The 435,023-nt window shown below is 66.8% G+C and carries 396 protein-coding genes, 7 tRNA genes, 1 pseudogene and 2 riboswitches (1 of these 406 only partly in view); of the genes and pseudogenes, 238 read left to right on the forward strand and 166 right to left on the reverse strand.

Annotated features, from left to right (window positions below; all coding sequences use genetic code 11):
• From DELCS14_RS00990 to DELCS14_RS01015, 6 genes are all read left to right on the forward strand, one after another.
• Positions 1-1,012, forward strand: the 3' portion of a protein-coding gene (locus DELCS14_RS00990; RefSeq protein WP_013800090.1) for a CaiB/BaiF CoA-transferase family protein. The gene continues 191 nt to the left of window position 1, outside the view; the window shows 1,012 of its 1,203 coding nt (coding positions 192-1,203); its start codon lies off the left edge, out of view; it ends in the stop codon at positions 1,010-1,012.
• Positions 1,013-1,053: 41 nt separating this feature from the next.
• A complete protein-coding gene (locus DELCS14_RS00995; protein WP_012202139.1) occupies positions 1,054-2,418 on the forward strand; it encodes an MmgE/PrpD family protein in 1,365 nt (454 codons plus the stop codon).
• A gap of 103 nt (positions 2,419-2,521) precedes the next feature.
• Positions 2,522-3,529, forward strand: coding sequence for a tripartite tricarboxylate transporter substrate binding protein BugD (locus DELCS14_RS01000; protein ID WP_013800091.1), 1,008 nt, complete (start codon positions 2,522-2,524; stop codon positions 3,527-3,529).
• Positions 3,530-3,552: 23 nt separating this feature from the next.
• On the forward strand, positions 3,553-4,425 hold the full coding sequence (locus DELCS14_RS01005; protein WP_013800092.1) for a CoA ester lyase: 873 nt from the start codon (positions 3,553-3,555) through the stop codon (positions 4,423-4,425).
• 187 nt (positions 4,426-4,612) lie between these two features.
• Positions 4,613-5,680 carry a tripartite tricarboxylate transporter substrate binding protein gene (locus DELCS14_RS01010; protein WP_013800093.1) on the forward strand — a complete coding sequence of 356 codons (1,068 nt, stop codon included), beginning with the start codon at positions 4,613-4,615 and terminating at the stop codon, positions 5,678-5,680.
• Positions 5,681-5,818: 138 nt separating this feature from the next.
• Positions 5,819-6,364 (forward strand): hypothetical protein, encoded by a 546-nt coding sequence (locus DELCS14_RS01015; RefSeq protein WP_012202143.1) that lies wholly within the window; start codon positions 5,819-5,821, stop codon positions 6,362-6,364.
• 58 nt (positions 6,365-6,422) lie between these two features.
• Here the strand turns inward: DELCS14_RS01015 and DELCS14_RS01020 are convergent, their stop codons facing one another.
• From DELCS14_RS01020 to DELCS14_RS01040, 5 genes are all read right to left on the reverse strand, one after another.
• Positions 6,423-6,875, reverse strand: a complete 453-nt coding sequence (locus DELCS14_RS01020; protein ID WP_013800094.1) for a PaaI family thioesterase — start codon at positions 6,873-6,875, stop codon at positions 6,423-6,425.
• Positions 6,876-7,069: 194 nt separating this feature from the next.
• Entirely contained in the window at positions 7,070-8,074 is a 1,005-nt protein-coding gene (locus DELCS14_RS01025; RefSeq protein WP_043796535.1) for a tripartite tricarboxylate transporter substrate binding protein, read from the reverse strand.
• A gap of 20 nt (positions 8,075-8,094) precedes the next feature.
• Positions 8,095-9,675, reverse strand: coding sequence for a class I adenylate-forming enzyme family protein (locus DELCS14_RS01030; protein WP_013800096.1), 1,581 nt, complete (start codon positions 9,673-9,675; stop codon positions 8,095-8,097).
• 29 nt (positions 9,676-9,704) lie between these two features.
• Entirely contained in the window at positions 9,705-10,673 is a 969-nt protein-coding gene (locus DELCS14_RS01035; RefSeq protein ID WP_013800097.1) for a tripartite tricarboxylate transporter substrate binding protein, read from the reverse strand.
• A 321-nt stretch (positions 10,674-10,994) separates the two neighbouring features.
• Positions 10,995-12,299 (reverse strand): Glu/Leu/Phe/Val dehydrogenase, encoded by a 1,305-nt coding sequence (locus tag DELCS14_RS01040; RefSeq protein WP_013800098.1) that lies wholly within the window; start codon positions 12,297-12,299, stop codon positions 10,995-10,997.
• A gap of 176 nt (positions 12,300-12,475) precedes the next feature.
• Here DELCS14_RS01040 and DELCS14_RS01045 point away from each other — a divergent pair, with 176 nt between their 5' ends.
• On the forward strand, positions 12,476-13,294 hold the full coding sequence (locus tag DELCS14_RS01045) for a fumarylacetoacetate hydrolase family protein (RefSeq protein ID WP_013800099.1): 819 nt from the start codon (positions 12,476-12,478) through the stop codon (positions 13,292-13,294).
• A gap of 24 nt (positions 13,295-13,318) precedes the next feature.
• Here DELCS14_RS01045 and DELCS14_RS01050 read toward each other — a convergent pair whose 3' ends face one another.
• The 4 genes from DELCS14_RS01050 to DELCS14_RS01065 all read right to left on the reverse strand — a co-directional run bounded on the left by DELCS14_RS01050 (position 13,319) and on the right by DELCS14_RS01065 (position 17,274).
• Positions 13,319-14,191, reverse strand: coding sequence for a polyphosphate--nucleotide phosphotransferase (locus DELCS14_RS01050; protein ID WP_013800100.1), 873 nt, complete (start codon positions 14,189-14,191; stop codon positions 13,319-13,321).
• A 28-nt stretch (positions 14,192-14,219) separates the two neighbouring features.
• A complete protein-coding gene (locus DELCS14_RS01055; protein ID WP_013800101.1) occupies positions 14,220-14,621 on the reverse strand; it encodes a hypothetical protein in 402 nt (133 codons plus the stop codon).
• Positions 14,622-14,626: 5 nt separating this feature from the next.
• Positions 14,627-16,273, reverse strand: coding sequence for a hemagglutinin (locus tag DELCS14_RS01060; protein ID WP_013800102.1), 1,647 nt, complete (start codon positions 16,271-16,273; stop codon positions 14,627-14,629).
• A 68-nt stretch (positions 16,274-16,341) separates the two neighbouring features.
• Positions 16,342-17,274: a LysR family transcriptional regulator gene (locus DELCS14_RS01065; protein WP_013800103.1), complete on the reverse strand. Its 933-nt coding sequence runs from the start codon at positions 17,272-17,274 to the stop codon at positions 16,342-16,344.
• Between the two features lie 74 nt (positions 17,275-17,348).
• Between DELCS14_RS01065 and DELCS14_RS01070 the strand changes: the two genes are divergently transcribed.
• Complete coding sequence (locus tag DELCS14_RS01070) at positions 17,349-17,843, forward strand: PACE efflux transporter (protein WP_012202156.1); 495 nt, start codon at positions 17,349-17,351, stop codon at positions 17,841-17,843.
• Here DELCS14_RS01070 and DELCS14_RS01075 read toward each other — a convergent pair.
• Positions 17,816-18,790 (reverse strand): response regulator, encoded by a 975-nt coding sequence (locus DELCS14_RS01075; protein ID WP_034397700.1) that lies wholly within the window; start codon positions 18,788-18,790, stop codon positions 17,816-17,818. The genes DELCS14_RS01070 and DELCS14_RS01075 overlap by 28 nt on opposite strands.
• A gap of 19 nt (positions 18,791-18,809) precedes the next feature.
• On the reverse strand, positions 18,810-22,310 hold the full coding sequence (locus DELCS14_RS01080) for an ATP-binding protein (protein WP_013800105.1): 3,501 nt from the start codon (positions 22,308-22,310) through the stop codon (positions 18,810-18,812).
• A gap of 214 nt (positions 22,311-22,524) precedes the next feature.
• Between DELCS14_RS01080 and urtA the strand changes: the two genes are divergently transcribed.
• The 7 genes from urtA (at position 22,525) to DELCS14_RS01115 (ending at position 29,245) form a co-directional block, all read left to right on the forward strand.
• A complete protein-coding gene (gene urtA, locus DELCS14_RS01085; protein WP_012202159.1) occupies positions 22,525-23,790 on the forward strand; it encodes an urea ABC transporter substrate-binding protein in 1,266 nt (421 codons plus the stop codon).
• Between the two features lie 110 nt (positions 23,791-23,900).
• Entirely contained in the window at positions 23,901-24,815 is a 915-nt protein-coding gene (gene urtB / locus DELCS14_RS01090; RefSeq protein WP_013800106.1) for an urea ABC transporter permease subunit UrtB, read from the forward strand.
• An 82-nt stretch (positions 24,816-24,897) separates the two neighbouring features.
• Positions 24,898-26,100, forward strand: a complete 1,203-nt coding sequence (gene urtC, locus DELCS14_RS01095; protein ID WP_013800107.1) for an urea ABC transporter permease subunit UrtC — start codon at positions 24,898-24,900, stop codon at positions 26,098-26,100.
• A gap of 19 nt (positions 26,101-26,119) precedes the next feature.
• Entirely contained in the window at positions 26,120-26,863 is a 744-nt protein-coding gene (urtD, locus tag DELCS14_RS01100) for an urea ABC transporter ATP-binding protein UrtD (protein ID WP_012202162.1), read from the forward strand.
• Positions 26,864-26,883: 20 nt separating this feature from the next.
• The gene (gene urtE / locus DELCS14_RS01105; RefSeq protein ID WP_012202163.1) at positions 26,884-27,573 is read left to right on the forward strand and encodes an urea ABC transporter ATP-binding subunit UrtE; all 690 of its coding nucleotides are present in this window, start codon (positions 26,884-26,886) and stop codon (positions 27,571-27,573) included.
• A gap of 36 nt (positions 27,574-27,609) precedes the next feature.
• The gene (gene fmdA / locus DELCS14_RS01110) at positions 27,610-28,839 is read left to right on the forward strand and encodes a formamidase (RefSeq protein ID WP_013800108.1); all 1,230 of its coding nucleotides are present in this window, start codon (positions 27,610-27,612) and stop codon (positions 28,837-28,839) included.
• A 46-nt stretch (positions 28,840-28,885) separates the two neighbouring features.
• Positions 28,886-29,245: a zinc ribbon domain-containing protein gene (locus DELCS14_RS01115; protein WP_012202165.1), complete on the forward strand. Its 360-nt coding sequence runs from the start codon at positions 28,886-28,888 to the stop codon at positions 29,243-29,245.
• Positions 29,246-29,315: 70 nt separating this feature from the next.
• On the opposite strand, the gene DELCS14_RS01120 is transcribed toward DELCS14_RS01115, so the two are convergent.
• The 5 genes from DELCS14_RS01120 to DELCS14_RS01140 are packed head-to-tail and all read right to left on the reverse strand — an operon-like array spanning position 29,316 to position 33,107.
• Positions 29,316-30,062 (reverse strand): amino acid ABC transporter ATP-binding protein, encoded by a 747-nt coding sequence (locus tag DELCS14_RS01120; RefSeq protein ID WP_012202166.1) that lies wholly within the window; start codon positions 30,060-30,062, stop codon positions 29,316-29,318.
• Complete coding sequence (locus DELCS14_RS01125; RefSeq protein WP_012202167.1) at positions 30,049-30,702, reverse strand: amino acid ABC transporter permease; 654 nt, start codon at positions 30,700-30,702, stop codon at positions 30,049-30,051. The genes DELCS14_RS01120 and DELCS14_RS01125 overlap by 14 nt, the downstream gene beginning before the upstream one ends.
• The gene (locus DELCS14_RS01130; RefSeq protein ID WP_013800109.1) at positions 30,699-31,436 is read right to left on the reverse strand and encodes an amino acid ABC transporter permease; all 738 of its coding nucleotides are present in this window, start codon (positions 31,434-31,436) and stop codon (positions 30,699-30,701) included. Before DELCS14_RS01130 ends, DELCS14_RS01125 begins: the two co-directional genes overlap by 4 nt.
• Before the next feature lie 31 nt (positions 31,437-31,467).
• Positions 31,468-32,274 carry a transporter substrate-binding domain-containing protein gene (locus DELCS14_RS01135; protein ID WP_013800110.1) on the reverse strand — a complete coding sequence of 269 codons (807 nt, stop codon included), beginning with the start codon at positions 32,272-32,274 and terminating at the stop codon, positions 31,468-31,470.
• The gene (locus DELCS14_RS01140) at positions 32,271-33,107 is read right to left on the reverse strand and encodes a FadR/GntR family transcriptional regulator (protein ID WP_013800111.1); all 837 of its coding nucleotides are present in this window, start codon (positions 33,105-33,107) and stop codon (positions 32,271-32,273) included. Before DELCS14_RS01140 ends, DELCS14_RS01135 begins: the two co-directional genes overlap by 4 nt.
• Before the next feature lie 277 nt (positions 33,108-33,384).
• A riboswitch (S-adenosyl-L-homocysteine riboswitch) is annotated at positions 33,385-33,511 on the forward strand.
• Positions 33,512-33,538: 27 nt separating this feature from the next.
• Here DELCS14_RS01140 and metH point away from each other — a divergent pair.
• Positions 33,539-36,295: a methionine synthase gene (gene metH, locus DELCS14_RS01145; protein ID WP_228676838.1), complete on the forward strand. Its 2,757-nt coding sequence runs from the start codon at positions 33,539-33,541 to the stop codon at positions 36,293-36,295.
• Between the two features lie 184 nt (positions 36,296-36,479).
• On the opposite strand, the gene DELCS14_RS01150 is transcribed toward metH, so the two are convergent.
• From DELCS14_RS01150 to DELCS14_RS01170, 5 genes are all read right to left on the reverse strand, one after another.
• Complete coding sequence (locus tag DELCS14_RS01150; protein WP_013800113.1) at positions 36,480-36,851, reverse strand: DUF2195 family protein; 372 nt, start codon at positions 36,849-36,851, stop codon at positions 36,480-36,482.
• A 98-nt stretch (positions 36,852-36,949) separates the two neighbouring features.
• On the reverse strand, positions 36,950-38,293 hold the full coding sequence (locus tag DELCS14_RS01155; protein ID WP_013800114.1) for a glycerophosphodiester phosphodiesterase family protein: 1,344 nt from the start codon (positions 38,291-38,293) through the stop codon (positions 36,950-36,952).
• 171 nt (positions 38,294-38,464) lie between these two features.
• Positions 38,465-39,151, reverse strand: a complete 687-nt coding sequence (locus DELCS14_RS01160) for a GntR family transcriptional regulator (protein ID WP_012202175.1) — start codon at positions 39,149-39,151, stop codon at positions 38,465-38,467.
• Positions 39,148-40,488, reverse strand: a complete 1,341-nt coding sequence (locus tag DELCS14_RS01165) for a C4-dicarboxylate transporter DctA (protein ID WP_013800115.1) — start codon at positions 40,486-40,488, stop codon at positions 39,148-39,150. Before DELCS14_RS01165 ends, DELCS14_RS01160 begins: the two co-directional genes overlap by 4 nt.
• Before the next feature lie 300 nt (positions 40,489-40,788).
• On the reverse strand, positions 40,789-42,102 hold the full coding sequence (locus DELCS14_RS01170; protein ID WP_012202177.1) for an MFS transporter: 1,314 nt from the start codon (positions 42,100-42,102) through the stop codon (positions 40,789-40,791).
• Between the two features lie 164 nt (positions 42,103-42,266).
• On the opposite strand from DELCS14_RS01170, the gene argE reads away from it, so the two are divergent.
• Entirely contained in the window at positions 42,267-43,430 is a 1,164-nt protein-coding gene (gene argE, locus DELCS14_RS01175; RefSeq protein WP_013800116.1) for an acetylornithine deacetylase, read from the forward strand.
• Between the two features lie 144 nt (positions 43,431-43,574).
• Here the strand turns inward: argE and DELCS14_RS01180 are convergent, their stop codons facing one another.
• The 3 genes from DELCS14_RS01180 to DELCS14_RS01190 all read right to left on the reverse strand — a co-directional run bounded on the left by DELCS14_RS01180 (position 43,575) and on the right by DELCS14_RS01190 (position 46,409).
• Positions 43,575-44,606: a cyclase family protein gene (locus DELCS14_RS01180; protein WP_013800117.1), complete on the reverse strand. Its 1,032-nt coding sequence runs from the start codon at positions 44,604-44,606 to the stop codon at positions 43,575-43,577.
• Between the two features lie 92 nt (positions 44,607-44,698).
• Entirely contained in the window at positions 44,699-45,421 is a 723-nt protein-coding gene (locus DELCS14_RS01185; RefSeq protein ID WP_013800118.1) for a DsbA family protein, read from the reverse strand.
• A gap of 94 nt (positions 45,422-45,515) precedes the next feature.
• Positions 45,516-46,409, reverse strand: coding sequence for a LysR family transcriptional regulator (locus DELCS14_RS01190; RefSeq protein WP_013800119.1), 894 nt, complete (start codon positions 46,407-46,409; stop codon positions 45,516-45,518).
• Between the two features lie 139 nt (positions 46,410-46,548).
• Between DELCS14_RS01190 and DELCS14_RS01195 the strand changes: the two genes are divergently transcribed.
• Both DELCS14_RS01195 and DELCS14_RS01200 read left to right on the forward strand, forming a co-directional pair.
• Positions 46,549-46,905: a zinc ribbon domain-containing protein YjdM gene (locus tag DELCS14_RS01195; RefSeq protein WP_013800120.1), complete on the forward strand. Its 357-nt coding sequence runs from the start codon at positions 46,549-46,551 to the stop codon at positions 46,903-46,905.
• A 2-nt stretch (positions 46,906-46,907) separates the two neighbouring features.
• Positions 46,908-47,930 carry a hypothetical protein gene (locus DELCS14_RS01200; RefSeq protein WP_013800121.1) on the forward strand — a complete coding sequence of 341 codons (1,023 nt, stop codon included), beginning with the start codon at positions 46,908-46,910 and terminating at the stop codon, positions 47,928-47,930.
• Here the strand turns inward: DELCS14_RS01200 and DELCS14_RS01205 are convergent.
• Positions 47,927-48,562, reverse strand: coding sequence for a pseudouridine synthase (locus DELCS14_RS01205; RefSeq protein WP_013800122.1), 636 nt, complete (start codon positions 48,560-48,562; stop codon positions 47,927-47,929). The two genes, DELCS14_RS01200 and DELCS14_RS01205, sit on opposite strands and share 4 nt — an antisense overlap.
• 4 nt (positions 48,563-48,566) lie before the next feature.
• Positions 48,567-49,475, reverse strand: coding sequence for a LysR substrate-binding domain-containing protein (locus DELCS14_RS01210; protein ID WP_013800123.1), 909 nt, complete (start codon positions 49,473-49,475; stop codon positions 48,567-48,569).
• A gap of 76 nt (positions 49,476-49,551) precedes the next feature.
• Between DELCS14_RS01210 and DELCS14_RS01215 the strand changes: the two genes are divergently transcribed.
• The 3 genes from DELCS14_RS01215 (at position 49,552) to DELCS14_RS01225 (ending at position 51,928) form a co-directional block, all read left to right on the forward strand.
• The gene (locus DELCS14_RS01215; protein ID WP_013800124.1) at positions 49,552-50,025 is read left to right on the forward strand and encodes a CidA/LrgA family protein; all 474 of its coding nucleotides are present in this window, start codon (positions 49,552-49,554) and stop codon (positions 50,023-50,025) included.
• A 5-nt stretch (positions 50,026-50,030) separates the two neighbouring features.
• On the forward strand, positions 50,031-50,723 hold the full coding sequence (locus DELCS14_RS01220) for an LrgB family protein (RefSeq protein ID WP_013800125.1): 693 nt from the start codon (positions 50,031-50,033) through the stop codon (positions 50,721-50,723).
• A gap of 890 nt (positions 50,724-51,613) precedes the next feature.
• Complete coding sequence (locus tag DELCS14_RS01225) at positions 51,614-51,928, forward strand: hypothetical protein (protein ID WP_013800126.1); 315 nt, start codon at positions 51,614-51,616, stop codon at positions 51,926-51,928.
• Positions 51,929-52,032: 104 nt separating this feature from the next.
• On the opposite strand, the gene DELCS14_RS01230 is transcribed toward DELCS14_RS01225, so the two are convergent.
• From DELCS14_RS01230 to DELCS14_RS01260, 7 genes are all read right to left on the reverse strand, one after another.
• Positions 52,033-53,481 (reverse strand): aldehyde dehydrogenase family protein, encoded by a 1,449-nt coding sequence (locus tag DELCS14_RS01230; RefSeq protein ID WP_013800127.1) that lies wholly within the window; start codon positions 53,479-53,481, stop codon positions 52,033-52,035.
• A gap of 36 nt (positions 53,482-53,517) precedes the next feature.
• Positions 53,518-54,855, reverse strand: a complete 1,338-nt coding sequence (locus tag DELCS14_RS01235; protein WP_013800128.1) for an enolase C-terminal domain-like protein — start codon at positions 54,853-54,855, stop codon at positions 53,518-53,520.
• Positions 54,856-54,899: 44 nt separating this feature from the next.
• Positions 54,900-55,886 carry a 2-hydroxyacid dehydrogenase gene (locus DELCS14_RS01240; protein ID WP_013800129.1) on the reverse strand — a complete coding sequence of 329 codons (987 nt, stop codon included), beginning with the start codon at positions 55,884-55,886 and terminating at the stop codon, positions 54,900-54,902.
• Between the two features lie 105 nt (positions 55,887-55,991).
• The gene (locus DELCS14_RS01245) at positions 55,992-56,951 is read right to left on the reverse strand and encodes a tripartite tricarboxylate transporter substrate binding protein (protein WP_012202189.1); all 960 of its coding nucleotides are present in this window, start codon (positions 56,949-56,951) and stop codon (positions 55,992-55,994) included.
• Between the two features lie 58 nt (positions 56,952-57,009).
• Positions 57,010-57,921 carry a 5-dehydro-4-deoxyglucarate dehydratase gene (gene kdgD, locus DELCS14_RS01250; protein ID WP_012202190.1) on the reverse strand — a complete coding sequence of 304 codons (912 nt, stop codon included), beginning with the start codon at positions 57,919-57,921 and terminating at the stop codon, positions 57,010-57,012.
• Positions 57,922-57,967: 46 nt separating this feature from the next.
• Positions 57,968-58,945, reverse strand: coding sequence for a tripartite tricarboxylate transporter substrate binding protein (locus tag DELCS14_RS01255; RefSeq protein WP_013800130.1), 978 nt, complete (start codon positions 58,943-58,945; stop codon positions 57,968-57,970).
• A 148-nt stretch (positions 58,946-59,093) separates the two neighbouring features.
• On the reverse strand, positions 59,094-59,870 hold the full coding sequence (locus DELCS14_RS01260; RefSeq protein ID WP_224986218.1) for a FadR/GntR family transcriptional regulator: 777 nt from the start codon (positions 59,868-59,870) through the stop codon (positions 59,094-59,096).
• A 94-nt stretch (positions 59,871-59,964) separates the two neighbouring features.
• On the opposite strand from DELCS14_RS01260, the gene DELCS14_RS01265 reads away from it, so the two are divergent.
• The 12 genes from DELCS14_RS01265 to DELCS14_RS01320 all read left to right on the forward strand — a co-directional run bounded on the left by DELCS14_RS01265 (position 59,965) and on the right by DELCS14_RS01320 (position 71,815).
• Entirely contained in the window at positions 59,965-61,281 is a 1,317-nt protein-coding gene (locus DELCS14_RS01265; RefSeq protein WP_013800131.1) for a glucarate dehydratase family protein, read from the forward strand.
• A 50-nt stretch (positions 61,282-61,331) separates the two neighbouring features.
• A complete protein-coding gene (locus DELCS14_RS01270) occupies positions 61,332-62,330 on the forward strand; it encodes a tripartite tricarboxylate transporter substrate binding protein (protein ID WP_013800132.1) in 999 nt (332 codons plus the stop codon).
• A 173-nt stretch (positions 62,331-62,503) separates the two neighbouring features.
• On the forward strand, positions 62,504-64,069 hold the full coding sequence (gene garD / locus DELCS14_RS01275) for a galactarate dehydratase (protein WP_013800133.1): 1,566 nt from the start codon (positions 62,504-62,506) through the stop codon (positions 64,067-64,069).
• A 70-nt stretch (positions 64,070-64,139) separates the two neighbouring features.
• Positions 64,140-65,126 carry a YihY/virulence factor BrkB family protein gene (locus tag DELCS14_RS01280; protein ID WP_013800134.1) on the forward strand — a complete coding sequence of 329 codons (987 nt, stop codon included), beginning with the start codon at positions 64,140-64,142 and terminating at the stop codon, positions 65,124-65,126.
• 124 nt (positions 65,127-65,250) lie between these two features.
• Positions 65,251-66,189 carry a LysR family transcriptional regulator gene (locus tag DELCS14_RS01285; RefSeq protein WP_013800135.1) on the forward strand — a complete coding sequence of 313 codons (939 nt, stop codon included), beginning with the start codon at positions 65,251-65,253 and terminating at the stop codon, positions 66,187-66,189.
• A gap of 236 nt (positions 66,190-66,425) precedes the next feature.
• Positions 66,426-67,289 carry a branched-chain amino acid ABC transporter permease gene (locus DELCS14_RS01290; protein WP_012202199.1) on the forward strand — a complete coding sequence of 288 codons (864 nt, stop codon included), beginning with the start codon at positions 66,426-66,428 and terminating at the stop codon, positions 67,287-67,289.
• On the forward strand, positions 67,290-68,264 hold the full coding sequence (locus DELCS14_RS01295; protein WP_013800136.1) for a branched-chain amino acid ABC transporter permease: 975 nt from the start codon (positions 67,290-67,292) through the stop codon (positions 68,262-68,264).
• On the forward strand, positions 68,251-69,015 hold the full coding sequence (locus tag DELCS14_RS01300; protein WP_013800137.1) for an ABC transporter ATP-binding protein: 765 nt from the start codon (positions 68,251-68,253) through the stop codon (positions 69,013-69,015). The genes DELCS14_RS01295 and DELCS14_RS01300 overlap by 14 nt, the downstream gene beginning before the upstream one ends.
• A complete protein-coding gene (locus tag DELCS14_RS01305; RefSeq protein WP_013800138.1) occupies positions 69,002-69,709 on the forward strand; it encodes an ABC transporter ATP-binding protein in 708 nt (235 codons plus the stop codon). The genes DELCS14_RS01300 and DELCS14_RS01305 overlap by 14 nt, the downstream gene beginning before the upstream one ends.
• 177 nt (positions 69,710-69,886) lie before the next feature.
• Positions 69,887-71,062 (forward strand): ABC transporter substrate-binding protein, encoded by a 1,176-nt coding sequence (locus tag DELCS14_RS01310; RefSeq protein ID WP_013800139.1) that lies wholly within the window; start codon positions 69,887-69,889, stop codon positions 71,060-71,062.
• Positions 71,063-71,191: 129 nt separating this feature from the next.
• On the forward strand, positions 71,192-71,473 hold the full coding sequence (locus DELCS14_RS01315) for a type II toxin-antitoxin system RelE/ParE family toxin (RefSeq protein WP_013800140.1): 282 nt from the start codon (positions 71,192-71,194) through the stop codon (positions 71,471-71,473).
• Positions 71,474-71,515: 42 nt separating this feature from the next.
• Positions 71,516-71,815, forward strand: a complete 300-nt coding sequence (locus tag DELCS14_RS01320) for a HigA family addiction module antitoxin (RefSeq protein ID WP_013800141.1) — start codon at positions 71,516-71,518, stop codon at positions 71,813-71,815.
• Between the two features lie 92 nt (positions 71,816-71,907).
• On the opposite strand, the gene DELCS14_RS01325 is transcribed toward DELCS14_RS01320, so the two are convergent.
• The 4 genes from DELCS14_RS01325 to DELCS14_RS01340 all read right to left on the reverse strand — a co-directional run bounded on the left by DELCS14_RS01325 (position 71,908) and on the right by DELCS14_RS01340 (position 75,635).
• On the reverse strand, positions 71,908-72,681 hold the full coding sequence (locus tag DELCS14_RS01325; protein WP_012202205.1) for an SDR family oxidoreductase: 774 nt from the start codon (positions 72,679-72,681) through the stop codon (positions 71,908-71,910).
• 133 nt (positions 72,682-72,814) lie between these two features.
• A complete protein-coding gene (locus tag DELCS14_RS01330) occupies positions 72,815-73,621 on the reverse strand; it encodes an IclR family transcriptional regulator (protein ID WP_012202206.1) in 807 nt (268 codons plus the stop codon).
• A 44-nt stretch (positions 73,622-73,665) separates the two neighbouring features.
• Complete coding sequence (locus DELCS14_RS01335; protein WP_012202207.1) at positions 73,666-74,439, reverse strand: ferredoxin--NADP reductase; 774 nt, start codon at positions 74,437-74,439, stop codon at positions 73,666-73,668.
• Between the two features lie 260 nt (positions 74,440-74,699).
• Positions 74,700-75,635: a LysR family transcriptional regulator gene (locus DELCS14_RS01340; protein WP_013800142.1), complete on the reverse strand. Its 936-nt coding sequence runs from the start codon at positions 75,633-75,635 to the stop codon at positions 74,700-74,702.
• A gap of 92 nt (positions 75,636-75,727) precedes the next feature.
• Between DELCS14_RS01340 and DELCS14_RS01345 the strand changes: the two genes are divergently transcribed.
• Positions 75,728-76,519, forward strand: coding sequence for an SDR family oxidoreductase (locus DELCS14_RS01345; RefSeq protein ID WP_013800143.1), 792 nt, complete (start codon positions 75,728-75,730; stop codon positions 76,517-76,519).
• A 17-nt stretch (positions 76,520-76,536) separates the two neighbouring features.
• Here DELCS14_RS01345 and DELCS14_RS01350 read toward each other — a convergent pair whose 3' ends face one another.
• The 4 genes from DELCS14_RS01350 to DELCS14_RS01365 form a co-directional block, all read right to left on the reverse strand.
• Positions 76,537-76,818 (reverse strand): DUF3325 domain-containing protein, encoded by a 282-nt coding sequence (locus DELCS14_RS01350; protein WP_013800144.1) that lies wholly within the window; start codon positions 76,816-76,818, stop codon positions 76,537-76,539.
• Entirely contained in the window at positions 76,815-78,524 is a 1,710-nt protein-coding gene (locus tag DELCS14_RS01355; RefSeq protein WP_013800145.1) for a PepSY-associated TM helix domain-containing protein, read from the reverse strand. Before DELCS14_RS01355 ends, DELCS14_RS01350 begins: the two co-directional genes overlap by 4 nt.
• A complete protein-coding gene (locus DELCS14_RS01360) occupies positions 78,521-78,847 on the reverse strand; it encodes a DUF3649 domain-containing protein (RefSeq protein ID WP_013800146.1) in 327 nt (108 codons plus the stop codon). Before DELCS14_RS01360 ends, DELCS14_RS01355 begins: the two co-directional genes overlap by 4 nt.
• Before the next feature lie 161 nt (positions 78,848-79,008).
• Positions 79,009-79,869 carry a LysR substrate-binding domain-containing protein gene (locus tag DELCS14_RS01365; RefSeq protein ID WP_013800147.1) on the reverse strand — a complete coding sequence of 287 codons (861 nt, stop codon included), beginning with the start codon at positions 79,867-79,869 and terminating at the stop codon, positions 79,009-79,011.
• Positions 79,870-80,037: 168 nt separating this feature from the next.
• Here DELCS14_RS01365 and DELCS14_RS01370 point away from each other — a divergent pair, with 168 nt between their 5' ends.
• The 4 genes from DELCS14_RS01370 (at position 80,038) to metC (ending at position 84,684) form a co-directional block, all read left to right on the forward strand.
• Entirely contained in the window at positions 80,038-80,574 is a 537-nt protein-coding gene (locus DELCS14_RS01370) for a cysteine dioxygenase family protein (RefSeq protein ID WP_049801474.1), read from the forward strand.
• Positions 80,575-80,705: 131 nt separating this feature from the next.
• Positions 80,706-82,277: a rhodanese-like domain-containing protein gene (locus DELCS14_RS01375; protein WP_013800149.1), complete on the forward strand. Its 1,572-nt coding sequence runs from the start codon at positions 80,706-80,708 to the stop codon at positions 82,275-82,277.
• Between the two features lie 191 nt (positions 82,278-82,468).
• Positions 82,469-83,467, forward strand: coding sequence for a tripartite tricarboxylate transporter substrate binding protein (locus DELCS14_RS01380; RefSeq protein WP_013800150.1), 999 nt, complete (start codon positions 82,469-82,471; stop codon positions 83,465-83,467).
• A complete protein-coding gene (gene metC, locus DELCS14_RS01385; RefSeq protein WP_013800151.1) occupies positions 83,467-84,684 on the forward strand; it encodes a cystathionine beta-lyase in 1,218 nt (405 codons plus the stop codon). Before DELCS14_RS01380 ends, metC begins: the two co-directional genes overlap by 1 nt.
• A 13-nt stretch (positions 84,685-84,697) precedes the next feature.
• Here the strand turns inward: metC and DELCS14_RS01390 are convergent, their stop codons facing one another.
• Together DELCS14_RS01390 and DELCS14_RS01395 are read right to left on the reverse strand one after the other, a co-directional pair.
• Entirely contained in the window at positions 84,698-85,771 is a 1,074-nt protein-coding gene (locus DELCS14_RS01390) for a nitronate monooxygenase (RefSeq protein WP_013800152.1), read from the reverse strand.
• Positions 85,772-85,805: 34 nt separating this feature from the next.
• Complete coding sequence (locus tag DELCS14_RS01395; RefSeq protein ID WP_043796544.1) at positions 85,806-87,008, reverse strand: YbfB/YjiJ family MFS transporter; 1,203 nt, start codon at positions 87,006-87,008, stop codon at positions 85,806-85,808.
• Positions 87,009-87,110: 102 nt separating this feature from the next.
• Between DELCS14_RS01395 and DELCS14_RS01400 the strand changes: the two genes are divergently transcribed.
• Positions 87,111-88,028 (forward strand): LysR family transcriptional regulator, encoded by a 918-nt coding sequence (locus DELCS14_RS01400; RefSeq protein WP_013800154.1) that lies wholly within the window; start codon positions 87,111-87,113, stop codon positions 88,026-88,028.
• Here the strand turns inward: DELCS14_RS01400 and DELCS14_RS01405 are convergent.
• Complete coding sequence (locus DELCS14_RS01405; RefSeq protein WP_013800155.1) at positions 88,023-89,663, reverse strand: YifB family Mg chelatase-like AAA ATPase; 1,641 nt, start codon at positions 89,661-89,663, stop codon at positions 88,023-88,025. The genes DELCS14_RS01400 and DELCS14_RS01405 overlap by 6 nt on opposite strands.
• Before the next feature lie 836 nt (positions 89,664-90,499).
• Here DELCS14_RS01405 and DELCS14_RS29415 point away from each other — a divergent pair.
• The 5 genes from DELCS14_RS29415 to DELCS14_RS30345 all read left to right on the forward strand — a co-directional run bounded on the left by DELCS14_RS29415 (position 90,500) and on the right by DELCS14_RS30345 (position 98,110).
• On the forward strand, positions 90,500-94,054 hold the full coding sequence (locus DELCS14_RS29415; RefSeq protein ID WP_013800156.1) for an RHS repeat protein: 3,555 nt from the start codon (positions 90,500-90,502) through the stop codon (positions 94,052-94,054).
• Between the two features lie 870 nt (positions 94,055-94,924).
• Positions 94,925-95,956 carry an RHS repeat-associated core domain-containing protein gene (locus tag DELCS14_RS29420; RefSeq protein ID WP_013800158.1) on the forward strand — a complete coding sequence of 344 codons (1,032 nt, stop codon included), beginning with the start codon at positions 94,925-94,927 and terminating at the stop codon, positions 95,954-95,956.
• Positions 95,937-96,572 carry a hypothetical protein gene (locus tag DELCS14_RS30335; protein WP_013800159.1) on the forward strand — a complete coding sequence of 212 codons (636 nt, stop codon included), beginning with the start codon at positions 95,937-95,939 and terminating at the stop codon, positions 96,570-96,572. The genes DELCS14_RS29420 and DELCS14_RS30335 overlap by 20 nt, the downstream gene beginning before the upstream one ends.
• A gap of 659 nt (positions 96,573-97,231) precedes the next feature.
• A complete protein-coding gene (locus tag DELCS14_RS30340; protein ID WP_157158228.1) occupies positions 97,232-97,408 on the forward strand; it encodes a hypothetical protein in 177 nt (58 codons plus the stop codon).
• 213 nt (positions 97,409-97,621) lie between these two features.
• Positions 97,622-98,110 carry a hypothetical protein gene (locus DELCS14_RS30345; RefSeq protein ID WP_013800160.1) on the forward strand — a complete coding sequence of 163 codons (489 nt, stop codon included), beginning with the start codon at positions 97,622-97,624 and terminating at the stop codon, positions 98,108-98,110.
• A 126-nt stretch (positions 98,111-98,236) separates the two neighbouring features.
• Here DELCS14_RS30345 and DELCS14_RS01420 read toward each other — a convergent pair whose 3' ends face one another.
• The 3 genes from DELCS14_RS01420 to DELCS14_RS01430 are packed head-to-tail and all read right to left on the reverse strand — an operon-like array spanning position 98,237 to position 101,377.
• On the reverse strand, positions 98,237-99,619 hold the full coding sequence (locus tag DELCS14_RS01420) for a tripartite tricarboxylate transporter permease (RefSeq protein ID WP_013800161.1): 1,383 nt from the start codon (positions 99,617-99,619) through the stop codon (positions 98,237-98,239).
• Position 99,620: 1 nt separating this feature from the next.
• On the reverse strand, positions 99,621-100,046 hold the full coding sequence (locus tag DELCS14_RS01425; protein ID WP_013800162.1) for a hypothetical protein: 426 nt from the start codon (positions 100,044-100,046) through the stop codon (positions 99,621-99,623).
• A 41-nt stretch (positions 100,047-100,087) separates the two neighbouring features.
• Positions 100,088-101,377: a hydroxymethylglutaryl-CoA reductase, degradative gene (locus DELCS14_RS01430; RefSeq protein ID WP_013800163.1), complete on the reverse strand. Its 1,290-nt coding sequence runs from the start codon at positions 101,375-101,377 to the stop codon at positions 100,088-100,090.
• Positions 101,378-101,495: 118 nt separating this feature from the next.
• Here DELCS14_RS01430 and DELCS14_RS01435 point away from each other — a divergent pair, with 118 nt between their 5' ends.
• Positions 101,496-102,902 carry a PLP-dependent aminotransferase family protein gene (locus DELCS14_RS01435; RefSeq protein WP_013800164.1) on the forward strand — a complete coding sequence of 469 codons (1,407 nt, stop codon included), beginning with the start codon at positions 101,496-101,498 and terminating at the stop codon, positions 102,900-102,902.
• Here DELCS14_RS01435 and DELCS14_RS01440 read toward each other — a convergent pair.
• Positions 102,890-103,864, reverse strand: a complete 975-nt coding sequence (locus tag DELCS14_RS01440) for a LysR family transcriptional regulator (RefSeq protein ID WP_013800165.1) — start codon at positions 103,862-103,864, stop codon at positions 102,890-102,892. The genes DELCS14_RS01435 and DELCS14_RS01440 overlap by 13 nt on opposite strands.
• 250 nt (positions 103,865-104,114) lie before the next feature.
• On the opposite strand from DELCS14_RS01440, the gene DELCS14_RS01445 reads away from it, so the two are divergent.
• The 4 genes from DELCS14_RS01445 to aldA are packed head-to-tail and all read left to right on the forward strand — an operon-like array spanning position 104,115 to position 108,898.
• Positions 104,115-105,410 carry an MFS transporter gene (locus DELCS14_RS01445; protein WP_013800166.1) on the forward strand — a complete coding sequence of 432 codons (1,296 nt, stop codon included), beginning with the start codon at positions 104,115-104,117 and terminating at the stop codon, positions 105,408-105,410.
• Positions 105,411-105,439: 29 nt separating this feature from the next.
• Positions 105,440-106,627: an L-rhamnonate dehydratase gene (rhmD, locus tag DELCS14_RS01450; RefSeq protein ID WP_013800167.1), complete on the forward strand. Its 1,188-nt coding sequence runs from the start codon at positions 105,440-105,442 to the stop codon at positions 106,625-106,627.
• An 11-nt stretch (positions 106,628-106,638) separates the two neighbouring features.
• Positions 106,639-107,448 carry an HpcH/HpaI aldolase/citrate lyase family protein gene (locus DELCS14_RS01455; protein WP_013800168.1) on the forward strand — a complete coding sequence of 270 codons (810 nt, stop codon included), beginning with the start codon at positions 106,639-106,641 and terminating at the stop codon, positions 107,446-107,448.
• 16 nt (positions 107,449-107,464) lie between these two features.
• The gene (gene aldA / locus DELCS14_RS01460; protein ID WP_013800169.1) at positions 107,465-108,898 is read left to right on the forward strand and encodes an aldehyde dehydrogenase; all 1,434 of its coding nucleotides are present in this window, start codon (positions 107,465-107,467) and stop codon (positions 108,896-108,898) included.
• 21 nt (positions 108,899-108,919) lie between these two features.
• Here the strand turns inward: aldA and DELCS14_RS01465 are convergent, their stop codons facing one another.
• Positions 108,920-109,435, reverse strand: coding sequence for a MarR family transcriptional regulator (locus DELCS14_RS01465; RefSeq protein WP_013800170.1), 516 nt, complete (start codon positions 109,433-109,435; stop codon positions 108,920-108,922).
• Positions 109,436-109,537: 102 nt separating this feature from the next.
• Here DELCS14_RS01465 and DELCS14_RS01470 point away from each other — a divergent pair, with 102 nt between their 5' ends.
• Both DELCS14_RS01470 and DELCS14_RS01475 read left to right on the forward strand, forming a co-directional pair.
• Positions 109,538-110,515: a tripartite tricarboxylate transporter substrate binding protein gene (locus tag DELCS14_RS01470; protein ID WP_013800171.1), complete on the forward strand. Its 978-nt coding sequence runs from the start codon at positions 109,538-109,540 to the stop codon at positions 110,513-110,515.
• A gap of 85 nt (positions 110,516-110,600) precedes the next feature.
• On the forward strand, positions 110,601-111,929 hold the full coding sequence (locus tag DELCS14_RS01475; protein WP_013800172.1) for a sulfatase-like hydrolase/transferase: 1,329 nt from the start codon (positions 110,601-110,603) through the stop codon (positions 111,927-111,929).
• Between the two features lie 68 nt (positions 111,930-111,997).
• Here DELCS14_RS01475 and DELCS14_RS01480 read toward each other — a convergent pair whose 3' ends face one another.
• The 5 genes from DELCS14_RS01480 to tssI all read right to left on the reverse strand — a co-directional run bounded on the left by DELCS14_RS01480 (position 111,998) and on the right by tssI (position 121,835).
• A complete protein-coding gene (locus DELCS14_RS01480) occupies positions 111,998-112,861 on the reverse strand; it encodes a DUF4034 domain-containing protein (protein ID WP_013800173.1) in 864 nt (287 codons plus the stop codon).
• A 245-nt stretch (positions 112,862-113,106) separates the two neighbouring features.
• Positions 113,107-113,337: a hypothetical protein gene (locus DELCS14_RS30350; RefSeq protein WP_157158229.1), complete on the reverse strand. Its 231-nt coding sequence runs from the start codon at positions 113,335-113,337 to the stop codon at positions 113,107-113,109.
• Positions 113,338-113,531: 194 nt separating this feature from the next.
• A complete protein-coding gene (locus DELCS14_RS31120) occupies positions 113,532-114,269 on the reverse strand; it encodes an RHS repeat-associated core domain-containing protein (protein WP_343299538.1) in 738 nt (245 codons plus the stop codon).
• Between the two features lie 506 nt (positions 114,270-114,775).
• Positions 114,776-119,413: an RHS repeat-associated core domain-containing protein gene (locus tag DELCS14_RS01485; RefSeq protein ID WP_013800174.1), complete on the reverse strand. Its 4,638-nt coding sequence runs from the start codon at positions 119,411-119,413 to the stop codon at positions 114,776-114,778.
• Positions 119,414-119,486: 73 nt separating this feature from the next.
• Positions 119,487-121,835 carry a type VI secretion system tip protein TssI/VgrG gene (gene tssI, locus DELCS14_RS01490; protein ID WP_013800175.1) on the reverse strand — a complete coding sequence of 783 codons (2,349 nt, stop codon included), beginning with the start codon at positions 121,833-121,835 and terminating at the stop codon, positions 119,487-119,489.
• A gap of 474 nt (positions 121,836-122,309) precedes the next feature.
• Here tssI and DELCS14_RS01495 point away from each other — a divergent pair, with 474 nt between their 5' ends.
• The 10 genes from DELCS14_RS01495 to DELCS14_RS01540 all read left to right on the forward strand — a co-directional run bounded on the left by DELCS14_RS01495 (position 122,310) and on the right by DELCS14_RS01540 (position 130,855).
• Complete coding sequence (locus tag DELCS14_RS01495; RefSeq protein ID WP_013800176.1) at positions 122,310-123,041, forward strand: TorF family putative porin; 732 nt, start codon at positions 122,310-122,312, stop codon at positions 123,039-123,041.
• A gap of 23 nt (positions 123,042-123,064) precedes the next feature.
• Complete coding sequence (locus tag DELCS14_RS01500) at positions 123,065-123,403, forward strand: P-II family nitrogen regulator (protein WP_012202241.1); 339 nt, start codon at positions 123,065-123,067, stop codon at positions 123,401-123,403.
• 31 nt (positions 123,404-123,434) lie between these two features.
• On the forward strand, positions 123,435-124,808 hold the full coding sequence (gene amt, locus DELCS14_RS01505; protein WP_170962109.1) for an ammonium transporter: 1,374 nt from the start codon (positions 123,435-123,437) through the stop codon (positions 124,806-124,808).
• A 197-nt stretch (positions 124,809-125,005) separates the two neighbouring features.
• Positions 125,006-125,389, forward strand: coding sequence for a type II toxin-antitoxin system RelE/ParE family toxin (locus tag DELCS14_RS01510; protein ID WP_013800178.1), 384 nt, complete (start codon positions 125,006-125,008; stop codon positions 125,387-125,389).
• Positions 125,370-125,681, forward strand: coding sequence for a helix-turn-helix transcriptional regulator (locus tag DELCS14_RS01515; RefSeq protein WP_013800179.1), 312 nt, complete (start codon positions 125,370-125,372; stop codon positions 125,679-125,681). The genes DELCS14_RS01510 and DELCS14_RS01515 overlap by 20 nt, the downstream gene beginning before the upstream one ends.
• Before the next feature lie 136 nt (positions 125,682-125,817).
• On the forward strand, positions 125,818-126,957 hold the full coding sequence (gene glcE, locus DELCS14_RS01520) for a glycolate oxidase subunit GlcE (protein WP_013800180.1): 1,140 nt from the start codon (positions 125,818-125,820) through the stop codon (positions 126,955-126,957).
• Positions 126,958-126,982: 25 nt separating this feature from the next.
• Positions 126,983-127,765, forward strand: a complete 783-nt coding sequence (locus DELCS14_RS01525) for a YoaK family protein (RefSeq protein ID WP_012202244.1) — start codon at positions 126,983-126,985, stop codon at positions 127,763-127,765.
• Positions 127,766-127,826: 61 nt separating this feature from the next.
• Positions 127,827-129,077 (forward strand): glycolate oxidase subunit GlcF, encoded by a 1,251-nt coding sequence (gene glcF / locus DELCS14_RS01530; RefSeq protein ID WP_013800181.1) that lies wholly within the window; start codon positions 127,827-127,829, stop codon positions 129,075-129,077.
• 84 nt (positions 129,078-129,161) lie between these two features.
• A complete protein-coding gene (locus DELCS14_RS01535) occupies positions 129,162-130,028 on the forward strand; it encodes a ProQ/FinO family protein (RefSeq protein ID WP_034397802.1) in 867 nt (288 codons plus the stop codon).
• Positions 130,029-130,336: 308 nt separating this feature from the next.
• Positions 130,337-130,855 (forward strand): AmiS/UreI family transporter, encoded by a 519-nt coding sequence (locus tag DELCS14_RS01540; RefSeq protein ID WP_013800183.1) that lies wholly within the window; start codon positions 130,337-130,339, stop codon positions 130,853-130,855.
• Between the two features lie 27 nt (positions 130,856-130,882).
• On the opposite strand, the gene DELCS14_RS01545 is transcribed toward DELCS14_RS01540, so the two are convergent.
• The gene (locus tag DELCS14_RS01545) at positions 130,883-131,782 is read right to left on the reverse strand and encodes a DMT family transporter (RefSeq protein ID WP_013800184.1); all 900 of its coding nucleotides are present in this window, start codon (positions 131,780-131,782) and stop codon (positions 130,883-130,885) included.
• 198 nt (positions 131,783-131,980) lie between these two features.
• The gene (gene lplT, locus DELCS14_RS01550; protein ID WP_013800185.1) at positions 131,981-133,282 is read right to left on the reverse strand and encodes a lysophospholipid transporter LplT; all 1,302 of its coding nucleotides are present in this window, start codon (positions 133,280-133,282) and stop codon (positions 131,981-131,983) included.
• A 134-nt stretch (positions 133,283-133,416) separates the two neighbouring features.
• Between lplT and alr the strand changes: the two genes are divergently transcribed.
• Positions 133,417-134,520: an alanine racemase gene (gene alr, locus DELCS14_RS01555; RefSeq protein ID WP_013800186.1), complete on the forward strand. Its 1,104-nt coding sequence runs from the start codon at positions 133,417-133,419 to the stop codon at positions 134,518-134,520.
• Here the strand turns inward: alr and DELCS14_RS01560 are convergent, their stop codons facing one another.
• The gene (locus DELCS14_RS01560; protein ID WP_012202251.1) at positions 134,521-134,961 is read right to left on the reverse strand and encodes a MarR family transcriptional regulator; all 441 of its coding nucleotides are present in this window, start codon (positions 134,959-134,961) and stop codon (positions 134,521-134,523) included.
• 96 nt (positions 134,962-135,057) lie between these two features.
• Between DELCS14_RS01560 and DELCS14_RS01565 the strand changes: the two genes are divergently transcribed.
• A complete protein-coding gene (locus DELCS14_RS01565) occupies positions 135,058-135,870 on the forward strand; it encodes a siderophore-interacting protein (protein WP_012202252.1) in 813 nt (270 codons plus the stop codon).
• Between the two features lie 67 nt (positions 135,871-135,937).
• Here the strand turns inward: DELCS14_RS01565 and DELCS14_RS01570 are convergent.
• Positions 135,938-136,014: transfer RNA gene (locus DELCS14_RS01570), tRNA-Met, on the reverse strand.
• A gap of 143 nt (positions 136,015-136,157) precedes the next feature.
• On the opposite strand from DELCS14_RS01570, the gene radA reads away from it, so the two are divergent.
• The 4 genes from radA (at position 136,158) to DELCS14_RS01590 (ending at position 139,291) form a co-directional block, all read left to right on the forward strand.
• Positions 136,158-137,543 carry a DNA repair protein RadA gene (gene radA, locus DELCS14_RS01575; protein ID WP_034397813.1) on the forward strand — a complete coding sequence of 462 codons (1,386 nt, stop codon included), beginning with the start codon at positions 136,158-136,160 and terminating at the stop codon, positions 137,541-137,543.
• Between the two features lie 79 nt (positions 137,544-137,622).
• Complete coding sequence (locus DELCS14_RS01580; RefSeq protein WP_013800187.1) at positions 137,623-138,063, forward strand: hypothetical protein; 441 nt, start codon at positions 137,623-137,625, stop codon at positions 138,061-138,063.
• Positions 138,064-138,107: 44 nt separating this feature from the next.
• A complete protein-coding gene (locus DELCS14_RS01585) occupies positions 138,108-139,046 on the forward strand; it encodes a branched-chain amino acid transaminase (RefSeq protein WP_013800188.1) in 939 nt (312 codons plus the stop codon).
• A gap of 35 nt (positions 139,047-139,081) precedes the next feature.
• Positions 139,082-139,291: a zinc-finger domain-containing protein gene (locus DELCS14_RS01590; RefSeq protein WP_012202256.1), complete on the forward strand. Its 210-nt coding sequence runs from the start codon at positions 139,082-139,084 to the stop codon at positions 139,289-139,291.
• 31 nt (positions 139,292-139,322) lie between these two features.
• Here DELCS14_RS01590 and DELCS14_RS01595 read toward each other — a convergent pair whose 3' ends face one another.
• The gene (locus DELCS14_RS01595; RefSeq protein WP_013800189.1) at positions 139,323-140,189 is read right to left on the reverse strand and encodes a capsular polysaccharide synthesis protein; all 867 of its coding nucleotides are present in this window, start codon (positions 140,187-140,189) and stop codon (positions 139,323-139,325) included.
• Between the two features lie 131 nt (positions 140,190-140,320).
• On the opposite strand from DELCS14_RS01595, the gene DELCS14_RS01600 reads away from it, so the two are divergent.
• From DELCS14_RS01600 to DELCS14_RS01625, 6 genes are all read left to right on the forward strand, one after another.
• Positions 140,321-141,589, forward strand: a complete 1,269-nt coding sequence (locus DELCS14_RS01600; RefSeq protein WP_013800190.1) for an O-antigen ligase family protein — start codon at positions 140,321-140,323, stop codon at positions 141,587-141,589.
• Positions 141,586-142,707 carry a glycosyltransferase gene (locus DELCS14_RS01605; protein WP_013800191.1) on the forward strand — a complete coding sequence of 374 codons (1,122 nt, stop codon included), beginning with the start codon at positions 141,586-141,588 and terminating at the stop codon, positions 142,705-142,707. Before DELCS14_RS01600 ends, DELCS14_RS01605 begins: the two co-directional genes overlap by 4 nt.
• Complete coding sequence (locus tag DELCS14_RS01610; protein WP_013800192.1) at positions 142,704-143,741, forward strand: glycosyltransferase family 2 protein; 1,038 nt, start codon at positions 142,704-142,706, stop codon at positions 143,739-143,741. Before DELCS14_RS01605 ends, DELCS14_RS01610 begins: the two co-directional genes overlap by 4 nt.
• Complete coding sequence (locus DELCS14_RS01615; protein WP_013800193.1) at positions 143,738-144,691, forward strand: capsular polysaccharide synthesis protein; 954 nt, start codon at positions 143,738-143,740, stop codon at positions 144,689-144,691. Before DELCS14_RS01610 ends, DELCS14_RS01615 begins: the two co-directional genes overlap by 4 nt.
• Positions 144,692-144,795: 104 nt before the next feature.
• Positions 144,796-145,212, forward strand: a complete 417-nt coding sequence (locus DELCS14_RS01620; protein WP_013800194.1) for a GNAT family N-acetyltransferase — start codon at positions 144,796-144,798, stop codon at positions 145,210-145,212.
• A 270-nt stretch (positions 145,213-145,482) separates the two neighbouring features.
• Positions 145,483-145,920 carry a hypothetical protein gene (locus tag DELCS14_RS01625; RefSeq protein WP_013800195.1) on the forward strand — a complete coding sequence of 146 codons (438 nt, stop codon included), beginning with the start codon at positions 145,483-145,485 and terminating at the stop codon, positions 145,918-145,920.
• 15 nt (positions 145,921-145,935) lie between these two features.
• On the opposite strand, the gene DELCS14_RS01630 is transcribed toward DELCS14_RS01625, so the two are convergent.
• The 3 genes from DELCS14_RS01630 to DELCS14_RS01640 all read right to left on the reverse strand — a co-directional run bounded on the left by DELCS14_RS01630 (position 145,936) and on the right by DELCS14_RS01640 (position 149,404).
• On the reverse strand, positions 145,936-147,162 hold the full coding sequence (locus DELCS14_RS01630; protein ID WP_013800196.1) for an ATP-binding protein: 1,227 nt from the start codon (positions 147,160-147,162) through the stop codon (positions 145,936-145,938).
• A gap of 8 nt (positions 147,163-147,170) precedes the next feature.
• Entirely contained in the window at positions 147,171-147,929 is a 759-nt protein-coding gene (locus DELCS14_RS01635) for a response regulator transcription factor (RefSeq protein ID WP_013800197.1), read from the reverse strand.
• 104 nt (positions 147,930-148,033) lie between these two features.
• Entirely contained in the window at positions 148,034-149,404 is a 1,371-nt protein-coding gene (locus DELCS14_RS01640) for an AmpG family muropeptide MFS transporter (protein ID WP_096914310.1), read from the reverse strand.
• Between the two features lie 86 nt (positions 149,405-149,490).
• Here DELCS14_RS01640 and DELCS14_RS01645 point away from each other — a divergent pair, with 86 nt between their 5' ends.
• The 3 genes from DELCS14_RS01645 (at position 149,491) to DELCS14_RS01655 (ending at position 152,226) form a co-directional block, all read left to right on the forward strand.
• Positions 149,491-150,219, forward strand: coding sequence for a helix-turn-helix domain-containing protein (locus tag DELCS14_RS01645; RefSeq protein WP_013800199.1), 729 nt, complete (start codon positions 149,491-149,493; stop codon positions 150,217-150,219).
• A gap of 72 nt (positions 150,220-150,291) precedes the next feature.
• Positions 150,292-151,263: an EamA family transporter gene (locus DELCS14_RS01650; protein ID WP_013800200.1), complete on the forward strand. Its 972-nt coding sequence runs from the start codon at positions 150,292-150,294 to the stop codon at positions 151,261-151,263.
• Positions 151,264-151,323: 60 nt separating this feature from the next.
• Complete coding sequence (locus DELCS14_RS01655) at positions 151,324-152,226, forward strand: M48 family metallopeptidase (protein WP_013800201.1); 903 nt, start codon at positions 151,324-151,326, stop codon at positions 152,224-152,226.
• A 10-nt stretch (positions 152,227-152,236) separates the two neighbouring features.
• Here the strand turns inward: DELCS14_RS01655 and DELCS14_RS01660 are convergent, their stop codons facing one another.
• The 5 genes from DELCS14_RS01660 to DELCS14_RS01680 all read right to left on the reverse strand — a co-directional run bounded on the left by DELCS14_RS01660 (position 152,237) and on the right by DELCS14_RS01680 (position 157,217).
• Complete coding sequence (locus DELCS14_RS01660; RefSeq protein ID WP_013800202.1) at positions 152,237-153,694, reverse strand: aldehyde dehydrogenase family protein; 1,458 nt, start codon at positions 153,692-153,694, stop codon at positions 152,237-152,239.
• Between the two features lie 23 nt (positions 153,695-153,717).
• Complete coding sequence (locus tag DELCS14_RS01665; RefSeq protein ID WP_013800203.1) at positions 153,718-154,593, reverse strand: TauD/TfdA family dioxygenase; 876 nt, start codon at positions 154,591-154,593, stop codon at positions 153,718-153,720.
• A gap of 68 nt (positions 154,594-154,661) precedes the next feature.
• A complete protein-coding gene (locus tag DELCS14_RS01670) occupies positions 154,662-155,417 on the reverse strand; it encodes an ABC transporter permease (RefSeq protein WP_013800204.1) in 756 nt (251 codons plus the stop codon).
• Positions 155,407-156,207 carry an ABC transporter ATP-binding protein gene (locus tag DELCS14_RS01675; protein ID WP_013800205.1) on the reverse strand — a complete coding sequence of 267 codons (801 nt, stop codon included), beginning with the start codon at positions 156,205-156,207 and terminating at the stop codon, positions 155,407-155,409. Before DELCS14_RS01675 ends, DELCS14_RS01670 begins: the two co-directional genes overlap by 11 nt.
• Before the next feature lie 14 nt (positions 156,208-156,221).
• The gene (locus DELCS14_RS01680; RefSeq protein ID WP_013800206.1) at positions 156,222-157,217 is read right to left on the reverse strand and encodes an ABC transporter substrate-binding protein; all 996 of its coding nucleotides are present in this window, start codon (positions 157,215-157,217) and stop codon (positions 156,222-156,224) included.
• An 84-nt stretch (positions 157,218-157,301) separates the two neighbouring features.
• Here DELCS14_RS01680 and DELCS14_RS01685 point away from each other — a divergent pair, with 84 nt between their 5' ends.
• Complete coding sequence (locus DELCS14_RS01685; RefSeq protein ID WP_013800207.1) at positions 157,302-157,988, forward strand: Crp/Fnr family transcriptional regulator; 687 nt, start codon at positions 157,302-157,304, stop codon at positions 157,986-157,988.
• A gap of 13 nt (positions 157,989-158,001) precedes the next feature.
• Here DELCS14_RS01685 and DELCS14_RS01690 read toward each other — a convergent pair whose 3' ends face one another.
• Positions 158,002-158,640, reverse strand: coding sequence for an MBL fold metallo-hydrolase (locus DELCS14_RS01690; protein ID WP_012202273.1), 639 nt, complete (start codon positions 158,638-158,640; stop codon positions 158,002-158,004).
• An 85-nt stretch (positions 158,641-158,725) separates the two neighbouring features.
• Complete coding sequence (locus DELCS14_RS01695; RefSeq protein WP_013800208.1) at positions 158,726-158,965, reverse strand: zinc ribbon domain-containing protein; 240 nt, start codon at positions 158,963-158,965, stop codon at positions 158,726-158,728.
• Between the two features lie 320 nt (positions 158,966-159,285).
• Here DELCS14_RS01695 and DELCS14_RS01700 point away from each other — a divergent pair, with 320 nt between their 5' ends.
• The 3 genes from DELCS14_RS01700 to DELCS14_RS01710 are packed head-to-tail and all read left to right on the forward strand — an operon-like array spanning position 159,286 to position 162,168.
• Complete coding sequence (locus tag DELCS14_RS01700) at positions 159,286-160,401, forward strand: Re/Si-specific NAD(P)(+) transhydrogenase subunit alpha (RefSeq protein ID WP_012202275.1); 1,116 nt, start codon at positions 159,286-159,288, stop codon at positions 160,399-160,401.
• 1 nt (position 160,402) lies between these two features.
• Complete coding sequence (locus DELCS14_RS01705) at positions 160,403-160,747, forward strand: NAD(P) transhydrogenase subunit alpha (RefSeq protein ID WP_012202276.1); 345 nt, start codon at positions 160,403-160,405, stop codon at positions 160,745-160,747.
• Entirely contained in the window at positions 160,744-162,168 is a 1,425-nt protein-coding gene (locus DELCS14_RS01710; protein ID WP_012202277.1) for an NAD(P)(+) transhydrogenase (Re/Si-specific) subunit beta, read from the forward strand. Before DELCS14_RS01705 ends, DELCS14_RS01710 begins: the two co-directional genes overlap by 4 nt.
• Before the next feature lie 70 nt (positions 162,169-162,238).
• On the opposite strand, the gene DELCS14_RS29625 is transcribed toward DELCS14_RS01710, so the two are convergent.
• The 3 genes from DELCS14_RS29625 to DELCS14_RS01720 form a co-directional block, all read right to left on the reverse strand.
• Positions 162,239-162,403: a CcdB family protein gene (locus DELCS14_RS29625; protein WP_016448564.1), complete on the reverse strand. Its 165-nt coding sequence runs from the start codon at positions 162,401-162,403 to the stop codon at positions 162,239-162,241.
• A complete protein-coding gene (locus tag DELCS14_RS01715) occupies positions 162,400-162,675 on the reverse strand; it encodes a type II toxin-antitoxin system CcdA family antitoxin (RefSeq protein ID WP_013800209.1) in 276 nt (91 codons plus the stop codon). Before DELCS14_RS01715 ends, DELCS14_RS29625 begins: the two co-directional genes overlap by 4 nt.
• A 92-nt stretch (positions 162,676-162,767) precedes the next feature.
• On the reverse strand, positions 162,768-163,571 hold the full coding sequence (locus DELCS14_RS01720) for an exodeoxyribonuclease III (protein WP_013800210.1): 804 nt from the start codon (positions 163,569-163,571) through the stop codon (positions 162,768-162,770).
• A gap of 10 nt (positions 163,572-163,581) precedes the next feature.
• Between DELCS14_RS01720 and pyrE the strand changes: the two genes are divergently transcribed.
• The 3 genes from pyrE to DELCS14_RS01735 all read left to right on the forward strand — a co-directional run bounded on the left by pyrE (position 163,582) and on the right by DELCS14_RS01735 (position 167,777).
• Positions 163,582-164,283 carry an orotate phosphoribosyltransferase gene (pyrE, locus tag DELCS14_RS01725; RefSeq protein ID WP_013800211.1) on the forward strand — a complete coding sequence of 234 codons (702 nt, stop codon included), beginning with the start codon at positions 163,582-163,584 and terminating at the stop codon, positions 164,281-164,283.
• Positions 164,284-164,290: 7 nt separating this feature from the next.
• Positions 164,291-164,959, forward strand: a complete 669-nt coding sequence (locus tag DELCS14_RS01730; RefSeq protein ID WP_013800212.1) for a hypothetical protein — start codon at positions 164,291-164,293, stop codon at positions 164,957-164,959.
• 211 nt (positions 164,960-165,170) lie between these two features.
• A complete protein-coding gene (locus tag DELCS14_RS01735; RefSeq protein ID WP_013800213.1) occupies positions 165,171-167,777 on the forward strand; it encodes a membrane-bound PQQ-dependent dehydrogenase, glucose/quinate/shikimate family in 2,607 nt (868 codons plus the stop codon).
• Between the two features lie 28 nt (positions 167,778-167,805).
• Here DELCS14_RS01735 and DELCS14_RS01740 read toward each other — a convergent pair whose 3' ends face one another.
• The 4 genes from DELCS14_RS01740 to DELCS14_RS01755 all read right to left on the reverse strand — a co-directional run bounded on the left by DELCS14_RS01740 (position 167,806) and on the right by DELCS14_RS01755 (position 170,170).
• Complete coding sequence (locus tag DELCS14_RS01740) at positions 167,806-168,159, reverse strand: hypothetical protein (RefSeq protein ID WP_013800214.1); 354 nt, start codon at positions 168,157-168,159, stop codon at positions 167,806-167,808.
• Positions 168,160-168,235: 76 nt separating this feature from the next.
• Positions 168,236-168,472 carry a hypothetical protein gene (locus DELCS14_RS01745; RefSeq protein ID WP_013800215.1) on the reverse strand — a complete coding sequence of 79 codons (237 nt, stop codon included), beginning with the start codon at positions 168,470-168,472 and terminating at the stop codon, positions 168,236-168,238.
• A 122-nt stretch (positions 168,473-168,594) separates the two neighbouring features.
• Positions 168,595-169,158, reverse strand: a complete 564-nt coding sequence (locus DELCS14_RS01750) for a nitroreductase family protein (protein ID WP_013800216.1) — start codon at positions 169,156-169,158, stop codon at positions 168,595-168,597.
• Positions 169,159-169,207: 49 nt separating this feature from the next.
• Positions 169,208-170,170 (reverse strand): hypothetical protein, encoded by a 963-nt coding sequence (locus DELCS14_RS01755; RefSeq protein WP_013800217.1) that lies wholly within the window; start codon positions 170,168-170,170, stop codon positions 169,208-169,210.
• Positions 170,171-170,528: 358 nt separating this feature from the next.
• Between DELCS14_RS01755 and serA the strand changes: the two genes are divergently transcribed.
• Positions 170,529-171,758, forward strand: a complete 1,230-nt coding sequence (gene serA, locus DELCS14_RS01760) for a phosphoglycerate dehydrogenase (RefSeq protein WP_012202286.1) — start codon at positions 170,529-170,531, stop codon at positions 171,756-171,758.
• 64 nt (positions 171,759-171,822) lie between these two features.
• Here serA and DELCS14_RS01765 read toward each other — a convergent pair whose 3' ends face one another.
• Positions 171,823-172,959, reverse strand: coding sequence for an HPP family protein (locus DELCS14_RS01765; RefSeq protein ID WP_228676839.1), 1,137 nt, complete (start codon positions 172,957-172,959; stop codon positions 171,823-171,825).
• Positions 172,960-173,120: 161 nt separating this feature from the next.
• Positions 173,121-174,344 (reverse strand): serine hydrolase domain-containing protein, encoded by a 1,224-nt coding sequence (locus DELCS14_RS01770; RefSeq protein ID WP_013800219.1) that lies wholly within the window; start codon positions 174,342-174,344, stop codon positions 173,121-173,123.
• Between the two features lie 127 nt (positions 174,345-174,471).
• On the opposite strand from DELCS14_RS01770, the gene DELCS14_RS01775 reads away from it, so the two are divergent.
• On the forward strand, positions 174,472-175,443 hold the full coding sequence (locus tag DELCS14_RS01775) for a tripartite tricarboxylate transporter substrate binding protein (RefSeq protein ID WP_013800220.1): 972 nt from the start codon (positions 174,472-174,474) through the stop codon (positions 175,441-175,443).
• A 43-nt stretch (positions 175,444-175,486) separates the two neighbouring features.
• Here DELCS14_RS01775 and gatB read toward each other — a convergent pair whose 3' ends face one another.
• The 3 genes from gatB to gatC are packed head-to-tail and all read right to left on the reverse strand — an operon-like array spanning position 175,487 to position 178,787.
• On the reverse strand, positions 175,487-176,932 hold the full coding sequence (gatB, locus tag DELCS14_RS01780; protein ID WP_012202290.1) for an Asp-tRNA(Asn)/Glu-tRNA(Gln) amidotransferase subunit GatB: 1,446 nt from the start codon (positions 176,930-176,932) through the stop codon (positions 175,487-175,489).
• A gap of 6 nt (positions 176,933-176,938) precedes the next feature.
• Positions 176,939-178,435 (reverse strand): Asp-tRNA(Asn)/Glu-tRNA(Gln) amidotransferase subunit GatA, encoded by a 1,497-nt coding sequence (gene gatA / locus DELCS14_RS01785; RefSeq protein WP_013800221.1) that lies wholly within the window; start codon positions 178,433-178,435, stop codon positions 176,939-176,941.
• A 52-nt stretch (positions 178,436-178,487) separates the two neighbouring features.
• Positions 178,488-178,787, reverse strand: a complete 300-nt coding sequence (gene gatC, locus DELCS14_RS01790; protein ID WP_012202292.1) for an Asp-tRNA(Asn)/Glu-tRNA(Gln) amidotransferase subunit GatC — start codon at positions 178,785-178,787, stop codon at positions 178,488-178,490.
• A gap of 212 nt (positions 178,788-178,999) precedes the next feature.
• Here gatC and DELCS14_RS01795 point away from each other — a divergent pair, with 212 nt between their 5' ends.
• The 4 genes from DELCS14_RS01795 (at position 179,000) to mrdA (ending at position 183,857) form a co-directional block, all read left to right on the forward strand.
• Positions 179,000-180,043, forward strand: a complete 1,044-nt coding sequence (locus DELCS14_RS01795; RefSeq protein ID WP_012202293.1) for a rod shape-determining protein — start codon at positions 179,000-179,002, stop codon at positions 180,041-180,043.
• A gap of 184 nt (positions 180,044-180,227) precedes the next feature.
• Positions 180,228-181,283, forward strand: a complete 1,056-nt coding sequence (gene mreC / locus DELCS14_RS01800; RefSeq protein WP_013800222.1) for a rod shape-determining protein MreC — start codon at positions 180,228-180,230, stop codon at positions 181,281-181,283.
• Positions 181,280-181,798, forward strand: coding sequence for a rod shape-determining protein MreD (gene mreD, locus DELCS14_RS01805; RefSeq protein ID WP_013800223.1), 519 nt, complete (start codon positions 181,280-181,282; stop codon positions 181,796-181,798). Before mreC ends, mreD begins: the two co-directional genes overlap by 4 nt.
• A gap of 13 nt (positions 181,799-181,811) precedes the next feature.
• Complete coding sequence (mrdA, locus tag DELCS14_RS01810) at positions 181,812-183,857, forward strand: penicillin-binding protein 2 (RefSeq protein WP_013800224.1); 2,046 nt, start codon at positions 181,812-181,814, stop codon at positions 183,855-183,857.
• A 68-nt stretch (positions 183,858-183,925) separates the two neighbouring features.
• Here mrdA and DELCS14_RS01815 read toward each other — a convergent pair whose 3' ends face one another.
• The 5 genes from DELCS14_RS01815 to DELCS14_RS01835 form a co-directional block, all read right to left on the reverse strand.
• Entirely contained in the window at positions 183,926-184,684 is a 759-nt protein-coding gene (locus DELCS14_RS01815; protein WP_012202297.1) for an amino acid ABC transporter ATP-binding protein, read from the reverse strand.
• Positions 184,681-185,463, reverse strand: coding sequence for an amino acid ABC transporter permease (locus DELCS14_RS01820; protein ID WP_012202298.1), 783 nt, complete (start codon positions 185,461-185,463; stop codon positions 184,681-184,683). Before DELCS14_RS01820 ends, DELCS14_RS01815 begins: the two co-directional genes overlap by 4 nt.
• Positions 185,464-185,528: 65 nt before the next feature.
• Positions 185,529-186,299, reverse strand: coding sequence for an ABC transporter substrate-binding protein (locus tag DELCS14_RS01825; RefSeq protein WP_013800225.1), 771 nt, complete (start codon positions 186,297-186,299; stop codon positions 185,529-185,531).
• Between the two features lie 251 nt (positions 186,300-186,550).
• Positions 186,551-187,309 (reverse strand): TSUP family transporter, encoded by a 759-nt coding sequence (locus DELCS14_RS01830; protein ID WP_013800226.1) that lies wholly within the window; start codon positions 187,307-187,309, stop codon positions 186,551-186,553.
• Positions 187,310-187,680: 371 nt separating this feature from the next.
• Positions 187,681-189,456 carry a GMC family oxidoreductase N-terminal domain-containing protein gene (locus DELCS14_RS01835; RefSeq protein ID WP_013800227.1) on the reverse strand — a complete coding sequence of 592 codons (1,776 nt, stop codon included), beginning with the start codon at positions 189,454-189,456 and terminating at the stop codon, positions 187,681-187,683.
• 321 nt (positions 189,457-189,777) lie between these two features.
• Here DELCS14_RS01835 and DELCS14_RS01840 point away from each other — a divergent pair, with 321 nt between their 5' ends.
• From DELCS14_RS01840 to DELCS14_RS01870, 7 genes are all read left to right on the forward strand, one after another.
• Positions 189,778-190,908: an ABC transporter permease gene (locus DELCS14_RS01840; RefSeq protein ID WP_013800228.1), complete on the forward strand. Its 1,131-nt coding sequence runs from the start codon at positions 189,778-189,780 to the stop codon at positions 190,906-190,908.
• Positions 190,908-191,711, forward strand: a complete 804-nt coding sequence (locus DELCS14_RS01845) for an ATP-binding cassette domain-containing protein (protein ID WP_012202305.1) — start codon at positions 190,908-190,910, stop codon at positions 191,709-191,711. The genes DELCS14_RS01840 and DELCS14_RS01845 overlap by 1 nt, the downstream gene beginning before the upstream one ends.
• A gap of 198 nt (positions 191,712-191,909) precedes the next feature.
• A complete protein-coding gene (locus DELCS14_RS01850; RefSeq protein ID WP_013800229.1) occupies positions 191,910-192,872 on the forward strand; it encodes an MlaD family protein in 963 nt (320 codons plus the stop codon).
• Between the two features lie 13 nt (positions 192,873-192,885).
• A complete protein-coding gene (locus tag DELCS14_RS01855; RefSeq protein ID WP_013800230.1) occupies positions 192,886-193,554 on the forward strand; it encodes an ABC-type transport auxiliary lipoprotein family protein in 669 nt (222 codons plus the stop codon).
• Positions 193,555-194,210: 656 nt separating this feature from the next.
• A complete protein-coding gene (locus DELCS14_RS01860) occupies positions 194,211-194,429 on the forward strand; it encodes a CsbD family protein (protein WP_012202308.1) in 219 nt (72 codons plus the stop codon).
• A 144-nt stretch (positions 194,430-194,573) separates the two neighbouring features.
• On the forward strand, positions 194,574-195,161 hold the full coding sequence (locus DELCS14_RS01865; RefSeq protein ID WP_013800231.1) for a hypothetical protein: 588 nt from the start codon (positions 194,574-194,576) through the stop codon (positions 195,159-195,161).
• A 247-nt stretch (positions 195,162-195,408) separates the two neighbouring features.
• Entirely contained in the window at positions 195,409-195,909 is a 501-nt protein-coding gene (locus tag DELCS14_RS01870) for a hemerythrin domain-containing protein (protein ID WP_013800232.1), read from the forward strand.
• Positions 195,910-195,962: 53 nt separating this feature from the next.
• Here the strand turns inward: DELCS14_RS01870 and DELCS14_RS01875 are convergent, their stop codons facing one another.
• Entirely contained in the window at positions 195,963-196,610 is a 648-nt protein-coding gene (locus tag DELCS14_RS01875) for a MarC family protein (protein WP_012202311.1), read from the reverse strand.
• 189 nt (positions 196,611-196,799) lie between these two features.
• On the opposite strand from DELCS14_RS01875, the gene DELCS14_RS01880 reads away from it, so the two are divergent.
• The 3 genes from DELCS14_RS01880 (at position 196,800) to DELCS14_RS01890 (ending at position 198,270) form a co-directional block, all read left to right on the forward strand.
• On the forward strand, positions 196,800-197,492 hold the full coding sequence (locus DELCS14_RS01880; RefSeq protein WP_013800233.1) for a dienelactone hydrolase family protein: 693 nt from the start codon (positions 196,800-196,802) through the stop codon (positions 197,490-197,492).
• Between the two features lie 122 nt (positions 197,493-197,614).
• Positions 197,615-197,905, forward strand: a complete 291-nt coding sequence (locus DELCS14_RS01885; RefSeq protein ID WP_013800234.1) for a nucleotidyltransferase — start codon at positions 197,615-197,617, stop codon at positions 197,903-197,905.
• On the forward strand, positions 197,902-198,270 hold the full coding sequence (locus tag DELCS14_RS01890; protein ID WP_013800235.1) for a DUF86 domain-containing protein: 369 nt from the start codon (positions 197,902-197,904) through the stop codon (positions 198,268-198,270). Before DELCS14_RS01885 ends, DELCS14_RS01890 begins: the two co-directional genes overlap by 4 nt.
• A 33-nt stretch (positions 198,271-198,303) precedes the next feature.
• Here the strand turns inward: DELCS14_RS01890 and DELCS14_RS01895 are convergent, their stop codons facing one another.
• From DELCS14_RS01895 to DELCS14_RS31380, 3 genes are all read right to left on the reverse strand, one after another.
• On the reverse strand, positions 198,304-198,621 hold the full coding sequence (locus tag DELCS14_RS01895) for a hypothetical protein (protein WP_013800236.1): 318 nt from the start codon (positions 198,619-198,621) through the stop codon (positions 198,304-198,306).
• 229 nt (positions 198,622-198,850) lie between these two features.
• Entirely contained in the window at positions 198,851-199,495 is a 645-nt protein-coding gene (locus DELCS14_RS01900; RefSeq protein WP_013800237.1) for a molybdopterin-dependent oxidoreductase, read from the reverse strand.
• Positions 199,492-202,110: an Ig-like domain-containing protein gene (locus tag DELCS14_RS31380; protein ID WP_013800238.1), complete on the reverse strand. Its 2,619-nt coding sequence runs from the start codon at positions 202,108-202,110 to the stop codon at positions 199,492-199,494. Before DELCS14_RS31380 ends, DELCS14_RS01900 begins: the two co-directional genes overlap by 4 nt.
• Positions 202,111-202,329: 219 nt before the next feature.
• Here DELCS14_RS31380 and DELCS14_RS01910 point away from each other — a divergent pair, with 219 nt between their 5' ends.
• On the forward strand, positions 202,330-203,067 hold the full coding sequence (locus DELCS14_RS01910; protein WP_013800239.1) for a response regulator transcription factor: 738 nt from the start codon (positions 202,330-202,332) through the stop codon (positions 203,065-203,067).
• A gap of 19 nt (positions 203,068-203,086) precedes the next feature.
• Positions 203,087-205,045, forward strand: coding sequence for an ATP-binding protein (locus DELCS14_RS01915; protein ID WP_013800240.1), 1,959 nt, complete (start codon positions 203,087-203,089; stop codon positions 205,043-205,045).
• Here the strand turns inward: DELCS14_RS01915 and DELCS14_RS01920 are convergent.
• Positions 205,042-206,244, reverse strand: coding sequence for a magnesium transporter CorA family protein (locus tag DELCS14_RS01920; protein WP_013800241.1), 1,203 nt, complete (start codon positions 206,242-206,244; stop codon positions 205,042-205,044). The genes DELCS14_RS01915 and DELCS14_RS01920 overlap by 4 nt on opposite strands.
• Before the next feature lie 4 nt (positions 206,245-206,248).
• Positions 206,249-207,256 (reverse strand): porphobilinogen synthase, encoded by a 1,008-nt coding sequence (hemB, locus tag DELCS14_RS01925; protein WP_013800242.1) that lies wholly within the window; start codon positions 207,254-207,256, stop codon positions 206,249-206,251.
• A 123-nt stretch (positions 207,257-207,379) separates the two neighbouring features.
• Here hemB and DELCS14_RS01930 point away from each other — a divergent pair, with 123 nt between their 5' ends.
• The 21 genes from DELCS14_RS01930 (at position 207,380) to DELCS14_RS02030 (ending at position 222,159) form a co-directional block, all read left to right on the forward strand.
• On the forward strand, positions 207,380-207,808 hold the full coding sequence (locus DELCS14_RS01930) for a CopD family protein (RefSeq protein WP_013800243.1): 429 nt from the start codon (positions 207,380-207,382) through the stop codon (positions 207,806-207,808).
• 31 nt (positions 207,809-207,839) lie between these two features.
• A complete protein-coding gene (locus DELCS14_RS01935; RefSeq protein WP_013800244.1) occupies positions 207,840-208,973 on the forward strand; it encodes a VanZ family protein in 1,134 nt (377 codons plus the stop codon).
• A 10-nt stretch (positions 208,974-208,983) separates the two neighbouring features.
• On the forward strand, positions 208,984-209,358 hold the full coding sequence (locus DELCS14_RS01940) for a (2Fe-2S) ferredoxin domain-containing protein (RefSeq protein ID WP_013800245.1): 375 nt from the start codon (positions 208,984-208,986) through the stop codon (positions 209,356-209,358).
• 80 nt (positions 209,359-209,438) lie between these two features.
• A complete protein-coding gene (locus DELCS14_RS01945; protein WP_013800246.1) occupies positions 209,439-210,074 on the forward strand; it encodes an alpha/beta fold hydrolase in 636 nt (211 codons plus the stop codon).
• A gap of 92 nt (positions 210,075-210,166) precedes the next feature.
• Positions 210,167-211,336 (forward strand): D-alanyl-D-alanine carboxypeptidase family protein, encoded by a 1,170-nt coding sequence (locus DELCS14_RS01950; RefSeq protein ID WP_013800247.1) that lies wholly within the window; start codon positions 210,167-210,169, stop codon positions 211,334-211,336.
• Between the two features lie 157 nt (positions 211,337-211,493).
• Positions 211,494-211,871, forward strand: a complete 378-nt coding sequence (gene rpsL, locus DELCS14_RS01955; protein WP_012202325.1) for a 30S ribosomal protein S12 — start codon at positions 211,494-211,496, stop codon at positions 211,869-211,871.
• 160 nt (positions 211,872-212,031) lie between these two features.
• The gene (rpsG, locus tag DELCS14_RS01960; RefSeq protein WP_012202326.1) at positions 212,032-212,505 is read left to right on the forward strand and encodes a 30S ribosomal protein S7; all 474 of its coding nucleotides are present in this window, start codon (positions 212,032-212,034) and stop codon (positions 212,503-212,505) included.
• 148 nt (positions 212,506-212,653) lie between these two features.
• Positions 212,654-214,762, forward strand: coding sequence for an elongation factor G (fusA, locus tag DELCS14_RS01965; RefSeq protein WP_013800248.1), 2,109 nt, complete (start codon positions 212,654-212,656; stop codon positions 214,760-214,762).
• 174 nt (positions 214,763-214,936) lie between these two features.
• On the forward strand, positions 214,937-216,127 hold the full coding sequence (gene tuf / locus DELCS14_RS01970; protein WP_013800249.1) for an elongation factor Tu: 1,191 nt from the start codon (positions 214,937-214,939) through the stop codon (positions 216,125-216,127).
• A gap of 24 nt (positions 216,128-216,151) precedes the next feature.
• Positions 216,152-216,463, forward strand: coding sequence for a 30S ribosomal protein S10 (gene rpsJ / locus DELCS14_RS01975; RefSeq protein ID WP_003059431.1), 312 nt, complete (start codon positions 216,152-216,154; stop codon positions 216,461-216,463).
• Positions 216,464-216,673: 210 nt separating this feature from the next.
• Positions 216,674-217,348: a 50S ribosomal protein L3 gene (gene rplC, locus DELCS14_RS01980; protein ID WP_012202329.1), complete on the forward strand. Its 675-nt coding sequence runs from the start codon at positions 216,674-216,676 to the stop codon at positions 217,346-217,348.
• The gene (gene rplD, locus DELCS14_RS01985) at positions 217,348-217,968 is read left to right on the forward strand and encodes a 50S ribosomal protein L4 (RefSeq protein ID WP_012202330.1); all 621 of its coding nucleotides are present in this window, start codon (positions 217,348-217,350) and stop codon (positions 217,966-217,968) included. The genes rplC and rplD overlap by 1 nt, the downstream gene beginning before the upstream one ends.
• Entirely contained in the window at positions 217,965-218,279 is a 315-nt protein-coding gene (gene rplW, locus DELCS14_RS01990) for a 50S ribosomal protein L23 (RefSeq protein WP_012202331.1), read from the forward strand. The genes rplD and rplW overlap by 4 nt, the downstream gene beginning before the upstream one ends.
• 2 nt (positions 218,280-218,281) lie before the next feature.
• Complete coding sequence (rplB, locus tag DELCS14_RS01995; RefSeq protein ID WP_012202332.1) at positions 218,282-219,106, forward strand: 50S ribosomal protein L2; 825 nt, start codon at positions 218,282-218,284, stop codon at positions 219,104-219,106.
• A gap of 10 nt (positions 219,107-219,116) precedes the next feature.
• Positions 219,117-219,392: a 30S ribosomal protein S19 gene (rpsS, locus tag DELCS14_RS02000; RefSeq protein ID WP_012202333.1), complete on the forward strand. Its 276-nt coding sequence runs from the start codon at positions 219,117-219,119 to the stop codon at positions 219,390-219,392.
• A gap of 10 nt (positions 219,393-219,402) precedes the next feature.
• The gene (rplV, locus tag DELCS14_RS02005) at positions 219,403-219,735 is read left to right on the forward strand and encodes a 50S ribosomal protein L22 (RefSeq protein WP_012202334.1); all 333 of its coding nucleotides are present in this window, start codon (positions 219,403-219,405) and stop codon (positions 219,733-219,735) included.
• Positions 219,736-219,751: 16 nt separating this feature from the next.
• The gene (gene rpsC / locus DELCS14_RS02010) at positions 219,752-220,624 is read left to right on the forward strand and encodes a 30S ribosomal protein S3 (protein ID WP_012202335.1); all 873 of its coding nucleotides are present in this window, start codon (positions 219,752-219,754) and stop codon (positions 220,622-220,624) included.
• 2 nt (positions 220,625-220,626) lie between these two features.
• Positions 220,627-221,043 carry a 50S ribosomal protein L16 gene (gene rplP, locus DELCS14_RS02015; RefSeq protein ID WP_012202336.1) on the forward strand — a complete coding sequence of 139 codons (417 nt, stop codon included), beginning with the start codon at positions 220,627-220,629 and terminating at the stop codon, positions 221,041-221,043.
• Between the two features lie 10 nt (positions 221,044-221,053).
• Positions 221,054-221,251, forward strand: a complete 198-nt coding sequence (rpmC, locus tag DELCS14_RS02020; protein WP_012202337.1) for a 50S ribosomal protein L29 — start codon at positions 221,054-221,056, stop codon at positions 221,249-221,251.
• A gap of 13 nt (positions 221,252-221,264) precedes the next feature.
• The gene (gene rpsQ / locus DELCS14_RS02025; protein ID WP_012202338.1) at positions 221,265-221,534 is read left to right on the forward strand and encodes a 30S ribosomal protein S17; all 270 of its coding nucleotides are present in this window, start codon (positions 221,265-221,267) and stop codon (positions 221,532-221,534) included.
• Positions 221,535-221,652: 118 nt separating this feature from the next.
• Entirely contained in the window at positions 221,653-222,159 is a 507-nt protein-coding gene (locus DELCS14_RS02030; protein WP_013800250.1) for a peroxiredoxin, read from the forward strand.
• Positions 222,160-222,271: 112 nt separating this feature from the next.
• Here the strand turns inward: DELCS14_RS02030 and DELCS14_RS02035 are convergent, their stop codons facing one another.
• Positions 222,272-222,763, reverse strand: coding sequence for a GNAT family N-acetyltransferase (locus tag DELCS14_RS02035; RefSeq protein WP_013800251.1), 492 nt, complete (start codon positions 222,761-222,763; stop codon positions 222,272-222,274).
• A 65-nt stretch (positions 222,764-222,828) separates the two neighbouring features.
• Positions 222,829-223,527 carry a cytochrome b/b6 domain-containing protein gene (locus tag DELCS14_RS02040; protein WP_013800252.1) on the reverse strand — a complete coding sequence of 233 codons (699 nt, stop codon included), beginning with the start codon at positions 223,525-223,527 and terminating at the stop codon, positions 222,829-222,831.
• Between the two features lie 170 nt (positions 223,528-223,697).
• Between DELCS14_RS02040 and DELCS14_RS02045 the strand changes: the two genes are divergently transcribed.
• Entirely contained in the window at positions 223,698-224,144 is a 447-nt protein-coding gene (locus tag DELCS14_RS02045) for a cytochrome c (protein ID WP_013800253.1), read from the forward strand.
• A gap of 74 nt (positions 224,145-224,218) precedes the next feature.
• On the opposite strand, the gene DELCS14_RS02050 is transcribed toward DELCS14_RS02045, so the two are convergent.
• Positions 224,219-224,722 carry a TlpA disulfide reductase family protein gene (locus tag DELCS14_RS02050; RefSeq protein WP_043780365.1) on the reverse strand — a complete coding sequence of 168 codons (504 nt, stop codon included), beginning with the start codon at positions 224,720-224,722 and terminating at the stop codon, positions 224,219-224,221.
• A 123-nt stretch (positions 224,723-224,845) separates the two neighbouring features.
• On the opposite strand from DELCS14_RS02050, the gene DELCS14_RS02055 reads away from it, so the two are divergent.
• The 4 genes from DELCS14_RS02055 to ptsP all read left to right on the forward strand — a co-directional run bounded on the left by DELCS14_RS02055 (position 224,846) and on the right by ptsP (position 228,181).
• Positions 224,846-225,463: a hypothetical protein gene (locus DELCS14_RS02055; protein WP_170962108.1), complete on the forward strand. Its 618-nt coding sequence runs from the start codon at positions 224,846-224,848 to the stop codon at positions 225,461-225,463.
• A 125-nt stretch (positions 225,464-225,588) separates the two neighbouring features.
• Positions 225,589-226,050, forward strand: coding sequence for a PTS fructose transporter subunit IIA (locus DELCS14_RS02060; protein ID WP_170962107.1), 462 nt, complete (start codon positions 225,589-225,591; stop codon positions 226,048-226,050).
• Positions 226,019-226,288: an HPr family phosphocarrier protein gene (locus tag DELCS14_RS02065; protein WP_012202346.1), complete on the forward strand. Its 270-nt coding sequence runs from the start codon at positions 226,019-226,021 to the stop codon at positions 226,286-226,288. Before DELCS14_RS02060 ends, DELCS14_RS02065 begins: the two co-directional genes overlap by 32 nt.
• Before the next feature lie 117 nt (positions 226,289-226,405).
• Positions 226,406-228,181: a phosphoenolpyruvate--protein phosphotransferase gene (gene ptsP, locus DELCS14_RS02070; protein WP_013800256.1), complete on the forward strand. Its 1,776-nt coding sequence runs from the start codon at positions 226,406-226,408 to the stop codon at positions 228,179-228,181.
• Positions 228,182-228,576: 395 nt separating this feature from the next.
• Here ptsP and lipA read toward each other — a convergent pair whose 3' ends face one another.
• From lipA to DELCS14_RS02085, 3 genes are read right to left on the reverse strand one after another with little or no spacing between them, the layout of a single operon-like run.
• Positions 228,577-229,557 carry a lipoyl synthase gene (lipA, locus tag DELCS14_RS02075; RefSeq protein ID WP_013800257.1) on the reverse strand — a complete coding sequence of 327 codons (981 nt, stop codon included), beginning with the start codon at positions 229,555-229,557 and terminating at the stop codon, positions 228,577-228,579.
• Between the two features lie 10 nt (positions 229,558-229,567).
• Positions 229,568-230,293, reverse strand: a complete 726-nt coding sequence (gene lipB, locus DELCS14_RS02080; RefSeq protein WP_013800258.1) for a lipoyl(octanoyl) transferase LipB — start codon at positions 230,291-230,293, stop codon at positions 229,568-229,570.
• Positions 230,290-230,607, reverse strand: coding sequence for a DUF493 family protein (locus DELCS14_RS02085; RefSeq protein ID WP_013800259.1), 318 nt, complete (start codon positions 230,605-230,607; stop codon positions 230,290-230,292). The genes lipB and DELCS14_RS02085 overlap by 4 nt, the downstream gene beginning before the upstream one ends.
• 286 nt (positions 230,608-230,893) lie before the next feature.
• On the opposite strand from DELCS14_RS02085, the gene DELCS14_RS02090 reads away from it, so the two are divergent.
• The 9 genes from DELCS14_RS02090 to DELCS14_RS02130 all read left to right on the forward strand — a co-directional run bounded on the left by DELCS14_RS02090 (position 230,894) and on the right by DELCS14_RS02130 (position 238,132).
• The gene (locus DELCS14_RS02090) at positions 230,894-231,376 is read left to right on the forward strand and encodes an ATP synthase subunit I (protein WP_012202351.1); all 483 of its coding nucleotides are present in this window, start codon (positions 230,894-230,896) and stop codon (positions 231,374-231,376) included.
• A gap of 21 nt (positions 231,377-231,397) precedes the next feature.
• Positions 231,398-232,261 (forward strand): F0F1 ATP synthase subunit A, encoded by an 864-nt coding sequence (gene atpB, locus DELCS14_RS02095; protein ID WP_012202352.1) that lies wholly within the window; start codon positions 231,398-231,400, stop codon positions 232,259-232,261.
• 51 nt (positions 232,262-232,312) lie between these two features.
• A complete protein-coding gene (gene atpE, locus DELCS14_RS02100; protein WP_011803767.1) occupies positions 232,313-232,561 on the forward strand; it encodes a F0F1 ATP synthase subunit C in 249 nt (82 codons plus the stop codon).
• Positions 232,562-232,596: 35 nt separating this feature from the next.
• Entirely contained in the window at positions 232,597-233,067 is a 471-nt protein-coding gene (locus tag DELCS14_RS02105) for a F0F1 ATP synthase subunit B (protein ID WP_012202353.1), read from the forward strand.
• A gap of 12 nt (positions 233,068-233,079) precedes the next feature.
• On the forward strand, positions 233,080-233,619 hold the full coding sequence (locus tag DELCS14_RS02110) for a F0F1 ATP synthase subunit delta (protein ID WP_013800260.1): 540 nt from the start codon (positions 233,080-233,082) through the stop codon (positions 233,617-233,619).
• Positions 233,620-233,667: 48 nt separating this feature from the next.
• The gene (gene atpA / locus DELCS14_RS02115; protein ID WP_012202355.1) at positions 233,668-235,221 is read left to right on the forward strand and encodes a F0F1 ATP synthase subunit alpha; all 1,554 of its coding nucleotides are present in this window, start codon (positions 233,668-233,670) and stop codon (positions 235,219-235,221) included.
• Positions 235,222-235,239: 18 nt separating this feature from the next.
• Complete coding sequence (atpG, locus tag DELCS14_RS02120; protein ID WP_012202356.1) at positions 235,240-236,112, forward strand: F0F1 ATP synthase subunit gamma; 873 nt, start codon at positions 235,240-235,242, stop codon at positions 236,110-236,112.
• A gap of 34 nt (positions 236,113-236,146) precedes the next feature.
• Positions 236,147-237,556: a F0F1 ATP synthase subunit beta gene (atpD, locus tag DELCS14_RS02125; protein WP_012202357.1), complete on the forward strand. Its 1,410-nt coding sequence runs from the start codon at positions 236,147-236,149 to the stop codon at positions 237,554-237,556.
• Positions 237,557-237,715: 159 nt separating this feature from the next.
• Entirely contained in the window at positions 237,716-238,132 is a 417-nt protein-coding gene (locus DELCS14_RS02130) for a F0F1 ATP synthase subunit epsilon (RefSeq protein ID WP_012202358.1), read from the forward strand.
• A 92-nt stretch (positions 238,133-238,224) separates the two neighbouring features.
• On the opposite strand, the gene DELCS14_RS02135 is transcribed toward DELCS14_RS02130, so the two are convergent.
• The 4 genes from DELCS14_RS02135 to DELCS14_RS02150 all read right to left on the reverse strand — a co-directional run bounded on the left by DELCS14_RS02135 (position 238,225) and on the right by DELCS14_RS02150 (position 240,631).
• Complete coding sequence (locus DELCS14_RS02135; RefSeq protein WP_012202359.1) at positions 238,225-238,485, reverse strand: hypothetical protein; 261 nt, start codon at positions 238,483-238,485, stop codon at positions 238,225-238,227.
• A gap of 108 nt (positions 238,486-238,593) precedes the next feature.
• Positions 238,594-239,136 (reverse strand): TPM domain-containing protein, encoded by a 543-nt coding sequence (locus tag DELCS14_RS02140; RefSeq protein WP_013800261.1) that lies wholly within the window; start codon positions 239,134-239,136, stop codon positions 238,594-238,596.
• A 1-nt stretch (position 239,137) separates the two neighbouring features.
• On the reverse strand, positions 239,138-240,010 hold the full coding sequence (locus tag DELCS14_RS02145) for a TPM domain-containing protein (protein WP_043796555.1): 873 nt from the start codon (positions 240,008-240,010) through the stop codon (positions 239,138-239,140).
• A 33-nt stretch (positions 240,011-240,043) separates the two neighbouring features.
• A complete protein-coding gene (locus tag DELCS14_RS02150; RefSeq protein ID WP_012202362.1) occupies positions 240,044-240,631 on the reverse strand; it encodes a LemA family protein in 588 nt (195 codons plus the stop codon).
• Positions 240,632-240,779: 148 nt separating this feature from the next.
• On the opposite strand from DELCS14_RS02150, the gene DELCS14_RS02155 reads away from it, so the two are divergent.
• Both DELCS14_RS02155 and DELCS14_RS02160 read left to right on the forward strand, forming a co-directional pair.
• Positions 240,780-241,766 carry an alpha/beta fold hydrolase gene (locus DELCS14_RS02155; protein ID WP_013800263.1) on the forward strand — a complete coding sequence of 329 codons (987 nt, stop codon included), beginning with the start codon at positions 240,780-240,782 and terminating at the stop codon, positions 241,764-241,766.
• Between the two features lie 5 nt (positions 241,767-241,771).
• A complete protein-coding gene (locus DELCS14_RS02160) occupies positions 241,772-242,323 on the forward strand; it encodes a DUF2946 family protein (protein WP_013800264.1) in 552 nt (183 codons plus the stop codon).
• A gap of 69 nt (positions 242,324-242,392) precedes the next feature.
• Here DELCS14_RS02160 and DELCS14_RS02165 read toward each other — a convergent pair.
• The 4 genes and pseudogenes from DELCS14_RS02165 to DELCS14_RS02180 all read right to left on the reverse strand — a co-directional run.
• Positions 242,393-242,911 (reverse strand): annotated as a pseudogene (locus tag DELCS14_RS02165) (c-type cytochrome); the annotation flags it as partial.
• A 217-nt stretch (positions 242,912-243,128) separates the two neighbouring features.
• A complete protein-coding gene (locus tag DELCS14_RS02170; RefSeq protein ID WP_013800266.1) occupies positions 243,129-244,592 on the reverse strand; it encodes an efflux transporter outer membrane subunit in 1,464 nt (487 codons plus the stop codon).
• Positions 244,585-247,740 carry an efflux RND transporter permease subunit gene (locus tag DELCS14_RS02175; RefSeq protein ID WP_013800267.1) on the reverse strand — a complete coding sequence of 1,052 codons (3,156 nt, stop codon included), beginning with the start codon at positions 247,738-247,740 and terminating at the stop codon, positions 244,585-244,587. Before DELCS14_RS02175 ends, DELCS14_RS02170 begins: the two co-directional genes overlap by 8 nt.
• Before the next feature lie 15 nt (positions 247,741-247,755).
• Entirely contained in the window at positions 247,756-249,048 is a 1,293-nt protein-coding gene (locus DELCS14_RS02180; RefSeq protein ID WP_013800268.1) for an efflux RND transporter periplasmic adaptor subunit, read from the reverse strand.
• A gap of 192 nt (positions 249,049-249,240) precedes the next feature.
• Here DELCS14_RS02180 and DELCS14_RS02185 point away from each other — a divergent pair, with 192 nt between their 5' ends.
• The 21 genes from DELCS14_RS02185 to DELCS14_RS02285 all read left to right on the forward strand — a co-directional run bounded on the left by DELCS14_RS02185 (position 249,241) and on the right by DELCS14_RS02285 (position 269,920).
• A complete protein-coding gene (locus DELCS14_RS02185; protein WP_169807227.1) occupies positions 249,241-249,873 on the forward strand; it encodes a TetR family transcriptional regulator in 633 nt (210 codons plus the stop codon).
• 80 nt (positions 249,874-249,953) lie between these two features.
• Positions 249,954-250,029, forward strand: a tRNA-Arg gene (locus tag DELCS14_RS02190).
• A gap of 91 nt (positions 250,030-250,120) precedes the next feature.
• Positions 250,121-250,206 (forward strand) — tRNA-Tyr (locus DELCS14_RS02195).
• 55 nt (positions 250,207-250,261) lie between these two features.
• A tRNA-Gly gene (locus DELCS14_RS02200) sits at positions 250,262-250,335 on the forward strand.
• Positions 250,336-250,378: 43 nt separating this feature from the next.
• A tRNA-Thr gene (locus DELCS14_RS02205) sits at positions 250,379-250,453 on the forward strand.
• A gap of 78 nt (positions 250,454-250,531) precedes the next feature.
• Positions 250,532-251,722 (forward strand): elongation factor Tu, encoded by a 1,191-nt coding sequence (gene tuf, locus DELCS14_RS02210; protein WP_013800270.1) that lies wholly within the window; start codon positions 250,532-250,534, stop codon positions 251,720-251,722.
• Positions 251,723-251,731: 9 nt separating this feature from the next.
• Positions 251,732-251,807 (forward strand) — tRNA-Trp (locus DELCS14_RS02215).
• 86 nt (positions 251,808-251,893) lie between these two features.
• Positions 251,894-252,277, forward strand: coding sequence for a preprotein translocase subunit SecE (gene secE, locus DELCS14_RS02220; protein WP_012202436.1), 384 nt, complete (start codon positions 251,894-251,896; stop codon positions 252,275-252,277).
• A complete protein-coding gene (gene nusG, locus DELCS14_RS02225; protein ID WP_012202437.1) occupies positions 252,277-252,861 on the forward strand; it encodes a transcription termination/antitermination protein NusG in 585 nt (194 codons plus the stop codon). The genes secE and nusG overlap by 1 nt, the downstream gene beginning before the upstream one ends.
• A 140-nt stretch (positions 252,862-253,001) precedes the next feature.
• Complete coding sequence (rplK, locus tag DELCS14_RS02230) at positions 253,002-253,433, forward strand: 50S ribosomal protein L11 (RefSeq protein WP_012202438.1); 432 nt, start codon at positions 253,002-253,004, stop codon at positions 253,431-253,433.
• Entirely contained in the window at positions 253,434-254,129 is a 696-nt protein-coding gene (gene rplA / locus DELCS14_RS02235; RefSeq protein ID WP_013800271.1) for a 50S ribosomal protein L1, read from the forward strand. It abuts the gene before it with no gap.
• Positions 254,130-254,355: 226 nt separating this feature from the next.
• Positions 254,356-254,883: a 50S ribosomal protein L10 gene (rplJ, locus tag DELCS14_RS02240; protein ID WP_012202440.1), complete on the forward strand. Its 528-nt coding sequence runs from the start codon at positions 254,356-254,358 to the stop codon at positions 254,881-254,883.
• Between the two features lie 37 nt (positions 254,884-254,920).
• Positions 254,921-255,298 (forward strand): 50S ribosomal protein L7/L12, encoded by a 378-nt coding sequence (gene rplL, locus DELCS14_RS02245; protein ID WP_012202441.1) that lies wholly within the window; start codon positions 254,921-254,923, stop codon positions 255,296-255,298.
• 276 nt (positions 255,299-255,574) lie between these two features.
• Positions 255,575-259,687 (forward strand): DNA-directed RNA polymerase subunit beta, encoded by a 4,113-nt coding sequence (gene rpoB / locus DELCS14_RS02250; protein ID WP_013800272.1) that lies wholly within the window; start codon positions 255,575-255,577, stop codon positions 259,685-259,687.
• A 23-nt stretch (positions 259,688-259,710) separates the two neighbouring features.
• Entirely contained in the window at positions 259,711-263,940 is a 4,230-nt protein-coding gene (rpoC, locus tag DELCS14_RS02255; protein ID WP_013800273.1) for a DNA-directed RNA polymerase subunit beta', read from the forward strand.
• Positions 263,941-264,074: 134 nt separating this feature from the next.
• Positions 264,075-264,704: a hypothetical protein gene (locus DELCS14_RS02260; RefSeq protein WP_013800274.1), complete on the forward strand. Its 630-nt coding sequence runs from the start codon at positions 264,075-264,077 to the stop codon at positions 264,702-264,704.
• A complete protein-coding gene (gene rsmB, locus DELCS14_RS02265; RefSeq protein ID WP_013800275.1) occupies positions 264,701-266,098 on the forward strand; it encodes a 16S rRNA (cytosine(967)-C(5))-methyltransferase RsmB in 1,398 nt (465 codons plus the stop codon). Before DELCS14_RS02260 ends, rsmB begins: the two co-directional genes overlap by 4 nt.
• A 64-nt stretch (positions 266,099-266,162) precedes the next feature.
• Entirely contained in the window at positions 266,163-266,726 is a 564-nt protein-coding gene (locus DELCS14_RS02270; protein WP_043795659.1) for a DUF4390 domain-containing protein, read from the forward strand.
• Positions 266,723-269,065, forward strand: coding sequence for an ATP-binding protein (locus DELCS14_RS02275; RefSeq protein ID WP_013800277.1), 2,343 nt, complete (start codon positions 266,723-266,725; stop codon positions 269,063-269,065). Before DELCS14_RS02270 ends, DELCS14_RS02275 begins: the two co-directional genes overlap by 4 nt.
• 41 nt (positions 269,066-269,106) lie before the next feature.
• Positions 269,107-269,778, forward strand: a complete 672-nt coding sequence (locus DELCS14_RS02280) for a response regulator (RefSeq protein ID WP_013800278.1) — start codon at positions 269,107-269,109, stop codon at positions 269,776-269,778.
• Between the two features lie 66 nt (positions 269,779-269,844).
• Positions 269,845-269,920: transfer RNA gene (locus DELCS14_RS02285), tRNA-Phe, on the forward strand.
• A gap of 108 nt (positions 269,921-270,028) precedes the next feature.
• On the opposite strand, the gene DELCS14_RS02290 is transcribed toward DELCS14_RS02285, so the two are convergent.
• Complete coding sequence (locus tag DELCS14_RS02290; protein WP_013800279.1) at positions 270,029-270,364, reverse strand: cupin domain-containing protein; 336 nt, start codon at positions 270,362-270,364, stop codon at positions 270,029-270,031.
• A 121-nt stretch (positions 270,365-270,485) separates the two neighbouring features.
• Between DELCS14_RS02290 and DELCS14_RS02295 the strand changes: the two genes are divergently transcribed.
• The 6 genes from DELCS14_RS02295 to recD all read left to right on the forward strand — a co-directional run bounded on the left by DELCS14_RS02295 (position 270,486) and on the right by recD (position 282,226).
• A complete protein-coding gene (locus tag DELCS14_RS02295) occupies positions 270,486-271,679 on the forward strand; it encodes an NnrS family protein (protein WP_013800280.1) in 1,194 nt (397 codons plus the stop codon).
• A 13-nt stretch (positions 271,680-271,692) separates the two neighbouring features.
• Positions 271,693-272,151: an Rrf2 family transcriptional regulator gene (locus tag DELCS14_RS02300; protein ID WP_013800281.1), complete on the forward strand. Its 459-nt coding sequence runs from the start codon at positions 271,693-271,695 to the stop codon at positions 272,149-272,151.
• Positions 272,148-272,600 (forward strand): membrane protein, encoded by a 453-nt coding sequence (locus DELCS14_RS02305; RefSeq protein ID WP_013800282.1) that lies wholly within the window; start codon positions 272,148-272,150, stop codon positions 272,598-272,600. The genes DELCS14_RS02300 and DELCS14_RS02305 overlap by 4 nt, the downstream gene beginning before the upstream one ends.
• A gap of 70 nt (positions 272,601-272,670) precedes the next feature.
• A complete protein-coding gene (gene recC / locus DELCS14_RS02310; RefSeq protein WP_043796557.1) occupies positions 272,671-276,195 on the forward strand; it encodes an exodeoxyribonuclease V subunit gamma in 3,525 nt (1,174 codons plus the stop codon).
• Positions 276,192-280,049: an exodeoxyribonuclease V subunit beta gene (recB, locus tag DELCS14_RS02315; RefSeq protein WP_013800284.1), complete on the forward strand. Its 3,858-nt coding sequence runs from the start codon at positions 276,192-276,194 to the stop codon at positions 280,047-280,049. The genes recC and recB overlap by 4 nt, the downstream gene beginning before the upstream one ends.
• A complete protein-coding gene (recD, locus tag DELCS14_RS02320) occupies positions 280,046-282,226 on the forward strand; it encodes an exodeoxyribonuclease V subunit alpha (protein WP_013800285.1) in 2,181 nt (726 codons plus the stop codon). The genes recB and recD overlap by 4 nt, the downstream gene beginning before the upstream one ends.
• Before the next feature lie 18 nt (positions 282,227-282,244).
• On the opposite strand, the gene DELCS14_RS02325 is transcribed toward recD, so the two are convergent.
• On the reverse strand, positions 282,245-282,907 hold the full coding sequence (locus tag DELCS14_RS02325; protein ID WP_013800286.1) for a glutathione S-transferase: 663 nt from the start codon (positions 282,905-282,907) through the stop codon (positions 282,245-282,247).
• A gap of 119 nt (positions 282,908-283,026) precedes the next feature.
• Here DELCS14_RS02325 and DELCS14_RS02330 point away from each other — a divergent pair, with 119 nt between their 5' ends.
• The 4 genes from DELCS14_RS02330 (at position 283,027) to DELCS14_RS02345 (ending at position 286,406) form a co-directional block, all read left to right on the forward strand.
• Complete coding sequence (locus DELCS14_RS02330; RefSeq protein ID WP_013800287.1) at positions 283,027-283,386, forward strand: hypothetical protein; 360 nt, start codon at positions 283,027-283,029, stop codon at positions 283,384-283,386.
• Between the two features lie 96 nt (positions 283,387-283,482).
• A complete protein-coding gene (locus DELCS14_RS02335; protein WP_013800288.1) occupies positions 283,483-283,995 on the forward strand; it encodes a copper chaperone PCu(A)C in 513 nt (170 codons plus the stop codon).
• 142 nt (positions 283,996-284,137) lie between these two features.
• Complete coding sequence (locus tag DELCS14_RS02340; protein WP_013800289.1) at positions 284,138-285,094, forward strand: PhaM family polyhydroxyalkanoate granule multifunctional regulatory protein; 957 nt, start codon at positions 284,138-284,140, stop codon at positions 285,092-285,094.
• A 76-nt stretch (positions 285,095-285,170) separates the two neighbouring features.
• Positions 285,171-286,406 carry an FIST N-terminal domain-containing protein gene (locus DELCS14_RS02345; RefSeq protein WP_013800290.1) on the forward strand — a complete coding sequence of 412 codons (1,236 nt, stop codon included), beginning with the start codon at positions 285,171-285,173 and terminating at the stop codon, positions 286,404-286,406.
• Positions 286,407-286,474: 68 nt separating this feature from the next.
• Here the strand turns inward: DELCS14_RS02345 and DELCS14_RS02350 are convergent, their stop codons facing one another.
• Positions 286,475-287,806, reverse strand: coding sequence for a D-amino acid dehydrogenase (locus tag DELCS14_RS02350; protein WP_012202460.1), 1,332 nt, complete (start codon positions 287,804-287,806; stop codon positions 286,475-286,477).
• Between the two features lie 92 nt (positions 287,807-287,898).
• Positions 287,899-288,009, reverse strand: a riboswitch (glycine riboswitch).
• A 651-nt stretch (positions 288,010-288,660) separates the two neighbouring features.
• Here DELCS14_RS02350 and DELCS14_RS02355 point away from each other — a divergent pair.
• Both DELCS14_RS02355 and DELCS14_RS02360 read left to right on the forward strand, forming a co-directional pair.
• Positions 288,661-300,036, forward strand: coding sequence for an invasin domain 3-containing protein (locus DELCS14_RS02355; protein WP_228676840.1), 11,376 nt, complete (start codon positions 288,661-288,663; stop codon positions 300,034-300,036).
• A gap of 337 nt (positions 300,037-300,373) precedes the next feature.
• Positions 300,374-302,992, forward strand: coding sequence for a sulfite reductase flavoprotein subunit alpha (locus DELCS14_RS02360; RefSeq protein ID WP_013800292.1), 2,619 nt, complete (start codon positions 300,374-300,376; stop codon positions 302,990-302,992).
• A 137-nt stretch (positions 302,993-303,129) separates the two neighbouring features.
• Here the strand turns inward: DELCS14_RS02360 and DELCS14_RS29630 are convergent, their stop codons facing one another.
• The 5 genes from DELCS14_RS29630 to DELCS14_RS02385 all read right to left on the reverse strand — a co-directional run bounded on the left by DELCS14_RS29630 (position 303,130) and on the right by DELCS14_RS02385 (position 308,327).
• Positions 303,130-304,290, reverse strand: coding sequence for a peroxidase-related enzyme (locus DELCS14_RS29630; RefSeq protein WP_012202463.1), 1,161 nt, complete (start codon positions 304,288-304,290; stop codon positions 303,130-303,132).
• A gap of 7 nt (positions 304,291-304,297) precedes the next feature.
• On the reverse strand, positions 304,298-305,779 hold the full coding sequence (locus DELCS14_RS02370) for an NAD(P)/FAD-dependent oxidoreductase (protein ID WP_013800293.1): 1,482 nt from the start codon (positions 305,777-305,779) through the stop codon (positions 304,298-304,300).
• Between the two features lie 65 nt (positions 305,780-305,844).
• Complete coding sequence (locus tag DELCS14_RS02375) at positions 305,845-306,852, reverse strand: tripartite tricarboxylate transporter substrate binding protein (RefSeq protein WP_043796558.1); 1,008 nt, start codon at positions 306,850-306,852, stop codon at positions 305,845-305,847.
• A 162-nt stretch (positions 306,853-307,014) separates the two neighbouring features.
• The gene (locus DELCS14_RS02380; RefSeq protein WP_013800295.1) at positions 307,015-307,404 is read right to left on the reverse strand and encodes a YXWGXW repeat-containing protein; all 390 of its coding nucleotides are present in this window, start codon (positions 307,402-307,404) and stop codon (positions 307,015-307,017) included.
• 182 nt (positions 307,405-307,586) lie between these two features.
• Positions 307,587-308,327 (reverse strand): helix-turn-helix transcriptional regulator, encoded by a 741-nt coding sequence (locus DELCS14_RS02385; protein WP_012202467.1) that lies wholly within the window; start codon positions 308,325-308,327, stop codon positions 307,587-307,589.
• A 114-nt stretch (positions 308,328-308,441) separates the two neighbouring features.
• On the opposite strand from DELCS14_RS02385, the gene DELCS14_RS02390 reads away from it, so the two are divergent.
• Together DELCS14_RS02390 and DELCS14_RS02395 are read left to right on the forward strand one after the other, a co-directional pair.
• Entirely contained in the window at positions 308,442-309,266 is an 825-nt protein-coding gene (locus DELCS14_RS02390; RefSeq protein ID WP_013800296.1) for a hypothetical protein, read from the forward strand.
• A gap of 11 nt (positions 309,267-309,277) precedes the next feature.
• Positions 309,278-311,242, forward strand: a complete 1,965-nt coding sequence (locus tag DELCS14_RS02395; RefSeq protein WP_013800297.1) for an MFS transporter — start codon at positions 309,278-309,280, stop codon at positions 311,240-311,242.
• On the opposite strand, the gene DELCS14_RS02400 is transcribed toward DELCS14_RS02395, so the two are convergent.
• Positions 311,239-312,423: a saccharopine dehydrogenase NADP-binding domain-containing protein gene (locus tag DELCS14_RS02400; RefSeq protein WP_013800298.1), complete on the reverse strand. Its 1,185-nt coding sequence runs from the start codon at positions 312,421-312,423 to the stop codon at positions 311,239-311,241. The genes DELCS14_RS02395 and DELCS14_RS02400 overlap by 4 nt on opposite strands.
• Before the next feature lie 310 nt (positions 312,424-312,733).
• Here DELCS14_RS02400 and DELCS14_RS02405 point away from each other — a divergent pair, with 310 nt between their 5' ends.
• The 7 genes from DELCS14_RS02405 to DELCS14_RS02435 all read left to right on the forward strand — a co-directional run bounded on the left by DELCS14_RS02405 (position 312,734) and on the right by DELCS14_RS02435 (position 319,322).
• The gene (locus DELCS14_RS02405; RefSeq protein WP_012202471.1) at positions 312,734-313,207 is read left to right on the forward strand and encodes a YiaA/YiaB family inner membrane protein; all 474 of its coding nucleotides are present in this window, start codon (positions 312,734-312,736) and stop codon (positions 313,205-313,207) included.
• A 37-nt stretch (positions 313,208-313,244) separates the two neighbouring features.
• Positions 313,245-313,715 (forward strand): hypothetical protein, encoded by a 471-nt coding sequence (locus DELCS14_RS02410; protein ID WP_013800299.1) that lies wholly within the window; start codon positions 313,245-313,247, stop codon positions 313,713-313,715.
• An 8-nt stretch (positions 313,716-313,723) separates the two neighbouring features.
• A complete protein-coding gene (locus DELCS14_RS02415; protein WP_013800300.1) occupies positions 313,724-314,542 on the forward strand; it encodes a DUF2145 domain-containing protein in 819 nt (272 codons plus the stop codon).
• Positions 314,543-314,610: 68 nt separating this feature from the next.
• Positions 314,611-315,744 carry a zinc ribbon domain-containing protein gene (locus DELCS14_RS02420; RefSeq protein WP_013800301.1) on the forward strand — a complete coding sequence of 378 codons (1,134 nt, stop codon included), beginning with the start codon at positions 314,611-314,613 and terminating at the stop codon, positions 315,742-315,744.
• A gap of 168 nt (positions 315,745-315,912) precedes the next feature.
• Positions 315,913-317,127, forward strand: coding sequence for a GGDEF domain-containing protein (locus tag DELCS14_RS02425; protein ID WP_013800302.1), 1,215 nt, complete (start codon positions 315,913-315,915; stop codon positions 317,125-317,127).
• 160 nt (positions 317,128-317,287) lie between these two features.
• Positions 317,288-318,448, forward strand: coding sequence for a GGDEF domain-containing protein (locus DELCS14_RS02430; RefSeq protein WP_228676841.1), 1,161 nt, complete (start codon positions 317,288-317,290; stop codon positions 318,446-318,448).
• A 97-nt stretch (positions 318,449-318,545) separates the two neighbouring features.
• Positions 318,546-319,322 (forward strand): hypothetical protein, encoded by a 777-nt coding sequence (locus DELCS14_RS02435; RefSeq protein ID WP_228676842.1) that lies wholly within the window; start codon positions 318,546-318,548, stop codon positions 319,320-319,322.
• A 49-nt stretch (positions 319,323-319,371) separates the two neighbouring features.
• On the opposite strand, the gene DELCS14_RS02440 is transcribed toward DELCS14_RS02435, so the two are convergent.
• Both DELCS14_RS02440 and DELCS14_RS02445 read right to left on the reverse strand, forming a co-directional pair.
• Positions 319,372-320,370 (reverse strand): tripartite tricarboxylate transporter substrate binding protein, encoded by a 999-nt coding sequence (locus DELCS14_RS02440; RefSeq protein ID WP_013800305.1) that lies wholly within the window; start codon positions 320,368-320,370, stop codon positions 319,372-319,374.
• Positions 320,367-321,497: an aryl-sulfate sulfotransferase gene (locus DELCS14_RS02445; RefSeq protein ID WP_013800306.1), complete on the reverse strand. Its 1,131-nt coding sequence runs from the start codon at positions 321,495-321,497 to the stop codon at positions 320,367-320,369. Before DELCS14_RS02445 ends, DELCS14_RS02440 begins: the two co-directional genes overlap by 4 nt.
• A gap of 111 nt (positions 321,498-321,608) precedes the next feature.
• On the opposite strand from DELCS14_RS02445, the gene DELCS14_RS02450 reads away from it, so the two are divergent.
• Positions 321,609-322,559: a LysR family transcriptional regulator gene (locus DELCS14_RS02450; RefSeq protein ID WP_012202480.1), complete on the forward strand. Its 951-nt coding sequence runs from the start codon at positions 321,609-321,611 to the stop codon at positions 322,557-322,559.
• A 45-nt stretch (positions 322,560-322,604) separates the two neighbouring features.
• Here the strand turns inward: DELCS14_RS02450 and tgt are convergent, their stop codons facing one another.
• Positions 322,605-323,777: a tRNA guanosine(34) transglycosylase Tgt gene (gene tgt, locus DELCS14_RS02455; RefSeq protein ID WP_012202481.1), complete on the reverse strand. Its 1,173-nt coding sequence runs from the start codon at positions 323,775-323,777 to the stop codon at positions 322,605-322,607.
• A 135-nt stretch (positions 323,778-323,912) separates the two neighbouring features.
• Here tgt and DELCS14_RS02460 point away from each other — a divergent pair, with 135 nt between their 5' ends.
• Positions 323,913-324,383, forward strand: coding sequence for a universal stress protein (locus tag DELCS14_RS02460; RefSeq protein WP_013800307.1), 471 nt, complete (start codon positions 323,913-323,915; stop codon positions 324,381-324,383).
• A 25-nt stretch (positions 324,384-324,408) separates the two neighbouring features.
• Here the strand turns inward: DELCS14_RS02460 and DELCS14_RS02465 are convergent, their stop codons facing one another.
• The 4 genes from DELCS14_RS02465 to DELCS14_RS02480 form a co-directional block, all read right to left on the reverse strand.
• Entirely contained in the window at positions 324,409-324,861 is a 453-nt protein-coding gene (locus tag DELCS14_RS02465) for a hypothetical protein (protein WP_012202483.1), read from the reverse strand.
• Positions 324,862-325,028: 167 nt separating this feature from the next.
• Positions 325,029-326,249 (reverse strand): phospholipase A, encoded by a 1,221-nt coding sequence (locus tag DELCS14_RS02470; RefSeq protein WP_012202484.1) that lies wholly within the window; start codon positions 326,247-326,249, stop codon positions 325,029-325,031.
• An 89-nt stretch (positions 326,250-326,338) separates the two neighbouring features.
• Positions 326,339-326,827 (reverse strand): hypothetical protein, encoded by a 489-nt coding sequence (locus tag DELCS14_RS02475; protein ID WP_013800308.1) that lies wholly within the window; start codon positions 326,825-326,827, stop codon positions 326,339-326,341.
• A 17-nt stretch (positions 326,828-326,844) separates the two neighbouring features.
• Positions 326,845-328,914 carry a UvrD-helicase domain-containing protein gene (locus tag DELCS14_RS02480; protein WP_013800309.1) on the reverse strand — a complete coding sequence of 690 codons (2,070 nt, stop codon included), beginning with the start codon at positions 328,912-328,914 and terminating at the stop codon, positions 326,845-326,847.
• A 281-nt stretch (positions 328,915-329,195) separates the two neighbouring features.
• Between DELCS14_RS02480 and DELCS14_RS02485 the strand changes: the two genes are divergently transcribed.
• From DELCS14_RS02485 to DELCS14_RS02525, 9 genes are all read left to right on the forward strand, one after another.
• Positions 329,196-329,942 carry a hypothetical protein gene (locus DELCS14_RS02485; RefSeq protein WP_013800310.1) on the forward strand — a complete coding sequence of 249 codons (747 nt, stop codon included), beginning with the start codon at positions 329,196-329,198 and terminating at the stop codon, positions 329,940-329,942.
• Positions 329,939-330,502: a GTPase gene (locus DELCS14_RS02490; RefSeq protein ID WP_013800311.1), complete on the forward strand. Its 564-nt coding sequence runs from the start codon at positions 329,939-329,941 to the stop codon at positions 330,500-330,502. Before DELCS14_RS02485 ends, DELCS14_RS02490 begins: the two co-directional genes overlap by 4 nt.
• Positions 330,499-330,900: a roadblock/LC7 domain-containing protein gene (locus tag DELCS14_RS02495; RefSeq protein ID WP_012202489.1), complete on the forward strand. Its 402-nt coding sequence runs from the start codon at positions 330,499-330,501 to the stop codon at positions 330,898-330,900. The genes DELCS14_RS02490 and DELCS14_RS02495 overlap by 4 nt, the downstream gene beginning before the upstream one ends.
• Positions 330,901-330,998: 98 nt before the next feature.
• On the forward strand, positions 330,999-331,358 hold the full coding sequence (locus DELCS14_RS02500) for a hypothetical protein (protein ID WP_012202490.1): 360 nt from the start codon (positions 330,999-331,001) through the stop codon (positions 331,356-331,358).
• Between the two features lie 129 nt (positions 331,359-331,487).
• Positions 331,488-332,438, forward strand: coding sequence for an AEC family transporter (locus DELCS14_RS02505; RefSeq protein WP_012202491.1), 951 nt, complete (start codon positions 331,488-331,490; stop codon positions 332,436-332,438).
• A gap of 100 nt (positions 332,439-332,538) precedes the next feature.
• Positions 332,539-334,158 (forward strand): glycosyltransferase family 39 protein, encoded by a 1,620-nt coding sequence (locus DELCS14_RS02510; RefSeq protein WP_013800312.1) that lies wholly within the window; start codon positions 332,539-332,541, stop codon positions 334,156-334,158.
• A complete protein-coding gene (locus tag DELCS14_RS02515) occupies positions 334,155-335,159 on the forward strand; it encodes a glycosyltransferase family 2 protein (protein ID WP_012202493.1) in 1,005 nt (334 codons plus the stop codon). The genes DELCS14_RS02510 and DELCS14_RS02515 overlap by 4 nt, the downstream gene beginning before the upstream one ends.
• 2 nt (positions 335,160-335,161) lie before the next feature.
• Entirely contained in the window at positions 335,162-335,584 is a 423-nt protein-coding gene (locus DELCS14_RS02520; RefSeq protein ID WP_013800313.1) for a GtrA family protein, read from the forward strand.
• Entirely contained in the window at positions 335,581-336,447 is an 867-nt protein-coding gene (locus DELCS14_RS02525) for a ChbG/HpnK family deacetylase (protein ID WP_013800314.1), read from the forward strand. The genes DELCS14_RS02520 and DELCS14_RS02525 overlap by 4 nt, the downstream gene beginning before the upstream one ends.
• A gap of 176 nt (positions 336,448-336,623) precedes the next feature.
• On the opposite strand, the gene DELCS14_RS02530 is transcribed toward DELCS14_RS02525, so the two are convergent.
• The 3 genes from DELCS14_RS02530 to hemE all read right to left on the reverse strand — a co-directional run bounded on the left by DELCS14_RS02530 (position 336,624) and on the right by hemE (position 341,834).
• Positions 336,624-337,760: an asparaginase gene (locus DELCS14_RS02530; RefSeq protein WP_013800315.1), complete on the reverse strand. Its 1,137-nt coding sequence runs from the start codon at positions 337,758-337,760 to the stop codon at positions 336,624-336,626.
• Between the two features lie 223 nt (positions 337,761-337,983).
• A complete protein-coding gene (priA, locus tag DELCS14_RS02535) occupies positions 337,984-340,197 on the reverse strand; it encodes a primosomal protein N' (protein ID WP_013800316.1) in 2,214 nt (737 codons plus the stop codon).
• 524 nt (positions 340,198-340,721) lie between these two features.
• Positions 340,722-341,834: a uroporphyrinogen decarboxylase gene (hemE, locus tag DELCS14_RS02540; RefSeq protein ID WP_013800317.1), complete on the reverse strand. Its 1,113-nt coding sequence runs from the start codon at positions 341,832-341,834 to the stop codon at positions 340,722-340,724.
• A gap of 177 nt (positions 341,835-342,011) precedes the next feature.
• Between hemE and DELCS14_RS02545 the strand changes: the two genes are divergently transcribed.
• The 9 genes from DELCS14_RS02545 to DELCS14_RS02585 all read left to right on the forward strand — a co-directional run bounded on the left by DELCS14_RS02545 (position 342,012) and on the right by DELCS14_RS02585 (position 351,418).
• Positions 342,012-343,001, forward strand: a complete 990-nt coding sequence (locus DELCS14_RS02545; protein WP_013800318.1) for a tripartite tricarboxylate transporter substrate-binding protein — start codon at positions 342,012-342,014, stop codon at positions 342,999-343,001.
• A 231-nt stretch (positions 343,002-343,232) separates the two neighbouring features.
• Entirely contained in the window at positions 343,233-344,015 is a 783-nt protein-coding gene (locus DELCS14_RS02550) for an enoyl-CoA hydratase-related protein (protein WP_013800319.1), read from the forward strand.
• Between the two features lie 11 nt (positions 344,016-344,026).
• A complete protein-coding gene (paaI, locus tag DELCS14_RS02555; RefSeq protein WP_013800320.1) occupies positions 344,027-344,494 on the forward strand; it encodes a hydroxyphenylacetyl-CoA thioesterase PaaI in 468 nt (155 codons plus the stop codon).
• 11 nt (positions 344,495-344,505) lie between these two features.
• Positions 344,506-345,810, forward strand: a complete 1,305-nt coding sequence (paaK, locus tag DELCS14_RS02560) for a phenylacetate--CoA ligase PaaK (RefSeq protein ID WP_013800321.1) — start codon at positions 344,506-344,508, stop codon at positions 345,808-345,810.
• A 17-nt stretch (positions 345,811-345,827) separates the two neighbouring features.
• Entirely contained in the window at positions 345,828-346,487 is a 660-nt protein-coding gene (locus DELCS14_RS02565) for a TetR/AcrR family transcriptional regulator (protein WP_012202503.1), read from the forward strand.
• Between the two features lie 35 nt (positions 346,488-346,522).
• Complete coding sequence (locus DELCS14_RS02570; protein WP_013800322.1) at positions 346,523-347,674, forward strand: ABC transporter substrate-binding protein; 1,152 nt, start codon at positions 346,523-346,525, stop codon at positions 347,672-347,674.
• A gap of 83 nt (positions 347,675-347,757) precedes the next feature.
• Positions 347,758-348,786 carry a branched-chain amino acid ABC transporter permease gene (locus tag DELCS14_RS02575; protein WP_012202505.1) on the forward strand — a complete coding sequence of 343 codons (1,029 nt, stop codon included), beginning with the start codon at positions 347,758-347,760 and terminating at the stop codon, positions 348,784-348,786.
• On the forward strand, positions 348,783-350,675 hold the full coding sequence (locus DELCS14_RS02580; RefSeq protein ID WP_012202506.1) for a branched-chain amino acid ABC transporter ATP-binding protein/permease: 1,893 nt from the start codon (positions 348,783-348,785) through the stop codon (positions 350,673-350,675). Before DELCS14_RS02575 ends, DELCS14_RS02580 begins: the two co-directional genes overlap by 4 nt.
• Complete coding sequence (locus tag DELCS14_RS02585; protein WP_013800323.1) at positions 350,672-351,418, forward strand: ABC transporter ATP-binding protein; 747 nt, start codon at positions 350,672-350,674, stop codon at positions 351,416-351,418. Before DELCS14_RS02580 ends, DELCS14_RS02585 begins: the two co-directional genes overlap by 4 nt.
• A 100-nt stretch (positions 351,419-351,518) precedes the next feature.
• On the opposite strand, the gene DELCS14_RS31130 is transcribed toward DELCS14_RS02585, so the two are convergent.
• The 5 genes from DELCS14_RS31130 to DELCS14_RS02610 all read right to left on the reverse strand — a co-directional run bounded on the left by DELCS14_RS31130 (position 351,519) and on the right by DELCS14_RS02610 (position 357,568).
• Positions 351,519-352,709 carry a hypothetical protein gene (locus DELCS14_RS31130; RefSeq protein WP_228676843.1) on the reverse strand — a complete coding sequence of 397 codons (1,191 nt, stop codon included), beginning with the start codon at positions 352,707-352,709 and terminating at the stop codon, positions 351,519-351,521.
• A gap of 695 nt (positions 352,710-353,404) precedes the next feature.
• Entirely contained in the window at positions 353,405-354,376 is a 972-nt protein-coding gene (locus DELCS14_RS02595) for a tripartite tricarboxylate transporter substrate binding protein (protein WP_013800325.1), read from the reverse strand.
• Positions 354,377-354,480: 104 nt separating this feature from the next.
• Positions 354,481-354,747, reverse strand: a complete 267-nt coding sequence (locus DELCS14_RS02600) for a DUF2783 domain-containing protein (RefSeq protein ID WP_013800326.1) — start codon at positions 354,745-354,747, stop codon at positions 354,481-354,483.
• A gap of 31 nt (positions 354,748-354,778) precedes the next feature.
• Positions 354,779-356,470: an FAD-dependent oxidoreductase gene (locus DELCS14_RS02605; RefSeq protein ID WP_013800327.1), complete on the reverse strand. Its 1,692-nt coding sequence runs from the start codon at positions 356,468-356,470 to the stop codon at positions 354,779-354,781.
• Between the two features lie 132 nt (positions 356,471-356,602).
• Positions 356,603-357,568 (reverse strand): MBL fold metallo-hydrolase, encoded by a 966-nt coding sequence (locus tag DELCS14_RS02610; protein ID WP_013800328.1) that lies wholly within the window; start codon positions 357,566-357,568, stop codon positions 356,603-356,605.
• A gap of 149 nt (positions 357,569-357,717) precedes the next feature.
• Between DELCS14_RS02610 and DELCS14_RS02615 the strand changes: the two genes are divergently transcribed.
• Positions 357,718-358,536 (forward strand): IclR family transcriptional regulator, encoded by an 819-nt coding sequence (locus DELCS14_RS02615; RefSeq protein WP_172642942.1) that lies wholly within the window; start codon positions 357,718-357,720, stop codon positions 358,534-358,536.
• A 19-nt stretch (positions 358,537-358,555) separates the two neighbouring features.
• Here DELCS14_RS02615 and DELCS14_RS02620 read toward each other — a convergent pair whose 3' ends face one another.
• Positions 358,556-360,388 carry a methyl-accepting chemotaxis protein gene (locus DELCS14_RS02620; RefSeq protein ID WP_013800330.1) on the reverse strand — a complete coding sequence of 611 codons (1,833 nt, stop codon included), beginning with the start codon at positions 360,386-360,388 and terminating at the stop codon, positions 358,556-358,558.
• 307 nt (positions 360,389-360,695) lie between these two features.
• On the opposite strand from DELCS14_RS02620, the gene DELCS14_RS02625 reads away from it, so the two are divergent.
• Positions 360,696-361,529 carry a GNAT family N-acyltransferase gene (locus DELCS14_RS02625; protein ID WP_013800331.1) on the forward strand — a complete coding sequence of 278 codons (834 nt, stop codon included), beginning with the start codon at positions 360,696-360,698 and terminating at the stop codon, positions 361,527-361,529.
• A 255-nt stretch (positions 361,530-361,784) separates the two neighbouring features.
• Here the strand turns inward: DELCS14_RS02625 and DELCS14_RS02630 are convergent, their stop codons facing one another.
• The 4 genes from DELCS14_RS02630 to DELCS14_RS02645 all read right to left on the reverse strand — a co-directional run bounded on the left by DELCS14_RS02630 (position 361,785) and on the right by DELCS14_RS02645 (position 366,785).
• Positions 361,785-362,252 carry a CoA-binding protein gene (locus DELCS14_RS02630; RefSeq protein ID WP_013800332.1) on the reverse strand — a complete coding sequence of 156 codons (468 nt, stop codon included), beginning with the start codon at positions 362,250-362,252 and terminating at the stop codon, positions 361,785-361,787.
• A gap of 28 nt (positions 362,253-362,280) precedes the next feature.
• Positions 362,281-363,552, reverse strand: a complete 1,272-nt coding sequence (gene nhaA / locus DELCS14_RS02635) for a Na+/H+ antiporter NhaA (protein ID WP_013800333.1) — start codon at positions 363,550-363,552, stop codon at positions 362,281-362,283.
• 235 nt (positions 363,553-363,787) lie between these two features.
• The gene (locus tag DELCS14_RS02640) at positions 363,788-364,321 is read right to left on the reverse strand and encodes a hypothetical protein (protein ID WP_013800334.1); all 534 of its coding nucleotides are present in this window, start codon (positions 364,319-364,321) and stop codon (positions 363,788-363,790) included.
• A gap of 193 nt (positions 364,322-364,514) precedes the next feature.
• Positions 364,515-366,785, reverse strand: a complete 2,271-nt coding sequence (locus tag DELCS14_RS02645; RefSeq protein ID WP_013800335.1) for a thioredoxin family protein — start codon at positions 366,783-366,785, stop codon at positions 364,515-364,517.
• A 214-nt stretch (positions 366,786-366,999) separates the two neighbouring features.
• Between DELCS14_RS02645 and DELCS14_RS02650 the strand changes: the two genes are divergently transcribed.
• Positions 367,000-367,977 (forward strand): tripartite tricarboxylate transporter substrate binding protein, encoded by a 978-nt coding sequence (locus tag DELCS14_RS02650; RefSeq protein WP_013800336.1) that lies wholly within the window; start codon positions 367,000-367,002, stop codon positions 367,975-367,977.
• 41 nt (positions 367,978-368,018) lie between these two features.
• Positions 368,019-368,882: a creatininase family protein gene (locus tag DELCS14_RS02655; protein ID WP_013800337.1), complete on the forward strand. Its 864-nt coding sequence runs from the start codon at positions 368,019-368,021 to the stop codon at positions 368,880-368,882.
• Between the two features lie 348 nt (positions 368,883-369,230).
• On the opposite strand, the gene DELCS14_RS02660 is transcribed toward DELCS14_RS02655, so the two are convergent.
• The 5 genes from DELCS14_RS02660 to DELCS14_RS02680 form a co-directional block, all read right to left on the reverse strand.
• Positions 369,231-370,205: a tripartite tricarboxylate transporter substrate binding protein gene (locus tag DELCS14_RS02660; RefSeq protein WP_013800338.1), complete on the reverse strand. Its 975-nt coding sequence runs from the start codon at positions 370,203-370,205 to the stop codon at positions 369,231-369,233.
• A 119-nt stretch (positions 370,206-370,324) separates the two neighbouring features.
• On the reverse strand, positions 370,325-371,008 hold the full coding sequence (locus DELCS14_RS02665; RefSeq protein ID WP_013800339.1) for a histidine phosphatase family protein: 684 nt from the start codon (positions 371,006-371,008) through the stop codon (positions 370,325-370,327).
• 91 nt (positions 371,009-371,099) lie between these two features.
• On the reverse strand, positions 371,100-372,059 hold the full coding sequence (locus DELCS14_RS02670) for a PhzF family phenazine biosynthesis protein (protein ID WP_013800340.1): 960 nt from the start codon (positions 372,057-372,059) through the stop codon (positions 371,100-371,102).
• An 87-nt stretch (positions 372,060-372,146) separates the two neighbouring features.
• Complete coding sequence (locus tag DELCS14_RS02675) at positions 372,147-373,331, reverse strand: PLP-dependent aminotransferase family protein (protein ID WP_013800341.1); 1,185 nt, start codon at positions 373,329-373,331, stop codon at positions 372,147-372,149.
• 234 nt (positions 373,332-373,565) lie between these two features.
• Positions 373,566-374,168, reverse strand: coding sequence for a LysE family transporter (locus tag DELCS14_RS02680; RefSeq protein ID WP_013800342.1), 603 nt, complete (start codon positions 374,166-374,168; stop codon positions 373,566-373,568).
• A gap of 227 nt (positions 374,169-374,395) precedes the next feature.
• On the opposite strand from DELCS14_RS02680, the gene DELCS14_RS02685 reads away from it, so the two are divergent.
• A complete protein-coding gene (locus DELCS14_RS02685; protein WP_034398015.1) occupies positions 374,396-375,847 on the forward strand; it encodes a PLP-dependent aminotransferase family protein in 1,452 nt (483 codons plus the stop codon).
• 213 nt (positions 375,848-376,060) lie between these two features.
• Here DELCS14_RS02685 and DELCS14_RS02690 read toward each other — a convergent pair whose 3' ends face one another.
• The 9 genes from DELCS14_RS02690 to motA all read right to left on the reverse strand — a co-directional run bounded on the left by DELCS14_RS02690 (position 376,061) and on the right by motA (position 385,857).
• Positions 376,061-376,774 carry an RNA polymerase sigma factor FliA gene (locus DELCS14_RS02690; protein ID WP_012202528.1) on the reverse strand — a complete coding sequence of 238 codons (714 nt, stop codon included), beginning with the start codon at positions 376,772-376,774 and terminating at the stop codon, positions 376,061-376,063.
• Positions 376,775-376,779: 5 nt separating this feature from the next.
• Positions 376,780-377,661 (reverse strand): hypothetical protein, encoded by an 882-nt coding sequence (locus tag DELCS14_RS02695; RefSeq protein WP_013800344.1) that lies wholly within the window; start codon positions 377,659-377,661, stop codon positions 376,780-376,782.
• Positions 377,654-379,309, reverse strand: a complete 1,656-nt coding sequence (gene flhF, locus DELCS14_RS02700; protein WP_013800345.1) for a flagellar biosynthesis protein FlhF — start codon at positions 379,307-379,309, stop codon at positions 377,654-377,656. The genes DELCS14_RS02695 and flhF overlap by 8 nt, the downstream gene beginning before the upstream one ends.
• Positions 379,306-381,405 (reverse strand): flagellar biosynthesis protein FlhA, encoded by a 2,100-nt coding sequence (gene flhA / locus DELCS14_RS02705; RefSeq protein WP_012202531.1) that lies wholly within the window; start codon positions 381,403-381,405, stop codon positions 379,306-379,308. Before flhA ends, flhF begins: the two co-directional genes overlap by 4 nt.
• The gene (locus DELCS14_RS02710; protein ID WP_013800346.1) at positions 381,402-382,577 is read right to left on the reverse strand and encodes an EscU/YscU/HrcU family type III secretion system export apparatus switch protein; all 1,176 of its coding nucleotides are present in this window, start codon (positions 382,575-382,577) and stop codon (positions 381,402-381,404) included. Before DELCS14_RS02710 ends, flhA begins: the two co-directional genes overlap by 4 nt.
• A gap of 221 nt (positions 382,578-382,798) precedes the next feature.
• Positions 382,799-383,413: a protein phosphatase CheZ gene (locus DELCS14_RS02715; RefSeq protein WP_013800347.1), complete on the reverse strand. Its 615-nt coding sequence runs from the start codon at positions 383,411-383,413 to the stop codon at positions 382,799-382,801.
• A 10-nt stretch (positions 383,414-383,423) separates the two neighbouring features.
• Entirely contained in the window at positions 383,424-383,810 is a 387-nt protein-coding gene (cheY, locus tag DELCS14_RS02720; protein WP_012202534.1) for a chemotaxis response regulator CheY, read from the reverse strand.
• A 124-nt stretch (positions 383,811-383,934) separates the two neighbouring features.
• The gene (motB, locus tag DELCS14_RS02725; protein ID WP_012202535.1) at positions 383,935-384,972 is read right to left on the reverse strand and encodes a flagellar motor protein MotB; all 1,038 of its coding nucleotides are present in this window, start codon (positions 384,970-384,972) and stop codon (positions 383,935-383,937) included.
• Positions 384,973-384,996: 24 nt separating this feature from the next.
• A complete protein-coding gene (motA, locus tag DELCS14_RS02730; protein ID WP_012202536.1) occupies positions 384,997-385,857 on the reverse strand; it encodes a flagellar motor stator protein MotA in 861 nt (286 codons plus the stop codon).
• A gap of 229 nt (positions 385,858-386,086) precedes the next feature.
• Between motA and DELCS14_RS02735 the strand changes: the two genes are divergently transcribed.
• The 5 genes from DELCS14_RS02735 (at position 386,087) to DELCS14_RS02755 (ending at position 393,580) form a co-directional block, all read left to right on the forward strand.
• Positions 386,087-387,115, forward strand: coding sequence for a glycosyltransferase family 2 protein (locus DELCS14_RS02735; protein ID WP_228676844.1), 1,029 nt, complete (start codon positions 386,087-386,089; stop codon positions 387,113-387,115).
• A gap of 185 nt (positions 387,116-387,300) precedes the next feature.
• A complete protein-coding gene (locus DELCS14_RS02740; RefSeq protein WP_013800349.1) occupies positions 387,301-390,102 on the forward strand; it encodes a tetratricopeptide repeat protein in 2,802 nt (933 codons plus the stop codon).
• A 287-nt stretch (positions 390,103-390,389) separates the two neighbouring features.
• Positions 390,390-391,220, forward strand: coding sequence for a flagellin (locus DELCS14_RS02745; protein WP_013800350.1), 831 nt, complete (start codon positions 390,390-390,392; stop codon positions 391,218-391,220).
• Between the two features lie 349 nt (positions 391,221-391,569).
• On the forward strand, positions 391,570-392,397 hold the full coding sequence (locus tag DELCS14_RS02750) for a flagellin domain-containing protein (protein WP_013800351.1): 828 nt from the start codon (positions 391,570-391,572) through the stop codon (positions 392,395-392,397).
• A 355-nt stretch (positions 392,398-392,752) separates the two neighbouring features.
• The gene (locus DELCS14_RS02755) at positions 392,753-393,580 is read left to right on the forward strand and encodes a flagellin domain-containing protein (protein ID WP_013800352.1); all 828 of its coding nucleotides are present in this window, start codon (positions 392,753-392,755) and stop codon (positions 393,578-393,580) included.
• Between the two features lie 78 nt (positions 393,581-393,658).
• On the opposite strand, the gene DELCS14_RS02760 is transcribed toward DELCS14_RS02755, so the two are convergent.
• Positions 393,659-394,261: a methyltransferase domain-containing protein gene (locus DELCS14_RS02760; RefSeq protein WP_013800353.1), complete on the reverse strand. Its 603-nt coding sequence runs from the start codon at positions 394,259-394,261 to the stop codon at positions 393,659-393,661.
• A 246-nt stretch (positions 394,262-394,507) separates the two neighbouring features.
• On the opposite strand from DELCS14_RS02760, the gene DELCS14_RS02765 reads away from it, so the two are divergent.
• From DELCS14_RS02765 to DELCS14_RS02780, 4 genes are all read left to right on the forward strand, one after another.
• On the forward strand, positions 394,508-395,410 hold the full coding sequence (locus DELCS14_RS02765; RefSeq protein WP_013800354.1) for a flagellin: 903 nt from the start codon (positions 394,508-394,510) through the stop codon (positions 395,408-395,410).
• A 163-nt stretch (positions 395,411-395,573) separates the two neighbouring features.
• Positions 395,574-396,965, forward strand: a complete 1,392-nt coding sequence (gene fliD, locus DELCS14_RS02770) for a flagellar filament capping protein FliD (protein WP_013800355.1) — start codon at positions 395,574-395,576, stop codon at positions 396,963-396,965.
• Positions 396,966-397,086: 121 nt separating this feature from the next.
• Positions 397,087-397,500: a flagellar export chaperone FliS gene (gene fliS, locus DELCS14_RS02775; protein ID WP_013800356.1), complete on the forward strand. Its 414-nt coding sequence runs from the start codon at positions 397,087-397,089 to the stop codon at positions 397,498-397,500.
• A gap of 2 nt (positions 397,501-397,502) precedes the next feature.
• Positions 397,503-397,802 (forward strand): flagellar protein FliT, encoded by a 300-nt coding sequence (locus DELCS14_RS02780; RefSeq protein WP_012202553.1) that lies wholly within the window; start codon positions 397,503-397,505, stop codon positions 397,800-397,802.
• A gap of 141 nt (positions 397,803-397,943) precedes the next feature.
• Here DELCS14_RS02780 and DELCS14_RS02785 read toward each other — a convergent pair whose 3' ends face one another.
• The 12 genes from DELCS14_RS02785 to flgB all read right to left on the reverse strand — a co-directional run bounded on the left by DELCS14_RS02785 (position 397,944) and on the right by flgB (position 409,968).
• Positions 397,944-399,236: an HDOD domain-containing protein gene (locus DELCS14_RS02785; protein ID WP_013800357.1), complete on the reverse strand. Its 1,293-nt coding sequence runs from the start codon at positions 399,234-399,236 to the stop codon at positions 397,944-397,946.
• A gap of 21 nt (positions 399,237-399,257) precedes the next feature.
• Positions 399,258-400,472 carry a flagellar hook-associated protein FlgL gene (gene flgL, locus DELCS14_RS02790; protein ID WP_013800358.1) on the reverse strand — a complete coding sequence of 405 codons (1,215 nt, stop codon included), beginning with the start codon at positions 400,470-400,472 and terminating at the stop codon, positions 399,258-399,260.
• A gap of 23 nt (positions 400,473-400,495) precedes the next feature.
• Positions 400,496-402,484 (reverse strand): flagellar hook-associated protein FlgK, encoded by a 1,989-nt coding sequence (gene flgK, locus DELCS14_RS02795; RefSeq protein WP_013800359.1) that lies wholly within the window; start codon positions 402,482-402,484, stop codon positions 400,496-400,498.
• Between the two features lie 14 nt (positions 402,485-402,498).
• On the reverse strand, positions 402,499-403,461 hold the full coding sequence (gene flgJ / locus DELCS14_RS02800; RefSeq protein ID WP_013800360.1) for a flagellar assembly peptidoglycan hydrolase FlgJ: 963 nt from the start codon (positions 403,459-403,461) through the stop codon (positions 402,499-402,501).
• Positions 403,458-404,606, reverse strand: coding sequence for a flagellar basal body P-ring protein FlgI (locus DELCS14_RS02805; RefSeq protein WP_012202558.1), 1,149 nt, complete (start codon positions 404,604-404,606; stop codon positions 403,458-403,460). The genes flgJ and DELCS14_RS02805 overlap by 4 nt, the downstream gene beginning before the upstream one ends.
• Positions 404,607-404,626: 20 nt before the next feature.
• Positions 404,627-405,334: a flagellar basal body L-ring protein FlgH gene (locus DELCS14_RS02810; RefSeq protein WP_013800361.1), complete on the reverse strand. Its 708-nt coding sequence runs from the start codon at positions 405,332-405,334 to the stop codon at positions 404,627-404,629.
• Between the two features lie 201 nt (positions 405,335-405,535).
• Positions 405,536-406,318, reverse strand: coding sequence for a flagellar basal-body rod protein FlgG (gene flgG / locus DELCS14_RS02815; protein WP_013800362.1), 783 nt, complete (start codon positions 406,316-406,318; stop codon positions 405,536-405,538).
• 22 nt (positions 406,319-406,340) lie between these two features.
• Positions 406,341-407,081, reverse strand: coding sequence for a flagellar basal body rod protein FlgF (locus tag DELCS14_RS02820; RefSeq protein ID WP_013800363.1), 741 nt, complete (start codon positions 407,079-407,081; stop codon positions 406,341-406,343).
• Between the two features lie 29 nt (positions 407,082-407,110).
• Positions 407,111-408,382, reverse strand: coding sequence for a flagellar hook protein FlgE (gene flgE / locus DELCS14_RS02825; protein ID WP_013800364.1), 1,272 nt, complete (start codon positions 408,380-408,382; stop codon positions 407,111-407,113).
• Positions 408,383-408,422: 40 nt separating this feature from the next.
• Complete coding sequence (locus tag DELCS14_RS02830) at positions 408,423-409,085, reverse strand: flagellar hook capping FlgD N-terminal domain-containing protein (RefSeq protein ID WP_012202563.1); 663 nt, start codon at positions 409,083-409,085, stop codon at positions 408,423-408,425.
• Between the two features lie 34 nt (positions 409,086-409,119).
• Positions 409,120-409,524 (reverse strand): flagellar basal body rod protein FlgC, encoded by a 405-nt coding sequence (gene flgC / locus DELCS14_RS02835; RefSeq protein WP_012202564.1) that lies wholly within the window; start codon positions 409,522-409,524, stop codon positions 409,120-409,122.
• 30 nt (positions 409,525-409,554) lie between these two features.
• Positions 409,555-409,968, reverse strand: coding sequence for a flagellar basal body rod protein FlgB (flgB, locus tag DELCS14_RS02840; RefSeq protein ID WP_013800365.1), 414 nt, complete (start codon positions 409,966-409,968; stop codon positions 409,555-409,557).
• Between the two features lie 234 nt (positions 409,969-410,202).
• Here flgB and flgA point away from each other — a divergent pair, with 234 nt between their 5' ends.
• The 3 genes from flgA to DELCS14_RS02855 all read left to right on the forward strand — a co-directional run bounded on the left by flgA (position 410,203) and on the right by DELCS14_RS02855 (position 411,813).
• A complete protein-coding gene (flgA, locus tag DELCS14_RS02845; protein ID WP_013800366.1) occupies positions 410,203-410,967 on the forward strand; it encodes a flagellar basal body P-ring formation chaperone FlgA in 765 nt (254 codons plus the stop codon).
• Positions 410,968-411,045: 78 nt separating this feature from the next.
• Positions 411,046-411,366, forward strand: a complete 321-nt coding sequence (flgM, locus tag DELCS14_RS02850) for a flagellar biosynthesis anti-sigma factor FlgM (protein ID WP_012202567.1) — start codon at positions 411,046-411,048, stop codon at positions 411,364-411,366.
• A 75-nt stretch (positions 411,367-411,441) separates the two neighbouring features.
• Complete coding sequence (locus DELCS14_RS02855) at positions 411,442-411,813, forward strand: hypothetical protein (protein ID WP_012202568.1); 372 nt, start codon at positions 411,442-411,444, stop codon at positions 411,811-411,813.
• A gap of 440 nt (positions 411,814-412,253) precedes the next feature.
• On the opposite strand, the gene fliE is transcribed toward DELCS14_RS02855, so the two are convergent.
• Positions 412,254-412,571: a flagellar hook-basal body complex protein FliE gene (fliE, locus tag DELCS14_RS02860; RefSeq protein ID WP_013800367.1), complete on the reverse strand. Its 318-nt coding sequence runs from the start codon at positions 412,569-412,571 to the stop codon at positions 412,254-412,256.
• Between the two features lie 177 nt (positions 412,572-412,748).
• On the opposite strand from fliE, the gene fliF reads away from it, so the two are divergent.
• The 13 genes from fliF (at position 412,749) to fliR (ending at position 424,346) form a co-directional block, all read left to right on the forward strand.
• Entirely contained in the window at positions 412,749-414,449 is a 1,701-nt protein-coding gene (gene fliF, locus DELCS14_RS02865) for a flagellar basal-body MS-ring/collar protein FliF (protein ID WP_043795662.1), read from the forward strand.
• Between the two features lie 27 nt (positions 414,450-414,476).
• Positions 414,477-415,472 (forward strand): flagellar motor switch protein FliG, encoded by a 996-nt coding sequence (fliG, locus tag DELCS14_RS02870; protein WP_012202571.1) that lies wholly within the window; start codon positions 414,477-414,479, stop codon positions 415,470-415,472.
• A complete protein-coding gene (locus DELCS14_RS02875; protein WP_013800369.1) occupies positions 415,465-416,376 on the forward strand; it encodes a FliH/SctL family protein in 912 nt (303 codons plus the stop codon). Before fliG ends, DELCS14_RS02875 begins: the two co-directional genes overlap by 8 nt.
• Complete coding sequence (gene fliI, locus DELCS14_RS02880) at positions 416,366-417,808, forward strand: flagellar protein export ATPase FliI (protein ID WP_012202573.1); 1,443 nt, start codon at positions 416,366-416,368, stop codon at positions 417,806-417,808. The genes DELCS14_RS02875 and fliI overlap by 11 nt, the downstream gene beginning before the upstream one ends.
• A 65-nt stretch (positions 417,809-417,873) precedes the next feature.
• Positions 417,874-418,338, forward strand: a complete 465-nt coding sequence (gene fliJ / locus DELCS14_RS02885; protein ID WP_012202574.1) for a flagellar export protein FliJ — start codon at positions 417,874-417,876, stop codon at positions 418,336-418,338.
• 3 nt (positions 418,339-418,341) lie between these two features.
• Positions 418,342-419,853 (forward strand): flagellar hook-length control protein FliK, encoded by a 1,512-nt coding sequence (locus DELCS14_RS02890; protein WP_013800370.1) that lies wholly within the window; start codon positions 418,342-418,344, stop codon positions 419,851-419,853.
• 253 nt (positions 419,854-420,106) lie between these two features.
• Positions 420,107-420,682 (forward strand): flagellar basal body-associated FliL family protein, encoded by a 576-nt coding sequence (locus tag DELCS14_RS02895; protein WP_013800371.1) that lies wholly within the window; start codon positions 420,107-420,109, stop codon positions 420,680-420,682.
• A gap of 18 nt (positions 420,683-420,700) precedes the next feature.
• Positions 420,701-421,705, forward strand: coding sequence for a flagellar motor switch protein FliM (fliM, locus tag DELCS14_RS02900; RefSeq protein WP_012202577.1), 1,005 nt, complete (start codon positions 420,701-420,703; stop codon positions 421,703-421,705).
• Positions 421,695-422,126: a flagellar motor switch protein FliN gene (fliN, locus tag DELCS14_RS02905; protein ID WP_013800372.1), complete on the forward strand. Its 432-nt coding sequence runs from the start codon at positions 421,695-421,697 to the stop codon at positions 422,124-422,126. Before fliM ends, fliN begins: the two co-directional genes overlap by 11 nt.
• 10 nt (positions 422,127-422,136) lie before the next feature.
• Positions 422,137-422,472: a flagellar biosynthetic protein FliO gene (locus DELCS14_RS02910; protein WP_012202579.1), complete on the forward strand. Its 336-nt coding sequence runs from the start codon at positions 422,137-422,139 to the stop codon at positions 422,470-422,472.
• Positions 422,465-423,250, forward strand: coding sequence for a flagellar type III secretion system pore protein FliP (gene fliP, locus DELCS14_RS02915; protein WP_012202580.1), 786 nt, complete (start codon positions 422,465-422,467; stop codon positions 423,248-423,250). The genes DELCS14_RS02910 and fliP overlap by 8 nt, the downstream gene beginning before the upstream one ends.
• A gap of 26 nt (positions 423,251-423,276) precedes the next feature.
• Positions 423,277-423,546, forward strand: a complete 270-nt coding sequence (fliQ, locus tag DELCS14_RS02920; RefSeq protein WP_012202581.1) for a flagellar biosynthesis protein FliQ — start codon at positions 423,277-423,279, stop codon at positions 423,544-423,546.
• Positions 423,547-423,575: 29 nt separating this feature from the next.
• The gene (gene fliR, locus DELCS14_RS02925; RefSeq protein ID WP_012202582.1) at positions 423,576-424,346 is read left to right on the forward strand and encodes a flagellar biosynthetic protein FliR; all 771 of its coding nucleotides are present in this window, start codon (positions 423,576-423,578) and stop codon (positions 424,344-424,346) included.
• A gap of 48 nt (positions 424,347-424,394) precedes the next feature.
• Here the strand turns inward: fliR and DELCS14_RS02930 are convergent, their stop codons facing one another.
• Both DELCS14_RS02930 and DELCS14_RS02935 read right to left on the reverse strand, forming a co-directional pair.
• Positions 424,395-425,024: a response regulator transcription factor gene (locus DELCS14_RS02930; protein ID WP_012202583.1), complete on the reverse strand. Its 630-nt coding sequence runs from the start codon at positions 425,022-425,024 to the stop codon at positions 424,395-424,397.
• Between the two features lie 39 nt (positions 425,025-425,063).
• Complete coding sequence (locus DELCS14_RS02935) at positions 425,064-426,212, reverse strand: response regulator (RefSeq protein ID WP_013800373.1); 1,149 nt, start codon at positions 426,210-426,212, stop codon at positions 425,064-425,066.
• Positions 426,213-426,331: 119 nt separating this feature from the next.
• On the opposite strand from DELCS14_RS02935, the gene DELCS14_RS02940 reads away from it, so the two are divergent.
• The 7 genes from DELCS14_RS02940 to DELCS14_RS02970 all read left to right on the forward strand — a co-directional run bounded on the left by DELCS14_RS02940 (position 426,332) and on the right by DELCS14_RS02970 (position 432,872).
• On the forward strand, positions 426,332-426,778 hold the full coding sequence (locus DELCS14_RS02940) for a hypothetical protein (RefSeq protein WP_012202585.1): 447 nt from the start codon (positions 426,332-426,334) through the stop codon (positions 426,776-426,778).
• A 52-nt stretch (positions 426,779-426,830) separates the two neighbouring features.
• A complete protein-coding gene (locus DELCS14_RS02945; RefSeq protein ID WP_012202586.1) occupies positions 426,831-427,193 on the forward strand; it encodes a response regulator in 363 nt (120 codons plus the stop codon).
• A gap of 39 nt (positions 427,194-427,232) precedes the next feature.
• Positions 427,233-429,431 carry a chemotaxis protein CheW gene (locus DELCS14_RS02950; protein ID WP_013800374.1) on the forward strand — a complete coding sequence of 733 codons (2,199 nt, stop codon included), beginning with the start codon at positions 427,233-427,235 and terminating at the stop codon, positions 429,429-429,431.
• Between the two features lie 115 nt (positions 429,432-429,546).
• Positions 429,547-430,035, forward strand: coding sequence for a chemotaxis protein CheW (locus tag DELCS14_RS02955; protein WP_012202588.1), 489 nt, complete (start codon positions 429,547-429,549; stop codon positions 430,033-430,035).
• Between the two features lie 26 nt (positions 430,036-430,061).
• Entirely contained in the window at positions 430,062-430,952 is an 891-nt protein-coding gene (locus DELCS14_RS02960; RefSeq protein WP_013800375.1) for a CheR family methyltransferase, read from the forward strand.
• A gap of 90 nt (positions 430,953-431,042) precedes the next feature.
• Complete coding sequence (cheD, locus tag DELCS14_RS02965; RefSeq protein ID WP_013800376.1) at positions 431,043-431,723, forward strand: chemoreceptor glutamine deamidase CheD; 681 nt, start codon at positions 431,043-431,045, stop codon at positions 431,721-431,723.
• Positions 431,724-431,738: 15 nt separating this feature from the next.
• Positions 431,739-432,872: a chemotaxis response regulator protein-glutamate methylesterase gene (locus DELCS14_RS02970; RefSeq protein WP_013800377.1), complete on the forward strand. Its 1,134-nt coding sequence runs from the start codon at positions 431,739-431,741 to the stop codon at positions 432,870-432,872.
• A gap of 79 nt (positions 432,873-432,951) precedes the next feature.
• On the opposite strand, the gene DELCS14_RS02975 is transcribed toward DELCS14_RS02970, so the two are convergent.
• On the reverse strand, positions 432,952-434,829 hold the full coding sequence (locus DELCS14_RS02975) for an ATP-binding cassette domain-containing protein (protein ID WP_013800378.1): 1,878 nt from the start codon (positions 434,827-434,829) through the stop codon (positions 432,952-432,954).
• Positions 434,830-435,023 lie beyond the last annotated feature (194 nt).

Raw genomic sequence — 435,023 nt, forward strand, 5'->3', positions numbered from 1 at the left:
CTGGATCAACCGCAGCAAGCAGAGCCTGGCGCTGGACCTCAAGCAGGACGAGGCCATGCAGGCGCTGCTGCAGCTGCTGGAGGGTGCCGACGTGCTGGTGCAGAACCTGGCGCCCGGCGCGGCCGCGCGCATGGGCCTGTCCTATGCGGCGCTGCGCGAGCGCTTTCCGCGCCTCATCGTCTGCGACATCAGCGGCTACGGCGCAGACGGCCCCTACCGCGACAAGAAGGCCTACGACCTGCTGATCCAGAGCGAGGCGGGCTTTCTCTCGGTCACGGGCACGCCCGAGGTGCCGTCCAAGGCCGGCATCTCGGTGGCCGACATCGCGGCCGGCATGTATGCCTACACCAACATCCTGTCGGCCCTGCTGCTGCGCGGGCGCACGGGCGAGGGCAGCCACATCGACGTGTCCATGCTGGAGGCGCTGGGCGAGTGGATGGGTTACCCCATGTACTACGCCTTCGACGGCGCGCCGCCGCCGCCGCGCACCGGCGCCTCGCACGCCAGCATCTATCCCTACGGGCCTTTCGAGGCCGGTGACGGGGGGACGGTGATGCTGGGCCTGCAAAACGAACGCGAGTGGAAGCTCTTTTGCGAACAGGTGCTGCTGCAGCCCGCGCTGGCCACGGATGCGCGCTTCGACAGCAATGCGCGCCGCAACGCCAACCGCGAGGAGCTGCGCGCGCTGATCCTGGGCGTGTTCAACGCGCTGGATGCTGCCCAGGTGGTGCAGCGGCTGGATGCGGCCGGCATTGCCAATGCGCGCGTCAACGACATGGCCGGCCTGTGGGCCCATCCCCAGCTGGCCGCGCGCCAGCGCTGGTGCAGCGTGGACACGCCGGCCGGTCCGGTGCAGGCCCTGCTGCCCCCCGGTGCCAACAGCGCCTTCGACTACCGCATGGAGGCTGTGCCCGCCGTGGGCGAGCACAGCGCCGCCATCCTGGCCGAGCTGGGCTGGAGCGCCGAGCGCATCAGTGCCCTGTGCCCGCCCCCGGGAAAAACCGCCCCCTGAAACCAGGGCGCATGCCCAAGAATGCGCCGGAGACCCAACCCATGAAAAACGACACCCAAGTGAGCATCCATCCTCTGGCCCAATTTGCTGCCTCGCTGCGCTGGGACGACGTTCCCGCCGCCGTTCAGCAGCGCGCCGAAGACCTCTGGGTGGACTGGTTCGGCTCCGTGCTGGCAGGCCAGGGCGCGCGCCCTGTGCAGAGCATCACGCGCTTTGCGCTGTCCCAGGGGCCGGCGCAGGGGCCTAGCGAGATCCTGGGCAGTGCCGACACCACCTCGCCCATGATGGCGGCCCTGGCCAATGCTGCGGCCTCGCATGTGGCCGAGCAGGACGATGTGCACAACGGCTCGGTCTTCCACCCCGCCGCCGTGGTCTTCCCGCCCGCGCTGGCCGTGGCGCAGAGCATCGGTGCCAGCGGCGCCGAACTCATGGCCGCCTGCGTGGCCGGCTATGAGGTCGGCATCCGCGTGGGCGAGTTCCTGGGCCGCAGCCACTACCGCATCTTCCACACCACGGCCACGGCCGGCACCCTGGCCGCCGCGGCCGCCGTGGGCCGGCTGCTGGGCCTCACGCCCGCGCAGATGCAGCATGCCTTCGGCTCGGCCGGCACGCAGTCGGCAGGGCTGTGGGAGTTTCTGCGCACGGGCGCCGACAGCAAGCAGCTGCACACGGCGCATGCGGCCGCTGCGGGCCTGATGTCGGCCTATCTGGCCCGGGACGGATTCACCGGTGCGCAGGACATCTTCACCGGGCCGCAGGGCCTGGCGGCAGGCATGTCCACGGACGCCGATCCCACGCGCCTCACGGACGGCATCGGCACACGCTGGGCCACGGCCGAGACATCGTTCAAATGGCATGCCTCCTGCCGCCACACGCACCCGGCCGCCGACGCGCTGCTGCAGGTCATGCAGGACCACGGCCTGGCCCCCGCCGACCTGGCGCAGGTCACCTGCCACGTGCACCAGGGCGCCATCGACGTGCTGGGCCCCGTGGTCGATCCCGGTACGGTGCACCAGAGCAAGTTCTCCATGGGCACGGTGCTGGCGCTGGCCGCGCGCCACGGCCATGCGGGCCTGGACGAGTTCGACAACGAATACCTGGCCGCCACCACCGTGGCCCTGCGCGAGAAGGTGGGCATGGTGCTGGACCCCGAGGTCGATGCCGCCTACCCGCAGCGCTGGATCGGCAAGGTCACCGTGCTCACCACCGATGGCCGCACGCTGCACGGCCGTGTGGAAGAGCCCAAGGGCGATCCGGGCAACACGCTGTCGCGCGAGGAGATCACGGCCAAGGCGCTGCGACTGATCGCCTATGGCGGTGCCCTGCAGGACGACCCCGCCCAGGCCGCTGTAGCGCGGCTGTGGCAGATCGCGCACTGGCCGCGCGTGCAGCGCCTGCTTGACTGAGTTTTTGACTGAGTTTTCGCGCCGGCCCCGGCCGGCGAATCCATGGGAAAGGCGCCACCACAGAGCGCCTCCCGCTTCCACCAAAGTGCACAGGAGACAAACCATGCAACGCACCACTTCTTTCCGCCGCCGCCTCGTTTACGCAGCGGCCGCCGCCTGCGCCCTTGCCGCCGGCGGGACGACCACCGGCGCCCTGGCCGCGGCCTGGCCCGAGAAGCCCGTCGTCCTCGTCGTGCCCTACAGCGCTGGCGGCCCCACCGATGTGGTGGCGCGCCTGCTGGCCGTGCCCATGGGCCAGGTGCTGGGCCAGAGCGTGCTGGTCGAGAACACCGTGGGAGCGGGCGGCACCATTGCGCCCAACCGCGTGGCCAAGGCCAAGGCCGACGGCTACACCATCCTCATCCACCACATGGGCATGGCCACGGCGCCTGCGCTGTACAAGAAGCTGCCCTATGACCCGCTCAAGGACTTCGAGTACATCGGCCAGGTGCTGGACGTGCCCATGACCCTGCTGTCGCGCAAGGACTTCCCGGCCAACAACTTTGCCGAGCTGCTGGACTACGTGAAGAAGAACCAGGAGAAGGTCTCGCTGGCCAATGCCGGCATCGGCGCCGTCTCCCAGCTGTGCGGCATGCTGTTCATGCACCAGGCGGGCGTCAAGCTCACCACCGTGCCCTACAAGGGCGCAGGCCCGGCCATGAACGACCTCATGGGCGGCCAGGTGGACCTGCTGTGCGACCAGACCACGCAGACCGTGCCCGTGATCAAGGACGGCCAGCGCGCCAAGGTCTTCGGCGTGACCACGCCCAAGCGCCTGTCCTCGCTGCCCGACATCCCCACGCTGGACGAGCAGGGCCTCAAGGGCTTCGACGTCAAGGTCTGGCACGGCATGTACGCGCCCAAGGGCACGCCCAAGGAAGTGGTCATGGCCATCAACAAGGCGCTGAACGTGGCCATCAAGGACGAGAACGTCAAGAAACGCATCGCCGAACTCAGCTCTGACCTGGTCACGCCCGACAAGGCCACGCCGGAAGGCCTGCGCACCCACCTGCAGGCCGAGGTGGCGCGCTGGGACAAGGTCATCAAGGCCGCAGGCGTCTCGGCCGAATAAACCGCTCTCCCAAGGACATCCGCATGCACGATCTGGCGCGACAGGCCACTTCCTTTCTCTTCGTCCCCGCCACGCGGCCCGAGCGCCTGGGCAAGGCCCTGGACAGCGGCGCCGACATGGTCATCGCCGACTGGGAGGATGCCGTGGCCCCGGCCGACAAGGACGGCGCCCGCCAGGCGCTGGCCCAGGCCGTGGGTGCGCTGGAAGGCCCGGCCCGTGCCCGCCTGCTGGTGCGCATCAACGCCGAAGGCACGCCCTGGCATGCGGATGACCTGCGCGCGCTGGCGCAGCTGGTGGAGCAGGGCGTGGCCGGCGCCATGGTCTCCAAGGCCGAGCGCGTCCAGACCCTGCATGCGGTGGCCCAGGCTGCAGGCGCACGGGCGGCCGTGCTGCCCCTCATCGAAAGCGTGGCCGGCCTGGACGCGGCCGACGCCCTGGCTGCCGCGCCCCAGGTGGTGCGCCTGGCCTTCGGCCACCTGGACTTCCAGGTCGATGCGGGCATGGCCTGCGACCAGGGCGAGGAAGAGCTGCTGCCCATGCGCATGGCCCTGGTCCTGGCCTCGCGCCGCGCCGGCATCGGCGCGGCCGTGGACGGCGTGACGGTGGACACGCGCAACCCCGAGCGGCTGGCCCAGGACGCGGCACGCGCGCGGCGCATGGGCTTTGGCGGCAAGCTGTGCATCCACCCGGCCCAGGTGCAGCCCCTGCACGCCGTATTCGACCCCGATGCAGCGGCCGTGGCCCACGCGCAGCGCCTGCGCCAGGCCCTGGCCGAGGCCGGAGGCGGCGTCTGCGTGCTGGACGGCCGCATGGTCGATGCGCCCGTGCTCAAGCAGGCCGAACAGGTGCTGCTGCGCCATGCCTGGGCGCAACAGAGATCTGCAGCGCGACCTTGACAAAAATGAGACTGAAAGGCCGTTTTGCACTCAGAGTTTTCTGATTCTGGTGCAAGCAGTCCAATGATTTCCCTGATGGTGAATCCATCTGCCTCGAATACGCTTGGCCAACTCGATTGATTTCGAGACGGCGGTTTCTTGATCCGGTATCTCCACCCATGGAGGCACCCAGGCAAAGGAGCGTGTGATGGCAGTGATCTCCGGGACGGCATCGAACAGCGGATTCAACGGCCAATTGAATGATCGTCTGAATGACCGACTGAACAACCGATTGAATCGGCGCCAGGCGCTGGCCCTGGCGGCCGGCGCCGCGGCGGCAGTGCCCGCCAGCGTGCTGGCGCAGGCCGGTTTTGCCACGCGGCCCGTGCGTATCGTCGTGCCCTTTGCGGCGGGCGGCGCCACCGACGTGATTGCGCGCATCCTGGGCGAGCGCATGGCCCAGCAGCTGGGCCAGACCGTGGTGGTGGACAACAAGCCCGGGGCGGCCGGACTGATCGGCGGCGAAATGGTGGTCCGCTCCGCGCCCGACGGGCTCACCCTGCTGCTGGGCACCACCTCCACCATGCTCACCAACAAATACCTCTACAAGAAGACCGCCTACGACCCGCTGACCGACCTCACGCCCCTGTCGCGCGTGTGCATGGCGCCCATCGCCCTGGTGGTCACGGCCGACGTGCCCGCCACCAACCTGCGCGAATTCATGGCCTGGGCCCAGGCCAACGCGGGCAAGCTCTCATATGGCTCCTACGGCATAGGCTCGCACGGCCACCTGGCCTGCGCCGTGCTCAGCGACATGGCCGGTGCCGGCATGGCGCATGCCGCCTACCGGGGCGAGGCGCTGATGGTGCAGGACATGCTGGGCGGGCGCATCCCCATCGGCATGGGCAGCCTGCTCACGCTCAAGCCCCACATCGATGCAGGCAAGCTGCGCGCCCTGGCCGTCACCGGCACGCGCCGCGTGCCCCTGCTGCCCGAGGTGCCCACCTTTGCCGAGGCCGGCTACCGCCACGAGGCCATGGAACTGTCCGGCTGGCTGGCCATCGCCGGCCCCAAGGGCCTGCCGGCCGACCTCACGCGGCAATGGGGCGAGATCTCCAACCGCGCCGTGGCCAGCCGCGAAGGCACGGCCCGCATCATCGCGGCCGGCTTCGTGCCCGTGGATGACGACACGCCCCAGCGCTTCGGCAAGGCCTGGGCGCAGGAGGCTCCGGTCTGGGGGCGGCTGCTGCAGTCGGCGGGGGTGCAACCCGGTTGATGGCGCACAGCGGCCTTGGTTGCCCAAGGCTGCACTCATGCCCTGTGCTGTAATCGCCCCTCCTCAGGCGGCCCCGGTGGTGCAATGCCATGACGGGACAGCCCGTGGTTTCTCAAACATTCAAGAGAGGGTATTACCGTGAGTGCATTGGTCATCAAGGCCTGGAAGGCCAGCGAGCAACCCATAGACGACAAGGGCAACCACATTGCCATCACAGGCCGCGAAGGTGGCCTGGTCGCCTGGATCCTGTCCAAGGTCAACATCGATCCCACCACCACCATCCGCGTGGGCAGCGAGCGCCTGGAGTTCAGCAGCGCCTCGCTGTCGGGCACCCAGTCGCGCCTGATCCCCCTGCAGGGCATCTGCTCCACCTACTACGGCTATCACAAGCCCTGGAAGACGGCGCTGGGCATCGGTGCCCTGTCTCTGTTCATGGGCGGGTCCATGATGGCCCAGAGCTTCTTTGCAGGCCTGGTGGTCATGCTGATCGGCTGGGGCATCGCGGCCGTCATCTACTTCTTGAACCGCACCCTGACGCTGGGCTTCATCGAGAACAGCGGCGCAGTCAACGGTATCCAGTTCAAGCGCTCGGTGATCGAGAACATCGACATCACGCAGGAGCAGGCCAGGCAGGTCTGCGAACTGATGCAAAAGCTGATCGAGGCCAAGGAAAAGCGGCTCTGACGACGCGGCGGCACGCAAGTGCCGTCCGGCGCCATCCGGCGCCGCGCGTGCCCTGCGCTCAGGCCTGTGCCGGGCTGCGCGCCATCAGCTTGAACGTCCCCGTGGCCAGGGCCACCAGGGTGCCGTCCTCGGAGCGCACTTCGCCGCGCGCGAAGCTGATGGAGCGGCCGCGCCGCTCGCAGTGGGCGGTGGCGATGAGATCGCCGCTGCCGGCCGAGACGTAGTGCAGCGTGAGATCGATGGTGGCCACGCCGAAGGCCGTGGGGTCATGCGAGCGGCAGGCCGAGGCCAGGGCGCAGTCCAGCAGCGAGGCGATGGCGCCGCCGTGCACGTCGCCGCGGCTATTGGCCTGATCCGGTTGAAAGCCCATGCGGATCTGGGCGCGGTCCTCGCCGATGCGTTCACCGCTGAGCTTCATGGCGCGGGCCATGGGCATGGGCAGGCCGAAGAGGATGCCGGGTGCCTCGCCTTCGAAGGGGTTGGCCGGGTGTTCTTTGATGGGTGTATTCATGGACATCATCATCGCATTGGGCGCGGCGCTCGAGACTGGCGTGTACCGACTCCGGGGCACCGAGGAAGGGCCTACGCCGGCCGCGCCGCCCCGCACCGAGGGTGCCGCCGGTTGCCCGGATGCCCCCCTCCCGCGAAGCGAGAGAGGGCGCCGTGCACACGGGGGAAGCGGCGCAGCCGCTCAGGGGGTGACTTTCAATCCACCCGTGCACCTGTCGATTTGACGACAGTGGCCCAGCGCGTGATTTCCTTGTCGATATGCGCCTGCAGCGCCTCGGGCGTGGAGCCCACGGGTTCGTAGCCGCCGGCGGCCAGCTGGGCCTGCAGCGCGGGCTGGCGCAGGGCGGTGGCGATCTCGCGGCTCAGGCGCTGGGTGGCTTCGGCGGGCGTGCCGGCCGGCGCGATGACGGCGTACCAGCCGGTCACGTCGAAGCCTGCGATGCCCTGCTCCTGGATGGTGGCCACCTCGGGCGCCAGCGCCGAGCGCTGCGGGCTGGTGACGGCCAGCGCGTGCATGCGCCCGCTGCGGATGTGGGGCATGGAGGTGGAGATGCTGTCGAAGGTCAGGTCGATGTCGCCGGCCAGCATGGCGTTGACCACGCCCGCGCTGCCCTTGTAGGGCACATGGGTCATGCGCACGCCTGCCATGGAACCGAAGTACTCGGCCGCAAGATGCCCCGTGTTGCCGTTGCCCGCCGAGCCGAAGGTGAGCTTGCCGGGGTTGGCCTTGGCGGCCTGGATGAGTTCCTGGATGTTCTTTGCCGGCAGCTTGCTGCTGGCCGCAACCACCATGGGCAGGTTGGCCACCAAAGACACGGGCGCGAAGTCGCGGCGGGTGTCGTAGGGCAGCTTGGGATAGAGGCTGTCGTTGATGGCATGGGCGGCCAGCACCATGAGCACGGTGTAGCCATCGGGCCTGGCGCGCGCCACATATTGCGAGGCCAGCGTGCCGCCTGCGCCGGGCTTGTATTCGAGCACCACGGGCTGGCCCAGCTGCTGCTGCAGCTGCACGGCCAGCGGGCGGCCCAGCAGGTCGGCACTGCCGCCGGGTGGATAGGGAATGACCAGCTGGATGGGCTTGGCAGGCCAGGCCTCGGCAGCATGGGCGAGATGGGTGGCCGGGGCCAGCAGGGCGAAGGTCGCCAGGGCCAGGCAGGACAGCAGGCGGCGGCGCGGGAGTGGGTGCATGGGCATGGACATGGGCATGGGGGGACTCCGTTTCATGAAGTGGACAGGGCGCCGGCCTGGTACTGCTCGCGCAGCGCGCGCTTGAGCACTTTGCCGATCTCGCTGCGCGGCAGGCTGGCGGCCAGCCGCAGCTCGGCCACGCGCTGGGTCTTGCCCACGCGGGCGTTGAGCCATTCGCGCAGCTCGGCGGCCGAGGGCGTGGCATCGGGGCGCGCCACGGCGTAGGCCACGGGGGTCTCGCCCCAAGCATCGGAGGGCACGCCGATCACTGCGCATTCGGCCACCTGCGGGTGCTGCAGCAGCACGGACTCGATGTCGCTCGGGTAGACGTTGAAGCCGCCCGTGATGATCATGTCCTTCTTGCGGTCACCCAGCACGATGAAGCCGTCCTCGTCCAGGCGGCCCACGTCGCCGCTGCGGATGAAGCGCAGGCCCTGGGCATCGAACCATTCTGCCTCCTGCGTCTTGTCGGGCAGGCGGTGGTAGCCGCTCATCATCCCGGCCGAGCGGCCCACGATCTCGCCCTGCTCGCCGGGCGGCAGTTCGCGGCCCTGCTCATCGATGAAGCGGATGTCGGCGCCCGGTCCCGGCCTCCCCACGGTGTGCAGCTTGTCGGGGAAGTCATGGCAGTGCAGCTCGCAGCGCACGCCGCCTTCGGTCATGCCGTAGTACTCGATGAGCCGTCCGGGCCAGCGGCGCAGCACCTCGGCCTTGAGCGCGGGATGGAAGGGTGCGCTGGTGCAGAACTTGTGCCGCAGGCGGCTCAGGTCGGCGCCGTCGAACCCCGGGCATTGCATCAGCCGCTGGTACTGCACGGGCACGAGCATGGTGTGGGTGGCACGGTGGCGCTCGGCCAGCTCCAGGTAGTGCGCCGCGTCGAACTTGCGCATCAGCACCAGGGTGCCGCCCAGCCCCAAGGTGGGCAGGGCCGCGACCAGGGTGGTGTTGGAGTACAGCGGCGTGGCGCACAGCGAGACGGCATCGGGCCCGTAGCCGTTGTGGATGGCACGTTGCACATGGGCCCAGCGCATGGCCCAGGACTGGACGATGCCCTTGGGCACGCCCGTGGTGCCCGAGGAGTAGATGACGTTGAAGGGCCAGTCGGGCTGGGGGTGGATGGGCATGGGTGCCGTGCCATGGTCCGCTTCGTCCGCAGCCAGCCATTGCGACCACGGCATGCCGGCTTCGACAGCGCCGTCCAGGGCCACGCATTGCAGATCCTGTCCGGCCTGCAGCGGCCATTGCGCGGCGGTTTCCGCATCGCGCAGCACCAGCCGGGCGCCGCAGTTGTCCAGCATGGCGCTCAGGTGGCCGGCCGTGGCCGACGGGGCCAGCGGCGCCACGGCCACGCCCGCGCGCAGCGCGCCCAGGAAGGCCAGCACGTACTCGGGCGAGCTGCCCGCGCAGATGGCCACCACGTCGCCGGGGCCCAGGCCCTGGCGTTGCAGGCGCAGGGCCACGCGGTCCATGCCCAGGCGCAGCGCGGCGTAGTCGAGGCTGCGGCCGTCCATGGCCAGGGCGGTGTGGCGGGGGTGCTGGCTGGCCTGCAGCGCGACGAGTTCGGGCAGCGAGCCAAAGGGCTGGCGCAGTAGGGAGGCGATGTCTTCTTGCATGGGAGGGGCGGGAGGGACGGGAGGGGCCACTATTCCAGCGACAGGCCTGCGGCCTTGACGATCTGGGCCCAGCTCTTGCGTTCCTGGGCGATGAAGGCGTCGTACTCGGCCGGTGTCTCGCCACCGGGCACGCCGCCCAGGTCGGCAAAGCGCTGGCGCACCTCGGCCGTCTGCATGGCGCGCCGGGCCGACTGCTGAATGCGCTCGACCACGGCATCGGGCGTGCCGGCAGGGGCCAGCAGGCCGAACCAGGCCGTGACCTTCATCGGCACGCCGGCCTCGGTCATGGTGGGCACCTCGGGCAACTGGGCCGAGCGCGTGGCGCTGGTGATGGCCAGCGCGCGGAACTTGCCGCTCCTGATGTGCGGCATGGAGCTGGGCAGGTTGTCGATCATGTAGTCCACCTGCTGGCCCAGCAGCGCCGTGACCGCAGGCGCGGCCCCGGGAAAGGGCACGAGCGTGACCTCGATGCCGGCCTTCTGGCGGAACATCTCCGAGGACATGTGCGGCGACTGGCCCACGCCCGATGTGGACACGTTCAGGCGCCGGGTCCTGGCCAGCTCCACCAGCTCGCGCACGCTGCGCACGGGCGAATCGGCATGGACCACGAGGATGTTGGGCACGGAGATCACATTGGTGATGCCGCGCAGATCGCTTTCTTTGTAGCTGAGCTGCTTGTACAGGCTGAAATTGATGGCCACCGGGCCGATGTTGCCCATGAGCAGCGTGTAGCCATCGGGCCTGGCGCGCGCCACCTGGGCCGTGCCGATGCTGCCGCCGCCCCCGCCCTTGTTCTCCACCACCACCGAGGTGCCCAGGTCCTTGCCCATCTTCTCGGCCAGCACGCGCGCGGCAATGTCCGTGGTGCCGCCAGCGGCGGCCGGCACGACGATGGTGATGGGGCGTTCAGGCCAGGCCGCCGCCAGCGCGGCGGCAGGAGCCAGGGAGAAAAAAGGCAAAGCGGCCAGCAAGGCCAGCAGGCTGCGGCGGACGGTCATGGGCAGTCTCCAGTTCACTGCCCGCAACGATAGAAAACCCTGGGCCCCAGGGCACCAGGGTTTGACTGGAGATCCGCTTCGCCATTCGGAAACCCGCGCTTAGGCCCACTGGAACGCGTGCTAACCCGTTGCCGAAAAGGCGACCACAAGAAAAAAGGCGCCGAAGCGCCTTTCATTGACCGTGTGGTGCACAGCGCCAAAAACTGGCGCGTCTCCAAGCGGGAGATGCCGAGCAAGAGCCGCCTCGCGGCGAGGGCATCGTCCCCCTCCCCCGCGGAGCGGGTAGAGAGGGGGAAGGCGCGTCAGCGCCTCAGGGGGTGATCAAGGATACAGTCCCCGCATCTCGCGCGCATGCAGGATGCGCTGGCAGGCCACGATGAAGGTGGCGGTGCGCAGCGTCACGCCGTGCTGCTGGGCCACCTGCCAGATGGCCGCGAAGGCGTCCTGCATGATGCGCACCAGGCGGGCGTTGATCTCGTCCTCGCTCCAGAAGAAGCTGGAGAAGTCCTGCACCCATTCGAAGTAGCTCACCGTCACGCCGCCGGCATTGGCCAGCACGTCGGGCAGCACCAGCACGCCCTTTTCGGTCAGGATGTCGTCGGCCTCGGTGGTGGTGGGGCCGTTGGCGCCCTCGATCACCATCTTGGCCTTGATCTTGCCGGCGTTGTCCTTGGTGATCTGGCCTTCCAGTGCGGCGGGGATCAGGATGTCGCAGTCCACGCTCCAGAAGTCGGCAGCGTCCATGGCCTCGGCGCCGTCAAAGCCGCCCACGCCGCCCTTGGCGGCCACGTGGGCCAGCAGGGCCGGCACGTCCAGGCCATTGGCGTTGTGGATGGTGCCGGTGTGGTCCTGCACGGCTACCACTTTGGCGCCCACGTCGGCGAACAGCTTGCCCGCCGTGCCGCCCACGTTGCCGAAGCCCTGCACGGCGATGCGCGCGCCCTGGACCGACAGGCCGGTCAGCTTGGCCGCTTCCACGCCCACGGTGAACACGCCGCGGCCGGTGGCCTCGACGCGGCCCAGCGAGCCGCCCAGGTCAACGGGCTTGCCCGTGACCACGCCGGTGGCGGTGGCGCCGGTGTTCATGGAGTACGTGTCCATCATCCAGGCCATGATCTGGCCATTGGTGTTGACGTCAGGCGCGGGGATGTCCTTGGAGGGGCCGATCAGCAGGCCGATCTCGCTGGTGTAGCGGCGCGTCAGGCGCTCCAGCTCACCGCGCGACAGCGTCTTGGGATCGACACGGATGCCGCCCTTGGCGCCGCCGTAGGGCACGTTGACGGCCGCGTTCTTGACCGACATCCAGGCCGACAGGGCCATGACTTCGGACAGGGTCACGTCCTGGTGGAAACGCACGCCGCCCTTGCCGGGACCGCGGCTCAGGTTGTGCTGCACGCGGTAGCCTTCGTAGTGGGCGATGGTGCCGTTGTCCAGCTCGATCGGCACATCGACGATCAGGATGCGCTTGGGGCGCTTGAGGGTTTCGACCCAGCGGGCGAGATGGCCCAGGTAGGGCGTGACGCGATCGACCTGCTGCAGGTAGTTGCCCCAGGGGCCGAGGTGATCGGCCTGCAGGTAGGAAGGGATGGCGTGGTTGGTAACGCCGGCCGAAGCGGGTTGCTGCATGGTGGTTCCACACAAGAGTTGTCTGAGGGTTTTGAGCTTATTCCCGGGGCTATGCGCTGTCCAACGCCTTATGAGCGAGAGCCTTATGCATTTAATGCATAACCCTGGGAGCGCCTTGTCCAGCGGACAATCGGGGCCGCTTGAGACCCACCGATGCACTCCAGGAAAGCCGCCCCATGACGAATACGCCCCGCACTCCCACAGCCTTGGCCCATGCGCTGCTCCAGGCACGCCACAGCGGCGAATTGCTGGACGCCGACGATTGGGCCGACGTGGTGCGCACGCCCGCAGATGCACAGGCCGTGCAGGCCGCCATGGCGCCCGCCCTGGGCTGGCGCGTGGCCGGCAGCCAGCAGGGACCGGGCCGCGTTCCGGGCTACTGGAAGTCTGGCGCGCCGCGCCGCGATGCCCCGCTGACCCATGCGCCGCTGCCCGAAGAAGGCGTCTGGGCCAGCCCCTCGGTCGCTGGCGGCGCGCCGCTGCACCTGCGCGGCATCGAAGCCGAGATCGCCCTGCGCCTGGGTCGCGATATCACGGCCGAGATGGCCGCCGCCCTGCAGCCCGGCGAGGGCCTGGAGCTGATCGACGGCATCACCGCCGCCATCGAGGTGGTGGATACGCGCTGGCGCCAGCATCTGAAGGCACCGCCGCTGCTGCTGGCCGCCGACGGCCTGTGCCATGGCGCGCTGGTGCTGGGAACTTGGCAGGACGCTTCGCGGCTGCTGCCGCGCGAGTCGCCGCGGGACTGGTCTGCCCAGGTCTGCCGGCTGCGCGTGGGCGCGGCGCCGCTGCAGGCGTTCACCGGAACGCATCCGCTGGGTGACCCGCTGTGGCTGCTGGCCGGCTGGCTGCAGGAACTGGTGCGCCGCTATGGCAGCGTGCCCGCAGGCACGGTGGTGACTACGGGCACGTGGAATGGCCTGGCCTTTGCCCAGGCCGGTGACCTGGTGGTGGCCGAGCTGGACGGCATCGCCGAGGCCCGCCTGCAGCTGTGAGGCATCAGGCAGGCCATCGAGTGATCAGGTGATCTTGTAGTCCTTGAGGGCTGGATCGCCTTCGGGAAAGCGCAGGTCAAGGTTGCGCATCACCTCGCGCAGCAAGGTGGCGATCATGAGGTTGCGGTGCGTCTTGGAATCCGCGGGCACGATGGTCCAGGGCGCCCAGGGCGTGTGCGTGGCGCCCAGCAACTGGCCGTAGGCCTGCTGGTAGTCTTTCCACTGCGTGCGTACCTTCATGTCGTTCTCGTCGAACTTCCAGTGCTTGGCCGGGTCGTCCAGGCGCTCCTGCAGGCGCGCGCGCTGCTCGTCGGCGCTGATGTGCAGCAGGAACTTGACGACCACGGTGCCCGTCTCGCTGAGCATGCGCTCGAAGTCGTTGATGTGGGCAAAGCGCTGGCGCTGCTGCTCGGGCGTGATCCAGCCATTGACCACGGGCACCAGCACATCCTCATAGTGGCTGCGGTTGAAGACCGTGATCTCGCCTGCGCCCGGCACGCGCTGGTGGATGCGCCACAGGTAGTCGTGCGCGCGCTCTGCATCGGTTGGCGCCTTCCAGCCCACGGCGTTCATGCCCAGGGCGCTGGTGCGGCCGAAGACGCCACGGATGGTGCCGTCCTTGCCCGCCGTGTCCGTGCCCTGCAGCACGACCAGCAGCTTGTAGCGGCGGTCGGCGTACAGCAGGTTCTGCAGAGCGTCGATCTCTTCGGCCAGGGCCTCGACGGCGGCCTTGTCCTCGGTCTTGCCGTTGCCGTTGGAAAAGGGCTTGGCGCCCGGGTCGAAGTCGGCCAGGGCAATGGGCTTGTCCTTGTCGGACTTGGCGGAGCGCGGCTGCCACTGCTCCCAGAGCTTTTGCACGGCCGCATCGCGGCTGGAGAAAGGGTTGAAGGCGTCCATGGCTTGAGCGGTGGGTGAGCGGAGAAGGTCAGGGCTGGGCGCGAATGGACTGCACCTGCAGTTGCGGCGGCGCCATCGAAGGCGCGGCGCCAGCGGCGGGCCTGGGGCCGGGCTGGCCCCGGACCTCCACGTTCTGCCGCTGCCACTGCGTGACCTGCTCGGCGCTCAGGCCCTTGAGCTGCCAGGTCTCGCCGGAGGCGGTCTGCAGCACGGGCTGCTCATGGGGCGCATTGCCACGCAGCACCAGACGGCCTTGCAGGGTCAGGGGCTGGCCCGGTTCGGCCGCCGCGCCCGAGGCTGGCGCAGCCGCGCTGGCGGCGGGCGAAGCCGGGGCCGAGCAGGCGCTCAGCAGGGCCAGGCCGCTGGCCAGCAGCAGCGGAAGACTGCGGCGCAGGCCGCGGGCGGAGGCAGTCGGGTGTGCGTGGTTCATGGCGTTCAGCGTACGACGGCTGTCAGCGTGCTGCCTGCCGGAACACGCAGCTGTTCCTGGTAGGTGCCTTGCGCATCAGGCTGACGCAGGAAGGGGAAATGGCCGCGCGCATTGAGGTTCACCGGCACCGTGGTGGGCAGGACCCGGGAAGACGCCAGGCTGCTGCCGTTGATCGCCGCCAGGGTGAAGCCCTGCTCCGTGCGCGCAGGCCAGCCAAAGCCGCTGGGGCTGTCTGCGGGCAGCAGGGCGATGTTCGCGCCCCAGCGCTGGACGGCAACGGGCAGCGTGGGACCGCCGGCCTGCTGGATGGCATTGCCCAGGACCTGCAGCGAATCGGTGGACGTGGTGTTGCTCAGCAGCTGCTTGTAGAAGCCCACGCCGTACTGGCGCACCAGATAGGCGCCCAGGCTGCCATTGACGTCGTAGCCGAAGCAGGGCGCGGCGGTGTCGGCGCTCCAGGCGGCCGGATCGCAGTTGAAGCCCGAGTGGGACAGCCAGGAGGGGACGCGTCCGCTGGCGATGGAGTTGAAGCCGGGCGTGACGCGCTGGGCCACGATGTCTTCGCCCATCATGGCGCTCATTTCCTCCAGGAAGGTGTCGAACGCGTAGTCGGTTCCCGGCTTGGACAGCTGGACGCTGCGGCGGTAGAAGTTCGTCATGTGGACGAACTCATGGGACAGCGTGCTGATCTGGTTGGTCATGCCGGCGGCAGGGTCCAGGTACAGCGTCTCCGTGTCCATATAGAAGGACAGCGATTGGTTGCTGTACTTGACATCGGGATCTGCAGGGTCCGCCTTGAAGTTGTTCAGCGACCAGAAATAGCCCAGCAGACCGTACGGAGTGCGGTCCGGCACGAAATTCACGAACACGATGTCCAGGGGCTGGTCGGGGTCGATGAGGTCGCCGTAGGAGTGTGCTCCCCAGGGTTCGCCAGACAGCCCTGTGATCAGGGGGTAGACCGCGTCGGAGCCGCTGGTGAATCGCTGGACCAGCGTGTCGAGCATGGCATCGCTGACCTTGGCCGCGTCGTACTCGCTGTCTTCCAGCCAGACGTTGATGGTGCGGGTGCCGGTGGGCGTGGGCACGCTGGCCTGGCGCCTGAGAGTGGCCTGGCGGGTTTCGATGCGGGAGTCGCCGGGTTGGACGAACCAGCTGCGCTGGCTGCCCACGGGCAGGATCGCCGCTGCCTGCGGCTTGATGGATTGCCGCGCCTGCGTGTCCGCTGCCGTCAGGCGGGGCTTGAAGTTGCGGATGCGCTCGGGAATCTGGTTGACCGTTGTGGATGCGGCGCTGAGGCTTTTCTGGGCCGTGGCGGTGGTCGCCGCGGGCGGTGTCAGCGTCAGGGCGGGCATGGGCACGCTGGCGTCGCCGTTGTTGGTGTAGATCAGCGTGACCTGCTTGCTGCCCAGGTTGGTCAGCGCCACAGGAATCTGCTGCTCGGCCTGCGTGGTGTTGGTGTAGCTCCAGACGCCCACGCCCTGGCCTGAATAGGTGGTGGCATTGGCCGCGCCGCAGGCCGTGCCCGAGCAGGCGGCCGTCAACTGGGAAGACGGGCCGGACGGGCCGCCGCCGCCACCCCCGCCGCAACCGGCCAGGACGGCGCCCAAAGCCAGTGCGATGGCGGTTTTGCTGTGCTGATGATCAAAGAACATGTTTTCCCTTCCTCTTGTGTGACCTGCTGCTGGAGATGTGGATTCTTGATCCGATATGGCGAGAGATGCTACCCGATGCGATCCGCATCGCTGTCCGGCAACGGCCGCACCGGCACCTGCAGCTGCTCCACGAACCGCCGCGCCGCCAGCCCCAGCGGGCGCTCCTTGGACCACACCCAGTCCACGAACAGCTGGGTGCCGTTGCTGATGTTGCACAGCGGAATGCGCAGCAGCGCGCCCGTTTGCAGCAGGGGCTCGGCGACGCTGAAGGGCAGCCACCCCCAGCCCAGGCCGGCCGATACCAGCGACAGGGCCGCCAGATGGCTGTCCGTGCGCCACAGCTGGTGCGAGATCACGAAACGCGGATCGGTGTGGGCCAGGTCGCGGCTGGCCAGCAGGATCTGGCGTGCGCCTGCCAGCTGGCCCACGTCCAGGCGTTGCTGCCCGTCCACGCCCAGTTGCCGGGCCAGCGGGTGCCTGGCCGCCATCACGGCGACCATGGTTTCCTGGCCCATCTCCTGGAAATCCTCGCGGCCGTCGATGGCCGGGCGCTCGAAGACCAGGGCCAGATGCGCGCGGCCCGAATGCAGTTCCTTGAGCGCATCGACCTGGGCGGCCACCAGCACCTCCACCTCCAGCCCCGGGAATTCCTCGACCAGCGGCTGCAGCGGCGCGGCCCAGGCCGTGGACAGCAGCTCGGGCGCGATCACCAGGGTCAGCCGCTCCTCCAGTCCCTGGTGCAGGGCCAGCGCCTGGTGGTTGAGCTGCTGCAGCTGGGCGGCCAGCAGCCGGGCCTGGGGCTCCAGTGCGCGCGCCGCCGCCGTGGGCCGGGGCTCGCGGCCGCTGCGGTCGAACAGCTGCAGGTCCAGCTCCGCCTCCAGCTGGGCGATGGCCATGCTCACGGCCGAGGGAACGCGGCCCAGCCGGCGCGCGGCAGCGGAAAACGAACCGTGGTCCAGCACGGCAAGGAACAGCGGCACCTGGTCAGCGGGGAAGGACATGGCGGGAACCTGTCAGTTTTATTGAAAGAATCTGACTTTAACGTTCAATTCCGGACAAATAAACTGCGCCCCCTATGACCTTGCAGACACACAAAAAGGGCCTCCAGGGGCCCAAGCGCAAAGTGGTCTTCGTGACCCTGTATGAACTGATCGCCATCGCGGCCTCCAGCCTGCTGTTCATGGCCATCGGCCAGAGCGCCGGGCATTCGGGCGGCATGGCGATTGCCGCCTCCACGCTGGCCATCGTCTGGAACCTGACCTTCAACCACCTGTTCGAGCAATGGGAGGCGCGCCAGAGCGTCAAGGGCCGCTCGGTGATGCGCCGCGTGGTGCACGCCCTGGGCTTCGAGGGCGGGCTGGCCATGGTGCTGATCCCGCTGATGGCCTGGTGGTTCGGCGTCACGCTGTGGGAGGCCACGGTGATGGAGGCCGGCCTGCTGGTCTTCTTCCTGGTCTACACCTATGTCTTCAACTGGTGCTTCGACCATGTGTTCGGCCTGCCGGCCTCGGCCTCGGCGTCCGCTGCGGTGGCCCCCCGCGCTCAGGGCGAGCCGGCCTGCAGCAACTGACCGGCCACGGCGGCGGCGGCCGTGCGGGTCTCCACGCCGAGTTTCTCGAAGATATGCTCCAGGTGCTTGTTCACCGTGCGCGGGCTCATGCCCAGGATGTCGGCGATGTCGCGGTTGGTCTTGCCCTTGCTCAGCCATGACAGTACCTCGGTCTCGCGCGGGGTGAGCGCCACCTGCTGCAGCCGGCGCGCGGCAGGCGTCTGCGGCGCCTCGTGGCTGAGCAGCACCATCGACTCCCCCAGGCCGCTGGCGCCCATGTGGCGCGCCAGCAGCTGGCGGCCATCGGCCAGGGCCAGCGCCAGATCCTGGGGGGCGGGCTGGCCCTCCTGATCCGCCTGGCCGGGCTGATCCGGCTGGCGGGCGCCGGCCAGCCAGTCCCCGGCCGCCTCCAGCGGGAAGGGCTGGTCCGCAAAGGCCTCCTCCAGCCAGCGCGATGCTTGGGGCGAGCGCCAGGCCACGCGGCCCTGGCCGTCGAGCACCACCACGCCCAGCCCCGCCACGTCCACGGCCTCCTGCGCCTGGCGCGTGGCGCGGGCGTTGCGCACATGGGTGGCCAGGCGCACCAGCACCTCGGGGATGCGCAGCGGCTTGACCACGTAGTCCACGCCACCGCTGGCAAAGCCGCGAATGATCTGGTCCGTGTCCGACAGGCCGGTCATGAACACCACGGGCACATGGGCCCAGGCCGGCGTGGCCTTGAGCGTGCGGCACAGCGTGAAGCCGTCCATGCCGGGCATGACGGCGTCCAGCAGCACGCCGTCGGGCACGGTGAGGGCGAAGCGCTGCAGGGCCTCGTCGGCGTCGCGGGCGGCGAGTACCACGTAGCCTTCGGCGGCCAGCGCGTCGCACAGCATGCGCAGGCTGTCCAGCGCGTCGTCCACCACAAGGATGACGTGGGCGTTGTGAGGGGGGTGGCTGGGGTGGCTGCTGCTGTCGGCGGTCGTCATCTGTGGCCTTTGCGGGTTCTCATTCATCGGTCTCCTCTCTTTCTTCGTCTTCTTCATCCTCTTGCTCGGGCCGCGGCAGCATGCGCGCCAGCGCATCGAAGTCGAAGCGGTTCGCGCAGGCCTGCAGCGCATCGAGCAGCGCGGCATGCGCGGGCGCCTGCTGGCGCGCCTGGCGCAGGCGCTCGCGCAGGGCGGTGGCTTGGCCCGAGCGCGCCAGCCGGGCCAGGTCTTCACGCAGATCGGGCGGGAAGGGGGCGGCTGCCGGCGCCTCCTCTGCCTTGGCCTCTGCCTGCTCTGCACGCGGCGCCGGCAGCAGCAGCGGGCGGTTGTCATGCACCCATTCCAGCCGCAGCACGCGCTCGAGCACCTGCAGCAGCTCGGACTCGGTCACGGGCTTGGCGACAAAGCCCTGGCAGCGCGCATCGGCCAGGCGCGGCGGGTCGTTGTCGAACAGGTTGGCTGAGACGAAGACCACGGGCAGCTGCTGCGCATCCCAGCGCGCGCGCAGCAGGGCGGCGGTCTGCCAGCCGTCCAGGTCGTCCATGCTGATGTCCAGCAGCACCAGGTCGGGCGGGCTTTGCTCCACGATCTCCAGGCACTCGCGGCCGCTGGCGGCCTCGCGGATCTCGAAGCCCAGCGGCAGCAGCAGGCCGGCCAGCAGCTGGCGCTGCAGCGGCTGGTCGTCCACCACCAGCAGGGTGCGCCGGGGCGGCAAATAGCCGATGACGGTGTGCAGCGTGGCGGCGGCGCCCGGAGGGACCCAGGACGCGTCGGGCGCCATCTCGGGCAGGTACAGGCGCACGGTGAAGCAACTGCCCTCGCCGGGCGTGCTGCTCAGGGTGAGCTGGCCGCCCATCAGCTCGGTCAGCAGGTGGGTGATGGTCAGCCCCAGGCCCGTGCCCGCCTCGCTGACGCGCCGCCCCGCGCTGCCGCGCTCGAAGGGCACGAAGATACGCTCCATGTCCTGCGGTTCGATCCCGATGCCGGTATCGATGACCTCGATGCGCGAGACATGGGGCCTGAAGTCCATGCGCAGCCGCACCTCGCCGCGTTGGGTGAAGCGCACGGCGTTGGACAGCAGGTTGATCAAGATCTGGCGCAGCCGCTTGGCGTCGGCCCGCACCCAGCGCGGCATGGTGCCCAGCGTCTCGACCGAGAACTGCAGCCCCCTGGCCTGTGCCTGGGGCCGCATCATGGCCTCGATGCCGTCGATCAGCGCGGGCAGGGGCAGGGGGGCGAGGTCCAGGCGCAGGCGGCCGGCCTCGATGCTGGCCAGCTCCAGCGATTCGTCGATCAGCGCGCGCAGGTGCTGGCCGCTGTGCTGCATGGTGGACAGGGTCTCGCGCACCCAGCCATCGACCTGGGGGCTCTTGAGCAGGATCTGCGTATAGCCCAGCAAGCTGTTGAGCGGCGAGCGCAGCTCGTGCGTCATGCCGGCTACATAGCGCGTCTTGGCCTGGCTGGCCTGCTCGGCATGGTCCTTGGCGGCCTGCAGCTCGGCATCGGTGCGCTTGTGGGCGGCGATCTCCTGCAGCAGCAGCTGGTTCTGGCGCTCGGACTCGTCCTGCGCCATGCGCCGGCTGTCCGTGCTCAGCACCACCCACCAGGCGGCCACGGCGCACAGCAGGGCCAGCAGCGCGAAGACCTTGAGGAAGGGGATGCGCAGCGCGCCGCCATCGACGCTGCCTGCCTGCAGGCTTTCCTGCATGTAGACCACGCCCACCATGAAGGCCGTCACCGCGCACAGCGACAGCATCACCACCAGGTACTGGCCCGCGCGGAAGTTCACCTTGGTCGCCCAGCGCGGCGGCAGCAGGGCCGAGGCCAGCGCATGCAACTGCTCGCCCGCGCGCGAGCCGGTCTTGCAGCGGTCATGGCAGCGCGACTCCAGCGAGCAGCACAGCGAGCAGATGGGCGCGCCGTAGGCGGGGCAGTGCGCCATGTCCTCGGATTCGAAATGCTTCTGGCAGACGGCGCAGCGCACGGTCTCGCCGGGCTTCCACAGGTTGCCTGCGGGCCGCGCCAGGTAGTAGCGCCCGCCCGTCAGCCAGGCCAGCAGCGGCGACAGCAGCATGGACAGCGCCAGCGCGATGAAGGGCGAGAAAGCGGCCGCCGTCTCGCCCAGCAGGCCCGCATAGGCGCAGCAGGCCACGGCGGCGGCCAGCAGCATGGCGCCCGGACCCACGGGATTGAAGTCGTACAGATGGGCGCGGCGGAACTCGATGCCCGGCGGGCTCAGACCCAGCGGCTTGTTGATGACGAGGTCGGCCACCAGCGCGCCCACCCAGGCGATGGCCACGTTGCTGTAGATGGTCAGCACCTTCTCCAGCGCGCCGAACACGCCCAGCGTCATCAGCAAGGTGGCGATGACCACGTTGAACACCATCCAGACCACGCGCCCCGGATGGCTGCGCGTGATGCGCGCGAAGAAGTTGGACCAGGCAAGCGACCCCGCGTAGGCATTGGTCACGTTGATCTTGACCTGCGAGATGACCACGAAGACCACGGTCACCGCCACGGCCAGCCCTGGCAGGCCCAGGGCCTGCAGCACCTGCTGGAAGCCCACCAGGAACATCTGGGTGGGCTCGGCCGCGCGCGAGGCGTCCACCCCCTCCAGCTGCATGGCCGCGAAGGCGAGAAACGCGCCGCCCGCCATCTTGAGCATGCCCATCACGGCCCAGCCCGGCCCGGCCACCAGCACCGCGCCCCACCAGCGCAGGCGGTTGGCCCGGGTGCGCGGCGGCAGAAAGCGCAGGAAGTCCACCTGCTCGCCGATCTGCACCACCAGCGCGAAGATCACGGCCGCCGCCGCGCCGAACATCAGCGGATCGAACTGGCTGCTGCCCGAGCGCAGGCCGGTGAGGCTGGCGAAGTCGCGGTACAGCTGGGGCTGGGACAGCGCCATCCACACGAAGGGCAGCACCAGCAGGAACAGCCACAGCGGCTGCGTCCAGGCCTGCAGGCGCGAGATCAGCGTGATGCCGCGCATGGCCAGCGGCAGCACCACCAGGGCCGACAGCGCATAGCACCACTGCAGCGGCCAGTCCACCACCAGCTGCAGGGCCAGCGCCATGATGGCCGCCTCCAGCGCGAAGAAGATGAAGGTGAAGACGGCGTAGATCAGCGAGGTGATGGTCGAGCCCAGGTAGCCGAATCCCGCGCCCCGCGTCAGCAGGTCCATGTCCAGCCCGTAGCGCGCCGCGCAGACGGCGATGGGCAGCCCCGTCAGGAAGATCACCAGGCCCACGGTGACGATGGCCCACATGGCGTTGGCAAAGCCGTAGTTCAGCGCAATGGCGCCGCCGATCGCCTCCAGCGCCAGGAAGGACAGCGAGCCGAAGGCCGTGTTGGCCACGCGGAACTCGCTCCAGCGCCGAAAGCTGCGCGGCGTGTAGCGCAGCGCGTAGTCCTCCATGGTCTCGTCGGCCACCCAGGCGTTGTATTCGCGCCGGAACCGAAAGATGGTCTGCGGCGCGGGCGAGGTGCTGGCGGGGCTGTCGGGCGGGGGTGCGGAGTGCATTCCCAGGTCTAGCAAGAAACGTGCGGGGCCAATGCTGGCGCGGCTTTCAAGAGGAGTGCGTGGGGTGCGTACGCAGATGGCTACGTCAATTGACGTATGGGCGGTTTCAAGGGTTCTTCCTAATCTTGGACCCAGCGCGGAAACAAGCCGTAACCGCAACGCCAGTTTTCAGCCACTTGCAGATCACCCAACCGATCCTTACAGGAGAGTCACCATGAGCCACCCCTCCGACCCCCGCACACCTGGTTCCCCCGGCACGGAAATGGGCCGCCGCCGCGTCCTGCAGGCGCTTGGCGCCGCCTCGGTGGCCGGGCTGCCGGCCTGGTCCTTCGCCCAGCCCACGGCCCAGGTCAACACCACCAAGCTGGCCGTGACCGATACCGAAGTCGTCGTGGGCCAGCTGCACTCGGCCACGGGCACCATGGCGATCTCCGAGACCGGCTCCATCCAGGCCGAGCAACTGGCCATCGACCAGATCAACGCCATGGGCGGCATCCTGGGCCGCAAGATCCGCGTGATCAAGGAAGACGGCGCCTCCGACTGGCCCACCTTCGCCGAGAAGTCCAAGAAGCTGCTCATCAACGACCGCTGCGCCGCCGTCTTCGGCTGCTGGACCAGTGCCTCGCGCAAGGCCGTGCTGCCCGTGTTCGAGAAGGAGAACGGCCTGCTGTACTACCCCACCTTCTACGAAGGCCTGGAGCAGTCCAAGAACGTGATCTACACGGGCCAGGAAGCCACGCAGCAGATCCTGTACAGCCTGGACTGGGCCAAGGCCGAGAAGAAGGCCAAGACCTTCTTCCTGATCGGCTCGGACTACATCTGGCCGCGCACCTCGATGAAGATCGCGCGCAAGCACATCGAGAACTTCCAGAAGGGCAAGGTCGTCGGCGAGGAGTACTACCCGCTGGGCAGCACCAACTTCGGCTCGCTGGTCAACAAGATCAAGCTGCAAAAGCCGGACTGCATCTTCGTGGCCGTGGTGGGCGGCTCCAACGTGGCCTTCTACAAGGCGCTCAAGGCCGCAGGCATCACGGGTGACAAGCAATTGCTGGTCACGCTGTCGGTGACCGAGGACGAGATGACCGGCGTGGGCGGCGAGAACTTCACGGGCTTCTACTCTTCGATGAAGTACTTCCAGACGCTGGACAACGAGAACAACAAGAAGTTCGTGGCCGCCTTCAAGGCCAAGTACGGCCCCAATGCCGTCATCGGCGACGTCACCCAGGCCGGCTACCTGGGCCCCTGGCTGTGGAAGGCCGCCGTGGAAAAGGCCAAGAGCTTCGACGTGGACAAGGTGGTGGCCGCATCGCCGGGGCTGGAGCTCAAGACCGCGCCCGAAGGCTACGTGAAGGTGGACGCCAACCACCACCTGTGGAGCAAGTCGCGCATTGCCGTGGGGCAGCCGGACGGCACGTTCAAGGTGGTCTCGGAGTCGCCTGAACTCATCAAACCCGATCCCTTCCCCAAGGGTTACCAGTAAGTCCTGATCCGTTCAGGCAGGTGATGCGTGGCGGCCTGCGGCCTGGTGGGCGGGCCGCCGCGTGAACCGTTTCCCCCTCTCCCGATTGGCTTGCGCGCAGGAGCAGCACCATGAGTTTTTCCGACATGATGAACATCGGCCTGATGCAGGGCTTCGCGGGGCTGAGCCTGTTCGCCGTGCTGCTGCTGATGGGCCTGGGCCTGGCCATCATCTTTGGCCAGATGGGCGTGATCAACATGGCGCATGGCGAGTTCATGACCATTGGCGCCTACACCATCTACCTGGGCTCCACGCTCACGGCGCAGCACGCGCCCGAGTTCATGCCCTACTACTTCCCGCTGGCCATCGTGGCCGCCTTCCTGTTCGCCTTCGCGGCCGGCTGGCTGGTGGAGTGGGGGCTGATCCGCCACCTCTACAAGCGCCCGCTGGACACGCTGCTGGCCACCTGGGGCGTGAGCCTGGCGCTGCAGCAGTGCTTTCGCACCTTCATCGGCCCCAAGGAAGTCAGCCCCACCCTGCCTGACTGGCTGATGGGCTCGTGGGCGCCGGCCGAGGGGCTGGACATTCCCATCAACGGCCTGTTCGTGCTGGCGCTGACCGCGGTGGTCACGGCCGGCGTGCTGATCGCGCTGCACAAGAGCCGCTGGGGCCTGCGCGTGCGTGCCACGGTCAGCAACCGCGTGATGGCCAATGCCATCGGCATCGACACCAAGAAGACCGACCGCCTGACCTTTGCCATCGGCTGCGGCATCGCAGGCGTGGCGGGCGCGGCCTTCACCACCATCGGCTCCACCGGCCCCACCTCGGGCTCGCTGTACATCGTGGACGCCTTCCTGGTGGTCACCTTCGGCGGCGCGGCCAGCCTGCTGGGCACCGTGGTCTCGGCCTTCGGCATTGCGCAGACGCAGTCCATCACCGAGTTCTTCCTCGCGGGCTCCATGGCCAAGGTGATCACGCTGTCGCTGATCGTCTTCATCCTGATGCTGCGTCCCCAGGGCCTGTTCGCTTCCAAGGTGCGGCGCTGATCCCGGCGCCGGCCCTGTCCACGAGTTCCCCCGCGTTCCCCCGCGTTCCCCCGATTTCCCCTGAGTTCACCGGAGTCATTCCATGCAAGCCCTCAAAGCCTGGATACAGCGCTACCAGCTCGCCAGCCTGGTGCTGCTCACCGTCCTGCTGGCGGTGGTGCTGCCCCTGGCGCTGGACATCTTCCGCCTCAACCTGGTCGGCAAGTACCTGACCTATGCCTTCGTCGCCATCGGCCTGGTCATGGTCTGGGGCTATGGCGGCGTGCTCAGCCTGGGCCAGGGCGTGTTCTTCGGCCTGGGCGGCTACGCCATGGCCATGTTCCTGAAGCTGGAGGCGTCCGACCCCATCAGCACCAAGATCCAGTCCACGCCCGGCATCCCCGACTTCATGGACTGGAACCAGCTGACCGAGCTGCCCTCGTTCTGGCTGCCCTTCAAGAGCCTGCCGTTCTCGCTGGCCGCCGTCATCGCCGTGCCCACGCTGCTGGCCTGGCTCATCAGCTTCGCCATGTTCAAGCGCCGCGTGGGCGGGGTGTACTTCGCCATCATCACGCAGGCCGTGGCGCTGATCGTCACCGTGCTCATCATCGGCCAGCAGGGCTACACGGGCGGCGTCAACGGCATGACCGACCTCAAGACCCTGTGGGGCTGGGACACGCGCACGGACAGCGCCAAGTACATCCTCTACTACGTCTGCGTGGCCCTGCTGATCGGCGCCATCGTGCTGTGCCGCTGGATTCAGACCGGCAAGGTGGGCACCCTGCTGCTGGCCATGCGCGACAAGGAAGACCGCGTGCGCTTTTCCGGCTACGACGTGGCCAACTTCAAGGTCTTCGTGTTCTGCCTGGCCGCTGCGCTGTCGGGCGTGGGCGGCGCGCTGTTCACGCTGCAGGTGGGCTTCATGTCGCCCAGCTTCGTGGGCATCGTGCCCTCCATCGAAATGGTCATCTACGCCGCCGTGGGCGGGCGCATGAGCCTGGTGGGCGCCGTGTACGGCACGCTGCTGGTCAACGCGGGCAAGACCTATTTCTCGGAGAGCTTCCCTGACCTGTGGCTGTTCCTCATGGCGGGCCTGTTCATCGGCGTGACCATGGCCTTCCCGATGGGGCTGGCCGGCCTGTGGGAAAGCCGGATCGTTCCGTGGTGGAACAGCCGCCGCAAGGGCACGGCACCTGCCGCAGCGCCTGCCGCAGCGCAGGGAGCCCAGGCAGCACCTGCCCCGGCCCCGGCCGCCACCAAGCCCACGTCCGCCCTGTCCGAAGGCATGGGCCGCCAGGGCGCCTGAACCACAGCGGGAGCACACCATGAGCAATACCGACTTCACGCTGGCCGTGGAAGACCTGACGGTCTCCTTCGACGGCTTCAAGGCCATCGACGCGCTGAACCTGTACATCGACAAGAACGAGCTGCGCGTCATCATCGGCCCCAACGGCGCGGGCAAGACCACGCTGCTGGACCTGATCTGCGGCAAGACCCGCGCCACGGCCGGCAGCATCAAGTTCAAGAACGAGGAACTCACGCGCATGGCCGAGCACAAGCGCGTGCGCCTGGGGATCGGGCGCAAGTTCCAGACGCCGTCCATCTACGAGAACCTGTCGGTCTTCCAGAACCTGGAGGTCTCCTACCCGCAAGGCCGCTCGGTCTTCGGCGCGCTGGCCTTCAAGTGCACGGAGGCGGTGCGCGATCGCGTGCAGGCCGTGGCCGCCGACATCGGCCTGGACGAGCGCCTGGACACCGAGGCCGGCCTGCTCAGCCATGGCCAGAAGCAGTGGCTGGAGATCGGCATGCTGCTCATGCAGGAGCCCGAGCTGCTGATGCTGGACGAGCCCATCGCCGGCATGAGCGCCCGCGAGCGCGAGCTGACGGCCGAGCTGCTGCAGCGCATCTGCAAGAACCGCTCCGTCATCGTCATCGAGCACGACATGGAGTTCGTGGCGCGCATCGCGCACAAGGTCACCGTCATGCACCAGGGAAAGATCCTCGCCGAGGGTCCCATGGACAAGGTGCAGGCCGACCCCAAGGTCATCGACGTCTACCTCGGCCACTGAGGCACGCACAAGGAATTCACATGCTGCAAGTCAAGGATCTGTACGTGGCCTATGGCCAGAGCGAGGCGCTGCACGGCATCAGCTTCGAGGGCCGCGAGAACGAAACCGTGGCCATCATGGGCCGCAACGGCATGGGCAAGACCACGCTGTTCAAAAGCCTGATGGGCGTCATGCCCGCCAAGAGCGGCCAGATCACCGTGGCCGGCCAGGACGTCACGAAGGACGAGAGCTTCCGGCGCGTGGCCAAGGGCATTGCCTACGTGCCCCAGGGCCGCATGATCTTCCCCACGCTGACCGTGGAAGAGAACATACAGACGGGCCTGGAGAACGCGAAGACGCGCCAGGTGCCCGACGACATCTACGCCCTGTTCCCCGTGCTCTGGGACATGCGCCGGCGCAAGGGCGGCAACCTCTCGGGCGGGCAGCAGCAGCAGCTGGCCATTGCGCGCGCCCTGGTCACCGACCCCAAGGTGCTGCTGCTGGACGAGCCCACCGAGGGCATACAGCCTTCCATCATCAAGGACATCGCCAAGGCGCTCAACGAGATCCGCAAGCTGCGCCGCATCACCATCGTGGTCAGCGAACAGGTGCTTTCCTTCGCCATGGATGTGGCCGACCGGCTGTTCGTCATCGAGGGCGGGAGATTGGTACATGAAACCGCGCGTGCCGATACCGACGAGCAGCGCATCAAGTCCTACCTCTCCGTCTGATCCGTTTTTTCCCACTGCCATCGCAAGGAGCACACCATGGCCGAAACCCTGATCAAGGTCGATCTCAACCAGTCCCCCTACGACAACCCGCAGGTGCACAACCGCTGGCATCCCGACATTCCCATGGCGGTCTGGGTGGAGCCGGGCGCGGAGTTCAAGCTGGAGACCTATGACTGGACCGGCGGCGCCATCAAGAACGACGACAGCGCCGAAGACGTGCGCGACGTGGATCTGTCCACCGTCCACTTCCTGTCCGGCCCCGTGGGCGTGAAGGGCGCGCAGCCCGGCGACCTGCTGGTGGTGGACCTGCTGGACATCGGCGCGCGCGACGACAGCCTCTGGGGCTTCAACGGCTTTTTCTCCAAGCAAAATGGCGGCGGCTTCCTGGACGAGCATTTCCCGCTGGCCCAGAAGTCCATCTGGGACTTCCACGGCATGTTCACCAAGAGCCGCCACATCCCCGGCGTCAACTTCGCAGGCCTCATCCACCCGGGCCTGATCGGCTGCCTGCCCGACCCCAAGATGCTGGCCAGCTGGAATGAGCGCGAGACCGGCCTCATCGCCACCGACCCCGACCGCATTCCCGGCCTGGCCAACCCGCCCAACGCCACCACCGCCCACATGGGCCAGATGCAGGGCGAGGCCCGCGACAAGGCCGCCGCCGAAGGCGCGCGCACCGTGCCGCCGCGCGAGCATGGCGGCAACTGCGACATCAAGGACCTCTCGCGCGGCTCGCGCGTGTTCTTCCCCGTCTACGTGGACGGCGCCGGCCTGAGCGTGGGCGACCTGCACTTCAGCCAGGGCGATGGCGAGATCACCTTCTGCGGCGCCATCGAGATGGCCGGCTGGGTGCACATGAAGGTCTCGCTGATCAAGGGCGGCATGGCCAAGTACGGCATCAAGAACCCCATCTTCAAGCCCAGCCCCATGACGCCCAACTACAAGGACTACCTGATCTTCGAAGGCATCTCGGTGGACGAAAAGGGCAAGCAGCACTACCTGGACGTGACCGTGGCCTACCGCCAGGCCTGCCTGAACGCCATCGAGTACCTGAAGAAATTCGGCTACAGCGGCGCCCAGGCCTACTCGCTGCTGGGCACGGCGCCCGTGCAGGGCCACATCAGCGGCGTGGTGGACGTGCCCAATGCCTGCGCCACGCTGTGGCTGCCCACGGAGATCTTCGACTTCGACATCAATCCCACGGCCGAGGGACCACAGAAGATCATCACGGGCGGGGTGGATCTGCCCATCGCCCAGGACAAGTAAACCCGGCATACGACACCCGCCATCCACCATCCGCCAGAGGCCGCCCATGCCCACCTATGACTACCACTGCACCGCATGCGGCGGCTTCGACGCGCTGCGCAGTCTCTCGCAGCGCAACGAGCCCGCTCCCTGCCCCAGCTGCGAGGCGGCCTCGCCCCGCGTCTTCGTCAGCGCGCCGCGCCTGGCCTGCACCAGCCCCGAGCAGCGCCGCGCCCACGACACCAACGAGCGCGCCCGGCACGAGCCCAGGCGCTCACGCGATGTGGCCGAGGGCAGCTACGCGCGCATGCGCCACCCTTCGGGCTGCGGCTGCTGCAGCGGCGCCAGCAAGCGCGGCTCCACGGTCACGGCGCCCAACGGCGCCAAGACCTTCCCGACCAAGCGGCCCTGGATGATCAGCCACTGACCGCGGACCCTGCGCCGCACCAATGACAAAGGCCCGCGACGCGGGCCTTTTTCCTGCCTGGCCGTACCGCTCAGTGCACGGCGCCGATGAAGCCGGCCAGCTCCGGCGTCTGCGGGTTGGCGAACAGCTGCTTGGCCGGGCCGCTTTCGTGGATCAGGCCCTGGTGCATGAACACCAGCTGGTCGCCCACGTCGCGGGCAAAGCGCATCTCGTGCGTGACCATGATCAGCGTCATGCCCTCGGCGGCGAGCTGCTTGACCACGGCCAGCACCTCGTTGACCAGCTCCGGGTCCAGTGCCGAGGTGATCTCGTCGCACAGCAGCACCTTGGGCTGCATGGCCAGCGCGCGCGCAATGGCCACGCGCTGCTGCTGGCCGCCGCTGAGCTGGTCGGGGTAGCTGTCGTACTTGTCGCCCAGGCCCACCTTGGCCAGCATCTGGCGCGCCAGCGCCGCCGCCTCGGGCTTTTTCACGCCCTTGACCACGGTGGGCGACAGGGCCACGTTCTCGCCCGCCGTCAGGTGGGGGAACAGGTTGAACTGCTGGAACACCATGCCCACGTTCAGGCGCAGCGCGCGCAGCTGGGCGGGCGAGGGCGCGCTGCCCTCCGAGCCCTTGAGCACGGCGTCGTCCACCACGATCTGGCCGGACTGGATGGCCTCCAGCCCGTTGATGGAGCGCAGCAGCGTGCTCTTGCCCGAGCCGCTGCGGCCGATGATGGCGACCACCTGGCCGCTGTCCACGCTCAGGTCCACGCCCTTGAGCACATGGTTGTTGCCGTAATGCTTGTGAACGGCGCGCACATCAACGAGCGGCATAGAGTTTCTTCTCCAGATGGGATGCGTAGAGGGACAGGGGCCAGCACAGCAGGAAGTAGCCTGCGGCGACCAGGCCGTAGATGAGGAAGGGCTGGAAGGTGGCGTTGGCCAGCATGGAGCCGAGCTTGGTCAGCTCGCTGAAGCCGATGATCGAGGCCACGGCCGTGCCCTTGATGATCTGCACCGAGAAGCCGACCGTGGGCGCTATCGACAGGCGCAGCGCCTGCGGCAGCACCACATGGCGCATCTGCTGCAGGTAGCCCATGGCCAGGCTGGACGAGGCTTCCCACTGGCCGCTGGGGATGGACTCCACGCAGCCGCGCCAGACCTCGGCCAAGTAGGCGCTGGTGTACAGCGTCAGGCCGATGGCGGCCGCCGTCCAGGGCGAGATGTCCAGGCCGGCCATGGACGAGCCGAAGAACACGATGAACATCTGCATCAGCAGCGGCGTGTTCTGGAAGGCCTGGATATAGGCCTTGGCCAGGCGGCGCAGGTTCTGGCTGCGGCCCACGCGGGCGAACAGCACCAGCAATCCGGTGGCGCCGCCCAGCACGAAGGCCAGCAGCGACAGCGCCAGCGTGGCCAGCAGGCCCTCGGCCAGCTTGGCCAGGATGGGCAGCAGGGGAATGTCGGCAATCATGCGGCGTCTCCGGCAGTGGTTGCAGGTGCAGCGGGTGCAGCGGGTGCAGCGGGCCGGGCTGCACTCGGCGTGCGGCGGCCCACCACGAAGCGCTGGCCTATCCAGGCCAGCAACTGGCGCAGTGCCAGGGCCAGCACGAAGTACGCCGCCGTCACCACCAGGTAGGTCTCGAACGCGCGGAAGTTGCGCGACTGGATGAAGTTGGCCGCAAACGTCAGGTCCTGGGCCGCGATCTGCGAGACCACCGAGGTGCCCAGCATCACGATCACGATCTGGCTGCTCAGCGAGGGCCAGACCCGCTGCAGCGCAGGGCGCAGCACCACATGGCGGAAGACCGCCCAGCGGCCCATGCCCAGCGCGCCAGCGGCTTCCAGCTGGCCGCGCGGCGTCTCCTGGATGCCGGCGCGCACGATCTCGGTGATGTAGGCGCCCAGGTTGATCACCGTGGTCAGCAGGCAGGCCTGCCATTCGTTGATCTGCACGCCCAGCGAAGGCAGGCCGAAGAACACGAACATCAGCTGCACCAGGAAGGGCGTGTTGCGTATGCCCTCCACGTACACCTTGAACAGCCAGTGCAGCGGCGCAATGCGCCAGGCGCGGCTGACGCCGCCGGCCACGCCGATGGCGCCGCCCAGCACGGCGCCCGCTGCCGTCAGCGCCAGCGTGAAGCCTGCGCCCTGTGCCAGCAGGCCGCTGTAGTCGAACACGGCACCGAAGTCGAATTGATAGGCCATGGAAGGATTTCCGGGAACAGGGGCGCAGCGGTTACAGGGTGGCGGGCAGCGGCATCTTCATCCAGCGCTGGGACAGGCCGGTCAGGCGGCCGTCGGCCTTGAGCTTGGTGATGATGGCGTCCACCTTCTGCAGCAGCGCCGGCTCGCCCTTGGCCACGCCGATGTAGCAGGGCGTGTCCTCGACCGCGAACTTCACGTCCAGCTGGCGCAGCCTGGTGCGCTCGTTGACGGCGTTGGCCACGATGTTGCCTAGCGTCACCAGCTGCACCTGGCCCGTCAGATAGCTTTGCGCGGTGGCGTTGTTGTCCTCGTAGCGCTTGATGGTGGCCGAGGCCGGCGCCACCTGCGTGAGGGCCAGGTCCTCGGTGGAGCCGCGCGTCACGCCCACGGTCTTGCCGGCCAGGTCGGCAGGGGCCTTGATGCTCACGTCCTTGGGGCCGTAGACGCTCTTGGGGAAGGGCGCATAGGCCTGGGTGAAGTCGATCACCTTGGCGCGCTCGGCGTTCTTGCCCAGGCTGGAGATGACGATGTCGGCCTTGCCCGTGGTCAGGAAGGGGATGCGGTTGGTGCTGGTCACGGGCACCAGCTCCACCTTCACGCCCAGCTCCTGGGCGACCAGGGCGGCCATGTCGATGTCATAGCCCTGCAGCTTCAGGTCGGTGCCCAGCGAGCCGAAGGGTGGGAAGTCCTGCGGAATCGCCACGCGCAGCACGCCGGCCTTCTGGATGTTGGCCAGCATGTCGGCATGGGCTGCGCCGCCCAGGCCGGCAGCGGCCAGGGTGGCGGCCGCCAGGGCGGTGCGGATGAATGCGCGGCGGGGTGTCAGGGGGGAAGTCATGCAAAAGCTCCTTCGGAAGGTGGGGTGAGGCGAAAGGAAAGCGGGTCAGGGTCGGGCGCAGATGTATCGGGCGCCGTTGCGTCGGGCGCCGTCGCGTCGGGCGCCGTTGCGTCGGGCGCCGTTGCGTCGGGCGCCGCCGCGTCGTCCGGTGTGTCGAGATCGATGCCGCTGCGCCTTGCGGCCGACAGCAGGTGGGCGCGCATGGCGCCCGCGGCACCCGGCGCATCGCCCGCGCAGACGGCCTGCACGATGGCGTCGTGCTCGCGCACGGGCTGGTCGTCGGCGCCGCTCCAGGCAAAGGGCAGGCGCAGGCTGTGGCTGATGGCCAGCTCCAGCTGGCGCGCCATGGCCACCAGGCCCGGGTTGCCCGACAGCTGGGCCAGCAGCAGGTGGAACTGCAGGTCGGCGTCGGCGGCGGCCAGCAGGTCGCTGCGGGCCAGGGCGTGGGCCAGCTGGGACTGGGTCCATTGCAGCTGGCGCAGGCCGCTGTCGTCGGCGCGCACGGCCGCCAGCGCGGCCCAGCCGGGCTCCAGCACCAGGCGCAGCTCGATCAGCTGGCGCGGCGACAGCGTGCCCAGCGCCGGGGTGGCATAGGCGCGGTGCATGCGTGCACGGCCGCTGTGCGGGCCGTTGATGCGCACGCCCTTGCCCGGCTGGATCTCGACCAGGCCCAGGGCCTCCAGCATGGACAGCGCCTCGCGCAGCGAAGCGCGGCTGATGCCCAGCTGCCGGGCCAGCTCGCGCTGCGGCGGCAGCTGGCTGCCGCCGGGATAGTGGCCGCTCAGGATGTGCTGCTGCAGCGTCTGGGCCATCGAGATCGGAATGCTTTGCATGGGCTGGCGCGGGTGGAGGGTTTTGGCCTGACTGGTCAGACCACGTACCCAGCAGATAGCGAATTGCGTGCCAGATGCAAAAAAAGGAGCGTTGTCCTCAGGCACTGCAAAGAATCCGGGGCGATGGGGCATCGACAATCCGCCCCGAAGGCGCTGCCGGCGGCCCGCGCTGCCGCGCTTTGGTGCAGTGCCGCATGGCTTTGTGCAGGCCTGCCCCGAATGCGGGCGTAAAACCCGCACTGCAGGCCGCCGCCAGCCGCCGTAGAATCCCGGGCTTTGGCCCGAGGAGCGTTGCAGCGCGGCACCCGCCCATCCGTACACCGGAGCGCGTGCCGCGTCAGGCTTGGGCCAGGTGCAGGTTCCCGGCCGGACCGCGCCCACGGTGCCAACGACGCTCACCTGTTGCCATGCCGTTTTTGCAGGTGAGCTTGATGTCGTCCTCTTTCACTCCCCCTCCCATGCGTCTGTCGGGCCTGGAGCCCGTCTCCATCGGCGAGGGCACGCTGTTCGTCAACGTGGGCGAGCGCACCAACGTCACGGGCTCCAAGGCCTTTGCACGCATGATCCTCAACGAGCAGTACGAGGAAGCGCTGTCCGTGGCTCGCCAGCAGGTGGAAAACGGCGCCCAGGTGATCGACGTGAACATGGACGAGGCCATGCTGGACAGCAAGGCCGCCATGGTGCGCTTTCTGAACCTCATCGCCTCCGAGCCCGACATCGCCAAGGTGCCGGTCATGGTGGACAGTTCCAAGTGGGAGGTCATCGAGGCCGGCCTGCGCTGCCTGCAGGGCAAGGGCATCGTCAACTCCATCTCCATGAAGGAAGGCCTGGATGAATTCAAGCGCCAGGCCCGGCTGATCAGGCGCTACGGCGCGGCCGCCGTGGTCATGGCCTTCGACGAGAAGGGCCAGGCCGACACCTACCAGCGCAAGATCGAGATCTGCGAGCGCGCCTACCGCATCCTGGTGGACGAGGTGGGCTTCCCGCCCGAGGACATCGTCTTCGACCCCAACATCTTCGCCGTGGCCACCGGCATCGAGGAGCACGACAACTACGCCGTGGACTTCATCGAGGCCGTGCGCTGGATCAAGCGCAACCTGCCCGGCGCCAAGGTCTCGGGCGGTGTCTCCAACGTGAGCTTCAGCTTCCGCGGCAACGACCCCGTGCGCGAGGCCATCCACACCGTCTTCCTGTACCACGCCATCTCGGCGGGCATGGACATGGGCATCGTCAACGCCGGCATGGTCGGCGTCTATGACGACCTGGAGCCCCAGCTGCGCGAGCGCGTGGAAGACGTGGTGCTCAACCGCCGCCCTGACGCTGCCGAACGCCTGCTGGAGATTGCCGACGCGGCCAAGGGCGCCGCCAAGGACGACAGCAAGAAGCTCGAATGGCGCGGCACGCCCGAGAACCCGAAGACCGTGGGCGAGCGCCTGTCGCACGCCCTGGTGCACGGCATCACGGACTTCATCGTCGTCGACACCGAAGAGGCCTACCAGCAGATCGTGGTGCAGGGCGGCGGCCGCCCGCTGCACGTGATCGAAGGCCCGCTCATGGACGGCATGAACATCGTGGGCGACCTGTTCGGCGCCGGCAAGATGTTCCTGCCCCAGGTGGTCAAGTCGGCGCGCGTGATGAAGCAGGCCGTGGCCCACCTCGTGCCCTACATCGAGGAGGAAAAGCGCCAGCAGGAAGCGGCGGGCCTGGACGTGTCCAGCAAGGGCAAGATCGTCATCGCCACCGTCAAGGGCGATGTGCACGACATCGGCAAGAACATCGTCACCGTGGTCCTGCAGTGCAACAACTTCGAGGTCATCAACATGGGCGTGATGGTGCCCTGCCATGAGATCCTGGCCCGGGCCAAGGCCGAGGGCGCGGACATCATCGGCCTGTCGGGCCTGATCACGCCCAGCCTCGAAGAGATGCAATACGTCGCCGGCGAGATGCACAAGGACGACTACTTCCGCATCAAGAAGATTCCGCTGCTGATCGGCGGCGCCACCTGCTCGCGCGTGCACACCGCCGTCAAGATCGCGCCCAAGTACGAAGGCCCCGTGGTCTACGTGCCCGATGCCTCGCGCAGCGTCAGCGTGGCCCAGAGCCTGCTGGGCGAGAACAAGGGCAACTACCTGGCCGAGATCCAGGCCGACTACGACAAGGTCCGCACCCAGCACGCCAACAAGAAGAAGACACCGCTGTGGCCTCTGGCAAAGGCCCGCGCCAACGCCACGCCCGTGGACTTTTCCCAGGCCCCCGTGGCGCCGCGTGCCCTGGGCCGGCGCGTGTTCCGCAACTTCGACCTGGCCGAGATCGCCGAGTACATCGACTGGGGCCCGTTCTTCCAGACCTGGGACCTGGCCGGCCCCTATCCGGCCATCCTCGACGACGAGATCGTCGGCGTCGAGGCGCGCAAGGTGCTGGCCGACGGCCAGGCCATGCTCAAGAAAATCATCGAAGGCCGCTGGCTGCAGGCCAACGGCGCCATCGGCCTGTTCCCGGCCAACCGCGTGGGCGATGACATCGAGTTCTATGCCGACGAGTCCCGCAGCCAGGTGCTGATGACCTGGTACGGCATGCGCCAGCAGACCGAAAAGCAGATGGTGGAAGGCCCGGATGGCCAGCCCGTGATGCGCCCCAGCCGCTGCCTGTCCGACTTCGTGGCCACCAAGGAATCGGGCATCCAGGACTACGCGGGCCTGTTCGCCGTCACGGCCGGCATCGGCGCCGAGAAGAAGGACAAGGAGTTCGAAGACGCGCTGGACGACTACTCCGGCATCATGTTCAAGGCCCTGGCCGACCGCCTGGCCGAGGCCTTCGCCGAATGCCTGCACCAGCGCGTGCGCAAGGACCTGTGGGGCTATGCGCCCGACGAGGACCTCAGCAACGAAGCGCTGATCAAGGAACAGTACAAGGGCGTGCGCCCCGCGCCCGGCTACCCGGCTTGCCCCGACCACAGCGCCAAGACCGACCTGTTCGCCGTGCTCAAGGCCGACGAGATCGGCATGAGCCTGACCGAAAGCCTGGCCATGAACCCGGCCTCCAGCGTCAGCGGCTTCTACATCGGCCACCCCGACTCCGTCTACTTCAACGTCGGCGAGATCGGCGAGGACCAGCTCGCCGACATGGCCGCGCGCCGGGGCATGGACATCGAGGAGCTGCGCAGGCTGCTGGCGCCGAATCTCGCCTGATATTGGGTTGACCGCTGGCTTGGCTACGCCGGTCAGGCGTGCGATTTTTCGCTATTTTGGACAAAGGCATTCATCTTTGACTGGAATAGCGGACAGGGCGCGCCAGCGGCGCAGGCAGTCGATCAGAAGATGTGATCCGGCGGAGCGTTCACGCGCGCGCCGATGCTGCCGGAGCCAGGATGCCCTACAAGGGCCCGGTGCACGCCAGCCGAACCCGCACCTCCTTGTTGGCGGCCAGGGCCGGGTCGGTCGCAAGGACGAGTTTTCTCTCCCCCCCGCTGCCCAGGTCGATCAGGCCTTCCTGCAGTACCTGCCGGACGCCCCCTCGGTTCACGCTGCTCGTGTAGGTCGCCAGAGCCGAAAGGCATCCGCACTCGCCAATCGATTTGCGCAGTTGAACACGGGTGTTCGCCCACACCACGTTGGACTCTGTGGAAGTCTTCGTCGCCGTGATCGACACGCAGGCTGAAAGATCGTTCTGAAACGTTATCTGGTCGGCATGGGCAGCAAAGGCGGACCCAGCCAAAAGAGCGGCCGATATTGCGTATCTGTTCATGCCGTACAAGTGTGCCTCCGTTCGGTTGGATGTCCGATGCCGCGCCCAAAAAACAAGGCGCACGAGGCGCCTTGTCATGGGTCAGCGGGATGGGAGTTTCAGAGCCCGATTTCCTTGTTGTACGCCTTGCGCGCCGTCACGGCCGTATCCGTGAAGTCGGTGAACACGCCGTCGATGCCCAGGCGGTAGTAGGTCAGGTATTCCTGCACGGGGTCGCCCTTGTACAGGCCGGCCAGGCGGCCCGGCTCGTTGCGGAAGGTGAAGCTGTGCACGATCAGGCCGGCCTTGTGGGCTTCGCGGATCAGGCCCGTGTCCTTGACGGTGTTCACGTCCTTGAGGCCGGCGCCGTCCTTGTAGGGCACGACGGAGTGGGCCAGGACCTGGGGCTTCCAGGGGCCGATGCCGTCGGCATAGGTCTTGATGTCGGCCAGGCCTGCGGGCGTGAGCATGGCGGCGAAGGTGCGGGCGTCGCCGGCCAGGGTCCAGCTGTAGGGGCGGCCGCTGATGAAGGTCCATTCATCGTTGGTGATGTAGACCATGGAGCCGTCGCGCAGGCTGAAGTCGTTGCCGTCGATCAGCTGCACGCCCTTGGCCTTCATGCCGGCCTGGCGCAGGTACTTGAGGCTGGCCGGGTCGAAGCTCTGGATGTAGATGGCCGAGTCCTTGGCGTTGAGATTGTTCTGGTCCAGCAGCTTGATCACCGCGTCTTCAAACGGGCGCGAGCCGGGCGCGCCGCAGCCGTTGGCGATCGCCTGCTGGTTGTTCCAGTAGGGGTTCTTGGTCTCGGCGTAGACGGGGATGGTGCGGCCCAGGGCCTTGCCCTTGGCGGCGGCGATGTCCAGCACGTCCTGGGCGCTGATCAGGGGCAGCTTGCCGTTCCACTCGGTGGGGCGCTCGCTGCGGTTGTCCAGGATGGTGCCGGTCAGCCAGGTGCGCAGCTCCTGCAGCGTGAAGTCGCTGATGGACCAGTCGTTGCGGTGGTCCTCGCCATCGACCACCAGGGCCTTGAGCACGGACTTGGGATCGTTGGCATCGAGCTGGTCGCTCAGGTATTGCGAGGGGCCGTTGGCAGGCACGGCGGGGTACTTCACGTTGACCAGCACGCCGGCCGTGGTGCGCTGGCGGCGTGCCACTTCGGCATTGGTCTTGGCCACGTCAGCCACGTTGGTGCTGTCGCTGAGCCAGGCGTTGTGGCGGGCGACCAGCTGGCAGTCCTTCGTCATGTGCATGTCGAGTTCGAGCATGTCCGCGCCTGCATCGGCGGCGGCCTCGTAGGCCATGCGCGTCTGCTCCGGGAACTTGCCCGAGAAGCCGCGGTGGGCGATCACCTGGGGCTGCTTTCCGTCGAGCGTGAGGTAGAACGAGCCGCCGTCACCGCCGCAGGCCGTGAGGACTGCAGCCGCGCACAGGGACGCGAGCAGGGGAGTGCGGGAAAAGGACATAGGACGTTGGGTCATATCCGAAGCAGTGGTGGGTTGATGAACGGCGCGCAATGCGCCAACTCAGCAGCGTATGCAGTCAGCCGTGTCGGCACCATGACAGTGCGTACCGTATGGCCCAGATTGGCGTTTTAGCGACGGTCGGTGGAAATTTGCCGACCCTCCGACACAGGGTTATCCCCCGAACAGGGGCGCCAGCGTGGCACGCAGGCGGTCGCTGGCGTCGGGGGCTTCGGGCGGGCGGATCTCCAGCGAGCGTTCCACCGTGCCGATGTGCTCCAGCAGCAGGGCCTTGGCGCCCTCGGTGTCGCCGCGCTCCAGCGCCTCGACGATGCGTTCGTGCTCGGCGCAGGACTGGCTGGCGCTGTGCGTGGACTGGAACAAGGTGGCCGCCAGCGTGGTGCGGGCCGTGAGGTCGCGCAGCGTGAGCGCCAGCAGGCGGTGGCCCATCTGCTCGGCCAGGCAGACGTGGAAGTCGGCCAGCAGGAAGGCGCGCGTGGCCGCGTCGGCGCCGGCAATGGCGTCCTGCTCCTGGGCGATGTGGCGGCGCAGCTGGCCGATCACGCTTTGCATCGGGCGGCCGGCCTCGCCCAGGATGCCGGTCTCGATGATGCGGCGCGCCGCGAAGGCATCCTGCGCCTCCTCGGCCGAGGGCTGGACCACGTACCAGCCGCGCCGGGGCTGCACCTGCACGAAGCCGCGCGCCTGCAGCTGCATCAGCGCCTCGCGCACCATGGTGCGGCTGACCGCGAAGTTGTCGGCCAGCTCCTGCTCCCCCAGCCGTTCGCCGGGCGCCAGTTTCTGGGCCAGGATGGCTTCGACGACGCGCTCGGCGATGTGCTGGGGGCTTACAGGTGTCATTGCGTTGCAGGGTGGGCAGGAGTCACGGTTGCGGGGACGGCGGCGGCGGAGGGCTCGGCGTCGGGCCCCTGATTGTCGGCCAGGCCGTTGAGCACGGCATGGGCGCGCTCGCGGTCGATGTCACCTTCCCAGGCGGCGATGGCCACGGTGGCCACGCAGTTGCCGATCAGGTTGCCCAGCGCGCGGGCAATGCCCATGAACCAGTCCACCGACAGCACCAGCACCAGGCCGATGGCGGGGATGGCCGGAATCGCATGCAGCGTGGCCGCCAGCACCACGATGGCCGAGCCCGGCACGCCGTGGGCGCCCTTGGAGGTCACCAGCGCAATCGCCAGGATGGTCAGCAGGTCGGCCATGCCGATGGGCGTGTTCGTGGCCTGGGCGATGAACACGGCGGCCAGCGTGATGTAGATGGAGAAGGCGTCCAGGTTGAACGAGTAGCCCGTGGGAATCACCAGGCCCACGGTGGAGTCGCGCACGCCCATGTTGCGCAGCTTGGCCATGATCTGGGGCAGCACGCTGTCCGAGGAGGTGGTGGCGAAGACCACCATCAACTCCTCGCGCAGGTAGCGCAGCAGCTTGATCAGGCTGAAGCCCGAAAAGCGCATCACCAGCCCCAGCACCACGAAGACGAAGAAGATCACCGCCACGTAGAACAGCAGCACCAGCATGCCCAGCTGCTTGAGCGAGCCGATGCCGTACTGGCCCACGGTGAACGAGATCGCACCCAGCACGCCCAGCGGGGCCAGCTTGATGAGGATGCCCATGATCTTGAACAGCACGTTCGACAGCGTGTCGATCAGCGCATGCACGGGCGCGCCGCGCTCGCCCAGCATGGTCAGCGCGCAGCCGAACAGCACGGCGAACAGCAGCACCTGCAGCACGTCGCCCGTGGCAAAGGCCTGCACCACGGTGGTGGGGATGAGCTTCATCAGGAAGTCCACCGTGCCGCCACTGGTCAGCTTGTCGGCGTTGCTGGCGTAGGCGCTCATGGCCGAGGCGTCGAGCTTGCTCGGGTCCACGTTCATGCCCGCGCCGGGCTGGAACACGAAGGCCAGCACCAGGCCCAGCACCAGGGCGATGGTGGTCAGCACCTCGAAGTAGATCAGCGACTTGACGCCGACCCGGCCCACGCGCTTGAGGTCGCCTGCGCCCGCGATGCCGTGCACCACCACGCAGAACACCAGCACGGGAATGATCATCTTGATGAGCTTGATGAAGCCATCGCCCAGGGGCTTGAGCTTCACGGCCCATTCAGGGGCCAATATTCCGGCGAGCACACCCAGGATGAGTGCGATCACCACCTGTCCGAACAGTGATCTGGCAAAGCGGCGCATAGTCGTCTTTCGCAAGTTGTGGAATCTTGTATGCAAGTGGATTTACAACTTGCATGCAAGAATGTAGACAAGCGAAACGCGTGCCAGCAGAGGGTATTCCCTGCAGATTTGCGGCACTCCAGAGAGCATCAGCCCTGACTTTTTCTGCATGAAATCCGCCGATGCGGGCGGGCCTCCCAGCCGTGGTGCAGGGCGGGTGGCCGTCATGCCCGCGCATGGTGCGCAGGCGGGTGCGCGGGCGGGGCGCAGGCCCCGTGGCGGGGCATGCGCGGGCGCGGTGCCTTGCGCACCGCACCGGGATCAGCGCAGGTTGCGCTCCATCGCGCGGTCCTTGATGAAGAAGGCCGCGAACAGGCCCAGCGTCACGCCGAACATCACATAGAAGGCCGGCGCCATGGGCGAGCCCGTGGAGCGGATCAGCCAGGTCACGATGAACTGCGCGAAGCCGCCGAAGATCATCACCGCCACGTTGTAGGCCATGGACATGCCGGCCGAACGCACCTGGGGCGGGAACAGCTCGGCCATCACCGTGCTGAACACGCCGAAGAACACGGCCACGAACACGCAGACCACCAGCTGGGTGATCAGCAGCTTCTGCACCGTGGGGCCGTCCGTCAGCCAGGCATACAGCGGGTAGAGCACCACCAGGTAGCCGATCAGCGAGCCGATGGTCAGCATGCGGCGGCCCACGCGGTCCGACAGGGCGCCGAAGAACGGCATGATCACCACCATCAGCGCGGCGCCGGCCATCTGCACCATGAAGGCATCGCGCATGGGCAGCTTCAGCGTCACCGTGGCATAGGTCACCAGATAGGTGAAGGTGATGTAGATGGACACCGTGGCCGTGACCACCAGGCCCATGCCCACCAGCGTCTCGCGCGCATGCGTGCGCAGCATCTCCATGATGCCGATCTGGCGCGCCTTGCCGCTGGCCTGAGCAGCCTGCATTTCCTTGAAGACCTCGGGCTCCTCCACATGGCGGCGGATGTACAGCGCCACGGGAACGATCAGCAGGCCCACGGCGAAGGGCACGCGCCAGGCCCAGGCCATCAGCTCCTCCTCGGTGAAGATCTCGGTGATCAGCGTGCCCGTGGCCGCGCCGATCAGCAGGGCCAGCATCTGGCCGGCCATCTGCCAGGAGCCATAGAAGCCGCGCTTGCCGGGCGGTGCCAGCTCGATCAGCAGTGCCGTGGACGTGCCGAACTCGCCGCCGGCCGCAAAGCCCTGCAGCAGCCGTGCCAGCACGATGAACAGCGGCGCCAGGATGCCCACGGCCGCATAGGTGGGAGCCAGCGTGATCAGCGCGATCGCCACCGCCATCAGGCCCGTCACCATCACCATGGCCGCCTTGCGGCCCTTGCGGTCCCCGTACAGGCCCAGCAGGATGCCGCCCACGGGCCGCATGAAGAAGCCCACGCCGAACACGGCCGTGGTCATCAGGATGCGGTTGATGTTGTCGTCCGGATTGTCGGGATTGCTGGGGAAGAACAGCTTGGCGACGATGGGTGTCATGAAGGCGAACACCAGGAAGTCATACCACTCCAGCGCGTTGCCGATGACGGCAGCCACGATGTTGCGGGTCGAGACGGTTTGCTTGGTCAAAGCAGGGTCCATTTCCGAAAAGGGATTGAAAAGACGGCAGTCACGCCCGGGGCATGGGTCGGCGTGCCTGCCCGGGCCGCAACCCGGGCGTACACTGCTTCGCCATATGCAATGCCTATGCCATGGCCTGCGTCGTCCACGAAGGGCGGCGCAGGCCATGGCGCAGATGGAACCACATGACTACCTGGAAAAACACCCGCGACTGGCTGGAAACACTGGTCGCATTCGACACCACCAGCCGCAACTCCAACCTGGCGCTGATCGAGTGTGTACGCGATGAGTTGGCCACGCTGGGCGTGAGTGCCCGATTGTTCCACTCTCCGGACGGCGCCAAGGCCAATCTCTTCGCCACTTTGCCGGCCCACAACGGCGAAACGCAGGGTGGCATCGTGCTGTCCGGCCATACCGACGTGGTCCCGGTCGATGGCCAGCAGTGGAGCACCAACCCCTTTGCGCTCACCGAAAAGGGCGGGCGCCTGTATGGTCGCGGCAGCTGCGACATGAAGGGCTTCATCGCCGCCTCGCTGGCGCTGGTGCCCGAATTCCTGGCCACGCAGCGCGCCAGGCCCGTGCACCTGGCCTTCTCGTACGACGAGGAAATCGGCTGCGCGGGCGCGCCCGTGATGATCAACCAGCTCAAGGCCGAGGGCGCACGCTTCGACGGCTGCGTGGTCGGCGAGCCCACCAGCATGCAGGTCGTGGTGGCGCACAAGGGCATCAACCTCTACCGCTGCCGCGTGCACGGCAAGGCCGCGCATTCGTCGCTCACGCCGCGCGGCAGCAATGCCATCGAGTACGCGGCGCGGCTGATCTGTCGCATCCGGGACATCGCCGACCACTTCAAGGCGCACGGCCCCTACGACGAATTCTTCGACGTGCCCTTTACCACCATGACCACCAACCAGATCCAGGGTGGCATCGCGGTCAACACCATCCCCGAGCTGTGCGAATTCGCCTATGAATTCCGCAACCTGCCCGGCATGTCGGTGGATGGCATCCAGGCCCAGGTCGAGTCCTATGTGCGCGACGAACTGCTGCCGCGCATGCGCGCCGAGTTCGCCGACGCGCGCATCGAGATCGAGACCGGCGCCAGCGCGCCCGCGCTGGAAGCCTCGGAAGAAGCCGCCATCACCCAGCTGGTGCGCGCGCTGACCGCCGACCAGGAAAAGCGCAAGGTGGCCTACGGCACCGAGGCCGGCCTGTTCCACAACGCCGGCATTCCCACCGTGGTCTGCGGCCCCGGCTCCATCGAGCAGGCGCACAAGCCCGACGAGTTCGTCGAACTGGCCCAGCTCGACGCCTGCGAGCGCTTCCTCAGCAAAATGGGCACGAGTCTGTGATCACCCCCTGAGTCGCTTCGCGCCTTCCCCCTCTCTTCGGAGGGGGACGACACCCTTGCTGCGGGGCGGCCCTTGCTCGGTGTCCCTCGCCTTGGGGGCGCGGGAGTTTCGAGGTCAAGCTCAAGAAATCTCGTCTTGCCCCGCTCAGCGCACAGGAATGGCGATGGGCCGCAGCGGCGCGGCGTCGCCGCCGCGGATCTTGAGCGGGCCGCCGATGAAGGCGAACTCGTAGACCTTGTCGCGCGACAGGTCGTCCAGCGCCACCAGCTCCATGATGGGCACGCCCTTTTGCGCCAGCAGGTAGCTGTGCAGCGGGACGTAGTCGTCGTCCACCTCGGACGGGAACGTCTCCAGGCTCAGGTTGTCGGCGCCCACGATCATGGCGCCGCCTTCCTCCACCAGAAAGCGCGCGGCATCCAGGCCCAGGCCCGGCGGCTTGGCCATGTAGGCCTGGGGCTGGCCGTACAGCTTCATGCGGCCCGTGCGCACCAGCACGATGTCGCCTTCCTGCAGCGTCACCTTCTGGCGTGCCAGCGCGTCCTTGAGGTCCTGGCGCGTGATGCGGTACTGGTCGGGCAGCATCTCCAGGCCCTTGGCGGCCGCCACGTCGATCAGCACGCCGCGCGCCACCAGCGGCGGGAATTTCTCGATGCCCGTGCGCTGCCAGCCCCGGTCGCCCAGATGCTGGTCTGCGCTGAAGCCGTTCCAGATCCTGCCGCGTATGCCGAAGTGGTTGAGCGCATCGATGTGCGTGCCCGTGTGGCTGTACATGGAAAACGCCGTGCCCGTGTAGCTGCGCGTGGCGTTCATGTCCTTGCCCACGTTCATAGGATCGTCCACCACGGTGCCGCGCGGCGTGTGCGTCATCCAGAACTGGTAGTGCGGATCGCCCGCGTCCTGCCAGCTGGGCATGCCCACGTAGTACTCGGTGGCCAGGTCATAGACCTGCCCGCCCGTGATGCGCTGCAGGATGGCCGCGCGCGAGGCCGGCGTGATCAGGTTCAGGCGGCCGATCTCGTCGGCCGGCCCCCAGGGGCTGGTGCCCACGTCCTGGCGTGCGCCGGCCGGAGGCTCGTGGCCGCCATGGGCCTGGGCGGCTGTGCCCGCGAAGGCGGTGGCCAGGGCGATCACGAGAGAGGGCAGCGCCATGCGGCGAGCGAAGCGTTGGAGAGTCATGCAAGAGTCCTTGGTCTGCTGAAAAAGGGCGCGCATGCCGCGCGCGAAGGAAGGCGGAAAAACGCCGGTGAAAAAAGCAAAGACGGGGGCGCTCAGGCCGCCAGGAAGTGCAGGCGTTCGCGCAGCGCAGCCAGCGACTGGGTCTGCAGCGGCGGCAGGCGCGGCGCGATCAGCGTGGGAATGGAGCGCAGGCCCATGCGCTGCGCCAGCGCGCGGTCCTGGCGCACCTGCTCCAGCGCCTGGGCGCCTTCCATGCAGCCCGCGAAGGCATTGCGCTCGAAGCCTGTGCGCGTGGCGATGTCCAGCAGCACTTCGGCGTCGCCGATGTTGCGGTGCTCGCTCATGTGGGCATGCTGGATGGCGTCGAACAGATCCCAGTGCGCGTCATCGCCGCCCAGGATCTGGGCCGCCTGGCAGGCCAGTGCGCCGGCCATGCCGCTGGGGTACTCGAAGGCCTCGCGGCGCATGCCCTCGATGTCGATGCGGTCCTCGTCGTCATGCTCCGCGCAGGCCTGCCAGTGCTCCAGGATGACCTGCTTGGCGCGCTCCATGGAGCCGAAGGCCGCCACCATCTCGGCGCGCGAGGCCTGCAGCACGAAGCTGCGGTGGCGCACGCGCAGGCCCAGCTCGCGCGCCACCTGGCGCAGGCGTGGCGACATCACGTAGCACCAGCCGCAGACCACGTCATGGAAGAAGTCGATGGCGGGGGCGACCGCAGGCGCCGCTGCGGGCGCCGCCTGCAGGGCCTGCTGCGGCGAGGGCGCCGCCGCATCCTGCGCGGGCAGGGCGCAGGAAAAATCATTGCATTGCGTCATGCTTGTGTCCTTCATGGCTGTGATGGACGGCAAGCGTAGGCCGCAGGCCCGGCGCGAAAAAGGGGCGTGCGCTTGAGGAACTCTTAACGCGGCGTCAACAATCCTCGCCCATGGCGGCAGGCAGCTCCTCGGCCAGGAAGTCCACGAAGGCGCGCACCTTGGGCAGCAGGTGGCGCTGCGTGGGATAGACCGCGTAGACATGGCGGGCCTGCGCGGCCTGGTCCGCAAGGTCCAGTGCGACCAGTTGGCCTGCCGCAATCGCCGGCCGCGCCAGGAACGAGGGCAGGGCGCCAATACCCAGGCCCGCCACCAGCAGGTCGCGCAGCATCAGGCTGTTGTTGACGTTGGCGCGCGCCTCGGACGGAGCCTGGGGACTCTCGCCCGCTTCGCGGGGCGCATGCGCCAGGCTGTAGTTCAGCAGCGCATGGCCGCGCAGCGCGGCGGCACTGGCCGGGCGGCCATGCGCCTGCAGATAGGAAGGGGCCGCGCACAGCATCTGCGACAGCGAGGCCAGGCGCCGCGCGATCAGCGAGGAGTCCGCCAGCTCCGCGCTCAGGCGGATGGACACATCGAAGCCCTGGCCCACCGCGTCCACCAGCCGGTCTTCCATGGACAGGTCGATCTGCAGCTGCGGATGGCGCTGCATGAAGCGCGCCAGCAGCGGCGACAGCGTGCTCAGCGCAAACGACAGCGGCGCATTCACGCGCAGCCGGCCGGCCACCTGCTGCGACTGCGCGCGCACCGACTGTTCCAGCGCATCGAATTCATCGAGCAGCCTGCAGCACTCGGCGTAGTAGGCCTGGCCCGTGTCGGTCAGGCTCATGCGGCGCGTTGTGCGCTGCAGCAGCACGGCGCCCAGATGGGCTTCGAGCGCGCGCAGCTGCTTGCTCAGCGCGGCCGAGGACAGGTCCAGCGCGTCGGCCGCCTTGGCGATGGAGCCCAGTTCTACGATGCGCCGGAAGGCGCGCAAGGGGGTCAGCGTATCCATGGGGAAAAAGCAAAGAGTGGCGCGCAGCGTAGCAGGCCGCTCGGGTTTGCCGGGGCATGCCTGCGGGGGCAGGGGCGACAATCGCCAGGTACGGCGCGCCCGCCGCGCCCCTTTGTCTTCACCGAATCTGTTCAATCCCATGCCCCAGACCACTCCCGCCTGCCCCCAGTGCGGCCTTGAAAACACCTATCCCGACGCCACCAGCTACATCTGCCCCGACTGCGCCTTCGAATGGCCCATGCAGGCCGAAGAAGAGTCCGGCGAAGCCGCCGCTGGCGACGGCATCGTGCGCGACGCCAACGGCAATGCGCTGGCCGACGGCGATGCCGTGATCCTGGTGAAGGACCTCAAGGTCAAGGGCTCGTCCACCGTGCTCAAGAAGGGCAGCAAGATCAAGGGCATCCGCCTGGTCGATGGCGCCGACGGCCACAACGTGGACTGCAAGACCGAACTGGGCTCCATGCTGCTCAAGTCGGAGTTCCTCAAGAAGGCCTGAGCATGCTGGCGCTGTCGCTTGCGGTATCGGCGGTCCTCGGGCTGCTGGCGCTGTGGGTGTTTGCGCCCCTGTTCCTTGCGCTGACCGCTGGCGCGGTGGTGGCCCTCATGCTGCTGACACTGGCCGGCCGTACGGGTCTCACGGGCCGCACCGCGCGCGCCCTGCCCGTGGCGGGCTGGTGGGCCGTTGCGCTGTGCGCCGGCGCGGCCTGCGTGGCCATGCTGGTGGTGCTGCCCGACCGGCTCGATGGCGCGCCCTTCCTCGCCTTCGGCATGGGCCTGCTGGCAGCCACCTGCGCGGGGGCGCTGGTCTGGTTGACGGGCTGGCTGATCGCCGGGCGGCAGCCTGTGCAGGTGTCCTGGTGGACCGGCTCGGCCCTGGCCGGCCTGGGCGCCTTCTTCGCCCTGCTGCTGGGCGGCCCCGACACGGCGGGCTGGATGGCCTGGCGCGACCAGCTGCGCGGCTACGAGGCCGTGCCGCTGCGCATCACGCTGGCCGAAGCGCCCACGGCGCAGCGCGAGCAGGCCCTGGCCGAACTGCTGCAGCCCTTGCTGGAGCAGGGCAGCCGTGCCGTCCGCCATCGCCAGTCCACGCGCTTCGGCAACTCGGTAGAGCATGCCGTGGTGCCCGCCCGCTGGCGCATCGAGGGCAGGCTGCTGGAGATCATGTTGGCCGAGAAACCGCCCGCGCCCCTGCTCAGTGCCCATGTCGCTTTGCTGGAGCAATTCGCCGCCAGCGGCCCCGCCCAGGCGGGCCAGGCACCGTCCTGGCTGATGCTGGCCAGCGCCCAATGCCTGCCGCCGCCACGCCTGCGCGAACTGTCGCGCCTGCTGGGCCAGGGCAGCGAGCTGCTGGCCCGCGCGCGGCGCTGCACGCAGCAGCGCTCGGCGCAATTGCAGCGCCTGTGGCCGCTGCTGGCCGGCAGCATCGAGCGCGTGGAGGTGGGCGAGGCGCGGCGCTTTCATCCGTGGCTCGGCCTGCAGCGCTGGCAGGCTGTGGCACCTACCGACAATCCGGAACCCTAGGCGGGCTCCACATCCTTCCACTGGCCGGGCTCCAGGCCGTCCAGCGTGTAGGGCCCGATGGCTGCGCGCACCAGCCGCAGCGTGGGGTGGCCAATGGCCGCCGTCATGCGGCGCACCTGGCGGTTGCGGCCTTCGCGGATGACCAGTTCGATCCAGCAGTCGGGAATGTTCTGGCGCACGCGGATGGGCGGGTCGCGCTGCCACAGCACGGGCGGCGGCTCCAGCCGGCGCGCCTGCGCGGGCAGCGTCATGCCGTCGTTGAGCTGCACGCCCTGGCGCAGGGCCTGCAGCGCGGCCTCGTCGGGCAGTCCCTCGACCTGTACCCAGTAGGTCTTCTCCATCTTGAAGCGCGGATCGGCAATGCGCGCCTGCAGCGGGCCGTCATTGGTCAGCAGCAGCAGTCCTTCGCTGTCGGCGTCGAGCCGGCCTGCCGCATGCACGCCCGGCACGTCGATGTATTCCTTGAGGCCACGCCAGCGGCCCTCGGGGGTGAACTGGCTGAGTACGCCGTAGGGCTTGTTGAAGCACAGCAGGCGTGAGGGGCCGGTGTCGGGCCGGTCGGCGAAGGCGGGTCGGGCGCGCAGGGCCGGGCCTGCAAAAGGGCGCAAGGGTGGGCGTTTTCTGGGTTGCATGGACTCAGCGATTGTCGTCGGGATAGACCGCACGCACGCACTCCAGCCAGGCCCTCGCCGCGCGTGACAGATAGCCGCTGCGCCACAGCTGCACCACGTCCCAGTGCAGTTCAGGCCCCACCAGCGGGCGGCTGGACACGCGCCGGGGGTCGAACCGCGCGATCACATGTTCGAACATCACGGCCACGCCCACGCCTTCTGCCACCAGGTCGCCGATGAAGTCCCAGTAGCGCGTCTGCAGCCGCACCTGTGGGCTGAAGCCTGCCGCCGCGCAATGCTCCAGCACGGCCTGGTGCAGGGCGAAGTCCGAGGTGTAGAACACAAAGGGCCGCCGGGCCAGCTCGCTCCAGTGCACGGGTGCGTTCGGGTCGGGCACCTCGTGCGCGGCAAAGGCCACGCGTGTCTTCTGGTGGGCGATGGTGCAGTACTCCAGGCCCTCTCCGGCCAGGTCGCCACCCGCCTCGCCCGCGCCGTGCAGGCCCAGCGCCATGTCCAGCTTGCCGTCCAGCAGCAGCTGGCGCTGGGCGCGTGCGCCCTGCTCCTGCACATGCAGTTCCACGCCCGGATGCAGTTGCTGAAAGCGCGCGATCACGGGCGCCATGTAGTGCCCGGCCGTGGGCATGATGCCCACGCTCAGGCTGCCGCGCGCAATGCCGTCCACCTCGGCCACCTCCTGCAGCAGCTGGCGTGACTGCTCCAGCACCTGCAGGCCGCGCGCGTGGACTACCTGGCCTGCGTCGGTCAGTTGCACACCGCGCCCCTCGCGCAGCAGCAGCGGGCCGCCCAGCTCCTCCTCCAGCGCCCGCACCATCTTGCTGATGGTGGGCTGGGTCACATGCAGCGCCTCGGCCGCACGCGTGAAGCTGTTGCAGCGCACCACCTCGACAAAGTAGCGCAGCGCGCGCAGGTCCATGAGGATTCCTTTTGTGCATGGGAAAAATGGAGATTATTCATTTTACGAATCTGAGTGCAAACCCTAGGATTGCCCCATGTCAAAGATTTCCGCCATGCCCGTCCTGCGGCCGCAGGTGTTTCAGGGCCTGCTGCATCACTGCTGGCCGCTGCTGCGCGGCATGCTGCAGGTGGGGCTGCTCAGTGCGCTGTGGGTGGCCATGGAGGCCGTGCGCGCCCATTTCGGCTGGGGCATGCCGGCCGGGCTGATCGGCTTCGCGCTGCTGGCCACGGGCCTGTTCAGCGGGCTGGTCAAGGCGCGCTGGCTGCAGGGCGGCACCAACTGGCTGCTGGCCGAGATGCTGCTGTTCTTCGTGCCCGCCATGCTGGTCGTCACCGAATACACCGAGCTGATCCAGCACCAGGGCCTGCGCATCCTGGGCGTCATCGTGGCCAGCACGGCCTGCGTGATGGCCGCCACGGCGCTGGCCGTGGACCGCGTCTACCGGCTGGAGCTGTGGCTGGCCCGGCGCCGCTCCACGCGCGCCGGGCTGCACAGGGAGCAGGAGTGAACGCCATGTCCGACCAGGCCATAGGCCTGCTGTCGCTGCTGGCCACGCTGGCCTGCTATGCGGCCAACAAGCGCGTGTACCGCCGCCATCCGCATCCGCTGCTCATGCCCATCGTCGCCACGCCCATGGTGCTGATCGCGCTGGCGCTGCTGACCCATGTGCGCTACCCGCAGTACATCGCCCAGACGCACTGGCTGGTCTGGCTGCTGGGCCCCACCACGGTGGCCTTTGCGCTGCCCCTGCACGAAAACCGCCACTTGCTGCGCAAGCACTGGATGTCGATCGCCACCGGCGTGCTCGTGGCCAGTGGCGTGTCCATTGCCACCACCATCTGGTTCGCACAGGCCTTCGGACTGCCCGTGGACCTGCAAAAGGGCCTGGCCGTGCGCTCGGTGACCACCCCCTTCGCCATCGAGGCCGAGCGCGTGCTGGGCGGGCCCACCGACCTGGCCGCGCTGTTCGTGCTGCTCACGGGCGTCAGCGGCATGCTCATGGGCGAGACCATCCTGCGGCTGCTGCCGCACGTGCGCAGCAAGCTGGCTGCGGGCGCCATTCTGGGTGGTGCCGCGCATGGCAGCGGGGTGGCGAAGGCGCGGCAGTTCGGGGATGTGCAGGCGGTGGTTGCTTCGTTGGTGATGATGATTGCGGGGGCGTTGAATGTGGTGGTGGCGCCTTGGGTGCGGGTGCTGTTTTTCTGAAGTGATTTGCTGAAGTGATGCGGGAGCTACTATCCGTGACCGGTGTTTGATGGCTGGGGTTTTGGGGACCCGGCTGTCTTTGGGTTTGGGGCGGGATGGGGCTACCCGTAAGGGCGTCCGCATGCCTTGCACATGTTCTTAACTCCCGCCCGCCTTGTTTGTGCCTCGATTGCTTTTGGCTTAGGTGCAATCTTTTGCCCCTGCCGGGTGGTTGTTTTTCGAGGCCGGGTCTCGGCCCGGCAGCCGACTGCCCTTTCTTGATTCGCCAAGAAAGGTCAGATCAAAGAAGGCGACCCGGATGTCCGCGACCCCTTCGCTGCGCTGCGGGGCCACCTGCGCCGTGGCGGTTGCGGGGTTCGCCGTGAAACTCACTTCGCTCTGCGAGCTACGTTCAAACAATCACGGCGAGTCAGATGACGAAGCAGTCCTGTCCTGCGGCAGGACTGCAACCCCGCAACCGCCACGGCGCAGGCGCGGACATACGGGGAGTGGGTGCGAGCCTTCGCTTCGCTCGGCCTGGGGCGCTTGCCATCTTGAAAGCCTCTATCATCGCGGCAGCCCCCTGTTCCGGGGCCGGTGCGTAAGAACACCCAAAACGAAGCGGTGCGGCCTCGCCGTCAAGGAGGCCTTGTCACGTCTGATTTCCGGAGCGTGGGCGCAAGCCTGCGTTCCTGCGGTTACGGACGGGATGGGGCTACCCGCAAGGGCGTCCGCACGGCTTCGTTCGTGTTCTTAACATCCCGTCCACCTGTCTGTGCGTAAGAACACGGGCCGGTGGTTTTTGTTCTCACGAAGGAGTACGAAACCATGCACGGCATTTCTTCTTTTGCATTTCCCTCTGCCACCCGAGCGCCTCACTCTCGCGCATCTGCCGTGGGAAGGGTTGCGCCATGAGTACCGCTTCCACAACCCTGACCCAGCCCACACCCCAGCAGTTGAGCCATGCCGTGACCGAAATCGGCCGGCTGACGCTGCAGGGCAGCAGCGAGGTGTACTCGCTGGGCCAGCTGGCGCTGGCCTGGCTGGAGCGGCCCGAGGGCTACCGCAATCTGGAGGTGGTGGCCAATGCGCTGCAGGCCATTTGCGGGGCCGCGCAGCGGATGGAGGAGCTGGTGGAGGACGAGGTCAACTACGTGCATTGCCTGCAGGAAGACCCGGCGTATCTGCGGCGAATGGCGGCTGCTGCGGTGGTGTTCCAGCGCTGATTCGCTGGTCCGCTTGCCAGGGCGCCCCGGGCTGCTGACACCCGGAATCCGCCCAATGAAAAAGCACCTCGAAAGGTGCTTTTTTCTCGTCAGCCGGATGCTGTTCAGGCCAGCGTGTAGGCGGTCTTCACCGTCGTATAGAACTCCTGCGCATAGCGGCCCTGTTCGCGCGGGCCGTAGCTGCTGCCCTTGCGGCCGCCGAAGGGCACGTGGTAGTCCACGCCGGCCGTGGGCAGGTTGACCATGACCATGCCGGCCTGGCTGTGGCGCTTGAAGTGGGTGGCGTGCTTGAGGCTGGTGGTGGCAATGCCTGCGGCCAGGCCGAAGGGGGTGTCGTTGGCCACGGCCAGGGCTTCCTCGTAGTCCTTCACGCGGATGACGCTGGCCACGGGGCCGAAGACTTCCTCGCGGTTGATGCGCATGGCGGCCTGGGTGTCCACGAACAGGGTGGGCGCCATGTAGTAGCCCTTGTTGCCGCTGCCGGTGTGGCAGGCGGCGGCTGCGCCGCCCGCAGCCAGCACGGCGCCTTCGGCCTTGGCGATTTCCACGTAGCTCAGGTCCTGCTCCAGCTGGGCCTGGCTGACCACGGGGCCCATGTCGGTGCCTGCGGCGCGGGCGTCGCCCACCTTGATCCTGGCCATGCGGGCCTGCAGGGCCTCGATGAAGGCGGGGTAGATCCTGTCGGTGACGATGAGGCGGCTCGATGCCGTGCAGCGCTGGCCCGTGGAGTAGAAGCCGCTTTGCGCGGACAGCTCCACGGCCTGGGTGAGGTCGGCGTCGTCCAGCACGATCTGCGGGTTCTTGCCGCCCATCTCCAGCTGCACCTTCTTGCCGCTTTCCACGCAGGCGCGGGCAATGCCGCGGCCCACGCCCACGGAGCCGGTGAAGCTGATGGCGGCCACGTCGCTGTGGCGCACCAGGGCATCACCGATGACGCGGCCCGGGCCCATGACGAGGTTGAAGACGCCGGCCGGAATGCCCGAGCGGTGAATGATGTCGGCCAGCGCCCAGGCGCTGCCGGGCACGAGGTCGGCAGGCTTCAGGACCACGCAGTTGCCGAAGGCCAGGGCCGGGGCGATCTTCCAGGCGGGAATGGCGATGGGGAAGTTCCAGGGCGTGATCAGGCCCACCACGCCGACAGGCTCGCGCGTGATTTCCACGCCGATGCCGGGGCGCACGGAGGGCAGGGTCTCGCCGGCCAGGCGCAGGCATTCACCCGCGAAGAACTTGAAGATCTGGCCTGCGCGGCCGACTTCGCCAATGGCTTCGGGGCGGGTCTTGCCTTCCTCGCGCGCCAGCAGGTCGCCCAGCTCTTCCTTGCGGGCCAGGATTTCGTTGCCGATCTTGTCCAGGGCGTCGTGGCGGGCCTGGATGCCCGAGGTGCTCCAGGCGGGAAAGGCCGCGGCTGCCGCGGCGATGGCGGCTTCCACATCGGCGGCATTGCCCTGGGCGTACTCGCCGATCACATCGGACAGGTCGCTGGGGTTGGTGTTGGCGCTGTAGCCGTCGGCGGCCTTCCATTGGCCGTTGATGAGGTTGTCGTAGCGGGACATGAGGTGCTCCGGGAAAGGGGTAACGGAAGGAAGGGGTCAGCGGACCATGCAGGGGCGCTTGTTGTCGAAGGTCCAGCCCGGGATCAGGTACTGCATGGCCATGGCGTCATTGCGCGCTCCCAGGCCGTGCTCCAGGTACAGGGCGTTGGCGCGCTGCAGCGCGGCGCGGTCCACGGTGACGCCCAGGCCCGGGGTCTTGGGCACCTCGACGAAGCCGCCCTTGATCTGCAGCGGGTTCTGGGTGAGGTACTGGCCGTCCTGCCAGATCCAGTGCGTGTCGATGGCCGTGACCTTGCCGGGCACGGCGGCGGCCACGTGGGTGAACATGGCCAGCGAGATGTCGAAGTGGTTGTTGGAGTGCGAGCCCCAGGTCAGGCCCCAGTCGCGGCAGGTCTGGCCCACGCGCACGGAGCCGGCCATGGTCCAGAAATGCGGGTCGGCCAGGGGGATGTCCACGGACTGCAGCGACAGCGCATGCACCATCTGGCGCCAGTCGGTGGCGATCATGTTGGTGGCCGTGGGCAGGCCGGTGGCGCGGCGGAATTCGGCCATGACTTCGCGGCCCGAGAAGCCGTTCTCGGCGCCGCAGGGGTCTTCGGCATAGGCGAGCACGCCGTGCATGTCGCGCATGAGGCGGATGGCGTCCTTGAGCAGCCAGCCGCCGTTGGGGTCCAGCGTGACGCGCGCCTGCGGAAAGCGCCTGGCCAGCGCGGTGACGGCCTCCACTTCCTGCTCGCCGGCCAGCACGCCGCCCTTGAGCTTGAAGTCGTTGAAGCCGTAGCGCGCGTGCGCCGCCTCGGCCTGGCGCACGATGGCGGCCGGGTCCATGGCGGTCATGTGGCGCACCTGCGTCCAGTCGTCGCTGCCGCTTTGGTCTTCGCCGGGCCTGACGTAGGGCAGATCGGTCCTGTCGGTGGGGCCGGTGAAGAACAGGTAGCCCAGCATCTCCACGCGGTCGCGTTGCTGGCCTTCGCCCAGCAGGGCCGCCACGGGCACGCCCAGGTGTTGGCCCAGCAGGTCCAGCAGAGCCGATTCCACGGCGGTGACGGCATGCACTGCAATGCGCAGATCGAAGGTCTGCAGGCCGCGCCCGCCCGTGTCGCGGCCGGCCAGGGCCTGCTGCAGGTTCTGCAGCAGCTTCAGGTGGTTGCCCACGGACTGGCCGATGAGCAGCGCCTTGCTGTCCTCCAGCGCCTGGCGTATGCCTTCGCCGCCAGGCACCTCGCCCACACCGGTGTGGCCCGCGCTGTCGTGCACGAGCACGATGTTGCGCGTGAAGTAGGGCGCATGCGCGCCGCTGAGGTTCATGAGCATGCCGTCGCGGCCGGCGACGGGAATGACTTCGATCTCGGTGATGGTCGGGGTGGAGGACATGGCGTGCTCTTGGATCGTTTGGATCGGTCTCTGGGAAAAAACGGCTATGCGGCGGCGGTGGCCGCCTGCTGCGCGGCCGACCACGGCACCTCGGCCTCGGGCCGGCCCGTGGCGATGAACTGCGCCAGGTTGCGCAGCACGAGGTCGGCCATGGCGCGGCGGGTTTCATGCGTGCCGCTGGCAATGTGGGGCGCAAGCACCACGTTGTCCTGCGACAGCAGCTCGGCATGGGGGCGGGGCTCGTCCTCGAACACATCCAGGCCCGCGCCTGCGATGCGGCCCTGCTGCAGGGCCTGGACCAGGGCGGCCTCATCGACCACGCTGCCGCGCGCCACGTTGATCAGAAAGCCCTGTGGGCCCAGCGCGTCCAGCACCTCGGCGTTGACCAGGTGCTGCGTGCCGTTGCCGCCTGCGGCCGTGATGACGAGGAAGTCGCTCCAGCGTGCGAGTTCGAGCAGCGAGGGCTGGTAGAGGTGGGGCGACCCCTCGACCGGGCGGCGGTTGTGATAGGCCACCTCCATGTCGAAACCGGCCGCGCGGCGCGCCACGGTGGAGCCGATGCGGCCCATGCCGAAGATGCCCAGGCGCTTGCCGCTGGCGCGCGTGCGGATGCCGAAGCGGCCTCGGCTCCAGTCGCCCCGGCGCACGAAGCGGTCGGACTCGCTCAGGCCACGCGCGGCGTCCAGCAGCAGGGCAAAGGCCATGTCGGCCACGCAGTCGTCCAGCACGCCGGGCGTGTAGCCCACGCGGGCGCCCTGGCGCAGCAGGGACTCGCGGTCCAGCGCGTCAAAGCCCACGCCGAAGCTGCTCACGAAGCGCAGCCTGGGCAGGGCCTGCACCACGCTCGCGGGCACGCCCATGGCGGCCGAGGTGACCAGGTATTCGAACTGCGCGCCGTGCTCGGCGAGGAAGCGCTCGCGGTCGGGCTGCTCGGACAGCAGCGTCACCTCATAGGCCTGGGCCAGTTCGGCATCGAGCTGGGGCAGCGGCATCTTGCCGAACTGGAGAACGCGTGGACGGGAGGTCGCCATGCCTTGGAATCCTTGGAACTTGCGGGGGCTGGAAGCCCCGGTGAAAAGGGCCTGCGGTGCGCAGGCCAGCGGGAACGGCCCTGGGGCCGGCCCGTTGTTTCTAGCTCAATCAGCAGTGATTTTTCGGGTCTGGATCAGCTGCTTCCAGCGCTCCGATTCCTGGGCCTGGTAGCGCGTGAATTCCTCGGGCGTGTTGCCCACGATCTCCAGGCCCTGCTCCACGAAGCGCTTGCGGATGTCGGGCTGCTGCACGGAGGCGATGGCGGCCTTGGCAAGCTTGGCCTTCACATCGGCGGGCAGGCCCTTGGGGGCGGCCAGGCCTTGCCAGGAGTAGACCTCGGCGCCCTTGACGCCGGCTTCGGCCAGCGTGGGCACATCGGGCAGTACGGGCGAGCGCTGGCTGCCGGTCACGGCGATCGCATGCAGCTTGCCGCTGCGCAGATGGGGCAGCACGGCGTTGACGTTCTGGAACGAGAAGTCCACCTGGCCGCCGATCAGGTCGGTGATGGCCGGGGCGCCGCCCTTGTAGGGCACGTGCATGCCTTCGGTGCCGCTTTGCTGCCAGAACAGCTCGGCCGACAGATGGTCCGAGGAGCCGTTGCCCGAACTCGCGAAACTGATCTTGCCGGGGTTGGCCTTGAGCGCTGCGATGACCTCGGCCACGGTGCGGGCCTTCTGCGCGGGGCTGGCCACGAGCACGTTGGGTGCCTGCACGGGGATGGTGATGTAGTCGAAGTCCTTGCCTGCGTCATAGGGCACGTTCTTGACCAGATGCGGCGTGACCACGAAGGGGCCCAGCGAGGCCACCAGCAGCGTGTAGCCATCGGCCGGTGCGCGCTTGACGGCGCCTGCGCCGATGGTGCCCGTGGCGCCCGGTCGGTTTTCCACCACGAAGGGCTTGCCCAGCTGCTCGCCCATGCTCAGGGCCATGGCGCGCGCCACGGTGTCGGTGGAGCCTCCGGCCGGGAAGGGCACGATGATGTTGACGGCCTTGTCCGGAAAGCTGCCGGCCGCCTGCGCCGTGAGGGCCAGTGCGGCACCCAGCGTGATCAGAATCTTCTTCATGTTCTTGTCTCCTGGGGGGCGCAAGGGCCGGACTGGCCCCTGCGTCCGGTCTTGTGGCTTATTGCGGGCCGAGCTTGTCGATCAGGGCCTTGAGCTCTTCCAGCTCGGAGGGCTTGAGGTCCGTCAGCGGGGCGCGCACGGGGCCTGCGTCGTGGCCGACCAGCTTGGCGCCGGCCTTGATGATGCTCACGCCGTAGCCTTCGACGCGGTTGCGGATCTTCAGGTAGGGCATGAAGAATTCCTTGAGCAGCTTGTGCTGCGTGGCCATGTCGTCGGTGCGCACGGCTTCGTAGAACGCCATCGCCGTCTTGGGGATGAAGTTGAAGACGGCCGAGGAGTACACCGGCGTGCCCAGGGCCTTGTAGGCGGCCGCATAGACCTCGGCTGTGGGCAGGCCGCCCAGGTAGGCGAAGCGGTCGCCCATCTTCATGAAGATGGCGGACATGGTCTCGATGTTGCCCATGCCGTCCTTGAAGCCCACCAGGTTGGGGCAGCGCTCGGCCAGGATGGCCAGCGATTCGGGCGTGAAGCGGGTGCGGTCGCGGTTGTAGACGATGACGCCGAACTTCACGCTCTTGCAGACCTGCTCCACATGGGCGATCAGGCCTTCCTGGCCGGCTTCGGTCAGGTAGTGGGGCAGCAGCAGGACGCCGTGGGCGCCCAGGCGCTCCGCCTCCTGGGCATGGGCAATGGCCGTGCGCGTGGGGCCGCCGGCGCCCGCGATGATGGGCACCTTGCCGCGGCAGGTGTCCACGGCGGTCTTGATGATCTGGCCGTATTCCTCGCCGTACAGCGAGAAGTACTCGCCCGTGCCGCCTGCCGCGAACAGCGCGCTGGCGCCGTAGGGGGCCAGCCATTCGAGGCGGGCCGCATAGCCCTTGGCATTGAAGTTGCCGTTGCTGTCGAAGTCCGTCACGGGGAAGGACAGCAGGCCGGAACTCATCACGTCTTTGAGGTCTTGGGGGGTCATGGTGCTCTCGGGAATAAGGTGGGGAAGAAAGAAAAAAAGGGTGGAATCAGTCGAGCTTCAAACCGGCTGTTTGAACCACTTTTTGCCAGCGCTGGCGCTCGGTGGTCAGGAAGCGCGCGGTCTCGGCGGGGTTCATGGTCACGACCTCGGCGCCCTGGCCCGTGAGGCGGGCGCGCACCTCGGGCGAGCGGATGGCGGTGATCAGGGCCTCATGCAGGCGCTGGACCACGGCCTCGGGCGTCTTGGCCGGAACGACCACGCCTTGCCAGGTGCCGGTCTCGAAGCCGGGCACGCCCTGCTCGGCGATGGTGGGCACGTTGGCGGCCAGCGGCATGCGCGTGCCCTTGGACAGGCCCAGCAGCTTGAGCTTGCCGCTTTGCACATGGGGGTAGGTGGCCAGCATGCCGTTCATCAGCACCTGGGTCTGGCCTGCCACCGTGTCCTGGATGGACTGCACGCCGCCCTTGTAGGGCACGTATTCCCAGCGGGCGCCCGTGGCGCGCGCCAGTTCCACGCCGGCCAGGTGCGGGGCGCTGCCCGTGGCGGTGACGGCAAAGCTCAGGTCTTCCTTCTTGGACAGGGCCACCAGCTCCTGCAGGTTGTTGGCCGGCACCGAAGGGTGGACCACCAGCAGGTGGGGCGAGTAGGCCAGCATGGCCGTGCCGCGCAGGTCCCGGGACAGGTCGAAGGACAGCTTGGTGTAGAGCGAGGGCGAGATGGCCAGCGCACCCAGGTCGCACAGCATCAGCGTGTGGCCGTCGGGCTGGGCCTTGGCCACCATGTCGGCGCCCAGATTGCCGTTGGCGCCGGGCTTGTTCTCGATGACCACGGGCTGCTTGAGTTCTGCCGACAGCAGCGGGCCGATGGCGCGCGCAATGATGTCCGAGCTGCCGCCCGGCGGGTAGGGCACCACCAGGCGCAGCGGGCGCGTGGGCCAGTTGCTTTGGGCCAGCGCACCGGCGCCGGTGGCTACGAGGGCGGTGGCGCCAGCGGCGCGCAGGAACTGCTTTCGGCTCAGGGTCATGCTCTTGTCTCCGGGTTTTATGTTGTCAGTTGTCGTACAACTTAAGCCGATTTTTAACCGAGATCTGCAAGCAGTGATAAAGGGTTTTCCCTTGGTTGTCTGAATTCCCGTGACAACGCCATTGGCCCCGAAAGGCCCATGGGAGCACTCAGGCGGCGCTGGTCTTTTGCGCCAGGCGCAGGCGTTCGCGGCTGTTGGTCAGGTGGATGCGCATGGCCGCGCGGGCCGAGTCGGCGTCCTGGCGCTCGATGGCGGCGAGGATTTCCTCATGCTCGCGGTTGACGCGGCGCAGGTAATCGGGGTCGCGCTGGGGCTGGTGGATGGAGGCGATGCGCGTGCGCGGAATCAGCTGGGCGCCGAAGTGGCGCAGGATGTCGCCGAAGTAGCGGTTGCCCGTGGCCTCGGCGATCTGGGTGTGGAAGGCCAGGTCATGGGCCACCGTGTCCTCGCCGCGCGCAAAGGCGATCTCGAAGGCCTGCAGCGCCATGCGTATGCCCTGCAGCTGCTCGGGGCTGCGGCGCAGCGCGGCCAGGCCGGCGCTTTCGGTCTCCAGGCTGATGCGCAGCTCCAGCACGGCCATCACGTCCACGGCGGCCGTCAGCTCGTCGGCATTGAGCATCAGCGTGGATGCGGGCTGGGCAGCGCGCACGAAGGTGCCTATGCCGTGGCGCGTCTCCACCAGGCCCGAGGCCTGCAGGCGCGACAGCGCCTCGCGCACCACGGTGCGGCTGACTTCGTAGGTCTGCACCAGCGACGACTCCGTGGGCAGCTTCTCGCCTTCGGCCAGCAGGCCGTTGCGGATCTTGCTCGCGAACTCGTCGAACAGCAGGGCGGCCAGATTGCGGCCGCTGCGACCGGACTTTCCTCGCAGGGGAAGCTCGATCGTTGGGGGTGATGCGGGAAATCCCTTTGCCGAACTTTCCATGGTGCTGATCATAATCGCTCCAAGTTGTACGACAACGTATCACAAGACGTCCACGCCATCGAGTTTTTTTGATCCTCCTGAACCCGCATTCCAGATGAGCACCACCCACGCGATCCACGCGATCCGCCACATACGCATCACGCCCATTGCCTTCCGCGATCCGCCGCTGCTCAATGCGGCCGGCATCCACGAGCCCTGGGCGCTGCGTTCCATCATCGAGATCGAGACGGCCTCGGGCCTGGTTGGCATCAACGAAAGCTACGGCGACCAGCCCATGCTCGATGCGCTGGCCAAGGCTGCGCCCGCGCTGGTGGGGCTGTCGCCCTGGGCGCTCAACGAGATGGAGGTCCGCGTCGCGGCCCTGGTGGCGCCGCCTGCGCTGACGGCCTCCGAATTCCTGGGCCAGCAGGTGTCGCTGGCGCCGGGCACGCATGTGTCCAAGACCGTGGCCAAGGTGGTCAGCGCCTTCGAGGTCGCCATGCTGGACCTGCAGGGCCAGATGGCCGGGGCGCCCATCGTGGACCTGCTGGGCGGGGCGGCGCGCGACAGCGTGCCGTTCTCGGCCTACCTGTTCTACAAGTACGCCGAGCACATCGACAGGCCCTATGGACCAGATTCTTCGCCCGACGCCTGGGGCGAAGCCCTGGCGCCGCAGCAGCTGGTGGAGCAGGCGCGGCGCATGATTGCGCAGTACGGCTTCCAGAGCATCAAGCTCAAGGCCGGCACGCTGCCGCCCGAGCAGGAGGCGGCCGGCATCCTGGCGCTGGCCGATGCCTTTCCGGGCACGCCGCTGCGCATCGATCCCAATGGCAACTGGACGGTGGAGACCAGCCTGAAGATCGTGCAGCAGCTGCAGGGCGTGCTCGAGTACTACGAGGACCCGGCGCCCGGCCTTGACGGCATGGCGGCCGTGGCACGCGAGTGCGATGTGCCGCTGGCCACCAACATGGTGGTGACGGACTTTGCCGAGTTCCGCCGCAACGCCGACATGGGCTGCCCCGTGAAGATCGTGCTCAGCGACCACCATTACTGGGGCGGGCTGCGCGCCACGCAGCGCCTGTCCACGCTGTGCCGCACCTTCGACCTGGGCCTGTCCATGCACAGCAACTCGCACCTGGGCATCAGCCTGGTGGCCATGACGCACCTGTGCGCCAGCGTGCCCCTGCTGACCTATGCCTGCGACACGCACTACCCCTGGCAGGACGAGGAAGTCGTCGAGGGCGGCCGGCTGCAGTTCGAGCAGGGCAGCCTGCGCGTGCCCACGGCGCCCGGCCTGGGTGTGCGGCTGGACCGCGAGGCCCTGGCCCGCCTGCACGACAACTACCTGCACTGCGGCATCCGCAACCGCGACGACCTGGGGCAGATGCGCAAGTACGACCCCGCGTTCACCGGCCACCAGCCGCGCTTCTGAACCCGCTTTCACACCATTCCAACGACAAGCCCTTCCCGGAGACAAGCACCATGCAACGCCGCACACTCATCCAACATTCCCTCGCCAGCGCCCTGCTGCTGGGCACGGCCCTGGCCGCCATGCCCGCCGCCGCGCAGGGCAACTGGCCCACGGGCAAGCCCATCACCTACCTGGTGCCGTTCCCGCCTGGCGGCAATACCGATACGCTGGCGCGCGTGATCGCCCAGCCGCTGAGCAAGGCCCTGGGCACGCCCGTGGTGATCGAGAACAAGGGCGGCGCGGGCGGCAGCGTGGGCTCGGCCATTGCGGCGCGCGCACCGGCCGATGGCTACACCATCCTGGGCGGCACCATCAGCTCGCACGCCATCAATGTGAGCCTGTACGCCAAGCTGGACTACGACCCCGTCAAGTCCTTCACGCCGGTGGCCATGCTGGGCTCGGGCCCGCTGGTGCTGGTGGTGCCGGCCTCCAGCCCCTACAAGACGCTGGCCGACGTGCTGGCCGCCAGCAAGGCCAAGGCAGCGGCGGGCGGACTGACCTCGGCCTCGCCGGGCAGCGGCACCTCCAACCACATGGCGCTGGAGCTGCTGGGCTATCAGACGGGCGTGAAGTTCACCCACGTGCCCTACAAGGGCAGCGGCCCGGCCGTGCAGGACGTGATCGGCGGCCAGGTGGACATGATGTTCGACACCGCCCTGGTCGTCGGCCCCCACGTGCAGGCCGGCAAGCTGCGCCCCATCGCCGTGACCAGCTCGCGGCGCCTGGAATCGCTGCCCGATGTGCCCACCATCGCCGAGGCGGGCGAGAAGGGTTTCGACATGGGCTCCTGGCAGGCCGTGTTCGCGCCCGCAGGCACGCCCAAGCCCATCGTGGACCGGCTGCATGCGGAGATCATGAAGATCGTCGCCACGCCCGAGGTGCAGGCGCGCCTGAAGAACTTCGGCATGCTGCCCTCGCAGATGTCACCGGCCGAGCTGGGCGAGTACCAGAAGGCCGAGGTGGTCAAGTGGGGGAAGGTGATCAAGGCTGCTGGAATAAAGGCAGAGTGACCCCCTGAGGCGCTTCGCGCCTTCCCCCTTCTCGCTTCGCGGAGGGGGACGACACCCTCGCTGCGGGGCGGCCCTTGCTTGGTGTCCCTCGCTTTGGGCCGCGCCGGTTGCGTGGGCTGTGCCAGCTGCTTTACTGCTGTAGTGCCAGCCCTTTAGAAAATTGAGACATTGCCATGAGTACCCCACTTCCTCTTTCCATCCGCATGCATCCGGCCGACAACGTGGCCATCGTGGCCAATGACGGGGGTTTGCCTGCGGGCACGGTGATGCCCGGGGGGCTGGTGCTGGTCGACAAGGTGCCGCAGGCGCACAAGGTGGCGCTGGTGGACATTGCCGAGGGCGGCGAGGTGCGCCGCTACAACGTGGTGATCGGCTATGCGCTGCAGGCCATTGCCGCGGGCAGCTGGGTGCATGAGCGGCTGCTGCGCATGCCGGGGGCGCTGTCTCTTGAGGGGTTGCCGATCGCCACGGTGCAGCCGCCCGAGCTGCCGCCGCTGACGGGCTACACCTTCGAGGGCTACCGCAATGCCGATGGCACGGTGGGCACGCGCAACATCCTGGCCATCACCACCACGGTGCAGTGCGTGGCCGGGGTGCTGGATTTCGCGGTGGGCCGCATCAAGGCCGAGCTGCTGCCGCGCTATCCGAATGTGGACGATGTGGTGGGCCTGGAGCACAGCTATGGCTGCGGCGTGGCCATCGATGCCGTGGGCGCCGAGATTCCGCAGCGCACGCTGCGCAACATCAGCCACAACCCGAATTTTGGCGGCGAGGTGATGGTGGTGAGCCTGGGCTGCGAGAAGCTGCAGCCCGAGCGGCTGCTGCCGCCGGGGTCCTTCCCCATCGTCGATGAGCGAGAACCCGCGCTGGACGTGGTCTGCCTGCAGGACGAGGCGCATGTGGGCTTCATGTCCATGGTGGACTCCATCATGGGCAGCGCCAGGGTGCATCTGGAGCGGCTGGACGCGCGCCGGCGCGAGACCGTGCCGGCCAGCGCCCTGGTGGTGGGCGTGCAGTGCGGCGGCAGCGATGCGTTCAGTGGCGTCACGGCCAATCCGGCCGTGGGCTTTTGCACCGATTTGCTGGTGCGCGCAGGCGCCACCGTGATGTTCAGCGAGGTGACCGAGGTGCGCGACGGCATCGACCAGCTCACCTCGCGCGCCTCCAGCCCCGAGGTGGCCCAGGCCATGATCGAGGAGATGGCCTGGTACGACGCCTACCTGGACAAGGGCCGCGTGGACCGCAGCGCCAACACCACGCCGGGCAACAAGAAGGGCGGCCTGTCCAACATCGTCGAGAAGGCCATGGGCTCCATCATCAAGAGTGGCACGGCGCCCATCACCGGCGTGCTGTCGCCGGGCCAGCGGCTGGCCGACCGGGGCATCAAGAGCGGCCTCGTCTATGCAGCCACGCCGGCCAGCGACTTCATCTGCGGCACGCTGCAGCTGGCCGCCGGCATGAACCTGCATGTGTTCACCACGGGCCGGGGCACGCCCTACGGCCTGGCCCAGGTGCCCGTGATCAAGGTGGCCACGCGCAGCGACCTGGCGCGGCGCTGGCATGACCTGATGGACGTGAACGCGGGCCGCATCGCCGAAGGCCAGGCCAGCATCGAGGACGTGGGCTGGGAGATGTTCCGCCTGATGCTGGACGTGGCCAGCGGCCGCAAGAAGACATGGGCCGAGCAGTGGAAGCTGCACAACGCCCTGGTGCTGTTCAATCCAGCGCCCGTGACCTGAGCCACGCACACAGGCCCCTGTCGGCACAGGCTGACAGGGCGCCGGTGCGCCGCTGCGCACAATGGGGGCCATGCCCTCAGATACCCCGGAAACTCCCCCCGCCTCGTCCTGGTCCGCACGCCTGCAGCGCCTGATGGAGCTGAACCCGCTGCGCGCCATGTGGAATGCCGTTCAGCTGTGGCTGGACGCCGATGGCCTGCGCATGAGCGCTGCCATGTCCTTCTACGGCATCCTGAGCCTGGCGCCGCTGCTGCTGCTGCTGGTCGGCCTGCTGGGCTGGTGGGTGGACCGCAGCTATGTGGAGCACCAGTTGATCGACCAGGTGCAGGACGTGATCGGCGAGCGCGGTGCCCAGGTGGTGCGCGGTGCGCTGGAAAGCGCCCAGCGGCCCGACGAGGGACGGCTGGCCTCGCTGTTCGGCTTCATCCTGCTGATGTCGGGCGCCACGGGTGTCTTCGTGGAGCTGCAGTCCGCGCTGGAAAAGCTCTGGACCTCGAACGGTGAGCCACCGCCGCCCAAGGCCGTGTGGTGGCGCATGGCCGCGCTGCGGCTGCGCGGCCTGACCTATGTGCTGGCGCTGGGCTTCTTGCTGCTGGTGTCCATGGCCCTGTCCACGGCCATCCAGCTGATCACCAACTGGGCCGGCACCAAGCTGCAGATTCAGCCGCTGGGGCCGCTGATCAGCCTGATCAACGAATGCGTGTCCTTCGGCATTGCCGTGCTGCTCTTCGTGGGGCTGATGCGCATCGGCAGCGGCCCCAAGCCCCGGCTGCGCTATCTGATCTTCGGCGCCATCGTCGGCGCCCTGCTGTTCACGCTGGGCAAGCAGGCTCTGGCCTGGTATCTGTCCACGGCGGCCGTGGTCTCGGCCTATGGCGCGGCGGGTTCGCTGGTGGTGCTGTTGATGTGGATCTATTTCTCGTCGGCCATCCTGCTGCTGTCGGCCGCCACGGCCAAGGCCTTCAGCGACGCCGAGGTGCGCTTCACCCACCCCATCCGCTGGGCGCCGCCCGCCGGTCCAGCGCAGGCCAGGGACACTTCGGACGGCAAGGGCTGAGCGGCTGCATTTCGACGAAGATGAACGCCTGCGCCGCGGCCCGCAAAGCCGCGGCGCAGGGCGTTTGGGAGTGGAACAATGCAGCGAAAGTCCCCGGGCACCGAGGCCCGGGGCCAAGGACAACATGGACCGATTGCAGACCATGCGGGTGTTTCAGACCGTGGCCGACGAGGCCGGGTTTTCGGCGGCGGCGCGTCGCCTGGACATGTCCGTGCCCACGGTCACGCGCCTGGTGGCCGACCTGGAGCAGCACCTGGGCACGCGGCTGCTGCAGCGCACCACGCGCAGCGTGTCGCTGACCGAGGCCGGCGAGGCCTATCTGGAGCGCGTGCGCGGCATCCTGGCCGATGTGGAGGATGCCTTCAGCCTGGCGCAGGCGCACACGCTGGAGCTGTCGGGCGCCGTGCGCGTGCTCACGCCGCCCGTGTTTGCCGAGCATGTGCTGGCGCCGCTGGTGGCGGACTTCCACCGCCTGCACCCGCGCATCTGCATCGAGGTCTTCGTGGAGTCGGCCAGCGAGGCCGCCGTGGGCGAGTACGACATCACCTTCCTCAACGCCGAGGAGGGCTATGACGGCAACGTGGTGGCGCGGCCCATCGTCACCACCTGCGGCCTGGCCTGCGCCTCGCCCGAGTACCTGGACGCCCATGGCGTGCCCGCCGTGCCCGGGGATCTGGCGGGCCACCAGTGCCTGCTGCGCCGCCGCGCCCAGGGCCGCTCCGACGTGCTGCGCCTGCGCCGGCTCGATGGCAACGCGGGCGAGGCCGAGGTGGCCGTGCAGCCCGTGCTGGTGGCCAACCACACCGGCACGCTGCTGCGTGCCACGCTGGACGGCGCGGGCATCAGCACCCAGCCGCTGGACCTGATCGCGCGCCACCTGCGTTCGGGCCGGCTGCGCCATGTGCTGCCCGAATGGACCACGGGCCATTTCACGCTCTACGCCACCTTGCCCACGCGCAAGTTCATGCCGGCGCGCGTGCGCAGCTTCCTGGACTTCGTGGCCGAGCACACGCAGCGCTCCATGCAGGGCCTGCCCGCCAACTTGCCGGCCCTGTCCATCTGAGCGCGGCTGTCATCTAGGTTACTGGCGGGGGCCTGAGGGTCTCGGGGTTTCCCAGGTGAATTCCGCTGTGCGGAATCTTCGGGTTGATCGTGGCGCCGCCCCCCTCCTAAGCTGGCCTTGCCTGTCTGCCGCATGCGTTGTCGCGCCGCGCCGGCCGGCCATGCAAAGGAGACAAGACAATGCAAGCACAGACCCTGGCCGGGCGCCGAGCCGCGCCTTTCCGCAGGAGGCGTTGAATGGACGTTTTTCTGCAGCAAGTGCTCAACGGCCTGACCCTGGGCGGCATCTACGGCCTGGTGGCCCTGGGCCTGACCCTGGTCTACGGCATCCTGCACGTGCCCAATTTCGCGCACGGCGGCTTCTACATGATCGGCGCCTTCGTGGCCTTCCAGGCCATGGTGGCCTGGAGCTGGGGCTACTGGGCGGCCATGCTGACCGCAGCCGTCGCGGTGGCGGTGCTGGGCATCGTCAGCGAGCGGCTGATCTTCCATCCGCTGCGCAAGGCCTCGCCCCTGCATCCCAAGATCGCCTCCATCGGGCTGCTGCTGTTCCTGGAAGCGGGTGCCCAGGCGCTGTGGGGCGCGGACTTCCAGCGCATGCCCACGCCCTACACCTCCATCGTGGAGATGGGCGGCATCACGGCGCCCGCGCAGCGCCTGCTGATCATCGGCGCGGCCTTTGCGCTGATGGTGGCCCTGCACCTGTTCCTGACGCGCACCATCACGGGCGCGACCATCATCGCCATGGCGCAGAACCGAGAAGGCGCATCGATGGTGGGCATCGACGCCAACCGCGTGTCCATGCTGACCTTTGCCATCTCGGGCGTGCTCGCGGCCGTGGCGGCCACGCTGTATGCGCCCATCAACCTGGTCTATCCGGCCATGGGCCACCTGGTCATCACCAAGGCCTTCGTGATCATCATCCTGGGCGGCATGGGCAGCATCCCGGGCGCCGTGCTGGGCGGGCTGATCATCGGCTTTGCCGAGAGCTTCGGCGCCTACTACATCTCCACCGACTACAAGGACATCATCGCCTTCGTGCTGCTGGTGGTGATCCTGTCGCTGCGCCCGCAGGGCCTGTTCGCCAAGAGGAGTCATTGAATGAACGGATTCATCGACTCCCGCATTGCCTGGGGCCTGCTGCTGGCCGCCGGCATCGCCTTTCCCTGGCTGGCGGGCAACGACTACCACCTCACGGTGATGAGCACGGCCTACATCTTCGCCATCGCCACGCTGGGCCTGAACCTGATCACGGGCTACACGGGCCAGCTCAACCTCGCGCATGCGGGCTTCATGGCCGCGGGCGCCTATACCGTGGGCATCCTCACGGTGGATCATGGCTGGCCGTTCTGGGGCGGGCTGGTGATGTCGGGCGTGGTGTGCGCGGTGCTGGGCTACCTGATCGGCATCGTCTCGCTGCGCCTGAAGGGGCACTACTTCTCGATCTTCACGCTGTGCGTGGGATACATCATGTTCCTCGTGATCGAGAAGTGGGAGGGCCTGACCCACGGCACGGTGGGCATCATGGGCATCCCCGCGCCCGAGGCCCTGGGCGCGCTGAGCTTCGAGTCGCCGCTGGCGCTGTACTACCTGGTGCTGGCCTTCCTCGTGGCCTCGGTCTGGGTGATGCGGCGCATCGTCCGGTCGCTGCTGGGCCGCACCTTCATGGCCATCCGCAACAGCGACGAGCTGGCCGAGGCGCTGGGCATCAACCTCATGCGCAACAAGGTGCTGGCCTTCATGCTGAGCGTGGTCTACGCGGGCGTGGCGGGCGGCCTGTATGCGGGCTTCGTGCGCTTCATCGGTCCCGACATGGCCGGCGTGCACCACACCTTCGACATGATGATCTTCGCCATGGTCGGCGGCATGGGCACGGTGCTGGGGCCGCTGCTGGGCGCCATCAGCATGCCCTGGATCACGCAGTACCTGCAGTTCCTGCAGGAGTACCGCTTCATCGTCTTCGGCCCGATTCTCGTGATGCTGGTGATCTTCATGCCCTACGGCGTGGTGGGCAGCTTCACCGCATGGCGCGCGCGCCGCAATGCCAAGGAGGGCAAGCCGCATGCTCAAGATTGACCACCTGACCAAGACCTTCGGCGGGCTGGCCGCCGTCAACGATGTCAGCACCGTGATCGAGGAAGGCCGCATCAACGCCATCATCGGCCCCAACGGCGCGGGCAAGACCACGTTCTTCAACCTGATCAGCTGCGTGCACAAGCCCACCTCGGGCACCATCACCTTCAACGGCCAGGACGTGACCTCGCTGCGCACCGACCAGGTGGCGAAACTGGGCGTGGCGCGCACCTTCCAGACCACAGCGCTGTTCGACCGCGCCACGGTGCTGGACAACCTCATCGTGGGCCACCGGCTGCGCACGCGCTCAGGCCTGTGGGACGTGCTGCGCGGCTCCAGCCGCCTGCGCGAGGAAGAGCGCGTGTGCCGCGAAAAGGCGCGCGACGCGCTGGACTTCGTGGGCCTGTCGCATGTGGCTGGCCGCATTGCGGGCGACATCACGCAGGAGGAGCGCAAGCGCGTGGCCTTCGCGCTGGCCCTGGCCACCGACCCGAAGCTGATGCTGCTCGACGAGCCTGCCGGCGGCGTCAACCCCGAGGAGACCGAGGGCCTGGCCGAGCTGATCCGCAAGCTGGTGCGCCACGGCATCACGGTGGCGCTGATCGAGCACAAGATGGGCATGATCATGAGCCTGGCCGACAAGATCCTGGTGCTCAGCTACGGCGAGAAGATCGCCGAGGGCACGCCCGAGGAAATACGCCGCAACCCCGCCGTCATCGATGCCTACCTGGGGAGCGAGCATGCTGAAGTTTGAGAACGTGTCGCTGCGCTACGGCAGCTTCCTGGCGCTGGACGGGGTCAGCCTGCATGCCGACCGCGGCGAGCTGGTGGTGCTGCTGGGCGCCAACGGCGCGGGCAAGAGTTCGCTGTTCCTCACGGCCAGCGGCATCCACAAGGCCGCAGGCGGCTCCATCGTCTGGAATGGCAAGGAGCTGGCCGGCAGCAAGCCATCGGCCATCGTGCAGTCCGGCGTGGTGCAGTGCCCCGAGGGGCGCAAGCTGTTTCCCCAGATGTCGGTGCTGCGCAACCTGCAGCTGGGCGCCTACGTGCACCGCCGTGACCCCGGCCCCAGCCAGAAGACGCTGCAGGAGGTGATGGAGCTGTTTCCCATCCTGCGCGAGAAGCAGCACGACCCGGCCGGCTCGCTGTCGGGCGGCCAGCAGCAGATGGTGGCCATCGGCCGCGCCATGATGGGCCGGCCCCAGGCCCTGCTGCTGGACGAGCCCTCGCTGGGCCTGGCGCCCCTGGTCATCAAGCAGATGTTCGAGGCCATACAGCGCATCAACGCGGCCGGCACCACCGTGCTGCTGGCCGAGCAGAACGCCTATGCGGCGCTGAAGATCGCGCACCGCGCCTATGTGATGGAAAGCGGCCGCATCGTGCGCGAGGGCAGGCCGGCCGAGCTGCTGGCTGACGACTCCATCCGAAAAGCCTACATCGGTGCATGACATGACACTGCACCCCCTGAGCCGCTGCGCGGCTTCCCCCTCTCTCTCGCTTCGCGAGGGAGGGGGACGACGCCCTCGCTGCGGGGCGGCCCTTGCTCGGCGTCCCTGGTCTGGGCTGCGCCGGATTTATGCGTTGCGTCAGCAGCGATTCGTTCTTCACTATCCAAGGAGACAGACATGACAGCATTCGCACCATTGACCCGCCGCAGGGTGGGCACGCTGGCCCTGGCCTGCGCCGCCGTGGCCGCTGCCGGCCCCGCGCTGGCACAGGAGGTGGTCAAGATCGGCTACTCGGGCCCGCTGTCGGGCGGCGCTGCCCAGTACGGCAAGAACGTGCTCGACGGCATGCAGATGGCCGTCTCCGAGATCAATGCCGCAGCTCCCGAGATCGGTGGCAAGAAGGTCAAGATCGAGATCGTGCCGCTGGACGACAAGTACAACCCGTCCGAGACCGCGATCAACGCCCAGCGCCTGGTGCAGCAGCACAAGACGGCGGCCATTCTGGTGCCGCATTCGGGCGGCATCTTCGCGCTGCAGACCACCAACGAGCGCAGCAACTTCATCGTGCTGGCCTACAGCTCGGTGCCGCAGATCACCAACCGGGGCAACAAGCTGACCCTGCGCATCCCGCCCGAGTTCACCTCGTACATCGACCCGTTCTCCAAGTACGTGATGGGCCGCTTCGGCAAGAAGGTGGCCCTGGTGGGCGCCGACCACGACTACGCCAAGGCCTGGGTCGCCGCCTTCAAGCCCGGCTGGGAAAAGCTGGGCGGCACCGTGGTGGCCGAGAACGCCATGAGCTACAACCGCGCCACCGACTTCTACAGCGGCGTGAGCAAGGCCCTGGCCGAGAAGCCCGACGTGCTCTTCGTGGGCGGTGCGTCCGAGCCCACGGCCCTGGTCGTCAAGCAGGCGCGCGAGCTGGGCTTCAAGGGCGGCTTCGTGGTCATGGACCAGGCCAAGCTCGACGAAATGGCCCGCGTGGTCGGCGGCTATGCGCCGCTGGAAGGCGCCATTGGCGTCATGCCCGTCTCCGAGGACACCAAGCCCGAGAACAAGGCCTTCGTCGAACGCTTCGGCAAGGTCTACCCGGGCCGCATCCCGGGCTCGGAGGCGCAGTGGAACTACACGGCCGTGCACGCCACCGTCAAGGCCATGCAGCTGGCCGGCTCGGCCTCGGACACCAAGGCCATCCACGCCAAGCTGGACGAGGCCTACAAATCCCTGCGCCCCGACGTGAACCCCGGCGGCGTCAAGGGCGTGGATGAGCGTGGCGGCACCCTGACCACGGAACGCGGCGCCGCTGTGCGCGACGGCAAGATTGAGGCGGTGATGACGGTGGCGAACAAGTAGAGCGCCGCTCAGTTTTTCGACCGAAAGCGCCTGGTGCCAGCTTGATCTGGCCCAGGCGCTTTCTTGTGGACTCAGTTGCCTGGTGCTTACGTTTGACGTTACTGACGCGACGCGTTATTATTTGCTTCCATGACGATCCAGTCATTCAAGTGCCCCGACACCGAGCAACTGTTCCAGCAGAGGCGGGTGCGTCGGTGGAGCAGCATTGAAGTGGTCGCGCTGCGCAAGCTTCGGATGCTGCATGCCGCTCATGTGCTTCAGGACTTGAGGGTCCCGCCCGGAAACCGGCTGGAGGCGCTGCACGGAGATCGCAAGGGGCAGCACAGCATCCGCATCAATGACCAGTGGCGCGTGTGCTTTGTGTGGACCCATGAAGGCCCGAGTGAGCTGGAGATCGTCGATTACCACTGAAGCGAAAGCGTTGATCCTGGATCTGGCGCAGGAGTGCTGACCATGAACAAACCTTTGAACCTCCCCACGCCAGGCGAAATCCTGGCCACTGAATTCCTGGAGCCCATGGGCCTGACGCAATACCGCCTGGCCCAGGCCATCCATGTCCCGCAGACACGCATCGCGGCCATCGTCAAGAACGGCCGCTCCATCACCGCGGATACGGCGCTGCGCCTTGCGCGCTTCTTTGGCACGTCCGTGGAGTTCTGGATGAATCTGCAAAGCCAGTACGACGCTGATATCGCGCGCGAGGCCATAGGCGACGATCTGGAGTCCATCGAGCCCTTTGCCCTGCAGGCTTGAAGAAGACATGCTGAGTCGCTGCGCGGCGGCTCAAGTAAGAAAGGCCCCTGCACCGCGGTACAGGGGCCTTTCTCATTGCAGGGCTGCGTTGTTTACAACAAGCTCGCTCCACCATCCAGCACCAACGCCTGCCCCGTCATGTGCCGCGATGCATCGGACGCCAGATAGACCACGGCGCCCTTGAGGTCCTCCTCGCCGCCGATGCGGCGCAGCGGGGCGCGGGCGATGAGCTGGTCGCCGAGCTTGTCGATGAGTCCGTTGGCCAGCTTGCTGGGGAAAAAGCCCGGGCAGATGGAGTTGACGCGGATGCCGTAGTGGCCCCATTCCGAGGCCAGGGTGCGGGCCAGGTGCACGGCGGCCGCCTTGGAGGTGTTGTAGGCCACGGTGTTCATGCCGGGCGGCGTGCCCTTGAAGGCCGCGACCGAGGCCGTGATGATCACGTTGCCCTGGCCCTTGGGGATCATCACGCGCCTGGCCACTTCGCGGGTGAGGAAGAAGGGTGCGGAGACGTTGAGGTTCATGACCTTGTTCCAGGCCTCGTCCGGGTATTCCTCGGCCTTGGCGCCCCAGGTGGCGCCGGCGTTGTTGACGAGGATGTCGATGTCGCCGCAGCGCGTCAGCACGTCGTCGACCAGGGCGGGGATGGTGTCGAACTTCTGCAGGTCGTTGGTGAAGGTCTCGACCTGGTAGCCCAGGCCTTGCAGGTGGGCCTTGGCCTCGGCCAGTTCATCGGACTTGCGCGCCGTGATGGCGAGGCGGGCGCCCATCTCGCCCAGCGCCTCGGCCATCTGCAGGCCCAGGCCGCGCGAGCCTCCGGTGATGAGGGCGGTCTTGCCGGTGAGGTTGAACAGTGCTTTCACGCTCATGCTGGGTGTCTCCTGCCTTGGTTTCCTGATGGTTGAGCAACGCCCTCCATGCTAGGGCGCCAGGGCGGCGCGCGCTGTCGTCTTGGCTACTGTGCGGGCGCCTGCGGGACAGCCGGCCAGGCCCGGTCTGCGGTCAGGCGCGGTCTATGTCCTGCTGCAGCCGCCGCACCATGCGCTGCAGCGCAGGCACGCCGTCCTGGCGCAGCGCATCGGCCGTGACGAAGCGCGAGGGCCCGCCCAGGCTGACGGCCATCAGCGGCAGGCCACGCCCCGGCGAGAAGGCCAGGGCGATGGCGTTGACCTCGGGCTGCCAGTCGCCGAACGAGCACGACAGCCAGGGTTGCGGATGGGTGCTGGCGCCGGGCCACAGCGGCAGCTGGGCCTGGGCGGCGGCCCATTGCTCGGGGGCGTGCGATTGCAGGTAGTCCAGCGCGCGCTGGCGCTCGGAGGCGGGGCTGGCGGCCAGCCAGGCGCGGCCCACGGCCGTGGTGGCCAGGGGGATGCGCGAGCCCATGTCCAGGTCGCGGTGCGTGAAGCGCGCGCTGGGGCAGTGCTCGATGTAGACCATGTTGTGCCGGTCGCGTGCGGCCAGGGCCACCTCGGCATCGGTGGTGGCGGCCAGCTTTTGCATCAGCGGGCGCGCGATCTGGCGCACGTCCAGGCGCGAGAGCATGGCGCTGCCCAGGGCCAGCGTGGCTGTGCCCAGGCGGTATTTGCCCTCTTCGGGCACATGGATGAGGTAGCCCAGCGTGGTCAGCGTGTGCGTGAGGCGCGAAACCGTGGACCTGGGCAGTCCGCAGCGCCTGGCGATGTCCTGGTTGCCCAGCAGCTTTTCGCCGGAGCGAAAGCAGGACAGGACATCAAGGCCGCGCGCCAGGGCGACGATGAAGTTGCGGTCATCGTCGCCGGGCTGGGGCGGCGGGGTGCGGGAGGGCGGCATGCGCCGATTATCGGCAGCCGCCCCGCCACGGGGTGTCGTGGGCTTTACTTCTCGACGAAGGCGCGCTCGACCACGAAGTCGCCGGGCGTGGTGGTGTTGCCTTCCTTGAAGCCGCGGTGCTCCAGCAGCTCCTTGAGTTCGTTCAGCATGGCGGGGCTGCCGCACAGCATGACGCGGTCGGTCTCGGGGTTGAGCTCGGGCAGGCCGATGTTCTGCGGGAAGGTGCCTGCCGTGATCTGATTGGAGATGCGGCCCTGGTTGCGGAAGGGCTCGCGCGTCACGGTGGGGTAGTAGACCAGCTTGTCCTTGACGATCTCGCCGAGGAATTCATGCTCGGGCAGTTCCTTCTCGAACAGCTCCTGGTAGGCCAGCTCGCTGGCGTGGCGCACGCCGTGCACGACGACGACCTTCTCGTAGCGCTCGTAGGTCTCGGGGTCGCGGGCCACGGCCAGCCAGGGGGCCAGGCCCGTGCCGGTGCCGATCAGGTACAGGTTCTTGCCGGGCAGCAGGTAGTCGATCAGCAGCGTGCCCGTGGGCTTCTTGCCGACGAGGATGGTGTCGCCGACCTGGATGTTCTGCAGGCGCGAGGTCAGCGGACCGTCGGGCACCTTGATCGACAGGAACTCGAGGTGCTCCTCGTAGTTGGGGCTGGCGATGGAGTAGGCACGCAGCAGGTTCTTGCCGTCGACCTTCAGCCCGATCATCGTGAAATGGCCGTTGGAAAAGCGCAGCGCGGTGTCACGGGTGGTGGTGAAGGAGAAAAGGCGGTCGGTCCAGTGGTGGACGGACAGCACGCGTTCTTCAAGAAAAGCACTCATGTTGGCAATACGGTGAATTCGGGGCAGGCAGTGCCCGCCGGGACGTTGCAATGAGAGGTCAGTGCCATTCAGGCACGCGGTGGCGGGAAGCACAGGGGGCAGGCGCGGTGTGCGCGTTGCCGCTGCTTCGTGGCGGCCGGTGACCGGGGCAAGGTCGCTATTGTCCGGTAAATGGCGTCAAAAGGGGCAGGCGCGAACCTTTGTCTTGATACGGATTAGTGATAAGCAAAATGACGCTGGCTGAATCGCTGCAGCGCTCGCTAGGGCTTTTCGGCCGGGCCAGCGCCAAGCGTCCAGGGCAGGACCGCTTCGGCCAGCCAATCCATGAGCACGCGCACGCGGCGCGGCAATTGGCGGCGCTGGGCGTAGATCAGGTGCAGCGGCATGGGCGGCGGCGGGTGGCGGGGCAGCACCTCGACCAGTTCCCCTGCGTCCAGCAGCGGCTGCACGGCCAGGCGCGGAACCTGGATCAGCCCCAGGCCGGCCTGGCAGGCCGCGAGATAGGCCTCGGCATTGTTCACGGTGAGCGCGCCCGTCATCGGCAGGTACCGGGGCTGGCCATCCTCCTCGTACTCGAAGCCCAGCGGCCGCGCGCCCAGCGTGCGCTGGTAGTGCACCAGCCGGTGACCGCCCAGATCCTGCAGCGTGGCGGGCAGCCCGTGGGCCTGGACATAGCCGGGGCTGGCGCAAGTGGCCAGCGCCACCAGGCCCAGCGGGCGTGCCACCAGGCCGGGCTCGTCCACGGGGCCCAGGCGCAGCACGCAATCAAAGCCTTCGCGCACCAGGTCCACGCGGCGCTCGGTGCAGCTCAGTTCCAGCTCCAGCGCCGGATGGCTTTGCAGCAGTTGCGGCAGCAAGGGCATGACGACGTGGCGCGCCAGGCCCGTGGTCATGTCCAGCCGGACCTTGCCCTGCAGCGGCGCGTCGCCGGCCTGCTGGAACTGGCCCTGGAACTCGTCCACGTCGGCCAGCAGGTCCTGGCAGCGCTCGTAGCAGGCCTGGCCATCCTGGGTCAATTGCACGCGCCGCGTGGTCCGGTGCAGCAGCCGCGTGCCCAGCCGCGCCTCCAGCTGCTGCACGGCCTGGGAGACGCTGGCCTTGGGCAAACCCATGCTGTCGGCCGCACGCGTGAAGCTGGCCATCTCGGCCACGCGGCTGAAGATCTGCATCTGCTCCAGAAGCTTGATTGTTTGCATGGGGCGAACAAATAAATCAGAAACAGACAATTTATCCAAAAATCGACCTTCAATACAGTCGCTGTCATTGCAACCACCTAACGAGGTCCGCCATGACAGTTTCTCCTTCGACCGCTTCTTCCCCTGCCGCCCGCCGCATCGTCCTCGTCACGGGCGGCAGCCGCGGCCTGGGCCGCAATACGGCCGAGCACCTGGCGCGCCAGGGCTTTGACGTGGTGCTGACCTACCGTGAGCGTGCCGACGAGGCCCAGGCCGCCGTGGCCGCCATCGAGGCGCTGGGCGGGCGGGCCGCCGCCCTGCAGCTGGACGTGGCGCGCAGCGCGGGCTTTGCGGACTTTGTGGCCCGCGTGCGCCAGGCGCTGGCCGATACCTGGCAGGCCGACCGCCTTGATGCGCTGGTGCACAACGCCGGCATCGGCATCAACGCGCCATTCGCCACCACCACCGAGGCGCAGTTCGATGAATTGGTCGCCATCCACCTGAAGGCGCCTTTCTTCCTGAGCCAGCACCTGCTGCCCCTGCTGCGCGATGGCGGCAGCATCATCCACCTGTCCAGCGGCCTCACGCGCTTCACCCAGCCGGGCTATGCGGCCTATGCATCCATGAAGGGCGGGGTGGAGGTGCTGACGCGCTACCTGGCGCGCGAGCTGGGGGCGCGCGGCATTCGCGTCAACACGGTGGCGCCGGGCGCGATTGCCACGGATTTTGGCGGTGGCCGTGTGCGCGACGATGCACAGGTCGGCGCGGCCCTGGCCAGCCAGACGGCACTGGGCCGCGTGGGCCAGCCCGACGACATCGGCCCCGTGATGGCCGCCCTGCTGCAGCCCGGCATGGGCTGGGTGCAGGGCCAGCGCATCGAGGCCTCGGGCGGCATGTTTCTCTGAAGGCGCCGGGAGGGCCGTCAGCGCAGGCGCTCGCGCGCCACCATGGACAGCAGCACGATGGCCGCTGCGGCGGCGATGTGGCCGAACCAGGCCACCAGCCCCAGCGACCAGGGTTCCACCTGCAGCGCCGCCCACAGCGACAGCGCCAGCAGCACCCAGCCGGCCGCGCGCAGGCGCCGTGTGTGGGCAGATGGCAGTTCCTTGCCGAACAGGTCGCTCTGGTGGCGGTCCATGGCCAGGGCCAGGCAGGCGAAGGCGCCCAGGGCCAGCAGCTGACAGAACAGATGGGCCATGCTCATGCGCTGGTCTCCGCTGCGGCGGCCGCTGCTGTGGCGGCCACTGCCGTGGCGGCTGCTGCAGTGGCGGCTGCCGTAGGCGCGGGCCGGGCGGCGCGCACCGGTTTGGCCTTGGGCTGGTGGCGCTGGGTGCGCAGGGCCAGATGGGCATGCAGTGCGGCCAGGGCCAGCAGCATGAGGTCCATGCCGGCAAACACCCAGTCGCCCGCGCGCAGGCTGGCCAAGAGGCCGCGATCCGTGGTCAGCGCGTTGACCACGGGCAGCAGGGCCAGAACGGCGGCGCCGGCCCACAGCAACTCGATCCAGGCCCGCTTGGCGGGCCGGCCCATCGCCCAGAACAGGGTGGCGCCCCAGGCGATGAACATGGCGTGCACCTCCCACTCGGCGCGCTGGGCCATGTCCACCGGCAGCAGGCGATTGGCCCAGAGCATGCCGGCCATGCCGATGGACAGGCCGGCGATGGTGGCGATGTTCAGCCGCTCCACGAGCCGGAACCCGAAATGCGGCCTTTCCGGGTCGGGCAGCTTGCTGCGCCGCTTCACGTTCCACAGCACCAGTCCCGTTCCCACCATGGCCGTGCCCGCAAGGCTGACGATGAAGTACAGCCAGCGCGTGGGCAGGTCGCCGAAGCGGCCCATGTGCAGCGCATAGAGCACGCCGCGCGTCTCGGCGGCGGCGCCCACGCTGTCCTGTGCCTGCAGCAGCTGGCCGCTGACGCCGTCGAACATCATGAACTGCGGGCTGATGGAGACGCGGCCGTTCTCGCCGCGGATGGCGGTCACGCGCGCATTGGCATCGCCGGGCAGGTTGACGTTCAGGCGTTCCACCTGGCCCGCGCCCCAGCGCTGCTCGGCCTGGCGGACCATGTCGGCCAGCGGTGCCAGGGGCGCGGCCTGGCCCGAGGGCTTGCCTGCGGGAACAAAGGCACTGAGCTGCTGGCCGGCCACCACGCGCTGCTCGGGCGTCATGGTGGTGGCCAGATTGGCCCAGGGCATGTACATCAGGGCTAGGGTCACCAGGCCGGTGTACGTGATCATCAGGTGAAAGGGCAGGCCCAGCACGGACAGCGCGTTGTGCGCGTCCAGCCAGGAGCGCTGCCCCTTGCCCCAGCGGAAGGTGAAGAAGTCGGCAAAGATCTTCTTGTGCGTGATCACCCCGCTGACGATGGCCACCAGCATGAACATGGCGCACAGCCCCGCCAGATAGCGGCCCCAGAGCACGGGCATGTAGTGGAACTGGAAGTGGAAGCGGTAGAAGAACTCGCCGCCGCGCGTCTCGCGCACCGGGCCTTCGAGGCGCGTGCCGGTGGCCGGGTCGAAGCGGCCGTTCTCGAAGCGGCGCCTGGCGCCCTTTTCGGTCTGCGGCGGGCTCCAGAACACCGTGGCCACCGTGCTGCGTTCATCGGGCAGGTTGATCAGCCATTGCGGGCTTTGCGGCGCCACATGCGCCATGGCGTCGCCGATCCGCTGGGCCACGAGCGCGGGCTCGCTCGCCTGGCTCTGGTGCGGCTGCTCGGGCTGCATCCACTGCGTGATCTCGTTCCTGAAATAGCTCACCGTGCCCGTGAGGAACATGGCGTAGAGGAACCAGCCCAGCAGCAGGCCGACCCAGGTGTGCAGGTCGGACATGGTCTGGCGGATGCCGGGCGCCTTGGCGGCTTTCGCGGGCTTGCCGGCCGTGTTCGTGGTGTCCGTGGTGTTCGTGTTCATGCGCCCAGCCCCTTGCCCCAGGTCCACCACGCGGCAGGCGCCAGCACCAGGGCGGCGACCAGCAGGCCGGCCCAGGCGCGCGTTGCGCTGCGCACGGCAAACACCCAGATCACCGCGCCCGCATAGACGGCAAAACTCAGCAAGGTGCCGGAGATCGCCGCCTGCGTGCGGTCTGCGGGCAGGGCCAGCACGGCCACGCTGGCCAGCGCCGCCACGGCGTAGCCGCCAAACAGCGCGGCGAGGATGCGGGAGATCAGCGGCCCGTAGTCACGGAACCAGTCACGGAACCAGTCATGGGTGCGGGCAAGAGTGGGAGATGGCATGGCACGGGGCCTGGAAAGGCTCGAAAAACGCCGGCCGGAGGGGGCGGCGGTGGCGCGGATGTTATTTGAGAATAAGTCCCATTACAAGCGGTGCAGTCAAGTGCGCCGCCACATCCAGCGCCGCCACATCCAGCGCTGCCGCGCGCCAAGCGCCCCGGCGCTCAGCCCGCCGGCTGGCGCATGCGGGCCTGCAGGTTCTCGAAGATCTGGCGTGTCACGGGGCTGATCACATGGCTGCGGATGTACAGGCGGTAGGCCAGGTCCGGCAGCGGCGGCATGCCGTCGCCCGCGCCCAGCACGCGCAGGCCCGGGTCGAGCTGCTCCACGCCGCGTGCCGTCACGCCCAGGCCGGCGCGCAGCGCCGCGCGTATGCCGACCAGGCTGGTGCAGGTGTGGCGCGGCGTCCAGGCAATGCCGGCCGCATCCAGCGCATCGCAGCCCAGGCGCCGGAAGATGCTGGGCCCGTCGGCCATGACCAGGGGCACGGGCTTGCCCGGGTCATGGGCATAGCCCGCGCCGCACAGCCACACCGTGGGTGTGGAGCGCAGGGCAAAGCCCTCGAAGCCCTCATCCTCCCGGTTGGAGATGGCCAGGTCCAGCTCGCCCTGCTTGAGCGACTCCATCAGGAACGGGCTGCGCCCCACATGGATGTCGATCTGCATGCCCGGAAAGTTCAGCGCGATCTCCTGCAGCACGGGCGGCAGCATGTTGTCGGCCGCGTCGTGGGGTGCGCCAATGCGCACCAGGCCCTGCACCTGGCGGTGCTGCAGGTTGCGCAGCGCCTCGTCGTGGATGGCCAGCATGTGGCGCGCATAGCCCAGCAGGCGCTGGCCATGATCGGTGAGGCGTTTTTGCCGGCCCTGCTTCTCGAATAGCGCGTGGCCGATCTTCTCCTCCAGCCGCTGCATCTGCTGGGTGATGGCCGATTGCGTGCGCCCCATCTGCACGGCGGCGGCGGCAAAGCTGTCGTGGCTGGCAATGGCGGCCAGGGTGCGCAGCAGGTCCAGGTCAAGCGTCTCCATACTTCAATTTTATTGAAGTATTTATTGGGCATGCGTGGATTGTTGCGGGCGGGGCGCCTCACTACAGTGGGCTTCAACGACGACAAGGAGCCTCCTTTGAACACCACCACCAACAACAACACCATCATCGAACAGCGCAGCGCCGCCGTGGCAGCGGCCATCGACCACATGAAGCAGGCCATTGGCGAGGACGCGGCCACGCGCGCCAGCCTGGACGCCGTGCTCCAGCAACTGCTGGGCCTGGCCGCGCGCCGCGATTTCTGGCAACAGACCGACTACGCTGCGCCCGAAGAGGGCGAGCACCAGGCGCGCTACCTGATCGCCGAGGACGCCGACCAGAGCTATGCGCTGTACCTCAACGTCATGCGCCCGGGCAAGCGCATCGTGCCGCACAACCACACGACCTGGGCCTGCATTGCCGCCGTGGAAGGCACGGAGCACAACCGCGTCTACGAGCGCACCGACGACGGCTCCGTCCCCGGCAAGGGCACGCTGCGCGAGACGGAACTCGTGGTGGTCGCACCAGGCCAGGGCATCGCCCTCATGCCCGAGGACATCCACTCCGTGGAGATCCAGGGCGAGCAGGTCATCCGCCACCTGCACATGTACGGCCGCGCGCTGGAGACGCTCAACGAGCGCACCAGCTACGACCTGGCCACCGGCACCTGCCAGACCATGGCCATCGGCGTGCAGACGCGCCGCTGAGCCCCGGCCTTCCGGCCGCTACCTCCCGCTTCCTGCCTTTTCACTGTCCATGCCGCAGCGCGCCCCACGGGGCGCGCGTGGCACGGCTTTGCCCGAAATTCCTTGCCGATCTTTTTCCCGGACCGCATGCAATGACCGCATCCATTGAAGCCCACACCCTCAAATCCTGGCTGCACGACGGCCAGGAGATCGCGCTGCTCGACGTGCGCGAGCACGGCCAGTACGGCGAGTCGCACCTGTTCTACGCCACGCCCCTGCCCTACAGCCGGCTGGAGCTGGATGTGCCCCGCCTGGTGCCGCGCCGGCAGGTGCGCGTCGTCACCTACGACGGTGGCGAGGGCGATGCCAGCGCGGGCGTGGCCGAGCGCGCCGCGCGCCGCCTCGAAGCACTGGGCTACACCCGGGTCGCCGTGCTCGAAGGCGGTGCCAAGGCCTGGAGCGCTGCGGGCTACACGCTGTTCGCCGGCGTGAACCTGCCCTCCAAGACCTTTGGCGAACTGGCCGAGCACGCCTATGGCACGCCGCGCATCACGGCACAGCAGCTGGCGGCGCGCCAGGCGGCGGGCCTGCCCCTGGTGGTGCTGGACGGCCGGCCCGTCTCCGAGTTCCACAAGATGAACATCCCCGGCGCCATCTGCTGCCCCAATGGCGAGCTGGCGCTGCGCGTGAGCCGCCTGGTGCCCGATGCGGCCACGCCCATCGTGGTCAATTGCGCGGGCCGCACGCGCTCCATCATCGGCGCGCAGACCTTGATCAACCTGGGCATTCCCAACCCCGTCTACGCGCTGGAGAACGGTACCCAGGGCTGGTACCTGGCCGACCTGCCGCTGGAGCACGGCGGCACGCACCGCTATGGCGACGACTCGGCCAGCAGCGCGCTGCAAGCCCAGGCCCGTGCCCTGGCCGAACGCTTCGATGTGCCCGAGGTCGATGCCGACACCGTGCGCGCCTGGAGCCAGGATGCTGCGCGCACGCTGTTCCTGTGCGATGTGCGCACGCCCGAGGAATTCAAGGCCGGTTCGCTGCCCGGTGCCCAGCACACGCCCGGCGGCCAGCTCATGCAGGCCGGCGACCAGTACGTGGGCGTGCGCGGTGCGCGCCTGGTGCTGTTCGACAGCGATGGCGTGCGCGCCCCCGTGGTGGCCAGCTGGCTGCGCCAGCTCGGCCATGACGCCTGCGTGCTGCGGGGCGGCCTGCAAAGCGGCCTGGACCTGGCACCGGCCCAGCCGCCCCAGGTCCCCGCACTGGCAGGCATCACGGCGCAGTCCCTGCACGAGCGCATGCGCCAGGGCGAGGTGGTCGTGGTCGATCTGCGCGCGGGCATGAAATACCGCGCAGGCCACATCGCCGGGGCCCGCTGGTCCATCCGCCCGTGCCTTGCCAGCGATCTGGCCGGCGAGACGCGCCAGATCGTGCTGGTGGCCGACGAGCCCGGCATGGCGCAATGGGCCGCTCTGGAACTGCAGGGCGCCGCGCCGCTGCTGCTCGAAGGCGGCTTGGCCGCATGGCAGCAGGCCGGCCTGCCCGTCGAGGCCACGCCCGACAGCCCCACCGACGCCGAATGCATCGACTACCTGTTTTTCGTGCACGACCGCCACGACGGCAACAAGGAAGCGGCACGCCGCTACCTGGCCTGGGAGACGGGCCTGGTGCCCCAACTGGACGCGCAGGAACTGGCCGCCTTCCGCCTGCCGAGTGCATGAAGCTCCCCCTGAGCGGCTTCGCCGCTTCCCCCTCTCTCGCTGCGCGGGAGGGGGACGGCACCCTCGCTGCGGGGGCGGCCCTTGCTTGGTGCCCCTGGCCAAAGTCACGTCAGTTGCAAAGGCAGCGCCATATATCGCTGACTTGCCGTAGAGCGACATAAATCAGATCACATAACGACAGGAGACAAGACATGTTCGCAATCCCCACCCTGGCCAGGATGCTGGCCGCCAGCCTCGCGGCCCTGGCCATGCTCTCGCAGGCCACGGCCGAGCCGCTGGCTGCGCGCAACGGCTATCCGGGCCAGCCGATCCGCTTCATCTCGCCCTTCCCGCCGGGCGGCGGCAACGACGCCAGCACGCGCTGGGTCACCACGCGCCTGACCGAGGCCACGGGCCAGCCCTCCGTGGTGGAAAACCGGGGCGGTGCGGGCGGCAACATCGGCGCCAAGGCCGTGGCGGAGGCCAAGCCCGATGGCTACACCGTGCTCACGGGGCAGGTCTCGCTGATGGCGGTGAACCCCGCGCTCTACAGCGCGCCGGGCTTCGATCCGCTCAAGAACTTCGTGCCCATCACGCAGATCAACGCGGCGCCGCTGGCCATCGTGGTCGCTTCGGCCTCGCCCCTCAAGAGCTTTGCCGACCTGGTGGCGCGCAGCAAGGGCGAGCCGGGCCGCGTCACCTATGCCACGCCCGGCAACGGCACGCTGTCGCACCTGGTGGGCGTGGTGCTGTCCAAGGAAAACGGCGTGCCCATGACCCATGTGCCCTACAAGGGCGCGGGACCGGCCATCAACGATCTGCTGGGCCAGCAGGTCGATGTGCTGATCACCTCCACCTCGTCCGTGGCCGGCATGATCCAGGCGGGCCAGGTGCGTGCGCTGGCCGTCACCAGCCCGCGCCGCATCGGCGTGTTCGGCAAGGTGCCCACGCTGGAGGAACTGGGCCTGCGCAATGCGCGCTTCGAGGACTGGTACGGCTTCTTCGCACCCGCCGGCACGCCGCCCGAGCGCGTGGCCTATCTGCACGACGCCATCGTGCGCACCCTGCAACTGCCGGAAGTGACCAAACTCGTCGTCGATGGCGGCAGCGAAGTCGTGGCCAATACGCCCGAGGCCTTTGCCGCTCAGCTGCGCCAGGACATGGAGCGCTGGTCGCGCGTGGTCAAGCTCTCGGGCGCGAAGATCGACTGATGGCTGCCGTACACGCCCCCGTGCCTGGCGCATACGCCCCTGGCGCCCCCGCGCTGGACCTGCAGACCCGGCTGCTGCATGCGGGCAAGCGCCCGGCCTATGCGGGCGGCACGACCGTCAACCCGCCTCTGGTGCGCGCCAGCACCGTGCTGTTCGAGAGCACGGCACAGCAGCGCGAGATGCGCGAGCGCCGCGCCGGCGAGCGCATCTTCAGCTACGGCGCGCGCGGCACGCCCACCGGCTTTGCGCTGGAAGACGCCGTCAGCGAGCTGGAAGGCGCCCACCGCACGCGGCTGCTGCCCACCGGCCTGGCGGCCATCGGCATGGCCCTGCTCAGCTACCTGCGCCCCGGCGACCATGTGCTGCTGACAGACAGCGCCTACCAGCCCGTGCGCCACCTGGCCGGGCAATGGCTGCGGCCCTACGGCATCGAGTACGACTTCTTCGCGGCCGATGGCAGCGACGCCCAGGCGCGCATGCGCCCCAACACCCGCATGGTCTATGCCGAATGCCCGGGATCGCTGGTCTACGAGATGTGCGACCTGCCCGCGCTGGCGGCCATGGCCCATGCGCGCGGCGCCCTGGTCGTGGCCGACAACACCTGGGGATCGGGCTGCCAGTACCGGCCGCTGGCGCTGGGGGCCGATGTCTCGGTGATGGCAGCCACCAAGTACCTGTCGGGCCACTCCGACGTGATGATGGGCACCGTGGCCACCACCGAGGCCGCCTGGGAGCCGCTGGCCGCGCGCTGCGATGCCTTCGGCATGGCGGTCAGCCCCGACGATGCCTGGCTGGTGCTGCGCGGCATGCGCTCGCTGGCCGCACGGCTGCAGATGCACGAGGCGCATGCGCTGGAGGTGGCGCACTGGCTGCAGCAGCACCCGGCCGTGGCCACCGTGTTCTGTCCTGCGCTGCCCACGCATCCCGGCCATGCGCTGTGGCTGCGCGACTGCCAGGGCACGAACGGCCTGGTGTCGCTGGAGCTGCAGCCCGGCACCGCCGAGGCCGCCGTGGACCGCTTCATCGACGGCCTGCGGATCTTCGGCATCGGCGCCTCCTGGGGCGGCTACGAGAGCCTGGCGACGGCCGCGCACATGGCGCAGGCGCGCAGCGTCACCGACTGGAGTGCGCGCGGGCCCGTGGTGCGCCTGCACATCGGCCTGGAGTCGCCGCGCGACCTCATCGCCGACCTGGAGCAGGGGCTGGCGGCACTTTAGTGGATAACACGCTCTAGCGGCCTGCCTGAGCACTCGCCAATTCGCCGGCCAGCGTTTGCACCAGCGCGGCGGCAGGCATCTCACGCGCCAGCGGCGCACCCTGGCCGGCCCAGTGGGCTGCGTAGTCGGAGCTGCCTTGGGCGGACGCCGCCTGGTGCAGCGCCTTGCCTGCGTCGTAGACGCGCGGGTAGTCGGGCAGGGGCTGGCCATGGCTGGCGCCCAGCGCATGCAGTCGGTTGACCATGCCGCGCGCCGGCCGGCCCGAGATGGCGGCGGTGATGCCCGTGTGGTGGGCGCGTTCGCTGCGCAGCTCGGCACGGTAGGCCGGGCTGGCGGACGATTCAGGGCAGAGGATGAAGGCCGTGCCCAGCTGCGCCGCACAGGCGCCCAGGCCCAGCGCGGCCGCAATGCCTTCGCCATCCATGATGCCGCCCGCCGCGATCACCGGCAGGGCCGTGTTGCGCGCCAGCACGCGCACCAGGGCGAAGGTGCCCATCATGCGGTCCTGCGCGGGATCGAACGTGCCGCGGTGTCCCCCGGCCTCCACGCCCTGGGCCACGATGGCATCGACACCGGCCTGCTCCACCTGGCGCGCCTCGTCCAGGGACGTGGCGCTGGCCAGGGTCACGACGCCGGCCGCGCGCAGCGCGTCGATGAAGCCCTGCTCAGGCAGCCCGAAATGAAAGCTCACCACGGCGGGCCGCTCCTGCAGCAGCATGGCCTGCAGCGCCGCGTTGCTGACGGCGGTGGCGTAGATCTCGTTGAGCGTGGCAGGCGGCGCGGCGCCGAAGCGCGCGAACTCGGGCGCCAGATGGGCCAGCCAGGCGGCCTCGCGCTGCGCATCGGCCCGGGCCGGCCGGTGGCAGAACAGGTTGACGTTGAAGGCGCCCGATGTCAGCGCGCGCGTCTGCACGAGCTGCTGGCGCGCCTGCTCCGTTCCGCTGGCGCCAATGCCCAGCGAGCCCAGGCCGCCCGCATCGGTGACGGCAGCCGCCAGCGCGGGCGTGGACGTGCCGGCCATCGGGGCCTGGATGATGGGATGGCGCATGCCAAGGCGGGCCATCCACGCGGTCTTTGCGGTGCTCATACGACTCCTTGTTTCCTGTCTCGAATCCACGCACTCATGCGGCGGCCTGGCGGCGCGCGCTGGCGCGGCTGGCGGCGATCATGAGCGTGCCCAGCAGCAGCGACACGCTGCCGATGACGAACAGGCGCTGGTACGAGCCCAGGCCCGCATAGCTCCAGGCCATGAAATACCCCGACACGGCCTGCATCAGCGCAAAGGCCGCCGTGGCATAGCCCCACATGCGCTTGTGCTGCACGGGGCCGATCAGCTGCATCAGGTAGCCCGAGGTGATGGCCGCCATGCCCGGCGACAAGGCGCCCACCAGAAAGGACGAGGTCGCATGCCCCGCAAATCCCACCCAGAACAGCGGCATGGCAATGGCCAGGGTCTTGACCGCATAGGCGCCCGTGGTCGTGCCCCACCAGCCAAAGCGCGTGGCGCACAGCGAGGCCACCAGCGGCCCGGCAATGGCGCCCAGGCCGAACACGGCCCACTGCGTGGAGGCATAGGCATCGCCCAACTGCAGCTCGCGCGCCAGGTAGTCCACCCAGAACACCGTGTGCGGCACAAAGCCGAAGGCGTCCGTCATATAGGCCAGCATCACCAGCACCACGGGCAGCGTCCACAGGGGCGCGGCGGGCACGGGCCGGGCATGGGGCGTGATGGCAATGGGCGCAGGCACCGGCAGCCGCCGCACATGGCGCCAGCCCAGCCAGCCGGCCCAGGCGCAGACCGCCGCCAGCGCCCACCAGACGGCGCCCAGGCTCTGGCGCGCCAGCAGCGGTATCAGCGTGGCCGACAGCAGGGCGCCGGCACCTATGCCGCAGAACATCAGCGGCCCCAGGGCCGCGCGCCGCTGCACGGGCGTGGCCGCCAGGGCCACGGAGGGGCCCAGCACCATCAGGATGGCGCCGCCAATGCCCGAGATGCAGCGCCAGGCAAAGAACCAGGGCATGGGCAGAGGCCAGGCGCAGGCCGCAAAGCTCAGCGCCAGGGCCACCCAGCACCACAGCAGCACGCGCAGCGCGCCCAGGCGTTCGGCCAGCGGCGCGGCGGCCAGCGCGCCGATCAGATAGCCCAGCAGGTTGGCCGCGCCCAGGTAGGCCACCTGCTCGCCGCTGAACCAGCCGGCATGCACCATCTGCGGCATCAGCGCCGTGTAGGCAAAGCGCGCCAGGCCGACGCCGCTGAGCGTGGCCATGAAGCCGGTCAGCAGCAGGGAAGTTTCGTTGCGTTGGATCACGGGAGTGGGCGCCATGCGGGGAGGATGGGCATACATTAGGCGCTGCCGCCCATCATGTCCAATGATTCAAAATGATGGCGTCAATCTCGATTGAAGATGGATGTCACTGGAGCCGCGATGCAACTGAAGTCCCTGCGCATGTTCCTGGCTGTCTGCGACAGCGGCAGCTTCGGCGCCGCCGCCCAGCAACTGCACACCGTGCAGTCCAACGTGACGGCCCATGTGAAAAAGCTCGAGGACGAGGCCGGCGTGCAGTTGCTGGAGCGCAGCGCACCCGTGCACGCCACGCCTGCCGGCCGCCTGCTGGAGCAATACGCGCGGCGCATGCTGGCCGACCATGACGAGGCGCTGGCGCTGCTGCAGGGCAGCGCCCGGGCCGCAGGCGCGCTGCGCATAGGCTCCATGGAAACCACGGCCGCGCTGCGCCTGCCGCCGCTGCTGGCGCGCCTGCACCAGGCCCAGCCCGGCCTGGACCTGGAGCTCCGCACGGCCACCACGGCCGAGCTGCTGGCCGATCTGCTTGCCGGGCGCCTGGACTGCGCCTTCGTCTCGGGCATGCCGCCCCAGTCCCGCCTGCAGGGCTGGCGCGTCTTCGAGGAGGAGCTGGTGCTGGTCACCGCCTTCGCGCTGCCGCGCTTTCCCGATGCCGCCCAGCTCAGCGCCGTGCCCTTCCTGGCCTTCCGCCAGGGCTGCAGCTACCGCCAGCGCATCGAGCTGCTGCTGGCCGCGCGCGGCGTGGCGGCACGCATCATGGAAATGGGGTCGCTGGACGCCATCCTCGGCTGCGTGGCCGCGGGCATGGGCTACGGCCTGCTGCCGCGCAGCGTGGTCCAGGCCCAGCAGCACCGCTTCGGCGTGCACATCACGGCCCTGCCCGGCGCACTCGCCCAGGAAGTCGCCCGCGTGGAAACCTGGTTCGTCGTGCCCGCGCGCCAGGGTTGGTCGCCTGCGCTGCATGCTTGCGTGGAGGTGCTGGGGATCGACCAGGATGTTGCGGCTGTCGATGCGCAAGGCCTGGTGCCTGCCGGCTCATGACGGCAACCGCAACACCCTCCGATACTGCATGGCCTCGGCCACATGCCCCGTCTCCACTGCCGCGCTGCCGGCCAAGTCGGCAATGGTGCGCGCCACCTTGAGCGCGCGGTGGGTGCTGCGGGCCGACCAGCCCAGGCGTGCGGCGGCCTTGTGGGCGAAGGTCAGGGCCTCGGGCGAGAGGCCCAGGTGGTCGTCCAGGGCCTGGCCCTGGAGCTGGTGGTTGGCGCTGCCCTGGCGCTGCACGGCCAGCGCGCGGGCCTGGACCACGCGCTCGCGCACGGCCTCGCTGGTTTCGCCCGAGCGCGCGGCCAGCAGCTCCTGCGGGGGCAGGGCGCCGACTTCCACATGCAGGTCGATGCGGTCCAGCAGCGGGCCGCTGATGCGCGCCTGGTAGCGCGCCACCTTGTCGGGCGTGCAGCGGCAGCGCTGCACCGTCGATCCCCAGTGGCCGCAGGGGCAGGGATTCATGGCCGCGACGAGCTGAAAGCGCGCGGGAAATTCGCAGCGCTGGGCGGCTCTGGCGATGGTGATCTGGCCGGTCTCCAGCGGCTCGCGCAGCGCCTCCAGCGCACTGCGCGCGAACTCGGGAAATTCATCGAGGAAGAGCACGCCGTGGTGGGACTGCGAAATCTCGCCGGGGCGCGGTGGCGAGCCTCCTCCGACCAGGGCCACGGCACTGGCCGTGTGATGCGGACTGGCCGTGGGGCGCTGGCGCCAGCGCTCGGGCGTGAAGCGGCCGGCCAGGCTGGCGATGGCTGCCGCCTCCAGCGCCTCGTCATCGCTCATGGGCGGAAGCAGGTCGGCAAAGCGCTGGGCCAGCATGGACTTGCCCGAGCCCGGCGGCCCCACCAGCAGCAGGCCGTGGCCTCCGGCCGCAGCGATTTCCAGCGCGCGCCGCGCCTGGGCCTGGCCGCGCACCTCGGCCAGGTCCAGGCTGCTGCGCACTGGGGCGGCGGGCTGCGGCTGCACCGCATGCCAGCCCGGGCCGGAGCATGTCTGGGTGTCGCCTGCTGCCGGCAAGGCGTCGGTTTCGTCGGTCTCGCCGGTGTCCTCGCTTTCGTCGCTGCAGCAGGCACTGTCCGTGTCCTGCTCCGCCTGCACCAGGGCATTGGCCGAGCGAGTGATGAAGCGGCGCACCACGTCCAGCAGGTGGTGCGCGCAGAACACCTGGGCCGATGGCACGAAGGCCGCCTCCTGCGCGCTGCCCGGCGGCAGCACCAGGCGGGCGCCGTCCTGCTGGCGGTGCAGGGCCAGGGCCGTGGCCAGCGCGCCGCGCACGGGCCGCAGGGCGCCCGACAGCGACAGCTCGCCCGCGAATTCGTAGTCGGCCAGCGCATCGCCATTGATCTGCCCGCTGGCAGCGAGAATGCCCAGCGCAATGGGCAGGTCGAAGCGCCCAGAATCCTTGGGCAGGTCGGCGGGCGCCAGGTTGACGATGATGCGTTTGTTGCTCGGGAACTCCAGCCCGGAGTTCAGCAGTGCCGAGCGCACGCGTTCACGCGCTTCCTTGACCTCGACATCGGCCAGACCCACCAGCGTGAACGACGGCAGGCCGTTGGCCAGATGCACTTCCACGGTGACACGCGGGGCGGCCAGCCCCAGCAGCGCACGACTTTGAACCAGGGCCAGACCCATGGGCACCTCGCAGGAACGGCAGACACAAAGCCAGACACGAAGGAAGAGGCGCCAGCGGTGCTGCGGCCTCGGTGGGCCAGTATGGCCAGGGTCCAGGGGGTTGGAGGCGTGATGGCGACAATCTCGGAGTAGTCCGATGCCTGCACCGCAAAAATCAGAATAGCCTGATGTTGCTGGGCGAGTCTTGCCCGACTGCCTCATGGTGTGGATGCTGACCTCCGCTGAGCAAAAAATGGGTTTCTGACGGATCAATCACCTGTTTTCGAGAGCAGAAGCAGATAAGGCATCCGTGGTTATTTCTCGCCGGGAAGAGATGGCCCCATTGGGTATAGAGAAGAGTGGTGTGCTAACTTGATTTTTGATGGAAACCTCTTGCAAAATTCCAATGTGCCGTATTGAGTAGGCCCCGAGGGATTTGTTTGCTATCAATTTGCACACCCAATCCCGGTGTATTTGCGTGAGTTCCAGACTACGGAATGTGGTTATTTGTGTCGGGCTGGTATTTCAGAAGAACAATGCTTTGGCACATGGCTGAATGCCAATAAAAAATGGCCATGTCTTAAGCATCTCCATCGATTGATGGAGATCCCATCATTGATTCGCATGCCATCCAATCCGATCTTTGAATTTCGATTTGGGTGTGGCGTTGTATTTGAATTTTCAATTCCCATACAAATGCTTTGCGTCTTTCTTGAAGGCGTAGTGCGAACCCGTGTCGTCTTGGCGGACCACTGATGCTTTCGCAGGGAGGAAAGATGTTGAATCGAATGAGAGTTTTCGGGCGTCTTGAGGGTGTAGCTGCACTCCATCGGCAACTCTTGGAGACACGGCGGTTGATGAAGTCCGCCATGCTCCTTGGCTGTGCCTCTTTCTGTATGTCAGGTGTGTTTGCACAAGGGTCCAATGACACCAGCCTTCCCAGCATTCCTGATTTTTTTCAGCAAAAGGGACTGCCTCGCGCGCAGGGCGTGGAAGCCCAGTCCGCCAATGAATTGATCAATACCTTCACAGGAAAGCTCCAGTACCACTTCACTGACTTGCTCCTTCCTGGAAATGGCGGAATGGATCTGGCCATTCGGAGAAGCTACAACAGCATTGACGATCCTCTGGCGACGCCCGCCAGCTGGGCAAGCTATGAGTACAGCCCGATCGGATTGGGCTGGACCATGCACATGGGAAGGGTGATCCGGGGGGCCAACAAAGCCATCTGCTCTGCATCCTGGGCCTCGGCCTCGGCCAATCCCGTGCTGGAGTTGCCTGACGGGAGTCGGCAGATTCTGTATGAGTACTATGAGGCCGGGGCCAGTACGCCCACCTGGCTTACCAAGGACTTCTGGCGTGCCAAGTGCCACAGCGGATTCTTGCATGTGCAATCTCCCGATGGCACCACGTACGAAATGACGGCGATGGGGCATTCTTTCGGTGAGCCGGGCAGTCTGCAGCGAACGTTCTATGCGGGGCGGATCGTTGATCGCAATGGCAACTGGTTCAACCTGAGCTACAGCTTTTTGCCGATTGGCGTCTATGCACTGAGCCAGATCACCACGAGCGATGGACGCTCCGTCTCGTTTGCATACAGCGGATCGACCTTGGCCAGCATCACGGACACCTTGTCCAACCGGGTATGGCAGTACACGGTGGGGGCGGGATCGGCGGGGCATGTGCAACTGAATCGCGTGCAGCGGCCCGATGGCCTTTCGTGGACGCACGCCTACCGGACAGGAACGCCCGGGACAGGTTCGATGAGTCGTATCGGGTACCCCAGCGGGGCCACCATCGACTATGTCTACAGCCATGTAGATTTCAGGGCAGGAACAACACGCAGCGGAAACAGCACCGTTGTATCCAGCAAAACCGCCAGTACCAATACGCCAGATGGCAAGTCCGGTACATGGAGCTGGACGTATGAAGTGGCAACCGACGAGCTGCCCTACACCGTCAATGGATCGCAATACACCTATACCTATGGGGTACCGCCCGATGTGCGGTCCCAGGTGAATGTGACGACCGTGACGGATCCGCTGGGCAAGGCAACGGAGCACTTCCACTTGGGCGTGCATTCCGTGCGGGTGGTCCCGACGGACGTAGGCCTGTTGATGGGCAGCGTCAGCGAGTCGGAAAACACGCTTTTCGGCTACACATCCGTGCCGATCTCCGAGCAGCAGGACGTGGTGGCCAACTATTTCTCGAATAGCTACTTCTATCCGGCCGCAGCGATCGCCAGTGACCAGTACCGGTTCCGGCCAGGTGAGACTTTTGTGGTTGCGAAGTCTGGCTATGACGAGTGGGGAAATCCTTCCTTCATCGATGAAACCGGAACGAACAATGACCGGACCTACACCCGGCAGACCGAGCTGACCCACAACGTCAATACAAGCAAGTGGTTGCTGCGCCAGGTGAGCAATGCGTTGGTGACGGTAGGGGCTCAAACCCATGCCACCACGCGGCAGTTCGATATCAACGGCAATCTGCAGTCGCAAACGGTTGCCGGCGTACCAACCTCCTTCACTTATCACGGCACAGGGGACGTACACACCATCACCAATGCCAAGGGGCAGGTGACAACGTACAACAGCTACCTGCGAGGCATTCCCCGCAGCGAGTCGCAGCCAGAAGGCGTGGCTATTTCACGAAACGTCGATGCTGCGGGCAATGTCACATCGATCACCAACGGGCGCGGCAAAACGACAACGTACACCTACGATGGCCTGAATCGTCCGACGGCCATCGCAAAGCCTTTCGGCAGCCCCGTCTCGATCACCTGGGGCGCGACGACCCGTCAGGTGCAGCGAGGGGGAATGACGGACAAAGCCACGTTTGACGGGCTGGGTCGCCAGTTGCGCCGCGAGGTCAGTGCGGCAGGGGAGACGCCCATCTGGGTCGACTTCAGCTATGACATGCTGGGGCGGCGCCTCTACCAGTCCTATCCAAACAGCGCCAAAGGCACGGGGTTTCGCTACGACACACTGGGGCGGGTGGTACAGACTCTGCACGGCAATCCCGTGGGCACCAACTCCGCCAATGTCATAGAGGAGACCGTCTACGACAACCTGCAGGTGCTTCGCTACGACACCACGAACCGGGCAACGCTCGTGTGGTTCCGTGCTTTTGGCAATCCGCAGGAGCAGCACGCCGTGCGCTCGCTTGCCGGGGAAATATCCGCTCAGGGCATGTATGTGGACTACGACGTGACCATGACCCGTGATCTGCTGGGACAGATCAGGACGGCGACGATGGGAGACAAGGCGCGAACCTACGGCTACGACAGTCGCTACTACCTGGTTTCGCGCGCTGATCCTGAAACTGGCACGACGGTGTTCGGACGCGATGCGCTGGGCAATTTGACCAGCAAGAGCATAGGCACCCAGCCGGCAACAACCTATGCCTACGATGGCCGCAACCGCCTGACAGGCATCACATACCCGAGTTCTGAGCAGCCGGGCGTTCCCAATGCTTCCGGTGTCACGCGCACCTACAACGGCAACGACCTTGTGACAGGCATCAGCAGTGGCGGTGTCGTGCGCGGATTCGACTACGACGACGGAGACAATCTGATTGCGGAAGAGCTGGCGATGGGTGGCGCCACCCAGCAGGTCTCCTACACCTACAACTCCAGCGAAGCACTGGCCAGCATTACCTATCCCTCGGGGCACCAAGTGCAGTACAGCCCGGATGCGTTTGGCAGGGCCCGTGCCGTGCTGCCCTATGTGAACCAGGTTCGCTACCATCCCAATGGCATGCCCAGTGAGCTTCACTATGCCAATGGCGTTGTGTCCACCATGGGCGTCAATGATCGCCAGTGGCCTGCCGGCCTCAAGATGACGCGCGCCGGAAGCAGTTTCATTGACAGCACCTATGCGTATGACCCGGTAGGCAACCTCACCGGCATCAACGATTCGGCGGACTCCGCATATTCGCGCTACTTCGAGTACGACAAGCTCAACCGACTCACACTGGACAACGACGTAGGCGGTTACCGGGAGTATTTCTACGATGGGGTTGGAAACATCACCCATGTGGCCCAACCGGGATTGCTGCGTACCTACTCCTATGCCGCAACCTCGGGGCTGCTCACAGGTGTTTCAGGCGGCGGTCTAAGCCGTGCATACCAGTACGACTCTGCCGGCAACGTCAAGGACGATGGAGTCTGGACGTTTGGCCATGACCGGGCCAACAACCTGCGCTGCCTCGCCTGCACGGCCGCAGTGCCCACTGCGCACACCTACGACGGGGGCAACATGCGCGTGCAGACAAGCGATGCCGCTGGAACGACGCAGTACCTGCATGGCCAGCAAGGCCTGTTGCTGCAGACGCTGGTACCTGGCGTGGAGCGCAAGGAATACATCTATCTGGGTCGTCGCCAAGTGGCGCAGCGACGTGTGGTGGACTGAAGGCACAGGAGGAGAAACGCCATGACATCAACGCATATCCATTCATCGCGCGGTAGCCGGCCTGTCAACTGGTTGTCCCGGCTGGGGCTGCTGCTGGCCTTGAGCCCTGTGGCCACTCTGGCAGCCGCGCCGCAAGATGGCACAGAGCCGCATAGCCGGCCGATGTCGGAGCAAAAGCTCGAGGCTGCGCCCCTGCTGCAGGCCATCAAACCGCAGGCGGCCAAGTCCGTGTCCCGTACGCTGTCTGGTCGTGGTTGCCAAGTGGACGCAGCTGCGCAATCGCCCGGGCCGCGACCGAGTATGGCGCCCAACGAAAAAGCAAGCGCCCATGGTAGCCAAGGCTGTGCCCCCGTGAGAAAGGGGCCGGCTTCCACCTTTGAGGCCCAACCCTCTGCCACTCCGCATGGCCGATCAGGTGGATTCGACCATGGCGGCCTGCAGCAATTGGCCCTCCTGGAGAGAGCGGCATCGGCGCGCGTTCCACCGACGGCCATGGCCATCGCATCCGGTGAGTATGGACGCGCAAACATGCTTGTTCCGAACTTGCCAACGGCTGCCACCGGTGGGGAAGTTCTTGTTCGTGCGCAAGCTGCAGGCGAGCCGGTCGGCATACCGACACTGTCGCAAGGGGGGCTGGTACTGCTGGCCACCTTGGTAGGCGCGGCCAGCATGCGCATGTCGCGCAAGCGCGGTTGATCGGAGTGGAGCCGGGGCCTGGGCGATCGATTCCCAAGGCGCTGCTCCCGTAGCAATCACGACTTCTTTTGGCCGGCATCGGTAAATGCTGCGCTATCCACCGTTGCTGCACAGGTGCGGCGGTTGTATCGACCGCAGTGCTGTGCCGCGCCACCTAGGCTATTCGGAGGCAATATGTACTCAAACGATAAACAGGGGCTGTGGCACGCATGGCTCAGCGTGACGCTGATGGCGCTGTCGCAATGGCCTGGCGCGCTTCGGTCCAGAACCCGGGGCCTTTGGCTTCAGGTCGCGCTGCCGCTGATGCTCGGCTGTGCTCTGTTGGTGGCGGCAAGTGCCGCCAGTGCGGCCACCGAAACGGTCACCTACATCCATACCGATGTCAGCGGCAGCCCGCTGGCGGCCACGGACAGCAATGGCGCTGTGGTCTGGAAGGAAAGTTACCGGGCCTATGGCGAACGCTGGCTGCAGCAGTCCGGTACTGGCCAACAGACGCAGTGGTTCCATGGCAAGGAACAGGATGCGGCCACGGGCCTGCAGTACTTCGGCGCCCGCTACTACGACCCTGCGGTAGGGCGTTTCCTGGGGGTGGACCCCATAGATTTCCAGGAAGGAAATCTGCACAGCTTCAACCGGTTCACCTACGGAAACAACAATCCGGTCAAATACAAGGATCCTGACGGGGGGTATGCTGAGGCGGCCTTTGAGGCCCTGAGCCTGGCCATAGGCATCGACAGCTTTCGCAAGAATTTTGGTGCAGGTAACTATGGTGCGGCGGCTGTAGATGGTCTGGGGGTCGCGGCTGATGCTGTCTTGGCTGCCATACCTATGGCTCCTGGTGTGGCTGGGCTGGGTATCAAAGCCTATAGAGGGGCGGGAGACGCTGTTGCAGGTGTAAGTGGCGTCTGGCAGTCGTCGAAATTTGACGCCGCAAAAATGGAGCATATCTTCTCGGCGGATCATGTGAGAAGCGGGATTATGGAGTTAGGTCAGTCCAAAGATGTAATTTTAGGTCAAGCTCGTGATGCATTATTGGCAGCTAACAATTCCGGTAATCTACGTGAGGGGATGAATACGGTTTTTACAAAAATGAATGGCCATGATGCAACTGTTAGGGCATTTTTTAAGGATGGGGAGATGCAGTCAATGAATTTATTTAAAGGCACTTCGGAACGGGCGGGTCAATATGTCATTGACTTGCGATGAGCTGCGCAAAGCAATTTCCTCTCGCGATGGCCAGGAGATTGTTAGAGTTCTTGAACCAAGAGTAATCGCAGGAGAGACCACTGAAGCAGAAAGCCTCTTGTGTGGAATAGTGCTACTTATGCCTCCTATAGCGGATTATGCTGCAGCAGCCAGAATTTTTGCGAAAGTCATAAAGGGAAGTCGCCGTCTGGAAGCAGCGGTATGGGATGCGTATCGTTTCGCAGTGCTCATGCCGGTTGGTTCTCAGTCTTTTGAGGAAGTTTTGAAAGAGAATAAGAATTCTGCCATTGCTGCTCATATGCGGAGTATGGTGGCGGCTGCGAATTCCGATTTGTCTCTGGCTTTAGAGGAAAGCAGACTATCACGCTCTCTGAGAGTTTTTCCATTCAACGCGATTTACGGATTGAAAAATGATTTTGACTTGGTTATTGATGAAAAGATCGATCTGTGGAGAAGTATCAATGATTTGGTTGTGAGTAAATCGGCTGAACTTGATGCTGCTCCGTTAACAGTTGAGGGGGTCTTGCAAAGTTATTGGGAAAATTTAATTATTGGAACGAGAGTTACTAGTTATTTGTGGGATGATTATTGCAAAATGTTTAATAATTATTATTAGTTGCATTACTAGTCGAATTATATCTTGCTTAATTAAAAAGGCTTCGATGTTTAGTGGTTGGGGCCTATTTTTGCTGTGAACTAAATCAGTTGAGGTGAACAATGACTTCAGCTGCTATTCAAGTGCTAGTATGGGCGGTTCTGAAATGGAAATTCTGAGATTTATCAATCGTGTAATGCAGAACGGACGTTTGGACGGTAATTTCTCAGTTTGGGATAAGAGAGATTGGATTCCTTGGGGGACATTCTGCAGTCGATAGGCTATGGATTTTTCATGACTTTTTGATGGCCCAGTATTCTATAAGAAACCGAGCTTTGTTTCTTGACGCTTCAGACTGTCAATAATGAACATGGGATGCAAACGTGCTTGTTTCGAACTCTCCGGCGGCTGCTACAGACGGGGAAGTTATTATTCGTGTGCATGTTGTGAGCAAGTGATTCGGCATACTGTCGTGAGGAGGGCTCCAAAATGCATTTGGCAATAGATGTCACGTACTCCGCAACTAAACTTCCTTAAAGACGGGGATTGCATGTCGACGTTGATGATATTTATAGATTGGGCGCGCGCCATATAAAAATCAGAAAACAAAAGAAATGAGGGGGATAAAACTGACGGAAAGTGCAACCACTGAAAATCCGTCCGCGCGCCTTGATATAGATATGGAAAAAACAGTCTCGAGAATTACCTGCTGGGAAACAGGGGACTATGATGCAGAGGTTATTGATTTTGATACTGAGCAAACAATTTATTCAAGTCATGGAACTCTGCAGGTAGATGAATCTATGAGCGATCAATTTCTGCAGTTTTTTGAAGTGATAGGTCTTGAGCTCGAATAGTCGGTAGCCTTTTGTTGCCGCAAAATTAACTACTTGAGAACTGGAGTGACCTTTGAGTGAGAGCATAAGTTGCCCGCGAAGAACTCGGAATCCGAATTGCTGAATGTATTCATCGAAGGAAAACAGTTTTCCGTATGTGGTTTGTGAAGGGTCATTATTTTTCTAAGAGGGGTTCGGACTGCCTATTGAGAAATGAAATCATAGGAATAATCTGTGCATATTGTGTTTGCTACTAACGGATTCGCTGACTTATCGTTGCGAAATTACGATCCAGTGGAGGATGATGTTCGTTCAATATTGCAAGATATTTGTCAGGCTATCGATGGCGTGGCTGAGTTCAATGTCGGTGGTTTTAGCCAAGAACGCTGGCCAGTGGACATTAAGACAGATCTCCCAGTGTTTCTTGAGCAGCTTCCGCAGGCTATCAATGCAACCCTCATTGGTAATGCAATGGAAATCTCTTTCTATGAGCAAGGGGTTGAGGGAACTATAGAGTTTGAACCTTTGGGTAGGGGATATAGAGCGACATGCCTTAGTTGGGCAAAATGGCAGCCACAGCCTGCGATTGAGTATGTTTTCAGTGATGGCCTGAGAAACATGCTTCTGAGAATACAGGATGAATTCTTGATGGTGGTTGAGGAAGTTGAGCCTGCTTTGATGAGATGCGATTGGGTTAAAAGGTGGTTGAGTGGAGCGCGATAACTTTTTCTATCATCTGAAGCATAGATTTCCCCACCAATATATTCTCAAAATTTCAGGCAAAGAAATAGAGCGCCATCGGCAATCCCCAAGAGATGACAGGGAACACCGACAGCGCGACCACTGAAATCAGAACAGCTTCACCAGCGCTGGAACGCTCAGCACGGCCGTGTAGTAGCCCATGAACTGCACGCCGGTGTTGAAGCCGAAGCCGCGTGACAGCAGGCCGCCGAGCAGGCCCATGGTCAGGATCACGAGCAGGCCCAGCAACTGGCCTTCCCAGACGCTGATGACGATGATCAGGCCCACGAAGGTGGCGATGATGGCCTCGTGGCTGACCCGGCGCGAGACGAATAGCGCCGCGCTGCGCGCGAAGTTCATGGCGAAGGGGTAGGACACGAGGGCCGCCAGCAGCACGGCCAGCATGCCGTATCCCAGGAACTCCCAGTGGCTGAGCAGGTTGTGCAGGTTGTTCACCTGGCCCGTGGCGGCATCGACGGTGAAGCGCGGCGGCGCGTTGAACAGCGGCGCGGCGGGGCCGGCGGCCACGGGGCTCAGCGGCAGGCCGAAGGCGATCAGCGGGATCAGCGCCTCGGCGATGTAGGTGGCCTCGGTCACGCCGTTGCGCGCGCTCAGCACCGTGGTCAGGCGGTGGTAGGCATGCTTGATGCGCGAGCCCACCAGCTCGCCCAGCACCACGGTCATGGCCACGGGGCTGAAGACGAAGGTGGCGCTGGAGATGGTGGCCGTGGCCAGGGTCCAGCGCGTCTGTACGCGGTCCAGCACCTTGAGCGGGTTGGGGAAGTAGCCCGACCAGCCCTTCACGTCGGGCGCCAGGTTGAACTGGCGCACCTTGTCGCGCAGCATGCGCTGGCGGCCGGCCGGCGAGATCACGGTGAACAGGTCGGCGATCAGCGGCCCGATGGCAATGCCCAGGAAGTAGCTGATGCTGAGCTTGACCTCGTATTTGGCGGTGAGGCTTTGCAGCGCAATGATGACGACCACGAACGGAATCAGCAGCATCACCGAGGCCCAGCGCCCCGCCGAGAAGTAGGCGATGAGGAGGGCGGCGGCCAGGAAGATCCAGGGCGCCGTCTTGGTGATCATGCTGCCGAAGGGCGCCAGCATCACCGCGAACAGCACGGCCAGCGGCACGGCGACAAAGGCCGCGACGATGCCGCCCGAGACCATCTTGCGCAGCGCGATATGGGGCACGCCCAGCTTGCGCAGCATGTTGGCGTCCTGCAGCAGCGGCGTGGCCAGCGTGTCGCCGGGAATGCCCAGCAGCGCCGTGGGCACGGCATGCGTCATGTGCTTGGCCACGGCGCCGGCCAGGAAGAAGGTGAACACGCCGGCGGGCGGCACGCCCAGCAGCACCACCAGCAGGGTGAGCGGGGCCAGCGTGGTGGTCTCGTCCGTGCCGGAGACCAGGCCGATGGCGGCGAACACCACGGCGCCTATCAGTCCCATGGCGGCCGCGACGGCGATGTCATTGGTCAGCAGGGTTTCCATCTCATGCCCTCCCGGCCTTGTCGGCGAACAGCTCGTAGAGCCTGAGCTCCTTGAGTTCCTGCACCACGGCGGGCGGCAGGTCCTGCACCGTGCCCAGGCCTCCGGGCTGGCGCGCCAGTTCCTCCAGCACTTCGCGGCGCCATTCGGGGTCGTTCGAGGTGTCCAGCTCGGTCACTTCCCGCTTGGGCGGAAAGGCGCGTGCGCAGATCACGCCGGCGATCACGCAGCCGGCCAGGCCCGCGAGCATGGCGTAGGCGTGGGCCAGCTGGCGCGACTCGACCACCGTGGCCAGCCAGCGGCTGGCCAGGTAGAAGCCCAGCACGCTGATGCCGGTGCCGATGGCAATCGCCCAGGCCAGGTGGCGCAGGTCCACGGTGTCGCCCCAGACCTCGGCCAGCCGCCAGTCGGCGGGATCCTTGCTTGTCATGTGTGTCTCCTTGGGTTTTTGTTTGTGTGGCCGCGCGCTGGTCAGGCCCTGGCGCGCAGCGCGGCCAGCACTTCCAGTGCGCGGTCGGTGCGCACGTCGTGCTCGGCGGCCAGCTGGCGCGCCACGGCATCGACCTCGTCGCCCGTGGCGCCGGCCACCAGGGCGATGTTGCGGGCGTGCAGGGCCATGTGGCCGCGCTGAATGCCTTCGGTGGCCAGGGCGCGCAGGGCGCCCAGGTTCTGCGCCAGGCCCACGGCGGCGGCGATCTCGCCCAGCTGCTGGGCGGACTGCAGGTCCATGATCTTCAGCGCCAGGCGTGCCAGCGGATGGGTCTTGGTGGCGCCGCCGACCAGGCCCACGGGCATGGGCAACTCGATGCTGCCGACCAGGGCGCCGCTGCTGTCCTTTTCCCAGCGCGTGAGCGAGGTGTAGCTGCCGCTGCGGCTGGCATAGGCATGGGCGCCGGCCTCGACTGCGCGCCAGTCGTTGCCCGTGGCCACGATGACGGGGTCGATGCCGTTCATGATTCCCTTGTTGTGCGTGGCCGCGCGGTAGGGGTCGATGGCCGCGAAGGTATAGGCGTCCAGCACGCCTTCGATGATCTCCTCGCCGCTGCGCTCCTGCGTGGCCAGGGTCTGCGGCGTGAGCCGCACGCGGGCGCGGGCCAGCCGCAGGTCGGCCAGGTTGGACAGGATGCGCAGCCGCACGCTGCCGCCCGTGATCTGCTCGACCAGGGGCGCCACCGATTCGGCCATGGTGTTGACGGTGTTGGCGCCCATGGCGTCGCGCACGTCCACGATCAGGTGGACCACCAGCATGGGGCCGCGCGGCGTGTCGGGGAAGACGTGGACCTCGATGTCCTTGCAGCCGCCGCCCAGGCCGATCAGCACCTTGTCGCGGCTGTTGGCGCGCTCGATGATCTGCGCACGCGCCTGCAGCACGGCCAGGCGTGCGCCGTGCGGATCGGTCACGCCCAGCACCTGGACCTGGGCGCGCATCAGCGGCAGCGTGCTGGAGGTCTGAAAGCCCCCGTCCTCGCGCGCCAGCTTGGCCATGTACGAGGCGGCGGCCACCACCGAGGGCTCCTCCACCGCCATGGGCACCAGCACGTCGCGGCCGTTGACGCGGAAGTTGCCCGCCACGCCCAGCGGCAGCTCGAAGCTGCCGAACACGTTCTCGATCATGCCGTCGGCCAGCGCCAGGGGCAGGGCGCCGGGGGCGGCGAGCAGGGCGCGCTCGGCATCGGACAGGCCGCAGGCATCGGCCAGGAAATCCCGGCGCTGGGCCGGTGTGAGGGCACGGAAATTGGGCAGGCGCGAATCGGCAACCATGGAAGACATCTCCTCGAATCAAAACTCTGGTCGCCGGACTGTAGGAAAACTGTACCGCTTTCAAAAGGTACAGTTTCGGGGAACAGTACCATCGCACTGCAACATGAACGGAGGGCGCATGGCAGACACCAGAGGGCGCTCGGCCCCCATTGCCGAGAAGCTGGCCGACCTGATCGGCCAGCAGATCGCCGACGGCGTGTACCGCCCTGGCGACAAGCTGCCCTCGCTGCGCGAGCTGGCGCAACTGCACCGCTATGCCAAGAACACCGTGGTCTCGGCCTTCGATCTGCTGGTCTCGCGCGGCATCGTCGAGCCGCGCCGGGGCTCGGGCTTTTACGTGCTGGGCACGGGGCGCGGTGCCCAGCGCACCGATGAGGACGCGGGCCAGCTGGGTCGGGCCATGGACATCGTCTGGCTGATGCGCGAGCAGCTCAAGACCCAGCCCGACTGCGTGGGCGTGGGCGACGGCTTTCCGCCCGTGGAATGGCTGGCCGACATGCGGCTGGACCGCTACCACCAGAAGGTGGTGCGCACGGGGCTGGGATCGCTGTTCCGCTACGGCAGCCGCTACGGCTATGCGCCGCTGCGCGACAGCCTGGTGCGCAAGCTGGGTGACTTCGGCCTGCAGGCCACGCCGGGCCAGCTGGTGCTGACCCATGGCGCCAACGAGGCCATGGACCTGGTCATCCGCTACTTCGTGCCGCCGGGGGCCACCGTGCTCGTGGACGAGCCCGGCTACTACCCGCTGTTCGGCAAGCTCAGGCTGGCCGGCGCCCATGTGGTCGGCGTGCCGCGCCTGGCCGACGGGCCCGACGTGGCCGCGCTCGAATCACTGCTGGCCCAGCACCGGCCGCGCCTGTTCTTCACGCAGTCGCTGGCCCACAATCCCACGGGCTCGGACATCTCGGCCGCCAAGGCCTACAAGGTGCTGCAGCTGGCCGAGCGCCACAACCTGCTCATCGTCGAGGACGATCCGCTGGCCGACTTCAAGCCCACCTCGGCCGTGCGCCTGTCCACGCTGGACCAGCTGGAGCGCACCATCTACATCGGCAGCTTCTCCAAGTCCTTCTCGGCCGCGCTGCGCGTGGGCTTCATCGCCTGCAACGATGCGCTGGCCAGCGACCTGGCCGACCTCAAGGCGCTGATCCACGTCAGCGGCTCCGAGTACTGCGAGCGCATGGTGGACGTGATGCTGCGCGAGGGCCACTACGAGCGCCACCTAGTGCGCCTGCGCCACAAGCTGGGCCAGGCCACGGCCCAGGCGCTGGGCTGGCTCGATGCCCACGGCTGCGAAGTCTTTGCGCGCAGCCCGCAAAGCCTGTACCTGTGGGTGGCCTTCCCCGGTGTGCAGGACTCGCTGCGGCTGGCCGAGCAACTGGTGCCGCGCAAGCTCAGCATGGCGCCGGGCCGTGTCTTCCACGTCGATCCCTCGGCCGTCTCGCGCTGGTCGCGCTGCAACGTCAGCGCCATGCTGGATCCGAGGTTCCAGGCCGCGATGGGGCAGGTGCTGGCTCAACCCGCCTGAGCCAGCCCCCGGGCCTGCGCACGCAGCAGCGCGATGAAGCGCTGCTGCTCCTGCGTGGGCGCGTCGTCGGTGCGGGTGAGGATGCCGAAGGGCGCCATGGGCACGTCGATGCAGACCGGCAGCGCCCTGACCAGGCCCATGCGCAGATAGTCCTTGAGCGCGGATTCGGACAGCAGCATCACGGCGTCGGTCAGTTGCACCAGTTGCTGCATGGAGTACACCGAGCTGCATTCGATGATGTCGGCGGGCGCGGGCAGCTCCAGGCGCTGCAGCAGCTGGTCGAGCGCGATGCGCGCGGGGCTGGTGGCCGGCTGCAGTATCCAGGGCCAGTCGCCGACAAGCTCTTGCCAGCCCAGCTTGCGCCGGCGTGTCAGCGGATGGCCGCTGCGCACGACGACCAGCAGCCGCTCGTTGCCCAGTTCCTCGAAGCTGTAGCTGCTGCTGTGGGCCGCAGGGCTGCGCCGCGCAATGGCCATGTCGATGCGCCGCTGGTCCAGCAGGCGCAGCACCTGGTCGCTGGTGTCGCCCATGATGCGCAGGCGCAGCTGCGGGCTTTGCGCCTTCATGCGCGCCACGGCCGTCATCACCAGGTCGGGTGCGGCGCCCATGATGGTGCCGATGGACAGGTAGCCGTAGCCGCCCTGGCGGCGCGCGGCCAGGTCTTCGGCGCAGCGGTCCAGGCTGTTGAGCGAAGCCTCGGCAAAGCGCACCAGCTGCGCGCCCAGCGCCGTGGGCCGCATGCCGCGCGGCAGGCGCTCGAAGAGCTGGCAGCCGAACATGTCCTCGATCTCGCGCAGCATGCGCGTGGCCGCAGGCTGGGACATGGCCAGGCTCAGCGATGCGCGGTGCAGGTTCAGGCTCGATCCCAGCGCCACCAGCATGTGCAGGTGCTTGTAGCGCAGACGGTTGAGCAGGCTGCGGTGCAGCACGGGCGGAGCGGATTCGGGCGTGTTCGCAGGCATAAGCGCAAGGTATCGGATGTGACCGAAATTCGATTTGTTGAGCATCGATCATGCGCCGTACATTGGCCCTGCGACAAGAAAAAACAGACCCAATCCAGGAGACAAGACATGCACAGCCCATCGCCTGTTTCATGACGCGCTGATGCGACCGGCACCCAAGCCGCAGCCGCCTCTCGCCTTCCGAAAAAGCACGCCTTCAGCGCCCCCATTTTTGCGGGCGTGATGGCTCTCCATCGCCTTCAGGACCGTCATGAAAAAACTCCCCGCTCCCCTGCTCGCCAGGATCTCCTGGCGCCTGCTGCCCTTTCTTCTGCTCATGTACATCATGGCCTTCCTGGACCGGGCCAACGTGGGCTTTGCCAAGGTGGCCTTCCAGGCCGATACCGGCATCAGCGATGCGGCCTTCGCCTTTGGCGCGGGCGTGTTCTTCGCGGGCTATGCGCTGCTGGAAGTGCCCAGCAACCTGATCATGCACCGCGTGGGCGCACGCATGTGGATGTGCCGGATTATGGTCACCTGGGGCCTGGTGTCGGCGGCCATGATGTTCGCCCACGACCAGACCACGTTCTACGTGCTGCGCTTTTTGCTGGGCGTGGCCGAGGCGGGGTTCTTCCCCGGCGTCATCCTGTACCTGACCTACTGGTTCCCGGCAGCGCACCGCGCGCAGGCCATGGGCTTTTTCTACTTCGGCGCGCCGCTGGCCTTCATCTTCGGCAGCCCGCTGTCGGGCCTGCTGCTGGAGCTGGACGGCATGGGCGGCTGGCACGGCTGGCAGTGGCTGTTCGCGGTGGAGGGGCTGATGGCCGTGGCCGTGGGCATCTGGGCATATTTCCACCTGGACAACCGCCCCGCCGACGCCACCTGGCTCAGCCGCGAGGACAAGGCGCTGCTGCAGGACATTCTCGACAGCGAAGAGCGCGCCAAGGGCAGCCACGGCCACAGCCTGCTGGCCGCGCTGTGCCAGCCGCGCGTGCTCTACCTGGCGCTGATCTACCTGCTGATCCAGGCCAGCGTCTATGGCGTGGTGTTCTACCTGCCCAGCCAGGTGGCGGGCCTGCTGGGCACCAAGGTCGGCCTGCTGGTGGGCGTGGTCTCGGCTATTCCCTGGCTGTGCGCACTGCTGGCCGCCTGGTGGATTCCGGGCCATGCCGAGCGAACAGGCCAGCCGCGCGGCATCGCCAGCCTGACGCTGGTGATGGCTGCCGTGGGCATGGCTGCATCGGTGAGTTTCTCCAGCCCCCTGCTGGGTGTGGCCGCGCTGTGCCTGGCGGCGGCCGGCTTCATCGCCGTGCAGCCCGTGTTCTGGACCTTTCCCGCTAACACGCTGGCCGGCGCTGCGGCCGCTGGCGGCATCGCCTTCATCAACTCCCTCGGCGCCGTGGGCGGCTTCATCGCCCCCATCGTCAAGAACTGGGCCGAGGGCTTCTTCCACTCCCCGGCGGCCGGCCTGTACCTGCTGGCCGGCACCACGCTGCTGGCTGCGGCCCTGGTGCTGGGCGTGCGCGCACGCCTGGCGCCGGCCTTGGCCGCACCGTCGGCCGCCTGAACCACTTGCACACGGAGCAGAACCATCCCATGACACAGATCCCCACCATCAAGCAGGTGCGCGCCTTCACGCTCAAGGGCGGCGGCGCCGACTACCACGACCAGTCCGACGGCCACTGGATCGACGACCACATCGCCACGCCCATGGCCAAGTACCCCGAGTACCGGCAAAGCCGCCGCAGCTTCGGCATCAACGTGCTGGGCACGCTGGTGGTGGAGATCGAGGACAGCGCCGGACGCGTGGGCTTTGCCGTGACCACGGGCGGCGAGCCTGCGGCCTACATCGTCGAGAAGCACCTGGCGCGCTTTCTCGAAGGCGCCCGGGTCACCGACATCGAGCGCATCTGGGACCAGATGTACCTGTCCACGCTGTACTACGGCCGCAAGGGCATCGTCATCAACACCATCTCCGGCGTGGACCTGGCGCTGTGGGACCTGCTGGGCAAGGTGCGCGGCGAGCCCGTGCACCAGCTGCTGGGTGGCGCCGTGCGCGACGAGCTGCAGTTCTACGCCACGGGCGCGCGGCCCGACCTGGCGCAGAAGATGGGCTTCATCGGCGGCAAGATGCCGCTGCACCACGGCCCGGCCGAAGGGGAGGAGGGCCTGCGCCGCAACCTGCAGGAGCTGGCCACCATGCGCGAGCGCGTGGGCCCGGACTTCTGGCTCATGCTGGACTGCTGGATGAGCCTGGATGTGAACTACGCCACGCGCCTGGCCCAGGGTGCGCAGGCCCATGGCCTCAAGTGGATCGAGGAGGCCCTGCCGCCCGACGACTACTGGGGCTACGCGGCCCTGCGCAGGAACGTGCCCACCGGCATGCTGGTGACCACGGGAGAGCACGAGGCCACGCGCTGGGGCTTTCGCCAGCTGCTGGAGATGGGCTGCTGCGACATCATCCAGCCCGACGTGGGCTGGTGCGGCGGCATCACCGAGCTGCTCAAGATCTCGGCCCTGGCCGATGCCCACCAGGCCCTGGTCATTCCGCATGGCTCCAGCGTCTACAGCTACCACTTCGTGGCCACGCGCCACAACAGCCCGTTTGCCGAGTTCCTGATGATGGCCCCCAAGGCCGACGAGGTCGTGCCCATGTTCCATCCGCAACTGCTGGGCGAGCCCGTGCCCGTCAACGGCCGCATGCGCCTGTCGGCGCTGGACAGGCCTGGCTTCGGCGTGGAGCTCAATCCCGAGTGCGCCTTGCACCGCCCGTACACGCACTGAAGGAGCCCGCCATGCAACTGCCTGCCAACCCCTTCAAGGCCGCGCTGCGGAGCGCCGAGCCGCTGTACGGCATCTGGGCCGGCTTTGCCACGCCCTACGCGGCCGAGATCATCGCCACCGCGGGCTACGACTGGATGCTGGTCGATGGCGAGCATGCCCCCAACACCGTGCCCACGCTGCTGGGCCAGCTGCAGGCCGTGGCGCCCTACGCCACGCACCCGGTGGTGCGTGCCGTGCAGGGTGACACCGTGCTCATCAAGCAGTTGCTGGACGTGGGCGTGCAGACGCTGATGGTGCCCATGGTGGAGACGGCCGAACAGGCGCGCGAGCTGGTGCGCGCCATGCGCTACCCGCCCCACGGCGTGCGCGGCGTGGGCGGCGGCCTGACGCGGGCCACGCGCTGGGATGCCGTGCCCGACTACATCCGCACGGCGCATGAACAGCTGTGCCTGATCGTGCAGATCGAGTCGCCCCGGGGCGTGGCCCATGCGGCCGAGATTGCGGCCGTCGATGGCGTGGACGCCGTCTTCATCGGTCCCGCCGACCTGTCCACGGGCATGGGCCATGCGGGCGACGCCAGCCAGGGCGAGGTGCAGGAGGCCATACTCCGCACCGTCGAGGCCACGCTGGCTGCCGGCAAGGCCTGCGGCATCCTCGCGCCGCGCGAGGAAGATGCGCGCCGCTATGCGGATTGGGGCTGCCGCTTCATCGCCGTGGGCATAGACATCAGCCTGCTGCGCCAGGCCGCGCTGGCCAACCTGGGGCGCTATCGCGCCACCCAAGCCACGGACCAGGCGGCCCCTGAATCCCGCACCTACTGAACCCAAGGAGAACTCCATGGCATCCCTTCCCGTGCTGCGCAATTTCATCGCCGGCAGCTTCACCGACAGCGCCGAACTGCATGAGGTGACCAACCCCGCCACGGGCGCGGTGCTGGCGCGCTCGCCCCTGTCCAGCCAGGCCGATGTGGACCGCGCCATCGCCGCTGCGCGCGGCGCCCACAAAGCCTGGGCGCGCCGCCCGGCCGTGGAGCGCGCGCAGTACCTGCGCCGCGTGGCGGCCCGCATCCGCGACAACGCCGCGCGCATTGCGCGCACCATCACCGAGGAGCAGGGCAAGGTCCTGGGCCTGGCCGAGGTGGAGGTGAACTTCACCGCCGACTATCTGGACTACATGGCCGAATGGGCGCGCCGCATCGAGGGCGAGGTCATCACCAGCGACCGGGCCAACGAGCAGATCTTTTTGCTGCGCAAGCCACTGGGCGTGGTCGCGGGCATCCTGCCCTGGAACTTCCCCTTCTTCCTGATCGCCCGCAAGATGGCGCCGGCCCTGCTCACGGGCAACACCATCGTCATCAAGCCCAGCGAGGAAACGCCCATCAACTGCCATGCCTTCACCGAGCTGCTGGCCCAGTGCGAGCTGCCGGCCGGCGTGTTCAACGTGGTCTATGGCCAAGGCAGCACGGGCGCTGCGCTGGCCGGGCATGCGGGCGTGGACATGGTCAGCTTCACGGGCAGCGTGGCCACGGGCGAGCGCATCGCCGCAGCCGCCGCGCCCCACATCACCAAGCTCAACCTGGAGCTGGGCGGCAAGGCCCCGGCCATCGTGCTGGCCGATGCCGACCTGGACCTGGCCGTGCGCGCCATCCGCGACTCGCGCATCATCAACACCGGGCAGGTCTGCAACTGCGCCGAACGCGTCTACGTGCAGCGCCAGGTGGCCGAGGAGTTCACGGCCCGCATTGCCCAGGCAATGGCCGCCACGCGCTATGGCGACCCGATTGCGCGGCCCGACGTGGAAATGGGCCCGCTGATCAACCAAAAGGGCCTGGACAGCGTGCAGGCCAAGGTGCGCCAGGCCATCGCCGACGGCGCGCAACTGGTCACGGGCGGGCAGGCCGCAGACCTGGGCGCGGGCTTTCACTTCCAGCCCACGGTGCTGGCCGGCTGCCATGCCAGCATGGAGATCATGCGCAAGGAAATCTTCGGCCCCGTGCTGCCCATCCAGGTGGTGGAGGACCTGGACGAGGCCATCGCCCTGGCCAACGACTGCGAATACGGGCTGACCTCGTCGCTTTACACGCGCGACCTGTCCAAGGCCATGCAGGCCATGCGCGAGATCGACTTCGGCGAGACCTACATCAACCGCGAGAACTTCGAGGCCATGCAGGGCTTCCACGCGGGCGTGCGCAAGTCGGGCGTGGGCGGGGCCGACGGCAAGCACGGCCTGTACGAGTACACGCACACGCATGTGGTGTATCTGCAGGGGTGATTGACCTCCTGGACCTTGGCTTCAGGGCGCTGCCGGTTTCTTGCGATTGCGCGGCGCCTTGGGCGGCGGGCTGCTGGCCTCCAGCTCCCGCGCCCGCGTACGGATGCGGGCAAAGGCGCTGGCCATGGCCTGCAGCTCGGGCTCGGGCACGGCGTCCATGAGCTCGCGGTTGATGGCCTGCACCTGCGGGAACAGCTCGGCATGCAGGGCGCGGCCCGTGTCGCTCAGGCGCAGCAGTGCGCGGCGCGCATCGCCCACCTGGCTTTCTTTCCACAACAGCCCCTTGGCCAGCAGAGCCGTGACCGCGCGCGAGGTGCGCGTGCGGTCCAGCTGCGCCTGCTCGGCCAGCTGCGAGGGCTGCAGCTGCCCGGCCTCGGCCAGCAGGCAGAGCATGCGCCACTCGCGCCGTGTGATGCCGTAGCGGCCCTCGCACAGGCGCACCACGCGGCTGCCAGCGGCCGCCTGCAGCCGCGCCAGGTGGTAGAGGAACATGTCGTCGAGCACGGCGGGGTGGCGCCAGCGGTGGAGGTCGGTCATGGGCTCGCGGGCCGGTTTCGGGTTTACGCTAGGGATGATGGATTAGATGCATTGTCTGCGGCCTGCGTACATTGGCCGCAAGACAACGACAAGGAGACAAGTATGCCCAGCCCCCTCGCAGCCCTGGCGCGTGCCGCCGTGGCCCTGACCGCCGCCGTGCTGTGCGCGGCGCCCGCCCTGGCCCAGGAATGGCCCAAGGCCAGGCCCATACGCATCGTCGTGCCCAATCCGCCGGCCGGCCCGTCCGACATCTCTCTGCGCCCCGTGGCCGCCGCCATGCAGGCGGCGCTGGGCCAGGCCGTGGTCGTGGACAACAAGCCCGGCGCCAATGGCAACATCGGCGCGGCCGAGGTCGCGCGCTCCGCGCCCGATGGCTACACCTGGCTGTGGGCCATGGACCCCGTGCTTACCGTCAACCCCCATGTCTACAAGAACATGGGCTACAAGGCCGACGCGCTGGAAACCCTGGTCGTGGCCGCGCGCTTCTCGCAGACCCTGGTCTGCGGCCCGGGCACGGGCTTCAAGTCCGTCAAGGACATGGTGGCCGCCAGCAAGACGCGCGAGCTGACCTATGCCTCGGGCGGCGCGGGCTCCCCGGGTCACCTGGTCATGGAATCGCTGCTGGCCACCTCGGGCGCCAAGATGGTCCACGTACCCTACAAGGGACCGGCGCCGGCCATGCAGGACCTGCTGGGCGGCCAGGTGGACTGCGGCTTCCTGGCCGGCCCCACGGTATTCCCCCAGGTCCAGAGCGGCAAGCTGATCGCCCTGGCCACCTCGGGCAAGACGCGCTCGGCGCTGGCGCCCGAGCTGCCGACCATCGCCGAATCGGGCTTTCCCGAGTTCGACGGCACCTTCTGGATCCTGCTGGCCGCACCCAAGGGCGTGCCGCCCGCTGTGCAAAAGCGCTTTGTCGATGCCATGAACGAGGCCATCCGCGCGCCCGAGCAAAAGGAACGCGCCAAGGCCCTGGACATCGAGATGGTCGGCTCCACCGTGGCCGAGGCCCAGGCGCGCGCCAAGGGACAGTCCGCGCAGTGGGCCGCCCTGGTCAAGCGCATCCACCTGACCAACGACTGAAGCCGCCACTAGGGCCTGTGGCCCTGAGGCACCGCCGTTTTGGCGATACTCCCTTTCCCAACGCATCCACTGTCTCCTGGCTCCCATGGCAACCCAGCGCCCCAATCTGATCTTCATCCTGGCCGATGACCTCGGCTATGCCGACCTCGGCTGCACGGGCGCGCGCGATGCGCACAGCCGCGCCACCGATGTCTCGCCCCGCCTGGACGCCATGGCCGCGCAGGGCATGCGCTTCACGCGTGGCTATTCCAACTCGGCCGTGTGCTCGCCCACGCGCTTTGCGCTGGCCACGGGCCGCTGGCAGTACCGCCTGCGCGGCGCGGCCGAGGAGCCGATCGCCAGCGTCCACGGCGACAAAGTGCTGGGCCTGCCGCCCGACCATCCCACCGTGGCCTCGCTGCTGCGCGACGCCGGCTACGCCACCGCCCTGGTCGGCAAATGGCACCTGGGCTACCCGCCGCATTTCGGCCCGCGCATGTCGGGCTACGAGGAGTTCTACGGCTTTCACGCAGGCGGTGCGGACTACTTCGCCCACTGCGACCCGCGCGGCCGCCCCGATTTCTGGATCAACGAGGAGCCGCACGAGGAAGAGGGCTACCTCACCGACCTGCTGAGCCGCCGCGCCGTGGACTTCGTCGAGCGCCAGACGGCCGACAAGCCCTTCTACCTGTCCCTGCACTACAGCGCCCCGCACTGGCCCTGGCTCACGCGCGACGACCTGGAGGAGTCGCGGCGCATCGGCGGCTTCGGCAAGCACACCGACGGCGGCACCATCGAGACCTACCAGCGCATGATCCACCACATGGACGAAGGCATTGGCTGGGTGCTGGACGCGCTCGAGAAAAAGGGCATGGCCGAGAACACGCTCATCGTCTTCACCAGCGACAACGGCGGCGAACGCTTTTCCAACAACTGGCCCTTCATCGGCCAGAAGATGGACCTGCTCGAAGGCGGCATCCGCGTGCCCCTGGTGGCGCGCTGGCCTGACCGCATGCCGGCAGGCGCCGTCAGCGACACCCCCAACCTGACCATGGACTGGTCGGCCACCTTCCTGGCCGCCGCCGGCGTGCACGGCCACGCCGACTACCCGCTGGACGGCATCAGCCTGCTGCCCCTCATGGACGATGGCGCCTGGAACCCCGAGCGCGACCTGTGCTGGCGCATGAAGCACCGCGCCCAGCGCGCCCTGGTGCGCGGCGACTGGAAATACCTGCAGATCGAAGGCGTGGAATACCTCTTCAACGTGGCCCAGGACCCGCGCGAACGCGCCAACCTGCGCGACCGCGAGCCCCAGCGCCTGGCCGAGCTGCGCCAGGCCTGGCAGCAATGGGATGCTTCACTGCCGCCCATTCCGGAAGAAGCCAAGGTGTCGCTGGTGTTCAGCCGGCAGGATCTGCCTTCGGCGACGTTTTGAGGGTGTGTGTGCCCGCAGGCTGTGGGCGATAAAACAAGGCAGGCCTTTGGGCCTGCCTTGTTTTCTGATTACTGGTACGTCCTGACCATGCCCGCCCGTGCGGCCTCCGAGTTGTCGCACATGTCCTTGGCCTGTTTGTAGAGGGCCTGGGCCTTGCTCTTGTCCTTATCGACGACTTCGTAATGGCTGGCCTTGGCAAGCACCAGGTTGTATTGGAGATAGCTGGCGCTGGCCGATGGCAGCGACTTCACGGCCTGTGACACCATTTGGTCCAGGCCCTCCAAGGACCCGCCCCAGCGCGGGCTCAGGTAATTGAGGGCATTGACGCGGGCCGCCAAGTTCTTGGGATCGGCCTGATCGGCCGCCTGCAGCCACTGCGCTGCAGTACGCCCACCCACCTGGTTTTCCATTGCGGCCAATCCAATCAGCATCGTCTGCGGCAAGGCCGAGCGGGCATCCAGCGCCATGGCCTTTTGCAGATACGGCTGGGCCTTCGCGCTGAGCTGCTTGACAGTGTTCCACTGGCTGCCCGTCACACTGGAAGCCGGCGCTTTGCCGCGGGCGCCAAATGCCTTGTTGCCGTAATAGAGGCCCGCATTGAGCTGGGCAAAGAACGACTTGGGCTGCTGATCCGCCCACATGCGCATCACGTTCTCTTCCTGCAGGCTCAGTTGCTGCAGTCCCAGCAGATCCCGCATGGTCAACAAGTCCCCGCCCGAGGAAGAAAGATTCTTCTTGTGCTTGCGGGCCAGCTCCTTGTCCAGCGCCTCGAACTTGAACTCGCTGAGCAGTGCAGCCCTCTCGGACTCTTCCAGAGTGGCATTGCCATCGGGAATCAGCGGGCACTGCGCGGCGTAGGTGGCAGTGGCGGCGGAGAGAGACAGGGTGGCGAGCAGGATGCGGATCAGGGTTTGGGTGGTTTTTGCGGTCATGTGTCCCTCTTGGAAATGGAATGTGTTATTCAGAATTGCCAGAATAAATTGACAAATATATTTGATTATTTCCAGAAAACTCCTTTCAATAAAAGTTCATCATTAAATAGTAAATGTTGAAATCCATAAAAAATCTTTATAATAACGCTGCAATGAGATTATTTGGGAAATTTATTGAGCATTATTCTGATAATAAATTTTCTCAAAGCAACTGTATGACTGCGATTCATCCGGAGTTTGCATGGTCATCCTGCCATGCGTGGGCATGTTCGAAAAAAGAACATCTTTCCCCTGCTCGCTCCTGGAGTAAAGGGCTTTTTACTCAGTAGCAGATGAATCTGGATATTTTTCAAATCCTCGGAAATTTTTCTTCTAACTGAATTGTCTTTGCTGTTGATGTAAATAATGCCACTGCCTCTTATTTCATCCAACAAAGCCTGAAGTAAAATTGCTTGCCCCTTTTTTTGCATATTCATTTCTATGTCCTAGGGGAAATGCAAATTTTTCCAGTAGGCATGCCCTATTTTTATAGGAAAACGTAATTTATTTTGTTCCATCTGCAATATCATTGATCACGAAGTTTATTTATATTCCACGGCTAAAATCTCCAAGTATCAATAATAATATACACAATGCTAGAGCTATATATATTATTACTCTAATAATCAATTTATTTTTCACCATTTATAATGCTTTTGTATTTATTTATGGTGGATTGATACATAATATCTGCATTATGATCAATAATATCTTCGATGCTAGAAAATTTTGGCGAAATTCTGTTCAGTAGCTGACCCGTACTTAATCCAATTCTATCAAAAACACTCTCGTTTAAATGCTGCATTTCATGCGCCATTGTTTGAAGAAAATCATCTAATTTACTATCACACATGGAAACGCCGTCTTCGCCATAAATATCTGCGTTATATTGAATATTCCCACTAAGATCTGTTCTGCCGGCAAGAACTTGCCCAAGCGTTCCAGATAAACCTACAACGCCAGTAACTGATTTCGGTGTTTTTAGTATTTCGGGGAATTGCCCCTTCAGCACGTTAACCGCTGTATCAACTTGCTCCTTTGTGGCGAGTCCGACTGGATCGAAATAATTCAAGGGAGAACCTTCTGAATATCCAGATAAGTTCCATCCACCCATCAAACCAATCGGATCCTGATTGATATAACTCCCCAGCACCGGATCGTAGTACCGATGCCGGTTGTAATACAGCCCCGTTTCCCTGTCATGGTGCTGCCCCGGCAGCCGGATCGCCTGGTGGATGCCCTGCGGGTTGTACTCCTGCAGCACATTGCCCCAGGGGTCCAGCTTGGCGGCCCAGGCCACCTGGCCGGTCTGGTCGGTCAGGGCCATGGGTGTGCCCAGGTGGTCGCAGCGGTAGTGATAGATGGCGATGCGCTATTGCTGTTCTCTTTTTTCTCTGCAGTTGCATCTACATATATTGCATGAATGTGCGTGGCACATTGGAACTGCTAGCCCCAGCAGGGCCAAGGTGTCTGCAGCTACGATTCTGGGTGTAGTGCAGGCATATTTTGCTACTACTTGAATAAAAATATCATTGCACGCTTATTAATATTTTGAATTATTCGCGGTTTTTAAGCATTATTAAATAATGCAAAATATAAACAAAATACACCAGAGAAAAAATACGGAATTAAATAGAATAAAAAGAAAATGAAATAACCTCTAGTATTTTTTCTTCTTAGTTCCCTTGAGCCTGCGCCAAATATATACAATCCACAAAAAATGTAAAACAAGAAACTAAATAATAAACTTACACTATTCTCGAATAAATTAATAACTAACATTAAATTCATCAGAATAGATACAAGTCCAGCGTATATATCTGAATATTTTTCAAAATGCACTAAAGATGATTTATGGTCTATTTTCATTGATTTCTATTTCTTGCAAATGGACGACCCGGAGTTCATCATGCTTTGCGCAGCAGTCGCTCCTTGCAATACATCCAGAGCAGTGTTTTGCCGGGGAGTGAACATACTGCTGACAGGCTGTTTCCATGGTGGGTCCACATCCATGCCCCATTTTATTGGTAGTTTTATTTTATTATTAACTGGAATCTTTCCAACAGCTAAATCCAAACTTAAATCCATCACATCTGCAACCCCTCTGCCTGCATCATTGCATCCAGCAGCACAAACGAGTGCACGAGGCAATGAAGATTGATCGCTCGGTATATCGTAGCTTGGGTCATCGCTCAAGGCTCTTGTAAATCCATACCAGCTTGCACCAAAACCATATACAGATTTTGAAAGCACGGCAGATCCAGCCACTTTTGTTACCAGGGTTGGTTCTGGTGCCGCCAGCAAGGCGCCGCCAACGATTGCACCGCCCGCGTTCCCTAAAATTCCTAACCCATTATTCACTGCATCAGCCCACCTCACTAATCCCAGTGGATCAATCCATTGCAATGGATCTGGCGCATACACTGATATGTTCGTTCCTCCATTCAACCCAATCGGATCCTGATTGATATAACTGCCCACCACCGGATCGTAGTACCGATGCCGGTTGTAATACAGCCCCGTTTCCCTGTCATGGTGCTGCCCCGGCAGCCGGATCGCCTGGTGCAGGCCCTGCGGGTTGTACTCCTGCAGCACATTGCCCCAGGGGTCCAGCTTGGCGGCCCAGGCCACCTGGCCGGTCTGGTCCGTCAGCGCCATGGGCGTGCCCAGGTGGTCGCAGTGGTAGTGGTGGATGGCGATGCGGGCGTGCTGTTCTTTTTCCTGTGCCTGCAGCTTGGCCTGCATGCCGGTGAGCAGGCGCGCGGTGCTTTCGGCCTGTTCGCCCAGCATGGCTTGGGCGCCGGGCGGCAGGCCGTGCTCCAGGGTGTGGCGCAGGTGGCGGGCGGCGTCTTGCTGCATGTCGCGCGGCATGGCGCTGAGCATGGTTTGCATCAGGGCCAGGGCCGGCGTGTGGTTGGGGTCGTCCTGGTCGGGCAGGCCTGCGGCGATGGCCTGCACCAGCAGGTGGGGCTGGTCTTGCGGGTCGCCGCTGGCCGTGGTGCTCAGGCGCACCAGGGGCGTGAAGCTGCCGGGTTCGTAGATGGTGTGTTCTATGTGGCGGGTGTCGTCGCCGCCCTGCAGGCGTTCGGTGTGGATGAGGCGGTCGCCGTCCCAGCCGTAGTAGTGGGTGCGTGTGGGCAGTTCGGTGTCTGCGCTTTCGACCTGCTGCTTGAGCCTGCGGCCCAGGGCGTCGTAGGTGTAACGGCTGTGGTGGCGCAACTGCTCTGCGTTGCCCTGGATCTGGCTGCTGCGCACGGCGATGAGCTGGTGCGCTCCGTCGTAGTGCAGTTGCTGCTGGCTGTGGTCTGCCTGCATTTGCGCGATGCGGTTGCCGCAGGGGTCGTAGCGCCAGACGCGGTCTTCGGTGAAGCCGATGCGGTTGTCTTCCCAGCGCTGCACGGGGCCTTGCCGCTGGCCTGCAAGGTGGGCCAGGCCCATGAGGTTGAAGTCGGTGTGCCGCCAGTGGGCGTGGACCTGGGCGGCCCAGTTGTCTTGTGAGTCTGTCTGACCCGTTGCACCGGGTGCTGGCAGGCGGTTGCCGGCAGGGTCGATCTGCCAGCGGGTGGTGATCTGGGGGTCCTGGCTGTCGGTGGCCGCTCTCAGGCGCCCGGCGCTGTCGTAGCCGTAGCGCAGCAGTTGCGCGGCCTGGCCTGGGGCACCGGCCTGTTCGATGGCAACGAGCTGGCCCAGGCTGTCGTAGTGGTAGCGGCGGCCGAGGATCTGGCCTATGAGGGCGTGGGCCTGGGCGCCGGTGTCATTAAGATCCGTTTGCTGCAGCGCTTGCAGGCCTGTGGTGCCCAGGGCCGTGAGTCGGCCCAGGCTGTCCCATTGGCGTTGCACCTGCAGGGGGTTGTGTGCGTCTGCTGCAGAGGTGGGTGGGTGCAGGCTGCGGCGGACTTCGCGGTGCAGGTTGTCGCGCTCGAAGTCGATGAGGCTGGCTCCGTTGAGCTGCAGTCCGTGCACATGGCCTGAGCCGTAGGTGAGCCAGGCGATCTCTCCCAGGCTTTGCAGTTGGCTGTGCTGGCGTGCGCCCAGCGCGTCCAGGCTGTGGGCGATGCGGTGTTCGTATTCGATCTGCTCTGCGCCCCCGTTGCCGTTGCCGTCCTTGCCGGGGCGGTACAGCTGTTGCACTTCTGCGGTGATGCGGCCCAGGGCGTCGCGCTCCAGTGCTATGCGGCTTTGCAGTTGGGCGATGAGGCCGTTGTCGTTGTCTGTGGTGCTGTGTTGCCAGACGCTGGCCGCCGTGAGGCGCCCGGCCGCATCCCATTCGTAGCGGTGGGTTTGTGCGAGCGCATGGGGCGTGGCGGGCAGCTGCCGTTCGGCGAGGCGCCCGCCTTCGTCCCAGCGGTAGTGGCTGCTGCTTTGCTGCGCGGCGTTGCCGTCCGTGGCTTCCATGAGCTGGCCTGCCGCGTCCCAGCGGTAGCGCTGCAGCCGTTGGTCAAACCCTTCTTCCTGCACGAGCCGGTCCAGCGCGTCCCAGGCAAAGCGGCTTTGCGCTCCGTTCTCGTTGACGAGGCGCAGGAGGCGGCCAGCGCTGTCGTATTCGAAGGCCAGGGTGAGGCCACCATGTGTTCGCTGGACCAGCCTGCCCCAGAGGTCGTAGCGCAGGTGGATGCTGGAGTCGGCGGTCTGGGTTTCGCTGGAGGTGCCCGCAGGCTGGGCCGGATCGATGCGCGTGAGGTGGCCTGCGCTGTCGTAGTGGTAGCGCTCGATCTGGCCGTTGGGCAGTTCGCTGGCCACGATGCGGCCCTGGCCATCGCGCTGGTGGCGTTGGCGCTGGCCCAGGGCGTTGTCCACTTCGATGAGCGCGCCCCAGCGGTCGTAGTGGTAGTGCGTGCTGTGGCCCGAGCAGTCGGTGTAGCTGAGCAGTTGGCCCGCGTCGCTCCAGGCCAGCTGTTTGCTGCCGCCCTGGGCGTCTTCGATGCGCCGGGGGCTGTCGCAGGTGAGCGGCGCTTCTTTGGGATCGGGGTAGTGGTAGCGCTCGGTGCTGCCGTCGGCCTGGGTGATCTGGGTGAGGCGGCCCCAGGCGTCGTATTCGTAGCCGGTGGTGGCCCCTGCGGTGTCAGTGCTTTGCAGCAGGCGGCCCGTGGCTTCGTCGTGTTCCTGCTGGGTGCTGCGCCCGTCGGGCAGTTGCACGCCGATGAGCCGGCCCTGGCCATCACGCCTGAGGTGGACGCTGCGCCCCAGCGGGTCGGTGCGCGAGGCCAGGCGGCCGAAGCTGTCGTAGGCCTGCAGCCAGCGGCTGCCATCGGCCTTGTGGTGGGCGATGAGGCGCGACAGGCCCGCTGCGCCTTCGAAGTAGTAGGTCTCGATGCGATCCAGGCTGTCGCTGACGCGGGTGGCGGCGCGCGGCTGGCCGTCGGGGCCCGGGGGCTGGGACAGGTAGTCGAAGCGGTAGCTGAGCCCTTCCTGGTTGCTGTGCTCGATGACGCGGGCACCGGGCTGGGCGCTCTCGTAGCGGTAGCGGTGCCAGGGTCCGCTGGCATGGCGGTGGGCGCTGATGCGGTGGTGGTCCCATTCGAATTCGCGCACGAGCTGGCCTGCGCGGTCGTGGACGGTGATGAGGTCGCCTGCGCTGCTGTAGCCGTAGCGCACGAGGGCGATGGGCGCGGACAGGGGCTGCAACGGGTCCTGTGTGAGGTCCACGCCTGTGACCCGCCAGCCGTCGTCGGCGCCCCACAGTCCGTTCAGTCCCTGCGCGTCCTTGCCGCCATGGATGCGCTGGTGCAGCAGCCGGTAGCGCCGGCCTGGGCCGTCGCTCAGCGAGACCAGGCGGCCTGCGGGGAGGAGGTCCTTGCTCGCACTGTGGCCGGCCTCGGGCGTGGTGCCGTCGCTGTAGTGGTAGAGCTGGCGGCGCCCGAAGCGGTCGATCTGGGCCATGAGGCGCCAGGGACTCTGTGCACAATCCCGGGCAGGTTCACCGGGCGCAGGGCCAAAGCCCCAGAGGGTGTCGCCATCGCCGCTGACCGCAAGGATGGCTTGCGGGTTGCGCACCAGTGCCTGTTCCACATGCGACCACCGAGGATTGGCGGCCCAGGGCGCTGTGCCGCCGTCCGGCTCCGTGCTGCCGCCGCGCAGCAGCCAGATGTCTTCGCTGGCACTGTGCAGCTGGCCGCCCGGCACCAGAGGCTGGTCGAAGGTGATGACGCGGCCGCTGGCGTCCAGCAGCAAGGTGGTCTCGTCCTGCAGGCGGATGCTGAGCTCCTGCAGCAGGTGCCAGCCATGGCCCAGCAGGCCGCAGGCCGCGCCGTGCTCGGGGTTGACGTAGCTGCTGTATTGACGCTGCCAGGCCACAGGCAGCGCAGCCGACGGCAGGGCGAAGTCCAGGTCTTGTGCGCCCCGCAGGACCTTGGCGCCGAGCTGGGGGTTCACAGGGGATCCGACGGTGATGCCGCCCGGGCAGACGGAGCAGGCCAGGCCCCCCTGGCTGCCGATGAGCACGGTGAGCGAGCCGGTGACGATCTTGCCCTTGACGACGCTGTCGGTGATACGGGCTGCGGGTTTGCCACTCATGCGAGGCTGCTCCTGGAGAGATGGGGGAGAACGGGAATGCGGATACGGGGAACGCGGTACGGGCTGTCTGCCTTCAGCAGTTGAGCCGGTCCGTGGGCGAGAGAATCTGGATGTCGCCGGGCGTGATGCGGATGGTGCTTTCACCGCAGGTCAGCAGGATTTCCTGCTGGGCTTCGAGCCGGATCTTGGCGGCGTTGAGCTGGATGCTTTGCCCATCCATGGTGAGCTGGGAGGCCTTGCCGCCTCCGCCTCCGCCCCCACCGCTGCCACCACCGCCACCGGGCGACGTGATGTTCATGGCCATGCCGCCACCGGCTCCGCCTCCCGCGCCACCACCAGCGCCTCCGCCTCCCACGGTCAGCGAGTACTGCGAGCCCACTTCCGTGCTTTGCTTGCTGCCGACCTTGACCTGGCGCTCCTGCCCCACGGTGAGGTTCTGGCTCATGCCGACCGTGGTCTGCATGGCCACGCCGATGTTCTCCATGTAGTTGACGCCGATGTTCATCATCTTCATCACACCCACGTTCTGCATGTAGGCCATGCCTATGGTCTGGGTCTTGAGCAGGCCCACCGTGACGTGCCAGTTCTGGCCTATCTTGTCGGTCTCGGTCTTGCCGATGGTCTTGCTGCGGTTCTTGCCGATGGAGATGTTCTCGTCGATGCCAACGTCTTCATTGCGGTTGTCGCCGATGCTGATCTTCTCGTTGTGGTCCACGCGTTCCGTGCGGTTGTTGTGCACGGTGATGGTCTCGTCGCGGTCCACCGTCTCGGTGCGGTCCCGGTGGATGACGTTGGTCTCGTCCCGGTCCACCGTCTTGCGCCGGTCGTTGCCGACCCATTTGTCCTCGTCGTTTTCGACCTCGGTGAGCTGGTCCTTTTGCGCGTGCAGCCACAGCTGCTCTTGCCCGGCCTTGTCCTCGAAGCGGATGGCGTTGGCGTCGCCCGGTCCGTTCTTCAGGCCCGCGCCTGCGGCGCCGCCCTTGCTCGATCTTGTCTTGATGCCCGATTGCGTGGCGTTGGCCGGCAGCGCCCAGGGCGGCATGTTGGCCGCGTTGTAGACGCAGCCCGTGACCAGCGGGTAGTCCGGGTCGCCGTTGAGGAAGTCGACGACGACTTCATGCCCTATGCGCGGAATGGAGATGGCCCCGAACCCCGGGCCTGCCCAGTTCGTGGCCACGCGGATCCAGCAGCTGGAGTTCTCGTTCATGCCGCCCAGCCGGTCCCAGTGGAATTGCACCTTGATGCGGCCGTATTCGTCGGTCCAGATTTCTTCTCCGGCCGGGCCCACGACGACGGCGGTCTGCGGGCCCGTGGTGCGCGGCTTGGGCGTGGTACGCGCGGGCGTGTAGGCAAGACTCGTGGGCTGGGCCTGCAACTCGTAGCGCTGGAAGGAGCCGTCTTCCGCGGCGCTGCCCTTGGCGCCCGGGGCCACGGCACTGACGCGGGGGTTCTCCTTCAAGTGGTAGCTCAGGCCCGTGATCAGGTACTGCTGGTTCTGGTCGCCGCGCGGGTAGTTGTAGAGGCTGAACGTGTAGCCCGTGGCCAACGCCCGGTGGCAGGACTGGCCCCGCACCCGGCTTTGGCCGGTGAGGCTTTCCTTCAGGCGCACGCGGATGTAGTCCTCGCCGTCGCTCAGCTGGGTGTAGCCGCCTGGCCATTCGTAGATTTCGTGGCCGTCATGGGCGTGGCCCGGTGGGTCGCGCCGCAGGTGGGTGAGGTCGGCCCGGGGTTTCTTGAAGTCGTAGTCGTCGCTGTAATGGCGGCCCGATTTGATTTCCTGCTCCAGATGCCAGGCGTGGATGTTTTCCTGATCGCCTGCGGCGGCTTTTTCAGGGGGATAAAAGGGAATGGAGGCGCCCCCGGGCAATACGCTGTGCGAGGCAATGATGTCGTCGCACAGCACCAGGGTGTGCTGGCCCGAGGCATGCTCGAAGAAGTAGTAAATGCCTTCGTGCTCCATCAATCGCGAGACAAAGTCGCAATCGCTTTCGTTGTATTGAACGCAGTAGTCCCAACTGCGATAGGCGCGCGTGAGTTTCTTTTGCAGGGGATGGCCATAGGCGCCCAATACCTGCTCGATGATGTCGGGCACGGTCTGGTTCTGGAAGATGCGAAAGTCGCTCTTGCGCGTGGCCAGCCACAGCCAGGGGCTCAGGCGGGCCTTGTAGGCGTAGTGGCGGTGGTCCTGGCCCTGCATGCCAAAGCGGGTGACGATGCCGTCGATGAAGCGCCTGCCGCCGCCCTGGGTTTCTATTTCTATGGTGGCGTTTTTGCCCAATAGGGCCTTGGGATCGATGCTTTCGCTTTCGCTGAGCATTTCCACATCGAGGCTGAAGAGCTGGCTGATGTTTTCCTGGCCGCGCAATTCACGGAAATGCAGCTGCTCGCCCAATGGCGTGTGTATGGTGACTCTGCGTGTCATAGTGCGCGCCGCCCTGGGGGCGGCCTCCCTGCTCTTGGTGAGCGGGGATCATAGACAAGCCGATGGCCATAGGGCAATCAAATGAGGGGCCGGAAATATCCTGGATATGTAAGCAATTGCCTTATCTGGGATGCAAGGTGGTGTTTATTTGGAAAATCATCGATATCGGAATACCCCGATGCAGGCGTTTTGAGAGTCCCTGCTTACAGTGCGTTCTAGCAATACCAGGCCTCTGAGGGCAGAGCAAGCAGGATCGCAATGTGATACGCACTATCTTGGTGCATTTTTGATGATGCGCCATGTGAGTGCCCGCTATCGCCGCATCGGTGCACATTTTTTGCACAAAGCCGGTGCATCGCTGTGTGTTGCAGCGCCGCATTGGGGAGCCGGAAAGGCGCACGCCCCGGCATCAAAAGACTGGCACGGTCCGTGCTTAACCCGGTTGTCACGAAATTTTTCAAACCGGAGGATCCCATGTCCCGTGCCAGCCTCAAGTCGCTCGCCATCGCCTGTGTCGCCATCGCTCCGCTCTGGGCCCACGCCCAGCTCACAGCCAATGTGTCCCTGACGACGAACTACAAGTTCCGCGGACAGGACCAGGACACGGGACGCAACAAGGCCGTCAAGCCTGCCCTGCAGGGCGGTTTCGACTACACCTTCGGCGACAGCGGCTGGTACATCGGCAACTGGAACTCCAGCGTGGACTGGCTCCCCCGCAATTCGCTGGAAACCGATTTCTACGGCGGCTACAAGTTCAAGGCCGGCGAGGTGGACCTGGACTTCGGCGCGCTGCAGTACCTGTACTCGGGCAATTCCAGTGGCAACACCACCGAGCTGTATGGCGCGGCCACCTATGGACCGTTCACGGCCAAGTACTCGCACACCGTGTCCAAGGACTACTTCGGCTGGGCTGGCGAGAAGGCCGGCTCGGGACTGTCGGGCCGCAACACCGGCTACCTGTGGCTGGGCTTCACCCAGGAAGTGATGCCCAAGGTGACGGTCAAGGCATCGCTGGGCTTCACCCGCTTTGCCAGCGACATCAAGGGCCTGGGCGTGCCCAACTATATGGACTACAGCGTGGGCGGTGCCTACGATTTCGGCGACGGCGTGTCGCTGGGCGCGGCCGTGACGGGTGCGAACAAGAAGTCGTACTTCGGTGACGTCAACAAGGCGCGCCTGATCGTGACGCTGACCAAGACCCTGTAACCGGACCTGAGGAGCAAAGCATCATGAAACTGGTGACCGCCATCATCAAGCCCTTCAAGCTCGACGAGGTGCGCGAGGCGCTCTCCGACATCGGCGTGCAGGGCATCACCGTGACCGAAGTCAAGGGCTTCGGCCGCCAAAAGGGCCATACCGAGCTGTATCGCGGCGCGGAATACGTGGTCGATTTCCTGCCCAAGCTGCGCCTGGAGGCCGCCGTGCCCGACGCGCTGGTGGACCAGGTGATCGATGCCATCGAGGCCGCTGCGCGCACCGGCAAGATCGGTGACGGCAAGATCTTCGTGCTGCCAATCGAGCAGGCCGTCCGCATCCGTACCGGCGAGACCGGCGACAGCGCACTGTGAGTTTCAACCCCTCGTTTCCCGAAAGACTGCCATGACCAAACGACTTCTTTCCATGGGCCTGGGGCTGGGCCTGCTGGCCGCAGGCGCCGCTGCCCTGGCACAGGAGCCCGCCGCCGCTGCAGCCGTTGCCGATGCGGCCGCAGCAGCAGCCCCCGCCGCTGCGGCCGCAGCCGAGGCGCCGGCCCCCGCACTCAGCGCCGGTGACACGGCCTGGATGCTGACCTCGACCATGCTGGTGATCCTGATGGTGATCCCAGGCCTGGCACTGTTCTACGGCGGCCTGGTGCGCACGAAGAACATGCTGTCCGTGCTCTGCCAGGTCTTCGTGATCTTCTCGCTGATCACGCTGCTGTGGGCCGTCTACGGCTACTCGCTGACCTTTGCCGGCGAAGGCAACTTCTTCGGCGGCTTCAGCAAGATCTTCCTCAAGGGCATTGCACCCGACACGCTGGCCGGCGCGCTGCCGACCATTCCCGAGTACGTGTTCGTGGCCTTCCAGTCCACGTTCGCCGCCATCACCGTGGCCCTGATCGTCGGCGCCTTCGCCGAGCGCATCAAGTTCTCGGCCGTGATCCTGTTCTCGGTGCTGTGGTTCACCTTCAGCTACATCCCCATGGCCCACATGGTCTGGGGTGGCGGCCTGCTGGGCAAGGACGGCGCGCTGGACTTCGCCGGCGGCACCGTGGTGCACATCAACGCCGGTATCGCCGGTCTGGTGGGCTCGTACATGCTGGGCAAGCGCATCGGCTTCGGCCGTGAAGCCCTGCCTCCGCACAGCCTGACGCTGACCATGGTCGGTGCCTCGCTGCTGTGGGTGGGCTGGTTCGGCTTCAACGCCGGCTCGGCAGGCGCTGCCAACGGCATTGCCGGCCTGGCCTTCATCAACACCATCGTCGCCACGGGCGCCGCCACCATCTCCTGGCTGGCCGCCGAAGCCCTGCACAAGGGCAAGGCCTCCATGCTGGGCGCCGCCTCGGGCGCCGTGGGCGGCCTGGTGGTCATCACCCCGGCGGCCGGCCTCGTGGGCCCCATGGGCGCCATCGTCATGGGCCTGATCGCCGGTCCCGTCTGCCTGTGGGGTGTGTCGGGCCTCAAGAAGCTGCTCAAGGTCGATGACGTCTGCGACGTGTTCGGCGTGCACGGTGTGGGCGGCATCCTGGGTGCCATCCTGACCGGCGTGTTCTGCGCCTCCAGCCTGGGCGGCATCGAGCCCGCAGACTTCAACATGGGTCATCAAGTGTGGGTGCAGGTCAAGAGCGTGCTGCTGACCATCGTCTGGTCCGGCGTGGTGGCTGGCATCTCCTACAAGATCTGCGACCTGGTCGTCGGCCTGCGCGTCAGCGAAGAATCCGAGCGCCAGGGCCTGGACATCACCACGCATGGCGAGGTGGCGTACTACCGCTGATCGGTTTCCAGGGAGTTCATTGCGGATTGGCCTCGGTGCTTGCACCGGGGCCTTTTTTCATTGCCGCGCCGCAAACGCCCTTCAGCGGCTGAGGAAATCAGGAGGCCTGCCGCATGCCAACCGCCTTATGGTGAGCTCCGTTATAAGACGGATCTTTGGCCTATATGCCATTGACGGAATATATTCTGGAGGGAATAATGACCCAACCCTGGGAGGTGGAGTACACCGACGAGCTTGGCGACTGGTGGGCTGATCTGACGCAGGCCGAGCAGGAGTCCATCGACGCATCGGTGCGTCTGCTGGAGGCAAGAGGGCCGAATCTCGGATATCCCCATACGTCCGGCATCGGGCGTTCCAGGCATCCGCACATGCGTGAGCTTCGGGTGCAACATGAGGGACGGCCTTACCGGCTGCTTTACGCGTTCGATCCGCGCCGCTGCGCAATCTTGCTGATCGGCGGCGACAAAACGGGCGACGGCCGCTGGTATGAGGTGCATGTACCCATTGCCGATCGGCTGTACGACACCCACCTCGAAACCCTGCAAAAGGAAGGACGAATCGATGGCCAGGAAATTCAGTGAACTGCGCGCCAGGATGTCGCCTGAGGCACAGTCCCGGGCCGCCGCGCGGGCCGAGGCCATGCTGGTGGAAATGCAGCTCCAGGAATTGCGCAAGGCCCGCAACGTGACACAGGTCGAAGTGGCCAGGGCCATGAACGTGGAGCAAGCATCCATCTCCAAGCTGGAGCGCCGCGAGGACATGTACGTGAGCACGCTGCGCGAGTACGTCCGTGCGCTGGGCGGCGAGCTGAGGCTGGTCGCCTCGTTTCCCGACGCCGACATCCAGGTCCATCCTTTCGAGCCTCTCCGATGAGGGGCGCAGGCGGCTGATCCGGCGTCTGCCTTTGCCTTTTGGGTGAGGGTGTTTTGCGCCGCCCGCAGAACTTCAAGCGCGCCGTTCAAAAAATTCACGGGTCCGCACCGAGGCGAAAAAGGGCCCAGCCGCTACGATGCAGGCCATGGATTCAGCCCAAAGCCACCTCCTCCAGATCGCCCAGCGCGTGCGCGCTGCTGCGGCCGACGCCACGCCGCTGCGCATACGCGGCGGCGGCACCAAGGATTTTCACGGCCTGGCCCTGCAGGGCGAGCTGCTGGAAACGCGGGCGTTGGCCGGCGTGGTCAGCTACGAGCCCAGCGAGCTGGTCGTGACCGTGCGCGCCGGCACGCCGCTGGCCGAGGTCGAGGCCCTGCTGGCCGCACAGGGCCAGTGCCTGGCCTTCGAGCCTCCGCATTTCGATGGAGACAGCAGCAACGCCACCGTGGGCGGCATGGTGGCCAGCGGCCTGTCCGGGCCTTCGCGTGCCAGTGTGGGGGCCGTGCGCGACTTCGTGCTGGGGCTGGAGATGATCAACGGCCAGGGCGAACTGCTGCGTTACGGCGGGCAGGTCATGAAGAACGTGGCGGGCTACGACGTCTCGCGGCTGATGGCGGGCTCCTGGGGCGCGCTGGGCCTGATCACCGAGGTCAGCCTCAAGGTGCTGCCCGTGGCGCCGGCCGAGGCCACGCTGCGCTTCGAATGCACTCAGCAGCAGGCGCTGGACTGGCTCAATGCCTGGGGCGGGCAGCCGCTGCCGCTCAATGCCAGTTGCTGGCTGCAGGAAGACGGCGCAGCCCAGGGCGTGCTGTACCTGCGCCTGCGCGGCGCGCGTGCCGCCGTGCAGGCGGCCTGCGAGCGCCTGGGTGGCGAGCGCATGCACAGTGCTGCGGCCGACTGGCAGGCCTGCCGCGAGCAGCAGCTGCCCTGGTTCACCGCACGCGCGCCGGGCCATGCGCTGTGGCGCCTGTCCGTGCCGCAGACGGCTCAGGCCCTGGCGCTGCCGGACGGCTGCACGGGGCCGCTGATCGAATGGCACGGCGCACTGCGCTGGGTACAGGCGCCGCGTGCGCTGGGCCATGCGCTGCGCGCGCTGGCAAAAGCAGCGGGCGGATCGGCCACCTTGTTCCGCTCCGAGGCCGCAGACCAGCCCGGCGCCGAGCCCGATTTCGACGCCCAGGCGGCCGACGCCACGGCCGCGCTTCATGCGCGGCTCAAGCAGGCCTTCGATCCTGCGGGCATCTTCAACCGCGGCCGGCTGGCCGCCGCCTGGTAGGCCGGGCCAACGCCTGGCTCCGCCCATGCGCATGCGCCACCACCTGCACCTGCTCACGGACCGGCACCGCACGGTGGCCAGCAACCGCACGCTGGGCCTGCTGCTGGCCTTCAACGCAGGTGCGGTGAATGCGGGCGGCTTTTTGCTGGTGCACTCCTATACCTCGCACATGACGGGCTTTGTCTCGCTGCTGGCCGACAACCTCGTGCTGGGCAATACGGCGCTGGTGCTCAGTGCCTGCGGCGCGCTGCTGGCCTTTCTGTGCGGCGCGGCCGCAACGTCGCTGCTGGTCAACTGGGCGCGCCACCACCGGCTGCGCAGCAGCTATGCGCTGCCGCTGCTGCTGGAAGCCGCGCTGATGCTGCTCTTCGGCGTGCTGGGCGCGGCCATGCTGGCCTGGCCCACGCCGTTCGCCGTGCCGCTGGCCGTGCTGCTGCTGTCCTTCATCATGGGATTGCAGAACGCCACGGTGACCAAGATGTCGTCCTCGCAGATCCGCACGACGCACATGACGGGCGTGATCACCGACCTGGGCATGGAGCTGGGCCGCGCGCTTTACTGGAATCGCCATGGCAGCCCGCCCGAGCACCGGGTCCACGCCAACCATGTGCGGCTGCGGCTGTTCGCAGGGCTGCTGTCCATGTTCCTGCTGGGCGGCATTGCGGGTGCGCTGGGTTTCCGGCACCTGGGCTTTGTGTTCGTCGTGCCGCTGGCCGTGGTGCTGTGCCTGCTGTCGCTGCCGCCGCTGTGGGCCGACCGCGCGCGGCTGCCGCTGCTGCTGGGCCGGCGAGCCGCGCCTCGCGCCTGACCGCCGTGTCCGGCTGCCGTGCCTGACCGTTCCCCGATATCCATACAACAAGAGCCCCACCATGCAGACCCAACTCGCACCCCAGTACCGCGCCACGCCCGAGGGCCAGGAGGCCGAAGCCATTCTGCGCAAGTGCGTGCACTGCGGCTTTTGCACGGCCACCTGCCCGACCTACCAATTGCTGGGCGACGAGCTGGACGGGCCGCGTGGCCGCATCTACCTGATCAAGCAGGTGCTGGAGGGCGAGACGCCCACGCGCGCCACCCAGCAGCACCTGGACCGCTGCCTGACCTGCCGCAACTGCGAAAGTACCTGCCCCAGCGGCGTGCAGTACGGCCACCTGGTGGACATAGGCCGCAAGATCGTCGAGGAGCAGGTGCCGCGCCCCTTGGGCGAGCGCGCCAGGCGCTGGGCGCTCAAGGAGGGGCTGAACTCGCCGCTGTTCGCCCCGGCCCTGAAGCTGGGCCAGGCCGTGCGCGGCCTGCTGCCCGAAGTCCTGGCCGAGAAAGTGCCCCAGCCGCAGGATGCGGGCGCCTGGCCCGTGCGCGAGCATGCGCGCAAGGTGCTGCTGCTGGCCGGATGCGTGCAGCCGGCCATGATGCCGCGCATCAACTTCGCCACGGCGCGCGTGCTGGATGCGGCCGGCATACAGACCGTGATCGCGCCCAAGGCCGGTTGCTGCGGCGCCGTGAAATTCCACCTCAACGACCAGGAAGGCGGCAAGGCGCAGATGCGCGCCAATATCGACGCCTGGTGGCCGCAGGTGGACAGCGGCGCGGTGGAGGCCATTGTCATGAATGCCTCGGGCTGCGGCGTCACCGTCAAGGAATACGGCCATCTGCTCAAGGACGATGCGCAGTACGCGGACAAGGCAGCCCGCATTAGCGCCCTCACGCGCGACCTGAGTGAGCTGTTGCCCGAACTCCTGCCCGAGCTGGCCGAGCGCCTGCAGGGCAGGGTGCGCGCACCGGCGGCGCCCATGGCCTACCACCCGCCCTGCACGCTGCAGCATGGGCAAAAGCTGCGCGGCGGCGTGGAAACCCATCTGGCCAGGCTGGGCTTCGAGCTGCGCGTGGCGCGCACCGAATCGCACCTGTGCTGCGGCTCGGCGGGAACCTACTCGGTGCTGCAGCCCGAACTCTCGCACCAGTTGCGCGACCGCAAGATCGGTGCGCTGACCGAAGGCTTCGATGCCCGGCGGCCCGCCGCCATCCTCTCGGCCAACATGGGCTGCATCGTCCATCTGCAAAACGGCACGGACCTGCCCGTGCGCCACTGGATCGAGGTGCTGGACGAGGCCCTGCTGGCCTGAGACCCGCCGCGTACCGAATGCGCATCTGTGCCTCCAGCGCGACGCCGTGGGGCCTATGCCCGCGCAAGCCTTTGCAATGCTGGCATGATGCGGGGTTTCGTTTTCTCCAAGCCCACGTGCTCCGCCATGACTGAATCCGTGTCTGAACCGCAAGAACAGAGCGCCGCGCTGCCGGCGGACGCCGCTGCCGGCACCGAGCCGCAGGCTGCAGCCAGCGCCGATGGCCAGGGCCGCAAGCGCTCGCGCCGTGGCGGACGTGGCCGCAACAAGGGCAAGGCCACCGAGCCTGCCGCCGATGCCGCATCCGGCACGGCCGCCAGTGCCGAGGCCAACGCTTCCAGGCCCGTGCGCACCCAGCATCCGCTGCTGGCGCAACTGGCCCAATGGCATCCGAACCTGTTCGGCGAGCAGCCGCTGCCGCTCAAGCGCGGCATCTTCGAAGACCTGCTGGCCGCCCATCCTGAAGCCATTGACCGCGACCAGCTCAAGCTGGCCCTGTCCCAGCACACGCGCTCGAGCCGCTACCTCACCGTGGTGGCCAGCGGCCAGGCCCGGCATGACCTGCAGGGCCAGTCGGTCGAGGCCATGGCGCCCGAGCATGTGCACCATGCGCTGATCGAAGTCTTCCGTCGCCGCCAGCACCGCTCGCCCGAAGACCTGGCGCCCAAGCTGCGCAACCGCATCATCGCGGCCTACGAGGCATCGGGCCTGTCGCGCGACGACTATGCGGCGCGCGTGCAAGGCCGTGACGAGGCCACCAACACCCTGGTGGCCGAGGCACTGGCCGAGGCCGATGCGCGCACCGCACGCGACGAGGCGCTGCTGCGCGCCTTCGAGGCCAGCGGCCAGACCTCCGAAGCCGGCTTTGCCGACATGTACGGCATGAACCCGCGCCAGGTGGCGCAGCAGCTGGAACGCGCCCGCCGCCGCCTGCAGACGCAGGCGGCCTGAGGCACAAGGACCGGCACCAAGGACCGGCGCCAAGGACCGGCAGCACCGCCTGCCGGCACACTCCACCGCCGCGTGCCCGGCAAGGGCCGCGCCGGTGCACCTGCCCTGGATCACAGGCGGCATCTCTGCAGCGGACCCTTCCGCCAGCACGCAGATGCCCACCAGGGGCGGGCCCGGGGATGAACTGTTTCACGGACGCCGCTGCACCCGGCCACGGGGCGGCGGCGCCTTGCCGTGCGCGCTCGTTCCCGTGGACTGAACACGGCGCGCAAGGCACTTCAAAGCAAAAAAGCAAAAGGAGACTTGCGATGTGGCTGGGTTTGTCGTTGTTCTACGTGGGCGCCGTGCTGTGCCTGAACGGCCTGTGGATGCTGGGGCGCATCGCCGACCGGGAGATCTGGGTCATCAACGTGTTCGCGGGCCTGGTCTCGCTGATCATCGGCCTGGCCTCCGCCTTCGGGCCCGAGCCTGATGCGGCTTCGGTCAAGACCGGCGCGCTGACCCTGCTGTTCGCCTTCACCTACCTGTGGGTGGCCATCAACCGCTTCACGGGCGCCGATGGCCGGGGCCTGGGCTGGTTCAGCCTGTTCGTGGCCATCACCGCCGTGCCCGTGGCCATCGACACCCTGCTGGGCGCGCGCACCGCCATCGACTGGTGGATGGCGGCCAACTGGGCGGCCTGGGCCGTGCTGTGGGCCATGTTCTTCGTGCTGCTGGCCCTGGGTCGCAACATCGGCCGCGTGACGGGCGCCCTGTGCATTGCGCAGGGCGTGCTCACGGGCTGGCTGCCGGGCTACCTGCTGCTGGCCGGGCAGCTCACGGGCTGATTGCGCAGCGTGAGTACGGGCGGGGCGTCAAGCCCCACGCCGCCGTGCATGCGCCAGTGCAGACAGCAGCGCCGCCGCGATGATGCAGGCGCCCCCCAGCAGCGTGCGCGGCGTCAGCACCTCGCCTGCAATCAACACCGAGGAGACGCTGGCGAACACCACCTCGGCCAGCATGACCACGGCGGTCACGCCGGCCGGCAGGCGTGCGGCGCCGAACTGCAGCGCCCAGTTGCCCAGCATCAGCAGCACGGCCAGGCCGGCGGCAATCAGCATCCAGCCGGCCTGCGGCGCAGGCATGGGCAGCACCAGCCCCACGCTGCTGCCCGCGAAGGCGCTGGCCAGCCCCATGGCCATGCAGCCGCTGAACATGGCCAGCATGCGCGCCTGCGCCGGCACGGCCTGCAGGCGGCGCAGCAGCACGTTGGTCAGCGCAAAGGTGAAGCCGCCGAACAGTGCCAGGCCGTCGGCCAGCGACAGACCGCGCAGCAGCCCGGGCGAGCCGTCGCTGAATGTGCCCTCGGGCACCAGCACCAGCGCCACCCCGCCAAAGGCCAGCAGCAGCCGCGTCAGCGCGGCCGGCGTGGGCCGCTCGCCCAGGATTTTCCAGGCCAGCAGCACGGACCACGCCGGCATCAGATAGAACAGCAGCACCACGCGCACCACATCGCCAATGGTCACGGCCCAGTTGAAGGCGATGTTGTTGCTGCCCGCGCAGGCACCCAGCAGGATCAGCGCCGGGTACTGCAGCGCCTGGCGCAGGCTGGCCGGGCGCAGCGCCACCAGCCCCGCGAGCACCAGGGCATACATCAGCGCCGTGGCCCACAGCGGATGCAGGCCAGCCTCGTGCATGGCGCGAAACGGCCACCAGGCCAGACCCCAGACCAGGGTGTTGAACAGCAGGGCGAGAACGGGCAGGGGGCTGTGCATAAAACCACGAAAAAGTGCCCGGTCAGGCAAAGCCCGCACCGAACACAATACGAGAAGACCATTTAGACCAGGCCTATCAATCGATAGCGCCCTATGGAACTGGCGAGGCCCAAAGCGAGAGACACCGAGCCAGGGCCGCCCCGCCGCGAGGGTGTCGTCCCCCCTGGGGGAAGGCGCGAAGCGCCTCAGGGGGTAGTCTCAATGGCAATCCTTGCGGGCAATCACCAGCAGGCGTTCGACTTCCTCGGGATGGTTGCGCACATTGCTGACGTGCCAGCGGCCGATCAGCCACATGATGCCGGCCACCACCAGGCCGAACACCGTGATGGCGCCGAAAGCCGACAGTCCGAACTTGGTGGACAGCGCATAGAAGGCGCCCAGCGCCAGGATGCAGGCCTGCTCGTTGAAGTTCTGCACGGCAATCGAGCGGCCCGCGCCCATGAGGTTGTGGCCGCGGTGCTGCAGCAGCGCATTCATGGGCACGACCAGGAAGCCGCCCAGGCCGCCCAGCAGGATCAGGAAGGGAATGGCCACCCACACGCTCTTGATGAAGATCATGGCGATCACCAGCAGGCCCATGGTGATGCCCAGCGGAATCACGCGCGTGGCGTTGTCCAGCCGCATGCGCATGGACGCGAGGATGGCGCCTGCGGCCGTGCCGATGGCCACCACGCCCACCAGGGCCGATGCCTGGGAGGTGCCGTAGCCCAGGGCCGCCGCGCCCCAGGCCAGCACGATGTAGCGCAGGTTGCCCGACACGCCCCAGAACAGCGTGGTCGTGGACAGCGAGATCTGGCCCAGCTTGTCCCCCCACAGCCGCTGGCTGCAGGTCCAGAAGTCGGGCAGCAGGGCCAGGGTGTTGGCCAGCAGGCTCTTGCTGGGGTCCTGGCGCAGCGGGCGCAGGATGGTGTCGGTCAGCGGAATGCGCAGGTTGAACCAGGCGGCCAGCGCATAGACGCCGACCAGCACGGCAATCGCCGCTTCGGCGGCCGTGTCCACGCCCGTGTCCAGCAGCGGCAGGTCGAAGTCCAGCAGATGGGCCGAGATGCCCGGGCTCAGCAACTGCCCGCCCACGAGCACGCCCAGGATGATGGAGGTGATGGTCAGCCCCTCGATCCAGCCATTGGCCTTGACCAGCTGGGAGGCGGGCAGCAATTCGGTGAGGATGCCGTACTTGGCCGGCGAGTAGGCCGCTGCGCCCAGGCCCACCACGGCGTAGGCCAGCAGCGGGTGATTGCCGAACAGCATCATCAGGCAGCCCACGATCTTGATCGCATTGCTGATGAACATCACCCGCCCCTTGGGCAGGGCGTCGGCAAAGGCGCCGACGAAGGGGGCCAGGATCACGTAGAACAGCGCGAACATGGGCACCAGGGCGGCGCGCTGCCACTCGGGGGCGCCATTGGTGCGCAGCAGTTCCACGGCGGTCACGAACAGGGCGTTGTCTGCCAGCGAGCTGAAGAACTGCGCTGACATGATGGTGTAGAAACCGCGCTTCATGGATAGGCAGATGGGGTCAGCTGCAGGGCTGCTGACCGGTTAAATAAGGACCCCGTGGCAAGTGACTGGCGGTTATATCACGCGGCCTTTGGCTGGCAGTGCCAGAATCCCAAGCTTCTGACTGAGTGAAAACCATGCCGCGTCCCATTCTTGCCACCATCCATTCCGCCGCGCTTCGCCACAACCTGGAGCGGGTGCGGCAGGCGGTCCCCGATGCCAAATTGTGGGCCGTGGTCAAAGCCAACGCCTATGGCCACGGTATCGAGAACGTGTTCGAGGCCCTGCGCGGCGCCGACGGCTTCGCCATGCTGGACCTGGCCGAGGCCGAACGCGTGCGCCAGCTGGGCTGGCGCGGCCCCATCCTGCTGCTGGAAGGCGTCTTCGAGCCGCGCGACCTGGAACTGTGCTCGCGCCTGTCCATCTGGCATGCCGTGCACTGCGACGCCCAGATCGACTGGCTGGCCGCGCACAAGACGCAGAACGGCCACCGCGTCTTTCTCAAGATGAACTCCGGCATGAACCGCCTGGGCTTCACGCCCGAGCGATACCGCGCGGCCTGGGCCCGGCTGAACGCCTTGCCCCAGGTGGAGGAAATCTCGTTCATGACCCATTTCAGCGATGCCGATGCAGGGGCCGGACAGCCCGGAATCTCGGCACAGCTGCAGCGCTTTCATGACGCCACGCGCGACCTGCCCGGCGAGCGCAGCGTGGGCAACAGCGCTGCCACGCTGCGCCAGGGCGACGACGCGCTGGTGCGCTGCGACTGGGTGCGGCCGGGCATCGTGCTCTACGGCAGCGCCCCCGACTATCCGCAGCACACGGCGGCCCACTGGGACCTGCAGCCCACGCAGACGCTGAGCTCGCGCATCATCGGCGTGCAGCAACTGACTGAGGGGCAGAGCGTGGGCTATGGATCGCGCTTCACGGCCGACGGCCCCCTGCGCCTGGGCACCGTGGCCTGCGGCTATGCCGACGGCTATCCACGCCACTGCGGCACGGGCACGCCCGTGCTGGTGAACGGCGTGCGCACCCGCACCCTGGGCCGCGTGAGCATGGACATGCTGGCGGTGGACCTGACGCCCGTGCCCGATGCCGGCATGGGCAGCGAAGTCACGCTGTGGGGCCGCGCCAGCAACGGCGCGGTGCTGCCCATCGACGAGGTGGCCGAGGCCGCAGGCACGCTGGGCTATGAACTCATGTGCGCCGTCGCGCCGCGCGTGAACAAGACCGTCGATTGATCAGGGCGCGGCTTCCACGCTGTCCCTGGCCCGCTCCAGCAGCGCCATCAATTGCTGTTGCGCGGCGGGCTCCCAATCCTTGAGCAGCCGGGCCGCCAGCGCCTGGCGCGACTGGCGCAGCCGGTCGAACAGGGCCTGCCCCTGGGGGCTGAGGCTCAGGCAGCGCACGCGGCGGTCGCGGGCGTCCGGTTCGCGGTCCAGCCATCCCTGCTCCTGCAGCTGCGCCAGCATGCGCGCGAGCTGGGCCTTGTCCATGTGGCTGTGGTCGACCAGATCCCTTTGCGTGCGGCCCGGGTGTCGGCCCACGTACATCAGCACGCGCACCTCGTTGGGCGTCAGCCCGGGCTCCATGGACTCCATGTCCTCGCGCATGCGCGAGCGGAACAGGTGCAGCAGCTCGTGCATGGCCTCGAAGATGTCGGCGGGCAGGGAGGCATTCATGGCAGGGTCTTGTGGAAATACGTTGACAAAGTCAACGGATAATAGAGAATTGGTGGACTAAATCAACATTCTAGGCCGTCGCAGGCCGTTTCGCCAATGAACTTGCCCAATCCAGCCACCTCTGCCGTGACACCGGCGCCCGTCGTCCAGCGCGTCCGCCATTCCTTCCGCGCCCGCCATGTGCAATTGCTCTCGCGCGAGCAGCCCAGCCCCGGCTTTGTCCGCCTGACCCTGGGCGGCCCCGATCTGGAGGACTTCGTGAGCGCCGGCTTTGACGACCACGTCAAGCTCATCCTGCCGCAGGCCGGGCGCGAACTGCCCGCGCTTCCCGTGCTGCTCGATGGCCGCCCGACCTTCGTGGAGGACGAGCGCCCCACCTTGCGCGACTACACCCCGCTGCGCTACGACGCCGCGCGCCAGAACCTCATCATGGATTTCGCGCTGCACGATGCCGGCCCCGCCACCGAATGGGCGCTGACCGCCCCGCTGGGCCAGTGGGTGGGCCTGGCCGGTCCGCGCGGCAGCCTGGTGATCTCGGCCAACCTGCCATGGCATTGGCTGTTCGGCGACGAGACCGCCATGCCCGCCATCGAGCGGCGCCTGGCCGAGCTGCCCGCCGGCAGCCGCGCCGTGGTGCGCGTGCAGCTGCGCAACCCGGCCGACCGCCGCCAGTGGAGCAGCACGGCCCGGCTGGACTGCGACTGGGTCGAATCGCTGGCCGATGCCGTGCAGGCGCTGGAGCTGCCCCAGGACGACGGCTACATCTGGGCGGCGGGCGAGCACAGCGCCATGGCCGAGCTGCGTCGCCTGCTGCTGGCCAAGGGCGCATCGCCCAAGCGCATGCGCGTGGCCTCTTACTGGAAGCAGGGCACGGCCGACCACCATGAAGACCTGAACGATCCCAGCTGACCTGCCTGGAGAAAAGAACGGAAGTACAGACGAAAAAAAGCCCACCGAAGTGGGCTTTTTTTCGTGGTGGTTGCGCGAGAAGGATTTGAACCTCCGACCTTTGGGTTATGAGCCCAACGAGCTACCAGACTGCTCCATCGCGCGGTAATCCGCAGTAATTTCGTTTTCACTGCATTTTCTGCAGCGAAGAAGTGAACTATAACCGATATCTTTCCGTCACGCAACTGCGATAGGCGCGAAACATGCGTGCCAGGGCGGCAGCCACCGCTCGGTATAGTGCTCACCCCATGGCCAAAGACAAAACCACGTTCATCTGCAATGCCTGCGGAGGCACCAGCCCGCGCTGGCTGGGCAAGTGCCCGGCCTGCGGGGCCTGGAACTCGCTGATCGAGGCCGTTGCCGAGCCTGCGAGCGCGGGCAAGAACCGGCTCAGCCAGCCCCAGGGCTATGCGGGCCTGGCCAATGTCCAGGCCGTGATGCCGCTGTCGGCCATCGAGGCCCAGGACGTGGCGCGCACGCCCAGCGGCATCGAGGAGCTGGACCGCGTGCTGGGCGGCGGCATTGTCGAAGGCGGCGTGGTGCTGATTGGTGGCGATCCCGGCATCGGCAAGTCCACCCTGCTGCTGCAGGCCATGGACGCGCTGCACCGCGTCGGCCTACCCACGCTGTATGTCACGGGCGAGGAAAGCGGTGCCCAGGTCGCGCTGCGCTCGCGCCGCCTGGGGCTGGAGGCCAGCCAAGTCAACGTGCTGGCCGAGATCCAGCTGGAGAAGATCCTCGCCACCATGGAGGCCACCCAGCCGGCCGTGGTCGTCATCGACTCCATACAGACCGTGTACTCGGATCAGCTGTCCTCGGCACCGGGCTCGGTGGCCCAGGTGCGCGAATGCGCGGCCCACCTCACGCGCGCGGCCAAGACCACAGGCATCACCGTGATCCTGGTCGGCCATGTGACCAAGGAAGGCGCACTGGCCGGCCCGCGCGTGCTCGAGCACATGGTGGACACGGTGCTCTACTTCGAGGGCGACACGCACAGCAACTTTCGCCTGGTGCGCGCCATCAAGAACCGCTTTGGTGCCGTCAACGAGATCGGCGTCTTCGCCATGACGGAGAAGGGCCTCAAGGGCGTCACCAACCCCAGCGCCATCTTCCTGTCCCAGCACAGCGAGCCCGTGCCCGGCTCCTGCGTGCTGGTCACGCTGGAGGGCACGCGCCCCATGCTGGTGGAGATACAGGCCCTGGTCGATCAGGGCGGCCCCGCGCCCCGGCGCCTGTCCGTGGGCCTGGACCGCGACCGGCTGGCCATGCTGCTGGCCGTGCTCAGCCGCCACGCGGGTGTGGCCTGCGCGGACCAGGATGTGTTCGTCAACGCCGTGGGCGGCGTGCGCATCAGCGAGCCTGCGGCCGACCTGGCCGTCATGCTGTCCATCACCTCCAGCCTGCGTGGCCGCGCCCTGCCCAAGGGATTCCTCGCCTTTGGCGAAGTGGGCCTGGCCGGCGAAGTGCGCCCCGCGCCGCGCGGCCAGGAGCGACTGAAGGAAGCGGCCAAGCTGGGCTTCACCATGGCCGTGGTACCCAAGGCCAATGCGCCCAAGAAGGCTATTGCCGGTCTGACCGTGCATGCCGTCGAACGCGTGGACGAGGCCATGAACATCGTCCGAGGGATGGGCTGACGCGCTTGCCGAGCGCATTGCGGGGGCATACGCACTGTCCGCAGCGGCCCTGCGGCGCCTCCATAAGACAATCGGCGCCATGAATTTGCGCAATATCCTGATTCCTCTGGGCCTGCTCGTACTGCTGGTGGCTGCGCACCAGTCCTATGGCTGGATGGGTGTGGTCGCCGTGGGCGGCGGCATCATGATGTGGCTGTTGCTGCATTTCACGCGGCTGATGTCCATCATGAGGAAGGCTGCGGACCGGCCCATGGGCTATGTGGGCAGCGCCGTCATGCTCAACGTCAAGCTCAAGCCCAAGGTCTCGCTGATGCACGTGGTGGCCATGACGCGCTCCCTGGGCGAGCGCCTGTCCGAAGACGGCCAGCATCCCGAGATCTACCGCTGGACCGACGGCACGCAGTCCCATGTGACGTGCGAGTTCATGCACGGCCGGCTCGTGAAGTGGGCCCTGGTGCGTCCCATGCCAGAACCCGAGCCCGAGAGGGCAGCCGCCCCCGAGGCAGCCACCGCGCCCTAAAATACCGGGTTGGTGTTCTGTTCAATACCCCCAAGGATGTTCCTATGAGCCCCGTTGTTCCCTCGATGGCCGACCGTGACGGCAAGATCTGGATGGATGGCCAGCTGGTGGACTGGCGCGATGCCAAGATCCATGTGCTGACCCACACGCTGCACTACGGTTGCGGCGCATTCGAGGGCGTGCGGGCCTACAAGTCCGAACAAGGCACGGCCATCTTCCGCCTGCAAGACCACACCAAGCGCCTGTTCAACAGCGCCAAGATCCTGCGCATGCAGATCCCGTTCACCCAGGAAGCGGTGAACCAGGCCCAGGTCGAGGTCGTGCGCGCCAACCAGCTGGAATCGTGCTACCTGCGCCCGCTGACCTGGATCGGCGACCGCAAGCTGGGCGTCTCCCCCAAGGGCAACACCATCCACCTGATGGTTGCGGCCTGGGCCTGGGGCGCCTACCTGGGCGAAGAAGGCATGCAGCGCGGCATCCGCGTGAAGATCTCCAGCTTCACGCGCCACCATGTGAACATCACCATGAGCCAGGCCAAGGCGGTGAGCAACTACACCAACTCCATCCTGGCCAACACCGAGGCGCTGGACGACGGCTACGACGAGGCCATCCTGCTGGACGCCTCGGGCTTCGTCTCCGAGGGCTCGGGCGAGAACATCTTCGTCATCAAGGATGGCGTGGTCTACACGCCCGACCTGTCGGCCGGCGCGCTCAACGGCATCACGCGCAATACCGTGATGCACATCTGCAAGGACCTGGGCCTGGAAGTGGTGCAAAAGCGCATCACGCGCGACGAGCTGTACATCGCCGATGAAGTCTTCTTCACCGGCACGGCCGCCGAAGTCACGCCCATCCGCGAGGTGGACCGCATCGAGATCGGCGCGGGTAGCCGCGGCCCCCTCACCGAAAAGATCCAGCAGGCCTTCTTTGACATCGTCAACGGCCGCAACCCCAAGTACGCCCATTGGCTGACTCGGGTCTGAACATCCCTAGAGACCCACGAAAGAGATAAGCAAGCATGACAACGAATGCCACCGTCGAACTGGCGGCCAAGGACCTCAACGCCCAGGGCGGCGTGTTCTGCCCCAGCCCCAAGGCCGACATGAAGCTGTGGAACAGCCATCCCAAGGTCTACCTGGACGTGGCCCACACCGGCGAAGCCAAGTGCCCCTACTGCGGCACGCTGTACCGCCTGAAAGCCGGCGAAGTCTTCGCAGGCGGGCATTGAACAAAGCGGGCCTCGGCCCGCTTTGTGTGTCTCAGCGCGCCGACAGCGCGCGGCCCCAGATGCTGCGGGGCGCAGCACCTCCGTGCAAGGCCAGCATGTCCGTGAAATGGCGCCGCTCCCCGCCGCGCAGCTTGACGATGGGCGCCGCCACCTGCGGCGCCTTCGCCAGGCACAGCTGGGGGTAGAGCAGGTACCACTTCCAGCGCAGGGCAGAGTGATAGAAGAAGGCTGTGTCCTCGGCCTTGAACAGCGTGAGCCGGGCATCGGGCAGGCGCCGCATCACCTGCTGGGCCGCGACATGGATCAGAAGGTAATTTGGATCGGGAATGCCCTGCAGCACCTCGGCGGCGTCGGGCCGCGACTGCAGGCGCTGCAGATAGGCTGCAGGGCCGTCCTCGATCAGCGCCTGGTGAAACTCCTTTTGCCATTCCGATACAAAGCGCGAGCCGGCCGGAGCGCAGAATGACCAGCTTTCGATCACGGGGTAGCGCCTGTCCCTGGTGAAGCCCTCAAGGTAGAAGCCTGCCAGCTCGGCAGCGCCTGCGCCGGGGGAGGCGCTCATCCAGTCCAGTGGCGCGGTCAGCAGCGTGGTGGCGTCGAACCAGTAGCCGCCGTGGTGTGCCACCAGGTACAGGCGAAGCCAGTCCGATTGCTTGGTGGGATGGAGTTCGGCAAACGCCGCCGGAAGGTCGCCGCAGGCGACGTACTGGCCCAGGTTCTCTGGCGTCACGACGATGACCTGGTGATCCGGGCACTGCCGCCGCCAGCTGTCCACACACTGCTGGACGAAGGGATCCAGGCCGGACTGGTTCCAGTACGTCCAGATCGTTTTCGGGATTTCCGCTGCAAGACCATCGGCTGCCGGGGGCGATGGGGGCAGCTGCAAGGGCGCAGGCATGGTGTAATCTGCGCCGATTTTGGAAGGCGCCGCCCAGCGATGGAGCAGCCTGAATAAGACCGCAGGAATTTTTTTCATGAGCGGATGGAAAGCGGAATGCCCGCATTTTGGGGCAGAAAGTTGCGGTCTTGATGAGATTTGACAAGTCGAAGCTGCCAGGGCTCCTCACGACCCTGGCCGCTATTTTGGTGCCCGGGCTGGCCTTGTGGCTGCGCTCGGGCTATTCCTATGGCGCCGGCCTCATGGTCCTGGGCGCCCTGTGTTTTCTGCCTCGCTGGGTCAGATACCGGCAGTCCAACGGCACCTGGCTGCTGGTCGCGCTGTTCCTGGGCATGGCGGTGATGTGGTACTTCCTGTCCGTGCTGGACGGGGGCACCGGGCAGTTCGACCGGCCCGTGAAATTCATCCTGGGCGCGGTCAGCCTGCTGTTCGCCATGTGCTATCCGCCCACGGCGCGGATCTTCCTGTGGGGCATTCCGCTGGGCAGCGCAGGCGCGGGCTTCATGGCCCTGTGGCAGGTCTGCGTGCTGGGCATGGAACGGGCCACGGGTTACACCAATGCCATCCAGTGGGGCAACATGGCCTTGCTGCTGGGCTGCTTCTCCTGCATCTATGCCGTGTCCTTCTGGCACCAGCGCTCCCTGCTTTGGCGCCTGCTGGTGCTGGCGGCTGCCGCGCTGGGGGCGCTGGCTTCGCTGCTGTCGGGCTCGCGCGGCGGGTGGCTGGCGCTGTTGCCGATGTTCTTCATGCTGATGGTGCTGGTGCGTATGTACCGCCCGCAGTACTTCGGGCGCCTGTTGCTGGGCTGCGCTGCACTTCTGGTGGCGCTGGCCACCGTGATGGCCTTCATCCCGCGCGTCAGCGAGCGCGTGGATGAGGTCTACCTGGATGTGAGCACCTACCTTCATGCCGGCAACTCCAACACCTCGCTGGGCACCCGGCTGGAGCAGTACCGGCTGGCCGTGCAGATGATCGGCGAGAAGCCCCTGCTGGGCTGGGGCATGCAGGGCTATGTGGACGAGATGCACCGGCGCGTGGACGCCGGCAGCTATGGCCAGTCCATCCGCGAATACAACTTCATCCACAACGACTTCCTGGACATCTGGGTCAAGCTCGGCGTGCCGGGCGTTCTGCTGCAGGCAGCGCTGTTCATCTCGCTGCTGTGGCTGTTCTGGCCCTCGCGGCGGCGCATGGCGCTGTGGCCTGCGGACAGCACCCCCTGGCGCGAGGCCCTGCTGCTGCGTATCCTGGGCAGCCTGATGCCAGCCATGTACCTGGCGTTCGGCATGTCACAGCAATTTTTCGTGCACAACAGCGGCATCGTCTTCTTCGTCTTCCTCGTGGTGGCCCTGTGGTCATCGCTGCATGGCCTGGAAAGGGCCAGCGGAGCCGTGCGGTGACGGAGCGCGCCACCACGGCCCGGCCCCGGGTGCTGCACTTCGTGACGGGCGGCTTCTCGGGTGCCACCCAGGTGGCGGTGGATCTGGTGTCGGCGCACCGCGCGTCGGGCCGCTTCGACGCCCGGCTGGTGCTTCGGCGCAAGCGCAATACCTCCGATGAACGCGTGCAGAAGCTGCGCGACGGCGGCATCGATGTCGACGTGGTCGCCGGCTGGTCCCATGCCGCCACCGTCTGGCAACTGCGCCGCATCTGCCTGGATTTTCGGCCGGACATCGTGGTTGCCCATGGTTTCAGCGACCACCTGTGGGGCCGCTTTGCCGCGCTGTGGGCCGGCGTGCCCTGCCTGGTGCATGTGGAACACAACTCGCGCGAGCGCTACACGCGCTGGCGGCTGGCGCAGGCCCTGTGGCTGACCGAGCGCACGGCCGCCATCGTCGGCTGCTCCGAAGGCGTGCGCCAGAGCCTGCAGGACCGTGGCTTTCCTGCCGCCAAGCTCATGGCCATCAGCAACGGCATCCGGCCCGAGCCCTATCTGCAGGAGCCGCCCCCCTTGCTGCAGCGCCGTCCGGACATCGTCATGGCCGCGCGCTTTGCGCGGCAAAAGGACCATGCCACCTTGCTGCGCGCGCTGGCCGTGCTGCGCCAGCGCGGCCTCAAGCCCACGCTGACCCTGGCCGGCGGCGGCAAGGCGCGCGCCCAGCAGGCGGCGCAGCGGCTCAGTGCCGAACTGGGCCTGCAGGACCAGGTGCAATTCATCGGCATGTGCAACGACGTGCCCGGCCTGCTGCGTGCGCACCGCGTCTGCGTGCTGTCCACGCACTACGAGGGCATGCCCCTGTCCCTGTTGGAAGGCATGGCGGCGGGCTGCGTGGTGGTGGGCAGCCGCGTGGTGGGCGTGCAGGAAGTGGTGCGGCCCGGCGACAACGGCCTGCTGGCCGCGCACGCCGACCCTGAATCGCTGGCCGACGCCCTGCAGCAGGCGCTGCAGGATGACGAAGCCGCCGTGCGCATGGCCGCCACTGCGCGGCAGGAAGCCCTGTCGCACTACAGCCTGCAGCGCATGACCGGCCAGTACGAAGACCTGTTCGCCCGCCTGCTGCAGGGGGAGCGTCCGTGACCTGGCTCAGCATCCTGGTGCCCGTCTACAACGTGCTGCCCTACCTGGAGGAATGCCTGCAGTCCGTCATGGACCAGGCCGATGCCGGCGTGCAGGTGCTGGTGCTGGACGACTGCTCCACCGATGGCTCCTGGGCCCTGATGCAGCAGCTGGACCAGCGCTGGCCCGGCCGCCTGCAGCTCATGCAGCATGAGCGCAACGCCGGCCTGAGCGCGGCGCGCAACACCATGATCGATGCGGCCACGGGCGACTACCTGTGGTTCCTGGACTCCGACGACAAGCTGCTGCCCGGCGCGATTGCCGGGCTGTCGGCCATCGTGAAACAACATGCGCCCGATGCCGTGCTCTGCGACTTCTCCGTCTGGCGCGAGGCCCCGCGCCTCAAGCACCGCCTGCGCGGCGAGGCGCACCGGCACAGCTTCCAGGGCCCCACGCTGCAGCGCTCGCAGGACCGGGGCGCCCTGCTGGCCGGCCTGCTGCGCACGGGCCAACTGCATGCCTGGTCCAAGATCTCGCGCCGCAGCCTGTGGGATGCCGCCCTGCGCTTTCCTGCAGGCCGCTACTTCGAAGACATGATGACCATGCCGCAGATGGCGCTGCGCTGCGCCAGCTTCTACTACCACCCCCAGCCCTGGGTGGCCTACCGGCAGCGTGCCAACTCCATCCTCGCGTCCATGACGCCTGCCAAGGCGGCAGACCAGTCCGCCGCCCTGTGGCCGCTGGCGCAGGCCGTGCAAGCCCTGCAGGATGATGATCTGCGCAACGACGGGCGCCTGCACTTCGCCTGGGCGCACCAGGCCGCGCGCAACCTCATCGGCGCCCTGCGCTTTCTCGACCGGCAGCGGGACATGCCGCCCGCGCAGCGGCAGGCGCTGGCGCAGCAGTTCCTGGCGGACTTCGGCCGCATCTCGCCGCTGTCCCTGCCGGCCCTGCGCCAGGCCTATCTGCGGCGCGGCTGGTGGCTGCGCGCATGGAAGCTGCGCAGCTGGGAGCGCCGCGCGCAGCAGCTGGGAACACCGGGAGCCCCAGCATGAGCGGCCTGAAACTGAAAACCCGGGGCGAGCTATGGCTGGCGGCCGGCATGCGCCGCTTCTACGCCACCTTCGCACGCCGCCTGGAGCAGGGCCCCGCGCCCGACTTCCGCAGCCATGACATCGGGCCTGCGGCGCCCGTGCCCGTCTCCACGCCCATTCCCCGCATCATCTGGGCCTACTGGAACGGCGACTCGGTGCCGCTGCTCATACAGCGTTGCTTTGACAACTGGGCCCGCCTGAACCCCGGCTACAGCCTGCGCATCCTCAACGACGCGCAGCTGCCGCAATACGTGCCGCAGCTGCCCGGCAACCTGCAGCAGCTGCCCGTGGCCAAGCGCTCGGACTGGCTGCGGCTGGAATTGCTGCACCGCCACGGCGGCATCTGGCTGGATGCCAGCACCATCCTCACCGAGCCGCTGGACTGGCTGCTGGAGCAGCAGCAGCGCAGCGGCGCCGACCTCGTCGCCTACTACCTGGGGCGCTACACCCGCGACCCGCAGGTGCCCGTGGTCGAGAACTGGCTCATGGCCGCGCCCCCGGGCAGCGCCTTCATCGCGGCACTGCACAAGGAATACGTGGAGCAGGTCCTGCCGCAGACGGGCGAGGCCTATATCGCTCAGCTCCAGCAGGCCGGCGAATACGAGCAACTGCGCCAGGGCATCGACATGCCAGCCTACCTGAGCATGCACCTGGCCATGCAGCGCGTGCTGCGCGCCGGCGGCAGCTACCGCCTGCGGCTGGCCAAGGCCGAGGACGGCCCCTTCTTCCTGCACGTGCAGGGTAACTGGGGCCGCACCCCGCTCAAGATCCGCCTGATGTTCTCGCGCACCGAACAGGCGCCCGTGCCGCTGATCAAGCTGCGCGCCCCCGACCGCAAGAAGCTGGACTTCTACCTGGAGCGCGGCCTCTACGTGCCCGGCAGCATCGCCGACCGCTATCTGCGGGGCTGAATCCCTCTCATCGCCTTCCATTGCGAGCCATAACCGGGCCGCGACGATGTGCCTGTGCCGATGCGCCATCATCGTGGCATTGCGTTTGAATGGGGGAGATGCATATGCACCAGGACTACGCCATCCTGAAGCGCCAGGACAATATCGATGCGTACTTCAAAGATATAGAGAAGATATACGTCTCCAATGGCTGGGGCAGCAGCTATCCGGAAAGCCTGCTTCGTCAGATGTTCAGTGCCTCCTACTACCTGCTGGCGACGACCACCAGCGGTGCTGTCGGCTTCCTGCGCGGCTTCACCGACGGCGCCATGGTCACGCACCTCAGTGAAATCGTCGTGGACCCCGGGCTGCAGCGGCGGGGTATCGGCAGGCTCCTCATGCAGAAATTCCTGCAGGATATCGGCCACACCACCATTTATGCCGAGGCCCTCAATCCTCAGGCTGCCCTGCTTTTGGAGCGGCATGGGTTTGGCGAAAGCCGGAATCTGAGGGTGTACTCGAGGACAAAAACGCTTGGCTGATCCGCCGCCGAGCACTGCACGCACCGCACATCCAGCGATCAAACGGGTATGGCTGCCAGGGCTCGGCTGGCTGGCCCGCCCTGGCCCCGTTAAACTGGCCGCAAGCCGAAAGGCCCGGTGCGTAGAAACACCATCGTAGCGTTGAAGCCCCCACCGTCAATCGGGGTCCTATTCACGCAGGAATCAAGACTGTGATTTTGATATTTCTTGCCAGCCACAGCGCTGTGCTTGCCCCTTCCTATCCTCTTTTCTACGAGGAGGGCTGACCCCATGACATCCCCCAAAAACACTGCCGGCGCGGCAGTGCAGGCGCAGCCGTTGCCCAAGCGGTCGCAAGCCGCAAGGCCTTCCGACTGGCCCAGCGCGTGGCAGGCCATGCATGTCTGTCTGGTCGTCATCGAGGGGCGGCTGGTCACCCTGGCCGAGGTCTGTGGCAAAAAGCCCGACCGCAAGGCCCGCCAGTTCGACGTGGAATGCGCGGTGGAGCTGGCGCTGGCGCACATACGCCGCATGCGCGCCGACCCGCCGGACAGCCATCAGGCGTTCGAGCAGCAGTGGCACCTGGCGTCCTGCGCCATCGAACTGGCCGATGGCGCCTACCGCTTCCCCCGCTCGCGCTACGGCCGCCTGCTCAAGCGCACCCGCTGGCATTTCGACCTGCTCAGGGACCTGGTGGAACGTGTGGAGTGGCAGCACCGGCGCGGCTGAGCCGCAGGCGGCAGCTCAGGCCAGCGGCAGCCGCAGCACGAAGCAGGCGCCCGGCTGGCCGTCGGCGCGGCCCTCGCAGTGCACGCTGCCGCCGTGGCGCTGGGCGATGGAGCGCACCAGGGCCAGGCCCAGGCCCACGCCGCCCGAGCGCTCGCTGGCGCCGGGCAGGCGGAAGAACTTCTCGAAGATGCGCTCGCGGTGGGCCGGCGCCACGCCGGGGCCATGGTCGCAGATGCGGATCTCGGCCATGGCGTCCTGGCGCGCCAGCTCCAGCGTGATGGCGCCCTGGCTGTAGCGGCGCGCGTTCTCCAGCAGGTTGCGCACGGCGCGGCGCAGCAGCTTGGAGATGCCGGGCACTTCCAGCGCGTCGGTGGACTGCAGGTCCAGGTCGGCATCCACGCGCGCGCATTCCTCGGCGGCCAGGCCGATCAGGTCCACGGGCTCGATCGTGCCCACGTCGCCCTCATAGGTCTCCAGCCGGCTGGCCAGCAGGATCTCGTCCACAAGCTGGTCCAGCTCGCTGATGTTGCGCTGGATCTCGGCGCGCGCGCGGGCGCTGGCCGGGTCGTCGCCCATGAATTCCAGGCCCATGCGGATGCGCGTCAGCGGCGAGCGCAGCTCGTGCGAGGCATTGGCCAGCAGCGATTTGTGCGAGGTCACCAGGGTCTCGATGCGCGCGGCGGCGGCGTTGAACTGGTGGGCCAGGTCGGCCACCTCGTCGCTGCCGTGCTCGGGCACGCGCACCGACAGGTCGCCCTCGCCAAAGCGCTTGACGCCGCGCTGCAGGTTCTCCAGCCGCTTGAGCAGGCGGCGGATGATGGGGAACACGCCCACGGCCACGGCCACGCCCACCAGGCCCAGCAGCCACAGAAAGCCGAAGGGCGGGCGCAGCCAGAAGGCGGCTGCGCCGTCGTGCGGCGGGCGGTCGCCGCGCGGCGGGCGCGGCGCCATGTGCAGCATGTAGGTCTGGCCGTCCGTGCCTTCGATCTCGAAGCGCAGGCCCTCCTCGGGCGGGCCGGGCAGGCGCCGCGCACGGCCCTGGGCGATGACCTTGCCGTCCGCATCGCGCATGGCCACGTCGCGCGAGGGCGGCGAGCTGGCGCTTTGCACGTTCTGCGCGTTCTGCTCGGCCGCGATCTGCCAGGCCCAGGCCACCGTCAGCGTGAGCACAGCCACGCCGCCCACCACGGCCAGCCAGATGCGCAGGTACAGGCGCTGGGAGAAGAGGGAGAGCAGCTTCATTCGCTTGGCTAGTCTTGTTGCTTGGCGAAGACGTAGCCCACGCCGCGCACCGTCAGGATGCGCTTGGGCGCCTTGGGGTCGGCCTCGATGGCGGCGCGGATGCGGCCCATGTGCACGTCGATGGAGCGGTCGAAGGCCTCCAGCTCGCGGCCTCGCACGGCTTCCATGATCTGGTCGCGCGTGAGCACGCGGCCCGCGCGCTCGGCCAGCGTGACCAGCAGGTCGAACTGGTAGGAGGTCAGCTCGCAGGGCTGGCCCGCCACGGTGACGCTGCGCGCGTCGCGGTCGATCTCCAGGCTGCCGAAGCGCAGTGCCGTGGTCGGCTGGCCGGCGGCCGTGCCCTCGCCGCCGCCGCGCCGGCGCAGGATGGCGCGGATGCGCGCCAGCAGCTCGCGCGGCTCGAAGGGCTTGGGCAGGTAGTCGTCGGCGCCGATCTCCAGGCCGATGATGCGGTCCATGGGGTCTCCCTTGGCCGTGAGCATCAGCACCGGCACCTGGGCTGCGGGGCCGGGCAGGGCGCGGATGCGCCGGCAGACCTCCAGGCCGTCCATGTCGGGCAGCATGAGGTCGAGGATGACGAGGTCGGGCAGGTCGGCGCCCGGCACGCCGTCGGCGGGCTGCAACTGCTCCAGGCCGCTGCGGGCATCGCCCATGTGGGTGACCTGCAGGCCGTTGTTGCCCAGGTAGTCACCCACCATCTGCGCGAGGCGGGTGTCGTCTTCGATCATCAGAAGATGGTGCGTACTCATGGAGGGCAGTGTATTCATGCTGGGGCCTGGCGTCGTATTGCGACGATGCTCGCAGCGCCCCGTCAGCCGTGCTTGTCGCTTGCGTAAAGTTCGGTAAAACAGCGCAGCCTGCGGCCAGCCGCTCAACTGCCGCGTTGCGCGGGCCGCACCGCATGCACGCGCGAGGCCAGCGCGATCAGCACCAGCACGGGCAGGCCCAGCAGAGCCGTGGCCTGGAAGAAGCTCACGTAGCCATGCGCATCGACAAAGGCGCCCGAGAAGCCGGCCAGCCATTTGGGCGCCAGCAGCATCATGGAGCTGAACAGCGCGTACTGCGTGGCCGAGTACTGCACATTGGTCAGCCCCGACAGGTAGGCGATGAAGGCCGCCGAGGCGATGCCGCCGGCCAGGTTGTCCGCGCTCACCACCCAGACCAGCGCATTCACGTCATGGCCGCGCGTGGCCAGCCAGGCGAACAGCAGGTTGGTGGCGGCCGACAGCGCGGCGCCCAGCATCAGCACGCGCATCACGCCCCAGCGCATGGCCAGCGCCCCGCCCAGGAAGGCGCCCGCCAGCGTCATGATCACGCCGTACACCTTGGTCACGGCGGCCACCTCGTCCTTGGTGAAGCCCATGTCCACGTAGAAGGGGTTGGCCATGATGCCCATGACCACGTCGCTGATGCGGTAGATGGCGATCAGGCCGAGCACCAGCAGCGCCTGCCAGCGGTAGCGGCCCAGGAAGTCGGCAAAGGGCTCGACCAGCGCGCTGTGCAGCCACTCGGCCGCGTTGCGGGCAGGCGCCAGCGGGCGTGGCACCGGTTCCGGCGAGAGCAGCACGGTCAGCATGCCCACGGCCATGGAGGCGGCCATGGCCAGGTAGGCCACCTGCCAGGCGCCGCTCTGGTAGCCCGCCGTGCCCGCCACCTCGGCGCGGGCGGCCAGCCACAGCACGCCGGCGCCGGCCCAGATCATGGCCAGCCGATAGCCGGTCTGGTAGGTGGCGGCCAGCGCGGCCTGGCGCTCGGTGTCGGCCGATTCGATGCGGTAGGCATCCAGCGCAATGTCCTGCGTGGCCGAGCCGAAGGCCACGGCCAGCGCGCACCACACCAGCGGCGTGAGCGAGACGCGCGGATCGTTGAACGCCATGCCGCACAGCCCGGCGACGATGAGCATCTGCGCGAACAGCAGCCAGCCGCGCCGCCGCCCCAGCCAGCGCGTGAGCAGCGGCAGCGGCATGCGGTCCACCAGCGGCGACCAGACCCACTTGAAGGCATAGGCCAGGCCCACCCAGCTCAGGTAGCCGATGGTGGTGCGGTCCACGCCGGCCTCGCGCAGCCAGAACGACAGCGTGCCCAGCACCAGCAGCAGCGGCAGGCCTGCCGAAAAACCCAGGGCCAGCATGCGCAGACTGGCCGGCTCGGCATAGACGCGCAGGGTCTGGCCCCAGCTGCGGCGGGGCGTTTCGGCGGCGGTGGAGGGGGCGGAGGGGGTGGTGGTGGACGGCTCGGTCATGTTGTGCTGCGGCAGGCTGCGGCCATTATCGGGCCCATGGTGGCGCGGACTGGCGCGCGCTACCATCGCGGGCACAGGATGCCGCCATGGCCTACACCCTCTCTTCCCTCCACAGCGATGCCGCCGCGCAAGACGGCGCGGCCGATGCCACCGATACCGCCTTCGCGCCGCACAGCTCGGTGCGCAGCTACAGCGGCGAGCACCAGGCCCATGCCCACGGCCATGCGCAGATCCTCTATGCGCTGCAGGGCCGCATGGAGCTGGAGGTGGGCGGGCGCAGCGCCTTTGTGGACGCCGTCAGCGGCATGCTCATCCCCGCCGGCGTGGACCACGGCTACCTGGCGGCACCGCGCTCGCGCGTGTTCGTCATCGATGCGCCCAGCGGCCCGGGGCTGGACCGGATGCGGCGCTTTTCCGTGCCACCGGCCCTGCGCGGCCGGGAGTCGGAAGGCCCGGCCGCCGAGCAGCTGGCCCAGGTGCTGCAGGCGCCCGGCCTGCTGGCGCGCCGGGGGCTGGACCTGCAAGGGCTGGCCGCGCAGGTGCAGGCCGCACTGCACGAGGACTGGCCCACGGCCCGGCTGGCCGCCCTGTGCCACATGAGCGCCCAGCGCTTTCACGCGCGCTTTGTGGAGCTGGCGGGCCAGCCGCCCCAGGCCTGGCTGCGTGGCCTGCGCCTGGATGCGGCCGAGCGCGGGCTGGCGCGGGGCCTGCCCCTGGAGGCCACGGCGCTGCGCTGCGGCTATGCCTCGGCCAGCGCCCTGGCCTATGCGCTGCGGCGCGACCGGGGCGTGACGGCGCGGCAACTGCGCGGCTAGCCCGTTCACAGTCCTCCGGACTACGAGCGTTTCTCGACAAATGCCCTGCCGCGCCAAGCGCAACATGGCGCCATGGTTCGCAACTCTTCCGCTTCTTCCTCCGCCGTCGGCATCGCCTTCGTTTCGGTGGCCGCCGTGCTCTGGGGCACGACGGGCACGGCGCAAAGCCTGGGCGCAGGCGGGCTGTCGCCGTTCTGGGTGGGCGCCGCGCAGCTGGCGGTTTCCAGCCTGTTTCTGGGCGTGCTGCTGGCGGTCTCCCATTGGAGGCTGCGCGGGCGGGCCGGGCAGGGCGTGGCGCCCGTCCAGCCGCTGCTGCCCAACCCGGTGCACCTGGGACTGCGTCCGGCCTGGTTCGTGCTGGCATCCATGGGAATCGGCGGCTACAGCATCTTTTTCTACGAGGGCGTGACGCTCACGGGCGTGGCCGTGGGCACGGCCGTGGCCATTGGCAGCGGCCCCATCTGGGCCGGGCTGATGCAGGCGCTGGTGCTGCGCGCGCCCCTGTCTGTCCTGTGGTGGGCCGGCACGCTGGTGAGCGTGGCGGGAGGTGCGGCCATGGTGATGGCCCGGGGCGGTGCCACGCTGTCCTGGAGCGGCCTGGCCCTGTGCCTGCTGGCGGGGCTGTCGTACGCGGGCTATGCGCTGATCAACAAGCGCCTGGTCACCCACATGTCGCCGCGCGTGGTGAATTTCTATGTCTTCACCGGGGCGGCCTGCATGGCGGTGCCGATTGCGCTGGTGCAAAGCGGCCTGCCGCAGTGGAGCCTGGCGGCCGTGCTGGTGGTGGTCTACCTGGGCGTGGTGGTGTCGGGCCTGGCGCACATGCTGTTTTCCATCGGGCTGCGCAGCATCTCGGGCCCCACGGGCGTGACGCTGAGCCTGATCGAGCCCGTGGCGGCCTTCGTGCTGGCGGTGTGGGTCGTGGGCGAGCGGCAGCCGCTGCAATCGTGGCTGGGGCTGCTGGCCGTGCTGGCGGGGCTGATGCTGGTGATTGGCGCCGAGATGCGGGCGCAGCGGGCCGTGATGGCCGCGCAGATGGCGTAACTCTTTGTAGGCCGGCGCCGCTCTTCACGATGCGCTGTTCTCCGCATGTTTCAGGCATGCATGGCCGCTAGACTTGGCGGCATGCAGCAGCCATCCCATCTCTCCTCCGAACCCTGTGCCCCGTCCGCCTGGGGCTGTGCCTGCGCGCCCTGGCGCGCGCGTCGCGGTTTTCTGCTGGCCGGCAGCGCGGCGGCCATGGGCCTGGCCACGGCGCCGGTGGCGGCACAGGTGCAGGTGGGCGGTGCCTCGGGCCTGCGCAAGCTGGTGCCGGCCGAGACGCTGGAAGGCGCCGCCACCGACCAGTACCAGCAACTGCTGGCCAAGGCCCGCGCCCAGGGCGCGCTGGCCGGCGACAGCAACCCGCAGCTTCAGCGGCTGCGCGCCATTGCCCGGCGGCTCATCCCGTACACCGCCCAATGGAATCCGCGCGCCAATGCCTGGCGCTGGGAGGTGAACCTGATCGGCAGCAAGGAGATCAATGCCTTTTGCATGCCGGGCGGCAAGATCGCCTTCTACACCGGCATCATCGAGCAACTGCAGCTCACCGACGACGAGATCGCCATGATCATGGGCCACGAAATGGCCCATGCGCTGCGCGAGCACTCGCGCGAGCAGTTGGCCAAGAACCAGGCCACCAGCATCGGCATCTCGCTGGGCGCCCAATTGCTGGGCCTGGGCGACCTGGGCAATGCGGCGGCCCGCCTGGGCGGCCAGCTGCTGTCGCTGAAATTCAGCCGTGGCGACGAGAGCGAGGCCGACCTCGTGGGCCTGGAACTGGCTGCGCGCGCCGGCTACAACCCCCAGGCCTCGGTCTCGCTGTGGCGCAAGATGGGCCAGGCCACGGGTGACCGTGGTGGCCTGGAATTCCTGTCCACCCACCCCGCAGGTCCCGAGCGCATCCGCGAGCTGGAGCGCAACATCCCGCGCGTGGAAGGCCTCTACGAGGCCGCACGGCGCGGGTAGGCAGCCGTCTTCAGGCGGCGACTTTTTGCTTGGGTTGGTAGCCCATCACGGCTTTCACTTCAAGGTACTCCTTGAAGCCGTGCTCGCCCCATTCCCGGCCCGTGCCCGACTGCTTGTAGCCACCGAACGGCGCGCCGAAGTCCGGCCCTGCGCCGTTGAGGTGGACCATGCCGGTGCGCAGGCGCGAGGCCACACGGCGTGCGCGCTCCAGGCTGCCGGACTGCACATAGCCCGACAGGCCGTAGGGCGTGTCGTTGGCCTGGGCGATGGCCTCCTCCTCCGTGTCGTAGGGCAGGATCACCAGCACGGGGCCGAAGATTTCCTCGCGCGCAATGGTCATGTCGTTGCGCACGTCGGCAAACACCGTGGGCCGCACGAAGTAGCCGCGCGCAAGGCCCTCGGGGCGGCCCGTGCCGCCGGCCACCAGGGTGGCGCCTTCGGCGATGCCGGCCTCGATCAGGCCCTGGATCTTGCGGAACTGCGCCTCGCTGACCACGGGGCCCATGTGCATGGCGCCGGTGTCGGCCAGTGCATCGCCCACCTTCATGCCTTCGGCAGCGGCCTTGGCCGCGGCCACGGCGCGCGCATGCAGGGCGCGCGGCACGAACATGCGCGTGGGTGCGTTGCAGCTCTGGCCCGAATTGGTGAAGCAGGCGTTCACGCCCTGGGCCACGGCTTTTTCGATGTCGGCGTCGTCCAGCACGATGTTGGCCGACTTGCCGCCCAGCTCCTGCGTCACGCGCTTGACGGTATCGGCCGAGGCCTTGGCCACGGCAATGCCCGCGCGGGTGGAGCCGGTGAAGGTCATCATGTCGATGCCGGGGTGCACGGACATGGCCTCGCCCACCGAGGGGCCGTCGCCGTTGACCAGGTTGAACACGCCGGCCGGCACGCCCGCTTCGTGCAGGATCTCGGCCACCAGGATGGCGTTCAGCGGCGCGATCTCCGAGGGCTTGAGCACCATGGTGCAGCCCGCCGCCAGGGCCGGTGCCACCTTGCACATGATCTGGTTGATGGGCCAGTTCCAGGGCGTGATCATGCCCACCACGCCCACGGGCTCATGCACGATGCCGGTGGTGCCGCGCACGCTCTCGAACTCGAATTCCTTGAGCACCTGCAGGGTCTGCTTCAGGTGCCCTGCGCCCACGGTGGCCTGGGCCGCGCGCGACAGCCACAGCGGCGCGCCCATCTCCAGCGAGATGGTCTGCGCCACCTCGTCGATGCGGCGCATGTAGACCGCCAGCACCTTGTCCAGCAGGGCCAGCCGCTCGTCGCGCGTGGTCTGCGAGAAGCCGTCGAACGCGCGGCGTGCGGCGGCCACGGCTGCATCGACATCGGCGGCCGAGCCCATGCTGATGCGGGCCGCCACCTCCTCGGTGGACGGATTGATCACATCCAGCGTGCGCGGCACGGCCGGGGGAACCCATTGGCCGTCGATATAGAACTGCAGGTGCTCTTGCGTGCTCATGAAGCTGTCTCCGTGTCTCGTTGTCATTGGGTGGAAGGGGTGTCGAAGGTGACGCGCTGGTTCACGCGGTAGTGGGGCCAGTAGTCGGCCACAGCATAGTGCTGCGTGCTGCGGTTGTCCCAGATGGCGATGCCGCCCGCGTCCCATTGATGATGCACCATGAACTCCGGCTTCTTCAGCCAGTCCAGCAGGAAGGTGAGCACGCCGCGCGCCTCGTGCCGGTCCACGCCCGTGATGTGGCGCGTGAAATCGGCATTGACGAAGATGCACTTGCGGCCTGAATCGGGGTTGGTGCGCACCACGGGATGCGTCACGGGCTTGAACTGGCGCAGCGCCTCGAACAGCGCCTCCTCGCCCTTGCGGCCCAGGTATTCCCGGAAGCCCGATTCCTCCCAGGTATGGACCGCCTGCAGGCCTTCCAGGTACTGCTGCATGCCGGGCGAGAGCCAGTCATAGGCCTTGCTGGTGCTGGTCCAGCAGGTGTTGCCGCCGGCCGGCGGCGTGGTCACGATCTGGATCACGGTGCCCAGCGGCGGCTGCTGCTTCCAGCTGATGTCGGTGTGCCAGTTGTCTATGGCGGGCGGGCGGTCCTTGTCGGAGATGATCATCTCCACGTCGGGCATGCCGCTCTTGCGCTCGAAGTACGAGCCCTTGGACAGCGGGCCGAACACCTGCGCCAGCGCCACATGCTGCTCGGCCGTGATGGTCTGGGGCCGGAAGAAGATGACCTCGAAGTCGTACAGGGCCTGTCGCAGTTCCGCCTGCACCTCGGGGGACAGGGGCCGGGTCAGGTCCACGCCCTCGATCCAGGCCGCGAAGTTGGGCATGCGCGGCACGGGGCGGATGTGGTGGTAGCGGGCGTCGATGTCGATCAGCTGCATGGGGGCGGCATTGGCCATGGGGTACTCCTTGAAGGAACGGATGGGAGGGGAGGAAGGGGGAAGGTGGGGAGAGAGGGCTGGCGGGCTCACTGCCAGTGCAGCAGCCGCCTCTCGGCCCAGGACATGAAGCGCACCATGCCCACGCCCAGCAGGGCCAGCACCAGCAGCAGCGCCATGACGCCATTGATGTCGAAGGTGGAGCCCAGGTAGGCCAGGGTCTGGCCCAGGCCCTTTTCGCTGGCAATGATCTCGGTGCCCACCACGCCCAGCAGGGCATAGATCAATCCCAGGCGCAGGCCCGAGAAGATCACCGGGACGGCGCCGGGCAGCGTGACCTCGAAGAAGGTGGTGGCGGCGCTGGCGCCCAGCGTGCGGCACAGCGTCACATGGTCCTGGCTGACGCCCCGCATGCCTGCCACCGTGGCCGACAGCACGATGAAGAAGGTCAGCGAGCAGCCCACGGCGATCTTGCTGCCCAGCCCCAGCCCGAACCACAGGATGAACAGCGGCGCCAGCGCGATGCGCGGCATCACGTTCAGCGCGTTGAAGTAGGGCTCTGCAAAGCGTTCGATGGCCGGCCAGCGCACGAAGGCCAGCCCCGTGGCGAAGGCGGCCACGCTGCCCAGCACGAAGGAGCAGGCCACGGCCGCCAGCGTCCAGCCCAGGTCGGACCAGAACCGGGCCGTGCCCGCATGGTTCCAGAGATAGGCGGCCACGCCGCTGGGCTGGCCGAAGAAGGTGGGGTCCAGCCAGCGGCGCGCGGCGGCCCATTCGGCCAGTCCCAGCACGAGACAGATGAACAGCGCATGCAGCGCCAGCCATTGCAGACGGTCAGCCTTCATGGTGCACCCATCCCGATTCGAGCTGCGACCACAGGGCCGCATAGAGTTCATGGAAGCGCGGCGACTTCTGCAGGTCGCGGATGGAGCGCGGGCGCGGCAGGTCGATGGGCAGGTCGGCGATGATGCGGCCCGGGCGCGAGGACATCACCACCACGCGGTCGGAGACGGCCACGGCCTCGGCCAGGTCGTGGGTCACGAACAGCACGCTGTGGCGGTGCTGCTGGCACAGGCGCAGCAGCAGGTCCTGCAGCTGCAGCTTGGTCTGCGCGTCCAAGGCGCCGAAGGGCTCGTCCATCAGCAGCAGTTGCGCGTCCAGCGCAAAGGTGCGCGCCAGCGCCGTGCGCTGGCGCATGCCGTGGGACAAGGCCTTGGGCATGGCCTGCGCATGGTCGGCCAGGCCCACCTCCTGCAGCATGCGCAGTGCGCGCTCCGTGCTGTCGGCTGTGCCGACGCCGCGCACGCGCGCGCCGAAGGCGGCGTTCTCCAGCGCCGTGCACCAGGGCAGCAGGCTGTCGCGCGCCAGCATGTAGCCCACGCGGGAACTGCCCAGGCGCGGTGCTTCGCCCAGTACGCGCAGCGTGCCGGCGCCGGTGTGGGCCACCAGGCCTGCGCAGAGGTTGAGCAGACTGGTCTTGCCGCAGCCGCTGGGCCCGACCAGCGAAACGAATTCGCCCTCGGCCACCTGCAGCGCAATGTTGTCCAGCACCTGCGTGCGGCCGTCGAAGCTCAGATGCAGGCCGTCTGCGGCAATGGCCTGCGGCGGCGGAAGGCGTGATCCATTGGGAGTCATGGCGAGCGCCTCCTTCACTGCACCAGCAGGGGCGCGGTGTCGATCAGCTTGTCGATCTGTCCCGTGCGCTGCAGGTAGCGCGCGGCATGCTGCAGGGCCTTGGGGTCCACTGCGAACTGCATGGAAGGAATGGCGTTGCGCAGCGCCACCTCCAGGATCCGGTCGCCGCCGGTCGTGTTGATGCGGAAACTGTCCTGCGCGACTTTGAGCAATGCATCGAAATGGGCCGGTTCGCGGGCATAGTCGGCCGCCTCGTTCATGGCGCGGCGCAAGCCCTCCACGGCCGGGGCGTTCTTGCGCAGGAAGTCGGCGCGCACCACCTGCAGCACGCCGGCGCCGTTGGTGTCCACCACATCGGCGGGACCCTGGCCCCTGCGCGGATCAACGACGATGCGACAGGCCTGGCTGACCTCGCAAAAGCCGTCCATGGGCGAGAACAGCATCAGGCCATCGACCTGCTTTTGCGCAATCGCCGGAAAGGCGGTGTTGGGCGAGCCCACGGCGACGATGGTCACATCGTCCGCCTTCATGCCCGCACCCTGCAGCAGGCTCACGAGCTGGAACTCGGCCGCGCTGCCACGCGCCGTCACGCCGATGCGCCGGCCCTTGAAGTCCTGCATCACGGCGGGATAGCCCTGGGCGGCACGCGGGGTGGGCAGGGCCGACGAGGCCATGAGGAAGAACGTCGGCGCGCTGGCGCCGCTGCCGATCACCTTGAGGTCGGCGCCCTTGTTGACCGCCTGAAGCAGCACCTCGGGCGGCGTAAACGCCACTTCGAGGTCACCGGCCAGCAAGGTCTGCAGCGCCAGCGGCGCCTGCGGGATGGGACGCAGTTCGCAGCGTATGCCGTGCTTCTCGCACAGTCCCCGCGCGTTGGCCACGCGCACCAGGAAATTGCCGATGCCGGGGTAGTCCTGGATACGCAGCGTGGGCGTCTGTGCCAGGGCTGCCTGGGTCGAGAGCAGGGCGAACACGAAGGCGGATACCAGGGCGAGCGTGGTGCGGATCATGGGGCGGGCTCCATACGTGTGGGTATGGGGCCGATTACAAGGACGGTGCTATGCGCCAATTGCCGCGAAAGGGACAATGATCGGGTGAACACCAAGCTCGGTTCCCCCAACACCTCTTTGGCGCAGGCGCGCAGCGAGCGCTATCGCGTGGACCTGCTGGCCGAATTGCCGGCCGCATCGGCACGCGGGCTGCGGGCCATAGGCTCCAGGCGCCGCTACCGCGATGGACAGTTCGTGCAAAAGCGCGGCGATGCGGCCGACCATGCGCTGGTGCTGCTGTCAGGGCGCTTTCGTGTCGTGGCCTTCACCGTGGGCGGCACCGAGCGCATGACGCGCTGGCTGGAGGCCGGGGAGATCACCGGCATCAGCTCGGTGCTGGGCAATGCGCCCGTGCCCGTGGACCTGGTGGCCGATGGCGATGTCGAGGTGCTGGTCCTGCCGCGCCAGCCGCTGCTGGACTTCCTGGAGCGCGATGCGCCCGCATGCCTGGCTGTGGCGCGCCTGCTGAGCCTGCGCGTGAACGGGCTGCTGGACACCATCTTCATCAGTTCGGAGGACACGCTGCATGCCCGGGTCTGGGCCACCTTGCAGGTCCTGGCGGCAGAGAACGGCCAGCCCCTGCCCGGCGGCCGCACCCTGCTGCGCATTTCGCAGGGCGATCTGTCGCATGTGGTGGGCGCCTCGCGCCAGCGCGTGAACGAGGAGCTGCGCAAGCTGCAGGCGGGCGGCAGCGTGCGTCTGGGCTATCGGTGGATCGAGGTGCTGGGCTGAGACAGCTGCAGGCTCAGGTCCCGCCCACGTAGGGGTTGCTCTTGCGCTCGCGGCCGAAGCTGCTTTCGGGGCCGTGGCCCGGGATGAACACGGTCTGGTCGCCCATGGGCCACAGGCGCTGGACGATGCTGTCGATCAGCTGCTGGTGGTTGCCCTGGGGAAAGTCGGTGCGGCCGATGCTGCCCGCGAACAGCACGTCTCCCACGAAGGCGCGGTCGATCTGCGGCGCATGGAACACCACGTGGCCGGGCGTATGGCCGGGGCAGTGGCGCACCTGCAGCGTTTCCTGGCCGATGCTCACCGTGTCGCCATCGTGCAGCCAGCGCGTGGGCGTGAAGGGGTCCGAATGCGGGAAGCCGAACATGGCGCCCTGCTGGGGCAGCGCATCGATCCAGAACTGGTCGCCGGGATGGGGGCCGATGATGGGCAGCTGCTGTGCATCGGCCAGCTCGCGCGTGCCGCCTGCGTGGTCTATGTGGGCGTGCGTGAGCCAGATGGCCTTGAGCGCCAGGCCCAGGCGCTCTATCTCCCAGCCGATCTGCTCCAGGTCGCCGCCCGGGTCGATGACGGCGGCTTCCATGGTCTGGTCGCACCAGACCAGCGAGCAGTTCTGCTGGAAGGCGGTGACGGGGATGGTGTGGTACTGGAGCATGGGCGGCGTGGGTGCTTCTGGCGAAAGCGCCCATTATTCCCGCTCCTTTCCCTGATGGCAGCGCAGGGCCGCCCCGCTTGCGCCGTCAGGTGGTCGGCTGGCCGCATTGCCCGCAGAACCGCGCGCCGGCCGGATGGCTGGCGTTGCAGTTCCTGCAGGCCTGCGGCAGCACCGCGCCGCCACACTGCGGGCAAAAGCGCGAGCTGGCGGCAATGGATGCACGGCAGCCGGGGCAGACCGCCGCCACGGCTGCGGCACGGTATGCGCCGCCGCCGTGGTGGCCGCCGCGCGAATGATTTCCGAACAGTCTTTGCAAGAGTCCCATGGTGTATTCCTTCGCACTGCGCGGATGCGCCGCTGCAGTCGTTCAAAGGCGCATTGGGACACGGCAGCGGTCCGCCGGGCCGTGGATGGCGATCATTTAATGTGGCTGTCATCTCGTGGCAATCCAGGTCCTGTGACGGACAGGAGACAGCCTCGCGGGCAGACCCCGTGGCTGCGGCAACGCCGCCGTGTTACAAGCTAGCCGTGCCGCCAAGCCAGCCTGCCCCCGATGCAGGCACGCAAGGATTTTTTCGAGGATGGGCCGGGCCGCCACCTGCGCAATGCAGGGCGGGTACCGGCATCACGCGAGGGAGAACCGGTATGTTGATTGGCGTGCCTGCCGAGACCATGGCAGGAGAAACCCGGGTGGCTGCGACCCCCGAGACCGTCAAGAAGCTGCGTGCGCAAGGCCATGTGCTGCGCGTGCAGGCGGGGGCGGGAGTGGCGGCCAGCGTGCCCGATGCCTTGTACGAGGCAGCGGGCGCGGAGATCGTCGATGTGGCAGGCGCCCTGGGCGCCGACCTGGTGCTCAAGGTCCGTATCCCTTCGGAGGACGAGTTGCCCGGCATCCGCAAGGGCGCAACGCTGGTCGGCATGCTGGACCCGTTCCAGCCCGCAGGCCTGCAGCGCCTGGCCGATGCGGGAGTGACGGCCTATGCGCTGGAGGCGGCTCCGCGCACCACGCGTGCGCAGAGCATGGACGTGCTGTCCAGCCAGGCCAATATCGCCGGCTACAAGGCCGTGATGATTGCGGCCAACCAGTACCAGCGCTTCTTTCCCATGCTGATGACGGCGGCGGGCACGGTGAAGGCCGCGCGCGTCGTGGTGCTGGGCGTGGGCGTGGCGGGCCTGCAGGCCATTGCCACGGCCAAGCGCCTGGGCGCCGTGATCGAGGCCAGCGATGTGCGGCCCAGCGTGCGTGAGCAGGTCGAATCCCTGGGTGGCAAGTTCATCGATGTGCCCTACGAGACCGCCGAGGAGAAGGAGGCTGCCGAAGGCGTGGGCGGCTACGCGCGCCCCATGCCGCAAAGCTGGCTGGACCGCCAGAAGGCCGAGGTGGCCAAGCGCGTGGCCCAGGCCGACGTGGTCATCACCACGGCGCTGATCCCGGGCCGGCCCGCTCCCGTGCTGGTCACGGCCGAGATGGTGCAGGCCATGAAGCCCGGCGCCGTCATCGTGGACCTGGCGGCAGAGCGCGGCGGCAACTGCCCGCTGACCCAGGCCGGCATGACCGTGGTCACGCATGGCGTGACCATCGTGGGACTGACCAACCTGCCCGCCATGGTGGCGGCCGATGCCTCGGCCCTGTATGCACGCAATGTGCTCGATTTTCTCAAGCTCATCATCAACAAGGATGGCGCCCTGCATGTGGACATGGAGGACGACATCGTGGCCGCGTGCCTGATGGCCCATGAAGGCCAGCTGCGGAGGAAATGACATGGAAGCCGTATCCCCCACCATCATCCATCTCATCATCTTCGTGCTGGCCATCTACGTGGGCTACCACGTGGTGTGGACCGTCACGCCCGCGCTGCACACGCCGCTGATGGCGGTGACCAATGCCATCTCGGCCATCGTCATCGTCGGCGCCATGCTGGCGGCGGCGCTCACGGAAACGGGCCTGGGCAAGACCATGGGCGTGCTGGCCGTGGCGCTGGCCGCGGTCAACGTGTTCGGCGGCTTCCTGGTCACGCGGCGCATGCTGGAGATGTTCCGCAAGAAAGAGCGCAAGAGCGCTCCGGCCAAGGACGGCAAGGACGCCAAGGCGGAGGGCCAGTCATGAGCATGAACCTCGTCACGTTGCTCTACCTGGTGGCCAGCGTCTGCTTCATCCAGGCGCTCAAGGGGCTGTCGCATCCCACCACCTCCATACGCGGCAACCTGTTCGGCATGGCCGGCATGGTGATCGCCGTGCTGACCACGGCGGCGCTCATCGTGCAGCTGGCGGGCGGCAACGCCCTGGGCCTGGGCTGGGTGCTGCTGGGCCTGCTGGTCGGCGGCACGGCCGGTGCCGTCATGGCCCAGCGCGTGGAGATGACCAAGATGCCCGAGCTGGTGGCCTTCATGCACAGCATGATCGGCCTGGCGGCGGTGTTCATCGCCGTGGCCGCCGTGGCCGAGCCCTGGGCCTTTGCCATCACGGCCAAGGGCGGCGCCATTCCGGGCGGCAACCGCGTGGAGCTGGCGCTGGGCGCCTTCATCGGCGCCGTGACCTTCACGGGCTCGGTGATCGCCTTCGGCAAGCTCAGCGGCAAGTACAAGTTCCGCCTGTTCCAGGGCGCGCCCGTGCAGTTCAAGGGCCAGCATGCGCTCAACGCCGTGCTGGGGCTGGCAGCAGCCTTCTTCGTCTTCGGCTTCTGGCACAGCCAAAGCTGGATGGACATCGTGCTGGTCATCGCCCTGGGCCTGCTGCTGGGCGTGCTGCTGATCATTCCGATCGGCGGCGCGGACATGCCGGTGGTCGTGTCCATGCTCAACAGCTACTCGGGCTGGGCGGCGGCGGGCATCGGCTTCTCGCTGAACAACAGCATGCTGATCATTGCGGGTTCGCTGGTGGGCAGCTCGGGCGCCATCCTGAGCTACATCATGTGCAAGGCCATGAACCGCTCGTTCTTCAGCGTGATCCTGGGCGGCTTCGGCGGCGAGGCCACCAGCGCGGCGGCAGGCTCCCAGCAGCAGCGCAACGTGAAAAGCGGCAGCGCCGACGATGCGGCCTTCGTCCTGGGCAATGCCGAGACCGTGGTCATCGTGCCCGGCTACGGCCTGGCCGTGGCGCGTGCCCAGCACGCGGTCAAGGAGCTGGCCGACAAGCTCACCGAGCGCGGCGTGACGGTGAAGTACGCCATCCACCCGGTGGCCGGCCGCATGCCGGGCCACATGAACGTGCTGCTGGCCGAGGCCGAGGTGCCCTACGACCAGGTCTTCGAGATGGAGGACATCAACAGCGAGTTCGGCCAGGCCGACGTGGCCATCATCCTGGGCGCCAATGACGTGGTGAACCCCGCCGCACACGTCAAGGGCAGCCCCATCTACGGCATGCCCATCCTGGAGGCCTACAAGGCCAAGACGGTGATCGTCAACAAGCGCTCCATGGCGGCCGGCTATGCGGGCCTGGACAACGAGCTGTTCTACATGGACAAGACCATGATGGTCTTCGGCGACGCCAAGAAGGTGGTGGAGGACATGGGCAAGGCGCTGGAGTGAGGCGTGCGCCCGGGCTGAAGTCCGAGGAGGGCAGGGCTTAAGCCCTGGCCTCCTTGAAAACGATCTTGGGTCAGCCCCCGGACCGGGTCAGCAATTCGTCCAGCGCATCGGCGATGGCTTGGCCTTCATGCTCCAGTGAGGCCACCACTTCACCCAATTGATCCAGGGCGACTGAAACCATGTCCAGGGCATGCAGGACGACCGGCACGCCTTCAATGACAAACACAGGATTCATCCTCGCACCCACGGTTGGAGTGCCGCGCGGCAGCAGAGCTCGTCTGCGAACGAACCCACCGCGATGTTGACCGCGTTCCAGTCGCTGGCGCAGGCGTCGGCAAGCCGTTTGCGCTCACGCTGTGCGCCCTCCTGCCTGGCAACGTATTCGGCCAGCAGGGATTCCATGGTGGCCGAGAGATTGTCGGTATAGGCCTTGGCCTGCGTCACCAGATCTGCATTGATCGTGAGATGGATTGGCCGCTTGGCGCTGGAGACAGCAATGGATTTCATCTCGGAACCCTCAGATAAAGATCATGCGCACAGTGTCTGTATGAGAGCGCGACGAGTCAAACCGCCGCGACCCAAGGCCCTGCTTGAACGTCTCACACCTTCATGTCATAGCCGATGGTGACCGGCGCATGGTCCGAGAACTTCACATCCTTGTAGATGTGCTCGGTGCGAGCCAGTGCGGCGGTGGCCGGGGTGGCCAGGTGGTAGTCCAGGCGCCATCCCACGTTGTTGGCATAGGCCTGGCCGCGGTTGCTCCACCATGTGTAGCAGGCGTCCGTGGTGTCCGGCTGGAGCAGGCGATAAACGTCCACAAGACCGCCCGTGGGATCAGTTTTGTGTAACAACTTTGTCATCCACTCGCGCTCTTCGGGCGTGAAACCGCTGTTTTTCTGGTTGCTGCGCCAGTTCTTGAGGTCGATCTGCTGGTGGGCGATGTTGATGTCGCCGCACAGGATGAACTCGCGCTCGCCCTTCATGCGCATCAGGTGATCGTGCATTTCGGCCAGGAAGCGGAACTTGGCCGTCTGGCGCAGTTCGCCCGAGCTGCCGCTGGGAAAGTAGGCGCTGATGATGGACAGCTTGCGCGCGGGCGTGTCGAAGCGCGCCTCCACATAGCGGCCCTCGGCGTCGAACTCGTGCGAGCCGAAGCCGACCACGACATCGCTGGGCTCGTGGCGGCTGTAGACGCCCACGCCCGAGTAGCCTTTCTTCTCGGCGTAGTGGAAGTGGCCGCGCAGGCCGGCCAGCAGCTCGAAGCGTCCGGTCATGTCGGCGGCCTGGGCCTTGATTTCCTGCACGCAAATACAATCCGGCGCAGTGGCCTCGATCCAGGCTTCGACGCCCTTGGTCGAGGCCGAGCGGATGCCGTTGAGGTTGAGGCTGGTCAATTTGAACAAGGATGAATCCATGGTGGTGAGTAATCTGCAGGCCGATGACACAGGCCGTCTGGCGCAGGAATTTGTGCAATTCGCCGTTGACGCAGGGGTGCTGCGTTTCGGCGAGTTCAAGACCAAGGCCGGGCGCATGAGCCCGTACTTCTTCAATGCCGGCCTGTTCGATGACGGCGGCAAGATGGGCCGTCTCGCCGAATTCTATGCAAAAGCCATCGCAGCCAGCGGCATCGAGTTCGACATGATCTTCGGTCCCGCCTACAAGGGCATCCCGCTGGCCGCCACCGTGGCCGTGGAGCTGGCCCGCATGGGCCTGAACAAGCCCTTTGCTTACAACCGCAAGGAAGCCAAGGACCACGGCGAGGGCGGCACCCTGGTGGGCGCGCCCCTCAAGGGCCGCGTGCTGATCGTGGACGACGTGATGAGCGCCGGCACGGCAGCGCGCGAGTCCATCGCCATCATCCGCGCCGCAGGCGCCACGCCGCATGCCGTGGCGATCGCGCTGGACCGCCAGGAAATGGCCACCGAGAATGGCCAGGACGTGCCCCACAGCGCCGTGCAGTACGTGCGCAACCAGCTGGGCATGCAGGTCTGCACTATTGCAAAACTGGCAGACTTATTGCTTTATCTTGAGATTCAAGGTGGCAGCGAAGGCAGCGGCCACCATGAGCGCGTGCTGGCCTACCGCCAGCGTTACGGAGTCAACGACAAGGAATAAGGGTTTGATGAACAAGGCGTTGCATGCACGGTTCCTGTGGTGCGCCCTGGCTGGTGCCGCGGCTGGCCCTGCCTGCGCCCTGGATGCCGGCGTGCCGGCCGGCATCTATGCATGCACCGACGCCAAGGGCCGGCGCCTGACGGCAGACCGCCCGATTGCCGAATGCGTGGACCGCGACCAGCGTGTGCTGGGCAGCTCCGGTGTGGAGCTGCGCCGCGTCGGCCCCACGCTGACCGACAACGAGCGCGCCGAGCTCGATGCCCAGCGCCGCCGCGAGCAGGCCGAACAGCGCCGTGTGCGCGAGGAGCGCTCGCGCGAGCGCGCGCTGATTGCGCGCTATCCCAACCAGGCCGCGCACGACGCCGAACGCGCCGAGGCCCTGTCGCAGACCGACCAGGTCGCCAACCTGGCGCGCCAGCGCATACAGGAGCTGCAGGCCCAGCGCGTCAAGATCGATGGCGAGATGGAGTTCTACCGCAAGGACCCGTCCAAGGCCCCCGCCTCCCTGCGCCGCCAGCTCGATGAAAACCGCAGCAGCCAGGAAGAGCAGCAGCGCTTCATCCAGCAGCAGGAGCAGGAAAAAAGCCGCATCAACCAGCGCTTCGATGCCGAGCTCGTGCCCCTGCGTGCGCTGTGGAGCGCGGCCGCCGCCGCTGCGGCTCCCACGGGCCGCTGAACGGCCCTTGCCCCCTGTCTTTCCCGTCTGGCGCGAACGGCCTGCCGCACGCCCGGTGCGCGTGAATCGGATTCGTCCTGCAAGCGCTGCCATTGCGGCGGTCTAGGCTGTCACTACATTCCCGGCCACGGATTTTCCCGGGCCCTCAGGGCCTGGCTGCTGGTGTGCGCTGCAGCCACAGGTGCCGGGCCGCCGCGAGAAGGGAGCATGCATGACGGCATGGCGATGGTTGACGGTGCTGTGGCTGTGGGCCGCCGGTGCCTGGCTGGCCTGGGGAGGCGCGCAGCTGCTGTGGACGGGGGGCAGCGGCTACTACGTGGTGGCAGGTGTGCTGCTGTTGGCCGTGGGCCTGGGCGTGGCGCGCCGGTCGGCCATGGCGCTGTGGCTGTTTGCGCTGTGGCTGCTGGGCACCGCGCTGTGGGCGGTGTGGGAGATAGGGCTGGACTGGTGGCCGCTGGCGGGGCGCCTGGGGGTGCCCTGGTTGATGGGCCTGCTGCTGGTGCTGCCCTGGTCGGTGCGTGCGCTGCGCCATGAGCCCGACATGGGCCAGAACCGGGGCCTGGCACCAGCCCATGCGGCGCTGGCGCTGGTGGTGCTGGGCACGGCCATTCTTGCGGGCCTGTCATTCGGGCGCCAGCGCGATGCCCATGAAACCCAGGGCCAGTTTGCGGGCGCGGCCGCCGCCGCGTCGGACCTGCCGGCCGACGGCCAGGTCACGGCCGTGCAGAACATGTCCATGGTGGCCTCCGATGCCGGTGGCCTGCGCAGCCCGCCGGTGTTGCAGGGCGATGCCACCGATGCCGTGCCCGATGGCGAGTGGCACGCCTATGGCCGCACCGGAGCGGGCCAGCGCTATTCGCCGCTGCGCCAGATCGGCCCGCACAACGTGCGGCTGCTGCAATTGGCCTGGGAGTTCCGCACGGGCGATGTGCGCGGCAAACCCGGCGATCCCGAAGAAACCACGTTCGAGGTCACGCCGCTGAAGATCGGCGAGCGCCTGTTCCTGTGCACGCCCCACCAGTCGGTGATTGCGCTCGATGCCACCACGGGCAAGCAGCTGTGGCGGCGCGACCTGCCCATGCCCAAGGGGCTGGCGCTGCAGCATCTGACCTGCCGGGGCCTGTCCTACCAGTCGGCGCAGGCGGCCGCGCAGTTCGACGCGGCGGCAGGGCAGACGCATTCGGCGGTGGCGCCGGCTGCAAGGAAGCCCGGCGCGCAGGCCATGCCTGCACCCACCGCCGCATCCACGGCTTCGGCTTCTGCAGCCCCTGGCGATGACGGCCGCTGCACCGCCAAGCTGTTCATGGCCACGGCCGACGGCAAGGTGGTCGCACTCAATCCCGCAGATGGCCAGACCTGCAGCAATGTGGCGGGCGGCCAGGGCCAGATCGACCTCTGGCAGGGCATGCCCGAGCGCAAGCCGGGCTCGTACTACTCGACCTCGCCGGTGGTGGTGGCGCGCGACCGCATCATCGTGGGCGGCACGGTGCTGGACAACCATTCCACGCGCGAGCCTTCGGGCGTGATCCGTGCGTTCGACATCCGCTCGGGCGCGCTGCTGTGGGCCTGGGACCCGGGGCGGCCAGGCAACAGCACGCCGTTGCCCCCCGGGCAGACCTATGTGCCCAGCTCGCCCAACAGCTGGTCCATCTCCAGCGTGGACGAGACGCTGGGCCTCGTCTTCGTGCCCATGGGCAATGCGCCGCCCGACCAATGGGGCGGACGGCGCAGCGCCGAGGCCGAGCAGTATTCGTCCTCGGTGGTGGCGCTGGACATTGCCACGGGCGCCGTGCGCTGGGTGTTCCAGACCGTGCACCACGATCTCTGGGACTACGACGTGCCCTCGCAACCCAGCCTGATCGACCTGGAGATCGGCGGCCACAGCGTGCCCGCCCTGGTGCAGCCCACCAAGCAGGGCGAGCTGTTCGTGCTGGACCGGCGCACTGGCCAACCGCTGCTGCCCGTCACCGAGGTGGCTGCGCCGCAGGGCGCGGCACGCGGCGACCGCACGGCGCCCACGCAGCCGCATTCGCAACTGAGCTTCAACCCCCCGGCCCTGACCGAGCGCGACATGTGGGGCGCCAGCCCCTTCGAGCAACTGTGGTGCCGGCTGGCCTTTCGCCGCCTGCGCTACGAGGGACGCTTCACGCCGCCCTCGGAGCAGGGCTCGCTGATCTATCCGGGCAACTTCGGCGTTTTCAACTGGGGCGGCGTGGCCGTGGACCCGCGCCGGCAGGTGGTGTTTGCCACGCCCACGCGGCTGGCCTTCGTCTCCACCCTGGTGCCGCGCGCGGACGATACCTCGCTGCTGGTGCAGGACGGCGGCCCGCCCAAGGACGGCCTGCCCGCGCTCAACGAAAACTTCGGCGCACCGTTTGCGGTGCGGCTCAAGCCCTTTGTCTCGACGCTGGGTATTCCCTGCCAGGCGCCGCCCTGGGGCTTTGTGGCGGGTGCCGACCTGCGCACGGGCCAGATCGTCTGGCAGCGCCGCAACGGCACGCCGCGTGACCTGAGCCCGCTGCCGCTGGGCTTTCGCATGGGCGTGCCCGGCATTGGCGGCCCGGTGATGACCGCTGGCGGCGTGGCCTTCTACTCGGGGGCATTGGACAACTATGTGCGCGCCTACGACGTGGACAGCGGCCGCCAGCTCTGGCAGGACCGCCTGCCTGCTGGCGGCCAGGCCACGCCCATGACCTACCTGGGCACGGACCAGCGCCAGTACCTGGTGGTGGTGGCGGGTGGACATGGTTCGACGGGAACCAAGGCCGGGGACAGCGTGCGCGCCTATGTGCTGCCCAAGGAGGTGGCGGCGCCCTGAGCGCTCGCACCGTGGGGTCAGCGCCGGCTCATGCCGATCCGGCCCGGCCCAGCATGCGCAGCACGCGCGTGACCAGCAGCGCGGCCACCCAGGCCAGTCCGCCGATCAGCAGCGGCAGGCGCAGCAGCGCGCCTTGCTGGGCGAACAGCATCAGCGCGTCTGCCTTCCACAGCGCGGCATAGCCCGTGTACAGGCCGTAGGCCAGCCAGGCCAGGGCGCCCAGGGCGAACAGGGCCGCCATGCGCCGGGCGCTGCGGCCATCGCGCGAATCTGCGGGCAGGGCGCGCGTGCCGTGCCAGACCCAGCCGATGGAGGCGAGCACCAGCAAGGCACTGGCTGCCACGGACAGCTGCAGCCAGGTATGGGGAGAGAGTGAGGGCATCAAAAGGAAACTGCGCGCCGGCACCGTGCCGGCCGCAGCGAGTGTAGCGGCGCCGTGCTTTGCGCCGCCTGCGCGCTCAGGCCGGCTGCCAGACGGTGGCGCCGTGGCCCTGGCCGCCGCTTCCGGGCACGGCATGGATGCCCAGCACGGCTGCGTGGCGCTGCAGCAGGGCGTCGAATTGCTCGGTGCTTTCCGCCGTGGCCGGGGCGTCGTCGTATTCGCTGGCCACCTGGTCCGTGGTGAAGGAGCTTGCGCCGAACTTCTGGACGATGTTGCGCAGCTTGTCGAGATTGGGGCTGGTGGATGGGGTCATGGCAACTCCTTGGGGTCATGGACGCCTGCTGCGCCGCAGGCCTGTGGGCCAGTGTAGCCCCGGGGCCTGGGCAGGCCATCCGGGGCATCCCCGCAAAGCGGCGTAGGACTTGGAACCCGCCGTCAGCCGCCCGTGGCCACGGGGCCGGCGCTCAGCACTTCGGCCAGCGGCTTGCGGGGCGAGGGCACCTCGCGCTCGCGCAGATCGTCGGGCAGGGTGGCCGCATCGCCACGCCAGCCCACGGCGATCACCACCTCGGGCTCCAGGTGCTCGGGCAGGCGCAGCACCTCGCGTGCGGCGTCGGCAGAGAAGCCGCCCATGGCGTGCGTGGCCAGGCCCATGGCATGGGCTTCCAGCGCCAGGTAGCCCCAGGCGCAGCCCGCGTCGAAGCTGTGCTTGCCGGGCGAGGCCTGGCGGTCGGACATCAGCACGATCAGCGCGCCCGCCTCCAGGCACCAGCGGCGGTTGAACTCGTTGGGAATGGTGCTGAAGGCCTGCCAGTTCGCATCGCCGCGCAGCGCATAGGCAAAGTGCCAGGGCTGCTTGTTGCTGGCCGAAGGCGCCCAGCGCGCGGCGTCGGCCAGTTGCTCGATCTGGGCCTGGCTCAGTGCCTCGGGCCTGAAGGCGCGCGGCGACATGCGGCCCAGGAATTGCGGATGGATGGGGGTGGTGGTGTTGCGTGTCATGCGGATGGGCGGCAAGCAGAAAGGAAAGCGGCAACGATAGCGCAAGGCCTCAGGGCTGGCGCGGTGCCTGGCCATGCTGCTGGCTGATCACGCGCAGGTGGCGCTCCATGCGGATGAAGACCAGCACCATCACCACCAGCACGAGGAATGACATCAGCATGCTCCAGAAGGCCGTCTCCACGGCGCCGAAGCGCTCCTTCCAGGAGCTGCTGCCGTGGCTGTCCTCGCCGCGCAGCGCGCGCGCCGCATTGTCCAGGGACAGCGTGTAGTTCAGCAGCACCGTGGACAGGATCTGCTGGGCCGTCTGCGCCTGCAGCCGCGGCTCCAGGGCGGCATTGCCGAAGACCTGCTCCAGCGCGGCGGGCAGGCCCTGCACATAGGCCGCATAGGCGCCCTTGCCGTGTTCCAGCTCGGCGGCCTGGGCGCGCTCGTGGATGGCGGCGGCGGTATCCACGGGCTCGACCATCCAGCCGTCTTCCTCGTCGGTGGAGGCTGCTGCGGCAGCCGCTGCGTCGGCAGCCGCATCCACGGCCCCGGCATCGCCTTCGCGCTGCCCGCGCTCCTGGATGCGGCGCTGCACATCGGCCTCGGACGGCAGGGCGTCGCCTTGCAGCAGCGGGTGCAGCGTTGCCAGGCCCCGGGCCTGGTGGTCCCGCTCGGTGCGCTCGCGCCGCGCGGGATCCTTGTTCACGAAGGCGCGCACCAGGGCGTCGGCCTTCTGGAAGGCGGGGCGCAGCGCCGGATCGGCCAGGCGCTTTTCCATGGCGGGTTCGCCGCCGCCCGCGCCCAGGTCGCGGCTGGTTTCGTCCACGACGAACTGCAGGTCGGGCCTGGCGTCCTTCCAGTTCAATTCCTGGGCCACGGCCTGGGGCGCCTCGGCCTTGCCGGGCCTGAAGCTCTCCCAGGTCCACAGTGCCATGCCCACCAGCACGAGCAGGGAGAACACCAGCAGCACCACGCGCACCACCTGCACCAGCAGGTCCTCGATCCTGCGCAGCATGTTTGTAATCATCGGAATCCTCGGTTGGTTCGTAAAACAAGGGCGTGTCCGGCCCGCCTGCAGGCCTGTTCTGTTGCTATTGATTTGAAAGCGCCGGACACAGACGCGCGAATTCTAGGAAGGCTGCCGCGCACGGGCGCACCGGTTCTCAATGTTTTACATTTCGCGCCAATCTCGAAGTGTGCATGTGCTCCCGTGGCATGCGCCGTCCTGCAATGAGCGCCTGCCGAATGGCGGGGCGTTCATGGCCGCAAGGCGCATGGTTCTCCCGCTTGCGGGCGCGCGGGCTTTGGGCCTACCGGCTGTAGCGGCTTCCCGAATCCGCTGTAATGCTCGCTCTGATTTCTGACTGACTAGAGAGGGCTCGCCCATGACCAAAACGTCGCTGGATAAATCGAAGATCAAGTTCCTGCTGCTCGAAGGCATCCATCCTTCCGCACTCGAAGTGCTGCGCAATGCGGGCTACACCAATGTGGAGACCGTGACGGGCGCGCTGGAAGGCGAGGAGCTCAAGCGCAAGATCGCCGACGTGCACTTCGTCGGCATCCGTTCGCGCACGCAGCTGACGGCCGACGTGTTCGCTGCCGCGCAAAAGCTCGTGGCCGTGGGCTGCTTTTGCATCGGCACCAATCAGGTGGACCTGGACGCGGCGCGCGAGCGTGGCGTGGTGGTCTTCAACGCGCCTTACTCCAACACGCGCTCGGTGGCCGAGCTGGTGCTGGCCGAAGCCATCCTGCTGCTGCGCGGCGTGCCCGCCAAGAACGCCTCCGCCCACCGCGGCGGCTGGCTCAAGAGCGCCGAGAATTCCTACGAAATCCGCGGCAAGACGCTGGGCATCGTGGGCTACGGCTCCATCGGCACCCAGCTGTCGGTGATGGCCGAGTCGGTGGGCATGCAGGTGCTCTTCCATGACGTGTCCACCAAGCTGCCGCTGGGCAATGCGCGCCAGGCCGCATCGCTGGCCGATCTGCTGGCCGGCAGCGACATCGTCACCCTGCACGTGCCCGAGCTGCCTTCCACCCAGTGGATGATCGGCGCCAAGGAAATCGCGGCCATGAAGCCCGGCGCCATCCTGATCAATGCCTCGCGCGGCACCGTGGTGGAAATCGAGCCGCTGGCCGAGGCCCTGAAGGCCGGCAAGCTGCTGGGCGCCGCCATCGACGTGTTCCCCACCGAGCCGCGCAGCAACAAGGATGAATTCGTCTCGCCCCTGCGCGGCCTGGACAACGTCATCCTGACCCCGCACGTGGGCGGCTCCACCATGGAAGCCCAGGCCAACATCGGCCTGGAAGTGGCCGAGAAGCTGGTCAAGTACAGCGACAACGGCACCACCACCTCGGCCGTGAACTTCCCCGAAGTGGCCCTGCCCGCCCACCCCGGCCAGAACCGCATCCTGCACGTGCACCACAACCAGCCTGGCGTGCTGTCGGCCATCAACCAGGTGTTTGCCGAGAACGGCATCAACATCGCCGGCCAGTACCTGCGCACCGACGAGAAGGTGGGCTATGTGGTGATCGACCTGGCGGCCCAGTCCTCGGGTCTGGCAGTGGAAAAGCTGACCCAGGTTCCGGGCACCATCCGCTGCCGCGTGCTGTTCTGATGGCCAAGTTTCAGGATGCTGCGCTTGGGCGCACTTCCTGAAACGGGCGAATTGCCGGGTCGCCCTATCTGCCCGGCTGCAGCAGCAGCCGCATCAGATCCGTGCGCGTGATCAGGCCGGTCAGCCGGCCTTCGCGCATCACGGGAATGCAGGGCACGCTGTGCCGGGCCAGGGCGTCCAGCAACTGGCCCACGGGCGTGTCTTCGTCCACGCTGAGTTCAGGCGCATGAACCAGCTGGGGCAGCTCCGACAGGCGGGGCGCGGCCCGGGTCTTGCCGGGCAGGCGCTGGCCCAGCCAGTTCAACAAAGAAGGTTTTGCCGCAGATTCGGCCGGGCGCACGGGGCTCATCCACAGCCACTCGTACAGCTCGGCACGGGAGACCGTGCCGGCCAGGCCGCCATCGGCGTCCAGCACCGGCAGGCTCTTGGCCGGGTGCGCGCGAAAGCGTGCGGCCACGGCGTGCACGTCGTCGTCCAAGGAGCAGCTCACGGGATCGCGCGTCATCAGCTGGGCGCAGCGCACGCCGCCCAGGCGATGCTCGATGGCGGTTTCCTCGGCGGCGGCCAGCAGCTCGGCCAGGTCATCGGCTTCCAGGTTGTTTTCCTGGCCGAAGCGCAGCAGCAGCGCCTCCAGATCGGCATGGGACAGGCCCAGGCGCGAGGCATGGCGGTGGGCCGCATCGGCGGGCGCGGCCTTGGGCGCCGTGTCGGCATGGTGGGGGTAGCGCCGGCCCGTGGCGCGGTGGAGCGCCGTGGCCGCCAGGACCAGCCCCAGTGTCAGCGCGCCCACGGGCAGGAAGGGCAGCATCCAGCCGGCGGCCAGCGAGGCCTTGGCGTTGAGCACCGTCAGCAGAGCCATGGCGCCACCTGGCGGGTGCAGCGAGCGCGTCAGCAGCATGCAGCCTATGGCGCCACCCACGGCCAGCGCAGGGGCCAGCTGGGGCGGGCACCACTGCAGCACGAACAGGGCCCAGAGCGCCGACACCGTATTGCCGACCACGCAGGACCAGGGCTGGGCCAGCGGGCTGGTGGGCACGGCGAACAGCAGCACGGCCGTGGCACCCAGCGGCGCGAACAGGCGCAGGGGAAGATCCCAGGTGCCCGCATGCGCCAGCCAGACCAGGGCCGTGGCCAGCCCCATGCCCACGATGGAGCCCATGGCCACGCGCCACATGTCCGCAGGCGCGGGGCGTGGCACCACCGGCCCCCATGCTTTTCTGTTCCAGCCCATGGCCTTGTTGTCTTTTTGTCTTTGCCTGCGCGGCCCCGGGGCAGGGCTGCAAAAGCGCGTCATTTTAGGAAGGGGCGCCGCTCTTGCTGGCAGCATGGGCTTTGCACTGCCTTGGTGCAAACCTGGAAGATTCAGTCCACCACGGACTGGTACACGCCCTCGCGCATCACCCAGCGGTAGGGAATGCGCTGGGCCATGGACTGCATCATGAGGATGGCGAACAAATCCTCCTTCGGATCCACCCAGAAGAAGGTGCCGTAGATGCCGCTCCACGAAAAATCGCCCACGCTGCCCGGCAGCGGGTTGAGGCCGGGCGCCGTGCGCACCGCAAAGCCCAGGCCGAAGCCCTGGCCCACCTCGGGCGAGGGCAGCTGGGCGCCGAAATACGCCATGTCCGGCCCCATGCGCACGCTGGCGGGCAGGTGGTTGGTGGTCATCAGCTCCACGGTCTTGCGAGAGACCAGGCGCACGCCGTCCAGCGTGCCGCCGTTGCACCAGAACAGGCACAGCCGCGCATAGTCGGCCATGGTCGAGACCATGCCGCCGCCGCCCGACTCGAACATCATGGCGCGCGTGACCGGGGGGATGGGTGGCATCTGTTTCTGCGGCCCTTCGGGCTGGGGCCGGGCGGCCCGTGCGATCTCGCTGTCGGGCGCATGAAAGCCCGTGTCGGCCATGCCCAGCGGCCCGGTGATGTGCTCGCGCACGAAGGCGGCCAGCGTCTGGCCGCTGACCACCTCGACCACGCGGCCCAGCACGTCGGTGGACATGCCGTATTCCCAGGTCTCGCCGGGCTGGGCCACCAGCGGCAGCTGCGCTAGCTTGGTGATGAACTGCGCATTGGTGAACTTGCCGCTGAACAGGCCCGCATCCAGGTACATCTTCTTGACGGGGTGCTCGGTGCCGGCGAATCCGTAGGGAATGCCGGAGGTGTGGCGCAGCAGGTCCTGCAGCGTGATGGGCCGCGCCAGCGGCGCGCGCTCCAGGCCCACGCGCAGCGCGGCCAGCTCGGGCAGGTACTGCTCCACAGGCTCGATGATGGACAGCCGCCCCTGCTCGGCCAGCATCATGATGGCCAGCGAGGTGATGGGCTTGCTCATGGAGGCGATGCGGAAGATGGCATCGGGCCGCATGGCCGTGCCGGCCTCGGGGTCCAGCAGGCCGAAGCTCTCCAGGTAGGCCAGCTTGCCGCGCCGTGCCACCAGGGCCACGGCGCCCGGGATCTCGCCGGTGTCCACGCCGCGCTGCAGCCGGGCCGACAGGCGCGCCAGGCGTGCGCTGCCCAGGCCCACGGTTTCAGGGGAGTCGGCCCAGGGCAGGCCGGGGATGTGCAGGCGGTCGGTGCTGGCGGTCATGGAGTCTCCTGTGGTGTGCGCCGATTGTTCCGGCAGATGGCCTGGTGCGCTGTTGGCTGCGGGACAGCGGCGTGCGGGTGCAGCGGGCATGCCGCCGCTAAACTGGCCCGCAGGAGACAACGACACCATGAAGCAGATCATTCTGGCCGCCGCAGCCTGCGCGGCCGCCGCCTTGGCCATGCCGGCCAGCGCCGCCTATCCCGACAAGCCCATCCGCCTGGTCGTGCCCTTCCCGCCCGGGCAGGCCACGGACATCTTTGCGCGCGCGCTGGCCGAAAAGCTCGCCCAGAAGCTGGGCCAGCCGCTGGTGGTGGAGAACAAGGCCGGGGCCGGCAGCAACATCGGCAGCGAGCAGGTGGTGCGCAGCCCGGCCGACGGCTACACGCTGCTCGTGGCCGGCAGTGCCATGGCCGTGAACCAGACGCTGTACAAGAAGGTGAATTTCGACCCGCGCACCGACCTGGTGGGCATCACGCTGATCGCCAAGGTGCCGCTGGTGTTCCTGGCGCACCCGGGTGCTGGCATCCAATCCATGAAAGATTTGGTGGACAAGGCGCGTGCCGAGCCGGGTCGCTGGAACTACGCCAGCGCCGGCATCGGCGGCACCCAGCACCTGAGCGCCGAGATGGTCAAGGCGCGCGCCAAGATACAGATAGAGCACATCCCCTACAAGGGCAGCGGCCCCGCGCAGGCGGACTTCGTGGGCGGCCAGGTGCCGCTGATGGTGGATTCGGTGACGGCCGCCCTGCCCAATATCCAGGCGGGCAAAGCGGTGCCGCTGGGTGTGACCTCCAGCGCCCGCTCCAGCCAGCTGCCCGAGGTGCCGGCCATTGCCGAATCGGGCCTGCCCGAGTTCCGGGGCTTCGAGGCCGTGGGCTGGCTGGGCCTGATGGCGCCCAGGGGCACGCCGCAGGAAGTGATAGACCGGCTCAACCGCGAGGCCGTGGCCATCCTGCGCAGCCCCGAGATGCGCAAGTTCATCAGTGACCGTGGCTCGGAAGCCGCGCCCACCACGCCCCGCGAGATGGATGCCTTCGTGGCCTCGGAGATCACGCAGTGGGGCCAGGCCGTGCGCCAGTCGGGCGCCTCGGTGGATTGAGGCAGGCGCCCCCCGGAGCGCGTGGGGCGCCCGCTGCGGCCGGTCAGGCCAGCTTGGCCTTGAGCAGCTCGTTGACCTGCGCCGGGTTGGCCTTGCCCTTGGAGGCCTTCATGACCTGGCCGACCAGGGCGTTGAAGGCCTTGTCCTTGCCTGCGCGGTACTGCTCCACGTTGGCCGGGTTGGCGGCGATCACCTCGTCGATGATCTTCTCCATGGCGCCCGTGTCGTTCATCTGCTTGAGGCCCTTGGCCTCGATGATGGCATCGACATCGCTGCCTTCACCGCTCCACAGCGCCTCGAAGACCTGCTTGGCGGCGTTGTTGGAGATGGTGCCGTCGCCGATGCGCTGGATCAGCGCGGCCAGCTGGGCGCTGGAGACCTTGGCGGCCTCCATGCCGATTTCCTCGGTGTTCAGGCGGCGCGAGATCTCGCCCATGATCCAGTTGCTGGCCAGCTTGGGCGCATTGCAGGCCCGGGCCGTGTCCTCGAAGTAGGCGGCCATGGCCTGGCTTTGCGTCAGCGTGGTGGCGTCGTACTCGGGCAGGGCGTACTGCTCGACAAAGCGCGCGGCCATGGCGCGCGGCAGCTCGGGCATGTCGGCCCTGACCTGTTCCACCCACTCGGGCGCGACCACCAGCGGCGGCAGGTCCGGGTCGGGGAAGTAGCGGTAGTCGGCCGCGTCTTCCTTGGTGCGCATGGAGCGCGTCTCGCCCGTGTCGGGGTCGAACAGCACGGTGGCCTGCTGGATGCGGCGGCCGTCCTCGATTTCCTCGATCTGCCAGCGGATCTCGTAGTCGATGGCCAGCTGCATGTTCTTGAAGCTGTTGAGGTTCTTGATCTCGCGGCGCGTGCCCAGCGGCTGGCCGGGCTTGCGCACGGAGACGTTGGCGTCGCAGCGGAAGCTCCCTTCCTGCATGTTGCCGTCGCAGATACCGATCCAGGTCACGATCTGGTGCAGCGTCTTGGCGTAGGCCACGGCTTCTTCCGTGCTGCGGATGTCGGGCTCGGTCACGATCTCCAGCAGCGGCGTGCCGGCGCGGTTCAGATCGATGCCCGACTGGCCGATGAAGTCCTCGTGCAGCGACTTGCCGGCGTCTTCCTCCAGGTGGGCGCGCACCAGGCGGATGGTCTTCTTCTCGTCGCCGAGGAAGAAGGACACTTCGCCGCCCTGGACCACGGGAATCTCGAACTGCGAGATCTGGTAGCCCTTGGGCAGGTCGGGGTAGAAGTAGTTCTTGCGCGCGAAGATGCTGCGCGGCGCAATGTGCGAGCCCAGCGCCAGGCCGAGCCGGATGGCGCACTCGACGGCCTTTTTGTTCATCACCGGCAGCGTGCCGGGCAGCGCCATGTCCACGGCGCAGGCCTGGGTGTTGGGCTCGGCGCCGAAGGCGGTGCTGGCGCGGCTGAAGATCTTGGACTGGGTGGCCAGCTGGGCGTGGGTCTCGAAGCCGATGACGACTTCATAGCCCTGGATGAGTTTCGCGGTCATGGGGTCTCAGATGCCCTTCGGAGCTTGAAGGTGAAAGTCGGTGGCCTGCTGGAAGCGGTGCGCGGCGTTGAGCAACTGGCCTTCCTTGAAGTAGTTGCCGATCAGCTGCAGGCCCACGGGCATGCCGGCCTCGCCAAAGCCTGCGGGCACGCTCATGCCGGGCAGGCCGGCCAGCGATGCGGGCAGCGTGAAGATGTCGGCCAGGTAGTTGGCCAGCGGGTCGCTCTTTCCGCCCAGCTGCCAGGCCACGGTGGGCGCGGCGGGGCCGGCGATCACGTCGCACTGCTGGAAGGCGGCCTGGAAGTCGTCGGCGATCATGCGGCGGATCTTCTGCGCCTGCAGGTAGTAGGCGTCGTAGTAGCCCTCGGACAGCACATAGGCGCCGATCATGATGCGGCGCTTGACCTCGTCGCCGAAGCCTTCGGCACGGGTCTTCTTGTACATGTCCACCAGGTCCGTGTAGTCCTTGGCGCGGTGGCCGAACTTCACGCCATCGAAGCGCGAGAGGTTGGACGATGCCTCGGCCGGGGCCAGGATGTAGTACACGGGAATCGACAGCTCGGTGCGCGGCAGCGAGATCGGCACCAGGCGGGCGCCCAGCTTCTCGTATTCCTTGAGCGCGCCATCCACGGCGGCGCGCACGTCGGCCGACAGGCCTTCGCCGAAGAACTCGGCGGGGATGCCGATGCGCAGGCCTTCGATGCCGTCGTTCAGGCGGGCCGTGAAGTCCTCGGCCGGCACGTCCAGGCTGGTGGAGTCGCGGTCCAGGTCGGGGCCGCACATCTCGGACAGCAGCAGGGCGCAGTCCTCGGCGCTCTTGCCCATGGGACCGGCCTGGTCCAGGCTGGAGGCGAAGGCGATCATGCCGTAGCGGCTGGCGCGGCCATAGGTGGGCTTGATGCCGGTGATGCCGCAAAACGATGCGGGCTGGCGGATGGAGCCGCCCGTGTCGGTGCCGGTGACGGCGGGCGCCAGGCCGGCGGCCACGGCCACGGCCGAGCCGCCCGAGGAGCCGCCGGGCACGCGGTCCGTGTTCCAGGGGTTGCGCACGGGCGCGGGGGCGTCGAAGCCCACGGGCGCGATGGCCGAGTTCTCGTTGGCCGAGCCCATGGCGAATTCATCGCAGTTGAGCTTGCCCAGCGTCACGGCGCCGGCCTCGGCCAGGCGCGTCACCACGGTGGCGTCGAAGGGCGAGCGGTAGCCGGCCAGCATCTTGCTGGAGGCCGTGGTCGGGAAGTCGCGCGTGACGAAGATGTCCTTGTGCGCAATGGGCACGCCAGCCAGGCGGCCGCCCTTGCCCTGGGCAATCAGGGCGTCGGCAGCGCGGGCCTGGGCCAGGGTGGCCTCTTCGTCGATGCTGACGAAGGCGCCCAGGTTCTGGTGCGCCTGGGCGCGGGCCAGGAAATGCTGGGCGGCTTCGACGGCGCCGAGCTTGCGCTCGCGCAGCAGGGCCGACAGGGCCGACACGCCGAGCGTGTGCAGATCAGTGGTTTGCTGGGTCATGTATGGGGTGCGGAAAACGGGGACGGATGCCGGTGACGAGGGCGCGCGGCGCTTACTCGATCACCTTGGGGACCAGGAACAGGCCGCGCTCGACGGCCGGTGCGCTGCGCTGATTGGCGTCGCGCTGGTCGGGCTCGCTGGCAATGTCCTCGCGAAGACGCAGGGCAATGTCCTGGATGGCGGCGACCGGATGTGACAGCGGGCTGACGCCTGAAGTATCCACAGCCTGCATCTTCTCCACGATGCCGAAAAAATCATTGAGCTGGCCTAGCATGCGCTCACTCTCGGTGGAGGAGAGCTCAAGTCGTGCCAGGTTCGCGATGCGTGCGATGTCTTGTGCGTTCAGTGCCATAGGATTTTTGAAGGGGGCAACGGGATGTAAACCCGTATTTCAAGCCCCGGCAGTAGAAGTTATTCACAGGGGATACGGTATTATCTCGGCTTTGCCGCAATACCCTCTCCGAGCCGGTCATTGTGCGAAAAGCCAACCCCATCCAGACTCCCTAACTTTCATCCCGGCGATGGCAGGCCGACGAGCATGCCGTGCCTGAGAGGACTCTCGTAATGTTCGGAGCTTTCCGTCGGTATTTCTCCACCGACCTTGCCATTGATCTTGGCACAGCCAACACCCTGATTTTCGCCCGCGACAAGGGCATTGTTCTGGACGAACCCTCCGTTGTCGCCATCCGCCACGAAGGCGGGCCGCACGGCAAGAAGGTGATCCAGGCGGTGGGCCGCGAGGCCAAGGCCATGCTGGGCAAGGTGCCCGGCAACATCGAGGCCATCCGCCCGATGAAGGACGGCGTGATTGCCGACTTCGTCATCACGGAGCAGATGATCAAGCAGTTCATCAAGATGGTGCATCCGCGCTCGGTGCTCACGCCCAGCCCGCGCATCATCATCTGCGTGCCCTGCGGCTCCACCCAGGTCGAGCGCCGCGCCATCAAGGACGCGGCCGAGGCGGCAGGCGCCACCTCCGTCTACCTGATCGAGGAACCCATGGCCGCCGGCATCGGTGCCGGCCTGCCGGTGTCCGAGGCTTCGGGCTCCATGGTGGTGGACATCGGTGGCGGCACCACCGAAGTCGGCGTGATCTCGCTGGGCGGCATGGTCTACAAGGGTTCCGTGCGCGTGGGCGGCGACAAGTTCGACGAAGCCATCATCAGCTACATCCGCCGCAACTACGGCATGCTGATCGGCGAGCCCACGGCCGAGTCCATCAAGAAGAACATCGGCTCGGCCTTCCCCGGCTCCGAAGTCAAGGAGATGGAAGTCAAGGGCCGCAACCTCTCCGAAGGCGTGCCGCGCAGCTTCACCATCTCGTCCAACGAGGTGCTGGAAGCCCTGACCGATCCGCTCAACCAGATCGTCAGCGCCGTCAAGAACGCGCTGGAGCAGACACCGCCCGAGCTGGGCGCCGACATTGCCGAGCGCGGCATGATGCTCACCGGCGGCGGCGCGCTGCTGCGTGACCTGGACCGCCTGCTGGCCGAAGAAACCGGCCTGCCCGTGCTGGTGGCCGAAGAGCCGCTGACCTGCGTGGTGCGCGGCTGCGGCATGGCGCTGGAGACCATGGACCGCCAGGGCAGCATCTTCACCAGCGACTGATGCGGCGCAGGCCGGGGCCCGTTGTCGCGGGCCCGGGGCCGCAGCCGTCTGACTGCAACGATTTTTCTCCCCCTTCCGTGGTGACCTGCATGCTTGCCCTGCCTTCCTTCGCACCGGGACCGGCCCGTGCTTTCCAGGCTGCAGCAAGTGCGGCAGGGCAGGCCCTGCCACGCGGGAGGGCCGCATGAACCCCAATACCCTGGACCACTCGGCGCCCTCGCTGTTCAAGCGGCGGCCCTCGCGGGTCTCGCAACTGGCCCTGTACAGCGCCCTGGCGCTGTTTCTGATGGTGGCCGACGCGCGTTTCAGGATCACCGATCCCGTGCGCGTGGCCGTGGCCACCGTGCTGTACCCCGTGCAATGGGTGATGCTCAAGCCGGTGCAGGCCGTGCACGACGCCAGCCGCTACCTGGGCTCGCTGGACGATGCCCAGGCCCGCGAACAGGCCGCGCGCAAGGAACTGGTGGCCATGGCCCAGCGTGCATCGCTGGCCGACGAGCTGATCCAGGAAAACGACCACCTGCGCGAGCTGCTGCAGCTGCGCGATCGCCTCACCACGCCCGGCACCGCTGCCGAGGTGGTCTACGACAGCCCCGACCTCTATACGCGCCGCGTGGTCATCGACCGCGGCCAGGTGGATGGCATCGACCAGGGCTCGCCCGTGCTCGATGAAAAGGGCGTGGTCGGCCAGGTCACGCGCGTGTATCCGCTGCGTGCCGAGGTCACCCTGCTCATTGACCGCGACCAGGCCATTCCCGTCTTCAACCCGCGCACCGGCGCGCGCAGCGTGGCCTATGGCGATCCGTCGCCGCTGCGCACCGGCGGCATCGAGCTGCGCTTCATGCCCAGCAATGCCGATGTCCAGGAAGGCGACCTGCTGACCACCAGCGGCGTCGATGGCCTGTACCCGCCGGGCCTGCCCGTGGCCAAGGTGGTCTCGGTGGAGCGCCGCGCCGACTCGGCCTTCTCGCGCATCTACTGCGAGCCCGTGGGCCGCGTGCAGGGCGTGCGCCACGTCGTGGTGCTCAAGCCGCTGGACCGCGCCACCCACCCCGAGGCCGAAGGCGCCGCAGAACCCCTGCGCGCCGGCAAGGGCAAGGAAAAAGACAAGGGCAAGGAAAAAGACAAGGCCAAGGACGGCAAGGGCAAGGAAGCCTCCAAGGACGGCGGCAAGGCCGGCAAGACAGATGCACCCGCTGCTCCCGCCGCACCCGCCTCCGCCAGGAAGGAGCCCGCATGATCATGCCGCGCGGCCAGCAGCTGCTGCTGCCGGTCAACCCCCTGTTCATCGTCGTCAGCCTGCTGGCGGCGCTGGCACTCAACATGCTGCCGCTGGGCCGCCAGGCCTGGCAGCCCGACCTGCTGATGGTGCTGCTGGCCTTCTGGGCGCTGAACCAGCCCCAGCGCGTGGGCATGGGCGTGGCCTTTTTGCTGGGCCTGTGCATGGATGTGGACCGCTCCTCCCTGCTGGGCCAGCATGCGCTGGCCTATGCGCTGCTGGTGTTCGCTGCCGGCGCCATGGGCCGGCGCCTGTCCTGGTTCTCCACGCCCGTGCAGGCGCTGCACCTGCTGCCCCTGTTCGCCGTCGTGCACGGCCTGCAGGTGCTGCTGCGCATGGTGGCCGGCGGCATCGTGCCCGGCCCGCTGGTGGTGGTGGCTCCCTTGATCGAGGCCCTGCTGTGGCCCCTGGTCAGCGGCCTGCTGCTGGCGCCGCAGCGCCGCCCGCCGGACAGTGACGAGAACCGTCCCCTGTGAGGCTTGACGCGTGATGGAAATCCGCAATACAGAAGCCGAGCTGCAGCGATTCAGGCTGCGCGCATGGGTGATGAGCGTGGTAGTGCTGCTGGCCTTCGGGCTGGTGGTGGCGCGGCTGCTGGTGCTGCAGGTGCAACGCCATGAGGAGCTGGCAGAGCGCGCCGAAAGCAATCGCACGGCCGTGGTACCCATCGTGCCCAACCGGGGCCAGATCCTGGACCGCAACGGCGTGGTGCTGGCCACCAACTACTCGGCCTATACGCTGGAGATCATGCCCTCGCGCGCGGGCAACCTTGAAGAGACCATCGACGGCCTGGCCGAGATCGTCGAGATCACGCCGCGCGACCGCCGCAAGTTCAAGCGCCTGGTGGATGACTCCCGCAGCTTCGACTCCCTGCCCATCCGCACGCGCCTGACCGATGACGAGGTCGCGCGCTTCGCCGCGCAGCGCTACCGCTTCCCGGGCGTGGACATCAAGGCGCGGCTGTTCCGCACCTACCCCATGCAGGACACGGCCAGCCACGTCATCGGCTACATAGGCCGCATCAACCAGCGCGAGAAAGAGGCGCTGGAAGACTCCGACGACGCCGCCAACTACCGGGGCACCGACGTCATCGGCAAGCTGGGCGTGGAGCAGAGCTACGAAACCGACCTGCACGGCCAGACCGGCTGGGAAGAGATGGAAACCTCGGCCGGCGGCCATGCCGTGCGCAAGCTCGGCAGCCGCCCCGCCACGCCCGGCGACAGCCTGGTGCTGTCGCTGGACATCAAGCTGCAGCGCATGGTGGAGGAGCTGTACGGCGACCGCCGTGGCGCCCTGGTGGCCATCGATCCGCGCAGCGGCGAGCTGCTGGCCATGGTCAGCCGCCCGACCTTCGACCTGAATCTCTTCGTCGATGGCATCGACCAGGAAAGCTGGTCCGCGCTCAACGAATCCATCAACCGCCCGCTGCTCAACCGCGCGCTGCGGGGCACCTATCCGCCGGGCTCCACCTACAAGCCCTTCATGGCGATTGCCGCGCTGGAGTCGGGCAAGCGCCGCCCCGACACCACCATCATGGACAACGGCAGCTGGACCTTCGGCGGCCACACCTTCCGCTCGGGCCACCCCAACGGGCCGACCAATCTGCGCCGCTCCATCATCAAGTCGTCCAACGTGTACTACTACATGCTGGCCAACGACATGGGCGTGGACATGATCCACGACTACATGAAGCCGCTGGGCTTCGGCCAGATCACCGGCATCGACGTGCGCGGCGAGGCGCGCGGCGTGCTGCCCAGCACCGAGTGGAAGCGCAACACCTACAAGCGGCCCGAGCAGAAGAAGTGGTACGCGGGCGAGACCATCTCGCTGGGAATCGGCCAGGGCTACAACAACTTCACCATCCTGCAGCTGGCCAACGCCATGTCCACGCTGGCGGCCAAGGGCGTCAAGCACCGGCCCCACCTGGCCGTGGGCCGTGTCGATGCCGTGACGCAGCAGTTCTCGGCCATCAACAAGGACCCCGGCACCAGCATGGGCTACAAGCCCGAGAACGTGGAAGCCGTGCGCGCCGCCGTGGCCGCCGTGACGGTGGAGGGCACCTCGCGTGGCATCTTCGGCAACGCGCCCTACACCTCCACCGGCAAGACCGGCACGGCCCAGGCCGTGGGCGTGCGCCAGAACGAGAAGTACAACGCCTCGCGCCTGTCCGAGTTCCAGCGCGACCACTCGCTGTACATCGCCTACGCGCCGGCCGACAACCCCACCATCGCCGTCGCCGTCATCGTGGAGAACGCCGGCTTTGGCGCCGCCGCTGCCGCGCCGCTGGCACGCCGCGTGTTCGACTACTGGCTGCTGGGCCGCTACCCCAGCCTGGAGGACATGGCCGCCATGCGCAAGGGCCAGGCCGGCGTGCCCATAGGCGCCCCGCGCCGCGTCTCCGAAATCACGCTGGACGCAGAAACCGTGAACCTGCCCGGCCTGCCGCGCTACGAGCCGCCCGAGGCATCGGTGCCCGTGGCATCCAACCGCGCTGCCGCGCTGCCGCCGCCGTCTGCTGGCGAGCTGGAGGATTGAGAAAGCAAAAGAGCCGGCATTGCCGGCTCTTTGTTTTCTTGAGCAGCCTGCGTGCGCAGGCCCAGGCCTCAATGCCCCATGCGCCCGATGAACGCCGCGATCCGCTCGCTGGCCGGGTTGCCGAAGAACTCGGCCGGTGGCGCCTCGTGGGCGATGCAGCCCTGGTCGAAGAACATCACGCGGTCGGCGACCTCGCGGGCGAAGCCCATTTCGTGGGTGACCACGATCATGGTCATGCCGCCGCGTGCCAGCTCGCGCATCACGTCCAGCACCTCCTGCACCATCTCCGGATCCAGCGCGCTGGTGGGCTCGTCGAACAGCATCACCTGCGGCTCCATGGCCAGGGCGCGGGCAATGGCCACGCGCTGCTGTTGGCCGCCCGACAGCTGCCATGGGTACTTGTGGGCATGGGCCTGCATGCCCACGCGCTCCAGCAGGGCCATGGCCTTGGCATTGGCCTGGGCGCGCGGCGTCTTGTGGATGCGGCGCGGCGCCAGGGTCACGTTGTCCAGCACCGTCATGTGGCCGAAGAGGTTGAACTGCTGGAACACCATGCCCACTTCGCAGCGCTGCTTTTGCAGCGTGGCTTCGTTGTCGGTGACTTCGACGCCGTCGATGGTGATGCGCCCGCCGTCGTGCGGCTCCAACCGGTTGATGGCGCGCAGCAGCGTGGACTTGCCCGAGCCCGAGGCGCCGATGATCACCGTCACCTCGCCCGTGCAGAACTGCGTGGAAACGCCCTTGAGCACCTGGTGGCTGCCGAAGGACTTGGTGACCTTCTCGGCCACGATGTAGGGCATGCCCCGTGCCAGCTTGTCGGCGCTCATTTGTGGCGGCCCTCCACGTCGAAGCGGTACTCCACGGCAGCCGTGACCTGGGTCACCAGCGTGGTCAGCACCAGGTAGGTCACGCCCACGGTGACCAGGGTCTCCACGGGCTGGAAGGTGGCCGACTGGATGCGGTTGCCCACATTGGTCAGCTCCACCACGCCGATGGCGTACGCCAGCGACGAATCCTTGAGCAGGGCCACGAAGTTGCTCACCAGCGGCGGCAGCGAGATCTTGAAGGCCTGCGGGAACACCACGTCCATGAAGACGCAGATGCGCGGCAGGCCCAGGGCGCGTGCGGCCTCGGCCTGGCCGCGCGGCACGGCCTGCAGGCCGGCGCGCACGGCTTCGGCGTTGTAGGCGCCCACGTTCAGCGCCAGTGCAATGCAGGCGGCTGCGAAGTCGGGCAGGTTCAGGCCCGGGATCAGCACCGGCAGCGCGAAGTAGATGAACAGGATCTGCACCAGCAGCGGCGTGCCGCGGATCGCCCAGACGTAGAAGCCTGCGGCCCAGCGCAGGGCGGCCGTGCGCGAGGTGCGCGCCAGCGCGGCGGCGATGCCCAGCACCAGGCCGGCGGCGCCGCTGACCAGCGTCAGGTACAGCGTGGTGCGCGCGCCTTCGGCGAAGGTGTCGGCATTGGAGCCTATGGGCTCGGGCAGCAGGGACAGCAACTGCCCCAGCAGCGAAACCACGAGCACCATCAGCAGCAGGGCCGTGACCAGGGTGGCGTTGCTGCGCTGCGAGCGGCTCCAGTGGGCGGGCCAGAGGACGGTAAGCATAGGTGGGCTAGAAACAAAAAGGCGCCCTGCAAGTGGGCGCCGGTCGGGCAGATCTGCCCGGGGCCTCAGTCAGGGCAGCGGATGTCTTCGTGGAAGTATTTCTGCGACAGCTTGGCGTAGCTGCCGTCGGCCAGGGCTTCCTTGAAGGCCTTGTTCCAGGCATCGGCCAGCGACTTGTTGTCCTTGGCCACGGCGGCGGCAATGCGCTCGACCAGCAGCAACTCGCCTTGCTTGAGCTGGGCATTGGGGTTCTTTTGCTGCAGTTCCTTGGCGATGAAGCGTTCGGTCACCCAGGCATCCACGCGCTTGGACAGCAGCGCATTGCGGGCGGCCTCGTTGGTGGGGAAGTTGACCAGGCGCTTGATGCCGGGCAGGTTCTTCTCCATGTACTGCATATAGGTGGTGCCGGTCTGCACCGACACCGTCTTGCCCGCCAGGTCCTTGGCCGAGCGGATGGCCGGGTCCAGCGACATCACGATGGCGCCAGAGCAGTAGTGGGGCTGGGTGAAGGTCACGGCCTTCTCGCGCTCGGGCGTGATGCCGTGCGAGGAAATCACCAGATCCCAGCGGTCCTGCTGCAGGCCGGTGAGCAGGGCGTCGAAGCTGATGGTCTTCCACTCGTACTTCACGCCCATCTTGGCGGCCATCATCTGGGCCAGCTCGACTTCGAAGCCGGTCAGCTGCTTGCCCTCGAAATGGGCGAAGGGCGCGTAGTAGCCCTCGGTGGCCAGGCGAAGCGTGCCTTCCTTCTGGATGGCGTCGAAGGGGCGGGCCTGAACGCCGGCGGCGGTCCACAGGGCCAGCGCGGCGGCGGCGATGACGGTAAAGCGTTTCATGGAACTCCTGGGCTGTCGCTCAAGACCTGACCCCGGCGCCGCAGCATGAAGAAAGCGCCAAGGCACGCATCAGTGCATGGGCCATGGACGGCGGGGCCGGTTTTTTGCGGCTGGTCGGCTGGTCGGGTACGGCCGCTGGCAGGGGTGCGACATGCACCAGCCGCCGCAGCTCAAGGCGAAAAGTCGGCAATTATAGAAGGTTGCCGTCGCCAACGCCGATGGCAGGTGTTGCGAACGCCGCTGGCCCGTGCTCAGGCGATGAAGGCGTCGTAGCCGGTCTTGAGGATCAGCAGGCTCACCACGCCGATGAAAATGCCGCGCACAAAGCCCGTTCCATGGCGCAGGGCCATGTGCGTGCCCAGCATGGCGCCCAGCACATTGGCCACCGCCATGGGCACGGCCAGGTGCCACCAGATATGGCCCTTGAGCGCGAACAGCGCCAGCGCCGCCAGGTTGGTGGCCATGTTCAGCAGCTTGGCCGAGGCCGATGCGTTCAGGAAGTCATAGCCCATCAGCCGCACGAACAGGAACACGAAGAAGCTGCCCGTGCCGGGGCCGAAGAAACCGTCGTAGAAACCAATCACCAGGCCGATGGCGCAGGCGATCAGCGTCTCGGCGCGGCCCGAATAGTGCGGCGTGTGGTGGCGGCCCATATCCTTGCGCGCCAACGTGTAGACCAGCACGCCCAGCAGCACCAGCGGCAGCAGCCGGCGCAGGAAATCGGGGGAGATCTGCGTGACGGCCCAGGCGCCCGCAAAGGAGCCCGCCATGCCCACGCAGGCCGCCGGCATCATCGCGCGCCAGGGCAACTGCACCTTGCGGCCGTACTGCCAGGTGGACATGGCCGTGCCCCAGACCGAGGCGCTCTTGTTGGTGCCCAGCAGCGTGGCGGGCGGTGCGGTGGGAAAGGTGGCGAACAGCGCGGGCAGCAAGATGAGGCCCCCGCCGCCCACGATGGCGTCCACGAAGCCGGCCAGCATCGAGGCCAGCGAGACGATGATCCATTCCATAGGGCGGCGATTGTCGCACCGCCCAGGTGCCGCAGTAGGCTGGCCGCAGGCATAAAAAAAGCGCCGGACTTGCCGGCGCTCTGGGAAATGCATCTTGAGATGCTATTTATGAATGTTGATCTGGTTGTGTACGAGTTGTCTCCTCGGCCCCTCTTGTGCAGCACTGTGGTGCCGCGAGAGTGGGTGGACTTTAATGGTCGCACCTGGGTGGTGCATCGGGGATTTCCCGCAGTTACCGCAAAAGTGCGGGATTGCACCAGCAAAGGGCCCTGAACACCGGGCGCCGCGGCTTTGACGCCAGGGCGACCATTCGTTCCCCATCGATCCGTTTCTGCCCACAACAACCCTGGTCCGCCCGGGCTTGCCGCCCCTCAGGCGGCCATCGCCACCGCTGCGTCGGCTGGTGCCGCTGTCGTTGTCGCTGTCGCTGTCGTTGTCGCTGTCGTTGTCGCTGTCGCTGTCGTTATCCCTGCCTGCCCCTGCCGGTCCGCAAGAATCCAGCCGGCGGCCTTCTCCGCCATCATCAGCGTCGGGCTGTTGGTGTTGCCGCTGGTGATGCGCGGCATGGCGCCTGCATCGATCACGCGCAGGCCCTGTACGCCGCGCACGCGCAGGCGGCTGTCCAGCACGGCCATGGGGTCGTCGGCGCGGCCCATCTTCGTCGTGCCCACGGGGTGGAAGATGGTGGTGGCGATGTCGCCGGCCAGGCGCGCCAGATCCTCGTCGCTCTGGTACTGCACGCCGGGCTTCCATTCCTCGGGGGCGAAGCGCGCCAGTGCGCTCTGGCCGACGATGCGGCGCGTCACGCGCAGGCTGTCGGCGGCCACCTGCCGGTCCTCGGGTGTGGACAGGTAGTGCGGCGCAATGGCCGGCGCCTGGCGGAAGTCCCCGCTGTGGATGCGCACCGTGCCCCGGCTCGTGGGATTGAGGTTGCAGACGCTGGCCGTGAAGGCTGGAAAACCGTGCAGCGGCTCGCCGAAGGCGTCCAGCGACAGCGGCTGCACGTGGTACTGGATATTGGGGTGCGCCTGCTGCGGGCTGCTGCGCGTGAAGGCCCCCAGCTGGGAGGGCGCCATGCTCATCGGCCCGCTGCGGCGCAGCAGGTATTCCAGGCCGATGCCGGCCTTGCCCCACAGCGAATTGGCCATGGTGTTCAGCGTGCGCGCGCCCTTGATCTTGTAGACCGAGCGGATCTGCAGATGGTCCTGCAGGTTCTCTCCCACGCCGGGCAGGTCGTGGCGCACGGCAATGCCGTGGTTCTGCAGCAGCGCGCCCGGGCCGATGCCCGACAGCTGCAGGATCTGCGGGGAGTTGACGGCGCCCGCGCACAGCAGCACCTCCTGGCTTGCCTGCACGTTGACCATTTCCGAGCCGGTCCAGACCTGGGCGCCGCTGCAGCGCAGGCCGCCGGCGGGCAGCTGTTCAAACAGCAGCTGGCTGACCTGGGCATGGGTCCACAGCTCGAAATTGGGGCGGCCATAGCAGGTGGGCCGCAGGAAGGCCTTGGCGGTGTTCCAGCGCAGGCCGCCCTTTTGGTTGACCTCGAAGTAGCCCACCCCCTCGTTGCTGCCGCCGTTGAAGTCCTCGGTGGCCGGAATGCCGGCCTGCTGGGCGGCTTCGGCAAAGGCGTCCAGGATGTCCCAGCGCAGGCGCTGCCGCTCCACGCGCCATTCAGCGCTGCCGCCTGTGCCCGCGCCGCCGTGCAGGGCACGAAAGCCCGCATCGGCGTTGCCGCCGGCATCGAGCCGCCAATGGCTTTCATGCTGGCGGAAGGCCGGCAGCACCTGGTCCCAGCGCCAGGCGTCGTCCCCGGTCAGCTCGGCCCAGCCGTCGTAGTCGCGGGCCTGGCCACGCATGTAGATCATGCCGTTGATGCTGGAGCAGCCGCCCAGCGTCTTGCCGCGCGGATAGCGCAGGCTGCGGCCGTTGAGCCCTGCGTCGGGCTCGGTCTGGTAGAGCCAGTCGGTGCGCGGATTGCCGATGCAGTACAGGTAGCCCACGGGGATGTGGATCCAGTGGTAGTCGTCCTTGGCGCCCGCCTCGATCAGCAGCACGCGGCTGCGGCCATCGCGCGAAAGCCGATTGGCCAGGAGGGCGCCCGCCGTGCCGGCGCCGATGACGATGTAGTCGAAGGTGGTGTTGCTCATGGAGATGGGCGGGCGTCCGCTGCGGGCCGGAACGTCCTTTGGAGCCGGGGTTGGTGCTTCGGCCCATTGTGCGGACGGCATGCGCACTGTCGAGAGGGAAAGCGCGCTGGACTCCTTTTTTTGCAGCATCGCATGCAGCAGTCATGGCTGTCGCGCTGGTTTTTTGATAAAAATTGCACGCGTAGGGCAAAGCTGTCGTGCGCACGGCGCCGCCAGGCAATCTGCGGCCCGTGCCGCTCGGTTATCCTGCGGTCTTGGCTGCAATGCCGCCCGGCCCTGCCTGCGCGCCCCGCCTTCGCAACCCCCAAGGACTTTCCGCACTTGTCTGCCCTCAACAATCCCCCCCAATGCAGCCTGCGCCGCGACAACGACGGCCAGTGGGCGTTGCTGACCGGCTCCTGGGGCGCGGCCGAGCTGGGCCGACGGGCGCAATGGCGCAGGCTGCGTGCGCAGCTGGCCGATGCCAAGGGCGATGACCTGGGCTGGAACCTCGAAGGGCTGGACTGGCTGGACCACGTGGGCGCGCAGCTGCTGTGGAACCACTGGGGCCGTCGCCTGCCCGCGCGCCTGGCGGCCAGCGATGCGCAGCGCGCCATGCTCGAACGCGTGGGCCGTTTCTCCAAGGAGCCTGCGCCGCCGCCCACGCGCCCGAACCTGCTGGAGCGCATCGACAGCCTGGGCTGCCTGGTGATCAACGCCTGCGGCCATTTCGCGCAGATGACGCGGCTCATCGGCCAGTTGCTGATCGACCTGCTGCGCTTTGCGCGTGCGCCGCACCGGGGCCCCTGGCGCGACATCTCCGGCCATCTTTACTCCATGGGCGCCACGGCCCTGCCCATCACGGCCCTGGTGGGCTTTCTGATCGGCGTGGTGCTGGCCTACCTGATGGCGCTGCAGCTGCGCCAGTTCGGGGCTGAATCCTTCATCGTCAACATCCTGGGCATCTCGCTGATCCGCGAGCTGGGTCCGCTGCTGGCGGCCATTTTGGTGGCGGGCCGCACGGGCTCGGCCATCACCGCCCAGATCGGCGTGATGCGCGTCACCGAGGAATTGGATGCCATGCAGGTCATGGGCATACCGCACGGCTTTCGCCTGGTGCTGCCGCGTGCGCTGGCGCTGGCCATCGCCATGCCCCTGGTCTCGCTGTGGACCACGCTGGCCGCGCTGGCCGGCGGCATGCTCGCGGCCGACCTCACCATGGGCGTCACGGGCGCCTACTTTGCCGAGGCGCTGCCTGCCGCCGTGAAGATCGGCAACCTCTGGATCGCCATGGGCAAATCCGTGGTCTTCGGCGCCCTCATCGCCCTGATCGGCTGCCACTGGGGCCTGCGCGTGGAGCCCAATACGCAGAGCCTGGGCAAGGGCACGACGGCCTCGGTGGTGACGGCCATCACCATGGTGATCGTGGTGGATGCGATCTTCGCAATCCTTTTCAAAGATGTCGGAATCTGATGGCCATGGACACCGAAACCTCCTCCACGCCCGCAGCCGACGAGCCCATCGTGCGCATCGCCGGGCTGTGGAGCGTGTTCGGCGAAGGCGAGAACGCCTTTGCCGTGCACCAGGACCTGGACCTGGATGTGCAGCGCGGCGAGATGCTGTCCATCGTCGGCGGCTCGGGCACGGGCAAGACCGTGCTGCTGCGCCAGATGCTGGGGCTGCTGGAGCCCACCAAGGGGCGTGTCGAAGTGCTGGGCCGCCCGGCCAGCGAAATGGGCCGCGAGGGCGCCGCCAGCCGCGTGGGCATGCTGTTCCAGCACGGGGCGCTGTACTCGGCCTTCAGCGTGCTGGACAACGTGGCCTTCGCGCTGCGCGAGCAGGGCACGCTGCCCGACGACCTGGTGCGCGACGCGGCCCTGGTCAAGCTGCAGATGGTGGGCCTCAAGCCCGAGCATGCCTCGCGCATGCCGGCCGATCTTTCGGGCGGCATGATCAAGCGCGTGGCGCTGGCGCGGGCGCTGATCATGGACCCGCCCCTGCTGCTGCTGGACGAGCCCACGGCCGGCCTGGACCCCACCAGCTCCGACGAATTCTGCGAACTGCTGCGCGAGCTGCGTGCCGAGCTGGGCCTGACCGTCATCATGGTCACGCACGACCTGGACACGCTGTTCGCCCTGTCCTCGCGCGTGGCCGTGCTGGCCGAGAAGAAGGTGCTGGTCAGCGGCCCGCCGCGCGAGGTGGCCGAGTTCAAGCATCCGTTCATCGAGCATTTCTTCCAGGGGGAGCGCGGCAGGCGCGCGATGAGCACGGTATGAGAAGCCCCCCTGAGTCGCTTCGCGCCTTCCCCCCTCTCGCTTTGCGGGGGGGGACGACACCCTCGCGGCGGGGCGGCCCTTGCTCGGTGTCCCTTGCCTTGGGGTGCGCCGGTTTTGAAGGCCGCGCTCTGAGTGCTGGCCCTTGGGGCTGTGGCCCCATGCCTTGTTTTGCTGGGCTCAACGTTATGGACCATTGATATGGAAAACAAATCACATGCCATGGCGGCCGGCATTTTCGTGCTGGTCGTGGCGGCCCTGCTGGCGGGGCTGGCGATCTGGCTGACGCGGGATACGCGGCAGTACAACGAGTACGAGCTGTCCACCAAGGACGGCATCAGCGGGCTGCAGGCCCAGGCTGCCGTGCGCTACAAGGGCGTGGCGGTGGGCAAGGTCACGCGGATCGGGTTCGATCCGCAGACCAATGGCAATGTGCTGATCCGCATCGCCATCGGTGTGAACACGCCCATCACGCCCACCACGTTCGCCGTGCTGGGCTACCAGGGCGTCACGGGCCTGGCCCATGTGCAGCTCGATGATGCGGACCAGCCGCAGCCCCAGCTGCCGCCCGGCCCCAGCGGCCTGCCGCGCCTGCCGCTGCGCTCGTCGCCGCTGAGCATGCTGGCCGACCAGGGGCAGGTGCTGCTGGAGCGCGCCGATGAGATCTCGCGCCGCCTCAGCGACATGCTGGACACCGACAACCAAAAGCGCGTGAGCCAGGCGCTGGAGAACATTGCGGCCGCTGCCGCAGGCGTGCAGCAGCTCACGCAGAACCTGGACCGCACGCTGTCCACCCAAGTGCCGCAGCTCGCCGCCGACGCCCACAACACCCTGCAGTCGCTGGAGAAGGCCAGCAACGGCGCCTCTGCCGTGGCCTCCGAACTGCAGCAGACCGTGCGCCGCGTGAACGCGCAGGACGGGCCGCTGGAGCAGATCGCCCAGAGCACGCGCGCACTGACCCGCATGGCCGATTCGCTGGGCCGCAGCACGGTGCCGCACGCCAACCGCGCGGCCGACGATGTCTCGCGCGCCGCGCGCCAGATGGGCACGGCGGCCAGCCGCTTCAGCGACAACCCGCAGGCCGTGATCTACGGGCCGGGCCAGGCCCGCCCGGGGCCGGGCGAGCCCGGCTTCGTCGCCCCGTCCGCAGCCACCCAGCCCTGACCGAGGAACCCGCATGTCCCCATCTCGCAAGACCGCCGTGGCCAGCGCTGGACTGGCTGCCGCCCTGATCCTGCTGGCCGGCTGCTCGGCCCTGCCGCAGCCCCCCGCCCAGCCCGCGCGCTATGACTTCGGCCTGGCGCCGCTGTCCGCGCCCGCGCAGGCCGCCACATCCGCCGCCCCGCAGGCACGCACGCCGTTGGCGCTGGCCGATGTGGAGGCGCCCGCCCTGTCCGACGGCAGCACCGCCATGTTCTACCGCCTGGCCTATGCCAATGGTCAGGAACTGCGCCCCTACCAGCTGGCGCGCTGGAGCCAGCCTCCGGCCCTGCTGCTGCAGCAGCGCCTGCGCAGCCAGCTGGGCGTGCAGCGCCCCGTGCTTGCCAGCAGCGAAAGCGTGGCCCAGCCGCGCCTGCAGGGCGCCGTGCCCACGCTGCTGCGTGTGGACATCGAAGAGTTCAGCCAGGTCTTTGACGCGCCCGGCTCCAGTGCCGGCGTCGTGCGCCTGCGCGCCACCCTGGTCGAGCAAAGCGGTGCCGTGGACCGCCTGCTGGGTCAGAAGCTGTTCGAGGTGCGCAGTCCTGCAGCTTCGGGCGATGCCGCAGGCGGCGCGAAGGCGCTGGCGACGGCGGCCGATGCCGCCATTGCGCAGATCGATGCGTGGCTGGGGCAGCAGGGGCACTGAGCGGCGGCTGGATTTCCAGCCCATCCATTCTCTTGAGAACGGCTGGTGGGTGCGTTGCATCCGCTGGCCGTTTTTTGTTCTCGGCAATTGGCTCTGCAAGCAAGTGGGGCTTTTTCGCCCCTGCCGGGTGGTTGCTTTTCGAGGCCGGGTCTCGGCCCGGCAGCCGACTGCCCTTTCTTGATTCGCCAAGAAAGGTCAGATCAAAGAAGGCGACCCGAATGTCCGCGACCCCTTCGCTTCGCTGCGGGGCAACCTGCGCCGTGGCGGCTGCGGGGTTCGCCGTGAAACTCTCTTCGCTCTGCGAGCTACGTTCAAACAATCACGGCGAGTCAGATGACGAAGCAGTCCTGTCCTTCGGCAGGACTGCAACCCCGCAACCGCCACGACGCAGGCGCGGACATACGGGGAAAAGGCTGGGTATTCGGGGCAGGAGCGGGCCGCGCCTGACCCAGCGCTTCCCGCGCGTCCGTCAGGGGCTGTAGTCCCGATCCCACCGTCTCGGCTGTCCCTGGGACGACCGTCAACACTAGGTCCAGACTACGACGCGCAGCCCCCAGGTTTTTTACAGTGGAACCGTCGCTGATGCAGATCGCGGCTTTGAAAAAACAAGGCCTGATTGCACAGCGCTACTTCAACATCACTGAAAGGACCAAGCCATGAATGAAGACCGCATCAAGGGCAACTGGAAGCAATTCACCGGCAAGATCCGTGAGCAATGGGGCAAGCTCACCGATGACGATCTGGATGTGATCGCCGGCAAGCGCGAGCAATTCCTGGGCAAGCTGCAGGAGCGCCAGGGCCTGGCCCGCGACGCTGCCGAAAAGCAGCTGACCGACTGGCAAAAGCGCAACCCCGACTTCCGCTTCGAAGACTGACGAGGGTGGACTGCGGATGGGCTGGACGCCCTGGCCGGCGCCGCCATCCGCTCCTCGACAGCCAGCGTGCCTGAGGGCACGCACCAATGGCCCGCCGCCGCAGGCACCAAGGGCCGGTTCAGTACAAATACAAGGAGTTCCATCATGCAAACACCGCAACGCTTTCGCCACATGCTTTCCGCTGTCGCCCTGGGCCTGATGGCCTCCGGCGCCATGGCCATGACCAATGCGGAGCACACGGCCGCCAAGAACCAGATCGAGGCTGACTACAAGGCTGCCAAGGAACAGTGCAAGCCGCTCAAGGACAACGCCAAGGACGTCTGCGAGAAGCAGGCCAAGGGCCAGGAAAACGTGGCCAAGGCCGAACTGGAATCGCGCCGCAATCCTTCGCCCAAGAACAGCGAAAAGGCACTCAAGGCCAAAGCTGATGCGGACTACGACATCGCCAAGGAAAAGTGTGACGACCTCAAGGGCGACGCCAAGGATGTCTGCGTGAAGGATGCCAAGGCCGCCCACGTGCACGCCGTGGAAGCCGCCAAGGTGAACAAGGCCCAGGCCGAGCCCGCTTCCAACTCCGCAGCCAAGGCTGCCAACGTGGCAGAAACCCGCAAGGACGCTGCCGAGGAAACCCGCGAAGCCGACTACAAGGCTGCCAAGGCCCGTTGCGACACCATGAGTGGCGCTGCCAAGGACACCTGCGTGGCTGACGCCAAGCGGAAGTTTGGACAGTAAGCTCCCCCTGAGCGGCTGACGCCGCTTCCCCCTCTCGACTCGCTACGCGAGGGAGGGGGACGACGCCCTCGCCGCGAGGCGGCTCTTGCTTGGCGTCCCTGATGTTGGGGCGCGCCAGTTTTATCCGCCTTGACCAAGGCCCCGCTCGCGGGGCTTTGCTGTTTTCGGGTTGGCTGATGTGGGTCAAACGGGTTGGGCGGTGCTGTTCCTAAGCTGCAGGCTTTCACGATGAAGGCAGGAGAAGCATATGGCCGTGCTGGAATGGAGCGGAGCGCTGGCATTGGAGTTGCCGGCCATGGACGAGGTGCATCAGGAGTTCGTCCTGCTGCTGGCCGAGGTGGAGGCGGCCGATGATGCGCAGCTGTGCGCGCGCTGGGATGAGCTGATCGCGCATACACAGGTGCATTTCGACCAGGAAGACCGCTGGATGCAGTCCACGCGGTTCACCAGCACCAACTGCCACAGCCTGCAGCACAAGGTGGTGCTGCAGGTGATGCGCGAGGGGGCGAGCAAGGCGGCGGCCGGTGATCTGGCCGTGATCCGCAGCATGGCGGGCGAGCTGGCGGCCTGGTTCGTGCACCATGCGCAGACCATGGATGCGGCGCTGGCCCTGCATCTGCGCAGTGCGGGCTTCGATCCCGCCACGGGCTCCCTGGCGCACCCTGAGGCCTTGCCAGAGCAGCCCATCACGGGCTGCGGCGGTGCCTGCGACGGAAGCGCCGACCGCGCGCGGACCGTGCCGGCCTGATCTGGCCTGAACCGATCTGAACCGGCAGTAAGGCCACCAGTCAGCCAGCTCGCTCAGGGCACGATCGCGGGCGATGCCAGGATGGGGAAGATCTTCACCAGCCCGCCCGCCATCACCTCCACGGCCAGGGCCGCGAGGATCAGGCCCATGAGCCGCGTCATCACGTTGATGCCGGTCTTGCCCAGCACGCGGGCGATCGGGTCGGCCAGCGAAAAGCAGACCATCACCACCAGCGCCACCACCACGCCATAGCCCACCAGGGCCAGGTGCTGCCAGATGGTGCGTGCCTGGTCGGCGTAGATCACCACGGTGGACATGGAGGCCGGCCCCGTCAGCAGCGGAATCGTCAGCGGCACCACGGCAATGCTGTTGCCCATGGCAGCCTTTTCCGCGCCAGCGACCAGCGTGGGCGCGTTGGGCCGTTCCTCGGCCGGGCGGGCGTTGAGCATATTCATGGCGCTGATCAGCAGCAGCAGGCCGCCGCCCACCTGAAAGCTCTGCAGCGAGATGTTGAAGAAGTCCAGCACCTGCAGCCCGATGATGGCGCAGGCCGCGATCACGCAGAACGAGGCCAGCGCCGCCGTGCGAATGGTCTGCTGGCGCTGCTGGGCGCTGAATCCCTCGGTGTAGTGGATGAAGAAGGGGACGATGGCCAGCGGGTTGATGATGGCCACCAACGTGATCAGCGGTTTGAGGTCCATCGCATTCCCTGTAGGTTGCCGCCGCCCACCTGTGCCCGGCGCTTGCCGGTACGCACGACTTTTCGTTCCATCGAATGTCTCCTGTGAAAGAATTGCCGCACGGGCCGGCCCGCCGCCATTACAGCATTGCGGGGCGCGTCCGCCCACCGGGAAATCACAACAGGTTCTCAGATAGAAAGGAACGCGGACATGGGCAGTTTTGTGCAGTTGACTTCGTTGGATGGCACGGCTTCGCCGGCCTGGGTGGCGCGGCCCGATGTGCCCGCGCGCGGTGCCGTCGTGGTGCTGCAGGAGATCTTCGGCGTCAACGCCCATATCCGCGCCGTGGCCGACCGCCTGGCTGCCCGCGGCTATGTGGCCGTGGCGCCGTCACTGTTCACGCGTGTCGAGGCCGGTGTGGACCTGGGCTACGGCGACGCCGACCGTGCCAAGGGCATGGCGCTGAAATCCGCCGCCGAGGCGCTGCCTCAGCCCGGCGTGCTGCCCGAGATCGAGGCCGCCATCGCCCATGCCGCCACGCTGGTGCCCGGCGGCAAGGTGGGCATCGTGGGCTTTTGCTGGGGCGGCCTGTGGGCCTGGCGCGCGGCCTGCAACCTGCCCAGCCTGTCGGCTGCGGCCTGCTACTACGGCGGCGGCATGACCACGCCGCTGGAGATGGGCCGCGAGCCGCTGTGCCCCGTGATTGCCCACTTCGGCCGGCGCGATACGCACATTCCCGTGGACGCCGTGCAGGCCTTCGCCCAGGCGCAAAAGCATGTGCAGGTGCACCTGTACGACGCCGACCACGGCTTCAACTGCGACCAGCGCAGCGCCTACGACGAGGCCAGTGCCCTGCAGGCGCGCGATCGCACGCTGGCCTTCTTCGACCAGCACCTGGCCTGATCTGCCGTGCCGGGCGTGGCCCGGCATGGAAAATCCAGGCATCGGGACTTCCGGGAGTGCTGCTTGAAACCCGGTGCCTGATGCAATAGGCTTTCCAGAAGTCTCAACAGGAAAGGATGTTCATGCGACCGTCCGTGGTGCTCGACATGAATCGCAGCGCAGTGCGTGAAATGGCCAGCCGTTTCCGCACTGCGAACCCGCGCGTCTTCGGCTCCGTGCTGCATGGCACCGATCGGGACGGCAGCGACCTCGACCTGCTGGTCGATGCATTGCCGGGCGCGACGCTGTTCGACCTGGGCGGCCTGCAGGACGAGCTGGAATCGCTGCTCGGCCTTCGCGTTGATCTGCTGACGCCCGGAGACCTGCCTTTGAAGTTCCGGGCCCAAGTGCTTGCGGAGGCGCAGCCGATATGAACGGGCATCGCCTTCCCGATTACCTCGATCACATACAGCAGGCCGCAACGGATGCCTGTAGCTTCGTGGAGGGCTTGGCCAAGGAGGATTTCCTGGAGGACAAGCGCACCCAGCAGGCCGTCATCATGAGCCTCGTCATCATCGGCGAGGCTGTCACGAAGGTCATGGATGGCTATGCCGAGTTCGCCCAAACACACGGGCAAGTGCCATGGCGCAACATGCGCGGCATGCGCAACCGCATCGCCCATGGCTATTTCGACATCAACCTCGATCTGGTGTGGGACACCGTGCAGACGGCCTTGCCTGAATTGCTCAGGCAATGGCCATCCATTCGCCGGGATGCGGACGGCGCCAGGCCGGGCTGATCGGTGCTGCGCGAGTGTCCGCAACTGGCCTGATCAGTCCCTGGGGTCCGGATCACATGCCGGCCCCGGCGTCGCCTTGCGCGCCTGCACGGTCTGCAGCGTGCCTCGCAGCGCGCGCTGCTGCGCGGTCAGGAAGCTCATCAGCCCGCCCAGGTCGTTCAGTTGTTGGTCTGGGCCGGCCATGCAGCACAGGTCGATCACCAGGCCCATCTGGTGCATGCAGTCCTTGAGGCGATAGACCTCGTATTCGGAAATGGGGTAGTACAGGCTGGTCTCTTCCCTCGGCACTTGCGGGGAAGAGAAGAAAGGCGGGGAGGCGTGTGCTCCGCTGAGTGCATCGAGGTCAGGCATGGCGGCTCCTTTGGCATTGGACTGTCACCCCCTTGTGGAGGTCCCGCACAGCCCCGCCAAAACGGAACTGTGCCCAGCGCAGCACACTGGGAAGATGGAAAAGCCGCTGTCTCGTTGTAAAGACAAACGGCTGCTGCTCCTTTGCTTTCGGGCCGCCAAGCCCGTATCCCCCGAGGGGATCGAGAAATGGTACTCCAAATGCGCGTTCTGCCGCGCTCTGAAGCCAGGTTCAACCTTGGGGTTGCTGCGCGTGCAGCCCCATGTGGTACAGCCCCCAGGGCGCCTGCGCAAAGCGTTCCTTGAGCGGCTTGCCTGCCAGATCGGCAATGCGGTCGGCGTCGTACATGGCCCATTGCGGGCCCAGGCCGCCCAGGCCCAGGCGCCTGCCGTCCATGTGCGTGGCCAGCAGCATGCGCCATTGCAGGGCCTGCGCCAGCGGCAGCTGGGCGCGGTAGCCGTCGATGGCCTGCAGGGTGATCCACTGGCCCTTGGCCGCTGCGGCGGCGCTGTCCACTCCGGCCGCCTGCAGCACGGTGGCCAGCAGCGGGCCGCGCAGCCGGTGGGGCTGGCCGTCGTATTCGATATGGGGCGTGATCTCCACCGTGGGCAGGCGCTCCAGCGCATGGGCCCCTGTGGTCCAGGCCGAGTCGAAGGCCAGGCCATGGTTTTTCAGCAGCAGGTCGGCCACCGGGTCCAGCGGCCCCCGGTTGCCGCGCACGCCGGGGCCGCTGATGGTGAGCACGGCGGCTTCGGTGCTTTTCCCGGGGGCGGCGGGGGCGGCCAGGGCGCTTTCACACAGGGCCAGGCCGGTGGCTGCGCTGGCGGCCAGCAGGCTGCGGCGTGAAAGCGGGCTCCGGCTTGCGGATGCGGTCATGGGGAACTCCTGGGGGTGCGTGGCGATGTGCTAGCGCCGATTTTCCGTGAAGTGCCCATCCTGCGCGACAACGCCGCGCCCGCTGCGGTCAGCAGGCTCAGCAGCGCAATCCCCCCGGCGCCCAGCGCTGGAATGGGCGCCGCAGATGGTGCGTGGGCCGCCGTGACGGTCACGGTGTTGCTGTCCGAGCCGGAGGTATTGCCATCACCGGGCACATAGCGCGCCTGCACCGTGGCCGTGCCCGGTGGCAGCCGGGGCACGCTGCAGCTGGCCTGCCCGCCGGTCACCGCAACGCTGGCGCACAGCACCTGCGTTCCGTTCAAGAAATCCACCGTGCCGCTGGCGCCGGCAGGCAGCGTGACCTGGGCGCTGAAAGTCACGCTCTGGCCATGGCCTGGCGCAGCGGGGGAGGCCGACAGGTGGGCGCTGGTGGCTGCCGGGCCGATCACCACGGTCACGGCTGCGGGTTCGGTGGTGGCGCCGTTGGCATCGGTGGCGGTCAGCGTGAAGCTGTAGCTGCCTGCCGCCTGCGTGGCTGGAGCCGAGAGCGTGCCGGCGGCCTGGCTGAAGCCAGCGGGCAAACCGCTCACGCTGTAGCTGAACGGCCCCACGCCGCCGCCGGGCACGGGCGCCAGCGGCTGGCTGTAGGCCGTGCCGTAGGTGCCGGAGGGCAGGCTTGCCGTGAGGCTGAAGGCCGTGAAGCTGGCCTGTGCGCTCCTGGCGGCATCGATGGTGACGCTGCAGGTGGACGTGCTGCCGCTGCAGGCATCACCCCAGGTGGCAAAGGCATGGCCAGGGTCGGGCGTGGCGGCCAGGGTCACCAGGGTGGGCGCGCCTTCGAAGTAGCCATAGCCGGCCTGGCACAGGCCGCCTGGGCGGCCGCAGTCCTGTATGGCGCCCGTGGCTGCAGGCGGAGAGGGCTGCGCCGATACGCCGCCCGCGCCGCTGGTCAGCACGGTCAATGCCGCCTGGAAGACGTTCGCCTCCACGGCGCCGATGTCGCACCGCGTACCCTGGGGCCTGACCACGCCGCGCTGGTCCGTGCCGGGTGCGGCCGTGCAGGCCACCCCGTCCAGTGCCGGGCTGCCGGTGCTGTTCAACATGGTCTGGGTAGGACCGCCGTGGCTGGCCAGGGGGCCGAGCTGCGGGTTGCCCGTGGTGAAGGCCAGGGCGCTGATGTCGGCATTGTTCAGGGCCTGCGCCAGGCCCAGCAGATTGTTGCTGCCGCTGGCATCGCTGGTGCCGCCATTGCGCAGGTCCAGCACCACGTCCCTGCCAGCGGGCTGTTTGGTGGCCGGCTCGAACACGCTGCCCTGGACAATGCTGGCCTGCATCTCCAGCGAGGCACCGCTGCGGGTGCAACTGATGTTGCCACCCGCACTGCAGGCGGCCTGGGAGTCGCCCAGGCTGTAGATGGCGCCGCCTTGCGCGGCCGGGTTGTCGTCGCCATTGGCCTGCACGGTATTGCCGGCCAGGGTGGAGAAACGGATGGTGAGCACGCCGTTGTAGTTGAAAACGGCGCCACCCAGGCCGGCGCCGCCGCCGCTGCTGTTGCCCAGCCCGCCGTGTGCACCGTTGCCAGCGAGGGTGACCTGGTTCAGCGTCAAGGTGCCTGCGTTGTTGAAAATGGCCCCTCCCATGCCGCCTGCGCCACCGCCAGCGTCGAAGGCGCCGCCCCCACCGTTGCCGGCGCCGAAGCCGCCACCGCTGCCACGACGGCCACCACCACCGCCAAATCCGCCACCGCCGGAGCCGCCGCCGCCGCCACCGAAGCCGCCGTTCTTGCCGCTGGCGCTGCCACTGCCACCGCCCAGGCCGCCATCGTCCGGGCCGCCAGCGTTCGGCCCTCCCCCCGGGGAAAAAGTCGCATCCTCGCCCACGCCGGCACCTGCAAAGGAGTTCAAGGAAAGCCTGCCTCCTTGCCCTCCTTGTGCGTGATTGCGCGTGAGCGTGCTGCGTTCGATGGTGAGCTGGCCCCGATTGAAGATGGCACCGCCCGCACCCAGCGCGCCGCCGCCAAAGCGGCTGGAGCCGCCTGTGGCCTGCCCCCCGGCCAGGGTCAGGCCGCGCAGGACCAGTCCACCCTGCGCATCGATGTCGAACAGCCGGAAGCCTGCGGTCCCGAGGCGCTGCACGCTCACGCCCTGGGGCGTCAGGCCATTGGCGGTGGCATCGATGGTGATGCGCTTGCCGCTGATGAAGAAGGCGCTGGGGCCGAACTGCGAGACGTAGCCGGGCCAGCTGGCCAGCGGCAGGCAGGTGGCGCCGGCGGCCTGCCCGGTGTCCAGGCAGTTGGTAAAGCGGGTCAGCGAGATGGTCTGCCCATCCAGGGCCGCGCCGAAGACGATGGTGTCGCCATCGGCGGCATGGTTGATGGCGTCGCGCAGGGTGTTGCAGTTGCGGTCGCCTGCGGCAGGCGAGCATTGCGCACGAGACAGCGGCTCGGTGTCTGCAATCTCGCCGGCGGTGGTGACGGTGAGTGTGGCGGCCTGGGCCGCGGCGCCGGCAAGGGCCAGTGCCAACCCGCCCGCCAGGCCCGGCAATGTCCGGCCCCGGGGGCTCGGCGTGGGTATGGGTGGTACGTCGGCTGCAGCAGACAGATGGATGATGGACATGGCGGACCCCCTCGGTAGGCACAGCATCTCGGTGATGTGCTGAAGAGGGCAAATCTATGGGGTGTCCGGCTTTCTGTATGTCCCCCGTTCGGGCTACATGGCCGATGAGAGGGGGCGGGGGCGCCATGCCGCTCATGTCGCCCATGTCACCTATCCGGGCGACATGACAGCGGTCTTGTTCCATGTGAACATGCGGCCCTCGCCACGCACTCCACCCACATGGACACGCACACAGACCCTTACTCTGCCGCCGCGACGGGTGGCGCCACAGTCATCCGCGTGGCCGTGGTGGAGGACGACGCCGCCTGCCGCCATGCCCTGGTGGGCGTGATCAATGCCGCGAAGGACATGGTCCTGTGCTGGGCGGCAGCCAGCCGCGCGGAGGCCCTGCACCAGCTCGGCCGGGCCGATGGGGCCGGTGCCATGGACGTGATGCTGGTGGACCTGGGCCTGCCCGACGGCAGCGGCCTGGAGGTGATTGCTGCCGTGCGCACCCGCCACCCCGGGGCGGCGGTGATGGTCAGCACCATCTTTGGCGACGAGCAGCATGTGCTGGCCGCCATCGAGGCCGGCGCCATGGGCTATCTGCTCAAGGACCTGGCCGCCGACGCGGTGCTGGAGGAAGTGCGCAGCCTGCACGCGGGCGGCAGCCCCATCAATCCCATGGTGGCGCGCAAGCTGCTGCTGCGCCAGCAGCGGGCCGGGGCGGTGGCCGGGCTGCAGCCGCCTGCCGAGCCGCAGGCCGCCGCGCAGGCGCTGTCTGCGCGCGAGCTGGAGGTGCTGCGCCTGGTGGCGCGCGGCCATACGCTGGACGAGGTGGCGCGCCAGCTGGGCGTGTCGCGCCACACGGTGCGCACCTTCGTGCGGCGCATCTACGGCAAGCTGCAGGTGTCCAGCCGCACGCAGATGATGCATGTGGCCTTGCAGCGCGGCTGGCTGGCCGAGGGGCGGCAATGAGCGCCGCCAGGGTGGGCAGATGACGCAGCCGCTGCTGCGGGGGAGGGTCCTGCTGGTTTCGGCGGGACTGGTGGCGCTGGCGATGCTGCTGGCGGGGGCGTTCGGGCTGCGTGGTCCCGCCGCAGGCGAAGCGGTGCAACTGCGCCAGGCGCAGCTGTGGCGGTCGGACAGCCCGCACTGGGCGCCGCCTGCAGCGCTTGCGTCGGCCGACGACGCGGTGCTGGATGCATCGACGCCGTGGAGCGATGTGGACCTGCCCTATGGGGGCGACAGGGCCGTGTCGGGCAGCGGCGACCTGGCCGCGGCGCCGCCCGAAGTGCGCTGGTTCCGCGCCGTGGTGCCGCCTGAAGCCCTGGTGCCTACGCCGCAGGGCGCGCGCCTGTATATCCCGCGCTGGCAGACGGTGGGCACGGTGGCGGTGTATGTGGACGGGGCGCTGGCCTGGCAGACGCGCGGCAGCCGGGTGTGGAACAGTTTCAACCGGCCGGTGTGGCTGGACCTGGGCGGGCTGGCGCAGCCGGGCAGGCCGCTGCAGGTGCATGTGCGCATGGCCAGCCAGCAGGGCGTGGGCGGGGCGCTGTCCAGCCTGTGGGCGGGGCCGGCCGAGTCGCTGCGCCTGTCCTGGCGGCTGCGCAGCCTACTCCAGGCCGATCTGGTGGTCTACACGGCGGGCTCCTACCTGGTGCTGGGCCTGTTCGCGCTGGCGCTGTGGACGCTGCAGCGGCGGCGCGGGGATGTGGTGTTCCTGCTGTTCTTCCTGATGTCGCTGTGCCAGTTGCTGGGCTCGCTGCAGTTCATGGTGGACGGCGAGGGGCTGGCCCTGTCGGACGGCTGGTTCTCCTGGCTGACGCTGGCCGGCCTCATGGGCGCCACGGTGGCGGCTTTCCATTTCCTGTGCCTGATGCAGCGCAGGCGCCGGCCCTGGCTGGCCCGGGTGCTGCAGGGCTATGTGGGCACGGTGCTGCTGGTGGCGGTGCCGCTGTGGGGGCCGGCGCACGAGACCATCCTGCCGCTGCTGCGGCTGCTGATGGTGCCGCCGGAGATCCTGGTGCTGTGCATGGCCGTGGCGGGCGCCTGGCGCATGCGCGATGGCGGCAGCACCATGCTGGCGGTGTGGATGCTGCTGTCGTTTCCCATCGGCTTCCATGACCTGGCGCTGCAGAGCTACCTGATCAGCATAGAGAGCATCTACCTCACGCCCTATGTGTACCTGGGGCTGTTCACGCTGTTCCTGCTGGTGGCCTACCGGCGCTACAACGGTGCGCTGGCCGTGGCCGAGAACGCCAACCTGCATCTGGCGGAACGGCTCAAGGCCCAGGAGGCGGAGCTGGCCCAGGCCCATGAGCGCCTGCTGGCCGTGGAGCGCGAGCAGACGCTGATGCACGAGCGCCAGCGCCTGATGCGCGAGATGCACGACGGTGTGGGCTCTTCGCTGATGAGCGCGCTGCGCGTGGTGGAGTTCAACCAGGCCGGCACGGTGGACCTGGTGCAGCTGCTGCAGGAGTGCATCGATGACCTGAAGCTGTCCATCGATTCGCTGGAGCCGCTGGACTGCGACCTGCTGGCGCTGCTGGCCGGGCTGCGCTACCGGCTGGGGCCGCGCCTGGAGGGGGCGGGGCTGCGGCTGCACTGGGAGGTCAGCGACCTGCCCGCGCTGCCCTGGCTGGACGCGCAGGCCGCCCTGCATGTGCTGCGCATCCTGCAGGAGGTGCTGACCAACATCATCAAGCACAGCGGCGCGCGCGAGATCACGGTGCGCACGGCCCAGGCCCCGCTGCAAGGCCGGGCCGGCGTGCAGGTGCTGGTGGAGGACGACGGCCACCCCTTCGACCGCGCCCAGGCACCCACCGAGGGCCGCAAGGGACTGGCGAACATGCGCACGCGCGCGCTGGCGCTGCAGGCGCGGCTGGACTGGGCGCCGCTGGCCGGCGGCAATCGCTTCACGCTGTGGATGCCGCTGGAGCGGGCGGGGCCCTAGTCCTGCGCCGTGCGCGCCATGTAGCGCTTGCGCCAGAAGAACACGGTCAGGCCCACGGCAATCGTCGTCATCGAGCCCATGGCCCACCAGAAGCCGTCCTGCTTGTGCACCAGGGGGATGAACTCGAAATTCATGCCGAAGATGCCGGCAATCAGGTTCAGCGGCAGGAAGACGGCCGTCAGCGCGGTCAGCGTGCGCATGATGTCGTTGGTGCGGTTGCTCTGCACCGAAAAATGCATCTGCACCACGGTCTCGGTGCTTTGCTCCAGCCGCCGCACGTGGTGGACCACGCGCTCTATGTGTTCCAGCACGTCGCGGCTGCGCACCTTGAGCAGGTCCAGCTCGCGCAGCGCCGCCGCATCTTCAGGCGGCGCCCAGGTCTCCAGCGCGTCCGTCCAGTCCTGCACGGCGGCGCGCTGGTCTTCGCAGACCTCGTCCAGCTCGTGCAGGGCCAGGCGTGCGTCCAGTAGCGCGCTCCAGTTGGCAAAGCGCGTGCGCGGGCGCAGCAGCTCGGTCTGCCAATGGTCCAGCTGGCGCGACAGTTCGCGGCGCAGGTCCAGGAAGCCGTCCACGATGAGGTTGACCACGCGCAGCATGAGGTCGGGCGGGCTGGCAGGCAGCCGCGTGCCGGAGGTGGGGTTCAGCCGTCCCTCGCGGGGGTCATTGGGCACGGCGGCCAGCAGCCGCGCGGCATAGGCGTCGCGCACGGTGCAGTCGTCGGGGTGCACGGACAGCAGCACCTGGTCGAACATGGCAAAGCCCACGGGGCTGGTGTCGATGTTGCGCAGCACGGGCGGACCTGTGCGGCGCACGGGAGGCGAGGGGGGCAGCGCCTGCGCCGCAGGCGAAGAGGCCGTGCCGGCCTGCGGGGCGGCACGTGCCTGCCCGCTGGCCAGGCGGCGAAACACCAGCAGGTCGTACTGCGAGGTGTAGTCGTAGCGCGAGGGCAACTGGGCGTTGAGCAGGTCCGAGACATGCAGGTCCACCAGCTGCTGGCCCGACAGCAGCTGCAGCGTGCGCTGCACCTCGGCCAGCCGCTCCTGCAAGGTGGCGCGGGTGCAGGAGATCCAGACGAATCCCTGCGCGGGCGCCTGGTCGGGCAGGGCGGCCAGTTCGGTGGCGCCGCCCGGCTGCAGGTGGAAGATGCGCATGTTCCTGGCGGCGGGAGCGGCTCCCGCGGGCGGCGTCACCGGCTGCATGCGCTCAGCCGCGCAGCTTGCGCGCGGCGTCGATGGCGAAGTAGGTCAGGATGCCGTCGGCACCCGCGCGCTTGAAGGCCAGCAGCGATTCCATCATCACCTGGTCATGGTCCAGCCAGCCGTTGGCGGCGGCGGCCTTGAGCATGGCGTACTCGCCGCTGACCTGGTAGGCAAAGGTGGGCACGCCGAACTCGTCCTTGACGCGGCGCACCACGTCCAGGTACGGCATGCCGGGCTTGACCATGACCATGTCGGCGCCTTCGGCCAGGTCCTGGGCGACTTCGCGCAGGGCCTCGTCGGTGTTGGCGGGGTCCATCTGGTAGACGTTCTTGTCGGCCTTGCCCAGCGCGCCGCGCGTGCCCACGGCATCGCGGAACGGGCCGTAGAAGGCGCTGGCGTACTTGGCGCTGTAGGCCATGATGCGGGTGTGGATGTGGCCGTGGGCCTCCAGCGCCTCGCGGATGGCGCCGATGCGGCCGTCCATCATGTCGCTGGGCGCCACCATGTCCACGCCGGCCTCGGCATGGTTCAGGGCCTGGCCCACCAGTACCTGCACGGTCTCGTCGTTGATGATGTAGCCGGACTCATCCAGGATGCCGTCCTGGCCGTGGCTGGTGTAGGGGTCCAGGGCCACGTCGGTCATCACGCCCAGTTGCGGGAACTCCTTCTTGAGCGCACGCACCACGCGCGGGATCAGGCCGTCGGGGTTGAGCGCTTCCTTGCCGTCAGGCGTCTTCAGCGAGGTCTCGATGGCGGGGAACAGCGCCAGGAACGGGATCTCCAGCTGCACGCACTGCTCGGCCACGGGCAGCAGCAGGTCCAGGCTCAGGCGGTCCACGCCGGGCATGGAGGGCACGGCCTCGCGCTGGTTCGTGCCTTCGTGCACGAACACGGGGTAGATGAAGTCATGGGCCGTGAGCACGTTCTCGCGCACCAGATTGCGCGTGAAGGCATCGCGGCGCAGGCGGCGAGGGCGGTTGTGCGGGAAGGGGGTGGGGCTGGACAGATGCATGCCGAAAATTGTGCCCCATTCCCGCCGCAGGCCCCGCAACCCTGGCGACGACGCCGGCACGCGGGACTCGGCTTTTGCGCCTGCGCAGCCTGGCGCACCCCTGTACGCACGTACACTGCCCGCATGCTGTGGGTCAAAGCCTTTCATATCGTTTTCGTGGCAAGCTGGTTCGCGGGCCTGTTCTATCTGCCTCGCATCTTCGTCAACGTGGCCATGGTCACGCCCGGCTCGGTGGCCGAGCGCGAGCGCCTGCTGCTGATGGCACGCAAGCTGCTGCGCTTCACCACGCTGCTGGCCGTGCCCGCACTGGGCCTGGGCCTGTGGCTGTACCTGGGCTACGGCATCGGCAAGGGGCCGGGCAACGGCTGGATGCATGCCAAGCTGGCCGGCGTGCTGCTGGTCATCGGCTACCACCACGCCTGCGCGCGCCTGCTGCGCAAGCTGATCGACAACCGGGACCAGCACAGCCACCGCTGGTTCCGCTTCTTCAACGAGGTGCCGGTGCTGCTGCTGGTGGCCATCGTCATCCTGGTGGTCGTCAAACCTTTCTGAGAAACCGATCCAACGAAGAGGGAGGCAGGGCGTGGTGCAAAAGACTTCGGCCTGGCCGCTGGCGCTGGTCTATGCGGTGCTCATCGTTTTCGCCAGCCTGTTTCCTTTCGATGGCTGGCGTGCCCAGGGCATTGATCCGCTGGTCTTCCTGACGGCAAAGATCCCGCCGCCGTACTGGACCTGGTTCGACATCAACATCAATATCGTCGGCTACGCGCCGCTGGGCTTTTTCCTGGCGCTGGCCCTGGTGCGCAGCGGCAGCCCGCGCGCGGCCGTACCGCTGGCGGCGCTGGCAGGCACGCTTCTGTCGCTGTCCATGGAGTTCCTGCAGATCTACCTGCCGCGGCGTGTTCCCTCCAACCTGGATCTGGTGCTCAATGCGGGCGGCACCCTGCTGGGGGCGCTGGTGGCGCTGCTGCTGGAGCGGCTGGGCGCGCTGGCGCGCTGGAGCGCCTTTCGCACCCACTGGCTGGGCGAGGACGGCGGCGGCGCCATGGTGCTGCTGGCGCTGTGGCCCTGGGCGCTGCTCTTTCCCGCCGCCGTGCCCTTTGGCCTGGGCCAGGTGCTGGAGCGGCTGGAGCAGGGGCTGCTGGATCTGCTTGAAGGCACGCCCTTCCTCATGTGGCTGCCGCTGCGCGAGTCCGCGCTGACGCCGCTGTCGCCCGTGACCGAGATGCTGTGCGTGATGCTGGGCCTGTGGGTGCCCTGTCTGCTGGCCTACTGCGTGATGCGCCACATGGGCCGGCGCGCCATGCTGGCGGGCTCTGCGGTGGTGATCGGCATCGGTGTCTCGGCACTGTCGGCTGCGCTGAGCTGGGGGCCGGCCCATGCCTGGGAGTGGGTGGACCTGCCGGTGCGCATGGGCGTGTGGGGTGGCCTGGGCCTGGCCATGGTGGCCATGCCGCTGCCGCGCCGGGCGTGTGCGGCCCTCTTGCTGCTGGTGCTGGTGCTGCAATTGAGCATCCTGAACCAGGCGCCCACCAGCGCCTATTTCTCGGAAACGCTGCAGGCCTGGGAGCAGGGCCGCTTCATCCGCTTCTACGGGCTGGGCCAGTGGCTGGGCTGGCTGTGGCCCTATGCGACCCTGGTCTATGTGCTGCTCAGGCTGGCGCGCCGCGATGCGGCACCGCCGCCGCCCCCGGCGCCTGCAGTGCCGCAGGCCTAGAATCCGCTCCATGAGCGAACACCCACGTCCCGGGGCCGACAGCGGCCAGCAAGGCGCAGGCAACTACTATGCGCGCCACATCTTTTTTTGCCTCAACGAGAGGCCCAACGGCGAGGACTGCTGTGCGCTGCACGGCGCCAAGGCGGGCTTTGACCACTGCAAGAAGCAGGTCAAGCAGCTGGGCCTGGCCGGCAAGGGCCAGGTGCGCGTGAACAAGGCCGGTTGCCTGGACCGCTGCGCGGGCGCGCCCGTGGCCGTGGTCTACCCCGAAGGCACCTGGTACACCTTCGTGGACGAGTCCGACATCGACGAGATCGTCGAGTCCCACCTCAAGAACGGCCAGCCCGTGGAGCGCCTGCTGCTGCCGCCCGACGTGGGCCGCTGAGCGCCGGCTGGAACTTTGGGCCTTTCCGGGCATCAGTGCTTTGTCAGCTTGGATTGGCTGCTACTACTAGGATAGCGATTGTGAATGCGCAGACCGAACGTTTGACCTTGACCGGCCTTGCCGGGGCCGTGGAGGCCCTGCGCGATGCGCCGGCCGCCGATGCACCGCCGCGCGGCGTGGCCATCATCGCCCACCCCCATCCGCTGTTCGGCGGCACCATGGACAACAAGGTGGTGCAGACCCTGGCGCGTGCCTTCGTGCAGTGCGGCTACACGGCCGTGCGATTCAACTTCCGCGGCGTGGGCGCCAGTGCCGGCGAGCACGACGCAGGCGTCGGCGAGGCCCAGGACATGCTGTCCGTGGTCCGCCAGGTCGCCCCCGAAGGACCGATCGCGCTGGCCGGCTTCTCATTCGGAGCCTTCGTCACCAGCCATGTGCTGGCGGAGCTCTGGAGCGAGGGCCGGGTGGAAAAGGCGGTGCTGGTGGGAACGGCGGCCAGCCGTTTCACCGTGGCGCCTGTCCCGCCTGAGGCCCATGACCGGACCCTGGTGGTGCACGGCGAAGCCGATGACACAGTGCCTCTGTCTGCCGTCATGGACTGGGCGCGCCCGCAGATACTGCCTGTTACCGTCGTGCCCGGGGGCGGTCATTTCTTTCACGGACAATTGCCGCTGCTCAAAAGCCTCGTGGTCCGCCATTTGCGCTCACTCCCCTAGCGGCCCGCGCCGCTGCTCAACAGGCCTGCCCCATCGGGCGGGCATGTTTTCGCCTTTCCTGCATTCCCTGCCCTTTAGCGAGAGTTTTCCTCATGAAGCCACTTTCCTCCACGCTGCGAGTCCTGGCACTGGCGGCCGCCATGGCGCCGGCCCTGGCGCTGGCGCAGATCACCCCGCCCCAGCCGCCCGAAATCGCGGCGCGCAACTATCTGCTGGTCGATGTCACCGCCAACCAGGTGCTGGGCGCCAAGGACATCGATGCGCCCATCGAGCAGGCCTCGCTGACCAAGCTGATGACCGGCTACCTGGTCTTCGACGCGCTGCGCGCCAAGAAGATCACGCTGGAGCAGCGCCTGCCCGTGAGCGAGCGCGCCTGGAAGATGCCCGGCTCGCGCATGTTCATCGACCCCAAGATGCAGGTGCCGGTCGATGACCTGGTCAAGGGCATGATCGTGCAGTCCGGCAACGACGCCACCATGGCCCTGGCCGAAGGCGTGGGCGGCTCGGCCGAGAACTTCGTGCGGCTCATGAACGAGCAGGCCAAGGCGCTGGGCATGAAGAACACCAGCTACAAGAACCCCGAAGGCCTGACCGAGCCCGGCCACCTGACCACGGCGCGCGACCTGTCCATCCTCGCCCAGCGCCTGATGCAGGACTTCCCCGAGTACATGCACTACTACTCGACCAAGAAGTACTTCTATCCAGGCACGCCGGCCTCCAACGGCACCAACCGCAACTCGCTGCTGTTCCGCGACCCGACCGTCGATGGCCTCAAGACCGGCCACACGGCCGCCGCAGGCTACTGCCTGGTGGCCACCGCCAAGCGCGACCTGCCCAACGTGGGCAGCCGCCGCCTGATCTCCATCGTGCTGGGCGCGGCCAGCGAGAACGCACGTGCCAATGAAAGCCAGAAGCTGCTGAACTGGGGCTATGCGGCCTTCGATTCGGTCAAGCTGTTCGATGCCGAGCAGGCCGTGGCCACGCCCGAAGTCTGGAAGGGCAAGGCGAACACCGTCAAGATCGGCCGCACCACGCCCATCGTGGTCACCGTGCCGGCCGGCAGCGGCGGCAAGCTGAGCACCGAAGTCGTGCGCCAGGACCCGCTGATCGCCCCGTTCACCAAGGGCCAGGCCATGGGCACGCTCAAGGTCAAGATGGGTGCCGACACCGTGGCCGAAGTGCCGCTGGTGGCGCTGGAAGGCGTGGAGCAGGCAGGCTTCTTCGGCCGTGCCTGGGATGCGATCCGCCTCTGGATCAAGTAAGCCCCGCGCCTGTCGCGCAGGCCCTCGCGTACTGGCTTGGAGGGGGTGCAGTTGTGCGATCTCCCGCAAGCTGGTACAGTCGAGGGCTTTTCGGAATTTCCGAAGGGATTCACGTTTTCGCTTTTCGCAAGCAATTCACGTTTAGGGACGTTTATTAATGCCAACCATTAACCAACTCGTGCGTCAGGGCCGCACGGTCGAAGTTGTCAAATCCAAGAGCCCTGCTATGGAAAACTGCCCTCAGCGCCGCGGCGTGTGCACCCGTGTGTACACCACGACGCCTAAGAAGCCTAACTCCGCTCTGCGTAAGGTTGCCAAGGTGCGCCTGACCAACGGCTTCGAGGTCATCTCCTACATCGGTGGTGAAGGCCACAACCTGCAAGAGCACAGCGTTGTTCTGGTGCGCGGCGGCCGTGTGAAGGACTTGCCCGGTGTGCGTTACCACATCGTGCGTGGCTCCCTTGACCTGCAAGGCGTCAAGGACCGCAAGCAATCCCGTTCCAAGTACGGCGCGAAGAAGCCCAAGGCCAAGTAAGCCCTGCGTTTTTTCGAGGAAGGTGCTGTATCCCGCGTGGCGCGAGATTCAGCGTAGTGACCCCAAACGCAAGTGTTTTGCGCGGGTCGAGTAAGTGGGAGTCCTGTTGACTCTCGCGGTGTCTGAAAAGATGCCAACTGAAGCAAGATAGAGGTAAAAAATGCCACGTCGTCGCGAAGTCCCCAAACGTGAAATCCTGCCGGATCCCAAGTTCGGCAATGTCGAGCTGTCCAAGTTCATGAACGTGATCATGGAAGGCGGCAAGAAGGCGGTCGCAGAACGCATCATCTACGGTGCCCTGGACCTGATTCAAAAGAAGCACCCTGACAAAGACCCGCTGGAAGCCTTCGTTGTTGCCATCAACAACGTCAAGCCCATGGTCGAAGTGAAGTCCCGCCGTGTTGGCGGTGCCAACTACCAAGTGCCCGTCGAAGTGCGCCCCGTGCGTCGCCTGGCCCTGTCCATGCGTTGGCTGAAGGAAGCCGCCCGCAAGCGCGGCGAGAAGTCCATGGCCCAGCGCCTGGCCAACGAACTGCTCGAGGCCACCGAAGGCCGTGGCGGCGCCATGAAGCGCCGTGACGAAGTTCACCGCATGGCCGAAGCCAACAAGGCATTCAGCCACTTCCGCTTCTAAGAGCACTTCGCTCCCGATCAGACAGGCCGCATGCATTTTTGCCTGCGGCCTTGTCTCGATTAGGAGCATCCCCAGATAAGACTGCTGTCCGTCTGCACCATGAGGCTGGAACGGGCAGAGACTCCCTCCATACGATCAAGGATCCATCATGGCTCGCAAGACCCCCATCGAGCGCTACCGCAACATCGGTATCTCCGCCCACATCGACGCAGGCAAAACCACCACCACTGAACGTATCCTGTTCTATACCGGTGTGACCCACAAGCTGGGCGAAGTGCACGACGGCGCTGCTACGACCGACTGGATGGAGCAAGAGCAAGAGCGCGGCATCACCATCACTTCCGCTGCAGTGACCTGCTTCTGGAAGGGCATGGACCTGTCCTACCCCGAGCACCGTTTCAACATCATCGACACCCCCGGCCACGTGGACTTCACCATTGAGGTGGAGCGTTCCATGCGCGTGCTGGACGGCGCCTGCATGGTGTACTGCGCCGTGGGCGGCGTGCAGCCCCAGTCGGAAACCGTGTGGCGCCAAGCCAACAAGTACAAGGTGCCCCGTCTGGCCTTCGTGAACAAGATGGACCGTACCGGCGCCAACTTCTTCAAGGTCGTTGACCAGATGAAGCTGCGCCTGAAGGCCAACCCCGTGCCCGTCGTGATCCCGATCGGCGCCGAAGACAACTTCAAGGGCGTGGTCGACCTCGTCAAGATGAAGGCCATCATCTGGGACGAAGCCTCGCAAGGCATGAAGTTCGAATACCACGAGATCCCCGCCGAGCTGGTGGAGACCGCCAACAAGTGGCGTGAGAACCTCGTGGAAGCCGCCGCTGAAGCCAGCGAAGAGCTGATGAACAAGTACCTGGAAGAAGGTACTCTGTCCGAAGAAGACGTGAAGGCCGGCCTGCGCGCTCGTACGCTGGCTACCGAAATCCAGCCCATGCTGTGCGGTACCGCTTTCAAGAACAAGGGTGTGCAGCGCATGCTGGACGCCGTGATCGACTACCTGCCGGCGCCTGTGGACATCCCTGACGTCACCGGTACCGATCCCGAAAACGAAGAAACCAAGCTCAGCCGCAAGGCCGACGACGGTGAAAAGTTTGCGGCACTGGCCTTCAAGCTGATGACCGACCCGTTCGTCGGTCAGCTGACCTTCGTGCGCGTGTACTCGGGCGTCCTGACCAAGGGCGACACCGTGTTCAACTCGGTCAAGGGCAAGAAGGAACGCATCGGCCGTATCGTGCAGATGATGGCCAACGAGCGCGTGGAAGTCGAAGAAATCCGCGCCGGCGACATCGCTGCCTGCGTGGGCCTGAAGGACGTGACGACCGGCGAAACGCTGTGCTCCGTGGACGCCCCCATCGTGCTGGAACGCATGGTCTTCCCCGAGCCCGTGATTGCACAGGCCGTGGAGCCCAAGTCCAAGGCCGACCAGGAAAAGATGGGCATCGCCCTGTCCCGCCTGGCTGCCGAAGATCCGTCGTTCCGCGTGCGTACCGACGAAGAATCGGGCCAAACCATCATCGCCGGCATGGGCGAGCTGCACCTGGAAATCATCGTTGACCGCATGAAGCGCGAATTCAACGTGGAAGCCAACGTGGGCAAGCCCCAGGTTGCCTACCGCGAAACCATTCGCCAGAAGGTCGTGGACGTGGACGGCAAGTTCGTTCGCCAGTCCGGTGGTAAGGGCCAGTACGGCCACGTGGTGTTCACGGTCGAACCCCAGGAACCCGGCAAGGGCTTCGAGTTCGTCGACGCCATCAAGGGCGGTGTGGTTCCTCGCGAATACATCCCCGCAGTCGAGAAGGGCGTGATCGAAGCGCTGACTTCCGGCGTGCTGGCTGGCTACCCCGTCGTGGACGTGAAGGTCACGCTGACCTTCGGTTCGTACCACGATGTGGACTCGAACGAAATGGCGTTCAAGATGGCCGCCATCTTCGGTTTCAAGGAAGCTGCCCGCAAGGCCAGCCCCGTCATCCTGGAACCCATGATGGCTGTGGAAGTCGAGACGCCCGAAGACTACGCCGGTACCGTGATGGGCGATCTGTCCTCGCGTCGCGGCATGGTGCAGGGCATGGACGACATGGCCGGCGGCGGCAAGTCCATCAAGGCTGAAGTGCCTCTGTCGGAAATGTTCGGCTACGCCACGTCGCTGCGCTCGCAGACGCAAGGCCGCGCTACGTACACGATGGAGTTCAAGCACTACTCTGAAGCTCCCCGTAACGTGGCCGAAGCCATCGTTGCTGCTCGCTCGAAGTAAGCTTTTTTGTATAATTGAAGGCTTTTGAATCGCAGCACCCAGGCGTTTTGGCGCCGGGGTGCTGCGGTTTTTGCCGGTCTGCGATCCCATGCCGCCCTGTCACCTGTGCGGGGCGACCAAGCAATGGGGTGCAGACCTTAAACATCACACAGGTTTTGCTCTTTCGGAGAAATCATGGCAAAAGAAAAATTCCAGCGGAACAAGCCGCACGTCAACGTTGGCACCATCGGTCACGTGGACCACGGCAAGACGACCCTGACGGCTGCTATCGCTACCGTTCTGTCCAAGAAGTTCGGCGGCGAAGCCAAGGCTTACGACCAGATCGACGCAGCACCTGAAGAAAAGGCTCGCGGCATCACGATCAACACCGCCCACGTCGAGTACGAAACGGCCGGTCGCCACTACGCTCACGTTGACTGCCCCGGCCACGCCGACTACGTCAAGAACATGATCACCGGCGCTGCTCAAATGGACGGCGCCATCCTGGTGTGCTCGGCCGCTGACGGCCCCATGCCCCAGACCCGCGAGCACATCCTGCTGGCCCGTCAGGTGGGCGTGCCCTACATCATCGTGTTCCTGAACAAGTGCGACATGGTGGACGACGAAGAGCTGCTGGAACTGGTCGAAATGGAAGTGCGCGAGCTGCTTGCCAAGTACGACTTCCCCGGCGACGACACCCCCATCATCCGCGGCTCGGCCAAGCTGGCCCTGGAAGGCGACCAGTCCGACAAGGGCGAACCTGCCATCCTGCGCCTGGCTGAAGCACTGGACTCCTACATCCCCACGCCCGAGCGCGCTGTGGACGGCGCCTTTGCAATGCCCGTGGAAGACGTGTTCTCGATCTCTGGCCGTGGCACCGTGGTGACTGGCCGTATCGAGCGCGGCATCATCAAGGTCGGCGAAGAAATCGAAATCGTCGGTATCCGCGACACCCAGAAGACCATCGTCACCGGCGTGGAAATGTTCCGCAAGCTGCTGGACCAAGGTCAAGCTGGCGACAACGTGGGTCTGCTGCTGCGCGGCACCAAGCGTGAAGACGTGGAACGCGGCCAAGTGCTGTGCAAGCCCGGCTCCATCAAGCCCCACACCCACTTCACGGCTGAGGTGTACGTGCTGTCCAAGGACGAAGGTGGTCGCCACACTCCGTTCTTCAACAACTACCGTCCCCAGTTCTATTTCCGTACGACCGACGTGACCGGCTCCATCGAGCTGCCCGCCGACAAGGAAATGGTGATGCCTGGCGACAACGTGTCGATCACCGTCAAGCTGATCGCCCCCATCGCCATGGAAGAAGGTCTGCGCTTCGCTATCCGCGAAGGTGGCCGTACCGTGGGCGCTGGCGTGGTTGCAAAGATCATTGCGTAATTCTTGGAAAACTAGGAATACACAATGTCCAAGCAAAAAATCCGCATCCGCCTGAAGGCGTTTGACTACAAGCTGATCGACCAGTCGGCTGCTGAAATCGTTGACACTGCCAAGCGCACTGGCGCGATCGTCAAGGGTCCCGTGCCCCTGCCGACACGCATGAAGCGTTTCGACATCCTGCGCTCGCCGCACGTCAACAAGACCAGCCGCGACCAGTTCGAAATCCGCACTCACCAGCGCCTGATGGACATCGTTGACCCGACTGACAAGACGGTTGACGCTCTGATGAAGCTGGACCTGCCCGCAGGCGTGGACGTCGAGATCAAGCTGCAATAAGAACTTCACGGCCCCTTGCGGGGCCGTTGAAGGGCTTTGATTTAACGCGAACTTGCTTGAAAAGGCAGTTCGCGTTAAAATTTGGGGCTTCGCCTTTCTTGAGCGAAGTTTTATCAACCTTCTTTCGTGCGCAAGGCCTTGGACATCTGGGGCGGGAGCGCAACGCTGGGCCAATTGCAGTTTCAGCGGCGAAAGTTTTGGAGCAAACAAATGAGTCTGAGCAACTCCCTCGGGTTGCTGGGTCGCAAGGTGGGCATGATGCGTCTGTTCACCGATGACGGGGACGCAGTGCCCGTCACGGTGGTGGATGTGTCCAACAACCGTGTGACTCAGGTCAAAACCCAAGAGAACGATGGCTACGTGGCCCTGCAGGTCACTTTCGGTTCGCGCAAGGCATCTCGCGTGACCAAGCCAGAAGCCGGCCACCTTGCCAAGGCAGGTGTCGAAGCCGGTGAAGTGATGGGTGAATTCCGCGTGACCGAAGAAACCGCTGGCAAGTACGCCGCAGGCTCCGTCCTGCCCGTCGCCGAGCTGTTCTCGGTGGGCCAGAAGGTGGACGTGCAAGGCACTTCCATCGGTAAGGGCTTCGCCGGCACCATCAAGCGTCACAACTTCCGCTCGCAGCGCGCCTCGCACGGCAACAGCCGTTCGCACAATGTTCCCGGCTCCATCTCGATGGCCCAGGATCCAGGTCGCGTGTTCCCGGGCAAGAAGATGACCGGTCACATGGGCGATGAAACCATCACCACCCAAAATCTCGACGTGGTTCGCATTGACGAAGCACGCCAACTGCTCTTGATCAAGGGCGCTGTTCCGGGCTCCAAGGGTGGCTTCGTGACGGTGCGCCCCGCCATCAAGGCCAAAGCTTCCAAGGGAGCGAACTAATGCAGCTCGAACTCCTGAATGAACAAGGCCAGGCCGCATCCAAGTTCGATGCGCCCGAGACTGTTTTCGGTCGTGAATTCAACGAAGACCTCGTCCACCAGATCGTGATCGCCTACCGTGCCAACGCACGTCAGGGCACTCGCGCTCAGAAGGACCGCGAGCAGGTTCGTCACACGACTGCCAAGCCGTTCAAGCAAAAGGGCACCGGCCGTGCTCGTGCCGGTATGTCTTCCTCGCCTCTGTGGCGTGGCGGCGGCCGCATCTTCCCGAATCTGCCTGAAGAAAACTTCACGCAGAAGATCAACAAGAAGATGTACCGCGCCGGTATGGTTGCCATCCTGTCGCAGCTGGCCCGCGAAGGCCGTCTGGCCGTGGTGGACTCGCTCAAGCTCGAAAGCCCCAAGACCAAGGTGCTGGCCGACAAGTTCAAGGCCATGAACCTGGAATCGGTCATGGTGATCGCTGAAGAAGTCGACGAGAACCTGTACCTGGCTTCCCGCAATCTGAAGAACGTGTTCGTGGTCGAGCCGCGCTACGCCGACCCCGTGTCGCTGGTGCACTACAAAAAAGTGCTCGTCACCAAGGGTGCGATCGACAAACTCAAGGAGATGTTCGAATGAGCACGCTCAAGTTTGACGAAGGTCGTCTGATGCAGGTGTTGGTTGCTCCCATCGTGTCCGAAAAGGCCACCATGGTTGCCGAGAAGTCCAACGCCGTGACGTTCAAGGTGCTGCAGAGCGCCACCAAGCATGAAATCAAGGCCGCCGTGGAACTGATGTTCAAGGTGGAAGTTGCTGGTGTCTCCGTGGTGAACATCAAGGGCAAGACCAAGCGCTTTGGCAAGACCACTGGCCGCCGCGACCACGTTCGCAAGGCCTACGTGATGCTCAAGCCCGGTCAAGAGCTGAACCTGTCCGGGGAGGCTGCGTAATCATGGCTGTTATCAAGCTCAAACCGACGACCCCCGGCCAACGCGGCACGGTCAAGGTCACGCGTGACCATCTGCACAAGGGTGCAGGTTTCGCCCCCCTGCTGGAGCCTCAGCACCAGAAGTCGGGCCGTAACAACAACGGTCACATCACCACCCGTCACAAGGGCGGTGGCCACAAGCACCACTATCGCGTGGTGGACTTCAAGCGCACCAAGGACGGCATCCCCGCCAAGGTCGAGCGCATTGAGTACGACCCCAACCGTACGGCCCACATCGCTCTGGTGTGCTATGCCGACGGCGAGCGTCGCTACATCATTGCTCCGCGCAACCTGGAAGTCGGCGCAACGATCGTCAGCGGTTCGGAAGCCCCGATCCGCGTGGGCAACACCCTGCCGATCCGCAACATCCCCGTGGGTTCGACCATCCACTGCATCGAACTGAAGATCGGCGCTGGCGCGCAGATCGCCCGTTCGGCAGGTACGTCGGCTACGCTGCTGGCCCGTGAAGGCATCTACGCCCAAGTGCGTATGCGTTCCGGCGAAGTGCGCAAGGTGCACATCGAATGCCGCGCGACCATCGGTGAAGTCGCCAACGAAGAGCACAGCCTGCGCCGTCTGGGCAAGGCCGGTGTGAAGCGCTGGATGGGTATCCGCCCGACCGTTCGCGGCGTGGTGATGAACCCTGTCGATCACCCGCACGGTGGTGGTGAAGGCAAGACCGGTGAAGGTCGTCACGCTGTTGACCCATGGGGCAACCTGACGAAGGGCTACCGTACCCGTAACAACAAGCGCACGCAGTCGATGATTGTGTCGCGTCGCAAGAAGTAAAGGGTAGCAAATGACTCGTTCTCTTAAAAAGGGTCCGTTTGTTGACCATCACTTGCTGGCAAAGGCCGAAAAGGCCGTCGCCACCAAGGACAAGAAGCCCGTCAAGACCTGGTCGCGTCGCTCCATGGTTCTGCCCGAGTTCATCGGTCTGACCATCGCCGTGCACAACGGCAAGCAGCACGTGCCCGTGTATGTGACTGACCAGATGGTCGGCCACAAGCTCGGCGAATTCGCGCTGACCCGTACCTTCAAGGGTCACCCGGCGGACAAAAAAGCCAAGAAGTAAGGAATAGAACATGTCTGAAACACGTGCTGTTCTCCGTGGCGTCCGCCTGTCTGTGGACAAGGGTCGCCTGGTCGCGGACCTGATCCGCGGCAAGAAAGTGGACCAAGCCCTGAACATCCTGACGTTCACGCAGAAAAAAGCTGCCGTGATCATCAAGAAGGTGCTCGAGTCCGCCATCGCCAACGCCGAGCACAACGACGGCGCCGACATCGACGAACTGAAGGTCAAGACCATCTTCGTCGAACAAGGCACCACGCTCAAGCGCTTCACCGCGCGTGCAAAGGGCCGCGGCAATCGCATCAGCAAGCCCACGTGCCACGTGTACGTGACGGTTGGCAACTGAAAGGCCTGGGAAGAATATGGGACAGAAAATCCATCCTACCGGCTTCCGCCTGGCTGTTAGCCGCAACTGGGCCAGCCGTTGGTACGCAAGCAACCGTGACTTCGCCGGCATGCTGGCCGAAGACATCAAGGTGCGCGAGTTCCTGAAGGCCAAGCTGAAGAATGCCGCCGTGTCGCGCATCCTGATCGAGCGTCCTGCAAAGAACGCCCGCATCACGATCTTCTCGGCACGTCCTGGTGTCGTGATCGGCAAGAAGGGCGAGGACATCGAGAACCTGAAGAAGGAACTCGCAACCCGTCTGGGCGTGCCCGTGGCTGTGAACATCGAAGAAGTGCGCAAGCCTGAAATCGATGCCAAGCTGATCGCCGATTCGATCTGCCAGCAGCTCGAAAAGCGCATCATGTTCCGCCGCGCCATGAAGCGTGCAATGCAAAACGCCATGCGTCTGGGTGCCCAAGGCATCAAGATCATGTCTTCGGGCCGTCTGAACGGTATCGAAATTGCACGTTGCGAGTGGTATCGCGAAGGCCGTGTGCCACTTCACACACTGCGCGCCGACATCGACTATGGCTTCTCCGAAGCCAAGACGACCTACGGTGTGATCGGTGTGAAGGTCTGGGTCTACAAGGGTGACACGCTGGGTCGTAACGACCTGCCGGCAGCCGAGACACCCCGCCCCGAAGAAGAACGTCGTCCTCGCGGCCCCCGCCGTGATGGTCGCGGCGATGGTCGTCGTGACGGTGCTGGCCGTGGTGCCCGCCGCCCCGCAGGCGCTAACGCAGCACCTGCTGACGGCAGCGATAAGCCCGCCGGCGCTGGCGCTGATTCCGTTAAGCGCGTTCGCAAGACTGACGCGCCCGCTACAGCAGCGGACGGTAAAGGAGAATAAAGATGCTGCAACCTGCTCGCCGCAAATACCGCAAGGAGCAAAAGGGTCGCAACACCGGTATCGCAACGCGTGGTAACTCCGTTGCTTTCGGTGACTTCGGCCTGAAGTCCACTGACCGTGGTCGCCTGACGGCGCGTCAGATCGAAGCGGCTCGCCGCGCGATCTCGCGTCACGTCAAGCGTGGCGGTCGTATCTGGATCCGCGTGTTCCCGGACAAGCCAATCTCTACCAAGCCCGCAGAAGTGCGTATGGGTAACGGTAAGGGCAACCCCGAGTACTACGTGGCCGAAATCCAGCCCGGCAAGGTGCTCTACGAAATCGTGGGCGTCCCTGAAGAGCTGGCTCGTGAAGCGTTCCGCCTGGCCGCTGCAAAGCTGCCGCTGCGTACGACCTTCGTGTCCCGTCAAATTGGTGCCTAAGGAGAACAACATGACGAAAGCTGCTGAACTCCGCCAAAAAGACGTTGCCGGCCTGGAAGCCGAAGTGAAGTCCCTGCAAAAGGCTCACTTTGGCCTGCGTATGCAAAAGGCTACGCAACAGCTGGGTAACACGAACACGCTGCGTACCACGCGCCGTGACATCGCCCGCGCCAAGACCATCCTTGCTGAAAAGCAAGCTGCCAAGTAATCAGGAAGCCGACATGACGGAAGCTAAAAAATCCCTCAAGCGCACCTTGATTGGCAAGGTGGTCAGCGACAAGCGTGCCAAGACCGTGACGGTCATGGTTGAACGCCGCGTCAAGCACCCGATCTATGACAAGATCATGATCAAGTCCAGCAAGTACCACGCTCACGACGAGCAAGGTGAATACAAGCTGGGCGACGTGGTTGAAATCACGGAAAGCCGCCCGCTGTCCAAGACCAAGAACTGGGTTGCTACCCGCTTGGTGCAAAAGGCTGCTCTGGTGTAAGCCTACACAGGCCCACCGGCTGCAAGGCCACAGGAAACGACCCACAATGTGGGTCGTTTTTTCGTTTGGGGACCGCCATTTCGGCAGCCCCCGGTTTTGCACCACAAAGGAGATAGAGATGATCAAAGTCGGAGATGCCCTGCCCGCTGCCACCCTGATGGAATACGTGGAAGTCGAAGGCAATGGCTGCAGCATCGGCCCCAACCCCGTGAAGCTGCCCGAAGCCGCTGCCGGCAAGACCATCGCGGTCTTCGCCGTGCCCGGCGCATTCACTCCCACCTGCTCGGCCAAACATGTGCCCGGCTTCGTGGAGCAGGCCGAAGCCTTCAAGGCTGCCGGCGTGGACGAGATCTGGTGCCTGTCGGTCAACGACGCCTTCGTGATGGGCGCGTGGGCCCGTGACCAGAAGACCGACGGCAAGGTGCGCATGCTGGCCGACGGCGATGCCGCCTTCGCCAAGGCCACCGGCCTGACGCTGGACCTGAACGGCAAGGGCCTGGGCCTGCGCAGCAACCGCTACTCCATGCTGGTCAAGGACGGCAAGGTCGCCACGCTGAACGTGGAAGGCCCTGGCAAGTTCGAAGTCAGCGACGCTGCCACCCTGCTGGGCCAGGCCAAGGCCTGATCCTGATCGTGCTGCAGGCCTGCCGGGCCTGGGCACCGCGCTTTTGCGAAAAAAGGCATTGCACCCAGGTGCAATGCCTTTTTGTATTTCAGGGGGCTGCCTCCGCCGGGCCCTAGAAGATATCGGCCTTGAGGTAATGCGCCCCTGCGATGGGGTTGTGATAGTAGGGCGGGATTTCCTCGAAGCCCAGGTCCGTGTAGAGGGCGCGTGCCGACTCCATGTCGTCCAGCGTGTCCAGCAGCACATGGTCATAGCCGGCCTGGCGCGCCACATCGAGCATGGCCTCGGCGAGCTGGCGGCCCAGGCCGAAACCGCGAAAGGCCTTGCGCACGAACAGGCGCTTCATCTCGGCGGCGTTGGCGTAATCGCAGTTGTCCAGCGGACGCAAGGCGCAGCAGCCGGCCACGGCGCCATCGACCTTGGCCAGCAGGATGTGGCCGCGCGGCGATGCGTAGTCGCCAGGCAGATCGGCGATCTCGGCCTCGAAATCTTGAAATTGCAGATCGACATCCAGGCTTGCGGCGTACTCCTGGAAGATCTGGCGGACTTCGTCCATGTCTTCCAGGGGATTCGGCGCCAGCAAGGCGACAGCAGGCTTGTCCACGGGCACTTGGCTAAAACGACGGAAAACGCAGTGTAGCGGCAAGCTGGCAACATCTGGCCACGCCGTCAGAAAGCATCCCCCAGCTGCTGCACCCACCATGCGGCGGCCCCCGCCACCAACGCCAGGACCAAGGCCAACAGGCGGCTGGCTGCCGTGTCGCGTGAAGAGGGCAGGGGTTCGGGCAAGTGCTTGTCTCCCGTCACCATGGCGCGCACCAGACCCAGTCCGCGCCAGGCATAGAACAGGATGGCCAACAGGTGCAGGGCCACCAGCGCGTACAGCAGATACTGCCCCCAGTGCGCGTGGTAGGCGGTGGCCTGTGCCACGGTGTCGCCCGATACAAAGCGGCCCAGCGGCCCGGAGAACGCAATCTCGTCGTCGCTGAGCAACCCGCTGCCCACCTGGGCGATCAGCACGGCCAGCATGGCAAACACGGACAGTGCGCCCAGCGGGCTGTGGCCTGCGCTGTCGCTTTCCGTTCCTTGTCCCCGCACATGGCGCAGCACGGTGGCCGGCGCGTGGATGAAGCTGGCAAAGCGCGACCAGCGGCCGCCCACCAGGCCCCAAAGCAGGCGAAACAGCAGCAGGGCCAGCATGGCATGGCCCAGCAGCAGATGCCAGTTCATGGCATTGCCGCCCAGCTTGGCCGTCACGACCAGGCCGACCACCGTTGCGGCCAGCAGCCAGTGAAACAGCCGGGTGGGCAGGTCCCAGATGCGGACCTTGTGCTTGGCGGCGCCTTGTGCGGTCGATTCTTGTGCCATGGCATGAAAGCTGGGATGGGGATGGGGATGGGGATGGGGCATTGTGCCGCCCCGCATTCCTGCGAGGACCAGGAATGCACCCTGGCCGTGGTCAATCAAAGCGGCGCCGGCAAGATGCCGCTGCCATACTGGTCCGGCAGATTTCCCCACACTCCCAAAGGAAAACCACGATGAAGAAAGTTTCTGCATGGGCGCTGGCCGCTCTGGTGGCCGCCACGGCGCTGCCCGCGTCCGCACAGTTCGCCAAGTCCGAAGACGCCATCAAGTACCGCCAGGGCGCGCTCGCCGTGCTGGGCCAGCATTTCGGGCGCCTGGGCGCCATGGCGAACGGAAAGATCCCCTTCGATGCCAAGGCGGCCCAGGAAAACGCCGAGGTGGTGGCCTTCATGGCCAAGCTGCCTTGGGCCGCGTTCGGCGCGGGCACGGAAGGTGGAAAGGCCAAGCCTGAAATCTGGAAGGAGCATGCCAAGTTCCAAGACCTGTCGGAGAAGATGCAGGCCGAGACGGTCAAGCTCGCGGCTGCGGCCAAGTCCGGCAACCTGGACCAGCTCAAGGCCGCCTTCGGCCCGGCTGCCGCCAGCTGCAAGGCGTGCCACGACAGCTTCCGCAGCCGTTGAGCGGCGGGCGGAGGATGCCCCAATGAAAAAAACCGGCCTGGTGCCGGTTTTTTTGTGCCCTGGTCTGCGCTGTATCAGGCCTCGGCCAGCAGCTTCTCGATCAGCCGATGCAACTCCGCGAAGTCAGGTGCGCCCACATAGCGCTTCACGATGTCGCCACGCTTGTTGACGATGTAGGTGGTGGGAGTCAGTTGCACATCGCCCCAGGCCCGGGCCACGGCGCCGGTGTTGTCCAGCGCGACCTTGAAAGGCAGCTTGCGCGAATCGGCGAAGTTCACCACATAGCTGGGCGGGTCGTAGCTCATGGCCACGGCCAGGGTCTCGAACCCCTGGCTCTGGAATTTCTGGTGGGTGGCAACGATCTCGGGCATTTCGGCCACGCAGGTGGTGCAGCTGGTGGCCCAGAAGTTCACCAAGGTCACCTTGCCCTTGAGGTCGGCCGTGGTCTGCTTGCTGCCGTCCAGCAGCACGAACGTGGACTGCGGCGCGGCCGTCTGGCCGGCACCCGAATACACCCATGCGCCCATGCCGGCGGCTGCGGCGATCACCACGCCTGCGATCCAATGTTTGCTTGCCATAGCGACGATTGTGCCCAAAGTTGCGCCCGAAGGCCTGCACGCATGCCGTGCACCGCCTTTCGATGCGCGGCAAGGGCAAAAGTTCGGGGCTCGGACAGGTCGGGCCATGCCGATAATGCCGGCATGACATTGATGGAAAGCTTTTCGAAAGCAAAGGGCCGCGCTCTGGCCCTGCGGCTTGGCGCCGCGATGCTGGTGTTGGCGCCCCTGGCCGCCTGCAGTCCCAGGCTGGATTGGCGGCAGGTCGCGGTCGAAGGCACGCCGCTGCGCGTGCTCTTGCCCTGCGATCCGCAATCCGCAACACGGCCGGTGGAGCTGGGCCAGGGCATGGGCACGGTGCAGATGTCCATGATGGGATGCGACGCCGATGCGTCGACCTACGCGGTGTCCCACTTCCTGGTCAGCGAGCCGTCCAGAGCCGCCGAGATGCTGTCGTACTGGCAGGCAGCCGTGCTCGGCCAGATGAACCCGGGTGCTCCGGGGCAGGCACCGGCGGGCGCCAAGCAACTGCGCTCCAAGGAAGATGGCCCTTTCCTGCCTGCGGGTGCACTGAATCTGCCGCAGTCGCTGCGCACCACGTTTGAAGGCGTGGGGCCCCAGGGCTGGAAGCTCACCGCCCATGGCGTGTGGTTTGCACGAATGGAGCCGGCAGGCGCACGCCTCTACCATGCCGTCATCTACAGCGACAAGCCGCGCACAGACGAGGCCAACAACTTCTTCGCCAGCCTGCAACTGCAATAGCAACGGCAACAGGTTTCGGAGCCACGGATGCGGGAGGCAGCTGTGGCATGGAACGTAGTGCAGGCGCGCCGGTTGCCCTGCATGCGCCTGCGCACGCCATAATCGACTCCGAACCCTGTGACTTCATGACCACGCGCATCCTTTTGTTCACCCACGCACCTTTGGCCCATGCACTGCGCGAATGCGCCTTGCATGTGTTCGCCGACAGTGCCGAGGACGTCCTTGCCCTGGATGTGCCCGCTCAGGAGCCGCCCGAGGCCACCCTGATGCGTGCCGAGCAGTTGCTTGAGGACCATGGCGGCCTGGTGGCGCTGCCCACGCTGGTGCTGACCGACCTCTTTGGCGCGACGCCCTGCAACGTGGCGCAGCGCCTGGTGGCGCAACTGCCTGCCGGGCGGCTGGTGGCCGGAGTGAACTTGCCCATGCTGCTGCGCTCCATAGGCTATCGCCACGAGGCGCTGGAAGCCGTGGCCGAGCGTGCCTTGGCGGGAGGCAGCCATGGGGTGATGCAGGTGGGCGTGAACACGCCTCAGAACCAGAGTCCGCGACCATCCAATGATCAAGACCCCTATAACCATCAGCAATAAACTGGGCCTGCATGCCCGCGCCTCCGCCAAGCTCACCAAGCTTGCAGGCAGCTTTCCCTGCGAAGTCTGGATGAGCAAGGGCGAGCGGCGCATCAATGCCAAGAGCATCATGGGCGTGATGATGCTGGCTGCCGGCATGGGCTCCGAGGTGCTGCTGGAAACCGAAGGACCGCAGGAGCAGGAAGCCATGGATGCGCTGACGGCCCTGATCAACGACAAATTTGGCGAAGGCCAGTGATGGGCCTCCGCTGCGCTGGCAGACGGTGAGCGCAAAAGAGCAACACGCGCCGGGCCCGGACGCTGCCGCATTGCGACGGCCCGGGGCCTGCGCAGCAGCAGGCAAAGGACAGGCGCAATGACGTTTGCAATCCACGGACTGGCCGTTTCACGGGGCATTGCGATAGGACGCGCGGTGGTGGTGGCCTCCAGCCGCATGGAGGTGGTGCACTACTTCATCCGGCCCGATCAGGTGGACGCGGAAATCGACCGCGCCCGCAGCGCACGCAACGCCGTCATCGACGAGCTGCGCCGTCTGCAGAATGAAATGCCCCAGGATGCGCCGGGCGAGCTCGATGCCCTGCTCGACGTCCACCTGCTGCTGTTGCAGGACGAGGCCCTGGCCGCCGCCATCAAGCACTGGATTTCCGATCGTCTCTACAACGCCGAATGGGCGCTGACCACGCAGCTCGAGGTCGTCTCGCGCCAGTTCGACGAGATGGAGGACGAGTATCTGCGCGAGCGCAAGGCCGACCTGGAGCAGGTGGTCGAGCGCATCCTGCGCTACATGAAGGGCATGGCCAGCCCCGTGCCCGCGCCTGCCGCGCTGCCGCGGGCCGATGCAACGGGGGAGGGCGCGCCGCAGCAGCCGCTGCTGCTCGACGAAGTCACCGATGTGCCCCTGGTCCTGGTGGCGCAGGACCTGTCGCCGGTGGACATGCTGCAGTTCAAGAGCCGGCTGTTTGCCGGCTTCATCACGGCCGTGGGCGGGCGCACCTCGCACACGGCCATCGTGGCGCGCAGCATGGACATCCCGGCCGTGGTCGGCGCGCGCGCGGCCAGCCAGCTGATCCGCCAGGACGACTGGATCATCATCGATGGCAACGCAGGCGTCGTCATCGTCGATCCTTCTCCCATCATCCTGGCCGAATATGGCTTTCGCCAGCGCCAGAACGAGCTGGAGCGCGAGCGCCTCTCACGCCTGCGCCACACGCCCGCGCTGACGCTGGACGGAGAGCGCATCGAGTTGCTGGCCAATATCGAGCAACCCGGCGACGGGCCTGCGGCCGTGCATGCAGGCGCCGTGGGCGTGGGGCTGTTCCGCACGGAATTCCTGTTCATGGGGCGCGGCGGCAACCTGCCCGGTGAGGAAGAGCAGTACCGCGCCTACCGCGAGGCCGTGGACGGCATGCAGGGCATGCCCGTGACCATTCGCACGCTGGACGTAGGCGCCGACAAGCCGCTGGACAAGGCACAGCCCAAGGACTACTACCTGAACCCCGCGCTGGGTCTGCGCGCCATCCGCTGGAGCCTGGCTGACCCTGCCATGTTCCGCACCCAGTTGCGCGCCATCCTGCGTGCGGCGGCGCATGGGCAGATCCATCTGCTGTTTCCCATGCTGGCCCACCAAAGCGAGATCGAGCAGACCCTGGCCCAGGTGCGGCTGGCGCAAAGCGAACTCGACGCGCGAGGCGTGGCCCATGGCCCGGTCAAGCTGGGCGCCATGATCGAAGTGCCTGCGGCCGCGCTGATCGTGCGCACTTTTTTGCGTTACTTCGACTTCCTGTCGATCGGCACCAACGACCTCATCCAGTACACGCTGGCCATCGACCGCGCCGACGAGACCGTGGCCCATCTCTATGACCCCTTGCATCCCGCCGTGCTCAAGCTGGTGGCAGACGTGATTGCCGAAGGAAGGGCGCAGGGCAAGAGCGTCTGTGTCTGCGGGGAGACCGCCGGGGATGTGGGCATGACGCGCCTGCTGCTCGGCCTGGGTCTGCGCAGCTTTTCCATGCATCCGGCGCAGATACTGGTCGTCAAGCAGGAAATCTTGCGTGCCGACACACGCAAGCTGACTGCCTGGGCGCAGGAAGTCCTCCGCTCGGACAGTCCCGCAGCGCTGCTGGGACCATGAATTCATGCAGGCGAGGATGCGCAGAAAAAAAGATTTGCAGCTTTAGTTGCGATTGATTCTCATTCGATGCTATGATCAGCCCCAATGCAGCAAGAAACTCTCTGGTGGGGAATTCGAGCTGCAAGCCTTTTTCAGTTTCATCGTGGGGCGACTCGCCAGGCCTGTTCAGCCTGCAGCAAGTCGGTTTGCCAGCCAGCGGTCTGCCGGTTAGCCAGGCTTTTTTTCTACGATGTCAGAAGAGGCAACATCGCCTCAAATTCAAGCAGAGCATGCGTCAGCGGCTCTGCTTTTTTATTGCCTGCACGTCTTGAGGTGTGTTCATGCGGCCATGAAAAAGCCCTCGGCAGCAGGGCTGGCGAGGGCTGGGCATTGAGGGCCGCCTGGGTGCGGCGAACTCAAACGCCTGCGGCGTGTGCCTGCTGATCCGCGTGGTAGCTGGAGCGCACCATGGCGCCCACGGCGGCGTGCGTGAAGCCCATCTTGTAGGCTTCTTCCTCGAACATCTTGAAGGTGTCGGGGTGCACGTATCGGCGCACCGGCAGGTGGCTGTTGCTGGGCGCCAGGTACTGGCCGATGGTCAGCATGTCGATGTCATGGGCGCGCATGTCGCGCATCACCTGCAGGATTTCCTCGTCGGTCTCGCCCAGGCCCACCATGATGCCGCTCTTGGTCGGAACCTTGGGGTGCAAGGCCTTGAACTTCTTGAGCAGGTTCAGCGAGAACTGGTAGTCCGAGCCGGGACGCGCTTCCTTGTACAGGCGCGGTGCGGTCTCCAGGTTGTGGTTCATCACATCGGGAGGTGCGGCCTTGAGGATTTCCAGCGCACGGTCGTCGCGGCCACGGAAGTCGGGCACCAGGATCTCGATCTGGGTAAGCGGCGAGAGCTCGCGGATGTTCTTGATGCACTCCACGAAATGGCCCGAGCCGCCATCGCGCAGGTCATCGCGGTCCACGCTGGTGATCACCACGTACTTCAGGCGCAACTCGGCAATCGTCTTGGCAAGATTGAGCGGCTCGTTGGTATCCAGCGGGTCGGGGCGGCCGTGGCCCACGTCGCAGAACGGGCAGCGGCGCGTGCACTTGTCGCCCATGATCATGAAGGTGGCCGTGCCCTTGCCGAAACATTCGCCGATGTTGGGGCAGGAGGCTTCCTCGCAGACCGTGTGCAGCTTGTTGGCGCGCAGGATGTCCTTGATCTCGTAGAAGCGCGTGGTGGGGCTGCCCGCCTTGACGCGGATCCACTCGGGCTTCTTGAGGGCCTCGCCATGCTCGACCTTGATCGGGATGCGCGAAAGCTTCGCTGCCGCCTTCTGCTTGGCCAGCGGGTTGTACTCGGCTTGGGACTGCGCTTCGCGCACGACGGTGTTGGTGGTCATGGTTCTGGATTCAGGGGGCTAGGCGGCGCTGCAACTGTCGTCCCAGCACGCGCGCGGCTTCGTCCCAGGTTGTCTGAACGCCGATTGTAGAAAGGTCCACCGTTTGCAGTCCTGCATAGCCGCAAGGGTTGATCCGTTCGTAGGGTTCCAGGTCCATGGCGGCATTCAGGGCAACGCCGTGATAGGTGCAATGCCGGCTGACCTTGATGCCCAGGGCTGCAATCTTGCCCAGCCCCGAAAAATCGGGCTGGGGCGCGGGCGAGCCGGGTGCGCGCAGTTGCGGGCGCTGGGCCAGCATGGCGTGGCTGCGAGGATCGTCAAGGCGCACGTAGATGCCGGGGGCGCCTTCCACGCGGTGGCCGGTGATGCCGAAATGCTCCAGCGTGCGGATGACCGCATCTTCGATGCGGAACACGTATTCCTTGACGAAGTAGCCCAGGCGCTGCAGATCCAGCAACGGATAGGCGACCACCTGGCCCGGGCCGTGGTAGGTGACCTGCCCGCCGCGGTTGGTTGCGATCACGGGAATGTTGCCAGGGCTCAGCAAGTGGTCACTTTTCCCGGCAAGGCCTTGCGTGAAATGCGGGGCGTGCTCGCAGATCCAGAGCTCGTCGCGCGTGCCGGCATCGCGGCCGCTCGTGAATGCCTGCATGGCCTGCACCGTGGCTTCGTAGTCGGTGCGGCCCAGCAGGCGCAAGTCCAGCGTCTGCGCAAGCTCGGCGGCTGGGGCGCTCAAAGCACCACTTTCACAAGCGGGTGCGAGGTGAACGCCCGGTACAGGTCGTCGAGCTGCTCGCGGCTGGTGGCCGTCACCGTGACGGTGACACCCAGGTATTTGCCGCTGCTGCTGGGGCGCAACTCGATGGTGCTGGGGTCAAAGGCGGGGTCGAAGCGCTCGGCGATCTGGGTGATTTCATGCACCAGATGCTCGGCCTTGATGCCCATGACTTTGATGGGAAACTGCGACGGATACTCGATCAACGAGTCCTTGCGCGGGTCCGCGTCCGGCGCGGCTGCTGGTGCGGAGGAGGGGGTGGGGGCGTCGGTCATAGGTGAATCAAGGTTAATCGCTTGGCGTTGGAGGCGATTGTGCGCTATCGTTCGCGGCCATGTCGCAGCCTGGGGCTGCCGCGCCGCCGGTCACGAAAACTCCACACACAACAAACAAGCTGCCTGCGGTGCGAGGCTGGCGTTGTTGGCCTGCTGCCACACAGCCAGGCTGCCGCCGCCGTTTTGGGCATGCCCGTAACAACCCCTATCGTTCGGCAGGGGTTTTTACTTATAATCAGAGGCTTTGTGAAAAAGTCTTGTCTGGTCTGCGGCCTTCGAGAACTCAATGAAAAACTACGCCGCTGACACAGACGCTGACAGGGAACTTGAGGGCGAGGATTCCGACTTCAAGCCCCTGACCTCCGAGGAGGCTCAGGAGTGGCGCACGCGAAACCCGCAGATGTCTGTGTGGCGCTTCGTGGTGGTCCAGGCGGTGGTTGGCGTGCTGGTGGCACTGGTCGCGTGGCTGGTGACGGGGCGCGCCGAGGTCGGATGGTCGGCTGCCTATGGCGCCTTGTCGGTGGTGCTGCCGGCTGCGCTGTTTGCGCGCGCCGTCGTGCGCAAGAGGCCTGGCGGCGCTGCAGCCGCCATGGTGGGAATTTTTGGCTGGGAACTGGTGAAGCTGGTGCTGTGCATTGCCATGCTGGCGGCTGCACCCAAGCTGGTCCCGGGGCTGAGTTGGCTGGCGCTGCTGGCGGGCTTGGTGATCGTCATGAAAACGTATTGGGTCGCGCTGATAGTGCGGGCCAATGTCCGAAAAACCGATTGATATTTGAAGAGAAGTTGACCGATGGCCGCAGACGCGCACGCACCTACTGCAAGTGAATACATCGTTCACCACCTGCAGCACCTCCAGAACATCAAGCAAAAGTCGATCATCGACTTTTCGGTCATCAACCTGGACTCGATCGTCGTCAGCGCCACGCTGGGCGTGCTGAGCCTGTTCGTGCTGTGGCTTGCCGCGCGCAAGGCCACATCGGGCGTTCCGGGCCGCTTCCAGGCGGCTGTAGAGCTGCTGGTCGAGATGGTGGACAACCAGGCCAAGGCCAACATCCACAACGCGCAAAGCCGCAAGTTCATCGCTCCGCTGGCACTGACCGTGTTCGTCTGGATCTTCATGATGAACGCCATGGACATGCTGCCCGTGGACCTGCTGCCGGTACTGTGGCAGGGCGTCCAGGGTGACTCGCACGCCTACCTGCGTGTCGTTCCCACGGCTGACCTCTCGACCACGCTGGGCCTGTCCTCGGCCGTGCTGATCCTGTGCTTCTTCTACAGCATCAAGATCAAGGGCATGGGCGGCTGGGCCCACGAACTGGTGACCGCTCCGTTCGGCACCAGCAAGAATCCCGTGTTTGCACTGATCCTGGGTGTTATCAACCTGGCCATGCAGATCATTGAATATGTCGCCAAGACGGTTTCGCATGGCATGCGACTGTTCGGCAACATGTACGCTGGTGAGTTGGTGTTCTGTCTGATCGCTCTGATGGGCGGTGCGGCTGCCATGTCGCTTTCCGGTGTGTTGCTCCCCTTGGGGCACATCATTGCAGGCTCTATCTGGGCGATCTTCCACATTCTGATCATCACCCTGCAGGCCTTCATTTTCATGATGCTGACGCTGATCTATCTCGGCCAGGCACATGAAGCCCACTGACCATTTCCTTTCCCTCTCAACCTTTCTCTTTCTTTAATCTCAGGAGTCATCATGGAAAACATTCTCGGTCTCGTCGCTCTGGCTTGTGGTCTGATCGTTGGTCTGGGCGCTATCGGCGCTTCGATCGGTATCGCCCTGATGGGTGGCAAGTTCCTGGAATCGTCGGCACGTCAGCCTGAGCTGATCAACGAACTGCAAACCAAGATGTTCATCTTGGCCGGTCTGATCGACGCTGCCTTCCTGATCGGTGTTGCTATCGCTCTGCTGTTCGCTTTCGCCAACCCCTTCGTCCTGGCCTAAGCTCCGATCAACGCCCTAGATAGAAAGGTGTTGCCGTGAGTATCAACGCGACCCTGTTCGTCCAGGCCATCGTTTTCCTGATCCTGGTGCTGTTCACGATGAAGTTCGTGTGGCCCCCGATCGCGAAGGCGCTGGATGAACGAGCTCTGAAAATCGCCGATGGCCTCGCTGCTGCCGACAAGGCCAAGACTGACCTGGCCGCCGCCAACAAGCGCGTCGAGCAGGAACTGGCCCAGACGCGCAACGAAACGGCATCGCGGCTTGCGGACGCCGAACGCCGTGCCCAGGCCATCATCGAAGAAGCCAAGGCCCGTGCCTCCGAAGAAGGCAACAAGATTGTTGCTGCTGCCCGCGCCGAGGCCGAGCAGCAGACAGTCCAGGCCCGTGAAGCCCTGCGCGAGCAAGTGGCTGCGCTGGCCGTCAAGGGCGCCGAGCAGATCCTGCGCAAGGAAGTGGATGCCGGCGTCCATGCCGACCTGCTGAACCGCCTGAAGACCGAGCTGTAAGGAAGAGCAAACATGGCAGAACTCGCCACCATTGCCCGTCCTTACGCAGATGCCCTGTTCAAGGCCAGCACCCACCAGGGTGCTGACCTGTCCGGCACTGTTGCCTGGGCGGAGGAATTGGCGGCGATTGCCGCCAATCCGCAATTGCGCCAGCTGGCCGACGACCCCAAGGTGACCGACGAACAACTGTTCGACGTCATCAGCGGCGTGGCCGGCTCGGCATTGCCTGATGCCGCTCGCAACTTTCTGCGCGTCATCATTGAAAACGGCCGACTGCAAGCCCTGCCAGAAGTGGCGGCCCAGTTTCGCAGCCTCGTGAACCGCGCCGGTGGCTCGTCCGACGCCGTGGTTCAAAGCGCTTTTCCCATAGATGCTGCCGCTCTGGCTGCCCTCGGGACTTCGCTGGAGAAGCGTTTCGGCCGAAAGCTGAACCTGTCGGTGCAGCAAGATCAGTCCCTGATCGGTGGCATCCGCGTCGTGGTGGGTGATGAAGTTCTTGACACGTCCGTCAAGGCCCGCCTGGAACAAATGAAAGCGGCCCTCATTGCGTAACAACGCGACTGAGGTCTCGGCTAACCAAAGCTAAAGAAGGAAAGAGTCATGCAACTCAATCCCGCAGAAATTTCTGAACTGATCAAGAGCCGCATCGAGGGTCTGGCTGGCAGCAGCGACATCCGTAACGAAGGCACCGTGGTTTCGGTGACCGACGGTATCGTGCGCGTGCACGGCCTGTCGGACGTGATGCAAGGCGAAATGCTGGAATTCCCCGCAGGCAAGGATGGCCAGCCCTCCTTCGGCCTGGCGCTGAACCTCGAGCGCGACTCCGTCGGCGCCGTGATTCTGGGCGAGTACGAGCACATCTCCGAAGGCGACACCGTCAAGTGCACGGGCCGCATTCTGGAAGTGCCCGTCGGCCCCGAACTCATCGGCCGCGTGGTCAACGCCCTGGGTCAGCCGATTGACGGCAAGGGCCCGATCAACGCCAAGATGACGGACGTGATCGAGAAGGTCGCTCCCGGCGTGATCGCACGCCAGTCCGTGGACCAGCCCCTGCAGACCGGCATCAAGTCCATCGACTCGATGGTGCCCGTCGGCCGTGGCCAGCGCGAACTGATCATCGGCGACCGCCAGACCGGCAAGACCGCCGTGGCCATCGACGCCATCATCAACCAGAAGGGTCAGGGCGTTACCTGCATCTACGTTGCGATCGGCCAGAAGGCTTCCTCGATCAAGAACGTGGTGCGAGCCCTGGAGCAGGCCGGCGCGATGGAATACACCATCGTCGTGGCTGCCACCGCTTCCGAATCCGCTGCCATGCAGTACGTGTCGGCCTACTCCGGCTGCACGATGGGCGAGTACTTCCGCGACCGCGGCGAAGATGCCCTGATCGTCTATGACGACCTGTCCAAGCAAGCCGTGGCCTACCGCCAGGTTTCGCTGCTGCTGCGCCGTCCCCCGGGCCGCGAAGCCTTCCCCGGCGACGTGTTCTATCTCCACAGCCGCCTGCTCGAACGTGCAGCCCGCGTGAATGCCGACTACGTCGAAGCCTTCACCAAGGGTGAAGTCAAGGGCAAGACGGGTTCGCTGACGGCACTGCCCATCATCGAAACCCAGGCCGGTGACGTGTCGGCCTTCGTGCCCACAAACGTGATCTCGATCACGGACGGCCAGATCTTCCTGGAAACCAGCCTGTTCAACGCCGGTATCCGCCCCGCCATCAACGCCGGTATCTCGGTGTCGCGCGTCGGTGGTGCTGCACAGACCAAGCTGGTCAAGGGCCAGTCCGGCGGTATCCGTACCGACCTGGCGCAATACCGTGAGCTGGCTGCCTTCGCGCAGTTCGCCTCCGACCTGGACGAAGCCACCCGCAAGCAGCTGGACCGCGGTGCCCGCGTGACCGAACTGCTCAAGCAGGCCCAGTACAGCCCCCTGTCCACCGCTTTGATGGGCGCTTCGCTGTTCGCAGTGAACAAGGGCTACATGGACGACATCCAGGTCAAGCAAGTGCTGGCTTTCGAGTCTGGTCTGCACCAGTTCCTGAAGACCAGCCACGGCGCCCTGATCGACAAGCTGAACGCTTCCAAGGCCATGGACAAGGATTCCGAAGCCGAATTGAACGCCGCCATCGCTGCGTTCAAGAAGTCGTTCGCTTAAACCGGACGAGGAGCCATCATGGCAGCAGGTAAGGAAATTCGCGGCAAGATCAAATCGGTGGAAAACACCAAGAAGATCACCAAAGCCATGGAAATGGTGGCCGCATCCAAGATGCGCAAGGCGCAGGAACGGATGCTGGCTGCACGCCCGTACAGCGAAAAGATCCGCAACATTGCAGTCCATCTTGGCCAAGCCAACCCCGAGTACGTGCACCCGTTCATGCAAGTGAACGGTGATGCAAAGACAGCCGGCGTCATCGTGGTGACGACGGACAAGGGGTTGTGCGGCGGCATGAACACCAACGTGTTGCGTGCTGTCACGGCCAAGCTGCGGGAGCTGCAGGATCAAGGCGTGTCGGCAGAAGCAGTGGCCATTGGCAACAAGGGTCTGGGCTTTCTGAACCGTGTCGGCGCCAAGGTGGTTTCGCACGCGACGGGTCTGGGCGATACGCCCCATCTGGAAAAGCTGATCGGCCCTGTGAAGGTGCTGCTCGATGCATATGCAGCGGGCAAGCTGAGCGCGGTGTACCTGAGCTACACCAAGTTCATCAACACCATGAAGCAGGAATCGGTGGTGGAGCAGTTGCTGCCCCTGTCGTCCGAGAGCATGCAGGCCGAGAAGACGTCTGGCCATAGCTGGGACTACATCTACGAACCCGACGCGCAGTCCGTGATCGACGAACTGCTCGTGCGCTACGCAGAGTCCCTGGTCTACCAAGCTGTCGCGGAAAACATGGCGTCCGAGCAATCGGCGCGCATGGTGGCCATGAAGGCCGCTACCGACAACGCCGGCAACGTCATCAGCGAGTTGAAGCTGGTCTACAACAAGACGCGTCAGGCAGCCATCACGACCGAACTGTCGGAAATCGTGGCTGGCGCCGCTGCTGTGTAAAGCAGCTCAACAGACAAACTAATTGGAGCAAAAAATGGCTCAAGTGCAAGGCAAGATTGTTCAATGTATTGGCGCTGTGGTGGACGTCGAGTTCCCCCGCAACGCAATGCCCAAGGTGTTCGATGCCCTGAAGCTCGACGGCTCGGCCCTGACGCTGGAAGTGCAGCAACTGCTGGGTGACGGCGTTGTGCGTACCATCGCCCTGGGCTCGTCCGACGGTCTGCGTCGCGGCCTGATGGTGTCCAACACCGGCAACCCCATCACCGTGCCCGTGGGCAAGGCGACGCTGGGTCGCATCATGGACGTGCTGGGCAACCCCATCGACGAACGCGGTCCCGTGGATCAGGCGCTGACGGCTCCCATCCACCGCAAGGCACCGGCTTATGACGAGCTGTCGCCTTCGCAGGAACTGCTGGAAACCGGCATCAAGGTGATCGACCTGATCTCGCCCTTCGCCAAGGGCGGCAAGGTGGGTCTGTTCGGTGGCGCCGGTGTGGGCAAGACCGTGAACATGATGGAACTCATCAACAACATCGCCAAGGGCCACGGTGGTCTGTCGGTGTTCGCCGGTGTGGGTGAACGTACCCGCGAAGGCAATGACTTCTATCACGAAATGTCGGACGCCGGCGTGGTCAACCAGGAGTCGCTGAACGACTCCAAGGTGGCCATGGTCTACGGTCAGATGAACGAACCCCCGGGCAACCGTCTGCGCGTGGCGCTGACCGGCCTGACCATGGCCGAAGCCTTCCGTGACGAAGGCAAGGACGTGCTGTTCTTCGTGGACAACATCTACCGCTACACGCTGGCCGGTACCGAAGTGTCCGCTCTGCTGGGTCGCATGCCTTCCGCTGTGGGCTACCAGCCCACGCTGGCCGAGGAAATGGGCCGCCTGCAAGAGCGCATCACCTCGACCAAGGTCGGTTCGATCACTTCCATCCAGGCCGTTTACGTGCCCGCCGATGACTTGACCGACCCCTCGCCTGCCACGACGTTCGCCCACTTGGACTCGACCGTGGTGCTGTCGCGTGACATCGCTTCGCTGGGTATCTACCCCGCCGTCGATCCGCTGGACTCCACCAGCCGCCAGCTGGACCCCCAAGTCGTGGGTGAAGAGCACTACAAGGTGGCCCGTGAAGTGCAGGGCACGCTGCAGCGCTACAAGGAACTGCGCGACATCATCGCCATTCTGGGCATGGACGAGCTGGCTCCCGAAGACAAGCTGACCGTGGCCCGCGCCCGCAAGATCCAGCGTTTCCTGTCGCAGCCTTTCCACGTGGCCGAAGTGTTCACTGGCGCTCCCGGCAAGTACGTGTCGCTGGCTGAAACCATCCGTGGTTTCAAGATGATCTGCGCTGGCGAGTGCGATCACCTGCCCGAGCAGGCCTTCTACATGGTTGGCACCATCGACGAAGCCTTCGAGAAGGCCAAGAAACTGGCGGCTTGAGCCTGCGGCACCCCCTGAGCGACTGCGTCGCTTCCCCCTCTCTACCCGCTTCGCGGGGAGGGGGACGACACCCTCGCGGCGGGGCGGCCCTTGCTCGGTGTCCCCGATCTGGGCCCTGCCGGTTCCAAGTTCCAGTCCCACCTTTTCTGAGGAGCAAAGATGAACACCATCCACGTTGATGTGGTCAGTGCCGAAGAGTCCATCTTCTCCGGTGAAGCGCGCTTTGTCGCCCTGCCCGGTGAATCCGGCGAACTGGGCATTTTTCCCCGCCACACTCCGCTGATCACGCGCATCAAGCCCGGCTCGGTGCGTATCGAGATGGCGGACGGCAGCGAAGAGTTCGTCTTCGTGGCCGGCGGCATCCTGGAAGTGCAGCCCAACTGCGTGACCGTGCTGTCCGACACCGCCATCCGCGGTGCCGACCTGGACGCCGAGAAGGCCGAGAAGGCCAAGCTCGAAGCCGAGGAAGCACTGAAGAACGCCAAGAGCGAAGTCGATCTGGCGCGTGCCCAGTCCGAGCTGGCCGTCATGGCCGCTCAGATCGCAGCCCTGCGCAAGTTCCGCCAAAAGCGCTGAGCTCCATTCGGGCTCCAGCTGCAAGAAAGCCGCCCTCGGGCGGCTTTTTCTTTGGTGCGAAAGGCTGGAAGGCCGGTCACCGGCCCCATGGCTCAGTCGCCGCAGCGGGCCTGGTACACGTAGGTCACGGCATTGTCCTTGGGGTCCACCGTGCGCGACTTGTGCGTCACGGCTTTGGCGGGCACGGGGCACAGGGCGCGGATCTGTTGTTCGCAGCGCTTGGGGTCGTCTTCGCGCAGCTTGCAGCTGAGCACATAGTCATATTCCTGCGAGTCGTCGAGGATGGGGCTTGCGCAGGCGCTCAGGGTCAGCACGGCGGCCAGCAGGCCCAGGCGGGCCAGGGTGTTCTTCATGGTGTGGATGCTCCTTGATGAAATGGCGTGACGCTATCACAGCCTCCGTGCCCGCGATAGCTTGATGAAGGGGGTGGCTCGGCCCGGCCTGCGCAGCCTGCCTGCCTTTCAGTGGTGCTGTATCACGACAGCATCGGGAAGATTGTCGCTGCCATCGTGCACAGGCTGCAGCGGGTCACGCGGAAAGTTGGTTTCAAGCAGCAGGCTCACGCGCTCCAGGGCTGCTGTCATGCCCATGGCGTAATGGCCGCCCTGAAAGGCGGCACCCATGTCGCTGATCAGCGTTTGCCATTGTTCCGCCGGCAGGGTGCACGCCAGGGCGCGGTCGGCGACGATTTCGATGGCGTGGTCGGCCAGCAGCAGATAGATCAGGGCACCGTTGTTGTGTTCGGTATCCCAGACGCGCAGCTTGCCGAACAGCGTGATGGCGCGCTCGCGCGGCGTGGCGTCGCGCCACAGGTAGCTGGGCGGCAGTCCGGGTTCGACGCAGATGCGAATCTGGCCTGTATGGCGCTGCTCGCTCATGGTGATGAGGCGCTCCAGCTCCGCCAGGCTTTCAGGCGGGAGTGCACGGCGCAACTGCCCTTCGGCCCAATGGTGGCGCAGCAGCCGGAGCAGACGCTGTAAAAAGCCTGTGATTGCAGCCGCCATCTCACCAACTCCCCGAGGCGCCGCCGCCCCCGAAACTGCCGCCTCTGCCGGAGCTGAAGCCCCCGCCACCGCTGCGGCCGCCGCCTCCGCCAAAGCCACCACCACCGCCCCACCCACCGCCGCCACCCCTGCCGGAGCGGCCGCTTCCCAGCAGGGTGAACAGCAGCGCGACGACTCCCGCTCCTGCGGCGACGAGCAGACTGGCCGTCACCACATAGGCGGCAATGCCGGCGCCTGCCCCCGCCAGCACGGAGGCCAGCGGCCGGCCCAGCACCGAGCGCAGGATGGGACCGACCACCGCCACGCCGAAGAAGAAAAACAGCATCAGGTCTTCCATGTCGAAGCCCCTGTCCGGGCTTTTGGAAGACTGGGTGCTGGAGGAGGGCGCCGGCAGTTGCTCGCCCGCAATGCGCGCTGCCACCTGGTCCAGCGCGGCGGTGATGCCGCCCGCATAGTCCCCCTGGCGAAAGCGCGGTGCCATCTGCTGGTCGATGATGCGCGCGGCCGCCAGGTCGGGGATCGCGCCTTCCAGCGCGCGGGCCACTTCCATGCGCATGCGCCTGTCGTTCTTGGCAATCACCACCAACAGGCCGTCGCCCACGTCGCGGCGGCCGATCTTCCAGTCACTGGCCACGCGCCAGGCATAGGCGGCAATGTCCTCGGGCGCGGTGGTGGCCACCATCAGCACGACGACCTGCGAGCCTGACTTCTGTTCGATGCCACGCAGCCTGTCTTCAATGGCGCGTGCCTCATCGGCCGACAGCGTGCCCGTCTGGTCGATGAGCTGCGCCGAGAGGGCCGGCACGGGCTGCGGCGCCTGCGCCAGCGTGCTCCCGGGCAGCAGCAGCATGGTCAGGGCAAGGGCGCAAAGCATGCGCCACAGTGGCACCAGGGACATGGTCACGGCTTACTTGTTGCCGAAGTCCACCGTGGGCGGACGGGAGATTTCGGCCTCGTTCTGCACGCTGAAGCTGGGCTTGGGTTCGTAGCTGAAAACCTTGGCCGTCAGATTGGTCGGAAAGCTGCGCGCCAGCACGTTGTAGGACTGCACGGCCTGGATGTACTGGTTGCGCGCCACGGTGATGCGGTTCTCCGTGCCCTCCAGTGTCACGCGCAGGTCGCGGAAGCCCTGGTTGGCCTGTAGCTGGGGATAGCGCTCAGCCACCACCATCAGCCGCGACAGGGCACTGGACAGCTCGCCCTGCGCCTGTTGGAACTTGTTGAAGGCCTCGGGGTTGTTGACCAGCTCGGGCGTGGCCTGGATGGAGGTGGCCTTGGCGCGCGCCTCCACCACCTTGGTCAGGGTCTCCTGTTCGAAATTCGCCTCGCCCTTGACCGAGGCCACGATGTTGGGCACCAGATCGGCGCGGCGCTGGTACTGGTTGAGCACCTCGCTCCAGGCCGACTTGGTCTGTTCGTCAAGGCGCTGGAAGTCGTTGTAGCCGCAGCCGGTCAATGCGAGGACGGTGGCAAGCGTGGCGAGTAGACGTTTCATAAGATGGCAACCTGAAAGCGACAATGGAAAACAGTATCGCGCACGATGCATGCGCAATGCTGGCGATTGTGCTGCGCGCCCGGCCTGCTGCCCTGTAGGGCAAAGGCCATTGCGCAGCGGTGTGGCAAGGACTGCTAACAGGGCTTTTATGCACGAATTCACGGCGGCGCGCTGGTTGCCCGGGGGCCATGCCCAGACCATCTGGCCGGCACTGTTCGCGCGCCGCTGGCCGGTGGGCCAGGCGGCGCCCGCCTGGCGCTGGGAGCGCTGGGATACCCCGGATGGGGACTTCATCGATGTCGCCTTCGGCGGTGCTTCCACCCTGCCTGCCGACGCGCCATGGCTGGTGCTTTTCCATGGCCTTGAAGGCTCGGCGAACAGCCACTATGCCCAGGCCATGGCCTGGGTGGCCGCGCAGCGTGGCTGGCACATGGCCGTGCCGCACTTTCGCGGCTGCAGTGGCGAGGTCAATCGGGGGCCGCGCGCCTATCACTCGGGCGATGTGCAGGAGGTGGACTGGATACTGCGCCGCCTGCGCGCACGGTCTTCCCGCCCGCTCCATGTCGTGGGTGTTTCCCTGGGCGGCAATGCGCTTGCGCGCTGGGCCGGTCTGCAGGCAGACAAGGCGGCCGAGGTGGTCCAGGCCCTGGCGGCGGTGAGTGCGCCGCTGGACCTGGCGGCTGGCGGCATGGCGCTGGGGCAGGGTCTGAACCGCTGGATCTACACACGCATGTTCCTGCGCACGCTGGTGCCCAAGGCGCGGGTCAAATGGGCGCAATTTCCCGGCCTCTTCGACCGCGATGCCGCGGTGCGCGCGCGCGATCTGAAGGAGTTCGATGACGCGTTCACGGCACCCGTGCATGGCTTTCTCGATGCGCACGACTACTGGTGCCGGGCGGCAGCCAAGCCTGTGCTGGGCAGCATTGCCGTGCCTGCGCTGCTGCTCAATGCGCTGGACGATCCCTTTGTCCCTGCATGCAGCCTGCCAGGGCCAGGCGAGGTCGGCCCACGGGTTACGCTGTGGCAACCGCCGCACGGCGGTCATGTGGGTTTTGCACAGGGACATTGGCCAGGGCATGTACTGGGCATGCCGCAGGCCGTCACGCAGTGGCTGGCAGACAGCGAACAAGGATGAATGCAATGGACGATATCGTGAAGCAGGCCATGGCCAAATGGCCCCATGTGCCCGCCTGCAGCGGCTGGCTGGGGCTGGACGAGCGCGGGCGCTGGTATCTGCGCGATGAAGAGGCCCAGGCCTGCGGCGCTTTCGACAGCGGCATCCCGGGAGCCAAGGGCGCGGAGGTGCGCAACGAAAAGCTGGCGGACTTCATTGCCCGCAACTATCTTGCCGAGCCCGACGGTCGGTGGTTTTTCCAGAATGGTCCCCAGCGCGTGTATGTGGAACTGGAAAGCACACCCTGGATATGGCGGCTGCGCTGGGATGGCGAGCGCCTGCAGGTGCACAGCCACACAGGGGCAGAGCTGCAGGCCGCAGCCATCAAGGAGGTTTTGATGGATGAGACAGGGCGCCTGTATCTGGCCATGCCCTCCGGCCTGGGCCTGGTCCATACGCAGGACATGGTCGATGCCGCTGCCGCGCTGGACGCCAGCATGCTGCCTGCCTGTGAAGAGGTGCCGGCACAGACGTTGCCGCAACGCTACGGTTTTGTGCGCAGTCCGGCCCGGGCATGAAAAAACCGGCCGAAGCCGGTTGGTGCCAGACATCCTGGGCCTTGCTCAGTTGGCGGGTGCCGCTGCACCTTCCGCTGCAGCGCCTTCTGCGGCTGGGGCCTTGGGCTCTTCAAACTTGCCACCTGCGGCATTGGTCATGTAGACCACGCCACGGGCAATTTCGGTGTCGTTGAAATCGCCGCCGCCTTGAGGCGCCATCGCTCCCTTGCCCTTGAGGGCCGAGTGCACCAGACCTTCCAGACCTTGTGCCAGGCGCGGGCCCCAGGCCGCGGCATCCGCGAACTTGGGAGCACCTGCGGCACCTGTGGCATGGCAGGCCGCGCATTGGCCCTTGAAGACTTCTTCACCCGAGCGCAGCGGGCGATTGGCATCCCGGATTTCCACGAGGCCGATTTTCTGCAGCCGCTGGGCCTTGGCCATTTCGGTCTGGGAAGCGCCGGCGCCGGCCTTGTCGGCCGAACTCACGTATTGCACGAGGCCGATGATCACGAACACCGGAACCACGAACGAGAAAAACACCGCCATCAGCAGCTGCTTGGGGTTCTTGATCGGGCCCGTATGGGCTTCTTCGGTGTGGGTTGCGCTCATGAAGTCCTCTTGTGTTGTGGGGGCGTGAGTCAACAACAAATTATATCGACGGGCCTCTTGCAGACACTGCGCGCAGACCCGGGTTGACCTGGGGCGCACATATGCCATGAGATGGATCAAGCAAATGGCAAATGCTTTCCGCGCGCCATGAAAAAGAGGTGTTCACCTTGCGGAGAACACCTCTGTGCGGTGGGCGCGGCAGATGCCTGCCTTGGTCTTACTGCGCGGGCGCGGGCGCGGGAGCCGGCGTGGCTGCCGCTGCTGTCGCTGTCCTGTCGGTCCAGCCGCCGCCAAGCGCCTTGTACAGCTCGATCTGGTTGAGCAGCTGCGCCAGACGCACGCTCACGGTGGATTGCTCCAGCGCGAACAGGGTGCGCTGTGCATCCAGCAGGTCCAGGTAGCTGGCCACGCCGTTGCTGTAGCGCAGGTCGGACAGCTTCAGGCGTGCCTGCTCGGCTTCGAGCTGGGCGCGCTGGGCCATGATCTGGTCACGCAGCGTGCCCTGGCTGTCCAGTGCGTCGGAGACCTCGCGGAAGGCGCTCTGGATGGACTTTTCGTACTGGGCGATGGCCACTTCGCGCTCGACCTTGGCCGCAGCCAGATTGGCCGAATTGCGGCCCGCATCGAAGATGGGCAGGAGGGCGGATGGCGCGAGGGTGAAACCCCAGCTGCCGCTCTTGAACAGGCCCGACAGCTCGTTGCTGGCCGTGCCGAACTGCCCCGTCAGCGTGATGCGCGGGAAGAAGGCGGCGCGCGCGGCACCGATGTTGGCGTTGGTGCTGATCAGCTGCTGCTCGGCCTGGCGAATGTCGGGCCGCTGTGTCAGCAGGTCCGAAGGCAGGCCGGCCGGCACGGCGGGCAGGTCGGCCGTGTCGCGCAGGCCCTGGCTGGAGCCCAGGCTGGCGACCACGTCCGCAGGCAGCGCTTGGCCCAGCAGCAGCACCAGGGCGTTCTCGTCCAGGGCGCGCTGGCGCTGCTGCTGCGCCAGCGTGGCACGCGCAGCCTCGGTCAGCGAGACGGCCTGGCGGTAGTCCAACTCGGACGCCACGCCCGTGTCGAAGCGCAGCTTGGTCAGCTTGATCGACTCTTCACGGGTCCGCAGCGTGTCGCGCGAGATCTTCAGCAGTTGCTCGTCGGCCAGCAGCGTGTACCAGCCGCTGGCCACAGCGGCCACCAGACTGGTCTGCGCGGCGCGGCGAGCTTCCTCAGTCGCCAGGTACTGGGCCAGGGCGGCTTCCTTCAGGCTGCCGATGCGGCCGAAGAAGTCCAGCTCCCACGAGGTGACGGCCAGGCCGACCTGGTAGCTGTTGACGTACTTGGTGCCCGAGCCCGTGGTGTTCGGGGCGCGGCTGGCGTTGACGCCTGCACCCACCGTCGGGAACTGGTCGGCGCGCGTGATCCGGTACTGGGCCTGGGCACGCTCGATGTTGAGCGCGGCCACGCGCAGGTCACGGTTGTTGTCCAGCGCGGTGCGAACCAGCTGCTGCAGGCGTGCGTCCTGGAAGAAATCCTGCCAGGGCAGCTGCGCTGCAGCCGTGCCGCCTTCCGCCGCAGCGGTGGCGTTCGCGCGGGTGTACTGCGCCGCGACCGGAGCGGCAGGGCGCTCGTAGGTGGGGATGAGCGAGCATCCCGCCAGGAGCACGGCGGTGGCGATGGCCACCGGGGTACTGCGATTAATCATGGCTCAAGGCCTCCTTGCCGGCCGGTGTGGACGGCGGGTTGTGCGATTTGATCTTGCCCTTGAACAGCTTGCGCACCACGACGAAGAAGGTGGGCACGAACAGCACGGCCAGCACGGTGCCGGTGATCATGCCGCCGAGCACGCCGGTGCCGATGGCACGCTGGCTGGCCGAGCTCGCGCCGGTGGCGATCACCAGAGGCACCACGCCCAGGCCGAAGGCCAGCGAGGTCATGATGATGGGGCGGAACCGCAGGTGGGCGGCTTCCAGCGCAGCCTCGATCAGTCCCTTGCCTTCGGCCTGCAGGTCCTTGGCGAACTCCACGATCAGGATCGCGTTTTTCGCCGACAGGCCGATCACCGTCACCAGTCCGATCTGGAAGTACACGTCGTTGGAGTAGTTGCGCAGCAAGGTGGCAAGCACCACGCCCAGCAGACCCAGCGGCACGACCAGAATCACCGACAGCGGGATGGACCAGCTTTCATACAGGGCGGCCAGGCACAGGAACACAGCCAGGATGGCGAAGGCGTACAGGAAGATGGCTTGCGAGCCCGCCAGCTTTTCCTCACGCGACTGGCCGGTCCACTCGAAGCCGAAGCCTTCGGGCAGCTTGGCAGCCAGCTTTTCCATCTCGTCCATGGCATCGCCCGAGCTGAAGCCCGGTGCGGCCGAGCCTTCGATGCGCACGGCAGGGTAGCCGTTGTAGCGCACCGTCTGCTGGGCGCCCTTGACCCACTTGGTGGTCGCGAACGTGGACAGCGGCACCGGATCGCCCTTGGCGTTGCGCGCGTTCAGGCGCAGCAGGTCGTCGGGCTGCATGCGGGCCGGAGCATCGGCCTGCACGATCACGCGCTGCAGACGACCCTGGTTGGGGAAGTCATTGACGTAGGACGAGCCCAGCGCCGTGGACAGCGCGGCATTGATCGAGGTGAAGTCCACGCCCAGGGCGTTGGCCTTGTCGCGGTCGATCTCGATGCGCAGCTGGGGCGCGTCCTCCAGACCATCGGGACGCACGCCGGCCAGCACCTTGCTCTGCCCGGCCATGCCCAGCATCATGTTGCGGGCGTTGATCAGCGCATCGTGTCCGTGGCCGGCACGGTCCTGCAGGCGGAACGAGAAGCCCACAGCGTTGCCCAGTTCGGGAATGGGCGGCGGGTTCACGGCGAACACGAAGGCATCGCGGATGCCCGACGTCATGCCCATGATGCGGCCCGTCATGGCGTCCACCGTGGAGTTCGCTCCCTTGCGCTCGGACCAGTCCTTGAGCGGCACGAAGGCGAGGGCGGCATTCTGGCCCTGGCCGGAGAAGCTGAAGCCCAGCACGCTGACCATGTTGGCCACTTCGGGCTGCGGCAGCACGGCTTCTTCCACCTGCTTCATCACCTCCAGCGTGCGCTCCTTGGCGGCGCCAGGGGGCAGTTGCACGTTGACGATGAAGTAGCCCTGGTCCTCGGTCGGCAGGAACGAGGTCGGCAGGCCACGGAACACCACCACGGCGCCCGCGATCACGGCCAGGTACACACCGATCATCAGCACCGAGCGCTTGAGCAGTCGGGCCACCCAGCCCTCATAGGACTTGGCCGAGCGTGCGAACGTGCGGTTGAACCAGCCGAAGAAGCCCTTCTTCTCGTGGTTGTGACCGGCTTCCACAGGCTTGAGCAGCGTTGCGCACAGGGCCGGTGTCAGAGTCAGCGCCATGAAGGCCGAGAAGCTGATGGAGGCCACCATCACGATGGAGAACTGCCGGTAGATATTGCCGGTGGACCCCGCGAAGAAGGCCAACGGTATGAACACCGCGATCAGCACCAGCGTAATGCCCACGATGGCGCCCGAGATCTGGCCCATGGCCTTGATCGCGGCTTCGCGCGGCGGCAGGCCTTCCTCGCTCATGATCCGCTCGACGTTCTCCACCACCACGATGGCGTCATCCACCACGATGCCGATGACCAGCACCATGCCGAACATGGCCAGCACGTTGATCGAGAAGCCCACGGCCTGCATGACCGCGAAGGTGCCCAGCAGTGCAATGGGCACCACGATGGTCGGGATCAGCGTGTAGCGCCAGTTCTGCAGGAACAGGTACATCACCAGGAACACCAGCACGATGGCTTCCAGCAGCGTGTGGGCGACCTTCTCGATGGAGATGCTCACGAACTTGGAGCTGTCGTAGGGAATGGAGTACTTCACGCCCTTGGGGAAAAACTTCTGCAGCTCTTCCATGCGCGCATGCACGGCCTTGGCGGTCGCCAGCGCATTGCCGCTGGGCGTCAGCTGGACGCCGATACCCACGGCATCCTTGCCGTTCAGGCGGGCGGAGGTCGCGTAGGCCTGGCCGCCGATCTCGATGGTGGCCACGTCCTTGAGGCGCACGGTGGAGCCATCGGGATTGGCGCGCAGCACGATGTTCTCGAACTGGTCGATCGAAGACAGCTGGCCCATCACCGTCACCGTGGCGGCGATCTTCTGGCCCGTGATGTTGGGCAGGTCACCGATGGCGCCGCTGGCCACCTGGGCGTTCTGGCTGCGGATGGCGGCCGTCACGTCCTCGGCCGAGAGCTTGTAGCCCTGCAGCTTGGCGGGATCGAACCAGATGCGCATGGCCTTTTCGGTGCCGAACAGCTGTGCCTGGCCCACGCCGGCCACCCGCTGGATTTCGGGAACGATGTTGCGCGAGGCGTAGTCACCCAGGGCCACCGTGTCATAGGCCTTGGCGTCCTCGGACGACAGCATGATGAACAGCAGGAAGTTGGACGACGCCTTGTCCACGCGCACGCCCTGCTGCGTCACGGACGCAGGCAGGCGCGGCGTGGCGCGCGACAGGCGGTTTTGCACGTCCACCTGCGCCAGGTCCACGTTGGTGCCAGCCTCGAAGCTGATGGTGATGCTGCCCGTGCCATCGGCCTGGGCCACCGACTCCATGTAGACCAGACCGGGCGAGCCGTTCATCTCGCGCTCGATCACGGACAGCACGCTGTCTTCGAGCACCTTCGCGGACGCGCCTGGATAGGCGGTGTTGATGACGATGGCTGGAGGAGCCACCTTGGGGTATTGAGCGATCGGAAGCTTGGTCAGCGCGATACCACCGAGGACGATGATGAACAGCGCGACGACCCATGCAAAGATCGGTCTGTCGATAAAGAACTTGGCCATTGCTGAGCCCCTTGATTACTTCTTGTCTGCCTGGTCCGCAGGCTTGGCGTCAGCTGCGGCTTGCGGGGCTGGCGCTGCCGCGCCGGCCGGCTTCTGGGCGCCTGCGGCCTCTGGCTGCCAGGGCACGGGCTTGACCGGCGTGCCGGGCGGCAGCATCTGCAGCTTCTGGAAGCCGTCGACCATGACCTTCTCACCCGCCTGAAGGCCTTCGCTGACCAGCCATTGGTTGTTCTGGGCCGTGGTCACCTTCACCTGCCGCTTGGTGATCTTGCCGTCATCGCTGACCACGCTCACGGTGTCGCCGGTTTCGGTACGTGTCACCGCCTGCTGTGGCACGGCAATGGCGTTGGACGCCTGGGCCTGCTCCATGCGCACGCGCACATACATGCCGGGCAGCAGCAAGCCCTTGGGATTGGGCACCTCGGCACGCAGCGTGACCTGGCCGGTGGAGCTGTCCACGGTCAGGTCGGTGAACAGCAGCTTGCCCTTGAGCTCATAGGCCGTGCCGTCGTCCAGGCGCACCTCGACGCTGGCAGCCTCGGCGCCATCGGCCTTCTTGAGCTTGCCCTGCTCCATCGCGCGGCGCAGCCGGAAGGCCTCGCTGGACGACTGGGTGAAGTTCACATAGACAGGATTGATCTGCTGGACCACGGCCAGCGGAGTCGCCTCGCCCTGGCCGACCAGCGCGCCTTCGGTCACCAGAGACTGGCCGATGCGGCCGGAGATGGGGGCCGTGACGTTGGTGTAGCCCAGATTGATCTCGGCCGTGCGCACCGACGCCTTGCCGACCGCCACATCGGCCTGGGCCTGCTTGTAGGCTGCCTCGGCGTTGACGAAATCCTGCTTGCTGATGGCGTTGGCGGCAACCAGCGGACGGTAGCGTTCCAGCTGTGCCAGTGCCTGGGCCTGGTTGGCCTCGGCACGGGCCTGCGTGGCCTTGGCACTTTGCAGCGTCGCCTGGTAGGGCGCCGGATCGATGCGGTACAGCACCTGGCCGGCCTTCACGTCGCTGCCTTCCTTGAACAGGCGCTCCTGCACGATGCCGGCGCTGCGGGCGCGAATCTGGGCCACGCGGCGCGCATCCACGCGGCCAGGGAGTTCGGTCACAAGGCCCACGTCGGCGGGGGTGGCGACCACCACGCCCACCGGCACGGCGGGCATCTGCTGCTGCGCGGCAGCTTGTTCTTCGGGCTTTTTCCCGCAGGCCGCCATGGCCATTGCGGCAGTGACGGCCAGGGCCACGGTGGTGAGGCGCAGACTGCTGTAAGGGGACGGAGCGGCTGACACATTGCTGCGTGTGCTGGGCATGATGGGTCCTTGTGCTGAATCAAATAACGATGTTGACGTTCCGGTCAGCGCTATCCGGAACGCCCGTGTCCACGGGCAAGTCGCGGATTATACATACATACATGAATGTATAATGACCGCTGTTGCTGCAAGGCGGCGCGAAGCATGGCGTAGCGTGGCATGGCCGGGCTCAACGATGGAAGGAAATACATCTTGGCACGACGAACGAAAGAAGATGCGTTTGCAACGCGCAACAGTCTGCTGGACGCTGCGGAGCAAGTGTTCTACGAACAGGGTGTCGCCCGGGCCTCGCTCAACGAGATTGCCCAGCGAGCCGGCGCCACGCGCGGTGCGGTCTACTGGCATTTCAAGGACAAGCTGGATCTCTTCTACGCCATGCTGGACCGCGTCACGCTCCCGCTGGAGCAGGCGGCCCAGGGCGACTGCGAGGACGATTCGGAGTGCGATGCACTGGAATATGTGCGGCGCCTGATGGCTGTGGTCTTCGGGCGCATCGCCGATGACGACAGCACGCGGCGCGTCTTCGAGATCCTGCTGCTCAAGGTGGAATACGTGGGCGAGCTCATGCCCGTGCAGGAGCGCAACCGTGCCGCACTGGACTCTTTTTCCGCGCAACTGGAGCTGGCGCTGCGCGCGGCTGCCGAAAGCCACGCGGTGACCATGTCCATGCCGGCTCCCCAGGCCTCGATCGCGCTGTGCGCCATGTTCGATGGCCTGCTGCAGAGCTGGCTGCTGGGAAGGGCCTTCGATCTCAAGCAGGTGGGCGCGCAGGCGGTGGATGTCTGCCTGCGGGGGTTGGGCTTCACGGTGCCGCAGGCGCAATAGCGCCGGGTCCTGGGGGCTTGGACGTGCCGGGGCAAAGTCATGCGACAATGCTCGGCTTGTGCAGGGCAGCGATGCCCTGAGCGGCTGTAGCTCAGTGGATAGAGTATTGGCCTCCGAAGCCAAGGGTCGTGGGTTCGATCCCCGCCAGCCGCACCACAATTTTTCTTGGATCGCCCAGGTGGCCTGAGAAAAAAATGCACTGAAATTTTTCTGACGAAAAAAACGGTGCTAGAATTCAAATCTCTTCGGAGGGGTGCCCGAGTGGCTAAAGGGGGCAGACTGTAAATCTGTTGGCTTACGCCTACACTGGTTCGAATCCAGTCCCCTCCACCAGTAATGGTGAAGAAGAGAAGTCATCTGAAAAGATGGCGACGTGCAGTCAATCTGTGCGGGAGTAGTTCAATGGTAGAACCCTAGCCTTCCAAGCTAATGACGCGGGTTCGATTCCCGTCTCCCGCTCCAGTTGGCGAGCAAAGTTTTTTGAGATTGCTTCGGCAGCCTCAAGGCCCATGTGGCTCAGTGGTAGAGCACTCCCTTGGTAAGGGAGAGGTCGGCAGTTCGATCCTGCCCATGGGCACCATTATCTCTGGTGCGCTCGCTAGATGGGGTTGCGCCAAATCCTGTTGTAGTGATTTAGATTTTTTTCGGAGTCGGAAAAATGGCTAAAGCAAAATTCGAGCGTACCAAGCCGCACGTCAACGTTGGCACCATCGGTCACGTGGACCACGGCAAGACGACCCTGACGGCTGCTATCGCTACCGTTCTGTCCAAGAAGTTCGGCGGCGAAGCCAAGGCTTACGACCAGATCGACGCAGCACCTGAAGAAAAGGCTCGCGGCATCACGATCAACACCGCCCACGTCGAGTACGAAACGGCCGGTCGCCACTACGCTCACGTTGACTGCCCCGGCCACGCCGACTACGTCAAGAACATGATCACCGGCGCTGCTCAAATGGACGGCGCCATCCTGGTGTGCTCGGCCGCTGACGGCCCCATGCCCCAGACCCGCGAGCACATCCTGCTGGCCCGTCAGGTGGGCGTGCCCTACATCATCGTGTTCCTGAACAAGTGCGACATGGTGGACGACGAAGAGCTGCTGGAACTGGTCGAAATGGAAGTGCGCGAGCTGCTTGCCAAGTACGACTTCCCCGGCGACGACACCCCCATCATCCGCGGCTCGGCCAAGCTGGCCCTGGAAGGCGACCAGTCCGACAAGGGCGAACCTGCCATCCTGCGCCTGGCTGAAGCACTGGACTCCTACATCCCCACGCCCGAGCGCGCTGTGGACGGCGCCTTTGCAATGCCCGTGGAAGACGTGTTCTCGATCTCTGGCCGTGGCACCGTGGTGACTGGCCGTATCGAGCGCGGCATCATCAAGGTCGGCGAAGAAATCGAAATCGTCGGTATCCGCGACACCCAGAAGACCATCGTCACCGGCGTGGAAATGTTCCGCAAGCTGCTGGACCAAGGTCAAGCTGGCGACAACGTGGGTCTGCTGCTGCGCGGCACCAAGCGTGAAGACGTGGAACGCGGCCAAGTGCTGTGCAAGCCCGGCTCCATCAAGCCCCACACCCACTTCACGGCTGAGGTGTACGTGCTGTCCAAGGACGAAGGTGGTCGCCACACTCCGTTCTTCAACAACTACCGTCCCCAGTTCTATTTCCGTACGACCGACGTGACCGGCTCCATCGAGCTGCCCGCCGACAAGGAAATGGTGATGCCTGGCGACAACGTGTCGATCACCGTCAAGCTGATCGCCCCCATCGCCATGGAAGAAGGTCTGCGCTTCGCTATCCGCGAAGGTGGCCGTACCGTGGGCGCTGGCGTGGTTGCCAAGATCATTGCCTAATTGATTCGTAGGGGTATAGCTCAATTGGCAGAGCGTCGGTCTCCAAAACCGAAGGTTGTAGGTTCGATTCCTACTGCCCCTGCCACCTGATGGTGGAATCGCAACGAGCCCGCCCCAAAGCGGGCTTCGGTGTCTTGGCGTTGCGCAAAAGATGCGCATTAGAAATGGATTATGGCCACTACTCAGGTTGAAACGGTCAGCTCCGGAGCTGACAAAGCCAAGCTTGCCGCAGTCGCGGCTTTAGTCGTTGCTGCGATCGCAGGTTTCTATCTGCTGAGCAAGCAAGGGCCCATCGTCCAGTGGCTGGTGCTGCTGGTTGGCCTGGCTGCAGCTGCGGGCACGTTCCTTGTTTCCGAGCCCGGAAAGCGTTTCGTGAGCTTTGCCCAGGATGCCTGGCGCGAAGTCAAGAAGGTCGTCTGGCCGACGCGCAAGGAAACCATGCAGATGACCTTGTACGTCTTCGGCTTTGTCGTCATCATGGCCTTGTTCCTGTGGTTCACGGACAAGACGCTTGAGTGGGTCTTGTACGACCTGATTTTGGGCTGGAGGAAGTAATGGATGCTGTCGAAACGGGTGTGAACGACGGAGGGGCAGCGCCTGCCAATCCGGATCTGCGCTGGTACATCGTCCATGCCTACTCCGGCATGGAAAAGGCGGTTGAGCGCAACATCATCGAGCGCATCGCGCGCTCTGACATGCAGTCCAAGTTCGGTCGCATTCTTGTCCCCACTGAAGAAGTGGTGGAAATGAAGAATGGCCAGCGCCGCACTACCGAGCGCCGTCTGTTCCCTGGCTACGTGTTCGTCGAGATGGTCATGGACGACGATACCTGGCACTTGGTCAAGCACACCAGCAAGGTGACGGGTTTCGTGGGCGGAGCCAAGAACCGTCCTGCGCCCATTTCCGAAGAGGAAGTGCGCAAGATCGTCAGCCAGATGCAGGAAGGCACGGAAAAGCCGCGCCACAAGGTCGAGTTCATGCCCGGCGAGCTGGTGCGTGTCAAGGAAGGTCCGTTCACGGACTTCAACGGCTCTGTCGAAGAGGTCAACTACGAGAAGAGCCGTCTGCGCGTCTCCGTGATGATCTTCGGTCGCTCCACGCCGGTCGAGCTTGAATTTGCCCAGGTTGAAAAAACCTGAGTTACCGCTTACAATCTCTGGCTCTGCATTTTTAGGCTTGGTGCAGGGCGTTCTCACAAGAGTCTTTTAACCCCCGGGGAGCTGTCGGCTGCAACTGTTGTTGGTTGGGCCGGCGGCGCTATACCCGCAAGGAGCATTCAATGGCGAAGAAAATCGTCGGCTTCATCAAGCTGCAAGTGCCAGCTGGTAAGGCCAATCCCTCTCCCCCGATCGGTCCTGCGCTGGGTCAGCGCGGCCTCAACATCATGGAATTCTGCAAGGCGTTCAACGCCCAGACCCAAGGTGTCGAGCCCGGACTGCCGCTGCCCGTGGTCATCACGGCCTTCGCGGACAAGAGCTTCACCTTCATCATCAAGACGCCTCCGGCGACTGTGCTGATCAAGAAGGCCATCAAGCTGGACAAGGGTTCTTCCAACCCCCTGAAGAACAAGGTCGGCAAGATCACCCGCGCTCAGCTGGAAGAGATCGCCAACACCAAGCTGAAGGACATGAACGCTGCTGACGTGGACGCCGCCGTGCGTACGCTGGCTGGTTCGGCTCGCTCGATGGGCGTGATTGTGGAGGGCGTGTAAATGGCCAAGTTGACCAAGAAGCAAAAGGCTCTCCAGGGCAAGGTGGAGTCCACCAAGCTGTACGCTTTCGCTGACGCAGTCGCGCTGGTGAAGGATGCTGCCACCGCCAAGTTCGATGAATCCATCGACGTGGCCGTGCAACTGGGCGTGGACGCCAAGAAGTCTGACCAAGTGGTTCGCGGCGCTGTCGTGCTGCCCCATGGCACCGGCAAGATTGCCCGCGTGGCTGTGTTCGCCCAAGGCGCCAAGGCTGAAGAAGCCAAGGCTGCCGGCGCCGACGTGGTCGGCATGGACGACCTGGCTGCCCGCGTGAAGGCTGGCGACATGCCCTTCGACGTGGTCATCGCTGCCCCCGACGCCATGCGCGTCGTCGGTACGCTGGGCCAGATCCTGGGCCCGCGCGGCCTGATGCCCAACCCCAAGGTTGGCACGGTGACTCCCGATGTGGCCACGGCTGTGAAGAACGCCAAGGCTGGTCAGGTGCAATACCGCGTCGACAAGGCCGGCATCATCCACGCCACCATCGGCCGCCGCTCGTTCGACAACGAGAAGCTGCAAGGCAACCTGGCTGCGCTGATCGACGCCCTGAACAAGTCCAAGCCCGCTTCGAGCAAGGGCCTGTACCTGCGCAAGGTCGCTGTTTCGTCGACCATGGGTGTGGGCGTTCGCGTCGACACGCAAACCATCTCGGCCTGATAGCCAAGAAATCTTGAGACACCTTTCGGGGTGCCTCAGTGGTGGGCCGGTGCAGCGATGCGCCGGGTCATCCAAGACCGTTGGTGTGCCTTGCGGCACTTAAACCCCCGGGGCCAACGCAGATGGCGATCCCGCTGCAGATGGATGCATTTCCAAAACAGTTGGTCGCTGCAACAAGAGCGCGCATGAGGGGCTTGCCCCGAGTGCGCATTTGAAGGAGTAGACCTTGAGTCTTAATCGCAGTGAGAAAGAAGCGGTCATCAATGAAGTGACCAGCCTCGCCGCAAAAGCTCAAACGCTTGTGATCGCGGAATACCGCGGCATCACGGTCGCCGACATGACCAAACTGCGTTCTGATGCTCGCAGCAAGGGTGTGAGCCTGAGCGTGTTGAAGAACACGCTGGCCCGCCGTGCTGTGGCTGGCAGCCAGTTTGACGTTGTCGCCGACCAGATGACCGGCCCTCTGATCTATGGCTTCTCTGAAGACGCAGTGGCCGCCGCCAAGGTGGTGGCCGACTTCGCGAAAACCAACGACAAGCTGGTGATTCGCGGTGGTGCGTTTGCAGGCAAGGCCCTGGACGTGAACGGTGTGAAGCAACTGGCGAACATCCCCTCGAAGGAAGTTCTGCTGGCACAACTGTGTGGCTTGCTGATGTCGCCTATCTCGCGTACGGCCGTTGTGCTGGGCGCCCTGGCGGCAAAGAAGAGCGAAGGCTCTGCCGAAGAACCGGCAGCCGAAGCAGTCGCAGCCTGAGCGCGCGGCAGTTAACCAATATTGTTAGGAAATCAAAATGGCATTCGATAAAGACGCATTTCTGACCGCGCTCGACGGCATGACGGTCCTGGAACTCAATGACCTGGTGAAGGCCATTGAAGAGAAGTTTGGCGTGAGCGCTGCCGCTATGGCTGCTCCCGCTGCTGGCGGCGCTGCTGGCGGCGCTGCTGCTGCAGAAGAAAAGACCGAGTTCAACGTTGTGCTGACCGAAGCCGGCGCGAACAAGGTTTCCGTCATCAAGGCCGTGCGTGAAATCACCGGCCTGGGTCTGAAGGAAGCCAAGGACCTGGTCGACGGCGCTCCCAAGAACGTCAAGGAAGGCGTTGCCAAGGCTGACGCTGAAGCCGCTGTGAAGAAGCTGGTGGAAGCCGGTGCCAAGGCTGAACTGAAGTAATTCAGTCCCCTCAAGGGCTGGAGGCTCCGAAAAAGGGCCTCCAGCCTTTGGCGCTTGTGGAGCGCTGATCCATAGAGCACACTAAAAAGCAGTCAGCACAGTCTGTTTTTTAGTGTCTTCTGACAACCCGACAGCAGAAGATGCCTTGGTTCGGGCGATGTGCAACGCATCGCCGTCAGCCATGGTTGGTAGTGGCCAACCGCCAAGCCCGCAGGGAGCTTTCCATGTGGGGCAGTCGTCGCAGACCCAGGACTCATGTCTTTGCCCGGAGATCTCATGGCCTATTCTTACACCGAACGCAAGCGAATCCGCAAAAGCTTCGGGAGCCGCGACAGCGTGCTCGAAGTGCCTTACCTGCTGCAGATGCAAAAAGATGCATATACCGCATTCTTGCAGTCAGATGTAGCCCCCAAAAAACGCACCATCGAAGGCCTGCAAGCGGCCTTCAACTCCGCCTTCCCCATCGTCTCCCACAACGGTTTTGTGGAGATGAAGTTCGTCGAGTACAACCTCGCCAAGCCTGCTTTCGATGTGCGCGAGTGCCAGACCCGTGGTCTGACGTTTGCCTCCGCCGTGCGCGCCAAGGTCCAGTTGATCATCTATGACCGTGAGTCTTCGACCTCGCAGTCCAAGGTGGTCAAGGAAGTCAAGGAGCAAGAGGTCTACATGGGCGAAGTGCCCCTGATGACCGAAAAGGGCTCGTTCATCATCAACGGCACCGAGCGTGTCATCGTCTCGCAGCTGCACCGCTCGCCTGGCGTGTTCTTCGAGCACGACAAGGGCAAGACCCACAGCTCGGGCAAGCTGCTGTTCTCGGCACGCATCATTCCTTACCGCGGCTCGTGGCTGGACTTCGAGTTCGACCCCAAGGACCTGCTGTTCTTCCGCGTCGACCGTCGCCGCAAGATGCCCGTGTCCATTCTGCTGAAGGCCATCGGCCTGACGCCGGAATCGATCCTTGCCAACTTTTTCGTCAACGACAACTTCCGCCTCATGGATTCGGGCGCGCAGATGGAGTTCGTCTCCGAGCGCCTGCGCGGCGAAGTCGCGCGCTTCGACATCACCGACAAGTCGGGCAAGGTCGTGGTCGCCAAGGACAAGCGCGTCACCGCTCGCCACACCCGCGAGTTGGAGCAGTCGGGCACCAAGTTCATCAGCGTCCCCGAAGATTTCCTGATCGGCCGCGTGGTCGCCAAGAACATCGTCGATCCGGACACGGGCGAGATCATCGCCAAGGCCAATGAAGAGCTGACCGAGTCCCTGCTCAAGAAGCTGCGCAGCGCCGGCATCCAGGATCTGCAGTGCATCTACACGAATGAGCTGGACCAGGGCGCCTACATCTCGCAGACCCTGCGCACCGACGAAACCGTCGATGAGTTCGCTGCACGCGTGGCCATCTACCGCATGATGCGCCCCGGCGAGCCGCCGACCGAAGACGCCGTGCAGGCCCTGTTCCAGCGCCTGTTCTACAACGCCGACACCTACGATCTGTCGCGCGTGGGCCGCATGAAGTTCAACGCCAAGGTCGGCCGCGATGGCGCCACCGGCCCCATGGTGCTGTCCAACGAGGACATCCTGGCCGTGGTCAAGATCCTGGTGGATCTGCGCAATGGCAAGGGCGAAGTCGACGATATCGACCACCTGGGCAACCGCCGCGTGCGTTGCGTGGGCGAACTGGCCGAAAACCAGTACCGCACGGGCCTGGCACGTATCGAGAAGGCTGTGAAGGAGCGTCTGGGCCAGGCCGAGCAAGAGCCGCTGATGCCCCATGACCTGATCAACAGCAAGCCGATTTCGGCCGCCCTGAAGGAATTCTTCGGTGCGTCGCAGCTGTCGCAGTTCATGGACCAGACCAACCCTCTGGCCGAAATCACGCACAAGCGTCGCGTCTCGGCCCTGGGTCCGGGCGGTCTGACCCGCGAGCGTGCAGGCTTCGAAGTGCGCGACGTGCACGTGACCCACTACGGCCGCGTCTGCCCTATCGAAACGCCTGAAGGCCCGAACATCGGCCTGATCAACTCGCTGGCCCTGTACGCCCGCCTGAACGAGTACGGCTTCATCGAGACGCCTTACCGTCGCGTGGCCGACGGCAAGGTCACAATGGAGATCGACTACCTGTCGGCCATCGAGGAAGGCAAGTACATCATCGCCCAGGCCAATGCCGAGCTGGATGCCGAAGGCCGCCTGATCGGCGACCTGGTGTCGGCGCGCGAAAAGGGTGATTCGACCCTGGTGTCGGCCGAGCGCGTTCAGTACATGGACGTGTCGCCCGCACAGATCGTGTCGGTGGCTGCCTCGCTGATTCCGTTCCTGGAACACGATGACGCGAACCGCGCATTGATGGGCGCCAACATGTCGCGTCAGGCCGTGCCTGTGCTGCGTCCCGAAAAGCCCATGGTGGGCACGGGCATCGAGCGCGTGGCGGCAGTGGACTCCGGCACCGTGGTGACGGCAACCCGCGGCGGTATCGTGGACTATGTCGATGCAACGCGCATCGTGGTCCGCGTGAACGATGCGGAAGCCGTGGCCGGCGAAGTCGGCGTGGACATCTACAACCTCATCAAGTACCAGCGTTCCAACCAGAACACCAACATCCACCAGCGTCCCATCGTCAAGCGTGGCGACAAGCTGGCCAAGGGTGACGTGGTGGCCGACGGCGCATCGACCGACCTGGGCGAAATCGCCATCGGTCAGAACATGCTGATCGCCTTCATGCCCTGGAACGGCTACAACTTCGAGGATTCGATCCTGATCAACGAGCGCGTGGTGGCCGAAGACCGCTACACCTCGATCCACATCGAAGAACTCGTGGTGATGGCCCGCGACACCAAGCTCGGTGCCGAGGAAATCACGCGCGACATCCCGAACCTGTCCGAGCAGCAGCTCAACCGCCTGGACGAGTCCGGCATCATCTACGTGGGTGCGGAAGTGCAGCCCGGCGATGTGCTGGTCGGCAAGGTCACGCCCAAGGGCGAGACCACGCTGACGCCCGAAGAGAAGCTGCTGCGCGCCATCTTCGGCGAGAAGGCTTCCGACGTGAAGGACACCTCGCTGCGCGTGGACCAGGGCTCGCAAGGCACCGTGATCGACGTGCAGGTCTTCACCCGTGAAGGCATCCAGCGTGACAAGCGCGCCCAGCAGATCATCGACGATGAACTCAAGCGCTACCGCCTGGACCTGAACGACCAGCTGCGCATCGTCGAGGCCGACGCCTTCGACCGTATCGAAAAGCTGCTCAATGGCCGCGTGGCCAACGGCGGCCCGCAGAAGCTGGCCAAGGGCGCCAAGATCGACAAGGCCTACCTGGATGGCGTGGAGAAGTTCCACTGGTTCGACATCCGTCCTGCAGAGGACGAAGTCGCCACCCAGCTCGAGTCCATCAAGAACTCGCTGGAGCAGACGCGCCACAGCTTCGACCTGGCTTTTGAAGAAAAGCGCAAGAAGCTCACCCAGGGCGACGAGCTGCCCGCTGGCGTGCTCAAGATGGTCAAGGTCTACCTGGCCGTCAAGCGCCGCCTGCAACCCGGCGACAAGATGGCCGGCCGCCACGGCAACAAGGGTGTGGTCTCCAAGATCGTTCCGGTCGAGGACATGCCTTACATGGCCGACGGCTCCACTGCCGACATCGTGCTGAACCCGCTGGGCGTGCCTTCGCGTATGAACATCGGCCAGGTGCTGGAAGTGCATCTGGGCTGGGCCGGCAAGGGCCTGGGCCAGCGCATCGGCGACATGCTGCAGCAGGAAGCCCGCGCCGCCGAGATCCGCACCTTCATGGAAGAGATCTACAACTCGCGCGGCCGCAAGGAAGACCTGACGCAGCTCGACGACAAGGAGATCGTGTCCATGGCGCAGGCGCTGACCACGGGCGTGCCGTTTGCCACGCCGGTGTTCGATGGTGCGTCCGAGCAGGAAATCCAGGACATGCTGCATCTGGCATATCCGGAGGAACTGGCCCAGCGCAAGGGACTGACCGAGTCGCGCACGCAGGCCTACCTGTATGACGGCCGCACCGGCGACCGCTTCGAGCGTCCGACCACCATCGGCTACATGCACTACCTGAAGCTGCACCACTTGGTCGACGACAAGATGCACGCCCGCTCCACGGGTCCGTACTCTCTGGTGACGCAGCAGCCGCTGGGCGGCAAGGCCCAGTTCGGTGGCCAGCGTTTCGGGGAAATGGAAGTGTGGGCGCTGGAAGCTTACGGCGCCGCCTATGTGCTGCAGGAAATGCTGACCGTGAAGTCCGACGACGTGGTGGGCCGTACCAAGGTGTACGAATCCATCGTCAAGGGCGAGCACGCCATCGAGGCAGGCATGCCCGAGTCGTTCAACGTGCTGGTCAAGGAAATCCGCTCCCTGGGCCTCGACATCGAGCTTGAGCGTTCTTAAATATTGAAAAGGGAAAGAGTCTTATGAAATCTCTACTCGACCTGTTCAAGCAATTCACGCCTGATGAGCATTTCGATGCCATCAAGATCGGTCTGGCTTCTCCCGAGAAGATCCGCTCCTGGTCCTTCGGCGAGGTGAAGAAGCCCGAGACCATCAACTACCGCACGTTCAAGCCCGAGCGCGATGGTCTGTTCTGCGCCAAGATCTTTGGCCCCATCAAGGACTACGAGTGCCTGTGCGGCAAGTACAAGCGCCTCAAGCACCGCGGTGTGATCTGCGAGAAGTGCGGCGTCGAAGTGACCCAGACCAAGGTGCGCCGCGAGCGCATGGGCCACATCGACCTGGCTGCGCCCTGCGCCCACATCTGGTTCCTGAAGTCGCTGCCGTCGCGTCTGGGCCTGGTGCTCGATATGACGCTGCGCGACATCGAGCGCGTGCTGTACTTCGAAGCCTACGTGGTGACCGACCCCGGCATGACTCCGCTGAAGAAGTTCAGCATCATGACCGAGGACGATTACGAGGCCAAGCGCACCGAATACGGTGACGAGTTCGAAGCCAAGATGGGCGCCGAAGGCATCAAGGACCTGCTCGAAGGCATCGACATCGATGTCGAGACCGAGCGTCTGCGCGGCGATCTGACCGGCTCCGAAGTCAAGGTCAAGAAGAACGCCAAGCGCCTGAAGCTGCTGGAAGCGTTCAAGAAGTCCGGCATCAAGCCGGGCTGGATGGTCATGGAAGTGCTGCCCGTGCTGCCCCCGGACCTGCGTCCGCTGGTGCCGCTGGACGGCGGCCGCTTCGCGACGTCCGACCTGAACGACCTGTATCGCCGCGTCATCAACCGCAACTCGCGTCTGCGCCGCCTGCTGGAGCTGAAGGCTCCGGAAATCATCGCGCGCAACGAAAAGCGCATGCTGCAGGAAGCGGTGGACTCGCTGCTGGACAACGGCCGCCGTGGCAAGGCCATGACGGGCGCCAACAAGCGTGCCCTGAAGTCGCTGGCCGACATGATCAAGGGCAAGAGCGGTCGTTTCCGCCAGAACTTGCTGGGCAAGCGCGTGGACTATTCGGGCCGTTCCGTGATCACGGTGGGTCCGTACCTCAAGCTGCACCAGTGCGGTCTGCCCAAGCTGATGGCGCTGGAACTGTTCAAGCCCTTCATCTTCGCGCAGCTCGAGCAGCGCGGCATCGCCACCACCATCAAGGCGGCGAAGAAGGAAGTCGAATCCGGCACGCCCGTGGTGTGGGACATCCTCGAAGAGGTCATCAAGGAGCACCCGGTCATGCTGAACCGTGCTCCCACGCTGCACCGACTGGGCATCCAGGCCTTCGAGCCCATCCTGATCGAAGGCAAGGCCATCCAGCTGCACCCGCTCGTCTGCGCGGCCTTCAACGCCGACTTCGACGGTGACCAGATGGCTGTCCACGTTCCGCTGTCGGTGGAAGCACAGATGGAAGCCCGCACGCTGATGCTGGCCTCCAACAACGTGCTGTTCCCCGCATCGGGCGAGCCCTCCATCGTTCCTTCGCAGGACGTGGTGCTGGGTCTGTACCACGCAACGCGCGAGCGCATCAACGGCAAGGGCGAAGGCATGATCTTCGCCGACATCGGTGAAGTGCAGCGCGCGCTGGACTCCGACCAGGTCGAACTGGCCGCCAAGATCAGCGTGCGTCTGACCGAGTGGACCAAGAACAAGGACTCCGGCGAGTTCGAGCCTTCGACCAGCCTGGTGGAAACCACCGTGGGCCGCGCCCTGATGTCCGAGATCCTTCCCAAGGGCCTGCCGTTCAGCCACATGAACAAGGCGCTCAAGAAGAAGGAAATCTCCAAGCTCATCAACGCCTCGTTCCGCAAGTGCGGTCTCAAGGCCACGGTGGTGTTTGCCGACAAGCTGCTGCAAAACGGCTTCCGCCTGTCCACGCACGCCGGTATCTCGATCGCCATCGGCGACATGCTGGTGCCGCCGCAAAAGGCCGAGATCATCGGCCGTGCCGAAGCCGAGGTGAAGGAGATCGAACAGCAGTACGTCTCCGGTCTCGTGACCGCTGGCGAGCGCTACAACAAGGTGGTGGACATCTGGGGCAAGGCCGGCGACGAAGTCTCCAAGGTCATGATGGCCCAGCTTGCCAAGGAAAAGGTCATCGACCGCCATGGCAACGAAGTCGAGCAGGAATCGTTCAACGCCATTTACATGATGGCCGACTCCGGCGCCCGCGGCTCGGCCGCACAGATCCGCCAGCTGGCCGGCATGCGTGGCCTGATGGCCAAGCCTGACGGCTCCATCATCGAGACGCCCATTACGGCGAACTTCCGTGAAGGCCTGAACGTTCTGCAGTACTTCATCTCCACCCACGGCGCCCGAAAGGGTCTGGCCGACACGGCGTTGAAGACGGCCAACTCCGGCTACCTGACGCGTCGTCTGGTGGACGTGACGCAGGATCTGGTGGTCAACGAGGACGATTGCGGCACGACCAATGGCGCACTGATGCGCGCCATCGTCGAAGGCGGTGAAGTGATCGAGTCGCTGCGCGACCGCGTGCTGGGCCGTACCACGGCCGAGGACGTCGTGCATCCCGAGACGCTGGCCGTCCTGCTGCCCGCAGGCACGCTGCTCAACGAAGACGGGATCGATGAACTCGAGTTGCAAGGCGTGGACGAGATCAAGGTCCGCACCGCGCTGAACTGCGAAACCCGCTACGGCCTGTGCGCCAAGTGCTACGGCCGCGACCTGGGCCGCGGCGGCCAGATCAACCTCGGCGAAGCCGTGGGTGTGATCGCCGCCCAGTCCATCGGCGAGCCCGGCACGCAGCTGACCATGCGTACCTTCCACATCGGTGGTGCCGCTTCGCGCGCTGCCATCGCATCGAGCGTGGAAGCCAAGTCCAACGGCGCCATCAGCTTCAACAGCACGATGCGTTACGTCAGCAACACCAAGGGTGAGCTGGTCGTGATTTCGCGTTCGGGCGAAATCGTCATCAGCGACAACGGCCGCGAGCGTGAGCGCCACAAGGTGCCTTACGGTGCCGTGCTGACCGTCAGGCCCGACCAGCAGGTCAAGGCCGGTCTGATCCTGGCCAACTGGGATCCGCTGACCCGACCCATCATTACCGAGTACGCCGGTCAGGTGCGCTTCGAGAATGTGGAAGAGGGCTTGACCGTGGCCAAGCAGGTCGACGAAGTGACCGGCCTGTCCACGCTGGTGGTGATCGATCCCAAGCGCCGTGGCTCTGCCAAGGTCGTGCGTCCTCAGGTCAAGCTGATCGATGCCAACAACCAGGAAGTCAAGATCCCCGGCACCGACCACTCGGTGACGATCGGCTTCCAGGTGGGCGCTCTGATCCAGGTGCGTGACGGCCAGGACGTGGGCCCCGGCGAAGTGCTGGCCCGTATCCCTGTCGAAGGCCAGAAGACCCGCGACATTACCGGCGGTCTGCCCCGCGTGGCCGAGCTGTTCGAAGCCCGTACGCCCAAGGACAAGGGCACGCTGGCCGAGATGACCGGCACCATCTCCTTCGGCAAGGAAACCAAGGGCAAGGTGCGCATGCAGATCACCGATCTGGATGGCAAGGTCTGGGAAGAGCTCGTGCCCAAGGAAAAGAACATCCTGGTGCACGAAGGCCAGGTGGTCAACAAGGGCGAGTCCATCGTCGACGGTCCCGCCGATCCGCAGGACATCCTGCGCCTGCTGGGCATCGAAGAGCTGTCGCGCTACATCGTTGATGAAGTGCAGGACGTCTACCGTCTGCAGGGTGTGAAGATCAATGACAAGCACATCGAGGTGATCGTTCGCCAGATGCTGCGCCGCGTCGTGGTCGAGAACACCGGCGATTCGACCTACATCGCTGGCGAGCAGGTCGAGCGTTCGGAAATCCTCAATACCAACGAGGCCCTGCAGCGCGAAGGCAAGATCCCCGCCACGTACTCCAACGTGCTGCTGGGTATTACCAAGGCTTCGCTGTCGACCGACTCCTTCATCTCCGCCGCGTCGTTCCAGGAAACGACCCGCGTGCTCACCGAGGCTGCCATCATGGGCAAGCGCGACGAGCTGCGTGGCCTGAAGGAAAACGTCATCGTGGGTCGCCTGATCCCCGCCGGTACGGGTCTGGCCTACCACCAGGCACGCAAGGCCAAGGACGCCATGGACGACGCAGAGCGCCGCGCCATCGCCGACGCCGAAGCGGCCGAACTGGCCGGTGTGATGGCTGACGACGACGCTGGCGTGGCTGCCGTCGCCGGTGACGCTTCCGCTGACTGAGACACTCGGGCGAGCGCAAGCGAGCCCTTGAAGTGACGTGACGCTCCCGGCCTGCCCTGCGCAGGCGGGAGCGTTTTTCTTTGGGAATAACCAGAGTTCGGCCGGAACAGCTTCCGGCCGGGCCATTGCAGACGATGTGGTCCTTGTCTCTTGAATGGATGCTGCTGGCGCTGCTGGTGTTCTGGGCCGTTGGCGCATACAACCGGCTGGCTCGGCTGCGCAGCGGCTGCGTGCAGCAGTTCGGAGCGCTCGATGCGCACCTGGGCCAGTGGCATGCCATGCTGCAGGCCTTCGAGGCCCAGCCCAAGGCCGAAGGTCAAAGCCCCGCCCTTGTGCATGCCCAGGCCGCACTGCACCAGACCGCCGCACAGCTGCAGGCGGCCCTGGTCGATGCCCGTGGCCGGCCGCTGCGCGAGACCGCGCTGGCCTCGCTGGAGCACGCCTGTTCGGCGCTGGACGTGGCCTGGCAGGCCATGACCAAGGTCGCCGTTGATACCGGCGCCGGCGCCGCTGGCACTGGCGCTGCGCCACCAGATGCCCCATCGCCGGACCCCGATCCGCTGCAGCCCTGGCAGCAGCGCTGGACCGAGCACCAGGTGCGCAACCGCCTGGGACTGCAGCAATTCAACGCCGCGGCCGAGCGCTACAACGCCGCCATTGCGCAATATCCGGCCAGGCTGCTGGCCTGGCTGCTGGGCTTTCGCCCGGTGCGCAGCCTGCTGGTCGAGCCTGTCGCCAGCAAGGCACAGGAAAGTGGAACATGAACCAACGCACGCATTCTTCCCCGCGCCGCGCTGCGGCGCCCTCGCAGGCGCATGCCGCATCGGCCGCACCTCCTCTTTGGCAGCAGCTCGACGCCGTCGCCCAATGCCTGCAGTCCGTGCTTGAAGGCCAGTCCAGCCGCAGCGTGCTGGCGCGCGTGGCGCAGCCGCTGCGCCCCGGCGTCCAGGCGCTGCTGTTCCAGGTGCTGCGCCAGTTGGGCCGTGCCCAGGCGCTGCAAAAGCAGCTGGCCTCGCGCAACCCGCCGCCGCGCGTCAGCGCATTGCTGAACACGGCCCTGGCCCTGGCCTGGGATGAGTCCCGGGCACCGTACCCGCCATTCACCCTGGTCAACCAGACGGTGGAGGCTGCCAAGCAGGGGCCGACGCGCGCCCAGTCCGGCTTCATCAATGCCTGCCTGCGCCGCTTCCTGCGCGAGCGCGATGCCCTGGTCGCCGCCACCGACGACCAGCCGCAGGCCGTCTGGAACCACCCGGCCTGGTGGATCGCCCGTTTGCGCAAGGACCATCCCGATCATTGGCAAGCCATCCTGCAGGCCAACAATGAACAGCCGCCGATGACGCTGCGCGTCAACCGCCAACAAACGGACCGCCAGTCCTACCAGGCAGCGCTGCAGGCCATGGACGTGCCTTCCCTGGCCGTGGCCGACAGCGGCCTGCAACTGCAGCAGGCCCTGCCGGTGCAATCCCTGCCGGGCTTCGACGAAGGCCTGGCCTCGGTGCAGGATGCGGCCGCGCAACTGGCCGCGCCGCTGCTGCTGCAGGGGCTGGAGCAGCCCGCCGGCCGCGCGCTGCGTGTGCTCGATGCCTGCGCCGCACCGGGCGGCAAGACGGCCCACCTGCTGGAGTACGCAGCCCCGCAGACCCTGGAGGTCACGGCGCTGGAGATAGATGCCGAGCGCGCCGCGCGCATCGCGGACACGCTGGGGCGGCTGCGCCTGCAGGCCCGCGTGGTGGTGGCCGACGCATCCCGGCCCGACCAGTGGTTCGATGCGCAATGCGGCGGCCAGCGGTTCGACGCCATCTTGCTGGACGCGCCCTGCACGGCCTCGGGCATCGTGCGGCGCCAGCCCGACGTGCGCTGGCTGCGCCGCGAAAGCGATGTGCGCCAGCTGGCCGAGATCCAGGCGCGCTTGCTCGACACCCTGTGGCCCCTGCTGCAGCCCGGCGGGCGCCTGCTCTACTGCACCTGCTCGGTCTTCAGGGAAGAGGGCGAGGCACAGGTTCAAGCGTTTGTTACACGCAACAGTGAGGCGCGAACCCTGGCGGCACCGGGGCATTTAATCCCGGGCAAAGCCGACAAAGCCGGCATGCTGGCTGACAATGCTTTGGGTGACCACGACGGTTTCTTCTACGCCTTGCTGCAAAAGACGCGCTGACCCCCCCCATCGGGCCTGGTCGCCAGCCTGGCTGCGCCTGCTGGCGCGGCTGGCCGGGGCGCTTTTGCTGGCCGGCGTGCTGGCGGGCCTGGGCCTGCAGGCCAGGGCCGAAGCCCTGACGGCCGAGATCGGCCCCATGCAGCTCGATCGCTCCGACGACGGCCTGCTGCTGTCGGCCAACCTCCATTTCGAGCTGCCCTACCAGATCGACGATGCGCTGCGCCAGGGCATCCCCATGTACTTCGTGGCCGATGCCCAGATCCAGCGCGAGCGCTGGTACTGGTCCGATCAGCAACTGGCCACCGCCAGCCGCCACTACCGCCTCAGCCACCAGCCGCTGACGCGCCGCTGGCGCCTGCACATCTCCAGCACCCCGTTCTCCAGCAGCGGCCTGGGGCTGGCGCTGGGCCAGACCTTCGAAAGCCTGGACGATGCGCTGGCCTCCATGCAGCGCATCTCGCGCTGGAAGATCATGGACACGGCGCCCACGCAATCGGGCGTATCGGTGCAACTGCGCTTTCGCATCGACCTGTCCCAGCTGCCCAGGCCGCTGCAGATCGGCGCGCTGGGCCGCTCGGGCTGGAACCTGCAGCTGTCGCGCACACAGATGCTGGAAGACGCCCCATGAGCAGGGCCTCGGCCGACGACGAACGCGTGGCCCTGCCGGCCTCGGCCGGCCTGTCGCGCGGCACGCGCTGGGCCGTGGGCGTGGGCGCCGGCCTCATGGGCCTGGTCGGCGTGCTGCTGCTGTTCCTGCTCACCCTGGCCACCAACAACCGCCTGGACTACGAGCGCAACTACAACTGGCTGTTCGCCGCCAACGTGGTCGTGGCCGGCCTGCTGCTGGCCATCCTGGCCTGGGGCGGCATCCGCCTGGCCATCCGGCTGCAGCGCGGGCGCTTCGGCAGCCGCCTGCTGCTCAAGCTGGCCGGCATCTTCACGCTGGTGGGCCTGGTGCCGGGCCTGCTGATCTACATCGTCTCCTACCAGTTCGTCTCGCGTTCCATCGAAAGCTGGTTCGATGTGCAGGTCGAGGGCGCGCTGTCGGCCGGCGTCAGCCTGGCCAGTGCCACGCTGGAGACCGTGGCCAATGACATGGCCAACAACACACGCACCGCAGGCGCCCAGCTGTCCCAGGTCTCCGATGCGGGCGCCGCGCTGATCCTGGAGCGCGTGCGCGACCAGTTGGGTGCCACCGATGTCGTGTTGTGGAGCGCCTCCGAAATCGCCGTCGTGGGTCCGGCGCCGGTGCCGCGCAGTGGCGAGCTGGCTGGCTTGCGCGCGGTGGCCAGCGTGGGCCAGTCGCGCTTCAACCTGCAGCCCGAACGCCCCAGCGCGCAAATGCTGCGCTCGCTTCGCGAGCAGCGCGCCGTGGCCAGCATCGAAGGCCTGGACGACGACGGCATGGCCCAGCCCGGCGCCACCGCGCCCGGCGCCCAGGTCCGCACCCTGGCCCTGGTGCCCAACCCCAGCGTGGGCCTGCTGACCGAGCCGCGCTACCTGCAGGCCACCATTGCACTGCCGCAGGCCCTGGTGACCAATGCCCTGGCAGTGCAGGCGGCCAACCGCGAATACCAGGAACGCGCGCTGGCACGCGGCGGCCTGCAGCGCATGTACATAGGCACGCTCACGCTCAGCCTGTTCCTGGCCGTCTTCGGCGCCGTGGTGCTGGCCATCGTGCTGGGCAACCAGCTGGCCAGGCCGCTGCTGCTGCTGGCCCAGGGCATGCGCGACGTGGCGCGCGGCGACCTGCGGCCCAAGCCGGCGCTGCAGACGCGCGACGAGATCGGCGGGCTCACGCGCTCCTTTGCGCTCATGACCCAGCAACTGGCCGACGCCCGCGCCGAAGCCAACCGCAGCATGGGCCAGCTCGATGCCGCACGCGGCAACCTGCAGACCATCCTCGACAACCTCACCTCGGGCGTCATCGTGCTGGACGCGCGGGGCGCCATCGTGCTGAGCAATCCCGGCGCCACGCGCATATTGCGCGCGCCCATGGCCGTCCATGAAGGCCGGCTGCTGTCCCAGGTGCCGGGGCTGGAGCAGTTCGGCGAAGTCGTGCAGGAGCAGTTCGCGCTCTTCCTGGGCGAGCAGGGGCGCGATCGCTGGCAACTGGTGCATGAGCTGCATGCCTCCACCGATGGCGGCGTCATCCAGCACACCACCACCCTGGTCATGCGCGGTGCGGAACTGCCCGATGCGCAGCGCCTGCTGGTCTTCGACGACATCTCGGAAATCGTCTCGGCCCAGCGTGCCCAGGCCTGGGGCGAGGTGGCGCGCCGCGTGGCCCACGAGATCAAGAATCCGCTCACGCCCATCCAGCTGTCGGCCGAGCGCATGGCCATGCGGCTGACCGACAAGCTGCAGCCGGCTGACCAGGCGCTGCTGGCCAAGTCCGTCAAGACCATCGTCGACCAGGTCGGCGCCATGAAGCGCCTGGTCGATGAATTTCGTGACTACGCGCGCCTTCCCGCCGCCAACCTGCAGTCGCTGGACCTCAACGCGCTGGTCACCGATGTGCTCCAGCTGTATGGGGAAGAGAATGCCGAAGTGCGCGTGGACTGCGTGCTGGACCCGCAATGCCCGCCGATTTCCGGCGATGGCCAGCAGCTGCGCCAGGTCATTCACAATCTTTTGCAGAATGCCCAGGACGCCACGGCCCAGCGCGCGCAGGAAAGCGGCCAGCCCCCCGGCCCCGTGACCATAGAGACGCGCTGGAACGAGTCCGCGCGCCGCGTGCGCCTGAGCATCAGTGACAGCGGCACGGGCTTCGCCACCAACATCCTTCAACGGGCCTTCGAGCCCTACGTCACGACCAAGGTGCGAGGCACCGGCCTGGGCCTGGCCGTGGTCAAGAAAATCGCAGACGAGCATGGCGCCCGCATCGACCTGGGCAACAGGGAAGACGACGGGGTGATTCAAGGTGCGCAAGTGTCGCTATCATTTGCGCCTGAGCGTACAGGATAGGCCTGACGCCCCCCGCGCCTCAGCACATAGGCTTAAGACACATGGCAAACATACTGGTGGTCGACGACGAACTGGGGATCCGGGATTTGTTGTCGGAAATCCTCAACGACGAAGGTCATAGTGTGGACGTGGCCGAGAACGCCGGTCAGGCACGCTCGGCGCGCGCCTCCAACACCTACGACCTCGTGCTTCTCGACATCTGGATGCCCGACACCGATGGCGTATCGCTGCTCAAGGAATGGGCCTCGGCAGGTCTGCTGACCATGCCCGTGATCATGATGAGCGGCCACGCCACCATCGAGACGGCCGTGGAGGCCACGCGCATCGGCGCGCTGTCCTTCCTCGAAAAACCCATCACCATGCAAAAGCTGCTCAAGGCCGTGGAGCAGGGCCTGGCGCGCAACGCCGCCAGCCAGGCACCGGCTGCAGCGCCCGTGGCGGTGATCGAGCCGGACACTGCGGCCGTGGTCACGCCTGCGGCCAGCCGCGTGCCGGTGGACAACAACGTGCCGCATGCACACCAGGGGTTCGACCTGGACCGCCCGCTGCGCGAGGCGCGCGACGGCTTCGAGAAGGCCTACTTCGAATTCCACCTGGCACGCGAAGGCGGCTCCATGACACGCGTGGCCGAGAAGACCGGCCTGGAGCGTACCCACCTGTACCGCAAGCTGCGCCAGCTGGGCGTGGACCTGGGTCGCAACAAGCGCGGATAGACTTTTTGAAGGAATTTTGGCTTTTTCGTTTTTGGGTCAAAAAATCCTGCATATAATCTAGTTCTCGGCCCGGTAGCTCAGTCGGTAGAGCAGAGGATTGAAAATCCTTGTGTCGGCGGTTCGATTCCGTCCCAGGCCACCAAATTCAGTAAAAAATAACGGACTGCTTCGCAAGAAGCGGTCCGTTTTTCTTTGTGCTGCTGAAAAGCCTGCCGTTGTTCAGGACGCCCAGGCCACACGCTTCAGTCACTCAGGCGGGGGGCGGCTGCATTGTCACGGTCACCAGCAGCACGCAGCCCTGTTCGCCCCGGGCGTGCACGTCATGGGGTTCGCCCGCCGGCACCAGCACTACCGTGCCGGCCACCAGCCGCAGGCTGGCCACGCGCGTGGCGATGCCGGCTTCGCCCGCCAGGCAGTGAATGGTGGCCTCGCCGGGCACCTGGTGGCGAGGCAGTGCATGGCCGGGCGGCAGCACCAGCCGAAGCAGCTGCAGCTGGGGCGTTCTGATCAGGCTGGTGCTGATGTGCATGCCGTCGCGGGCGTGCAGGGCGATGACCTCCAGTGGCTTTGCGTGTTCGAGTGCCATGCTTGGCTCCTGCTTGATGTGGGTCAGAAGGTGGTGCCCCAGCGGCCCCGCCCGCGCGCCTGAAGATGTACGCTGAATACATCTTATGCAGGCGCACGGCGGGCCGGAAGGAGTGGACATCATGGCGCAATGGCTGGAACTGGAGGAACCCCTGCGAACCCGGGAGGCTCCGCAATGGAAGGCCTTCCTGGAGCTGGGATTCCGGCCGCTGTACCTGCTCGGCTGCCTCTGGGCTGCACTGTCGGTGGCGTTGTGGGTCTATGCGCCGCAGTGGATCGCGGGGCGCATGCCCGGCGTGTTCTGGCATGCGCACGAGATGCTGTGGGCCTTCGTGGCCACCATTGCCGTGGGCTTTCTGTTCACGGCGGGCAGCAACTGGACAGGGCGCAATCCCCTGCAGGGCCGGGCATTGGGTGCGCTGTGCCTGCTGTGGCTGGTGGCCCGCGCAGGCTTCCTGCTGCCGGGGCCGCAGGCCTTTGCGGTCGCCGCGCTGTGCGAGACGGCCTTCTTCTGCTGGGCCGCGCTGGCGCTGGGTCGTGCCATTCAGGTGGCGCGCAGCCGGCGCAACTACGGGCTGCCCCTGCTGCTGGCGGGCCTGGGCGTGGCCGATGCGCTGTACCTGTGGTCCATCTGGCAAGGCGACTACGGCTCGCTCATGCAGCGCTTCAACGCTGGCCTGCTGTGCATGGCCGTGATTGCGCTGCTGATTGCGCGGCGTGTGATCCCCTTCTTCGCCATGCGCGCCGTGTCCGGCCTGCAGATCCCCATGCACACGGCCAGCGGCCAGTGGCAACTGGGCGCGGGCGTGGTGGCCATCGCCTGCCTGCTGTCGGGCTGGTGGCCGGGCCTGGCCGCCGGCCTGGCCGTGGCCGGCCTGATCGCCCTGTGGCAGGTGCTGGCCTGGAAGCCCCAGGCCGTGCGCCGCGTGCCGCTGCTGTGGATTCTCTACCTGGGCCACGCGGCGCTGGGTGCGGGCCTGCTGGTGGCCGGCGCGCATGCGGCCGGATGGGTGCTGCGCCCCGCCTGGCCCGTGCATGTGATCGGTGCGGGCGGCTTTGCCCTGCTCATCATCGGCATGTGCACACGGACGTCGATGGGCCACCTGGGCCTGCCGCTGCGCACCGACCGCAGCATGGTCGCCGCCTATGCCCTGGTCATTGCCGCTGCCGTGCTGCGCCTGGCGGCCATGCTGCCCACGGCGCTGTCGCTGGCGGCGCTGCATGCCTCGGCCGCTGCCTGGGTATTGGCCTTTGCGCTGTACCTGTGGCGTTTCGCCCCGCTGCTGGTGCGCCCGCGTGCCGACCGGCAGGCATGATCGCAGGCCTGCCATGCGCCTGACCCTGATGACCGACTACGCGCTGCGCCTGCTCATGCATGTGGCGCGCCACCCCGGGCGGCTGTGCACGATTGCCGAGATCGCCCAGGCCCATGCCATCTCCGAAGCCCACCTCATGAAGGTCACGCACCAGTTGGCGCTGCGCGGCTGGATCGTCACCGTGCGCGGCAAGGGCGGCGGCATGCGCCTGGCCCATGCGCCGGCCGACATCGGCCTGGGCGACGTGGTGCGCGGCATGGAGCCGGACCTTGCCATCGTCGAATGCTTCACGGGCACCAGTCCGCCGGCCTGCACGCTTGCGCAGGACTGCCGGCTGGCCGGCGTGCTGGGCGGGGCGCTGGACAGCTTCATGGCCCATCTGGACGGCTTCACGCTGGCCGATCTGCTGCCGGCTCCCGCATCCCTGCCGCTGCCCCTGCCTCTGCCCCTGCCGCAAAGGAGCCGCGCATGAGCTACGGCCTGCTGCTGACCCTGCACCTGCTGGCGGCCATTGCCTTTGCAGGCACGGTGTTCTTCGAAGTCGTGCTGCTGGCCGGGGCGCGCCGCCACCTGCCCGCTGCCGTGGCGCGCGCCACCGAGCAGGCGCTGGGCGACCGCGCGGTCGCCGTCATGCCCTGGGTGCTGATGGTGCTGTACGGCGCGGGGCTGGGGCTGGCCTGGCAGCACCGCGCGGCATTGGCTGCCGCCTTTGCCGCTCCGCTGGCCAGCAGCTTCGGCCTGCTGCTGGCGCTCAAGATCGTGCTGGCGCTCAGCGTGTTCGGGCATTTCCTGGCGGCCATGTGGTGGCGCCGGCGCGGTGTGCTGGGCGGGCGCCGCTCGCACCGCCTGCACCTGAGCGTGTTCTGCCACGTGCTGGCCATCGTGCTGCTGGCCAAGGCCATGTTCTACCTGCACTGGTAAACAGCCTGCAGGCAGGCCCTGCCCGCGTTAAGCTCGCTGCTCGCATGGCTTGGAGCACGGGGGCGCAGAGGTGGCATCGCATTGGCAGCCGGGCTTGATCGCCCTGCACGGGAATCAGACGGAGGTGCTGGCCGACACGGTGCTGGCATGGCTGGCTGCGCACCCTCTGGATGTGCTGGAGCCCGAGGTGGTGCTGGTGCAGAGCAACGGCATGGCCGAGTGGTTCAAGATGCGCATGGCCGAGCAACTGGGCGTGTGCGCCGCCGCGCGCGTGGAACTGCCCGCGCGCTTTGTGTGGCGCAGCTACCGCCAGGTGCTGGGCCGCCAGGCCGTGCCGCGCGAATCGCCGCTGGACAAGACACCCATGACCTGGCGGCTCATGCGCCTGCTGCCGCAGTGCCTTCATGACCCGGCCTTCGCCCCCATTGCAGGCTTTCTGCGCCCCGGCGAGCCCGAGCGGCTGCTGCAGTTGGCCCAGCGCCTGGCCGACCTTTTCGACCAATACCAGATCTACCGCGCCGACTGGCTGGACGCCTGGGAGGCCGGGCATGACGTGCTGCCCATGCCCTTGCGCCCTGGTGTGGCGGACGCCCCGGTGCCCGAAGGCCAGCAGTGGCAGCCGCGCCTGTGGCGCGCCGTGCTGGCCGAGCTGGACGAGGACCAGCGCGGCGCCACGCGCGCGCGCCTGCAGGGCCGGGTGCTGGCCGCGCTGCAGTCCGGCGAGGCGCCGGCCGCGCCGCTGGCGCGCCGCGTGGTGGTGTTCGGCATCAGCCAGTTGCCGCTGAGCCTGCTGGAATTCCTGGCCGCCATTGCCCGCCACAGCCAGGTGCTGCTGGCCGTGCCCAATCCCTGCCGCTTCCATTGGGCCGACGCCATCGACGGGCGCGAGCTGCTGCGCATGGCGCGGCGCCGCCAGCCGCTGCGCGGAGGGCGCGATCTGGCGCAGCTGCCGCTGGAGGCCATGCACGCCCACGCCCATCCGCTGCTGGCCGCCTGGGGCCGGCAAAGCCGCGACTATGTGCGCCAGCTCGACGCCTTCGACACCACGGGTGCTGCCGCGCAGCTGCAGATGCCGCGCGTGGACCTGTTCGACGAAACCGATGCCGAGGACCTGCGCACCGCGCCGCTGCTGGCCCAGGTGCAGCAGCGCATCCGCGACCTGGTGCCGCTGGCCGAGCACCCGCCGCTGGAGGTGGCGCGGGCCGACCGTTCCATCGTCTTTCACAGCGCCCACAGCGTGGTGCGCGAGCTGGAGGTGCTGCACGACCAGCTGCTGCAGATGCTGGCCCGGCCAACGGATCCTGCCCAGCCAGGGCAAGCGCCGCTGGCCCCGCGTGACGTGGTGGTCATGCTGCCGTCCATAGAGACGGCCGCGCCCTCGATACGTGCGGTCTTCGGCCAGTACGGCCGCCATGACCCGCGCCATATTCCCTTCGACATCGCCGACCTGGGTGCGCGCGCCAGCAGCCCGCTGGCCGTGGCCCTGCAATGGCTGCTGCGCCTGCCCCAGCAGCGCTGCCGGCTCAGCGAGCTGTGCGACCTGCTGGACGTGCCCGCGATTGCCGCACGCATGGGGCTGGCGGCCGACGACCTGCCCCAGCTCACGCGCTGGATGGCCGGGGCCGGCATCCGCTGGGGTCTCAATGCGCCGCAGCGCGGCGCCCTGGGCCTGCAGGCCTGTGGCGAGCACAACAGCGCCTGGTTCGGCCTGCAGCGCATGCTGCTGGGCTATGCCGGCGGCGTGGCGCAGGACGGCCAAGCCTTTGGCGGCATCGAGCCCTATGACGAAGTGGGCGGCCTGTCGGCCGAGCTGGCCGGCGTGCTGGCTGCGCTGCTGGAGCGCATGCTGGCCTGGTGGCGCGAGGCCGGGCGGCCCGCCACGCCCGAGGTCTGGGCGCAGCGCTTTCGCGCACTGCTGCAGGACTTCTTCAAGGCGCAGGACGATGAGGACGAAGCCATGCTGGCCGCGCTGGACGCCGCCCTCACGGACTGGCAGCGCGCCTGCGAGCAGGCCGGCTACGCGGACGCCGTGGAACTGGGCGTGGCCCAGGAGGCCTGGATGCAGGCGCTGGAGCAGCCCTCGCTGTCGCAGCGCTTTCGCGCCGGTGGCGTGACCTTTTGCACGCTGATGCCCATGCGGGCCATTCCCTTCGAGGTGGTCTGCCTGCTGGGCATGAACGATGGCGACTATCCGCGCCGCGCCATGCGCAGCGACTTCGACCTGATGGCGCTGCCCGGCCAGCAGCGCCCCGGCGACCGCGCGCGCCGCGACGATGACCGCCAGCTCATGCTCGAAGCCCTGCTGTCCGCACGCCGCGCGCTCTACATCAGCTGGACCGGCCACCATGTGCGCGACAACAGCGAGCAGCCGCCCTCGGTCCTGGTCTCCCAGCTGCGCGACTACCTGGAGACGGGCTGGCGCGGCGAAGGCGGCCAGCCGCTGCTGGCGCAGCGCACGCAGCAGCATCCGCTGCAGCCCTTCAGCCGCCGCTATTTCGAAGAAGGCTCGCCCTGGACCACCTATGCGCGCGAATGGCGGGCCGCGCATGCGCAGTCTGACGGCACGGACGCGTTGCCTGCGCTGCCCGCGCAGCCACGCCCGCCCTTTGTCCCCGACGCCTCGGCGCCGCTGACGCTGGCCCGGCTCACCGATTTCCTGCGCCACCCGGCGCGCGCGTACCTGCGCCAGCGCCTGCAGGTGCGCTTCGAGCAGGAGGACAACCCCGTGGTGGACGAGGAACTGTTCCAGCTCGACGGCCTGACCGAATACCTGCTGGTGCAGCAGTTGCAGCAGCAGGTGGCGGCCGGCCTGGACGAGCCCGGGCAGGCGCCCCAGGCCATGGAAGACAGCGTGCGTGCGGCCGTGGCGCGCCTCACGCGCTCGGGGCGGCTGCCGCTGGCGGGGCTGGGCGAGCGCGGCGCGCGGGCGCTGCAGTCCTCGGTCACGCCTTCGCTGCGGGCCTGGCGCCAGCAACTGGATCGGTATGCCCATCCCGCGCCGCGCAGGCGGCTGCTGATCGAGGACGATGGCCTGGTGTTTGACGACTGGATCGACGGGCTGCGCCAGTCCTGCGAAACCGAAGAGTCCCCCGATGCGGACGACGCACAGTGCTGGCTGCTGCTGGACCCGCGCAACCTGCTCAATGCCAAGGGCAGGCCCCATGCCGACAAGCTCATGCCGGTCTACCTGCGCAGCCTGGCGCTGGCCGCCAGCGGCTCGCAGGCCGAGTTGCGCGTGGTGGCGCGCGACGGCCTGGTGCAGGTCCTGCCCATGGACCCCTCCGACGCGCTGGCACGGCTGCGTGAATTGATGGCCCTGTGGCGCGAAGGTCAGAACGGCCCGCTGCCCCTGCCGCTGCGCAGCGGCCTGGCCATGGCCGAAGGCCTTCCCGCTGCGGCACAGCAGGCCTATGAGGGTGGTCATCTGGTCGGCGGCGAAGGCGAGGACCCGTCCTGGGCCCGCTGCTACCCGGACTTCGAACGGCTGAGCGCCGATGGCCGTTTCGAGGCCCTGGCCCATGCCGCCCACGCGCCGCTGCTCGACTGGGTGGCCGCGCAGGTGCAGGTCCTGCCGTACCAGGGGGATGCGCAATGAGCGCGAGCGAAATGATCGGCGCCGCGACCGGCGATGTGGACGGCGACGTGCCCGGCCATGTGCTCGACGCGCAGCGCTTCCCGCTGTGGGGCAGCCGCCTGATCGAGGCCAGCGCCGGCACCGGCAAGACCTGGACCATCGCCGCGCTCTACCTGCGCCTGGTGCTGGGGCATGGCGAGGGCAGCCTGGACGGCATCAGCAGCACGGCCTTCGAGCGCCCGCTGATGCCGCCCGACATCCTCGTCATGACCTTCACGCGCGCGGCCACGCGCGAGCTGTCCGACCGCATACGCAAGCGCCTGATCGAGGCCGTGCAGTGCTTTCGCGGCGAGGCCGAGCCCGCGCCCCACGACGCCTTCCTGCACGCGCTGCGCGAGGCCTACCCCGAAGGCGCGGCCCGTGAACGCGCGGCCTGGCGCCTGGCCATGGCGGCCGAATGCATGGACGACGCGGCCATCCACACCATCGACGCCTGGTGCCAGCGCATGCTGCGCGAGCATGCCTTCGACAGCGGCAACCTCTTTGACGAAACGCTGGAGCCCGACGAAAGCCAGCGCCAGACCGAGGCCGCGCAGGACTACTGGCGCCAGCAGTGCTACCCGCTGTCCGACGAGCTGCTGGACGAGGTCCTGAAGATCTGGCCCCACGTCGGCGCCCTGGTCGATGACATGCGCGCCCTGCTGCGCGAGCCCCCCGTGCCCGGCGCGGGCGAGGGCAGCCTGGCCGACTGCCTGCAGCGCGCCATGGAGCAGCGCCGCAGCCGCCTGCTGGCCCTGGCGGCCGGCTGGGACGACAAGGCACAGCGCCTGCAGCTGTGGCTGGATGGACAACTCGACGGCCATGGCGCGCTGTGGGACAAGCGCAAGCTGCAGCCCGCGCGCTACACCGGCTGGCTGGCCGCGCTGGCCGACTGGTCGCGCGCGCCGCTGGACGGCCCGCTGGCGCTGACCGAGGCCGCGCGCCACCGCCTCAGCCCCGAGGGCCTGGCCGAGGCCTTCAAGGGATCGGCCAGCGATGTGCTCATGCCGCTGGAGCTGGCCGAGCTGCAGGCGCTGCTGTTGCAGCTGGAGCAACTGCCGCCCGTCAGCGTGGCCGTGCGCCTGCATGCGGCCGCGCGCGTGGCGCAGCGGCTGGCCCACCTCAAGCGCCAGGCTGGCAGCTTCGGCTTTGCCGACATGCTGCAGCGCCTGGATACGGCCCTGGCCGGCGACAACGGCGCCGTGCTGCGCGAGCGCATCCTGGCCCAGTACCCGGTGGCGTTGATCGATGAATTCCAGGACACCTCGCCGCTGCAGTACCGCCTGTTCGACCAGATCTACCGCACGGCGGCCAACGATCCGCATAGCGCCCTGCTGCTGATCGGCGACCCCAAGCAGTCCATCTACGGCTTTCGCGGCGCCGACATCCACAGCTACCTGCAGGCGCGCCGCGCCACCGAGGGCCGCCACTACGTGCTGGGCACCAACTACCGCTCTACCCAGGCGCTGGTGGGCGCCGTCAACCATTGGTTCGCGCAGGCCGAGCAGCGGCCGGGCGAGGGCGCCTTCATGTTTCGGCGCGGCAGCCACAACCCGCTGCCGTTCGAGCCCGTGGCCGCCCAGGGCCGGCGCGAGCTGCTGCACACGCGCGACGGCGCCATGCCCGCCCTCACCGTGGCCTGGAGTGCGGGCCGCGACGAGGACACCGGCATCCCCCTGCCTTTGTCGGCCGACGAGGTGCGGCGGCGCTTTGCGGCCCATTGCGCCGAGCAGATCGTGCAGTGGCTGGCCGACCCGCAGGCCGGCTTTGTGCAGCCCGATGGCCGCCTTGTGCGCCTGCGGCCCGCCGACATCGCCGTGCTGGTGCGCACGGGCAGAGAGGCGGCCGCCGTGCGCCGAGAGCTGCAGGCGCGCGCCGTGGCCTCGGTCTACCTTTCGGACCAGGATTCGGTGTTCGCCAGCGACGAGGCCCATGACCTGCTGTACTGGCTGCGCGCCGTCGCCGCGCCGCTGGATGCCCAGGCCGTGCGCGCGGGCCTGGCCACGCGGCTCATCGGCCTGTCGCTGGACGAGCTGGCCTGGCTGGCCGCCGACGAGGAAGCCTTTGACGTGCGCAGCGAGCAGCTGCGTGAACTGCACAGCATCTGGCTGCGCCTGGGCGTGCTGGCCATGCTGCGCCAGACCCTGTACCGGCTGGACCTGCCCGTGCGCTGGCTGCAGGACCCGGCCATGGGCGGCGAGCGGCGCCTGACCAACTACCTGCACCTGGCCGAGCTGCTGCAGACCGCCAGCGCCCAGCTGGAGGGCGAGCAGGCCCTGATCCGCTGGCTGGCCACCCAGATCGAGACGCCGGGCAGCGGCAGCGAGGAGCAGGTGGTGCGCCTGGAAAGCGATGCCGACTTGGTCAAGCTCGTCACCGTGCACAAGAGCAAGGGCCTGGAGTACCCGCTGGTCTGCCTGCCGTTTGCGGGCAGCTTCCGCCCCATGGAACGGGCCAGAACGCCGTTCCTGACCCTGTCCGCGCAGGACGAGTCGCAAGACGACGCGGCTCCGGCCCGCCGATTGCTGCTGGACTTCAGCGACGAGGAGCTTGCACAGGCCGACCGCGAGCGGCTGCGCGAGGACCTGCGCCTGTTCTACGTGGCGCTCACCCGCCCGCGCCATGCGCTGTGGCTGGGCCTGGCCCCGCTCAAGCGCGGCAACGGCAAGTCCTGCGTGAACGAGCAGGGCGCAGCCGGCTACCTGCTGGGCGGCACCGAGCCGCGCTCGGCCCAGGGCTGGCGCGACGGCCTGCAGCAGCTGTGCGGCGAAGACCCGCACATGGCCTGGCGCGACCTGGATGCCGGGCCACTGCAGCGCACGCGCTGGCAGCCCCCGGCGGGCGCCACGCCGCTGCACGATGCCCCGGCCTACGACGCGCGCTTCGACACCCGCTGGGGCATCGGCAGCTTCTCGGCCCTGGTGCGTGCCATGGCCGCCCCCAGCCTGCCCGTGCTGCCCGTGGCCGTGCAGCGCCCGGCCGAGGATGAGCAGGCGCTGGAGCCGCCGCCATCGCCGGAACTGGCGGACATTGCCGGCCTGGCAGGCTTGGCGGGCCTGCAGCCCCTGCAGGATGGACCGGCCGGCGGGCCTGCGGTCTGGCACCGCTTTCTGCGCGGCCCCGTGGTCGGCAACTTCGTGCACGACCAGCTGGAATGGCTGGGCGGCGAAGACTTTGCCCTGCCCGTGGACGGCCAGGGTGCGCTCGCTGATCGCCTGGTGCGCCGCTGCGAGCGCGCGGGCCGGGGCGAGCAGGCGCGCGACCTGCTGGCCTGGCTCACGGCCGTGGTCCACCAGCCGCTGGCGCCGCTCGATGTCACGCTGGCCACGCTGGGCCCGCAACTGTCCGAGATGGAGTTCTGGCTGCCCGCGCGCCAGCTGCCGGCCGAGCGCATCGACCAGCTGTGCCGGCGCTTCATCCTGCCGGGGCAGGACCGGCCCGCGCTGCCCCAGCGCTCGCTGCACGGCATGCTCATGGGCTTTGCCGACCTGGTGTTCTGCCACGAGGGCCGCTACTGGGTGCTTGACTACAAGAGCAACCACCTGGGCCCGGACGGCGCCGCCTACGGCCAGGAGGCCCTGGCCCGCGCCATGCTCCACCACCGCTACGACGTGCAGGCCGCGCTCTATCTGCTGGCCCTGCACCGGCTGCTGCGCAGCCGCCTGGGCACGGCCTACGAGCCGCAGCGCCAGCTGGGCGGCGCGCTGTACTACTTTCTGCGCGGCATCGATGGCCCGGCCGGTGGCATGCATGCCATGGCGCCCGAGCTGCCCCTGCTCGATGCGCTCGATGAACTGCTCGGCCCCGGCCGCGCCGATATGCAGGAGCCGCCATGAGCCCGCGCCCCCGTTCGCGGACCGTCGATACGGCCACGCTGGACCTGTTCGACGAACGGCCGGGCGGCGAACCGCCGGGCGACGACTCGCCGGGCGGCAAACCGCCGGGCGCCGTGCCGCCAGACACCAATGAACTGCTGGCCCTGCTGCGCCGCTGGGCCGATGCCGGCCTGCTGCGGCGCCTGGATGCGGCGCTGGCTTCCTTCGTCGCCGGGCAGGATGCGCAGGCCGGGCCCGCCTTGCTGGTGGCCGCCGCGCTGCTGGCGCAGATGGAGGGGCGCGGTCACAGCTGCCTGCCCCTGGCACCGCTGGCCGGCCACCCCAACGACGTGCTGGCCTGGCCCGCCGAGGCGCTGCCCGCGCAGCAGGCCCTGTGGCAGATGCTGCCCGCGCGCCTGTCCGGCTGGGTGGCGGCGCTGGGTGCCAGCCCCGTGGTGCGTGTGATCGGCGACGCGGGCCAGGATGGCGGCGAGGACCTTGGCCAGCCCCTGGTGCTGGCCGGTGCCGACGGCCCCGCGCCTCTGCTGTACCTGCGCCGCTACTGGGACTACGAGCGCGCCGTGGCCACCCATGTCATCCAGCGCACGGCGGCGCAGGCCGTGGCCGGCCAGCCGCTGGACGAAGCCCTGGCCCGCCACTGGCTGGACCGCCTGTTCCCCCCTGCGGCGGAAGGCGGCCCCGTGGACTGGCAGAAGCTGGCCTGCGCGCTGGCGCTGCGCGGCCGGCTGTCGGTGATCACGGGCGGCCCCGGCACCGGCAAGACCTATACCGCGGCGCGGCTGCTGGCCCTGCTGTTTGCCACGGCGCCCGACGCCGGCCAACTGCGCGTGGCCCTGGCCGCGCCCACGGGCAAGGCGGCTGCGCGCCTGAAGCAATCGATTGACGGGGCCTTGCTGCAATTGCAGGGCAGCATGGGCGGCGAGATCGACCTGGCGGGCCTGGTGCAGCGCATGGGCGCGGCGCGCACCCTGCACTCCATGCTGGGCGCGCGGCCCGATACGCGGCACTGGGGATTCCATGCGGGCCGGCAGCTGGACGTGGACGTGCTCATCGTCGATGAGGCCTCCATGGTCCACCTGGAGATGATGGCGGCGCTGCTGGAGGCACTGCCGGCCGGCGCCCGCCTGGTGCTGCTGGGCGACAAGGACCAGCTGGCATCGGTGGAGGCGGGCGCCGTGCTGGGCGACCTGTGCCGCGATGCCCAGGCCGGACGCTACCTGCCGGACACGCTGGACTACGCGCTGCACGTGGCCGGCCAGGCGGTGCCGCCGCAGTTCGCGGCGCCGGCAGGCGACCGGCCTCCGGCTCTTGCGCAGCACACCGTCATGCTGCGCGAAAGCCGGCGCTTCGGTGGCCCCATCGGCCAGTTGGCGCGCGCCGTGAATGCCGGCCATGCCGCGCAGGCCCAGGCCCTGCTCGATGCCGGCACGCAAGGCGGTACGCACTCCGAACTCTGGGAGCGCCAGGGCGGCGGCGTGCAGGCCGTGACCGAACTGGCCGTGCGCGGGCGTGGCGGCCTGGCCAGCTATGCGCTGTATGCCGGGGCGCTGCAAAACAGGCCGGCTGCGGACGGCGACTACGAGGCCGCGCACCGGGCCTGGGTGGTCGATGTGCTGCAGGCCTTCGAGCGCTTCCGGCTGCTGTGCGCCGTGCGCGAGGGGGACTGGGGCGTGTCCGGCCTCAACCGGGCGGTGGAGCAGGCCCTGGAAGCGCAGGGCGCGATCCGCCGCAGCGGCGAATGGTATGCGGGCCGGCCCGTCATGGTCACGCGCAACGATGCGCAGCTGGGCGTGTTCAACGGTGACATCGGCATTGCGCTGCCGGGTGGGTCGCAGGGCGGGTCACAGGGGGCCCCGCAGGGTGGGCCCGTGCAGCCGCTGCGCGTGTACTTCCTGCAGGGTGACGAGCTGCGCTCGGTCGGTGTCAGCCGCCTGGCCCATGTGGAGACCGCCTTCGCCATGACGGTGCACAAAAGCCAGGGCTCGGAGTTCGAGCACACGGCCCTGGTGCTGCCCTCGCGCGGCGGCAGCGTGCTGGGGCGCGAGCTGGTCTACACCGGCATCACGCGCGCCCGCCAGGCCTTCTCGCTGTTCTCCGAGGTGCCGGGCCTGCTGGCCTCGGCCGTTGGCAGCCCCACGCAGCGCGCCAGCGGGCTGCTGCGCTGGCTGCAGGACTGAGGCGGGCAGGGCGGCGGCTCAGGCCGGAGTCTTGTCGCTGGCGTAGCGGGACATCATCAGCGCCGTATTGGTCTTGCGGTCGGCATTGACCTGCTGCACCGTGGGCCGCTCGGCCATGCGCGCCAGGTACTCGCGCACGGGCAGGTCGGCCAGCACGTCGCGCCCGCCAACGATCTTGCTGGCTGCGCTGACCAGGGGCAGGTGGACGATGGCGCAGCAGTCGGCCAGCGTGAAGCTGTCGCCCGCCACAAAGGGTGAGAAACGCGCGAGTTTGGCGAAGGCCGCCACGTTCTTGTCGAGCTGGGCCAGCGTGCGCTCCCGGGTGGATTCGCTGACCTGGCCACCGAAGAAGGCCTGCGGGTAGAGGATGCGCGCCACCAGCTCCAGGTGCAGGTCCAGGTACACGCACAGCTCGCGCACCTTGGCGGCCTCGAAGGCGTCGGCCGGCAGCAGGGAAGGGGAGGGCGACAGCGTCTCCACGTACTCGACCATGGCGGCCGACTCGCACAGGCCACGGCCGTCGTCGATGCGCAGGTACGGCACCTTGCCCAGCGGCGACAGTGCCATATCGGTCTCGCCCAGCCAGTCCAGTTCCTCGTTGAAGGGCAGCTGCTTTTCCAGCAGGGCCAGCTTGACCTTGTTGTAGTAGTTGCTGGCCGCGAATCCGCACAGGGTGAGCATGGGTGTCTCCTTGGGTTGTTTGTGGTGAAGGCGAGGGTGCGCGCCTGTGATGGTAGGGGCGGGCAGGGCATGGCGCGGTCCCGGAGATGACGACTGGGGCAGACCCCTAGAATGGCGCCATGCCGCTTCGCCTGCCCTCCACCTTGGCTGCCTGCGCCCGCTGGGTGCTGGGGCTGTGGCTGTGCGTGGCGCTGGCATCGGCGTTTGCGCCGCTGGCGCGTGCCTCGGGCTGGGAGCGCCTGTGCTCGGCCGCTGGCGAATCGGTCTGGGTGCCATCGCCGGCCGGTCAGGACAATGCCCTTGCCGGCAGCCACGGCATCGACTGCCCGCTGTGCCTGCCCCCGCTGGCGCCGCCGCCCGCCCGGTGCAGTGCGGCCCCGGCACCGCTGATGGCAGATGCGCAGCCACGGGCGCACCCGGCCTCCGTCCACAGCGTGGCCATGCCGGCCTTGCCGCAGGCCCGCGCCCCGCCCCGGTGACTCCCCATTTCAATCCCTGCCTCTTTCGCTTGGCTTTTGTTTTTGCAAGGCACACAGACCGTGCTGCAACGTATTGAATTTTCTGGAGAAACCGTGATGACACTGCGTCAATGGACCACCCCTTTCCTGATCGCCGCCTCCCTGTCCATGGGTCTGGCCCATGCCCATGCCGATGCGGCCCACGTCAAGGCCGACGCCGCCTGGGCGCGTGCCAGCGTGCCGGGCCAGCAGGCCACGGGCGCCTTCATGCGCCTGACGGCGGAGGAGCCGCTGCGCCTGGTGGGTGTGGAGTCGCCCGCCGCCGGCGTGGCCGAGGTGCATGAAATGAAGATGGAAGGCGATGTGATGCGCATGCGCGCCATCGACGGCCTGGACCTGCCCAAGGGCGTGGCCGTGGACCTGAAGCCCGGCGGCTACCACGTCATGCTGCAGCAGCTCAAGAGCCCGCTGCTCAAGGACAGCCAGGTGCCCATCACCCTGGTGTTCAAGGATGCCAAGGGCGAAACCTCGCGCCTGAGCCTGCAGGTCCCCGTGCGCGCCATGGCGCCCGGCGCGGCGGCTGCCCCGGCAGCGGGCCACGGCGGCGGCCACGCTGGCCATTCGCACTGAGCCAGCGCCATTGCACCGGGTTTGTGCGCAGCCGCATGCGCATGACTTGCCGTGGACTTGGCGTGTGCCTGGGTTAAGCTGGGGGCATGGCCGGCATCCTTCGCCGGCATGCTCTTCCAACCCAGTCCTAGCGAGTGCTGCCATGAGTGACGCGTCCTCCTTCGGTTTCGGCAAGTTCATCCCCGGTTTCGACTTCCTGCAGGGCCTGGCCCAGAGCGCGGGATCGGCCACGGCCCGGCCCCTGGGGCGCCTGCCCGAATGGGTGGCGCCCACGGTGAGCATCGAGGAGGTGGACAAGCGCATCACCGAACTCAAGGCCGTGCAGTTCTGGCTGGACCAAAATGGCAAGGCGCTGGCCGCCACCATCCAGGCCCTGGAAGTGCAGCGCATGACGCTGTCCACCCTGCAGGGCATGAACGTCAGCATGGGCGAACTGGCGCAGGCCTTCCAGTTCCCCGCCGCTGCAGCCGCCACCGCTGCTGCAGCCACTGCGGGCAAGGGCGCCGCCAGCGCGGGGCAGTCCGACCACTCGGACTGGCCCATGTCCTCCGCCGGCAAGGCCGGCAAGCAGGAAAAGCCGCAGGCCGCGCCCGCACAGCCCCCTGCCGAGCCGCCTGCAGCTGCTGCGGCCGCTGCATCCGCGGATGCCGGCAGCAAGGCCTCCGGCGCTGAAGCTTCTGCGCCCAAGGACGAGCCGGCCCAGGCCGCCGCCATGGGCCAGGCCATGCAATGGTGGGGCGCACTGACCCAGCAATTCCAGCAGATCGCCGCCAAGGCCATGGCCGAGCCCATGGCCCCCGAGGCCGTGGCTGCCGCACAGCGCGCCACCGGCATGGCCGGCGACATCGCCAAGGCCGCCATGGACCGCATGACGGCCCAGGCTGGCGCCTTCGCCGCGCAGGCAGGCAAGGCGGCTGCACCGGCGGCCAAGGCCCCGGCCGGAGCTGCCAAGGCGGCTGCGAAAGCCCCACCGAAAGCTCCGGCCAAAGCGCCAGCCAAGGCAGCGGCCAGGAAGACGGCGGCAAAGACCACCGCAAAGACAACAGCCAAGGCACCGGCCGCAGGCAAGGCGCCGGCCAAGAGCCGGCCACCGCGCTGAGCGGGACGGCGGCACCCATGGATGGTCTAGAGCCCTCCGCAAGCCGGGCGCTGGCAGGGCTAGAAAGAAGGTTGGAATGTCGTTGTTTCCTGTAGGCCATGCCAGCCATTCCGACTGGCGCGCCGCGGCCGACGCGGTGCTGCTGCAACTGCGCTCGCAGATGGCCGATTCGGGCCACGCGCAGCGGCCCCGACTGGGCCTGGTGTACCTGTCCCACGCGCATGCCGCCCATGCAAGACCGTTGCTGCAGCATCTGGCCAGGGCCTTGCCCCATGTGGCGGACTGGGCTGGCTGCTCGGCCGGTGGCGTGCTGGCCATGTCCCATGAATACCTGTCCGGCTCCGCGCTCGCGGTGATGCTGCTCGATGTGCCGGCCGCGCACTACCGCCTGTATTCGGGCCTGGCGCCCTTGCATGCGCCGGGCGGCGAGGCCGGGTTCACGGCCCATTCGGCCCTGGTCCATGCCGGAGGCGGCCAGCCCGAGCTGGCCGAGTTGCTGTACGAGCTGTCCGAGCGCACCGAGTCCGGCCTGCTGTTCGGCGGCGTGGGCGATGACGGGGACGATGGCGTGGAGGGCGTGCAGATCGCCTGCCGCACCGAGGACCTGCATGCGCAGCATGCGGATGCGCGCGGCATTTTTAGCGGAGGCTTCTCGGGCGTGGCCTTCGGTGCGGGCGTGCCCTGCATCACGGGCATGGCCCAGGGCTGCGTGCCGCTGGGCGAGGGCCTGGAGATCACCGAGGCGCGCGGCGCCCTGGTCACCGGGCTCAATGGCGATCCGGCCTTGCAGCGCCTGCTGCAACTGCTGGGCGTGGAGCTGGAAGGCAGCGACTGGCAGCCCGCGCTGACCACGGTGCGCAGCACGCTGGCGGCCATTGCGCCGCCGGGCCGGGGCATGGCCCACGGCGTGCTCACCGAAGAGGCCCAGGTACTGACCCTGGTCGGGCTGGACCCGCTGCGCCAGGGCGTGGCCCTGTCATCGGCCGTGGAGGCCGGGCATTCGGTGATCTTCTGCCGCCGCCAGGCCCAGGTCGCGCGCCAGGAACTGCTGCAACTGGGCGCTGCGCTGCGCGATGCGGCGGAGCCCGAGGAGGCGGCGCCCGAAGGCGAGGCACAGCCCCGCATCCGTGGCGCCATCTACATCAGTTGCCGGGGCCGCGGCGGCGGCCTGTTCGGCGGCCCCGATGCCGAACTGCGCACCCTGCGCCACGCACTGGGCGATGTGCCATTGATCGGCTTCGTCGCAGAAGCCGAGATCATGGACGCCCGCCTGCACCGCTTCGCCGGGGTGTTGACGGTGTTCACTGCTTAGGCGTCGCACACGCCGTACACGCCGTACACGCCGTACACGCCGTACACACGGTACACACCGTCTGAACCTCAGACCGCGCGCGGGCGCACCGTGCCTGCGCTGCGATCCGGGTCCATGGCTGCGGCCCCCAGAAAATCGAAATCCACGGCCGGCTGCCTGCCGCTGACCAGGTCGGCCAGCGCCATGCCGGAGCCGCAGGCATGGGTCCAGCCCAGCGTGCCGTGGCCGGTGTTCAGGAACAGGTTGGCGATGGGCGAGCGTCCGATCAGCGGCACATTGCTGGGCGTGGCGGGGCGCAGGCCGCTCCAGAACTGGGCGCGCCCGGTATCGCCGGCGCCAGGGAACAGCTGCTGCACGCGCCGCACGATGGCCTCGCAGCGCACGGGGTCCAGGTTGCGGTCGTAGCCGTTGAACTCGGCCGTGCCGGCAATGCGCAGGCGGTCGCCCTGCGCGCCGGTGTAGCGCGAGAACACCAGCTTGAACTCATCGTCCGTGAGGCTGACCTGGTAGGCCTTGGCGGGGTCCAGCACCGGCAGGGTCACGGAGTAGCCCTTGGCCGGGTAGATGGGCAGGTGCAGCCCCAGCGGCTGGGCCAGCAGCGGGCTGAACGAGCCCATGGCCAGCACATAGGCGTCGCCCTGGATGCGTTCGTAGCGGCCATCGGCATTGGTCACCTCCACATGGTCGATATGGCGGCTGGCGCCCGCACCCGTGGTGCGCAGCGCCATGACGTGGTGGCCGTGGCGGAACTGCACGCCCGTGGTGGTGGCAATGCGTGCCAGCTCGCGCGTGAATAGGTTGGCGTCGCCCGATTCATCCTCGGCCGTATAGGTGGCGCCTGCTATCTGCCCGCGCACATGGGCCAGGGCCGGCTCCAGGCGCACGGCTTCGTCGGCGTCGATCAGGCGGCGGTCGCAGCCCAGGGCCTGCATCTGCTCGGTGGGCTTGAGCGCGCCCTCGAACTCGCGGGCGTTCGTGTAGAAGTGCAGGATGCCCTGCATGCGCTGCTCGTACTGGATGCCGGTGTCCGACCGCAGCTGCTGCAGAGCCTCTCGGCTGTAGGTGCCCAGGCGAACGATCTGCTGGATGTTGTGGCGCGTGCGCGCGGGCGTGCAGTTGCGCAGGAAGGACAGGCCCCAGAGCCACTGGCGCATGTCGGCGCGAAGGCGGAACAGCAGGGGGGCATCCTGCCGGCCCAGCCAGCCCAGCAACTTCAGCGGTGCGCCGGGGTTGGCCCAGGGCTCGGCGTGGCTGACCGAGATCTGCCCGCCGTTGGCAAAGCTGGTTTCGGCGCCGGGCGCAGCCTGGCGGTCGATGACGGTCACTTCATGACCGAGAGATTGCAGATAGTAGGCCGAGGCGGTGCCGATCAGGCCGGCTCCGAGAACGATGACGCGCATGACAATGCCCTTTCAAAGGCATGTGCCGGTCACGCGGAAGCTGATAGCTATGGATTCAATAGCAAGCAGCCGGCGTCCGTCGTGACGCAGCTGCCGCTCCCCCTGTCCTTGGTACCTGAGAGATTCACCGCCGTCCATGGGAACGGGGCTTGCTCCTTCGGTGCGCCGCATATTGCGTGCGGCGGCTCTCCAGACGGCATGTTGTGTTTGCAGTACGGAACCTGAGCGTGTATGGGAGTTTGCGCCTTCGGTGAGGCTCGGCACCGTGGTGCCCGCCTGCTCTCCTGCAGGGGCGATTCTATGTGGCTTGCGCAGCCGGTTCCAGTCGTACTCGGGATACCACCAGTTACTACCTGTATGTGGTGTGGTCGATTCAGGGTATTCCCTAGATCGCTCAAGCGCCTCCCTCGTAGCGCTGGCACGAGTCTCCGACTGCATGTAAAAAAACTATTGAAATAGAAAAAAACATGATTTAGCCTATCGATGTGTGCAGTGGTTTGTCAGTGCATGTTCTGGTCGATTGGACCTGCATGGGTTAACCATGAGTTGTGTATATGTCTGATAGGCGACTTACCGTTGCACAGGTGCAGGTCCATGGAAACTGGTCCGGCACTGAAAAAATACAAGCACGGTGAATATGGTTTGTGGAGGGAGGAATGATTTGCGTCGCAAACCCGACTGAAGGTGTGTCCGGCTCAATGGGCAGCGGAGCAGCTCGCAAACGTTGATGGAAATCCACCTTTTTGATTGACGCGCAGGATCTGCGCGAAACATTTTGCTTCCAACCTCACCGGCTGCAAGGTGAGTTGTGAGCTCGTGATTCAAATAGAACTATTCGAGGTACGGCGATGCAAATGCGCTGGGTACAACTGATGGCTATTGCCATTGGGAAAATCATTTTCCTGTCATATCTCCTTGAGAAAACGGGGAATATCATGCATGCTCTCAATCGCCTGCCTGGTTCGGCATTTTTTCGCAAGTGGCGTGCAGCGAAGTGCCTTTTCTCTTTGCTGCTGCTCTCATGCGCGGGTATCTCATCCACGGCACTGGCGGCGACCGTCGTCTTCACGGTCACAGACAACAGCGACGCTCCCAATGCCAATGCAACGACACCAACCACCTGTGTCAGCACGTTGGGGGGCACCTTTGCTGGCGCATGTACGCTGCGAGCGGCCATTCAGGCAGCCAACTACACGCTGCAAACGCTGGATCCGAGTGCCGATGTTTCCATCGTCTTTGCGCCGACACTGACTACGTCGGTACGAACCATACAGAGTGGGACATCCAAGGATGCGGCCGGAAACCTCCATCCGTATGTCGACAATCAGACGGTTTACGTGCGCTGTGCCAACACATTCGTCAGCGGAGCCCAGTCCGGCGCCGTGACGGGAGCCACCAATGCCTGTGGTCAAACCCAGATGATCAGCGGCGGCGATACGGGCACCACCACTGGTGCCGGTGGCGCCTGGTACTGGATCAAAGGCACCGTGCCAGCCGGCACGGGCTCATTGACCATCGATTTCGGGGGAGTCATACAAGTCCAGAACTGGGCGGACTCCGCCTGGGAAACCTTTTATCTTGGTGGGAAGAATATCACTCTCACCAATTCGCCCAACATGACCTGTGGCGAAGCGGTATTCGTCGTTGGCTCCTCAGCAAACAATGTCATCATTGATCGCGTCGGTCTGGTGAATGTGGCGCCAACCCCTGCGGGAGAGGGGACGCCGTTCAACTGCGAGCTGTACGCGGAGATTCATCAAGGCGCACAAAACGTATTCTTTGCCAATAGCACAATCAACTCCGCGATATGGAATGGAAATTACGGCAATAACAAGGGCTCGGCCATTTCCGTTGCCGCAAGCAACGGTGCAGGCACGGTTTCCAACATCGTTGTCGATAATTTCACGGTAACGAATCTGCCCAACCCTATCGGGGGAATGCAGCTTGAGCAGTTTTTCCAGGTCATGTCGAACATGACCGTCAACGGATTGACGATCAAAAATTCGAATATCGCACTGAGCCCGACTGGTGGAAATGCGCCCAGGGCCGTGGTGTCGGTTGATGGAACGATCAGCCTGGCCAATGGAATTGGTCTGGCCGTGACGGGTAATACCTTCTCGCTGCCTATCGCCGCCTATACCGGGTCATCGCCAACGCATGTGTCGGCACCAACGGTGAATACGGCAGCCTCAGGCACGACGCAGGTAGTGACGGTGACCGATAACAACTTCACTGGCGGCGGGGACGGGGTGAATATCGGTGGTACGGGTACGGCACCAGGATTGATTGGCAACAACAAGATGACAAGCCAGTCGAGAAGTGCCATTCGTATCACTACGCGTGATTTCTTCAAGATTTCTCAGAACACGCTGTTTTCCGTGCCTGTGGCTGCAAACTCAGGCATCAGTTTGCTGACGACGGGCAATGGACAAACCGGATGGACCCCCACCCTTGGCGTTGGCGCCAGTGACACCGCCGCCTGCACCTGGACATTCAATATCACGGCAAATGCCAATGCGAGCGAGCCGGCACCGTACACGGTGGAAGCCTTTTGGTCACCGACCGGCGCGGGCGTCAACGACGCGCAGGTCTATCTGGGCTCCGAAACCATGGCCGGAGCCTCGGGAACGCTGACCGTTCCTTCGTATCTCAGCGGCCAGGTGCGAGTCACAGTGACGGACAGCAATTCCGGTGGAGCCCAGACCTCGCAGCTTTCAACGGCGGCAAGCGTCACCGGTTTTCCCTGTGCCCTGAAATCCGGCGTTCTGGCGACGACCAACAATCAACCTGTCGGCAGCAGCGACTTGCTGGAGGTCTACATTGTTGACGGCCAAGGCAATGCCTGGACGGGGGGCAGTGACACCGTTACCTTCGCAGCGCCGCCTGCAGGTGTCACGTTCAATGGCAGCTCCGCCGCAGTCAGCTGCACGACCAACTCCAGCGGAAAGTGTGCGTCTCCCATCAATGCCAGCAGCAGTGTCGCCGGAACATTCACGACACCCGTGACCTTGTCGTCGTCAGTCGCTGGTGCCACGTTCTCCAATCTTCCATTGGGTGGAAGTCCGGTATCTGGCGCAGTGACCTATCAGCCTTCGCCGGTTGCTTACAGCTTCACCGCGCTGCCGGCCAGCACGACCGGTTCTGAAATCGCCGCGAGTCCGCCATCGATTGCGGCCAACGGCGTCTCCACCAGCACCTTGGCCGTGCAGTTGAAGGATGCTTTAGGCAACCTTGTCACCACCTGTACCGATACGGTGGCCTTCACCCTCAATGCGGGGACGCAAGGCGTTCCTGCCGTCAGCGTCACGGGCTGCAGTGCCGGCATGTATACGGGGACGGTGACATCGCCGGTGCTGGTCGGCAGCGGAACCTTCGGGTTCACCATCAACGGGTCTGCGGCTGTTGCCACCGCAACGGTCTCCTATGTGGCCGCAACGCCGAGCACGAGTGCATCGACGATAGTCGCCACACCGGCATCGATCGTGGCCAACGGCAGCTCCACCAGCGTGCTGCGCGTGCAACTGGTCGATGCCAGCAGCAATCCGATCAACACGTGCACGAACACGGTGGCATTCACCCTGAACGGCGGAACGCAGGGAACGCCCAATGTGGGCGCGGCCTCGTGTGCCGCCGGCATCTATACGGGCACCGTCACATCGCCCACGGCCGTCGGCAGCGGGATCTTCGGATTCACCATCAACGGCTCTGCCGCAGTTGCTACGGCTTCAGTGAGCTACACGGCGGGTCCGCCAAGTACCAGCGCCTCGACCATCGTTGCGAGTCCGACCTCGATCATTGCCAATGGCACCGCAACCAGCACATTGACGGCGCAGCTCAAGGATGCGTCAGGCAATTCGATTGCGACCTGTGCCAATACGGTGGCCTTCACGCTGAACAGCGGAACACAGGGCTCGCCTGCGGTCGGCGCGGGATCGTGCAGCGCAGGGGTGTACACGGCAACCGTCACGGCACCTACCGCAGTCGGCAGTGGCACCTTTGGTTTCACCATCAATGGCTCGGCCGCCACGGCTACGGCTGTGGTGAACTACACGGCCGGCCCGCCCAGCAATGGCGCGAATGGAAACCTGATCAGTGCCAGTCCGCTCAGCGTTGTCGCAGACAACACTGCCACGAGTTCGATCAGCGTGACCCTGCGCGATGCCAATGGCAATCCCGCCACGGATACGGTGGCGCACACGATTGTCTTCACCAAAACGGGCGTGGGCACGACCACGCCGGCCGCACCCACGTGCACGATCGCGGCCAATGCCAATCCGGCCACCTGCTCCGTGACGGTGAAATCGGCCACGGTTGGCACCGCAAGTTTCACGGCAACGGACAATGGAACGGCCGTGAGCAATGGCAGTCCGGTATCGGTCAACTTCATTGCCGGGCCGCCCAGCAATACAGCCAGCGGCAATCTGCTCAGTGCCACACCGCTCTCGGTGATGGCCGACGGTACGAGCACCGGCACGGTGACCGTTGCACTGCAGGACGCCAATGGCAATGCAACTGTCGATACGGTCGCCCACACCATCGGCTTTGTCCATACCGGCGCCGGCACGCCGTCGGCAACTTCCTGCACGATTGCGGCCAATGCGAATCCAGCGCGCTGCTCCATCACGGTGACATCCACCGTGGCGGGTGCGGCGAGCTTCACAGCCACGGACAACAACGGCACCACCACCCAGAGCGTGGCAAACGGCAGTCCGGCCGTGATCAACTTCACGGCCAATGCCGCCGACCCCGCCAAGTCGGGGGTGCGTACCGTCAGCAGTCCGGTCACGGCCAATGGCTCGGCGACAGATGTGCTTGAAGCGTTTGTGGGAGATGTCAACGGCAATCCGGTGGCCGGAAGCGTTGTCACGTTCTCTCCCACCGCAAACATCACCTTCAGCGGTACCTGCACCACCAATGCGGCCGGTACCTGCCAGGTCACCGCCAAGACAACCGTCGCGGGTTCCTACACTTCCGGCGCAAGCATCGCGAGCGGCGCATTGAGCGGCAGCGGCGTCAGCTCCGGTGGCAATACGTACGGTGCGACGGCTGCCTATGTCTTTACGGCAGGTGCCGTCGATCCCGCCAATTCGACCATGTCGGTCGATGTGAACAACCAGGCAGCCGGCGGCGGCCAGGACGTCGTTTCCGTGGTCACCAAGGATGCGTTCGGCAACCCAGTCACCGGCGTTGTCGTGAACTTCAGCGTGACGCCTGCCGGAGCGGCGCCTGCCACCGCCAGTTGCACGACTGCTGGTGCAGCGGCGACCTGCTCGGTGTCGTTCACCAGCGTGACCGCATCGACTTACTCGGCTGCCGCCACGGTGGGTGCAACTGCCATCGGCAACAGCCCGCAATCGATGGCCTTTGTCGCCGGCAATGCCTCGGCAAGCAACTCGGGCCTGCGTGTCGTGAGCGACAACGCGGCGGCAAATGGCACGGCAACCGATGTGGTGGAAGCGTATGTGCGCGATGCCGGTGGCAATCCCAAGGGCGGCGAGGTCGTCACCTTTGCCGGTGCTGCCGGCGTGAAGCTGAACGGTGGCGCGGCAGGTGCGTCGGCCACTTGCACCACTGGAACAAGCGGCGCAACTCTGGGCATCTGCTCGATCACTGCCACCAGCACAGCAAGTGGTACCTACAGCATCGCCACCAGCATTCCTGCAGGAACTCTGGGTGGCACGTTCACCGTGGGAGCAAACGCGTATTCGCCAAGCGCCGCACAAATTCATTTTGTGAGCGTGGTGAACCTCAGTGTCACCAAGGCCAACCCTGGCACCCTGACTGTGGGCACGCCCTTCAACTACGCGTTCTCCGTGTCCAACGCCGCTGGAGCGTTTGGTCCCGCCACCAGCGTGACCATCAAGGACCTGGTGCCTGCGGGGATCAGCATCACGGGCGTGCCGACCGGTGCAAACGTGGCCAGCGCGACCTGCACGCCCAACACCTTCCCGTTTGCGGGTAATGGCAGCTCCGTGCTGACGTGCACGGTGAACTTCACCACACCGGTGGCGGCTGGCAGCAACAGCAGCTTCAACCTGCCAGCTGTTCCGACGGCGGTGGGCTCGAGCACGAACACGGCCTCCTACGATCCGTCGGGTGGCATCAGCCCGGTCAATCCGACAGCCGGTTGCACGACAGACTGCGCTTCCACACCGGTGACTCCAGTCACGCCTGGCACGCCTGCGCTGACGGTCACCAAAGCCAACCCCGGCAGTCTGGCTGTGGGCACGCCCTTCAACTACGCGTTCTCCGTGTCCAACGCCGCTGGAGCGTTTGGTCCTGCCACCAGCGTGACCATCAAGGACCTGGTGCCTGCTGGCATCAGCATCACGGGCGTGCCGAGCGGTGCGAACGTAGCCAGTGCGACCTGCACGCCCAACACCTTCCCGTTTGCGGGCAATGGCAGCTCCGTGCTGACGTGTACGGTGAACTTCACGGCGGCAGTGGCAGCGGGTGGCAACACCAGCTTCAACCTGCCGGCAGTGCCGACGGCTGTGGGTTCGAGCACGAACACAGCCTCCTACGATCCGTCGGGTGGCATCAGCCCCGTCAATCCGACGGCGGGTTGCACGACGGATTGCGCATCGACGCCTTCCACGCCGGTCACGCCTGGTACGCCAGCGCTGACGGTCACCAAGGCCAACCCCGGCAGCCTGGCTGTGGGAACTGCGTTCAACTACGCCTTCACGGTAGCGAATGCGGCTGGAGCCTTCGGCCCCGCCACCAGCGTGACCATCAAGGACCTGGTGCCTGCGGGGATCAGCATCACGGGCGTGCCGACCGGTGCAAACGTGGCCAGCGCGACCTGCACGCCCAACACCTTCCCCTTCGTGGGCAATGGCACGGCGATCCTGTCTTGCACCGTGAACTTCACCACACCGGTGGCAGCGGGTGGCAACACCAGCTTCAACCTGCCGGCTGTGCCGACGGCGGTGGGTTCGAGCACGAACACGGCTTCCTACGATCCGTCGGGTGGCATCAGCCCCGTCAATCCGACGGCCGGTTGCACGACGGATTGCGCATCGACGCCTTCCACGCCGGTCACGCCGGGCACGCCAGCGCTGACGGTCACCAAAGCCAACCCCGGCAGTCTGGCTGTGGGCACGCCCTTCAACTACGCGTTCTCCGTGTCCAACGCCGCTGGAGCGTTTGGTCCCGCCACCAGCGTGACCATCAAGGACCTGGTGCCTGCGGGGATCAGCATCACGGGCGTGCCGACCGGTGCAAACGTGGCCAGCGCGACCTGCACGCCCAACACCTTCCCCTTCGTGGGCAATGGCACGGCGATCCTGTCTTGCACCGTGAACTTCACCACACCGGTGGCAGCGGGTGGCAACACCAGCTTCAACCTGCCGGCTGTGCCGACGGCGGTGGGTTCGAGCACGAACACGGCCTCCTACGATCCGTCCGGCGGCATCAGCCCCGTCAATCCGACGGCCGGTTGCACGACGGATTGCGCATCGACGCCTTCCACGCCGGTGACGCCGGGTACGCCAGCGTTGACGGTCACCAAGGCCAACCCTGGCAGCCTGGCTGTGGGGACTGCGTTCAACTACGCGTTCTCCGTGTCCAACGCCGCTGGAGCGTTTGGTCCTGCCACCAGCGTGACCATCAAGGACCTGGTGCCTGCTGGCATCAGCATCACGGGCGTGCCGATCGGCGCGAACGTGGCCAGTGCGACCTGCACGCCCAACACCTTCCCCTTCGTGGGCAATGGCACGGCGATCCTGTCTTGCACGGTGAGCTTCACCACGCCGGTGGCGGCTGGCAGCAACAGCAGCTTCAACCTGCCGGCTGTGCCGACGGCTGTGGGTTCGAGCACGAACACGGCTTCCTACGATCCGTCGGGCGGCATCAGCCCCGTCAATCCGACGGCGGGGTGTACGACGGATTGCGCATCGACGCCGGTGACTCCGGTCACGCCTGGCACGCCTGCGCTGACGGTCACCAAAGCCAACCCCGGCAGCTTGGCTGTGGGGACTGCGTTCAACTACGCCTTCACGGTAGCGAATGCGGCTGGAGCGTTTGGTCCTGCCAACAGCGTGACCATCAAGGACTTGGTGCCGGCAGGCATCAGCATCACGGGCGTGCCGACCGGTGCGAACGTGGCCAGTGCGACCTGCACGCCCAACACCTTCCCGTTTGCGGGCAATGGCAGCGCCGTCCTGACGTGTACGGTGAACTTCACGACCTCGGTCGCGGCCGGTGGCAGCACCAGCTTCAACCTGCCGGCTGTGCCGACGGCGGTGGGTTCGAGCACGAACACGGCTTCCTACGATCCGTCGGGTGGCATCAGCCCCGTCAATCCGACGGCCGGTTGCACGACGGATTGCGCATCGACGCCTTCCACGCCGGTCACGCCTGGTACGCCAGCGCTGACGGTCACCAAGGCCAACCCGGGTAGCCTGGCTGTGGGGACTGCGTTCAACTACGCGTTCTCCGTGTCCAACGCTGCCAGTGCCTTCGGCCCCGCCACCAGCGTGACCATCAAGGATCTGGTACCGGCAGGCATCAGCATCACGGGCGTGCCGACTGGGGCGAACGTGGCCAGTGCGACCTGCACGCCCAATACCTTCCCCTTCGTGGGCAATGGCACGGCGATCCTGTCTTGCACGGTGAGCTTCACCACGCCGGTGGCGGCTGGCAGCAACAGCAGCTTCAACCTGCCGGCTGTGCCGACGGCTGTGGGTTCAAGCACCAACACGGCCTCCTACGATCCATCGGGCGGCATCAGCCCGGTCAATCCGACAGCCGGTTGCACGACAGACTGCGCTTCCACACCGGTGACTCCGGTCACGCCTGGCACGCCTGCGCTGACGGTCACCAAGGCCAACCCCGGTAGCCTGGCTGTGGGGACTGCGTTCAACTACGCCTTCACGGTAGCGAATGCGACTGGAGCGTTTGGTCCCGCCACCAGCGTGACCATCAAGGACCTGGTGCCTGCGGGTATCAGCATCACGGGCGTGCCGACCGGCGCAAACGTGGCCAGTGCGACCTGCACGCCCAACACCTTCCCCTTCGTGGGCAATGGCACGGCGATCCTGTCTTGCACGGTGAACTTCACGGCGGCAGTGGCAGCGGGTGGCAACACCGGCTTCAACCTACCGGCTGTGCCGACGGCTGTGGGTTCGAGCACCAACACGGCCTCCTACGATCCGTCTGGCGGCATCAGCCCCGTCAATCCGACGGCCGGTTGCACGACGAACTGCGCTTCCACACCGGTGACTCCGGTCACGCCTGGCACGCCAGCGTTGACGGTCACCAAGGCCAACCCGGGCAGCCTGGCTGTGGGAACTGCGTTCAACTACGCGTTCTCCGTGTCCAACGCTGCTGGTGCCTTCGGTCCCGCCACCAGCGTGACCATCAAGGACTTGGTGCCTGCGGGCATCAGCATCACGGGCGTGCCGAGCGGCGCAAACGTGGCCAGTGCGACCTGCACGCCCAATACCTTCCCGTTTGCGGGCAATGGCAGCTCCGTGCTGACGTGTACGGTGAACTTCACGGCGGCAGTGGCGGCCGGTGGCAACACCAGCTTCAACCTGCCGGCTGTGCCGACGGCGGTGGGTTCGAGCACGAACACAGCCTCGTACGATCCATCGGGCGGCATCAGCCCCGTCAATCCGACGGCAGGGTGCACAACAGACTGCGCTTCCACACCGGTGACTCCGGTCACGCCTGGCACGCCTGCGCTGACGGTCACCAAGGCCAACCCGGGCAGCCTGGCTGTGGGAACTGCGTTCAACTACGCGTTCTCCGTGTCCAACGCTGCTGGTGCCTTCGGTCCCGCCACCAGCGTGACCATCAAGGATCTGGTGCCTGCGGGTATCAGCATCACGGGCGTGCCGACTGGTGCGAACGTGTCCAGTGCGACCTGCACGCCCAACACCTTCCCGTTTGCGGGCAATGGCAGCTCCGTGCTGACGTGTACGGTGAGCTTCACCACGCCGGTGGCGGCTGGCGGCAACAGCAGCTTCAATCTGCCAGCTGTTCCGACGGTGGTGGGTTCAAGCACCAACACGGCCTCCTACGATCCGTCCGGCGGCATCAGCCCCGTCAATCCGACAGCCGGTTGCACGACAGACTGCGCTTCCACGCCGGTGACTCCGGTCACGCCTGGCACGCCAGCGCTGACGGTCACCAAGGCCAACCCGGGTAGCCTGGCTGTGGGGACTGCGTTCAACTACGCGTTCTCCGTGTCCAACGCTGCCAGTGCCTTCGGCCCCGCCACCAGCGTGACCATCAAGGATCTGGTACCGGCAGGCATCAGCATCACGGGCGTGCCGACTGGGGCGAACGTGGCCAGTGCGACCTGCACGCCCAATACCTTCCCCTTCGTGGGCAATGGCACGGCGATCCTGTCTTGCACGGTGAGCTTCACCACGCCGGTGGCGGCCGGTGGCACCACCAGCTTCAATCTGCCGGCTGTGCCGACGGCGGTGGGTTCGAGCACAAACACGGCCTCCTACGATCCGTCGGGCGGCATCAGCCCGGTCAATCCGACGGCAGGGTGTACGACAGACTGCGCTTCCACGCCTTCCACGCCGGTGACCCCTGGTACTCCTGCGCTGACGGTCACCAAGGCCAACCCCGGTAGCTTGGCTGTGGGCACGCCCTTCAACTACGCGTTCTCCGTGTCCAACGCTGCCAGTGCCTTCGGTCCCGCCACCAGCGTGACCATCAAGGACCTGGTGCCGGCAGGCATCAGCATCACGGGCGTGCCGACTGGTGCAAACGTGGCTAGTGCGACCTGCACGCCTAATACCTTCCCGTTTGCGGGTAACGGCAGCACCGTGCTGACGTGCACGGTGAACTTCACCACACCGGTGGCGGCTGGCAGCAACAGCAGCTTCAACCTGCCGGCTGTGCCGACGGTTGTGGGTTCGAGCACCAACACGGCTTCCTACGATCCGTCGGGTGGCATCAGCCCCGTCAATCCGACGGCCGGTTGCACGACGGATTGCGCATCGACGCCTTCCACGCCGGTCACGCCTGGTACGCCAGCGCTGACGGTCACCAAGGCCAACCCGGGTAGCCTGGCTGTGGGGACTGCGTTCAACTACGCGTTCTCCGTGTCCAACGCTGCCAGTGCCTTCGGCCCCGCCACCAGCGTGACCATCAAGGATCTGGTACCGGCAGGCATCAGCATCACGGGCGTGCCGACTGGGGCGAACGTGGCCAGTGCGACCTGCACGCCCAATACCTTCCCCTTCGTGGGCAATGGCACGGCGATCCTGTCTTGCACGGTGAGCTTCACCACGCCGGTGGCGGCCGGTGGCACCACCAGCTTCAATCTGCCGGCTGTGCCGACGGCTGTGGGTTCGAGCACGAACACGGCTTCCTACGATCCGTCGGGTGGCATCAGCCCGGTCAATCCGACGGCAGGTTGCACTGTGAACTGTGCATCGACACCAGCAACGCCGGTCACTCCCAGCACGCAGGTGCCGGTGGCTCCGACGCTGACGGTTTCGCCGACCACGGTGGGAGGCTATCCGCAGATTTCCGGTACCGGCACGCCGGGCTACACGATCACGGTGAAGGATGGCTCGACGACGCTGTGTACGGCAATCGTCGCGGCCGATCAGACGTGGAGCTGCACGCCAGGCGGCGGCTTGCCGACGCCGGGTCTGCACACGATCAGCGCGACCCAGACCAATCCTGGCAATGGCAATACCGGACCTGCCACAACGACTTCGCTCAACGTGCTCGGAACGACCTTCACGGGTCCGACAGCCACCGGGGCAGGCAATGCCACGGCGACCTTGAGCGGTGGTGGCGCGGGCTGCGGGTTCGATGTGTCGCAGTCGTCCTTCGTCGCGGCTGCGGCGGGTGCGCCGGGCCAGTTGAGCTTCCCGTACGGCAATGTGCACTTCGTGGCCCGCGGCTGTACGGCCAGCAGCTCGATCACGGTCAGCGTCACCTGGCCGGGGCCGGTGACCGGCATGGCGTACTGGAAGTTCGGTCCAGCGTCCGCAGGGGCGGCGGACTCCTGGTATCAGCCTCCGGGTGCGGTGGTGTCGGGCAATACGACCTCGGTGGTGGTCACCGATGGCGGCCAGGGTGATGATGATCGCGCAGCCAATGGCGTGATCGTGGATCCCAGCGGTCCGGCGCGTGTGGGTGCGGCGCCGGGTGCCCGGCCGATCCCTGCGCTCGAACCGCGCATGCTCGCCATGGCCATGCTGCTGATGCTGGCCGCAGGCCTGTGGAGTCTGCGTCGCAGACGCGGTTGACAAACGGTTGAAGAGGAGCTGAACCATCGCCTGCCGAACCTGTTTCGGCAGGCGATTTCCATTGGGCGCAGGCGCTGCATCCCGGCGGCTCAAGCCTGCCCGTAACCCCAGGCCGCCTTGCGGGCCTATCGCGCGTGCAACACGCCGTAAATGAGAACAATTTAGAATTTCTCGCTGATTGGCGCCTTCCGTCGACAAGTCCCGGCCAACGCCGCCCGGGGCCGATGCACAGGTGCCGCGCACTTTCATCTCTGCCCGCCTGCCTTCCATGCACCGTTCTGTCCTGATGTTCCGTTGCGCACCGCAATGGATTTCCGACCGACGCCGCCTGCTCCCCATGACTTTCAAGAAAATCTGGTTCCAGTTGCACTGGTTCGTCGGCATTACGGCCGGTACGGTGCTCATCGTCATCGGGCTGTCGGGCGCGGTGTTCTCGTTCCACGAGGAAATCCTGGGATGGATGAATCCCGGCACTGCCTCCGTGCCCGCGCGTGATGCCGCGCCGCTGGCGCCGCCGCAGATTGCGCAGGCGCTGCACGAGGCTGGCGAGCAGCGCGTGGTCCAGCGCATCACCGTCTTTGCCGAGCCCGGCCGCTCGGCCCAGGTGGCCTTCAAGCCGCCGGCCGGCCAGCGCCGGGGCCAGACGGTCTTTGTCGATCCCTACACGGGCGCGCAGCTGCCTGAGCAGCACGGCACGGAGTTTTTCGAATGGGTGGAGCGCCTGCACCGCTGGCTGCTGCTGTCGCGCGATGACGGCAAGCCCATCACGGGCACGCTGGCCGGCCTGTTGCTGATGCTGTCGCTGTCGGGCCTGTACCTGCGCTGGCCGCGCCGGCCGTTGTCATGGCGCACATGGCTGACCTTCGATCCGGCGCTCAAGGGCCGCTCCTTCCTCTGGGGCCTGCACTCGGTGGCGGGCACCTGGGCCCTGGTGGCCTATGTGGTGTTCACCTGCACCGGCATGTACTGGGCCTTTGGCGTGGTGCGCAGCACGGTGGACGGCTGGGCCGGCGTGCCGCCGCGCGTGGCCGCTTCCGCGGCGCCGTCCCCGAAATCCGGTGGCGGCCGGCCTGAGCCGGCTGGCGCGCAGCAGCCCATCGACATCGCGCCCGGCTGGGCCGCCTTCGAGCGCATCGCCCATGGCTGGCAGTTCGCCCAGCTGCGCCTGCCCGAGCGCGCGGGCCAGCCCCTGCAGATCAGCTGGCTGGATGCCGATGCCGCCCATGAGCGCGCGCGCAACCAGATGGCGCTGCTGCCCGACGGCGCCGTGCAGCGCGACGAGCGCTATGCCGACCTGCCCACGGGCCGCCGCGCCGTGGGCGCCATCTACCCGCTGCACATGGGTACCTATTTCGGCATGCCGGGGCGCATCTTCATGACGCTGGCCTCGCTGATCATGCCCCTGTTCGCCATCACGGGCTGGATGCTCTACCTGGACCGCCGGCGCAAGGCGCGCGTCCTGGCCAAGGAGCGCCAGGCGCTGATGGCGGACCCGCCACCGTCCGCCCCTGCGGGCCAGGACACCGTGCTGGTCGCCTTTGCCAGCCAGGCCGGCCGCGCCGAGCGCCTGGCCGTGGCCACCGTGGCTGCGCTGCGCGGCGCAGGCATGGCGGCCAGCCTGCAATCCGTGGCGGCGCTGGATGCCGAGCAACTGCGCCACCACCGGCGCGTGCTCTTCGTGGCCAGCACCTTCGGCGAAGGCGACCCACCCGATGCCGCGCGCCGCTTTGCGCGCCTGCTGGGCGCGGCCTCGGGCTCGGCCCTGCCGCACCTGCAATACGGCCTGCTGGCGTTGGGTGACCGGCAGTACGCGGCCTTCTGCGGCTTTGGTCATGCGCTGGACCACCAACTGCGCCGCCTGGGCGCACAGCCCGTGTTTCCGCTGATCGAGATGGATGGCGAGCAACCCCAGGCCTGGAATGCCTGGCAGCAGGCGCTGGCTGGGCATTTCGGGGCCATGCCGCCTGCATCGGATGCGCTGCCTGCGTCCGCTGCAGGCCCGCTGGCCGATGCCACGGCCTTTGCCGCATGGCCGCTGCAGGCGCGCAGCCTGTGCAATGCGGGCAGCCAGGGCGCCGGTCTCTACGTGCTGGAACTGTCGCCGCCCGAAGGCGTGGCCCCGCTGTGGCGGGCTGGTGCGCTGGCCGAGGTGCTGCCACGCCATGGCGCAGCCACCGTGCAGGCCTGGCTGGCCGCCCAGGAATGCGACGGTTCGGCCCCCGTGCAATGGCGCCAGCAGAGCTGCACGCTGGGTGAGGCGCTGGCCGCCAGCGTGCTGCCGGCCCCGGGCGACATCGCCCCCGGCACCGCGCCCCAGGCCGTGGCCGATGCGCTGCGGCCCCTGCTGCCGCGCAGCTACTCGGTCGCCTCGCTGCCGCAGGACGGCCATGTGCGGCTGCTGGTGCGCCAGGCACGCCATGACGGCGGCCTGGGCGTGGCGTCGGGCTGGCTGACGGCGCATGCGGCCCAAGGCACATCCGTGGCCATGAGACTGGTGGAAAACCGCGCCTTCGAGCCGCGCGATGAGGCAGATGCCGAGCCCGATGCTCCGGCCATCTTCATCGGCAACGGCTCCGGCTATGCCGGCCTGCGCGGCCACCTGCTGGCGCGCATGCACGCAGGCCGCCACCGCAACTGGCTGCTGTTCGGCGAACGCCAGCAGGCCCATGACGGGTACTGCGAGGCCGAGGTCTCCGGCTGGCTGGCCGCGGGCAAGCTGCAGCGCGCCGACTTCATCTACTCCCGCGACCAGGCCCGGCGCTGCTACGTGCAGGACGCCCTGCGCGAAGCCGCCGAACCCTTGCGCGACTGGATCGCCGACGGCGCCGTGCTCTACGTCTGCGGCAGCGCCGACGGCATGGCCGCAGGCGTTGATGCCGCGCTGGCCGACATCCTGGGCGCTACCGCCGTCGAAGACCTGATCGTCGAAGGCCGTTACCGCAGGGATGTGTACTGAGGTGAAGCGCCGCGTCTTAATGCACAGCGCATGAAACTGGCGCGGCCCAAGTCAGGGGCACCGAGCAAGGGCCGCCCCGCCGCGAGGGTGTCGTCCCCCTCCCGCGTAGCGAGAGAGGGGGAAGGCGCGTAAGCGCCTCAGGGGGTGATGTACCTCTCCTTGCCGAGATTGAGCATCAACCGGTTCGCCCAGCCGAACAGCGCGGCCGAATGCAGCATGTCCAGGATTTCCTGGTCGGTGAGGCCGGCATCGCGCAGCGGCTGCAGCTGGGCGGCGCCAAAGCTGCCCGGCGCGCGCGTCAGCGCCAGCGAGGACTGGATGATGGCGCGTTCGCGCGCATTGGTGCCGGCCGTGTCGGGGTCGTCGAACATCTGGGCCATGACATCGTTGCGCTTGGCCAATTGCTCGAAGCGCTGGGCGTGGACCGATGCGCAGTACACGCAGCCGTTGGAGCGCGAGACGGCCGTGGCCGCCACCTCGCGCTCGGCGCGCGACAGGCCGCCGGGCGCGTACATGATGGCGTTGAAGGCCTGCGAGCGCTCCGACAGCACGCGCGGCTGGCGGGCCAGCAGCAGGTAGAAGTCCGACGTGCGCGCCTTGGGGTGGCTCAGGTCCAGCACGGCTTGCTGCTCGGCCGTGGCCGTGGCGGGGTCGAGCACGGGCAGCCATGACGTCCAGTCCAGCGTTTCGCTGGTGTAGCCGTTGCGGCGCAGCGGCTCGCCCGGTGGCGGCAGGTTGGCGGGGTGCACGAAGGGTGCGGCGGCGGCTTCGGCAGCCGGTGCGCTGGCCTGGCCGCCCAGCGCGTCCATGGCCTGCACGCCCGCGAACAGGCGCAATTGGTAGGCGATGAAGCCCACCAGCTGGGCCACCAGCACGGTGTCGTCGATGGACAGCCCGGACTCGGGCATGGCCAGCAGGGCCGCGCGGTCGCTTTCGGCGGGGTGCAGGGCCAGGGTGCGCACGAAGTGCAGGGCCGCATCCAGGCGCGCATTGCCGGTCTGGGCGCCGGGCTGGGCCAGCACGGTGCGCAGCGCGGGCGTCAGGGCATCGCCCAGGGATTCGGCACGCTGGCGGTATTCATCGGCCAGGGCCTGCACGCCGCTGACGCGGCATTGCTCGCTGGCCAGCACCAGGCGCTCGGCGCGCGACAGGCTGTCGGCCAGGCCGTCGCCCAGCAGCAGGTCCTCGCAGGCCTGGGTGGCAATGGCCACCTTGTCGCGCTGGCGGCGCGTGGCGAAAACGGGGGACTGGTCGGTCAGGCCGGCCAGGCGGTCGATGGTGTCGTTGGCGGTGGTCATGGGTATCTCAGGTCTTGTCTGCCAGGGCCCGCACGCGGGCTTCGGGGTCGGCGGGCGTCCATTCGCCGCCGTCGAGCTCGGGCTCGGAATAGGACTGCAGCTGGGCGTAGTGGTGTTCCAGGTCCTCGCGGTAGAACAGCGAGGCCAGGCCCTGGGCCAGCTTGCGCGCGCCGTCGCTGATGGCGGGGATATCACCCGACACCGTGCCGTGCGACAGCGCGGCCGGATAGCAAAAGCAGTGCACATGGTCCAGGCCGGGCAGGGCGCCGGGCGTCTTTTCCTGGAACTCGAACAGCGGGCCCAGGTCTGGCGAGTCCGACAGTTCCTGGTCCTCGGCACCCGCCTCGGGCACGAAGCGGTCGCTCCAGATGCGCACATGGGGCGCCAGGTCGGCGAACTCGGGGCGCTGGCGCCAGTCGATGGCAAAGCCGGTGGAGACGATCAGGAAGTCCAGCACGAACACGCCGCGCGGCGTGTCCACGCGCAGCCGGTCTCCGTCCTGCTCCACCTTCTGCACGGCGCAGCCCAGGTTGAAGTGGGCGTTGGCATGGCGCGAGACGCGCAGCGTGCTGCCGTGCGGAGGTGGCACCTGCTGCACGTTGATGTAGTGGCGTATGCGCCATTTCCAGGCGTCGGGCAGCAGGAACTGGCCGTGCGTGAGGCCGGGCGTGCCCGAGCCCTTGGATTTGTTGATGCGCGGCAGGTCGCTGCGGCGCACCAGCAGGTCCACGCTGGCGGCGCCGTTCTCCAGCGCGGTGGCTGCGCTGTCCATGGCCGACGAGCCCGCGCCCACCACGCCCACGTGCAGGCCGGCCAGGCGGCTGTAGTCGAGCACGTCGGAGGAGTGCGCCCAGCGGCTGCGGTCCACGCCCTGCATGAAGGCGGGGATCTGCGGGCCGCCCAGGCCGTCGCGGCCCGTGGCCAGCACCACGCGGCGCGCCAGCCAGGTGCGCGAGGCGCCATCGGCCGTCACATCGACCTCGACCGTGCCGTCGGCCTGCGGGCGGATGGCGGTGACCTGGTGGCCGTTGCGCACGTCGCAGCGCATCACGCGGCGGTACCAGCGCAGGTAGTCCATCCACTGCAGGCGCGGGATCTTGTCCAGCGCGGCCCAGGCTTCGCGGCCCCATTGGGCGATGAACCAGGCGCGGAAGGTCAGCGAGGGCAGGCCCAGCGCAGGGCCGGTCAGCTCCTTGGGCGAGCGCAGGGTTTCCATGCGCGCCGTCGTGGCCCAGGGGCCTTCGAAGTCCAGCGGGGCCTTGTCCAGCAAAACGGCCGCGATGCCCAGCTGGGACAGCGCGGCCGACAGGGCCAGGCCGGCCTGGCCGGCGCCGATGACCAGGACATCGTGCACGGGCTGGCCGTCGCGGGTGGAGGGAGGAATCCAGGCCTTGGCAGGCCAGCCCAGGGCGACGAGGTCGTCGCGCAGGCGTTCTTCAAGGGCAGCCAGGCCCGCAGGGGCCTGGGCTGCCGGTTCGGTCAGGGACATAGACTCACCAGGAACTCACGAGGAAAGGCGCGCCAGCGGGGCAGGGCCTGCGGGCGCGCGCGGCATCAATCGATGCTGATTTTCGCGTCTTTGACCACCTGTGCCCACTTCAGGCGGTCGTTGTGCACGGTTTTCTTGAACTGCTCGGGCGTCTCTATGCGGATGGCATTGCCCTGGGACTCGAAGCGCGCACGCACCTCGGGCAGCTCCAGCACCTCGCGCACGGCCTGGCTGAGCTTGGCCACGATGGCCGGGTCCGTGCCCTTGGGTGCGAAGATGCCGAACCAGATCGAGCTGTCGAAGCCCTTGGTGCCCGTCAGGCCGCTGGAGGCGATGGTGGGCACTTCCTTGATGACTTCCACGGACTTGGCCGTGGTCACGCCCAGCAGGCGCACCTTGCCGCTCTTGTAGTGCGGCAGCACGGTCTGGACCTGGTTCATGATGCAGCAGGTCTCGCCGCGCAGCACCGAGGTGATGGCCTCGGGGCCGCCCTTGTAGGGCACGTGGACCATGTTCAGGCCCAGGCGCGCATTGAACTCGGCAAAGGCCATGTGCGTGCCCGCGCCGTTGCCCGTGGAGGCGTAGTTGTACTTGCCGGGGTTGGCCTTGATCTCGTCCACGAACTCCTTGAGGTTCTTGACGTTGATCACGTTGGGATTGATGGTCAGCACGTTGGACACATCGATCAGCGGCGCCACCGGCACAAAGTCGGTTTCCACATCGAAGGGCAGCTTCTTGTACAGCGCGGCATTGCTGCCGTGCGTGGCGGCCGTGCCGAAGGCCAGCGTGTAGCCGTCCGGCTTGGCGCGCGCCACGATCTCGCTGGCGATGTTGCCGGCCGCACCCGACTTGTAGTCAATGATCAGGGGCTGGCCCAGGCGCTGGGACAGCGGCTCCTGCACGCCGCGCGCGATCACGTCCACGCCCGAGCCTGCCGGGAAGCCCAGGATCATGGTCACGGGCTGGTGCGGCCACGAAGCCGCCGAATCGGCTGCCACCGCTGCGGTGGAGCCGAAGACGGCCAGGGCCGCGGCGGCGGCGGGAATCCAGGAGCGGAAAAACGAGGGGCGCATGGTGTGCAGGGAAATCCGGTGAATCAATTCCCATATTTTCCTGAGAACTTAATGAGCCACTTTTATATGCATATGTTGGTATGAAGCCAGTGTGGGCATGGCCGCAGCGCTCAGCAAAAAGCCCGCCGATGGGGCGGGCTTCATGCCGGGCGCAAGCGCCCATCAATGGCGGTAGGGGTTGTTGGGGCGGCGGTCATGGCGGTCCGGCACGCCGTCGCGGTCACGGTCCCAGCGGCCGGGTGCGTAGCCCCAGCGGCCACCCTGCTGCGACCACACGGGCTGGCGGTACACATAGCCGGGACGCGCCTTGACCCAGTGGCCGGCCACCCAGGCATGGCGGTGGCCCTGCGGGCGCCAGTAGCCGGGTGCCCAGACGTAGCCGCGGCGCGGTGCAGGAACCGCCTCGTAGCGCATGGGAGGCGGCGCGCCGAACTGGACCGAGATGGCGGCGCCCGGCGCCGCATAGGTCACGTTGGCCTGGGCCTGCGCGGTGCCGGCCCATCCGGCCAGGGCCAGGGTGGCGGCGATCAGCGGTGTGCGAAGGGAAATCATGGCGGCTCCTTGTCCTTGGTTCATCGGGCTGGAGTCCTGGTGAAAGGAATCCATGACTGCATGGTGCAGGTCCATCGTCAATCCCGGGTTGCCGCGCCGCGAAGTCTTGCAATCTTGTGTATCGCCTTGGTGAAGCCTTGTTGCCAGGCGCTGCAGCGCGGGCTGCCGTCCTGCAGCCGCCGTCAGACAGTGCCTCTTCGGAGCGCCGTGAACGCCGTGAATTCCCAGCTGCGCATGGCCAGCACCAGGGTGTAGCCCTCGCGCTGGCCCGGCGGCAGGCGCTGGTCCTGCAGGTGCTGCTGGGAAAAGTCATGGGCCAGCCGCTGTATGCGTTCCACGAAGCTGGGCGCCAGGTGCCGGCCGATGGAGCCGTGCACCATCAGCATGCCTTCGCCCGGCTGGTCGAAGCCGCCGCCGAAGTAGTCGAGCACGGCGTTCTCGCGGAAGTACTCCATCACCGGCCCGCGTGCGCGCCAGCGGAAGGTTTTGGCCAGGCGCAGCCGGTAGCGGTTGCCGGGGCGCAGTTCGATGATGCCGATGCGGTCCAGCTGGGCCAGGTAGCGGATGCCTTCGGCCTCGGTCATGCGGTAGGTGGCCACGATCTGCTCCAGCGTCCACTGGCTGAGCACGCAGATGGCCATCAGCAGCAGCTTGCGGTCGGCGACCACGGCGTTCTCCTGCTCGGGCGTCATCTCCTGCAGCAGTGGCTGGCTATCGGCCACGCGGCGCGCCAGGTCGGCGAAGTCCAGGCTCAGCGCGCGGCAGATGGCATCGATGCGCGACAGCGGCATGTCTCCCTTGGCCAGCATGCGCTTGACGCTGGACTCGGCCATGCCCAGGGCGCGCGCCAAGTCGGCATAGGTCATCTGGGCGGCCTTGAGTTCCTTCTTGAGGGCGATGACGAGATCGGCAGTGGTGCTCATGGGTAGCGATTATCGATACCCGAGGTGCTGGTTTGCGCGGCGGGTGCAGAAAAACGATGCTGGAAGGGCCGATGGCTCGCCACACTCCGCCTCACTTTTCACGAGGAGCAACACATGCCATCCGTATCGATCTCACCGGCCGCCGCCCTGCGCGCGCTGTACTGGGGCGCTGCCCTGCTGCTGCTGGCCGCCTGGCTTGGCCCCGCCGTGCCGCAGCCGCAGGACTTTCACGCGTTTGCCGACCAGCGCGCCTGGGGGGCGCTGCCCCATGCGCTGGATGTGCTCAGCAACCTGGGCTTTGCCTGGGCCGCCGTGACGGGGGCGCGCCTGCTGCTGGACCGGCGCAGCCAGGCGCTGGCGCCGGCCCTGCGCTGGCTGGCCGCGCTGTTCTTCACGGGGCTGGCGTGTTCGGCCATAGGTTCGTCCGTCTACCACTGGGCACCCCACGATGCCACCCTGGCCGGCGACCGGCTGGGCATGTCCATGGCCTTTGCCGGCATGCTGGGGCTGGCACTGCAATCGCGCATTGCCGACCGCGTGGCCGTGCGTGCCGCGGTGGCCATGCTGGTCGCCGCCGTGGCCTCGGTGCTGGTCTGGCTGCATGGCGGCAACCTGCTGCCCTGGGCGCTGGTGCAGGGCGGCGGCATGCTGGCGGTGCTGGGCCTGGCCTGCGTGGCGCCGCGCCATGGCGCGCTGGCGCTGCGCCTGGGCGTGGTGATTGCCTGGTATGGCGCGGCCAAGCTGCTGGAGTGGGGCGATGCGGCCGTCTTCGAGGCCACCGGCGGGCTGGTGTCCGGCCACAGCCTCAAGCATGTGGTGGCGGCGGCCGCCGCCCTGCCCGTGATCGCCGCGCTGCGTGCGGCCGGCACGGCGCGCATGACCAGTACGGGCACAATGTGCGCCGACGCGTGCGGCCACGGCGGCGCCACCAACCGTTGAGGGAAGACAAGATGTTCCAGCAAGAGACCGGCAGCCCGTCTGCCCCCACCGCAACGGCCGGCGCCGTGCCATCGGCCGCGCACGAGCACCCCAACCAGTTCGCCCTGCTGGGCCAGCGGCGCTTTGCGCCGTTCTTCTGGACGCAGTTCTCCGGGGCGGCCAACGACAACCTGTTCAAGTTCGCGCTCACCGTGATGGTGACCTACCAGCTCAGCGTCTCCTGGCTGCCTTCGGCCATGGCGGGGCTGGTGATCGGGGCGCTGTTCATCCTGCCGTTCCTGCTGTTCTCGGCCACCTCGGGCCAGCTGACGGACAAGTGGGACAAGACGCGCATGTTCCGCCTGGTCAAGAACCTGGAGATCGCCATCATGGCGCTGGCCGCCTGGGGCTTCATCCAGGCCAATGTGCCTTTGCTGCTGGGCTGCGTCTTTCTGATGGGCCTGCACTCCACGCTGTTCGGCCCCGTGAAATTCGCCTACCTGCCCCAGGTGCTCAGCGAGCGCGAACTGACGGGCGGCAACGGCATGGTGGAGATGGGCACCTTCGTGGCCATCTTGCTGGGCAACGTGGCAGGCGGCCTGCTGGTGGCCGTGCCCGAGGTGGGCCATATGCAGGTGGCCGTGGCCTGCCTGGCGCTGGCGGTGATCGGGCGGATCTTTGCGCAGTTCATCCCCAATGCGCCGGCCACCGACCCGCACCTGGTCATCAACTGGAACCCCTTTACCGAAACCTGGCGCAACCTGCAGCTGGCCCGCGAGCAGCCCGCCGTGTTCCGCTCGCTGCTGGGCATCAGCTGGATGTGGTTCTTCGGCGCCGTGTTCCTCGCCCAGTTCCCCAGCTTTGCCAAGGAGGTGCTGCATGGCGACGAGCATGTGGCCTCGCTGCTGCTGGTGGTGTTCTCTGTGGGTATCGGCACGGGCTCGCTGCTGTGCGAGGTGTTCAGCCGCCGCCATGTGGAGATCGGCCTGGTGCCGCTGGGCGCCATCGGCATGAGCGTGTTCGCCGTGGACCTGTTCTTTGCCTCGCGCGCGCTGCCGGCTTCCGAGCTGATGGGCGTGGGTGCCTTCTTTGCCCAGCCCGCGCACTGGCGTGTGATGGCCGACCTGGGCATGCTGGCCCTGTCGGCCGGCATCTACAGCGTGCCCATGTACGCGCTGATCCAGATGCGCAGCCAGCCCACGCACCGCGCGCGGATCATCGCGGCCAACAACATCCTCAACGCGCTGTTCATGATCGCCTCCAGCGTGCTGGCCGGCGCGTTGCTGGCGGCGGGCTTCAGCATTCCCCAGGTGTTCCTGATCACGGGCATTGCCAATGCCGTGGTGGCGGCCTACATCTTCTTGCTGGTGCCCGAGTACCTGCTGCGCTTCGTGGCCTGGGTGGCCTCGCGCTTCGTGTACCGCTTCAAGGTGCAGGGCGACGAGCACATTCCGGCCTCCGGCGCGGCCATCCTGGCCTGCAACCATGTGAGCTTTGTCGATGCCGTGCTGCTCATGGCCGCCAGCCCCCGGCCCATCTACTTCCTGATGGACCACCGCATCTTCCGCGTGCCCGTGCTGGGCTGGCTGTTCCGCCTGGCCAAGGCCATCCCCGTCGCGCCCCAGAAGGAAGATCCCGCCACCTACGAGGCTGCGTTCGAGCGCGCCGCCCAGGTGCTGCGCGAGGGTGATCTGCTGGCCATCTTCCCCGAGGGCGGCATCACGCGCGACGGGCAACTGCAGGAGTTCCGTGGCGGCATCATGAAGATCATCGAGCGCGCCCAGGCCGATGGCCTGCAGGTGCCCGTGGTCCCCATGGCGCTGACCAATCTCTGGGGCTCGTACTTCAGCCGCATCGAGCAGGGCGGCGCCATGGTGCGGCCCTTCCGCCGTGGCCTGTTCAACCGCGTGGGCCTGAACGTGGGCCAGCCCATGGCCCAGGCCGAGGTGCAGCCCGCGCTGCTGCGCGAGCGCGTGCAGCGGCTGCTGGCGGCCTAAGAGGGGTTCTGTTCCTCTACCGTGAAGCTCAGGCCGGCATTGGCCTTGAGCCTGGCGATGAGCGCGTTGCCCATGGCAGGCGCCGTGGTCCAGATGCCGCCGGGCGTGTCCGGGGCGTCCTGCAGCAGGCAGACGGCTGCCTCGGTGATCATCTTGGACGTGGAGCCGTAGCCCGGATCGCGGTCGCCCTTGACGCCCACGCGCAGGCTGTGGCCGGCCGTGTCGGTGCCGATGAACAGCACGTCGTAGAAGCCCGATTCACGCTCTTCGCGCGATGGCCCCTCGCCAGGCTTGGGGCCGTCGTCCGCGCCCAGCGACTTGTCGGCCGCCACGGCGTTGGCCAGGGCCTCGCCCTTTTCGCCCGCACCTGTGACCATCATCTCGTCGTAGACAAAGTCGGCGCCATAGGCATGGCCCAGCAGAAAGTTGGAGCGGTGCACGTTGCGCGTGTTGATGGCCGCCATCACGAAGGGCGCCACCCACAGGCCCAGCACCTCGTCCACCATGGGCTTGCTGCCGGACGGTTGGCGCGGGCCCTCGAAGCCCGGCGTGAGCGAGAACGGATTGCGCAGCAGCTCCAGCACGCCCGGCTGGGCGGCCGCCGCCGCCATGGTGGCCTTGAGGCTGGCCGCCGTGCCGCCCGAGAACGTGCCCTTCATCTTGCGCACCCGGCCCCGCACGCGCTGGGCGGGCTGGCCGAAGCGGGCCTGCATCTCTCGCTGCAGCATGAACACGCCCAGGTCGAAGGGAATGGAATCGAAGCCGCAGGAGAACACGATGCGCGCGCCGCTGGCCTTGGCTGCGGCCTCGTGGGCATCGATCATCTGGCGCATCCACGCTGGCTCGCCGCACAGGTCCACATAGTCCACGCCGGCGCTGGCGCAGGCGGCCACGAGTTCGTTTCCGTAGAGCTGATAGGGGCCGACCGTGGTCAGCACCAGGCGGGTCTGCTCCATCAGCGCCTGCAGGCTTGCGGGATTGCCGGTGTCGGTCACCACCAGCGGGGTATCGGCGGGCGCGCCCAGCTCGTCGCGCACGGCCGCGAGCTTGTCGGCATTGCGCCCGCCCATGGCCCAGCGCAGGCCGCTGCCTGCGGGGTAGCGCCTGAGCAGGTACTCCACCACCAGCCGGCCCGTGAAGCCGGTGGCGCCGTGGACGACGAGGTCAAAGGGTTTGGTCATGGGAGATCTCCATCAATCAGCGTGGCGAACGTGCGATTGCCCGCTGCACTGCAGCCGGGGTGGGCGCATTGTCTGTGGCGCGCCGCAGGGTTCCTGTCGCCCAGGTGCCGTGCCCCATGTCCTGTGTGCTGGTGTCACATGCAGGAACTTTTTGGGGCGTAAACAACAGTCAAAAACTTGAAAAGTACCGTTTGGAGATACTCAATGGCCTGTGTCTGGCCACTGTTACGGTTGAATGCAGACACGCAAGTTACGTCTGGGCACCATGCGTCCCGTGTTCAACCAATGCCCTTGAGGGGCACCTCGGCAAATGTCCTCTTCTCCCATCGTCGTTCAGCGTGATACCCGGGCCTGGCAACTGCAGGTGTGGGTGTCGTTCGGCATTGCGGTCTCGCTGTGCGCCATCGGCCTGGCATGGCTGCCCGGCGAGCAGCTGGAGCAGGCCTTCATGGTGATGGGCTATGTGTTCTGCCTCTCGGCCGCCTTCGTGCTGGCCAAGTTCGTGCGGGACAACGAGGGCGGCCGCAGCGGCGCAGGCGACACGCCCATGTGGAAGCTGGTGGTCTGGGGCGGCTTTGCCGTGTCCATGGCGCTGACTGGCTGGGGGCTGGTGAGCATGGACATCAACGTGACCTACAAGGCCTTCCTGGGCGTGAGCTGGCTCTATCTCATCACTACCGCCTTCACGCTGGCCAAGATGCTGCGTGACCGCCACGAGGCCGACCTGGCGCAGGCCCGCATGCATGGCCGCCGCGAGGCCGCGCAACCGGCCGACGCCGAGTGATGTCCACCCCTTCCCCGCATTTCCAGGAGTCCAAGCAATGATGGTCAACCAATCCGTTTTCGCGCGCCTGCCGCGTGCCCTGCTGGCCGCTGGTGCGCTGTGCGCAGCCCTGGCCATGGCGCCTGCCCATGCGCAAAGCGAGGCCTCCGTGGCGCTGTCCATGCTGCCCGTGGCCTCCGTGGTGGGCACGGCTTCGGTGGCTTCGACGGCCGCTGGCGCCGTGGTGGCCTTGCCGGCCGCGCTGTCGGTGGGCGGCGCGGTGCTGACCGTGAAGGCGGTGCAGGCCTCGGCCACGGGCACGGTCTATCTGCTGGAGCGTGCCTCCGACGGCGCCCAGGCCAGCGTGGAAGTGGTGGGGCGGGGCGCCTCCGCCTCGGCCTATGCCGTGGGCACGGTGCTGACCTGCAGCGTGATCGGCGCAGGCGTTGTCATCTCGGCGGCCGGCAAGGTGCTGGCCTTCATTCCCAACGAGATGGGCAAGGCCCTGCTGCACAACGAACGCCTGTGATGTCTGCCATGAAACCGCCTCTTTCCCCTTCCCCTGTGGCCCGTGCCGCCTGCCTGGTGCTGCTACTGGCCGCCGCGCTGGGCACGGCCCATGCAGGGCGCAGCTGCGAGGACAAGCCCCTCACCCCCCAATCCCTGCAAAAGGGCCTGGACCTGGCCCAGCGCACATCCCAGGCGCTGGATGCCGAATATGCGAAGAACGGCACCCGTGTCGTGCTGCTGGCGCGCGTGGGCCAGGACCTGAGCAAGTACGACCTGCACTACTCGCACTACGGCTGGGCCTACAGGACCCCCGAAGGCCCCTGGCGCGTGGCGCACAAGCTCAACGAATGCGGCACGGCCGGCGGCCATGTCTACCGCCAGGGCCTGGGCGAGTTCTTCCTGGACGACCTGTGGCGCTACGAGGCCGGCGTTCAGGTGCCCACGCCCGCCGTGCAGCAGGCGCTGTGGACCTTTCTGACCCAGCCCCAGACCGTGCTGCGCCTGCAGCACGAGCCCTACAGCATGGTCAGCTATGCCTGGGGCCAGCGCTACCAGCAGTCCAACCAGTGGGCCACCGAAACCCTGGCCGCCGCCATGGAGCCGGCCACGGTGCAGCGGCGCGAGCAGGCCCAGGCCTGGCTGCAGTTCAAGGGCTACGAGCCCGGCGTGCTGGTCATCCGCGCCCTGTCGCGGCTGGGCGGGCGCGTGACGGCTGCCAACATCGCCTTCGACGACCATCCCAACGACAAGCGCTATGCCAGCCGCATAGAGACCGTGACCGTGGAGTCGGTGACGCAGTGGCTGCAGCGCAGCCAGCTGGCGGGTCCGGTGCGCGTGCTGCCCTGAGCCGGACCGGCTCTTCCTTCGCCTGCGGTCTTCCCTTGGCCGCAGGCCACTGAAACAGGAGTTTCCCCATGAGCAAGGCCCTGCGTCTGCCCGAAAAATGGTTCCGCCGAGGCCTGTGGCTGGTGGCGGTGGTGTTCGCGTCCTTCCTCATCGGCCTGGGCGGCCTGGTGGTGGGGGACCTGCCCCAGGTCGAGTCGCCGCGCACGGTGGAGGACTTCATCGCGCCCGCTGCTGCCGAGCCCGTCAAGGCCGAGATCAAGGCCGCCGATGCCGATCACGACAAGGCGGAGACGGCGCTGCAGAACGCGCGCCTCAAGTACCAGGCCACGCAGGCGCGCTACCGCTCGGCGCGCGAGACCTTCGACAACTGGGTGGCCACGCGCCGCGCCACGGCCCGGCCCGAGCAGGACAGCGAGCTGCTGTCGCGCACTCAGGCGCTGGATGCCATCAAGCAGGAAGAGAACACCGCACGCGCCTCCGTGGAGCGGCTGCAGGACGCCAGCCTGCAGGCACGCCAGCGCCTGGACGCGGCCAACCGCCAATGGGACGGTCTGCGCGACGGTGCCATGGAGGCCTGGCGCAAGGAGATGCGCGCCATCGAGCTGCGCGTCTTCCTCTACCGCCTGGCGCTGACCCTGCCCCTGCTGCTGGTGGCCGGCTGGCTGTTCGCCAAACAGCGCAAGAGCACCTGGTGGCCCTTTGTCTGGGGCTTCATCTTCTTTGCGCTGTTCGCCTTCTTCGTCGAACTCGTGCCCTACCTGCCCGACTACGGCGGCTACGTGCGCTATGTGGTCGGCATCGTGGTGACGGTGCTGCTGGGGCGCGCGGCCATTCTGGGCCTGAACCGCTACCTGGAGCGGCAAAAGCAGCAGGAGTCACTGCCCGAGACGCAGCGGCGCCAGGAACTGGGCTACGACGTGGCCCTGGCCCGCCTGGCCAAGGGCGTATGCCCGGGCTGCGAGCGCCCCGTGGATCTGAAGGACGGCGCCATCGATTTCTGCCCCCACTGCGGCATAGGCCTGTTCGACCGCTGCGGCAGCTGCAATACCCGCAAGAGCGCCTTTGTGCACTATTGCCACAGCTGCGGCACGCAGGCCGATGGCAACCGCAGGAAGCCGGGAGCCGTGCTGCCTTCCACGTCTGCTGCGCCTGCCGTGGCTCCCCTGCCTCCCGTGCAGGAGGCCGGGCCGGCACCAGGTTGAGTCTGGCTGAGCCCGCCTGACCCCCGCCTGACCCCCGCCTGAAGTGGCCCTGGCGACGGCCGTGGCGGTGTCGGCCGGGGCCGGCAAGACCCTTGAAGCTGCGCGGGGTTGTGGTACACCATGGCTTGCGCGCTCGGCCGGGGCGCAGATGTCTTCAGCGAGGATGCCATGTCACGCCAGCTGCCGTATCCCCCACAACACACGCCAGCGCAGCCCGCCCACCCACCGGCCGGCGCGTCCGCCCATCTTCTTCCCCTGGCGGCCTGGGCCGTGGGGGCTGCCCTGCTGGCCGGCCATGTGCTGGCCGGCCCTTCTTCATGGAAAGCCTGGGCGGCCTACGCCGCGCTCTCAGCCCTGGCCGGCATGGCCTGGGTCTGGCGCTGCCATGCAGCCGGCCTGCCGCTGACCCGGACGCTGCGCGGCCACGGCTGGATACAGGCCACGATGGCCTTGCTGCTGGCGGCCTGGCAGCCCTCGCTGGCCTGGGCCTCTGCCTTGCTGTGGCTGGCCGCCGTCGCCTGGCTGCCCTGGGATGGCGAGCGCGAGCAGGCGCTGCACCTGCCCGCAGGCCAGATCGTGCTGCTGTGCGCCATGCTGGCCATGCTCTGCGCCGTGGTGGTGGCCAGGCCCATGCCGCAGATGGCACCGGGCTCGGTCGCCGTGCGCATTCTGTGGCTGGCCAGCGTGCTGCTGCCGCTGGCCGTGCATGCGCTGGCCCTGTGGCAGGCACTGAGCCGCATGCAGCGCCAGTACACCGAGGAACTGGCGCAGCTGTCCAGCTACTGCGGCCAGCTGGCCGACGATGTGCAGCAGCTGCAGACCCGCGTGGGCTCGCTGCAATTGCCCACGGGGCGCGACACGCTGACCGGCGTGGCCAATTACTCGCGATTGATGGATGCCGTCGATGGCCTGCGTGAGCGCCATGCGCGCAAGCCCGAACCGTTTTGCGTGGTGCTGCTGGAGCTGGACCCCTGGGTGGAGCGTGCGGGCGTGCACCCGCCGCACAAGGGACCATCGCTGCAGGAGCGGGTGCTTCTCATGCTCAGCGGCCTGCTGGTCACCCACCTGCGCACGGTGGACGGCATAGGCCGCTACCGCGATGACACCTTCATGCTGGTGATGCCGGATACCGCCTCCGTCCAGGCCGTCTGGGCGCTGCAGCGCGTGCGCGAGGGCGTGCGCCAGCAGCACTGGAGCGAAAAGCCCATCCCCGACCCCGACAAGGACCCGCTGACCCTGACCCTGGCCGTGGCGGAGTTCCAGGCGGGCGAAACCTCGGAGCGGCTGGTGCAGCGTGCCGAAGCAGCCCTCGCGCATGGCCGCGCCTGCGGGCGCAACCAGATCGTGGTGGCCGAGGACGTGCGGCCGCCACGTACCTCCTAGGCGAGAAGGATGCAATCCCCGGGATTTCCCGGATGCGGTCACAATGGGCGCCCATGAGGGCCGCCGGCCCGCCGCGCTTCTTCGCATGCCCGTGCTTTCCTCCATTTCTCGGAATTTCCCGGACCGTCTCCTGTGGGGGCCGAAGCCGGCGTCGCCGTTGGTGGACGAGGCGCTGCACCTGGAGCGCTGGAAGCGCCGCACCTGGCAACTGCACATCTCCGTGCTGGTCAGCCATATCTATGCGCTGCTGCTGTTTCTGGGCCATGCCTGGGCCGGCTATGCGCCCTGGGCCGTGGTGCTGGGCTATGGCCTGTGGGTGGTGGCGGGCATGGGCTTCATCACCTGGGCCTATGCCAGCGACTGGTGCCATAGGCTGCGCGATCCGGGCATGTTCCTCACGCACCAGCTGGTGTCCATCATCGGCGTGCTGGGCATGGTCATGGCCGCCCCTGCGCTGGCGTTCCAGTCCATGGTGATGCTGATCGCCTTCAGCGCCGACGGTTTCCTGGCGCGCAGCCGCACGAGCTTCTGGCTGACCTGGATAGGCACGCTCATCGCCGTGGCGGCCATCATTCTTTGGCGGGGGCCGCTGATGCGCATGACCACGGACACGGCTGCAGGCCAGTTGCTGGCCTTCGGCGTGGTGCTCGGTGCCGTGGTGCGCTGCAGCGTGCAGGCCACCTTCTTTCGCAGCATGCAGTACCGGCTGGGCATCGCCAATGACAAGCTGGCCACGGCGCTGGCGCAGATCGAGGCCCTGCTGCGCCATGACGACCTGACCGGCGTCAGCAACCGCCGGGGCGTGATCGAGCGGCTGCACGAGGTGCGCACCGCCGCCCACGACCGCGGCACGGTGCTGTGCGTGGCGCTGCTGGACATAGACCACTTCAAGCGCATCAACGACAGCTTTGGCCATGAGGGCGGCGACCGCGTGCTGCGCGCCTTCGGAACGCTGCTGAAGTCGCAGCTGCGCAGTGCCGATGGCGTGGGCCGCTATGGCGGTGAGGAATTCCTGCTGGTGCTGCCCGACACCGACCTGGCCCAGGCCGGCGAACTGCTGGAGCGCCTGCGCCTGCGCATTGCCGAAGCCCCGTGGACGCAGACCCTGGGCGAGGGCGCCCGCGTCACCTGCACGCTGGGCGCCGCGCAGTACCGCGCGGGCGAGTCGGTGGAGGCGACCATTGCACGTGCCGATGCGGCGCTTTACCGTGGCAAGGCCCAGGGCCGCAACTGCACCGTGCTGGAGCCGCAGCAGGCCCCGCAGGCCTTGAGCGGCGCCCCGGCCCCCCGGACTGATGCCGGAATGCCTGACCGCTTGTGAGTGCAGCTCACGACGGGTGACAGAAAACATCGTTATTCATGCGCACCGATCGTCCATAGCATCGGCATCCATGCTCGGAATGGACAAGGGTGCAAATATGAACCAATGGTTCGCTGAAATCGCCGGCAACGGGCCCGAGGGCGCTGGCATCGTGGTGTCTGCGCAAGGCTGGGATAGGCATCTGCAGTCCGGCCCCCGCCAGTTGCAGGCCGGCCCGCTCCGCGCCGAACTGGCCGACGGCGGCCTGCGCAATGTCCGCTATGGCGGCGTCGACATCCTGCGCTCCATGGCCTTTGTGGCGCGCGACGGACAAGGTGACCGCTGTGTGCATGGCGCGGGCGAACTGAGCCTGCGCGAGCGTGCCGGCCGCTTCGAGGCCTTCTACGAAACGGTGGTGGACTGCGAGGAGCTGAGCCTGGCCTGGCGCGTGCGCATCGTGGGTTCGGCGCGCGGACTGAGCTTCACGTGCTGGGCGCGTGCCCAGGGGGATGTCGACGGCGGCCTGCAGCGGGGCATGCGCGCCGGGCGGGCAGGCCTGGAACTGGTGTATCCGCTCAAGGTCCTGGCTGGCCGGCCCGTGCATGTCCAGCATGTCGATGGCAGTGCCGAAACCACCGTGCTGCCCGAGCCCGATGCGCTGCAGCGCCTGTCGCAGCTGTCTGGCATCGCCCATGAGCCCGCACCGGGCCTGCAGGTGGACTGCCGCCTGGAAGGCGCCGAGTTCGAGATGCTGGGCCAGCGCTGTGGCGGCAAGGCCTTTTTCCGGCTGCATCCGCGCGCGTTGTCTCCTTCGCCCTCCTACTCGTTGACCCGGGGCCGGACCCTGGTGCAGATGGCCGACCTCTTGTTTGTCTCGCCCGGCGCCCTGCAGTAGCACCGCAAGCAGCGCCTGGCCGGGCCTGGCCGGGCCTGGCCTGGCCGGGTCAGCCTGTGCCTTGCAGGCGGGCGGCGTGCACCGTGGCCTCCAGCAGCTTTCTCTCCCGCTCCAGGTGGGCAATGAACTGGGCTTGCTCCATGGCCATGGGCTTGAAGCCGGCGTCGGCGAGCTTGCGCACCAGATCCGGCTCGGCCAGCACGGCTGCGGTCTCGCGGGCCAGGCGCTCGGCAATACGGGCGTCGGTGCGGGCCGGCAGCAGCAGGCCCTGCCAGGCCTCGACATCAAAGGACTGCCAGACCGGTGTTTCCTGCAGGCTGGGAGTCTGCGGCAAGGTGGCGGCGCGCAGGCGCGAGGTCACGCCCAGGCCGCGCAGCTTGCCCTCGCGCACGAAGGACTGGACCAGGGCCACGGGCAGCACGGCCAGGTCGATCTGCCCGCCCGCCAGCTCGGTCAGCGCCTGCGGGCCGGATTTGTAGGGCACATGCGTCCAAGACAGGCCGGCCTGCTGCTGGAGCATTTCTGCGGTCAGGTGCAGGCTGGTGCCCACGCCATCGGTGCCCACGGTCAGCCGGCCCGGCTGCTGGCGCGACAACTGCACCAGTTCGGCCGCCGTGGTGGCCGGCAGGTCGGGGCGGCCTGCCAGCACGAAGGCCGAAGAGGCCACGGGCGCCACGGGCAGCAGTTCCCTGAGGCCGTCATACCGGAAGCGCTCTGGCGACACCAGCGGCGCAATGAGCACGCAGCTGGCCACGCCGAACAGCGCGGTATGACCGTCCGGCCTGGCCTTGATCACCCGCTGGGTGGCGATGGTGCCCGAGGCGCCCACGGTGTTTTCTATGACCACGGGCTGGCGCAGCCGCTCCGCCAGGCGCGGCATGACCAGGCGCGCGGCCACGTCCACGCTGCCGCCCGGCGAAAAGGGCACGACCACGGTCAGCGGCTGGCTGGGCCAGGCGTCGGCCCCAGCCGTGGACGCACGGGCTGCCGGTGACAGCCAGGGCGCGCCCAGCATCCAGGCCGCCAGTTGCCTGCGGTTGAGGCTCATGACAGCCTCCCGGCGGCGCCCAGCCAGGGCAGCTGGTCCGCGTGGTAGCGCCAGGTCTGGAACACGCTGTTGAGCCGTCCGGGGCCGGTGCGGCGTGCTGCGGCATCGGGGTACTCGGCGAACCAGGGCAGGATGTATTCCCAGACCACCTCCCCCGCAGGCGTGACCTCGAAGAGCCGGCCCGTGGCCGATTCGGTGATGTGGGTGTTGCCGTTCCACAGGCGCTGGGCATTGCCCATGAAGGCGGTGTAGAAGGCGTTGACCATCTCGTCCTGGTAGCTCCAGACCACGCGGTGGTCGGCAGGATCGATCTCCACCACGCGCGAGAAGGCCACATGGGCGCCTTCGCGGAAGTTGCCGTTGTCGAAGGCCAGGATGTGGCCGTTGTCCAGCGCCACGGGCGCATGCTGGTGCGAGACCACCGAGGGTGGAATGTGCAGCGTCACCGCGCCGCTGGCCTTGTCCACGGCAATGATGCCGGAGGTGGTGCGCAGGCTCATGAGCACGCTGCCGTCGGCCCTCACGCCCAGGCCGTTGACCAGCGGCCAGTGGTAGCGGCCGAAGCCCGGGTGGATGGGGAAGTCCTCGGGCGCCAGATGCTCCCAGGCCTTCCATTCCCAGACCAGGCGGCCGCTGCGGTCCACTTCGCGGATCACGTCGCCGTACATCACCTCGCCGGGCCCATGCGCGGTGCCGCCGGGCACGCGCTCGGCAAAGCCCGCAGGCACGGGCGCGCAGGCGGCATAGAGCAGATGGCCGTTGGGCAGCCACTGCGCGTCATGGTGGTGGTCCGGGTCCTCGTGGCGCCAGACGATCTCGCCCTGCGGCGTGACCTCGTAGAAATCGCCGCCATGCCACATGGACCATGGCGCATAGCGATCTGGCGATCGGGGGTGGTTGCCGTTGTAGCCCAGGTTGCCGTTGGGCAGGATCACGGCGTGCCGGCCCGCGCGCACGGGCAGCTTCCATTCATGGGCCACGCGGCCTTCGATGTCCACCAGGTAGACATGGCCGTCGGCCGTCTGCGGCGCGATCAGGGTGTAGCCGCCGGCCGAGAGGGCGGGGTCGTGGGCGATGAGTCCGACGCCGCGGCGGCGCTGGGTGACTTGGTCTACGGTGCTTGCCATGGGCTGCTTTCAAAGAAGGCCGGGAATGAGTGCCACTCTAGGCAGTCGCAAGCGTCAGGAATAGCTGTTTGTTTTGGATGAGGTGTCAGATAAAAATTTACACTCCGCGCCATGCCCGCAATCTCCCAGGCCTTTCGCTGTTTTGACGAGGTGGCGCGCCGTGGCTCGGTGCGCAAGGCCGCCGTCACGCTGCACCTGACGGCGGCCGCCGTGAACCAGCAAATCCTCAATCTGGAGGCCCAGGTCGGCGTGCCGCTGTTCGACCGCCTGCCGCGCGGCATGCAGCTGACAACGGCCGGGGAGCTGATGCTGGCGGCCGTGCGGCGCAGCCAGCGTGACTTCGACAACGCGCTGGCCCAGGTGGAGGACCTGCGCGCCCTGCGCCGGGGCCATGTGCGCGTGGGCGTGTCCCATGCCACGGCCGAGTACCTGCTGCCCCTGGTGATTGCCAGCCTGCACGGGCGCTATCCGGGCATCACCTTCAGCGTGCGTTCGGGCACGGGCGAGGAGCTGCTGCGCGGCGTGGCACAGGGAGAGATCGATGTGGCCTATTGCCTGCGCCGCCCGCCGCCGCCCGGCGTGCAGGAGGTGCGCGCCTGGCCCCAGCCGCTGGGCGCGGTGATGGCCCCCGGCCATCCGCTGGCCACCGAGCCGCGCCTGCTGCGCCTGCGCGATTGCGTGGACTATCCGCTGATCCTGATGGCGCCGGGCATGGAGCTGCGCAGCATGCTGGAGCAGATGGACAGCGCGGCCCTGCACCAGCAGCGGCCGCTGGTGGAGACCAGCTCCGTGCCCATGGTGCGGCGCCTGGTGGCCGGCAGCACGGCCCTGGGATTCCTGGTGCCCGACAACGTGGCCGAGGATGTGGCGGCCGGCCGCCTGCTCTGGCGGCCCCTGCACGACGCAGGTGCGCAGTTGCCCGGCTGCCTGTACCAGCGCATCGGCTACACCAAGGCAGCCGCCATGCGGCTGTTTCTGGACGAACTGGAGCGCGTGGCCGACGAGATGCGCGCCGGCTTCGAGACCGGCGTGTCCTGGTCGCTCAAGGACCTGGCGACCTGAGCGACCCTGGCCACCTGAGTGACCTGAACGATCGGCTGCGGGGCGTCAGACGCCCCGGGCGCGCTCGGCCTTGAAGCGTGCGCGCATTTCAGTGAAGTTGCCCGCCTCCAGCGCATTGCGCACTTCCTGCATCAGGTTCAGGTAGTAGTGCAGGTTGTGGATGGTGGTGAGCATGGGGCCCAGCATCTCGCCGCAGCGGTCCAGGTGGTGCAGGTAGGCGCGCGAGAAGCCGTCGCGTCCGCCTTGCTCCCAGCTCACGCCGCTGGTGCCGGCGCAGGCATGGCAGGTACAGCTGGGGTCCAGCGGCTGGTGGTCGGTCTTGTGGCGTGCGTTGCGGATCTTCAGGTCGCCATAGCGCGTGAAGATGGTGCCGTTGCGCGCATTGCGCGTGGGCATGACGCAGTCGAACATGTCCACGCCGTCGGCCACGCCCTGCACCAGGTCCTCGGGCGTGCCCACGCCCATCAGGTAGCGCGGCTTGTGGGCCGGCAGGCGGTGGGGCGTGTGGGCCATGATGGCCAGCATCTCGTCCTTGGGCTCGCCCACCGAGACGCCGCCCACGGCGTAGCCGGGGAAGTCCATCTCGACCAGGGCCTGCAGCGATTCCTCGCGCAGGTTCTCGTACATGCCGCCCTGCACGATGCCGAACAGCGCATTGGGGTTGCCCAGGCGCTGGAACTCGTCGCTGGAGCGCTTGGCCCAGCGGCGGCTCATCTCCATGCTCTTGCGCGCCTCGGCCTCGGTGGTCTTGTGGCCGTTGGTCTCGTAGGGCGTGCATTCGTCCAGCTGCATGACGATGTCCGAGTTCAGCACGGTCTGGATCTGCATGCTGACTTCGGGCGACATGAACAGCTTGTCGCCGTTGACCGGGCTGGCGAAGTGCACGCCTTCCTCGGTGATCTTGCGCATGGCGCCCAGGCTCCAGACCTGGAATCCGCCCGAGTCGGTGAGGATGGGCTTGTCCCACTTCTCGAAGCCGTGCAGGCCGCCGAAGCTCTGCATGATGTCCAGCCCCGGGCGCATCCACAGGTGGAAGGTGTTGCCCAGGATGATCTGCGCGCCCATCTCCTGCAGGCTGCGCGGCATCACGCCCTTGACGGTGCCATAGGTGCCCACGGGCATGAAGATGGGTGTCTGCACCACGCCGTGGTTGAGCGTGAGCTGGCCGCGGCGCGCGTGGCTGGAGGGATCGGTCTTGAGCAGGTCGAATTGCAGCATAGCCCTCCATTGTCCCAGATGGCCGCATGTGCGTGTCGGACGCTCCGCGACTGTCCCCGGAGCCCGTCTGGCTTAGCCGGCCCGCGTCTACACTGGGGTGGTTGCGATTCGCCAGCTACAAAAAAGGAGGTCCGCATGCTGAAGATCATGATTGCCGTCGATGGGTCCGAGCCCTCGCTGGATGCCGTGCACCACGCCATCTCCCTGGTGCGCCAGGGCCTGCAGGCGCATTTCGTGCTGGCCCATGTGCAGCAGGAAGCCTCGCTGTTCGAGCTAGCCACGCAGGACTCGGACATGATCGCCGCCGCCAGCGTGGACGCCGGCATGCACCTGGTGGCGCCGGCCGTGGCCCTGGTGCGGGCGGCCGGCATTTCCTACGAGGTGGAGATCGGCCTGGGCGAGCCCGCCGCCGCGCTGGCCGACATTGCCGAGAGCACGGGCTGCGAGCAGATCATCATCGGCGCACTGGGCCAGGGCGGCCTGCGGCGCGTGCTGATCGGCTCGGTCTCGCGCGAGGTGGCACGCAACAGCCGGCTGCCCGTGACCATCGTCAAGCATGCCGAGCCGAGCGAGGAAGAAGGGGAAGAGGACCTGGGTCCCGAGTGAGGTGGTGCCGGGCGGGCGCGGGCTTTCAGGCGGCCCGCCGTTGCTGGCCCTGATGGGACTGATGCCGGCCTGCATGGGCGCCGTAAGCCCCGTAGGCACCATGAGCGTGCGCATGCGCGTGGGGTTGCAGCTTGCCGTGCGGCAGGCTGGCCAGGCGCTGGAACATGCGGCGGCAGTAGCCGCGTATGCCCAGGCATTTGTTGATCTCATCCACCGGCAGGGGCCCGGAGACCACGACGATGCTGTCGGCCTGGTCCCAGTCGCCGGCCGCGCGCAGCCGCCTGCGCGTGCACAGCGCCCAGGCATGGATGCGCGTGGGCGAGCCATGCTCATGGACCTGGCCCGTGACCAGGTCGAAGGCAATGGCCACCAGCTCGGTCCTGAGCCGGCAGCGGCGCTCGCCCGTGATGGCACTGGGCGTCTCGCGCATGTCGTACAGGCAGTAACTGCCGGCCTTGAGCTGGTATTGCAAATCCATGGCGGACCTCCGCGGTTCGTTCTGGGGCGGGTTCCGGGCCTGCCTGAAAAGGCCCGGGGCATCGGCGCATTCTGACGCATGGCCCCGGCCGCTGGCAATGCAGCCAGCGGGACGGGGCTTCCCCGCGAAGGGCAAGCGGCAAAGCGTGCCCCGCGAGGGCCGGTCCTCTAGAAGTCCAGAAGACTGAAACCCACGCTGAGCACGGTGCGCTTGTAGTTGTAATCGATCAGGCTGTCACCGTATCCGCTGAAAAGCTGGACATGCAGCCGCAAATTGCTCTTGCCACCGTTCCATCCTTCGCCTAGGGTGCGCAGCCATTCGACGCGGCCGGAGCCGCGGCCCTGGCCCAGCGAGCCGCGCGCAGTGAAGCCCAGATAGTTCTGCGCATTGACGTTCCAGCCCAGTTTCACCTCGCCCCGGCCTATGTAGTCCTGGATGCGCGGGTTGTCGTCGTGCTCGGCGCTTTCGCGGATGCGCTGCCAGGCCTTGGCGTGCAGCTGCCAGCGGTTGTCCAGCTCGAAGCCGGTCATCAGATACCAGCGGTTCCAGCTGCGCGACAGCGGATCGCTCTGGCCGTTGGACTGGTGCACCAGGCCTACGCCGCTGTAGCGCCAGCGCCAGCCGAAGGGCAGCCGGGCATCGGTGGGGTAGACGTAGAAGATCTCGGGCTCGTGGTCCGTGTTGCGGAAGGGCCGCGAGATGGCGGGGCTGAACAGCTGCCAGTACGACTGCTGGGTGTAGCCGACCCACAGCGAGTCCTTGCCCGCCGAGGTGCTGCTGGTCAGCAGGCCCTGGGCGACCTTGGTGCGCACGGACAGCTGCACGCGCATTTCCTCGGTCTTGTAGGGCTGCGACTGCGCAGGGTCCTTGCCGGGCGTGGTGGGCTGCCGGTTGACATGGTCGGCCGTCACCACGGACACGGACATGGGCCGGTAGCCGCGGAAGCTGAAGGTGCCGCAGTCGCTGCCCGGTTCCAGCTCGAAGTAGCGCGACAGCTCGCTGTAGCGCGGGTCGCGGCAGCCGCCGTTGGTGGGGGTGGTGGGCAGCGCCAGGCCCTGGCCGCTGTCGGCCGTCACCACGGGGGCGGGCGTGGGCAGGGCGCCAGGATCGGCTGCGGCGCTGGCGGCCGGAGCACTCCAGCCGGTGGCCGGCGGCGCGGTCAGCGGTTGCTGCTGCTGGGCCCAGGTGTCGAAGCAGGCCAGGCGAGACTGGTTGTCTGTGGTGGCGGCGCACTGGCGCCAGGCGTCCTCGGACAGGGGGCGGGGCGCGGTCTGCGCCTGGGCGCCGAGCCAGGGCGTGGCGCCCAGTCCCATGGCCAGGGCCCACTGCAGGGGTGTCGGCGTGCGGCTTGGGCGCTTGCGGCGATCCAGGTGTGTAGGAGTCGTCATGGCTTGGGTCCGGTGATGGAAGGAGCGAAGAGTAAGGGGGAATTGAGTGAAGAGGGAGCAGGGGGCTCGTGTGCAGGCTCGGGGGTCGGTCACGGCGCGAGCTTGCGCAGCACGAAGGGCCGGGGCGCCGCATCGTCGCCTTCGATGAAGTTGCCGCGGATCTCGCGGGCGCAGCTGCCTTCGACGACATCGCCCAGCCAGGTGGCGGTGATGCGCTTGCCGTCGGCGCTTTCTTCCAGCGTGATGTGGTCATCGGCCACGTCGCCGACCATGGGGCGGGTGTCTGCGCCGCGCGCGATCGTGCCCTTGACGTTGCCCTTCCACTGGGGGTGCGGTCCCAACTGCAGGCGCACGGGCTGGGACTGGCCTTCGACGGTTCCCGTCCATTCGCCCTGCAGCTGGCTGTCCTTCATCTCCTCGTCGCCGGGGCATGGGGCATGTGGCAGGGCGGTGGCAGCGCGGGCGGCCTTGGGCGCGGCCTGGAGGGTGGGACGGGTGGTGGTCTGCAGGTCCGTGCTGGAGCAGGCGGTGGTCACGGCCACCAGCGCCAGGCTGAGAACGGGGCGGTAAAAACGCATGCGGTGTCTTTCTGGAATCAGGAGTCGGCGGGCGTGGACTGCTGTGCCTTGAGGGCGAACTCGGCGCGCAGCTGGCGCAGCTTCTCGCGCGGGTCCTCGCGCGAGGTGGCGGCGTCCAGGCCCATTTCCTTGATGAAGCGGCTGGGCAGGGTGGAGACCATCTCGCGCCCCTTCTTGCGGCGCTTGGTCCAGCTCACGGCCAGCGAGCGCCGGGCGCGCGTGATGCCCACGTACATGAGGCGGCGCTCTTCCTGCAGGCGCTGGGCGGTTTCGTCGCTGACCTTCTGCTGGCGGCCGTTGTCGTCGTCGAGCTTGAAGGGCAGCATGCCCTCGGTCACGCCCACCAGCATCACATGCGGCCATTCCAGGCCCTTGGAGGCGTGCAGGGTGGACAGGATGACCATGTCCTGCTCCTTCTCGCGCTCGCTGATGGTGGACAGCAGGGCGATGTTGCGCGCCACTTCCAGCAGGCTCTTGACCTCGGTGTGGGTGGTCGTGCCCGCCGCGTCCTCGATCTGGCCGCCGGCGCGCTGGGACATCCAGTCGCAGAACTCCAGCACGTTGCTCCAGCGCGCGGCGGCGACCGATTCGCTGTCCTCGCTGTCGTAGAGGTACTGCTCGTAGCCGATCTCCTTGAGCCAGTCGAGCATGAAGCCGCGCGACTGCTCGGCGCCCAGCGTGTGGCGGGCGCGGTATTCGAGGTCGTTGATGTAGCGGCCGAACTCCAGCAGGCTGTCATGCGCCTTCTTGGGCAGGGCCGCTTCCAGCATGTGCGCGAACAGGGCGCCGAACATGCTGAGCTTGTGCTGCGAGGAAAACTCGCCCAGCTTGCCCAGCGTGGTGTGGCCTATGCCGCGCCTGGGCGTGCCGATGGCGCGCAGGAAGGCGGGGTCGTCGTCGTTGTTGATCCACAGCCGGAACCAGGCGCACAGGTCCTTGATCTCGGCGCGGTCGAAGAAGCTGGTGCCGCCCGAGACCTTGTAGGGAATGCTGGCCTTGCGCAAGGCCTTCTCGAAGGGCTTGGCCTGGTGGTTGGCGCGGTAGAGGATGGCGAAATCCTTCCAGTCCGGCGGCGGGTTGCTGGCCGCGCGCAGGCTCTGGATGCGGGCGACGGCGCGCTCGGCCTCGTGCTCCTCGGTGTCGCAGTCCACGATGCGCACGGGCTCGCCCTCGCCCAGCTCCGAGAACAGCGTCTTCGGATAGAGCTTGGGGTTGGGCTGGATGACGTTGTTGGCCGCGCGCAGGATGGCCGAGGTGGAGCGGTAGTTCTGCTCCAGCTTGATCACCTTGAGCTGCGGGAACTCCACCGGCAGCTTCTTGAGGTTGTCCAGCGTGGCGCCGCGCCAGCCGTAGATGCTCTGGTCGTCGTCGCCCACGGCGGTGAAGTGGGCGCGGCTGCCCACCAGCATCTTGAGCAGCTCGTACTGCGTGGCGTTGGTGTCCTGGTATTCGTCCACCAGCACATGGCCCAGCAGGCGCTGCCATTTCTCGCGCACCTCGATGTGGTTCTTGAGCAGGCGCATGGGCATGCCGATCAGGTCGTCGAAATCCACGCTCTGGTAGGCGGTCAGACGCTCTTCGTAGCGCTGCATGATCAGCGCCGTGCTGCGCTCGTTGTCGTCCTGGGCCATGGCCAGGGCCTTGCGGCTGTCCCAGCCGGCATTCTTCCAGTTGCTGATGGTCCACTGCCACTGGCGCGCCGTGGCCAGGTCGGTGGTGCCGCCCGAGCAGTCCTTGAGGATGCCCGTCACGTCGTCGGCGTCCAGGATGCTGAACTGGGGCTTCAGACCCAGCACATGGCCGTCCTCGCGCACCATGCGCACGCCCAGGGCGTGGAAGGTGCACACCAGCACGTCCTTGGCCTGGCGGCCGATGAGGCCGGCCGCGCGCTCGCGCATTTCGGCTGCGGCCTTGTTGGTGAAGGTGATGGCCGCGATGCGGCGCGGCGCCATGCCCATCTCGATCAGGCGCCCGATCTTGTGCGTGATCACGCGTGTCTTGCCCGAGCCCGCGCCGGCCAGAACCAGGCAGGGGCCTTCGGTGTAGTGGACGGCCTGGAGCTGGGCCAGATTGAGTCCTGCGGACATGGGTGCGTTGCGCGGGGAAAGGCGTGAAAGTGAGGGAAGCGGGAGCATACCGCTTCGGGGATCGAGGCCATCAGGCCAGGTGTAAGCACCCTTGGAATTCGGCGACAAATCTCGCGGCCACTCTGGTCCGTACTGTGGCGGCGTTGGTCTAAATAGAAAAGTTCACATTAAATCAAGTGAGTAATGTGTAAAAACTATCCAAAATATCAGTCTTCGCCGATGTTCTGTCACGGGCGAATCTGGTTTGTCCATTTCAGTTCCTATCCGGTGAGGTGTCAAAGATGGCTCGCACTACAGACGAGATCGGCCTGGCTGCCGAGCTGTGGTCTCCTCTGCTCAAGCAGCGTTTCGAGGCATTGTTCGCCGTGGCGTCCCGCAAGTCGCTGCGCGGCTGGCGGCAGGTGCCCCTGGTCAGCGCCCAGGTGCTGGTCGTCGATGGCAACATGCCCGCGCCCGAGGCTGCAGGGTGGATGCCCTGCGTGGTCTACGTGGGTGGAGTGCCCCAGGGACAGCACCTGGAGCGCACGCAGCAGCGACTGGCAACCTATCTGGACATGAATTTCACGCTGTCCGACCTGATCGACATGCTGGACCGGGCGGCCGTCTTCCTCATGGACTGGACGGTGCGCCAGCAGGTGGCGACGTCGCATACGCTGGCGCGGGCGCTGGACGATCTGCAGCAGCAGGGCGTGGACTGCCGCTACCGCTTCCAGCTCAAGGCCTGGGTGGCGCTGCCCGCGCCGTGGAACAACTCCGAATGCCTGCGTGCCCTGGCCATGCTGTGCCGTGGCCCCATGGAGGTGGCCCTGTTGTGCGAGCACAGCGGCATGCAGGCCCGCGCCGTGGCCGAACTGCTGCGCCATCCCCGGCTGCGCAGCCTGCTGGAGTGCAGCCTGCGCGCCGCGCGCGAAGACGATCTCCCGCCGCTGCGCCGCAGCCGCGCACAGGCGCCCGACGCGGTGGCCGGCCTGCCGCGCCAGTGGGTGCAAAAGCTGGCCGGATGGATCCGGCGCGGAGGAGTGGCATGAGCCTGTGGATGAACGCGCAGCCTGCTGCCGGGTTGGTACGGGTGAGCCTGGTGGGCCCCATGGGCATAGGCAAGACCACGGCCCTGCGCAGCCTGTGCGGCGCGTTGATGGCGGCGGCGGATGTGCCCAATCTGGACCGGGCCTCCCATTCCAAGGAATTCACCACGGTGGGTGCCGAGTTCGGCGAGATCGACCTGGGCGGTGGAGAGCGGCTGCAGCTGGTGGGCAGCCCGGGGCAGGAACGCTTCGACTTCGTGCGTCGCTGGGTGCTCAATGCCTCGGTGGGCGTGCTGCTGATGGTGGATGTCTGCGACGCCCGCGCACCGGACTACGCGGCACAGTGCCTGGCCGAGATCGCCTCTCTGGAATCCGGGCCCCTGGTGGTGGTGGTCAGTTGCCGTGATGCCAGCGAGCAACAGCAGGAAGCATTCAGCAGCGCCTTGGCGGACAGAGGTCACGGTATAGTGCCTGTCATCCAGGCGGACCCCCGTGACCGGCAGCAGTTGCTGGATGCGCTGGGGGTGCTCGTTTCCTTGCTTTCCTTGCAAAGTCAGGTATGAAGACACCAACGCTTCCCCGGATTCCTCCCTCTCTGATCGAAGCTGGCAGCGATGTGCTCCACCGCGTGGTGGCGCCCCTGGAGGGCGTGCACATCGCCTTGCTGTGCACGCCTGACGGCTTCGAGATCACCTCCCTGCGGGTCAGGAGCGAACTGCCGACGGAGCGCCTGTCGGCCATGGCGGGCTCGCTCATGGCCATGGCCAGGGCCGTGGCCACCGAGATAGGCCACAAGTCCTGCCGGCGGCTGACCTTCGAGACCGAGCTGGGCACCGTCCTCTTTCAGGCCGTGGCCGGCAACCAGCCGGCCATCCTGTGCATGGTGGTCGATCAAAGCGCCCTGCTGGGCCGCGCGCTGTGGGCGGCGGGCGAAGTGGCCTCCGAACTGTCCCGTTCCTGATCCGCGGCATCCGCTGCAGAAGTTTGGTTTTCTTCCCCCGAGGAGCGGGCGCGGTGGTCCATCGCACAGCCTGCCCTTGCTATTTGAAAAGGTGGCATATGGCTTCGATACATGATTCTCTGAACGGCCTGCTGGGCATCGATGGCGCCCTGTGCGCGGCCCTGGTGGACAGCACCAGCGGCATGCTCATGGGCAGCGTGGGCTCCGGCCTCGACATGGAGCTGGCCGCTGCCGGCAACACGGAGGTGGTGCGCGCCAAGCTCAAGACCATGCGCATGCTCAAGCTCGATGACGCCATCGACGACATCCTGATCACCCTGACGCACCAGTACCACATCATCCGGCCCGTGGCCGCCCATGAAGGTGTGTTCTTCTACCTGGTGCTGGACAAGAGCCGCTCCAATCTGGCGCTGGCCCGCCGCAAGGTGCAGGACGTCGAGAAGGACCTGGCGCTGTAAGCGCACGCGCTTGTTGCGCTCGCGCCCCGACCTGCCGGATGCGTATTCCGGCAGGTTTTTTTTCGCCCGGCGTCCGCGCGGTGACACGGGCGCGCGGCAGCGGCACCGGCTTGCTGCCAGAATCGCCGCGTGCTGTCCGTCCTGCTGATCACCTTCCCCTTCTTCGCGCTTGTGGCCTGCGGCTTTGCGGCCACCTGGCGTGGCGTGCTGCCGCAGGCGGCGATACCGGGGCTCAATGCCTTCGTGCTGTATTTCGCGCTGCCCTGCATGCTGTTCCGCTTTGGCGCGCAGACGCCGATTGCCCAGCTGCTGGATGTGGGCGTCTCCGTGGTCTACCTGCTGTGCGCGCTGCTGATGGTGGGCGCCACCGTGGCGCTGACCGTGCGGCGCGTGGGCTGGAACGATGCAGCCTTTGGCGCGCTGGTGGCGGCCTTTCCCAACACCGGCTTCATGGGAGTGCCCATGCTGGTGGCGCTGCTGGGCGAGCGTGCCGCAGGCCCGGTCATCGTCACCATGGCCATCGACATGGTGGTGACCACTTCGCTGTGCATTGCGCTGTCGCGCCTGGGGCTGCCGGGCGGGCATGGTGTGTCCGTGGCGCTGCGCAGGGCGTTTGCCGGCATGGCCGCCAATCCCATGCCCTGGGCCATCGTGCTGGGTGGAGTGGCCTCGGCGGCAGGCTGGACGCTGCCCGGCCCCATCGACCGCACCGTGGCCATGCTGGCGGGCGCGGCCTCGCCCGTGGCGCTGTTCACCATTGGCGCCGTGCTGGCGCGCTCGCAGATGAACAGCCACGAGCGCGTGGCCGCGCGCGACTACGTGCCCATTGCGCTGGCCAAGCTGCTGGTCCATCCGCTGCTGGTCTGGGCCGTGGCCCGTGCGGCCATGGCGCTGGGCCTGCCGCTCGGCGAAGAGGCCTTTGTGGCGCTGGTGCTGCTGGCCGCGCTGCCCAGCGCCAGCAATGTCTCGCTGCTGACCGAGCGCTTCGGGGCGCACGGCGGGCGCGTGGCCCGCATCATCCTGGTGTCCACGGTGCTGGCCTTCCTGAGCTTCTCGGGCGCCGTGGCGCTGATGACCTGAGCAGGCCCGGGCACACCTGAGCGGCAGGCCCGGGGCGCACGGGCATGCTGGTGCTCACTACAATCCCGCCCATGTTTTTTCACCACCTCGACGGGATCGCATGAAATCCTCCCCCTCTGCCCCGGCAGGCGTTCCCACGGGCGCGGCCCTGCTCTGGATGGTGACGCTGGCCTGCCTGCTCTGGGCCCTGGTGTCCTGGCTGGCCAATGGCAATCTGGACGGCTACCACGACATGCTGGAGAACTATGCCTGGGCCCAGCCGCTGCAGCTGGGCACGCACAAGCATCCGCCGTTCTTCGCCTGGGTGGTCGGCCTGTGGTTCATGGTGTTCCCGCAGAACGACGGCTTCTATCGCCTGCTGTCCTATGCCAATGTGGGCGTGGGCATCTGGGGCGTCTACGTGCTGGGCAGGCGCCTGGGGCTGGCGCGCCTGGCGCCGCTGGGCGCGGCCCTGTTGCTGTGGTGCTTTCCGTATACGACGCTGGCCGGCAAGTTCAACGCCAACAGCCAGCTGCTGTCCCTGTGGCCCTGGGCGGCGGCCCTGCTGCTGGCCAGCTGGCAGGAAAAGGGCGCGCGCGGCGTGGCCTTCAGCGTGGCGCTGGGCGTGGTCTCGGCCGCCTGCATGCTCAGCAAGTACTACAGCGGCGTGTTCCTGGCCGGTTTCCTGCTGCCCATCTTCCTGGTGCGTGAAGGGCGCCAGTGGCTGCTCACACCCCGGCCCTACGTGGCGCTGGCAGCCTTTGGCCTGGCGCTGGCGCCGCATGTGGCCTGGATTGCCCACCACCAGTGGGTGACGCTGGGCTATGCCATGGACCAGGGCGGCGGGCAGGTGGTGTGGGGCTATGTGCTGCGCTTTGCGCTGGCGCCCATCTTCTACTGGCTGCCGGCCTGGCTGGCCGTGTGCCTGGTGTATGGCTTCATGCAGGCCCGCCAGCAAGGCGGCGGCTGGCTGCGCTGGAGTGCGCGTTTCCTGCGCCGCAGCTGGTGCTGGCAGGGGCGCGGCGACACGCTGTTCTGGCTGGCCCTCATGCCCTGGCTTGCGACGCTGGGCTTTGGAGCCACCGGCGTGGTGGAGCTGTCCACGCCCTGGGCCATTCCCATCGGCTATGCCTTCGTGCTGCTGTGGCTGCGCAACCTGGACGCCGAGGCGCCCGCCGTGACGCAGGCCGCCCTGGCCGCGCTGCGCCGCGCCTGGTGGCCTAGCCTGGCCGTGGTGCTGGTGATCGGGCTGGCCGTGGGCTGGGGCAATGCGCGCAAGAGCGGCTCCGACTACTACCGCCCTGCGGCAGATGCGGCGCAGGCCATCGTGCTGTCCTGGAACCAGCGCCACCCGCAGCAGCCGCTGCAGTGGGTGGGCGGCGACTGGGCGGAAAACGCCATGCTGTCTTTCTATGCCCAGCCGCATCTGCGCACCATTCCCGGCCTGCCCGACAGCGAATATGCGCGCGTGCTGGCGCTGCCGGACTGGCGCCAGCAGCCCGGGCTGCTGCTGTGCCCGCGCGGCCCGGTGGCCAGCGAGCCCGGCCCGACCGCGAAATCGCGCGACTGCGAGCAGCAGGCGCAGGCCTGGCTGGCGAAGCTGGGCCTGCCGCAGGAGGCGCGTGTGCTCACGGTGCAACGCTCGGGCTGGCGTTTTCCTCGGCCCAGTCCCTATGCCTATGCGGTTTTTGACGTGTTGCCGCGCGCGGGCAGCCAGCACGCTGACAATGCTGGCCTATGACCGAATTGCATGCTGACATTGCTCCGGCCGCTCCCAAGGGGATGCTGCCGCGCCCCCCGCTGCGGCTGAGCTGCGTGGTGCCAGCCCACAATGAAGAGGGCAACCTGGAGGCGTTCCTGCGCGCCCTGGACGCGACGGTGCGCACGCTGACGCCCGACTACGAGCTGATCGTCGTCAACGACGGCAGCCGTGACGCCACGCACGAGATCGCGCTGCGCATGGCCCAGGAACTGCCCGTGCGCTATCTGGCGCTGTCGCGCAACTTCGGCAAGGAGGCGGCGCTGTCGGCCGGCATAGACCATGCGCGCGGCAACGCCGTGGTGCTGATCGACGCCGACTTCCAGCATCCGCTGGAGATGCTGCCCCAGATGTGCGAGCTGTGGCAGTCCGGCTACGACATGGTCTATGGCGTGATCGCCGACCGGGGCGCCGAAAGCGGCGCCAAGCGCGTGGGCACCAACCTGTTCTACCGGCTCATGAATGCCGGCAACCTGGTGAAGATCCCGCCCAATGCCGGCGACTTCCGCTGGCTGGACCGCTGCGTGGCCGACGCGCTCAAGGCCCTGCCGGAGAGCCACCGCTTCATGAAGGGCCTGTACGCCTGGGTGGGCTTCAAGGCCGCGGCCCTGCCGTTCGTGCCGGCCGACCGCACGGCCGGGGCGTCCAGCTTCAATTTCCGGCGCCTGGGCTCGCTGGCCCTGCTGGGTCTGACCTCGTTCACCACCTTGCCGCTGCGCGTGTGGAGCGTGGTGGGCGGGATCATCTCGCTGGCGGCCCTGCTCTACGGGCTGTGGATCACCATGGAGACGCTGATCTTCGGCAACCCGCTGGACGGCTGGCCCACGCTGGCGGCCAGCATCATGCTGTTCTCGGGCGTGCAGCTGATGTCCATCGGCATCCTGGGCGAGTACATCGGCCGGATCTATGACGAGGTCAAGCGCCGTCCCACCTACCTGCTGGCGCGCGACGAAGACCGCAGCCCGCTGGCGCCACGGGACTAGCCATGCACGACGTGATCGCACAGCTGCGCCGCCTGCCGCAGGCGCTGCAGTTCGTGCTGGTAGGGGGCTGCGCGGCCGCCACGCACCTGGCCGTGGTCGCCCTGCTGGTGCAACGGCTGGGCATGGCGCCGCTGCATGCCAACGTGCTGGCCTTTCTCGTGGCCTTCGTGGTCAGCTACAACGGCCATGCGCTGTTCACCTTCGTGCAGGCCGGGGCGCAAGGCTGGGCCGTGGCCGGCAAGTACTTCGCCGTGGCCTGCGCCTCCTTCGTGGCCAACGAGCTGCTGTACTGGGTGGCCCTGCACTGGCTGCACTGGCACTATTTCTGGAGCCTGGCCCTGGTGCTGGTGCTGGTGGCGGTGGGCACCTTCGTCTTCGCCAAGTTCTGGGCCTTTGCGGCCCCCGGCCGCAAGGAATCCTCATGAACACCGTACCTGCCAGAAACAACGGGGAGAAGGCCTCGGCCAGAACCGTCGTCCTGTGCGCCGACGACTATGCGCTGCACCCCCTGGTCGATGAAGCCGTGGAGCAGCTCACGCTGCAGGGCCGGCTGTCGGCCACCAGCTGCATGACCACCTCGCCGCACTGGAGGCAGGCCGCCAGGCGCCTGCCCGCGCTGCGCCCGCGCCTGTCGCTGGGCCTGCACTTCAACCTGACCGAAGGCCACGGCCTGCAGCCTGCCGCCGGCATCGGTGCCGTGATCGCGCGCGCCTATGCCGGCGCACTCGGCGGCGCCGCCATGCGCGACGCCTGGCGCCGCCAGCTCGACGCCTTCGAGGACGCGCTGGGCATGGCCCCCGACTTCATCGACGGCCACCAGCACGTGCACCAGCTCCCCGGTGTGCGCGCCGCGCTGGTGCAGGAATTGCGCCAGCGCTATGGCGACAACGCCGACGACCTGCCCTGGGTCCGCTCCACCACGCCGGCCGGCCAGCTCTGGCGCGACCCCAAGGCCGCCATCATCGCCCTGCTGGGCGGCTGGACCACCACCCGCCGCCTGCGCCGCCAGGGCGTGCCGCTCAACCACGGCTTCGGCGGCGTCTACGCCTTCGACCAGCCCACGCCCGAAGGCTATGGCCGCCACATGGCCCAATGGCTGGCCCAGCTGCAGCCCGGCAGCCTCATGATGTGCCACCCCGCCACCGCCCCCGTCCAGGGCGACGCCATAGGCGCCCAGCGCGCCGTCGAATACGCCTACCTGCGCTCCGACGCCTTCGCCCAGGCCCTGGAACAGGCGCACTGCCACATCGCCCAAGGCCCCCTCACCCCGCTGTTCACAACGAACTAGCAAGCGGCAATAGAAAAAGCCCCGCGAACGGGGCTTGGGACGAGGCTGCAAAAACTGGCGCGGCCCAAAGCAAGGGACAGCAAGCAAGGGCCGCCCCGCAGCGAGGCTGTCGTCCCCCTCCCCCGCGAAGCGGGTAGAGAGGGGGAAGGCGCGCCAGCGCCTCAGGGGGTGCTTTATCAGTACTCCCAGAAGATGCGCTGCAACTGCTTCGTGTCCTGCGTCTTGGTCAGGGCCACGGCCGCCAGCAGGCGCGCCTTCTGCGGGTTCAGGTCATGGGCGACGACCCAGTCGTACTTGTCATCGGGCTGCTCGGCATTGCGCAGCACGAAGCCGGCCGGCACGCGCGAGCTGCGCACCACGATCACGCCCTTTTGGCGCAGTTCGTTGAGCTTGGGCACGATGCGGTCGGCCACCGAGCCATTGCCCGTGCCTGCATGCACGATGGCCTTGACGCCGGCCTTGCCCAGCGCGTCGATGGCCGTGGCGGGCACGTTGCCGTAGCCATAGACGATGTCCACTGCGGGCAGGTCGGTGATCTGCTCGATGTTGAACTCGCTGCCCCTGGTGTGGCGCTTGACGGGGGCGCGGAACCAGTAGGTCTTGCCCTCGACCACCATGCCCAGCGGGCCCCACTGGCTGGCGAAGGCATTGGTCTTGATGTTGGTGAGCTTGGCGACATCGCGCGCGGAGTCGATGTTGTCGTTCATGCTGACCAGCACGCCCTTGCCCGCCGAGTCCTTGGACGCGGCCGTGGCCACGGCGCCCAGCAGGTTCAGCGCGCCGTCGGCCGAGATGGCCGTGCCGGGGCGCATGGAGCCGACCATGACGATGGGCTTGTCGGTGGGCACCACCAGGTTCAGGAAGTAGCCGGTTTCCTCCAGCGTGTCCGTGCCGTGGGTGACGACGATGCCGTCCACGCCGGGCTGCTTGGCCAGCTCGTTGACGCGGCGGGCCAGCGTCAGCAGTTCCTTGTTGGTGAAGCTCTCGGAGGCGATCTGGAAGACCTGCTCGCCGGACACGTTGGCGATGTTGCTCAGCTCGGGCAGGCCGGCCAGCAGCTTGTCCACGGGCACCTTGGCGGCCGTGTAGGTGGCGCTGTTGACGGCGCTGGCGCCCGCGCCGGCAATGGTGCCGCCCGTGGCCAGGACGACCACGTTGGGCTTGCCGGCCTGTGCGGTGGGAGCGGGTGCAGGGGCGGCGGCCGTGGCGGGCGCTGCGGCTGCGGGGGCCTGGCTGGCGCCGGGCTGGGACGCGCAGCCTGCCAGCGCAAGCGCGACGGCCATCAAGGTCATACGGAAGGGGGTGAACGGCATGTATCGCTCCTGGAAAGGCATTGAATGATCCAGCCTTGTGGGCTGAATGCGGCACGATGCAATAAACATGCCCCGCCTGCATCAGCGCAAATCCCGATGGGAGCCGCGCAGCGAATGCGCTAAAAGCGCTTCCGAAAAAGGAGCGGTGAACGCTTTGCGGGATTGCGCCCAAGGCCTGAAAGGCTTGAGGTTTTTTGGGGCCGTTCCAAAGGCCGTGCCACGCTCAAATGGCCAGCGGGTCCACGTCCACCAGCCAGCGCACCAGGGCGCGGTGCCCAGGCTGTGCCCTGATCCAGTGCAGGTGCGCCTGCCAGGCCCAGAGAAAGCGCAGCAGGGCGGGCCGCTGGGCCGACTCGATCAGCATCTGCGCGCGCTCCACATTGGCCACGCGCTGCACGGACATGGGAATGGGCGGATAGAGAAAGACATCGTCCACATGGGGCAGGCCGGCCTGGCGGGCGGCCTCGGCCGCAGCGGCCAGGAAGGCCTGGGCGGCTTCCTGCGTGCGCGCATCGGCCCGCACGATGGCCTGGAAGGCGAAGGGCGGCATGCCCGCATCGCGCCGCTCGCGCAACTGGCGCGCGGCGAAGGCCGGGTAGTCGTGCGAGCGCAGCGCGGTGTAGACGGGGTGGGACGGGTCGTGGGTCTGTATCCACATCTCCGGGTGGCTGCCCTGGGCGGCCACGTAGTGCGCGTCGCGTCCTGCGCGGCCGGCGGCCTGCATAAGCAGGCTGAACAGGCGCTCGGGCGCTCGGTAGTCGCTGGAGAAAAGAGCGCTGTCGGGCTGCACGGCGGCCACCAGGGTGATGCGCCGGAAGTCATGGCCCTTGGCCACCATCTGGGTGCCCACCAGCACGTCGATGTCGCCCGCATGCACCTGGGCCAGTTGCTCCTCCAGTGCGCCCTTGGCGCGCGTGGTGTCGGCGTCGATGCGCGCCACGCGGGCGGGCTCGCGGTCGGGGCGCTGCACATTGCGCAGCAGGCGGGCCAGTTCTTCCTCCAGCTGCTCCGTGCCCTTGCCCAGCGGCAGGATGTCGGGATTGCCGCAGCCGGGGCAGGCCATGGGCACGCGCTGGGTGTAGCCGCAGTGGTGGCAGCGCAGCGTGCGGTCGGCCTTGTGGAAGACCTGGTGGGCGCTGCAGTGCGGGCAGTCGCTTTTCCAGCCGCAGTCGGCGCAGAACAGCACGGGCGCGAAGCCGCGGCGGTTGAGCAGCACCAGGCTTTGCTCGCCGCGCTGCACGCGCTCGGTGATGGCATCGATCAGCGGCGGCGAGAACACGGCCTTGCGCGGCTGCTGGCCCATGTCCACCAGGCGCACGCGCGGCAGGGCGGCCGCGCCGATGCGGCTGGGCATGTGCAGGCGCAGGTAGCGGCCGCCCTGCGGCTCGTCGGCATTGGGCGGGCGGCTGGCGTGCCAGCTCTCCAGCGACGGCGTGGCACTGCCCAGGATGACCTTGGCGCCGGTATCGCGCGCGCGCCAGATGGCCAGGTCGCGCGCCGAGTAGCGTGCGCCTTCCTGCTGCTTGTAGCTGGCGTCGTGCTCCTCGTCCACCACGATGAGTGACAGGCCCGGCAGGCTGGCGAAGACCGACATGCGCGTGCCCAGCACGATGCGCGCCACGCCGGTGTGCGCGGCCAGCCAGCTCTTGAGCCGCTGGGGGTTGGTCATTGCGCTGTGCATGCTGACCACGCAGGCGGCGCCGTACTGCGGCGCGAAACGCTCCGTGAAGCGCTGCTCCAGCTGGGGCGTGAGGTTGATCTCGGGCACCATCACCAGCACCTGGGCGTCGGGGTCGGCGTCCAGTGCGGCCTGGGTGGCTCTCAGATAGACCTCGGTCTTGCCGCTGCCCGTGCTGCCGAAGAGCAGAAAGGGGCCGGGATGGGCGGCGATCTGCGTGAAGACGTCGGCCTGCTCGGCGCTGAGGACGATGGGGGGAATGTCTGCGGCGGCCGGGGCCGGTGCGAGCGCTGATGCAGGTGCTGATGCAGGCGCAGTGCCAGGCGCCTGTTCCGCCTGCTCCTCTTTTGCAGCCTTGGCCGCTCTCTTCGCCGCGGCCTTGGTCGGCCTGAGCCGGCGCGCCAATTGCTCGGCCGTCATCTCGCGCAGTTGCGGGGGCAGGGCCGTCACGGCGATTTCGCCCACGCTGCGCTGGTAGTAGTAGGCGGCGAAGGCCACCAGCCGGCGCCAGGCGGCCGGCAGCGGCGCAATGCCCTGCAGCACGGCGGCGATGGGGCGCAGCTCCACACCTTCGGGCATGGCGGCGGGGCGGGGCGGGGCGTCCCAGACCACGCCCAGCAGGTCCCGGCGACCCAGGGGCACGCGCACCAGGGTGCCCGCCTCCAGGGGCTGGTCGCAGGTGTAGCTCAGCAGTTCGCCCACGGCGCTGTGCGCCGGCGTCTGGACGGCGACATGGACGGTGTGGGCGGGGAGGGACATGCGAATGCGGGGAAAGCGGGGCCTGAAAACGCGGGCGCCGCACGGCAGGGCCTGCGGCAACCAAGCCGCCAAGCATAAGCCTTTGGCGCTGCCCGGAGCCTGGGTGCGGCGTTCTACACCAGACGCCCCGGCCGGTGACTGCGGGTTTCTGGGTATATCGTCAATTTCTGTGGATAACTTTGTGGGGATTATTCGGATCTATGGGCATGCACCTGCTTATCCGGCCTTGCCAATCGGTGCATGCTGAAAATGTTGCTATCAAAAAATTTATTCAAAAACAATGGCTTATATCGATATGTCGCCGGATTGCAGGCGCCGATGACAACTGCAACTCCTAGGGCCTCGCTCGGATTTTTCTGTGCATAAGATGGTCTGTGGCCATCTTGTGCAGCAAGCGGCTGTCGGGTACCCGGCTTGTGGACAGCGGGGCCTTGCCGGGCCGTTGGCGGCCCCGGCAGGGGCCGGCGCTGCGCTGGCGTCCGGCCCTGGGGTTCGGGAGAAGCGGGGGCGGGGAGGCGGCTCGCTCAGCGCTGACGCAGGGCGCGCGAATGGCTGTGCACGGTCTCCACCAGGGCCGCCACATGCTCGGGCGGCGTGAACTGGCTGATGCCGTGGCCCAGGTTGAAGATGTGCGTGGGGCCCGTGGTGGTCCTGTCGGTGTGCGGGGCGCCGAAGCTGTCGAGCACGGCGCGCGCCTGCTCGGCCACGCGCTCGGGCGGTGCGAACAGCACATTGGGGTCGATGTTGCCCTGCAGCGCCTTGCCGGGTCCGCCCACCTCGCCGCCGACGATGGCGCGGGCGCGGGCCAGGTTGGCCGTCCAGTCCAGGCCCAGCACCTCGCAGTCCAGGTCCTTCATGTCGGGCAGCCAGATGCCGCCGCCCTTGGTGAAGACGATGCGCGGCACGTCCTGCCCATCGACGCCCGTGCGCTTGAGTCCGGCCAGCACGCGCTTGGTATAGGCCAGGCTGAATTCCTGGAAGGCGCCGTCGGCCAGCACACCGCCCCAGCTGTCGAACACCATCACGGCCTGGGCGCCCGCATCGATCTGGGCGTTGAGGTAGGCGGCCACGCTGTCGGCGTTGACGGACAGGATGCGGTGCATCAGGTCGGGGCGCGCATACATCAGGCTCTTGACCAGGCGGTAGTCGTCGCTGCCCTTGCCCTCGACCATGTAGCAGGCCAGGGTCCAGGGGCTGCCCGAGAAACCGATCAGCGGCACGCGGCCATCGAGCGCGCGGCGGATGCTGGTCACGGCGTCGAACACATAGCGCAGCTTGTCCATGTCGGGCACGGCCAGCTCGGCCACGGCGGCCTCGTCGCGCACCACCTTGGCGAAGCGCGGGCCCTCGCCTTCGGCAAAGGACAGGCCCAGGCCCATGGCGTCGGGCACGGTCAGGATATCGGAGAACAGGATGGCCGCGTCCAGCGGGAAGCGCTCCAGAGGCTGCAGCGTGACCTCGGTGGCGTAGTCCACGTTGGTGGCCAGGCCCATGAAGCTGCCGGCCCGCGCGCGCGTGGCCTTGTATTCGGGGAGATAGCGGCCCGCCTGGCGCATCAGCCACAGCGGCGTGTAGTCGGTGGCCTGGCGCCGGCAGGCGCGCAGGAAGGTGTCGTTGGTCAGGGGGGCGAAGCTCATGGTGGGCGATTGTCGCCGAGTCGGCTTCGCCAGGCTGTCGCGATGCCCGAGCGGCGCAGGGCGTCTTGCCTCGGGTTAACCCTGGTCAATATCGGCGGCAACGGGCTTTTTGAGGCCGCTACATTGTGCGGCGTGCGTTCCGCACGGGAATCCGTCCATGCAAGGAGAGAGTTTGCGATGCAGCGAAGAACCCTGACCCAGATCCTGGCCCTGGCCCCGGCTGTTTCGGCCGCCAGCTGGCTGGCTGGAAGTGCCACGGCGGCCGAGCCGCTGTTTCCGGGCAAGGCGCCGCTGCGCATCGTCGTCGGCTACCCGCCCGGTGGCGCCACCGACCGCGTGGCGCGCATCGTGGCCGACAAGCTGCAGGCGCGCGTGGGCTCGCCCGTGGTGGTGGAGAACAAGCCCGGCGCGGGCGGCCGCCTGTCGGCCCAGTATGTGAAGAACGCGCCGGCCTCCCAGCCCGCGCTGCTGCTGGCCAACCCGGCCGTGATGCTGGTGGCGCCCCTGGTGTTCCCCGACTCGGGCTACGACCCCGACAAGGACTTCCGCCCGGTCAGCGAGGTCAATCGCTACGAATTCGGCGTGGCCGTGGCCAGTGCCGTGCCCGTCAGGCAGCTGTCGCACCTGCTGGCCTGGCTGCGTGCCAATCCGCAGCAGGCCAACGTGGGCGTGCCGGCCACGGGCAGCCTGCCGCACTTCTTCTCGCTGATGCTGGGCGAGGCCGCCAAGGTCCGGACCGAAACCGTGGGCTACAAGGGCTCGGCCCCGCTGCTGACCGACCTGGTGGGCGGCCAGGTGCCGCTGGCCATCGACACCTTCGACGTGCTGCTGCCCCAGCACGAGGCCGGCAAGATCCGCGTGCTGGCCGTGTCGGGCGAGCGCCGCAGCACCATGGCGCCGGACATTCCCACGCTCAAGGAATCTGGCCTGAACCTGTCGGGCATGGGCTGGAACACCTTGTTCGCGCCGCAGAGCATGGCGCCCGACATTGCCGAGCGCCTGTCGCGCATGGTGCAGGAGATCATGAAGGAGCCCGACACGCGCCAGAAATTCGAGGCCAGCCGGCTGACCCCGGTCTCCAGCAGCAGCGCGCAGACGGCCGAGATGCTCAAGGCCTACCGCGCGCAGTGGACGCCGGTGGTGCAGCGCTCGGGCTTCAAGCCCTGAACCTTCAAGAAAAATGGCCCGTGCGGGCCTTTTTTCATCGCCGGGCCGCCCCAAGATGAAAAACGCCCCCTCGGGGGGCAGCGTGGGGGTCATTTTTCATGGGGCCTAGGGGTTTCCTCGGTGCCTGGGCGCTTGTGGTGGAAAGGGTCTGGCGACTAACATTTACCGACCATTCGGTAAATTATGTTTGATCTGCCGCATAAAGACGGCAGACAGGCCACGGAGACTTTCATGCCCCCATCGCTGGTTCTGGTTGAGCAGCACGACGCCGTCCGCACCCTGGTGCTGAACCGCCCCGACGCGCTCAACAGCTTCAACGCGCAACTGCACGAGCAGCTGCTTTCGGCCCTGGAGCAGGCCGCCGGCGATGCCTCGGTGCGCTGCGTGGTGCTCACGGGCGCGGGGCGCGGCTTTTGCGCGGGCCAGGACCTGTCCGACCCCGAGGCCGCGCCCGACCAGAACCTGGGCGACCTGATCGAGCGCCGCTACCAGCCGCTGTGCCTGCGGCTCAAGTCCATGCCCGTGCCCGTGGTGGCCGCCGTCAACGGCGTGGCTGCCGGCGCGGGCGCCAATATCGCGCTGGCCTGCGACCTGGTGCTGGCCGCGCGCTCGGCCAGCTTCATCCAGGCCTTTGCCAAGATCGGCCTGGTGCCCGACTGCGGCGGCACCTGGCTGCTGCCGCGCCTGGTGGGCCGTGCGCGCGCCCTGGGCCTGGCCCTGCTGGGCGACAAGCTGCCTGCGGCCGAGGCCGAACGCATCGGCCTGATCTGGCGCTGCGTGGAAGATGCCGATTTGCGCAGCGAAGCCCAGGCCCTGGCCCAGCGCCTGGCCGCCATGCCCGTGCGGGCCCTGGCGCGCACGCGGGAGGCCATGGACTCGGCCCAACTGCTGGACTACGAGCATGCGCTCACGCGCGAGGCGCGCCAGCAGGGCCAGCTGGGCGCGGCCCACGACTACCAGGAGGGCGTGGCCGCCTTTCTGGGCAAGCGGGCTGCCGTGTTCTCGGACCGTTGAGGAGCGGCGCCATGCAAGACACCCACACCCCGGACGAAGCCGCACAGCGCCTGGCCGAACAGGTGCGCGACGGCATGCTGGCGCGCGACCGCGCCGCGCAAGGCCTGGGCCTGCGCATCACGGACATCGCCCCCGGCGCGGCGCGCATGGAGATGGCCGTGCGCGACGACATGCTCAACGGCTTCGACATCTGCCACGGCGGCTTCATCACGGCGCTGGCCGACACGGCCTTTGCCTATGCCTGCAATGCGCGCAACGAGATGACGGTGGCCTCGGGCCTGAGCGTGGACTTCGTCGCGCCCGGCCGGCCTGGCGACGTGCTCACGGCCCAGGCCCGCGAAATCTCGCGCGCAGGCCGCACCGGCGTCTATGACGTGCAGGTCACCAACCAGCGCCAGGAAGTGATCGCGCTGTTCCGTGGCCGCTCGCACAGCTTCAAGGGCCGGCCCACCGTGCCCGGCCTGACAGAGCCCACCTGAAGAGGTCCGCCATGTCCCTGCAGCGCCCCGCCCCCGGCGAACTCGACCCCATCGAAACCGCCAGCCGCGACGAGATCGCCTCGTTGCAGCTGCTGCGCCTGCGCTGGTCGCTGCAGCATGCCTACGACAACGTGCCCCACTACCGCCGCGCGTTCGATGAGAAGGGCGTGCATCCGTCCGACCTGCGCACGCTGTCCGACCTGGCCCGCTTTCCCTTCACCACCAAGAAGGACCTGCGCGAGAACTATCCGTTCGGCATGTTCGCCGTGCCGCGCCAGAAGGTGGCGCGCGTGCATGCCTCCTCGGGCACCACGGGCAAGCCCACGGTCGTGGGCTACACGTTGAATGACATCGACAACTGGGCCAACCTGGTGGCGCGCTCCATCCGCGCGGCGGGCGGGCGGCCCGGCGACATGGTGCATGTGGCCTATGGCTACGGCCTGTTCACGGGCGGCCTGGGCGCGCACTACGGTGCCGAGCGCGCGGGCTGCACCGTGGTGCCCATGTCGGGCGGGCAGACCGAAAAGCAGGTGCAGCTGATCCAGGATTTCCGGCCCGACATCATCATGGTCACGCCCAGCTACATGCAGGTGATCGTCGAGGAGATGCAGCGCCAGGGCCTGGACCCGCGCGAGAGCTCGCTCAAGATCGGCATCTTCGGCGCCGAACCCTGGACCGAGGCCATGCGCCGCGAGATCGAGGGCAAGGCGGGGCTGGATGCCGTGGACATCTACGGCCTGTCCGAAGTCATGGGCCCGGGCGTGGCCAGCGAATGCGTGGAGAGCAAGGACGGGCCGGTGATCTGGGAAGACCATTTCTATCCCGAGATCATCGACCCGGACACGGGCGAGGTGCTGCCCGACGGCAGCGAGGGGGAGCTGGTCTTCACGTCGCTGTCCAAGGAGGCCATGCCCATCGTGCGCTACCGCACGCGGGATTTGACGCGGCTGCTGGCGCCGACTTCGCGCAGCTTCCGGCGCATGGGCAAGATCGTGGGGCGCAGCGACGACATGCTCATCATCCGCGGCGTGAACCTGTTTCCCACGCAGATCGAGGAGATCGTGCTCCAGAACGCCCAGCTGTCGGGCCAGTACCAGCTGGTGGTCACGCGCGACGGCAACCTGGACCGGCTGGCCGTGCGCTGCGAGATGCAGCCGGGCACGCAGGGCGACACCGAGGCGCTGGCACTGTGGGTGCAGCAGCGCATCAAGACCCTGGTCGGCGTGAGCGCCGATGTCGAGGTGCTGCGACCCGATTCCATAGAGCGCACCCTGGTGGGCAAGGCCCGCCGCGTGATCGACCACCGCAGCCGCTGAGCGCGCACAGGAGTCCCATGGCCCGAGGCCGATCTTCCGGATACGACGACCAGCGCGAACTGATCCTGGGCCATGCCGCCGCGCTGTTCGCGCGCAGCGGCTACCCCGGCACTTCGATGAACGAGGTGGCCCAGGCCTGCGGCCTGTCCAAGCCCACCATCTACCACTACTTCCGCGACAAGTACGCGCTGCTGGTGGACATCACCGATGGCCACATGACGCGGCTGCAGTCCCTGGTGGACGAAGTGCAGTCCATGGGCCTGCCGCCCGAGCCGCGGCTGCGCATGCTGATCGAGCGCTTCGTGCAGGAATACGCCCATGCCCGCCATGCCCACCGCGTGCTGACCGAGGACGTGCGCTTCCTGCAGGACGACGACCGCCAGCGCGTGCTGGGCAAGGAGCGCGCCGTGGTCGAAACCTTTGCCCAGGCGGTGGCCCAGCTGCGGCCTGACGCCGATGGCGCGGGCCTGTCCAAGGCGCTGGCCATGCTGCTGTTCGGGATGATGAACTGGATGTTCACCTGGCTGCGGCCCGACGGCTCGCTGGACCACGAGGCCATGGCCCCCGTGGTGGCCGACCTGTTCCTCGGAGGCCTGCCGGCCGTGCAGACCCCAGGCAAACCCGGGCATCAAACCGCTGGCAAAAAAATAGTTACCACGGTAAATTGTGGCGCCTGAAGGTGCCACGCCCCATCCAACACAAGGAGACAGACATGAAGCGTTTGACGAAACTGGGCCTGCTGGCCGCGACCCTGGCCACGGTCTGGGGATCGGCCCTGGCCGACATCAATGTGGGCGTGGTGGTCTCGGCCACCGGACCGGCGGCCTCCCTGGGCATTCCCGAGAAGAACACCGTGGCACTGATGCCGCGCACGGTGGCGGGCCAGAAGGTCAACTACATCATCCTGGACGACGCCTCCGACACCACGGCGGCCGTGGCCAACACGCGCAAGCTGATCAGCGAGAGCAAGGTCGATGTCATCCTGGGCTCCAGCATCACGCCCAACTCGCTGGCCATGGTGGACGTGGTCTCCGAGGCCAAGACGCCCATGATCACGCTGGCCGCCTCGGCCAAGATCGTCGAGCCCATGGATGCCAAGAAGTTCTGGGTCTTCAAGACGCCCCAGCACGACGCCATGATGGCCGCCGCCATCGGCGAGCACATGGCCAAGGCCGGCATCAAGACCGTGGGCTACATCGGCTTCAACGACGCCTACGGTGAAAGCTGGCTGCAGGAGTTCCGCAAGGTGGCCGAGGCCAAGGGCATCAAGCTCACCGCCACCGAGGCCTATTCGCGCAGCGATACCTCGGTCACGGGCCAGACGCTCAAGCTCATGTCCGCCAAGCCCGATGCGGTGCTGATCGCAGGCTCGGGCACGCCGGCCGCGCTGCCACAAAAGTCGCTCAAGGAGCGCGGCTACCAGGGCAAGATCTACCAGACCCACGGCGTGGCCAATGCCGACTTCCTGCGCGTGGGCGGCAAGGATGTGGAAGGCACGCTGCTGCCCGCCGGCCCCGTTCTGGTGGCCCACCAGCTGCCCGACAGCAACCCGGTCAAGAAGTCTGCCGTCTCCTATGTGGAAGCCTACGAGGCCGCCAACGGCAAGGGCACGGCATCGACCTTTGGCGCGCATTCCTGGGATGCGGGCCGCGTGCTCGAAGCGGCGATTCCCGCCGCGCTCAAGAAGGCCCAGCCCGGCACGGCCGAGTTCCGCGCCGCCCTGCGCGATGCGCTGGAGCAGACCAAGGACGTGGCCGGCGCCCACGGCATCTTCAACATGACGCCCACCGACCACCTGGGCCTGGACCAGCGCGCGGCCGTCATGGTCAAGATCGAGAACGGCACCTGGAAGTACCAGCCCTGAACCTGCGGGCCTGAGGCCGCAGCGGCTGCCGCACTGGGCGGCGGCCGCTGTGGCGCTCGGCCGCGCCTGCTCGAAAGTCGATCATGGATCTGCAAATCGCCCTGCTGCTGGGGCAGGACGGCATCGTCAACGGCGCCGTCTACGGCCTGATGGCGCTGGCCCTGGTGCTGGTGTTCTCGGTCACCCGCATCATCTTCATTCCGCAGGGCGAGTTCGTCGCCTTCGGCGCGCTCACCCTGGCCATGATGCAGGCCGGCCGCGTGCCCACCACGCTGTGGCTGCTGCTGGCCCTGGCCGCCGCCGTGCTGGTGGTGGACCTGCTGCGCTGGCGCGCGGGCAGCCAGGTGAGCTGGCCCGCCACCTTCCTGTGGTGCCTGGCGCTGCCGGCCATTGCCGTGGCCCTGGCCTGGGGGCTGCGCCCGTCCTCGCTGATGCTGCAGGCGCTGGCCACCCTGGTGCTGATCACGCCCATGGGGCCGCTGCTGTACCGCCTGGCCTACCGGCCGCTGGCCCATGCCTCGGTGCTGATGCTGCTCATCGTCTCGGTGGCCATGCACGGCGTGCTGGTCGGCCTGGGGCTGCTGTTCTTCGGGGCCGAAGGCTCGCGCACCCCCGCGTTTTCCGAGGCGCAGCTGCGCCTGGGCGACATCACGATCTCGGGCCAGTCCCTGGTGGTGGTGGGCGTGACCCTGGTGCTGGTGGCCCTGCTGTTCGTGTTCTTCGAGCGCTCCATGATCGGCAAGGCGCTGCGCGCCACGGCCATCAACCGCGTGGGCGCACGCCTCATGGGCATTCCCACGGCCATGGCCGGCGACGTGAGCTTTGCGCTGGCCGCGCTGATCGGCGCCATCTCGGGCCTGCTGATCGCGCCGCTGACCACGGTGTACTACGACACCGGCTTTCTGATTGGCCTCAAGGGCTTCGTGGCCGCCATCGTGGGCGGGCTGGCCAGCTACCCGCTGGCCCTGGCCGGCGCGCTGCTGGTCGGGCTGCTGGAGGCCTTCTCGTCGTTCTGGGCCAGTGCCTACAAGGAGGTGCTGGTGTTCACGCTGATCATCCCGGTGCTGTGGTGGCGATCGCGCAATAGCCACCATGTGGAGGAAGAAGAATGAGCGCCCCCGTTTCCTCGCAGGCCGCGGCGCCTGCCAAGGCCGCTTCGGGCGGCATCAGCACGCGCGTGCTCACGGTGGCCGCCATTGCGCTGCTGGCCGCGTCCTGGGGCTTCCTGCCCGATTTCACCGTCGTCATCCTCAGCTACATCGGCCTGTTCGCCATGGTGGCCGCAGGCCTGGTGATGCTGACCGGCGTGGGCGGCATGACCTCGTTCGGCCAGGCGGCCTTCGTGGGCATCGGCGCCTATGCCACGGCCTGGGTCTGCACGGCGCCTGCCTCGGTGGCCGCGCTGGGCGGGCTGGTGGGCGCGGCGGGCCTGCCCTGGGTGGGCTTGGCGCTGGGCCTGCTCATCACCTTCGTCGTGGCCTGGCTGCTGGGCGCGGTCACGGTCAAGCTGCAGGGCCACTACCTGCCGCTGTGCACCATCGCCTGGGGGCTGAGCCTTTACTACCTGTTCGGCAACATGGAGTTCCTGGGCGGGCAGACCGGCATCACGGGCATTGCGCCGCTGGTGATCGGCGGCGTCTCGCTGGCCTCGCCGCGCGCCATGGGCGTGGTGATCTGGGCCGTGCTGCTGGTGGCGCTGTGGCTGCTGCACAACCTGCTGGACTCGCGCGAGGGCCGGGCCATCCGCGCGCTGCGCGGCGGCCGCGTCATGGCCGAATCCATGGGCATCGACACGGCGCACTACCGCGTCAAGCTCTTCGTGCTGGCGGCCCTGCTGGCCACGCTGTCGGGCTGGCTCTACGCCCACATGCAGCGCTTCGTGAGCCCGGCGCCCTTCAACCTCAACGTGGGCATCGAGTACCTGTTCATGGCCGTGGTCGGCGGCGCCGGCCACCTGTGGGGCGCGGTGCTGGGCGCCACGCTGATCACCCTGGTCAAGCAAAAGCTGCAGGACATATTGCCGGCCCTGCTGGGCACCAGCGGCAACTTCGAGGTCATCGTCTTCGGCCTGCTGATGGTGCTGGTGCTGCAGCGCTTTGCAGAAGGCCTGTGGCCCACGCTGCAGGCGCTCACGGCACGCTGGGTGCGCCGGCCCGTGTCCGATCTGAAGCTGGCGGACGCGGCGCCGCTGGCGCAGCGCGCGCTGCCCGCTACGGGCCAGGTGCTGCTGGCGGCCGAGCATGTGACCAAGCGCTTTGGCGGCCTGGTGGCCAACAACGATGTGGCCATGACGCTCAAGGCCGGCGAGGTGCATGCGCTGATCGGCCCCAACGGCGCGGGCAAGAGCACCTTCTTCAACATGATCTCGGGCGTGGACTCGCCCACCGAGGGCCAGGTGCGCTTCATGGACCAGGCCATGAACGATGCGCCCTCGCGCCGCTTCGCCGCCCTGGGCCTGGGCCGCACCTTCCAGCATGTGCGCCTGCTGGGCCAGCGCAGCGTGCTGGAGAACGTGGCCGTGGGCGCGCACCGGCGTGCGCACCGGGGCTGGCTGGCCTCCATGCTGCGCCTGGACCGGGCCGAGGAGGCCTCGGTGCTGGCCGAGGCGCGCCGCCAGATCGAGCGCTGCGGCCTGGGCGCCTTCGCCGACGTGCCGGCCGCCTCGCTGGCCCTGGGCCAGCAGCGCATCGTGGAGATCGCACGCGCCCTGGCCGGCCAGCCTGCGGCCCTGCTGCTGGACGAGCCGGCCGCCGGCCTGCGCCACCTGGAAAAACAGGCCCTGGCCGACCTGCTGCGCCAGCTGCGCGCCGAGGGGCTGGGCATTCTCGTCGTGGAGCACGACATGGAGTTCGTCATGAATCTTGCGGACCGCATCACGGTGCTGGAGTTCGGCACCGTGATTGCCGAAGGCACGCCGGCCCAGATCCAGGTCAACCAGCGCGTGCTGGATGCCTACCTGGGCGGCGGCGACGACGACGAGGCAACCGGAGAGACGGCATGAGCGACACCCTTTTGCAGCTCAAGGGCCTGAGCGTGTCCTACGGTCCCGTGGAGGCCGTGCACCAGGTGGATCTGGATGTGCGCAGCGGCGAGATCGTCACCGTCATCGGCCCCAACGGCGCGGGCAAGACCACGCTGCTGTCGGCCGCCATGGGCCTGCTGCCCTCGCGCGGCGAGATCCATCTGGACGGCAAGCGCATCGCACGCCCCGGCGTCGAGGTCATGGTGGCCAACGGCGTGGCCCTGGTGCCCGAAAAGCGCGAGCTGTTCGGCGAGATGTCGGTGGAGGACAACCTGCTGCTGGGCGGCTTCTCGCGCTGGCGCCGGGGCCTGCGCGACCAGGCGCAGCGCATGGACGAGGTCTTTGCCATCTTCCCGCGCCTGAGGGAGCGGCGCCCGCAGATGGCCTCCACCCTGTCGGGCGGCGAGCGCCAGATGCTGGCCATCGGCCGCGCGCTGATGGCGCGCCCGCGCCTGCTGCTGCTGGACGAGCCCTCGCTGGGCCTGGCACCGCTGATCGTGCGCGAGGTGCTGCAGGTCGTGGCCGGCCTGCGCGACCACGGCGTCTCGGTGCTGCTGGTCGAGCAGAACGCGCGCGCCGCCCTCAAGGTGGCCGACCGTGCCTACGTGCTGGAGATGGGCGCCGTGGCCCTCAGCGGCGCGGCCAGGGATCTGCTGCATGACCGGCGCATCATCGATACCTATCTGGGGATGGGGCGCAGTGCGGAGGCGGTGGCCGCATAAGTGAGTGGAGTGAGCGCTGTTGTCTGGCTCTGGTGCCTGTGGTTGTGGTTGTGACATACAGGCATGCCGCCAAGTCATCCAAGTCAATCCACCGCCAGCATCAGCGCTTCATGTCATCAAGATAATCCTGCTTTGCCTTGTTGATGCTTTGGGCGACGCTGTTGCCTGGATAGTCTTTGATGTATCCCGAAATATAAAACAAGTATCTTTCGCGGGCGATTGGGTCTATGTGGTTCAAGAATTTTTCGTCCCGAAACGCGGACTGCAGCGCCAGCATTTCCCTGGGATCAGCCATCCTTGTTTGAATGAGATTTTCAAGCGTTTTATGAAAAATCGCTTCGTCAGGAGCATACGTCTTGAGGGATTTCAGCCAATCCTCATATCTGAAGACATCTGAAAACCCCAGTTCATGGATGCCACCGCCCAATTCCGGTTTGGCGCCATTTACCATGTCGAAAATGGCATTCCTCTCGGATGCGGAGATGCTGTTGGGCAGGTCAAGATTGCTGCCTAGATTGCCCAGCAGTACATCACGGCCATATTTATTTCCTGATTCCAGAACTTCCTTGGTGATACTTGCAGGGGCGTCCACCGAGATTGAAAGCATATGGGCCAATTCACCGTAATACTCGTTTGCGGTCAGGATTTTTTCGTCGAAGGACTTTTTCAGCCGAACACGAGTGTCAGGGAAGTTTCCCTCCCTGGAGTAGCTGAAAACTGCTTGCTTCTTTTTCTCGAGAAGCTCCTCCATGCTGACCGATGCAGTGCCTTGCGCCGTTGAAGATGGCGCCCTGTGTTCGCTTGCCAGCATACCCGTCTGCGGATTGATGGGCTCCGATGAGTTGGTATCTAGGTAGACATATAAGCCTATTGCCGAAGCAGTGGTGATCAAGACTGCCACTAATATGATCATATTATTGTTCGAGGACATATCTACCAATTTCTTTGTTGAAGGTTTGCAAGCACATTGGCCGGAGCAATGATTCTGTTCCACGCGATTTGATAGCTCATTTGTCATCGCAATACGCTGCCTGAAATCTTCTTGCCATGCCGGGAGATTTTTCCAGAGATTGGGCTTTTGAGATGATTTTTCCTTGCGATTTATACTTTGCAATCCCGAATTGCTCTTGAAAAATTCTAAGAAAACGCAGAATCTGAAGTGAAAAGGGTATTTCAATTTTTCTCTGTTATTTTCTGGGCAAGGTGTATTGGAAGTTTTTTGGGGGATGTATGGAATACGGCTGAATCTGAAAATTAGGACGCAGCCTATAAGAATCTTCTGATATTTCACAGGATTTGCTCGGATAAATCCGTGAGTGGCGTTATGAACGCTGCCTTGGCAAGAGCACCGCCACAGGTAGGCAAAAGCACGCCCTGGTTGACAGGGCGGTGTGTGAAAAGGAGGGTTGTCGCCCGTTATCTGATGCGGACGGATTTGCGGAGCCTTAGCGAAAGGACGAATTGTGCAAGTCGTCAATGCCACACGCTGGTGTATGCGCTCGGCTGTCTAATTTGGAAATGGTCCATTGGTTGAACCCTAAGCACATCTGTCAATCCATGGCAAGACCGAAACAGATTGCAGTTCCCAAAGGCGCACCGGCGACGCCATTCGACCTGAGATCTAGATAGAGGACCGCTGCCTGTGTCCATGAACACCACGCGGTGGTGATCCGAAGGCTTGGGAATCAGGTGCGGATCTGGTCAAACCTTCACAGCCGCCCTCGCCGATGCTTGCTACTGCCAAGCGGTCCTGCGCCAGCAAGCTTGGAAAGGCAAAGGCTTGCCAGGTAAGGCCGTTTGGGAGGTGTGGTGGATTTGCTGAACGGGGTTTCGCCACTGTGGAAGTCTTGTCTGGGGCAAACGGGAATCCCTGCAAGGCGGCATCTGTCCCCTGGATTTGCTGGAAGCGCCAACCACCGGCGCAAGGGCCTGCTGAGGTCGGGCACTTTCATGGAGTCATCGCCGCTCGGGGCGGCGAGGGCTCGCTCAATCCAGCTTGATGTTGTTGGCCGAGATCACCCGCCCCCACTTGCTGCGTTCGGCGCGCACGAACTGGCCCATCTGGTCGGCGCTGCCGGGCATGGGCTCCACGCCCATGGCGGCCAGGCGTGCCTTGGTGCGGGTGTCGGCCAGGGCCTGCTGCAGCGACTGGCTGAACTTCTTGACCACCTCGGCCGAGCTGCCCGTGGGCACGACGATGCCCTGCCAGGCATAGCCCTCGAAACCTTTCAGACCCTGCTCCTGCAGCGTGGCGACCTGGGGCAGCACGTCCACGCGCGCAGGGCTGGCCACGCCGATGGCCTTGAGCTTTTTCTCGCTCAGGAAGGGAATGATGGTGGCGCTGTCGGCCCACATGGCGGGAATCTGGCCGCCGACCACGTCCTGCACGGCCGGAGCGGCGCCACGGTAGGGCACATGGGTCATGTTGCTGATGCCCGCCTGTTCGCGGAACAGTTCGCCCACCAGGTGGTGGGGGCTGCCCAGGCCGGCCGAGCCCCAGCTCACGCCAGTCTTTTGCTGTTTGGCCCAGGCCAGGAATTCGGCGAGGTTGGTGGCGGGCACCTCGTTGTTGACCACCAGCAGCATGGGAAAGCGCACCAGCATGCCCACGGGTTTGAAGTCGCGCTCGGCGTTGTAGTTGAGCTTGCTGAACAGGAAGGGGTTGGCCGCCAGCGTGGCGAAGTCGGCCGTGAACATGAGGTTGCCGTAGTCGCGCGAGCGGGCGCTGTACTCGGCCGCGATGTTGGTGCCTGCGCCGGGCTTGTTGTTGATGACGATGACCCGCTCCATGTTGCGGCCCATGGCCTCGGCGATGACGCGGGCGACCACGTCCGAGCCGCCGCCGGCCGCATAGCCGACGACCCATTCCAGGGGCTTGTCCTGTGCCAGGGCGGCAGGCCCTGCGGCCAGGGCCAGGCCCGAGCAGGCCAGTGCGGCCAGAAACTGCTTGCGTTGCATCCTTGTCTCCATGTTGTATGCGGCGCCCTTGTGGGATGTCCAAAGTGTGAGGCGGGCGCCTTTGTGGGGATGGCAGGCCGCCGCACGGGCGGCGGCGCGCGGCTTCAGGCGGCCGCGTGCACCGGGGCGACCGGTGTCACGGCGCCGCGCTCGGCCGGGTCCGCGCCGGCAGGGGCAAGTCCTGCGCTGGCGCGGGCCAGTTCGAGCGCATGCAGCAAGGTGCCCTGGTGGCCGATGTGATTGGCCAGCAGCAGCACGAGGCGGGCATTGAGGGCATGGCTTTGCGCGGTATCGAGCCCCTGGTGGGTGGCGATCAGGGCTTCGTAGAAATCGTCGCAGGCCTGCAGGTTGGGGTGGGTGGACAGCAGCATGGCGGTCTCCTGTGGATGGGGCGTAAGAGGTTCAGGCCGTGGCGGCGCCGCCGCAGGCTCTTTGCAGCGCGGCGCGCACGCTGGCTTCGTCGGGGCGGCGCCAGCGGGCGCAGACATGCTGGTCAGGCCGCAGCAGGTAGCTGGTGCCGGGGCGCGCATCCAGGCGTTTGGCCGCCAGGCCGCGCGCATCGATGAGGTCGGCGTCTGGCGCATGGGCCTCGCCCTCGGCCGCAATGGACAGGTTGAGCACGCCGGGCAGCGCCTGTGCCCAGGCGGGCGTGGGGCCGAAGTGCAGCAGCGTGAAGTCCGGTCCCAGGGCGCGCAGCAGCCAGGCCGTGCCGTCTGCGCCGGGCCGGCGCATGGGCGCATCGGCCAGCACGGCGCCGGGCAGCTGCGTTCCGTCGAAGGTGTCGGTGTCAGGCGTGTTGAGCGCGGAGCCATGCAGCGTGGCCGGCACGGACAGCCGCCCGCTGTTGACGATGCGGCGCGCGAATTCATGGTCGCGCGCCAGGTCCAGCACGGCGTCGCGGAACAGGCGGCTGATCTCGCTCTTGGGCGTGATGAAGTCGGTGGCGCGCGTGGAGTTGCGGATGTTCTCGTCGGCCGCGTATTCGCGCTCGGCGCCGTAGGTGGCGATCAGCGAGGCATCGGCCTGGCCGCGCAGCACGCGGTCCAGCTTCCAGGCCAGGTTCTCGGCATCCTGCACGCCGCTGTTGGCGCCGCGTGCGCCAAACGGAGAGACGCCGTGGGCGCTGTCGCCCGCGAAGACCACGCGGCCATGGACGAAGCGGTCCATGCGCAGGCAGGCGAAGGTGTAGACGCTGGCCCATTCCAGCTCGAAGGGCGCGTCCTTGCCCAGCAGGGCGCGGATGCGCGGCACGATGTTCTCGGGCTTTTTCTCTTCCTCGGGGTCCGCGTCCCAGCCCAGCTGGAAGTCGATGCGCCAGACATCGTCGGGCTGGCGGTGCAGCAGCACGCTCTGGCCCGGGTGGAAGGGCGGGTCGAACCAGAACCAGCGCTCGGTGGGGAATTCGGCATGCATCTTCACGTCGGCGATCAGGAAGCGGTCGCGGAAGATGCGGCCATGGCTTTCCTGGCCCAACAGGCCACGCAGCGGCGAGCGCGAGCCGTCGCAGGCCAGGACCCATTGCGCATCGATGCGGTAGCTGCCGTCAGGTGTCTCCACGGTCAGCAACGCACCCTCGGCCTGCGGCTCCAGTGCCGTGACCTTGCTGTGCCAGCGCAGGTCGATCAACGGCAGCTGCAGTGCGCGCTCGACCAGGTAGGCCTCGGCGTAGTACTGCTGCAGGTTGATGAAGGCCGGGCGCTCGTGGCCGTCCTCGGGCAGCAGGTCGAAGCGGTACAGCGGCTGGTCCTTGAAGAAGACCTTGCCCAGGTTCCAGGACACGCCCTTGTCCACCATGGGCTGGCCCACGCCCAGGCGGTCCCAGATCTCCAGCGTGCGCTTGGAAAAGCAGATGGCGCGCGAGCCCGTGGACAGCCGGCAGTCGTTGTCCAGCAGCACCACGCGCTGGCCGCGCTGGGCCAGGTCGATGGCCAGCGACAGGCCTACGGGGCCGGCGCCGACGATGACGACGGGATGCCGGGCGGGCGTGTCCGCACCGGCGTCCTGGTCGGCATGGCGCTCGTAGGGAATGTGGATGGACTGTATGTCTGCGCCGCTGCCGCGCAGCGCTTGCAGGGAGATGGCGGGGTGGGACATGGTGTTCGTCCTCTGGCGTGGGCAGTGTGGAAAAAAGGGCGCAGCCATCCCCGCCGGCGCGCCAGGGCGCCGGTTCACGGACGGGTGCGATGGGCGGGCGTGCCGGTGTTCAGGCCCGGACGCCGCCGTGCATCAGCCTTCGAGTGCCAGCCACATCTGGCGGTCGCGCTCGGCGGTCCAGATGCGCGGGTCGGCGTGGCCCGATGCCTCGTCATAGGCGCGGGTCACATCGAAGGGCATGCAGTGGTTGAAGATCACCCACTGGCCGTACTTGGGCTGCAGCTTGGCGAAGGCGGCCTCGTAGACCTTGCGCAGGTCCTGCTGAGCGTCGGCGCCGGCCTTGACCTCGGTCCACAGGTCGCTGATGAAGTCGCGCGTGCCGGCCAGGCCGGCCTGCACCTCGGCCGGCGTCTGCAGCGCTGCGCCCCGGCCGGGCACGAGCTTTTCGGGCTGCAGGGCGGCGATGGCGTCCAGCGTGTGCGGCCAGTCCTGGAAGTAGGCATCGCCCGCATAGGGCGTGGCGCCGAACTCCACCAGGTCGCCGCTGAACAGCACCTTGTCCTGGGGCAGCCAGACCACGGTGTCGCCCTTGGTGTGGCCGCGGCCCAGCTGCAGGATCTGCACTTCCAGCTTGCCCAGCCACAGCGTCATCTTGCCGGTGAAGGTCAGGGTAGGCCAGGTCATGCCGTCGGGCACGCTTTCCACGTTCTGGAACAGGCGGGGAAAGCGGCCGATCTCGCTGGCCTTGTCCTGCTCGCCGCGTTCCACGATCAGGTCGTAGGTGTCCTGGCTGGCAATGATGTGCTCGGCGCCTTCCGCGAAGAAGGCCGAGGCGCCCAGCACGCGCACCGCGTGGTAGTGCGAGAGCGTGACGTACTTGATGGGCTTGTCGGTGACCTCGCGGATGCGGCGGATCACGTCCTGGGCCATGACGGGCGTGGCCTGGGTGTCGATCACCATCACGGCGTCATCGCCAATGATGATGCCGGTGTTGGGGTCGCCTTCGGCCGTGTAGGCGTAGGCGTGCTCGGAGAGCTTGTCGAAGCTGACCTGCTTGATTTCGAGGTCGGCGGCGGAGGCAAAGGTCTTGGTGGTCATGGGCATCCTGCTTTTGAGATGGACAAATGCATTTGTTTTTATCGAATGCCTGAATGCTAGGGAAAAATTCAACATTGAACAATTCATTTGACATAGTGAAAAACCCTCGGAGCCGCAAACTCCGGGTTCCAGCCTTCACAATGCCTGCCATGTCCGATGCCGCCTCCTCCCCGAACGACCCCGTCTTCCCCTCCGACAGCGCCGATGACGAGCCCGCGCGCGGCCCGCGCGGCATCCAGAGCGTGGAGGTCGGCGGCCAGCTGCTCAAGGCGCTGGCGCGCACGGGCCGGCGCATGGCGCTGAAGGATCTGGCGCGCGAGGCCGGCATGACGGCGGCCAAGGCCCACCCCTACCTGGTGAGCTTCTGCAAGCTGGGCCTGATGGAGCAGGACCGCGCCAGCGGCCACTACGGCCTGGGGCCGCTGGCCATACAGATGGGGCTGATCAGCCTGCAGCAGGCCGATCCCGTGCGCCTGGCGATTGCCGAGTTGCCCGCGCTGGCGCAGGAGGTGGGCAGCACGGTGTCGATTGCCATGTGGAGCGGCCAGGGGCCGACCATCATCCGCGTGGAAGAGGGGCCCACCCATGTCTATGTGGCCATGCGCCACGGCACGCCCGCATCGCTGCGCCACACGGCCACGGGCAAGATCTTTGCGGCCTTTGGCGAGCCCAGGCGCATCGCGCCCCTGCTGGACGCGGAAGGCCACAGCCTGGAGGAGCCCGCCTTTGCAAAGGAGCTGGCCGCCATCCGCGCCAGCCGCCTGAGCCGGGTCGAGAACCAGCTGCTGTCAGGCGTGAGCGCGCTGGCCGTGCCGGTGTTCGACGGCTTTGGCCAGCTGGTGCTGGCCATTGCCGCCATCGGCCCTTCGGCCACGCTGGACCTGGACCTGCAAGGCCGGCCGGCCCTGCTGCTGCAGGCCCAGGCGCGCAGCCTGTCCCAGCGCCTGGGAGCGCCGGCCCAGGCCTGAGCCCGTCGCTTGCTGCGGCTCAGTTGGTAAGCAGCAACTGGTCGCGGGCAGGCGCACGCCCTTCCAGCGTGAAGCCGGCCACCGTGCGCGACAGGTGGTGGGCCTGCTCGTTGAGCACGGACGATGCGGCGGTGGACTCCTCCACCAGCGCGGCGTTCTGCTGCGTGGCGCGGTCCATGTCGGCCACGGCCTGGTTGATCTGGCCGATGCCCACGCTCTGCTCGGTCATGGCGCCATTGATCTCGACAATGATCTGGGAGACGCGCTGGATGCCGTCCACGATCTCGCCCATGGTCTGGCCGGCCGCGCGCACGCGGTCCGTGCCCATGGCCACGCTGGCGCCGGAGGCGTCGATCAGGGTCTTGATCTCCTTGGCGGCCGCCGCGCTGCGGTGGGCCAGGCTGCGCACTTCTGCCGCCACCACGGCAAAGCCCCGGCCCTGCTCACCCGCGCGGGCTGCCTCGACGGCGGCATTGAGCGCCAGGATGTTGGTCTGGAAGGCGATGGCGTCGATGACGCCGATGATCTCGCCGATCTTGGACGAGGCCTTGGAGATGTCGTCCATGGTGCTCACGGCGCTGCCCACCACGTCGCCGCCCTTGGTGGCCGAGCTGCTGGCCGATTGGGCCAGGCGCGTGGCCATGGCGGCCGCCTCGGCCGACTGGCGCACATTGGCCGTCAGCTGCGACAGCGAGGCCGAGGTCTCCTGCAGGCTGCTGGCCGAGGACTCGGTGCGGTTGGACAGGTCCAGGTTGCCCAGCTTGATCTCGTAGGTGGCGGTCTTCATGGACTCCACGCCGTTGCGCACATCCTTGAGCACGGTGCCGATCTGCTCGACGAAGCCGTTGAAGGACGAGGCGATCTGCGCCACCTCGTCATTGCCCGACACCGGCAGGCGCTGCGTCAGGTCGCCGCCGCCCGAGCCGATCTTGTCCATGGCGTCGCGCACCTGCGACAGGCGCCGGAAGGACTGGGCCGTCAGCGCCGCCGCCACGGCCGTGGCCAGGCAGGCCAGCAGCACGATCGCAATGGCAAGTGTCTTGAGCACGCTTTGCAGTCCGGTCGTGGCCTCGGCCTTGTCCAGCGCCACCACCAGCAGCCAGTCCGTGCCCTGCACCGGGCGGGCCTTGAGCAGCTTGGCGCTGCCGCCCAGGTTCACTTCCAGCGGCGCCGTGGCGCTGGCCAGCGCGGTCAGCGCGGCCGGCGTCAGCAGCTCGGAGAGGTCGGAGGTGGGCTTGAGCAGCAGCTTGGCATCGGCATGCGCCAGCACCTGGCCGTCACGGCTGACCACAAAGCCCAGGCTGCCGGGCGTGGGGCGGATGGCGGAGACCACCTCGCGCACGCCCTCCAGCGGCACGGCGCCGCTGATCACGCCCTGCAGCGCGCCGCCGCGCAGCATGGGCGCCACGAAGGCCACATACGGCACGCCCGTGGTGGAGTCGCCATAGGGCTTGGTCAGGGCCAGCTTGCCGGCCTGCACGGCGCTCTTGTACCAGGGGCGGGCCGTGGGGTCGTAGTCGGGCGGGGTGCTGGTGGTGGACTTGAAGGTCTTGTCCTGCCAGCCCACCGTGGTGATGGGAAAGCCACTGGCCTGACCCATGTGGGCGGCAAAGCCCTGCGGGTCGCCATGCTCGATCACGGCGGCGGCGGCGCTGACGGCGCGTGCCTTGGAGGCGACCCACTGGTCGATGGCCATGGTGTTGCCTGCGGTGATGGCATCCAGATCCTGTTCGATGGTCTGGAACGTGCTGCCGCGGACGATGTGGTACGTGGCGGCCCCCGTGATGGCAAGGGCGCCGACCACGGTGGCTGTGCTGATGGCAAGGATCTTGGAGCGAAGGGTCTGGAGCATGGCGCGGCAAGGGAAGACTGAGGACTCCGCAAGCCGCGATGGCCGGGCATGCGGCCCTGTCATTAACGCACAATTTGTTTCATTCTTGACGACATGCCAACCCTGGGATGGCGTGCACCAACTTGCGCGCAACACCTGTCATAGAGGCATTTGCTGCAGTGCACCATTGCAGTGCGGTGTGACATGTTGCTGTAACGCAACCGTCGCGGGACTTTCATGGCGGCTTTCCACAATGGCGGCACGCAGGCAAACCGAGTGGCACAGGCAGGTCACCGACTGCGTCCAACATGACGAGGAAGGCGGGCATATGGACGTTCTTGACACCCTTCGCAACGCGGCGATCGACGTCGCCAAGCCCCCGCTTTCCGCGCTTCTCCAGCCACCCCAGGCCGCAGACAAACCGCTGCGGCTGGACGTGCGCTGGGCCCGGCACCTTGACGAAGTGCGACAGGTGCAGCGCCTGCGCCACGCGGTGTTCGCCGCCGAGATGGGCGCCGTTCTGCAGACGCCGCTGGCCGGACACGACATCGACGCCTTCGACGATTTCTGCGAGCACCTCATGGTCTGCGATGCCGACAAGGGCGTGGTCATCGGCACCTACCGCCTGCTCACGCCCACCCAGGCGCTGCGCGCCGGCGGCCTGTACTCCGACCAGGAATTCGACCTCGCCCCGCTGCACGCCTGGCGCCCGCGCATGGTGGAGCTGGGCCGCAGCTGCGTGCATGCGTCGCACCGCCAGGGTGGCGTGATCCTGGCGCTGTGGGGCGCCCTGGCCGAATTCATGCAGCGCAACCAGCTGGACGCCATGGTCGGCTGCGCCAGCATTCCCATGCAGTACCCGGGCCTGGCCCACGGCGAGGGCCCGGCGCGCGTCTGGCAGCAACTGCGCCAGACCCATCTGGCCGAGCCCGAGCTGCAGGTCAAGCCTCGCGTGGCCCTGCCCGAGGAGCTGGCATCCGTCAGCACCAGCGGCATGAGCGTGGAGCCGCCCGCGCTGATCCAGGGCTATCTGCGCACGGGGGCCAAGGTGCTGGGCGCGCCGGCCTGGGACAGCGACTTCAACACGGCCGACCTGCCCATCATGATGCGCATGCAGGACCTGCCTTCGCGCTACATGCGCCTGTTCACGCGGCGCGGCTGAGGCCGTCCCGGCGCTTGGGGGGAATCGGGGGATTTTCGGAAAGAGAGGGCGGATCCGGCTTCTTGTGCAGTGAGCCGGACCGTGATGTGCATCACAGGGCTGTCACAAAGACCGTGCATGATGCTGGATGTGGGCTGAAGCAGACACCCGGACGGAGGCAGGTAACCTGCACCGGACTGACCGGGCCTTGGTCCACGCCAATTGCAGGCCGCAGCCTTTCAGGGGCTGCGGCCTTTTTCATGGGCAATTCCTGTGCTACCGGGCAGCGGCTGGGGTATCGGCCAGCAGGCGCTGGTGCTCGATCTTCACGCAGCGGTCCTGCACGGTCCACAGGCCCGCAGCGCGGGCCAGTTCCAGGGCTTTGTCGTTGACCACGCCCAATTGCAGCCACAGGCAGCGCGCGCCGATGGCAACGGCCTCGGCGGCCAGCGGCGGGATGTCCTCGCTCTTTCGGAAGCAATCGACCATGTCGATGCGCAGGCCCTGTGCGGCCAGCGCGGCCGCAGCGTCGGCCAGGCTGGCATGGACGGGCTCGCCCAGGATGCGTCCGCCTTCGCGTGCGACCACGGGGTTCACGGGAACGATGCGGTAGCCGTGGCGCTGCATGTACTGCGACGCCTGGTGGCTGGGCCGGTCGGGCTGCGGCGACAGGCCGACCACGGCCAGGGTGCGGCACTGCACGAGGATGTCGCGCAGGCGGGAGTCTGTGGCTGTATCACTCATGCGCCGCAGTGTACGCAGCGCATGCGGATCAGGCCGGCTGCACTGTCGCGGCCGCAGCATGGCGGCGGCGCAGCACCAGGCCCCAGGCCAGGCCCAGCACGGCGGCCGTGGCCGACGCCATCAGTACCCCCAGCTTGGCGGCATTGAGCAGGGCCTCGCTGTCAAAGGCCAGCGTGGCGATGAAGATGGCCATGGTGAAGCCAATGCCTGCCAGCAGGCCGGCCAGCAGCGCGTCGCCCCAGCCCATGCCCGGCGGCAGCGCGCACATCCGCAGGCGTACGGCCAGCCAGCAGCTGAGCAGCACGCCCAGCGGCTTGCCCAGCACCAGGGCCAGGGCCACGCCCCACATCACGGCCGACGTGCCCGCCACATCAATGCCAGTGGTGCCCGCCCCCTGCAGCGGCACGCCGGCATTGGCCAGCGCAAACAGCGGCATCACGCCAAAGGCCACCCAGGGATGCAGGTCCTCCTGCACACGCTCCACGGGCGCTGCGCTTTCGCGGCCTGCCAGTGCGTGCACGGGCGTCACCAGACCCAGCACCACACCGGCCAGCGTGGGATGGGCGCCGGTCTGCCAGATGCCCCACCAGAGCACGGCGCCCGGCAGCACATAGGCCCAGGCGCGGCGCACGCCCAGCGACTGCAGTAGGAACACGCCGGCCAGGCCGGCGGCGGCCACCAGCAGCTGGTCCCACTGCAGCCCGCCCGAATAGAACAGCGCAATGATGAGCACGGCCACCAGGTCGTCGATGATGGCCAGCGCCAGCAGGAACACGCGCAGCGCGGGCGGCAGGCCCCGGCCCAGCAGGGCCAGCACGCCCATGGCAAAGGCGATGTCGGTGGCCGTGGGCACGGCCCAGCCATTGCGCAGCGGCGGCGCGGCATTGAAGGCCAGGAAGATCAGGGCCGGCGCCACCACGCCGCCCAGCGCGGCCATCACGGGCAGCAGCGCCTGGCGCGGCTGGGCCAGTGCGCCGGAATGCATCTCGCGGCGTATCTCCATGCCGACCACGAGAAAGAACACGCTCATCAGCGCATCGTTGACCCAGAAATGCAGGGATTGCGACAGCTGCCACGGGCCCAGGCCCACGCTCAGCGGCGTGTGCCACAGCGCCTCATAGGAGCCGGCCCAGCTGGAGTTCGCCCAGAGCAGGGCGGCGGCCGCTGCCAGCAGCAGCACGATGCCGCCCGCAGCCTCGGCATGGGACCAGCGGGACAGGAAGGCGCCGACGCGATCGGCGAAAGACAGGAAAAGGGGCGTGCGCGGGCCGGACGGCCGCGGGGTCGTGCAGGTGTTCATGTGCAAAGCAGCAAAGGGGCCTTGCGGCCCCGGTGCGCAGGCGGCCCGACCTGCGCTATCAACACCTGTCCTGCCGCCCCATGCGGTCTGGACACCCAGCGGCCATTATAAAAGAAGCCCCCACTCCCTTTGCTGCGCAAGGTCCGCTGCCCCCCCGAGGGGGCCGCTTTTTGCCTTGGGGCGGCCCGGCGGCAAAAAATCGGCGGCCGGGACGCTTGCGCAAGACCCTGCGGATTCAGGGCCTGGGCGGCTCATTGCGCGCAACGCATTCGGCCAGCAGGCCCAGCGAGGACAGCGCAATCATGAAGACCAGGAACACATAGGCCGCCGTTGCCACGCCCAGGCTCATGCTGAAGCCCCATTGCAGCACCGAGCAGGCCATGCCGGTCTGCGGGTACATCGCCGTGCACTGCGATGCGGCGGGCATGTGCACGTACCAGGTGACGGCGATGAACATGGCGCCCGCCACCATGGCGGCATTGCCCCAGGGATGGGTCTGCGGGTGGTACAGCGCATAGATCAGCGCCACGGGAACGGCCAAGCCCCAGGCGAACATCATCAGCCAGCTGAACACTGGCGAGACCGCCAGGATGGACTGCAGCCATCCCATCTTGGGCAATCCGTTGACGAAGCCCAGCAGGTCCCAGACAAAGGGCAGGACGATCCCCGCCACGGCCAGGCTGGCAAGCCCCAGCGCCAGCAGCAATCCCTTGCCGCGTGAACGATGGTGCACCCCCGAAGGGTGCGAATGGGTGATCAGTGCATGCATGGCCCACCTCCTGTGTCGTGCAGGGCGGGCAGTTGCCGCGCGGGCGGGTCTCCGGAGTCGGGCGGCAGCCGCGGCGCCTAGCGTTCGGATTGCGGTATTCCCCGGATGCATCCAGTCTAGGACGGCGTGCGCTGCAACAAATGTAGGCCTGGGACCTACCCAAAATCGGGGTTTGTCCCAGGAGGGCGTGCCGTCAAAGCGCGGCCAACGCCCCCAGTACCTCGCTCTTCGATAGCAGCTCGCTGAGCACCACCGGGGGCTTGCCCGGCGCATGCAGCACATAGACGGGCACGCCGCTGCGGCCCAGTTGCTGCAGCGCAGCGGTGATGGCCGGGTCGCGCCGCGTCCAGTCGGCGCGCAGCAGGGTCACGCCGTGCTGGTCGAAGGCGGCCAGCACCTCCTCATGGTTGAGCGTGGTGCGCTTGTTGACCTGGCAGGTCACGCACCAGGCGGCCGTGTAGTCCACGAACACGGGCTTGCCCGCCGCCTGCAGCTCGGCCACGCGGGCGGCCGACCAGGGCTGCCAGCGCTCGCCTGCAGCGGACACCGTGCCCGTGCCCTCCGCCTGGGCAGGCGTGGTGATCAGGGGCGCGGTGGTGGCCAGCAGCGCGCCTGCCAGCACCACGGCCAGCGTGGCCAGCACGGCCCGCGTGCGGCCCTTGAGCGTCAGCGTCCAGACCAGGGCGCTGAAGGCCAGCAGCAGGGCCAGCAGCGCGGTGGCGGCGTCGATGCCGCTTTGGTGCCCCAGCACCCAGACCAGCCAGACCACGGTGGCGAACATGGGGAAGGCCATGGCGCGGCGGAAGGTATCCATCCAGGCGCCCGGACGCGGCAGCCAGCGCACCACGGCGGGGACGAAGCTGGCCAGCAGATAGGGCAGGGCCATGCCCAGGCCCAGGGCGGCGAACACCGTCAGCGCCTGCAGGGCCGGCATGTCGATGGCAAAGCCCAGCGAGGCGCCCATGAACGGCGCCGTGCAGGGCGAGGCAATGGCCACGGCCAGCACGCCGGACAGAAAGGCATCGGCCACCGGATGGCGCGCATGGGCCGCAGCCCAGCGGCCGGGCAGCATGGAGCCGAACTCGAACAGGCCTGCCAGGTTCAGCCCCAGCAGCGTGAACAGGGCTGCCAGCAGGGCCACGATGGCCGGTGACTGCAGCTGAAAGCCCCAGCCCAGCTGCTCGCCCGCCGCGCGCAGCGCCAGCAGCAGTCCGCCCAGGGCCAGGAAGGACAGGACCACGCCCGCCGTATAGGCCAGCCCGCCCAGGCGCTGGGCGCGGCGGTCCTGTCCATGGCGTGCAAAGCCCAGGATCTTGATGGCCAGCACCGGGAAGACGCAGGGCATGAGGTTCAGGATCAGTCCACCCACCAGGCCACCGAGCAGGGCCATCCACAGGCTGGTGGCGCTGGCAGCAGGCGCAGCGGCCTGGTTGGCCGCCAGGGCGGCGGCCAGTGCGGGGGAAACGCTGGCCATGGCGGCAGCCGTCCAGCGGCCCTCGACCGGGGCCTCGGCGCGCCAGGCCACGGGCTGGCCCTGCTCCAGCGCTGCGGCGCGCTCGACGGGTGGCAAGGCCAGGACCACGGGCAGCTTGGCCGGGGTCTCGCCACGCATGTCGGACAGGGGCAGCTCGGCCACCCAGGCCGCGCCGTCCCAATGCTGCTGCCAGTCCTTGCCCAGTTCTGCCGCGTGGTGGAAGGTGTCGGAAGATTCGGGATAGAAGTCCAGCGTACGGCCCTGCAGGGATTCCGGCAGGCCCTCGATGCGCAGCTGCACGCGCTCGTCGGGCGTCCTGCCTTGTGCGGCAGGCTGGCTGGCCGGCACCACCTTGGCCTGGGCTGGCGCAGACAGTGCCTGGGGCTTGAGCGCCCAGGCCTGGGTGAAGGCCTGTCCCTGGCCTGCCGTGCTGCCCTGCACGGGCAGCTGCAGCTGGAAATCGCCTTCCTCGGGAATGCACTCCACGCGGCAGACCAGCCAATTCGCATGCAGGCGCAGGTCCAGCATGCCGGACGCGGGCGGCTTGAAGTCGGCGGCCACCTGCACGGGCACGGGCAGCAGCACCTGGCCCTCATAGCCGTAGTTGAGCAGGGGGCCCACGCGCAGCGCCTCGGGCACGGGCCACTGGATCTCGCCCGCCGTCAGGCCTGCAGGCAGCTGCCAGTTCAGCTCGGTGGCCAGGCCGGAATCACCGGCGTTCTTCCAATAGGTATGCCATTCGGGCTGGTGGGTGATCAGCAGGCCCAGCCACAGCGTCTGTCCGGGTTGAACGCCTTCGGGTGCCTGGGCCACGAGCTCGGCCCGCACGCGTGGCGTGTCCACGGCCGCGGCCGCCCCGCTGCCGGTCTTCAGGCGCAGCTGCGCGCCGGCAGGGGGGGCAAGCAGGCTGGCGGCGGCAAGGAAAAAGGCGAGGAGCCAGAAGGCGAGGTGCTGGGGGGCAGTGTGGCGAAGAGGTGGATGGTGCGGCATGGCGGACTGTGGGAGCCAGGGGCATGGTCTTTGGTTCCCCCGGCTGCAGGCTGCGATGGTAGCGGGCCGTCCAGAGAGATCGCCTGTGGCCTGCTGCAGGACGATTGGCAAAAGGTATCGTTGCATAGGCGCTTGGTATTGGACAGGCGATATGTCCGTTGCCCATCATGGACCGGCCACCCATCCGGGATAGAGCAACACAAGGAGACAAGACATGCAGGAGACATCTCGCCGCCACTTCCTGGCCGCTGGCGCGGCAGCGGCCGCAGCCTGGGGACTGCCGCAGCACGCAAGCGCGGCCGCTGCCTATCCCGACAAGTCCGTGCGCGTGATCGTGCCCTTTCCCGCCGGTGGCACCACCGACGTGGTGGCGCGGCTGGCCATGCAAAAGCTCGGGGAGCTGACCGGCCAGTCCTTCGTGGTGGACAACAAGGGCGGTGCCAACGGCGTCATCGGCACGGAACTGGCCGCCCGCGCCGCGCCTGACGGCTACACCCTGCTGATGAACACGGCCGGCGCGCAGACCCTGAGCCCTGTGCTCTACAAGACCAGCTACGAGGCGCTGTCCAGCTTCGAGCCCATCAGCCATCTGTGCGACGTGGGCTTCGTCCTCATCGCACGCAAGGACCTGCCCGTGAACAGCCTGCAGGAGCTGGTCGCCATGGCCAAACAGGGCAAGCCGTTGAGCGTGTCCTCAGGCAGCAGCATGATTTCGCTGATCACCGAGCAGTTCAAGAAGGTGATTGGCGCGCCGGGCATCGTCAACGCCCAGTACAAGGGCACGGCGCCGCAGATGCAGGCCGTGGTGGCGGGCGAGGTGGATTTCTCGTTCGACTCCTTCACCTCGGTGGAGATGATCCGCACGGGCAAGGTCAAGGCCCTGGCCGTGCTGCTGCCCCAGCGCGCCGAAGTCTTTCCCCAGGTGCCCACCATCAAGGAGGCCGGCGTGGACGGCATGGGCTTCAGTTCCTGGTCAGGCCTGCTGGCGCCCAAGGGCACGCCCCGCGACATCGTGGCCCAGCTCGCGCAGCAGATGGACAAGGTCATGCAGATGCCCGACGTGCTGGCCAAGCTGCGCAGCTACAGCTATGTGCCGCGCCGGGGAACGCCCGAGGAGTTCGCGCGGCTGATCGAGTCGGACAACGAGCGCTGGAAACGCATCGTCAAGGAATCCAACTTCAAGGCCGAGTGAGGAGGGCTCCGGCAGCCCATGGATGGCCCTAATATCGGGCCATGCAAGACTCCCCGCCCGAACAGATATCCCCCGGCGCCTGGCCTTCCCGCTGGTGGGCCGAGGCCTCTGCACGCGACTTTGCGCAGGCCCAGGCCAGCGGCCTGGCTGCCGAAACCATCGCCGTGCTGCCCGTGGCTGCCGTGGAGCAGCACGGCCCGCACCTGCCGATGTACGTCGACGCCCGCCTGCTGCAGGGCGTGATCGATGCGGCCCTGCCGCTGCTGCCGCCCGAGCTGCCCGCGCTGTTCCTTCCCCCGCAGAACATCGGCTTCAGCGTGGAGCACCAATCCTTTGCCGGCACGCTGACGCTGTCGCCCGCCACGGTGATCGCGCTGTGGACCGAGCTGGGCGCCTGCGTGGCACGCGCCGGCGTGCGCCGGCTGCTGCTGCTCAACGGCCATGGCGGACAGGTCAGCGTGATGGACATCGTGGCGCGCGAGCTGCGCATGCGCCATGGCCTGCTGGTCTACAGCAGCAGCTGGTTCGGACTGGTGGACGATGCGGCCAATGCGCAGTTCAGCGCGCATGAGCACCGCTTCGGCATCCATGGCGGCGAGGTGGAGACGTCGATGATGCTGCACCTGGCGCCGGAGACCGTGCGCATGGAGCATGCGCGGGACTTTCATTCCACTTCGGAGGATAGGGCGCAGCGGCATGCCTTGCTGGGCAATGGGCGAAGCGCCAAGATGGGCTGGGCCATCGAGGACTACAACGTTTGTGGCGCCGTCGGCAATGCAGCCGGGGCTACGGCCGAGCGGGGGGCCTTGATGGTGGAGGCTTCGGCTCGGGGGCTGGTGCGGTTGTTGTCCGAGATGGTTGCGCTGCCTGCGGATACTGTGGGGCGGGCGCCGGAGCCGTTGTAGGTTTGTTGCGGGGTCGTTTTTGGACCCTGCCGGGTGGTGGTTTTTCGAGGCCGGGAGTCGGCCCGGCGGCCGACCTACTTTCCTTTGTTTCGCCAAAGGAAAGTAGGCAAAGCAAAGGCGACTCGGATGTCCGCGACCCCTTCGCTTCGCTGCGGGGCCACCTGTGCCGTGACGGTTGCGGGGTTCGCCGTGAAACTCTCTTCGCGCTGCGCGCTACGTTCAAACATCACGGCGAGTCAGATGACGAAGCAGTCCTGTCCTTCGGCAGGACTGCAACCCCGCAACCGCCACGACGCAGGCGCTGACATACGGGGAGTTGTTGCGGGCCTTCGCTGCGCTCGGCCTTTTTTACTGTTTCGGGATCTTGGCCTGGACGATCACGTCGCCCCAGCGCTTGATTTCCGACTGCAGCAATTGCGCGGTCTGCTCGGGCGTGCTGGACTGGGCCTGGACGTTCATCTCGCGCAGTTTCTGCGTGACTTCGGGAGAGTTCACGGCGGCGGCGATTTCCTTGTTCAGGCGGGCGATGATTTCCGGGGGCGTCTTGGCGGGGGCGGCCAGGGCGTTCCAGGAGGAGGCGACGAAGCCCTTGACGCCTGACTCCTGGGCCGTGGGCACGCCGGGCAGCAGGGCCGAGCGCTTGTCGCCGGTGATGGCCAGCAGGTTGACGGCCTTGGAGTTGATCTGGCCCATGATGGGCGTGAGGATTTCCACGGCCGCGTCGATCTGCTTGCCGCGCAGGGCCGTGACCACGGCAGGGGTGCCGTTGAAGGGCACGATCTGGGCGTCGATGCCGGCGGTGGTCTTGAACAGTTCGGCTGCCAGGTGCTGGGTGCTGCCGATGGCGATGCTGCCGATGTTGAGCTTGCCGGGGTTGGCCTTGGCCCAGGCCACCAGCTCGCCCAGGTTCTTGAAGCGCGAGTCGCTTGCGGTGAGCACGCCGATGTCGAAGTAGCCCAGGGTGGATATCGGCGTGAAGTCCTTGACCATGTCGAAGGGCAGCTGGTTGAACAGCCCCACGGTGACGGCACTACCGTTGGACATGAGGAACAGCGTGTGCCCGTCGGGCGCGGACTTGGCCACGGTGTCGGCCGCGACGATGCCGCCTGCGCTGGGCTTGTTGTCGATGATGACGGGCTGGCCCAGCTGCGAGGCCAGTTTTTGCGCAACGACGCGCGAGGTGACGTCGGCCACGCCGCCTGCGCCAAAGGGCACGACGATGCGGATGGGCTTGTTCGACAGGGGCTGGGCCTGGCTGGTGATGGCGGCCAGCAGCAGGGCCGCGCAGGCCAGGGCGCTGCGCGTGAAACGGCGTTTGTTCATGGGTCTTTTGTCTCCTGGCCGGCGAGTTTGGCGCAAAAGCGCAGGCCGGCCCAGAGCGCCCGTGTTCTGGCTGCTATGCCTTGCCGCGATAGCTGTGTGACAGCCTTGCCGGTGCCGTATCAGGCGTGCGTGATCCAGCTGCGGTGCTGGTCTGTGTCCAGGTGGTTGAGCGTGTTGAAGGTCTGCAGCATCAGGCGCTTGGGGCTGGTGGTGAACTCGGTCACGGCGCTGTTGCGGATGCGCATGTTCAGCGCAATGGTGACCTCGGGCGAGGTGCCAAGCACATGGCCCACGGCCGTGGAGATGGGGCCGCCACTGCTGACCAGCAGCACGTTTTCGTCGGCATGCTCGTGGCGCACGCGCTCCAGCACCTGGCGCACGCCGCCCGAGAAATCATCCCAGCTGGGCATGCCTTTGGGGCTGATGGTGCCGGCCATCCACTGGGCCAGGGCATCGCACAGCAGGCGGAAGTGGTGGCGGTACAGCTCGGGTGTGTCGGGCTTGGGCAGGGGCGCCGGATGGATGGCCTGCAGCAGCGCGCCGCTGTCGTATTCATCGAGGCCTGCAAGCGCCTGGGTGCGGTGCTGCTCGGCAGGCAGGCTGCCCAGGCCGTCGGCGATGCCGGCCAGTGTCTGCGCATGGCGGCGCAGCGTGCCCGTGTAGACCGCGTCGAAGCGCAGGCCGCGCTCTCGCCAGTAGGCCCCAAGCCTTTGCGACTGCGCAGTGCCGCGCTCGCTGAGCTGGTCGTAGTCTTCGGCACCAAACGAGGCCTGGCCATGGCGCACAAGATAGAGGGTTCCCATGGCGCGGATTGTGGCCAGCGCCGGCGCTGGCGTTTGTCCTGCGGGTGACTGGCTGCCGCCTTGGCGACAGATTCCGGCAACCCGGCAGGCTCTACAACAGCACCTGGCCGCTCACGCATTCCACGACATGGCCGCCTATCCACAGCGCGCCCTGCGCGTCCTCGCTGACGTGGACGCGCCCGTCGCGCCCCACGCAGCAGCCCTGGCTGGCGATGTAGGGCGCATGCAGCAGTCCTTCGCCGCGCAGCCACAGGGCCAGACTGGCGTTGAGGCTGCCGGTGACGGGGTCTTCAGTGACGCCGACGGGGCTGGCGAAGCCGCGCACTTCCAGACTGGGGGCGGCATCCGCCTCGGCTGCGGCTGGCCGCTGGCCCGTGGCAAAGGCGCGGGCCTCGCGGCTGCTGCGGCCGATCAGTGCCGGTGCATCTTGCGCGCTTTCGTACAACGCGCAGGCGCCCACCTTGGTGTTCAGCGCCTTGAGCCTTGCATGGTCGGGCTCCAGCGACAGCACCTGGTCGGGATGCTCGAAGAGCACGCCCATCCAGCGCGGGCCGTTGTCCAGCCAGGCCGCACGCAGGATCTGGCCGCGTTCTGCGCCCAGTGCGGCCGCCACGTCATCCAGCAGGCCGGGCTCCACGTCGCTGATGTCGGTGGACGGTGCCTGGAAGGCCAGGCGCCCGTCCTGGCGCTCGATGCCGATCAGCCCCTTGGCGCATTCCTGCACGATGCGCTGGGCCTGCTGCGGCACGCCGCCCTGCGCCAGCCAGGCATGGCAACTGCCCAGCGTGGGATGGCCGGCAAAGGGCAGCTCGCCGCCCGGCGTGAAGATGCGCACGCGGTAGTCGGCGCCTGCGGCGCGACCCGCCTCGGTGGGAGGCAGCACGAAGGTGGTCTCGGACAGATTGGTCCAGGCCGCGAAGGACTGCATCTGCGCATCGGTCAACCCGGTGGCGTCGAGCACGACGGCCAGCGGATTGCCCAGGTAGGGCCGTGCCGTGAACACATCCACGGTCATGAAGGGGCGCTGGCGGGGTGCGGCGGTGGAGGTCATGGCAAGGGGCAGGGGTGCGATGGGCAATGCAGGATGAAGAAAGCCGGCGCAAAGCCGGCTTTCAGGGAACAGCCGGGGCTGTGCGTATCAGGCCGACAGCTGTGAGCGGATGGCGTCGGCCAGGGCGGCGATGCCCTTGTCGATCTGCTCGGCCGACACGGTCACGTAGGACAGGCGCAGCGTGTTGGCCTGGGGCTCGTCCGCATAGAACGGCGCGCCGGGCACGAAGGCCGTGCCGCGTTCCACGGCGGCGGGCAGCAGCTTTTGCGCATCCATGCCCTTGGGCAGGCGAACCCACAGGAACATGCCGCCCACGGGACGGGTCCACTGCACGTCCAGGCCGGCCATTTCGCGTTCCAGCGCGGCCAGCATGGCGTCGCGCTGGCGCTTGTACATGGCGCGGATGGTGGGCACATGGCGGTCCAGGAAGCCGTCCTTGATGACCTCGGACACCACACGCTGGTTGAAGCCCGGCGTGTGCAGGTCGGCCGCCTGCTTGGCCTGCAGCAGCTTGTTGTAGACGGACTTGGGCGCCACCAGGAAGCCGATGCGCAGGCCCGGTGCCAGCACCTTGGAAAACGAGCCCAGGTAGATCACGCCTTCGGGGTTGCGCGCGGCCAGCGGCAGGGCAGGGGCCTGCTCGAACCACAGGTCGCCGTAGGGGTTGTCCTCAATCAGCGGGATGTTGAGTTCGCGCGCCTTGTCCACCAGGGCCTGGCGGCGTGCCTCGGCCATGGTGCGGCCGGTGGGGTTCTGGAAGTTGGGCAGCACGTAGGCCAGGCGGGCCTTGTCGGCGCCGGTGCCGGCCTTGGCGGCGAAGTCCTCGACGAGGATGCCGTCGTCATCGCTGTCCACGCCCACGGGAATCGGTTCCTGCGGTGCAAAGGCCTGCAGCGCGCCCAGGTAGGTGGGCTTTTCGACCAGCATGCGGCTGCCACGGTCCAGGAAGACCTTGCCGATCAGGTCCAGCGCCTGCTGCGAGCCGGTGGTGATCAGCACCTGGTCGGGGTCCACTTCCCAGGGCAGGAAGTCGGCTACGGCCTGGCGCAGGGGCGCGAAGCCCTCGCTGGTGGCGTACTGCAGGGCCGAGGCGCCATCGCGCTGCATCACGGTCTGGCAGGCCTGGGTGAACTCGTCCAGCGGGAAGGCCAGCGGCGAGGGCAGGCCGCCCGCCATGCTGATGATGCCGGGACGGTCGGTGAGCTTGAGGATTTCGCGGATGGCGGAGGGGTTCATCTTGGCAGCACGGTCTGCCAGCGTCCAGGTCGTCATAAAAAAAGCAGTTCTAGGTCTTTGCGGTGCCCGCCATGCGGGCGGGCTGGTATGGATTGCCATGCCGTCGTGGGGCACGGGCCGGCCGCATGTGAAGAGCGGAGTGCGGATAGTGCGCTCGCTCTTGCGCCGGCAATGAGGGTATTTTGTCGCGGGCGTGAAGGGTCTGCGCATCCTCCCTTCAATAGCTGGGCAGGCCAGTACGGCCTTTGCCTGGGCGTGGGTGGAGGACCCTCATGCGGCCACCATCCATATCGCCGTCAGCGCCAGCATGGCCGCCATGGCACGGTTGAACCACAGCAGCCTGCGTCCCTGGGCCAGCCAGTGGCGCAGCAGTGCGCCCACGCAGGCATACAGCAGATTGCTGAAAAAGGCATAGGCGGCCATGACGGGCAGCACCACGGTCAGGCGCTCGGTCAGGTCGTCGCGCCCGGCCAGCCAGCCGGCCACGATGGCCAGGGCCAGCAGCCAGGCCTTGATGTTCACGAATTGCAGTCCCACGCCCTGCCAGAAGCCCACCTGCAGCTGCTGCGGCGATTGCAGCGATGCCATCTGCGCGCTGCGGCTCAGGCGCCAGGCCATCCACAGCAGGTAGCCGATGCCAGCTGCCTTGACCAGCCACAGCAGCAGCGGCGCCGCGACAATGGCCGCGCCCACGCCGGCCGTGCTCAGCACCAGCAGCACGCACCAGCCCACGGGCACGGCCAGGACGAAGCGCAGCGCCGGGCGCAGGCCGTGGTTGGCGGCCAGGGCCGTGGACAGCGTGGTGTTGGGACCGGGGCTGAAGCTCATGGAAGCGGCGAGCAGCAGCAAGGCGGTGAGTTCGGACGGTGGCATGAGGCGGTGGCCCCGAAGGTCTCCATACAGGCGGCAGGGGCTGTTGGGGAGGAGGGCACGGCAGGCCTTCTCCGCAGCACGAATGCATGAAATATAGGTGCAAGACCTGTACAGTGCCAATACAGTTGGACCCTCAATTGCATGTTCTGTATTGGTGCCTATCCCGATACAGTGACTTTCTGGTGACCCATTCGCAGCCGTTTGCAGCCGTTCACACCCGTTTCCGTATGACCGTTCCCCTCTCGCGGCTGGCGCCGCAGACCCTGAGCACCCAGCTGGCCGAACGCCTGGGCGAGCGCATCCGCATGCGGCTGCTGCCTGCGGGCGCACGCCTGCCTTCGGTGCGCGAATGCGCGCGCCAGCAGGGCGTGAGCACGCACACGGTGGTGGCCGCCTATGACCTGCTGCAGGCCCAGGGCCTGGTCGAGGCGCGGCCGCAAAGCGGCTTCTTCGTGCGCGACTTCGTGCAGGATGCGCCGCTGCTGCAGCCCGAACAGGCCCGTGCGGTCCCCGCCGAGGAGGCCCCTGGCGTGCCCAAGGGCACGCGCATCAATGCCTCCATGCTGGTGCGCGGCATGTTCCACCAGAGCGTGGGCGGCAGGCCGCAGCCCGGGGCGGGCGTGCTGCCGGCCGAGTGGCTGGAGGCCGGCTTCCTGGCGGCAGCCATGCGCAAGGCCTGCTCGGGCAAGTCCCTGCACGACTCCTGCGTGGGCTATGGCGACCCGTTGGGCGACATCGGCCTGCGAGAGGCGCTGTCGCGGCGCCTGGCGCGCCTGGGCATTGCGGCGGCGCCGCAGCACATCATCACCACCATGGGCGCAACGCATGGGCTGGACGTGGTCAGCCGCGCCCTGCTGCAGCCGGGCGACCCGGTGATGGTGGAGGAGCCCGGCTGGGCCGTGGAATTCGCGCGCCTGGCATCGCTGGGCATGCGCGTGCTGCCCGTGCCGCGCGGCCCCGACGGGCCGGACCTGGCCGTGATGCAGCGCTACTGCGAAAGCTGCGCACCCAAGCTCTACGTCAGCGTGAGCGTGCTGCACAACCCCACCGGCTACAGCCTGTCACCGGCCAGCGCCCACGAGGTGCTGCAGCTGGCGCGGCGATTCGGCTTTTACGTGGTGGAGGACGATACCTATGGCGAGATCGCGCCCGACCACGCCGCGCGCATGACCGTGCTGGACCGCCTCAGCCACAGCATCTATGTCAGCGGCTTCGCCAAACTGCTGGCGCCCAACTGGCGCGTGGGCTACCTGGCGCCCCCGCCCGCCCTGGTGGAGCGCCTGGTGGACACCAAGCTGCTGTCCACGCTCACCACCCCCTCGCTGATGGAACGCGCCCTGGCCCACTGCATGGACCAGGGCCAGCTGCGCCGCCATGCCGAGCGCCTGCGCCAGCACCTGGCCCAGGCCCGAATGCGCAGCGTGGCACTGGCCCAGCAGGCCGGCGCCCGCTTCGCGGCCGAGCCGGCCGGCATGTTCGGCTGGGTGGACACCGGCGTGGACACCGAAACCCTGGCCCAGCGCCTGCTGGACGCCGGCTACTTCATCGCCCCCGGCGCCATGTTCCACGCCGGCCGCCAGCCCAGCACCTGCATGCGCATCAACTTCGCCACCACGCAGGAACCCGCCTTCTGGCGCATCTTCGAGCGCGAAGTCCAGGCCATGCGCGGCAGCGCATAGAAAAGGGAATGGGGCAGGGAAGGGAGACGGCGGAGAAGATCGGCATCGCCCCGCAAATCCAGATCAGACCAGGCGCACGGCGCCAAAAACCGGCGCGCCCCAAAGCGCGGGACACCGAGCAAGGGCCGCCCCGCCGCGAGGGTGTCGTCCCCCTCCCTTGCGAAGCAAGTAGAGAGGGGGAAGGCGCGCAAGCGCCTCAGGGGGTGCTCCCAGTCAATGCGCCCGCATCTTCGTACGCAAGCGCGCAATCGCCTGACTGTGCAGCTGGCACACGCGCGATTCAGTCACGCCGAGCACGGCGGCGATTTCCTTGAGGTTCATGTCGTGCTCGTAGTACATGCCCATGATGTACTGCTCGCGCTCGGGCAGGGCCTTGATGGCTTCGACCAGGGCCACGCGCAGGCGGTGGTCGCGCAGCAGCGCAAAGGGATCGGCGCCGCTGTCGGCCACGTGGCGTTCGAGGAAGTCCTCGCCCTCGTCGCCGCCCGACATGTCCTCCAGATACACCAGCTGCGTGCCGCGCACCTTGCCCAGCAGCGACTGGTAGTCGTCCAGGTCCATGCCCAGTTCGTCGGCGATCTCGGATTCCAGCGGCGTGCGCCCCAGGCGCTGTTCCAGGCGGTGCAGCGCGTGCTCGATGTCCTTTTGGCTCTTGCGCGAGCTGCGGCTCATCCAGTCGCCTTCGCGCAGCTCATCGAGCATGGCGCCACGGATGCGCTGGCTGGCGAAGGTCTCGAATTGCACGCCCTGCTCGCTCTCGAAGCGGGACAGGGCTTCGGCCAGGCCGATCATTCCGACCTGTATCAGATCATCAAGCTCCACATTGGGAGGCAGCTTGGCGATCATGTGCAGCGCGATCCGGCGTACCAGAGGTACATGCCGACGGATCAGTGCATCGCGGTCGAGTTGGCCTTTGGCGGTGTACATGGCAGTCAGTGGCTCCAGGCATGGGATGCGGGCAGCGGCGCGAAGCCGGCGGCCAGATCCTGGCCGCCATGTGGCAACACGCTGCCCGCATGGTTGAGCAGTTGCAGCGCCAGGCGCTGCAAGTCCGGTGCATGGTGCAGGCGCACGGGCAGCAGTCCCGGCGCATGGCCCAGGTGGCGCTGCGCGCAGCGCATCAGCGCGTCGATCTGGGATTGCAGCTGTTGCGCATCCTCGGCCTGGCTGCGGGCGCCGGTCTGTCCACGGCGCCAATCGTAGCTGGTCACGCCCAGGTCATCAGCGCTGGGCAGCAGCGGCGCCAGCAGGCAGCGCAGGCCGGCATGCACTGCCAGCTGCTTGAGCTGGCGGTAGCAGCCCAGCACGCGGGTGCCTTGTTCGGGCAGCACCATCAGCGGGTGCACGGCCTGGCCGGCCAGGTTGCTGGCCAGCGTGTCGGCATTGGCATACAGCATGACGATGGCGTAGCCGCGCACGTGGCGCTGCAGCCATTGCATGGGCGTCATGCCGGCCTGGCGCGCCTGCTGGGGCAGCAGATCCAGGCCCTGGCGCGCCGGCAGCACGGCCACCGAGCTGTGGCGGGGATCGGGGTGCAGGCCGGTACGGGCCTGCCAGGCGCTTTGCTGCAGCAGCTGCGCCAGGCCCGGTGCATCCGGGGACTCGCCCTGGCTGGCGTCCAGCACCAGGACGGGCAGGCCCAGGCGCTGCAGGCTGGCGCAGACCGGCCACAGCAGGGATTGTTCGGCCTGGCCCTGCGGGTCGTTGGCCGTGTCGCGCAGCATGGCCAGCACACGCAGGCCCATGGGAGCGGCGGCGCCGGGCTGGCCGTGCAGGCCCAGGCCCTGGTGCAGCTGGGGGAAGGTTTCAAGCATGGTGGATCTCGCCTTCCGTGCTGGGGCTGGACGGGGTGAAGAAGAAGTCCAGGTCCAGCGCCTTGGGATCGAAGGCGGAGCGGGTGGCGGCGCGCATGGAGGCGGACACCAGTTGCTGCGCATCGGCGCGTTCCCAGTCTTCGGGCACGCGCTGGCCGTTGGTCACGCCGCGCAGCTGCATCTGGTGGCGGATCAGTGTGTCCACCGAAGGGCCCAGCTTCACGGCCTCGTCCACCTTGGTGAGGATGGCCTGGCTGGAGCCGCGCGCCTTGAAGGCCTGCATCACATCGTCCAGCGCATCGCCCTGGCCGGCCGCGTTCACGGCCAGCAGTTTCTGGATGCCGGGCAGGTCCAGCAGGTCGAGGATCTCGTCCTTGCGCGGATCGCGCGGGGCCACGCCCGTGGTGTCGATCAGCACCAGCTGCTTGTTGGCCAGCAGGCCCAGCAGGTCCTGCAGCGCGGCGCGGTCATGGGCCAGGTGGGCCACCACGCCCAGCATGCGGCCGTAGGAGCGCAACTGGTCGTGGGCGCCGACGCGGTAGGTGTCCAGGGTGATCAGGCCGACGCTGGCGGCGCCGTACTTGGCGGCGCACAGGGCCGCCAGCTTGGCCGTGGTCGTGGTCTTGCCCACGCCGGTGGATCCCACCAGGGCGAAGACGCCGCCTTGCTCGTACAGCGGGGCCTGGTCGGCGTCGGTGCGCAGATTGCGTTCCAGCACCTGCATCAGCCAGCGCACGGCGTCGCCGGCGGACAGGTCCTGGGGCATGTGCTCGACCAGGGCGCGGGCCAGCACGGGGGAGTAGCCCGCGCGGATCAGCTTGTGCGTGAGGTTGGCGTGGATGGGGTTCTGGCGCGTCTGGCCCAGCCAGGTCAGCGTGTTGAAGCGCTCTTCGATCAGGTCGCGCACGGACTGCAGCTCATCGCGCAGTGCCTGGGAGGCCATGGTCGGTGCGGGCTCGCTGCGCAGGGTCTCGCGCAGCGGCGCTTCGGCGCTGGCGCGCAGCGGGTTGTGGCGGGCCACGGAAGGTGCGGGCTGTGCCTTGAACGGCTGCTGTGCAGCCGTGGGCGCGGCAGCCGGTGCTTCGCGCAGGGCGTCGCCCAGGCTGCGGCGCTGGGCAAAGCTGGGCAGCGGCTCGTCAACGCCGGCCTCGTGGCGGCGGCGCAGCATGCGTTCGCGCACATAGTCCTGGAAGGACAGGGTGCTCATGGCCAGTTGTTCGGTGTCTTCCTGCACGCTTTGGCGCAGGCCGGCCGGCTCGGCACCTTCTGCCGACAGCGAGGCTGCCTGCGAGATGGCCTGCGCTATCGCCGACGACGTTGCCTGGGAAGCACGCGACGGAGCCGCCTGTGCGGCCTGCATTGCCGGCTGCGCCGTGCGCGGCTGGGTCTGCGCCTGGATCAGCTTGGCCTGCACCTGCGGGCGCAGGCCCGTGGTTTCCTCTGCAGAGCGGCGCTCGATGGCCTGCTGCAGCGGCGTGCTGCTGGCAGCGGCCTTGCTGTGTTCCAGCGTGTCCTCGGCCGTGGCCATGACCTCGACGCCATCGGGCGTGTTGCGGTTGGACAGGATCAGGGTGCCCGCTCCGAAAGCCATGCGCGCCTTGGCCAGGGCCTCGCGGGAGGTGGGGGCGTAGAAGCGTTTGATGTTCATGCGGATGCACCTTTAAGAATCGAGCCGATGCGGATGGTGTGCGTTTCGGGGATCTCGCTGTGGGCGAGAACCTGCAGACGCGGCGCCACGCGACGCACCAGGCGGGCAATGGAATTGCGGATGGAATCGGGAACCAGCAGGCAGGCAGGCAGGCCCAGCTCTTCTTGCTGGTTGGCCATGTCGGCCGCCTTCTGGGTGAGGATCTCGGCCACGCCGGGATCCAGTGAGGGGGAGCCGGGGTTGGACAGGGCCTGCACCAGCAGGCGTTCGAGTCCGGGCTCGATGGCGATGACGTTCAGCTCGCGGGTCGGGCCGTAGATCTGCTGGACGATGGACGGCGACAGCGCAATGCGCACGCGGCGGGCCAGCTCGACAGGGTCCTGCGTTGTCGAGGAATGCTCGGCCAGCGTCTCGATGATGGTGCGGATGTCACGCACGTGCACCGAGTCTTCCAGCAGCAGCTGGAGCACTTTCTGGAACGTCGTGATGGACACCATTTTCGGAATGACTTCTTCGATCAGCTTGGGAGCCAGTTTGGCCACATGCTCCACCAACTGCTGCGTCTCGGTACGGCTGATCAGCTTGGCGGCATGCACTTGCATCAAGTGTGACAAATGGGTGGCCATCACGGTTTCCGAATCAACCACGGTAAAGCCTGCCATTTGTGCCGCTTCCTTCTGGCGTTCGTCGATCCAGTGGGCGGGCAGGCCGAAGGCCGGGTCGGTGGTCTGGGTGCCGATCAGCGGGGTGCTGATGCCGCCCGGATTGATGGCCAGGAACATGCCGGGGAAGGCCTCGCCCTCGCCCACCATCACGCCGCGCAGGGTGATGCGGTAGGCGCTGGGCTTGAGCTCCAGGTTGTCGCGCACATGCACGGCCGGGGGCAGAAAGCCCACTTCCTGGGCGAACTTGCGGCGCACGCCCTTGATGCGGGTCAGCAGGTCGCCCTGGCGGCCCTTGTCCACCAGGGTGATCAGGCGGTAGCCCAGCTCCAGGCCGAGCAGGTCCACGGGCTGCAGGTCGTCCCAGGTGGCTTCGCCGTCGCTGGGCGCGGCCACGGGTGCGGGCGCCTGGGTCTGCTGGGAGGCGCGTTCCTGCTGGCGGCGCGAGAGCATCCAGGCCAGCCAGCCCAGCAGCGCGCCCGTGCACAGGAACACGACGTGGGGCATGCCCGGAATGACGCCCAGCAGGCCCAGCACGCCGGCCGTGATGCCCAGCACCTTGGGCGACATGAACAGCTGCTGCGCGATCTGCTGGCCCATGTCGGTTTCCTTGCCCACGCGCGAGATCACCATGGCCGCGGCCACCGAGATCAGCAGGCCGGGGATCTGCGCGACCAGCGCATCGCCCACGGCCAGCAGGATGTAGCTGTCGGCGGCCTGGCCGGCCGACAGGCCGTGCTGGATCATGCCGATGGCGAAGCCGCCGATGATGTTGATCACCAGGATCAGAATGCCGGCGACCGCGTCGCCGCGCACGAACTTGCTGGCACCGTCCATGGAGCCGAAGAAATTGGCCTCTTCCTGCACCTCGGCGCGGCGGCGCTTGGCTTCCTTTTCGTCGATCAGGCCGGCGTTCAGGTCGGCGTCCACGGCCATCTGCTTGCCGGGCATGGCGTCCAGGGTGAAGCGGGCCGAGACTTCGGCGATACGCTCGGCACCCTTGGTGATCACCACGAAGTTGATCACCACCAGGATGGCGAACACGATCAGGCCGACGGCGAAGTTGCCGCCGATCAGGAAGTGGCCGAAGGCCTCGATCACCGCGCCGGCCGCGCCGGGGCCGGTGTGGCCCTCCAGCAGCACCACGCGGGTGGAGGCCACGTTCAGCGACAGGCGCATCAGCGTGGTCAGCAGCAGCACCGACGGGAAGGCCGCGAAGTCCAGCGGCCGGATCATGTAGGCCGCCACCATCATCACCATCAGCGCCACGGCGATGTTCAGCGTGAAGAAGGTGTCCAGCAGCCACGGCGGAATGGGCAGCACCATCAGCGCCAGGATGGCCACCACCAGCAGCGGCGCCATCAGGCCCTGAGCGAACTTGGCGTTCTCGCTCGACCACATCGATTGCAGGGATTGGAGCGGATTCGTCGTCATGGAGCAGTACCTTCAGTGGTCGCGGCGGCGCCTGGCGCGCGGCGGCCCTGGTGCGGATCGAGTTCGGCGGGCACGACGGGTTCGCCGAGATCGCCAGGCATGGGGCCTTCGCCGCGCAGCGCGGCCTTCAGGCGGTAGACATAGGCCAGGACCTGGGCCACGGCCGTGTACAGCGCGGCGGGAATGGCCTGGTCCAGGTCGGCGTGTGCGTACAGGGCGCGCGCCAGCATGGGGGATTCAAGCACCGGGATCTTGTGGGCACCGGCGACTTCGCGGATCTTCAGCGCCACCAGGTCCGTGCCCTTGGAGATGACCTGCGGGGCGGCCATGGTCTTTTCGTCGTAGCGCAGGGCCACGGCGTAGTGCGTGGGGTTGGTGACCACGAAATCGGCGCGCGGCACGGCGTTGACGCTGGCGCGGTCGGCGATCTCGCGCTGCTTCTGGCGGATCTTGCTCTTGATCTGCGGGTTGCCGTCCGATTCCTTGTGCTCCTGCTTGACTTCCTCGTGGCTCATCTTCAGGCGCGACTTGAACAGGTAGGCCTGCAGCGGCACGTCGATCACGGCCATCAGGAACACCACCAGCAGCAGCAGGGCCACGCCGCTGGCCAGCCATTGCCCCGTCATGGACAGCGCCATGGCCGAGGGCTGGGAGGAGATGGCGGCGATCTCGGCGAGATGGCCGCTCAGGAACTTCCAGGCCACGAAGGAGAGGATGGCCGTCATCACCACCATCTTCACCACGGTCACCATCTGCTGCTTGGAAAACAGGTTGGTCAGGCCCGACAGCGGATTGAGGCGGTTGAACTGCGGTTGGATGGGCTTGAGGCTCAGGATCCAGCCGCCGGCCAGCATGCCCGACACCAGGGCCGCACCGGTGGTCACGGCGGCAACGACCAGGGAAATCTTCAGGCCCAGGCTGCCCATGGACAGCATGCGCTCCATCATCAGGGCCGGCGTCTTGGCCGTGTGCGCGTCGAAGGCCAATTGCTGGGCCAGTGCCATGCGCAGGTGCTGGATCAGGGGCTCGGCGCCCATCAGCATCATCAGCGCGCCCGTGCCCAGGATGGCCAGGTGCGACAGGTCCCGAGAGCGCGCACCCTGGCCGTCAGAACGCGTTTTCTGCAGTTTGCGTTCGGTAGCGGGAAGGCTTTTGTCTTGGCTGGAGTCCATGGCGCAATGACGGAAGGATTTGCGTCATTGTCGGAACAAGCCAGGCAGGCGAAGCCCCGATAAGCGGGGCTCAAGCGGCGCTTATGTGCTGTCTGCACAAGAGGAGGAGCGGCAGCCGCACGGTGCAAGGGCGCCGCGAAGATGGCAGTCAGCCCCTTGCGCCCAAGCGAAAGAGGCTGCCCTGCAATGAGAGGGGAGGCGCCGGGCGCCCCCCGGGGTGATCAGAATCCCAGGCTGGCCAGGAGATCGTCCACCTGGGACTGCGAAGTCACCACGTCGGGCGTCTTTTCGGGATCGACCACGGGGCCGGCGAGGTGCTCCTTGGGCTTTTCCAGGGACTCCAGCGCCGTCTGCTGCGGGTTGGGCGAGGTCTGGATGAGCAACTGCACCAGCTGGTCCTCCAGATCGGCGGCCAGCGAGACCACGCGGGCAATGACCTGGCCCGTGAGATCGTGGAAGTCCTGGGACATCATGATCTCGGTGAGGTGCTCGTCGGCCTGCTGCGTGCCCTGCTCGACTTCCTCCAGGAAGTTCATCACCCGGCCCTTGGCCACGGCCGCCACGGGGTCCTCGACCATCTGTGCCCGCATGGCGCGTACACGCTCGGCCAGCCGGTCCTGCTGGACCTTGGCCAATTCGACGCGGTTCAGAACCTTCTCGGCGGCTTCTCCGGTCAGCCGCGCAATGTAGGAAAGGCGGCTTTGCGCGTCCGGCAGCTCTCCCATGCTGCCGCGCAAACGGTCCGCATAGCCCAGCTCGTTGAGCGAGTCATGCAGCTGGCGCGTGAGAACGCCCACCTTGTAGTGGACGCTGTCGGGGACATCCGGGTTGCTCATGGCGCGTGCCCTACAGGCCCAGCTTTTTGAGGATCAGGTTGACTTTCTCTTCCAGCGTGGCCTTGGTGAAGGGCTTGACGATGTAGCCTGCCGCGCCGCCCTGGGCCGCTGCCACGATGTCCTCCTTGCGTGCCTCGGCCGTCACCATCAGCACGGGAAGGTGCTTGAGTTTGTCGTCCTGCTTGATTTCGGTGAGCAGCTGGAAGCCGTTCATGTTGGGCATGTTGATGTCCGTCACCACGAAATCAAACTTGCTGTTGCGCAGCTTGTGCAGTGCCACGACGCCGTCTTCGGCTTCATCGGCTTCGGGAAAGCCGCTCTCCTTGAGCAGATTGCGCACGATGCGCCGCATGGTGGAGAAGTCGTCAACGATCAAAAAACGCAGGGCATTAGCCACGTGAGGCCCTTTCGGTCGGTAGGTGCTCGGTACTGGTAAGAATCCGCCGCGATGGTAACAATATGAAACCTTCTTGGCGCAATGTGGGAATTTTCCTGCTTTTCGGCAGCATCGGGCGCAAACCTTAATTTGTTACACGATCAGGTGACGCGGGCGCAGACGGGGCAGCTGCAGGCGAGGTGGCGGCGGGCTGCGCAGCGGTCTCGCCGGTTGCGGATTCGGTGGCGGCCGCATTCGCCGTGCCGCCATTGCCGCCCGCCAATGAGGGCGGCAAGGCGTTGCGTGTCACAGGTCCGCGGTGGCCCAGCAGGCGCTTTTCAGCCTCCTGCGTGAGCACGGTGATGGTGATGCGCCGGTTCTGCGGGGCGCGCGGATCATCGGGCAGCAGCAGGTCGCTGCTGGCCAGGCCCGTGATGCGGGCCAGCTGGTTCAGCGGCATGCCGGCCGCCACCAGCTCGCGGCGCGAGGCGTTGGCACGGTCGGAGGACAGCTCCCAGTTGCTGTAGCCGCGGTCGGCATTGCCGTAAGGGGCGGCATCGGTATGGCCGGACAGGCTGATGCGGTTTTCCGCGCCCGCCAGGGCCGCGCCCACTTCGCGCAGGATGTCGCGCATGTAGGGTTTGACCATGGCGCTGCCGCTGTCGAACATGGGGCGGTTTTGCTCGTCCACGATCTGGATCTGCAGGCCGTCGGGCGTCACGTCGGTGCGGATCTGCGAGCGGAATTCGTTCAGGCGCGCATTGCTGGTGATCATCGCGTCCACCTTGGCCTTGAGCGCCTTGATGCGGTTGGAATCCACCTGGGCCTGGTCAGCGCGGCCTGCATCGACGCTGGTGCGCCGGTTGGAGCTGTCCGCCGCCTCCGAGCGCCGCACTTGGCCGTGCACCTTGGCCAGATCATTGCCGCCGCCGGGAATCACGCTGGAGCTGTTGCCCGCACCGTCGCCGCCGGCCATCGCCACCTTCAGCGGCGAGGAAAAATACGCCGCAATGCCCTGCAGCTCGCCCTTGGCCGTGGAGCCCAGCAGCCACATCAGCAGGAAGAAGGCCATCATCGCGGTCACGAAGTCGGCATAGGCGATCTTCCAGGCACCGCCGTGGGGTGCATGCGCCGTCTTCTTGACGCGCTTGATGATGATCGGCTGTAACTTTTTCTCTGCCATGGCTTGACGCTGCTGGACGCAGGATTACTTCTTGCCCTTGACGTGGGTTTCCAGTTCAAGGAACCCGGGACGTTCGGTGGAGAACAGCACCTTGCGGCCGAACTCGATGGCCGTGGCAGGGTTGTAGCCCTGCATGCTGGCCAGCAAGGTGGTCTTGATGCACTCCAGTTCCTTGGCAGCATCCTGGGCGCGTTGCTCCACCAGGCCGGCCATGGGTTCCACCAGCGCATAGGCCAGCAAAATGCCCAGGAAGGTACCGACCAGGGCCGAGGCGATCATGCCGCCCAGCACGGAAGGCGGCTGGCCCACCGAGCCCATGGTGTTCACCACGCCCAGCACGGCCGCAATAATCCCGAAGGCGGGCAGGGCGCCGGCCAGGCGGGTCAACGCATTGACCGGGGCATGCGCTTCGGCGTGATGCGCCTCGATCTCGCTGTCCATCAGCGACTCGATCTCGTGGGAGTTGAGGTTGCCCGACACCATCATGCGCAGGTAGTCGGTCAGGAACTCCACCACATGGTGGTCGGCCAGCAGCTCGGGGTACTTGGTGAAGATGGGCGACTCGTTGGGTGCCTCCACATCGCTTTCGATGGACATCAGGCCCTCCTTGCGGGCCTTTTGCAGAATCTCGTACAGCAGGGCCATCAGCTCCATGAAGCGGGCCTTGGTGTAGCGCGAACTTTTCATCACGCCAGGGATGGCCTTGGCCGTGGCCTTGAGCACCTTGGGCTGGTTGCACACGATGAAGGCGCCGATGGCGCCGCCGCCGATGGTCACCATCTCGAAGGGCAGGGCCTTGAGAATGACCTGGACGTTGCCCCCGTGCAGCACATAGGTGCCGAAGATGCAACCGAAGGCGACGATGTATCCGATGATGACAAGCATGGGAGTGGATTGTGAGGCAGTGACTCGGCAGGGTTGAGGGAAAAAGCTAGGTGATTGGCGTTCAGATTGGCTGTTCTACCTTGCCATGGCGCTGTGACCATGGCAGGAAGCTTGTCATGCGCGGCGATCAGCGATGATTGTGTGCGGGCTGCCAGTCTTTTATCTTCGGCCTGCTTTCCCTTTACTTGATCCATTTATGCCGTCCTCCAGAACGCTCCCCGACATTGCCTTGGTCATCATCGCCAAAGATGAGCAGCGGTGCATTGCGCGATGCATAGACAGTGCCACAAGCTTCGTGAGCCGCGTCGTGGTGTTGGACACAGGCTCCACTGACAGAACGGCCGAGATTGCATCCGGGCGCGGAGCCCAGGTGCACCATTTCCAATGGTGTGACGATTTTTCCGCTGCTCGAAACAGGGCACTGGAGCTGGCGGACGCCGACTGGAATCTGGTGCTGGATGCGGACGAGTGGTTGTCTGCGGGAGGGGAGTGGCTGCGCGTCTTGGGCCCGTTGGCGCACATGTTGGGAACCGTGGAAATACAAAGCACTTTCGAGAGTGAGCGCTTCACTCAAGTCGGTCAATCATCGATCACCAGACTGCTCCCGAGGGGGGTGCGTTACCAGGGAGTGGTACACGAGCAGCCCTGTTCTGATTTGCCGCGTGTGGCAACACCGCTCGTCGTTCTGCACGATGGATATCTGCCTGACCAGATGCAGCGAAAACAGGGGAGGAATCGGCAACTGCTGCTGCGGGAACTCGGCACAAGCCCGGAAAGTTCCTATGTCCGCTACCAGCTTGGCGTGGATGCCGAGCTCGGGAGGAACTATTCCGATGCATGTGACTACTTTGCTGGAGCGCTGGCAGGCCTGTGCCAAGGTACGGCCTATGAGCATGACCTCTGCATCCGGTATCTCTACTGCCTGGATAAGGCGGGGCGCTATGAGGAGGGCATGGAATTTGCGCAGGCGCAAATGGAAATGTGGCCAGATTCGCCTGACTTCTTTTTCGCACTGGGAGGGCTGATGCTGGATGTCGCCATTGACCGCTCTCCTGGCGAGGCTGATCACTGGCTGGCGATGGCCGAGGCAGCTTGGCAGCGCTGTCTAGAAATCGGCGAGGTGGTGCCAAGCCGTCACGGCAGTGTGGCTGGAAGAGGTAGCTACTTGGCCGCCCACAATCTGGCCGTGATATATGAACAGCTTGGCAGGACCGAGAAGGCACAGGCGCTGAGGCGCAGCTACCCGATGCCTGCATGAGGTCTGGACCGCGGGGCATAGGATGAGGTGCTCCTGCATTCGTTCGCGCCTCGCCGTGTATTGTGCAAAAAACGGGGGGTTCACTCTGTTGATCCGGAGTCTGCACATGGGCACTGTGCGGCAGGATAGTCGGTATTTGCCTTGATGTTTTACTGAACTAGGCACCTGATCCGACCTGAGAACCAATGACTGATGCCAACTATCTGCAGCAGGCGCTGCAACTGCATGACCAATGGGATTTCGATGCAGCACGCGAGGCCTACGCACAGGCGCTGAGACACGCCCCTGGTGATCACCAAGCGCTTTATGGCATGGGCTTGTTGCTCGGCCAGCACATGTTGCTCAGTGCTGAGTCCATGCCTTACCTGGAGGCTGCGATCGGCGCCAAGCCGCGGGCATTTGCATACTGGCGCACCTATATCAATATGCTGATCCGCGAGGGGCTGAGCGATATGGCGCGCTCGCTGATCGAGTTGGCCAGGAGTCAGGGCATGCAGCAGATCGCCTTGGAGCGCCTGGAAAAGGATCTGGCCTTGACGCAAGGGGTGGAAGCCGCAGCCTTTCTAGAGGCGCAGGTCGTCGCGTGGGAGGCCCAATGCCCGCCCCCAAGCCCTGATACACCTGCACCACAGATGCAGATTCCCGCGGAATTGCTCAAGGCGCTGTCCCGCCAGCTCCAGCAAAGGAGCTTCGAACAGGCGGACGACTTGCTGGCTTCGGCCTTGCATGACTACCCGCGCAGTGCCTTGCTGTGGCAAACCAAGGTCAACATGGAGCTGGAGCGTGGTGACCGTGCCGCTGCCCTGAAAGCGGCATACCAGTCTACAGCGGCATTGCCCCGAGACTCGAGCTTGTTCATGCTCCTTGGCGAGGTGCATCTGGAGGCGAAGGAAGCTGCGCAGGCCGAACCCGCCCTGCGCCAGGCTGTCCTGCTTTCGCCGCGGTCGTCGAAAGCCCATGAATTGCTAGGCAATGCCCTGCTAGCCCAAGGACAGGCTCAGGCGTCCTACACTCATTTTGTCCAGGCCCTATTGCTGGCGGCCGATGTGGAATCCCAGGCACTGGTCCAGTTCCGCCTGATCAGCGCGCTGCATGAAGGCGGTCGGCCCCAACTGTGCGCCCAGTTCCTCAGCATGCTGCTGCAGCAGCCCCTGGACTCCAAGCTTTATTTGGCGTGTGGGGACTGGATGCGCAAGCTGGGCTGGAATCTGCAGGCTGAAATGGCCTACCGCCAGGCCCTGCAACAGGAGCCCGATCTGTTCATGGCCATGGTTGGCCTGAGTCTTTCCCTCTCTGGCGATGCCGCTCGACTGGCCGAGCGTGAAACGGTGCTGCGCAGGATCGTGGAGCTGAGTGGCGATTCCAACCGCATGCTGGCTCGAGCTGATTTGGCCTATGTGCTGTTTTCCCAGGAGAGATGGGAGCCAGCGCTGGAACTGCTTGCCGCCATCTTGGAGGAGTCACCGGGAGACTCGCGTGCGCATCGGCTGCGTTGCCTGCTTCTGCTTGAGAAAATGGATCTCGACGCCCTTGAGGTTGCCCTGCGCGAAGGCTTGGCGCATCTGACCGATGACCACGACTTGCTGTATATCAAGGCACTTTACTGGGGGCGCCGTGGAGATGTCCGAAAGGCGCTGGCCCAGTATGACGCAATGCTGGTCAAGCATCCGAACAGCGCAGGGGCGCACAGCGCGCGATTGCTGACGCAACTGCATTTCCCCGGGGCAAGCGCCGTGCAAATCGGCCAGTCGTGCCGGGAGTTCGGCCAATTAATGCGCCGTTTGCATGGAGATCCTCAGCATCAGCATGGGAACAGCAAGGATCCCGGCAAGGTGCTGCGCGTCGGCTTCGTCTCTGCCGACCTGCGTGGGCACGCCGCAGCCAAGTTCTTCCTGCCAACGATGAGGGAGCTGGCCAAGTGCAGGGAGATCGAATGCATTGCCTACTGCAACAATGATCTCTATGACGATGTCACCAAGGAGTTCATGGAGCTGTTCCAGCAATGGCGGGGCGTGCAGGATATGTCGACCGACGCCCTGGTGCACATGATGCAGGAGGATGGGATCGATGTGCTGATAGATCTCAGCGGCCATACCAAGGGCCATCGGCTCGATGTCCTCGCGCGTAGGCCCGCTCCCGTGCAGCTGACCTGGATCGGCAATCCTGGCGGCACGGGATTGCAAACCATGGATTACATCGTTCTGAGTGATCTTTTCCTGGACCGGCCCGCTGTCCGCGAGCAACTGACCGAGCGCATCCTGCGCCTGCCCCTCGCCTATGTATTCGACGGTGGTATCCACGAAGAGCCTGTCGCCTCCTTGCCCGCGCAGCGCAATGGCTACCTCACGTTCGGCTCCTTCAATCGTCTCGTCAAGGTCAATCGGGAAGTAGTTCAGGTGTGGGGAGCGATTTTGCAAGCACTGCCTACAGCAAGGCTGGTGATCGGTGCATGTGAACCCTCGGGTCCTCCCGCTCATCTGCGCGGGTGGCTTCAGGACGCCGGGATCTGTGAGGAGCGCGTGCAATTCTCGTCCCGCATGGGATTCGAGGGCTATCTGCGTGCGCACCACGATATCGATATCTGCCTGGATACCTTCCCCTTCACGGGCGGAGTGGTTACCAATCACGCACTGTGGATGGGTGTGCCCACGCTGACCTTGGTGGGGGATCTGCTGTGCGGGCGCCAGTCTGCCGAAGTCCTGGCGCGCGTGGGGCTGACGGAGGATTTTGCAGCGGCAGACCTCGACGGGCTGCTGCAGTTGGCCCGTTACTGGAGCGCAAACCTTCCGCGTTTGGCGCTGATCCGTCAGTCGCTGCGTCCTGCTCTGCAGGCGTTGGAAGTGCGCCAGGCGGAAATCGCCGCCAAGTCCGTGGTCATGGGCTTGCGCGAAGCCTGGCGCCGCTGGTGCGATAGGCGCGAGGTGGAGGATCTCCGCATCAGCTATCAGGATCTTGGGTTGGAGCCTCCAAAGCCGCTGGGACTGTGACGATGATGTCTTGATCGCCAGGCTCACGAGAGCTGCGCGCCTCCTGCACTCCATGCAGGGGGCGTGCCTTGTTTTGCGGCTTGCATGATGGAATCGCAAAGAATGAGGGGCAAAAAAATCCTCAAGTCCGGCTGGTGGGTGCCGAAAAGCAACTCAGTAGATGGAGCAAACATCTTGAGTTCCGCCAGAGGCAAGACGTCGATGGTGGGTTGATTGGACCGGCGCCGCCATGCCAAGCATGGGTGGTCTGCTGGATTTCATACAGATATCACTAAGGAGCTGCCGCCATGGCCATGACCATCAACACCAACATGCAATCGCTCAATGCCCAGCGCAATCTGAGCACCACCCAGGGCCTGCTGTCCACCACCATGCAGCGCCTGTCTTCGGGTCTGCGCGTGAACAGCGCCAAGGACGATGCGGCAGGCCTGGCGATCGCCGAGCGCATGAATGCCCAGGTCAAGGGCATGAACGTTGCTGCCCGCAATGCCAACGATGGCATTTCGCTGGCGCAGACGGCGGAAGGCGCACTGGGCAAGATCACGGAAAACCTGCAGCGCATGCGTGAGCTGGGTGTGCAGGCGGCCAACGGCACCAACGGTACGAAGGACCGTGGTGCTCTGGACAAGGAGTACAAAGCGCTGGCTGCGGAAATCGGCCGCGTCATCGAGAACACGGAGTTCAACGGCAAGAAACTGCTTAATTCCGACGCTCCGACCAGCTTTGTATTCCAGGTGGGAGCCAACACGGCAGGTGACAACCAGATCACCGTGAACGTGGCAACCAATGCACTGGCTGGATTGAACAATTCGACGGACACTCTTGGCGCAGATGAAACGACCGCCAAAACCGCAATGACTGCGATTGACGCCGCACTGGATACCGTCAGCGGTATGCGTGCCGACTACGGCGCGGCCCAGAACCGTTTCGAAGCCACGATCGCCAACCTGCAAGTGGCTTCGGAAAACACCGCGGCAGCCCGTGGTCGCATCATGGACGCCGACTTCGCTGGTGAAACCTCGAACCTGAGCCGCGCCCAGATCCTGCAACAGGCTGGCACGGCCATGGTGGCCCAGGCCAACCAACTGCCCCAGGGCGTTCTTGCCCTCCTGCGCTGAACCAGGCCTAGCCTGTCCCGGAGGATGGCGGAAGGCAGCGTGCTTGATGCACGCTGCCTTTTTGCTTTCTGTGGCTTGGGTTGCTATCTAAGTCCCGTCTGCACTTGCGGGTTGAGGCAGGTGAGATGAAAAACTTCTTTAAAAAAATATTCAAGTACTGTAAGTCGATGTCGAAATTCCTATCAGCAGATGGATGAAACATCCTGAGCCCCTCCAGCAGCTCTTGCGATTTCTGAATACGAAGCAAGCCGCTGATGGCAGGTTGATTGGGTAGCGAGGGTCGCTGGGCATGGGGTCTAGCGATCGAGATGACCCGGTTTCACACAGATTTCACTGAGGAGCTGCCACCATGGCCATGACCATCAACACCAACATGCAATCGCTCAATGCCCAGCGCAATCTGAGCACCACCCAGGGCCTGCTGTCCACCACCATGCAGCGCCTGTCTTCGGGTCTGCGCGTGAACAGCGCCAAGGACGATGCGGCAGGCCTGGCGATCGCCGAGCGCATGAATGCCCAGGTCAAGGGCATGAACGTTGCTGCCCGCAATGCCAACGATGGCATTTCGCTGGCGCAGACGGCGGAAGGCGCACTGGGCAAGATCACGGAAAACCTGCAGCGCATGCGTGAGCTGGGTGTGCAGGCGGCCAACGGCACCAACGGTACGAAGGACCGTGGCGCCCTGGACAAGGAATACAGCGCCCTGGCCGCCGAAATCGGCCGTATCACGGCGAACACGGAATTCAATGGCAAGAAGCTGCTGAATGCCAACGCAAGCTTCACCTTTCAGGTAGGTGCGAACACTGCCACGGACAACCAGATTTCCGTTGTGGTCTCCTCTGCCACCAGCCTGACCAGCCTGAGCGCGTCCACCGCGACCCTGGGTACCGTCGAGTCTGCAGCGCTGGCCCAGGTTGATGCCATCGACTCGGCGCTGGACAACATCAACGGCATGCGTGCCGACTACGGCGCGGCCCAGAACCGTTTCGAAGCCACGATTGCCAACCTGCAAGTGGCCTCGGAAAACACTGCGGCAGCCCGTGGTCGCATCATGGATGCCGACTTCGCTGGTGAAACCTCGAACCTGAGCCGCGCCCAGATTCTGCAACAGGCTGGCACGGCCATGGTGGCCCAGGCCAACCAGCTGCCCCAGGGCGTTCTTGCCCTGCTGCGCTGAACCAGGCAGTTGCTGCAATTGCGAGGGCAATGCTCTGCGGCAAAGAATTGACGGTCCTCTCGCATGGATCATCCAGGCGGCCAGCTTCATGCTGGCCGCTTTTTTTTGAGAAGAGGGTCTGATGAAGGGCCTAGTGGCGATGCAGGGGCCTGAATCGATGCTCCTCCAAAAAAACACTTAAGTGTTCCAATGGCTTGTCGAAAAACAATTCAGCAGATGGATGAAGCATCCTGAAACCCTGAAAGCACGGCGCCCGCAAGGTAAGTGCTTGCCAGCTGACGGATAGGGTTGCTGCATGCGCCAGGCGATTGTCACGGACCTGGTTTTGTACAGATTTCACTGAGGAGTTGCCGCCATGGCCATGACCATCAACACCAACATGCAATCGCTCAATGCCCAGCGCAATCTGAGCACCACCCAGGGCCTGCTGTCCACCACCATGCAGCGCCTGTCTTCGGGTCTGCGCGTGAACAGCGCCAAGGACGATGCGGCAGGCCTGGCGATCGCCGAGCGCATGAATGCCCAGGTCAAGGGCATGAACGTTGCTGCCCGCAATGCCAACGATGGCATTTCGCTGGCGCAGACGGCGGAAGGCGCACTGGGCAAGATCACGGAAAACCTGCAGCGCATGCGTGAGCTGGGTGTGCAGGCGGCCAACGGCACCAACGGTACGAAGGACCGTGGCGCCCTGGACAAGGAATACAGCGCCCTGGCCGCCGAAATCGGCCGTATCACGGCGAACACGGAATTCAATGGCAAGAAGCTTCTGAATGCGGATGCCAGCTTCACTTTCCAGGTGGGTGCCAATACTGCAGCCGACAACCAGATCAATGTGGTGGTGTCCTCGGCAACGAGCCTTGGCAGCCTGAGCGACTCCACAGCAAGCCTGGGATCAGTCGAGTCTGCAGCGCTGGCCCAGGTTGATGCCATCGACTCGGCGCTGGACAACATCAACGGTATGCGTGCCGACTACGGCGCGGCCCAGAACCGTTTCGAAGCCACGATTGCCAACCTGCAAGTGGCCTCGGAAAACACTGCGGCAGCCCGTGGTCGCATCATGGATGCCGACTTCGCTGGTGAAACCTCGAACCTGAGCCGCGCCCAGATCCTGCAACAGGCTGGCACGGCCATGGTGGCCCAGGCCAACCAGCTGCCCCAGGGCGTTCTTGCCCTGCTGCGCTGAGAATGGCAGGCCGTATCACGGCGGCATGCTGAAAAGTAAAAACCCGGCCTAGCCGGGTTTTTTACGTTTGCGCGTGTGTTATAGCCGGAAATACTGCCTGGCGAGGTCGCGGATCTCTTCCTCCTCGCGTGTACTGTTGCTGGCGATCGCCCAGATGTCATAGGACTCGGGACGTGCCACGGACGCCACGATCGGAAAGCCTGCGGCACGCAGGGCATCGTTCATGGTCTTGTCCGTGAAGCCGCAGCGATGCGACATGTAGAGGTTGCCCTGGGCCATGGAGCTGCGCAGGCCATATAGGATGTCCAGCGGGCTGATGGGGCCGGCCGGCGAAATATAGGCGGGGTCGGTCAGCTGGCCATTGGCCACCAGAGCGCAGACGGACTGCAGATCGGGACAGGTGATGATGGCGAAACCATCGGGTTTGAGCACGCGTCGGAACTCGGCAAGGGCAAGCGGAACTTCGTGCGGATACAAGTGCTCGATGTTGTGGCTGGAATAGATTGCATCAATGGAAGCATCCGCCACGGCGGACATGTTCGTCATCGTGCCGATGAGGTCCGGCTCTACGCGTGCATCGATGTCCAGGCGCAGTTCCTGCCAGTCATCGCTCTGAAAGCCGGGAGAGGTGGAGGACTTGCGTTGCGGGCCGCATCCAACGTGCAAAAGGGTTCGGGTCATAGGGTGAGCGCGCCTGGGCGCAGGAGGTGAAAGTGCGCACTTAGAGTAACCAGGCGGGAGCGGCGGAATGACGCGAATTGGGGGGGGATGCCCGTTTTTATCGCTGCTTTGGGCTCATGCCTCGTCGGGACAATGCATGGCATCAGATTGGCGGAGCTAGGCGGTGTCTGGCGTGCTGTCTGACGTTCGGTGGCCTGTGGTCACGGAGCGGCTAGCCATTGTCCATGCCTAACGAGGAGTTGCCACATGGCATCCACCATCAATACCAATCTCATTTCGCTGAACGCGCAACGCAACCTCAACACGTCGCAGTCCTCCCTGTCCACCACCATGCAGCGCCTGTCTTCGGGTCTGCGAGTGAACAGTGCCAAGGACGATGCGGCGGGTCTGGCGATCGCCGAGCGCATGAATGCCCAGGTGCGCGGCATGAATGTGGCCATGCGCAATGCCAACGATGGCATTTCCATGGCGCAGACGGCCGAAGGCGCATTGAGCAAGATCGGCGAAAATCTCCAGCGCATGCGTGAGTTGGCCGTGCAGGCGGCCAACGACACGAATGGCAGCAATGACCGCTCGTCGCTGGATAAGGAGTATCAACAGCTGGCCCAGGAAATTGCCCGTGTGGTCTCGAGCACTCAGTTCAATGGCCGCCAACTGCTGAATACCAGTGCTGTTGCCGTATTCCAGGTCGGTGCGAATGTTGGCACGGACAACCAGATTCAACTGGATGCCGTGAATCTCGCGACCGCGACAGCCAATGGCGGTCTGGGCGTGACCCAGGCTACCGTCGGGGCTGGAGCCAACACGCGTGTGGTCGATACCCTGGACGGCGCTCTTGGCTCGTTGCAGGGCACCGCTACCGATGCCGCTGCGGCCAGGAGCTCCATGGCTGCAATCGACAAGGCTCTGGATGAGGTCAACAACACCCGCGCCACCTTCGGCGCAGCCCAGAACCGCTTCGAAGCCGTGATTGCCAACCTGCAGGTCGCATCGGAAAATACGGCTGCCTCGCGCTCGCGCATCATGGATGCGGACTTCGCCGCCGAAACCGCCAACCTGAGTCGCACGCAGATCCTGCAGCAGGCCGGCACGGCGATGGTGGCCCAGGCCAATCAGCTGCCCCAGTCGGTACTCAAGTTGATCCAGTAAAGAAACGCGAAAAAACGGCGGCATGGCCTCAAGTCTGGGGTCGGCATGCCGAAGCATTGGTGGTGGGGCTCCTTGCATGCCGTGCGGCTTGCGCGCGCCCTGGGAGCCTTGTGCGCTGGCGCAGCACAGGCTCTAGGCCCGTAGCACTAAAAAGGAGTACGTTATGGCATTGACAGCAGCGGGGATTGGCAGCGGCCTGAATGTGGAATCGATGATTTCGCAGTTGGTGACGCTGCAAAAGCAGCCTCTGGTGCAGTTGCAGACGGCTGCATCTTCCCTTGACACCAAGATCTCGACGGTCGGCAGCATCAAATCGCTCATGTCGACCTTGTCTGACTCGGCCCGAAAACTAGCCGACAAGGATGCCTGGGCGCTGACGACGGCGACGGCGTCGAACACGGCGGTTTCCGTGAGCGTGACCGGCAGCGCGATGCCCGGCAGCACACAGATCGATGTGGACCAGGTGGCTCGCAACCAGTCGTTGGCATCGAAGAGCTTTGCCGCTGCCTCGAACTTCGGGCCCGGGACGCTGAAGTTCACCATGGGTGGAAAGACCACCGAGGTCCAGATCAGCGAATCGATGACCATGGACAAGGTTGTCGCGGCCATCAATGCCAAGCAGGGTGAAAGTGGCGTGGTCGCCTCCGTGATCAAGGATGCGAACGGCGAACGGCTGCTCATGCGTTCGAAGAATTCCGGCGCTGATGCCCAGTTCACCGTCGAGGCGACGGGCGCGGATGCCAATCTGTCTTCCCTGGCCTATGCGGGACAGGCGGCCAACGGTGATACGAGCAATGGTGGCGTGGTTCAACTGGCACAGAATGCCAAGGCCACGGTCAACGGCATCAAGGTGGAATCGGCGACAAACGAGTTCAAGGACACCATCCCCGGTTTGAGCTTCACGGTCAATCAAGCCACCAAGACCGGAGAACCCACACTGCTGACTGTCGTCTCCGACACCGAAGGCATGAAGAAGAACATCCAGGCCTTCATGGATGCCTACAACGCCATCAGCGACAAGCTTGTGGCGTCCACCAAGTACGATGCCGAGAGCAAGACCGCCGGCGTCATGCAAGGTGACTCCACTATGGTTGGCCTGACCAATGGTCTGCGCGAGGTGCTTGCTTCCCAGATCGGTGGCATCAACCTGTCGGACCTGGGCATACAGTTGGGCAAGGGCGGCAAGCTGGCCTTCGGCACGCTTGCCAAGGACAAGTCCAATCTGGAAGCGGTTCTGAAGGATCCCAGCAAGCTGGCGCAGGTCTTTGCTGCGGAAGGCGAGTCCGACAAGCCAGAGACAAAGGGCTTGGCCCTGCGGATGAAGGAGTACGCCGACAAGGTCCTCGAATTCGACACAGGGGTGTTTGATGCCAAGACCAAGGGCCTACAGCAGCTCAAGAAAGACAACACCAAGGCCCAGGACCGCGTCAACGAGCGCGCTGAAGCCTTTGAACAGCGCATGCGTACACAGTACGCAGCGTTGGACAAGAAGATGGGATCGAGCTCGGTGCTTAGCTCTTACCTGTCGCAGCAAGTAAGCCAGTGGAACAGATAGGCCTCAGGTCTAATGATTGAGACGAGCCTGCGTACCAGGCTTGTCCAGCATGCAAGGCGAGGCTTCAGTTTCTCGCCCGGATGCCGAAAATCATGGTAACAAGACACCAAGGAACGCTGGAATGAATTCGATGTTCAACCGCCGTGGGGCTAGCGCTTACAACCAGGTAGGTGTTCAGTCGGTTGTGAATGGAGCATCCCCTCATATGCTGATTCAGCTATTGTTCAATGCCCTGGATGCATCTCTGAATGCGGCCAAGGGCGCCATGCAGCGCGGCAGCATTGAAGAAAAGGGCATCCAGATCGGCAAGGCGGTACGCATTCTCGAGGAAGGCCTCAAGGCAGCCGTAGATGTTGACCAGGGCGGGGAATTGGCCCAGAACCTGATCACGGTTTATGACTACAGCATCACCCAACTGACATTCGCCAATCTGCGCAACGATGTGCAATTGCTGCAATCGGTCCAGGACGTTCTGGCACCGATCGCGCAAGGCTGGAGCGATATCTCCGATACACCAGCCGTTGCAGGGACATAGAAATGGAGTTGACATTGATTGACTTTTACCGTGCCATAGAAGACAGCAGCGCCAAGATGCTGCAGGCCGCACAGAACAAGGATTGGGAGGGGGTGACGCGCTACGAGGGCACTTGTGCCGTGCTGATCGAGCAGCTGCGGCTCAAGTCGCATGACGAGCCGCTGGCGCCCGATCAGCGCAAGGAGAAGGCCCGCATCATGCAGCGTATCCTGCGCAACGATGCCCAGATCCGCACGCTGGCCGAGCCCTGGCTGGCACAGTTCGAGCACATGTTCGACGGCCAGCCCCACGCCATGCATTGAGCAGGGCAGATCGGCAGGAGCTGCATCCGCAGCCTTCCTGCCGGCCACAAAAAAACCGCCTGATGTTCAGGCGGTTTTTTTATGGGCGGAATCTGCGGATGCCAGCGGCGGCTAAGGCTCCCCCCGGCCGCTGTGGACTGATCAGGCCGCAGGCGCGGGCTGCACCTGCAGTTCGCTGAGCATGCGCATCAGTATGCGGTTCACGTCCTCGATCTCGAAGGCGTGTTCTTCGCGCAGCTGGCGAATCGGTGCGGGATCGTCGGACTCCAGCGCAATGGCCATGAGCAGGGCCGGCGCGTAGGGGCCGGTGCGCGTCACGGCGGCGTCGAAGACGCGCTCGGACACGGGAATGCGGCGCAGCGCGGTGGGCAGGGGCTCGCCCAGCAGCTGGTCCAGCTGCGAGAGCAGGCCCAGCAGATAGACCTCGCGCTGCAGGTCGTGGCTGATGCCGGCCTCGATCAGTCGCTCGGTCAGGCTGGCGCGCAGCCGGATGGCGGTGCGCACGGGCACCAGGCTGGGCTCGGTGCAGGCGTGGGGCAACTGGTCGGACAGCCAGCGCTGCAGCGTGCCGTATCCCAGCATCACCAGGCCGCGGCGCAGCGAGTCCACATTGCCCCGCAGGCCCAGGGCTGCTGAGTTGGTGTAGAGCATGAAGCGATAGGCCAGGATGGGGTCCTCGCCCAGGATCTGCTCGAAGGCCTCGATCGATTGCTCGGCATCGACGGCGCGCATCAGTGCGAGCACGGTGTCGCGGCTGGGCAGGGCGGCGTGATGGCGCTGGGCATGCAGCGTATCGGCCACGGGCCAGCCGGCGATGGCGCCCGCATGGAAGCTGTCCAGGCACAGATCGGTCAGAGCCAGGCTGTCCAGCCCCTCGTACATCTGGCCGCCCAGCAGTTGCAGGGGCGGCAGGGTGGGTGCTGGCCTGGCGGCCTGCTTCAGGGCCTGCAGCTTGGTCGGTGCCTGGGCTGCCTGGGCGGCCTGTTGCAGCGCAAGCGCTGTCTGGTTGGGCATGCCCGAAGCGCCTTCGGGCGGCAGGTGCAGCAGGCTGCTGGCAAACCAGTGGGCGGCCTGGGCGTCGGGCACATCGGACAGCGGCCCGCGCCACACCAGCATGAGGCCGCGCGCATGCGCCTGGCGCACCAGGTCGTAGATGGCGGAGTCCTGCAGCCAGTCGCCGCGCACCTCGATCCAGGGGCTGCCCTTGGAGGCGTTTTCCAGCAGGTCGCACAGCACCTGGCGCGACTGGGGCGACAGCAGTACCGGCGGCGACTGCGTGCCCCAGGTCTCGCGCAGTATGCGCAGCAGGTGGGCCACGTCGGCCTGGACGCCGGGTTCCTCGTGAAGATAAAGCTGCACGCCCGCCAGACGGCGGGCCTGGTTCCAGAGCGGCCTATAGCCGAGGGTCAGAGAGCTCAGGACGGACTGGACCATGGATGCATGCGCGGGTGGCTATCAGTTGATGAAGTTGAACAGTGACAGTTTCTGGATCGAGGCATAGGACTGCAAGGCCGCCTGCATGCCCACCTTCTGCATGTCCACATCGGAGAGGGCCTTGATCATATCGATGTCTTCGGCCCGCGAACGCGCGCCCTCTTGTAGCGTCGCCTGATCCTTCATGTCGTCTTCGAGCCTGTCCGCGCGGTTGAGTTGGTCGCCAGCAAAGCTACGCATGGCCTGGACGCGGCTCATGCCAGAGTCCAGTTCATTGAGGCCGCGCGAGAGCATTTGTTGCATGGCACCAGGGTCGGTTGCGCCGTCCTTGACGGCGGAGATCACGCCGTCAAGGACGCTGAAAAGGTCGGTGCGCTGGCTGGGTGCCAGTGTGAAGTTGTCGCCCACGCCCGGGGTGCCCGAGATCTTGACGGACATGCCGTCGATGGAAATGCTGTCGCCCGGCTTGAAGGCCGTGGCAGGCACCACAGGATTGGTCGCACCCGAGGCGCTGGAGTCAATCGTGTACTCCATCTCGCCGGTCGTCGCGTTCTTGGCGAACTTGATCGTATAGGTGTTGCTAGTCAATAGGCTGGGATTCGTCACCGCGCCGAGATCGGCATAGGCCGAACTGCCCGTGGGCGACTGGCGAGAGACGCTGAACACGCCATTGCCCGTGGGAATGTTCATCCAGGTGGAGAACCCGTCCAGCGAGGAAGGCAGGCCGTTGTCATTACCGGTGCTCTGGCCTGGCTGCAACTGAGAAACCGCGCCAGGGGTGGCGCTGAGCACCGGATTGTCCTGGCTGCCCAGCCCCCGGAAGATGGGCAGGCCGTTGGAGTCCTTTGCATTGGCATAGCCCAGCACCTGGTTGCGCAGGCTTTCCAGTTGCTGCACCAGCGCATCGCGTGCCTTCTGGTCATAGGAGCCATTGCCGGCCTGAAGGATCAGGTCGCGGAAGTCCTTGAGCGCGTCCTGGGCCGTGCCCAGCTTGGATTCGCCCTGGGCGATCACATCGCGCTGCAGGCCCAGCACGCGCTGGTCGTTTTCCGAGCGGGAGATGCGCGTGAGTGCGCGTTCGGCCTGTGCGGCGGCCACGGGGTCGTCGCTGGCGCGCACTACGCGCTTGCCGGAGGTGGTCTTTTCCATCAGGTCCACCAGACTCGTCTGACGCGAGTTCAGGTTGTTGATGGTGCTTTCGTACATGTTGGCCGTGCCAATGCGGGAGATGCTCATGGTGGAATGCTCCTGTCCGGTGATCAGCGGCCTACGGTCTGCAGAACGCTGTCGAAAATGCTTTGCGCGACCTGCAGCATCTTGGCCGAGGCCTGGTAGGACTGCTGGTACTGCAGCAGCTTGGCGGCCTCTTCGTCGAGGTTCACGCCCGAGACGGCCGTGCGGTCCGCCTCCAGGTTCTTGGCAATGGTCTCGGACAGCTTGGCCGCGTACTGCGCGCTCTGCGTGCGCGTTCCGACCTGGGCCATGGCGGTGGAAAAACCGTCGCTCAGCGTGGTTGAGTCATCGAACAACTTGGAGTCGCGCAATGCCAGGAAGGAGCTGGCGTTGCCGGCGTCGCGTTGGTAGGCATTGCTGTACTGGGGATCCAGTGCATTGCCGATGCGGACCACGTCGCCATCATGGGGCGTGCCTGTCAGTGTGACGGACCAACCGTCGATCTCGATGGACTGGCCGGAGGTGTAGGGCACTACGGTGGTTCCTGGCGTATAGGGCGTAGGCGCTCCTTTGGGAGGTGTGTTAGTGCCTGTGACGGTATAGCCTGCGGGCGGTCCAGGAACGAAACTCAATGCCACACCGCCCTTGTTGCCCGGTGTTCCCAGGGGGGGCAGTACCAGCCCCGAGTTGGCCTGGAGCGAAACCATTTTCAGGGTGGCCTCGCCCTTGGATTCAATGCTGGCCGTGACGGGATTGCCCACGGCAAGGTCGTTGGGCGAGTGCACGGCGGCCTGGATGTCGTGGGCGCCCGCCGCCATGGGGCGGAACAGCACGGTGTTGCCCGACACGCCTTCGGCCTTGAGGTCGAAGCGCAGGCCGTCAATCTCCTTGGAGCTCAGGTCGGCCATGTTGGTGAAGTCCGTGACCTTGCCGTCCGACAGGCGGATGACCTTGCCAGCTGGGGCCGTGCTGCCGAAGACGATCTGGTAGTCGGATGCCTTGAGCTGGCTGGAGTCGACCACCGTGGTCGTCGGCGTGGTGGCGCCTGTCCACTGCGCGCCCGTGGTCGAGCCGTTGCTGACCATGGACAGCTTGAACAGATTGCTGCCGCCTTGTCCCGACAGCGTCAGGCCCAGGTTGTTTTGCTCATTCAGCGAGTCGCCAATGGCCAGGGCCATGCGGCCCAGCAGGTTGCGGCCCTCGGTCAGGTCGCTTCCCTGGAACTGCAGCAGGCCGGCGATCTCGCCGCCACCCAGCATGGAGGGCGTCAGTTCCACGTTCTGGCCGCCGGGCTGCTGGAAGTACAGGGCCATCTTGCCGCTGCCCGGGAACTCGGTGGCTTCCTTGAGCGTGAGCTGGGCGGAATTGGGGCCCAGCACCAGCGGCTGGCTGCCGCCCACGAACAGGCTGATGCTGCCGTCGTCCGCAGGGATCTGGCTGGTCTGCACGTATTTGTTGATGTTGCGCACCAACTGGTCGCGCTGGTCCAGCAGGTCGTTGGGCGTCTGGCCCGAGGCGATGGAGCGGCTGATCTGCGCATTGAGCGTGGCCACCTGGCCGGCCAGGCTGTTGACCACGGTCACATCGTTGCCCATCTGCTGCTTGGCGCTGTAGTCCAGCTCGTCCAACTGCGCCGATGCCGAGCGAAAGCGCGCCGCCAGCTCGTTCATGCGCGTGAGCACCACCTGGCGTGCCGAAGGGTCGGTGGGCGCACCGGCCACGTCGCCGAACGAATTCATCATGTCGGTGATCGCTGCGCCCAGGCCGGTCTTGCCGCCGCCGAACACTTCCTGCATCTGCGCCAGCGAGGTGGCACGCGCCGAGTCGGCCGCCGACACGGCGCTGGCCGTGGCTGCCTGGCGGTTGAGCAGGTCATTGAAGTTGCGCAGGATGGTGTTCACATCCACGCCATTGCCGATGTAGCCGCTGCCCATGTTCTGGCCCGGCGAGGTCTGGAAGGCCACGCTCTGGCGCGAATATCCGGCCGTGTTGACGTTGGCGATGTTGTGGCCTGTGGTCTGCAGGGCGATCTGGTTCGCCATCAGGGCGCGGGACCCGACGTTCAAAAGGCTCATGACGTGTTCTCTGGTTAGGCTTGGGCACGTGCCGCGCTCTGCACGGCGCTCTGGATGGCGCGGCTGAGCTTGCTGGCGTATTCGGGATCGGTGGCGTAGCCGGCTTTCTGCAGCTCGGTCGCATAGGCCATGGCCGAGTCGGTCTTTCCCATGGCTTTCTCGTAGCGCGGATTGCTGGTGATCAGGCGCGCGTAGTCGCGGAAGGACTCCTCGTAGGAGTCGTAGGCGCGGAACTTGGCCGTGACCTTGCGCGCCACGCCGTCGATGTATTCGGTGGTCGTGACCTCGGCGACCTTGCCCGTCCAGCCCTTGCCGGCCTTGATGCCGAACAGGTTGTGGGCATTGCTGCCATTGGCATTCTTGATTTCGCTCTTGCCCCAGCCGGTCTCGTGTCCGGCCTGGCCCAGCATGAAGGCGGCCGGAATGCCGCTTTCCTGCGCCACGCGTGCAGCGGCGTCGCCATGATGGGCGACGAAGTTGTCACGGCCCTTGGGCGCGGGCGCATAGGCGTTGACGGACTGGGCCGCGCTGCTGCGGCTGCCGCTCCAGGCACCTGTGGTGCCATTGGCGCTGCCGGCCGTGCTGCGCCAGGCGATGCGGCTCATGCTCAGTGTGGAGGGCACGGAGATCTCGGCATCCTCGGCGGCTTCCGAGCCCATGGTGCGGGCCAGCTGTCGCGTGATGGCATCCGACAGGCCGCCGGGCTGGCCCGACATGGCCACCGACAGCTGCTGGTCCAGCATGTCGGTGCTCAGGTTGCCCTGTGCGCTGTCGAGCAGGCCGGACTTCATGGTGGCCTCGCGCATGCTCTTGATCATCTCGCGCATGAACAGCGATTCCAGCTGCTTGGCGGTTTCCTTCGCGGCCTGCGGACTGTTCTCGCCGGCCGCGAATTTGAGTGCGTTGAGGGATCGGGCGTCGGCCGCCAGCGCATTGCTGGCCGCAGTCTGCGATCCGTTGGGAAGTGCGATGCTCATATCACCTCCAGTTCGGCGTTGAGGGCGCCTGCTGCCTTGATGGCCTGCAGGATGGCCAGCAGGTCCTGGGGCGTGGCGCCCAGCGTGTTGAGTGCGCGCACCACGTCGGTCAGTTGCGGGGAGCCGGGCATGTTGATGATGTTGCCGGGCTCCTGCTTGATCTGGATGTCGGACTTCTGGGCCACCACGGTCTGGCCCTGCGAGAAGGCGCCGGGCTGGCTGATCACCGGCGTGGTGCTGATGGTGATGGCCAGGTTGCCATGCGCGATGGCGCAGGGGCCCAGGGTCACGGCCTGGTTGAGCACGATGGAGCCCGTGCGTGCATTGATCACGACCTTGGCCGAGGGCTTGGAGGTCTCGATCGGCATCTCCTGGATCTCGGCGATCATGCGCACGCGCGATCCCGGATCCTGGGGCGCGGACACGCGCACGGTGCGGCCGTCCAGCGCCTGCGCCACGCCCTGGCCCATGCGCTGGTTGATGGCGCGCACCACCTTGTCGGCGGTCTGGAAATCGGTGGCGTTCAGGCCCAGCGTGATGCTGTCGCCTTCATTGATCGGTGTGGGTACGGCGCGCTCGACCTGGGCGCCCTGCGGCACGCGGCCTGCGCTCAGGTGGTTGATCTGTACCTTGGAGCCGCCGGCCGAGGCGCCGGCGCCGCCGACCACGAGGTTGCCCTGGGCCAGCGCATAGATCTCGCCATCGGCGCCGCGCAGCGGCGTGGCCACCAGGGTGCCGCCCTTGAGCGACTTGGCATTGCCCACGGAGGAGACCACCACGTCGATGGCCTGGCCCGGCTGGGCAAAGGCCGGCAGTTCGGCGGTGACGATCACGGCCGCCACGTTCTTGAGCTGCAGCTGGCCCGAATTGCCTGTGGCGGGCAGTGAGATGCCCATCTGCTCCAGGTAATTGGCCAGGGCCTGCTTGGTGTAGGGCATCTGGGTGGTCTGGTCGCCCGTGCCGTCGAGGCCGACCACCAGACCGTAGCCGGTCAACTGGTTGCTGCGCACGCCCTGGATGGCAGCGACCTCTTTGATGCGTGTTGCATGCGCCGGCAGGGTCAGCATGCTGGCGCCGAGGGCGGCTGCAACCCAGAAGGGGCGCTGCGCTTGGCGCAATGTCAGGAGCATGGACAGTACTTTCATGCTGTCCATTCTCCGGAGAATCAGAACGGCATAACGTTCAAAAAGAACCGGGACAACCAGCCAATTGACTGCGCTTCCCCGGCCTGTCCGCGGCTGCGCGATTCCACGCGCACATTGGCCACCTGGGTCGATGCGACCAGGCTGCCGGGCTGCATCGTGCGCGGGTCCACCGTGCCCGTGAAGCGCAGCACATCCACGTTGTGGTTCACGCCGATCTGCTTTTCTCCGGCGATCACCAGATGGCCGTTGGGCAGCACATCGACCACCGTCGTGCTGATGGCGCCCGTGAACGTGTTGTCGCTCGACGTCGAGCCCGAGCCCGTGTAGTCGTTGTTGTTGTTGAAACCGATGTTCGAGCGGTCCTTGAGATTGGCCAGCGCATTGCCCGAGAACAGCGGCAGCGCAGAAATCCCCGCCGTGGTCTTGTTGGACCGCTTGAGGCCCGAATCCGACTTCTGGCTGGCCGTCACGCGCTCCACGATCTGCACCGTCACCATGTCCCCCACCAGGCGCGCGCGCCGGTTCTCGAAGCCGGGACGGTAGCTGGCGGCATTGAACAGGCTGCCCGTAGGGCTGCCCGCCACGGGCGCGGCCGGCATCAGCACCGGAGGCGCAGTGGACGGCATGTCCACCGGCGGCGGGTCGTTGAGCGTCGTGCAGCCCGACAGGACTGCCGCCAGCGCCAGGCACGTGCCCGTTGCGGAAAGGGAGAAAGTTCGTTGGGTCATGGCGATGTTCCCGGTGTTTCAGTGATCCATGCTTCGCATGAACCTGGCGAGCCATAGGCATGTGGCGCGACCCCGGAGACCGGCGCGGCCCAGGTCAGGGACGCCGAGCAAGGGCCGCCCCGCAGCGAGGGCGTCGTCCCCCTCCCTCGCGAAGCGAGTAGAGAGGGGGAAGCGGCGAAGCCGCTCAGGGGGAGAGATCAATTACAGCTGCGCGAGTTTGGCCAGCATCTGGTCCGAAGTCGTGATGGCCTTGGAATTCATTTCATAGGCGCGCTGGGTCTGGATCATGGTCACCAGCTCCTGCACCACGTTCACGTTCGAGCCTTCCAGGTAGCCCTGCTTGATCATGCCCATGCCGTTGACGCCGGGCTGGCCCTGCTGGGGCTGGCCCGAGGAAGCGGTCTCGGTGAACAGGTTCTGGCCACGCGGCTCCAGGCCGGCCGGATTGATGAACTGGCTCATCGCGATATTGCCCACCTGCTGGGGCGCGGCCTGGCCGGCCATGGTCACGCTGACCACGCCCTCGGGGCTGATCGACACCTTGGTCGCGCCCTGGGGAATGGTCACGCCGTTGGCGATGGGCATGCCGCTGGCAGTCACCAGTTGGCCCTGCGCATCGACCTGGAAGGAGCCGTCACGGGTATAGGCCGTGGTGCCGTCGGGCATGTTGACCTGGAAGAAGCCGTTGCCGTCGATGGCCACGTCCAACGCATTGTTGGACTGCTGCAGGGCGCCCTGCAGGAAATTGCGCGAGGTGGCCACCGTGCGCACACCCAGGCCCAGGTGCAGGCCCGTGGGCAACTGGTTCTGCTCGGTCGTCTGCGAGCCGGACTGGCGCAGGTTCTGGTAGATCAGATCCTCGAACACCGCGCTGGCGCGCTTGTAGCCCGTGGTCGAGACGTTGGCCAGGTTATGGGAAATCACGTCCAGCTGGGTCTGCTGGGCTTCCATGCCGGTCTTGGAGATGAACAGTGAATTGATCATGGCGTTTTCCTTTTCAGTGCTTTCAGCCGTTCATGCTCAAGAGTTGGCTGGCCGTCTTGTCATTGGTTTCTGCCGTCTGCAGCAGGCGCATCTGGGTCTCGAACTGGCGGGCGGCGGCAATCATGCCGACCATGGTCTCCACCGAGTTCACGTTCGAGCCTTCGATGGCGCCGGACAGCAGGCGTGCGTTCTCGTCGTTGGGCAGCGGATCGCCGTCGCCCGTGCGGAACAGGCCGTCATTGCCGCGCACCAGCGCGGCGTCCTCGGGCGGCGTGGCCAGCTTGACGCGGCCCACGGCCACGGGCAGCTGGTTGCCGGTCTTGGCGGTCAGCGTGCCGTCCGAGCCCAGCGTGATCGTGGATTCGGGGGGAATGTCGATGGGGCCGCCGCCGTCGGACAGCACGGCCTGGCCGTTGCTGTTGACCAGCTGGCCCTCGGGGGAGACCTCGAACACGCCGTTGCGCGTGTAGGCCTCCTGGCCATCCAGGCCCTGGACGGCGAACCAGGCGCGGCCCATGGCCATGGCGTCCAGTGCGCGGCCCGTGCGCTGGGTGGGTCCGGGCGTGTCCACGTAGCCGGAGGTCGCCTCCAGCGCGAACACGCGCGTGCCCGCGCCGCTGCCCTGCAGGGGCACGGAGCGGAAGGTGGACATTTCGGCCCGGAAGCCGTTGGTGCCGGCATTGGCCAGGTTGTGGGCCAGCACGGACTGACGCTGCGCCGCTGCGTTGGCGCCCGTCATGGAGGTGTAGATGATGCGGTCCATGCCGGCTCTCCTGACTCAGTTCTTGGCTATCAGCGCAGGTTCACCAGGGTCGAGAAGACCTGGTCCTGGGTCTTGATGGTCTGGGCATTGGCCTGGTAGGCACGCTGCGCGGTCATCATGTTCACCAGCTCGGCGGTCAGGTCCACGTTGGAGTCTTCCAGCGCTCCCGAGCGCAGCGAGCCGAAGGTGCCCGACTCGGCCGTGCCGTTCAGGGCCGGGCCCGAATCCGAGGTCTCCACCCACTTGTTGTCGCCCACGGCGCCCAGGCCCTGGGTGTTGGTGAAGGCGGCCAGGGCCAGTTGGCCCTCGGTGCGCGTCACGCCGTTGGAGTAGGTGGCCACGATGGAGCCATCGTTGCCGACATTGATGCCGGTGAGCGCGCCTGCGGTGTAGCCGTCCTGCTTGAGGCTGCTGACCGCGAACTTGGAGCCGAACTGCGAGACGTTGGAGAAGTCCAGCGTCACGCCCGCCGTGCCATTGATGGTGCCGGGCGTGGGCGCGTTGGGGTTGCTGCTCTTGATCTGCGCCGTCACGGGGCTGCCGCTGGTGATCTTGCCGGAGGCATCGAACACCAGGGTGGTCAGCAAGGTGGCGACCTTCGGGGGCGATGCCGTCGGATCGTCCAGGCCGTCATAGACCTTCCAGGTGTTGGCGGCCGTGTCCTTCTCGAAGTACATCTGCACCGGCGTGGGCACGCCCTGGCTGTCATAGACGTTGATCGAGGTGCCGTAGGTGGCGCGCGGTGTGGCGGGCACGGGCGGCGTGGCGGTGGAGTTGCCGGCTGCGGGCGTGGCGCGCGCATCGAGGTTCAGCGACACGTCGATCTTGGTCGTGGTCTTGGCAGCGATCGGCTGGCCCGAAGGAAAGACCATGGGCACGGGCTGGCCGCCGGCCAGCACCTTGCCCGTGGTGGCGTCCACGGGGTAGCCCATGACGTTGTCGCCCTGCACGGTCTTGAGGTTGCCCTGCTTGTCCAGGCCGAAGTTGCCGGCGCGCGTATAGGCCGTGCTGCCGTCGGGCTGGCGCACGACGAAGAAGCCGTTGCCGTTGATGGCCACGTCCAGGTTGTTGCCCGTGGTGGTGATCGGGCCCTGGCGGAACTGCTGGGTCACGGCGGCCACATTGACGCCGATGCCGCTGTTCTGGCCGCTGGCCGAACCCACGGCGCTGGCCACGGCCTCGGCGAACTCGGCGCGCGAGGACTTGAAGCCCGTGGTGTTGGCGTTGGCGATGTTGTGGCCGATCACGTCCAGGTTCTTGCTGGCGGCGTTCAGACCCGAGAGGCCTTGTTGGAATCCCATGGTGTGCTCCTGCGATGTATTTGGGTGGATGGTGCGGGGGTCAGTACACGGCCTTGACGGAGGCGTAGGCGACGTTGGTGCCGTCGTCCAGCTCCAGCGTCAGCTTGCCGTCGGTGGTGCCTGTGGCGAGCACCGCATGGGGCGACAGCGTGGTCGAGGCCACGACCGTGTCGGCATTCGTGGCCTGCACCGTGTAGCGCAGCTGGCTGGCGTCGCCCGTGTACTTGCTGCCGTCCCAGGTGAAGTAGTTGCGGCCAGCGGTGCCGCTGCCCAGCTCGACGGTGTCCACCAGCTCGCCGCTGGCGGTGGTGATCTGCACCTTCACGTCGGCGGCCGGGCCTTCGAGGTCGAAGGCAGCCGTATAGGACTTTTCCTTGCCCACGCCCAGGGTGTTGCCTTCGGTCAGCACGGTGCGGCCGATCATCTGCGTGCCCTGCAGCACCTGCATGGCGGTGAACTGGCCGGCCATGCTTTCCATGGTCTTGTTCAACTGCTGGATGCCGGTGACGGTGTTGATCTGCGCCATCTGCGAGGTCATCTGCGCGTTGTCCATGGGATTCATGGGATCCTGGTTGTTCAACTGCGCGACCAGCAGTTTCAGGAAACGGTCCTGCGCCGCCGCGGGGTCGGTGGTCGAATTGCTCGTGGCGGACTTGTTGTTGATGTCGGCCGTGCTGGCGACGCTGCCTGCGCCATAGATCATGGGAGTGGCTCCTGGAAGGTGGTGCGGACGGGGCTCACTGGCCCATCTGCAGGGTTTTGAGCAGCAGCGACTTGGTCGTGTTCATGACCTCGACGTTGTTCTGGTAGGAGCGCGAGGCCGAGATCATGTTGACCATCTCGTCCACGGCGCTGACGTTGGAGTGCGTCACATAGCCTTCGGCATCGGCCAGCGGGTGCTGGGGGTCGTGGATGCGGCGGCCGGGCGTGTTGTCCTGGCTGATGGCGCTGACGCGCACGCCAGAGGAACCCTCCTCGCCCATGGCCACGGTCTGGAAGACCACCTGGCGCGCCTGGTAGGCCTTGCCGTCGGGGCCAGCCACGGCATCGACGTTGGCCAGATTCGAGGCCACGACGTTCAGGCGCTGCGATTGGGCGCTGACGGCACTGCCGGAGATGCTGAAGATGGAGAACATGGACATGGGAAAGCTCCTGTGATCTGTGGCGCCGGCTTACTGGCCCTGGATGGCCGACAGCATGGTCTTGGCCTGGCCGTTCAGAAAGCGCAGCGTGGCTTCGTAGCGCACGGCGTTGTCGACGAAGTTGGCGCGTTCGCGGTCCAGGTCCACGGTGTTGTTGTCCATGTTGGTCTGGGCCTGCACCGAGTAGCCGAGATGGCTTTGCGCGCTCTGCCCCGAGGCGGCGGCAGGCAGGGGAATGTGTCCGCCCTGGCTGACGCTGGCCAGCGTCATGGGCGAGGGGCCGGAGGTAACGGCCGTCAGCGCCTCGCGGAAATTGAAGTCGCGCGCCACATAGCCCGGGGTGTCGGCATTGGCGATGTTGCTGGCGATTGCACGCTGGCGCTCGGCGCGCAGCACCAGCGCCTTGCTCTGGAAGTCCAGTCGTTCAGTCATCTTGTCGAGCATGTCGGCCTCGCCCTCTGGGATTTGCGGTGATCGGTTGACGAAATGGCGGCAGCCCACGGACTGCGGCATGCGTCGATTATGGAAATCGGGCCCGAACGCTAAAGCGCGAAGAAAGCGCGTTTGCCTGCGCAGTTCGGCGCTTCGGAAAAGAGCGCTCGCCCTATATTTGCTGGCATCGCTCCAGGTGTCCCACCCATCCTGACGGGAGGCCGGAGCAAGTCAGGAGCCACAGCCATGCCGAACTTCAGCACCGCCCATTCGCCATCCGCCGTCCGAGCCCTCGCTCGCGCCGCCGCATGCGCTGCGCTTGCCGCTGGAGCGTCGCTGGCAGGCCCTGCCTTCGCGCAAAACGCTCCTGACGGTGCAGCCCAGCTCAGCCAGATCGGCCAGCGCTTTGCCGACGAGGCCCTGCAGCAAGGCATGGCCGGCGCGGGCGCCTTGCCCCTGCGCATGGAAGTGCAGATGGGCCAGCTCGATCCGCGCCTGCGCCTGGCCGCCTGCGCCAAGGTCGAACCCTATTTGCCCGCAGGCTCGCGCCTGTGGGGCCGTACCCGCCTGGGTCTGCGCTGCCTGCAGGGCGCCGTGGCCTGGAATGTGTTCCTGCCCATCACGGTCAAGGCCTGGGGGCCGGCCTGGGTGCTGCAAAACGGCGTGCCTTCGGGCCGCCCGCTGTCGGCCGACGATGCCGTCCAGGCCGAAGTGGACTGGGCCGAGGAATCGGCCGCCGTCTACGCCAACCAGCAGGACTGGGTGGGCCTGGTGGCCTCCCGCCCGCTGGCCGCAGGCCAGGCACTGCGCCAGAACATGCTGCGCACGCCGGCGCTGTTCGCGGTGGGTGCCGAAGTGCGCGTCCTGGTCAACGGTGGTGGTTTTTCCGTCACATCGTCGGGCAAGGCCATGTCGGCCGCCGGCGAAGGCCAGACCGTGCGGGTTCGCATGGATAATGGCCGGCTCATCTCCGGGGTGGTGAATCCCGAGGGCGTGGTGCTGGTCCAGTAAAAAAACCTCAAGTTTTGTTCCAGGCAGTCGAAAGCTAGGCACAGCGCCTCACGCCGCCAGGGCGATTGGAGAATCAAGATGAAGATAGGTCAAAAACCGGAACTGCCCGCCGCTGCCTCCCAGGCCGCCGCCAAGCAGCCCAAGACAGCCAGCACCATTGCCACCGAGGAATCCTCCGCCCAGGCCCAGCCTGCCAAGGCGGCCGGTGTTCCCGTGTCGTTCTCGACCTCGGCCCGCGCACTGGACCAATCTGGTCGCGCCACGGCCGATTTCGATGCCAACCGCGTCAAGGAAATCCGCGAAGCCATTGCCAACGGCACCTTCCGCGTGAACGCCGACGCCGTGGCCGACAAGCTGCTGGCCAACTCCGAAGAATTCCTCTCGCACTCGCGCGTCTGAGCGCGGGTTCGGTTCTTTCTCGGTTTTTCCTTCCGGCGCGAGCACGCGCTTTCTTTTTTCAGCAAGGCCTGTCCCATGACTCTCAGCGAGATGCTCGATTCCCTGGACGCGGTGGTCCGGATGGTGTCCGCCTCGCTGCAATCGAAGGATGCGGTCGCGCTGGAGCAGTCCAGCACCCGGCTGCGCGATGCCATGGCGGCGTTCTCCGAGCTGGCCCGGCGCTTCAGCGCGGCCGACTGGACGCAGGAGCTGCGCGAACGCGCCCAGGCCCTGGGCGAGCAGATGGCCATGCAGCGCGACCAGCTGGCACGCATGGCCGTGGTGGCCCAGAGCCAGGCGGCGGCGCTGATTCCCCAGACTTCGGACCAGGCCACGTATGGACGCGACCTGTATGGACATCCCCATGCCGGACCGGGCAAGGCGCGCATCTACCACTCGGCCAGCTGAAGCCGCGTCCCTTTTCTCTCTCTTCTCTCTTCTTTCTTCCCGCTGCTCAACCCTCCGGCATCCGTGCCCGAGGGTTTTGTCTTTTCCGGACTGGGATTCGGTTGAATGAATCTGCGCAGCGGGCGCAGGCACGGCTGGAGCTTGGGCGTACCCATCCATGCGCGGGATGAGGCTGCGCTCGGTCAAAGAGGTGGAGGCGGGGGAATGCTGGATGGCCGTGCGCAGGAAGGGCGGCCAGGAATGAGGGACGGCCGGAGGCCAGATCCGGGGAAAACGAAGCAAGGACCCTGAAGACGGCAAGATCCGAATGCGTGGAAATGACGCTGCCATGCAATGGCAATGCAATGCAAGCGCAATCGCGCGCGCAAATCCCGTTCGGTCTGCGGTCTGCGGTCTGCGATCTGAGTAGGAAAAGAGGGTCCGGCCGGGGCCGGACGTCCTCACACCTGCATGTTCATCACGTCGGTATAGGCCTGCACGAGCCGGTTGCGCACCTGCATCGTGGCCTGGAAGCCGATCTGCGCCTTTTGCATGGCGATCATGGTTTCTTCGAGGCTGACGGCCGGGTTCTCCAACTGCACCTCACGCTGCAGCTGGCTGGAGTTGTTCTGGGCTGAACTGACGGACTGCAGCGCGCCTTGGAGGGCCTGGCTGAAGCCGCCAGCCGCCACTTTGGTCGATGCGTCGCCTGCGCCCACGCCTTTGGGGAGCTGGGTGCCGTACAGGGGAGAGGTGGTACTGGGGATGCGAAGGTCCATGACACATTCCATCGGAGTTAGCAAGATGACGAGATCGTAGGGCGGCGGGGTTTTCGCATCGCGGCAAATAGACGGCCAAACGGCGCGCTTATCGGGCGAATGTGAAGCGGCGGACTTCGAATAATCGACAGCACGCTAGGGTCCTGTGTGTGCAGGGCTCGAACACCTGGAACCAAGATGTCTGCTGTCGCTGAAATCCCTGTCCCTCAAGCCACTCCCGTGCCCCAGCCTGCCTTGCAGCAGCGCTGGACGGCCATGGACCGTGGCGCGCGCCTGCGTTGGGGCGCGATCGCCGTGCTGCTGGTCGTCGCCCTGGGTGCGGCGGCCATGTTCTACCGCCAGCCGGACTACAAGGTGCTGTTCTCCAACCTGAGCGACAAGGATGGCGGCGCCATCGTCGCCCAGCTGTCGCAGATGAACGTGCCTTACCGCTACACGGAAGGCGGCGGTGCCATCCTCATTCCGTCCGACCGCGTGCACGATGTGCGCCTGAAGCTGGCCACCCAGGGCCTGCCCAAGGGTTCGGTGACGGGTTTCGAGCTGATGGAGAACAGCAAGTTCGGCATCACCCAGTTCCAGGAACGCCTCAATTTCCAGCGCGGCCTTGAAGGCGAGCTGACGCGCTCCATCCAGGCCCTGGCCGCCGTGCAAAGCGCACGCGTGCACCTGGCCCTGCCCAATCAGAACGGCTTCTTCCGCGAGCAGCAAAAGCCCTCGGCCTCGGTGTTGCTGAGCCTGTACCCGGGCCGTGTGCTGGACCGCACGCAGATCGCGGGCATCGTGCACCTGGTGGCCTCCAGCGTGCCCGAGATGGCGCCCACGGCCGTGAGCATCCTGGACGACTCGGGCAAGCTGCTGTCGCAGTCGCCCGACGGCAACGCCAACGCCGTGGACATGCAGCAGCTGAACTACACCCAGCAGATCGAGCAGCAGTACGTGCGCCGCATCCTGGAGATCCTGGAGCCCGTGGTCGGCAAGAACAATGTGAAGGCGCAGGTCTCGGCCGAGATGGATTTCAGCCAGACCGAATCGACTTCGGAGCAGCACCGCCCCAACCAGTCCTCCGACGCGGGCGTGGTGCGCAGTCAGCAGGTGGTGGAAAGCTCGGGCGAGCAAAAGCCGCCCCAGCCCACGGGCATTCCCGGCGCCACCAGCAACCAGCCGCCCCAGAACGCTTCCGCTCCCGTCAACGGCGCCAATCCCGCGCCCCAGGCGGCCGACGGCCAGAACGCCGCCCGCGCTGCCAGCAAGCGCGAGTCCATCACCAATTACGAAGTGGACAAGACCGTGCGCCACACACGCGGCAGCACGGGCAGCATCAAGCGCCTGACGGCCGCCGTGGTCATCAATGCGCCCCTGGTGGCTGCCCCTGCGCCGGCCGCTGCTGGTGCGGCAACCGATGCAGCCACCGTCGCTGCCGCCGCACGCGGCCTGACGGCGGCGCAGCAGGCGCAACTGCTGACCCTGGTGCGCGAGACCGTGGGCTACAGCGCCGAGCGCGGCGACTCGGTCAACCTGGTCAGCACGCCCTTTGTGCAGGACGAAGTGCCCGCCGATGTGCCGCTGTGGCGCCAGCCCGAAGTGCTGGCCATGGCCCGCAGCCTGGGCGTGCCCATCGGCCTGGCCCTGTTCGGCGCCATCTTGCTGCTGGGCCTGGTGCGACCCATGCTCAAGAGCCGCAAGACGGTGGCCGTGGGCGGACAGCTCAATGCCATCGAGGGCGAGCAGCTGGACCGTCCGGCGCTGGCTGCACCCGCTGTCGATCTTTCGCCCACGCAGGAGCAAGTGCGCCTGGAGCAGGCGCGCCAACTGGCCAAGCAGAACCCGATCGCGGTGGCCAACATCGTCAAGACCTGGATCAACGGCGAGGCCACCTGAGCCTCTCAAAACACGGATTGCTGAGATATGGACGAACGAGGCCTGAACGACGCCGCCATCTTGCTGGTCTCCCTGGGCGAGGAGGAAGCGGCCGAGGTGTTCAAGCACCTCACCCCGAAGGAAGTGCAAAAGCTCGGCGAGACCATTGCGCACATGCGCGGTGTCTCGCGCGAGAAGGTGGACTTCGTCATCAACCGCTTTGCCGATGACGCGGCCGCGCAAAGCCTGCTGGTGGACGACGCCAGCGGCTATGTGCGCTCGGTGCTCAAGCGCGCCCTGGGCGACGACAAGGCGGCGCTGCTGATCGACCGCATCCTGCAAGGCGGCGATGTCTCCGGCATCGAAAGCCTCAAGTGGATGGACCCGCTGTCCGTGGCCGAACTGCTGCGCGGCGAGCATCCGCAGATCGTGGCCGCCATCCTCGTGCACCTGGAGCACGAGCAGGCCGCTGCCGTCCTGATGCAGTTGCCCGAGCGTTTCCGCAGCGAAGTCATGCTGCGCGTGGCCACGCTGGAAGGCATTCAGCCGACCGCGCTCAAGGACCTCAACGAGGTGCTGTTCCAGGTGCTGGCCGGCGGCGACAAGATCCGCAAGACCTCGCTGGGCGGCGTCAAGACGGCGGCCGAGATGATCAACAACCTCGGCGGCAATGCCGACGTGGCCGTGCTGGACACCATCCGCAACTACGACCCGGACCTGGCCCAGAAGATCATGGACAAGATGTTCGTGTTCGACGACCTGGTCAAGCTGGACGACCGCTCGGTGCAGCTGGTGCTGCGCGAGGTGGTGTCCGAGACGCTGATCATCGCGCTCAAGGGCGGTTCGATGGAAGTGCGCGACAAGATTCTGGCCAACATGTCCATGCGTGCCGCCGAGTCGCTGCGCGAGGACCTGGAAGGCCGCGGCCCGATGCGCCTGTCCGAAGTGGAAGCGCAGCAAAAGGAAATCCTGAAGGTGGTGCGTCGCCTGGCCGAAGAAGGCCAGATCACCATCGGCAGCGGTGCGGAAGACAGCTATGTCTAACGGCATGAACTCGCGCTTCATCCCTTCCGAGGAGATCGACGAGCGCCAGGTGGTGCAGTGGCGCTTCGGCGCCGTGGACCACATGGGGGGCCTGAAAAGCCTGCCCAGCCTCGCGGGGCTGCCGGACATCCAGGGTGCGCCCGCCGCATCCGGTGCTCAGGCTGGGCATGGCGGCGCGGGCATGGCGCGCGCGCCTGCCTCCTCGTCGGGCTTTCACAGCCTGTCGCTGCCCGGCCGCTCCGATGCGCCCCGGCTGGAGGCCGACTCCATGGTGCTGGATGTCGAAGCCGACACGCCGGGCGCCCCGGCCTCCACCGCCCCCGCAGTGGATGAGGAACAACTGCATGCCCTGCTGGAACAGGCACGCGCCGAAGGCCATGCCGAGGGCCTGGAGCAGGGCCGCCAGGAAGCCCGGCAGCAGTGGCAGCAACACATGGATGACTACGTCTCCGGCAAAGGCCGCGAGACGGCGCAGCGCGTGGACGCGCTGCTGTCCGGCCTGGATGCCGGCTTCAAGCAGCTGCAGACGGATGCCGCGCAGGAACTGCTCAACCTGGCCTGCGACATTGCGCGCCAGGTGGTCCGCCAGGAGCTGCGCAGCCAGCCCCAGGCCCTGTTGCCCGTGGTGCGCGAGGCGCTGGACATGCTGGCCGCCGACGGTCGCGCCGCCACCGTGCGCCTGAACCCCGCCGACTTCGCCGTGCTGGACGAGGCGCTGCGCGCCGAGCATGGCGCCCAGTCCAAGGTGCAGTGGATCAGCGACGCCTCCGTCGCTCAGGGCGATGTGCGCGTGGAATCGGGTGGCGCCCAGGTCGATGCCGGCATGGACAAGCGCTGGCGCCGCGCCGTGGCCGCGCTGGGCCTGGTCTCCACCTGGTATGACGGAGAACGCGATGCCGGTTGACGCCCCGCTGGCCGACGCCGCCAAACTGACCCCCGAGCCTGCCGCCAGGCCCTGGCAGCAACTGCTGTCCAATGCCCGCGCCCGCCTGCAGGGCGACATTCCCCTGGAAACCCACGGCACGCTCACGCGCCTGACCGGCCTGGTGCTGGAGGCCACGGGCCTGCAGGTGCCCGTGGGCTCGCAGTGCTGGATACGCCAGCAGGGCCAGGACCCGGTGCTGGCCGAGGTTGTCGGATTTGCAGGCGAGCGTGCGTTTCTCATGCCTGCGGGCGACATCCAGGGCCTGTCCAGCGGCGCCATCGTGACGCCGGCCGAACCCTTTGTCGCACCGCTGCGCTTTGGCGACGGTGTCGAGCCGCCCGTGTCCCTGGCGGCCGGCGTGCTGCGCCTGCCCATTGGCAGCGGCCTGCTGGGCCGTGTCGTGGATTCGCAGGGCCAGCCCCTGGACCATGGCGGCCCGCTGGCCGACGTGAGCGCCGATCTGCTGGACCGCAACCCCATCAACGCCATGGACCGCGACCCGGTGCGCGAGACGCTGGACACCGGCGTGCGCTCGCTCAACGCCCTGCTCACCGTGGGCCGGGGCCAGCGTCTGGGCCTGTTCGCGGGCTCGGGCGTGGGCAAGTCCGTGCTGCTGGGCATGATGGCGCGCTACACCCAGGCGGACGTGATCGTGGTCGGCCTGATCGGAGAACGCGGCCGCGAGGTCAAGGAATTCGTCGAGGACATCCTCGGTGCGCAGGACCGCAGCCGCGCCGTGGTCGTCGCCGCCCCGGCCGATGCGCCGCCGCTGCTGCGCATGCAGGGCGCCGCCTATGCCACGGCCATTGCCGAACATTTCCGCGACAAGGGCCAGCATGTGCTGCTGCTCATGGACTCGCTCACCCGCTATGCCATGGCCCAGCGCGAGATCGCCCTGGCCATTGGCGAGCCGCCGGCCACCAAGGGCTATCCGCCGTCGTGCTTTGCCAAGCTGCCGGCCCTGGTCGAGCGCAGCGGCAACGGCCTCAACGGCGTGGGCTCGATCACGGCCTTCTACACCGTGCTGTCTGAAGGCGATGACCAGCAGGACCCTATTGCCGACGCGGCGCGCGCCATTCTGGACGGCCACGTCGTGCTGTCGCGGGCGCTGGCCGAGTCGGGCCACTACCCGGCCATCGATATCGAGCAATCGGCTTCGCGCGTGATGCACAACGTGGTCTCGCGCGAGCACTTCGAGCTGGCACGGCGCTTTCGCGCTGTCTATTCGCGCTACCAGAAGGGGCGGGACCTGGTCCAGGTCGGTGCCTACATGGCGGGCTCGGACCCGCAGATGGATGAGGCGATACGCCTGCAGCCGGCCATGGCGGCCTTTCTGCAGCAAAGCATGTTCGAGTCGGCTTCCATGGACGAGAGCATCTCGGGCATGGCTGCCGCACTCGGTGGGCAGTGACGCGGCGACGCGGCACTGCCAAAACGCGACCAACGCGATAACGAACACAGGGAGGAAACCCCGGTATGTCGTCCTTGAATGCCTTGATGGTGGCCATCGATGCCGCGTCGCGCAAGCGTGACGAGGCGCGCCAGGCGGTGCAGGAGCGCCTGCGCTCGCAGCAGGCCGCGCAGACGCAAATGGAGCAGCTGCAGCACTATGTGCAGGAAATGCAGACGCGCTGGGGCGCGCAGGAAAACCAGTCCGTGCAGCCCGAGGTCATGTTCCACCAGTACCAGTTCATGGACCGCCTGCAGCACGCCATCGGCCTGCAGACGCGGGTGCTGGCCGACCTGGCGATCCGCCTGGAGGCCGCGCAAAAGGCCTTGATGGCCTGCGAGCTGCGGGTCAGCAGCCTGCGCAAGGTCGTCGAGGTGCGCCGCCGCGATCTGGCGCTCAGCCAGATGCGCCGCGAGCAAAAGGAGACCGATGAACGTGCGGCCATCCAGTTTTTCCGTCGCAGCTTCGGGCTGACATTCCAGGAGGCTTGACGCATGTCCACCAACCAGATCGAACAGCGCGCCGATGCGCGCAGCGCCATGCAGCGCGCCATGGAAGGCGTTCGCTCCGCGCGCGGCACGCAGCCGCCCTCCAACGACCAGGCCGCAGGCTTTTCTTCGTTGCTGGCAGCGATGGACGGCATTGGCGGATTGCCGGCGCTGGCCTCGGGCGCCCTGGGCCAGGCCTTGGGCGAGGACGGCAGTGCCGCTCTTTCCGCGCTGTCCAGCCTCAAGGGCGCAGCCAAGGACGGCCTGAAGGATGCCGCAGACCTGCTGGCCGATCCCGGCCTGGCGCAGGGTCTGCTGCAGCAGCCGCAACTGCCGCTGCAGCCGCAGGCGGAGCCGACCGATATGACCACCTCGGCGCAGGCCGATGCCATGGCGCTGGCTGCCAACGGCCAGGCGCCCTGGCTCAGCCTGGTCGGGCAGACCGCCCATCTGGACGGCAAGGGCGACCGCGACATGCTGCAGGGCGTGGCGGGCGACTGGCTGTCCGGCCGGGGCAGCGCCGCCATGATGGCCCTGCGCCAGGAGCAGGGCGCCGTGGCGCACGCGGCCTTCCTGGCACCGCAGTCCGCAGCCGGTGATGCCGCAGGCACGGCGCTGGCCACGGCCAGCGCCAATGCTGCGGCCCTGGCTGCCGCTGCGGACCCGAATGCAGCCGTGGCCCTGACCGATGGCGCTGCGCGCAGCACCCAGGCACAGGCCCAGGCCGCCGATGTGCTGGCCGCCGTGCAGTCCGATGCGGCACTGACGGCCGCCGCCGCACGCACGGCAACCACCGCCCAGGCCACGCATGAACACACGCCCCAGGCCCTAGCGGGCGGTGTGCGGCAGGACGTGGCCCTGGCGTCGGGCATTGCGCTCAACGGCATGGCCGCAGTGCGGCCCGAAGAATGGCGCGGCCTGTTCGAGCGAGCCCGGGAGGGCGGCACCGCCTCCACGGAGTCGGCGGCGAACGGACTGCACGGCGTTGCGGCTGCCGTGGGCGCGGCCCATGCCGGCCAATCCCTGGGCCAGCAGGCGGCCGGCCAAAATGGCGCGGCCTTTGCCCAGCCCGACGCCCAGGCCCAGCCGGGCAACTCCACCGAGCGCGAGCAGCAGGTGTCCGAGCAGGTGGCCTTCTGGGTCCACAACAAGAACCAGAACGCCTCGCTGTCCGTGGAGCATGAGGGCCGGGCCATCCAGGTGCAGGTCAGCCTGCAGGGCAACGAGGCCCATGTGCGCTTTGGCGCCAGCGAAGCCCAGGCGCGTGACTGGCTGGGCAACGGTGCCGACCAGCTGCGCGAGCTGCTGCAGGCCCAGGGCCTGCAACTGGCCGGCGTCAGCGTGGATGCGGGCGGCCAGTCCGGCAGCGGCGATTCGGGAAGACAGGGGGCGGACGCCCAGGCGCGCCAGGGCCGCGTGAGCGCCATGGTCGATGCCGCCGGCGTCACGGGCGGCAATGGCGCCGCACAGGCCGGCGGTGGCCGCGCGGCAGCGGGCGGGGTGGATCTGTTCGTCTGATTCTTCCTGCGCTTCTTGCGGGGCGGCGCATGCGCCGTTTCAGGGTTTTCACAACAGGCCGGGTGGCGACAAGCTGCCCGGCCTGTGGCGTTTGAGGGCCATCAAGCCAGCGAGAAACCGGGGTTTCATGCGCTTATTCAGGCCATGGTCCGGGGTCCAATCGCCGAATAATTCCTGCCATGGGCCTGCTGCGTCATGGCGCCGCGCATGAAGCGCGTGCGCGTGGCGGTCCCGCTCACCCAGAGGAATTCCAGTGTCTGCCACACCCAATGCCGCCAACAATGCAGCTCCCGCCCCGGCCAAGGGCAAGAAGCTGATCGTGCTGATCGTCATCATTGCCGTCCTGGCCATAGGCGCGGCCGCTGCCTTCATCCTGCTGTCCAAGCGGCACAGCAGCGGCGATGAGGAAGAGGGCAGCGCCAGCAAGGCGGCCGTGACCGTGCCCACCTTCCTGCCGCTGGACAACCTGGTGGTCAATCTGTCCGATACGGGCGGCGACCGCTTCGTGCAGATCGGCATCACGCTGGAGCTGGCCGACGAGAAGACCGCCACCACGGTCAAGCAATACCTGCCCAGCATCCGCAACGGCATCCTGATGCTGGTGTCCCAGCGCACGGCCGAGGAACTGCTCGAGCGCGAAGGCAAGGAGCGCCTGGCCGCCGACGTGCTCAACGAAGTCTCGGCCCCGCTGGGCTACGGCAGCCAGGCCAAGGCCAAGAAGCGCAGCCGCGACGAGGATGCCGAGGACGAAGACGGCGAGCGCCGCCGCTCCTCCGCTGCCAAGAACCCGGTGCGCCGCGTGCTCTTCTCCAGCTTCATCATTCAGTAACCGGGGAGGCCAGGCGCCATGAGCGATTCGTTTCTCTCCCAGGAAGAAGTCGATGCCCTTTTGGAGGGTGTGACCGGCGAGAGCCAGAAATCCACGACCGAGGAGGTCGAGGCGGGCATCATCCGCCAGTACGACATCTCCAGCCAGGAGCGCATCGTGCGCGGGCGCATGCCGACGATGGAAATCGTCAACGAGCGCTTTGCCCGCAACTTCCGCATCGGCCTGTTCAACTTCATCCGCCGCAGCCCCGAAGTGTCCGTGGGCACGGTGTCGGTGCAGCGTTACAGCGCCTTCCTGCGCGAGCTGGTGGTGCCCACCAACTTCAACATCGTCGCCATCCGTCCGCTGCGCGGCAGCGGCCTGGTGGTCTGCGACCCCTCGCTGGTGTTCGGTGTCATCGACACGCTGTACGGCGGCACGGGCCGGCTGCAGACGCGTATCGAAGGACGTGACTTCTCGCACACCGAGCAGCGCGTGATCAACCGCCTGGTCAACGTGATCTGCGAGGAATACAAGAAGGCCTGGCACGGCATCTATCCGCTGGAGCTGGGCTACCAGCGTTCGGAGATGCAGCCGCAGTTCGCCAACATCGCCACGCCCAGCGAAATCGTCGTGTCCACGGCCTTTCAGCTGGAGATCGGCGACATCTCGGGCTCCATCCACATCTGCATGCCCTATGCAACGCTGGAGCCCATCCGTGATGTGCTGTATTCCTCGACACAGGGCGACTCCATCGAAGTGGACCGCCGCTGGGTCAAGGTGCTCAAGCGCGAGATCCAGGCCGCCGAGGTGACCCTGGTGGCCGAACTGGCACGTGCCGACGCCACGGTGGAGCAACTGCTGGCCATGCGCCCCGGCGATTTCATCGAACTCGACCGCGAGCCGCTGATCCGCGCCTCCATTGGCGGCGTTCCGATTTTCGAGTGCCAGTACGGCACTCACAACGACAAGTACGCAATCCGCGTCGAGAACTGCCTGCGTGGCGCCGACGCTGGCTGGATGGGAGAAAACAATGGCAACTGAAGATACGCAAAAGCCCGCTGGCGATGATCCGTTCTCGGGCTGGGCAGAGGCATTGGACGAGCAGCGCGAGCGCGACGCCAAGCTGGAAGAGGAGCAGGGCGGCCCGCTGACGGGCGAGCCCGTGCGTCCCTACGCCGGTGGCGGCGATGTGCCGGTCAACGACATCAACATGGTGCTGGACATTCCGGTGCAGCTGTCGGTGGAGCTGGGCCGCACCAAGGTGCCGATCAAGTACATCCTGCAACTGGCCCAGGGCTCGGTGGTCGAGCTCGACGCACTGGCCGGCGAGCCCATGGACGTGCTAGTCAACGGCTACCTGATCGCCCAGGGCGAGGTGGTGGTGGTCAACGACAAGTTCGGTATCCGCCTGACCGACGTGGTCACGCCGTCCGAGCGCCTGCGCCGGGTCAGCCGTGGCTGAGAGCGCTGGCATGGGCCCGCTGTGGCCGACCCTGCTCACGGTGGTGGCCCTGGTCACGGCCATGGCCGCTCTGCCCTGGCTGCTGCGCCGCTTCCAGCAGCGCACGGCTGCGCTGCGCGGTGCCGCCGGCCTGCAGTCGCGGGTGCTGGGCGCAGTGGGCGTGGGCCCGCAGCAGCGGGTGGTGACGGTGGAAGTGGGCGAGGGCGCGCAGACCGTGCGTCTGGTGCTGGGCGTCACGGCGCAAAGCATCCAGTGCCTGCATGTGCTGCAGGCCCCGGCCCCTGCTGATTTTTCGGCTGCGATGGCGCAAGCGCGCAGCCTGCCTGCGGACGGTGCGAATGTCTGAATATTCCTGCAAGCGCCCGGCGCGCACGCTGAGCCAGGCTGCTGGCGCCGCAGCGCTGGCGCTGTGCTGCGCCACGCCCCTGGCTTCCTGGGCACAGGGCGCGCCCGCCAGCCTTCCGCTGGTCATCGGCCAGGGCAGTGGTGGCACCAGCTTTTCGGTGCCCATCCAGACCCTGCTGTTCTTCACGGCGCTGTCCTTTCTGCCGGCCATCCTTTTGATGATGACGGGCTTCACCCGCATCGTCATCGTGCTGTCGCTGATGCGCCAGGCGCTGGGCACGCAGTCGGCGCCGCCCAACCAGGTGATCATCGGCCTGTCGCTGTTCCTGACGCTGTTCGTCATGGGCCCCACCCTGGACCGCGTGTACCAGGAGGCCTACGTGCCCTACACCACGAATGCCGTGACCTTCGAGCAGGCCATTGAGAAGGCCGAGGCGCCCATGCGCGACTTCATGCTCAAGCAGACGCGCCAGTCGGACTTTGCGCTGTTCGCGCGGCTGGCCAAGCTCGATGCAGGCGTCACCAGCGAGACCGCACCGCTGCGCGTGCTGGTGCCCGCCTTCGTGACCAGCGAGCTGAAGACCGCGTTCCAGATCGGCTTCATGATCTTCATTCCCTTCCTGGTCATCGACATGGTCGTGTCCTCGATCCTGATGTCCCTGGGCATGATGATGCTGTCGCCCGTGCTGGTGGCCCTGCCGTTCAAGCTCATGCTCTTCGTGCTGGCCGATGGCTGGAACCTGCTCATAGGCTCGCTGGCGGCCAGCTTCGCCGTCTAGCCCCGCTCTTTTTTGGAAATCCTTCCATGACCTCCCAATACGTGCTCACCTTCGGCCGCGAGGCACTGACCTTGCTGCTCATGATCTCCATGCCCGTGCTGGGCGTGGTGCTGGCCGTGGGCCTGGCCGTCAGCGTCTTCCAGGCGGTGACCCAGGTGCATGAGGCCACGCTGGCCTTCGTGCCCAAGCTCATCTCCGCCGTGCTGGTGTTTGCCATAGCGGGCCCGTGGATGCTGAGCACGCTGGTGGACTTCATCCGCCGCACCATCGAGACCATTCCGCAGGCGGTGGGCTGAGCCCTTCGCCGCGCACTGGAAACGCCACTGTGATCACCTTCAGCGAAGCCCAACTGGTGGCGTGGCTGTCGCCCGTTCTCTGGCCGTTTCTGCGCGTGCTGGCCATGTTCTCCGTGGCCCCCGTGTTCTCGCAGCGCGTCATTCCCATGCGACTGAAGATCGGCCTGGCCTTTCTGGTCGCGGTGTGCGCGCAGCCCGTGCTGGGCGACCAGCCCGTGATCGGCATCAACTCGCCGCAGGCGCTGGGCACGCTGATTCAGCAGGTCGGCGTGGGGCTGGCCGTGGGCTTTGCCGTGCGCCTGGTGTTTGCCGCCGTGGAGGTCGCAGGCGAGGTGGTCGGCCTGCAGATGGGCCTGAACTTCGCCAGCTTCTTTGATCCGACCACGAATGCCCAGCTCAGCGCGGTGGCGCGCTTCATGGTCCAGATTTCCACGCTGCTGTTCATCGTCATCAACGGGCACCTGCTGGTGCTGATGGCCGTGCTCAAGAGTTACGAGGCGTTTCCTGTGGACGGCAGCTTCCTGCAGGCCATCAACCAGATGCGGCTGCACGAGATGGGGGCGGCGGTCTTCGCCAGTGCCTTCTGGATCGCCCTGCCCATGGTCGCCATGCTGCTGTTCGTGAACCTGGTGCTGGGCATCATTTCGCGCGTGGCACCGCAGATGAACATCTATGCCGTGGGTTTTCCGGTCACGCTCACCGTGGGCCTGACAGGATTGATGGCCACGCTGCCGCTGCTCGAGCAGCCCCTGGTCGCCTTGCTGCAGCGCGGCATTGCGGTATTTGGCACTTCAATGTAAGCAGTTGTGAAAAACAACAGATTTACAGGCCTGTCGGCCGCAAAAGCCTCAGATCAGCTGGTTGTGGATGGCGTAGGCCGTGAGTTCGGCATTGCTGCTCATCTGCAGTTTTTCCAGCACGCGCGCCCGGTAGACGCTGACGGTCTTGGGGCTGAGCATCAGCTCGGTGGCGATGTCCGTCAGCCGCTGCCCGGCCGCGATCTTGATCAGTGTCTGCAGCTCGCGCTCGGACAGGCTTTCATGCGGCACCTGGGGTGCGGGCTGGGCCAGGCTGTCGGCCAGCATCTGGGCCACTTCGGACGTCAGGTACTTGCGCCCCGTGGCCACGGTACGCACCGCCTCGATCAGCAGCACCGGGTCGCCTGCCTTGTTGGCGTAGCCCTGCGCGCCCGCCTTCAGGCAGCGCAGCGCGTACTGATCCTCGGGGTACATGGAGACCATGAGCACCTTGATCAGCGGATGGGTTTCGCGCACGCTGGCCAGGGCTTCCAGGCCACTGCGGCCGGGCATGTTGATGTCCAGCAGCAGCACGTCGCAGGTGGCGGTGCGCAGCTGTTCGCGCAGCTCGGCATAGCTGCCTGCTTCGGCGGTGACGCTGATGTCCACTGCCTCGGCCAGGGTGTCACGGATGCCCCGGCGCAGCACCGCATGGTCGTCGCACAGCACCACGTGGATCAAAGTCGGCCTCCTGGAAAAAGGGTCACGCCGCCATGGCGTTCAGCATTCATTGCCCGGGATATTAGGGCAAGTGCCGCCATCGTCCAGCGGAATGGAGACGATGACCGAGGTTCCTCGCCCGGCTTGACTGCTGACATCCAGCCAGCCCTGAACGGTGCGCGCACGCTCGCCCAGACCGCGCAAACCGAAGGATTCGGGCTTGTCGCGCGCGCCTTCGGCCAGGCCCACGCCGTCGTCCGTCACCTCCAGCGTGAGAAAGCCTTCGCGGTCCGAGAGATCGATGTCCACATGGCGCGCCTGGGCATATTTGCCGACGTTGGTCAGCGCCTCCTGGGCCGTGCGGTAGGCCACGACCTGGATGTCGGGCGCGATGTTCATGCTCTCGCGGCTGCTGCGCACCCGGGTGGGCACGCCCGTGCGGCGCTCGAAATTCTCGGCCAGCCACTGCACGGCGGCCACCAGCCCCTGGTCCAGCACGGGCGGGCGCAGGTTCATCATGATGCGCTGGCTTGCACCCAGCGCATGCTCCAGCATTTCCAGCGCGGCCAGCGCATGCTCGCGCAGTCCGCCCTCGGGCGCATTGCGCGCAATCCAGGCCACATCGAACTTCACCGAGGTCAGCGAGCCGCCGATGTCATCGTGGATCTCGCGGGCAATGCTGGCGCGCTCGCGCTCGGTGGAGGTCTGCAGATGCTCGGTCAGATCGGCCAGGCGACGCTCGGACGCCGCCAGCTCGGCCGCCGCGCGGCGGCGCGCCAGGCGGGCCTCGTGCACTTCCAGCGCATGCGAGACCACATGGGGCAGGCGCGTGATGTGGTCCTTGAGCAGGTAGTCGCTGATGCCCTCGCGCATCACGTCCACGGCGGCCGACTCGCCGATGGCGCCCGACAGCAGCACAAAGGGCGGATGCCCGGGCTGGCGGCGCACCAGCTCCCAGGCGTCCAGCGCCGTGAAGCCGGGCAGGTGGTAGTCGGCCAGGATGAGGTCGAATGCCTGGCTCTGCAGCGCGGCTGCGGCATCATCGAGCAGGTCGACCGCGACAATCTCGCAGACCAGCCCGCCGCGCAGCAGGCTCAGCCGCGCCAGCGCCTGGTCGGCCGCCGAATCCTCGATGTGCAGTATGCGCAAGGGCTTGTGCGGTGGTCTGGCATCCCCGGGGGCGCTATCATGAGATACATTTTGGAACATAAATGCAAGTGGTCGTGTATATCAAGGGATGCGCTGCATTCCTGGGGACGATTGACAAGGGCTGGCCATGCTGCAGAGCATGGCGAACATTGGGCTGAAACGCTGGTGGTGGAGTAACAATGCAGTCAATGCACAAGCCTTCGGGCGAGCCTGCCGTCCCCATGCCCGTCATGGTGGCCGCAGACCTGCAGGATGCCTTGCTGGTGGCGATGCGCGATCTGCAGCGCCTGGAAGGCCTTCTCAATCATGCAACGCAGAACCTGCTGGACCGTTTCGACGAGACCCACGGCCAGCTGGCCGGTGAGGCGCTAGGCGCCTTGCCCGAGCTGGACGCCGCGCGGTCCACGCTTCGGTTGGCGGTGACCGAGTTGCAGTTTCACGACATGTCCTCCCAGTTGATCGCCCATATTACGAAGATTTTGCAAGGCTGCGCGTTCCAGTTGGCCGCAGCCACCATGGGCGTGGACGAGGGGGAGGACGATTCCCTGGGCCTGCCGGCGATACCCGACCGGCCCAATCCCGTCACGCAAAGCGAGATGGATGCTGGCTCGGTCGAGCTGTTCTGACCACTGACCATGCACTCTTCTACCTTTTATTGCCCGTCTGTTGGAGCTATACATGCGATCGATTCTGGCTGTTGATGATTCCCCCTCGATGCGAAAGATGGTGGCGTTCACCCTCGCAGGGGCGGGATTTCGCGTTGTGGAGGCGGTTGACGGCGTGGATGCGCTCGAGAAGGCACAGCTCGAACAAGTCGACCTGGTGCTGGCCGACCAGAACATGCCGCGTCTGGATGGCATCGGTCTGACCCGCAAGCTGCGCGAAGACCCCAAGTTCCAGAACACGCCGATTCTCATTCTCACCACCGAATCCAGCGATCAGATGAAGCAGGCCGGACGCGCCGCGGGCGCCACGGGCTGGCTGGTCAAGCCCTTCGATCCAAACCGTTTGATCGAAGTCATTCAGAAAGTAATGCGTTGAGCCGATAAGTACGGGCAACAGGAAACAGCAGGACCAAAGATGGCGGATCTACACCAGGATGGGGCAGGAGCGGGCGCAGACTTCGACCTGAGCCAGTTCTATCAAATCTTCTTCGAAGAAGCGGCCGAGAACCTCGACCAGATGGAGCAGATGCTGCTGAATCTGGATCTGTCAGCGGCCAATGACGAGGAACTCAACGGCATCTTCCGATGCGCGCACTCGATCAAGGGCGGGGCGGCCACCTTCGGCTTTGCCGACGTGACCGAGCTGACGCACCGCATGGAGTCGCTGCTCGACCGGCTGCGCCGGCACGAGATCACACCGATTCCGGAGATGGTCGATGTGTTGCTGGAGTCGGCTGATGCCAGCCGCAGCCTGCTGGCACGCCACCAGGCCGGCAACGAGGGCGAGGCCCTGTCCACCACGGATCTGGTGGCACGCATCGAGACGCTGGCGGAAGGCCGCAGCGCCGTACCTGCAGCGGCAGCGCCGGCTCCCGCACCGACCCCAGCTCCAGCCCCTGTGGCTGCGCCAGCGCAGGCTCCGGCCCCGGTTGCTGCAGCACCTTTCTCGGGCGGCGCCGTCGGCACGGCACCCAGCAGCGGCGGACGTTCGCTGCATATCCTGATCGGTCCGCTGGAGCGCCTGGAGATGGCCGAGGCCATCAAGGAGCTGTTCCGCGACATTCCGGGCCTGGGACGCATCGAGGACCTGGCCTGCGATCAGCCGCAAAGCCGCCTCTTTGACGTGCAGACCTCGTCCACCGACGACGACCTGCTCGATCTGTTCGCCTTCCACGTGGCCAAGGAGCAGGTCCGCATCACGGCGGCCGGAGCCTCTGCCGAAGCAGCACCCGCAGCGGTGGCGGCGCAAGCCCCGGCCGCTGAAGAGCATGCGCACGACCCCGATGCCGCCCTGGCCTCGGCCGCCATCCCGCCTGCCGATGAGGCCTATGGCTTCTTCAATGGCGCGCCCGGCATGCCCCAGGCCGATGGCGCGCTGGCCATCCAGCCGGCCGGCGCCGTGGCCAAGCCCGCCGCCAAGACGGCGGCCCAGACGCAGCAGGCGCAGATGGAGTCCACCAGCATCCGCGTGTCGGTGTCCAAGGTCGACCAGCTCATCAACCTGGTGGGCGAGCTGGTCATCACCCAGGCCATGCTGGCGCAAAACAGCCACGGACTGGACGCATCGGCCTACCAGCAACTGCTGGCAGGCCTGGCCGACCTGGATCGCAATACGCGCGATCTGCAGGAATCGGTGATGTCCATCCGCATGATTCCCATGTCCACTGTGTTCAGCCGTTTCCCGCGCATGCTGCGCGACCTGGCCGGCAAGCTGGGCAAGAAGATCGACCTGATCACGCTGGGCGAGGCCACGGAGCTGGACAAGGGACTGGTCGAAAAGATCACCGACCCGCTGACCCATCTGGTGCGCAACAGCGTGGACCACGGCATCGAAATGCCCGAGGACCGCCTGGCGGCCGGCAAGTCCGAGCACGGCACGCTGACGCTGGCAGCCTCCCATCAGGGCGGCTCCATCGTCATCGAGGTGCGCGACGACGGGCGCGGCATGAACCGCGAGCGGATTCTGCAGAAGGCCCGCGAGCGCGGCATGGATGTCTCGGACAACATGCCCGATCAGGAGGTCTGGCAACTGATCTTCGCGCCGGGCTTCTCCACGGCCGACGTGGTCACCGACGTGTCCGGGCGCGGCGTGGGCATGGACGTGGTCAAGCGCAATATCGCGGCGCTGGGCGGCTCGGTCGAGATCGAGTCCACCCAGGGCAAGGGCATGCGCGTGGCCGTTCGTCTGCCGCTGACCCTGGCCATCATGGATGGCATGTCGGTCGGCGTCAGCGACGAGGTCTACATCCTGCCGCTGTCCTCGGTGGTCGAGTCCTTCCTGGTCAAGGCCGAAGACGTGAACACCGTGGCCAACGGCACGCAGCTGGTCAAGGTGCGTGACGAGTACATGCCCGTGTTCGCGCTGGAAAAGACCTTCCGCGTGCCGCGCAGCGACACCAGCCAGTCCAGCAACATCATGGTGGTGGTCGAGTCCGACGGCAGCCGCGTGGCCTTGCTGGTCGACGAGCTGCTGGGCCAGCACCAGGTGGTGGTCAAGAACCTGGAATCGAACTACCGCAAGGTGCCCAACGTTTCGGGCGCCACCATCCTGGGCGATGGCACGGTGGCGTTGATTCTGGACACCGGCGCGCTGGTGCGTCGTGCACGCCACTGAACGGGACAGGGATACCTGACCACAATCGACGGCGCCGCAGGCAGTGCCTGCGCGCCGCCAAGAAACCATGGCCTTCGCCACCACGGCGCGGGCCCGACAGTTGAGGAGCTGAGCAATGAGCGTGATCGCTAAGACCGCAGAAGGCGTCGCCACCGGCGCGCGCGAGTACCTGACCTTCCGCCTGGACCAGGAGGAATACGGCATCGACATCCTGAAGGTGCAGGAAATCCGCGGCTACGAGCCGCCGACCCGCATCGCCAATGCGCCGGAATTCATCAAGGGCGTGGTCAATCTGCGCGGCACCATCGTGCCCATCGTGGACATGCGGCTGAAGTTCAACTGCTCCCAGGTGGAATACAACAGCTTCACTGTCGTCATCATCCTGAACCTGCGCAACCGCGTTGTGGGCATCGTGGTGGACTCGGTCAGCGACGTGATGGAACTGGCTCCCGAAGCCGTGCGCCCCGCGCCGGACATCGAAAGCGCCATCGACAGCGGCTGCATTCTGGGCCTGGGTTCCGTGGGCGAGCGCATGCTCATCCTGCTGGACATCGAAAAGCTCATGAACAACGTGGACATGGGCCTGGTCGCCTCGGTCGACTGAGACCCGTTCTTGCACTGAGCGCCCTCATGCGATCCGGCTCATCCAATGCGGCACTGGCCGCACGTCCCGTCGCCGACGACGGGGATGCCAACGGGCCCCTGGCCCAGGGGCGCGAATTCGAATGGTCGTCGCGGGACTTTGCCCGCGTACAGGCGTTGATCTACCAGCGGGCCGGCATCAGCCTGCACGATGGCAAGCACGCCATGGTCTACAGCCGCCTGTCGCGGCGCCTGCGCGAGACGGGCTACGACAGCTTCTCCACCTACCTGGACTGGCTGGAGTCGCAGTCCGACGGCGTGGAGTGGCAGGAGTTCGTGAACGCGCTGACCACCAATCTCACGGCGTTCTTTCGCGAGCAGCACCATTTCGAGATCTTTGCCCAGCATCTGCGCAGCAAGCCGGCCGGCACGGCCTGGAAGGTCTGGTGCAATGCGGCCTCGACCGGGGAAGAGCCTTACTCCATCGTCATGACGGCGCTGGAAGCGCTGGGTGCCACGCCCAGCTTCCAACTGCAGGCCAGCGACATCGACTCGCGCGTGCTGGACACGGCATCGGCCGGTGTCTACCGCGCCGAAAGCATCAAGGGCATGAGCGCCGAGCGCCTGCACCGCTTCTTCCTGCGGGGCAAGGCCGGCAATGCGGGCCTGGTGCGCGTCAAGCCCGAACTGCGCCGCCTGGTGGAGTTTCTCAACGTCAACCTGATCCGTGACGACTGGCCGTTCCGCGACCCCTTCGACGTGGTCTTCTGCCGCAACGTGATGATCTACTTCGACGCGGCCACGCAGCGCCGCGTGCTGGAGCGCATCCACCGCGTGATGAAGCCCGGTGGCCTGTTGTTCGTCGGGCATGCCGAAAACTTCAGTGAATCGCGCGATCTGTTCACGCTCAAGGGGAAGACCGTCTATGAGCGCCGCTGACGCAGGTCCTGCCGCACGCCAGGGGGTGCTCCCATGATCGGAGACCGCCCTGCCTTCGCACCGCCACCGGCGCCCTCGGAGCGTCGCCGGATGCCGCGCATCAACAGCTATACCGCTGCAGACTATCCGGCGCCGGGCGATCCGGTGCCGCGTTCCTCGCTGGAGCAGCTCAAGCGCCAGCAGCGCTACCCTGGCGAGGCTTCGTTCTTCTATTACGACCCGCATTTTCAGCACAACGCCGTCAAGGTGCTGCCCGGCGAATACTTTGTCTCCAACGAGGACGTGATCCTGGTCACCGTGCTGGGCTCTTGCATCTCGGCCTGCATCTGGGACCGCACCATGCGCGTGGGCGGCATGAACCATTTCATGCTGCCCGACGGCGACTCTGCCGATGCATCGGGCCGTTACGGCTCGTACGCCATGGAGTTGCTGATCAACGAAATGCTCAAGCTCGGTGCCCGGCGCGAGTCGCTGCAGGCCAAGATCTTCGGCGGCGGGCAGGTGATGCACAACTTCACCACCATGAACGTGGGCGAACGCAATACCGCCTTCGTCACGCAGTACCTGCAGACCGAACGCATCCCCATCGTCTCGGAGGATGTGCTGGACATCTACCCTCGCAAGGTGGTGTTCTTCCCCGCCAGCGGCAAGGCCATGGTCAAGCGCCTGGCACATGCCCATCCGGAGGAGCTGGTACAGCAGGAATTCACACGCGGCAATGCAGCCGTCGTGGCACGCAATACGGCAGGCGGCTCGGTCGACCTGTTTTGAGGAAGGTTCAAAGGAATGGACAGGAAAATCAGGGTGATCGTGGTGGACGACTCTGCGCTGGTGCGCAGTCTGCTGTCCGAGATCATCAATCGCCAGCACGACATGGAATGCATCGGCTCGGCCAATGACCCGCTGATCGCACGCGAAATGATTCGCGAGATGAATCCCGACGTGATCACGCTCGATGTGGAAATGCCGCGCATGGATGGCATCGACTTCCTGGGCCGGCTCATGCGCCTGCGTCCCATGCCGGTGGTCATGATCTCCACGCTGACCGAACGCGGCGCCGAGGTCACCATGCGCGCACTGGAACTGGGCGCCATCGACTTCGTGGCCAAGCCGCGCGTGGGTGTCTCCAACGGCCTGCAGGAACTGGCCGCGCAGATCGTGGACAAGATCCGCGTTGCTGCCGTGGCCCAGGTACGGCGTCTGCCGGTCGCTCCCCGCAGTGCAGCCTCTGCCGCAGGCAGCGCGGCAGCGCCGGTCGCTTCCTCTGCGGGTTCGGCCGTGCCGCGCCAGGCTGCACCGACGTCGCTGCTGGGGCGGCTTTCCACGGAGAAGCTGGTTGCCATCGGCGCCTCCACGGGCGGCACCGAGGCCATCCGCGAAGTGCTCACCCATCTGCCGGCCGACTGCCCGGCCATCGTCATCACCCAGCACATGCCGCCGGGCTTCACCACCAGCTTCGCGGCCCGGCTCAACAGCCTGTGCCAGATGACCGTGAAGGAAGCGCAGCACGGCGAGCGCCTGCTGCCCGGTCACGCCTATATCGCCCCGGGTGGCAAGCATTTCTCCGTGCAGCGCAGCGGCGCCAACTATGTCGCCGTGGTCGATGACAGCCCGCCGGTGAATCGCCACAAGCCTTCGGTCGAAGTGCTGTTCAAGTCGGTGGCCGCCTGCGCGGGCCGCAACGCCTACGGCATCATGCTCACCGGCATGGGCGCCGATGGTGCGGTCGCCATGCGCGAAATGCGCGATGCAGGCAGCTACAACCTCGTGCAGGACGAGGCCAGCTGCATCGTCTTCGGCATGCCGCGCGAGGCCATCGCCCACGGCGCTGCCGACGAAGTGCTGCCCCTCAACCAGATCGCCGCCGCCTTGCTGGGCAAGCTGCGCATAGGTTCGGACCAGGTGCACCACCGCATCTGAGCGCAACGGCCCGCTCTGGCGGCCTCCATGAAAAAAAGAGCGCATGGCGCTCTTTTTTTTTGTCAGTTCGACACGGTGCTTACTCGGACAAGGCGCTCCAGCGCTCCAGTGCCTCCATCAGCTGCTCATCGATCTCGCCATCGCGCTGGTGCAACTGAACGGCGCGGGAGTTGTCGTTGGCATACAGCGAGCCATCGGCCAGGGCCTCGCGAATGGATTTCTGCTCCGCCTCCAGAGATGCAATGGTCTCGGGCAACTGATCGAGCTCGCGCTGCTCCTTGTAGCTGAGCTTGCGCTTGGGCTTGCTGTCGCTGCGCACCGCCGTCGGCTTGGCCTCTTCCTTGGCAGGCTTGGGCTGTGCAGCCTCGGCCAGATCCTGGCTGCGGCGCGACTGGTCCAGCCAGTCCTGAACGCCGCCTTCGTATTCGCGCCACTTGCCCGGCCCTTCCCAGGCAATGGTGCTGGTGACGACGTTGTCCAGGAAACTGCGGTCATGGCTGACCAGGAACACCGTGCCGTCGTAGTTCTGCAGCAGGTCTTCCAGCATCTCCAGCGTCTCGATATCGAGGTCGTTGGTCGGCTCGTCCAGAACCAGCACATTCGCGGGGCGGGCAAACAGGCGCGCCAGCAGCAGGCGGTTGCGCTCGCCGCCGGACAGTGAACGCACAGGAGAGTGAGCGCGCGCCGGAGAGAACAGGAAGTCCGACAGATAGCTCTTCACGTGCTTTTTCTGGTTGCCGATCTCTATCCACTCGCTGCCAGGGCTGATGAAGTCCTCCAGCGTGGCATCCATATTGATCTGGTGCCGCATCTGGTCGAAGTAAGCCACCTGCAGATTCGCACCCAGCCGCACATTGCCGCTGTCAGGCGCCAGTTCGCCCAGAATCATCTTGAGCAGCGTCGTCTTGCCGGCACCGTTGGGCCCGATCAGTCCCACCTTGTCACCGCGCAGGATGGTGGCGCTGAAATGCGAGACGATCTGCTTGTCGCCAAAGGACTTGGCCACATCGGTCAGCTCGGCCACGATCTTGCCCTGGTAGCCATCGCCCCGGCCCGAGGCAATGTCCATCTTCACCCCGCCCAGCACATCGCGGCGGGCAGCGCGGTTGGCCCGCAACTGCTCCAATCGGCCGATGCGGCTCTGGCTGCGCGTGCGGCGCGCCTCCACGCCCTTGCGGATCCACACCTCCTCCTGGGCCAGCAGCTTGTCGGCCTTGGCGTTGATCACGGCTTCCTGGGCCAGCTGATCTTCCTTGGTTTGCTGGTACTGAACGAAATTGCCGGGATAGGAGCGCAGCGTTCCACGATCCAGCTCCACGATGCGCGTGGAGACGCGGTCCAGGAAGGAGCGGTCGTGGGTAATGGTCACCACGCTGCCCTTGAAGTTCAGCAGCAGCTCCTCCAGCCACTCGATGGCATCCAGGTCCAGGTGGTTGGTCGGCTCGTCCAGCAGCAGCACGTCAGGACGGGCCACCAGCGCCTGGGAAAGCGCAACGCGCTTCTTCATTCCCCCGGACAACGTGCCCACCAGGGCGTCGGGATCCAGGTGCAGCCGCTGCAGCGTCTCTTCCACGCGCTGCTCCCAATTCCAGGCGTCATAGGCCTCGATCTGGGACTGCAGCGCATCGAGATCCTCGCCCTCGCCACCCGCCAGATAGCGCTCGCGCACGGCGATCACCTCGGCAATGCCGGCGGACGCCGACTCGAAGATCGTCTGCTCGGGCACAAGCACCGGCTCCTGCGCCACATAAGTAATGCGGATACCGGACTGTGTCTGGACCTGGCCGTCATCGGCCTTGGCCAGTCCGCCAAGAATCTTCAACAAAGAGGACTTCCCTGCGCCGTTTCGACCGATCAGGCCCACACGTTCGCCGCTCTCCAGGGAAAACTGGGCGTGGTCGAGAAGCGCCACATGCCCGAACGCCAGTTGGGCGTCTATCAAAGTAATCAATGCCATCGTGCGCGCATTATCTATGCGGGCCCGATTCCTGGTGCACGCAGCAAGGCCTCCCCGCCCGGAGCCTGCCCGCAGGGCAGGCTCCGGGCCGGTTTCAGAGAGCGGGGCGGTGGCTTCTTCACTAGTCTGCAAGGAAGTTCACGAATTTCACGCCATCGGTAAAAACCCATGCTATAGTTCGATCCCTCGTCGCC

Source organism: Delftia sp. Cs1-4, assembly GCF_000214395.1.
Lineage (GTDB): Bacteria > Pseudomonadota > Gammaproteobacteria > Burkholderiales > Burkholderiaceae_C > Comamonas > Comamonas acidovorans.

Excerpts from the sequence above, each read along its gene's own strand:
- DELCS14_RS01655 (WP_013800201.1), top strand. The coding sequence starts at position 151,324 with ATGGCCGCTAGACTTGGCGGCATGCAGCAGCCATCCCATCTCTCCTCC.
- DELCS14_RS02065 (WP_012202346.1), top strand. The coding sequence starts at position 226,019 with ATGATCAAGACCCCTATAACCATCAGCAATAAACTGGGCCTGCATGCC.
- DELCS14_RS01045 (WP_013800099.1), top strand. The coding sequence starts at position 12,476 with ATGACGAATACGCCCCGCACTCCCACAGCCTTGGCCCATGCGCTGCTC.
- DELCS14_RS01565 (WP_012202252.1), top strand. The coding sequence starts at position 135,058 with ATGAACTTGCCCAATCCAGCCACCTCTGCCGTGACACCGGCGCCCGTC.
- DELCS14_RS02875 (WP_013800369.1), top strand. The coding sequence starts at position 415,465 with ATGTCTAACGGCATGAACTCGCGCTTCATCCCTTCCGAGGAGATCGAC.
- DELCS14_RS02090 (WP_012202351.1), top strand. The coding sequence starts at position 230,894 with ATGAAAAACTACGCCGCTGACACAGACGCTGACAGGGAACTTGAGGGC.
- DELCS14_RS01430 (WP_013800163.1), bottom strand. The coding sequence starts at position 101,377 with ATGGTTGCCGATTCGCGCCTGCCCAATTTCCGTGCCCTCACACCGGCC.
- fliG (WP_012202571.1), top strand. The coding sequence starts at position 414,477 with ATGGACGAACGAGGCCTGAACGACGCCGCCATCTTGCTGGTCTCCCTG.
- DELCS14_RS01560 (WP_012202251.1), bottom strand. The coding sequence starts at position 134,961 with ATGAATGCCTCCCTGCCCGCCGACATCTTCGAGGCCATGCACGAGCTG.
- DELCS14_RS02175 (WP_013800267.1), bottom strand. The coding sequence starts at position 247,740 with ATGGCCAAGTTCTTTATCGACAGACCGATCTTTGCATGGGTCGTCGCG.
- recB (WP_013800284.1), top strand. The coding sequence starts at position 276,192 with ATGAGCGCGAGCGAAATGATCGGCGCCGCGACCGGCGATGTGGACGGC.
- DELCS14_RS01240 (WP_013800129.1), bottom strand. The coding sequence starts at position 55,886 with ATGGCGACCTCCCGTCCACGCGTTCTCCAGTTCGGCAAGATGCCGCTG.
- DELCS14_RS02170 (WP_013800266.1), bottom strand. The coding sequence starts at position 244,592 with ATGATTAATCGCAGTACCCCGGTGGCCATCGCCACCGCCGTGCTCCTG.
- DELCS14_RS01280 (WP_013800134.1), top strand. The coding sequence starts at position 64,140 with ATGCCCTCAGATACCCCGGAAACTCCCCCCGCCTCGTCCTGGTCCGCA.
- DELCS14_RS02290 (WP_013800279.1), bottom strand. The coding sequence starts at position 270,364 with ATGGCACTCGAACACGCAAAGCCACTGGAGGTCATCGCCCTGCACGCC.
- DELCS14_RS01815 (WP_012202297.1), bottom strand. The coding sequence starts at position 184,684 with ATGAGCGCCGACAAGCTGGCACGGGGCATGCCCTACATCGTGGCCGAG.
- DELCS14_RS02630 (WP_013800332.1), bottom strand. The coding sequence starts at position 362,252 with ATGAGTGATACAGCCACAGACTCCCGCCTGCGCGACATCCTCGTGCAG.
- DELCS14_RS02465 (WP_012202483.1), bottom strand. The coding sequence starts at position 324,861 with ATGGATTTGCAATACCAGCTCAAGGCCGGCAGTTACTGCCTGTACGAC.
- rplA (WP_013800271.1), top strand. The coding sequence starts at position 253,434 with ATGGCCAAGTTGACCAAGAAGCAAAAGGCTCTCCAGGGCAAGGTGGAG.
- flhA (WP_012202531.1), bottom strand. The coding sequence starts at position 381,405 with ATGACGACGAATCCGCTCCAATCCCTGCAATCGATGTGGTCGAGCGAG.
- rpoB (WP_013800272.1), top strand. The coding sequence starts at position 255,575 with ATGGCCTATTCTTACACCGAACGCAAGCGAATCCGCAAAAGCTTCGGG.
- urtA (WP_012202159.1), top strand. The coding sequence starts at position 22,525 with ATGAGCCACCCCTCCGACCCCCGCACACCTGGTTCCCCCGGCACGGAA.
- DELCS14_RS01875 (WP_012202311.1), bottom strand. The coding sequence starts at position 196,610 with ATGGACCTCAAACCGCTGATCACGTTGGTGGCCATCATCAACCCGCTG.
- fliJ (WP_012202574.1), top strand. The coding sequence starts at position 417,874 with ATGTCGTCCTTGAATGCCTTGATGGTGGCCATCGATGCCGCGTCGCGC.
- DELCS14_RS02500 (WP_012202490.1), top strand. The coding sequence starts at position 330,999 with ATGGCTTCGATACATGATTCTCTGAACGGCCTGCTGGGCATCGATGGC.
- DELCS14_RS29420 (WP_013800158.1), top strand. The coding sequence starts at position 94,925 with ATGTACTCAAACGATAAACAGGGGCTGTGGCACGCATGGCTCAGCGTG.
- rhmD (WP_013800167.1), top strand. The coding sequence starts at position 105,440 with ATGACACAGATCCCCACCATCAAGCAGGTGCGCGCCTTCACGCTCAAG.
- DELCS14_RS01380 (WP_013800150.1), top strand. The coding sequence starts at position 82,469 with ATGTTCGCAATCCCCACCCTGGCCAGGATGCTGGCCGCCAGCCTCGCG.
- DELCS14_RS01745 (WP_013800215.1), bottom strand. The coding sequence starts at position 168,472 with ATGACCCCATCCACCAGCCCCAATCTCGACAAGCTGCGCAACATCGTC.
- DELCS14_RS02410 (WP_013800299.1), top strand. The coding sequence starts at position 313,245 with ATGATGGTCAACCAATCCGTTTTCGCGCGCCTGCCGCGTGCCCTGCTG.
- DELCS14_RS02435 (WP_228676842.1), top strand. The coding sequence starts at position 318,546 with ATGAACCAATGGTTCGCTGAAATCGCCGGCAACGGGCCCGAGGGCGCT.
- flgK (WP_013800359.1), bottom strand. The coding sequence starts at position 402,484 with ATGAGCCTTTTGAACGTCGGGTCCCGCGCCCTGATGGCGAACCAGATC.
- kdgD (WP_012202190.1), bottom strand. The coding sequence starts at position 57,921 with ATGACCCCCCAAGACCTCAAAGACGTGATGAGTTCCGGCCTGCTGTCC.
- DELCS14_RS02855 (WP_012202568.1), top strand. The coding sequence starts at position 411,442 with ATGACTCTCAGCGAGATGCTCGATTCCCTGGACGCGGTGGTCCGGATG.
- DELCS14_RS02550 (WP_013800319.1), top strand. The coding sequence starts at position 343,233 with ATGCCCCCATCGCTGGTTCTGGTTGAGCAGCACGACGCCGTCCGCACC.
- DELCS14_RS02085 (WP_013800259.1), bottom strand. The coding sequence starts at position 230,607 with ATGACCGACGCCCCCACCCCCTCCTCCGCACCAGCAGCCGCGCCGGAC.
- DELCS14_RS02650 (WP_013800336.1), top strand. The coding sequence starts at position 367,000 with ATGCAGGAGACATCTCGCCGCCACTTCCTGGCCGCTGGCGCGGCAGCG.
- urtE (WP_012202163.1), top strand. The coding sequence starts at position 26,884 with ATGCTGCAAGTCAAGGATCTGTACGTGGCCTATGGCCAGAGCGAGGCG.
- DELCS14_RS02615 (WP_172642942.1), top strand. The coding sequence starts at position 357,718 with ATGTCCGATGCCGCCTCCTCCCCGAACGACCCCGTCTTCCCCTCCGAC.
- DELCS14_RS02335 (WP_013800288.1), top strand. The coding sequence starts at position 283,483 with ATGACACTGCGTCAATGGACCACCCCTTTCCTGATCGCCGCCTCCCTG.
- DELCS14_RS01435 (WP_013800164.1), top strand. The coding sequence starts at position 101,496 with ATGGCAGACACCAGAGGGCGCTCGGCCCCCATTGCCGAGAAGCTGGCC.
- fliI (WP_012202573.1), top strand. The coding sequence starts at position 416,366 with ATGCCGGTTGACGCCCCGCTGGCCGACGCCGCCAAACTGACCCCCGAG.
- DELCS14_RS01155 (WP_013800114.1), bottom strand. The coding sequence starts at position 38,293 with ATGTCCTTTTCCCGCACTCCCCTGCTCGCGTCCCTGTGCGCGGCTGCA.
- DELCS14_RS00995 (WP_012202139.1), top strand. The coding sequence starts at position 1,054 with ATGAAAAACGACACCCAAGTGAGCATCCATCCTCTGGCCCAATTTGCT.
- DELCS14_RS02325 (WP_013800286.1), bottom strand. The coding sequence starts at position 282,907 with ATGCTCACCCTGTGCGGATTCGCGGCCAGCAACTACTACAACAAGGTC.
- DELCS14_RS01345 (WP_013800143.1), top strand. The coding sequence starts at position 75,728 with ATGACAGTTTCTCCTTCGACCGCTTCTTCCCCTGCCGCCCGCCGCATC.
- DELCS14_RS02425 (WP_013800302.1), top strand. The coding sequence starts at position 315,913 with ATGTCACGCCAGCTGCCGTATCCCCCACAACACACGCCAGCGCAGCCC.
- tssI (WP_013800175.1), bottom strand. The coding sequence starts at position 121,835 with ATGACACGCAGAGTCACCATACACACGCCATTGGGCGAGCAGCTGCAT.
- DELCS14_RS02710 (WP_013800346.1), bottom strand. The coding sequence starts at position 382,577 with ATGGACTCCAGCCAAGACAAAAGCCTTCCCGCTACCGAACGCAAACTG.
- rplB (WP_012202332.1), top strand. The coding sequence starts at position 218,282 with ATGGCTGTTATCAAGCTCAAACCGACGACCCCCGGCCAACGCGGCACG.
- atpG (WP_012202356.1), top strand. The coding sequence starts at position 235,240 with ATGGCAGCAGGTAAGGAAATTCGCGGCAAGATCAAATCGGTGGAAAAC.
- DELCS14_RS02675 (WP_013800341.1), bottom strand. The coding sequence starts at position 373,331 with ATGACGACCTGGACGCTGGCAGACCGTGCTGCCAAGATGAACCCCTCC.
- DELCS14_RS01455 (WP_013800168.1), top strand. The coding sequence starts at position 106,639 with ATGCAACTGCCTGCCAACCCCTTCAAGGCCGCGCTGCGGAGCGCCGAG.
- DELCS14_RS01230 (WP_013800127.1), bottom strand. The coding sequence starts at position 53,481 with ATGTCCCGCTACGACAACCTCATCAACGGCCAATGGAAGGCCGCCGAC.
- DELCS14_RS02485 (WP_013800310.1), top strand. The coding sequence starts at position 329,196 with ATGGCTCGCACTACAGACGAGATCGGCCTGGCTGCCGAGCTGTGGTCT.
- urtB (WP_013800106.1), top strand. The coding sequence starts at position 23,901 with ATGAGTTTTTCCGACATGATGAACATCGGCCTGATGCAGGGCTTCGCG.
- DELCS14_RS02375 (WP_043796558.1), bottom strand. The coding sequence starts at position 306,852 with ATGCGCCCCTCGTTTTTCCGCTCCTGGATTCCCGCCGCCGCCGCGGCC.
- DELCS14_RS02060 (WP_170962107.1), top strand. The coding sequence starts at position 225,589 with ATGACCACGCGCATCCTTTTGTTCACCCACGCACCTTTGGCCCATGCA.
- rplC (WP_012202329.1), top strand. The coding sequence starts at position 216,674 with ATGAGTCTGAGCAACTCCCTCGGGTTGCTGGGTCGCAAGGTGGGCATG.
- DELCS14_RS01705 (WP_012202276.1), top strand. The coding sequence starts at position 160,403 with ATGGAAGCCGTATCCCCCACCATCATCCATCTCATCATCTTCGTGCTG.
- DELCS14_RS02755 (WP_013800352.1), top strand. The coding sequence starts at position 392,753 with ATGGCCATGACCATCAACACCAACATGCAATCGCTCAATGCCCAGCGC.
- fusA (WP_013800248.1), top strand. The coding sequence starts at position 212,654 with ATGGCTCGCAAGACCCCCATCGAGCGCTACCGCAACATCGGTATCTCC.
- DELCS14_RS02295 (WP_013800280.1), top strand. The coding sequence starts at position 270,486 with ATGGCGCAATGGCTGGAACTGGAGGAACCCCTGCGAACCCGGGAGGCT.
- DELCS14_RS01510 (WP_013800178.1), top strand. The coding sequence starts at position 125,006 with ATGACCCAACCCTGGGAGGTGGAGTACACCGACGAGCTTGGCGACTGG.
- DELCS14_RS02395 (WP_013800297.1), top strand. The coding sequence starts at position 309,278 with ATGTTCCAGCAAGAGACCGGCAGCCCGTCTGCCCCCACCGCAACGGCC.
- DELCS14_RS02970 (WP_013800377.1), top strand. The coding sequence starts at position 431,739 with ATGGACAGGAAAATCAGGGTGATCGTGGTGGACGACTCTGCGCTGGTG.
- flgA (WP_013800366.1), top strand. The coding sequence starts at position 410,203 with ATGCCGAACTTCAGCACCGCCCATTCGCCATCCGCCGTCCGAGCCCTC.
- DELCS14_RS30335 (WP_013800159.1), top strand. The coding sequence starts at position 95,937 with ATGTCATTGACTTGCGATGAGCTGCGCAAAGCAATTTCCTCTCGCGAT.
- paaK (WP_013800321.1), top strand. The coding sequence starts at position 344,506 with ATGTCCCTGCAGCGCCCCGCCCCCGGCGAACTCGACCCCATCGAAACC.
- DELCS14_RS01650 (WP_013800200.1), top strand. The coding sequence starts at position 150,292 with ATGGTTCGCAACTCTTCCGCTTCTTCCTCCGCCGTCGGCATCGCCTTC.
- garD (WP_013800133.1), top strand. The coding sequence starts at position 62,504 with ATGAGTACCCCACTTCCTCTTTCCATCCGCATGCATCCGGCCGACAAC.
- DELCS14_RS02975 (WP_013800378.1), bottom strand. The coding sequence starts at position 434,829 with ATGGCATTGATTACTTTGATAGACGCCCAACTGGCGTTCGGGCATGTG.
- DELCS14_RS01755 (WP_013800217.1), bottom strand. The coding sequence starts at position 170,170 with ATGATTACAAACATGCTGCGCAGGATCGAGGACCTGCTGGTGCAGGTG.
- DELCS14_RS01115 (WP_012202165.1), top strand. The coding sequence starts at position 28,886 with ATGCCCACCTATGACTACCACTGCACCGCATGCGGCGGCTTCGACGCG.
- rplP (WP_012202336.1), top strand. The coding sequence starts at position 220,627 with ATGCTGCAACCTGCTCGCCGCAAATACCGCAAGGAGCAAAAGGGTCGC.
- DELCS14_RS01425 (WP_013800162.1), bottom strand. The coding sequence starts at position 100,046 with ATGACAAGCAAGGATCCCGCCGACTGGCGGCTGGCCGAGGTCTGGGGC.
- DELCS14_RS01600 (WP_013800190.1), top strand. The coding sequence starts at position 140,321 with ATGAGATTTGACAAGTCGAAGCTGCCAGGGCTCCTCACGACCCTGGCC.
- DELCS14_RS01295 (WP_013800136.1), top strand. The coding sequence starts at position 67,290 with ATGAACGGATTCATCGACTCCCGCATTGCCTGGGGCCTGCTGCTGGCC.
- DELCS14_RS01260 (WP_224986218.1), bottom strand. The coding sequence starts at position 59,870 with ATGGAAAGTTCGGCAAAGGGATTTCCCGCATCACCCCCAACGATCGAG.
- DELCS14_RS01740 (WP_013800214.1), bottom strand. The coding sequence starts at position 168,159 with ATGCCCTCACTCTCTCCCCATACCTGGCTGCAGCTGTCCGTGGCAGCC.
- DELCS14_RS01540 (WP_013800183.1), top strand. The coding sequence starts at position 130,337 with ATGTGGCTGGGTTTGTCGTTGTTCTACGTGGGCGCCGTGCTGTGCCTG.
- DELCS14_RS02130 (WP_012202358.1), top strand. The coding sequence starts at position 237,716 with ATGAACACCATCCACGTTGATGTGGTCAGTGCCGAAGAGTCCATCTTC.
- aldA (WP_013800169.1), top strand. The coding sequence starts at position 107,465 with ATGGCATCCCTTCCCGTGCTGCGCAATTTCATCGCCGGCAGCTTCACC.
- DELCS14_RS01735 (WP_013800213.1), top strand. The coding sequence starts at position 165,171 with ATGACGGCATGGCGATGGTTGACGGTGCTGTGGCTGTGGGCCGCCGGT.
- DELCS14_RS01195 (WP_013800120.1), top strand. The coding sequence starts at position 46,549 with ATGCCCCAGACCACTCCCGCCTGCCCCCAGTGCGGCCTTGAAAACACC.
- DELCS14_RS01750 (WP_013800216.1), bottom strand. The coding sequence starts at position 169,158 with ATGACACGCAACACCACCACCCCCATCCATCCGCAATTCCTGGGCCGC.
- DELCS14_RS01585 (WP_013800188.1), top strand. The coding sequence starts at position 138,108 with ATGAGCCCCGTTGTTCCCTCGATGGCCGACCGTGACGGCAAGATCTGG.
- flgE (WP_013800364.1), bottom strand. The coding sequence starts at position 408,382 with ATGGGATTCCAACAAGGCCTCTCGGGTCTGAACGCCGCCAGCAAGAAC.
- DELCS14_RS29630 (WP_012202463.1), bottom strand. The coding sequence starts at position 304,290 with ATGACCACCGCCAACGACACCATCGACCGCCTGGCCGGCCTGACCGAC.
- lipA (WP_013800257.1), bottom strand. The coding sequence starts at position 229,557 with ATGACCACCAACACCGTCGTGCGCGAAGCGCAGTCCCAAGCCGAGTAC.
- fliD (WP_013800355.1), top strand. The coding sequence starts at position 395,574 with ATGGCATTGACAGCAGCGGGGATTGGCAGCGGCCTGAATGTGGAATCG.
- DELCS14_RS01010 (WP_013800093.1), top strand. The coding sequence starts at position 4,613 with ATGGCAGTGATCTCCGGGACGGCATCGAACAGCGGATTCAACGGCCAA.
- glcE (WP_013800180.1), top strand. The coding sequence starts at position 125,818 with ATGCAGGCCATGGATTCAGCCCAAAGCCACCTCCTCCAGATCGCCCAG.
- DELCS14_RS01495 (WP_013800176.1), top strand. The coding sequence starts at position 122,310 with ATGTCCCGTGCCAGCCTCAAGTCGCTCGCCATCGCCTGTGTCGCCATC.
- fliM (WP_012202577.1), top strand. The coding sequence starts at position 420,701 with ATGAGCGATTCGTTTCTCTCCCAGGAAGAAGTCGATGCCCTTTTGGAG.
- rplW (WP_012202331.1), top strand. The coding sequence starts at position 217,965 with ATGAGCACGCTCAAGTTTGACGAAGGTCGTCTGATGCAGGTGTTGGTT.
- DELCS14_RS02580 (WP_012202506.1), top strand. The coding sequence starts at position 348,783 with ATGAGCGCCCCCGTTTCCTCGCAGGCCGCGGCGCCTGCCAAGGCCGCT.
- DELCS14_RS01165 (WP_013800115.1), bottom strand. The coding sequence starts at position 40,488 with ATGCGCCGCTTTGCCAGATCACTGTTCGGACAGGTGGTGATCGCACTC.
- priA (WP_013800316.1), bottom strand. The coding sequence starts at position 340,197 with ATGTCCCTCCCCGCCCACACCGTCCATGTCGCCGTCCAGACGCCGGCG.
- DELCS14_RS01215 (WP_013800124.1), top strand. The coding sequence starts at position 49,552 with ATGTCAAAGATTTCCGCCATGCCCGTCCTGCGGCCGCAGGTGTTTCAG.
- DELCS14_RS01595 (WP_013800189.1), bottom strand. The coding sequence starts at position 140,189 with ATGCCTGCGCCCTTGCAGCTGCCCCCATCGCCCCCGGCAGCCGATGGT.
- DELCS14_RS01180 (WP_013800117.1), bottom strand. The coding sequence starts at position 44,606 with ATGACTCTCCAACGCTTCGCTCGCCGCATGGCGCTGCCCTCTCTCGTG.
- DELCS14_RS01445 (WP_013800166.1), top strand. The coding sequence starts at position 104,115 with ATGAAAAAACTCCCCGCTCCCCTGCTCGCCAGGATCTCCTGGCGCCTG.
- DELCS14_RS01625 (WP_013800195.1), top strand. The coding sequence starts at position 145,483 with ATGACATCCCCCAAAAACACTGCCGGCGCGGCAGTGCAGGCGCAGCCG.
- DELCS14_RS01070 (WP_012202156.1), top strand. The coding sequence starts at position 17,349 with ATGACCTTGCAGACACACAAAAAGGGCCTCCAGGGGCCCAAGCGCAAA.
- DELCS14_RS01005 (WP_013800092.1), top strand. The coding sequence starts at position 3,553 with ATGCACGATCTGGCGCGACAGGCCACTTCCTTTCTCTTCGTCCCCGCC.
- tuf (WP_013800270.1), top strand. The coding sequence starts at position 250,532 with ATGGCTAAAGCAAAATTCGAGCGTACCAAGCCGCACGTCAACGTTGGC.
- DELCS14_RS01170 (WP_012202177.1), bottom strand. The coding sequence starts at position 42,102 with ATGGACCCTGCTTTGACCAAGCAAACCGTCTCGACCCGCAACATCGTG.
- DELCS14_RS02260 (WP_013800274.1), top strand. The coding sequence starts at position 264,075 with ATGTGGTCCTTGTCTCTTGAATGGATGCTGCTGGCGCTGCTGGTGTTC.
- DELCS14_RS02510 (WP_013800312.1), top strand. The coding sequence starts at position 332,539 with ATGAAATCCTCCCCCTCTGCCCCGGCAGGCGTTCCCACGGGCGCGGCC.
- DELCS14_RS02695 (WP_013800344.1), bottom strand. The coding sequence starts at position 377,661 with ATGCTTGAAACCTTCCCCCAGCTGCACCAGGGCCTGGGCCTGCACGGC.
- DELCS14_RS02350 (WP_012202460.1), bottom strand. The coding sequence starts at position 287,806 with ATGCGCGTCATCGTTCTCGGAGCCGGCCTGATCGGCACCGCCTCGGCC.
- DELCS14_RS01715 (WP_013800209.1), bottom strand. The coding sequence starts at position 162,675 with ATGAAATCCATTGCTGTCTCCAGCGCCAAGCGGCCAATCCATCTCACG.
- hemB (WP_013800242.1), bottom strand. The coding sequence starts at position 207,256 with ATGCATCTGTCCAGCCCCACCCCCTTCCCGCACAACCGCCCTCGCCGC.
- rsmB (WP_013800275.1), top strand. The coding sequence starts at position 264,701 with ATGAACCAACGCACGCATTCTTCCCCGCGCCGCGCTGCGGCGCCCTCG.
- fliP (WP_012202580.1), top strand. The coding sequence starts at position 422,465 with ATGTCTGAATATTCCTGCAAGCGCCCGGCGCGCACGCTGAGCCAGGCT.
- DELCS14_RS01055 (WP_013800101.1), bottom strand. The coding sequence starts at position 14,621 with ATGAACCACGCACACCCGACTGCCTCCGCCCGCGGCCTGCGCCGCAGT.
- DELCS14_RS01245 (WP_012202189.1), bottom strand. The coding sequence starts at position 56,951 with ATGAAGAAGATTCTGATCACGCTGGGTGCCGCACTGGCCCTCACGGCG.
- amt (WP_170962109.1), top strand. The coding sequence starts at position 123,435 with ATGACCAAACGACTTCTTTCCATGGGCCTGGGGCTGGGCCTGCTGGCC.
- fliE (WP_013800367.1), bottom strand. The coding sequence starts at position 412,571 with ATGGACCTTCGCATCCCCAGTACCACCTCTCCCCTGTACGGCACCCAG.
- DELCS14_RS02955 (WP_012202588.1), top strand. The coding sequence starts at position 429,547 with ATGAGCGTGATCGCTAAGACCGCAGAAGGCGTCGCCACCGGCGCGCGC.
- DELCS14_RS01305 (WP_013800138.1), top strand. The coding sequence starts at position 69,002 with ATGCTGAAGTTTGAGAACGTGTCGCTGCGCTACGGCAGCTTCCTGGCG.
- DELCS14_RS01235 (WP_013800128.1), bottom strand. The coding sequence starts at position 54,855 with ATGTCCTCCACCCCGACCATCACCGAGATCGAAGTCATTCCCGTCGCC.
- DELCS14_RS01370 (WP_049801474.1), top strand. The coding sequence starts at position 80,038 with ATGAAGCAGGCCATTGGCGAGGACGCGGCCACGCGCGCCAGCCTGGAC.
- DELCS14_RS01360 (WP_013800146.1), bottom strand. The coding sequence starts at position 78,847 with ATGCCATCTCCCACTCTTGCCCGCACCCATGACTGGTTCCGTGACTGG.
- rplV (WP_012202334.1), top strand. The coding sequence starts at position 219,403 with ATGTCTGAAACACGTGCTGTTCTCCGTGGCGTCCGCCTGTCTGTGGAC.
- DELCS14_RS02890 (WP_013800370.1), top strand. The coding sequence starts at position 418,342 with ATGTCCACCAACCAGATCGAACAGCGCGCCGATGCGCGCAGCGCCATG.
- DELCS14_RS02910 (WP_012202579.1), top strand. The coding sequence starts at position 422,137 with ATGGGCCCGCTGTGGCCGACCCTGCTCACGGTGGTGGCCCTGGTCACG.
- DELCS14_RS01075 (WP_034397700.1), bottom strand. The coding sequence starts at position 18,790 with ATGACGACCGCCGACAGCAGCAGCCACCCCAGCCACCCCCCTCACAAC.
- DELCS14_RS01890 (WP_013800235.1), top strand. The coding sequence starts at position 197,902 with ATGAACGGGCATCGCCTTCCCGATTACCTCGATCACATACAGCAGGCC.
- DELCS14_RS01860 (WP_012202308.1), top strand. The coding sequence starts at position 194,211 with ATGAATGAAGACCGCATCAAGGGCAACTGGAAGCAATTCACCGGCAAG.
- paaI (WP_013800320.1), top strand. The coding sequence starts at position 344,027 with ATGCAAGACACCCACACCCCGGACGAAGCCGCACAGCGCCTGGCCGAA.
- DELCS14_RS01210 (WP_013800123.1), bottom strand. The coding sequence starts at position 49,475 with ATGGACCTGCGCGCGCTGCGCTACTTTGTCGAGGTGGTGCGCTGCAAC.
- DELCS14_RS02595 (WP_013800325.1), bottom strand. The coding sequence starts at position 354,376 with ATGCAACGCAAGCAGTTTCTGGCCGCACTGGCCTGCTCGGGCCTGGCC.
- DELCS14_RS02655 (WP_013800337.1), top strand. The coding sequence starts at position 368,019 with ATGCAAGACTCCCCGCCCGAACAGATATCCCCCGGCGCCTGGCCTTCC.
- DELCS14_RS01310 (WP_013800139.1), top strand. The coding sequence starts at position 69,887 with ATGACAGCATTCGCACCATTGACCCGCCGCAGGGTGGGCACGCTGGCC.
- DELCS14_RS01270 (WP_013800132.1), top strand. The coding sequence starts at position 61,332 with ATGCAACGCCGCACACTCATCCAACATTCCCTCGCCAGCGCCCTGCTG.
- nhaA (WP_013800333.1), bottom strand. The coding sequence starts at position 363,552 with ATGAACACCTGCACGACCCCGCGGCCGTCCGGCCCGCGCACGCCCCTT.
- DELCS14_RS01480 (WP_013800173.1), bottom strand. The coding sequence starts at position 112,861 with ATGACCGCAAAAACCACCCAAACCCTGATCCGCATCCTGCTCGCCACC.
- DELCS14_RS02525 (WP_013800314.1), top strand. The coding sequence starts at position 335,581 with ATGAACACCGTACCTGCCAGAAACAACGGGGAGAAGGCCTCGGCCAGA.
- DELCS14_RS01030 (WP_013800096.1), bottom strand. The coding sequence starts at position 9,675 with ATGCAAGAAGACATCGCCTCCCTACTGCGCCAGCCCTTTGGCTCGCTG.
- DELCS14_RS01665 (WP_013800203.1), bottom strand. The coding sequence starts at position 154,593 with ATGGCCAATGCCGCCCCCATGCAGCTGATCGACATCGACGCCCGCTAC.
- DELCS14_RS02570 (WP_013800322.1), top strand. The coding sequence starts at position 346,523 with ATGAAGCGTTTGACGAAACTGGGCCTGCTGGCCGCGACCCTGGCCACG.
- DELCS14_RS02565 (WP_012202503.1), top strand. The coding sequence starts at position 345,828 with ATGGCCCGAGGCCGATCTTCCGGATACGACGACCAGCGCGAACTGATC.
- DELCS14_RS02140 (WP_013800261.1), bottom strand. The coding sequence starts at position 239,136 with ATGGCGGCTGCAATCACAGGCTTTTTACAGCGTCTGCTCCGGCTGCTG.
- DELCS14_RS02945 (WP_012202586.1), top strand. The coding sequence starts at position 426,831 with ATGCGATCGATTCTGGCTGTTGATGATTCCCCCTCGATGCGAAAGATG.
- DELCS14_RS02460 (WP_013800307.1), top strand. The coding sequence starts at position 323,913 with ATGCTGAAGATCATGATTGCCGTCGATGGGTCCGAGCCCTCGCTGGAT.
- DELCS14_RS02385 (WP_012202467.1), bottom strand. The coding sequence starts at position 308,327 with ATGAGCACCACTGCCGATCTCGTCATCGCCCTCAAGAAGGAACTCAAG.
- DELCS14_RS01730 (WP_013800212.1), top strand. The coding sequence starts at position 164,291 with ATGAACAAGGCGTTGCATGCACGGTTCCTGTGGTGCGCCCTGGCTGGT.
- DELCS14_RS02440 (WP_013800305.1), bottom strand. The coding sequence starts at position 320,370 with ATGAGCCTCAACCGCAGGCAACTGGCGGCCTGGATGCTGGGCGCGCCC.
- DELCS14_RS01135 (WP_013800110.1), bottom strand. The coding sequence starts at position 32,274 with ATGACTTCCCCCCTGACACCCCGCCGCGCATTCATCCGCACCGCCCTG.
- DELCS14_RS01025 (WP_043796535.1), bottom strand. The coding sequence starts at position 8,074 with ATGTCCATGCCCATGCACCCACTCCCGCGCCGCCGCCTGCTGTCCTGC.
- DELCS14_RS02530 (WP_013800315.1), bottom strand. The coding sequence starts at position 337,760 with ATGCCGTTCACCCCCTTCCGTATGACCTTGATGGCCGTCGCGCTTGCG.
- DELCS14_RS01120 (WP_012202166.1), bottom strand. The coding sequence starts at position 30,062 with ATGCCGCTCGTTGATGTGCGCGCCGTTCACAAGCATTACGGCAACAAC.
- DELCS14_RS02750 (WP_013800351.1), top strand. The coding sequence starts at position 391,570 with ATGGCCATGACCATCAACACCAACATGCAATCGCTCAATGCCCAGCGC.
- rplK (WP_012202438.1), top strand. The coding sequence starts at position 253,002 with ATGGCGAAGAAAATCGTCGGCTTCATCAAGCTGCAAGTGCCAGCTGGT.
- DELCS14_RS01635 (WP_013800197.1), bottom strand. The coding sequence starts at position 147,929 with ATGAATACACTGCCCTCCATGAGTACGCACCATCTTCTGATGATCGAA.
- DELCS14_RS01440 (WP_013800165.1), bottom strand. The coding sequence starts at position 103,864 with ATGCCTGCGAACACGCCCGAATCCGCTCCGCCCGTGCTGCACCGCAGC.
- DELCS14_RS30340 (WP_157158228.1), top strand. The coding sequence starts at position 97,232 with ATGGAAAAAACAGTCTCGAGAATTACCTGCTGGGAAACAGGGGACTAT.
- DELCS14_RS02045 (WP_013800253.1), top strand. The coding sequence starts at position 223,698 with ATGAAGAAAGTTTCTGCATGGGCGCTGGCCGCTCTGGTGGCCGCCACG.
- DELCS14_RS01615 (WP_013800193.1), top strand. The coding sequence starts at position 143,738 with ATGAGCGGCCTGAAACTGAAAACCCGGGGCGAGCTATGGCTGGCGGCC.
- DELCS14_RS02760 (WP_013800353.1), bottom strand. The coding sequence starts at position 394,261 with ATGACCCGAACCCTTTTGCACGTTGGATGCGGCCCGCAACGCAAGTCC.
- DELCS14_RS01950 (WP_013800247.1), top strand. The coding sequence starts at position 210,167 with ATGAAGCCACTTTCCTCCACGCTGCGAGTCCTGGCACTGGCGGCCGCC.
- flgC (WP_012202564.1), bottom strand. The coding sequence starts at position 409,524 with ATGTCCATGTTCTCCATCTTCAGCATCTCCGGCAGTGCCGTCAGCGCC.
- gatA (WP_013800221.1), bottom strand. The coding sequence starts at position 178,435 with ATGACCCAGCAAACCACTGATCTGCACACGCTCGGCGTGTCGGCCCTG.
- atpD (WP_012202357.1), top strand. The coding sequence starts at position 236,147 with ATGGCTCAAGTGCAAGGCAAGATTGTTCAATGTATTGGCGCTGTGGTG.
- flgL (WP_013800358.1), bottom strand. The coding sequence starts at position 400,472 with ATGAGCATCTCCCGCATTGGCACGGCCAACATGTACGAAAGCACCATC.
- DELCS14_RS02625 (WP_013800331.1), top strand. The coding sequence starts at position 360,696 with ATGGACGTTCTTGACACCCTTCGCAACGCGGCGATCGACGTCGCCAAG.
- DELCS14_RS01590 (WP_012202256.1), top strand. The coding sequence starts at position 139,082 with ATGACAACGAATGCCACCGTCGAACTGGCGGCCAAGGACCTCAACGCC.
- DELCS14_RS01365 (WP_013800147.1), bottom strand. The coding sequence starts at position 79,869 with ATGGAGACGCTTGACCTGGACCTGCTGCGCACCCTGGCCGCCATTGCC.
- rpsL (WP_012202325.1), top strand. The coding sequence starts at position 211,494 with ATGCCAACCATTAACCAACTCGTGCGTCAGGGCCGCACGGTCGAAGTT.
- urtC (WP_013800107.1), top strand. The coding sequence starts at position 24,898 with ATGCAAGCCCTCAAAGCCTGGATACAGCGCTACCAGCTCGCCAGCCTG.
- atpE (WP_011803767.1), top strand. The coding sequence starts at position 232,313 with ATGGAAAACATTCTCGGTCTCGTCGCTCTGGCTTGTGGTCTGATCGTT.
- DELCS14_RS01640 (WP_096914310.1), bottom strand. The coding sequence starts at position 149,404 with ATGACCGAGCCGTCCACCACCACCCCCTCCGCCCCCTCCACCGCCGCC.
- metH (WP_228676838.1), top strand. The coding sequence starts at position 33,539 with ATGTCGTCCTCTTTCACTCCCCCTCCCATGCGTCTGTCGGGCCTGGAG.
- DELCS14_RS01065 (WP_013800103.1), bottom strand. The coding sequence starts at position 17,274 with ATGTCCTTCCCCGCTGACCAGGTGCCGCTGTTCCTTGCCGTGCTGGAC.
- DELCS14_RS02600 (WP_013800326.1), bottom strand. The coding sequence starts at position 354,747 with ATGCTGCTGTCCACCCACCCCAACCTGCAGGCCTGCGACGATTTCTAC.
- lplT (WP_013800185.1), bottom strand. The coding sequence starts at position 133,282 with ATGAAGCGCGGTTTCTACACCATCATGTCAGCGCAGTTCTTCAGCTCG.
- rpsQ (WP_012202338.1), top strand. The coding sequence starts at position 221,265 with ATGACGGAAGCTAAAAAATCCCTCAAGCGCACCTTGATTGGCAAGGTG.
- DELCS14_RS01695 (WP_013800208.1), bottom strand. The coding sequence starts at position 158,965 with ATGGGACTCTTGCAAAGACTGTTCGGAAATCATTCGCGCGGCGGCCAC.
- DELCS14_RS02480 (WP_013800309.1), bottom strand. The coding sequence starts at position 328,914 with ATGTCCGCAGGACTCAATCTGGCCCAGCTCCAGGCCGTCCACTACACC.
- DELCS14_RS02360 (WP_013800292.1), top strand. The coding sequence starts at position 300,374 with ATGACTTTCAAGAAAATCTGGTTCCAGTTGCACTGGTTCGTCGGCATT.
- atpB (WP_012202352.1), top strand. The coding sequence starts at position 231,398 with ATGGCCGCAGACGCGCACGCACCTACTGCAAGTGAATACATCGTTCAC.
- DELCS14_RS01160 (WP_012202175.1), bottom strand. The coding sequence starts at position 39,151 with ATGACACCTGTAAGCCCCCAGCACATCGCCGAGCGCGTCGTCGAAGCC.
- fliN (WP_013800372.1), top strand. The coding sequence starts at position 421,695 with ATGGCAACTGAAGATACGCAAAAGCCCGCTGGCGATGATCCGTTCTCG.
- DELCS14_RS01355 (WP_013800145.1), bottom strand. The coding sequence starts at position 78,524 with ATGAACACGAACACCACGGACACCACGAACACGGCCGGCAAGCCCGCG.
- DELCS14_RS02640 (WP_013800334.1), bottom strand. The coding sequence starts at position 364,321 with ATGCATGCACTGATCACCCATTCGCACCCTTCGGGGGTGCACCATCGT.
- DELCS14_RS01830 (WP_013800226.1), bottom strand. The coding sequence starts at position 187,309 with ATGGAATGGATCATCGTCTCGCTGGCCTCGATGCTGGCCGGCTTCGTG.
- rplD (WP_012202330.1), top strand. The coding sequence starts at position 217,348 with ATGCAGCTCGAACTCCTGAATGAACAAGGCCAGGCCGCATCCAAGTTC.
- DELCS14_RS02400 (WP_013800298.1), bottom strand. The coding sequence starts at position 312,423 with ATGACCAAACCCTTTGACCTCGTCGTCCACGGCGCCACCGGCTTCACG.
- DELCS14_RS02785 (WP_013800357.1), bottom strand. The coding sequence starts at position 399,236 with ATGGTCCAGTCCGTCCTGAGCTCTCTGACCCTCGGCTATAGGCCGCTC.
- DELCS14_RS01660 (WP_013800202.1), bottom strand. The coding sequence starts at position 153,694 with ATGAGCACGCAAGAGCACCTGCAGTTCTATATCGACGGCCAATGGGTT.
- DELCS14_RS01190 (WP_013800119.1), bottom strand. The coding sequence starts at position 46,409 with ATGGATACGCTGACCCCCTTGCGCGCCTTCCGGCGCATCGTAGAACTG.
- DELCS14_RS02055 (WP_170962108.1), top strand. The coding sequence starts at position 224,846 with ATGACATTGATGGAAAGCTTTTCGAAAGCAAAGGGCCGCGCTCTGGCC.
- cheD (WP_013800376.1), top strand. The coding sequence starts at position 431,043 with ATGCCGCGCATCAACAGCTATACCGCTGCAGACTATCCGGCGCCGGGC.
- gatB (WP_012202290.1), bottom strand. The coding sequence starts at position 176,932 with ATGACCGCGAAACTCATCCAGGGCTATGAAGTCGTCATCGGCTTCGAG.
- DELCS14_RS01690 (WP_012202273.1), bottom strand. The coding sequence starts at position 158,640 with ATGCTCCAGTACCACACCATCCCCGTCACCGCCTTCCAGCAGAACTGC.
- DELCS14_RS01940 (WP_013800245.1), top strand. The coding sequence starts at position 208,984 with ATGAGCGAACACCCACGTCCCGGGGCCGACAGCGGCCAGCAAGGCGCA.
- DELCS14_RS01475 (WP_013800172.1), top strand. The coding sequence starts at position 110,601 with ATGGCAACCCAGCGCCCCAATCTGATCTTCATCCTGGCCGATGACCTC.
- DELCS14_RS02610 (WP_013800328.1), bottom strand. The coding sequence starts at position 357,568 with ATGACCACCAAGACCTTTGCCTCCGCCGCCGACCTCGAAATCAAGCAG.
- DELCS14_RS01390 (WP_013800152.1), bottom strand. The coding sequence starts at position 85,771 with ATGAGCACCGCAAAGACCGCGTGGATGGCCCGCCTTGGCATGCGCCAT.
- mreC (WP_013800222.1), top strand. The coding sequence starts at position 180,228 with ATGAACCCCAATACCCTGGACCACTCGGCGCCCTCGCTGTTCAAGCGG.
- recD (WP_013800285.1), top strand. The coding sequence starts at position 280,046 with ATGAGCCCGCGCCCCCGTTCGCGGACCGTCGATACGGCCACGCTGGAC.
- DELCS14_RS02740 (WP_013800349.1), top strand. The coding sequence starts at position 387,301 with ATGACTGATGCCAACTATCTGCAGCAGGCGCTGCAACTGCATGACCAA.
- DELCS14_RS02040 (WP_013800252.1), bottom strand. The coding sequence starts at position 223,527 with ATGGCACAAGAATCGACCGCACAAGGCGCCGCCAAGCACAAGGTCCGC.
- DELCS14_RS01470 (WP_013800171.1), top strand. The coding sequence starts at position 109,538 with ATGCCCAGCCCCCTCGCAGCCCTGGCGCGTGCCGCCGTGGCCCTGACC.
- flgM (WP_012202567.1), top strand. The coding sequence starts at position 411,046 with ATGAAGATAGGTCAAAAACCGGAACTGCCCGCCGCTGCCTCCCAGGCC.
- DELCS14_RS29625 (WP_016448564.1), bottom strand. The coding sequence starts at position 162,403 with ATGAATCCTGTGTTTGTCATTGAAGGCGTGCCGGTCGTCCTGCATGCC.
- fliS (WP_013800356.1), top strand. The coding sequence starts at position 397,087 with ATGAATTCGATGTTCAACCGCCGTGGGGCTAGCGCTTACAACCAGGTA.
- DELCS14_RS02660 (WP_013800338.1), bottom strand. The coding sequence starts at position 370,205 with ATGAACAAACGCCGTTTCACGCGCAGCGCCCTGGCCTGCGCGGCCCTG.
- DELCS14_RS02515 (WP_012202493.1), top strand. The coding sequence starts at position 334,155 with ATGACCGAATTGCATGCTGACATTGCTCCGGCCGCTCCCAAGGGGATG.
- DELCS14_RS01775 (WP_013800220.1), top strand. The coding sequence starts at position 174,472 with ATGAAGCAGATCATTCTGGCCGCCGCAGCCTGCGCGGCCGCCGCCTTG.
- DELCS14_RS01825 (WP_013800225.1), bottom strand. The coding sequence starts at position 186,299 with ATGAAACGCTTTACCGTCATCGCCGCCGCCGCGCTGGCCCTGTGGACC.
- DELCS14_RS02620 (WP_013800330.1), bottom strand. The coding sequence starts at position 360,388 with ATGCTCCAGACCCTTCGCTCCAAGATCCTTGCCATCAGCACAGCCACC.
- DELCS14_RS02340 (WP_013800289.1), top strand. The coding sequence starts at position 284,138 with ATGAGTGACGCGTCCTCCTTCGGTTTCGGCAAGTTCATCCCCGGTTTC.
- DELCS14_RS02605 (WP_013800327.1), bottom strand. The coding sequence starts at position 356,470 with ATGTCCCACCCCGCCATCTCCCTGCAAGCGCTGCGCGGCAGCGGCGCA.
- DELCS14_RS02745 (WP_013800350.1), top strand. The coding sequence starts at position 390,390 with ATGGCCATGACCATCAACACCAACATGCAATCGCTCAATGCCCAGCGC.
- DELCS14_RS01670 (WP_013800204.1), bottom strand. The coding sequence starts at position 155,417 with ATGAAGGCTGACCGTCTGCAATGGCTGGCGCTGCATGCGCTGTTCATC.
- DELCS14_RS01680 (WP_013800206.1), bottom strand. The coding sequence starts at position 157,217 with ATGATCCGCACCACGCTCGCCCTGGTATCCGCCTTCGTGTTCGCCCTG.
- DELCS14_RS01500 (WP_012202241.1), top strand. The coding sequence starts at position 123,065 with ATGAAACTGGTGACCGCCATCATCAAGCCCTTCAAGCTCGACGAGGTG.
- DELCS14_RS01465 (WP_013800170.1), bottom strand. The coding sequence starts at position 109,435 with ATGACCGACCTCCACCGCTGGCGCCACCCCGCCGTGCTCGACGACATG.
- DELCS14_RS02950 (WP_013800374.1), top strand. The coding sequence starts at position 427,233 with ATGGCGGATCTACACCAGGATGGGGCAGGAGCGGGCGCAGACTTCGAC.
- DELCS14_RS02670 (WP_013800340.1), bottom strand. The coding sequence starts at position 372,059 with ATGACCTCCACCGCCGCACCCCGCCAGCGCCCCTTCATGACCGTGGAT.
- rpmC (WP_012202337.1), top strand. The coding sequence starts at position 221,054 with ATGACGAAAGCTGCTGAACTCCGCCAAAAAGACGTTGCCGGCCTGGAA.
- DELCS14_RS02680 (WP_013800342.1), bottom strand. The coding sequence starts at position 374,168 with ATGCCACCGTCCGAACTCACCGCCTTGCTGCTGCTCGCCGCTTCCATG.
- DELCS14_RS02545 (WP_013800318.1), top strand. The coding sequence starts at position 342,012 with ATGCAGCGAAGAACCCTGACCCAGATCCTGGCCCTGGCCCCGGCTGTT.
- metC (WP_013800151.1), top strand. The coding sequence starts at position 83,467 with ATGGCTGCCGTACACGCCCCCGTGCCTGGCGCATACGCCCCTGGCGCC.
- DELCS14_RS01845 (WP_012202305.1), top strand. The coding sequence starts at position 190,908 with ATGGCCATGGACACCGAAACCTCCTCCACGCCCGCAGCCGACGAGCCC.
- DELCS14_RS02275 (WP_013800277.1), top strand. The coding sequence starts at position 266,723 with ATGAGCAGGGCCTCGGCCGACGACGAACGCGTGGCCCTGCCGGCCTCG.
- flgJ (WP_013800360.1), bottom strand. The coding sequence starts at position 403,461 with ATGAGCATCGCACTTCCCAACGGATCGCAGACTGCGGCCAGCAATGCG.
- DELCS14_RS01000 (WP_013800091.1), top strand. The coding sequence starts at position 2,522 with ATGCAACGCACCACTTCTTTCCGCCGCCGCCTCGTTTACGCAGCGGCC.
- DELCS14_RS01350 (WP_013800144.1), bottom strand. The coding sequence starts at position 76,818 with ATGAGCATGGCCCATCTGTTCTGTCAGCTGCTGGCCCTGGGCGCCTTC.
- DELCS14_RS02495 (WP_012202489.1), top strand. The coding sequence starts at position 330,499 with ATGAAGACACCAACGCTTCCCCGGATTCCTCCCTCTCTGATCGAAGCT.
- DELCS14_RS01220 (WP_013800125.1), top strand. The coding sequence starts at position 50,031 with ATGTCCGACCAGGCCATAGGCCTGCTGTCGCTGCTGGCCACGCTGGCC.
- DELCS14_RS01515 (WP_013800179.1), top strand. The coding sequence starts at position 125,370 with ATGGCCAGGAAATTCAGTGAACTGCGCGCCAGGATGTCGCCTGAGGCA.
- DELCS14_RS01850 (WP_013800229.1), top strand. The coding sequence starts at position 191,910 with ATGGAAAACAAATCACATGCCATGGCGGCCGGCATTTTCGTGCTGGTC.
- DELCS14_RS01300 (WP_013800137.1), top strand. The coding sequence starts at position 68,251 with ATGCTCAAGATTGACCACCTGACCAAGACCTTCGGCGGGCTGGCCGCC.
- DELCS14_RS29415 (WP_013800156.1), top strand. The coding sequence starts at position 90,500 with ATGAAGTCCGCCATGCTCCTTGGCTGTGCCTCTTTCTGTATGTCAGGT.
- DELCS14_RS01900 (WP_013800237.1), bottom strand. The coding sequence starts at position 199,495 with ATGACCGCATCCGCAAGCCGGAGCCCGCTTTCACGCCGCAGCCTGCTG.
- DELCS14_RS02470 (WP_012202484.1), bottom strand. The coding sequence starts at position 326,249 with ATGACGACTCCTACACACCTGGATCGCCGCAAGCGCCCAAGCCGCACG.
- DELCS14_RS01140 (WP_013800111.1), bottom strand. The coding sequence starts at position 33,107 with ATGCAAAGCATTCCGATCTCGATGGCCCAGACGCTGCAGCAGCACATC.
- fliQ (WP_012202581.1), top strand. The coding sequence starts at position 423,277 with ATGACCTCCCAATACGTGCTCACCTTCGGCCGCGAGGCACTGACCTTG.
- DELCS14_RS01630 (WP_013800196.1), bottom strand. The coding sequence starts at position 147,162 with ATGAAGCTGCTCTCCCTCTTCTCCCAGCGCCTGTACCTGCGCATCTGG.
- DELCS14_RS02415 (WP_013800300.1), top strand. The coding sequence starts at position 313,724 with ATGAAACCGCCTCTTTCCCCTTCCCCTGTGGCCCGTGCCGCCTGCCTG.
- DELCS14_RS02280 (WP_013800278.1), top strand. The coding sequence starts at position 269,107 with ATGGCAAACATACTGGTGGTCGACGACGAACTGGGGATCCGGGATTTG.
- mrdA (WP_013800224.1), top strand. The coding sequence starts at position 181,812 with ATGGAAATCCGCAATACAGAAGCCGAGCTGCAGCGATTCAGGCTGCGC.
- DELCS14_RS02690 (WP_012202528.1), bottom strand. The coding sequence starts at position 376,774 with ATGTACACCGCCAAAGGCCAACTCGACCGCGATGCACTGATCCGTCGG.
- DELCS14_RS01525 (WP_012202244.1), top strand. The coding sequence starts at position 126,983 with ATGCGCATGCGCCACCACCTGCACCTGCTCACGGACCGGCACCGCACG.
- DELCS14_RS02645 (WP_013800335.1), bottom strand. The coding sequence starts at position 366,785 with ATGCCGCACCATCCACCTCTTCGCCACACTGCCCCCCAGCACCTCGCC.
- DELCS14_RS01835 (WP_013800227.1), bottom strand. The coding sequence starts at position 189,456 with ATGAGCAACACCACCTTCGACTACATCGTCATCGGCGCCGGCACGGCG.
- hemE (WP_013800317.1), bottom strand. The coding sequence starts at position 341,834 with ATGAGCTTCGCCCCCCTGACCAACGACACCTTCCTGCGCGCCTGCCGG.
- urtD (WP_012202162.1), top strand. The coding sequence starts at position 26,120 with ATGAGCAATACCGACTTCACGCTGGCCGTGGAAGACCTGACGGTCTCC.
- DELCS14_RS02355 (WP_228676840.1), top strand. The coding sequence starts at position 288,661 with ATGCGCTGGGTACAACTGATGGCTATTGCCATTGGGAAAATCATTTTC.
- DELCS14_RS01710 (WP_012202277.1), top strand. The coding sequence starts at position 160,744 with ATGAGCATGAACCTCGTCACGTTGCTCTACCTGGTGGCCAGCGTCTGC.
- DELCS14_RS01855 (WP_013800230.1), top strand. The coding sequence starts at position 192,886 with ATGTCCCCATCTCGCAAGACCGCCGTGGCCAGCGCTGGACTGGCTGCC.
- DELCS14_RS01285 (WP_013800135.1), top strand. The coding sequence starts at position 65,251 with ATGGACCGATTGCAGACCATGCGGGTGTTTCAGACCGTGGCCGACGAG.
- pyrE (WP_013800211.1), top strand. The coding sequence starts at position 163,582 with ATGGTGGTGAGTAATCTGCAGGCCGATGACACAGGCCGTCTGGCGCAG.
- DELCS14_RS02030 (WP_013800250.1), top strand. The coding sequence starts at position 221,653 with ATGATCAAAGTCGGAGATGCCCTGCCCGCTGCCACCCTGATGGAATAC.
- DELCS14_RS30350 (WP_157158229.1), bottom strand. The coding sequence starts at position 113,337 with ATGAATATGCAAAAAAAGGGGCAAGCAATTTTACTTCAGGCTTTGTTG.
- DELCS14_RS01675 (WP_013800205.1), bottom strand. The coding sequence starts at position 156,207 with ATGACTCCCAATGGATCACGCCTTCCGCCGCCGCAGGCCATTGCCGCA.
- DELCS14_RS01035 (WP_013800097.1), bottom strand. The coding sequence starts at position 10,673 with ATGACCGTCCGCCGCAGCCTGCTGGCCTTGCTGGCCGCTTTGCCTTTT.
- DELCS14_RS01895 (WP_013800236.1), bottom strand. The coding sequence starts at position 198,621 with ATGCCTGACCTCGATGCACTCAGCGGAGCACACGCCTCCCCGCCTTTC.
- DELCS14_RS02445 (WP_013800306.1), bottom strand. The coding sequence starts at position 321,497 with ATGGCAAGCACCGTAGACCAAGTCACCCAGCGCCGCCGCGGCGTCGGA.
- DELCS14_RS02380 (WP_013800295.1), bottom strand. The coding sequence starts at position 307,404 with ATGATTTCCCTTCGCACACCGCTGATCGCCGCCACCCTGGCCCTGGCC.
- DELCS14_RS02450 (WP_012202480.1), top strand. The coding sequence starts at position 321,609 with ATGCCCGCAATCTCCCAGGCCTTTCGCTGTTTTGACGAGGTGGCGCGC.
- DELCS14_RS02390 (WP_013800296.1), top strand. The coding sequence starts at position 308,442 with ATGCCATCCGTATCGATCTCACCGGCCGCCGCCCTGCGCGCGCTGTAC.
- DELCS14_RS01395 (WP_043796544.1), bottom strand. The coding sequence starts at position 87,008 with ATGGCGCCCACTCCCGTGATCCAACGCAACGAAACTTCCCTGCTGCTG.
- rpsC (WP_012202335.1), top strand. The coding sequence starts at position 219,752 with ATGGGACAGAAAATCCATCCTACCGGCTTCCGCCTGGCTGTTAGCCGC.
- DELCS14_RS01265 (WP_013800131.1), top strand. The coding sequence starts at position 59,965 with ATGAGCACCACCCACGCGATCCACGCGATCCGCCACATACGCATCACG.
- rpsS (WP_012202333.1), top strand. The coding sequence starts at position 219,117 with ATGACTCGTTCTCTTAAAAAGGGTCCGTTTGTTGACCATCACTTGCTG.
- DELCS14_RS01040 (WP_013800098.1), bottom strand. The coding sequence starts at position 12,299 with ATGCAGCAACCCGCTTCGGCCGGCGTTACCAACCACGCCATCCCTTCC.
- DELCS14_RS02160 (WP_013800264.1), top strand. The coding sequence starts at position 241,772 with ATGGACGATATCGTGAAGCAGGCCATGGCCAAATGGCCCCATGTGCCC.
- DELCS14_RS01020 (WP_013800094.1), bottom strand. The coding sequence starts at position 6,875 with ATGAATACACCCATCAAAGAACACCCGGCCAACCCCTTCGAAGGCGAG.
- tuf (WP_013800249.1), top strand. The coding sequence starts at position 214,937 with ATGGCAAAAGAAAAATTCCAGCGGAACAAGCCGCACGTCAACGTTGGC.
- DELCS14_RS01060 (WP_013800102.1), bottom strand. The coding sequence starts at position 16,273 with ATGTTCTTTGATCATCAGCACAGCAAAACCGCCATCGCACTGGCTTTG.
- DELCS14_RS01335 (WP_012202207.1), bottom strand. The coding sequence starts at position 74,439 with ATGAGTGCTTTTCTTGAAGAACGCGTGCTGTCCGTCCACCACTGGACC.
- DELCS14_RS02135 (WP_012202359.1), bottom strand. The coding sequence starts at position 238,485 with ATGAAGAACACCCTGGCCCGCCTGGGCCTGCTGGCCGCCGTGCTGACC.
- DELCS14_RS01545 (WP_013800184.1), bottom strand. The coding sequence starts at position 131,782 with ATGCACAGCCCCCTGCCCGTTCTCGCCCTGCTGTTCAACACCCTGGTC.
- flgG (WP_013800362.1), bottom strand. The coding sequence starts at position 406,318 with ATGATCAATTCACTGTTCATCTCCAAGACCGGCATGGAAGCCCAGCAG.
- ptsP (WP_013800256.1), top strand. The coding sequence starts at position 226,406 with ATGACGTTTGCAATCCACGGACTGGCCGTTTCACGGGGCATTGCGATA.
- argE (WP_013800116.1), top strand. The coding sequence starts at position 42,267 with ATGACTACCTGGAAAAACACCCGCGACTGGCTGGAAACACTGGTCGCA.
- DELCS14_RS01080 (WP_013800105.1), bottom strand. The coding sequence starts at position 22,310 with ATGCACTCCGCACCCCCGCCCGACAGCCCCGCCAGCACCTCGCCCGCG.
- DELCS14_RS02665 (WP_013800339.1), bottom strand. The coding sequence starts at position 371,008 with ATGGGAACCCTCTATCTTGTGCGCCATGGCCAGGCCTCGTTTGGTGCC.
- rpoC (WP_013800273.1), top strand. The coding sequence starts at position 259,711 with ATGAAATCTCTACTCGACCTGTTCAAGCAATTCACGCCTGATGAGCAT.
- DELCS14_RS01420 (WP_013800161.1), bottom strand. The coding sequence starts at position 99,619 with ATGGAAACCCTGCTGACCAATGACATCGCCGTCGCGGCCGCCATGGGA.
- DELCS14_RS02810 (WP_013800361.1), bottom strand. The coding sequence starts at position 405,334 with ATGACCCAACGAACTTTCTCCCTTTCCGCAACGGGCACGTGCCTGGCG.
- DELCS14_RS02150 (WP_012202362.1), bottom strand. The coding sequence starts at position 240,631 with ATGAAACGTCTACTCGCCACGCTTGCCACCGTCCTCGCATTGACCGGC.
- DELCS14_RS01315 (WP_013800140.1), top strand. The coding sequence starts at position 71,192 with ATGACGATCCAGTCATTCAAGTGCCCCGACACCGAGCAACTGTTCCAG.
- radA (WP_034397813.1), top strand. The coding sequence starts at position 136,158 with ATGGCCAAAGACAAAACCACGTTCATCTGCAATGCCTGCGGAGGCACC.
- motB (WP_012202535.1), bottom strand. The coding sequence starts at position 384,972 with ATGGCAGAGAAAAAGTTACAGCCGATCATCATCAAGCGCGTCAAGAAG.
- motA (WP_012202536.1), bottom strand. The coding sequence starts at position 385,857 with ATGCTTGTCATCATCGGATACATCGTCGCCTTCGGTTGCATCTTCGGC.
- DELCS14_RS01820 (WP_012202298.1), bottom strand. The coding sequence starts at position 185,463 with ATGCTTACCGTCCTCTGGCCCGCCCACTGGAGCCGCTCGCAGCGCAGC.
- gatC (WP_012202292.1), bottom strand. The coding sequence starts at position 178,787 with ATGGCACTGAACGCACAAGACATCGCACGCATCGCGAACCTGGCACGA.
- rpsJ (WP_003059431.1), top strand. The coding sequence starts at position 216,152 with ATGTCCAAGCAAAAAATCCGCATCCGCCTGAAGGCGTTTGACTACAAG.
- DELCS14_RS01150 (WP_013800113.1), bottom strand. The coding sequence starts at position 36,851 with ATGAACAGATACGCAATATCGGCCGCTCTTTTGGCTGGGTCCGCCTTT.
- fliF (WP_043795662.1), top strand. The coding sequence starts at position 412,749 with ATGTCTGCTGTCGCTGAAATCCCTGTCCCTCAAGCCACTCCCGTGCCC.
- DELCS14_RS01050 (WP_013800100.1), bottom strand. The coding sequence starts at position 14,191 with ATGGACGCCTTCAACCCTTTCTCCAGCCGCGATGCGGCCGTGCAAAAG.
- DELCS14_RS02405 (WP_012202471.1), top strand. The coding sequence starts at position 312,734 with ATGTCCTCTTCTCCCATCGTCGTTCAGCGTGATACCCGGGCCTGGCAA.
- DELCS14_RS02575 (WP_012202505.1), top strand. The coding sequence starts at position 347,758 with ATGGATCTGCAAATCGCCCTGCTGCTGGGGCAGGACGGCATCGTCAAC.
- DELCS14_RS01920 (WP_013800241.1), bottom strand. The coding sequence starts at position 206,244 with ATGCAGCCGGTGACGCCGCCCGCGGGAGCCGCTCCCGCCGCCAGGAAC.
- DELCS14_RS02345 (WP_013800290.1), top strand. The coding sequence starts at position 285,171 with ATGTCGTTGTTTCCTGTAGGCCATGCCAGCCATTCCGACTGGCGCGCC.
- DELCS14_RS01770 (WP_013800219.1), bottom strand. The coding sequence starts at position 174,344 with ATGACCGCCAGCACCGACCGCCTGCACATCCCCGGCCTGCCCTGGGCC.
- DELCS14_RS01580 (WP_013800187.1), top strand. The coding sequence starts at position 137,623 with ATGAATTTGCGCAATATCCTGATTCCTCTGGGCCTGCTCGTACTGCTG.
- DELCS14_RS01400 (WP_013800154.1), top strand. The coding sequence starts at position 87,111 with ATGCAACTGAAGTCCCTGCGCATGTTCCTGGCTGTCTGCGACAGCGGC.
- DELCS14_RS01795 (WP_012202293.1), top strand. The coding sequence starts at position 179,000 with ATGTTCGGAGCTTTCCGTCGGTATTTCTCCACCGACCTTGCCATTGAT.
- DELCS14_RS01225 (WP_013800126.1), top strand. The coding sequence starts at position 51,614 with ATGAGTACCGCTTCCACAACCCTGACCCAGCCCACACCCCAGCAGTTG.
- DELCS14_RS01885 (WP_013800234.1), top strand. The coding sequence starts at position 197,615 with ATGCGACCGTCCGTGGTGCTCGACATGAATCGCAGCGCAGTGCGTGAA.
- DELCS14_RS01375 (WP_013800149.1), top strand. The coding sequence starts at position 80,706 with ATGACCGCATCCATTGAAGCCCACACCCTCAAATCCTGGCTGCACGAC.
- DELCS14_RS01880 (WP_013800233.1), top strand. The coding sequence starts at position 196,800 with ATGGGCAGTTTTGTGCAGTTGACTTCGTTGGATGGCACGGCTTCGCCG.
- DELCS14_RS02050 (WP_043780365.1), bottom strand. The coding sequence starts at position 224,722 with ATGGCAAGCAAACATTGGATCGCAGGCGTGGTGATCGCCGCAGCCGCC.
- DELCS14_RS01325 (WP_012202205.1), bottom strand. The coding sequence starts at position 72,681 with ATGAGCGTGAAAGCACTGTTCAACCTCACCGGCAAGACCGCCCTCATC.
- DELCS14_RS02820 (WP_013800363.1), bottom strand. The coding sequence starts at position 407,081 with ATGGACCGCATCATCTACACCTCCATGACGGGCGCCAACGCAGCGGCG.
- DELCS14_RS01255 (WP_013800130.1), bottom strand. The coding sequence starts at position 58,945 with ATGACCCTGAGCCGAAAGCAGTTCCTGCGCGCCGCTGGCGCCACCGCC.
- DELCS14_RS02305 (WP_013800282.1), top strand. The coding sequence starts at position 272,148 with ATGAGCTACGGCCTGCTGCTGACCCTGCACCTGCTGGCGGCCATTGCC.
- DELCS14_RS01290 (WP_012202199.1), top strand. The coding sequence starts at position 66,426 with ATGGACGTTTTTCTGCAGCAAGTGCTCAACGGCCTGACCCTGGGCGGC.
- DELCS14_RS02145 (WP_043796555.1), bottom strand. The coding sequence starts at position 240,010 with ATGCTTTGCGCCCTTGCCCTGACCATGCTGCTGCTGCCCGGGAGCACG.
- DELCS14_RS01865 (WP_013800231.1), top strand. The coding sequence starts at position 194,574 with ATGCAAACACCGCAACGCTTTCGCCACATGCTTTCCGCTGTCGCCCTG.
- DELCS14_RS02420 (WP_013800301.1), top strand. The coding sequence starts at position 314,611 with ATGAGCAAGGCCCTGCGTCTGCCCGAAAAATGGTTCCGCCGAGGCCTG.
- DELCS14_RS02520 (WP_013800313.1), top strand. The coding sequence starts at position 335,162 with ATGCACGACGTGATCGCACAGCTGCGCCGCCTGCCGCAGGCGCTGCAG.
- DELCS14_RS02475 (WP_013800308.1), bottom strand. The coding sequence starts at position 326,827 with ATGCGTTTTTACCGCCCCGTTCTCAGCCTGGCGCTGGTGGCCGTGACC.
- mreD (WP_013800223.1), top strand. The coding sequence starts at position 181,280 with ATGATCATGCCGCGCGGCCAGCAGCTGCTGCTGCCGGTCAACCCCCTG.
- DELCS14_RS01645 (WP_013800199.1), top strand. The coding sequence starts at position 149,491 with ATGGCCTACACCCTCTCTTCCCTCCACAGCGATGCCGCCGCGCAAGAC.
- DELCS14_RS01200 (WP_013800121.1), top strand. The coding sequence starts at position 46,908 with ATGCTGGCGCTGTCGCTTGCGGTATCGGCGGTCCTCGGGCTGCTGGCG.
- DELCS14_RS01405 (WP_013800155.1), bottom strand. The coding sequence starts at position 89,663 with ATGGGTCTGGCCCTGGTTCAAAGTCGTGCGCTGCTGGGGCTGGCCGCC.
- atpA (WP_012202355.1), top strand. The coding sequence starts at position 233,668 with ATGCAACTCAATCCCGCAGAAATTTCTGAACTGATCAAGAGCCGCATC.
- DELCS14_RS01700 (WP_012202275.1), top strand. The coding sequence starts at position 159,286 with ATGTTGATTGGCGTGCCTGCCGAGACCATGGCAGGAGAAACCCGGGTG.
- DELCS14_RS02765 (WP_013800354.1), top strand. The coding sequence starts at position 394,508 with ATGGCATCCACCATCAATACCAATCTCATTTCGCTGAACGCGCAACGC.
- DELCS14_RS02585 (WP_013800323.1), top strand. The coding sequence starts at position 350,672 with ATGAGCGACACCCTTTTGCAGCTCAAGGGCCTGAGCGTGTCCTACGGT.
- DELCS14_RS02370 (WP_013800293.1), bottom strand. The coding sequence starts at position 305,779 with ATGTCCCTGACCGAACCGGCAGCCCAGGCCCCTGCGGGCCTGGCTGCC.
- DELCS14_RS02780 (WP_012202553.1), top strand. The coding sequence starts at position 397,503 with ATGGAGTTGACATTGATTGACTTTTACCGTGCCATAGAAGACAGCAGC.
- DELCS14_RS01930 (WP_013800243.1), top strand. The coding sequence starts at position 207,380 with ATGCTGTGGGTCAAAGCCTTTCATATCGTTTTCGTGGCAAGCTGGTTC.
- DELCS14_RS01205 (WP_013800122.1), bottom strand. The coding sequence starts at position 48,562 with ATGCAACCCAGAAAACGCCCACCCTTGCGCCCTTTTGCAGGCCCGGCC.
- DELCS14_RS02830 (WP_012202563.1), bottom strand. The coding sequence starts at position 409,085 with ATGATCTATGGCGCAGGCAGCGTCGCCAGCACGGCCGACATCAACAAC.
- DELCS14_RS01185 (WP_013800118.1), bottom strand. The coding sequence starts at position 45,421 with ATGACGCAATGCAATGATTTTTCCTGCGCCCTGCCCGCGCAGGATGCG.
- secE (WP_012202436.1), top strand. The coding sequence starts at position 251,894 with ATGGCCACTACTCAGGTTGAAACGGTCAGCTCCGGAGCTGACAAAGCC.
- tgt (WP_012202481.1), bottom strand. The coding sequence starts at position 323,777 with ATGCTGCAATTCGACCTGCTCAAGACCGATCCCTCCAGCCACGCGCGC.
- glcF (WP_013800181.1), top strand. The coding sequence starts at position 127,827 with ATGCAGACCCAACTCGCACCCCAGTACCGCGCCACGCCCGAGGGCCAG.
- DELCS14_RS01330 (WP_012202206.1), bottom strand. The coding sequence starts at position 73,621 with ATGCCGCCCTCCCGCACCCCGCCGCCCCAGCCCGGCGACGATGACCGC.
- serA (WP_012202286.1), top strand. The coding sequence starts at position 170,529 with ATGACCAAAACGTCGCTGGATAAATCGAAGATCAAGTTCCTGCTGCTC.
- DELCS14_RS02715 (WP_013800347.1), bottom strand. The coding sequence starts at position 383,413 with ATGAGCAACCCGGATGTCCCCGACAGCGTCCACTACAAGGTGGGCGTT.
- fmdA (WP_013800108.1), top strand. The coding sequence starts at position 27,610 with ATGGCCGAAACCCTGATCAAGGTCGATCTCAACCAGTCCCCCTACGAC.
- DELCS14_RS01535 (WP_034397802.1), top strand. The coding sequence starts at position 129,162 with ATGATGCGGGGTTTCGTTTTCTCCAAGCCCACGTGCTCCGCCATGACT.
- DELCS14_RS31380 (WP_013800238.1), bottom strand. The coding sequence starts at position 202,110 with ATGTCCATCATCCATCTGTCTGCTGCAGCCGACGTACCACCCATACCC.
- DELCS14_RS01130 (WP_013800109.1), bottom strand. The coding sequence starts at position 31,436 with ATGGCCTATCAATTCGACTTCGGTGCCGTGTTCGACTACAGCGGCCTG.
- DELCS14_RS01910 (WP_013800239.1), top strand. The coding sequence starts at position 202,330 with ATGGACACGCACACAGACCCTTACTCTGCCGCCGCGACGGGTGGCGCC.
- DELCS14_RS01620 (WP_013800194.1), top strand. The coding sequence starts at position 144,796 with ATGCACCAGGACTACGCCATCCTGAAGCGCCAGGACAATATCGATGCG.
- DELCS14_RS01125 (WP_012202167.1), bottom strand. The coding sequence starts at position 30,702 with ATGATTGCCGACATTCCCCTGCTGCCCATCCTGGCCAAGCTGGCCGAG.
- alr (WP_013800186.1), top strand. The coding sequence starts at position 133,417 with ATGCCGCGTCCCATTCTTGCCACCATCCATTCCGCCGCGCTTCGCCAC.
- DELCS14_RS01485 (WP_013800174.1), bottom strand. The coding sequence starts at position 119,413 with ATGAGTGGCAAACCCGCAGCCCGTATCACCGACAGCGTCGTCAAGGGC.
- DELCS14_RS02300 (WP_013800281.1), top strand. The coding sequence starts at position 271,693 with ATGCGCCTGACCCTGATGACCGACTACGCGCTGCGCCTGCTCATGCAT.
- DELCS14_RS02490 (WP_013800311.1), top strand. The coding sequence starts at position 329,939 with ATGAGCCTGTGGATGAACGCGCAGCCTGCTGCCGGGTTGGTACGGGTG.
- DELCS14_RS01340 (WP_013800142.1), bottom strand. The coding sequence starts at position 75,635 with ATGCAAACAATCAAGCTTCTGGAGCAGATGCAGATCTTCAGCCGCGTG.
- DELCS14_RS02110 (WP_013800260.1), top strand. The coding sequence starts at position 233,080 with ATGGCAGAACTCGCCACCATTGCCCGTCCTTACGCAGATGCCCTGTTC.
- rplL (WP_012202441.1), top strand. The coding sequence starts at position 254,921 with ATGGCATTCGATAAAGACGCATTTCTGACCGCGCTCGACGGCATGACG.
- flhF (WP_013800345.1), bottom strand. The coding sequence starts at position 379,309 with ATGAACATCAAACGCTTCTACGCCCCCACCTCCCGCGAGGCCCTGGCC.
- nusG (WP_012202437.1), top strand. The coding sequence starts at position 252,277 with ATGGATGCTGTCGAAACGGGTGTGAACGACGGAGGGGCAGCGCCTGCC.
- DELCS14_RS02685 (WP_034398015.1), top strand. The coding sequence starts at position 374,396 with ATGACCGTTCCCCTCTCGCGGCTGGCGCCGCAGACCCTGAGCACCCAG.
- DELCS14_RS02960 (WP_013800375.1), top strand. The coding sequence starts at position 430,062 with ATGCGATCCGGCTCATCCAATGCGGCACTGGCCGCACGTCCCGTCGCC.
- DELCS14_RS02155 (WP_013800263.1), top strand. The coding sequence starts at position 240,780 with ATGCACGAATTCACGGCGGCGCGCTGGTTGCCCGGGGGCCATGCCCAG.
- DELCS14_RS02935 (WP_013800373.1), bottom strand. The coding sequence starts at position 426,212 with ATGTTCCAAAATGTATCTCATGATAGCGCCCCCGGGGATGCCAGACCA.
- DELCS14_RS02330 (WP_013800287.1), top strand. The coding sequence starts at position 283,027 with ATGCCGCTTCGCCTGCCCTCCACCTTGGCTGCCTGCGCCCGCTGGGTG.
- flgB (WP_013800365.1), bottom strand. The coding sequence starts at position 409,968 with ATGCTCGACAAGATGACTGAACGACTGGACTTCCAGAGCAAGGCGCTG.
- DELCS14_RS01320 (WP_013800141.1), top strand. The coding sequence starts at position 71,516 with ATGAACAAACCTTTGAACCTCCCCACGCCAGGCGAAATCCTGGCCACT.
- DELCS14_RS02805 (WP_012202558.1), bottom strand. The coding sequence starts at position 404,606 with ATGAAAGTACTGTCCATGCTCCTGACATTGCGCCAAGCGCAGCGCCCC.
- rpsG (WP_012202326.1), top strand. The coding sequence starts at position 212,032 with ATGCCACGTCGTCGCGAAGTCCCCAAACGTGAAATCCTGCCGGATCCC.
- DELCS14_RS02180 (WP_013800268.1), bottom strand. The coding sequence starts at position 249,048 with ATGCCCAGCACACGCAGCAATGTGTCAGCCGCTCCGTCCCCTTACAGC.
- DELCS14_RS02940 (WP_012202585.1), top strand. The coding sequence starts at position 426,332 with ATGCAGTCAATGCACAAGCCTTCGGGCGAGCCTGCCGTCCCCATGCCC.
- DELCS14_RS01915 (WP_013800240.1), top strand. The coding sequence starts at position 203,087 with ATGACGCAGCCGCTGCTGCGGGGGAGGGTCCTGCTGGTTTCGGCGGGA.
- DELCS14_RS01870 (WP_013800232.1), top strand. The coding sequence starts at position 195,409 with ATGGCCGTGCTGGAATGGAGCGGAGCGCTGGCATTGGAGTTGCCGGCC.